The sequence below is a fragment of the Streptomyces sp. NPDC016677 genome (assembly GCF_055562815.1).
On record NZ_JBVHEO010000001.1, the window covers coordinates 681,738 to 1,016,541 of the forward strand.

General features: G+C 72.6%; 307 protein-coding genes, 1 tRNA gene, 1 other RNA gene, 3 pseudogenes and 2 riboswitches. Of the genes and pseudogenes, 153 read left to right on the forward strand and 159 right to left on the reverse strand.

The genetic code is table 11. The features are described from left to right. Positions 1–62: 62 nt before the first annotated feature. Complete coding sequence (locus ACZ3IG_RS02925) at positions 63–305, reverse strand: MbtH family protein (protein ID WP_467429169.1); 243 nt, start codon at positions 303–305, stop codon at positions 63–65. Between the two features lie 272 nt (positions 306–577). Next, complete coding sequence (locus tag ACZ3IG_RS02930) at positions 578–1,846, reverse strand: MFS transporter (protein WP_467428362.1); 1,269 nt, start codon at positions 1,844–1,846, stop codon at positions 578–580. Positions 1,847–2,207: 361 nt separating this feature from the next. Here ACZ3IG_RS02930 and ACZ3IG_RS02935 point away from each other — a divergent pair, with 361 nt between their 5' ends. Further along, positions 2,208–3,458: an ATP-grasp domain-containing protein gene (locus ACZ3IG_RS02935; RefSeq protein ID WP_467428364.1), complete on the forward strand. Its 1,251-nt coding sequence runs from the start codon at positions 2,208–2,210 to the stop codon at positions 3,456–3,458. A gap of 50 nt (positions 3,459–3,508) precedes the next feature. Next, entirely contained in the window at positions 3,509–4,102 is a 594-nt protein-coding gene (locus ACZ3IG_RS02940; protein WP_467428366.1) for a TetR/AcrR family transcriptional regulator, read from the forward strand. A 19-nt stretch (positions 4,103–4,121) separates the two neighbouring features. Here the strand turns inward: ACZ3IG_RS02940 and ACZ3IG_RS02945 are convergent, their stop codons facing one another. Beyond that, positions 4,122–4,916, reverse strand: coding sequence for an intradiol ring-cleavage dioxygenase (locus tag ACZ3IG_RS02945; RefSeq protein WP_467428368.1), 795 nt, complete (start codon positions 4,914–4,916; stop codon positions 4,122–4,124). Between the two features lie 233 nt (positions 4,917–5,149). On the opposite strand from ACZ3IG_RS02945, the gene ACZ3IG_RS02950 reads away from it, so the two are divergent. Further along, positions 5,150–6,241: a hypothetical protein gene (locus tag ACZ3IG_RS02950; protein WP_467428369.1), complete on the forward strand. Its 1,092-nt coding sequence runs from the start codon at positions 5,150–5,152 to the stop codon at positions 6,239–6,241. 212 nt (positions 6,242–6,453) lie between these two features. Beyond that, positions 6,454–7,335: an AraC family transcriptional regulator gene (locus ACZ3IG_RS02955; protein ID WP_467428370.1), complete on the forward strand. Its 882-nt coding sequence runs from the start codon at positions 6,454–6,456 to the stop codon at positions 7,333–7,335. Here the strand turns inward: ACZ3IG_RS02955 and ACZ3IG_RS02960 are convergent. Together ACZ3IG_RS02960 and ACZ3IG_RS02965 are read right to left on the reverse strand one after the other, a co-directional pair. Beyond that, positions 7,322–7,573, reverse strand: coding sequence for a DUF397 domain-containing protein (locus tag ACZ3IG_RS02960; protein WP_467428373.1), 252 nt, complete (start codon positions 7,571–7,573; stop codon positions 7,322–7,324). The genes ACZ3IG_RS02955 and ACZ3IG_RS02960 overlap by 14 nt on opposite strands. Further along, on the reverse strand, positions 7,570–8,379 hold the full coding sequence (locus tag ACZ3IG_RS02965; protein ID WP_467428374.1) for a helix-turn-helix domain-containing protein: 810 nt from the start codon (positions 8,377–8,379) through the stop codon (positions 7,570–7,572). Before ACZ3IG_RS02965 ends, ACZ3IG_RS02960 begins: the two co-directional genes overlap by 4 nt. 129 nt (positions 8,380–8,508) lie before the next feature. Here ACZ3IG_RS02965 and ACZ3IG_RS02970 point away from each other — a divergent pair, with 129 nt between their 5' ends. The 3 genes from ACZ3IG_RS02970 (at position 8,509) to ACZ3IG_RS02980 (ending at position 11,902) form a co-directional block, all read left to right on the forward strand. Next, a complete protein-coding gene (locus tag ACZ3IG_RS02970) occupies positions 8,509–8,967 on the forward strand; it encodes an ATP-binding protein (protein ID WP_467428375.1) in 459 nt (152 codons plus the stop codon). A 473-nt stretch (positions 8,968–9,440) separates the two neighbouring features. Next, complete coding sequence (locus ACZ3IG_RS02975; RefSeq protein ID WP_467428377.1) at positions 9,441–10,808, forward strand: DUF3500 domain-containing protein; 1,368 nt, start codon at positions 9,441–9,443, stop codon at positions 10,806–10,808. Between the two features lie 125 nt (positions 10,809–10,933). Beyond that, entirely contained in the window at positions 10,934–11,902 is a 969-nt protein-coding gene (locus ACZ3IG_RS02980; RefSeq protein WP_467428379.1) for an arabinan endo-1,5-alpha-L-arabinosidase, read from the forward strand. 63 nt (positions 11,903–11,965) lie between these two features. Here ACZ3IG_RS02980 and ACZ3IG_RS02985 read toward each other — a convergent pair whose 3' ends face one another. From ACZ3IG_RS02985 to ACZ3IG_RS03025, 9 genes are all read right to left on the reverse strand, one after another. After that, positions 11,966–12,439 carry a hypothetical protein gene (locus ACZ3IG_RS02985; protein ID WP_467428380.1) on the reverse strand — a complete coding sequence of 158 codons (474 nt, stop codon included), beginning with the start codon at positions 12,437–12,439 and terminating at the stop codon, positions 11,966–11,968. Positions 12,440–12,564: 125 nt separating this feature from the next. Next, positions 12,565–14,064 carry a pyridoxal phosphate-dependent aminotransferase gene (locus tag ACZ3IG_RS02990; protein WP_467428381.1) on the reverse strand — a complete coding sequence of 500 codons (1,500 nt, stop codon included), beginning with the start codon at positions 14,062–14,064 and terminating at the stop codon, positions 12,565–12,567. A 111-nt stretch (positions 14,065–14,175) separates the two neighbouring features. Then, positions 14,176–15,327, reverse strand: a complete 1,152-nt coding sequence (locus ACZ3IG_RS02995) for an aldose epimerase family protein (RefSeq protein ID WP_467428382.1) — start codon at positions 15,325–15,327, stop codon at positions 14,176–14,178. A 58-nt stretch (positions 15,328–15,385) separates the two neighbouring features. Next, complete coding sequence (mmsB, locus tag ACZ3IG_RS03000) at positions 15,386–16,630, reverse strand: multiple monosaccharide ABC transporter permease (protein ID WP_467428383.1); 1,245 nt, start codon at positions 16,628–16,630, stop codon at positions 15,386–15,388. Continuing rightward, positions 16,627–18,177 (reverse strand): multiple monosaccharide ABC transporter ATP-binding protein, encoded by a 1,551-nt coding sequence (gene mmsA, locus ACZ3IG_RS03005; protein WP_467428386.1) that lies wholly within the window; start codon positions 18,175–18,177, stop codon positions 16,627–16,629. Before mmsA ends, mmsB begins: the two co-directional genes overlap by 4 nt. 32 nt (positions 18,178–18,209) lie before the next feature. Further along, complete coding sequence (gene chvE, locus ACZ3IG_RS03010; RefSeq protein ID WP_467428387.1) at positions 18,210–19,322, reverse strand: multiple monosaccharide ABC transporter substrate-binding protein; 1,113 nt, start codon at positions 19,320–19,322, stop codon at positions 18,210–18,212. 96 nt (positions 19,323–19,418) lie between these two features. After that, positions 19,419–20,387 (reverse strand): hypothetical protein, encoded by a 969-nt coding sequence (locus tag ACZ3IG_RS03015; protein ID WP_467428390.1) that lies wholly within the window; start codon positions 20,385–20,387, stop codon positions 19,419–19,421. A gap of 127 nt (positions 20,388–20,514) precedes the next feature. After that, complete coding sequence (locus ACZ3IG_RS03020) at positions 20,515–21,519, reverse strand: zinc-dependent alcohol dehydrogenase (protein ID WP_467428392.1); 1,005 nt, start codon at positions 21,517–21,519, stop codon at positions 20,515–20,517. Next, a complete protein-coding gene (locus ACZ3IG_RS03025; protein ID WP_467428394.1) occupies positions 21,516–22,682 on the reverse strand; it encodes a mandelate racemase/muconate lactonizing enzyme family protein in 1,167 nt (388 codons plus the stop codon). Before ACZ3IG_RS03025 ends, ACZ3IG_RS03020 begins: the two co-directional genes overlap by 4 nt. A 213-nt stretch (positions 22,683–22,895) precedes the next feature. Here ACZ3IG_RS03025 and ACZ3IG_RS03030 point away from each other — a divergent pair, with 213 nt between their 5' ends. Both ACZ3IG_RS03030 and ACZ3IG_RS03035 read left to right on the forward strand, forming a co-directional pair. After that, a complete protein-coding gene (locus tag ACZ3IG_RS03030; protein WP_467428397.1) occupies positions 22,896–23,780 on the forward strand; it encodes an SCO2400 family protein in 885 nt (294 codons plus the stop codon). An 84-nt stretch (positions 23,781–23,864) separates the two neighbouring features. Beyond that, positions 23,865–24,290 carry a beta/gamma crystallin domain-containing protein gene (locus tag ACZ3IG_RS03035; RefSeq protein ID WP_467428398.1) on the forward strand — a complete coding sequence of 142 codons (426 nt, stop codon included), beginning with the start codon at positions 23,865–23,867 and terminating at the stop codon, positions 24,288–24,290. Positions 24,291–24,488: 198 nt separating this feature from the next. Here the strand turns inward: ACZ3IG_RS03035 and ACZ3IG_RS03040 are convergent, their stop codons facing one another. Next, positions 24,489–24,881, reverse strand: a complete 393-nt coding sequence (locus tag ACZ3IG_RS03040; protein WP_467428399.1) for a winged helix-turn-helix transcriptional regulator — start codon at positions 24,879–24,881, stop codon at positions 24,489–24,491. 102 nt (positions 24,882–24,983) lie between these two features. On the opposite strand from ACZ3IG_RS03040, the gene ACZ3IG_RS03045 reads away from it, so the two are divergent. From ACZ3IG_RS03045 to ACZ3IG_RS03055, 3 genes and pseudogenes are all read left to right on the forward strand, one after another. Further along, on the forward strand, positions 24,984–25,883 hold the full coding sequence (locus ACZ3IG_RS03045) for an alpha/beta fold hydrolase (protein ID WP_467428401.1): 900 nt from the start codon (positions 24,984–24,986) through the stop codon (positions 25,881–25,883). A gap of 45 nt (positions 25,884–25,928) precedes the next feature. Then, positions 25,929–26,462 (forward strand): GntR family transcriptional regulator, encoded by a 534-nt coding sequence (locus ACZ3IG_RS03050; RefSeq protein WP_467428402.1) that lies wholly within the window; start codon positions 25,929–25,931, stop codon positions 26,460–26,462. After that, positions 26,459–27,216, forward strand: a pseudogene (locus tag ACZ3IG_RS03055) (GntR family transcriptional regulator). Before ACZ3IG_RS03050 ends, ACZ3IG_RS03055 begins: the two are co-directional and overlap by 4 nt. 20 nt (positions 27,217–27,236) lie before the next feature. Here the strand turns inward: ACZ3IG_RS03055 and ACZ3IG_RS03060 are convergent. Beyond that, positions 27,237–27,692 (reverse strand): MarR family winged helix-turn-helix transcriptional regulator, encoded by a 456-nt coding sequence (locus ACZ3IG_RS03060; protein ID WP_467428404.1) that lies wholly within the window; start codon positions 27,690–27,692, stop codon positions 27,237–27,239. Between the two features lie 87 nt (positions 27,693–27,779). Between ACZ3IG_RS03060 and ACZ3IG_RS03065 the strand changes: the two genes are divergently transcribed. Then, positions 27,780–28,802, forward strand: coding sequence for an NADP-dependent oxidoreductase (locus ACZ3IG_RS03065; RefSeq protein ID WP_467428406.1), 1,023 nt, complete (start codon positions 27,780–27,782; stop codon positions 28,800–28,802). 115 nt (positions 28,803–28,917) lie between these two features. On the opposite strand, the gene ACZ3IG_RS03070 is transcribed toward ACZ3IG_RS03065, so the two are convergent. Beyond that, a complete protein-coding gene (locus tag ACZ3IG_RS03070) occupies positions 28,918–29,340 on the reverse strand; it encodes a MerR family transcriptional regulator (RefSeq protein ID WP_467428409.1) in 423 nt (140 codons plus the stop codon). 244 nt (positions 29,341–29,584) lie between these two features. Here ACZ3IG_RS03070 and ACZ3IG_RS03075 point away from each other — a divergent pair, with 244 nt between their 5' ends. Both ACZ3IG_RS03075 and ACZ3IG_RS03080 read left to right on the forward strand, forming a co-directional pair. Further along, on the forward strand, positions 29,585–31,087 hold the full coding sequence (locus tag ACZ3IG_RS03075) for a SulP family inorganic anion transporter (protein WP_467428410.1): 1,503 nt from the start codon (positions 29,585–29,587) through the stop codon (positions 31,085–31,087). Between the two features lie 77 nt (positions 31,088–31,164). After that, on the forward strand, positions 31,165–31,971 hold the full coding sequence (locus ACZ3IG_RS03080) for an EI24 domain-containing protein (protein ID WP_467428412.1): 807 nt from the start codon (positions 31,165–31,167) through the stop codon (positions 31,969–31,971). Here ACZ3IG_RS03080 and ACZ3IG_RS03085 read toward each other — a convergent pair. Further along, complete coding sequence (locus ACZ3IG_RS03085) at positions 31,940–33,193, reverse strand: pyroglutamyl-peptidase I (RefSeq protein ID WP_467428414.1); 1,254 nt, start codon at positions 33,191–33,193, stop codon at positions 31,940–31,942. The two genes, ACZ3IG_RS03080 and ACZ3IG_RS03085, sit on opposite strands and share 32 nt — an antisense overlap. A gap of 60 nt (positions 33,194–33,253) precedes the next feature. Then, on the reverse strand, positions 33,254–33,829 hold the full coding sequence (locus tag ACZ3IG_RS03090) for a TetR/AcrR family transcriptional regulator (protein WP_467429171.1): 576 nt from the start codon (positions 33,827–33,829) through the stop codon (positions 33,254–33,256). 104 nt (positions 33,830–33,933) lie between these two features. On the opposite strand from ACZ3IG_RS03090, the gene ACZ3IG_RS03095 reads away from it, so the two are divergent. Continuing rightward, complete coding sequence (locus ACZ3IG_RS03095) at positions 33,934–36,366, forward strand: beta-glucosidase H (RefSeq protein WP_467428416.1); 2,433 nt, start codon at positions 33,934–33,936, stop codon at positions 36,364–36,366. Positions 36,367–36,457: 91 nt separating this feature from the next. Here ACZ3IG_RS03095 and ACZ3IG_RS03100 read toward each other — a convergent pair whose 3' ends face one another. After that, positions 36,458–37,435: an aldose epimerase family protein gene (locus tag ACZ3IG_RS03100; protein WP_467428417.1), complete on the reverse strand. Its 978-nt coding sequence runs from the start codon at positions 37,433–37,435 to the stop codon at positions 36,458–36,460. 25 nt (positions 37,436–37,460) lie between these two features. Next, entirely contained in the window at positions 37,461–38,357 is an 897-nt protein-coding gene (locus ACZ3IG_RS03105) for an SGNH/GDSL hydrolase family protein (RefSeq protein WP_467428418.1), read from the reverse strand. Between the two features lie 266 nt (positions 38,358–38,623). Here ACZ3IG_RS03105 and ACZ3IG_RS03110 point away from each other — a divergent pair, with 266 nt between their 5' ends. Next, on the forward strand, positions 38,624–39,118 hold the full coding sequence (locus ACZ3IG_RS03110) for a DUF3145 domain-containing protein (RefSeq protein WP_467428421.1): 495 nt from the start codon (positions 38,624–38,626) through the stop codon (positions 39,116–39,118). A 154-nt stretch (positions 39,119–39,272) separates the two neighbouring features. On the opposite strand, the gene fabF is transcribed toward ACZ3IG_RS03110, so the two are convergent. From fabF to fasR, 5 genes are all read right to left on the reverse strand, one after another. After that, positions 39,273–40,544, reverse strand: a complete 1,272-nt coding sequence (gene fabF / locus ACZ3IG_RS03115) for a beta-ketoacyl-ACP synthase II (RefSeq protein WP_467428422.1) — start codon at positions 40,542–40,544, stop codon at positions 39,273–39,275. 83 nt (positions 40,545–40,627) lie between these two features. Continuing rightward, complete coding sequence (locus ACZ3IG_RS03120) at positions 40,628–40,876, reverse strand: acyl carrier protein (RefSeq protein ID WP_467428424.1); 249 nt, start codon at positions 40,874–40,876, stop codon at positions 40,628–40,630. A gap of 82 nt (positions 40,877–40,958) precedes the next feature. Continuing rightward, entirely contained in the window at positions 40,959–41,990 is a 1,032-nt protein-coding gene (locus tag ACZ3IG_RS03125; protein ID WP_467428425.1) for a beta-ketoacyl-ACP synthase 3, read from the reverse strand. 16 nt (positions 41,991–42,006) lie between these two features. Further along, entirely contained in the window at positions 42,007–42,930 is a 924-nt protein-coding gene (locus ACZ3IG_RS03130; protein WP_467428426.1) for an ACP S-malonyltransferase, read from the reverse strand. An 89-nt stretch (positions 42,931–43,019) separates the two neighbouring features. Beyond that, entirely contained in the window at positions 43,020–44,222 is a 1,203-nt protein-coding gene (gene fasR / locus ACZ3IG_RS03135; protein WP_467428428.1) for a fatty acid biosynthesis transcriptional regulator FasR, read from the reverse strand. A gap of 59 nt (positions 44,223–44,281) precedes the next feature. On the opposite strand from fasR, the gene ACZ3IG_RS03140 reads away from it, so the two are divergent. After that, a complete protein-coding gene (locus ACZ3IG_RS03140; RefSeq protein ID WP_467428430.1) occupies positions 44,282–44,938 on the forward strand; it encodes a pirin family protein in 657 nt (218 codons plus the stop codon). A gap of 1 nt (position 44,939) precedes the next feature. Here ACZ3IG_RS03140 and ACZ3IG_RS03145 read toward each other — a convergent pair whose 3' ends face one another. The 3 genes from ACZ3IG_RS03145 to ACZ3IG_RS03155 all read right to left on the reverse strand — a co-directional run bounded on the left by ACZ3IG_RS03145 (position 44,940) and on the right by ACZ3IG_RS03155 (position 47,479). Beyond that, positions 44,940–46,067 (reverse strand): DUF5954 family protein, encoded by a 1,128-nt coding sequence (locus ACZ3IG_RS03145; RefSeq protein WP_467428431.1) that lies wholly within the window; start codon positions 46,065–46,067, stop codon positions 44,940–44,942. 82 nt (positions 46,068–46,149) lie between these two features. Next, positions 46,150–46,968, reverse strand: a complete 819-nt coding sequence (locus tag ACZ3IG_RS03150) for a serine hydrolase domain-containing protein (RefSeq protein ID WP_467428433.1) — start codon at positions 46,966–46,968, stop codon at positions 46,150–46,152. A 40-nt stretch (positions 46,969–47,008) separates the two neighbouring features. Next, the gene (locus tag ACZ3IG_RS03155; protein WP_467428436.1) at positions 47,009–47,479 is read right to left on the reverse strand and encodes a GNAT family N-acetyltransferase; all 471 of its coding nucleotides are present in this window, start codon (positions 47,477–47,479) and stop codon (positions 47,009–47,011) included. Between the two features lie 95 nt (positions 47,480–47,574). On the opposite strand from ACZ3IG_RS03155, the gene ACZ3IG_RS03160 reads away from it, so the two are divergent. Next, complete coding sequence (locus ACZ3IG_RS03160; RefSeq protein WP_467428438.1) at positions 47,575–48,036, forward strand: MerR family transcriptional regulator; 462 nt, start codon at positions 47,575–47,577, stop codon at positions 48,034–48,036. Between the two features lie 6 nt (positions 48,037–48,042). Here the strand turns inward: ACZ3IG_RS03160 and ACZ3IG_RS03165 are convergent, their stop codons facing one another. The 3 genes from ACZ3IG_RS03165 to ACZ3IG_RS03175 all read right to left on the reverse strand — a co-directional run bounded on the left by ACZ3IG_RS03165 (position 48,043) and on the right by ACZ3IG_RS03175 (position 50,896). Then, entirely contained in the window at positions 48,043–48,909 is an 867-nt protein-coding gene (locus ACZ3IG_RS03165) for a DUF4429 domain-containing protein (RefSeq protein ID WP_467428440.1), read from the reverse strand. 58 nt (positions 48,910–48,967) lie between these two features. Further along, positions 48,968–50,188 carry an alpha/beta hydrolase gene (locus ACZ3IG_RS03170; protein ID WP_467428442.1) on the reverse strand — a complete coding sequence of 407 codons (1,221 nt, stop codon included), beginning with the start codon at positions 50,186–50,188 and terminating at the stop codon, positions 48,968–48,970. Positions 50,189–50,269: 81 nt separating this feature from the next. Then, a complete protein-coding gene (locus ACZ3IG_RS03175) occupies positions 50,270–50,896 on the reverse strand; it encodes a TetR family transcriptional regulator (RefSeq protein ID WP_467428444.1) in 627 nt (208 codons plus the stop codon). A gap of 113 nt (positions 50,897–51,009) precedes the next feature. On the opposite strand from ACZ3IG_RS03175, the gene ACZ3IG_RS03180 reads away from it, so the two are divergent. Together ACZ3IG_RS03180 and ACZ3IG_RS03185 are read left to right on the forward strand one after the other, a co-directional pair. Further along, complete coding sequence (locus tag ACZ3IG_RS03180) at positions 51,010–52,617, forward strand: MFS transporter (RefSeq protein WP_467428446.1); 1,608 nt, start codon at positions 51,010–51,012, stop codon at positions 52,615–52,617. Between the two features lie 294 nt (positions 52,618–52,911). Then, positions 52,912–53,190 (forward strand): small hydrophobic protein, encoded by a 279-nt coding sequence (locus tag ACZ3IG_RS03185; RefSeq protein ID WP_467428449.1) that lies wholly within the window; start codon positions 52,912–52,914, stop codon positions 53,188–53,190. A gap of 377 nt (positions 53,191–53,567) precedes the next feature. Here the strand turns inward: ACZ3IG_RS03185 and aceE (ACZ3IG_RS03190) are convergent, their stop codons facing one another. Then, positions 53,568–56,300, reverse strand: coding sequence for a pyruvate dehydrogenase (acetyl-transferring), homodimeric type (gene aceE / locus ACZ3IG_RS03190; protein WP_467428451.1), 2,733 nt, complete (start codon positions 56,298–56,300; stop codon positions 53,568–53,570). Positions 56,301–56,674: 374 nt separating this feature from the next. Here aceE (ACZ3IG_RS03190) and ACZ3IG_RS03195 point away from each other — a divergent pair, with 374 nt between their 5' ends. The 6 genes from ACZ3IG_RS03195 to ACZ3IG_RS03220 all read left to right on the forward strand — a co-directional run bounded on the left by ACZ3IG_RS03195 (position 56,675) and on the right by ACZ3IG_RS03220 (position 61,225). After that, positions 56,675–57,112: a DUF3052 domain-containing protein gene (locus ACZ3IG_RS03195; RefSeq protein ID WP_215171848.1), complete on the forward strand. Its 438-nt coding sequence runs from the start codon at positions 56,675–56,677 to the stop codon at positions 57,110–57,112. A 131-nt stretch (positions 57,113–57,243) separates the two neighbouring features. Further along, positions 57,244–57,702, forward strand: coding sequence for a peroxiredoxin (locus tag ACZ3IG_RS03200; protein ID WP_215171846.1), 459 nt, complete (start codon positions 57,244–57,246; stop codon positions 57,700–57,702). Positions 57,703–57,829: 127 nt separating this feature from the next. Beyond that, complete coding sequence (locus ACZ3IG_RS03205; protein WP_189413088.1) at positions 57,830–58,405, forward strand: calcium homeostasis/redox stress adaptation protein; 576 nt, start codon at positions 57,830–57,832, stop codon at positions 58,403–58,405. 104 nt (positions 58,406–58,509) lie between these two features. Beyond that, positions 58,510–59,085: a TerD family protein gene (locus tag ACZ3IG_RS03210; protein WP_467428454.1), complete on the forward strand. Its 576-nt coding sequence runs from the start codon at positions 58,510–58,512 to the stop codon at positions 59,083–59,085. A 48-nt stretch (positions 59,086–59,133) separates the two neighbouring features. Continuing rightward, positions 59,134–60,276 carry a DUF475 domain-containing protein gene (locus ACZ3IG_RS03215; RefSeq protein WP_437088041.1) on the forward strand — a complete coding sequence of 381 codons (1,143 nt, stop codon included), beginning with the start codon at positions 59,134–59,136 and terminating at the stop codon, positions 60,274–60,276. Positions 60,277–60,484: 208 nt separating this feature from the next. After that, the gene (locus tag ACZ3IG_RS03220) at positions 60,485–61,225 is read left to right on the forward strand and encodes a TerD family protein (RefSeq protein ID WP_467428457.1); all 741 of its coding nucleotides are present in this window, start codon (positions 60,485–60,487) and stop codon (positions 61,223–61,225) included. Between the two features lie 120 nt (positions 61,226–61,345). Here the strand turns inward: ACZ3IG_RS03220 and ACZ3IG_RS03225 are convergent, their stop codons facing one another. Beyond that, a complete protein-coding gene (locus tag ACZ3IG_RS03225) occupies positions 61,346–62,392 on the reverse strand; it encodes a TerD family protein (protein ID WP_467428458.1) in 1,047 nt (348 codons plus the stop codon). 205 nt (positions 62,393–62,597) lie between these two features. On the opposite strand from ACZ3IG_RS03225, the gene ACZ3IG_RS03230 reads away from it, so the two are divergent. The 3 genes from ACZ3IG_RS03230 to ACZ3IG_RS03240 all read left to right on the forward strand — a co-directional run bounded on the left by ACZ3IG_RS03230 (position 62,598) and on the right by ACZ3IG_RS03240 (position 67,162). Further along, complete coding sequence (locus ACZ3IG_RS03230; RefSeq protein ID WP_467428461.1) at positions 62,598–63,773, forward strand: HpcH/HpaI aldolase/citrate lyase family protein; 1,176 nt, start codon at positions 62,598–62,600, stop codon at positions 63,771–63,773. A 75-nt stretch (positions 63,774–63,848) separates the two neighbouring features. Continuing rightward, complete coding sequence (locus tag ACZ3IG_RS03235; protein WP_467429175.1) at positions 63,849–66,314, forward strand: phosphoribosyltransferase; 2,466 nt, start codon at positions 63,849–63,851, stop codon at positions 66,312–66,314. Beyond that, positions 66,314–67,162: an HAD family hydrolase gene (locus tag ACZ3IG_RS03240; RefSeq protein ID WP_467428463.1), complete on the forward strand. Its 849-nt coding sequence runs from the start codon at positions 66,314–66,316 to the stop codon at positions 67,160–67,162. The genes ACZ3IG_RS03235 and ACZ3IG_RS03240 overlap by 1 nt, the downstream gene beginning before the upstream one ends. Here ACZ3IG_RS03240 and ACZ3IG_RS03245 read toward each other — a convergent pair. After that, positions 67,080–67,934: a DedA family protein gene (locus tag ACZ3IG_RS03245; protein WP_467428466.1), complete on the reverse strand. Its 855-nt coding sequence runs from the start codon at positions 67,932–67,934 to the stop codon at positions 67,080–67,082. The two genes, ACZ3IG_RS03240 and ACZ3IG_RS03245, sit on opposite strands and share 83 nt — an antisense overlap. A 132-nt stretch (positions 67,935–68,066) precedes the next feature. Here ACZ3IG_RS03245 and ACZ3IG_RS03250 point away from each other — a divergent pair, with 132 nt between their 5' ends. Together ACZ3IG_RS03250 and ACZ3IG_RS03255 are read left to right on the forward strand one after the other, a co-directional pair. After that, positions 68,067–69,209 carry a sensor histidine kinase gene (locus tag ACZ3IG_RS03250; RefSeq protein ID WP_467428468.1) on the forward strand — a complete coding sequence of 381 codons (1,143 nt, stop codon included), beginning with the start codon at positions 68,067–68,069 and terminating at the stop codon, positions 69,207–69,209. Continuing rightward, positions 69,200–69,844 carry a response regulator transcription factor gene (locus ACZ3IG_RS03255; RefSeq protein ID WP_467428470.1) on the forward strand — a complete coding sequence of 215 codons (645 nt, stop codon included), beginning with the start codon at positions 69,200–69,202 and terminating at the stop codon, positions 69,842–69,844. Before ACZ3IG_RS03250 ends, ACZ3IG_RS03255 begins: the two co-directional genes overlap by 10 nt. A gap of 389 nt (positions 69,845–70,233) precedes the next feature. Here ACZ3IG_RS03255 and ACZ3IG_RS03260 read toward each other — a convergent pair whose 3' ends face one another. From ACZ3IG_RS03260 to ACZ3IG_RS03270, 3 genes are all read right to left on the reverse strand, one after another. Beyond that, positions 70,234–70,458 carry an FmdB family zinc ribbon protein gene (locus ACZ3IG_RS03260; RefSeq protein WP_467428472.1) on the reverse strand — a complete coding sequence of 75 codons (225 nt, stop codon included), beginning with the start codon at positions 70,456–70,458 and terminating at the stop codon, positions 70,234–70,236. Positions 70,459–70,699: 241 nt separating this feature from the next. Further along, positions 70,700–72,124, reverse strand: coding sequence for a coiled-coil domain-containing protein (locus ACZ3IG_RS03265; protein WP_467428474.1), 1,425 nt, complete (start codon positions 72,122–72,124; stop codon positions 70,700–70,702). A gap of 71 nt (positions 72,125–72,195) precedes the next feature. Further along, a complete protein-coding gene (locus tag ACZ3IG_RS03270; protein ID WP_467428475.1) occupies positions 72,196–72,963 on the reverse strand; it encodes a DUF4097 family beta strand repeat-containing protein in 768 nt (255 codons plus the stop codon). A 221-nt stretch (positions 72,964–73,184) separates the two neighbouring features. Here ACZ3IG_RS03270 and ACZ3IG_RS03275 point away from each other — a divergent pair. Then, positions 73,185–73,259: transfer RNA gene (locus ACZ3IG_RS03275), tRNA-Val, on the forward strand. A 118-nt stretch (positions 73,260–73,377) separates the two neighbouring features. On the opposite strand, the gene ACZ3IG_RS03280 is transcribed toward ACZ3IG_RS03275, so the two are convergent. After that, positions 73,378–73,722 carry a hypothetical protein gene (locus tag ACZ3IG_RS03280; RefSeq protein WP_467428477.1) on the reverse strand — a complete coding sequence of 115 codons (345 nt, stop codon included), beginning with the start codon at positions 73,720–73,722 and terminating at the stop codon, positions 73,378–73,380. Positions 73,723–73,824: 102 nt separating this feature from the next. On the opposite strand from ACZ3IG_RS03280, the gene ACZ3IG_RS03285 reads away from it, so the two are divergent. Next, positions 73,825–74,058: a DUF2277 domain-containing protein gene (locus ACZ3IG_RS03285; protein WP_467428479.1), complete on the forward strand. Its 234-nt coding sequence runs from the start codon at positions 73,825–73,827 to the stop codon at positions 74,056–74,058. A gap of 31 nt (positions 74,059–74,089) precedes the next feature. Here ACZ3IG_RS03285 and ACZ3IG_RS03290 read toward each other — a convergent pair whose 3' ends face one another. Continuing rightward, the gene (locus ACZ3IG_RS03290; protein WP_467429178.1) at positions 74,090–74,713 is read right to left on the reverse strand and encodes a DedA family protein; all 624 of its coding nucleotides are present in this window, start codon (positions 74,711–74,713) and stop codon (positions 74,090–74,092) included. Between the two features lie 277 nt (positions 74,714–74,990). On the opposite strand from ACZ3IG_RS03290, the gene ACZ3IG_RS03295 reads away from it, so the two are divergent. Beyond that, positions 74,991–75,524, forward strand: a complete 534-nt coding sequence (locus ACZ3IG_RS03295) for a superoxide dismutase family protein (protein ID WP_467428480.1) — start codon at positions 74,991–74,993, stop codon at positions 75,522–75,524. Between the two features lie 101 nt (positions 75,525–75,625). Here the strand turns inward: ACZ3IG_RS03295 and ACZ3IG_RS03300 are convergent, their stop codons facing one another. The 3 genes from ACZ3IG_RS03300 to ACZ3IG_RS03310 all read right to left on the reverse strand — a co-directional run bounded on the left by ACZ3IG_RS03300 (position 75,626) and on the right by ACZ3IG_RS03310 (position 78,667). Continuing rightward, entirely contained in the window at positions 75,626–76,087 is a 462-nt protein-coding gene (locus tag ACZ3IG_RS03300) for a DoxX family protein (protein WP_467428482.1), read from the reverse strand. A 131-nt stretch (positions 76,088–76,218) separates the two neighbouring features. Further along, on the reverse strand, positions 76,219–77,865 hold the full coding sequence (locus ACZ3IG_RS03305; protein ID WP_467428485.1) for an alkaline phosphatase D family protein: 1,647 nt from the start codon (positions 77,863–77,865) through the stop codon (positions 76,219–76,221). Between the two features lie 157 nt (positions 77,866–78,022). Next, a complete protein-coding gene (locus tag ACZ3IG_RS03310) occupies positions 78,023–78,667 on the reverse strand; it encodes an HNH endonuclease family protein (RefSeq protein ID WP_467428486.1) in 645 nt (214 codons plus the stop codon). A gap of 423 nt (positions 78,668–79,090) precedes the next feature. Here ACZ3IG_RS03310 and ACZ3IG_RS03315 point away from each other — a divergent pair, with 423 nt between their 5' ends. Further along, a complete protein-coding gene (locus tag ACZ3IG_RS03315) occupies positions 79,091–79,672 on the forward strand; it encodes a TMEM165/GDT1 family protein (protein WP_467428488.1) in 582 nt (193 codons plus the stop codon). Between the two features lie 307 nt (positions 79,673–79,979). Beyond that, positions 79,980–80,639: an HAD family hydrolase gene (locus ACZ3IG_RS03320; protein ID WP_467428490.1), complete on the forward strand. Its 660-nt coding sequence runs from the start codon at positions 79,980–79,982 to the stop codon at positions 80,637–80,639. Positions 80,640–80,697: 58 nt separating this feature from the next. On the opposite strand, the gene ACZ3IG_RS03325 is transcribed toward ACZ3IG_RS03320, so the two are convergent. Next, entirely contained in the window at positions 80,698–82,125 is a 1,428-nt protein-coding gene (locus tag ACZ3IG_RS03325) for a peptidoglycan-binding domain-containing protein (RefSeq protein ID WP_467428493.1), read from the reverse strand. Positions 82,126–82,350: 225 nt separating this feature from the next. On the opposite strand from ACZ3IG_RS03325, the gene ACZ3IG_RS03330 reads away from it, so the two are divergent. Continuing rightward, positions 82,351–84,402 carry an MDR family MFS transporter gene (locus ACZ3IG_RS03330; RefSeq protein ID WP_467428496.1) on the forward strand — a complete coding sequence of 684 codons (2,052 nt, stop codon included), beginning with the start codon at positions 82,351–82,353 and terminating at the stop codon, positions 84,400–84,402. On the opposite strand, the gene ACZ3IG_RS03335 is transcribed toward ACZ3IG_RS03330, so the two are convergent. Next, the gene (locus tag ACZ3IG_RS03335; RefSeq protein WP_467428498.1) at positions 84,386–84,922 is read right to left on the reverse strand and encodes a GNAT family N-acetyltransferase; all 537 of its coding nucleotides are present in this window, start codon (positions 84,920–84,922) and stop codon (positions 84,386–84,388) included. The two genes, ACZ3IG_RS03330 and ACZ3IG_RS03335, sit on opposite strands and share 17 nt — an antisense overlap. Before the next feature lie 151 nt (positions 84,923–85,073). Between ACZ3IG_RS03335 and ACZ3IG_RS03340 the strand changes: the two genes are divergently transcribed. Beyond that, on the forward strand, positions 85,074–85,718 hold the full coding sequence (locus ACZ3IG_RS03340; RefSeq protein ID WP_467428501.1) for a hypothetical protein: 645 nt from the start codon (positions 85,074–85,076) through the stop codon (positions 85,716–85,718). A gap of 5 nt (positions 85,719–85,723) precedes the next feature. Beyond that, the gene (locus ACZ3IG_RS03345; RefSeq protein WP_467428503.1) at positions 85,724–86,248 is read left to right on the forward strand and encodes a hypothetical protein; all 525 of its coding nucleotides are present in this window, start codon (positions 85,724–85,726) and stop codon (positions 86,246–86,248) included. Between the two features lie 23 nt (positions 86,249–86,271). Here ACZ3IG_RS03345 and ACZ3IG_RS03350 read toward each other — a convergent pair whose 3' ends face one another. The 3 genes from ACZ3IG_RS03350 to proP all read right to left on the reverse strand — a co-directional run bounded on the left by ACZ3IG_RS03350 (position 86,272) and on the right by proP (position 89,077). Next, positions 86,272–86,679 (reverse strand): DnaJ family domain-containing protein, encoded by a 408-nt coding sequence (locus ACZ3IG_RS03350; RefSeq protein ID WP_467428506.1) that lies wholly within the window; start codon positions 86,677–86,679, stop codon positions 86,272–86,274. Positions 86,680–86,743: 64 nt separating this feature from the next. Next, entirely contained in the window at positions 86,744–87,415 is a 672-nt protein-coding gene (locus tag ACZ3IG_RS03355) for an O-methyltransferase (RefSeq protein ID WP_467428508.1), read from the reverse strand. Between the two features lie 288 nt (positions 87,416–87,703). Next, positions 87,704–89,077 (reverse strand): glycine betaine/L-proline transporter ProP, encoded by a 1,374-nt coding sequence (proP, locus tag ACZ3IG_RS03360; protein WP_467428511.1) that lies wholly within the window; start codon positions 89,075–89,077, stop codon positions 87,704–87,706. Between the two features lie 387 nt (positions 89,078–89,464). On the opposite strand from proP, the gene ACZ3IG_RS03365 reads away from it, so the two are divergent. Next, complete coding sequence (locus tag ACZ3IG_RS03365) at positions 89,465–91,519, forward strand: bifunctional glycosyltransferase 87/phosphatase PAP2 family protein (protein ID WP_467428514.1); 2,055 nt, start codon at positions 89,465–89,467, stop codon at positions 91,517–91,519. Between the two features lie 9 nt (positions 91,520–91,528). Here ACZ3IG_RS03365 and nadE read toward each other — a convergent pair whose 3' ends face one another. Next, positions 91,529–92,365 carry an ammonia-dependent NAD(+) synthetase gene (nadE, locus tag ACZ3IG_RS03370; protein ID WP_467428517.1) on the reverse strand — a complete coding sequence of 279 codons (837 nt, stop codon included), beginning with the start codon at positions 92,363–92,365 and terminating at the stop codon, positions 91,529–91,531. 126 nt (positions 92,366–92,491) lie between these two features. On the opposite strand from nadE, the gene ACZ3IG_RS03375 reads away from it, so the two are divergent. Continuing rightward, positions 92,492–93,514 (forward strand): hypothetical protein, encoded by a 1,023-nt coding sequence (locus ACZ3IG_RS03375; RefSeq protein WP_467428520.1) that lies wholly within the window; start codon positions 92,492–92,494, stop codon positions 93,512–93,514. Between the two features lie 70 nt (positions 93,515–93,584). On the opposite strand, the gene ACZ3IG_RS03380 is transcribed toward ACZ3IG_RS03375, so the two are convergent. Genes ACZ3IG_RS03380 through ACZ3IG_RS03400 form a run of 5 tightly spaced genes read right to left on the reverse strand, consistent with a single transcriptional unit; the run spans position 93,585 to position 99,045 of the window. Continuing rightward, on the reverse strand, positions 93,585–94,436 hold the full coding sequence (locus ACZ3IG_RS03380) for an ECF transporter S component (protein ID WP_467428523.1): 852 nt from the start codon (positions 94,434–94,436) through the stop codon (positions 93,585–93,587). Next, on the reverse strand, positions 94,433–96,133 hold the full coding sequence (locus tag ACZ3IG_RS03385) for an ABC transporter ATP-binding protein (RefSeq protein WP_467428525.1): 1,701 nt from the start codon (positions 96,131–96,133) through the stop codon (positions 94,433–94,435). Before ACZ3IG_RS03385 ends, ACZ3IG_RS03380 begins: the two co-directional genes overlap by 4 nt. Further along, positions 96,130–97,230, reverse strand: a complete 1,101-nt coding sequence (locus ACZ3IG_RS03390; RefSeq protein ID WP_467428528.1) for a CbiQ family ECF transporter T component — start codon at positions 97,228–97,230, stop codon at positions 96,130–96,132. Before ACZ3IG_RS03390 ends, ACZ3IG_RS03385 begins: the two co-directional genes overlap by 4 nt. After that, complete coding sequence (locus tag ACZ3IG_RS03395) at positions 97,220–97,852, reverse strand: SCO2322 family protein (protein ID WP_467428531.1); 633 nt, start codon at positions 97,850–97,852, stop codon at positions 97,220–97,222. Before ACZ3IG_RS03395 ends, ACZ3IG_RS03390 begins: the two co-directional genes overlap by 11 nt. Next, complete coding sequence (locus tag ACZ3IG_RS03400) at positions 97,849–99,045, reverse strand: prenyltransferase/squalene oxidase repeat-containing protein (protein ID WP_467428533.1); 1,197 nt, start codon at positions 99,043–99,045, stop codon at positions 97,849–97,851. Before ACZ3IG_RS03400 ends, ACZ3IG_RS03395 begins: the two co-directional genes overlap by 4 nt. 453 nt (positions 99,046–99,498) lie before the next feature. Between ACZ3IG_RS03400 and ACZ3IG_RS03405 the strand changes: the two genes are divergently transcribed. From ACZ3IG_RS03405 to ACZ3IG_RS03415, 3 genes are read left to right on the forward strand one after another with little or no spacing between them, the layout of a single operon-like run. Then, a complete protein-coding gene (locus tag ACZ3IG_RS03405; protein WP_467428534.1) occupies positions 99,499–101,025 on the forward strand; it encodes a glycosyltransferase family 4 protein in 1,527 nt (508 codons plus the stop codon). Next, a complete protein-coding gene (locus ACZ3IG_RS03410; RefSeq protein WP_467428536.1) occupies positions 101,019–101,753 on the forward strand; it encodes a class I SAM-dependent methyltransferase in 735 nt (244 codons plus the stop codon). Before ACZ3IG_RS03405 ends, ACZ3IG_RS03410 begins: the two co-directional genes overlap by 7 nt. Next, complete coding sequence (locus ACZ3IG_RS03415; RefSeq protein ID WP_467428538.1) at positions 101,750–102,826, forward strand: prenyltransferase/squalene oxidase repeat-containing protein; 1,077 nt, start codon at positions 101,750–101,752, stop codon at positions 102,824–102,826. The genes ACZ3IG_RS03410 and ACZ3IG_RS03415 overlap by 4 nt, the downstream gene beginning before the upstream one ends. 13 nt (positions 102,827–102,839) lie before the next feature. Here the strand turns inward: ACZ3IG_RS03415 and ACZ3IG_RS03420 are convergent, their stop codons facing one another. From ACZ3IG_RS03420 to ACZ3IG_RS03450, 7 genes are all read right to left on the reverse strand, one after another. Beyond that, on the reverse strand, positions 102,840–103,127 hold the full coding sequence (locus ACZ3IG_RS03420; RefSeq protein WP_467428540.1) for a hypothetical protein: 288 nt from the start codon (positions 103,125–103,127) through the stop codon (positions 102,840–102,842). A 123-nt stretch (positions 103,128–103,250) separates the two neighbouring features. Next, entirely contained in the window at positions 103,251–104,093 is an 843-nt protein-coding gene (locus ACZ3IG_RS03425; RefSeq protein WP_467428542.1) for a hypothetical protein, read from the reverse strand. A gap of 91 nt (positions 104,094–104,184) precedes the next feature. Beyond that, positions 104,185–105,168 carry an N-acetylmuramoyl-L-alanine amidase gene (locus ACZ3IG_RS03430; protein ID WP_467428544.1) on the reverse strand — a complete coding sequence of 328 codons (984 nt, stop codon included), beginning with the start codon at positions 105,166–105,168 and terminating at the stop codon, positions 104,185–104,187. A 22-nt stretch (positions 105,169–105,190) separates the two neighbouring features. Next, a complete protein-coding gene (locus tag ACZ3IG_RS03435; protein ID WP_467428545.1) occupies positions 105,191–105,841 on the reverse strand; it encodes a class I SAM-dependent methyltransferase in 651 nt (216 codons plus the stop codon). A gap of 89 nt (positions 105,842–105,930) precedes the next feature. Continuing rightward, on the reverse strand, positions 105,931–107,670 hold the full coding sequence (locus ACZ3IG_RS03440) for an MFS transporter (protein WP_467428547.1): 1,740 nt from the start codon (positions 107,668–107,670) through the stop codon (positions 105,931–105,933). A gap of 146 nt (positions 107,671–107,816) precedes the next feature. Next, positions 107,817–108,458, reverse strand: a complete 642-nt coding sequence (locus ACZ3IG_RS03445) for a response regulator (protein ID WP_467428549.1) — start codon at positions 108,456–108,458, stop codon at positions 107,817–107,819. A gap of 203 nt (positions 108,459–108,661) precedes the next feature. Beyond that, on the reverse strand, positions 108,662–110,095 hold the full coding sequence (locus ACZ3IG_RS03450; protein WP_467428552.1) for a sensor histidine kinase: 1,434 nt from the start codon (positions 110,093–110,095) through the stop codon (positions 108,662–108,664). A 185-nt stretch (positions 110,096–110,280) separates the two neighbouring features. On the opposite strand from ACZ3IG_RS03450, the gene ACZ3IG_RS03455 reads away from it, so the two are divergent. Beyond that, positions 110,281–111,153, forward strand: coding sequence for a MaoC/PaaZ C-terminal domain-containing protein (locus ACZ3IG_RS03455; protein ID WP_467428554.1), 873 nt, complete (start codon positions 110,281–110,283; stop codon positions 111,151–111,153). Positions 111,154–111,224: 71 nt separating this feature from the next. Here the strand turns inward: ACZ3IG_RS03455 and ACZ3IG_RS03460 are convergent, their stop codons facing one another. Both ACZ3IG_RS03460 and ACZ3IG_RS03465 read right to left on the reverse strand, forming a co-directional pair. Then, entirely contained in the window at positions 111,225–111,398 is a 174-nt protein-coding gene (locus ACZ3IG_RS03460; RefSeq protein ID WP_467428556.1) for a hypothetical protein, read from the reverse strand. 97 nt (positions 111,399–111,495) lie between these two features. Then, positions 111,496–112,641: a hypothetical protein gene (locus tag ACZ3IG_RS03465; RefSeq protein ID WP_467428558.1), complete on the reverse strand. Its 1,146-nt coding sequence runs from the start codon at positions 112,639–112,641 to the stop codon at positions 111,496–111,498. Between the two features lie 208 nt (positions 112,642–112,849). Here ACZ3IG_RS03465 and ACZ3IG_RS03470 point away from each other — a divergent pair, with 208 nt between their 5' ends. From ACZ3IG_RS03470 to ACZ3IG_RS03480, 3 genes are read left to right on the forward strand one after another with little or no spacing between them, the layout of a single operon-like run. Next, positions 112,850–113,698, forward strand: a complete 849-nt coding sequence (locus ACZ3IG_RS03470; protein ID WP_437088073.1) for a Nif3-like dinuclear metal center hexameric protein — start codon at positions 112,850–112,852, stop codon at positions 113,696–113,698. After that, the gene (locus ACZ3IG_RS03475; protein WP_467429180.1) at positions 113,695–114,438 is read left to right on the forward strand and encodes a zinc ribbon domain-containing protein; all 744 of its coding nucleotides are present in this window, start codon (positions 113,695–113,697) and stop codon (positions 114,436–114,438) included. Before ACZ3IG_RS03470 ends, ACZ3IG_RS03475 begins: the two co-directional genes overlap by 4 nt. Before the next feature lie 20 nt (positions 114,439–114,458). Continuing rightward, a complete protein-coding gene (locus tag ACZ3IG_RS03480) occupies positions 114,459–115,697 on the forward strand; it encodes a bifunctional RNase H/acid phosphatase (RefSeq protein WP_467428560.1) in 1,239 nt (412 codons plus the stop codon). On the opposite strand, the gene eda is transcribed toward ACZ3IG_RS03480, so the two are convergent. The 4 genes from eda to ACZ3IG_RS03500 form a co-directional block, all read right to left on the reverse strand. Next, positions 115,683–116,348, reverse strand: coding sequence for a bifunctional 4-hydroxy-2-oxoglutarate aldolase/2-dehydro-3-deoxy-phosphogluconate aldolase (gene eda / locus ACZ3IG_RS03485; RefSeq protein WP_467428561.1), 666 nt, complete (start codon positions 116,346–116,348; stop codon positions 115,683–115,685). The genes ACZ3IG_RS03480 and eda overlap by 15 nt on opposite strands. 85 nt (positions 116,349–116,433) lie before the next feature. Then, positions 116,434–117,216 (reverse strand): peroxide stress protein YaaA, encoded by a 783-nt coding sequence (yaaA, locus tag ACZ3IG_RS03490; protein ID WP_467428563.1) that lies wholly within the window; start codon positions 117,214–117,216, stop codon positions 116,434–116,436. A 50-nt stretch (positions 117,217–117,266) separates the two neighbouring features. Next, positions 117,267–117,854: a hypothetical protein gene (locus ACZ3IG_RS03495; protein WP_467428565.1), complete on the reverse strand. Its 588-nt coding sequence runs from the start codon at positions 117,852–117,854 to the stop codon at positions 117,267–117,269. Next, positions 117,851–118,609 (reverse strand): MerR family transcriptional regulator, encoded by a 759-nt coding sequence (locus ACZ3IG_RS03500; RefSeq protein WP_467428566.1) that lies wholly within the window; start codon positions 118,607–118,609, stop codon positions 117,851–117,853. The genes ACZ3IG_RS03495 and ACZ3IG_RS03500 overlap by 4 nt, the downstream gene beginning before the upstream one ends. A 140-nt stretch (positions 118,610–118,749) precedes the next feature. On the opposite strand from ACZ3IG_RS03500, the gene ACZ3IG_RS03505 reads away from it, so the two are divergent. Together ACZ3IG_RS03505 and rnpB are read left to right on the forward strand one after the other, a co-directional pair. Beyond that, on the forward strand, positions 118,750–119,328 hold the full coding sequence (locus ACZ3IG_RS03505; protein ID WP_467428567.1) for a Uma2 family endonuclease: 579 nt from the start codon (positions 118,750–118,752) through the stop codon (positions 119,326–119,328). Positions 119,329–119,361: 33 nt separating this feature from the next. Beyond that, an RNA gene (gene rnpB, locus ACZ3IG_RS03510) (RNase P RNA component class A) lies at positions 119,362–119,765 on the forward strand. 96 nt (positions 119,766–119,861) lie between these two features. Here rnpB and ACZ3IG_RS03515 read toward each other — a convergent pair. Both ACZ3IG_RS03515 and ACZ3IG_RS03520 read right to left on the reverse strand, forming a co-directional pair. Further along, positions 119,862–120,233: pseudogene (locus ACZ3IG_RS03515) on the reverse strand (transposase); the annotation flags it as partial. A gap of 187 nt (positions 120,234–120,420) precedes the next feature. After that, positions 120,421–123,147, reverse strand: coding sequence for a helix-turn-helix transcriptional regulator (locus ACZ3IG_RS03520; protein ID WP_467429181.1), 2,727 nt, complete (start codon positions 123,145–123,147; stop codon positions 120,421–120,423). A 1,175-nt stretch (positions 123,148–124,322) separates the two neighbouring features. On the opposite strand from ACZ3IG_RS03520, the gene ACZ3IG_RS03525 reads away from it, so the two are divergent. From ACZ3IG_RS03525 to ACZ3IG_RS03545, 5 genes are all read left to right on the forward strand, one after another. Beyond that, complete coding sequence (locus tag ACZ3IG_RS03525) at positions 124,323–126,518, forward strand: FUSC family protein (RefSeq protein WP_467428570.1); 2,196 nt, start codon at positions 124,323–124,325, stop codon at positions 126,516–126,518. 430 nt (positions 126,519–126,948) lie between these two features. After that, positions 126,949–127,863, forward strand: coding sequence for an MBL fold metallo-hydrolase (locus ACZ3IG_RS03530; protein ID WP_467429183.1), 915 nt, complete (start codon positions 126,949–126,951; stop codon positions 127,861–127,863). Between the two features lie 23 nt (positions 127,864–127,886). Continuing rightward, entirely contained in the window at positions 127,887–129,377 is a 1,491-nt protein-coding gene (locus tag ACZ3IG_RS03535; RefSeq protein WP_467428571.1) for a carboxylesterase/lipase family protein, read from the forward strand. Positions 129,378–129,405: 28 nt separating this feature from the next. Then, positions 129,406–129,789: a RidA family protein gene (locus ACZ3IG_RS03540; RefSeq protein ID WP_467428572.1), complete on the forward strand. Its 384-nt coding sequence runs from the start codon at positions 129,406–129,408 to the stop codon at positions 129,787–129,789. Between the two features lie 119 nt (positions 129,790–129,908). Further along, a complete protein-coding gene (locus ACZ3IG_RS03545; protein ID WP_467428575.1) occupies positions 129,909–130,646 on the forward strand; it encodes a hypothetical protein in 738 nt (245 codons plus the stop codon). Between the two features lie 124 nt (positions 130,647–130,770). Here the strand turns inward: ACZ3IG_RS03545 and ACZ3IG_RS03550 are convergent. The 4 genes and pseudogenes from ACZ3IG_RS03550 to ACZ3IG_RS03565 form a co-directional block, all read right to left on the reverse strand. Beyond that, positions 130,771–131,315: pseudogene (locus tag ACZ3IG_RS03550) on the reverse strand (zinc-binding dehydrogenase); the annotation flags it as partial. Positions 131,316–131,417: 102 nt separating this feature from the next. Beyond that, entirely contained in the window at positions 131,418–131,840 is a 423-nt protein-coding gene (locus tag ACZ3IG_RS03555; RefSeq protein WP_467428576.1) for an ATP-binding protein, read from the reverse strand. Positions 131,841–131,861: 21 nt separating this feature from the next. Further along, positions 131,862–132,104: a DUF6411 family protein gene (locus ACZ3IG_RS03560; protein WP_215168729.1), complete on the reverse strand. Its 243-nt coding sequence runs from the start codon at positions 132,102–132,104 to the stop codon at positions 131,862–131,864. 127 nt (positions 132,105–132,231) lie between these two features. Next, complete coding sequence (locus ACZ3IG_RS03565) at positions 132,232–132,924, reverse strand: SDR family oxidoreductase (protein ID WP_467428580.1); 693 nt, start codon at positions 132,922–132,924, stop codon at positions 132,232–132,234. Between the two features lie 145 nt (positions 132,925–133,069). On the opposite strand from ACZ3IG_RS03565, the gene ACZ3IG_RS03570 reads away from it, so the two are divergent. Beyond that, positions 133,070–133,990, forward strand: coding sequence for a helix-turn-helix transcriptional regulator (locus tag ACZ3IG_RS03570; RefSeq protein WP_467428581.1), 921 nt, complete (start codon positions 133,070–133,072; stop codon positions 133,988–133,990). Here ACZ3IG_RS03570 and ACZ3IG_RS03575 read toward each other — a convergent pair. Then, positions 133,972–134,955: an ABC transporter substrate-binding protein gene (locus tag ACZ3IG_RS03575; RefSeq protein ID WP_467428582.1), complete on the reverse strand. Its 984-nt coding sequence runs from the start codon at positions 134,953–134,955 to the stop codon at positions 133,972–133,974. The two genes, ACZ3IG_RS03570 and ACZ3IG_RS03575, sit on opposite strands and share 19 nt — an antisense overlap. A gap of 179 nt (positions 134,956–135,134) precedes the next feature. Here ACZ3IG_RS03575 and ACZ3IG_RS03580 point away from each other — a divergent pair, with 179 nt between their 5' ends. Continuing rightward, positions 135,135–135,866, forward strand: a complete 732-nt coding sequence (locus ACZ3IG_RS03580) for a DUF7873 family protein (RefSeq protein ID WP_467428585.1) — start codon at positions 135,135–135,137, stop codon at positions 135,864–135,866. Positions 135,867–136,152: 286 nt separating this feature from the next. Here the strand turns inward: ACZ3IG_RS03580 and ACZ3IG_RS03585 are convergent, their stop codons facing one another. Together ACZ3IG_RS03585 and ACZ3IG_RS03590 are read right to left on the reverse strand one after the other, a co-directional pair. Further along, positions 136,153–136,554: a MazG-like family protein gene (locus tag ACZ3IG_RS03585; protein ID WP_467428587.1), complete on the reverse strand. Its 402-nt coding sequence runs from the start codon at positions 136,552–136,554 to the stop codon at positions 136,153–136,155. 23 nt (positions 136,555–136,577) lie between these two features. Then, positions 136,578–137,123: a DoxX family protein gene (locus ACZ3IG_RS03590; protein ID WP_467429184.1), complete on the reverse strand. Its 546-nt coding sequence runs from the start codon at positions 137,121–137,123 to the stop codon at positions 136,578–136,580. A gap of 153 nt (positions 137,124–137,276) precedes the next feature. Between ACZ3IG_RS03590 and ACZ3IG_RS03595 the strand changes: the two genes are divergently transcribed. Together ACZ3IG_RS03595 and ACZ3IG_RS03600 are read left to right on the forward strand one after the other, a co-directional pair. Further along, on the forward strand, positions 137,277–137,603 hold the full coding sequence (locus ACZ3IG_RS03595; RefSeq protein WP_467428588.1) for a nuclear transport factor 2 family protein: 327 nt from the start codon (positions 137,277–137,279) through the stop codon (positions 137,601–137,603). Between the two features lie 59 nt (positions 137,604–137,662). Further along, entirely contained in the window at positions 137,663–138,634 is a 972-nt protein-coding gene (locus tag ACZ3IG_RS03600; RefSeq protein ID WP_467428590.1) for an aldo/keto reductase, read from the forward strand. A 269-nt stretch (positions 138,635–138,903) separates the two neighbouring features. On the opposite strand, the gene ACZ3IG_RS03605 is transcribed toward ACZ3IG_RS03600, so the two are convergent. Continuing rightward, positions 138,904–139,920, reverse strand: coding sequence for a Gfo/Idh/MocA family protein (locus ACZ3IG_RS03605; RefSeq protein ID WP_467428591.1), 1,017 nt, complete (start codon positions 139,918–139,920; stop codon positions 138,904–138,906). Positions 139,921–140,009: 89 nt separating this feature from the next. Between ACZ3IG_RS03605 and ACZ3IG_RS03610 the strand changes: the two genes are divergently transcribed. From ACZ3IG_RS03610 to ACZ3IG_RS03630, 5 genes are all read left to right on the forward strand, one after another. Continuing rightward, a complete protein-coding gene (locus ACZ3IG_RS03610; RefSeq protein WP_467428592.1) occupies positions 140,010–141,341 on the forward strand; it encodes a multidrug effflux MFS transporter in 1,332 nt (443 codons plus the stop codon). After that, the gene (locus tag ACZ3IG_RS03615) at positions 141,284–142,468 is read left to right on the forward strand and encodes a serine hydrolase domain-containing protein (RefSeq protein WP_467428594.1); all 1,185 of its coding nucleotides are present in this window, start codon (positions 141,284–141,286) and stop codon (positions 142,466–142,468) included. Before ACZ3IG_RS03610 ends, ACZ3IG_RS03615 begins: the two co-directional genes overlap by 58 nt. A gap of 88 nt (positions 142,469–142,556) precedes the next feature. Further along, a complete protein-coding gene (locus ACZ3IG_RS03620; RefSeq protein ID WP_467428597.1) occupies positions 142,557–143,543 on the forward strand; it encodes a small ribosomal subunit Rsm22 family protein in 987 nt (328 codons plus the stop codon). Between the two features lie 38 nt (positions 143,544–143,581). Continuing rightward, positions 143,582–144,241, forward strand: a complete 660-nt coding sequence (locus ACZ3IG_RS03625; RefSeq protein WP_467428599.1) for a TetR/AcrR family transcriptional regulator — start codon at positions 143,582–143,584, stop codon at positions 144,239–144,241. 126 nt (positions 144,242–144,367) lie between these two features. Then, on the forward strand, positions 144,368–145,096 hold the full coding sequence (locus ACZ3IG_RS03630; RefSeq protein ID WP_467428602.1) for a bifunctional DNA primase/polymerase: 729 nt from the start codon (positions 144,368–144,370) through the stop codon (positions 145,094–145,096). 73 nt (positions 145,097–145,169) lie between these two features. Here ACZ3IG_RS03630 and ACZ3IG_RS03635 read toward each other — a convergent pair whose 3' ends face one another. From ACZ3IG_RS03635 to ACZ3IG_RS03645, 3 genes are all read right to left on the reverse strand, one after another. Next, the gene (locus tag ACZ3IG_RS03635) at positions 145,170–146,144 is read right to left on the reverse strand and encodes an SCO2278 family lipoprotein (RefSeq protein ID WP_467428603.1); all 975 of its coding nucleotides are present in this window, start codon (positions 146,142–146,144) and stop codon (positions 145,170–145,172) included. Positions 146,145–146,236: 92 nt separating this feature from the next. Then, positions 146,237–147,070 carry a heme ABC transporter ATP-binding protein gene (locus tag ACZ3IG_RS03640; protein ID WP_467428605.1) on the reverse strand — a complete coding sequence of 278 codons (834 nt, stop codon included), beginning with the start codon at positions 147,068–147,070 and terminating at the stop codon, positions 146,237–146,239. Beyond that, positions 147,067–148,128 carry a FecCD family ABC transporter permease gene (locus ACZ3IG_RS03645; protein ID WP_467428606.1) on the reverse strand — a complete coding sequence of 354 codons (1,062 nt, stop codon included), beginning with the start codon at positions 148,126–148,128 and terminating at the stop codon, positions 147,067–147,069. The genes ACZ3IG_RS03640 and ACZ3IG_RS03645 overlap by 4 nt, the downstream gene beginning before the upstream one ends. Before the next feature lie 74 nt (positions 148,129–148,202). Between ACZ3IG_RS03645 and ACZ3IG_RS03650 the strand changes: the two genes are divergently transcribed. Continuing rightward, complete coding sequence (locus tag ACZ3IG_RS03650) at positions 148,203–148,886, forward strand: PhzF family phenazine biosynthesis protein (protein WP_467428609.1); 684 nt, start codon at positions 148,203–148,205, stop codon at positions 148,884–148,886. 192 nt (positions 148,887–149,078) lie between these two features. Continuing rightward, entirely contained in the window at positions 149,079–149,888 is an 810-nt protein-coding gene (locus tag ACZ3IG_RS03655) for an endo alpha-1,4 polygalactosaminidase (protein ID WP_467428611.1), read from the forward strand. A gap of 63 nt (positions 149,889–149,951) precedes the next feature. Here ACZ3IG_RS03655 and ACZ3IG_RS03660 read toward each other — a convergent pair whose 3' ends face one another. Both ACZ3IG_RS03660 and map read right to left on the reverse strand, forming a co-directional pair. Beyond that, entirely contained in the window at positions 149,952–150,599 is a 648-nt protein-coding gene (locus ACZ3IG_RS03660) for a biliverdin-producing heme oxygenase (protein ID WP_467428612.1), read from the reverse strand. 132 nt (positions 150,600–150,731) lie between these two features. Continuing rightward, positions 150,732–151,589, reverse strand: a complete 858-nt coding sequence (map, locus tag ACZ3IG_RS03665) for a type I methionyl aminopeptidase (RefSeq protein ID WP_467428613.1) — start codon at positions 151,587–151,589, stop codon at positions 150,732–150,734. Between the two features lie 58 nt (positions 151,590–151,647). Here map and ACZ3IG_RS03670 point away from each other — a divergent pair, with 58 nt between their 5' ends. The 4 genes from ACZ3IG_RS03670 (at position 151,648) to ACZ3IG_RS03685 (ending at position 154,059) form a co-directional block, all read left to right on the forward strand. After that, positions 151,648–151,866: a hypothetical protein gene (locus ACZ3IG_RS03670; protein ID WP_467428614.1), complete on the forward strand. Its 219-nt coding sequence runs from the start codon at positions 151,648–151,650 to the stop codon at positions 151,864–151,866. A gap of 149 nt (positions 151,867–152,015) precedes the next feature. Further along, entirely contained in the window at positions 152,016–153,104 is a 1,089-nt protein-coding gene (locus ACZ3IG_RS03675) for a sialidase family protein (protein WP_467428616.1), read from the forward strand. 9 nt (positions 153,105–153,113) lie between these two features. Next, a complete protein-coding gene (npdG, locus tag ACZ3IG_RS03680; protein WP_467428618.1) occupies positions 153,114–153,830 on the forward strand; it encodes an NADPH-dependent F420 reductase in 717 nt (238 codons plus the stop codon). 64 nt (positions 153,831–153,894) lie between these two features. Further along, positions 153,895–154,059: a hypothetical protein gene (locus ACZ3IG_RS03685; RefSeq protein ID WP_467428619.1), complete on the forward strand. Its 165-nt coding sequence runs from the start codon at positions 153,895–153,897 to the stop codon at positions 154,057–154,059. A 1-nt stretch (position 154,060) separates the two neighbouring features. On the opposite strand, the gene ACZ3IG_RS03690 is transcribed toward ACZ3IG_RS03685, so the two are convergent. After that, positions 154,061–154,858 carry a site-2 protease family protein gene (locus ACZ3IG_RS03690; RefSeq protein WP_467428622.1) on the reverse strand — a complete coding sequence of 266 codons (798 nt, stop codon included), beginning with the start codon at positions 154,856–154,858 and terminating at the stop codon, positions 154,061–154,063. Positions 154,859–155,035: 177 nt separating this feature from the next. On the opposite strand from ACZ3IG_RS03690, the gene ACZ3IG_RS03695 reads away from it, so the two are divergent. Continuing rightward, entirely contained in the window at positions 155,036–158,665 is a 3,630-nt protein-coding gene (locus ACZ3IG_RS03695; RefSeq protein WP_467428624.1) for an AfsR/SARP family transcriptional regulator, read from the forward strand. Between the two features lie 6 nt (positions 158,666–158,671). On the opposite strand, the gene ACZ3IG_RS03700 is transcribed toward ACZ3IG_RS03695, so the two are convergent. From ACZ3IG_RS03700 to panB, 3 genes are all read right to left on the reverse strand, one after another. Beyond that, positions 158,672–159,481: an ABC transporter permease gene (locus ACZ3IG_RS03700; protein ID WP_467428625.1), complete on the reverse strand. Its 810-nt coding sequence runs from the start codon at positions 159,479–159,481 to the stop codon at positions 158,672–158,674. Then, positions 159,478–160,506 carry an ATP-binding cassette domain-containing protein gene (locus tag ACZ3IG_RS03705; RefSeq protein WP_467428627.1) on the reverse strand — a complete coding sequence of 343 codons (1,029 nt, stop codon included), beginning with the start codon at positions 160,504–160,506 and terminating at the stop codon, positions 159,478–159,480. Before ACZ3IG_RS03705 ends, ACZ3IG_RS03700 begins: the two co-directional genes overlap by 4 nt. A gap of 136 nt (positions 160,507–160,642) precedes the next feature. Continuing rightward, a complete protein-coding gene (gene panB, locus ACZ3IG_RS03710) occupies positions 160,643–161,524 on the reverse strand; it encodes a 3-methyl-2-oxobutanoate hydroxymethyltransferase (RefSeq protein ID WP_467428628.1) in 882 nt (293 codons plus the stop codon). Between the two features lie 261 nt (positions 161,525–161,785). Between panB and ACZ3IG_RS03715 the strand changes: the two genes are divergently transcribed. The 9 genes from ACZ3IG_RS03715 (at position 161,786) to ACZ3IG_RS03755 (ending at position 170,924) form a co-directional block, all read left to right on the forward strand. Then, positions 161,786–162,850 (forward strand): endonuclease/exonuclease/phosphatase family protein, encoded by a 1,065-nt coding sequence (locus ACZ3IG_RS03715; protein WP_467428630.1) that lies wholly within the window; start codon positions 161,786–161,788, stop codon positions 162,848–162,850. 21 nt (positions 162,851–162,871) lie between these two features. Then, positions 162,872–163,528, forward strand: coding sequence for a cobalamin B12-binding domain-containing protein (locus tag ACZ3IG_RS03720; protein ID WP_467428632.1), 657 nt, complete (start codon positions 162,872–162,874; stop codon positions 163,526–163,528). Next, on the forward strand, positions 163,525–164,826 hold the full coding sequence (locus ACZ3IG_RS03725) for a methylaspartate mutase (protein ID WP_467428635.1): 1,302 nt from the start codon (positions 163,525–163,527) through the stop codon (positions 164,824–164,826). The genes ACZ3IG_RS03720 and ACZ3IG_RS03725 overlap by 4 nt, the downstream gene beginning before the upstream one ends. Positions 164,827–164,831: 5 nt before the next feature. Continuing rightward, positions 164,832–165,764, forward strand: a complete 933-nt coding sequence (locus ACZ3IG_RS03730) for a transporter substrate-binding domain-containing protein (RefSeq protein ID WP_467429186.1) — start codon at positions 164,832–164,834, stop codon at positions 165,762–165,764. Positions 165,765–165,927: 163 nt separating this feature from the next. Further along, positions 165,928–166,896 carry a DMT family transporter gene (locus tag ACZ3IG_RS03735; RefSeq protein ID WP_467428636.1) on the forward strand — a complete coding sequence of 323 codons (969 nt, stop codon included), beginning with the start codon at positions 165,928–165,930 and terminating at the stop codon, positions 166,894–166,896. 60 nt (positions 166,897–166,956) lie between these two features. Further along, positions 166,957–168,000: an aspartate-semialdehyde dehydrogenase gene (locus ACZ3IG_RS03740; protein ID WP_467428638.1), complete on the forward strand. Its 1,044-nt coding sequence runs from the start codon at positions 166,957–166,959 to the stop codon at positions 167,998–168,000. Next, on the forward strand, positions 167,997–169,079 hold the full coding sequence (locus ACZ3IG_RS03745; RefSeq protein ID WP_467428640.1) for an amino acid kinase family protein: 1,083 nt from the start codon (positions 167,997–167,999) through the stop codon (positions 169,077–169,079). Before ACZ3IG_RS03740 ends, ACZ3IG_RS03745 begins: the two co-directional genes overlap by 4 nt. A 157-nt stretch (positions 169,080–169,236) precedes the next feature. Further along, the gene (locus ACZ3IG_RS03750) at positions 169,237–170,265 is read left to right on the forward strand and encodes a TauD/TfdA family dioxygenase (protein WP_467428641.1); all 1,029 of its coding nucleotides are present in this window, start codon (positions 169,237–169,239) and stop codon (positions 170,263–170,265) included. A gap of 92 nt (positions 170,266–170,357) precedes the next feature. Then, positions 170,358–170,924: a nitroreductase family protein gene (locus ACZ3IG_RS03755; RefSeq protein WP_467428643.1), complete on the forward strand. Its 567-nt coding sequence runs from the start codon at positions 170,358–170,360 to the stop codon at positions 170,922–170,924. Positions 170,925–170,945: 21 nt separating this feature from the next. On the opposite strand, the gene ACZ3IG_RS03760 is transcribed toward ACZ3IG_RS03755, so the two are convergent. From ACZ3IG_RS03760 to glnA (ACZ3IG_RS03795), 8 genes are all read right to left on the reverse strand, one after another. After that, positions 170,946–171,830 (reverse strand): LysR family transcriptional regulator, encoded by an 885-nt coding sequence (locus tag ACZ3IG_RS03760; protein ID WP_467428645.1) that lies wholly within the window; start codon positions 171,828–171,830, stop codon positions 170,946–170,948. A 103-nt stretch (positions 171,831–171,933) separates the two neighbouring features. After that, positions 171,934–172,317, reverse strand: a complete 384-nt coding sequence (locus ACZ3IG_RS03765; protein ID WP_467428646.1) for a Scr1 family TA system antitoxin-like transcriptional regulator — start codon at positions 172,315–172,317, stop codon at positions 171,934–171,936. A gap of 474 nt (positions 172,318–172,791) precedes the next feature. Beyond that, entirely contained in the window at positions 172,792–173,568 is a 777-nt protein-coding gene (locus ACZ3IG_RS03770) for a DUF1963 domain-containing protein (RefSeq protein ID WP_467428648.1), read from the reverse strand. Positions 173,569–173,670: 102 nt separating this feature from the next. Next, the gene (locus ACZ3IG_RS03775) at positions 173,671–174,120 is read right to left on the reverse strand and encodes a DUF6069 family protein (protein ID WP_467428650.1); all 450 of its coding nucleotides are present in this window, start codon (positions 174,118–174,120) and stop codon (positions 173,671–173,673) included. A 191-nt stretch (positions 174,121–174,311) separates the two neighbouring features. Continuing rightward, positions 174,312–176,699, reverse strand: a complete 2,388-nt coding sequence (locus tag ACZ3IG_RS03780; protein ID WP_467428652.1) for an ATP-binding cassette domain-containing protein — start codon at positions 176,697–176,699, stop codon at positions 174,312–174,314. Positions 176,700–176,864: 165 nt separating this feature from the next. Further along, complete coding sequence (locus ACZ3IG_RS03785; protein ID WP_467428654.1) at positions 176,865–177,281, reverse strand: VOC family protein; 417 nt, start codon at positions 177,279–177,281, stop codon at positions 176,865–176,867. Between the two features lie 10 nt (positions 177,282–177,291). Further along, a complete protein-coding gene (locus ACZ3IG_RS03790; RefSeq protein WP_467428655.1) occupies positions 177,292–177,711 on the reverse strand; it encodes a helix-turn-helix domain-containing protein in 420 nt (139 codons plus the stop codon). 14 nt (positions 177,712–177,725) lie between these two features. Further along, positions 177,726–179,087, reverse strand: a complete 1,362-nt coding sequence (gene glnA, locus ACZ3IG_RS03795) for a type I glutamate--ammonia ligase (protein ID WP_467428657.1) — start codon at positions 179,085–179,087, stop codon at positions 177,726–177,728. Between the two features lie 317 nt (positions 179,088–179,404). Between glnA (ACZ3IG_RS03795) and ACZ3IG_RS03800 the strand changes: the two genes are divergently transcribed. Then, entirely contained in the window at positions 179,405–181,165 is a 1,761-nt protein-coding gene (locus ACZ3IG_RS03800) for an NAD+ synthase (RefSeq protein WP_467428659.1), read from the forward strand. 115 nt (positions 181,166–181,280) lie between these two features. Here ACZ3IG_RS03800 and ACZ3IG_RS03805 read toward each other — a convergent pair whose 3' ends face one another. Next, complete coding sequence (locus ACZ3IG_RS03805) at positions 181,281–181,724, reverse strand: VOC family protein (protein ID WP_467428661.1); 444 nt, start codon at positions 181,722–181,724, stop codon at positions 181,281–181,283. A 124-nt stretch (positions 181,725–181,848) separates the two neighbouring features. Here ACZ3IG_RS03805 and ACZ3IG_RS03810 point away from each other — a divergent pair, with 124 nt between their 5' ends. Further along, positions 181,849–184,863, forward strand: coding sequence for a bifunctional [glutamine synthetase] adenylyltransferase/[glutamine synthetase]-adenylyl-L-tyrosine phosphorylase (locus ACZ3IG_RS03810; protein ID WP_467428663.1), 3,015 nt, complete (start codon positions 181,849–181,851; stop codon positions 184,861–184,863). Positions 184,864–185,133: 270 nt separating this feature from the next. Here the strand turns inward: ACZ3IG_RS03810 and ACZ3IG_RS03815 are convergent, their stop codons facing one another. Beyond that, positions 185,134–186,039, reverse strand: coding sequence for a phosphatase PAP2 family protein (locus ACZ3IG_RS03815; protein WP_467428665.1), 906 nt, complete (start codon positions 186,037–186,039; stop codon positions 185,134–185,136). Positions 186,040–186,148: 109 nt separating this feature from the next. Continuing rightward, positions 186,149–187,183 carry a LacI family DNA-binding transcriptional regulator gene (locus ACZ3IG_RS03820; protein WP_467428668.1) on the reverse strand — a complete coding sequence of 345 codons (1,035 nt, stop codon included), beginning with the start codon at positions 187,181–187,183 and terminating at the stop codon, positions 186,149–186,151. A 381-nt stretch (positions 187,184–187,564) separates the two neighbouring features. On the opposite strand from ACZ3IG_RS03820, the gene ACZ3IG_RS03825 reads away from it, so the two are divergent. The 4 genes from ACZ3IG_RS03825 (at position 187,565) to ACZ3IG_RS03840 (ending at position 192,610) form a co-directional block, all read left to right on the forward strand. Further along, positions 187,565–188,833, forward strand: coding sequence for an extracellular solute-binding protein (locus ACZ3IG_RS03825; RefSeq protein ID WP_467428670.1), 1,269 nt, complete (start codon positions 187,565–187,567; stop codon positions 188,831–188,833). A 102-nt stretch (positions 188,834–188,935) separates the two neighbouring features. After that, entirely contained in the window at positions 188,936–189,943 is a 1,008-nt protein-coding gene (locus tag ACZ3IG_RS03830; RefSeq protein ID WP_467428672.1) for a carbohydrate ABC transporter permease, read from the forward strand. A gap of 10 nt (positions 189,944–189,953) precedes the next feature. Continuing rightward, entirely contained in the window at positions 189,954–190,859 is a 906-nt protein-coding gene (locus ACZ3IG_RS03835) for a sugar ABC transporter permease (protein ID WP_467428674.1), read from the forward strand. Positions 190,860–190,912: 53 nt separating this feature from the next. Beyond that, positions 190,913–192,610, forward strand: coding sequence for a glycoside hydrolase family 13 protein (locus ACZ3IG_RS03840; RefSeq protein ID WP_467428676.1), 1,698 nt, complete (start codon positions 190,913–190,915; stop codon positions 192,608–192,610). Positions 192,611–192,717: 107 nt separating this feature from the next. Here the strand turns inward: ACZ3IG_RS03840 and ACZ3IG_RS03845 are convergent, their stop codons facing one another. Further along, positions 192,718–193,278, reverse strand: coding sequence for a hypothetical protein (locus ACZ3IG_RS03845; RefSeq protein ID WP_467428679.1), 561 nt, complete (start codon positions 193,276–193,278; stop codon positions 192,718–192,720). Positions 193,279–193,607: 329 nt separating this feature from the next. On the opposite strand from ACZ3IG_RS03845, the gene ACZ3IG_RS03850 reads away from it, so the two are divergent. The 3 genes from ACZ3IG_RS03850 (at position 193,608) to ACZ3IG_RS03860 (ending at position 200,947) form a co-directional block, all read left to right on the forward strand. Continuing rightward, positions 193,608–194,993, forward strand: a complete 1,386-nt coding sequence (locus ACZ3IG_RS03850; RefSeq protein WP_467428681.1) for an alpha-amylase — start codon at positions 193,608–193,610, stop codon at positions 194,991–194,993. 135 nt (positions 194,994–195,128) lie between these two features. Next, complete coding sequence (gene pulA / locus ACZ3IG_RS03855; RefSeq protein WP_467428682.1) at positions 195,129–200,543, forward strand: pullulanase-type alpha-1,6-glucosidase; 5,415 nt, start codon at positions 195,129–195,131, stop codon at positions 200,541–200,543. A gap of 53 nt (positions 200,544–200,596) precedes the next feature. Further along, positions 200,597–200,947 (forward strand): 5-carboxymethyl-2-hydroxymuconate Delta-isomerase, encoded by a 351-nt coding sequence (locus ACZ3IG_RS03860; protein ID WP_467428683.1) that lies wholly within the window; start codon positions 200,597–200,599, stop codon positions 200,945–200,947. 21 nt (positions 200,948–200,968) lie between these two features. Here the strand turns inward: ACZ3IG_RS03860 and ACZ3IG_RS03865 are convergent, their stop codons facing one another. Continuing rightward, positions 200,969–201,658: a TetR/AcrR family transcriptional regulator gene (locus ACZ3IG_RS03865; protein WP_467428684.1), complete on the reverse strand. Its 690-nt coding sequence runs from the start codon at positions 201,656–201,658 to the stop codon at positions 200,969–200,971. A gap of 214 nt (positions 201,659–201,872) precedes the next feature. Between ACZ3IG_RS03865 and ACZ3IG_RS03870 the strand changes: the two genes are divergently transcribed. Together ACZ3IG_RS03870 and ACZ3IG_RS03875 are read left to right on the forward strand one after the other, a co-directional pair. Further along, positions 201,873–203,099, forward strand: a complete 1,227-nt coding sequence (locus ACZ3IG_RS03870; protein WP_467428686.1) for a 2-isopropylmalate synthase — start codon at positions 201,873–201,875, stop codon at positions 203,097–203,099. A gap of 35 nt (positions 203,100–203,134) precedes the next feature. Then, a complete protein-coding gene (locus ACZ3IG_RS03875) occupies positions 203,135–203,860 on the forward strand; it encodes a hypothetical protein (protein WP_467428688.1) in 726 nt (241 codons plus the stop codon). Between the two features lie 40 nt (positions 203,861–203,900). Here ACZ3IG_RS03875 and ACZ3IG_RS03880 read toward each other — a convergent pair whose 3' ends face one another. Next, on the reverse strand, positions 203,901–205,829 hold the full coding sequence (locus ACZ3IG_RS03880) for a hypothetical protein (RefSeq protein ID WP_467428689.1): 1,929 nt from the start codon (positions 205,827–205,829) through the stop codon (positions 203,901–203,903). 49 nt (positions 205,830–205,878) lie between these two features. Continuing rightward, the gene (locus ACZ3IG_RS03885) at positions 205,879–206,382 is read right to left on the reverse strand and encodes a tetratricopeptide repeat protein (RefSeq protein WP_467428692.1); all 504 of its coding nucleotides are present in this window, start codon (positions 206,380–206,382) and stop codon (positions 205,879–205,881) included. A 129-nt stretch (positions 206,383–206,511) separates the two neighbouring features. Between ACZ3IG_RS03885 and ACZ3IG_RS03890 the strand changes: the two genes are divergently transcribed. Beyond that, entirely contained in the window at positions 206,512–206,934 is a 423-nt protein-coding gene (locus tag ACZ3IG_RS03890; RefSeq protein ID WP_467428693.1) for a hypothetical protein, read from the forward strand. A 58-nt stretch (positions 206,935–206,992) separates the two neighbouring features. On the opposite strand, the gene ACZ3IG_RS03895 is transcribed toward ACZ3IG_RS03890, so the two are convergent. The 6 genes from ACZ3IG_RS03895 to ACZ3IG_RS03920 all read right to left on the reverse strand — a co-directional run bounded on the left by ACZ3IG_RS03895 (position 206,993) and on the right by ACZ3IG_RS03920 (position 213,344). Further along, positions 206,993–208,492, reverse strand: coding sequence for a DUF1996 domain-containing protein (locus tag ACZ3IG_RS03895; RefSeq protein ID WP_467428694.1), 1,500 nt, complete (start codon positions 208,490–208,492; stop codon positions 206,993–206,995). Positions 208,493–208,617: 125 nt separating this feature from the next. Next, complete coding sequence (locus tag ACZ3IG_RS03900) at positions 208,618–209,271, reverse strand: LuxR C-terminal-related transcriptional regulator (protein WP_467428697.1); 654 nt, start codon at positions 209,269–209,271, stop codon at positions 208,618–208,620. Further along, positions 209,256–210,539: a sensor histidine kinase gene (locus tag ACZ3IG_RS03905; protein ID WP_467428699.1), complete on the reverse strand. Its 1,284-nt coding sequence runs from the start codon at positions 210,537–210,539 to the stop codon at positions 209,256–209,258. The genes ACZ3IG_RS03900 and ACZ3IG_RS03905 overlap by 16 nt, the downstream gene beginning before the upstream one ends. A gap of 93 nt (positions 210,540–210,632) precedes the next feature. Beyond that, positions 210,633–211,181 (reverse strand): winged helix-turn-helix domain-containing protein, encoded by a 549-nt coding sequence (locus tag ACZ3IG_RS03910; protein WP_467428700.1) that lies wholly within the window; start codon positions 211,179–211,181, stop codon positions 210,633–210,635. A gap of 311 nt (positions 211,182–211,492) precedes the next feature. Beyond that, positions 211,493–212,524, reverse strand: a complete 1,032-nt coding sequence (gene glnII / locus ACZ3IG_RS03915; protein WP_467428703.1) for a glutamine synthetase — start codon at positions 212,522–212,524, stop codon at positions 211,493–211,495. A 460-nt stretch (positions 212,525–212,984) separates the two neighbouring features. Further along, positions 212,985–213,344: an arsenate reductase family protein gene (locus ACZ3IG_RS03920; protein ID WP_467428705.1), complete on the reverse strand. Its 360-nt coding sequence runs from the start codon at positions 213,342–213,344 to the stop codon at positions 212,985–212,987. Positions 213,345–213,526: 182 nt separating this feature from the next. Between ACZ3IG_RS03920 and ACZ3IG_RS03925 the strand changes: the two genes are divergently transcribed. The 6 genes from ACZ3IG_RS03925 (at position 213,527) to ACZ3IG_RS03950 (ending at position 219,959) form a co-directional block, all read left to right on the forward strand. Further along, on the forward strand, positions 213,527–213,841 hold the full coding sequence (locus tag ACZ3IG_RS03925) for a hypothetical protein (RefSeq protein WP_467428707.1): 315 nt from the start codon (positions 213,527–213,529) through the stop codon (positions 213,839–213,841). Between the two features lie 184 nt (positions 213,842–214,025). Continuing rightward, positions 214,026–215,255: a sensor histidine kinase gene (locus tag ACZ3IG_RS03930; protein ID WP_467428710.1), complete on the forward strand. Its 1,230-nt coding sequence runs from the start codon at positions 214,026–214,028 to the stop codon at positions 215,253–215,255. Further along, on the forward strand, positions 215,255–215,929 hold the full coding sequence (locus ACZ3IG_RS03935; RefSeq protein ID WP_467428711.1) for a response regulator: 675 nt from the start codon (positions 215,255–215,257) through the stop codon (positions 215,927–215,929). The genes ACZ3IG_RS03930 and ACZ3IG_RS03935 overlap by 1 nt, the downstream gene beginning before the upstream one ends. A gap of 222 nt (positions 215,930–216,151) precedes the next feature. Further along, on the forward strand, positions 216,152–216,610 hold the full coding sequence (locus ACZ3IG_RS03940; protein ID WP_467428713.1) for a hypothetical protein: 459 nt from the start codon (positions 216,152–216,154) through the stop codon (positions 216,608–216,610). A gap of 86 nt (positions 216,611–216,696) precedes the next feature. Next, a complete protein-coding gene (locus ACZ3IG_RS03945) occupies positions 216,697–217,401 on the forward strand; it encodes an ABC transporter ATP-binding protein (RefSeq protein WP_467429188.1) in 705 nt (234 codons plus the stop codon). After that, positions 217,398–219,959 carry an ABC transporter permease gene (locus tag ACZ3IG_RS03950; protein WP_467428714.1) on the forward strand — a complete coding sequence of 854 codons (2,562 nt, stop codon included), beginning with the start codon at positions 217,398–217,400 and terminating at the stop codon, positions 219,957–219,959. The genes ACZ3IG_RS03945 and ACZ3IG_RS03950 overlap by 4 nt, the downstream gene beginning before the upstream one ends. 34 nt (positions 219,960–219,993) lie before the next feature. Here the strand turns inward: ACZ3IG_RS03950 and ACZ3IG_RS03955 are convergent, their stop codons facing one another. From ACZ3IG_RS03955 to glnA (ACZ3IG_RS03965), 3 genes are all read right to left on the reverse strand, one after another. Beyond that, positions 219,994–220,251, reverse strand: a complete 258-nt coding sequence (locus ACZ3IG_RS03955; RefSeq protein WP_467428715.1) for an SCO2583/SCO2584 N-terminal domain-containing protein — start codon at positions 220,249–220,251, stop codon at positions 219,994–219,996. 87 nt (positions 220,252–220,338) lie between these two features. Beyond that, positions 220,339–222,606, reverse strand: coding sequence for an exo-alpha-sialidase (locus ACZ3IG_RS03960; protein ID WP_467428718.1), 2,268 nt, complete (start codon positions 222,604–222,606; stop codon positions 220,339–220,341). Between the two features lie 226 nt (positions 222,607–222,832). Continuing rightward, positions 222,833–224,242, reverse strand: coding sequence for a type I glutamate--ammonia ligase (glnA, locus tag ACZ3IG_RS03965; RefSeq protein WP_467428719.1), 1,410 nt, complete (start codon positions 224,240–224,242; stop codon positions 222,833–222,835). A gap of 209 nt (positions 224,243–224,451) precedes the next feature. Between glnA (ACZ3IG_RS03965) and ACZ3IG_RS03970 the strand changes: the two genes are divergently transcribed. Then, the gene (locus tag ACZ3IG_RS03970; RefSeq protein ID WP_467428720.1) at positions 224,452–224,919 is read left to right on the forward strand and encodes an RDD family protein; all 468 of its coding nucleotides are present in this window, start codon (positions 224,452–224,454) and stop codon (positions 224,917–224,919) included. Positions 224,920–224,998: 79 nt separating this feature from the next. Here the strand turns inward: ACZ3IG_RS03970 and ACZ3IG_RS03975 are convergent, their stop codons facing one another. The 4 genes from ACZ3IG_RS03975 to lipB form a co-directional block, all read right to left on the reverse strand. Further along, the gene (locus ACZ3IG_RS03975; RefSeq protein ID WP_467428721.1) at positions 224,999–225,691 is read right to left on the reverse strand and encodes a DUF4191 domain-containing protein; all 693 of its coding nucleotides are present in this window, start codon (positions 225,689–225,691) and stop codon (positions 224,999–225,001) included. 70 nt (positions 225,692–225,761) lie between these two features. Next, on the reverse strand, positions 225,762–225,980 hold the full coding sequence (locus ACZ3IG_RS03980; RefSeq protein ID WP_467428723.1) for an SCO2195 family GlnR-regulated protein: 219 nt from the start codon (positions 225,978–225,980) through the stop codon (positions 225,762–225,764). A 245-nt stretch (positions 225,981–226,225) separates the two neighbouring features. Continuing rightward, positions 226,226–227,191, reverse strand: coding sequence for a lipoyl synthase (gene lipA / locus ACZ3IG_RS03985; RefSeq protein WP_467428725.1), 966 nt, complete (start codon positions 227,189–227,191; stop codon positions 226,226–226,228). Positions 227,192–227,263: 72 nt separating this feature from the next. Then, positions 227,264–228,073 (reverse strand): lipoyl(octanoyl) transferase LipB, encoded by an 810-nt coding sequence (gene lipB, locus ACZ3IG_RS03990; RefSeq protein WP_467428727.1) that lies wholly within the window; start codon positions 228,071–228,073, stop codon positions 227,264–227,266. Positions 228,074–228,329: 256 nt separating this feature from the next. On the opposite strand from lipB, the gene ACZ3IG_RS03995 reads away from it, so the two are divergent. Then, positions 228,330–229,796: a regulator gene (locus ACZ3IG_RS03995; protein WP_467428729.1), complete on the forward strand. Its 1,467-nt coding sequence runs from the start codon at positions 228,330–228,332 to the stop codon at positions 229,794–229,796. Positions 229,797–229,901: 105 nt separating this feature from the next. On the opposite strand, the gene ACZ3IG_RS04000 is transcribed toward ACZ3IG_RS03995, so the two are convergent. Both ACZ3IG_RS04000 and ACZ3IG_RS04005 read right to left on the reverse strand, forming a co-directional pair. Beyond that, positions 229,902–231,326 (reverse strand): NAD(P)/FAD-dependent oxidoreductase, encoded by a 1,425-nt coding sequence (locus ACZ3IG_RS04000; RefSeq protein ID WP_467428730.1) that lies wholly within the window; start codon positions 231,324–231,326, stop codon positions 229,902–229,904. A gap of 198 nt (positions 231,327–231,524) precedes the next feature. Further along, a complete protein-coding gene (locus tag ACZ3IG_RS04005; RefSeq protein WP_467428731.1) occupies positions 231,525–232,421 on the reverse strand; it encodes a TIGR01777 family oxidoreductase in 897 nt (298 codons plus the stop codon). 71 nt (positions 232,422–232,492) lie between these two features. On the opposite strand from ACZ3IG_RS04005, the gene ACZ3IG_RS04010 reads away from it, so the two are divergent. Then, positions 232,493–232,984: a GNAT family N-acetyltransferase gene (locus ACZ3IG_RS04010; protein WP_467428733.1), complete on the forward strand. Its 492-nt coding sequence runs from the start codon at positions 232,493–232,495 to the stop codon at positions 232,982–232,984. 15 nt (positions 232,985–232,999) lie between these two features. Here the strand turns inward: ACZ3IG_RS04010 and ACZ3IG_RS04015 are convergent, their stop codons facing one another. Further along, complete coding sequence (locus tag ACZ3IG_RS04015) at positions 233,000–234,184, reverse strand: MarP family serine protease (protein WP_467428735.1); 1,185 nt, start codon at positions 234,182–234,184, stop codon at positions 233,000–233,002. A gap of 199 nt (positions 234,185–234,383) precedes the next feature. On the opposite strand from ACZ3IG_RS04015, the gene ACZ3IG_RS04020 reads away from it, so the two are divergent. Next, on the forward strand, positions 234,384–235,328 hold the full coding sequence (locus tag ACZ3IG_RS04020; RefSeq protein ID WP_467428736.1) for a peptidoglycan recognition protein family protein: 945 nt from the start codon (positions 234,384–234,386) through the stop codon (positions 235,326–235,328). A gap of 28 nt (positions 235,329–235,356) precedes the next feature. Further along, positions 235,357–235,599: a hypothetical protein gene (locus ACZ3IG_RS04025; protein ID WP_467428738.1), complete on the forward strand. Its 243-nt coding sequence runs from the start codon at positions 235,357–235,359 to the stop codon at positions 235,597–235,599. Positions 235,600–235,831: 232 nt separating this feature from the next. Here ACZ3IG_RS04025 and ACZ3IG_RS04030 read toward each other — a convergent pair whose 3' ends face one another. The 9 genes from ACZ3IG_RS04030 to cobT all read right to left on the reverse strand — a co-directional run bounded on the left by ACZ3IG_RS04030 (position 235,832) and on the right by cobT (position 248,624). After that, positions 235,832–236,350, reverse strand: a complete 519-nt coding sequence (locus ACZ3IG_RS04030; RefSeq protein ID WP_467429190.1) for a DUF4240 domain-containing protein — start codon at positions 236,348–236,350, stop codon at positions 235,832–235,834. Beyond that, complete coding sequence (locus tag ACZ3IG_RS04035) at positions 236,350–237,420, reverse strand: helix-turn-helix transcriptional regulator (RefSeq protein ID WP_467428741.1); 1,071 nt, start codon at positions 237,418–237,420, stop codon at positions 236,350–236,352. Before ACZ3IG_RS04035 ends, ACZ3IG_RS04030 begins: the two co-directional genes overlap by 1 nt. A gap of 64 nt (positions 237,421–237,484) precedes the next feature. Then, complete coding sequence (gene aceE, locus ACZ3IG_RS04040; protein ID WP_467428743.1) at positions 237,485–240,187, reverse strand: pyruvate dehydrogenase (acetyl-transferring), homodimeric type; 2,703 nt, start codon at positions 240,185–240,187, stop codon at positions 237,485–237,487. A gap of 339 nt (positions 240,188–240,526) precedes the next feature. Further along, complete coding sequence (locus ACZ3IG_RS04045) at positions 240,527–241,150, reverse strand: GntR family transcriptional regulator (protein ID WP_215165795.1); 624 nt, start codon at positions 241,148–241,150, stop codon at positions 240,527–240,529. A gap of 199 nt (positions 241,151–241,349) precedes the next feature. Further along, complete coding sequence (gene sucB, locus ACZ3IG_RS04050) at positions 241,350–243,158, reverse strand: 2-oxoglutarate dehydrogenase, E2 component, dihydrolipoamide succinyltransferase (protein ID WP_467428744.1); 1,809 nt, start codon at positions 243,156–243,158, stop codon at positions 241,350–241,352. Positions 243,159–243,221: 63 nt separating this feature from the next. Further along, on the reverse strand, positions 243,222–244,610 hold the full coding sequence (gene lpdA / locus ACZ3IG_RS04055) for a dihydrolipoyl dehydrogenase (RefSeq protein WP_467428746.1): 1,389 nt from the start codon (positions 244,608–244,610) through the stop codon (positions 243,222–243,224). A gap of 372 nt (positions 244,611–244,982) precedes the next feature. Next, the gene (locus tag ACZ3IG_RS04060) at positions 244,983–246,530 is read right to left on the reverse strand and encodes a leucyl aminopeptidase (RefSeq protein WP_467428748.1); all 1,548 of its coding nucleotides are present in this window, start codon (positions 246,528–246,530) and stop codon (positions 244,983–244,985) included. Between the two features lie 208 nt (positions 246,531–246,738). After that, on the reverse strand, positions 246,739–247,518 hold the full coding sequence (locus tag ACZ3IG_RS04065; RefSeq protein ID WP_467428750.1) for an adenosylcobinamide-GDP ribazoletransferase: 780 nt from the start codon (positions 247,516–247,518) through the stop codon (positions 246,739–246,741). Next, complete coding sequence (gene cobT, locus ACZ3IG_RS04070) at positions 247,515–248,624, reverse strand: nicotinate-nucleotide--dimethylbenzimidazole phosphoribosyltransferase (protein WP_467428751.1); 1,110 nt, start codon at positions 248,622–248,624, stop codon at positions 247,515–247,517. The genes ACZ3IG_RS04065 and cobT overlap by 4 nt, the downstream gene beginning before the upstream one ends. Positions 248,625–248,775: 151 nt before the next feature. On the opposite strand from cobT, the gene ACZ3IG_RS04075 reads away from it, so the two are divergent. Continuing rightward, positions 248,776–249,588: a methyltransferase domain-containing protein gene (locus ACZ3IG_RS04075; protein ID WP_467428753.1), complete on the forward strand. Its 813-nt coding sequence runs from the start codon at positions 248,776–248,778 to the stop codon at positions 249,586–249,588. On the opposite strand, the gene ACZ3IG_RS04080 is transcribed toward ACZ3IG_RS04075, so the two are convergent. After that, positions 249,564–250,763 carry a bifunctional adenosylcobinamide kinase/adenosylcobinamide-phosphate guanylyltransferase gene (locus ACZ3IG_RS04080; RefSeq protein ID WP_467428755.1) on the reverse strand — a complete coding sequence of 400 codons (1,200 nt, stop codon included), beginning with the start codon at positions 250,761–250,763 and terminating at the stop codon, positions 249,564–249,566. The genes ACZ3IG_RS04075 and ACZ3IG_RS04080 overlap by 25 nt on opposite strands. Positions 250,764–250,912: 149 nt before the next feature. On the opposite strand from ACZ3IG_RS04080, the gene ACZ3IG_RS04085 reads away from it, so the two are divergent. Then, positions 250,913–251,125 carry a hypothetical protein gene (locus tag ACZ3IG_RS04085; RefSeq protein WP_215165812.1) on the forward strand — a complete coding sequence of 71 codons (213 nt, stop codon included), beginning with the start codon at positions 250,913–250,915 and terminating at the stop codon, positions 251,123–251,125. 36 nt (positions 251,126–251,161) lie between these two features. Here the strand turns inward: ACZ3IG_RS04085 and ACZ3IG_RS04090 are convergent, their stop codons facing one another. From ACZ3IG_RS04090 to ACZ3IG_RS04100, 3 genes are all read right to left on the reverse strand, one after another. Further along, positions 251,162–252,214 (reverse strand): S1C family serine protease, encoded by a 1,053-nt coding sequence (locus tag ACZ3IG_RS04090; RefSeq protein ID WP_467428757.1) that lies wholly within the window; start codon positions 252,212–252,214, stop codon positions 251,162–251,164. A gap of 256 nt (positions 252,215–252,470) precedes the next feature. Continuing rightward, entirely contained in the window at positions 252,471–253,208 is a 738-nt protein-coding gene (locus ACZ3IG_RS04095; RefSeq protein WP_467428759.1) for a class I SAM-dependent methyltransferase, read from the reverse strand. 86 nt (positions 253,209–253,294) lie between these two features. Beyond that, the gene (locus tag ACZ3IG_RS04100; protein ID WP_467428761.1) at positions 253,295–253,918 is read right to left on the reverse strand and encodes a DUF3043 domain-containing protein; all 624 of its coding nucleotides are present in this window, start codon (positions 253,916–253,918) and stop codon (positions 253,295–253,297) included. A 303-nt stretch (positions 253,919–254,221) separates the two neighbouring features. Here ACZ3IG_RS04100 and ACZ3IG_RS04105 point away from each other — a divergent pair, with 303 nt between their 5' ends. The 5 genes from ACZ3IG_RS04105 to ACZ3IG_RS04125 all read left to right on the forward strand — a co-directional run bounded on the left by ACZ3IG_RS04105 (position 254,222) and on the right by ACZ3IG_RS04125 (position 260,637). After that, positions 254,222–255,007: a PspA/IM30 family protein gene (locus ACZ3IG_RS04105; protein ID WP_467428763.1), complete on the forward strand. Its 786-nt coding sequence runs from the start codon at positions 254,222–254,224 to the stop codon at positions 255,005–255,007. A gap of 20 nt (positions 255,008–255,027) precedes the next feature. Next, positions 255,028–255,315, forward strand: coding sequence for a PspA-associated protein PspAA (pspAA, locus tag ACZ3IG_RS04110; RefSeq protein ID WP_467428765.1), 288 nt, complete (start codon positions 255,028–255,030; stop codon positions 255,313–255,315). A gap of 79 nt (positions 255,316–255,394) precedes the next feature. After that, positions 255,395–256,684 (forward strand): sensor histidine kinase, encoded by a 1,290-nt coding sequence (locus ACZ3IG_RS04115; protein ID WP_467428767.1) that lies wholly within the window; start codon positions 255,395–255,397, stop codon positions 256,682–256,684. After that, entirely contained in the window at positions 256,681–257,364 is a 684-nt protein-coding gene (locus ACZ3IG_RS04120) for a response regulator (protein WP_467428769.1), read from the forward strand. Before ACZ3IG_RS04115 ends, ACZ3IG_RS04120 begins: the two co-directional genes overlap by 4 nt. A 153-nt stretch (positions 257,365–257,517) precedes the next feature. Beyond that, on the forward strand, positions 257,518–260,637 hold the full coding sequence (locus ACZ3IG_RS04125) for an efflux RND transporter permease subunit (RefSeq protein ID WP_467428771.1): 3,120 nt from the start codon (positions 257,518–257,520) through the stop codon (positions 260,635–260,637). 100 nt (positions 260,638–260,737) lie between these two features. Here ACZ3IG_RS04125 and nadA read toward each other — a convergent pair whose 3' ends face one another. Then, on the reverse strand, positions 260,738–261,922 hold the full coding sequence (gene nadA / locus ACZ3IG_RS04130; protein WP_467428773.1) for a quinolinate synthase NadA: 1,185 nt from the start codon (positions 261,920–261,922) through the stop codon (positions 260,738–260,740). Positions 261,923–262,175: 253 nt separating this feature from the next. Between nadA and ACZ3IG_RS04135 the strand changes: the two genes are divergently transcribed. Then, positions 262,176–262,532, forward strand: a complete 357-nt coding sequence (locus ACZ3IG_RS04135; RefSeq protein ID WP_467428776.1) for a HesB/IscA family protein — start codon at positions 262,176–262,178, stop codon at positions 262,530–262,532. Between the two features lie 78 nt (positions 262,533–262,610). On the opposite strand, the gene ACZ3IG_RS04140 is transcribed toward ACZ3IG_RS04135, so the two are convergent. Beyond that, positions 262,611–264,005, reverse strand: a complete 1,395-nt coding sequence (locus ACZ3IG_RS04140) for a hypothetical protein (protein ID WP_467428778.1) — start codon at positions 264,003–264,005, stop codon at positions 262,611–262,613. A gap of 95 nt (positions 264,006–264,100) precedes the next feature. Then, the gene (locus ACZ3IG_RS04145) at positions 264,101–264,313 is read right to left on the reverse strand and encodes a hypothetical protein (RefSeq protein ID WP_467428780.1); all 213 of its coding nucleotides are present in this window, start codon (positions 264,311–264,313) and stop codon (positions 264,101–264,103) included. Positions 264,314–264,514: 201 nt separating this feature from the next. Between ACZ3IG_RS04145 and ACZ3IG_RS04150 the strand changes: the two genes are divergently transcribed. After that, complete coding sequence (locus ACZ3IG_RS04150; protein WP_467428783.1) at positions 264,515–265,489, forward strand: carbohydrate kinase family protein; 975 nt, start codon at positions 264,515–264,517, stop codon at positions 265,487–265,489. An 87-nt stretch (positions 265,490–265,576) separates the two neighbouring features. Here ACZ3IG_RS04150 and ACZ3IG_RS04155 read toward each other — a convergent pair whose 3' ends face one another. Beyond that, entirely contained in the window at positions 265,577–266,935 is a 1,359-nt protein-coding gene (locus ACZ3IG_RS04155; protein ID WP_467428784.1) for an aminotransferase class V-fold PLP-dependent enzyme, read from the reverse strand. 282 nt (positions 266,936–267,217) lie between these two features. Here ACZ3IG_RS04155 and ctaC point away from each other — a divergent pair, with 282 nt between their 5' ends. The 4 genes from ctaC to ACZ3IG_RS04175 all read left to right on the forward strand — a co-directional run bounded on the left by ctaC (position 267,218) and on the right by ACZ3IG_RS04175 (position 271,705). Beyond that, positions 267,218–268,177 carry an aa3-type cytochrome oxidase subunit II gene (gene ctaC, locus ACZ3IG_RS04160; protein WP_215165833.1) on the forward strand — a complete coding sequence of 320 codons (960 nt, stop codon included), beginning with the start codon at positions 267,218–267,220 and terminating at the stop codon, positions 268,175–268,177. Further along, positions 268,174–269,907: an aa3-type cytochrome oxidase subunit I gene (ctaD, locus tag ACZ3IG_RS04165; protein ID WP_215165834.1), complete on the forward strand. Its 1,734-nt coding sequence runs from the start codon at positions 268,174–268,176 to the stop codon at positions 269,905–269,907. The genes ctaC and ctaD overlap by 4 nt, the downstream gene beginning before the upstream one ends. Next, positions 269,904–270,302, forward strand: a complete 399-nt coding sequence (locus tag ACZ3IG_RS04170) for a cytochrome c oxidase subunit 4 (RefSeq protein ID WP_467428786.1) — start codon at positions 269,904–269,906, stop codon at positions 270,300–270,302. The genes ctaD and ACZ3IG_RS04170 overlap by 4 nt, the downstream gene beginning before the upstream one ends. A gap of 128 nt (positions 270,303–270,430) precedes the next feature. Then, entirely contained in the window at positions 270,431–271,705 is a 1,275-nt protein-coding gene (locus ACZ3IG_RS04175) for a L,D-transpeptidase (RefSeq protein ID WP_467428787.1), read from the forward strand. A 31-nt stretch (positions 271,706–271,736) separates the two neighbouring features. Here the strand turns inward: ACZ3IG_RS04175 and ACZ3IG_RS04180 are convergent, their stop codons facing one another. Further along, positions 271,737–272,138 (reverse strand): response regulator, encoded by a 402-nt coding sequence (locus ACZ3IG_RS04180; RefSeq protein ID WP_215165839.1) that lies wholly within the window; start codon positions 272,136–272,138, stop codon positions 271,737–271,739. Positions 272,139–272,330: 192 nt separating this feature from the next. Here ACZ3IG_RS04180 and ctaE point away from each other — a divergent pair, with 192 nt between their 5' ends. The 6 genes from ctaE (at position 272,331) to ACZ3IG_RS04210 (ending at position 279,437) form a co-directional block, all read left to right on the forward strand. Further along, the gene (ctaE, locus tag ACZ3IG_RS04185; RefSeq protein ID WP_215165840.1) at positions 272,331–272,951 is read left to right on the forward strand and encodes an aa3-type cytochrome oxidase subunit III; all 621 of its coding nucleotides are present in this window, start codon (positions 272,331–272,333) and stop codon (positions 272,949–272,951) included. Positions 272,952–273,018: 67 nt separating this feature from the next. Next, the gene (gene qcrC / locus ACZ3IG_RS04190) at positions 273,019–273,828 is read left to right on the forward strand and encodes a cytochrome bc1 complex diheme cytochrome c subunit (RefSeq protein WP_467428788.1); all 810 of its coding nucleotides are present in this window, start codon (positions 273,019–273,021) and stop codon (positions 273,826–273,828) included. After that, the gene (gene qcrA, locus ACZ3IG_RS04195) at positions 273,825–274,877 is read left to right on the forward strand and encodes a cytochrome bc1 complex Rieske iron-sulfur subunit (protein WP_215165842.1); all 1,053 of its coding nucleotides are present in this window, start codon (positions 273,825–273,827) and stop codon (positions 274,875–274,877) included. Before qcrC ends, qcrA begins: the two co-directional genes overlap by 4 nt. Next, on the forward strand, positions 274,874–276,511 hold the full coding sequence (gene qcrB, locus ACZ3IG_RS04200; RefSeq protein ID WP_467428790.1) for a cytochrome bc1 complex cytochrome b subunit: 1,638 nt from the start codon (positions 274,874–274,876) through the stop codon (positions 276,509–276,511). Before qcrA ends, qcrB begins: the two co-directional genes overlap by 4 nt. Positions 276,512–276,661: 150 nt before the next feature. Next, a complete protein-coding gene (gene trpD, locus ACZ3IG_RS04205; protein ID WP_467428793.1) occupies positions 276,662–277,726 on the forward strand; it encodes an anthranilate phosphoribosyltransferase in 1,065 nt (354 codons plus the stop codon). Positions 277,727–277,803: 77 nt separating this feature from the next. Next, a riboswitch (SAM riboswitch) is annotated at positions 277,804–277,920 on the forward strand. Between the two features lie 140 nt (positions 277,921–278,060). Next, a complete protein-coding gene (locus ACZ3IG_RS04210; protein WP_467428795.1) occupies positions 278,061–279,437 on the forward strand; it encodes an aminotransferase class V-fold PLP-dependent enzyme in 1,377 nt (458 codons plus the stop codon). On the opposite strand, the gene ACZ3IG_RS04215 is transcribed toward ACZ3IG_RS04210, so the two are convergent. The 7 genes from ACZ3IG_RS04215 to ACZ3IG_RS04245 all read right to left on the reverse strand — a co-directional run bounded on the left by ACZ3IG_RS04215 (position 279,368) and on the right by ACZ3IG_RS04245 (position 285,693). Next, positions 279,368–280,585 (reverse strand): glycerate kinase, encoded by a 1,218-nt coding sequence (locus ACZ3IG_RS04215; RefSeq protein ID WP_467428796.1) that lies wholly within the window; start codon positions 280,583–280,585, stop codon positions 279,368–279,370. The two genes, ACZ3IG_RS04210 and ACZ3IG_RS04215, sit on opposite strands and share 70 nt — an antisense overlap. Before the next feature lie 10 nt (positions 280,586–280,595). Then, positions 280,596–282,011, reverse strand: a complete 1,416-nt coding sequence (locus ACZ3IG_RS04220) for an SLC13 family permease (RefSeq protein WP_467428799.1) — start codon at positions 282,009–282,011, stop codon at positions 280,596–280,598. A gap of 67 nt (positions 282,012–282,078) precedes the next feature. Next, the gene (locus tag ACZ3IG_RS04225) at positions 282,079–282,744 is read right to left on the reverse strand and encodes a response regulator transcription factor (RefSeq protein ID WP_467428800.1); all 666 of its coding nucleotides are present in this window, start codon (positions 282,742–282,744) and stop codon (positions 282,079–282,081) included. Then, positions 282,741–284,231, reverse strand: a complete 1,491-nt coding sequence (locus ACZ3IG_RS04230; RefSeq protein ID WP_467428801.1) for a sensor histidine kinase — start codon at positions 284,229–284,231, stop codon at positions 282,741–282,743. The genes ACZ3IG_RS04225 and ACZ3IG_RS04230 overlap by 4 nt, the downstream gene beginning before the upstream one ends. Next, positions 284,218–284,565 (reverse strand): small secreted hydrophilic protein, encoded by a 348-nt coding sequence (locus tag ACZ3IG_RS04235; RefSeq protein WP_467428803.1) that lies wholly within the window; start codon positions 284,563–284,565, stop codon positions 284,218–284,220. Before ACZ3IG_RS04235 ends, ACZ3IG_RS04230 begins: the two co-directional genes overlap by 14 nt. Before the next feature lie 79 nt (positions 284,566–284,644). Continuing rightward, positions 284,645–284,926, reverse strand: a complete 282-nt coding sequence (locus ACZ3IG_RS04240; RefSeq protein WP_215165855.1) for an Lrp/AsnC family transcriptional regulator — start codon at positions 284,924–284,926, stop codon at positions 284,645–284,647. Beyond that, positions 284,923–285,693 carry a rhomboid family intramembrane serine protease gene (locus tag ACZ3IG_RS04245; protein WP_467428805.1) on the reverse strand — a complete coding sequence of 257 codons (771 nt, stop codon included), beginning with the start codon at positions 285,691–285,693 and terminating at the stop codon, positions 284,923–284,925. The genes ACZ3IG_RS04240 and ACZ3IG_RS04245 overlap by 4 nt, the downstream gene beginning before the upstream one ends. A gap of 157 nt (positions 285,694–285,850) precedes the next feature. On the opposite strand from ACZ3IG_RS04245, the gene ACZ3IG_RS04250 reads away from it, so the two are divergent. The 5 genes from ACZ3IG_RS04250 (at position 285,851) to ACZ3IG_RS04270 (ending at position 291,150) form a co-directional block, all read left to right on the forward strand. After that, positions 285,851–286,090, forward strand: a complete 240-nt coding sequence (locus ACZ3IG_RS04250) for a hypothetical protein (protein ID WP_467428807.1) — start codon at positions 285,851–285,853, stop codon at positions 286,088–286,090. Positions 286,091–286,126: 36 nt separating this feature from the next. After that, positions 286,127–287,470: an NYN domain-containing protein gene (locus ACZ3IG_RS04255; protein WP_467428808.1), complete on the forward strand. Its 1,344-nt coding sequence runs from the start codon at positions 286,127–286,129 to the stop codon at positions 287,468–287,470. A gap of 175 nt (positions 287,471–287,645) precedes the next feature. Further along, positions 287,646–288,686, forward strand: a complete 1,041-nt coding sequence (locus ACZ3IG_RS04260; RefSeq protein ID WP_467428811.1) for a C40 family peptidase — start codon at positions 287,646–287,648, stop codon at positions 288,684–288,686. Positions 288,687–288,914: 228 nt separating this feature from the next. Beyond that, positions 288,915–289,928 (forward strand): C40 family peptidase, encoded by a 1,014-nt coding sequence (locus ACZ3IG_RS04265; RefSeq protein ID WP_467428813.1) that lies wholly within the window; start codon positions 288,915–288,917, stop codon positions 289,926–289,928. A 34-nt stretch (positions 289,929–289,962) separates the two neighbouring features. Next, positions 289,963–291,150: a hypothetical protein gene (locus ACZ3IG_RS04270; protein WP_467428815.1), complete on the forward strand. Its 1,188-nt coding sequence runs from the start codon at positions 289,963–289,965 to the stop codon at positions 291,148–291,150. 129 nt (positions 291,151–291,279) lie between these two features. Here ACZ3IG_RS04270 and ACZ3IG_RS04275 read toward each other — a convergent pair whose 3' ends face one another. Beyond that, positions 291,280–292,518 (reverse strand): glycosyltransferase 87 family protein, encoded by a 1,239-nt coding sequence (locus ACZ3IG_RS04275; protein ID WP_467429191.1) that lies wholly within the window; start codon positions 292,516–292,518, stop codon positions 291,280–291,282. A gap of 122 nt (positions 292,519–292,640) precedes the next feature. Here ACZ3IG_RS04275 and ACZ3IG_RS04280 point away from each other — a divergent pair, with 122 nt between their 5' ends. Further along, positions 292,641–293,783: a glycosyltransferase family 4 protein gene (locus ACZ3IG_RS04280; RefSeq protein WP_467428816.1), complete on the forward strand. Its 1,143-nt coding sequence runs from the start codon at positions 292,641–292,643 to the stop codon at positions 293,781–293,783. A gap of 97 nt (positions 293,784–293,880) precedes the next feature. Here ACZ3IG_RS04280 and ACZ3IG_RS04285 read toward each other — a convergent pair whose 3' ends face one another. After that, positions 293,881–295,677, reverse strand: a complete 1,797-nt coding sequence (locus ACZ3IG_RS04285; RefSeq protein WP_467428818.1) for an AMP-dependent synthetase/ligase — start codon at positions 295,675–295,677, stop codon at positions 293,881–293,883. A gap of 305 nt (positions 295,678–295,982) precedes the next feature. Between ACZ3IG_RS04285 and ACZ3IG_RS04290 the strand changes: the two genes are divergently transcribed. From ACZ3IG_RS04290 to ACZ3IG_RS04315, 6 genes are all read left to right on the forward strand, one after another. After that, entirely contained in the window at positions 295,983–296,789 is an 807-nt protein-coding gene (locus tag ACZ3IG_RS04290; protein ID WP_467428821.1) for a metallophosphoesterase family protein, read from the forward strand. Between the two features lie 121 nt (positions 296,790–296,910). Next, positions 296,911–297,351 carry an SRPBCC family protein gene (locus tag ACZ3IG_RS04295; RefSeq protein WP_215165867.1) on the forward strand — a complete coding sequence of 147 codons (441 nt, stop codon included), beginning with the start codon at positions 296,911–296,913 and terminating at the stop codon, positions 297,349–297,351. A 42-nt stretch (positions 297,352–297,393) separates the two neighbouring features. Next, positions 297,394–298,566, forward strand: a complete 1,173-nt coding sequence (locus ACZ3IG_RS04300) for an ArsA family ATPase (protein WP_467428822.1) — start codon at positions 297,394–297,396, stop codon at positions 298,564–298,566. Between the two features lie 57 nt (positions 298,567–298,623). Then, positions 298,624–299,142, forward strand: a complete 519-nt coding sequence (locus ACZ3IG_RS04305) for a DUF5304 family protein (protein ID WP_467428823.1) — start codon at positions 298,624–298,626, stop codon at positions 299,140–299,142. A 67-nt stretch (positions 299,143–299,209) separates the two neighbouring features. Further along, the gene (locus ACZ3IG_RS04310) at positions 299,210–300,163 is read left to right on the forward strand and encodes an ROK family glucokinase (protein ID WP_467428825.1); all 954 of its coding nucleotides are present in this window, start codon (positions 299,210–299,212) and stop codon (positions 300,161–300,163) included. A gap of 139 nt (positions 300,164–300,302) precedes the next feature. After that, positions 300,303–301,067, forward strand: coding sequence for an endonuclease/exonuclease/phosphatase family protein (locus ACZ3IG_RS04315; protein ID WP_467428827.1), 765 nt, complete (start codon positions 300,303–300,305; stop codon positions 301,065–301,067). A 12-nt stretch (positions 301,068–301,079) separates the two neighbouring features. On the opposite strand, the gene ACZ3IG_RS04320 is transcribed toward ACZ3IG_RS04315, so the two are convergent. Together ACZ3IG_RS04320 and ACZ3IG_RS04325 are read right to left on the reverse strand one after the other, a co-directional pair. Continuing rightward, a complete protein-coding gene (locus ACZ3IG_RS04320; protein ID WP_467428829.1) occupies positions 301,080–301,721 on the reverse strand; it encodes a hypothetical protein in 642 nt (213 codons plus the stop codon). After that, the gene (locus tag ACZ3IG_RS04325; RefSeq protein ID WP_467428831.1) at positions 301,714–302,517 is read right to left on the reverse strand and encodes an alpha/beta hydrolase; all 804 of its coding nucleotides are present in this window, start codon (positions 302,515–302,517) and stop codon (positions 301,714–301,716) included. Before ACZ3IG_RS04325 ends, ACZ3IG_RS04320 begins: the two co-directional genes overlap by 8 nt. A gap of 171 nt (positions 302,518–302,688) precedes the next feature. Here ACZ3IG_RS04325 and ACZ3IG_RS04330 point away from each other — a divergent pair, with 171 nt between their 5' ends. From ACZ3IG_RS04330 to ACZ3IG_RS04345, 4 genes are all read left to right on the forward strand, one after another. After that, entirely contained in the window at positions 302,689–303,501 is an 813-nt protein-coding gene (locus ACZ3IG_RS04330; protein WP_467429194.1) for a lysophospholipid acyltransferase family protein, read from the forward strand. 26 nt (positions 303,502–303,527) lie between these two features. Beyond that, positions 303,528–304,778: a MacS family sensor histidine kinase gene (macS, locus tag ACZ3IG_RS04335; protein WP_467428833.1), complete on the forward strand. Its 1,251-nt coding sequence runs from the start codon at positions 303,528–303,530 to the stop codon at positions 304,776–304,778. 22 nt (positions 304,779–304,800) lie between these two features. Then, entirely contained in the window at positions 304,801–305,448 is a 648-nt protein-coding gene (locus tag ACZ3IG_RS04340; RefSeq protein WP_467429196.1) for a response regulator, read from the forward strand. A gap of 145 nt (positions 305,449–305,593) precedes the next feature. Next, positions 305,594–306,589 carry a 2-hydroxyacid dehydrogenase gene (locus ACZ3IG_RS04345; RefSeq protein WP_467428835.1) on the forward strand — a complete coding sequence of 332 codons (996 nt, stop codon included), beginning with the start codon at positions 305,594–305,596 and terminating at the stop codon, positions 306,587–306,589. Here ACZ3IG_RS04345 and ACZ3IG_RS04350 read toward each other — a convergent pair. Both ACZ3IG_RS04350 and ACZ3IG_RS04355 read right to left on the reverse strand, forming a co-directional pair. Continuing rightward, positions 306,541–308,427 (reverse strand): anthranilate synthase family protein, encoded by a 1,887-nt coding sequence (locus ACZ3IG_RS04350; RefSeq protein WP_467428837.1) that lies wholly within the window; start codon positions 308,425–308,427, stop codon positions 306,541–306,543. The genes ACZ3IG_RS04345 and ACZ3IG_RS04350 overlap by 49 nt on opposite strands. A gap of 99 nt (positions 308,428–308,526) precedes the next feature. Then, a complete protein-coding gene (locus tag ACZ3IG_RS04355) occupies positions 308,527–308,583 on the reverse strand; it encodes a trp operon leader peptide (protein WP_462707615.1) in 57 nt (18 codons plus the stop codon). Between the two features lie 96 nt (positions 308,584–308,679). Between ACZ3IG_RS04355 and ACZ3IG_RS04360 the strand changes: the two genes are divergently transcribed. After that, complete coding sequence (locus ACZ3IG_RS04360) at positions 308,680–310,032, forward strand: class II 3-deoxy-7-phosphoheptulonate synthase (RefSeq protein WP_215167843.1); 1,353 nt, start codon at positions 308,680–308,682, stop codon at positions 310,030–310,032. A 162-nt stretch (positions 310,033–310,194) separates the two neighbouring features. Next, a complete protein-coding gene (locus ACZ3IG_RS04365; protein ID WP_215167844.1) occupies positions 310,195–310,425 on the forward strand; it encodes a (2Fe-2S)-binding protein in 231 nt (76 codons plus the stop codon). A gap of 34 nt (positions 310,426–310,459) precedes the next feature. Here the strand turns inward: ACZ3IG_RS04365 and bfr are convergent, their stop codons facing one another. Beyond that, complete coding sequence (bfr, locus tag ACZ3IG_RS04370) at positions 310,460–310,978, reverse strand: bacterioferritin (RefSeq protein WP_215167845.1); 519 nt, start codon at positions 310,976–310,978, stop codon at positions 310,460–310,462. Between the two features lie 194 nt (positions 310,979–311,172). Between bfr and ACZ3IG_RS04375 the strand changes: the two genes are divergently transcribed. Beyond that, positions 311,173–311,820: a sulfite oxidase-like oxidoreductase gene (locus ACZ3IG_RS04375; protein ID WP_467428839.1), complete on the forward strand. Its 648-nt coding sequence runs from the start codon at positions 311,173–311,175 to the stop codon at positions 311,818–311,820. 19 nt (positions 311,821–311,839) lie between these two features. On the opposite strand, the gene ACZ3IG_RS04380 is transcribed toward ACZ3IG_RS04375, so the two are convergent. From ACZ3IG_RS04380 to thiO, 5 genes are all read right to left on the reverse strand, one after another. Further along, positions 311,840–312,724: a deoxyribonuclease IV gene (locus tag ACZ3IG_RS04380; protein WP_467428841.1), complete on the reverse strand. Its 885-nt coding sequence runs from the start codon at positions 312,722–312,724 to the stop codon at positions 311,840–311,842. A gap of 73 nt (positions 312,725–312,797) precedes the next feature. After that, positions 312,798–314,726, reverse strand: a complete 1,929-nt coding sequence (gene pknB / locus ACZ3IG_RS04385; protein ID WP_467428844.1) for a Stk1 family PASTA domain-containing Ser/Thr kinase — start codon at positions 314,724–314,726, stop codon at positions 312,798–312,800. Between the two features lie 122 nt (positions 314,727–314,848). Continuing rightward, the gene (locus tag ACZ3IG_RS04390) at positions 314,849–315,643 is read right to left on the reverse strand and encodes a thiazole synthase (protein ID WP_467428846.1); all 795 of its coding nucleotides are present in this window, start codon (positions 315,641–315,643) and stop codon (positions 314,849–314,851) included. Between the two features lie 5 nt (positions 315,644–315,648). Then, positions 315,649–315,849 carry a sulfur carrier protein ThiS gene (gene thiS, locus ACZ3IG_RS04395; protein ID WP_467429198.1) on the reverse strand — a complete coding sequence of 67 codons (201 nt, stop codon included), beginning with the start codon at positions 315,847–315,849 and terminating at the stop codon, positions 315,649–315,651. Between the two features lie 2 nt (positions 315,850–315,851). Then, entirely contained in the window at positions 315,852–317,159 is a 1,308-nt protein-coding gene (gene thiO / locus ACZ3IG_RS04400) for a glycine oxidase ThiO (RefSeq protein ID WP_467428848.1), read from the reverse strand. A gap of 6 nt (positions 317,160–317,165) precedes the next feature. Then, positions 317,166–317,277: riboswitch (TPP riboswitch) on the reverse strand. A 52-nt stretch (positions 317,278–317,329) separates the two neighbouring features. On the opposite strand from thiO, the gene ACZ3IG_RS04405 reads away from it, so the two are divergent. From ACZ3IG_RS04405 to ACZ3IG_RS04430, 6 genes are all read left to right on the forward strand, one after another. After that, positions 317,330–317,668, forward strand: coding sequence for an avidin-fold protein (locus ACZ3IG_RS04405; RefSeq protein ID WP_437088237.1), 339 nt, complete (start codon positions 317,330–317,332; stop codon positions 317,666–317,668). Positions 317,669–317,773: 105 nt separating this feature from the next. Beyond that, entirely contained in the window at positions 317,774–319,012 is a 1,239-nt protein-coding gene (locus tag ACZ3IG_RS04410; RefSeq protein ID WP_467428851.1) for an NAD(P)/FAD-dependent oxidoreductase, read from the forward strand. 111 nt (positions 319,013–319,123) lie between these two features. After that, positions 319,124–319,489: an Rv2175c family DNA-binding protein gene (locus tag ACZ3IG_RS04415; RefSeq protein ID WP_215167853.1), complete on the forward strand. Its 366-nt coding sequence runs from the start codon at positions 319,124–319,126 to the stop codon at positions 319,487–319,489. A 131-nt stretch (positions 319,490–319,620) separates the two neighbouring features. Further along, positions 319,621–320,304 carry a thiamine phosphate synthase gene (gene thiE / locus ACZ3IG_RS04420; protein ID WP_467428853.1) on the forward strand — a complete coding sequence of 228 codons (684 nt, stop codon included), beginning with the start codon at positions 319,621–319,623 and terminating at the stop codon, positions 320,302–320,304. A 65-nt stretch (positions 320,305–320,369) separates the two neighbouring features. Beyond that, entirely contained in the window at positions 320,370–321,293 is a 924-nt protein-coding gene (gene metF, locus ACZ3IG_RS04425; RefSeq protein WP_467428855.1) for a methylenetetrahydrofolate reductase [NAD(P)H], read from the forward strand. A gap of 56 nt (positions 321,294–321,349) precedes the next feature. Then, a complete protein-coding gene (locus ACZ3IG_RS04430; protein ID WP_467428858.1) occupies positions 321,350–322,342 on the forward strand; it encodes an SCO2102 family sporulation regulator in 993 nt (330 codons plus the stop codon). A gap of 48 nt (positions 322,343–322,390) precedes the next feature. Here the strand turns inward: ACZ3IG_RS04430 and ACZ3IG_RS04435 are convergent, their stop codons facing one another. Continuing rightward, on the reverse strand, positions 322,391–323,887 hold the full coding sequence (locus tag ACZ3IG_RS04435; protein ID WP_467428860.1) for a phytoene desaturase family protein: 1,497 nt from the start codon (positions 323,885–323,887) through the stop codon (positions 322,391–322,393). Positions 323,888–324,565: 678 nt separating this feature from the next. On the opposite strand from ACZ3IG_RS04435, the gene ACZ3IG_RS04440 reads away from it, so the two are divergent. From ACZ3IG_RS04440 to ACZ3IG_RS04450, 3 genes are all read left to right on the forward strand, one after another. After that, positions 324,566–325,171 carry an SAV_6107 family HEPN domain-containing protein gene (locus ACZ3IG_RS04440; protein ID WP_467428861.1) on the forward strand — a complete coding sequence of 202 codons (606 nt, stop codon included), beginning with the start codon at positions 324,566–324,568 and terminating at the stop codon, positions 325,169–325,171. 207 nt (positions 325,172–325,378) lie between these two features. Further along, positions 325,379–326,158, forward strand: a complete 780-nt coding sequence (locus ACZ3IG_RS04445; RefSeq protein WP_467428862.1) for a methyltransferase — start codon at positions 325,379–325,381, stop codon at positions 326,156–326,158. Between the two features lie 284 nt (positions 326,159–326,442). Beyond that, positions 326,443–326,841, forward strand: coding sequence for a spore wall synthesis complex protein (locus ACZ3IG_RS04450; protein ID WP_467428865.1), 399 nt, complete (start codon positions 326,443–326,445; stop codon positions 326,839–326,841). 127 nt (positions 326,842–326,968) lie between these two features. Here ACZ3IG_RS04450 and ACZ3IG_RS04455 read toward each other — a convergent pair whose 3' ends face one another. From ACZ3IG_RS04455 to ACZ3IG_RS04470, 4 genes are all read right to left on the reverse strand, one after another. Continuing rightward, the gene (locus ACZ3IG_RS04455; protein ID WP_467428866.1) at positions 326,969–329,377 is read right to left on the reverse strand and encodes a transglutaminase TgpA family protein; all 2,409 of its coding nucleotides are present in this window, start codon (positions 329,375–329,377) and stop codon (positions 326,969–326,971) included. Continuing rightward, positions 329,374–330,738: a DUF58 domain-containing protein gene (locus ACZ3IG_RS04460; RefSeq protein ID WP_467428867.1), complete on the reverse strand. Its 1,365-nt coding sequence runs from the start codon at positions 330,736–330,738 to the stop codon at positions 329,374–329,376. Before ACZ3IG_RS04460 ends, ACZ3IG_RS04455 begins: the two co-directional genes overlap by 4 nt. Further along, complete coding sequence (locus ACZ3IG_RS04465) at positions 330,738–331,760, reverse strand: AAA family ATPase (protein WP_467428870.1); 1,023 nt, start codon at positions 331,758–331,760, stop codon at positions 330,738–330,740. Before ACZ3IG_RS04465 ends, ACZ3IG_RS04460 begins: the two co-directional genes overlap by 1 nt. A gap of 295 nt (positions 331,761–332,055) precedes the next feature. Beyond that, positions 332,056–332,601 (reverse strand): beta-class carbonic anhydrase, encoded by a 546-nt coding sequence (locus ACZ3IG_RS04470; protein WP_467428871.1) that lies wholly within the window; start codon positions 332,599–332,601, stop codon positions 332,056–332,058. Positions 332,602–333,044: 443 nt separating this feature from the next. On the opposite strand from ACZ3IG_RS04470, the gene rsmH reads away from it, so the two are divergent. Next, positions 333,045–334,001 carry a 16S rRNA (cytosine(1402)-N(4))-methyltransferase RsmH gene (gene rsmH, locus ACZ3IG_RS04475; protein WP_467428872.1) on the forward strand — a complete coding sequence of 319 codons (957 nt, stop codon included), beginning with the start codon at positions 333,045–333,047 and terminating at the stop codon, positions 333,999–334,001. 64 nt (positions 334,002–334,065) lie between these two features. Beyond that, on the forward strand, positions 334,066–334,515 hold the full coding sequence (gene ftsL / locus ACZ3IG_RS04480) for a cell division protein FtsL (protein WP_467428873.1): 450 nt from the start codon (positions 334,066–334,068) through the stop codon (positions 334,513–334,515). Positions 334,516–334,804: the final 289 nt, after the last annotated feature.

Here is a 334,804-nt window from a genome sequence, read left to right on the forward strand (position 1 = left end):
CGCCGCATCCGAGATCGTCGACTGTCGGCGTGAATGATCGGGGCCGTCCGGTGGCGGCCTGGTCAGGGTCGGGTGGCGTCCGCGGGCGGCCGGATCGAAACCGGCCGCATGTCCGTCCAGACCTGATCGACCCGTGCCAGGCATTCCTGGCGGTTCCCTTCGAATCCCTCAGGTTCCCATCCCGCCGGCAGTTCCCTATTGGTCGGCCAGATGGAGTACTGCTCTTCATGATTGACGACGACGCGATATGTGGACATGACTGTCCTTCCCCCTGACTCAGCTCTCGCCTCAACCCGCAGGCTCATCCCCGGGCGAAACAGTTCGCAAACCGAGGATGAAGCATTGATCTGGTTGGCCAATCAGCCTCACCCAGATATCGAAATCCTCGCACGCCACCTCTGCGAAGTGAAGCGCTTCCCGCTCGGTCTTTGCGTCAAGTGGCCGAAAGAGGGCGCTCGCCAACGCGGAGTGACGCCTTAATTCCGGACACTTCGCGTCGATGCGGGGTCGTTACACGCACGCTACGTCACCATGACAAAGGTCACACGCGCGAGGGGCGGGCGACGCCGATGGGCCGTCAGCTTCCGACAGCGCCGTCGAGATCGCTGTCCCGTTGCGCCGGGGCCGGCGGAGCCGCGGGGCGGGCACGCTCACCCCAGCGGACCGCCGGTCGCATGACCGCGGCCACGACGACGAACAGGGCACCGAGCAGGATCCAGCCGGGGGCTCCCCAGTAGACGATCAGGCCGGTGAGCAGCAGCGGTCCGACCATCTCGGCGACCGTGGTGCCGTTCCCGAAGAACGCCTGGTACTGGCCGTGCTTCCCGGGCGGCGCGAGACCGAAGCTGACCTCCCAGGCACCCGCCGCCTGCATCATCTCGCCCAGCGCCTGGATCGCCACGGCGACCAGGAGAAGCGCACCGGCCAGCCAGGCCGAACTGCCCACACTGGTCAGGGCGAAGACCACGCAGCCCAGCCCCAGCAGGGTGCTGCCCATGAAGACGTAGCGCGTGGCGCTGTGCAGTCCGGTCACGCCACGGGAGACACGGACCTGGAAGAGCACCACGGCGACGGTGTTGAGCATGAACATCAAGGACAGCAGCCAGACGGGCGCCGCCGTGTGCTCGCTGATCCACAGCGGCAGGGCGATGTCCACCAGCGGGATGTGCAGCAGCAGCAGCGTGTTCAGCACGGTGACGACGACATAGGGGCGGTCCTTGAACACGGACGCTCCCCCGCTTCGCGGTGCGTCCCGCGTCACCGGCACGGGCGGGACCTCGGGAACCCGGCTGAGTACGAACGCGGCCGCGAAGAAGGCCAGGGAGTTGAGCGCGAAGACCGCGTAGTAGGCCTCGCGGCGGTCCAGCAACAGGGCGACTCCGCCGAGCCCGGACCCCACGGCGAGCCCCGCGTTGTAGCTGGACTGCACGTAGGCACGCACCGTGGTGACCTGTCCTTCGGAGACCAGGCCGGCCAGGAGCGCCTGCTGGGCCGCCGAGCCGCCGCGCTGCGACACCGCGTACGCGCACGCACCGACGAGGAACAGGGTGAAGGAGGAGACGAACAGGTAGGAGGCGATGGCCAGGCCCGCGCAGACGAACAGGGTGACCGCGATGACCCGCGGGCCTCGGCGGTCCGCGAGATGGCCCAGCGGCACACTCATCACCAGCGCCACCGACCAGGCGATGGTGAGTCCGAGTCCCATCTTCACCGGTGAGATACCCACGATCCGCGTGAAGAACAAGGCGGCGCATATGTAGTAGGCGCCGTCGCCCGTCCGGCAGACCAGTTGCGCGAGTGCGAGGACTCGGGGTGCGCCGGGCGGTGGAATCAGTCCTTTGATCACTGCGCTCCTTGTAGCGTCCGCCAGAGACGGCTCTCAGAGCGCGCGGAGGGATCACCTCCACGACGCTCGTACGGTCGATGTCCCCATCGGCAGGGGGTGTCGGTGAGTGCTGGACCACCGGTACGTGGTGCGGCCCGTGTTGTGACGCCCTGTCCACCACGTGTCTCAAGATTCTCAAGCTCGTGTCAGGTTATGGGTGGCCCACCGCTACGGCCAGTTGATTTCTTGACACCGTCGATCTCGGTGGCGAGGATCTCAACGGTGTCACGACCCGGACCTCCAACTCCCCTCGTGCGCACGGCCCGTCGGCAGGGAAGGCACGGGCCCCACGCCCCCAACCATCGTCAAGAAGGAGTTCGTCGTGGCTGAACACGTCCTGGTCTTCGGCGTCGGGTACGACATTCCGCAACGCATGCGGGCGACGGGCGCGGCCGGCGATGTGGTCACGTCGGTGATGTGCTGGCCCGAGCACCTGGAGAAGCTGGACGACTCCGAGGAACACGCCCGCGTCATCGTGCTGCCCCCCGACGCCCCCGACAGCGAGTGGCTGGCCCTGGCCCGCGCCGTCCACGCGATGCACCCGGTGACCCGGGTCGGCTCCTTCTACGACGACTGCCGTCCTCAAGCAGCCCTGGTGGCGAAGGAACTCGGCCTGGAGACGCACAGTCCAGAGGTCGTCGAACTCATCCGGAACAAGCACGCGATGCGGCGGCGGCTCGCCGAGACGGGGGTCGAGGCCACGGCCTCCGCCGTCGTCGACAGCGTCGAGGCGCTGAAGGAGTTCGCCGCCGAGCACGGCTGTCCCTGCGTGGTGAAGCCCGTCGACGGGGCGGCGAGCAAGGGGGTCTCCGTACTGCGGGCGCCGGAGGAGGCCGAATCCGCCTTCCTGCGGGCCAGGGGGAGCGGTGCGGGCTCGGAGGTCACCGTCGAGGAGTTCCTGGCCGGTGACCAGTACAGCGTGGAAGCCTTCTCGGAAAAGGGCGAGCACGTGGTCCTGGCCATCACCCGCAAGTACTCGGACCCCGTCTCGCTGGTCGAACTGGGACACGTGCTGCCGGCCGCCCTGGAGCCGGCGCGGCGGGTCGCGATCGAGAACCACGTCATCGGGACACTGAACGCGCTCGAGGTGGAGTTCGGCCCGACCCACACCGAGATCATCCTGACGCCCGCCGGGCCCAGGGTCATCGAGACCCATCTGCGCACGGGCGGCGACGAGATCTGGAACATGGTCACCGATGCCACCGGCGTGGACATGATCGAGTGCCAGCTGCGCCAGGTGCTCGGTGAGACGGTGCTGCCCGGAGTGCACGCCGCGCTGGCGGATCGGGAGCGTCCGACGCGGTGCGAGGCGATCTGGTTCGCGGGCGCCCCCTCGTCCGGCACCCTGGTCGAAGTGACCGGGGCCGACGCCGACCTTCCGGCCGGGGTGACGCTGACCGTGCTCGGCAAGCCGGGCACCCAGCTTAGCGGCCTTCAGAACAGCTTCTCGCGCCTGGCCCGCGCACGCGCTCACGCCGATACGGCCCAGAAGGCCGTGGAGCTGGCCAGGCAGGCCATCGCGGGACTCGACTTCATCGCCCGCCACCCCGCTGACCAGGCGGAAGTGTTGTGAGGAATGCTGTGAGTCCCGCCCGCTCAGGCGGGACCTCCTAGACTCACCGCATGGCGAGATGGGAACCCGGAACCGCGAAACGGCTGCAGGCCGCCGCGCTGGAACTGTTCGCGACCCGCGGCTACGAGCGCACGACGGCCACGGAGATCGCCCAGGCCGTCGGCCTGACCGAGCGCACGTTCTTCCGGCACTTCAGCGACAAGCGCGAGGTTCTCTTCCACGGGACGCAGCTGCTGGTGCAGGCGCTGGTCGAGGGCGTGCGGGGGGCGCCGCCCGACGCGTCGCCCCTCGACGCCGTCGCCCGTGCCCTGTGGTCCGCGGCGCCCTTCTTCTCGGCGGAACGCCGCCCGCACTCCCGTACCCGCAAGGCGGTGATCGACGAGAACCCCGCGCTCGCGGAGCGCGAGCTGCGCAAGATGGACGACCTCGCCGTGACGCTCGCCGACACCCTCCGCGCGCGCGGCGTGGACGACCTCGCGGCCACCGTGGCGGCGCAGACGGGCGTCGCGGTGTTCGGGGTCGCGTTCGGGCGCTGGGTGCGCGACGGCGAGGAGCGGTCCTTCGAGGAGATCGCGGCGGAGGTGTACCGGGAACTGCTGTCCCTGGCCGGCGCGGCGGCTCCGGTGCCGCGCGGGGCGCGGTGACGCCGGAGCCGCCCGCCCCTCAGCCCTGGACGCCCAGGGTCAGGCTGCCGGTGTAGCCGGCCGTGGCCGAACCGGTGACGGTCATCAGACCTGCCGCGGCGCCCCCGTTCCCGTAGATGCCGTCCTGCGCGAGCGTGGTGCGCGGCACGGTGTTGGCCGAGTACGGGGAGACGCGGGCGACGGCGGTGGTGATCGCCTCGTCGATGAAGAGCTGGCCGGTGTGCAGTTCCTCCCCGCCGCTGAACGAGCCGTCCGAGGTGAGCGTGACGTCGGTGTGCACCTTGACGTGGAGGTGCACGCAGCGGCCCCGGTACCAGCCCGGGTAGATGGTGCTGATCCGGGCGACGCCGTCGCCGCCGGTGAGGGTGCCGCCGCGCAGGAAGGTGCCGTTGTCGGGCTCGTCGTGGCCGTTGTTGCCGACGAAGCCGGAGTACTCGCCGAGCGCGTCGCAGTGCCACAGCTCCACGAGGGCCTCGTTCAGCGGGGCGCAGGTGGCGTCGTCGACGACGGTGAGGGCCAGTTCCAGCGGGATGCCCGGCTTGTCCTCGGTGATGTCGGCGCGGACCAGGGCGCCGTCCAGGTAGTACGGGCCCTCGGTCAGCTCCTTGGTGAGGGTGCAGACGGCTGCTGCGGCGACGGGAACGGTGCGGTCGGGGTTGGGGCCGGGGGTGAGGCCGGCGTCGGCGTCCTCGGCCGTCACGGCGTCCTTGGCGTTGACGGCGCCGACGGTGAGTGCGGCGGCCGTGGCGCCGGTGCCGAGCAGGACGGTGCGGCGGCGGACGTGGGGGATGTGGGGGTCGTTGTTGTCTGTCATGAGCACGGCACCTTAGGGAGATCAACTGGCAAGGGGCTGTGAGTTCGGCAAAGTGACGGGGTGTCAAGTCGCGGACCGGTCACGAGCGGACGGCCGCGCTCCGGACGCCGCCGTCCTTGCCGGAAGCCGGCAAGGTGCGGGTTCCGGAGTTGCCGCGCCGCCGCCTTCCCCGCCGCCCCGCCGACCCGTACGGTTCCGGGAGCCGCCCGGCAGCGCGAACCGTGGGAGGACCCGTGCCCAGAGAGCCCCGTACCTGGCAGCCGGCCGTGTCCGCGGCCCTCGGCCTGATCCTCGTACTGGTCTCCGCGTGGCTCTTCACCACCGTGCCCGACCGGCGGGCGGAGGAACGCGCGTACACCGCCGCGTCCGCCTGCCCGGCCGGTACCGCCGGCACCCGCGCGGACGACTGCCTCACGGCCGTACCGGCCAGGGTCGCGCGCAAGGAGCACGAGGCCACCAGGGGCCGCGGCAAGGACTGGCTCCATCTCGTCGTGTCCGGCTCGGACACCGCGCACCGGATCCGCATGGACGACGCCGACGGCCCCGTCCACCGGGCCGTCGAGCCCGGGGACCGCGTCACGGTGACGTACTGGCGGGGCGAGATCCGCGCCGTCGGGACCGGCGGCCTGACGCAGGCCACCCGCGCCACTCCGGTCGACGACTGGCGGACGCCGATGGGCATCGGGCTGGCCTTGCCGCCGATGGGCCTCATGCTGCTGGGGAACGGCTGGTGGCTCCGGTACCGCCACCGTCCCGGCACGCCCCCCGGCCGGTACGTCTGGAGCGTCTCGGCGGCGTGGGTGGCCGCCGTGCTGCTGGGCGCCTGGGCCTTCTTCGCGAGCGGCACCGGCGGCGGCGTGCCGGACGTGCTGCTGGCGGCGGTGTACGGAGTGCTCCCGGCGGCGGCCCTGAGCGGCCTGCTGGTGTGGGCGATGCGGCGGCGCCTGCGCCGGGCGAACGACACGAGTGACGTCGTCCCGGTACCGCCGGCCGGACGCCGGGTGGTCCCGGCGAGCGTGCGCGGGAACGTCCCCTACGCCGTGGACGGTTACGGCCTGCTGGTGGTGGGCGACGGCCGCCCGTCGGCCACCCCGGACCCCGGGGGCCGCGTGGGCTCGCGGGAACTGGCGGGGACCCTGACCGTGGCGGGCGTCCGGGGCTTCCGGATCGGCGAGGACCCCGAGCAATGGTTCCAGGCGTACCGATGGAACGGCGTGGCCATCGAGTGCCGGGACGGCGACGAGAGGGTCCTCATCGCCGCGAAGCGGCGCGACGCGCCGGTGATCCTCGGGGCCCTGGAGGCCACCGCCGGGGCGCGCGCGTAGCGCGACGGGGACGGCGGCCGCCGTTCGGGGTGTCCGCGCCGCGCCCTCGGAGCGGACCGCCGGACTGTGCCGGGTCGTGCCGGGGTCGTGCCGGGGTCGTGCCGTGCCGGGTCGGGGCGTGTCGTGCCGGGCCGTGTGCGACCGGACCGGTCCGCTGTGGTCGGGCCGGACGGTGCCGCGTTCTGCGACGGTGGTCACCGGAAGGAGGCGCGGTGATCTCAGCGCTGAACGAACTGGTCGACCTCGTCGAGGGACACCTGGCCGAGGATGCCGACATCCACGCACTGGCCACGGGGCTCGGTACGACCGAGTACCACCTGCGCCGGATGTTCTCGTCCCTGGCCGGCCTGCCCCTGTCGGAGTACGTGCGGCGGCGCCGCATGACCGTGGCCGCCGCCGACGTGATCCGGGGCGAGGACGACCTGCTGAGCATCGCCGTCCGGCACGGCTACGGCTCCACGGAGGCGTTCGGACGCGCGTTCCGCGCGGTCCACGGTGCCGCGCCCCGTGAAGTACGCCGTGACGGAGGCCCGTTGCGTACACAACCCCGGCTCAGGTTCCGCCTGACCGTCGAAGGGAGCATTTCCATGGACACTCGTATCGCCGACCGGCCCGCGTTCCGGCTGATCGGCCACGCGGCGCGGGTCCCGCTCGTCCACCGGGGCGTCAACCCGCACATCCAGCGGCACGTCGCCGCGCTGCCGCGGCAGGAGCACGAGCGGCTGAAGGCGCTTTCCGACACCGACCCGGCCGGTCTGCTCCAGGTCAGCGACGACCTCGCGCCGGACGCGCCGGAGGGCACGGAGCTGACCTATCTCCACGGGGTCGCCGTCACCGGGGACACCCCGGTCCCCGACGACCTCGACGCCATCGAGGTGCCGGGCGGGCGGTGGGCGGTCTTCCGCAGCGCCGGGCCGTACCCGGAGGCGCTTCAGACGACGTGGGCCGCGACCGCGGCGGAGTGGTTCCCGTCCAACCCGTGGCGTCTGCGGCCGGGCCCGTCGATCGTCGCGGTCCTGGACCGCGCGGAGGATTTCAGTACGGCGACGTGTGAACTGTGGCTGCCGGTGGAGCCGGCCGTCATGCCCGGCTGACGTCCAGATCCTGTAGGAAGACGCCCCAGGCGGTGGGGGAGAGGGTGAGGTGGGGGCCGGTCCTGTCCTTGGAGTCGCGGACGTGGACGGTGTGGGGGGTGGTGGATATCTCTACGCAGTCGCCGTCTCCGCCACTGCTGTAGCTGGACTTGTGCCAGGCATGGGCGACCTCTACGCAGTCGCCGGAAGCGCTGGAGCTGTAGCTCGACTTGATCCAGGTGAGTTCGTCGGTACTCATAGATCCCCTCGCATACGCCGCAACAGGCTCACTGAGTCCAGGGTGGTGAGAGCCTGCGAACGCATACTTGCATACCGTCTCTGAAGCACGCTGACCACTTTCCGGTCGTTGATCAGCTGTCCGCTCTCCTGGCCTTCGTTGTAAGCGAACCACTCGTTCTCGGGCGTCTCCAGCAAGTGGATGGGTCCCTGTAGCCCGGAGTGCGACTCCGACACGAGCGGCATCAGTTGAATCTCGACGTTGCGCAGCTCCGCGACCTCCAGTACATGGTCGATGAGTTCCCGTGTCACCTCCACTCCGCCTGTACGGCGCAAGAAGACGTGTTCTTCCAAGATGAAGCTGAACGCAGTGTTGGGGCGCTCTCGCAGCAGCCTCTGCCGCTCCGCCCGAGCAGTCCACAACTCCTCGATCTGGGCGTCGCTGAGCGGAGGCAACTGGTCGGCCGCCATGGCGCGGACGTACGCCTCGGTCTGCAACAGCCCCGGCACCATCCGGCACTCGTACGTGTACAAGGTGATCGCCATCCGCTCCAGCTGCGCCCACCGCCGGAACCACGCTGCCAACCCCGGTTGACGCACCAGATGGACCACTGCCTTGCGCAAGGCACCTGTGTTGCCTGTGATCACCTCCCCCCGCTCAACAAACGCGACATCCGGCATCCGCCTCCCCAACTCCACCGAAGCCACCGTGTGTTTGGAGAACCGCACCAGCGCCGCGAACTCCTCCCTGCTCAGCCCCACGTGCTCGCGCAACGCCTGGACCACCGCACCGAACGTCCGCAGACTGTCCGAAGACTCATCGACCACAGTCGGCCACCTCCCGCGCCCATGGTCACGGCATGTGACGAGTACTGTCCAGTCAGTCACTGCGTACTCTCGCGCGGAGTACGCGCTGCCGCCCTGGTGAAGTGGGCCTCGGGGCGTCAGATTGGGCGCATGACCGCACCACCCGCCCGGCAGGGCGTCGTCACCGTACGTGTGTTCGCTCAGCGTTTCAGTGCCACCCCGCGCGGGGCCCGCCTCGCCCGGCGGCTCACGGGGAGCCAGTTGGAGGCGTGGGGCTTCCCCTACGACTCGGACGTCTCCGAGCGGGCCGCCGTGATCGTCGCGGAGCTGGCCGCCAACGCCGTCACGCACGGCCGGGTCCCCGGACGGGACTTCGAACTGCGTCTCACCCTGCGCCCGGAGGGCCTCCGTATCGAGGTGACGGACACGCACGCGGGTCCGCCGCGCCCGGCCGTACGCCCCGTGGGTGCCCTCGACGAGCACGGCAGGGGACTGGTGCTGGTGGAGGCGTTGGCGGACCACTGGGAGGTGCTGGACCAGGCGCCGCCCGCCAAGACCGTCCGTGCGGACATCGCTCGGGTCAGTGGTGTGAACCGGGGGCGCGGGTGAGGGGAACGGCATCACACGTGGCCGTCGGGCCGCTCGCTTCCTGGCAGTGTCGTGCTTCCACGGCCCGCGTCAAGGGCGCTGCGCGTCGCCTTCGGCGATGGGCCTGCGGCCCACCCTTGACCCGGGCCGTTCCAGCACGGGTGAGAAGCGAGCGAGCGGCCTGGGAGGGCGGGTGCCCAGGCCCAACGGGCCCTCACGTCTCCTTCCACGTCCCCGGCGCGGCGGTCGCGCGTTCGCGCCTCGCATGCACGCCGGGTCGTCTCGGCGGCCAACGGCGGCCAACGGTGGGGGGAGCGGGGTACCCCCTCCTGGAAATGGATGACACTTCGGCCCGAAGTGTCATCCATTTCCAGGAGGGGTGTCGGGCTCGACGGTCGAGGGGCTCGGCCCCTGTCGTCGCCAGAGCCACCTTCATGGGTGTCGCACAGGAACAACTCACGGAAAAATAAGGTCCGTCGGAGAACGTGGCGCCCATGCACGCACACAGACCACGCACCCCCCGGACCGAGCGCACCCGCCGCTGGTTCATGAACCGGTCGCTGCTGCTCGGCGGCGCCGCGGCCGTGGCGACGATGACCGGGGTGGCCGGCTGCTCCACCGACTCCTCCGGCACGTCGGCCGCCGCCTCCAGCGGGGCGCCGAGCGGCGGACCCGGCGGTGACACCGGTGGTATGGGACCGGGTGTCACGGCGGTGAAGTACGCCGATTTCGTCGGTGTCACCACCGATGGCAAGGTCGTCGACGACCTGTACTCGATCCACTCCACCGACGTCTCCACCGACAAGGTGGTGCAGGCCGCGCAGAAGTTCCTGGACGGGCTGACCGCCAAGGAGCGCAAGGCGTCCGTCTTCGAGGTGGACGACGACGAGTGGCTGGCCTGGAGCAACGTCGACGGCTACGAGCGCGAGGGCGCCCGCATGGGCGACCTGACCGAGGCGCAGCGGAAGCTCGGCTACGCCCTGCTGGGCGCGGCGCTGTCCGCCGACGGGCTCAAGCAGACCCGCGGCATCATGAAGCTCAACGGCTTCCTCGGCGAGTACAACGGGGGCAACCGGGAGACCCTGGAGGAGGGCGCCTACTTCTTCACCTTCATGGGCACCCCCTCGACCACCAAGCCGTGGGGCTTCCAGTTCGAGGGCCACCACGTGGCCATCAACTACTTCGTCCTCGGCGACCAGGTCGTCATGACCCCGACCTTCATGGGCTCGGAGCCGACCGAGAAGACGTACAAGGGCGAGAAGATCTCCCTGTTCAAGGCGGAGACCAAGGCCGGTCTCGCGATGATCCGCTCGCTGACGTCGGCCCAGCGGGCCGAGGTCGTCGACTCCGGCAAGGAGAAGAGCGGCACCGACATGATCGCGGGCGCGGGCGCGGACAACCTGGAGCTGCCCTACGCGGGGCTGCCCGGCTCCGAGATGACCGACGCGCAGAAGCAGAAGCTGCTCGACCTGGTCGGCGTCTACGTCGGCTACATGGATGATGGGCATGCTGTGGTGAAGATGAAGGAGGTGGAGGAGCACATCGACGAGACGTACTTCTACTGGCTCGGCGAGACCAAGGACTCCTCCGCGTTCTACTACCGCGTGCACAGCCCGGTGATCCTCATCGAGTACGACGCCCAGGCGCCGCTGTTCTACGGCACCACCGATTCGGCGGCGGGTGGCGGCGAGATGCCGAGCGGTCAGCCGTCCGGGATGCCCAGTGGCGGGCCCGGCGGTGGCGGCATGGGCATGGGGGGCGGTACGCCGACCCAGGAGCACATCCACACCATGGTCCGCACCCCCAACGGCAACGACTACGGCGTCGACCTCCTCAAGCTCCACCTGGAGACCGACCACTGACGCACAGGTGCGCTTGCGCGAACCATTGACGCGCATGGGGTTCGATTCTACGGTCCCGTTCGAAGTGGCGACTGATGTTCGCTATTTCGAACGGGACTTTCGCCCCCATCCGCAAGGAGACCCGCATGAGCCGCAAGCGCACCGCTCTCCTCGCCCTCCCCGTGGCCGCCCTGCTCGCCCTCGTGCCGGGCACGGCGTCCGCGTACCCCAACCCCGGTTACGTCACCGGCTCCGTCGTCACCCACGACCCGACGATGATCCGCACCTCGTCCGGGCAGTACCTGCTCTACGCCACCGGCGGCGGCATCTCCAGCAAGACCTCCGCCGACCGCACCGCCTTCAGCGCGGGCGCCGACGCGTTCTCGTCCAAGCCGGGCTGGTGGTCGACGTACTCCTCCGTCCCGGAGTCCTGGGCGCCGGACATCTCGTACCACGGCGGGAAGTACCTGATGTACTACTCCGTCTCCAGCTTCGGGGTGAACACCTCCGCCATCGGGCTGGCGGGCTCGACCACCGGACAGCCGGGCAGCTGGACCGACTACGGCATCGTCTACACGTCGAGCGGCTCCAGCGACTACAACGCCATCGACCCGAACCTCTTCGTCGACGGCGACGGCAAGTGGTGGCTGTCGTTCGGCAGTTGGTGGACGGGGATCAAGATGATCCAGATCAATCCGTCGACCGGGAAGCAGCTCTCCAGTAACACCACGCGGTACTCGCTGGCCTCCCGTCCGACCGGGACGAAGGCCGTCGAGGCGCCGTACATCGTCAAACGGAACGGGTACTACTACCTCTTCGCCTCGTACGACACCTGCTGCGCCGGCACCAGCTCCACGTACAAGGTCAAGGTGGGGCGGGCCACCTCCGTGACCGGGCCGTACTACGACAAGAACGGGGTGTCGATGATGAACAACGGCGGTACGCCCGTGCTGGAGTCGCACGGCAGCGTCATCGGCCCCGGCGGGCAGTCGATCATGAGCGACGTCGACGGCGACCTGATCGTCTACCACTACTACGACGGCAACGACGGCGGCACTCCGAAGCTCGGTATCAACCTGCTGAACTGGAGCACCGGCTGGCCCGTCGCCTACTGACCGGCATGTCGCGGACCCCGCCGGCCGGGAGGGGCGGCGGGGTCCGCGAGGCGGTGCGGTCGGTCACAGGCGTCGCAGGTTCACCACCTGGCCGCTGGTCAGGCCGAGCCAGATCGCGGGGGCGCCGGCCAGCCGCAGGTTGTCGTAGCGGGCCGGGAGGTCCCCGCCGGGGTTGACCGTGACGATGACGCGCTCCAGCCGCCATGTCTCGTCCGGCTTGTCCGGCGGCGGCGCGTAGCGCAGGTAGGCCGGGTAGCGGTCCAGGTCGTCGGTGTCCAGTTGCGGGTCCCGGGGGTCGTTGCGCTCGGGGTTGTAGACGTTGGCGCCGTCACCCAGCACGTAGGTGACGTCGGTGCCGGGCTCCCACTCGTCTCGGCTGGAGTCCAGGGAGAACTCCCGGCCGGCGACGCTGACGAAGACATAGCCCCGCACTCCTGCGGGGCTGTCGCTCGCCGTGACGATCCGTACGTCGATCCGCTCGATGGCTGCCATGTCGTTCCCTTCGGTGGTGGCGCCCTCCGCGTCGGCGGGGGCCATCCGGATCGCTACCCTCCGGGGTCGAGTGGATGCGAGGAGTGGCGGGAAGTCGGGGGCGTGCGGCGGCACTTGGGTGGTGGCGGGTGGGTTCTCGGGCCGCCCGCGCTCCGGAGCGGGAAAAGGAGTCACCCCGTCCGGCCCACGCCCGCCGCGTCCGGCCAGCGCCGCGGCCCCGGCCAGCCCGTCGCCGGGGCCGCAGCCAGGCCGTCGGTGCCCCGTACCTGGGCGGCGGTGAGGCCGCCGCGCGCGGGGACGCCGGGCGGGGTCGGGCCGGCGGGCGCGGCTGCGGGTGCGGGTGCCGGTATCTGCGGCTGAGGGGCAGGCATCGGCTGTGGCGCCGGTTGCGGGAGCTGCCGCGGTGCCGTCGGCATCGGCATCGCGGCCGCGACGGCCTGCGCGGCCAGCCCTCGGGTGCCGCCGCCGTTGGTCTCGCCCATCAGCCGGTCCACCGCCGCCGTGCCCGAGCTGTAGCCGCTCCCCGTGGCCGGCTCGGGCACGGCGGCTCCCCTCCTGGTCCCGTAGAGCACCTGTTCCAGGCCGGACACCAGGCGGCGTACGTCGGTCTGGGGGCGCACCACGAGCCGCAGGAAGCGGCTGGAGGAGCCGATCTTGTTGCCGCACTCGCGGACCAGCACCCGGTGCTCGGTGAGCAGCCGGTCCCGGACCACGGTGCCCTCGGCGCCGACCGGGAGGCGGACGAAGAGGAAGTTGCCCTGGGAGGGGTAGACCGTCAGGCCGGGCAGGGAGGAGAGCCGGCTGGACATCTCCAGACGGTCGCGGCGCACCTCGTGCAGGCTCCGCGCGTACTCCGCGCCGTGGTCGCGCAGCATGAAGACGACGTGCTCGGCGAAGGAGTTGAGGTTCCACTTGGGCAGCATGGAGCGGACCTTGCCCGCGAGCGCCGGGTTGGCGACCAGGTAGCCGAAACGGATGCCGTGCAGGCCGAAGTTCTTGCCGAGGCTGCGCAGGACGATGACGTTGGGGCGGAGCATCGCCTCCTGGACCACGCTGGGCTCGGCCTCCGCGTCGGCGAACTCCAGGAACGACTCGTCGATCACCACCAGGTCCAGGCCGGCCATCGCGTCCATGAACTGCACGAGCGCGTGCTTGTGCAGGAAGCCCCCGTCGGGGTTGTTGGGGTTGCAGACGACGGCGACCCGGGTGGACCGGGTGCGGATGAACTCGGCGTACTGCGCGAGGTCCAGGGCGAAGCCGCTGGACTCCTGGAGCGGGAACATGTCGACCCGCTTGCCGGTCTCCATCGGCTGGTCGGTCCAGCGGCCGAAGGTGGGGACGGGGACGGCGAGGGACTCGCGGACGAGGAGGTGGTCGATCCAGGTGATCAGTTCCGTGGAGCCGTTGCCCATCGCCACGCACTGCGGGGGCAGCCGGAGCAGTCCGCACAGCTCGGCGGTGATGGTGTCGGCGCCGCTCGGGTAGTACGTGATGATGTCCCGCAGCCGCCCCGCCATCTCCTGGAACATCTCCGGCGTCGGGAAGTACGGGTTGCAGGGGATGCAGAAGTCCACGGGCCCCGCGCCGTCGCCGGCCTCCCGGGTCAGCGCCGCCATCGACGGGCTGTGCGCCGAGGCGGAGCGGAACAGCGAGGTGACGTTGCCGGTCAAGGGGACCTCCGTAGCGGGAACGGCCCGCGCGGGGGAGCGCGGGCCGCCCATGAGTACGGATGCGCCCGGGTCGGCGTTCACCTCATGTGAGGGAAGTGTGACGACCGGGGTTCAGGAGTCGAACGAGTGGACGGTCGTCGTCCGGTAGGTCTCGCCGGGGCGCAGCACGGTCGACGGGAACGACGGCTGGTTCGGGGAGTCCGGGTAGTGCTGGGTCTCCAGGCACAGGGCGTCGCCCTGCCGGTAGAGCCGTCCGCCGGTGCCGGTGAGGGTGCCGTCGAGGAAGTTGCCCGAGTAGAACTGGAGGCCGGGCTGGTCGGTGGCGATCCTCAGGGTGCGGCCGGAGGACGGGTCGCGCAGGGTGGCGATGTGTTCGGGGCGGGCGGTGATGCCCTTGTCGAGGACCCAGTTGTGGTCGAACCCCTTGGCGAGGACCAGCTGCGGGTGGGCGGCGCGGATGTCGCGGCCGATCGGCTTGGCGCGGCGGAAGTCGAAGGGGGTGGAGGCGGTCGGGGCCAGTTCGCCCGTCGGGATCAGGCCCGCGTCGGTGGGCGTGAAGCGGGACGCGGCGATCGACAGCTCGTGGTCCTCGATGGTGCCGCTGCCCTCGCCGGCCAGGTTCCAGTAGACATGGCTGGTGAGGTTGACGACGGTGGCCTTGTCGGTGGTGGCCTCGTAGTCGATGCGCCAGTCGCCGGAGCGGGTGAGGGTGTAGGTGACCGTGGCCTTGAGGGTGCCGGGGTAGCCCATCTCGCCGTCGACGCTGGTGTAGTGCAGGACCAGGCCGACGTCGGAGCCCGAGGCGTACGGCTCGACGTCCCACACCCGGTAGTCGAAGCCGAGGGCGCCGCCGTGCAGCGAGTTCTCGCCGTCGTTGACGGAGAGCTGGTACGTGGTGCCGTCCAGGGTGAAGCGGCCCTTCGCGATGCGGTTGCCGTAGCGGCCGATCAGGGCGCCGAAGTGCGGGCTGCGGGCCACGTAGTCGTCGAGGTTGTCGAAGCCCAGGGAGACGTTCGCGTACCGGCCGCGCCGGTCGGGGACCTCCAGGGACTGCACCACACCGCCGTACGACAGCACCTTCATCCGCGTGCCGCCGTTCTCCAGCGACCAGCGGTACACCTTCGTGCCGTCGGCGAGCTTGCCGAAGAGTTCCTTCACCGGCTTCCTGCCTCCCCCTGCTGCGTGTGCCGTGCCGCCGATCGCGGTGGCGGCGACGCCCGCCGCGGCGGCGCCTGCGATGACCGTGCGTCTGCTCAGTTCCATGCGGCTCTCCTGAAAGGGATCGGCCCCCCGCCCGGGCGGGCGGGGGGCCGGAACTGACCTACGAACCCACCTTGCGCTTGTTCCACACGTCGAAGCCGACCGCCGCCAGCAGCACCATGCCCTTGATGACCTGCTGCCAGTCGGTGCCGATGCCGACGAGGTTCATGCCGTTGTTCAGCACGCCCAGGACCAGACCGCCGATGATCGCGCCGAGGACCGTGCCGACGCCGCCGCTCATCGACGCCCCGCCGATGAACGAGGCGGCGATGGCCTCCAGCTCGAAGTTGAGGCCCGCCTTGGGCGAGGCCGCGTTGAAGCGGGCGGCGAAGACCAGACCCGCCAGGGCCGCGAGCATGCCCATGTTCACGAAGACCAGGAAGGTGACCTTCTTGTCCCGCACACCCGACAGCTTCGCCGCCGGGAGGTTGCCGCCGATGGCGTAGATGTGGCGGCCGATGATCGCGTTGCGCATGACATAGCCGAAGCCGACCAGCAGCACGCCCAGGATCAGCAGCACGATCGGGGCGCCCTTGTAGGAGGCGAGCAGCATGGTGACGACGAGGATCGCGGCGGCCAGCGCCACCAGCTTCAGGCCGAACAGCTTGACCGGCAGGACGTCCAGGTCGAACTCCTGCTGGCGCTTGCGGTCCCGCAGCTCCTGGAAGACCACGAACGCGATCAGCGCGATGCCGAGCAGCAACGTCAGGTTGTGGTAGTTGGTCTCCGGCCCGACCTCCGGCATGAAGCCGTTGGCGACCTTCTGCAGGCCCTCCGGGAACGGGCCGAGGGTCTGGCCCTCCAGGAAGATCTCCGTCAGACCGCGGAAGATCAGCATGCCGGCCAGTGTCACGATGAACGACGGTATGCCGCCGTACGCGATGAAGAAGCCCTGCACCGCGCCCGCGACCGCGCCCATCAGCAGACACAGGACCAGCGCGACCGGCCAGGGGAGATCGTTCTTGACCATGAACACGGCGGCCATCGAGCCGATGAACGCCGTCAGCGAGCCGACCGACAGGTCGATGTGGCCCGCGATGATCACCAGCATCATGCCGATCGCGAGGATCAGGATGTAGCTGTTCTGCAGGACCAGGTTGGAGACGTTGCGCGGCAGCAGCAGGTCACCGCCGGTCCAGACCGCGAACAGCACCACGATCAGGCCGAGGGCGAACAGCATGCCGTACTGCCGCATGTTGCGGCGCATCCCGTCCAGCATCAGCTGGAGCAGGCCGTCGCCGCCGGCCGACCCGCCCTTTCCGGCCGGCGCGGGGGCCGGCGACTTGGCGGTCACATCCGTGCTCATCGGGTTACCTCTTTGTCCTTCGTCATCTGACGCATCAGCGATTCCTGCGAGGCCTCGGCCCGCGAGAACTCACCGGTCAGCCGCCCCGCGGCCATCGTGTAGATGCGGTCGCACATGCCGAGCAGCTCCGGCAGCTCGGAGGAGATGAAGACGACCGCCTTGCCCTGGGCCGCCAGTTGGTCGATGACCGTGTAGATCTCGTACTTCGCGCCGACGTCGATACCGCGCGTCGGCTCGTCCAGGATCAGCACGTCCGGACCGGCGAAGATCCACTTGCTGAGGACGACCTTCTGCTGGTTGCCGCCGGAGAGCTTGCCCACCGGCTCGAACACGGTCGGCGCCTTGATGTTCATCGACTTGCGGAAGCCCTCGGCGACCTGACGCTCACCGTGCTCGTCGACGACCCCGCGCTTGGCGACCTTGCCCAGGGCACTGAGCGAGATGTTGCGCCCGATGGTGTCGATGAGGTTGAGCCCGTAGTGCTTGCGGTCCTCGGTGACGTACGCGATGCCGTGCTTGACCGCCTCCGGGACGGTCTTGGTACGGATCTCCGTGCCGTCCTTCAGCACCGTGCCGCCCGCGTACCGGCCGTAGGTGCGGCCGAAGACGCTCATCGCCAGCTCGGTGCGGCCCGCGCCCATCAGGCCCGCGATGCCGACGATCTCGCCGCGCCGTACGTTCAGCGAGACGTCGTCGACCACCTTGCGCTGCTGGTCGATGGGGTGGTGCACGGTCCAGTTGCGGATCTCCAGGGCGGGCGCCTGGCCCTCCTCCGGCTGGTGCGGGGAGCGCTCGGGGAAGCGGTGCTCCAGGTCCCGGCCGACCATCCCGGAGATGATCCGGTCCTCGGTGGTCTCCTCGGCCTTCACGTCCAGCGTCTCGATGCTCCGCCCGTCCCGCAGGATGGTCACCGAGTCGGCGACCCGGCGGATCTCGTTCAGCTTGTGCGAGATGATGATCGAGGTGATGCCCTGTTCCTTCAACTGGAGTATCAGGTCGAGCAGTTTGGCGCTGTCCTCGTCGTTGAGGGCCGCCGTCGGCTCGTCGAGGATGAGCAGCTTCACCTTCTTCGACAGCGCCTTGGCGATCTCGACGAGCTGCTGCTTGCCGACGCCGATGTCCGCGACCCGGGTCTCGGGGTGCTCGTCCAGGCCGACCCGGCGCAGCAGCTCGGTGGCGTGCCTGAGGGTGTCGTTCCAGTTGATGAAGCCCCGGGCGGCGTGCTCGTTGCCGAGGAAGATGTTCTCCGCGATGGGGAGATAGGGCACCAGGGCCAGCTCCTGGTGGATGATCACGATGCCGCGTTGTTCACTGGCCCGGATGTCCTTGAAGGCGCAGGTCTCTCCTTCGAAGAGGATCTCGCCCTCGTAGGTGCCGTGGGGGTGGACCCCGGAGAGGACCTTCATCAGCGTCGACTTGCCGGCGCCGTTCTCCCCGCAGATGGCGTGGACCTCGCCCTGCCGTACGGTCAGCGTGACGTCCGACAGCGCCTTGACGCCGGGAAAGGTCTTGACGATCGAGCGCATTTCCAGGACGGGTCCCGCCATGGTCGTGCCTTCCAATCACTCGGTTCCGGCGGTTACTTGAGGTCGCTCGCCTTGATGTAGCCGGAGTCGACGAGGGCCTCCTGGTAGTTGTCCTTGTCGACGGCGACCGGCTCCAGGAGGTAGGCCGGGACGACCTTGGCGCCGTTGTCATACGTCTTGGTGTCGTTGACCTCGGGCTCCTTGTCGTTGAGGAGGCCGTCGACCATGTTGGCGGACACCTTCGCCAGCTCCCGCAGGTCCTTGAAGACGGTCATCGACTGCTCGTCGGCGACGATCGACTTCACCGAGGCCAGCTCGGCGTCCTGGCCGGTGACGACCGGCAGCGGCTTGCTCTTGGAGCCGTAGTCGTCCGACTTCAGGGCGGACAGGATGCCGATGGAGATGCCGTCGTACGGCGACAGGACCGCGTCGACCCGCTCGCTCTTGTAGGACGAGGTCAGGATGTCGTCCATGCGCTTCTGGGCGGTGCCGCCGTCCCAGCGCAGGGTGGTGACCTGGTTGAGGGCGGTCTGCCCGGAGCGGACGACCAGCTGCTTCTTGTCGATGTACGGCTTGAGGACGCTCATCGCGCCGTTGAAGAAGTAGCGGGTGTTGTTGTCGTCGTTGGAGCCGGCGAACAGCTCGATGTTGAAGGGGCCCTTCTCGCTGCCGTCCTTCAGCCCGAGCTTCTCCACGATGTAGGTGCCCTGAAGCTCGCCGACCTTCTCATTGTCGAAGGAGGCGTAGTAGTCGACGTTCTCCGTGCCCAGGATCAGGCGGTCGTAGGAGATCACCGGGATGTCGGCGTCCTTGGCCTGCTGCACGACGTTGTTCATCGACTTGTTGTCGATGGCCGCGATGATCAGCGCCTCCACGCCCTGGGTGATCAGGTTCTCGATCTGCGAGACCTGCTGGTCGGGGTCGTCCTCCCCGTAGACCAGCTTGGTCTTGTAGCCCTTGGCCTCCAGCTCCCTGACGACGTTGGCGCCGTCGGCGATCCAGCGCTCGGAGGACTTGGTCGGCATCGCGATGCCGATGGTCGCCCCCTCCGAACTTCCCTTGTCCTCCTCGCTGCCGCCCTCGCTGTTCTGGCCGCAGGCGGTCAGGGTCAGGGCGAGGGAGGCGGCCGAGGCGGCGGCGGCGAGTGCGGCTCTGCGGTTACGCATGATCATCATCCTTGATGTGTGCGAGGAGGAACCGAGACGAGGTGTGTCGGATTGTGCGCGGTCGTGTCTTCTTTTGAGAAGGGAGTTTCCAGAACGTTATGACGAGATCTCGAACCGGTTGAGCGAGCCGGGCAGCCGCGTGCCGAGCGGGGCCATGTCGCCGCCGGCGCCGTGCCGCGCGAGCAGATCCAGCGCGAGCCGTCCGCGCCGCACCCGCTCCTTGGCGGTGGCCAGGGTCAGTTCCCGCAGGTGGTGACCGTACGGGTAGATGCCGGGGGACTTCGACAGGCCGAACTTCAGATAGAGCGGGGCACCGCGCCGGATCAGCTCCGCCACCTCGTACATCCGTACATAGCCGCCCAGGTCGTCCGGCGCCTCGATGTACATGTCCATCGGCGCCGCCGACACCCGGCGGATCTCGGTGAGGTGGTCCAGCGTCAGATCGCTGGGCACGTTGACGGAGTCGGCGCCGAGCCGCTCGTAGACGGCGAACGAGGCCGGGTTGACCGGCCCGACGAGCGCGGAGACCTTGAGGGTGGTGTCGGCGGGGATGATCCCCGCGGACCGCGCCCGGTGCAGCGTCCACAGCACGCCCTCGTCGGCGACCAGCAGGCACTTGACGCCCAGCTCGGTGGCCCGGACGGCGTCCTCGACGCATCCGGCGACGGCGTCGTGGCCGCGCGCCCGCAGCCCCCCGCCGCCGGAGTCGGTCCGGGTGGAGCCGCCGATGTCCCAGGTCCCGCGCGGACCGGTGAACAGGCACAGTTCGATGTCGCGGGCGGCGGTGGCCTCGACCATCTCGGTGATCTCGGCGTCGGAGAGCATCCACACGCCGCTGCCCTGGCTGATCCGGTGGATCGGCACGTCGAGGCGGGAGGACTCCTTCAGGACCACCGCCAGCGCCTCGGGACCCTCGCAGGACGGGATCTCGGTGCGCCAGCGACCGCCGTCCGGGAAGGTGTGCGGCGAGGCGTCGGCGGGGTCGAGGGCGGGCGCGCCCAGGCCGAGGGCGGTGAGCGCCTGCTCACCGGGCCGGCGGGGCGCCGTGGCGGAAGCGTCGGTCACAAGCTGTCCTTCGTGTTCGATATGCCGGACACAGTTCGCGGCACATGGCAGACGGGCGGGGCGTGGGTGTACGCCGGTACGGAGGCCGTCAGGTCGCACCCGTACCGGCGTACGGCTGGGGGCTGCCTCAGGGACGCAGCAGTACCTTGCCCACCTTCGGGTCGCCGGACCCCACCAGCTCGATGGCGTGCGGGAACTCGGCCAGCGGCAGTTCGTGCGTCACCAGCGGCAGCGGGTCGAGCAGCCCGGCGGCGAACACCCGGACCGTGTGCGCCCAGGCGTCCGGGGGCGCCCCGAAGACGGTGTGCACCTCCAACTGCCGCACGACCAGGTCGGTGGGGTCGAGGCCGGTGGCGCCGGGCGCCGGGATGCCGGTCAGCACGAGCCGTCCGCCGCGCCTCAGCAGCGCCGCCGCGGTACGGGCGGCGTCGGCCGACCCCGCCGTCTCGATGACGACGTCGAAGTCGTCGGGGAGCGGCTGGTCCTTGGTGCGGAAGTCGGTCGCCCCGAACTGCCGGGACAGCGCCTCCCGGTCGCCGCGCGTACCGACGGTCAGCAGCTCGGCGGGGGAGCCGGCGGCGAGGAACTGCACGGCGAACATCCCGAGCGTGCCCGTGCCGACGACGGCGACCCGCTCGCCCGGCCGGGCGTTCGCCTTCAGCGCGGCGGCGGCGATGCAGGCGGCCGGCTCCAGCAGGGCGGCGGCCGAGAGGTCGGCGTCGTCGGGCAGGACGTGCAGCAGCCGGGCCGGCAGCGTCAGCGTCGGGGCCATGGCGCCCGGCTGGGTGAACCCGGTCTCCTCGTACCCGGCGGTGCACAGCGTGGTCTCACCGGCGTGGCACCGGTCGCAGACCTGGCAGTTGCGGAACCCCTCGCCGACCACCTTCCGCCCGACGAGCGAGACCGGTACCCCGGCCCCGACCGCCTCGACCGTCCCCGACCACTCGTGCCCGGGGACCAGCGGGTAACGGACGTACCCGTCGGGCCGGTTGCCCTGGTGCACTTCGCGGTCGCTGCCGCAGATACCGGCCGCGTGCACCCGGACCAGCGCCTCGCCGGCGGCCGGGTCGCGCGGCTCGTGCGGCACCAGCCGGTGCGCGCCCGGCGCCTCGATGACGACGGCGCTGCTCACGCCGTGGTCCCCTTCGGCTTGCGCTGCTCCCAGCCCTCGGCCCACAGGTCGAACCGGGCCTGCTGCTGCGGGAACTCGGCGGCGGCGTCGGTGTCCAGCTCCACGCCGAGCCCGGGGGCGTCGGAGAGGTGGAAGCACCCGTCCTCCGGGTCCACCTGCGGAGCGCCCTTGACCACCTTCTTGATCTCCGCGTCCGCGAAGTCGTTGAAGTGCTCCAGGATCTTGAAGTTGGGGGAGGTGAAGCCGACCTGGAGCGAGGCGGCGGTGAGCACGGAGCCGCCCACGTTGTGCGGCGCGACCAGCGTGTAGTGCGTCTCGGCGGTCGCGGCGAGCTTGCGCGTCTCCCAGATGCCGCCGAGGTGGCCGACGTCCGGCTGGATGATGTCGACGGACTGGTCCTCGAACAGCTCCCGGAACTCGATCCGGTCGTGGATGCGCTCACCGGTGGCGACGGGGATGTCCACCTTCTCGGCGACCTTCTTCAGCGCCCGCAGGTTCTCCGGCGGCACCGGCTCCTCCAGCCAGGCCGGCTTGAAGGGCGCGAGTTCCTTCGCGAGCCGTACGGCGGTGGAGGGGGAGAACCGGCCGTGCATCTCCAGCATCAGCTCGGCCTCGGGCCCGATGGCGTCCCGCACGGCCTCGATGAGGGAGACGGCGTACAGCGTCTGCTCGTGGTCCAGCTCGAAGTGCCCGGTCCCGAACGGGTCGATCTTCAGCGCCCGGTACCCGCGCTCCATGACCCCCTGGGCGGCCTTGTGGTACGCCTCGGGCGTCCGCTCGGTGGTGTACCACCCGTTGGCGTACGCCTTCACCTTGTCGGTGACCTTGCCGCCCAGCAGCTGCCACACCGGCACGCCGAGCGCCTTGCCCTTGATGTCCCAGCAGGCCATCTCGACGACGGCGATGCCGGACATCACGATCTCGCCCGCGCGCCCGTAGTCGCCGTACTTCATGCGCTTGACGAGGTCCTCGACAGCGAACGGGTCGGAGCCGAGAATGTGGTTGACCTCGGCCTCCTTCAGGTAGCCGAGAAGCGCGTCGGTGTGCCCCAGCATCCGGGTCTCGCCGACTCCGGTGAGGCCCTCGTCGGTGTGCACCTGGACATAGGTCAGGTTGCGCCACGGCGTCCCGACCACGTGCGTGCTGATTCCGGTGATGCGCACGGCAGCTGACCTCCGCTACGTTCGATATTTCGTCACTCGTTCGAAATGCTGGCGTGACAGTAAGGACGGGGCGGCGGGGGTGTCAATGGGTCAGGCACATAACGGTTTCGGCACTTTCGAAACCTTGTCGCCGGTCGGGGCGGCCGTTTCCCACACAACCTTCACAGGCGGCACTAGGAAGGCGGCCGACGCGGAACTTAACCTTCACGCGTCATGGACTACTGCGACCCGTGCCGACGGCACCTCAACGGCGCCCTGGCCTGCCCGGGGTGCGGCGCACCGGCCGGCCCGGCGGACATACCGGCCTCGGAGGTACCTGACGCCACCGTCGGCGCCGGTACCGGTACCGGCGTCCCGGACCTCGGTCTCGTGGCGACGGCGGGGGAGTCCACGGCCGGAACCGACACCCGGGTGGCGGCGCCGGGAGGCCGCGCCGCCCGCAGACGCGAGCAGCGCCAGGACGGGCGGCGGAACCGGGAACGGGGCCCGGCGGGCGGCGGCCCCGCCGCCGACGGTCCTGCCGAGGACGCCGACGGTGCCGGCGAGGGCGACGGACTGCCCGGCCGACGCGATCGCAAAGCGGCGGCCCACCGCAGGCGCCGCCGCCGGGCGCTGCTGATCACCGCGGGGTTCGTGCTCGCGGCCGGCTGCCTGAGCCTGGCCGAACTCGGCACCGACGTCCCCGGTTTCCCCTCCTCGAAACCGGCCACGTCCGGGGGAGAGGGTCCCGAGTCCGACCGGGAGGACGAGGACGACGACCCCTCGCCGGGCACCACGACCGCCCCCGTGGACGACGCGACGTCCGCCGGCGCGACGGGTACGGCGCCCCCGGACGCCTCGGACTCGGCGTCGGCGGACCCGGACGCGTCGGGCACGACGGAGGCGGCGGACTCCGGCGCCCCGGACGAAGACGAGGACGCGGACCCGACGACATCCCACGCCACCACCCCGGGAGCCTCCTCGGCGCCCCCGGCGGCGACCACCCCGACGGACGAGTCCCCTTCCCTCCCGGAAACCTCCGACCCCGAGCCCTCGACCTCCGACCCGGAACCGTCGGCGTCGGAGACGTGCGACCGGTGGCTGTGGTGGTGCGCGTAGGGCTGCGCCGGGTCGAGATCCTCACCCTTCCGCTCGTCCGGCTCGGCCACCGGCGCGTCGACGGTTACGGTTACCCAATTCCGAATGGGAAAGTTGAATTCACTGGAGAGCTCAAGTACCGTTCGTGTCGTGAAAAAAATTAACCTCGGCAGGACTCAGGGATTACTCAAGAAGATTTCCGTCGCGGCGGCAGTCGCTGCCGGATTGACGATAGTGATTCCGGCGACTCCCGCCGCCGCAGTCAACCGCGTTGACTGTAAATGGCCCTCGACGATCGACGAGTATGCTCGCGTGACGTCATACGGCTTGCCGACGTGTTTCGCCAATGCTGGTGCGACGAGCGTGAATATCCACAATGTCGGAAAGTTCCACTCGGGCAACAATAAGGTCACGTTCTTCTACACCGTCGAAGCGAATGGTTATCAGAGCTCCCTCACCCTGGAGAAGTGGCAGGAGCGCAGCCTGACGTTCAATCTCACTGCCCGCGTGACTTCGGTGGTGATCTGGTGATCCGGTGACCGGACACCACTGACGAACTCCGCTGCCCGCGACGGCCGGACTTCCCTTCCTGGCCGTCCCGGGTCGACAGCGCCATTTCCAGGATCTGGTGCGTCGACCCGGAGTTTGCCCAAATAGCCGCGAGTGAGGACACGAGTCCTCGACGAGACTGGTCGGCCTTTCGACGCGGCGTGCCGCGATGGTAAAAGGTCAATACGGCTGACCGGGAGCCGATTCGTCGGAGAGCCGATTGTTCCTGTCGATCTCCGGCATGTGTGTCTCGGCCCAGACCCGCAGGGCGGCCAGCGGCCCTTCGAGGGAGAGGCCCAGCTCGGTGAGCCGGTAGTGGACGGCGGGCGGCACGGTGGGCTCGACGCGCCGGGCGACCAGGCCGTCGCGGTCCAGGCTCCGCAGGGTGGCGGACAGCATCTTCTGCGAGATGCCGGGGACCCGGCGCCGCAACTCCGCGAACCGGATCTCCCCCGACGCCTCCTCGGCCAGCACCTTCACCACCATCGACGTCCACTTGGTGCCGACGCGGTCGAGCAACTGCCGCGTCGGACAACGCGGATCGAGCAGATCACCGGGACGTGACGTGGTCACCCGTACCTCACCACCTGAAACAAAAGTGCCGTCTTGGGCTCACCAGGCTAGTTCCTTACGGTGACCAGGTCACCCTTGGTCACCCCCTGCCTGGAGCCAGCCATGCCCGCCCTGCCGGCCACGCCCGACCTGCGCCGCGTCCCCGTCAACGGCACCGAACTCAACGTCGCCCTCGCCGGGTCCGGCCCCGCCGTCCTGCTGCTGCACGGCTTCCCGCACACCTGGCAGGTGTGGACGGACGTCCTGGCCGACCTGTCCCGCGACCACCTCGTCATCGCGCCGGACCTGCGCGGCTTCGGCGCGAGCGCCCGGCCCGCCGCCGGAAACGACGCCGGCACGCTGGCCGAGGACGCCGAGGAGCTGCTCACCGCGCTCGGCGTCTCCTCGGCCGCCGTGGTCGGCATCGACGCCGGCACCCCGCCGGCCTTCCTCCTCGCCCTGCGCCGCCCCGGTCTCGTCCGGCGCCTGGCCGTCATGGAGTCCCTGCTGGGCCGGCTGCCCGGCGCCGAGGACTTCCTGGCCGGCGGACCGCCGTGGTGGTTCGGCTTCCACGCCGCCGCGCCCAGCCTCGCCGAGACCGTCCTCGAAGGACACGAGGCCGAGTACATCGACTGGTTCCTGAACGCCGGCACCCTCGGCGCGGGCGTCCGCCCGGCCGTCCGGGACGCCTTCGTCCGCGCGTACACCGGCCGGGAAGCGCTCGGCAGCGCGTTCGCCTCCTACCGGGCCCTGCCCGAGAGCGCCGACCAGATCGAGCGTGCCCTCACCACCACCCGCCTGACCGTCCCCACCCTGGCCATCGGCGCCCACCCCGTCGGCCACGCCCTGGAACACCAACTCCGCCCCGTCACCGACGACCTCACCGGACACGTCATCGAGGACTGCGGCCACATCATCCCCTTGCACCGGCCCCAGGCACTGCTGACGGTGCTGCGGCCGTTCCTGTCCGCCGGCCGCTGTCCGGACCGAAACGGCGGGGAGTGCACGGGTGATGTCGCCTAACGTTGGTCCCCGATGGGCTCGAACGCGAGCCGCGAGGAGGGCTTCATGGGTACGAGCAGCTGGGTCAGCACCTCCCTTCCGTACCTGACCCCGCAGCAGAACGACGCCTGGGCCGCCGAAGCAGCCGCGCGGGGCCGCCGGGGAACTCAGCGCGTCCTGCACGCCGGCGAGGTGCCCGCACCGGCCGAGGTCGCGGAGCTGTTCGGCATCGCGGCAGGGGAGCCGGTCGTCGTGCGCCGCCGCCTGATCCTGCTCGACGAGCGTCCGAACGAACTGACCGACTCGTACTACCCACTGTCCATCGCCCGGGGCACCGCCCTCGCCCGCACCGCCAGGATCCGCGGCGGAGCCGCCGCCCTGCTCGCGGAACTCGGGCACGTCGGCGTCCTGGTGAGGGAGGACGTGACGGCCGCGCTGCCCGACGAGGAGGAGTGCCGGACCCTGGACGCCACCCCCGACGAGCCGGTCCTCCGGCTCACCCGGGTCACGCTCGACCGCGACGACCGCCCGGTCCAGGCCGACCGTATGGTGATGCCCGCCCTACGGCAGAGGCTGCGTTACGAGATCAGGATCGGATGACCGTGCCCCAGGCAGAAACGGAAGCCGTCGACCGCCGCTCGCTGCACGAGCGCGTCGCCGCCGATCCGCGCGACGACATCATGAGCGGCGAACTCGCGCCCGGTGCGCGCCTGCCCTCGACGGCGCGGCTCAAGGAACCTTCGACGCGTCGAACGCCACGGTGCAGAAGGCGCTCCAACTCCTCAATGAGGAGAGCCTCGTGGTCGGCAGGGCGGGAGCCGCCGTCACCGTGCGCGAGCACCGGCAGCGCACGGTCCGGCCCGCCGCGCTCACGGCTCCGGGCCGCTGACTCACCGAGGCGGCCAAGCACGGCACCCACGCCCGCAGCGTCCTGCGCGAGGTCGCCGAGGTCATCCCGCCCGCCGACGTCCGAGCCGCCTTCGGCCTCCCGGCGGACGGCACGGCGCTGCTGCGCGCCCAGCTCCTCCTGATCGACGACGAGCCCGCCGAACTCGCCCACTGCTACTACCCGTTGGGCATCGCCCGGGGCACGGCACTCATGGAGCGCCGCCGGATCAAGGGCGGCGCCACCGCACTCCTCACGGAACTGGGGCATCCCCCGCGCCGCAGCGTCGACCGCGTCTCCGCACGCATCCCCACCCAGGAGCAGTACCAAGCCCTCCGCCTCACCGGCAGTACGCCCGTCCTGCGCACCCTCCGGGTCGTCCACAGCGACGGGCGGGCCCCGGTCGAGGTGACCGTCATGGTGAAGGCCGGGCACCTCTACGAGCTCCAGTACGAGTTCGAGGCGTAAGCACCCGCCCGCCCGGGGATTCAGCCCTCCGCCCCCTCGTCCTCCCCGACCATCCGCCGCAACGCGTCCCGCAGCGCCAGCCGCTCCCCCTCCGACAGCCCCGCCAGCGGCTCCCGCGCGAAGCGCAGTGACTCCCGCAGGCTCTGCGCCACCCGCAGGCCCTCCTCCGTGGCCGCCGCGACCTTCACGCGCCGGTCGCCGGGGTCGGGGCGGCGCTCCACCAGTCCGCGCGCCTCCAGACGGTCCACGATGCCCGTGACGTTCGACGGCTCGCACCGCAGCTTGCGGGCCAGCCTGCGCATCGGCAGCGGCTCCAGGGACAGCAGCCTCAGCAGCCGCGCCTGCGCCCCGGTCAGCGCGTGCTCGGCCGCCGCCTCCTCGTAGTCCGCGTGGAACCGGGCCACGGCCACGCCGATCAGCTCGACGACCTCCAGGGTCAGTGCGTCCGGTCGGGGGGTGGAGTGAGCGTCGGCCATGGATTCAGGGTACCCATTGTTTGACAACCTGAAATTTCCAGGCGCACAGTTGTTTCAGGTACTGAAACATCCTCGAAAGGGCCGCTCATGACCGAGTCCCCCACGCTCCCCTCCGTCAACCGCGAATGGCACCTGCTGAGCCGCCCGGTCGGCTGGCCGAAGGAAGAGGACTTCGCCCTCGTCGAGGCGGACGTCCCCACCCCCGGTGAGGGCCAGGTGCTGGTCCGCAACACCTACCTCTCCGTCGACCCGTACATGCGCGGCCGGATGAGCGCCGCCAAGTCCTACGTCGCCCCCTTCGAGCTGGGCAAGGTCATGCAGGGCGGCGCGGTCGGCGAGGTCGTGGCGTCGAACGCCGAGGGCATCGCCGCCGGCGACCACGTCCTGCACTGGCTCGGCTGGCGCGAGTACGCCGTCGTGGACGCGGCGCAGGCCGTCAAGGTCGACCCCGAGGTCGCGCCCCTGTCGACGTACCTCGGTGTGCTCGGCATGCCCGGCCTCACCGCGTACGCCGGTCTGCTGCGCACCGCCTCCTTCAAGGAGGGCGACGCCGTGTTCGTGTCCGGTGCCGCGGGCGCCGTCGGCGGCCAGGTCGGGCAGATCGCGAAGCTGAAGGGCGCCTCGCGGGTCATCGGCTCCGCCGGGTCCGACGAGAAGGTCAAGCTGCTCACGGACGAGTACGGCTTCGACGCCGCCTTCAACTACAAGGACGGCGACGTCAGCGGCCAGCTCCGCGCCGCCGCCCCGGACGGCGTCGACGTCTACTTCGACAACGTCGGCGGCGACCACCTGGAGGCCGCCATCGGCTCCCTCAACCGGGGCGGCCGGATCGCGGTCTGCGGCATGATCTCGGTCTACAACAACACCGAGCCCGCGCCCGGCCCGAAGAACCTCGCCCGCCTCATCCAGACCCGCGGCCGCATCGAGGGCTTCCTCGTCGGCGACCACTATGACCTCCAGCCGCAGTTCGTGGAAGAGGTCGGCCCCTGGGTCCGCGACGGCCGGCTGAAGTACCGGGAGACCGTCGTCGAGGGCATCGAGAACAACCTGGAGGCGTTCCTCGGCGTCCTGCGCGGCGACAACACCGGCAAGATGATCGTCAAGCTCTGACGCTCGATTCGGAACCTACCCTGACGCGAGGGTAGGTTCCGCCCCGTCCGCCCCGTCGGCCCCGTCGGCCCCGTCGGCCCCGTCGGCCCCGTCGGCCCCGTCGGCCCCGCCCGCCCTACTGCCGAGCCGGCTCCCCGCCGGACTCGGTCAGCCGCCGCCGCAGCGTGGCGGCGAAGTCCTCGGCCATCGACAGCCGGGCCCGAAGCGTCTCGCAGCGGGCGTCGGCCACCTTGCGGTAGGAGTCCAGGCGCTCCCGCAGCCGCTCCCGCTCCTCCTCGGAGGGAGCCCCGCCGACCGCCGACAGCCGGTCGGTGATCTCCAGCAGGTCCCGCATCTCCTCCAGGGAGAAGTCCAGCGGCTTCATCCGGCGGATCACCATCAGCCGCTCGACGTCCGACTCCGTGTACAGGCGGAAACCGCCCTTGCTGCGGGCGGAGGGGATGACGAGGCCGACCTCTTCGTAATGACGCATGGTGCGCAGCGACAAACCGGTCCGTTCGGCGACCTCGCCGATCTGCATCTGCCGCTGTTCCGTCATCGCCGTGTCTCTCCTCGTACTGAGCGGCTCGCACTCTTCCCTCACGTCAGGGTAGAGTCATCGAGCGGGTAGAACCATGATGCCCGACCGGCGCCCGGACGGGCCGCCGCTCTGTCCGTCGGGGCCCGTCGAGGCGGCCGGGCCCCGGACGGTTCCTCCCGGACGATCCCCCCCGGGAATCACGCACACCGAGCGCGAGTGTCCAGCGGCAAGTGGATACGTGCGCCTGAACAGGAACGGTCGCATGTCCTCACCGCTGTCCCAGGCCCCCGGGCCACGCCTGTCCAAGCCGGACTGGCTCGCCTCGCCCAAGGTGCTGCGCACCGAGGTGCTGGCCGGCCTGGTCGTCGCGCTCGCCCTGATCCCCGAGGCGATCTCCTTCTCGATCATCGCCGGCGTCGACCCCGCGATCGGCCTGTTCGCCTCGTTCACCATGGCGGTCGTGATCTCGGTCGTCGGCGGCCGCAAGGCGATGATCTCCGCCGCCACCGGCGCGGTCGCCCTGGTCATCGCCCCGCTCAACCGCGAGCACGGCCTCGGCTACCTGGTCGCCGCCGTCATCCTCGCCGGCGTCTTCCAGGTGGTCCTCGGCGCGCTCGGGGTGGCCAGGCTGATGCGGTTCGTGCCGCGCAGCGTCATGGTGGGCTTCGTCAACGCCCTCGCGATCATGATCTTCATGGCCCAGGTGCCGGAGATGCACGACGTGCCCTGGGCCGTCTACCCGCTGATCATCGGCGGCCTGGCCCTGATGGTGTTCTTCCCCAAGGTCACCAAGGTGGTCCCGGCGCCGCTGGTCTCCATCGTCGTCCTGACCGTGATCACCGTCGGCGCGGGGATCGCCGTACCGGCCGTCGGCGACAAGGGCGACCTGCCCTCCTCCCTGCCGGTGCCTGGCCTGCCCGACGTGCCGTTCACCCTGGAGACCCTGACCACCATCGCGCCCTACGCCCTGGCGATGGCGCTGGTGGGCCTGATGGAGTCGCTGATGACGGCCAAGCTCGTCGACGACATCACCGACACCCGCTCCGACAAGACCCGGGAGTCCATCGGCCAGGGCATCGCCAACATCGTCACCGGCTTCTTCGGCGGCATGGGCGGCTGCGCCATGATCGGCCAGACCATGATCAACGTGAAGGTCTCCGGCGCCCGCACCCGCCTGTCCACCTTCCTCGCCGGGGCGTTCCTGATGGTGCTGTGCATCGCCTTCGGGCCCGTCGTCTCGGACATTCCGATGGCCGCCCTGGTCGCCGTCATGGTGATGGTGTCGGTGGGCACCTTCGACTGGCACTCGATCCGGCCCAGGACCCTCAAGCGGATGCCGCTGGGCGAGACGACCGTCATGGTCGTCACCGTCGTCGTCGTGGTCGCCACCGAGAACCTGGCCATCGGCGTCGTCGTCGGCTCCCTCACCGCGATGACCGTCTTCGCCCAGCGCGTCGCCCACCTGGCCCGGGTGTCCGGCGTGGTCGACCCCGACGGCAAGCAGGTCGTCTACTCGGTCACCGGCGAACTCTTCTTCGCCTCGTCCAACGACCTCGTCCACCAGTTCGACTACCAGAACGACCCGGACGACGTGGTCATCGACCTCTCCGGCACCCGCATCTGGGACGCCTCCTCGGTCGCCGCGCTGGACGCCATCGAGACCAAGTACGCCGAACGCGGCAAGAAGGTCACCGTCACCGGCCTCGACGAGCCCAGCGCCGCCATGCGCGAGCGGCTCGCCGGACAGCTCACCGCGGGCCACTGACCCCCGCGCCCCCGCACCCGCGGGCCCCGCGCCCCGCGCCCATGCACCCGCCGGCCCCCGCCCGATAGAGTGCGCCCATGCGTGATCTTGGGGCGGGATTCGGTCATCTCCTGAAGGGCCAGCGCTGGGTGGCCCGGCACGGCAAGAGCTACGGCTTCGGGCTGCTGCCGGGACTGATCACCCTGGTCCTGTACCTGGCGGCCCTGGTGGCGCTCGCCCTGTGGGGCACGGACTTCGTCGCCTGGGCCACCCCCTTCGCCGACGACTGGTCGAGCCCCTGGCCCGGCCTCTTCCGCGGCTTCCTCACCGCCGTCCTGTTCGCCCTTGCCCTGCTCCTGGCTGTCCTCACCTTCACCGCGGTGACCCTGCTGATCGGCCAGCCCTTCTACGAGAGCCTGTCCGAGCGGGTCGACCGGGACGTCTCCCCGGACGGCACCGCCCCCGAGTCCGACCTGCCGCTCTGGCGGGAGCTGTGGATCTCCGGCCGCGACAGCCTCCGGATCGTCGTCCGCGCCGCGATCTGGGGCGTGCTCCTCTTCGCGCTCGGCTTCATCCCGGTCGTCGGCCAGACGGTCGTCCCCGTGATCGGCTTCTTCGTCACCGGGTTCTTCCTCACCGAGGAGCTGACCTCCGTCGCCCTCCAGCGCCGCGGCGTCGTCCTCCGCGACCGCCTCGCCCTGCTGCGCTCCCGCAAGACGCTGGTCTGGGGCTTCGGCACCCCGCTGGGCCTGGCCTTCCTGGTCCCGGTCGTCGCGGTGTTCCTGATGCCGGGCGCGGTCGCCGGCGCCACCCTCCTCGCCCGCGAACTGCTGGGGGAGGAGACCCGCGACGGCGACGAGGAGACCCCCGCCGTCAGCTCCGCGCCCGCTCCGCCGACGCGCTGACCGCCACCGACACGATCGCCCGCACCTGCGCCACGATGTCCCGCCGGGCGCGCACGAAGCCGGCGTCGGTGACCTCGGTGGTGTTCCCGGCGCCGAACTGGAGCACCGGCGTGTGCACATGCCCGCCGGGCAGCTCGTCGCCGAGGCCCAGCCGGTCGCGCAGCAGCGTCGCCCGGTAGGCGATCTCGTTGGAGAGGTAGTCCCCGCCGCCCCCGGCCCGCGCCGCCGACCCGGGCGTGGGCCCGTCCGGCCGGACCACGGGCTCGGTGCCGCCCGCCGGGACCTCCGTCACGCTGGTGTTGTCGTACACCGGGAACCGCCCGGTGTCCGCCGCCACGATCTCCCGGTACGGCAGCGTGGTCGTCGTCCACTGCGGCTGGCCGGCCGGGTCGGACACCGGCACGAGCCCCGTACGGGAGACGTTCTCGTTGTCCGCGAAGCCGCCGCGCCAGGCCCCGTTGGTCCGCTCCACGTCGAACCGGCCCACCCGCCCCTGGCTCACCGTCGCGAACAGGTCGGCGCGCGGCAGGTACGGCCGCAGCGCCCGCTCCACCGCGCCGCCCGCGAAGTCGTCCCAGCGCACCGGGAACACCGCCGTCTCCACCCGGGCCGGCCCCCGGTCGGTCCGGATCACCGCACCGTCCAGCGCCAGCGCGGACGCCCCGGAGGGGTTGGAGATACGGATGTCCCGGTCCAGCGTGAACGGGTCGAACCCGGTGACCAGGACCCGCAGCACGTCCTTGCCGCCCGGCAGCCGGATGTCCTCCTGCCCCCGTGAGGTCCGCTCCAGGTCCTCCAGCAGTGCCGCGCGCTGACGGGCCGACAGCCCGAACTCCGGCTCCCAGAGCCGCAGTTCCCGCGTCATCCCGAGCCGGGCCCAGTACAGCGGCCGGTCGTCGTCCCGCGGCAGGTCCCCGCGCGCCGGACCCCGCCCCCGCGCCCGGTCCACCGCCCGCTCCCACAGCGCCGACCCCTGCCGCAGGACCGTACGGCGGGCCTCGGCGCAGGAGTCCGCGCGGTCGAGGGCGCGGGCGAACTCCGGTGCCACCGTGTCGAATCCGGAGCGCCGCAGGATCTCCTGGGGCACCGCCCGGTCGAGCCGCCGTTCTTCCGCCGTGGGCGCCGCCGCCGTGGACGCCGTGGTGTCCGCCGCCGCCGGTACCGAGACCCCCGCCACCAGGGCCAGGGCAAGTCCGCTGATCCGTACACCTGTGCCGGTCATGGGCGGCAGTATCGCGTGACGGAAGTGACGCGCGCTACGGCGCGTGGTGCCGGACGAGCGTCACGACTCGCCCAGCAGCGTCAGGAAGTCCCGGAACGCCCCCGGCATGTCCACCGACTCCGGGTCCAGCAGCCACTGGTACTGCAACCCGTCCAGCACCGCCACCATGAGCGGCGCCGCCCGCTCCGGGGCCAGCCCGCTCGGCAGCCGGTCGCCGTACTCCGCGCGCAGCAGCTCCGCCATCGAGCCGCGCACCCGGCCGTACCGCTCGGCGAAGTACGCCCGCGCCGGATGCCCCTCCGTGACGCTCTCCCCGAGCAGCGCGGAGAAGGTCTGGACGATGCCCGGCCGTGTCGCGTTGTACTCGACCAGCGAGGCGAGCAGATCCAGGCGCAGTCCGCCGGCGGGGAGGGCGTCCCAGCGGTCCCGTTCCTCCAGGACCGCCACCAGCAGCGCCTCCTTGTTCGGGAAGTGGTGCAGCAGTCCCTGCTGGGTGAGCCCGGCCCGCTCGGCCACGGCGGCCAGGCTCGCGCCCCGGTATCCCCGCCCGGCGATGACCTCGACGGCGGCCCGCAGGATCTCCGCGCGCCGCTCCGCGCTCCTGGCCCTGGTCGTCATGGCGTCACCGTACGTCATACGGACGGCCGTCATATAACGACAGAATAACGAAACCTACCGATCACCAGGTGCCGGGTGCAGGATGAGCACGTCCGAACGGCTTTCGACGTGGAGGTGCCGCGGTGGCTGAGACAGCGGTGGAGACCGAGGCTCGGGAGGCGGCCGTCGAGGCCGCCCTGGGCAAGCTCGACCTGGAGGCGAAGGCACGGCTGCTGGCCGGGCAGGACATGTGGACCCTGCCCGCGTTCCCGGAGATCGGCCTCGCCTCCCTGGTGATGTCCGACGGCCCGATCGGCGTCCGGGGAGTGCGCTGGAGCGCCGACGACCCGTCCGTGGCGCTGCCCTCCCCGACCGCGCTGGCCGCCTCCTGGGACCCGGAGCTGGCCCGCCGCGCCGGGGTGCTGCTGGCCCAGGAGGCCCGCCGCAAGGGCGTCCACGTGCTGCTCGCCCCGACCGTCAACCTGCACCGCTCCCCGCTCGGCGGCCGGCACTTCGAGGCGTACAGCGAGGACCCGTACCTCACCGGCCGGATCGGCACCGGCTATGTCACCGGCGTCCAGTCCGGCGGCGTCGGCACCACCGTGAAGCACTTCGTCGCCAACGACGCCGAGACCGACCGCTTCACCGTGAACAACCTGGTCTCCGAACGCGCCCTGCGCGAGCTGTACCTGGCCCCCTTCGAGGCGATCGTCGAGAACGCCCGCCCCTGGGGCGTCATGACCGCCTACAACTCGGTCAACGGGCCGACCATGACCGAGCACCACAGGCTGGTCGAAGAGGTCCTGCGCGGGGAGTGGGGCTTCGACGGCTTCAACGTCTCCGACTGGACCGCCGCCCGCTCCACCACCGGCGCGATCGACGGCGGCCTCGACGTGGCGATGCCCGGCCCCGGCACCGTCTACGGCACGGCCCTCGCGCAGGCCGTGCGCGACGGCCGGGTCGAGGAGGCCAAGGTCGACGCCGCCGTGCGCAACGTGCTGCGGCTCGCCGCCCGCGTCGGCATCCTCCAGGGCGCCGAACCGGTCGTCCCCGAGCCCCCGGCCCCGGTGGACGGCGCCGCCCTCGCCCGCGAGATCGCCCGCCGCTCCTTCGTCCTGGTCCGCAACGAGGGCGGGGCCCTCCCCCTGCGGCCCGGCACCGTCGCCCTCATCGGCGCCGCCGCCCGCGACGCCCGCGTCCTCGGCGGCGGCTCCGCCACCGTCTTCCCCGCGCACGTCGTCTCCCCGCTCGACGGCCTCACCGCCGCCCTCCCCGAGGGCACCCTCAGCTACGCCGTCGGCGCCGACCCGAACACCGAACTGGCCGTCGCCGGCAAGGGCTTCGCCCTGCGCGCCGTCTGCCACGACGCCGACGGCCGGGTCATCGGCACCGCGAACGCCCCCGACGGCCACGTCCAGTGGATGGGCTCCGACCTGCCCGAGGGCGTCACCCACGAGGCCCTGCGCACCGTCGACCTCACCGGCACCTTCACCCCGCGCGACAGCGGCACCCACACCTTCGGCATCAAGGGCCTGGGCGCCTTCACCCTCACCGTCGACGGCACCACGTACTTCGACGACGTCCAGCGCCCCGTCAAGGACGACCCCTTCCTGTCCTTCTTCGGCGCCCCCGAGCCCCGCGCCGAGGTGGAGCTGACCGCCGGACAGCCGGTCGAGGTCAGCCTGCGGTACGCCGTCGACCTCCCCGACGACATGCCGATGAAGGTCATCACCTTCTCGCTGTGCCACGCCGAACCCGTACGCGACCCCGACGAGCTGATCGCCGAGGCCGTCGAGACCGCCCGGGGCGCCGACACCGCCGTGGTCGTCGTCGCCACCACCGAACGCGTCGAGTCCGAGGGCTTCGACCGCACCGACCTGAAGCTCCCCGGCCGCCAGGACGACCTGGTCCGCGCCGTCGCCGCCGCCAACCCCCGCACCGTCGTGGTCGTCAACTCCGGCTCCCCGGTGGAGCTGCCCTGGCGGGACGAGGTCGCCGCCGTGCTGCTGAGCTGGTTCCCCGGCCAGGAGGGCGGCGCCGCGCTCGCCGACGTCCTGACCGGCGCCCACGAACCGGGCGGCCGGCTCCCCACCACCTGGGGCTCCCTCACCGACGCCCCGGTCACCCAGGTCGTCCCCGAGAACGGCGCACTCCCCTACACCGAGGGCGTCTTCATCGGCTACCGCGCCTGGGAACGGGAAGGCCGCACCCCCGCCTACCCCTTCGGCCACGGCCTCGGCTACACCGACTGGAGCTACGAGTCCCTCCAGGTCACCGGCACCACCGTGCGGGTCCGGCTGCGCAACACCGGCGACCGCCCCGGCCGCGAGGTCGTCCAGCTCTACCTGGCCCCCGCCCAGCCCGACCCCTCCCGCCCCGCCCGCTGGCTGGCCGGATTCGCCGGCGTCGAGGCCGCCCCCGGCGAACGCGCCGAGGTCACCGTCGAACTGCCCCGCCGCGCCTTCGAGGTCTGGGACGAGGCGGCGGACACCTGGTCGTTTGTGAAGGGTTCGTACGAACTCCAGGCCGGGCGCTCGATCGCCGACCGCCGGATCACCGCGCCGATTAACGTCTGAGACCGAGGCCGCTCACCTGCCGAGCGGCCTCCCGGGACAGCCCCGGCCCGGACCTGACGACCGGGCCGGGGCTCAGCCCGCCCGCCGTGCCTCAGCGCACGGAGAACCCGTACACCGTCTCCGAACGGAACACCTCGCCCGGCGCCAGCACGGTGCTCGGGAAGGCCGGCCGGTTCGGCGAGTCGGGGAAGTGCTGGGTCTCCAGCGCGATCCCGTCCCCGGGCGCGAACGGCTCGCCCAGGTGGTCGGCGGTGTACAGCTGGAGACCCGGCTCCGTGGTCGCCACCGTCAGCACCCGTCCGGACGCCGGGTCGTACAGCTCCGCGACCTCCTCGGCCGCCGCCGTCACCCCCTTGTCCAGCACGAAGTTGTGGTCGTACCCCGACCCGACCTTCCGGGCCGCACGGAAGTCGAAACGGGTCCCGTCCACCTCCGCCAGTTCACCCGTCGGGATCAGGTCCGCGTCCACCGGCGTGATCCGCGAGGCGGCGATCCGCAGCTCGTGGCCGCCCGCGTGACCGGCGCCCCGGCCGCCCAGGTGGAAGTAGCTGTGGTTGGTCAGGTTCACCACCGTCGGCGCGTCCGTGACCGCCTCGTACGCGATCCGCAGCGCCCCCGACGCGTCCAGCGTGTACGTCGCCGACAGCTCCAGCCGGCCCGGGAAGCCCTCCTCGCCGTGCGGACTGACCCGGCGCAGCCGCACCCCGTGCTCGACGGGCGCCGCGTCCCACACGTACTTGTCGAAGCCGCGCTCACCGCCGTGCAGCGCGTTCGGCCAGTTGTTGCGGGCCAGCGTGTACGTCTCGCCGTCCAGCGTGAAACGCCCGCCCGCGATCCGGTTGGCGTACCGCCCGACCAGGGCACCGAAGTAGGGCCCCGGATGCGTCAGATAGCCCTCCAGGTCACCGAACCCCAGCACCACGTCGTCGCTCCGCCCGTCCCGGTCGGGGACCTCGGCCGACTGCACGATCCCGCCGTACGACAGAACCCGTACCCGCACGCCCGCCCGCTCCAGGGTCCAGCGGTGCACCGGAGTGCTGTCCGGAAGTGTTCCGAAGAGTTCGTTCATGTGCGAACTCTAAGTCACAGCGAGATCAGGACCCCTGCGCCGTGACCGCCCGGTAGGCGATCGCCGCCAGCCGGGCCTGCCCGTCCACACTCGGATGGAACCAGTCCCAGTGACTCAACTGCCCGGTCCCGAACCGGTAGTCGTACACGGCACCCCCGTCGGTCCGGCACCGCCGGTCCTCCGCGCACACCTCGGCCAGCACCGCGTTGTAGTCCTCCACCCGCTGCGCCACGGTCGCCCGCCGCGCGGTCGCCGCCGCGTCCACCGCGTCCGCGTCGCCCAGCATCGACGGGCAGATGCCCAGCTTCCACACCTGCTTGCCCAGCGCGCTGGTCCGCCCCTGCGACCACAGCCGCTTCAGGTCCGGGATGCTCGACACGTACACCTGCGCCTTCGGCAGCTCCGCCCGCAGCGTCCGCATCGCGTCCTCGAACTGCTTCCGGAACTCCGCCACCGGCGTCATCGCCGCCGTACTCGCCCGGCAGGCGTCATTGGCCCCCGCCATCACCGTCACCAGCTCCGGCCGGTGCTCCGCCGCCCGGGTCACCTGCCCGGCCAGATCCGCCATCCGGGCCCCGGTCACCGCGTGGTTCCAGCTCCGCCCGGCCGCCCCCTTCTTCCCCAGCAGCCGTACGGCGAGACTGTCGACCTCGGCGCTGTCGCCCGTCGCCCACGACACCTCCGGACAGTCCGACAGCACCGTACAGGCGTCGAACCCCCGGGTGATGGAGTCGCCCACCGCCGCGACCGACTCCGGGGAGGTGTCCCACACGGGCGTCGGGGTCGGGGACGGCGACCCGCCGGACTCGGCGGAACCACCGGAGTCACACGCGCCGGCCCCCAGCACGGCCGCGACGAGGACGGCGAGCACGGCCCGCGTACGCCGGCGGCCCCGCCCGCCCCGGTACGTCCCCTGTCCCATGCCCGCGTCCCATCCCTCGTCGTGCCGCCACGATCTCCCACAGCTCCAACCCATGACACCGCGCCAGGGTTCCCGGGGCCCGCGAAGCAACGTCCCACACCCGCACAAGCGTCCTGCCGGGTGAATGGCACAGGTTTGTCACTGCCGGGACCGACGGTACGTCACACTCCGCACGCCACCGCACGGTAGCCTCGCCCTCGACACGGCCCACCGGGCCGCTGCCGCTGTGCCCCTTCCGAGATGTCCCGCTCTGCCCGGAGGTTCCGGTGACGACACGTGGAGTTCTGTACGTGCACTCCGCTCCGCGCGCGCTCTGCCCCCACGTCGAGTGGGCCGTCGCGGGCGTACTCGGCACGCGCGTCAGCCTGGACTGGATCCGGCAGCCCGCCGCCCCCGGCACCTGGCGCTCGGAGTTCTCCTGGCAGGGGCAGGCCGGCATCGCCTCCAAACTGGCCTCCGCGCTGCGCGGCTGGCAGCTGCTGCGCTTCGAGGTCACCGCCGAGCCCGGCGCCGCCCACGAGGGCGAGCGCTACAGCTGCACCCCCGACCTCGGCATCTTCCACGCCGTCACCGGCATCCACGGCGACATCCTCATCCCCGAGGACCGCCTGCGCGCCGCCCTGCAACGCTCCCAGCGCGGCGAGACGGACCTGGCGTCCGACCTCGCCCGCCTCCTCGGCAAGCCCTGGGACGACGAGCTGGAGCCGTTCAGATACGCGGGCGAGGGCGCCCCGGTCCGCTGGCTCCACCAGGTGGTCTGACTTCCCAACGTCCTGGGGCAAATGCCGCTGGGGGCGCGGGGAACTGCGCGACAAGCCACAAAAGCACCCGCACCCGGCACACGACGCACACCGGAACGGCGATGGCCCGAACCCTTTCCCAAGGGTTCGGGCCATCGGAACTCACGGCGCTGCGTCACACCGTCCGGAACGCCAGCACCACGTTGTGCCCCCCGAACCCGAACGAGTCGTTCAGCGCGGCGATCCGCCCGTCCATGGGCAGCTTCCGCGCCTCCCCCCGCACGATGTCCGCGTTGGCCGCGGCCTCGGGGTCCAGCTCGGTCACGTTGATCGTCGGCGGAGCCACCCGGTGGTACAGCGCGAGCACGGTCGCGACCGTCTCGACACCGCCCGCACCGCCGAGCAGGTGCCCGGTCATCGACTTCGTGGCGGAGACGGCCATGTGGTCCGCGTCGTCCCCGAACACCTTCCGCAGCGCCTTCAGCTCGGCGATGTCACCGGCCGGCGTCGACGTGGCGTGCGCGTTGACGTGCACGATCTCCGCCGGGTCCAGGTCGGTGCGGTCCAGCAGGTTCTGCAGGGCGTGGGAGATACCGCGCCCCTCCGGCTCCGGCTGCACGATGTCGTGGCTGTCGGCGGAGATGCCCTGTCCGACCGCCTCCGCGTACACCCGCGCCCCGCGCGCCGCGGCGTGCTCGGCGGACTCCAGGACGATGACGCCCGCGCCCTCGCCGAGGACGAAGCCGTCGCGCCCCGTGTCGAAGGGACGGGACGCGCCCTGCGGGTCGTCGTTGTTCTTGGACATCGCCATCATGTTGCCGAACGCGGCGATGGGCAGCGGGTGGATCGCCGCCTCCGTACCGCCGGCGACGACGATGTCGGCCCGGCCGGTGCGGATCATCTCGATGGCGTAGCCGATGGCCTCGGCGCCCGACGCGCAGGCGGAGACCGGGGTGTGCACGCCCGCCCGGGCGCCCACGGCGAGGCCGACGTTGGCGGACGGGCCGTTCGGCATCAGCATCGGCACGGTGTGCGGGGAGACCCGGCGGACGCCCTTCTCCTTCAGCACGTCGTACTGGTCGAGCAGCGTCGTCACCCCGCCGATGCCGGAGGCGACGACCGCGCCCAGCCGGTCGGGGTCGACGTCGGCGCCCTCACCGGCCTTGGCGTCGAAACCGGCGTCCTTCCACGCCTCCTGTGCCGCGATCAGCGCGAACTGCGCCGAACGGTCCAGGCGGCGGGCCTGCGGCCGCGGGATGGTCTCGGTCGGCTCCACGGCCACCGGGGCCGCGATACGGACCGCCTGGTCGGCGGCCCACTCCTGGTCGAGCGGCTTGACGCCGGACTTGCCGGCCACCAGACCCTCCCAGGTGGAAGCTGCGTCGCCACCCAGCGGTGTGGTTGCGCCGATACCGGTGACGACCACGGTGCGATTGGTCGAGCTCACGGGAATTCTTTCTCCAGATACGAGGATTCGAACGGCGCCACCGCCGGGTGGCGGGGCATCAGCCCAAGGCAGTGATCGGCGGATCAGGCCTGGTGCTTGAGGATGTACTCGGTCGCGTCGCCGACCGTCTTGAGGTTCTTGACGTCCTCGTCGGGGATCTTGACGTCGAAGCGCTCTTCGGCGGCGACGACGACCTCGACCATGGACAGCGAGTCGACGTCCAGGTCGTCGGTGAACGACTTGTCCAGCTCGACGTCCTCGACCGGGATGCCGGCGATCTCGTTCACGATCTCGGCGAGACCGGCGACGATCTCTTCCTTGGTGGCGGCCATGAGGGCGCTCCTTCGTTGTGTTCCGTAAGGGTGTGGGCGGTGCGTTCCGCACCGGATGCATGAATGATCCGGCACGGAGTGCCTAGGGGAGAGTAACGACCGTCGCGGCGTAGACGAGACCCGCCCCGAAGCCGATGACGAGTGCGGTGTCGCCGCTCTTCGCCTCGCCGGTCGCCAGGAGCCGCTCCATCGCGAGCGGGATCGAGGCGGCCGAGGTGTTGCCGGTGGTGCGGATGTCACGGGCGACCGTGACGTGCTCCGGCAGCTTCAGCGTCTTCACCATCGAGTCGATGATCCGCACGTTGGCCTGGTGCGGGATGAAGACGTCCAGTTCGTCCGAGGTGATTCCGGCCGCGTCCAGGGCCTGCTGGGCGACCTTCGCCATCTCGAACACGGCCCAGCGGAACACCGCCTGGCCCTCCTGCGTGATCGCAGGAAACTTCACGTTGCCCTCGCTGTCGAGGGGCAGTTCGGTGACGTCGCCGATCCGGAAGCGGTCCCACGGCACGGTCTGCTTGATCGTCTCCGACTTGTCGCCCTCCGACCCCCAGACCGTCGGGCCGATCGCCGGCTCCTGCGAGGGGCCGACCACGACCGCGCCCGCGCCGTCGCCGAAGAGGAACGCGGTGGCCCGGTCCTCCAGGTCGGTCAGGTCGCTGAGCCGCTCGACACCGATGACGAGTACGTACTCCGCCGAACCCTCGACGATCATGCCCTTGGCCAGCGTCAGCCCGTAGCCGAAGCCCGCGCAGCCCGCCGAGATGTCGAACGCGGCGGCCTTGTCCGTACCCAGCTGGTCGGCGATGGCGGTGGCGATGGCCGGGGTCTGGGAGAAGTGCGACACGGTCGACACGACGACGGCACCGATCTGCCGGGCGTCGATCCCCGCGTCCGCGATCGCCTTGCCGGACGCCTCGACCGACATCGCGGCGACGGTCTCCTCGGGGCCCGCCCAGTGCCGGGTCTCGATGCCGGAGCGGGAGCGGATCCACTCGTCGGACGAGTCGATCTTCTCCAGGATCACCTCGTTGGGCACCACCCGGGTCGGGCGGTAGCCGCCGACACCGAGGATGCGCGCGTACGGGGCTCCCTTGCTTGGCTTGATCTTCGACATGCTCTCGGGCTCCTTCTCACGCACCGTGTTCCGCGATCAGATCGCGGGCGGCGTCGAGGTCGGCGGGGGACTTGAGGGCCAGGGTCCGCACGCCGGGCAGCGCGCGCTTGGCCAGCCCGGTGAGCGTGCCGCCGGGGCACACCTCGATCAGGGCGGTGACTCCCAGTTCCTTGAACGTCTCCATGCACAGGTCCCAGCGGACCGGGTTGGCGACCTGGCCGACCAGCCGGTCGAGCACCTCGGCGCCGACGGCGACGGTACGGCCGTCCCTGTTGGAGACGTAGGGGACGGCGGGATCGGCGGGGGACAGCTTCTTGGCGGCCTCGGCGAGCACGTCGACGGCGGGGGCCATGTGGTGCGTGTGGAAGGCGCCGGCCACCTTCAGCGGGACGATCTTGCGGACGCCCTCCGGCTTGTCCTCGGCGAGCGCGGCGAGCTGCCGCATCGTTCCGGCGGCGACGATCTGCCCGGCGCCGTTGACGTTGGCCGCGGTCAGGCCGAGCTTCTCCAGGTGCGCCACGCTCACCTCGGGGTCGCCGCCGAGCAGCGCGGACATCCCGGTCTCGGCGGTGGCGGCGGCCTCGGCCATGGCCAGGCCCCGCTCGCGTACGAGGGTCAGCGCGGCGGTGTCGTCGAGGACGCCCGCGAAGGCCGCGGCGGTGATCTCGCCGACGCTGTGGCCCGCGACCGCGCCCGGGGCGATCTCGGAGACGGCACCGAGTGCCGAGGCCGAGAGCAGACCGGCGGCGACCAGCAGCGGCTGGGCGACGGCCGTGTCACGGATCGCGTCGGCGTCGGCCTCGGTCCCGTAGTGGGCGAGGTCGAGGCCGATGGCGTCCGACCACGCGGCGACGCGGTCGGCGGCGCCGGGGAGCTGGAGCCAGTCAGTCAGGAAGCCGGGCGTCTGGGCACCCTGGCCGGGAGCGACGAGTACGAGCACTCTCACACTCTCTCTTGGGGACGGGCGTGGCCGCCCGTGAGGACAGGGACGAAGAACAGGGAGGGGTTTTGTCGACCCCCCACAAAAGACTAGGGTTGCGGATCTCCATCGGTCAGACGCCCCAGGATCAGTGCGATCCGCAGGGTGAAGGCGGATCGTACATCGGAGGGTGACCAGCCGGTGACATCAGTCACACGTCGGAGCCGGTAGCGCACGGTGTTGGGGTGAACGAACAGCATCCGGGCGGCCCCTTCGAGGCTGCTCGCCTGTTCGAGATAGACGCTCAGCGTCTCCAGCAGCGCCGCGCCGGCTTCCTCCAGCGGTCTGTAGATCTCCTCCACCAGTTGGTCGCGGGCCGCGGGGTCCCCGGCCATCGCGCGCTCCGGAAGCAGATCGTCCGCCAGCACCGGGCGCGGGGCGTCCGGCCAGGCCGAGCCCGCTTTCAGCCCGGCCGCGGCGGCCTGCGCGGACCGGGTCGCGGCGAGCAGGTCGGGCACGACGGGACCGGCCACGACCGCCCCCTGCGCGAACGGCCCGATCAGCGACTTGGCGACGGCGAGCGGATTGTCGCTGCCGCCCGCGATCACCACCAGCCGGTCGCCGAGCACCCCGGTCAGCACCTGGAGCTTGGCGTGCCGCGCCGCCCGCCGGATCGCCTCCACGGTCAGCTCCGAGTCGCCGTCGGGCGCCGTGCCCAGCACCACGCACACGTGCTCGGGGGAGTTCCACCCGAGGGCGGCGGCCCGCGACACGGCCCCCTCGTCGGCCTCTCCGCTGAGCACCGCGTTCACCACCAGCGACTCGAGGCGCGCGTCCCAGGCGCCGCGTGCCTCGGCGGCCTGCGCGTAGACCTGGGCGGTGGCGAAGGCGATCTCCCGGGCGTACACGAGCAGCGCCTCGCGCAGCACGGACTCGTCGCCGGGCGCGGCCACCTCGTCGATCGCGGACTCCATCACCTCGATCGTGGTCCGCACCATCTCCACGGTCTGCCGCAGCGTGATCGCCCGGGTCAGTTCGCGCGGCGCGGTCCCGAAGACGTCGGTGGAGATGGCCTGCGGGGCGTCCGGCCGCCGGAACCACTCGGTGAACGCGGCGATGCCCGCCTGGGCCACCAGCCCGATCCAGGACCGGTTCTCCGGCGGCATGGCCCGGTACCACGGCAGGGTCTCGTCCATCCGCGTGATCGCCTGCGCGGCGAGCGACCCGGCGGACTGCTCCAGCCGCTTCAGGGTCGCGGAGTGCGGATGGGCGGGACGCGCTGCGGGGGGCCTGCTGGCTTCGGGTTCGGGCACGGGGACAAGACTGCCTTATCGGGACGGGCACCTGTGCCGTCGGGTCTACGGTGGACGGTGTGATGGACGTACGCCGCGCCGACGAGCGCTACCCGGGGGGTGACCCGGCGGCCGGGATCGAGTCGCGGCACGCCTTCTCCTTCGGGCCCCACTACGACCCGGACAACCTCCGCTTCGGCGCCCTGATCGCCTGCAACGAGGAACGGCTCGCCCCCGGCGCAGGCTTCGACGAGCACCCGCACAGCCACACCGAGATCGTGACCTGGGTGGTCGAGGGCGAGCTGACCCACCGGGACAGCACCGGCCGGGAGACGGTCGTCCGCGCCGGGGACGTGCAGCGGCTGAGCGCCGCGGGCGGCGTACGGCACGTGGAGCGCAACGACGGCCCGCGGCCGCTGACCTTCGTACAGATGTGGCTGGCCCCGCGCGAGCCCGGCGGCACCCCGTCCTACGAGACCGTCCGCGGCATCGCCGACTCCACGCCGTACGCCCTCCCCGCGGCCGGCGCCCTGCTGCACGTACGGCGGCTGGCGGCGGGGGAGCGGACGGCGGTGCCGGACGAGACGTACGTGTACGTCCACGTCGTGCGCGGCGCGGTGCTGCTGGACGGGGCCGAGCTGGGCCCCGGCGACGCGGCGCGGGTCACCGGGGCCAAGGGCCTGGAGGCGGAGGGCGTGACGGCGGCGGAGCTGCTGCTGTGGGAGATGGCGGCCTGACTCAGCCGCGCCGCCGCTTCGCCTTCCGCTCCTTGACCGCCGCGCGGCGCTTCTCCTCCGCCTCCCACAGGGCCTGCAGCTCACGGGTGCGTTCGTCGAGTTCGACCGGCTCGTCCTCGTCCTCCTCCCACTCGCCCTGTTCCTTCAGCTTCCGGACCTGGACGTCGATCGGGTCCTCCGGGTCGTAGTCGCTGGGCCGGGGGCCCTCCGGCCCGTCGGGGCCGATCCGCACCAGCCGCTCGACCCGGGTGACGCGGAACCGCGTCCCGTCCACGCTGAGGCTGTTGGCGCGCTTCTCGTCCAGTTTGTCGGCGGCCCGCGCGTACTCCGCCTTCTTCTCGTCCGACAGCCGCAGCGTGAACGGCGCCATGACCCGCAGCCACCCGGCGAGGGCGTCTCGGGCGCCCTGCGGAGTGGAGTGCGAGGCACCGGGGTTGTGCGACTGCCACTCCCCGTCCGTCCGCTCGGCGACCATGAACACGGCCGGCAGCAGCACCCCGCCCGGGTAGTCGCGGGCCGCCCGCCGCGCGTCCCGGCGTACGTCCTCCGGTGCGCCGGGGCCGGGGCCGACGAACTGCACGAGGTCCAGCCTCAGCAGGCTGTCGGCGAGCCCGGTGCTGGTGTACGGGTCGACGACGAACCCCTTGGTGCGCCGCGGCTCGCGGTACCCCTCACCGACCTCCGCCGGGTCGGGGTCGGAGGGCCGGGGCGGCTCGGGCCCGGCGTCGCCCACCCGGACGAACTTCGCGGCCCGGACGATGCGGAAGTGCTCCCCGTGGACCGTGAGGTCATCGACGACCTCCCGGTCCATGCGCAGGGCCCCCGACATCCACGTCTTCTGTGACTTCGCGTCCCCGGCCTCCTCGGCCGCCTTGGCCCGCATCCGGAAGTGGGACCCCAGGGAGTCCCGGGCGCCCTGCGGGGTGTCGTTGCCGTACTCGGACAGCTCCCAGCCGCCGGTGTCCAGCTCGCGCGCGTGGAAGAACTCCCCGAGGCCCACCCCCAGCAGCTCGGGATACCGCTCCCGCGCCTCCCATGCCTCCTGCTCGGCGAACGCCGCGATCGGGCCGTCCTGCGGGGCGACCCGGAAGGTCAGATAACCCGGCGCTCTGTCTGCGTAACCGCTCATGTACTCAATGTGCTGGAAGCGGGAGCGGTTTCGCCGGGGAACGGGAGAAATCAGCCCCGGATCAGCCCGGATCAGCCCCGGATCAGCCCTTGTCGGCGAGGACCGCGTCCGTGAACGGCGGCCACGCCTCGACCGCCCACGGTCCGAACGCCCGGTCGGTGAGCGCCACGCAGGCCAGCCCCGCGTCCGGGTCGATCCACAGGAACGTACCCGACTGCCCGAAGTGCCCGAAGGTGCGCGGCGAGGACGCGGAGCCGGTCCAGTGCGGGGACTTGCCGTCGCGGATCTCGAAGCCGAGGCCCCAGTCGTTGGGGTTCTGGTGGCCGTAGCCCGGCAGCACGCCCTTGACGCCCGGGTACTGCACCGTCATCGCCTCGGCGACCGTGCGCGGGTCCAGCAGCCGCGGCGCCTGCACCTCGGCGGCGAAGCGCAGCAGGTCCCCGACGGTGGAGACGCCGTCCTTGGCGGGGGAGCCGTCGAGCGTCGTGGAGGCCATGCCGAGCGGGGCGAGCACCGCCTGCCGGGCGTACTCGGCGAACGGGATGTCGGTGGCCTTGGCGATGTGGTCGCCGAGCTGCTCGAAACCGGCGTTGGAGTACAGCCGCCGCTCCCCGGGGGACGCGGTCGCGCGGTGCTCGTCGAAGGCCAGCCCGGAGGTGTGCGCCAGCAGGTGCCGGACGGTCGACCCGGGCGGGCCGGCGGGCTCGTCCAGTTCGATCGCGCCCTCCTCAAGGGCGACGAGGGCCGCGTAGGCGGCGAGCGGCTTGGTGACCGAGGCCAGCGGGAAGGGCCGCCCCACGGGGCCGTGGGTGCCCAGCACGGTGCCGTCCGCCCGTACGACACCCGCCGCGGCGGTGGGAACCGGCCAGTTCTCGATCAAGGCGAGGCTCTTCAGTGACATGGCGTCGAGCCTAGGGCCTGTCAGACAGGCCCTGGGCGGCTCAGAGCCGGAGCCGCATCGAGGGGTCCGGCTTGCGGACGAAACCGAGCGAGGCGTACAGCGGCTCGGCGTCGGCGGAGGCGTTCAGGTCGACCTGACGGACACCCCGCTCCCGGAACCACTCCAGCAGTTCCGTCATGCACGCGCGCGCGTACCCGCGGCGCCGGGCGTCCGGGTCGGTGGCGACGCTGAAGACGTGGCCGGTCAGCCCGTGCGGACTGCCGGCCCGCCCGATGCGGTACTCCACCGTCCCCGCCACCAGCGCGGCCAGCGCCCCCGGCCGCTCCGGGTGGTCGACGACGAACGCGGCGAAGTCCCCGTCGGGGGAGTCCAGCCGGCCGCGCAGCGTCGGCAGCGACTCGGCGTGCCAGCCCGCGTCGCCGGGCCCCGCCGCCATCGAGTCGATCATCACCTGACGCAGGCGCAGCACTTCCCCGGCGTCCTCGGGCACGGCACGGCGTACGAGACTCATGCCTCGAACGGTAGTGATCCTCCCTGTGCCGTGTCCGGCGATTTTCCGCCCCGCGGCTTGCCTGGAGCGCACTCCAAGGTCATAGCGTGGGCGCCATGACGGTGATGCAGAGCGCGGCCGCGACCTCCCGGCCGGACACCACCCGCACCGGCACCTGCTCCTCGGGACCCCGGCGCCACCCGCGCCCCGACGGCCAGGACCACTACACCATCAGCGAGGTCGTCGCCCACACCGGCCTGACCGCGCACACCCTGCGCTGGTACGAGCGGATCGGCCTGATGTCGCACATCGACCGCTCGCACACCGGCCAGCGCCGCTACCGCAACCGCGACCTGGACTGGCTCGACTTCGTCGGCAAGCTCCGGCTGACCGGCATGCCGGTCGCCGACATGGTCCGGTACGCCGAACTGGTGCGCGAGGGCGACGGCACCTACCGCGCCCGGCGGGAACTGCTGGAGGCGACCCGGCGCGACGTCCTGACCCGGATCGCGGAACTCCAGGACACCCTCTCCGTCCTCGACCTGAAGATCAGCTTCTACGAGGGGGCCGAGCGGTAGCGGTGGCTAGAGCTGCGCGAGCAGCTCCGCCTTCTTCACGGAGAACTCCTCGTCCGTGACCAGTCCCGCCTGGTGCAGTTCCCCGAGGTGCCGGATGCGTTCGGCGATGTCGGCGGGGTCGCGCCGGGCCGGTGCCGTGGCGGCCGGTACCGCCACCGGACCGGCCTCGCGCACCGCCGCCAGCACCGCCGCAGCGAAGGGCAGCGACTCGTGCACCGCCCCGTAGCCCAGGCCGAACACCACGGACGCCGGGTCCTGGTCGGCCTGCGCGGGCGCCGGCTCGCCGTCGCGGCGCTCCAGGCGCAGGTAGCCGTCGAGGACCTCGGGGGAGCGCCACTCCACCCCGCTGAGGCCGGCGACCGGGAAGGTCTGGTCGCCGGCCTTCCACTTCGCCGACGACGCCCCGGTCCAGAACCACCGGAACGACACCGTGTTCCCGTCGAAGGACGCCTTCGCGTCGTACGCCTTGAAGTGCAGCGGCGCGTCGGGCGCCGCCACCAGGTACTCCCCGGCGGGAGCGGCGCCGGTGCCGGGCAGCCGCGCCCGCAGCTCGTCGGCGTAGTACTCGGCGAGCACCTCCCGCTCGGCCGGCAGGACCAGCCGGTACGGGTCGGACGACTCCTTCAGCTGTCCCGCAGCCGCCTCCATCAGCGGGTCGGCGCCCGCGCGGGGTTCGAGGCGCAGGACGACCGTGCCGCGTCTGCCGGGCGTCAGCGTCACGCCCGCGACGGCGTCGAGGGGGACGCGGCGTTCCCCCAGTACCTGGAAGAGCTTCGGTGTTCGAATCCCCCGTTCGTAACGGATGAGCACGGAGTCGGACCCGAACTCCCAGGCGGCATGAAATCCGGCCAGTACGTCACCCATGCGGCTCATCGTATGCGGCACCTGCTGTCGCGTCCTATCCCCGCGCGGGCCGCGGTTTCCGTCGTCTCTACGCGCGTCCGGCCGCAACGGACGCGGACAAACCGGTCCGGCAGCTTCCGGATTCGCCGGCGCAGTCCACCGAGCGGTACGCGCCAACTCCGATCCGCGCGAAGTTCGCCAGGCTCGCCGTCCCCGGGACGAAGTAGCCGCTGTGCCCCTCGGCGCCCCGCGCCGACAGCACCCGCGCCCCGAACGCGGCGGACACCGGATCGGCGCCGTGCCCGAGCCCGCCCCACTCCAGGTACGGCACGCTCCGGATCCAGTCGTCGGCGTCCCGCATCGCCCACACCCGGGCCGAGGTGCCCAGCCGGGCGGCGCTCTCCACCCGCATGCCGGGACTGCCGGCCACCGCCACGTCGGCGACCCGGCCTGGCAGCGAACGGGCCGCCGCCAGGCCGCACACCACCGAGCCGTAGCTGTGGCAGAAGAGGGAGACCGGCGTCTTCCCGGGCAGCGCGCGCACCAGCGCGGCCAGCCGGACCGCGCCGTCCGCGGCGAGCGTCGCGGTGGCCGCGTCCACGCCCAGGCCGCTGGGCGCGGTGTAGTCGGCCCAGGCGATGACCGCCGTACGCGTCGCCGGGCGGGCCGCGCGCTCGGCCCGGTACAGGGCCTTGGCCATGCCGACCGGTGCGGTGTACGCGCGCTCGGTGCGCTGGAAGGTGAGCAGGTCGGTGTCGGAGCCGGGGACGACGACGGAGATCCGCTCGGCGCGGTCCAGGTCGCCGAACACCTCGGCGACGCGGCCGGAGCCGTCCGGGTCGAAGGCGAGGATGTGCCGTCCGGGGCGCAGCAGATCCTCGTACCGGTGCATGCGGGCCGCCGCCTCGCGCTGCCCGGCGGGGGAGAGCCGGCGGTCGTGCAGGCGCCGCCGCTCCTGGGTCCGGGCCGTCCGGAGGGCGGCCCGGTTGGCTCTGTAGCGCAGGGCCGCGGGGGCGCCGTTCATGTTGCCGACGGCGAGCGGGTAGCGGCGGGCCAAGGAGGCGCGCTGGGCCCCGGTGAGCGAGGCGAAGAAGCGCGCGAGGCGGACGGGGCCGGTGCCGGTGTCCGGCAGCCGGTGCCCGTCGAGGCGGCCGTGCTCCCACGCGGTGACCGACGCCTGGAGCGGCGTCGCCTCCCGCTGGTTGCGCAGGGCGGTCCAGCCGGTGGTGGCCAGCATGACGAACACCACGGCCAGCGCGAGCAGCGCCCGCCAGACATTCAGTTGCGGGGAGGTGTCGAAAGAAGTCACTGGGAGGACACACTAGGAGAACGGGACGGTCTCGGGTGCATCAAGTGAGGCGGATCACGTTTCGATCACACCGTACGGGGATCAGGTCGTGCGCCAGTTCCCCGTCAGCGCCGGTTCGAGCTGGTCCAGGTGGGTGTCCGTCAGGGTGCGCAGGGCCATGAGGCTGGCATCGCCCCGTGTCGTCCAGGTCCGCTCCGTCACCCGCATCACCGCGCCGAAGACGGCCACCACCACGCGTGGCCGGGGGTCCGTCTCCACGTCCAGGCCCTCGCGCTCGGCGATCACCCGCGCGATCCGTTCCTCCAGCTCCGTGGCGCGGTGCAGATGGGCGGCGAGCAGGGCGGGCGTCGACTCGATCACCTGGTAGAAGCGCAGGTGCACATCGAGCGGGACGAGCTGCTCGATGGCCTCGCCGATACCGTCCCAGCTCTCCGTCAGGGCCTGGCGCAGCGCGTGCAGCGGCGCCTCGTCCGCCGGGCGGGCGCGCACCGCCTCGACGAAGCTCGATTCGGCGAGGCGGGCCACGTAGAACGCCACGTCCTGCTTGCTGGCGAAGTAACGGAAGAAGGTGCGCTGCGAGACGTCGACCGCCGCGGCGATGTCGTCGACGGTCGTCTCCTCGTAGCCCTGCTCGGTGAAAAGGTCGAGGGCGGCCCGCAGCAGGGCGTCCCGGGTGCGCTGCTTCTTGCGTTCGCGCAGCGATCTCAAATGGACTCTCCTTCAACACTTCCCCCAGTTCAGGCTATAGGGGAGTGTCCTGTCAGTTACCGACTTGTGAATCCGTTTGTCAATTGTCAGCGGCTGTCACTAGCCTCGAATGTATGACTAGTCAGACCATCGAGACGACGGGGCCGGGGGACCGGGGACCGTCGGACGCCGGGCCGGCCAAGGGGCTGCGCGGCCATCCGTGGGCCACCCTCATCACCGTCGCCGTCGGGGTCATGATGGTGGCCCTCGACGGCACCATCGTGGCCATAGCCAACCCCGCCATCGGCAAGGACCTCGGCGCGAGCTGGTCCGAGCTGCAATGGATCACCAACGCGTACTTCCTCGCTCTCGCGGTCACCCTGATCACCGCGGGCAAGCTCGGCGACCGCTTCGGCCACCGGCAGACCTTCCTGATCGGCGTGGCGGGCTTCGCCCTGTCCTCCGGGGCGATCGGGCTGTCCAGCAGCATCGGCGCGGTCATCGTCTTCCGGGTCTTCCAGGGCCTGTTCGGCGCGCTGCTGATGCCGGCGGCGCTGGGGCTGCTGCGGGCGACCTTCCCGGCCGAGAAGCTCAACATGGCCATCGGCATCTGGGGCATGGTCATCGGCGCGTCCACCGCGGGCGGGCCGATCCTGGGCGGCGTGCTGGTCGAGCACGTCAACTGGCAGTCCGTGTTCTTCATCAACGTGCCGGTGGGCGTGCTCGCCCTGGTGCTCGGCGTGCTGATCCTGCTGGACCACCGGGCCCAGAACGCGCCGCGCTCCTTCGACATCGTCGGCATCGTGCTGCTGTCGGCCTCGATGTTCTGCCTGGTGTGGGCGCTCATCAAGGCCCCCGAGTGGGGCTGGGGCGACGGGAAGACCTGGCTGTTCATCGTGGTGTCGGTGGTCGGCTTCGGGCTCTTCTCCTTCTGGGAGACCAGGGTCAGGGAGCCGTTGATCCCGCTGGCCATGTTCCGCTCGGTGCCGCTGTCGGCCGGTGTCGTGCTGATGGTGCTGATGGCGATCGCCTTCATGGGCGGCCTGTTCTTCGTCACCTTCTACCTCCAGAACGTGCACGGGATGAGCCCGGTCGACGCCGGTCTGCACCTGCTGCCGCTGACCGCGATGATGATCGTCGGCTCGCCTGCGGCGGGCGCGATGATCACCAAGTTCGGGCCGCGGGTGCCGCTGGCCGGCGGCATGGCGCTCACCGCGATCGCGATGTACGGCATGTCGACGCTGGAGACGGACACCGGCAGCCTGGCGATGTCGATCTGGTTCGCCCTGCTGGGGCTGGGCCTGGCGCCGGTCATGGTCGGCGCGACCGAGGTCATCGTCGGCAACGCGCCGCTGGAGCTGTCCGGTGTGGCCGGCGGTCTCCAGCAGGCGGCGATGCAGATCGGCGGCAGCCTCGGTACGGCGGTGCTGGGCGCGGTGATGGCCTCCAAGGTGGACAACGACTTCGCGGGCAACTGGGCGGACGCGGGGCTGCCGCAGCTCACGCCGGCCCAGCTGGACCAGGCCGCGGAGGGTGTCCAGCAGGGGATCGCGCCGGTGCCGGACGGGACCCCGGCGCCGATCGCCGAGAAGATCGCGGACGTCGCGCACGACACGTTCATCTCCGGGATGAGCCTGGCGTCGCTGACGGCGGCGGGGGTCGCGGTGGTGGCGGTGTTCGTGGCGTTCCTGACGAAGCGGGGGGACAACGCGGAGGCGGGCGCGGGCGTCGGTCACATCTGACGGGCCTTCGGTCCGTGCCTTCGGTCGGTGTCCTCGGTCCGTGCCTTCGGTCCGTGCCTTCGGTCCGTGTCCTCGGTCTGCGGTTCGCTCATCAGGGTGACGATTGCGGCGAACCCCTCCCCTCCGGCGGGCGTCGCAGGTCACAGTGCGGGACGGGAGGGACGGCTGCGGCGCGCTGCTGGAGGGGGGCAGCGCGCGGGCAGCGTCTCGCCGGGAGGATTGGCCGTCGCATCGGGGGTACTCGCTCATCGAACCCGAAATGGACCCGAACTCAGGCAAGGGTTCAGGGAGTTGATGATGTCGAGCTTCGGACAAGGAACGCGCAGGCACCCTCGCTCACGTGGCCGGACGTGGTCAGGGAGCGGGCCGGATCGCGCGACGCTCGGGATCATCGGGGTCATCTGCGCGGTCGCCGGGTTCTTCGTGCTGGGGATCGTCCTCGGCCCCGCGGCGATCGTCTGCGGCTGGCTCGCCATGGACCGGACCTGGGCGGGCTCCCGCCCGCTCCAGGCCGTCATCGCCGTGACGCTGGGCGCGATCGACACGTTGGTCGCCCTGGTCGGGCTGATCTGAGACGGGCGCCTGCGGCGCCTGTGCGGGTTCGGTGGGGGTGCGCGTAGCGCCCACTCCGGTGCGGGTGGTCGGGGCCGGGGTGGGGGGTGTCCGTCCTCGGAACGGCGCGGAATCGGTCGCTTACGGGGGTGCGGCGGGTTGACGCGCCAACCGCTGCGGGCGGACACCCCCCCACCCCGTCCCCTGGCCGCCGTACGCGGGTGCGGGTGCGTACCCGCGTGACCGCGGGCATTCGTGCCGCCTGGGGCGGCACGGGTGGGCGCGGCGGCACCCCGTCAGCGCCGGGCCGCGCAACCCACCCCCGCGTCAACCGCCACGCCGGGCGCCGCAAGGGCGACGGCGCCGGAACCCCGCCGCCCCCAACCCCAGCGGACGCGCTACGCGTCGCCCCCCGCGGCCCCCGGATCCGCCGCCGACACATCAAGCAACCGGTAGCGGTCCACGGCCTGCTTCAGCACCGACCGGTCCACCTTCCCCTCCCGTGCCAGCTCGCTCAGCACTCCCACCACCACCGACTCCGCGTCGATGTGGAAGAACCTCCGCGCCGCCCCCCGCGTGTCCGCGAACCCGAACCCGTCCGCGCCCAGCGACTGGTACGTCCCCGGCACCCACCGCGCGATCTGGTCCGGCACCGACCGCATCCAGTCGGACACGGCGACGAACGGCCCCTGCGCGCCCGCCAGTTTCCGTGTCACGTACGGCACCCGCTGCTCCTCCTCCGGATGCAGCAGGTTGTGCTCCTCGCACGCGACCGCTTCGCGCCGCAGCTCGTTCCAGGAGGTCGCCGACCACACGTCGGCCCGTACGTTCCACTCCTCGGCGAGGATCCGCTGCGCCTCGACCGCCCACGGCAGCGCCACGCCGGACGCCAGGATCTGTGCCGGGATCGAGCCGCCCGTGCCCTCACTGAAGCGGTAGACGCCCTTGAGGATGCCCTCGACGTCGACGTTCTCGGGCTCGGCGGGGTGCTGGATCGGCTCGTTGTAGACGGTGAGGTAGTAGAAGACGTCCTCACTGTCCGGGCCGTACATCCGGCGCAGCCCGTCCTTGACGATGTGGGCGATCTCGAAGCCGAAGGCGGGGTCGTACGCCACGCACGCCGGATTGGTCGAGGCCAGCAGCTGGGACTGGCCGTCCGCGTGCTGCAGCCCCTCGCCGGTCAGGGTCGTGCGGCCGGCGGTCGCGCCCAGTACAAAACCGCGTGCGAGCTGGTCGCCCATCTGCCAGAACTGGTCGCCGGTGCGCTGGAAACCGAACATCGAGTAGAAGACGTAGACCGGGATGAGGGGTTCGCCGTGCGTCGCGTACGCCGAGCCGGCGGCGATGAGCGATGCCGTGCAGCCCGCCTCGGAGATGCCGTCGTGCAGCATCTGGCCGTTCGGCGACTCCTTGTACGCGAGCAACAGGTCCCGGTCGACCGACTCGTACTGCTGGCCGAGCGGGTTGTAGATCTTCGCGCTCGGGAAGAACGAGTCCATGCCGAACGTGCGGTACTCGTCCGGCGCGATCAGCACGAAGCGCTTGCCGATCTCCTTGTCCCGCATGAGGTCCTTGAGGAGCCGGACAAAGGCCATGGTCGTCGCGATGGACTGCTGACCGGACCCCCTCTTCACGGTCGCGTACGTCTGCTCGCCCGGCAGCGGGAGCGGCTTCGCGCGCACGACGCGGGTGGGGACGTAGCCGCCGAGCGCCTTGCGGCGGTCGTGCATGTACTGCATCTCCTCGGTCTCCCGGCCGGGGTGGTAGTACGGCGGCGGGCCCGACTCCAGTTCCCGGTCGGAGATCGGCAGGTGCAGCCGGTCGCGGAAGCGCTTGAGATCGTCGACCGTGAGCTTCTTCATCTGGTGCGTGGCGTTGCGGCCCTCGAAGTTCGGGCCCAGCGTCCAGCCCTTGACGGTCTTGGCGAGGATGACGGTCGGCTGCCCCTTGTGTTCCAGGGCCGCCTTGTACGCCGCGTAGATCTTGCGGTGGTCGTGGCCGCCGCGGCCCAGGTGCAGGATCTGGTCGTCGGTCATGTTCTCGACCATGGCGCGCAGCCGGTGGTCGTCGCCGAAGAAGTGGTCGCGGATGTAGGCGCCCGACTCGGTGGCGTACGTCTGGAACTGGCCGTCCGGGGTGGTGTTCATCTTGTTGACCAGGACGCCGTCGCGGTCCTGGGCGAGCAGCGGGTCCCAGGTGCGGTCCCAGACGAGCTTGATGACGTTCCAGCCGGCGCCCCGGAAGACCGACTCCAGTTCCTGGATGATCTTTCCGTTGCCGCGCACCGGGCCGTCGAGGCGCTGGAGGTTGCAGTTGACGACGAAGGTGAGGTTGTCCAGGCCCTCGCGGGCGGCGATGGTCAGCTGGCCCAGCGACTCCGGCTCGTCCATCTCACCGTCGCCGAGGAACGCCCAGACGTGCGAGCGGGAGGTGTCGGCGATCCCGCGCGCGTGCAGGTAGCGGTTCATGCGGGCCTGGTAGATCGCGCCGATCGGGCCGAGGCCCATGGAGACGGTCGGGAACTCCCAGAAGTCCGGCATCGAGCGCGGGTGGGGGTAGGACGAGAGCGTGTACGGCGCCTTGGACTTCTCCTGCCGGAAGCCGTCCAGGTGCCGTTCGCCGAAGCGGTCCAGGAGGTAGGCGCGGGCGTAGATGCCCGGCGATGCGTGGCCCTGGAAGAAGACCTGGTCGCCGCCGTCGCCGTCGTCCTTGCCGCGGAAGAAGTGGTTGAACCCGACGTCGTAGAGGGAGGCCGAGGAGGCGAACGTGGCGATGTGGCCGCCCACGCCGATGCCGGGCCGCTGGGCGCGGGAGACCATCACAGCCGCGTTCCAGCGGGTGGCGTTCAGGATGCGGCGCTCGATCTCCTCGTTGCCCGGGAAGAACGGCTCGCTCTTGGTCGGGATCGTGTTGACGTAGTCCGTGCTGCGCATCTCGGGCACGGCGACGCGCTTCTCACGGGCCCGTTCGATCAGCCGCAGCATCAGGTAGCGGGCCCGCTCCCGGCCGCGCTGGTCGACGGCGGCGTCCAGCGAGTCGAGCCACTCCTGGGTCTCCTCGGGGTCGAAGTCAGGAACCTGACTCGGAAGGCCGCCAATGATGATCGGATTGCGATCGGATGCGGAAGCCACACTGTTCCTTCGCTGTCGCAGGGCGTATCGGAGAGTGCCGGAACCGTCTCCCATCGTGTACCTGTCGGGGGGAAACGTCATCTCTACCGTGAGGTAACCAGTTCTCCGTCGATAACCAGGGCAAGTTCTTGCGGATCTCGTACCCCTGTATGGTTCCCAATTACGCAAACGGGGCAGAAAGGTGTGGTGTACGTCACCTTCGATCCTGGGTGGCGTGCCTGGAGTTGCGGTGACACGGTCGGGATCGTCACCGTTTCGGCGGTCCCAGTGGCCGGGTACTTGCGCGATCCGTCCCGCCCGTGTGGACTACGGCCAATGCTTCGCGCACGCGCGTGGCTGAGACATTCCCTAAATACATGATCAGGAGGCAACCCGTGAGCGCGACCGCGGACCACGCGGAGGAGCGGACGAACCCTGCCGCCAGGCTGGGGTTCCAGCCCGGGCAGGTGGTCCAGGAGATCGGCTACGACGACGACGTCGATCAGGAGCTCCGCGAGGCCATCGAAGGTGCCATCGAGGGCGACCTGGTGGACGAGGACTACGAGGACGTGGCCGACGCCGTCGTGCTGTGGTTCCGTGACGACGACGGCGACCTGACGGATGCGCTGGTGGATGCCACCACGTACATCGAGGAGGGCGGGGCGATCCTGCTCCTCACGCCGAAGACCGGACGTGACGGTTACGTCGAGCCCAGTGACATCTCGGAAGCCGCGACGACGGCCGGTCTGACGGCGGCCAAGAGCGTCAGCGTCGGCAAGGACTGGAGCGGCAGCCGGCTGGCGACGCCGAAGGCCGCCAAGTCGAAGCGGTAGCCCCGTAGCCGGGCTTCCCCCTTTCACGGGCCCCGGACGGGCCGGCTCCGGTCGGCCCGTCCGGGGTTCCGTCGTGGTCCCTGCGTAGGGTGTGCTCCGAGAGCGACCCCTACGAAGGGACCAACAGGACGATGGCGATCCAGGTCGGCGACAAGGCCCCCGACTTCGAACTCAAGGACAACCACGGGGCGACCGTGAAGCTGTCCGACTTCCGGGGCGGCAAGAACGTGGTGCTGCTCTTCTACCCCTTCGCCTTCACGGGCGTGTGCACCGGTGAGCTGTGCGAGGTGCGCGACAACCTGCCGCAGTTCTCCGACCGCGACACCCAGGTGCTCGCCGTCTCCAACGACTCCATCCACACCCTGCGCGTCTTCGCCGAGCAGGAGGGCCTGGAGTACCCCCTGCTGTCCGACTTCTGGCCGCACGGCAACGTCTCGCGCGCCTACGGCGTCTTCGACGAGGACAAGGGCTGCGCGGTGCGCGGCACCTTCGTCATCGACAAGGAGGGCGTGGTGCGCTGGACCGTCGTCAACGGACTGCCGGACGCCCGGGACCTGTCCGAGTACGTGAAGGCGCTCGACACCCTGTGATCGCGACGCGGTGATTCTTCCGCGTCAGGGCCTGCGGGGTGCGGGAACCCGTCACTAGGATCGAATCGTTGATCCGACATCCGACGCACTTCGGGGCTTCCCGCCCCCGGACACCAATGGAGGACTCGTGGGAGTCAGCCTCAGCAAGGGCGGCAACGTATCGCTGACCAAGGAGGCCCCCGGCCTGACCGCGGTCATCGTCGGTCTGGGGTGGGACGTGCGGACCACGACCGGCACCGACTTCGACCTCGACGCCAGCGCGCTGCTGCTGAACAGTTCCGGCAAGGTCGGCAACGACCAGCACTTCATCTTCTTCAACAACCTGAAGACCCCGGACGGCTCGGTCGAGCACACCGGTGACAACCTCACCGGTGAGGGCGAGGGCGACGACGAGCAGATCAAGGTCGACCTCGCGACCGTCCCCGCCGACGTCGAGAAGATCGTCTTCCCGGTGTCGATCTACGACGCGGAGAACCGCCAGCAGTCCTTCGGCCAGGTCCGCAACGCCTTCATCCGGGTCGTCAACCAGGCCGGCGGCGCCGAGATCGCCCGCTACGACCTGAGCGAGGACGCCTCCACGGAGACCGCCATGGTCTTCGGCGAGCTGTACCGGCACGGCGCGGAGTGGAAGTTCCGCGCCATCGGCCAGGGGTACGCGTCGGGCCTGCGCGGCATCGCGCAGGACTTCGGCGTGAACGTCTGAGCCGACCCCTGTCGTCCGGCGCCGCACGGTCCGCGTGCGGCGCCGGACGCGCACACGAGCGCCTCGCGCACAGCGGAACCACAACCCGGGGAGGGAACAGCACCATGGGCGTCACGCTCGCCAAGGGAGGAAACGTCTCCCTGTCCAAGGCCGCACCGAACCTCACGCAGGTGATGGTCGGGCTCGGCTGGGACGCGCGTTCCACCACCGGAGCCCCCTTCGACCTCGACGCCAGCGCCCTGGTGTGCGGCGGCGGCCGGGTGCTCGGTGACGAGTGGTTCGTCTTCTACAACCAGCTGAAGAGCCCCGACGGTTCGGTCGAGCACACCGGTGACAATCTCACCGGCGAGGGTGACGGCGACGACGAGTCGCTCCTGATCGACCTCTCCCTGGTGCCCGAGCGGTGCGACAAGATCGTCTTTCCGGTCTCCATCCACCAGGCCGACGAGCGCGGCCAGACCTTCGGCCAGGTCGGCAACGCCTTCATCCGGGTCGTCAACCAGGCCGACGGCCAGGAACTCGCCCGCTACGACCTGAGCGAGGACGCCTCCACCGAGACCGCGATGATCTTCGGTGAGGTCTACCGCTACCAGGGCGAGTGGAAGTTCCGGGCAGTCGGACAGGGGTACGCGTCGGGGCTCCGGGGCATCGCTCTAGACTTCGGAGTCAACGTTTCGTAAAGCCGAGTACGGCGCGGGGGAGCCCCGTACACAAGGATTGGGTAGCCAGTGCTTCTGAAAACCTTCGGCTGGTCGTTCGCGGTCACCGCGCTCGGCCTGGTCGCGGCGGTCTTCTACGGGGGGTGGACCGCCTTCGGTGTCGTGGCGATCCTCTCCATCCTGGAAATCTCGCTGTCCTTCGACAATGCGGTGATCAACGCCGGAATCCTGAAGAAGATGAGTGCCTTCTGGCAGAAGATCTTCCTCACGATCGGCGTCCTGATCGCCGTGTTCGGCATGCGGCTGGTCTTCCCGGTCGTCATCGTCGCCGTCAGCGCCCAGCTCGGCCCGATCGAGGCCGTCGACCTCGCGCTCACCGACAAGGACCGCTACCAGGAACTCGTCACCGACGCCCACCCGGCGATCGCCGCGTTCGGCGGTATGTTCCTGCTGATGATCTTCCTGGACTTCCTCTTCGAGGACCGGGACATCAAGTGGCTGGGCTGGCTGGAGCGCCCGCTGGCCAAGCTGGGCAAGGTCGACATGCTGTCGGTCTGCATCGCCCTGATCGTGCTGCTGATCTCCGCGATGACCTTCGCCACCCACGCCCACCAGCACGGCGGCACCCACGTCGACAAGGCCGAGACCGTGCTGCTGGCCGGCATCGCGGGCCTGATCACCTACCTGATCGTCGGCGGACTCTCCGGCTTCTTCGAGGACAAGCTCGAAGAGGAGGAGGAACGCGAGCACGAGGCCGAGGAAGCCGCCGCCCGCTCGGGCAAGCCCAAGTCGGCGGTCGCCATCGCCGGCAAGGCGGCGTTCTTCATGTTCCTCTACCTGGAAGTCCTGGACGCCTCCTTCTCCTTCGACGGGGTGATCGGCGCCTTCGCCGTCACCAACGACATCGTCCTGATGGCCCTCGGCCTGGGTATCGGCGCCATGTACGTCCGGTCCCTGACCGTGTACCTGGTCCGTCAGGGCACCCTGGACGACTACGTCTACCTGGAGCACGGCGCCCACTACGCGATCGGCGCCCTCGCCGTGATCCTGCTGATCACCATCCAGTACCAGATCAGCGAGCTGATCACCGGCCTCATCGGCGTGGTCCTGATCGGCGCCTCCTTCTGGTCCTCCGTACGCCGCAACAAGCGGCTCGCCGAGGCCGAGGGGCCAGGAAACAGCGAGAAGGCGGAAGTCTCCTCCGGAGTGTGAGGAGCCCGCTGCTCCGGGCCCTGTTCGCCTCCGGTGCTCCGGCACCGCGGGTGTGAACCCGGCCCGGGCGAGGAACGCTCTGAGCGGGGCGGCGTCGAGGACGACTCCTCGACGCCGCCCCGTCGGCGTCCCGGACCGCGGGTGCGACGAGGCAGCCGCGGCCCATCGGTGCGGTGGCGGCGTGAGACGGACATGCGTGGGGGCGGGAATGGGCATCTTGGACGGACGACTGTGGCGCGGCCGTGAAACCGACTTCGACTCGGGCAACGCGGCGACCAATGCCATCGAGCTGACCAAACGGCACAGCCAGGTCTCCTTGACGAAACAGGGCGCGGCCACCGGCAATCTGCGCATCAACCTGACGTGGCGGATGCGGACCTCCGACATCTCCGGGCCGCAGCGGGAGAGCCTGCTCCGGCACCCCTTCAAGGCACTCAAGCCCCCCGAGGTCCTCGGCCACAGCCAGAGCATGGTCAACGTCGACCTCGACCTCGGCTGCCTCTACGAGATGCAGGACGGCGCCAAGGGCGTCGTACAGCCACTGGGCGGCTACTTCGGGGACGTCAACGCCGCGCCCTACGTCAAGCTCAGCGGCGACGACCGGTTCGGCTCCGGCTCCGGCGAGACGATCTACGTCAACCTCGACCAGCGGGATGCCATCAAGCGCCTCCTGGTCTTCGCCTACATATACGACCAGACGCCCGCCTTCGACCGCGCGCACGCCATCGTCACCCTCTACCCGAGCAACGGCCCCCGGATCGAGATAAGCCTGGACGAACGCCACCCGCAGGCCCGGTCCTGCGCCGTGGTCATGATCGAGAACATCAAGGGCGAGATGTTCGTCCGCCGCGAGGTCAAGTTCGTCTACGGCTTCCAGGGCGAACTGGACCGGCTGTACGGGTGGGGCCTGCAGTGGGGACGGGGCTACAAGGCGAAAGCCGAACGGTGAACCGGACCCGGTGAACCGGACCCGGTGGGCCGGGGCGGCGACTTGGCCCCGGTCGCCCGGCCTGCGGGGCGCATGGTGGGGGAGGGCCGACGGAGCATGGGCGGCGGTCGGCCCTCCCGCCTACCGTCCGAGGAACTGCGGCCCCTGCGGCGGCAGCCGGAAGTCCGGGTCGGGGATCACGGCCGCCGGCGGCGGGTAGCCGTAGCCGGCCGCCGCGCCGGCGGCGGTCGCCGGGGCGGGTGCGGCGGGTGCGGCGGGTGCCTGGGGGTGGCCGTACGCCGTCTGTCCGGCACCGGCGGGCTGCGGGTACCCATAGGCCGGCTGGGTCGCCGGAGTCTGCTGGGGATAGCCGTACGCGGGCTGGGTCGGTACCCCGGGCGGCTGCTCCGGCGGCAGCGGCTGGGCGGGCGCGGTCCTGGCGGACGTGGAGTGGACCGGCGGGGGCTGGACGGCCGGCGGCTGGGTGGGTGGGGACTGGACAGGTGCGGCCTGGGTGGGGGCGGTGGGCGAGGAGGGCTCGGGCGCGTTGGACGGGCCGCTCTCGGGTGTCGCTGCGGTCCCCTCGGGTGCCGTTCCCGTCGTCTCGGGTGCCCTCTGGGCGTCGTTCTCCGCCTCCGCCTCGGCCTCCTCGTCCACCGAGATGCCGAATTCGGTCGCCAGACCCTCCAGCCCGTTCGAGTAACCCTCGCCCAGCGCCCGGAACTTCCAGCTCTCCCCGCGCCGGTACAGCTCCCCGCAGATGAGCGCGGTCTCCTCGCCCGTCTCCGGCTTGACGTCGAAGTACGCCAGCGGCTCGGCGTCGTCGGCTGTCGCGTCGTAGAGCAGGACCCGCAGGTCCCGTACCTGCTCGAAGGCGACGCCGTCCGCCGAGGCGACCAGCAGGATGCGGCCGACCCGGGCCTCGACCCCGGACAGATCCGTCTGGATCGCGTCGGTCAGACCGTCGGCGGCCCGCTTCTTGCCCAGCCGCCAGACCTGGCCCGACGGGTGCCGGGGCTGGTTGTAGAAGACGAAGTCCTCGTCGGATCGCACACGGTCGTCGGGGCCCAGGAGCAGCGCGGAGACATCGACGTCCGGGATTCCTTGCCCGGGGGTCCAGCGCAGCACGGCCCGGACCGTGGTGGCCTCCAGCGGGACGTTCGACCCTTTCAGCATCGCGTGCGTCATGCCGTCATCCTGCCTTCTCGGTCCTGGTCACGACAATGCGGGGGCGGGTACCCGGGTGGGCCAGGCGTCCTGCCCCGCGGCGCCGACACGGCCGGGTTACCTGGAATTCATGCCCGACGGGAACTTCTGACATGGGTTTCTACGTACTATTACCGGCCACCTTCGAACGTTTTACAGGTCGCCCAGTCACCACGGGGGAGTTCACATGCGTCATTTCGGGCATATAGCCCCTGAGGTGCGGAAGCGTCTCTTCCATCAGGAGCCGGGTGTGTTCAGCGCCGACTCCCCGGCACGGCTGCTCTCCGCGGCTCTGGGGGCCACGCTCTACAGCCCCGCCACCCGGCCGCATCTCGCCGACGACATTCTCAAGCAGGCCGCCAACGGCGTGGTCTCGATGGTGCTCTGCCTGGAGGACTCCATCGACGACGCCGATGTGGCGGCCGGCGAGGAGAACCTCGTACGGCACCTCACCGACCTCTCCGGGCGCTCCGGACACGTCGGCGGAAACGTTCCGCTGCTGTTCGTCCGCGTACGCACCGCCGAGCAGATTCCCGACCTGGTGCGACGCCTCGGCCCCGCCGTGGGGACACTCTCCGGATTCGTCCTGCCGAAGTTCACCGAGGAACGCGGCATGCCCTTCCTGGAGGCCCTCTCCGACGCGGAGGCCACCACGGGCCGGCGCCTGTTCGCCATGCCGGTCCTGGAATCCCCGGAGCTGCTGTACCGGGAGTCGAGGGTGCACACCCTGGAGGGCATCTTCCGCGCGGTCGACAAGTACCGCGACCGCGTCCTCGCCCTCCGGCTCGGCGTGACCGACTTCTGCTCCTCCTACGGGCTGCGCCGCGGTCCCGACATGACGGCGTACGACATCCAGATCGTCGCCTCCGTGATCGCCGACGTGGTGAACATGCTCGGGCGGGCCGACGGCACCGGATTCACCGTGACCGGACCGGTGTGGGAGTACTTCCGGGTCCAGGAGAGGATGTTCAAGCCGCAACTGCGGCAGAGCCCCTTCCTTGAGGTGCAGGCCGCGGACCTGCGGGCCCGGCTGATCGAGCACGCCATGGACGGCCTGCTGCGGGAGATCTCCCTGGACCAGGCCAACGGCCTGCTGGGGAAGACCTGCATCCACCCCTCCCACGTGCTCCCGGTGCACGCGCTCTCCGTGGTCAGCCACGAGGAGTTCAGCGACGCCCAGGACATCCTCCGCCCGGAGCGCGGCGGAGGAGGCGTGCTGAGGTCGTCGTACACGAACAAGATGAACGAGGTGAAGCCGCACCGGGCCTGGGCCGAGCGCACTCTGCTGCGCGCCGAGGTCTTCGGCGTGGCCAACGAGGACATCGGCTTCGTCGAACTGCTCGCCGCCGGCCTGTCCGACTGAGCCTGTCCGGCCGAACCGGCCGGCCGAACACAAGGGATCATGGACCACGCAGTGGACAACGGGAGGCGTACGCGCATGAAGGAGCGGCCGCGGGCCGGAGAGCCGGCCGGGACATGGACCGGCAGCTGGGTCGCCGAACGGCTCGGCGTCGGCCTCACGGGCGACGACGACCTGACCGGCCTGCTCGGCCTCGCCCTGCGCCGCAACCCCAAGCGGGCGCACCTCCTCGTCTCCAACGTGCTCGGCAAGCACGTACCGCAGTCGCCTTCCGTGGTCTACGGCCACGGCTTCACCCTCGGCCGCCGCGTACGCGACCTGCTGGGCGCCGAGGAGGCCGCGGCCGCGGTCGTCCTGGGCTACGCGGAGACCGCCACCGGCCTCGGCCACTCGGTCGCCGACGGCCTCGGCCCCGCCACCTACCTGCACTCCACCCGACGCCCGGTCGACGGCGTCGCCCAGGCGGGCGGCTTCGAGGAGTCCCACTCGCACGCCACCTCCCACCTGCTGCTGCCCGCCGACCCCGCGCTGCTGGCCGGCGACGGACCGCTCGTCCTCGTCGACGACGAGTTCTCCACCGGCAACACGGTGCTCAACACCGTCCGCGCCCTGCACGAGCGTTACCCCCGCCGCCGGTACGTCGTGGTCGCCCTGGTGGACATGCGCTCGCCGGCCGACGCGGGCCGCCTGGAGGAGTTCGCCCGGGAGATCGGCGCCCGCGTGGACCTGGTGGCGGCCGCCTCGGGCACCGTCCTGCTGCCCGACGACGTACTGGAGAAGGGACAGCGGCTGGTGGCCCGGCACGAGGCGGCGGCCGCCGCCGAGCCGGAGCCCGCCCGGACCGGCACGGCCCCCGTCCGCCGCGTTGACCTGCGCTGGCCGCGCGGACTGCCCGACGGCGGGCGGCACGGGTTCACCGCCGCCCACCGGGCCCGACTGGAGAGCGCGCTGCCCGCCATGGCCGCCCGGCTCGCCGAGGCCCTGCCCGCCGGCGCCCGCCGCGTCCTGGTCCTCGGCTGCGAGGAACTGATGTACGCCCCGCTGCGCCTGGCCCGCGAACTGGAACAGGTCGTGCCCGCGGAGGTGCGCTACTCCACCACCACCCGCTCGCCCGTCCTCGCCGTCGACGACCCCGGCTACGCGATACGCACCCGCCTGGTCTTCCCCGCCCACGACGACCCTGCCGACGGCCCCGGCGAGCGCTACGCCTACAACGTCGCCGGCGCCGGCTTCGACGCCGTCGTCGCCGTCGTCGACTCGGCCGCCGACACCCCGGCCCTGCACGCGCCCGACGGCCTGCTGGCCCGGCTCGCCGCCCACGTGCCGCACGTCCTGCTCGCGGTCGTCCCCTCGTACGTCCCCGGCGCTTCCTCCGAAAGGCCCGCCATGCTGCCCGAGCCGCTGCGCGGCCCCGCCTTCTCCTCCTATGCCCCCGACGAGGTCGGCTGGCTGCTCCAGGACCTCTCGGACACGACGCTGGAGGCGCCCACCGAGGAGCGCGAGGAGGCGATCCAGAAGGGGGGCGCGCACTACGCGGAGTCGCTGCCCGTCGAGTACCAGCCCAGCGAGCAGTACCAGGACCTGTTCCACGCGGCGCTGCGCACCTCGGCGGCCCGGCTGGCGCAGGCCGTCGGAGCCGTCACCGAACTCGTCCTCCTTGAACGGTCCCCGAGACCCGTCCTCGTGTCCCTCGCCCGCGCGGGCACGCCCGTCGGGATCCTGATGCGCCGCTGGGCGCAGTTCCGTCATGGTCTCGACCTCCCCCACTACGCCGTGTCGATCGTCCGGGGCCGGGGCATCGACGCCAACGCACTGCGCTGGCTGGCCGACCACCACGACCCCGCCGACGTCGTCTTCGTCGACGGCTGGACCGGCAAGGGCGCCATCACCCGCGAACTCGCCGCCGCCCTGCGCGACTTCGAGGTGTCCGACGGCATCACCGGCTTCGACCCGGAGATCGCCGTCCTGGCCGACCCCGGTTCCTGTGTCCGCACCTACGGAACCCGCGATGACTTCCTCATCCCCTCCGCCTGTCTCAACTCCACCGTCTCCGGTCTGATCTCCCGCACCGTGCTCCGCGCCGACCTGGTCGGCGCCCACGACTTCCACGGCGCGAAGTTCTACCGCGAACTCGCCGGCGCCGACCTCTCACCGGCCTTCCTCGACGCCGTCTCCGCCCGCTTCCCGGAGGTCGCGGGCGCCGTCGACATCCAGGCCAAGGACCTGCACGCCGCCGACCGGACCCCCACCTGGGAGGGCTGGGCGGCGGTCGAGCGGATCAGCGAGGAGTACGGCATCCACGACGTCAACCTCGTCAAGCCCGGCGTCGGCGAGACCACCCGCGTGATGCTGCGCCGGGTGCCCTGGAAGGTGCTGGCCCGGGCCGGCGCCGGCAGCGACCTGGACCACGTCCGGCTGCTCGCCGCACAGCGGGGCGTGCCCGTGGAGGAGGTCGCCGACCTGCCCTACACCTGCGTAGGGCTGATCCACCCCCGGTACACCCGCGGCGCGACGGGCGCCGACGGCAGGGCGGTGACGGTCTGATGCCCGCTCAGCCTGCTCAGTCCGTACAGCCCGTACTCGTCGCGAGCGACCTCGATCGCACGCTGATCTACTCCGCCGCCGCCCTGAACCTGACCGTCCCGGACCAGGAAGCGCCCCGGCTGCTGTGCGTGGAGGTCTACGACAGCAAGCCCCTGTCGTACATGACGGAGACCGCCGCCCGGCTTCTCGGCGACCTCGGTGACCTCGGCGAGGCCGCTGTCTTCGTGCCGACCACGACGCGGACCCGCGCCCAGTACCAGCGCATCAGACTGCCCGGCCCCCCGCCGAAGTACGCGATCTGTGCCAACGGCGGCCATCTGCTGGTGGACGGCGTCGCCGACCTCGACTGGCACGCGCGGGTCACCGCGCGGCTGGCCGACGAGTGCGCCCCGCTGGCGGAGGTGCGCGAGCATCTGATGGCCACCGCCGACCCGCAGTGGGTGCGCAAGCACCGCACCGCCGAGGACCTCTTCGCCTACCTCGTCCTCGAACGCGACCTGGTGCCCGAGGGGTGGGTCAAGGAACTCGCCGTGTGGGCCGGCGACCGCGGCTGGACCGTGTCCCTCCAGGGCCGCAAGCTCTACGCCGTCCCGGCGCCGCTCACCAAGAGCGCGGCCGTGCGCGAGGTCGCCCGCCGCACCGGCGCCGGTCTCACCCTGGCCGCCGGGGACTCCCTCCTCGACGCCGACCTGCTGCTCGCCGCCGACCGGGGCTGGCGCCCGGGCCACGGCGAGCTGGCCGACTCCGGCTGGACGGCACCGACGGTCAGTGCCCTGCCCGAGCGGGGGGTATTCGCGGGGGAGCGGATCCTTCAGGAGTTCCTGCGGTCGGTGAACCCGGCCCGGTAGTTCGTGCGGTCGGCGCTCCCGGCCCGGTGACGTCGGTCCGGTCCGAGCGTTCCGCGGCGGGCCGGCCGGTGGACGAGGCGGACGCGGGGGAGGGCTGCTCCTCGCCGTGCCCGGAACCGCCGCGCCTGCGGCGGCCGGCTCCGGGCCGCAGCAGCCGCAGGACGACGAAGCCCAGCACCGCGACCGCGGCGCCGACGAGGATCACCTTCGAGTACGCGGAGGCGACGCTCGTGACCTGGGACCAGTTGTCCCCCAGGGCGTAACCCGCGAGCACGAACGCGGTGTTCCACAGCGCGCTGCCCAGCGTCGTCAGGCCGAGGAAGACGGGGAGCCGCATCCGCTCCACGCCCGCCGGCACCGAGATCAGACTGCGGAAGATGGGAATCATCCGGCCGAAGAACACCGCCTTGGTGCCGTGCCGGAGGAACCACGCCTCCGTCTTCTCTATGTCCGCCACCTTCACCAGCGGCAGCCGCCCCGCTATCGCCACGGTGCGGTCGCGGCCCAGGAGCGCCCCTATCCCGTACAGGGCGAGCGCGCCGATCACCGAGCCCGCCGTGGTCCACAGCAGGACGGCGAGCAGGTCCATCCGGCCGGAGGCGGCCGCGAATCCCGCGAGCGGCAGGATCACCTCGCTCGGCAAGGGAGGGAAGAGATTCTCCAGAGCGATGGCGATACCGGCCCCCGGGGCGCCCAGGGCGTCCATGAGGTCGTTGATCCACTGCGGAGCGGCACCGCTGTCCGCGGCCGTCTGCGCTGCGATGGCTGTCATGACGACCACGCTAGAAAATCGTGGCTGAAGGGACCCTGAGGAAGACCGCACGATCGGCTGCGGTCCACCGCAGTGACGAATTGCGGTTTTCCGCAGTGTGCGGGCATCCCGCCCACGACTAGCCTCGCGATCATGCGAGACATGGCACGACGCGGAGTGCGGTGCGGGGTGGGCCTGATCACGGGAGCCGCCGCGGCCGCTGTCGAGCTGCTCTTCACCGTCGTGGCCGGTGCGGTCCTGCTGCCGGTGGCGGCTTGGCCGGCCGGGCGCCGTGCCGCGTTCAGACCGGTCCTCGCGTGCGCGCGGAGACTGGCGGAGTGGGAGCGGACCCGGCTGCGGACCTGGCTCGGCATCCGCGTCCCGCCCGCGTACGAGGACATGCGGGCCCTGCGGTACGTGTCCTGCCGGTGGACGCTGGGAGCGCTGGGCGGGGTGGTGATGCTGTCGGCGGCGGCGGGCCTCGGGTACGGCCTGTTCTGGGCGTACGGCTGGCTGTGGCTGGACGGCATACGCGACCCGGGCTCGGTCGTCCTCAGCAGCTTCGGCGGCTTCTTCCTGCTGTTCCTCGCCGTCCAGGGGATATTCGGTGTCGCGGGGCTGGAGGGCCGGCTGGCCCGGCGCTTCTACGGTCCCCGGCACCAGGAGGAGCTGGAGCAGCGCATCGCCGAGCTGTCCGCGAGCCGCGCCGCCGTGGTCGACGCGGTGCACGACGAACGCCGCCGCATCGAGCGCGACCTGCACGACGGGGTCCAGCAGCGGCTCGTCGCCCTCGGGATGCTGCTCGGCCGTGCCCGGCGCAGCCAGGACGCCGAGCACAGGGACCACCTGCTGGGCCAGGCCCACCAGGAGAGCAGACAGGCCCTGGAGGAGCTGCGCGAGGTGGCATGGCGGATCTATCCGACCACGCTGGACGAGGCCGGCCTGCGGGCGGCTCTGGAGACGGTGGCCGAGCGGGCGTCCGTGCCCGTGCGGGTGGAGTACGGCCTCGTGGAGGAACCGGAGCGGGCACTCGCGACCGTCGCGTACTTCGTGGTGTGCGAGGCGGTCACCAACGCGGTCAAGCACGCGGCGCCCACGCGGATAACCGTCGTGGTCGCGGAAGAGGAGGGGACGGTGTACGTGGAGGTCCGGGACGACGGCTGTGGCGGGGCGAACGCCACGGGCAGCGGACTGTTCGGGCTCGCCCGGCGGGTCGCCGCTCTCGACGGCAGCCTGAGCGTGGTCAGCCCGCCGGGCGGCCCCACTCTGGTGGCGGCGGAGCTGCCATGCGGGTGATGCTCGCCGAGGACTCGACCCTGCTGCGGGAGGGTCTGGTGCGCCTGCTGGCGGAGGAGGGGCACGAGGTCGTCGCGGCCGTCGGCAACGCGGAGGCGCTGCTGGCGGCGGTCGCCCAGGACCCACCGGACGTGGTCGTCGCAGACGTCCGGATGCCGCCCACCCATACGGACGAGGGGCTGCGCGCGGCCCTGGAGATCCGGAAGAGCCGGCCGGCGGTCGGGGTCCTGGTGCTCTCGCAGTACGTGGAGAAGCGGTATGCGACGGAGTTGCTCACCGGTGACTCGGAAGGGGTGGGGTATCTGCTCAAGGACCGGGTGGTCCAGGTGGACGAGTTCCTCGACGCGCTGGAGAGGGTGGCCGCCGGCCGGGCCGCCTTCGACCCCGAGGTCGTCCGGCAGCTGCTGGGCCGCACGACCCACACCGACCCGCTGGCCCGGCTCACTGCACGCGAGCGGGCCGTGCTGGCCGAGATGGCGCAAGGGCACACCAACGCGGCGATCGCCCAGCGACTGCACATCTCGTTGAGCGGAGTGGAGAAGCACATCAACGCCATCTTCGACAAGCTCGAACTGACGGGAGGTGAGGGCTATTCGCGCAGAGTTCTGGCGGTACTGCGGTACCTCGGCAGCTGAGACGCCGGGCCGCCGCGGCACCCGGTGCGGGTCACCCGAGACAGCTGTCCTCGCCGGACCGGGTACGGGTGACGGGGCCGTGACGGGGCCGAGGCGGGGCTGTGGGGGGACTGAGGGGGCGAGTCATCTGCTGAGGCCAGTGGGCGGTCGCGGCCGGGTACCGGAGGCCGACGCGACGGGGCGGCGGCCTGTGGCAGACGCCAGTGGATGGACGCGGCCCGCGCGCCGGGGCCGGCGTGACGGGGCTGGCGGTGGTGGCGGTCCGTGGCAGGCGGCCGCCGGTCCGTGGCGGATGCGGGCCGCGGAAGCGGTGGTGCTCGCAGGGCTCACGGACCGTGGAACGGCAGTGCCGTCAAAAGCGGCGGTGCGCGCAGGGTTCGCGGACTGTGTCAGCCGCAGCAGCCCCCTCCGCAGCAACCGCCCCCGCCGCCTCCGCCGGACCCGGATGCCGGGGCCGGAGCGGAGGACGAGCCGCCGACCGCGACCGTCGACAGCAGCTTCACCGTGTCGTCGTGGCCCGCCGGGCAGGAGGCGGGAGCGGAGGACTCGGCCATGGGACGGCTCAGTTCGAACGTGTCGCCGCAGCTGCGGCAGCGGTACTCGTAGCGAGGCATGAGCACAGGTTAACCGGCGCCTATGGCACCACGGCAGGAGTACGGCAGGAGCAGGCCAGGACGACGTCAGGACCCGACCAGGACCGACCAGGACTCGGCCAGGGCCCGACCAAGGACCCGGCCAAGGACCCGACCAGGACCCAAGCCAGGACACGCCAGCACCACGTAAGGGCTCCCGGCCTCGACCCGGCCGGCGGAACACATCGCGGACTCGGGGCCGCGGTCCGGCACGCGACAGGTCCTAGTGGCCGGCCCCGCGTTCCTCCCGTATCCGGCCGACCACGTGGGCCACCGTGCGGCGGACCGCGTCCGTTTCGGTGAGGAAGTGCCAGTAGTCGGGGTGCCTGCCCTCCAGGGTGCCGATCGCGCGTTCCAGCCGGGCCACGGCGTCGTCCAGGGGGCGTGCGTCCCGGGGGTCGGGAGTGGTGCGGCCGGCCATGGCCAGGCGCTGGGCGTCGCGGATGGCGAACCGGGTCCGTTCGATCTCGTCCCGGGGGTCCTGCTGCACGGCGTTGAGCAGGCGGAGCCGGTCACCCGCGGCGGACACGGCCTCGTCGGTCTCGTTCAGCAGGGCCCGTACCGTCGACAGCAGCGCGGTCGCGTCGGGCCAGCGCTGGTCGTCGCGGGCGGACCGGGCCTCGGCCAGCTTCCGTTCGGCCTGCCGGACGGTCTCGCGGGCCTGGTCGGGTACGTGCTGGAGGTCCTGCCAGCAGGCGGCGGTGAAGCGTCGCCGCAGTTCGCTGAGGACGGGTTCGACCTGTTCGGCGCGGGTGGTGAGGGCCTGGGCACGGGTGCGCAGGGAGACCAGCCGTTTGTCGGTCTCGGCGGCCCGTTCGGGCAGCCGTTCGGCCTCGGCCCGGACCGTCTCGGCCTCGCGGGTGACCCGCTCGGCGCGCTCCAGGGTCTGGGGCACACCGTGTCGGCCGGCGCCCTGGTTGAGCTTGGTCAGCTCCGGGGCGAGGGCGGCGAGCCGGGCGGCGAGGTCGTCCGCGGTCAGCCCTGAGCCGCGTACGGCCTCCAGGGCGTCGGAGGCGGCGAGCAGGGACTGCCGGGCCCGCTCCACGGCGGGGGCGAGCCGGGCCAGCTGGGTCTCCGCCTTGCCGAGCAGTGGGCCGAGGCCTTCGGTGAAGCGGTCCAGGTCCTGCTTGACCCGGCCCAGTTCCTCCTTGGCGGCGGTCAGTTCGGTGCGGGCGCGGGCGGCGGCCGACGCCTCCAGGTCGTCCCGGTCGAGGTCGTGGGCGTCGACGGCGCCGATGTACTGCCGGCTGGCCTCGTCGATGCGCCGGCCGAGGGCCTCGAAGCCGTCGACCGCGCGCCGGGCGGCGGGGGAGCCGTCGACGGCCGTGATCGTCTCGATGGAGATCCGCAGGTCACGCTGGGCGGTGTCCAGCTCGTAGAACGCGGCGGCGGCGTCGTCCTTGGCGGTCTGGGCCTCCGCCCGCTGGTTCTCGGCCCGCCCGCCGAACCAGCGCCGGGTGCCGCCGCCGGCGAACGCGCCGGTCAGGACCGGCGCGGCGAGCAGCGGCAGGACCAGCAGGGCGAGCGTGTCGCGCAGGGCGCCGGGAGCGCGGCGGTGCGCGCGGGGCCGGCGGTGCGGAAGGAGCCGTGGACCTGGCGCGCAGGGCACCATCGGCGGCGTATACGGCTGCGATGGTGTCGCCGTCACATCCCTCTCCCGTGTCGTCCGCCCTGCCCGGGTTCATTCTCCCACCCGTTGAGGACGAACACACGGGCCGGTCAGTTCGCGGTGCGGACCGTGACTTCACCGTCGGCGGTACGGGTGTTCACCACATGGGCGCTGGAGTCGTCCCGGGGCACGGACACGTCCACGGAGCCGTCGTCGGTCTGCGCCGTCACCTTGTACGTGGCCCTGGGCAGTCCGACGGTCACCGAGCCGTCGTCGCTGCGGGCGTCGACCAGGTCGGGCACGGCACCGAGTTCGAGGCGCACCGAGCCGTCCTTCGTCTGTGCCGTCACCCGGCGCGAGGAGACCTCCGCGCGGACCGAGCCGTCGTCGCTGCGCAGGTCCAGCGGGCCGGTGGAGTCGGTGACGCGGACGGAGCCGTCCCGGGTACGGATGTCCAGCGCGTCCCGGAACCCCCGCGCCCGTACGCTGCCGTCGTCGTCCTCGACCTCGACGGCCACGCCCCGGGGTACCTCGATGCGGTGCCTGGCCGCGCAGTCGGCGATGAATCCGGCGCAGTCCATCCGCAGCACCAGGCGGTCGCCGTCCATCTTCCAGCTCACCTCGGGTTCCCTCCCGACGGTCACCGATCCCGTGAACCACCGGGTGACGTCGACGCGGCCCGCCTCGTTGCCCTCCGCGGCGACGATCTCCAGGGCGGAGTCGTCGGAGTCGACGGTGAGCGTGCGGCCCTGAAGGGCGAAGGACCGCTGGTCGGGGTCCTTGTCGTCGTCGGGCGAGGAACAGGCCGCGAGCCCCGCCACGGCGAGGACGACGGCCCCGGCGGCGGCGAGCGCACGGGCGGGAACGGTACGGGACATGACGGTCTCCCCCTGGGACGGACGGTGAGCCTGTGCGCCGGATGCCTCCGGGGAGGCGCGGTGCGGCGAGGCTCTACGACCGTAGGTTTCCGGGGTGTGCCGCCGCGATCGGGGACGCTCCCGTATCGGTGGTGGGGTTAACCCCCCGCAGGGGGAGGGCGGGGACCGGCGCACGGGTTTGCGAGGCGGTGGTCCGGGCAATGTAGGCTGTCGACTCGTCCGGGTGCGTAGCTCAGGGGTAGAGCGCCTGCCTTACAAGCAGGATGTCGGCGGTTCGAAACCGTCCGCGCCCACCAGGACCGGTGCCCGGCACCGGTGCCAGAGGCCCTCGGAGATCTTCCGGGGGCCTCTCGCGTGCCGTGCGCGCCGTCCGTCGTCCCGGCACTCCCTTGCGCGCCGTCCTCGGACAGACCCTCAACCCTCGCCCTCGGGCGGGGTCTCGTGGGCGTGCTTGAGGCGGGAGCGGGCCGTGACCTGGCCGGAGCCGGTGAACTGGGACCAGTAGCGGTGGGTGGTGACGAACACCGCCAGTTCGCGCTCGCGTCGGCGCAGCTTCTCGACCTCGGCTTGTTCGTCCTCCGACCAGCCGGGTGAGGCCGGGCGCTCCACCTTGCGCCAGCCGTTGTCGTCACTGAAGCCGTCCACCGGTTCCACGGACCAGGGGAGCCGTTTCAACAGGGCCGACAGGTCGGCCCTGACCTGATGGAGTTCCTCCTGGCCGGCGAGGAGGTCACTCGGAAAGTCATAGGTCGTAGCCACGCCGCAATAATACTCCTGTTCGATTTTGGGTCGCGCGTTCTTCCGGGCGGTTCGCGCGTACGCGAGCGCGAGCGCGGGAGAGAGACGGGAGAGACTGGAAGCATGTGCCGCAGTATCAAGACGCTACGACCGCCTGTGCTGGCCGAGCAGGCCACCGACGAGGAGATCCGGGCCGCCGCCCTCCAGTACGTGCGCAAGGTGTCCGGGTTCCGGGCGCCGGCCGCGCACAACCAGGAGGTGTTCGACCGCGCCGTGGACGCGGTCGCCGAGGCGACGGCCGAGCTGCTGGCCGGCCTGGAGGTACGGGGGAGCGCTCAGCCGCGCCGGGCGGGCTGACGCCTCCACGGGCACCCGGCGGCGGGCCGCGTCACGACGCCGACGAGGACTGCGGTGTCCGTGGCGGGCGCCGCACCAGCAGGGCCGCCCCCGCCCCCGCCCCGAACAGGGCGACGAGGGAGACCCCCGTCGCCAGCCACGTCGCGCCCAGCCACTGGCCGCCGAAGTAGCCCAGGGCCACGCTGTAGGCGGCCCAGGACAGCCCGGCCAGGGCGGACCACGGCAGGAACTCCCGCACCCGGCGGTGGGCGGCGCCGGCGCCCAGGGAGACGATCGAACGCCCGGCCGGGGCGAACCGGGCCAGCACCACCAGTGCGCCGCCGCCGCGGGCCAGGGCGGCGCCGAGACGTTCCTGCGCCTTGGTCAGCCGGCGGGAACGGGCGATCGCGCGGTCCAGCCGCGGCCCGCCGCGCCGGGCGAGGCGGTAGGCGACCAGGTCACCGAGGACGGACGCGGTGGTGGCGCAGAGGGTCAGGACCAGGATGTCGGGGACGTCGTGCGGGACCTGGCCGGTCGCGGCGCCCGAACCGGCCGCCGCCGCGGTGGCCGCCGCGATCACCAGTACGCCGCTGGGCAGCACGGGCAGGAACACGTCCAGGAGCACGGAGAGCGCCACGAAGGCGTAGATCCAAGGGCTGCTGACCAGCGAACCCATACTTCCGAACACCGTGACTCCCCATGGCTTCCCCCGTGGGCCTGACCAGCCGCGCCGCGCGGGACGGCAGGGGAGGCCGATGACAGCCACACAGCGTACGCCTGGGGTACGACAGCGCATTCACAGGGGCTCGCGCGGCCGACACCGGGGGTTCACCCGGCTGCCGCCTCCCGGGGGCGGCCGGTGCCGGTGTCCCGTAGCAACGACGGTGGGGCGAGGCGCCGGGGGACTCCTCGTCCCCGCCCGGACATCCCGAACCCGACGAACGGAACACATCATGGTGGCAGGAATATGCGCGGGCGCCGTCGCCGCGGCCGTACTCGCGACCGGCGCCCCCGGCGGGGCGGACGGCCTCTCGCTGCGCACGGACGCCCGGTTCGCGCCGCCCGGCGACGGCGCCGCGCGGAAGGCACTGACGTACGACCGGGACCTGGTCCCGGCCGGCTCCTGGATCGAGGTGCGCCAGCACACCGACCGCGGCGGCGCGACCACCGTACGGCTGCGGGTGCGCGGCCTGGACCCGGGGCACGCCTACGGCGCCCATGTGCACCAGAAGCCGTGCGGCGCCGACCCGGCCGCCGCGGGCGGGCACTACCAGCACCGGCCGTCCACCGACCCGGCCGACGCCAATCCGCACAACGAGGTGTGGCTCGACTTCACCCCCGACGCGCACGGCGAGGGGCGGGCCCACGCCCGTCACGACTGGGGGTTCCGGCCGGGTGAGGCGGCGTCCGTGGTGATCCACGACCGGCCGGGCAACTCCGGCGCCCGCGTCGCCTGCTTCACGGTGCCGTTCCGGCCCACCGGCTGACCGGGAGCCGTCGGCCGAGCGGCCGGAAACCGGAAACCGGAAACGAGAACGGTGCCCTCCGCGCGAGGCGGAAGGCACCGTTCCCTGTCGGCGGCGCGGGATCAGACCGACACCGGCGTGTGCCGCTCGGCCGTCCGCTCCCGCTCCTCGCCGCCGGTGCGCCGGGTCAGCAGCCGGTCCAGGCCGAAGGCGCCGGAGCCGGTGAAGACCAGCAGCAGGAAGGCCCAGCAGAACATGGCGGAGGCCTCACCGCCGTTCTCCATCGGCCACAGGGCGCCGGGCTGGTGCATCTTGAAGTACGCGTAGGCCATCGAGCCCGAGGAGATGAACGCGGCCGCGCGGGTTCCCAGGCCGAGCAGGACCAGCGCGCCGCCGACGAGCTGGATCACGGCGGCGTACCAGTTGGGCCAGGCGCCGGCGTCGACGGTGCCGCCCTCGGTGCCCGCGGCGCCGCCGAGGACCCCGAAGAGGGAGGCGGCGCCGTGGCAGGCGAAGAGGAGGCCAACGACGATGCGGAACAGGCCGAGAGCGTAGGGCTGGGCGCTGTTGAGGCGTCCGGTCATGTGGGGGGCACTCCTTCGGTGGGACCGGCCCTGAGGAGCCGGTCGCTTCGGGGGACGGAAGTGCCTCCACGTTAGGCAGACCTAATAAGTGCTTGCAATCTCAACATCCAGCCACGTCGACATTGACAGCATCACGACAGCTTCGCCTCCGTGATCGTCCGCAGCGCCGCCTTCCGGTCGGGCCCCGCCACCGACGCCTTCTCCAGCCGCAGCCGGGCCGACCGCCCGCGCAGGGTCAGGGTCATCAGCTGGTTGCCGAACCAGGGGCCGCCGTCCCGGCGCCAGCGCACCGCCGGCCGGGACAGGCGCCCGTGCCGGGCGAACAGCCGGCCCAGCGCCCGGGCCGGCGCGCTCCAGCCGAAGCGGAAGCCGAGGCGGATGGAGAGCGGCACGGAGTTGTGCACCGGCGAACAGGTCAGCTGGACCACCCGGGCCGAGGGGCCGTCCTCCGGCCTGGCCCAGGTCGGCTCGGCGATGTACGCGTGGTGCACGTCCCCCGACAGCACGCACACCGTCGCCGGTGCCTCGGCTCCCGACCCCGCCTCCGCTATCACCGCCGCCAGCGCGTCGAAGGAGGACGGGAAGGCGGCCCAGTGCTCCAGGTCGGCCGCGCGCCGCACCTTCTCCCCGAGCCGCGCCCAGCGCGCGCCCCGCTCGCCCCGGCACAGCGCCGCGTTCCACCCCTCCACGTCGTGCACCAGGTGCGGGAGCAGCCAGGGCAGCGAGGTGCCCAGGAGGAGGTGGTCGTAGGAGCCCCGGTCGTCCAGGGCCTGGGCGCGCAGCCAGGCGGCCTCCCCGGGGTCGAGCATGGCACGCCGCCGCTCGTCGAGGACCCGGGCCGCGCGGCTGTCCACCATCAGCAGCCGCACCCGGCCGAAGTCGCGCCGGTAGCTCCAGCGGACGGAGGCCGCGTCGGCGTCGGCCCCGGCGGCGAAGGCGCGCAGCGCGTCGGTGCCGTCGGCGCCCTCGCGTACGGCGGCGTAGACGGGGTCGGCGGCCAGTTCGGCCGGGGACAGGTTCCCGAGGTGCTGGTGGACCCAGTACGACATCAGGCCGCTCAGCAGCCGCTCGCGCCACCAGGGGGTGGCCCGCATGTCGGCGAGCCAGGCGGCGGAGGTGTTCCAGTCGTCGATGACGTCGTGGTCGTCGAAGATCATGCAGCTGGGCACGGTGGACAGCAGCCAGCGCACCTCCGGGTCGAGCCAGGACTCGTAGTAGAGGTGGGTGTACTCCTCGTAGTCCGCGACCTCGGCGCCGGGCGGCTCGGAGAGGTCGCGGCGGCCGGCGAGCCAGCGGCGGGTGGCGTCGGAGACCTCGTCGGCGTACACCTGGTCGCCCAGGAGCAGCAGGACGTCGGGCCGCTCGCCCTCGGGGTCGGCCGCGATCCGGGCGGAGAGCGTGTCCAGGGCGTCCGGGCCCACCGGGTCCTGCTCCCCGGCGGCCAGCGCGGCCCAGCGGCAGGAACCGAAGGAGACCCGCACCGTCTCCTCGTCCTTCGCGGGCGTGCGGATCACGGAGGGCGGGAACGGGGAGTCCGGCAGCGGCCACACGCGCGTGCCGTCGAGGAACACCTCGTACGGCGTCGCCGCGCCCGGGGTCAGGCCGCTCACCTCGACGAGGGCGTAGTGGTGGCCCGCCACCTGGAAGGTGCGGGCCGTGCCGCCGGCACCGTCGGCGCAGCGCACCTCGGCCTCGCACGGGCCGCCCGCCTCGACCCACACGGTCGCGGTCGGGCCGTCGGCGTACCTCAGCAGCGGTCCCAGGCGCAGATCGCCCATGGTGTCAGTCCCCTCTCCGTCGCCCCGTACGGGCCGTACGGTACGGAACGACGGAGGCCGGCGGGGTGGTTCCGGGGGCAGACGGCGGGGCGTCGGCCCCCGGTCGCCCGGTCAGCGGGTGATCGGCGGGCGGCCGGCGGGTGCCGGGCGGGGGCGCTCAGCAGCCGGCGAGGCCGCTGGTCAGCGCCGACTTCTCGGCGGAGTCGACCGAGAGGCCGTAGTAGTACTTCACCTGCACCCAGGCGCGCAGGTAGGTGCAGTGGTAGGCGGTCCGGGAGGGCATCCAGGTGGCCGGGTCCTGGTCGCCCTTGGCCTGGTTGACGTTGTCGGTGACCGCGATGAGCTGGGGGCGGGTCAGGTCGTTGGCGAACGCCTGGCGCCGGGAGGTGGTCCAGCCGCTCGCGCCGGAGTCCCATGCCTCGGCCAGCGGCACGAGGTGGTCGATGTCGACGTCGGAGGCGGCGGTCCAGGTGGCGCCGTCGTAGACGGAGTACCAGGAGCCGCTGGTGGACGCGCAGGCGGAGTCGGTGACGACGTTGGAGCCGTCGCGCTTGAGGACGGTCTCGCGGGTGTTGCAGGTGCCGGACTGGGTGATCCAGTGCGGGAAGAGGTCGCGGTCGTAGCCGGTGCGGTTCTCGGTGGCCACGGTGAGGGAGGCCAGGTAGGTGCGGGCGGTGGAGGCGCTGACCGGGGTCGGGAGGGCGGCGGAGGCGTTCGGGCCGTTGAACAGCGCGACGGAGGCCATGACTCCGGTGAGCGCCGTGAGTATGCTCAGCCGTCGACGCGCGTAGAACTTCGACATGCGAACTCCCTTGAGTGGTGGGGGTGGTGAGCGCGAGCGAGGGAATGCTCGCGGCGCCGTGTTGCGGGGGGATGAGCGCCCGGTGAGAAGTTAATGACGCGTCCATGACAAGACAAGGGGTGGAACCGGCCTTCCGTGCCAGGGCCCCGGGATGCCGGCGTCACGTACTCCGGGGCGTTCCGTCACGTACCATGGACGGCGCAGAAGGGGAGTAGCTCTTCGCCGGACCGTCGACATACTGCTCAGCACGCCTGAGCCGGCGCCCGGAGGCGGTACCCGCAGGGGGCCCGCCAGCGAGACCTTCGGCAAGCAGTGCACGCCCGTGCCCCGTGGCCCGGGCGACGATGTGCTGCCGTGCCGAGGTGTCTTGCGCCCGCAGGATCAGCACTCTCGGTGGGGCGGCCCCGACCGATTGAGGACCTTTTGATCAGCTTCACCGTGACGGCGCTCGTCTTCGGCGTCGTCTTCCTCGCCGAACTGCCGGACAAGACCGCGCTCGCCGGTCTCGTCCTCGGCACCCGCTACCGCGCCTCCTACGTCTTCGCCGGCGTCGCCGCCGCGTTCCTGGTGCACGTCGCGCTCGCCGTCGCGGCGGGCAGTGTGCTGACGCTGCTGCCGCAGCAGATCGTGCACGCGATCACCGGTGTGCTGTTCCTGGGCGGCGCGGCCGTGCTGCTCTTCAAGAAGGACGAGGACGAGGAAGAGGTCCGCAAGCCGGAGAACCAGTCCTTCTGGAAGGTCGCCGGGGCGGGCTTCATGCTCATCCTGGTCGCCGAGTTCGGCGACCTCACGCAGATCATGACGGCCAACCTCGCGGCCCGCTACGACGACCCGCTCTCCGTCGGCCTGGGCGCGGTGCTGGCCCTGTGGGCGGTGGCCGGGCTCGGCATCGTCGGCGGGAAGGCGCTGATGAAGCGGGTCCCGCTGAAGCTGATCACGCAGATCGCGGCGGTGCTGATGCTGGGCCTCGGCGTGTGGAGCCTGTGGGAGGCGGTGGCGGGCTGACCTGCGGTTGCCGGTTGCCGGTTGCCGGTCGCCGGCTGCCCCGCCTGCGCCCGGGCCTTCCCGGGCCCTTCCCGGGCCTTCCCGGATCTTTCCCGGGCCCCGGGCCCTTCCCCTGGCCCTCCCCGGACCCTCGCCGGCCCCCTCCCACCCCGCCGGCGCGCTGAACGGCGGATGAACGATGTCCGCTGCCGCTGGCGCGATCGCCGGTGCGTTTTGTACCGTGGTGGAACAAAGTGGCTCCCGCCCGTTCTCCCTGACCGGCGGGCGGGGCCGCCTTGTGTACCTCCCCACGCCCTGGAGTCTGCCGATGACGGCCACCACCGTGCTCACCGCCCGCGCCCTGCTGCTGGACATGGACGGCACCCTCGTCAACTCCGACGCCTCCGTCGAGCGCGTCTGGCGGCGCTGGGCCGACCGCAACGGACTCGACGGCGACGAGGTCATGAAGGTCGTCCACGGCCGCCAGGGCTACGCCTCGATGGCGCTGCTGCTGCCCGACCGGCCCATGGAGCAGAACCACGCCGACAACGCGCGCATGCTGGCCGAGGAGACCGCCGACACCGACGGCGTCGTCCCGGTCCCGGGGGCGCCGGAGTTCCTCGCCGCCCTGCGCGGCCTGCCGCACGCCCTCGTCACCTCCGCCGACGTGGCGCTCTCCACCGCCCGCATGGGCGCCGCCGGGCTGGCCCTGCCCGACGTACGCGTCACCGCCGAGTCGGTCGGCGCCAGCAAGCCCGACCCCGAGGGCTTCCTCAAGGGCGCGGCCGAACTGGGCACGGCCCCCGCCGACTGCGTCGCCTTCGAGGACTCCGGCGCCGGCATCACCGCCGCGCGCGCCGCCGGCATGCGGGTCGTCGGCGTGGGCCCCCGGGCGGCCCTGCACGGGCCCGACGCGCTCGTCCGCGATCTGACCGAGGTCCGGGTGGAGGCCGTGGCGGACGGCACCGTCCGCCTGCACATCGGCTGACGCCCGCCGAGCCGGCCCCCGCGACGCCCCGCGCACGCCCTTGTGGCTACGGCTACGGCTACGGCTCCTGGGTCTCCCGCTCCAGCTGCTGCCGGGTCTTCGGCCCGTACGTGCCCGTCTCCTCGGAGTCGATGCCACGGGTCCACTGGAAGCGGCTGACGGCGTCCTCGACCTGGCGGTCGTAGTTGCCGTCGATGTCGTTCATGTAGAGGTGCACCTGGCGCAGCCGCAGCTGGAGCTCGGTGACCTCCGGGCCGTCGTCGCCGAGCCGCAGCACCGTGGCCTCCCCGTCCTCCGTGTCGTCCTCCTCCGGCTGCGGCTCGGTCGCCGGCGCGCTGCTCTCCGACGAGGTCGCCGACCGGCTCGGCTCGGTGCTGCGCGACGCCGAGGGCGAGGCGTCCGACGCCGACGGGGACGCCGAGGAGGACGGGCTCGCCTCCTCGTCACCGGACGCGGAGGAGGACGGGGACGCCGACGTGGGCTCGGACGAGGCGGAGGCGTCGTCGGTGGTCTCCCGGGCCGAGGCCGTGTCGGTCGACTGGTCCGGCACACCGACCCGCACCTCGTCCGCCGAGGCCCCGTTCCGCGTCGGTGACTCGTAGGAGAACAGGCCGCTCGCGTACCCGGCGGTGCCCAGCACCACGACGGCGACCACCGCGGCGCCGACCATCGCGGCCCGCCGGGGGCGGCGGCGCTCGGCGGGGTCCGTGGACGCGGGGGTGCGCGGTCCGGCGGGCTCGCCGCCCGCCGGTTCGAACATCCGCAGGTCGGTGGCGTTGGGCGCGCTCGCCGGGGGCGCCAGGGGGGTGGGGAGTACGGAGGTCACCGCCGCCGTGTCCGCGGCGCCCTGCGCGGGGGCGGCGCCAGGCGCGCGCAGCAGCATGGTGGTCTCGGCGGCGTCAGGCAGGGCCTCCTGCCCGGTGCCGGTGCCGGTGCCGGTGCCGGTGCCGGTGCCGGCGTCGGCACCCCGCCCGGCCGGACCGGCGCTCCCCGCCGCACGGACTCCGACTCCCTCCGCGGGACCGGCGCTCCCCGCCGGACCGCCCGATTCCGCAGCGGCACCCCCGGAGCCCTCCGGCTCCTCCGCCCCCGCACCGCCCGTCCCGGTCCCGGTCCCCGCCTTCGTCCCCGCGTCTGTCCCCGCGTCCGTCCCCGCCCCGCTCCCCGCCGCCTCGCTCTCCGTCTCCTCCAGCGCGACGTACGGCCGTATCCGCAGCGGATTGAAGTCCTCCGCGGCGGCCGCCTCGGCCGTACGGGCCTCCAGCAGGGCGTCGGCCGCGCGCGGGCCGCACTCGCAGGAGGGCGTGTGGTCCGCCTGCCGGGGCGCCCCGCACTCGGGGCAGGCCGGACCCGCGGCCTCCGGGCCGCCCGGCCCCTCCGTCCCCGCAGGCACCTGCTCACGTTCCTGGACCGGGGGCTGCCCGGCCCCCTGCTGCCCCGCCCCGGCGGGCCCCACGGGCTTCTCCGGCCCCTCCGGCTGTCCCACGCGTCAGTCCCCTCCCTTACGGCGCTCGCGTCCCCTCGCGAACTCCAGGTGATTATGCAGATCTCAACCACCGTCGCACGCACGTGCCCCTCCGCGCCGCACGAACCGCCGCCCGCACCGCCCGGCACCGACCGACGGAATACCGGCATTCCGCACGACTGAACAGGCCATAACCGGTCACACCGAACAGGGCGGAAGGTGTGACCAAGTCTTCAGGAGGCCGCCATGACCGGGGACACCGGCAGCGCACAGGGCGTGGCCCGCACCACCCCCCACGAGCAGGTTCCGAACCGGGTCCTGGTGTCCATCGGGGCCCTGCTCCTCGGCATGCTGCTGGCCGCCCTGGACCAGACCATCGTCTCGACGGCGCTGCCCACCATCGTCAGCGACCTCGGCGGCATGGCGCACCTGTCGTGGGTCGTGACGGCGTACCTGCTGGCCGCGACCGCCGCGACGCCGCTGTGGGGCAAGCTCGGCGACCAGTACGGGCGCAAGCGGCTGTTCCAGACGGCGATCGTCCTCTTCCTGGCCGGTTCGGCGCTGTGCGGCGTCGCGCAGAGCATGGGCGAGCTGATCGCCTTCCGGGCGGTGCAGGGACTGGGCGGCGGCGGACTGATGGTGCTGTCGATGGCGATCGTCGGCGACCTGGTGCCACCCCGTGAACGGGGTCGCTACCAGGGCCTGTTCGGCGCGGTGTTCGGCGCCACCAGCGTGCTCGGCCCGCTGCTGGGCGGTGTCTTCACCGAGCACCTCAGCTGGCGCTGGGTCTTCTACATCAACCTGCCCGTCGGTGTGATCGCCCTCGCCGTGATCGCGACCGTCCTGCGCATCCCGCGCCGCGCCGACCGCCACATCATCGACTACCTCGGCACCTTCCTCATCGCCGCCGTCGCCACCTGCCTGGTCCTGGTCGCCTCCCTCGGCGGGACCACCTGGCCCTGGGCATCGCCGCAGATCATCGGCCTGGCGGTACTGGGTGTGGCGCTGGCCGCGGCGTTCGTGGCCGCCGAACGCCGGGCCGCCGAGCCGGTCCTGCCCCTGCGCCTCTTCCGCGTCCGCACCTTCGTGCTGTCGGCCATGATCAGCCTGGTCGTCGGCTTCGCGCTGTTCGGCGCGATGACGTACCTGCCGACCTTCCTCCAGGTCGTGCAGGGCGTCAGCCCGACCATGTCCGGGGTGCACATGCTGCCGATGGTGATCGGCCTGCTGCTGGCGTCCACCGTCTCCGGCCAGATCGTCAGCCGCACCGGCCGCTGGAAGGTGTTCCCGATCGCCGGCACCGGCGTCACCGCCCTCGGCCTGCTCCTCCTCCACCAACTGGACGAGAACAGCCCCACCGCCGAGATGAGCGCCTTCTTCTTCGTCTTCGGAGCGGGCCTGGGCCTGGTGATGCAGATCCTCGTCCTCATCGTCCAGAACGCCGTCCCGTACGAGGACCTGGGCGTCGCCACCTCCGGCGCCACCTTCTTCCGCTCGATCGGCGCGGCCTTCGGCGTGTCCGTCTTCGGCACCGTCTTCGCGAGCCGGCTCGGCACCCACCTCGCGGACGCCTTCCGCGGCGACCGGCTCCCGCCCGGCGTGTCGGCCGGCACCCTGGAGTCCGACCCGCGCGGCATCGCCGCCCTGCCCCCGCCCCTGCGCCCGGACGCCGTGCACGCCTACGCCGTCTCCATCACCGACGTCTTCCTCTACGCCGCCCCGGTCGCCCTCCTCGGCTTCGTCCTCGCCTGGTTCCTGAAGGAGGACCGGCTGCGCGGCTCGGTCACCGCCCCCGACGGCGCGCAGACCTTCGCCACCAACCCGGTCCAGCGCTCCTCCCACGACGAGGTGTGCCGCGCCCTGTCGGTCCTCGGCACCCGGGAGGGCCGCCGCACGGCCTACCGGAAGATCACCACCCGCGCCGGGTACGACCTGCTGCCCGCGACCAGCTGGCTGCTGCTGCGCATCCGGCGGTACGGCTGTGTGGAGCCGGGCCGGCTCGCCGAGGGCAGCGCCGTGCCGCTGAACGTCGTCCTGGAGGCCGCCCGGCAGGCCGAGGTACGGCACCTCGCCGTCCGCCGGGGCCTGGGCCTGATCCTGACCGACCACGGCCGCGAGGCGGCCGAACGGCTCGCGCACGCCCGCGAGGAGTCGCTGGCCGAACTCCTCGGCGACTGGTGGGGCCCCGACCGCCCGAGGGACCTGGTCCGCCTGGTCGAGGAACTGAACGCCGAGCTGTGCGGCGCGGAACGGGAGCGCCCGCACGACGACGAGCGCGTCCTCACCCGGTCGGGCTGACCCCTGCCACGCGCCCGGCCCGGCCGAGCGGCTTGGCGAACCAGTGCTCGGCGTACGGGCTGTCGTTGTACGCCGCGGTCTCCCGGTAGCCGAGCCGCGCGTACAGCGCACGGGCCTCCACCAGGTCGGTGCGCGTGTCCAGCACCATCCGCCCCGCCCCGAACTCCCGGGCCGCCTCCTCCGCGGCCCCCACCAGCGCCGCGGCCCCGCCCCGTCCGCGCAGCCCCCGCGCCACGTACACCCGTGTCAGCTCGGCCGTCCCGGCGTCCAGCAGCCGCACGCCCGCCGTCCCGGCCGGTTCCCCGTCCCACCGGGCGACCAGCAGCACCCCCCGGGGCGGGGCGAGTTCGGCGCCGCTCTCCCGGGCGATCTCCCGCTCCAGCTCCCGCGCGCCGGTCCGCCGCCCCTCGTGCAGCAGGTACCAGCGGTCGCTGACCTCCGTGTAGTACGCCCGCCACAGGGCCCTCGCGGCGGGGGAGTCGTACGGCTCCGGGGTGATGGTCCATGTCATGCCCGGCATGGTCGGCGGGCGCCCGCCCGGCGCGCAACCGAATTCGCCCGTCCGCCCCCGGGGCTCCGGCCACCACCGTTTGACGGGTCCTCAGGGGGTACCCGAACCGCGAACCGGCCCGCACGGAAAGCCGATTGGGCCGAGAACCTGGAAGGCATCCATGTCCACAGGCGTGATCATCGCTCTGATCGTGTTGGTGGCGGCCGTACTGATCGTCGCGGCCGTCCTGACCCTGCGCGCCCGGGGCTCCCGGCACGGCGGGAGCCTGAAGCGGCGCTTCGGGCCCGAGTACGACCGGACCGTCGCCCGGCACGACGGCGACACGAAGGCGGCCGAACGCGAACTGGCCGAGCGTGTGGAGCGGCACGGCTCGCTGCGCGCCAAGCCCTTGGAGCCGGCCGAACGGAACCGGTTCGAGGCGCGCTGGACGGCCGCGCAGGAGCGGTTCGTCGACTCCCCCCGCGAGGCGGTCGCCGAGGCCGACCGGCTGCTCTCCGAGCTGGCCGGCGCCCGGGGCTTCCCGGACGGCGGCCGGTACGAGGAACAGCTCGCCGCGCTGTCCGTGCACCATGCCCACCACGTCGACGGCTACCGGCGCGTGCACCACGCGGCCAACGGTGGCCAGGCGGACGACGGCGCCGGCGCCGGCACCGAGCGGCTGCGGGAGGTCATGGTCGAGGCCCGCGCCCTGTTCGAGCGGCTGATGCGCACCGACCACGGCGACCACCGCGCCATCCGCACACCGGCCCGCGAGCGCCATCAGCCCTGGGCCGCCCTGAACCGCCGTCACCCGAAGGAGAGTTGAGCCACATGTCCGATGTGACCCGGCCGACCGGCGGCGCCCCCGCCGAGCGCGGCCAGCACCCGACCGGAACCCCTGGCCGGCAGGGTCCGGGCACCGGCCCGGCGCCCGACCCCGACGCTCCGCCCGGCGCCCCCGCGGACCACGCGGCCGGTGCCCGCGCAGAGGCCGCCCCGCGCCTGCGAACCGAAGGCACCCGGCCCACCACCGGAACTCCCACCACCGGAACCCCTGGTCCCGGTCCCGGCAAGCCCCTCCTCCCGCACGAGGAGTGCGACAAGCTGGAGCAGCGGCTGCACCACGCCGTCTCCGGATTCGTCGACGCCCCGCGGGCCGCGGTGGAGGAGGCCGACCGCGTCCTGGAGGAGATCGCCTCCCGCTTCACCGACGCGGTGACGCGCCGCCGCCGCACCCTGCGCGCGTCCTGGCAGTCCGCCGACACCGAACGGCGGGCCACGGCCACCGACACCGAACAGCTCCGCCTGGCCCTGCGGGACTACCGCGAGCTGTCGGAGAACCTCATGCGCCTGTAGAACGACAGGACACGACAGGACGCCTACTGCCGCTCCGCCCGGCCTTCCCGCCACCGCCGTACGACCTCGTCGACGTCGTACGGCCTCAGCCCCAGCGGGGGGCCGGGCGGGGGCTTGAGCAGCATCTCCCGGATCCTCCCGTTCAGCTCCTCGACCATCCGGCGCACGGCCCGCTCCGACGGAGCCTCCGCCACCGCCGCCAGCACGTCCTCCGCCTCCTTGCGCAGCGCCAGCGCCGGCGGCAGCACGGACACGCCCTCGCGGGCCAGCTTCCGCTTGATCCACCACAGCTCGTCGTACCCGGCACCGTCGTCCGGAAGCGGTTGCCCCGCGCCCGACAGCCCGTCGAACGCGCCCCGTTCCTCCGCCTCACGAATCTGCTTGTCGACCCAGCTCTCGAAGTCGACGCCAGGTGGCTTCCGCTCGGTCATGCTCCCCATTGTGCCGGACACCACACGCCGGGCGACGACCGCACCGAGCCGCGCAGCCGCGCCGTCAGTCCACCACGCGGGCCAGCGCGAAGCCGTCCCACCCCTTGGCGCCGACCGTCTGGATCGCCGTACCGTCGAGCCTAGGGTGGGCGCCGATCAGCTCGATCGCGGCGCGGGTGCCGAGGACGTCCGCGTCGGTGCTGTCCGCGTCCGCGACCCGGCCGCCCCGGACCACGTTGTCCACGACGATCAGACTGCCGGTCCGGGTCAGCCGCAGCGCCCACTCCAGGTAGCGGGCGTTGTTGGCCTTGTCGGCGTCGATGAAGACCAGGTCGAAGGGGGACGGGTTCTCGTCGGCGAGCTCGGGCAGCGACTCCAGCGCGGCCCCGACCCGCACCTCGACAACCCCCTCCAGCCCCGCGCGGGCGATGTTCCGGACGGCGGTCTCGGCGTGCCGGGCGCTGTACTCCAGGCTGATCAGACGGCCGCCGGCGGGCAGGGCGCGGGCCAGCCAGATGGTGCTGTAGCCGCCGAGGGTGCCGATCTCCAGGATGCGCCGGGCGCCCTGGACGCGGGCGAGGAGGTGGAGCAGCTTGCCCTGGGGCGCGGTGACGTTCACCTCCGGCAGCCGGGCGGACGCGCTGTCCCGCAGGGCGGCGTCGAGGGCGTCGTCGTTCCGGGCGAGGTGGGTGGTGAAGTAGTCGTCGACGTCGTCCCATGCGCGGGCGTCGCTCATGCGTCCCTCCAGTGACCTGACCAGGTGTGCTGACGGAGCGTAGCGGCATGGAGGTCGCCGTGTCATGACACGGCTGCCCGCGGGCCCGCGCCCGCGTACGGCGGTGAGGGGACGGGGTGGGGGGTGTCCGCCCGCAGCGGTTGGCGCGTCAACCCGCCGCACCCCCGTAAGCGACCGATTCCGCGCCGTTCCGAGGACGGACACCCCCCACCCCGGCCCCGACCCACACACCGCACCGAAGGCGCTACGCGCACCCCCACCGAACCCGCACAGGCGCCGCAGGCCTCGTCACCGCTCCACGGACGGCCCGGACCCCGGCAGCGGACGCCCCGCCGACTCCGTCATGAACCACACCGCGACGCCACCGACCACGGCGGCGGCCATCATGTAGTACGCGGGCATCATCAGGTTCCCGGTGGCCCCGATCAGGGCCGTCACCACCAGCGGCGTCGTCCCGCCGAACAGCGACACCGACACGTTGAACCCGATCGACAGCGACCCGTACCGCACCCGCGTCGGGAACAGCGCCGGCAGGGCGGACGGCATCGCCGCCGTGAAGCACACCAGCAGCAGCCCCAGCGCGGCCATGCCCAGGCCGACCGCGAGCAGGCTGCCCTCGCGGATCAGCAGCAGCGCCGGTACCGACAGCACCAGGAACCCGGCGCACCCCGCCGCGATCACCGGCCGCCGCCCGACCCGGTCGGTCAGCGCCCCCGCGAACGGCTGGACGATCATCATCAGGGCCATCACCGCGAGCACGACCAGCAGACCGTGCGTCTCGTCGTACTCCAGCTCGCTCGTCAGGTAGCTCGGCATGTACGACAGCAGCATGTAGTCGGTGACGTTGAAGACCAGCACCAGCCCGACACACAGCAGCAGCGCCTTCCACTGCCCGGTGATCATGTCCCGCAGCGGCACCTTCACCCGCGCCGACTCCGACTTCTCGACCTCCGCCGCGAACGCCGGCGTCTCCTCCAGCCGCATCCGCAGATACAGGCCGATGATGCCCATCGGGCCCGCGATCAGGAACGGGATGCGCCAGCCCCAGGACGTCAGGTCACCGTCGGACAGCAGCGCGGTCATCAGGGTCACCAGACCGGCCCCGCCGATGTATCCCGCCAGCGTGCCGAACTCCAGCCAGCTTCCGAGGAACCCGCGCCGCTTGTCCGGCGCGTACTCCGCGATGAACGTCGACGCCCCCGCGTACTCACCGCCGGTCGAGAACCCCTGCACCAGCCGCGCCGCCAGCAACAGCACCGGCGCCCACACGCCGATCGACCCGTACGACGGGATCAGCCCGATCGCGAACGTGCCCGCCGCCATCATGATCATCGTCAGGGCGAGGATCTTCTGCCGCCCCACCCGGTCGCCGAGCGGGCCGAAGACCATGCCGCCCAGCGGCCGGACCAGGAACGCCGCCGCGAACGCGCCGAACGTCGACAGCAACTGGGCCGTCGGATTCCCCGACGGGAAGAAGACCTTGCCCAGCGTGACCGCGATGTAGCTGTAGACGCCGAAGTCGAACCACTCCATCGCGTTGCCCAGCGCCGCCGCCTTCACGGCACGCCGGACGAGCGCGGGGTCGGTCACGGTCACGCCGGGCGGCGGCGCCTGCGTGCGGGAGGGCGGAGGGGAGACGCGGGCAGCGGTGGCAGCCGACAAGACTTCGCTCGCCTACCTTTCGACGGGAACGGGGACACGACCCGCACGGCGGCGCTGTCGCCGGGCCGAAAAACGACCATAGGCGGCAATCCCCTGCTCACACCCCGTGCCCAATTCGTTGCACAGTGCACCAAAAGGGCGTCCACGCAGGGACGTCTTCCGGCCACGGACGGTTCCTGACCGGCCCCCGCTGTGATCCTTGTCGCTCTCCGGGGAGGCGCTCGAACCGCGACCCCACTATCGTCATCCGGACAAAAGGAGAGCGGCCGTCAGGTGAAGACGGGGTTGCCTGCGTCCCTCTCCGGGGGTGGTGCGAGCCTCATAAGGTTCGCAAAGGAACCCACGCGCGGGACGCGTGGGACGAGCGGGGCGGGAGGCCGACGAGGCGTGGCGAATGCGGAGCACAGCGGGCGGACGGTGGCGGCGGAGGCCTTCGGGGCGACAGCCGTCGGAGCCACCAGGGGACGCCTGCGCCTGGCACGAGCGGGGCTGTGGCTGGTCGCCGCCGTCCTCGCCGTACGGCAGCTCGCGATGGTGCTCAGCACCCCGCGCGGCGAGCGGCTGACGGACCTGGAGACCTGGGTGGGCCCGCACGGGGTCCTGCACGTCGAAGGGTCCCTCTACGACTCGACCAGGTTCACCGGCACCCCCTTCGCCGGACTGGTCCTCAAACCGCTCACCCGCGCCGCCGAACAGGCCCTCGGCTGGGGCTGGACCTTCGGCACCCTGCTGCTGGTCGTGGCCCTCGGCCTGGTCGCCGCCCGCGCCCTGCCCCGCCCGGTCGGCCGCCGTACCGCGCTCCTGGCCGCACCGGTCGCGGTCAGCCTGCTGATGATCTCGCTGCCGGTGCGCAACACCCTCTGGCTCGGCCAGACCAGCATCGTCCCGGTCCTGCTCGTCCTCCTCGGCTGCCTCGCCGTCCGCGGCGAACGCGCCGGCGGCCTGCTCATCGGCGTCGCCGCCGCCTTCCAGCCGACCGTGCTGCTCTTCGTACCGCTGCTGTGGTTCACCGGCCGCCGCCGCGCCGCCGGCACCACCGCCGCCGCCTTCGCCGTCTGCACCGCGCTCGCCTGGGCCGCGATGGCCCAGGACTCGTACACCTACTGGGTGCACCACATGGCCGGCGTCGGACTCGGCGGCGCCGCCGACGACCTCGCCAACCAGTCCCTGCACGGCGCCCTGCTGCGGCTCGGCCTGAACGGCCCGCTGGAGATTACCCTCTTCGTCGTCCTCGGCGCCGCCGTCGCCGTCCTCGGCCTGCGCCGCGCCGTGCGCTACGCCCGCGACGGCCAGCTCCTCCTCGCGGTCGCGATCACCGGCTGCGCGGCCATCGCCATCTCACCCACCACCTGGCAGCACCAGCTGCTCTGGGTGCTCCTCGCGGTCGTCGGCCGGGTCGGCAGACGCGCCTCCGACCGGTACGTCTGGCCGGTCGCCGTCGTCCTCGTCATGACGCTCCCGGCGAAGATGATCCTGCCGAACATGTCGGCCCTGTACTCGGTCCGCGACAACGTCGTCCTGCTCGCCGTCCTCGCCGCCGCCACCGCAGTACCGTTCCTCTCCCGCACCTCCCCGTACTTCGACACCCCCCTCCCCACCGAGTACGCGGCCCCCGTCCCCGCCCGCTTCCGGCGCATCCCCCTCCTCCCGTTCCTGCGCCGGGTCCTCACCCGCCCGAACCTGCTCCTGGAACTGCTGCTCATCCGGGTCACCTACGCGGCCTACTCCAAGGTCCGCCTCGCGGCGACCGGCGGCACCATCTCGGGCGGCCGGGCCCGCGCCGAGGAGCACGGCCACCAGATCCACGGCATCGAACGCTTCCTGCACATCGACATCGAGCACGCCGTCAACCACGCCGTCGTCAAGACCGACTGGCTGCGGGACTTCTTCGACTTCTACTACACGTCGTTCCACTTCGTCGTCCCGCTGACCGTCCTCGGCGTCCTCTACTGGCGCCGACCGGTCGACTACCGCTGGGCCCGCGCCTCCATCGGCTTCACCACCCTGCTCGCCCTGATCGGCTTCTGGCTCTACCCGCTGGCCCCGCCGCGCCTGATGCCGGACCTCGGCATCATCGACACGGTGAACGGCGTGCAGGACTTCACCAAGCCCGACTACGGCACGCTCACCGCCCTGACCAACCAGTACGCGGCGATGCCGTCGCTGCACTTCGGCTGGTCGCTGTGGTGCGGTCTGACGATCGCGATCATCGCGCCGAAGTGGTGGATGAAGGCGCTCGGCCTCCTGCACCCCCTGTTCACCGTCTCCGCCATCGTCGCGACCGGCAACCACTGGGTGCTGGACGCGGTGGGCGGCGCGGCGGTCGTGGCCGGCGGTTTCGGCCTGACGTACCTGCTCCAGGGGCCGCGGGCCCGTACGGTCACCGCCGCCGCGACATCCGCCCCCGCCGCGCGGGACGTGAAGACCCCCGCCCCGAGCTGACCGTGCCGGTCAGCGCCACCAGTCGTCGAGCGGCGTGACCGGAACGGTCCGCTTGTGGCGGGTGGCGAGGTACACCGACTCGACCTTCGCCGCCACCTCGGGAGCGACCTCCTCGCCCTCCAGGTAGGCGTCGATCTCGGCGTACGTCAGGCCGAGCGCCTCCTCGTCGGGCAGCGCGGGCCGGTCGTCCTCCAGGTCGGCCGTCGGCACCTTCTGCCAGGTACTGGACGGCGCGCCCAGCTCCTTGAGCAGGGCGGCGCCCTGGCGCTTGGTGAGGCCGGTGAGCGGGGTGAGGTCGACGCCGCCGTCGCCGTACTTGGTGAAGAAGCCGGTCACCGCCTCGGCCGCGTGGTCGGTGCCGACGACGACCATGCCGAGCTGCCCGGCGATCGCGTACTGGATCACCATGCGCTCCCGCGCCTTGATGTTGCCGCGCACGAAGTCCCGCAGCCGGGACTCGCCCGTCAGCTCCGCCAGGCCGAGCGCCGACTCGTGGGCGACGGCGTCCGCGCCCGGCTTGACGTTCACCGTGACCGACCGGTCGGGCCGGATGAAGTCGAGCGCGATCCGGGCGTCGTCCTCGTCGGCCTGGATTCCGTACGGCAGCCGCACCGCGACGAAGGTGGCGTCGTGCCCCTCGGCACGCAGCTCCTCGGCGGCGAGCTGGCACAGCCGCCCGGTCAGTGTGCTGTCCTGACCGCCGCTGATGCCGAGGACGAACCCCTTGGCCGGGGTCGACCGCAGGTAGTCCTTGAGGAAACCGACCCGCCGCCGGATCTCGTCGGCGGGGACGACGGCCGGCTGGACGCCGAGTTCGGACACGATCTGCTTGCGTAGGTTCTGCATCAACGCACTGTATCCAGGCGACAGTGCCGCAAACTCCGCTGGATCCTCGTCGGCCTCGCGTTGCTCTCCCTGACGCGTACACGGCGTTATCGTGGAGGGACGTGTGTCATCGCCGAGGGGGAGCCGATGTCATCACCCGAGCCGGGAAGCAGACGGGAAAGAGAGAGCGACGCGTTCCTCCGGGGAAGCGCCCCGGATCTCGCTGACCTACCCGAGGAAAAGCGCTGGAAAGCGTGGCGCTATCGCATTCTGTGGACGATGGCGGCAGCCGTCGTCGCCCTGGTGGCGTCCGTGGTCGTGTCCGAGACGCTGAATCAGAACGTGTCGCTCAGGACTCGGCAGGCCGAGGTGGAGGAGAAGGCTCAGGACCGCCTTCAGGCGGAGAAGTCCCCGCTGTCCGTGAACGTCAGGTACGTCGATTTCGATGACTTCACCCCGGAAGGGACCTACATAGTCCTCGACACGCCTCTGGGCGCCTCGGAGGTCGAGGAGTTGCGGGCGCTGTTCGCCGGGCGGGACCCGGACCTGGACCCGGAGCGGTTCCCGGAGATACTCCGGGAACACGGCGGCCGGCTGGTGGTTCCCATGGAAGTGCGGCGGTCCGTGCCCGGATACAGCCGGCCGTTCTTCCTGGACATCTCCAGTGAGCGGGATTCTCCGGTCCAGATCGTCGACATGCGGGCCGAGGAACGGAAGTGCGTCGCATCCCCGGCTCGGGCCGTTCTTTACTATCCGGGGCAGGGTGTCAGTTCGATCGAGGGCATCACCTTCGGACTGCAAGGGCTGACCGGTTCGAGGGCGACCGTTGCCGTGGGCCTGGACAAGAAGAAGAACGAGGGAGAACCCTACTTCGATGACAAGGTGCTCACGGTGGGCGGCTCCGAGACGCCGGTGACCATGGAAGTCAACGGGGCGGCGCGCCACGGCTGGCGCTGCGAATGGGGCATCGACGTCACCTACAACGCGGGCGACGAGAAGAACAAGTCCGTGATGATCGACGACGGCGGAAAGGCACTGGTGACGGAGGGACTTCCGGGCAACCCGGCGCAGCAGTGGACTCTGGACCCGTGGCTGGAGGTGCCGGGACTGGTGGACTGCAAGGCCGACCCGGAGGGCAGCACGTTCTGCAAGAGCGGTTACGCGCGGTAGACGGCGGGGCCGCGCCTGCGGGAGACGGCGGACCGGCACGCCGGGGCCGGGGCGGATGCGGCGCGGCGGGTCAGCCGGTCTTGCCGGTGGGCGTCTCGAAGGCCACCGGCGCCTCGAACGCCGCCCGGCGGGTGGCCCGGCGCAGGGCCTTGAGGACCGGGGTGCCGAGGGCGAGGGTGAGGACGACCGTCATCACCGCGCGGCCCGTGTCCCAGCCCAGGGACGTGGCCAGGCAGTACGCGGTGAAGCGGGCCAGGTTGCCGGCGAGGCCGGCGTCGGGGTCGGGGGCGATGTCCGAGCCGTCGGGGTTCAGGAAGGGCCAGCCGGCCGCGTTCATGAAGACGCCGTAGGCGAACGCGGCCAGGAAGCCGTACCCGGCGAGCAGCACCAGCTCCGTGCGGCCGCGCAGGCGGTCCGGGAACGGCAGCAGGCCCGCGCCCATCGTGAACCAGCCCATCGACAGCATCTGGAACGGCATCCACGGGCCCACCCCGCCGGTGAGCAGCGCGGAGGCGAACATCGTCACCGAGCCGAGGACGAAACCGAAGCCGGGGCCGAGGACCCGGCCGCTCAGCACCATCAGGAAGAACATCGGTTCCAGGCCGGCGGTGCCCGCGCCCAGTGGGCGCAGCGCCGCGCCGGTCGCGGCCAGGACGCCGAGCATCGCGACCGCCTTGGGGCCGAGCCCCGACTCGGAGATGGTCGCCGCGACCACCGCCACCAGCAGTACCAGGACGCCCGCGAACAGCCACGGCGCGTCCTGGGCGTGGGCGTTGACCGCCGCTTCGGGCGGGGCGAGGAAGGGCCAGGCGATGCTCGCCAGGCCCACCGCGCTGACCAGTACCAGCGCGGCGACCGAGCGAGGGCCGAGGCGTACGGCACGGACCCGGCGGACACGGACGCGGAGGCGGCCGGGGCTCATGCGAGGGCCTCCCGTGCCAGGGCCTCCCGCACCTGCGCGACCGTCAGCCACTTCTGCGGGGCGAGGACCTTGGCGACCTGCGGGGCGAAGGAGGGGGAGGCGACCGACACCTCCGTGGTGGGACCGTCGGCGATCACCTCGCCCTCGGCCAGCAGCACGACCCGGTGGGCCAGTTCGGCGGCGAGTTCCACGTCGTGCGTGGCCAGCACGATGGCGTGGCCCTCGGCGGCCAGCGCCCGCAACAGGGCGACCAGGCGGGACTTGGCGCCGTAGTCCAGGCCGCGGGTCGGCTCGTCGAGGAGGAGCAGGGGCGGACGGGCGGTGAGGACCACCGCCAGGGCGAGGGTGAGGCGCTGGCCCTCGGAGAGGTCGCGGGGGTGGGTGGCGTCGGTGACGCCGGGGAGCAGGCCGGACAGCAGCGCGCGGCAGGTGCCCGGCGCGGCGTCCGCGTCCCGGTCGGCGGCCAGGCACTCGGCGGCGACCGTGTCGGCGTACAGCAGGTCGCGCGGCTCCTGCGGGACCAGACCGACTCGGCGTACCAGGTCGCGCGGCGCCGTGCGGTGCGGCACCAGGCCCCCGGCGCGCACCGACCCGGCGCTCGGCTCGACCAGCCCGGTGAGCGTGCCCAGCAGCGTGGACTTCCCGGCGCCGTTGCGGCCCATCAGGGCGACGGTCTCGCCGGGGGAGACGGTGAGGTCGACGTGGCGCAGCGCCGGGACGCGGCCCCGGCGGACGGCGAGGCCGCGCACCTCGGCGGCGTACCGGACGGGGGCCGCACCGTCGGGCGTGCGGCGCCGGCGCCGGCGGAAGGCGGAGGCGGACGGGCGCGGGGCCGGGAGCGCGGCGGCCGGGGCGGCGGGGGCCGCCGGCACCCGGGGCCGGGCGGCCAGCCGTTCCCGCAGCGGCGCGGCCCGGCGGCGGGCGTCGCGGACCGTCAGCGGCAGCGGGGACCAGCCCGCCAGTCGGCCCAGCTCCACCACGGGCGGGAACACCGGCGACACGGCCATCACCTCGGCCGGGGTGCCCAGGACGGGCGCCGCGCCCGGCGCGGGCAGCAGCACGATCCGGTCGGCGTACTGGACGACGCGCTCCAGGCGGTGTTCGGCCAGCAGGACCGTCGTCCCCAGGTCGTGGACGAGGCGTTGCAGCACCGCGAGGACCTCCTCGGCGGCGGCCGGGTCCAGTGCGGAGGTCGGCTCGTCGAGGACCAGGACCGACGGGTGCGCGGTGAGCACCGAGCCGATCGCGACCCGCTGCCGCTGCCCGCCGGAGAGGGTGGCGATCGGGCGGCCGCGCAGCGGGGCCAGGCCCAGCAGGTCCAAGGTCTCCTCCACCCGGCGGCGCATCACGGCCGGGGGCAGGCCGAGCGACTCCATGCCGTAGGCGAGTTCGTCCTCGACGGTGTCCGTGACGAAGTGGGACAGCGGGTCCTGGCCGACCGTGCCGACCACATCGGCCAGTTCGCGCGGTTTGTGGATGCGGGTGTCGCGGCCGGCGACCGTGACCCGGCCACTGAGGGTGCCCCCGGTGAAGTGCGGGACCAGACCGCCGACCGCGCCGAGGACGGTGGACTTGCCGACGCCGGACGGCCCGGCGAGGAGGACGAGTTCGCCCTCCGGCACCTCGAAGTCCACACCGCGCACGGTGGGTCCGTCCGCCCCGTCGTAGGTCACGGAGACGTCTTCGAAGCGGATCACGGTACTTCCTCGACTCGGGGCGCGGGGGTGACGAAGGCGGGCAGCAGGCCGAGCAGACAGGCCGCCGCCGGCCACAGCGGGAGGACCGGCGCGGTGAGCGGGACGACACCCGGGTGCAGCGCCGCCGGGTCGCGTACGGCGGCCAGCGCCATGAGCCCGGCGACCGCCGCCCCCGCCCCGGCGGTCAGCCAGGCCCGTGCGTCCCACCGGTCCGGCCGGTACCGGGTCCGCACCGACCGGCGGCCCCCGAGCCGCAGCCCCGCCAGCGCGGCGGCCAGCCCGGCCCCCAGCACCGGCAGCCCGTACGTGCCGCCCTCGGCGGTCAGCAGCCCGTACGTTCCCGCGCAGACGCCGACCAGCCCGCCCAGCGTGAGCCCGGCGGTGACGCGGCGTACGGCGACGGGGACCTGGGCGGTACGGCCGTACCCGCGGGAGTCCATCGCGGCGGCCAGCGCGACCGACCGCTCCAGGGCACCCTCCAGCACCGGCAGTCCGACGTGCAGCAGACCCCGTACGCCGCTGTCGGGACGGCCGCGCAGCCGGCGCGCGGCACGCAGCCGCCGGACGTCCGCGATGAGGTTCGGGGCGAAGGTGAGCGCGACGACGACGGCGACACCGGCCTCGTACAGGGCGCCGGGCAGCGACTTGAGCAGGCGGGACGGGTTGGCGAGGGCGTTGGCGGCGCCGACGCAGATCAGCAGGGTGGCCAGTTTCAGACCGTCGTACAGCGCGAAGACCAGCGCCTCGGCGGTGACCCGGCCGCCCAGGCGGATGCCCTGCGCCCAGTCGGGGAGGGGGACTTCGGGCAGGGCGACGAGGACGTGCGTGCCGGGGACGGGGGAGCCGAGGGCGACGGTGAAGAACAGCCGGATCAGCAGCACGGCCAGGGCGAGCTTGACGAAGGCGCCGTAGGAGCGGGCCCAGGGGGCGTGCGTGCGGCGGGCCGTCACCACGTACGCGGAGACGGCCAGGAGGAGACCGAGCAGCAGGGGGTTGGTGGTGCGGGTGGCGGCGGTACCGAGGCCGAGGGCCCACAGCCACCAGGCGCCGGGGTGCACGGTGGTGCCGGTGGTGCGGGCGTTGCCCTCAGCCGCCATTCCGGCGCCGCCTCGCCTGCCACACCGCCGCCGCGCCCAGCACCGCCACGGCGGCGGCACCGGCGATCAGCCCGACCGACGGGCCGCCACCGCTGCCCGAAGACGAAGACCGAGTGGCGGGCCCGTCCGCGACCGCCTCCCCGCACCCGGTCCGCGGATAGCCCGCGATGGCGCAGAGCAGCGCGTTGGCGTTGTAGCGGAGCGGCTCGGCGACAGAGGCCAGCGCGTCCGCCGTGGTCGCGTCCTCGGCGACCCGGGCGCAGGCCGTGCGCGTGGCGGGCGGTGTCTCCCCGGCCGGCGCGTCCGCCGCCGTACCGAAGTCGAGGACGAGCGCGACCCGCTTGCCGCCCTCCCGCGCGGGCGTGTCCGCGCAGATCGCCGCGAAGTCCGCGGCGCCGCGCGGCTGGACCGCGTCCCCGGAGTCCTCGCTCACCGCGAACCGGAAGCCCTGCACGTCACCGTCGTCGGGACGGGCGGTGGACGGGCCCTCGGTGGCGTACGTCCATCCGTCGCCGTCGCGCTCCCAGAACGACCAGTACCGGTAACCGGCGGCCTGCGCCTGCCCCGTACCGAGGACGACGAGCAGCGCGGCCAGGACCAGGAGGGCGGCCCGGCGGATCACGGCTGCCGCTTCCGGTTGCTGATCAGGAAGCCGATGCCGACACCGACGACCGCGAAGACACCTACGTACCACCAGGTGCCGAAGGGGGAGTCGTCGCTCTCCTTGTCGCTCTCCTCGTTCTTCTTCGCCGGGCTCGGGCCCGTCGCGTTCAGGGCCTTCACCAGATCGGTGCCGCCGAAGTCGGTGGCGTCGGCGCCCGCGGCGTGCGCGGCCAGGATCAGCTGGGCGTAGGCGGCCGGGCCGCTCTGCTTCGCCCAGCTCCCCGCGTTCTTCTCCAGCCACGCCAGCGGCTCGGCCGCCCGTTCGGCCCCGCCCTGCGCGGCCAGCGCGACGACGGCGTCGGCGGTGTTGCCGTAGTCCGGCTGGTCCTCGGCGCCGGCGAGGGCGGAGGTCAGGTGGCCGTCCTTCGCGAGGGCTTCGGTGAGGTAGGCGGCCCCGTTGGCGGCGGCCCGCTCCCGACCGCCGCCGCCGGCGCACTCGGCGTCGCCCGCCGCCTCGCCGGGCCCGGTGACCAGGCCCTTGCCGAGCGCGCCGAGCACTCCGGCGGCGGTGGCGTCCGCGTTGGCGGTGAGCTTGCCGTCGTCGTCCGGCTGGAAGGCGAAGGCACCGTCGCCCTGGCCGCAGGGGAGGGCGAACGCCAGCAGCGCGTCGTAGGGGGACTCGCCGCCCCTGGAGACCTTCGCGGGGTCGGTGCCGGTGGCGGTGAGCGCGCCGATGACGACGGAGGTCGAGTTGGCGTCGCTGGCGCCACCGGGGGAGTAGCCCCAGCCGCCGTCCTCGTTCTGTACGGACTTCAGCCAGGCCAGGGCGGCGTCCACGGCGTCGTCGTGGCCGCCGAGCGCGGCGAGGGCCTGGACGGCGGCGGCCGTGCTGTTGGTGTCGACGGGCGTCCTGGCGTCGCAGTCCGTGGCGGTGGAGGCGCGGAAGGGCGCGAACGCGCCGTCGTCGCACTGCTGCCCGCTGAGCCAGTCCACGGCCGACGGCGCCGGGGTGACGCCCTGCGTGTCCTGCGCGAGCAGCGCGAGGGACTGCCGCCAGACCCCGTCGTACGTGGGGTCGGAGGTGCCGAAGAGCCCGGAGGGCAGGGAGGGGGACGCGGACGGTGACGGACCGGCGGCCACCGAGGGAACGGCGGCGGCGCCGACCACGGCCACGGCGGCCAGCGTCACGGCGCTGCGGCGAAGGACGTTCATGAGCGGCGGGTGCCTTTCCCTGTGCGGGGACGGGCAGCACGGGGCACCCCCGGCGGCTCGGCCCCGTATGCCTCGACGGTGCCCGTGCGCGGCGGACGCCGGGCACGTGAGCCGGTCACGGTCCCGTCCGGGCGATCCGGCTGCACCCCCTTGCCTGGCCAGAGGGTTCACGGTTGCGGGTCAGCGCCGGAATTGCACCGGCTTCCTCCCGTACGGGCGTGATACGACCTCATTACTTTACCCGTCCCTGTGACGGGCGTCAGGAACGGGTAGCGAGGGCAGGTGCCCACCCCGCCCGTCCCGGCTCCCCGTGGCACGAATCACCTGATCCACCGGTCACAGTGACCTTACTTGCCGGTAGATTCGGAGCCTCCGAACGATCAAGTCTGGAACTTGTTCCGATCAACGTCCCGACGTAATCTCGCGGGACCATGCAGGCAGAAGGGGACCCAGGTGACCGCTGAGGCCAGTCGGACGGGGCCCTCCCGGGACGAACGTCCGCTCCGCATCGCGCTCCTCACCTACAAGGGCAACCCGTTCTGCGGCGGCCAGGGCGTCTACGTCCGCCACCTCTCGCGCGAACTGGCCCGCCTCGGCCACAGCGTCGAGGTTATCGGCGCCCAGCCCTACCCGGTGCTCGACGAGGGCCTCCCGCGGCTGTCCCTCACCGAGCTGCCCAGCCTCGACCTCTACCGCCAGCCCGACCCGTTCCGCACCCCGAAGCGGGACGAGTACCGGGACTGGATCGACGCGCTGGAGGTCGCCACCATGTGGACCGGCGGCTTCCCGGAACCGCTGACGTTCTCGCTCCGCGCCCGCCGCCAGCTGCGCGCCCGGCGCGGCGACTTCGACGTCGTGCACGACAACCAGACGCTCGGCTACGGCCTGCTGGGCGACATCGGCGCCCCGCTCGTCACCACCGTCCACCACCCCGTCACCGTCGACCGGCGCCTGGAACTCGACGCCGCCGAGGGCTGGCAGCGCCGGTACTCCGTGCGCCGCTGGTACGCCTTCACCCGCATGCAGAAGCGCGTCGCCCGCCGCCTGCCGTCCGTGCTCACCGTCTCCTCCTCCTCCCGCCAGGAGATCGTCGACCACCTCGGCGTACGGCCCGACCGCGTGCACGTCGTGCCCATCGGCGCCGACACCGACCTGTTCTCGCCCGACCCGGCGGTGCCGAAGGTGCCGGGCCGGATCGTCACCACGTCCAGCGCGGACGTCCCGCTCAAGGGCCTGGTCTTCCTCGTCGAGGCCCTGGCCAAGACCCGCACCGAGCACCCCGACGCGCACCTCGTCGTCGTGGGGAAACGTCCCGCCGAGGGGCCTGTCGCCCAGGCGATCGAGCGGTACGGGCTCGAAGGCGCCGTCGAGTTCGTCAAGGGCATCTCCGACGCCGAACTGGTCGACCTGGTCCGCTCGGCCGAGGTGGCCTGCGTGCCCTCCCTGTACGAGGGGTTCTCGCTGCCCGCCGCCGAGGCCATGGCCACCGGCACGCCGCTGCTGGCCACGACCGGCGGGGCCATCCCCGAGGTGGCCGGTCCCGACGGCGAGACGTGCCTGGCGGTGCGGCCCGGCGACGCGGGCGCGCTGGCCGCCGGGCTGAACCGGCTGCTGGGCGACGCCGCGCTGCGCGCCCGGCTCGGCGCGGCCGGCCGGGAACGCGTCCTCGACCGCTTCACCTGGGCGCGCGCCGCCGAGGGCACGGTGGCCCGGTACCGCGAGGCCATCGCCCGCACGTCCCAGGCGGGCCCCGGCACCCCCACGTCCCAGGCGGGCGCCGTCACCGGTTCGTCTCCGGCAGGCGCCGTCACCCGCTCCACCACGCCCACGTCCCCGGCGGACGCCCCCGCCCGCTCGTCCCGGACGGGCGCCCCGGCCGCCGGCCCGGTCGCGGCGCCGAGCCGTGGCGACCGGGCCGCGGCGCCGAGTCATGGCCGCGGCGCGGCCCCGGCAGAACCCGAAAGCAGGACCACGTGCTGACCGTCGACTTCTCCCGGTTCCCGCTCGCCCCGGGCGACCGCGTCCTGGACCTCGGCTGCGGCGCCGGCCGGCACGCCTTCGAGTGCTACCGGCGCGGCGCGCGGGTCGTCGCCCTCGACCAGAACGGCGACGAGATCCGCGAGGTCGCCAAGTGGTTCGCCGCGATGGAGGAGGCGGGCGAGGCCCCCGAGGGCGCCACCGCGACGGCGATGGAGGGCGACGCGCTGGCGCTGCCCTTCCCCGACGAGTCCTTCGACGTCGTCATCATCTCCGAGGTGATGGAGCACATCCCCGACGACAAGGGCGTGCTCGCCGAGATGGTGCGGGTGCTCAGGCCCGGCGGCCGGATAGCCGTCACCGTCCCGCGCTACGGCCCCGAGAAGGTCTGCTGGACCCTCTCCGACGCCTACCACGAGGTCGAGGGCGGCCACATCCGCATCTACAAGGCGGACGAGCTGCTCGCGAAGATCCGCGAGGCCGGCCTCAGGCCGTACGGCACCCACCACGCGCACGCCCTGCACTCCCCGTACTGGTGGCTGAAGTGCGCGTTCGGCGTCGACAACGACAAGGCGCTGCCGGTCAAGGCGTACCACAAGCTGCTGGTCTGGGACATCATGAAGAAGCCGCTGGCCACCCGGGTCGCCGAGCAGGCGCTGAACCCGCTGATCGGCAAGAGCTTCGTGGCGTACGCGACCAAGCCGCACCTGCCGGCGGTGGACGCCGCGTGACGACGCCCCGGACGGAACACCTGATCCTGCCCGGGGTCCTCACCGCCGACGAGGCCGCCGCGACCGTACGCGGCATCCTCGCCGTCCAGCGGGAGGACGGGGCGATCCCGTGGTTCCGGGGCCACCACCTCGACCCCTGGGACCACGTCGAGGCGGCGATGGCGCTGGACGCGGCCGGCGAACACGAGGCCGCCGAGCGGGCCTACGACTGGCTCGCCCGGCACCAGAACCCGGACGGCTCCTGGTACGCGGCCTACGCCGACGGCGACGCCGCCGACGTCACCGACCGGGGCCGGGAGACCAACTTCGTCGCCTACGTCGCCGTGGGCGTCTGGCACCACCACCTCGCCACCGGCGACGACGCGTTCCTGGACCGCATGTGGCCCACCGTGTACGCGGCCGTCGAGTGGGTGCTGCGGCTCCAGCAGCCGGGCGGGCAGATCGGCTGGCGGCGCGACGACGACGGCACCGGCGCCACCGACGCGCTGCTGACCGGGAGTTCCTCCGTCCACCACGCGCTGCGCTGCGCCCTGGCCATCGCCGAACAGCGCGAGGAGGCGCAGCCGGACTGGGAACTGGCGGCCGGCCTGCTGCGGCACGCCATCCGCCGCCACCCCGAGCGGTTCCTCGACAAGAACCGCTACTCGATGGACTGGTACTACCCGGTGCTCGGCGGCGCGCTCACCGGAGCCGAGGCCAAGGCCCGCATCGAGGAGGGCTGGGACCGCTTCGTCGTCCCCGGCCTCGGCGTGCGCTGCGTCGTCCCCAACCCGTGGGTCACCGGCGGCGAGTCGGCCGAACTCGCCCTCGCTCTCTGGGCGATCGGCGAGTCCGACCGCGCCCTGTCGGTCCTCCAGTCCGTCCAGCACCTGCGGGACGCGGACAGCGGCCTGTACTGGACCGGGTACGTCTTCGAGGACGACGCGATCTGGCCGCGGGAGCTGACCAGTTGGACGGCCGGCTCGCTGCTGCTCGCCGTCGCCGCCCTCGGCGGCCACGAGGCCACCTGCCAGGTCTTCGGCGGCGACCGCCTGCCCCGGGGGCTGGAGGCCGACACCGACTGCTGCGCCTGAGCGCCCGGCGAGGTCAGTGCCGGTGCAGGCGGTTGGCGACGGCGTGGCCGACGAAGAGGTACACGACGGCGGCCAGGCCGTAACCGGCCACCACCCGCGCCCACGCCTCGTCGAAGGTGAACAGGTCACGCGACCAGCCCGCCAGCCAGGCGGCCGCGTCATGGACGAACCGGACCAGGTCGTTGGCCCGGTTGGCATCCAGCAGGTACATCAGAATCCACAGTCCGAGGATGACGGCCATGATGTCCGCGATCACCGCGACGGCCGTCCCGGCGGAGTTGGAACCACGATAGCGAGACATGCCTACCGTCTGGCCCCGCACGTCTGTTTGAAACCACGGGCGGCGCAAGGGAGTTGACGCGGTCGGCGGTACGGCGACGGCCCCCCGCCCGGAGGTGGGGGGCCGTCGCCGTGACGTGCGCGCTCAGCCGCGCTGGATGCCCGAGGTGTCCTGGAGGACGCCGCGGCGGCCGTCCTGCGTCTGCGCGAGCAGCGCGGTACCGCGCTGCTCGACCGCGAGGTACCAGGTGCCCGGCGCCAGCTCCGCGACCGGCGTCGGCGAACCGTCCTCCGCGAACAGCGGACGCGGCACCGGCACCGCGAACCAGAACGGCGCGAAGTCCCCGGCCGGCTGCGGCGCCGGCTGGGCCTGCGCGGGCTGCGGCTGCGGCTGGGCCTGCTGCGGCTGGGGCTGGCCCGGGTAGGGCGAGCCCGGCTGCGGCTGCCCGCCGTACGCCCCCTGCTGCGCACCCGGGTAGCCGTACCCGCCCTGCGGCTGACCGCCGTACGGCTGCGGCTGGGCCGGGCGGGGAGCGGGCAGGAGGGCGCCCTTGAGCGCCGGGACCAGCGGCGTGGCGATGGCTGCGGCGGCCATGACCACCGTGGCGACGAGGGCGAGGATCAGCCCGGTGCCCGCGCCGATGCCGTCGCCGCCGCCGTCGTTGTCGAACGCGCCGGCCGGGTCGAAGACGTTGCCGAGCGCGGACCAGGCGGCGAACACCGCGAAGGCGGCGCCGAACTGGCCGAGGTCGAGACCGGCGACCTTGCGGGGCTGCGGCAGCGCGCGGGCCACGACGACGAGCGCGGCGCCGATGATGCCCGCCAGGACCACCCCGAGCACGATCGGCCCGCTGCCCCACAGGCTGGGGATGTCGGCGCTGTCGGAGGCGCCTTCGATCGAGTAGATGTCGAGGAACGACGCGATCAACAGCAACACCGCTGCCACGATCACCACGCCGTCGCCTCGAGTGAGGGAGCGGATATTCACTTCAGGTCCTTCTCGGGTCGTCGTCTCGTCGTCAACGGACGACACTATCCTCCGCACGTTCGGGCTGTCCGCCGGGATACGGGCCTGATCGCTACCCGCGCAGGAAACTCACGATTCCCTCAGAGATCCCCTGCGCCGCCTTCTGCCGCCAGGCGCCGTCGGTCAGCAGCGCCTCGTCCTGGGCGTCGCGCATGTTGCCGCACTCCAGGAACACCTTCGGCACCGTCGAGAGGTTGAGACCGCCCAGGTCCGTGCGGGTCACCAGGCCGGTGCCGCCGCCGAGGTAGTTGGCGGGGGCGGTGCCCGTCTCCCGTCCGAAGCCGTCCGCGACGCGTTTGCCGAGGCCGGCGGAGGGGGCGACGATGGCGCGGGTGTCGGCGGCGCCCTGGTGCACCGCACCCGGCAGGATCACGTGGAAGCCCCGGTTGCCGGCCGCCGAGCCGTCGGCGTGGATCGAGATCGCCGCGTCCGCGCGCGCCTCGTTGCCGATCCTGGCCCGCTCGTCCACGCAGGGCCCGTACTCCCGGTCGCCGTCCTGGGTCAGCTTCACCGTCGCGCCCCGCTCCTGGAGCAGGTCGCGCAGCCGGTGGGCGACGTCGAGGGTGAAGCGCGCCTCGGTGTAACCGGCGTTGGTGGCGGTGCCCGTGGTGTCGCACTCCTTCCAGTGCGTACCGACGTCCACCTTGCGGTTGATCTCGGTCGGGTGCTGGAAGTTGGCCGGGTTGTGGCCCGGGTCGATGACGACGACCTTGCCCTTCAGGGAGGCGGGGGCGGGGGCGGCGGGGGTGGCCGCCGGATCCTTGGCGTCGTCGCGGGCGGAGGCGGGAGGGGAGGAGGGGTGGGATGCGGGTCGGGTGGCCGTGCCCGCGGGGGTGGTGGCGGGTGCCGGGGAGGCCGCACCGGCCGCCGCCCGGTCGGTGCCGCCGCCGTCGCCGCCGGGCGCGCCGACCGCCGCATACACCCCCCACCCGAGCAGCGCGCCCGGTACGAGGGCGGCCAGCGCCACGGTCAGCGGACGGCGCAGCGGGGAACGGCGGGGCTGGTGCGGTGCGAACTCCGGTCCTGTGTACGACACGTCTGCGACTCTAACCGCGCCCTCAGATCCCCGCCCCCGTTCGCCGCAGGACACGCAGCGAGCCGGTCACGGAGACCTCGGTGAACGCGCCGGACGCCAGCGCCCTGAGCCAGACGCGGTACGGGGCCTGGCCCGTGAACTCGTCCACCGGGTCCGGGAAGACGTCGTGGATGACGAGCAGCCCGCCTTCGGCCACCCGGGGGGCCCAGCCCTCGTAGTCGGCGTTCGCGTGCTCGTCGGTGTGGCCGCCGTCGACGAAGACGAGGGCGAGCGGGGTCCCCCAGAGGGCGGCGATCGCCGGGGACCGGCCGACCAGCGCGACGACGTGGTCCTCCAGGCCCGCCCGGTACAGGGTGCGGCGGAAGGCGGGCAGGGTGTCCATCACGCCCAGCTCCGGGTCGACCGTCTCCGGGTCGTGGTAGTCCCAGCCGGGCTGCTGCTCCTCGCTGCCGCGGTGGTGGTCGACGGTGACGGCGGTGACCCCGGCGGCGCGGGCCGCGTCGGCGAGCAGGAGGGTGGAGCGTCCGCAGTACGTGCCGACCTCCAGCAGCGGCAGCCCGAGCCGTGCGGCCTCCACGGCCGCCGCGTACAGGGCCAGGCCCTCGTCGGCGGGCATGAAGCCCTTCGCGGCCTCGAAGGCGGCCAGGGTCTCGGGGCTCGGGGCCAGGGGCATGGGGGACCTCGCTTCTCCGTCTGTGGGTCCCCCGCATGCTGCCGCACCCCCTGTCGCGGCGGGCGACAGGGGGTGCGGTGGGAGTCCGGTCACGCGGAGACCGTCTCGCCCGGCAGGGACAGGTCGAGGTCGACCGGGTGGCCGGTGCCGGTGTGCACGGCCGCGTGGGCGAGCGGGCCGTGGCCCGCCGCGCGGGCGGCAAGGACGTACGGGCCGCCGCCGGGCACGGGCAGCGTGTAGCTGCCGTCGGCCGCGGAGAGGGCCGCGCCCGCCTGCCGTCCGTGCCGGTCGATCAGCGTGACCTTGGCGCGGGCGACGGGCGTGCCGTCGGCGGCCAGGACACGGCCCCGGAAACCCCGCAGGGCCTCCTCGGCGCGGGCCAGGTTGGCGTCCTCCTCGCTGCTCGCGCGCAGCTGGGTGTGGGCGGAGGGGCGGCGCCGGGGGAGGAAGAACGCGAAGACCAGGCCGGCGGCGACCGCGGCGGCCGCGATCAGGAACGAGACGCGGAAGCCGTGCATCGTGGGCACGGCGACGCCGCCGACGTCGTCGGCGGTGTTGGCCAGCACCATGCCGATGACGGCGCTGGACACCGACGTACCGATGGACCGCATCAGGGTGTTCAGGCCGTTGGCCGCGCCCGTCTCCGAGGCCGGGACCGCGCCGATGATCAGCGCGGGCAGCGAGGAGTAGGCGAGGCCGATTCCGGCGCCGAGCAGCACCGAGGTGACGACCGTCTGCCAGGCGGCGCTCATCAGGCCGAGGCCGCCGCCGTAGCCGACCGCGATGACCAGCAGGCCGACGATGAGGGTGGTGCGGGGGCCGTAGCGGGCGGAGAGACGGGCGTAGACCGGGGCCGTGAACATCATCGTCAGGCCGAGCGGCGCCACGCACAGGCCGGCGACGACCATCGACTGGCCGAGGCCGTAGCCGGTGGCGGCGGGCAGCTGGAGGAGCTGGGGGAGGACCAGGGAGACGACGTAGAAGGAGACGCCGACCATGATCGAGGCGAGGTTGGTGAGCAGGACCTCGCGGCGGGCGGTGGTGCGCAGGTCCACGAGGGGGGCCTTGACGCGCAGTTCCATCAGGCCCCACAGCAGCAGGACGACGGCGGCGGCGGCGAACAGGCCGAGGGTGGTGGGCGAGGACCAGCCCCAGTCGCTGCCCTTGGTGATGGGCAGGAGGAAGAGGACCAGGCCGGCGGAGAGACCGAGGGCGCCGGGGAGGTCGAAGGTGCCCTTGGCGCGCAGCGGGGACTCCGGTACGACGGCCAGGGTCAGGGCGATGGAGAGGACGCCGAGGCCGGCGGCGCCGTAGAACAGGGCGTGCCAGTCGGCGTGCTGCGCGACGAGGGCGGCGGCGGGCAGGGCGAGGCCGCCGCCGACGCCGATCGAGGAGCTCATCAGCGCCATCGCCGAGCCGAGCCGCTCGCGCGGCAGCATGTCGCGCATCAGGCCGATGCCGAGGGGTATCGCGCCCATCGCGAAGCCCTGGAGCGTACGGCCGGCGATCATCGGGAGCAGGGCGTCGGTGAACGCGCTGACCAGCGCGCCGACCACCATCACGGCCAGGCTGAGGATCAGCATGCGCCGCTTGCCGTAGAGGTCGCCGAGGCGGCCCATGATCGGCGTGGCGACGGCTCCGGACAGGAGCGTGGAGGTCAGGACCCAGGTGGCGTTGCTGGGCGTGGTCTCCAGGAGTTGGGGCAGGTCCTTGATGACCGGGACGAGCAGGGTCTGCATCACCGCGACGACGATGCCCGCGAAGGCGAGGACCGGGACGGTGGCCCCGGTCGCTCGCCTGGTGGGTTCGTCGGTCGTCGTGTGGCTCATTGCGTGCGGTCCTCCGGGACGGGTGAGCGGATGCGTGCGAGGACGTACGCGCAGGGATGGCGTACGGGATGTGTGTATGCCCAACTCGGTATACCGAAGCACCTATTCCGTTGCTTCGGGTCCCTAAGTAATTCTTGACCCGCTCTTTAGATCCAGCCTTGGCGGCGGGCCTCGCCGAGGGCTTCCGCGCGGTTGCGGGTGCCGGTCTTGCCGATGGCGGCGGAGAGGTAGTTGCGGACCGTGGACTCCGACAGGTGCAGGGCGGCGGCGATGTCGGCGACGGTGGCGCCGTCCGCGGCGGCGGCGAGGACGTCGCACTCCCGGGGGGTGAGCGGGTTCGGACCGGCGCTGAGCGCGGCGGCGGCCAGGGCGGGGTCGATGACGGTCTCACCGGCGAGGACGCGGCGGATCGTGCCGGCGAGTTCCTCGACGGGGCCGTCCTTGACGAGGAAACCGGCGGCGCCGGCCTCCATCGCGCGCCGGAGGTAGCCGGGGCGGCCGAAGGTGGTGAGGATCAGCACCCGGCAGTCGGGGGCCCGCTCGCGCAGCTCGGCGGCGGCGTCGAGGCCGCTGCGGCCCGGCAGCTCGATGTCCAGGAGGGCGACGTGGGGGCGGTGCGCGAGAACGGCCTCGACGATCGCGTCGCCGGTGGCCACCTGCGCGACGACCTCGATGTCCTCCTCCATACCGAGCAGCAGCGCGAGCGCGCCGCGCATCATGCCCTGGTCCTCGGCGAGGAGGACGCGCGCCGGCCGTGCCGGGCCGTGCGCCTGCGGCGTCTCGTCCATGGGCCCAGAGTACGGGCGTCGCCGCGGGCCGGAGCGGGGTCGAGCCGCGTCCCGCGCCCGGCCGGAGGCGGGGCGAGTCCCGTCCCGCGCCCGGCCGGGGGCGGTCTGTTCCGGGACGGGGAGGGTCCGTTCCGGGACGGGGGCCGGGGCGGGGGCGGGGGCGGCGACCCGGCCGTTTCCCGAGGAACGGCGGACCGCCCCGCTCACCTCGCCGTGACCCCCGCCGCCGGCGAGACCGCGCCGGCCGCGTCCCCCACCGGCAGCTCCGCCCGTACCTCGAACCCGCCCCGCCCCGTCGCCCCGGCCGTCAGCGCCCCGCCCGCCGCGGCGAGGCGCTCCGCGAGACCGGTCAGGCCGGTGCCGGGGGTGCCGGTGAAGCCTCCGCCTGGACGACCGGTCAAGCTCATGCCGGGGCTGCCGGGGCTGCCGGGGCTGCCGGGGCTGCCGGGGCCGCCGGGGCTTCCGGGGTCGTCAGGACCGCCGGGGCCGCCGGGACTGTCGGGGGTGTCGGGGCCGCCGGGACTGTCGGGACTGCCAGAGCCACCGGCCAGGCCCGTACCCGGACCACCGGGAACACCGGCGGCCTCGGCCGCCCTCCCCGCCCCCGCCCCCGGCCCGTCGTCCGTGACGGTCAGCCGGACCCGCTCCGCACCGCCGAGCACCGTGATCTCGCAGCGGCTCGCCCCGCTGTGCCGTACGACGTTCGTCACCGCCTCCCGCACCACCCACCCCAGCAGTGCCTCGGCCTCCGGCGGCAGCGGCGGGCCCGAGCGGCGCACCACCGGTTCCACGTCGGCGGCGCGCAGCGCGGAGCGGGCCCGGTCCAGCTCCGTACCGAGGCTGCCCTCGCGGTAGCCCGTCACCGCCTCCCGGATCTCGGTGAGCGCCTGCCGGCCCACCGCCTCGATGTCGGTCACCTGGGTGACGGCCGCCGCGGGGTCACGCGCGGACAGCCGGCGGGCGGCCTCCGCCTTCACCACGATCACCGACAGGGTGTGGCCCAGCAGATCGTGCAGGTCGCGGGAGAAACGCAGCCGCTCCTCGGCCACCGCGCGCCGGGCCAGTTCCTCGCGGGCGGCCCGCAGTTCCCGTACCGCGTCGGACAGGCCCAGGATGGCCGCCGTCACCATCGTCGACAGCAGCGTGCCGTACGCGATGTTCAGGCCGTTCCAGCCGTCCTTGACGCCCGTGACCACCCCCGCCAGGGTCGCCAGGGCCCAGCCCCACCGGACCGGCCGCCGTCCGCGCAGGGCCGCGCCCGCCGCCAGGCCCAGCAGCGGGAAGAACAGCGCCCAGGTGCCGCCGTGGGCGAGGGTCAGGGCGCAGGTCAGCAGGCCCATCAGGAGCAGGGCCGCCCGCGTCGACGGTGCCCGGCGCCTGGCGGGGTCGAAGGAGCGGAAGGTGACGTAGATGTAGAGCGAGTTGAAGGCGAGCAGGCCCGCGCCGGCGAGGACGGGGTCGGACGTGTCGTCCTGGAAGATGTTGGCGAGCGACCCCAGGCCCATCAGCAGCCAGGGGAGCAGGGCGAAGCCGGTGGGCGGCGGGCCCGGCGTCCCCTCCCGGCCGCGCGGCTCGCGCGCCAGGTCCCAGGCGTCCAGTCGGCAGGAGATCCCGCGCAGCGCTCGTGGCCGAGTCATGGTCCTCGTCTTCCCCTTCCGGCCTCATGTCTCCGGTCCGGTCCGTCCGGCCTGGTGCTTCTGGTCCGGCCCGATTCTGGTCGCGGGGCGGCAGGGCGCGGCAGAGACGCCCGTACGGCTTCCGGCGGGACGAATGGCCTGGTTCCCTCGGAGCAGCCAGTGCCCCGACCGCCGTCAGGAGAACCGTGCCCATCGACGCAGCCGCCGCCCTCGCCGCCGCGCCCCGTACCGGCGAGATCACCTGGGACCACAAGGACGTCCAGCTCTACCACCTCGGCATCGGCGCCGGTGTCCCCGCCACCGACCCCCGCGAGCTGCGCTACGTCCTGGAGTCCCGGCTGCACGTCCTGCCGAGCTTCGCCACCGTCGCCGGCGCGGGCGCGCCCGGTGTGATCGCCGGGCTGGACCGGCCCGGCGTCGACGTCGACCTGGCGCACGTCCTGCACGGCGGCCAGCGGCTCCGGACGGCGCGGCCCCTGCCGGTGCGCGGCACGGCCGCCGTGACCTCCCGGATCACCGCCGTGTACGACAAGGGCAAGGCGGCGGTACTGGTCCTGCGGACCGAGGCGGCGGACGCCGACGGGCCGCTGTGGACCGACGACGCCGAGATCTACGTACGGGGAGAGGGCGGGTGGGGCGGGGAGCGCGGGCCCTCGGGGCGGACCGAGGTGCCGGACGGGGAGCCCGACGCGGTCGTGGAGCGGCGGGTGCGTGAGGAGCAGGCGCTGCTCTACCGGCTCAGCGGCGACCGGAACCCACTGCACGCCGATCCCGCGTTCGCGGCGCGCGCCGGGTTCGCGCGGCCGGTCCTGCACGGGCTGTGCACCTACGGCATCACGCTCAAGGCGGTCGTCGACACGCTGCTCGACGGGGACGTGACCCGGGTGCGGGACTACTGGACGCGGTTCGCCGGGGTGGTGTACCCGGGGGAGACGCTGCGGGCGCGGATGTGGCGGGAGCGGACGGGCGCGGGGGCGGTGGTGCGGGTGGCGGTGGATGTCGCGGGGCGCGGGGACGCGGCCGACCCGGTGCTGACCGGGGCGGTCACCGTGGCGTGACACGACGTCCCGTGACACGCGACGGCCCCGCCCGTCATGGTGACCGGGCGGGGCCTCGCGTGTGCGCCGTGTCAGGCGGCGGCCGTCCCGCTCTCCTCGGCCGGCTTGCGATGACGGCCCTGCGGGGTCGTCTCGCCGTCCTGTGCGGAGACCGGACCGCGGTGCCGGCCGTGGCCGGAGTCGGCCATCGTCCGAACGTCGGCACCGTCGGCCCGCATCGGCTGGTTCGTGCTGGCGTCGTTCATCGGAAGGAATTCACCCCGTCAACATGATCTTTCTAACAGCCGAAGGAGTGTAACCGGCACGCCTCGGGGCGAATCCAGACGGCCGCGCCGACCGGCACTACTTTGTTACAAGCCGCGCCAGCGGAGCCTCCTGGAGCGGAACCGGACGGGGCGGGGCGCCCGCCGCCGGGGGCTCCGGGTCCGGCTCGGGTTCCGGGTCCGGGCCTCCCGGCACGGCCAGCGCGGCCACGGCGCAGGGCCGTTCCGCCGTGGCGTACGGCAGCCGGAGCAGCCCGTCGGCGGACCACCAGCCCGCGCCCGCCAGCCAGCCCCGCGGCGCGGGCAACTGGTGCAGCTGCCGCCGGTCGGGCCGCCACGTCCCGACCCAGCTGCCCGTCGGGCCGTCCACCCGCAGCGCCACCGCGCACCGCTCCGGCGTCAGCATCTGGCCGGGCTGGATCGCGAACGGCGTCAGGGCGCGGTCCGGCAGCCGCAGGCACCGCGGGAACCGCACCGGCAGCGTGCTGCCCAGCACCCCCCAGCCCAGCCGGGCCCGCCCGGGGGAGGGCGCGTCGGAGCGGATCAGCAGCAGCCCGCTGTCCGGGTCGGCCAGCAGCAGCCGGTCGTCGCTGCCGGCGGCGATCTGGAGCAGGGGCGAGACCTCACCGCCCCGCTCCAGGTCCACGACGACCGTCTTGACGACCGGCCCGGCGGGCCCGGCCTCCGCCCGGTCGAGCGCGAGTATCCGGGCCGTACGGTCCAGCCACACCCCGCCCGAGCAGCGGCCCGGCACCTCGGCCAGGTGCTCAGGCCCGAACGCGCCGCCGGCCACCAGCCACACGGACGCCGACCGCGGGCCGACTTCGAGGGCGTACGCCGTCTCGCCGTCCGGCGCCGGCGGCAGCAGCCGCAGCCGGGTCCCGTCGTCCGGGCACTCCACGCCGCCCAGCGGCAGCTCACCGGTGCCGGGGCCCTGGGTCGGGTACAGCAGCGTGAAGACGTGCCGCCCGCCCGCCCGGCGGTGGATCAGCACCCGTCCGTCGCCCATCGGCTGCACCTCGGTGCCCGGCTCCTCGGGCCGGCTGCCGGGCAGCGGCACCGCGTACGGCTCGGGACCGTCCAGCGTCCAGCGCTCCGGGTAACGGGCCCCGTCGCGGCCGGCCAGCCGGGCCGCGTACGCCGCGTCCACGGTGAGGGAACAGCCCGCCCGCGGTGTCCCGTCGCTTCCCTGGTCCGCCGAAGGCTCGATAGCACAGGCTGTCATCGTTCGGTCACCTCCGGCGACGAAACTAGTTTCGTACGCACGGACGTGGTCCCGACGACCGTCCGCTTCACACAAACGGATGGAAGCGAAACGGTTCACCTGGGGATCGAGCGGCGGATGTGCTGGAACCGGCCGGGCCGCGGGCGGGCCGGGAACGGGGCGGCGGTGGCGGTACTGCGCCGCGAAACAGGCAGGTAGCCTTGGGTCCGTGCCCCGTCTGTCAGAAGTCATCGCCGCGCTGGAGAACCTGTGGCCCGCCGAGCGGGCCGAGTCCTGGGACGCGGTCGGCACCGTCACGGGGGAGCCCGGCCAAGAGGTCCAGCGGGTCCTGTTCGCCGTCGATCCCGTCCAGGAGATCGTCGACGAGGCGGTGGACCTCGGCGCCGACCTGCTGGTCACCCACCACCCCCTGTATCTGCGGGGCACGACCACGGTCGCGGCCTCCACCTTCAAGGGCCGCGTGGTGCACACGCTCATCAAGCACGACATCGCGCTGCACGTCGCCCACACCAACGCCGACACCGCCGACCCGGGCGTCTCGGACGCGCTGGCCGGCGCCCTGGACCTGCGGGTCACGGGGCCGCTCGTGCCGGACGCCACCGACCCCGCCGGGCGGCGCGGCCTCGGCCGGATCTGCGCCCTGGACCACCCGCTGACCGTCCGCGAGCTGGCCGCCCGAGCCGCCGCCCGGCTGCCCGCCACCGCGCAGGGCATCCGCGTCGCCGGCGCCCCCGAGGCCCTGGTCCGCACGGTCGCCGTCAGCGGCGGCTCCGGCGACAGCCTCTTCGAGCACGTACGGGCGGCCGGTGTCGACGCCTTCCTCACCGCGGACCTGCGCCACCACCCGGCGTCGGAATTCCTGGCGGACCCGGCGCACAGCCCCCTCGCGCTGCTGGACGCCGCGCACTGGGCCACCGAGTGGCCCTGGTGCGAACTGGCCGCGAGCCAGCTCGACGAGATCTCCGACCGGCACGGATGGGACCTGCGCGTCCACGTCTCGAAGACGGTCACCGACCCCTGGACCAGCCACTCCCCTTCACCTGGAGCCCCCAACTGAACGCCGCGCCCGCCGACCAGATCCGACTCCTCGACGTCCAGGCCCTCGACGTCCGCCTCCAGCAGCTCGCCCACAAGCGCCGGTCGCTGCCCGAGCACGCCGAGCTGGAGTCGCTGAGCAAGGACGCCACCCAGCTGCGCGACCTGTTCGTCGCCGCGCAGACCGAGGAGAGCGACTGCGCCCGCGAGCAGACCAAGGCCGAGCAGGACGTGGACCAGGTGCGCCAGCGCGCCGCCCGCGACCAGCAGCGCCTGGACTCCGGTGCCGTCACCTCCCCGAAGGACCTGGAGAACCTCCAGCGCGAGATCACCTCCCTCGCCAAGCGCCAGGGCGACCTGGAGGACGTGGTCCTGGAGGTGATGGAGCGCCGCGAGTCCGCGCAGCAGCGGGTCGCCGAGCTGACCGAGCGGGTCGCCTCCGTACAGGCGAAGATCGACGACGCGACCGGCCGCCGGGACGCCGCCTTCGAGGAGATCGACGGCGAGGCCGCCTCGGTGACCAAGGAGCGCGAGATCGTCGCCGGTTCCGTCCCGGCCGACCTGCTCAAACTCTACGACAAGCTCCGCGAGCAGCAGGGCGGCATCGGCGCGGCCAAGCTCTACCAGCGCACCTGCCAGGGCTGCCGCCAGGAGCTGGCGATCACCGACATCAACGAGATCCGCGCGGCGGCCCCCGACACGGTGGTGCGGTGCGAGAACTGCCGTCGCATTCTCGTGCGTACGTCCGACTCGGGACTGTAGGTCTGCTGAGGGTGGTGGCGGTGCGGGAGTTCGTCGTCGAGGCCGACGGGGGATCGCGGGGCAACCCCGGTCCCGCCGGGTACGGCGCGGTGGTGCGGGACGCGGCCACGGGGGAGACCCTGGCGGAGGCCGCCGAGTACCTGGGCGTCGCCACCAACAACGTCGCCGAGTACCGGGGCCTGCTGGCCGGCCTGCGCGCCGCGCACGGGCTGGACCCGCGGGCCACGGTGCGCGTCAGGATGGACTCCAAGCTCGTCGTCGAGCAGATGTCGGGCCGCTGGAAGATCAAGCACCCCGCCATGAAGCCGCTCGCCGCCGAGGCCCGGTCGGTCTTCCCGCCGGACCGGGTGACGTACGAGTGGATCCCGCGCGCGAGCAACCAGCACGCCGACCGGCTGGCCAACGAGGCGATGGACGCGGGGGCACGGGGCGAGCGGTGGTCGCCGTCGGCGTCGACGGCGGAGCTGGACAGTGGCGCTGCCGTTGGCGCTGGCGCAGGCGCAGGCGCAGGCGCAGGCGCAGGCGCAGGCGTTGGCGGTGGTGGCGGTGGTGGCGGTGAAGCCGGCGCCGGCACGGCCGCCGATGTGGGCGCCGCCCGGACCGTCGCCACCCCCGGCTGGGGACCCCCTGACATGGGCGCCCCCGCCACCTTCGTCCTCCTGCGCCACGGCGAGACCCCCCTCACCCCGCAGAAGCGTTTCTCGGGCAGCGGCGGCAGCGACCCCTCTCTCTCGGACACCGGCCGCGAGCAGGCCGGGAAGGCCGCCGCCGCCCTCGCCCGGCGCGGCACCGTCCAGGCGGTCGTCACTTCCCCGCTGGCCCGCACCCGGCAGACCGCCGAGATCGTCGCCGACCGCCTGGGCCTCGACGTGAGCGTGGAGGAGGGCCTGCGCGAGACCGACTTCGGGGCCTGGGAGGGCCTCACCTTCGCCGAGGTCCGCGAACGCTGGCCCGACGACCTGAACGCCTGGCTCACCTCCCCGGACGCCGAACCCACCGGCGGCGGCGAGTCCTTCGCGGCGACCGGCGCCCGGATCGCCGCCACCCGCGACAAGCTGGTCGCCGCCCACGCGGGCCGCACGGTCCTGCTGGTCTCCCACGTGACGCCGATCAAGACGTTGGTCCAACTCGCCCTGGGCGCCCCCACCGAGTCCCTGTTCCGCATGGAACTGTCGGCGGCCTCCCTGTCGGCGGTGGCCTACTACGCCGACGGCGGCGCCAGCGTCCGGCTCTTCAACGAGACGTCACACCTGCGCTGAGCCGAGCCCCGTCGCCTCCCGCGCCAGCGCCTCGACCCGCCCCCAGTCCCGCCCGGCGACCGCGTCCTTCGGGAGCATCCAACTCCCGCCCACGCACCCGACGTTGGGCAGGGCGAGGTACTCCGGCGCGGAGGCCGGCGTGATCCCGCCCGTCGGGCAGAACCGCGCCTGCGGCAGCGGGGCGGAGAGCGCCTTGAGATAGGCGGTGCCGCCCGCGGCCTCCGCCGGGAAGAACTTCATCTCCCGCACCCCGCGCTCCAGCAGCGCCACCACCTCCGACGTGGTCGACACCCCCGGCAGGAACGGCACGCCCGACGCCCGCATGGCCTCCAGCAGCGTCTCCGTCCACCCCGGACTGACCAGGAACCGCGCCCCGGCCGCCACGACCTCGTTCACCTGCGCGGGTGTGATGACCGTCCCGGCGCCGACCACCGCGTCCGGCACCTCGGCCGCGATGGCCTCGATCGCGCCGACCGCGGCCGGCGTCCGCAGCGTGACCTCGATGGCCGGCAGCCCACCGGCGACCAGCGCCCGCGCCAGCGGTACGGCGTCGGCGGCGTCGTCGACGACCACGACGGGGACGACGGGCGCGAGGTCGAGCACGGAGACGGCGGCGGAGGGGGAGGCGGGGGAGGGCAGCGCGGAGGTCATGCCCTCATCTTCTCCGCGAGCCACACCCTGCGCAAAGCCCATTGCGCATACTGCAACGCACCCTCAGTGCATCCTCAGCGCACCCTCAGTGCACCTCGTCCACCAGCACATCCAGCGCCCAGGCCCGCCCCGCCCTCGTGGGCGCCTCCGCCTCCACCACGTACCCCAGGTCCCGCAACGCCTCCACCAGTTCCGCCGGACTCCCGGGCGCGGCCCCCTCGGTCAGCAGGCTCCGTACGATCCGCCCCTTGGTCGCCTTGTTGAAGTGGCTGACCACCTTGCGGGTGGGCGCGTGCAGCACCCGTACCGTCGCCGTCCGCTCCGCGACCTCGCCCTTCGGCTTCCAGGCCGCCGCGTACGCCGCCGACCGCAGGTCCAGCACCAGCCCGTCCCCGGCCGCCTCGGGCAGCACCTCGGCCATCGGGGCACGCCAGTGCCCGGCCAGCGCCCCGAGCCCCGGCAGCCTCACCCCCATCGAGCACCGGTAGGAGGGAATCCGGTCGCCGACCCCGACCGCACCCCACAACCCCGAGAAGACCAGCAGCTCCCGCCCGGCCCGCCGCTTCGCGGCCTGGTCCAGGGAGCCCAGGTCCAGGGCGTCGTACAGCACACCGGTGTAGATCTCCCCGGCGGGCCGGGCCCCGGCCGTGCGCAGCCCGGCGTTCTTGCCGACCTCGCCCCGCAGTCCCTCGCTCAGCCCGAGCACCTCCCGGGCCTTCTCCTCGTCCGCCGCGCACAGCTCGACCAGTTCGTCGAGCACGGCCGCCCGCGCCTCGGCGAGCCCCGGCAACGACAGCGACTCCGGCTTCAACGGGGCACCCGGCCCGGACGGCGCCTTCCCCTCGGACGGCGGCAGCAGGACAAGCACACGTACTCCTTCGATCGAGCTCCCGCCAGGGTACGACCCGACCGCCCGCCCTAAGCGGCCGCTCGTGCCTCCTCGACCGCCCGTACGAACCCGTCGGCGTCGTCGGCATGGCAGCGCACGACGCGTATCTCGCTGCGCTGCCCGAGGAAGCCGACGTGGACGACGGGCCGCTCCAGGAGCAGCGTGACCGAGGTCTGCGACCCCACGGCCAGGTCCAGCTCGCCGTCGGCCGGCGCGTGCGTCATGCGCAGCTCCCGCCGTACCGAGCCGATCAGCCCCAGCGGAATCCGCAGGTCGGCGTGGAGGGCCCGGCGGACGCGCAGGACGCCGGTGCCAAGATCGAGGACGTGCGGACGGACCACGGACGCCGCGTGCAGCCCGACGACGAACAGGACGGTGTACACGTCCAGGACGAGCACCACGTGGTGCGCCGCCGGCCAGTCCCGCAGCAGGACGGACATCCCCACGCTCTCCACCACGCACACGAACGCGACCCCGAACGCCATGGCCCCCTGGCCCCGCGTGTACCCGAAGACCCGTGCCGCGGCCGTCGCCCCGTGGGTCCGCCGCGCCACCCACAGCCCGAGGCTCGCCAGCAGCCGCAGCTCGTGCCGGACCAGAGCGCGAGCCACCCTCATGACCACCGCCCCCGCGAGGCGATCCGCAGCGCCTCCTGGACCGCCCGCGCCTGCGCGGGCGAGAAGTCCGCGTAGAGGGCACGCAGGAACCCGTGCCCGGTGTCGAGGACGTCGCCCTCCTCCGGCACCATCTCCGCCGGTACGCAGTCCGCCAGCGCCCGGCCCGCCTCCGCCACCTGGGGATCGTCGGGCTCCGCCTCCGCCAGCTCGTCGAGCAGGGCGTACGCCCGGTGGGCCCGCGCCACCGCCTCCGGCGACCCCAGCGCCCCGCGCAGCACGTTCACCATCCGCTCCCGCTCCTCCGGTGGGGCCACTGTCTCCAGCAGCGCGAGCACCTCCCGGTCCAGGGCGGCCATGGGTGAGCCCGACAGGGGCGGGGTGGCGGCGAACAGCGCGGCCAGCTCCGGCGAGACCGGCCCCTCGGCGGGCAGCTCCCCGCCGTCCAGCAGCCCCCGCAGCCGCGCCCGCCGCTCCCGGATCGCCGCCTCCTGCCGCGCCTGATCGGCGTCCAGCTCCTGGAGCACCTCGGTGAGGTCCTTCCCGGCGTCGTCGGCGAGCGTGTCGCGCACCTCGGCGAGCCCCAGCCCCAGCTCGGTCAGCCGCCGGACCCGGGCCAGCACGACGGCGTGCCGGAGCGTGTACGTCCGGTACCCGTTGGCCAGCCGCTCGGGTTCGGGCAGCAGGCCCTGGTGGTGGTAGTGCCGTACGGTCCGCGTGGTGACGCCGACGGCGTCGGCGAGTTCTCCGATCCGCATGGGATCAGTAGAAACGTTGACCTTGCGGCAAGGTCAAGGGGGCGGCGGATGTGTCACGATCGAGGGAACGGCTCCCGATCCCGTCGACAGGTGATCTTCCGATGTCCCACTCTGGCGAGCGACCGAAGGAGGGGCGTGACATGACCGCCATGGCCCACGAACCGCTCACGCAGGCGGACGTCCTGCTGGAGGGGTTCCTCGCCCTCGACACTCCGGAAGGCTTCCGGGCCGAGCTGATCGAGGGGGAGATCGTTGTGACACCGCCGCCGGACGGGGATCACGAGGATTACATCAATCTCATCGTCAAGCAGGTGATCAGGAAGTCTCGGACCGACATGGATTTCTCGGGCAACAAGGGCTTGAAGCTGGAGAGCGGAGGCGCCTGCCCCAAGGACCACGCGATCCCGGACGGCACGTTCGCCCCGACCCGGCTGAGGCTCTACCAGGGTGCCGAACCCTGGATGCCCTGTGACGGCGTCGCCATGGTCCTGGAAGTCACCTCCACCAAGCCCCGGGCCGACCGCGAGGCCAAGCGCCGCTGCTACGCCCGCGGCGGCATCCCCCTCTACCTCCTCGTCGACCGGGAGACCTCGGCGGTCACGCTGTTCAGCGATCCGGAGCGGAACGACTACCGCGACCACCACACGCGCCCCCTCGGCAAGCCGCTCCCCCTCCCCGCCCCCTTCGCCTTCGACCTGGACACCGCGGACTTCCTCTGACGTCCGGCCCGGTAGCATGGTCCCCACGGCAGACGAGCCGGGCGGGCGGCCGCGTGGAGTCCCTCACGGGACTTCCCGAGGAACGTCCGGGCTCCACAGGGCAGGGTGATGGCTAACGGCCACCCGGGGTGACCCGCGGGACAGTGCCACAGAAAGCAGACCGCCCAGCGCTCAGGCGCTGGGTAAGGGTGAAACGGTGGTGTAAGAGACCACCAGTGCCCAGGGCGACCTGGGCAGCTAGGTAAACCCCACCCGGAGCAAGGTCAAGAAGGGGGCACCCCGGTGCCCCTGCGCGGATGTTCGAGGGCGGCCCGCCCGAGTCCGCGGGTAGACCGCTGGAGGCCGGCGGCAACGCCGGTCCTAGATGGATGGCCGTCACCGGACGGGTCCGCGAGGACCCTCCGGGACAGAACCCGGCGTACAGCCCGACTCGTCTGCCGCTACTGCGGCTTTGCCTGGGAAAGGGCCTCTGACCTGCGTCGGAGGCCCTTTCTCGTCTTCCGGGGGCTTGCCGCGTCAGGAGGCGGAAAGTCTTTCGGAAGGTCGTCGACCGAGCGGGTGGACACGCCGTGGAGGTATGCCTCCATGATCACCGCGTAAGGGGCCTGGTCGGTGCGCCGCCGGCGCTCCAGCAGGCTGGGGAAGAAGCTTCCGGCCCGCGGTTTCGGGATGGCGAGTTCCAGGTCGTCGGTCTGCGTGGTCACCGTCTTTTCGCGGTGCCCGTCGCGCCAGGTGGTGCGGGTGCCGGTGTGTTCGCCCCACTCGGCGCCGATCTTCGTGGGGGCCTCGGCCTCGATCAGTTCCTGCAGCAGCCTTTCGGCGGCTTCGCGGACGAGTTCAAGACCATCGGCCCGACGTACGCACTCAACCGCGGAGATCCCCTGCACCACACAGCGGGACGCCATCCTGAGACCCGCCAACAGTGTGTGCGAACGCGGCATTTTCGCCCGCGTGTCGCTGGGCGGGTGTGTCCAGGAACCGGGATCGAGGCCGATCGCGAAAGCCACTCGGTACGGCCGGGTGCGAAGGCGCCCGCCTTCGGACAGTCCTCGACCTGTGGCCGGCACTGTCGCAACGGCGGACGCGACCGCCTCAGATCCGGGTGCCGGTGCCTGACAGGGCGCCTTCGATCACATCGCGGAGCTGTGACCGGGCGGTGATGCCCAGCTTGGGGAACACCCGGTAGAGGTGCGAGCCGACCGTGCGGGGCGACAGAAAGAGCTTCTCTCCGATTTCGCGGTTCGTCAGGCCACGGGCGGCGAGTTGGACGATCTGTTGCTGCTGGGGGCTGAGTTCGGTGAAGGCACTGGGTACTACGCTGCTGGCGGCTTCGATGCCGGCGGCTCGCAGTTCTGCCTTCGCCCGCTCGATCCAGGGCCGCGCGCCGAGTCGTTGGAAGGTGTCGAGTGCCGTGATCAGCAGCGGGCGGGCCTCGGCGATGCGACGTTGTCTCCTGAGCCACTCGCCGTAGTCAAGCCGTGTCTGTGCCCGCTCGAACGGCCACTGCTCACCCGTGTCGTCCGCCAGCGCGGCCCGGAAGTACGGTTCCGCGTGCTCCGGCTCGGCGAGCAGAGCGCGGCCTCGGTCGAGCAGTGCGGTGACCCGTGCCGACATGCCCGTACCCAGGCGCCGTGCCGATCGCTCCAGCAGTTCGGCGGCGTCCTCCTGCCGGCCTCGGCGGACGGCCGCCGCGGCGAGCTCGGCCAGGACGGTGTAGGAGACATGGTAGTGAACCGGATCGCCGTCGTCGGTGAAGGCGGAGTGGAACTGGGCGAACGCGGTGTCGTAGTCGCCCTCGGCCACTGCCGCCAGGCCCAGGGCCCGGCGTGCGTAGACCGAGACGGAGCGGCTCTCCAGCGGGTCGACCAGGACCAGCGCCCGCTCGGCTTCCCGTCGCGCGTCGGCCGGCTCACCGAGCAGCGCGAGCACCGTCGCGTCGAGCACATGCGCACACGCCTCGGCGTGGTCCAGCCCTGCCACTGACGCCACCGCCGACACCTCAGCGGCCACCGAGCGGGCCTCAGCCCACCGCCCCTGTTCCAGATAGGTCCAGCCGACGGCACATCCCAGACCGTCCGGCAGCGAGCCATGGGCCTGCCACCGGTCGAACGCCTCGTCGAAGGTTCTGGCAGCCAGTGCGGTCTGATCGAGGATCCAGGCCACGATGGCGAGCGCGGTCAGACTGCCGGCGTCGTCCTTGGCCTCAGCGATCAGTCCGGGCAGCGCCGGGGCGAGAGAGGATCCCGCACCATAGGGGTCGGAGACGGCCAGCACCCAGGCGCGCAGGGCGCCCCTGTCGGTGGAGTCCGGCACAGCGGTGAACAGGCTTTCGATCTGTTGCCGCTGGGACTCCTCGCCCGAGTAATAGCGCACCACCGCGGCTGCGGCGAGCACGTCCAGCACCCGGGGCGAGTGGGCGGCCGCCGCCTCGTCGGCAATGCGCGTCAGCAGGGCGAAGGCCCCCGCATGGTGCCGGCGCAGTGTCATGAGCTGCCCGGTGGCGAGCAACGCCCTGCTGATCAGTGCCGGATCATCACTGCGCTCCCGAACCTCGGCGGCCAGGCGTTCCACCCAGCCGAGCTGACCGGTGAACACGGCCATGACGGCGGCCTCGGTCAGCAGCCGCGCCTGGTCCGCGCGGCTCGGGCTCAGCCCCGCGGCGCGCTCCAGAGCGACGGCGGCGGCCGCGTAGCCGCCCCGGCGCCGGGCCCGGTCGGCCGTCTGCCGCAGGGCGGCCGACACCTTCTCGTCGGGACGCGTGGTCGCGGCGGCGAGATGCCAGGCACGGCGGTCGGGCTCCTGGCTCAGCAGCTCGGCGAGGGCAAGATGCGCTTGCCTGCGCTCCTCGAAGGACGCTGCGTGGTAGACGGCCGAGCGAATGAGCGGGTGGCGGAAGGAGATCCGGAAGCCGTCCTGGCGTACGAGACCGGCCCGCTCCGCGGGTGCCCACGTCCTGTCGTCGACCTCGGGCAGTCCCCGACAGACAGTCGGCGCGTCCGTCGCGTCAGCGGTCGCGAGCAGCAGGAGGAATCGGCGAGTGGCTTCCGGCAGGAACTGCGCGTGCTGCGCGAAGATCCGCTCCAATCGGTCCGTGACGGGCAGCGGGCCCTCCACGCTGCCGCCATCGAGCTGCCGGGTCGCGGTGGCGCGGGCCAGTTCGACCAGGGCCAGCGGATTTCCCGCCGCCTCCTGCAGGATGCGCACGCGAGTGCGGCCAGTGGGTGGTGCCGGCTGCCGGTCGAGCAGCAGGTTCGCTGCCTCCCCGCTCAACGGACCGATGTCGAGACGGTCGTATCCCTTGTCGAACCCGGGCAGCGCGGCCGCGGCGCGCACGCCCACCAGCAGCGTGACGGGTTCACTGTCCATGCGCCGGGCCACGAAAGAGAGAATCTCCAACGATCCGTGGTCGATCCACTGGGCATCATCGATCACCACGAGCAGCGGCGCCGGTTCCGCCAGGTCCGACAGCAAGGTGAGAACCGCAAGGCCGACGAGCATGCCATCCGGGGCCTCGGCGCACTCGTCCAGACCCAGGACCGCCCGGAGCGCGGACTGCTGCCGCGGTGGCAGGCTGTCCAGCTCGTCGAGCACCGGGCGGAGCATCTGGTGAAGGCCCGCGAATCCAAGGTGCACCTCGGACTCGCTGCCGACAGCTCGCAGCACCCGGCTGCCCTCGCGTCGCGCGCGGTCGGCCGCGAAGTCGAGCAGCGCGCTCTTGCCGGCACCGGGGTCGCCCGTGAGGATCAACACCTCGCTGTGGGACCGGTCAGCGGCGACGCGCCGCATGATTTCCGCGGTCTCGGCTTCCCGGCCCACCATCGTCAGATCAAGATCGCGTGTCGAGCCCTGGCGCCCTCGCGGCCTTCCATCATTTTCCACGGATACTCCAGGAATTGAGATTGCTCCGATACTAGCGCGGGAGTAATTCGGTCCGGTTCGGGGGACAAGGAGCCGAGGCAATATGTGAACCCACCTTCAACGCATGCGCCTCCCGGGATATTCCGCCGGTCGACGTCTCCTCGCTACCACGACCCTCTCGTTCCCGTGCCACATGGCCGGCGGACCGCCAGGCTGACGCCGGCCACGGAAACGAGGGCCACCGGCGCGGCGGCGGGAGGTGGCGACGGGACGCGTGCGTCCTGCGGCTGTGGGCCCTGTCGCGATGCAGTCACGTGACGCATACCGGCGCTGCGCAACTCGGGACCAGAATCGTGTGCAAAGCCGTATACCCCCACTGCGAGAGGCGCTCATGGTCACCAAGGGCTCATGGCTCGCAGGGCTTGGGCTCCAGACTTCATGCGGTCGGCTCGTACGCCATTTCTGTGTCATCGACGGCGTGGGATGGACCGGCTGTGCGCCGGGTGGCGGAGTGAACCGGCCGAGTCGGGAACCGGCAGTGGGAGGAACACGCCTGGCAGGGATCTCGGGACCGGGGCAGAACATTCTCCGCAACCGTGACGGTCTGGTCGTCGGACACTCCGCGATTGCCTTACCGTGGTCCGGTCCATTGCCCATGAACGCCAGTAAGCGGCCAACTCTGCCGCGAATTCAACGGCGTTATCCCTCAGTCGAGTGACTGCTGCCGGCCGGCGCTTGCGGTGCGCACGACAGGGGATATCCGGCCGCGGCCCCGTGATGAGTGATTCCAGCGGAGTGCCGAAGCGGACAGCGTGATTCCTTCGCGTTCCCTGAGCCGGCGCGGTTTTTCGGGGTCCTGGCGGGCATCGGCGCAGCACAACCGCCGACAGCCTCATGATCAGCGGCTTTTGTCGGAGCCGGTCGGAGAGCTGCCTGACGCGTACCGGACGGATCGCCGAACGGCCGAGACCGGTGACGCGGCATCGGCCCGTCGAGGGCCTCCGGTGCCCCCTCCTCATAGCCACTCGGTTCGCCGAGGCGACGAAGGCCCTGGGCGGACACCACAGGGGTGTCGGCTCCACGCCGTCGGCCGGCGATTGCCGCGTCCGCTCAAGGAAGGAAGTACGGAGACGGTCATGGTGACAAGGAAGACCGCGTGGCTGTGGGACCGCTTCACCGCTGTCGACCCCGGGCTGATGCGTCTGGCCTCCGCCGTGCGCGCGGTCCTCGGCACCGCCGCGTCGCTGACTTTCCTGGCGGTCCTGGGGCAGTCCGACACAGCGCTGCTGGCCGGCGGGTTCACCGCGATGGCGACCTCGCTGGCCATCAGCGACCTGCATCCGCGCAACCAGCTGATCACGCTGGGCCTCGGGGCTCCGCTGTCCCTCGCGGCCCTGGCTGCCGGAGCCGCGCTGACGCCGTACCCGGTCGCTGCGGGGATCGCGTTCCTGTTGCTGATCTACGGTGCCGTCCACGCTCGACGGTACGGCGCCAGGGGGCAGGGCGCGGGCATCTTCGGCTTCATGGCCTTCTTCCTGGCGCAGTTCACCGAGGCACGAGTGGTCCAGTTGCCGCAGATGGCCGCGGGCGTACTCGTCGGATTCGGGTCCGTCGTGGTCGTTTGCTACTGCCCGGGATACCTGACGGCGTCGCGTGTTCTCGCCCGGCTGCAGCGTTCCTTCGACGGGCGGCTGCGCGACATCCTGCGGGACACGGCCGCCCTGCTCAGCGCCGGACAGGACGCCGGCAAGCTGAGTCTGTCGTTGGAGCGCCGCCTGGCCAGGCTGCACACGGCCGTACTCCTGATCGAGGATTTCCTCGGTGAGCGCGCGGTCGACAGGGCCACCGACGACCAGGTCCTGCGGCACGTCTCACGCGCGGAAGTGGCTGCCCAGCGGCTCGCCGTACTGGCGGTCCGCGCGGCCCGTACACCGCCGGCCGCCGACGATGCCGCGGAGCTGGCTGCACGGCACCGGCTCGCGACACGGATCCTGGTTCTCCGACACGAGTTCACCCCGGGGAGGGTTACCGCACGGGAAGACGCCCCGGCGATCCCGCCGGCCGCGTCGGCGCCACTGCGGGACTGCCTTGAGGGACTCGACGAACTGGCCGCGGCCGTGCGCCTTCTCGGTCCGCGCAGCAGCTCCCCGACGTCGACCGGGACGGCTCCGCCCGCGACACCGCGGACCCGGGCCTTCAGTGGCAGACGGGACCGCGAGGCGGACTCCGAGGGCCGCAGGCGCGGAACGACCCGGCAGGCCGTCCAGGTGACCGCCGCCTCCGCGCTGTCCGTCCTCGGCGGTCATCTGCTGTCCCCGGACCACTGGTACTGGGCGGTCGTGGCCACCTGGGTCGTGTTCATCAACACCGAGAGCACCGGTGAGGTCCTGCTGCAAAGCGTCCGCCGGCTGGTGGGAACAGTCGTCGGCGCGGTGTTCGGCCACGGCCTCGCGACCCTGGCCGGGCCGCACGGACCGCTGCTCCTGGCGCTGCTGCTGGTGTGCATGTTCGGAGTCTTCTACGCTCCGTCCAGCGCCTACTGGGTGGTGACGTTCTTCATCACCGGCGGGCTGAGCATGCTGCTGGCGTTGCTGGAAACCTTCTCCACGGACGCGCTCGTCCTGCGCGTGCAGGAGACCGCACTGGGAGTCTTCTGCGGCGTCCTTGCCACCGTGGTCGTGGCGCCCCTCACGGTCCGCCGGGCCAGCGACGAGGAACTGGTCCGCTTCCTGCTGGTCCTCAGGCGACTCCTGGACGCGACGACGCGAAGCCTGAGCACCGACACCACGCCAAGCCTGATACGCGCGACCCGTGATCTCGACCAGGCACTGGCGTCCTTCCGCAAGGCATGTCTGCCGCTCACTCACCCGCTCAATCCCCAGCGCGGCCGTCGTGATCGCGCCCGCCACCTGCTGGACTCGCTGGAAGCCGGGGCGTACCACGCACGGAGTCTGGCCGCCGTGGCCGGGCGCCTCCCGCAGGGTGACGACGTCGCATACACCGCCCGGGTCACCGTGGCGGCCGGCCGTGCCCAGGAGAGGGTGACGCACCTGATCCGCCTCGCGAGTCGTCAGCCGGACGCCGCCTCCCACCCGGCACGCCCCAAGGTCACCGGGGCACTGTCCCTGCTCTCCGGCGAACGGCGTATGGGTCACGGTCGACCGTCGCCGCAACGGCGCCTGCTGTCCCACCTCGACCGCCTCGACCTCACCTTGATCGCGATCGCTCAGGCATGGGACCCGCCCGCACCGGCCGCCGACGCCACCACGGCTCCGTCCGCGGGCGGCGAGTTTTCCCCGCCGACGAGCCCGGGACGAGCAGTCACCTCCTGAACGGGCTGGCGCCGGCCGGCGATGAACGGCAGGGTGTTCCCGCGCGCGCTCGGGCCCGGATCGTCGCACGGCTCCTCCGGTTCTCGCGTTCCGTCCGGATCAGCGCAGGGCCCGCCCCCTCCAGATGCAGTCACGTGACGCATACCGCGCCGCGCCCGGCACGACGCACCATGGCTGAGCAGGGCCGTCCACGGACACGTACCAGGCGGCCTGTTTCCTTCGGCGAGGACCCCACGGTCCGATGCCCGCAACGGGCCTCGGCGACGGGACCGCCCCGAAGCCGAAGACGCCGCGACCGCGGTCACGGCGTCTTCCATGCACGGCCCCGGCAGGGGCCCAGCACCCCTTACCCGTCATGCACACATGCTCATCCGTGTCCAGCCCGCACCTGTGGCCCGAGCACGCGGAATCGATCGAACTGGAGAGAACCGTGGACACCATCACCCTGGGGAACGTCACCGTGACCCGTGTCCGGGAGTACTACGGCCCTGTTGACATGACTCCCGAAGCATTCGTCCCGGACACCCCGGCCGAGGCGTGGGAGGAGCACCGTTCCTGGCTGGTTCCGCACTTCCTGGACGACAAGACCAACATCGTGAATACCGCGATCCAGACCTGGGTGCTGCGCAGCGAGGGCAGGACCATCCTGGTCGACACCGGCGTCGGCAACCACAAGGACCGGCCTTACGCACCGGTATGGAACCGCCTGAACACCGACTTCCTGGGCAACCTCGCCCGCGCCGGGGTCCGCCCCGAGGACGTCGACATCGTGATCAACACCCACCTGCACATCGACCACGTCGGCTGGAACACCTACCTCGACGGCCGGACCTGGGTACCGACGTTCCCCAACGCCACCTACCTGATGGCCAAGGCGGACTTCGACTACTGGAACCCCGCCAACGAGATCAAGACCATGCTCGGCCGCGGCAACCAGAACGTCTTCGAGGACAGCGTCGCCCCCGTGCACGCGGCCGGACTCACCCATCTCTGGGAGGGCAGCTACCAGATCGACGGCAACCTGCGCCTCGACCTCGCACCCGGCCACACCCCCGGCTCGTCCGTGCTGCGGCTGGAGTCCGGCTCCGACCGGGCCCTGTTCGTCGGCGACCTGATGCACAACCCGATCCAGATCCACGAGCCCGACGCCAACAGCTGTTTCTGCGAGGACCCCGCCGAAGCCCGTGCCACCCGCCACAAGCTCCTGGGCACGGCGGCCGACACCAACGCCCTCGTCTTCCCCGCGCACCTCGGTGGCCACGGCGCCGCCGAGGTCGTCCGCGAGGGGAACAAGTTCGCCATCAAGGGCTGGACGCCCTTCGCCCCGTACACCGAGCAGGTCTGAAGGCCCGCGGAAGGACACAAGCCATGAGCCACCACCCCGAACCCGTCGTGACCACCGCTCAAGGATCCGTCCGCGGTCTGCGCCAGGACGGCACCCTCACCTTTCTGAACATCCCGTACGCGGCACCGCCCAGCGGCGCCGGTCGCTTCGCACCTCCACAGCCGCATGCGCCGTGGGACGGCGTACGGGACGCCACCGCACCCGGACCGACCGCGCCACAGTCCGAACGCAAGCTCGGCAACGTGGAGATGACCCCTTACTTCGGCACGGGCTGGAGCCACGGCGACGACTACCTCACCGTCAACGTCTTCACGCCCGCCGTCGGCGGTGCCGCACTGCCGGTCATGGTGTTCGTCCACGGCGGCGGTTTCGTCGCCGGCTCGACCCGGTCCATGATGTACGACGGCTCCGCCTTCGCCCGGGACGGCGTCGTCCTCGTCACCCTCAACTACCGGCTCGGCATCGCCGGATTCCTCGACCTGCCCGGGGCGCCCGCCAACCGCGGCCTGCTCGACGTCGTCGCCGCACTGCGCTGGGTGCGCGAGCACATCGCCGCCTTCGGCGGCGACCCGCGCAACGTCACCCTCTTCGGCCAGTCGGCCGGGGCCACCATCGTCGGCGGCGTCCTCGCCACCTCCGAGGCCGCCGGCCTGTTCCGCCGGGCGATCGTCCAGAGCGGCAGCGGCCTGGGCGCGTTCACCACCGAGCAGGCCGCCCGCGTCACCGCGGCCGCGGCCGGGGCCCTGGGCATCGAACCCCACGTCGACGCCTTCGCGGGCATCTCCGACGAACGCCTGGTCGAGGCCGCCTCCCAGCTCGCGGGCATCGACCTGCGAACCGAGACCCACGGCGACCCACTGATCGGCCTCAGCCCCTTCAGCCTCGTCCTCGACACCCAACCCGCCGCATCCGTCGCCGCCGGCCTGAGCGCCGACGTCGACCTGCTCGTCGGCACGAATACCGAAGAGGGCAACCTCTACCTGGTCCCCGTCGGAAAGTACGCCACCTCGACCGCCGCCGACGTCGAGGACGCGGCGGCGCGCTCGCACCCGGATCCGGCGCAGCTCGTCGAAACGTACCGGAAGTCCCGCCCCGAGGCGTCCTTCGCCGAGCTGCGGTCCGCCATCATGGCCGACGCCCTGTTCGGCGCGGGCAGCCGCGCCCTGGCCGACGCCCATGCCGCCCACCCGCGGTCCGCCACCTACGCCTACGAGTTCGCCTGGCGCTCCCAGGCGCTGGACGGAGAACTGGGCGCCACCCACGCGGTCGAACTGCCCTTCGTCTTCGACCTCACGGACCGGCCCGAGCTGAACGGCCCCCATGCCCTGCTCGGCCCCGCCAAGCCCCCCGCGGGGCTCGCCACCCGCGTACACGAGACCTGGATCCGATTCGCCAGGACCGGCGACCCCGGCTGGGACCCGTACGACACCGAGCGCCGCGCCACCATGCACATCGACGCGGAGTGGACCCAGCTCGACGACCCGCGCAGCCAGGAACGACAGGCCTGGAGTTGACTCTCCGGCCCCTTCGCAAGGACAAACCATGACCAGAACCGTCATCGTCACCGAGAACGCGCCTTCCCTGCCGGCCCCGCTGTCCCAGGGCGTCCGCAAAGGCCCCGTCCTGCAGGTCTCCGGGCAGCTCCCCCTCGCCCCGGACACCGGCGAGGTCGTCGGCACGACGGTCGCCGAGCAGACCGCGCAGGTCCTGCGCAACGTCACCGCCGTCCTGAAGGCAGGTGGCGCCGGCATGCAGGACGTCGTGATGCTCCGCGTGTACCTCACCGACCCGGCCCACATGGCCGAGATGAACGAGGTGTACGCGGCAGCTGTCGGCGAGCCCTTCCCCGCCCGCACCACCGTCTACATGCAGCTGCCACCGGGACTGCTCGTCGAGATCGACGCCCTGGCCGTACTGGACGACTGATCACGATGGCCGGTCGCCTGACGAGGGCGTGCACGAACCTGCGGGTTCCGCCGGTGCACCTCCCCGACGCCCTGTGCACCCTGGTCGGGCGACCGGCACCGCCTCGCGGGCCGCATCCCGTGCGTCGCGTCCACGAGCTGCTCCTCCAGGTAGTGGGGTCGGTGCCGCCGGGCGTGCTGGAGCCGGGTGATGTGTGCGCGGCCACGGACGTGCGCGCGGGCCTGTTGCACGCCGAGATCCCGGCCCCGTCGGACACGGCCGTCCTCTGCATCCGGCGCATGGTCGACGACCTCGGGCCGGCCGAGCTGTGGGAATTGGCCCACGGCACAGCCATGACGCAAGACGATCTCTCGTGGGGTGCCGCCGCCGTCCTGGCGGAAGCCTGCCCCGGTGACGGAGACCCGCTCGACGAACTCGCCGCGCACACTCTCGCGCAGGAGGTTGCCGAACGGAACCCGTGCCACTGGGGCCGAGACCACACCGATGCGGTACGTGCCGCGCTGTACCGGATTCTGGCCGACCTCGCGGACGCCCTCTTGGAGGTGTCGGAGTCGACCCCACGCCCTTTGGAATGGACCGTTCACGACAACGGAGGGAGGTTCGCCAGCACCGCAGTGGGCGACAGGGTGATGTACGACGTGCTGGTACAGACGACGCAGAACGCTCTCCCGGCTGCGGCACCCATCTGGAATCACCCGTCACTGCCTGCCGAACGAGGCGCCTGGCAGTGGCGGATCACCAGCGGACCGGCTGAACGTACCTCCCACAGCTGTGCGCTCTTCCCCTCCGCACTCGCGGCACGGCACGCCGCCGAGTGCGCGATCACCGCACTCACCGCCGGCAGATGCGGTCTCTGAACCACCTCGGCCTGCGCCGGGCCGGTGCCGCACGGCCGACGTGCGTTCCCAGCCTTGTGCGAAGACCGGGGTTCGTCGGTGAATCGAGGTTCGGTACCTCGGGCCGTTCAGCGAGGATCCCGTGCGCACGGTGATGACGAGCTTGCCCGTGGTGCGGCCCGTCCAGGGAGACGAGCGCGCCGCCGGGGCGGAGCACGCTCACGGAACGGGTGGCGGTCGTCCCGCCGAGAGTGTCGAGGACGACGTCGTAGGGTTCTTCGGCGCCGGTGAAGTCCTCGGAGCGGTAGTCGACGCACCTGTCCGCGCCGAGTCCGCGCAGGAAGCCGTGCTTGGAGGCGCTCGCCGTCCCGGTGACGTGTGTGCCGCGCTCCTTGGCGATCTGTACGGCGAGATGGCCGACGCCGCCGGCCGCGGCGTGGATCAGTACGCGTTGCGGAAGATGCTCAGGGCGCGGTGCTTGAAGTCCGTGGGGTTGAGTCCGGTTGCGTGCACGGCGACGAGGATCTGCCCGGGGCCCGGGACGGGGCGGCGAAGCCCGGTCGGCCGCAGGCCCTCGGGGCCGCCGAGGGCCGTCTGGTGCTTCGCGGTGCTCGTGCACGCCGTGGTCGACGTCCTCGCCGTCGACGTTCTTGTACCGCCGCAGCGCCGGACAGATCTCGTCCTCGGCATCGGTGGACGACACGGGGACTCCCTGACGTGCGTGTGACGGTGGTACGACCTCGCGGACACGCGGGTTTCCGCGAGCGAGACGTACCGGCCGGTGAGTGCGGGTCAGTGCGGTCCGGTCGTGGGGGCGGACGGGCAGAAGCAGACCGTGACGGCCTTGCCGTGGGGGCAGGGACGCGCTTCCCAGCCGTCGGCCAGGGCGTCGACGAGGAACATGCCGCGCCCGCCGAGGCGGTCACGGCTGGGCTCGCGGGGTGTGGGCAGGGCGCTGTCGTCGTCGTGCACGGTGATGTGCAGGCACCGGCCGTCCCAGGTCATCACGAGGCGGGCCGCGGAGTGGGCGTGGAGATGGGCGTTGGTGACCAGTTCGGAGACGGTCAGCAGTACGTCGTCCACCGTCTGCGCGCGGCCGTGCGTCCAACCGAGGCTCTCCAGGTGCTCGCGCGCCCAGTCGCGTGCCGCCTTCGGCCCGGTGCTCATCGGGAGGGAGCGCGCCCAGCCCACCGCCCGCACTGACGACTCGTCCACTGTGGCTCCTTCCTGTCCGGGTCAGAACGGCATCCGGCCACGGGCCCGCCGGCCCGCCGACCCGCTGCGACCGACCGCCCTGGAACTGCTGCGGAAAGGCTTGCTGAGCGCACGGCCGAGGACGCCCGGCGCCTTGCCGCCGGTCCGTGACCCGACGTTGAGCGTGCGCTGGGTGCCGCGCTGCGGATGGTGGGACAGGCGTGGCAGGAGGAAGGCGAGAACGGCGAGAACGACGCACACGGCGACTATGCCGACGATCATCATGACGGAACTCCTCGCTCTGAGACGTGACTTCCGCGTGCCCTGAGGACGCGGAGCCATGCCGTGGAACGGGGTCGTGCCGGACGCCGTCGTGCGATCACCAGCTCGACCCCGGTGTGCGCCGCCGTGGTCAGGCGGGCTGGCCGATGGGCCGAATGGTCAGGGTGTTGAGGTCGACGCCCGCCGGTTGGCCGAGGGCGAAGCAGACGGCCTCGGCGACGGGCTGGGCGGACAGGGCGAAGGAGGGAACGCTGACGCCTTCCCAGAAGGGTGTGTCGATCATGCCGGGGTTGACGACGGTGACACCGATGCCGCGGGTCGTGGCGAGCAGACGCAGATTCTCGGCGAGTCCGGTGGTGGCCCACTTGGTGGCCGAGTAGAGATTGCCGGGAGAGTTCTTCAGCCCGGCGACGCTGCCGATGAGCACCAGCCGTCCGCCCGTGGCTTCCAGGTGCGGCAGGGCGGCATGGGCCAGCAGGGCGGGCCCGAGGACGTTGGTGAGAACCATCGGGGCCCACGACGCCGGGTCGCCGGCCCCGATGGAGTCGCCGGACATGAATCCGGCGTTGGCCACCGCCGCGTCGAGGGCGCCGAAACGCTCCACGGTGCGGGTGACGGCCGACTCGGTGGCCTGCCAGTCCGCCGCGTCCGCGACCAGGCCCAGCAGCCGGTCGGGGTGGCCGGCCTCGTCGAGGAAGGTCTTCAGTCTGCTCTCGTCGCGGCCGGTGACCACCACGCGGTGGCCGCGGTCGAGGAGCGACCGCGCGGTGCGGGCGCCGATACCGCTGGTCGCGCCGGTGATCAGTACGGTCTTGCTGGTCATGGTCATGCTCCTGAGGTGCGGAGGGGGGAGGCGAGCCGTTCGCCGACCTCATGGAACCGACGCCGCCGAAGGGGGACAAGGTCGTGTTCATGGGGGGCACAAGCACGACCCCCCTTGTCGGCGGGGCCATGACTAACCTGGGCGAATGGAATCTCCGCCCGAGAGCCGCGCCGGTGGTCCCACCGACAACCGCGCGGACATCCGCGGCTTCCTCACGAGCCGACGTGCCAAGCTCTCCCCGGAGCGGGTCGGACTGCCCACCAGCCGGCGCCGACGGGTGCCCGGACTACGGCGCGAGGAGGTCGCGGTCCTCGCCGGCGTGAGCACCGAGTGGTACACGCGCCTGGAGAAGGGCCACATCGGCGGTGTCTCCGAGGACGTGCTGGAAGCGGTCGCGCGGGCACTGCTCCTCGACGAGGACGAGCGCACCTATCTGCTCGATCTGGCCAGAGCGGCTCGCCCCGCCCGCCGCAGGCCGTACCGCCGCAAGGACGTCGAGATCCCGCCTTCCGTCCAGTGGATGGTGGACTCCATGACCATGGCACCCGCCTTCGTACGCACCGGCCGTCTGGACGTCGTCGCGAGCAACGCGCTGTGCAGGGCCCTGTACGCACCGATGTTCGCCAGCGACACCACCGGTGAGCGGGGCTGTGCCAACTTCCCCCGCTACTTCTTCCTCGACCCCGGCTCCCGCGACTTCTTCGTCGACTGGGAGGAGGGCGCGAGGGCCACGGTCGCGGTGCTCCGCGCCGAAGCCGGACGGGAACCCCACGACCGGGCCCTGCGCGAGCTCGTCGGTGAACTGTCCACGCTCAGCCCCGACTTCCGCACCATGTGGGCCAGCCACGACGTCCGAATCCGGCACGGAGGCGTCAAGCGGCTGGACCATCCCGAGGTCGGCCGTGTGGAGATGACCTTCCGCTCCCTGGATCTGCCCCTGCCGCAACGGGCCGTACACGACCTGATCATCTACACGGCCGAGCCGGGCACCCCCTGGGAGGACCGTCTCAAGGTCCTCGCCCGTACAAGACCTCTGCCACCCGCGGCTCAGCCGAACAGGGCCTGAAGATCCAGCTGCTCCCCGTTCTCCCCGAACAGCCCGTCCTCCTCGCTCAACCGGGCCAGCTTCTCCAGGGACGCCATGTCCACCTCCGCCGGCCAGGCCGGCAGGACCAGGTTCTCCCTGACCTCGGCGCTGATCTTCGTGTACTCCGTGAGGACCTGGCGGGCCTCGTCCGGGTGGGCCGTCGCGTAGCGCAGGGACTCGGTCATCGCCGCGCCGAAGTCCTCCACCAGCTCCGGGTTCTCCTGCTGGAGCCTCGTGGACGTGAAGTACGTCGCCACCGTCAGGGCCGGGTCGGTCTGCGCGAAGGGGGACGCGATCACGCGGGCGCCCTGGGCCTTGGCGATCGTCTGGGCCGGTTCGCCCATCCACGCCGCGTCCACCCGCCCGTCGGCCAGCGCGGCCGGCATCTGGTCGAACGGGATCTCGGCGAACTCCACCTCCGACGGGTCACCGCCGTCCGCGCGCACCGCCTCCCGCACCGTGGTGTCCCCGATGTTGCGCAGGGCGTTGACGGCGACGGTGCGGCCGGCCAGGTCCTTCGCCGACTTCACCGGGCTGTCCTTGGCGACCCCCACGCAGGTGACGTCCGCGCCCACCCTGCCGTTGGAGGCCGCGCCGTTGGCCACCGACTTCACCGGTACGCCCTTGACCTGGGCGATCATCAGTGACGTCGTGTTGCTGAAGCCGAACTGGAACTGCCCGCTCAGCACACTCGGGACGATCGCCGCGCCGCCCTGGGCCGCCACCGCCTCCACCTCGATGCCGCGGTCGCCGAAGAACCCCTTCTTCCGCCCCAGGTAGAGCGGGGCCACGTCGACGATCGGGATGATGCCGACCTTCACCCGGGTCGTCCCGCCGTCGGCGGCGGACGCCGGACCGTCCGGTCCCGAGCCCGGCGAACCGCACCCCGCCGCACCGGCCAGGGTGATCGCTGCTGCGGCAAGTCCGAGAACGCGCCTGATCATGGACCCTCCTCACGGTGGCACTGCGGATGGTGCGAACGGCGTGAGTGGTGCACTGCTTCGGCGACAGCAATCTATAGAGGCGGCCCCGCGCTGTCAGTACCGCGGCGCCCCGGACCGTAAATGACATGCGTCCGTTCGACGTCCTGGGCTACGTTCTCCCTGTTCGAAGGGGGACCCAAGTGGCGAAGCTGAACCAGATCATCGCCGTCGAGAAGGGCGTCAGGAGCAAGTCGCTCCAGGACGTCACCGCCGCGCACCAGAAGGTGCTCAAGCCCGCGCTGCTCGCCGGGATCTCGCGTACGTACCAGCCGAAGGACGAGGAGGGCGAGCAGTTGCCGCCCGAGTCCACGCGGGTGCAGGTGCAGGCGGAGGACGTGCTGCGGGAGACGGCCGCGTCGCTGACCCGGCTGTTCGACGTGACCGCGACCAAGGACTGGGCCAACTGCGAGGCCCGCGCCGATGTCACGGTCGACGGGCGGACCATCGTCGCGGACGTCCCGGTCAGCTATCTGCTCTTCCTGGAGAAGCAGCTCGGCGACCTGCACGCCTTCGTCAAGAAGCTGCCCACCCTCGACGCCGCCGAGTCCTGGGCCCTCGACCCGTCCACCGACTGGTGGAGGACGGAGCCGGTGCGCACCATCCGTACCAAGAAGGTGCCCCGCAACCACGTCAAGGCGGAGGCCACCGAGAAGCACCCGGCGCAGGTCGAGGTGTACTACGAGGACGTGCCGATCGGGTACTGGACGACCGTGAAGTTCTCGGGCGCGCTTCCCGCGCGGCGGGTCAACGAGCTGGCCGAGCGGGTCGAGAAGCTCCAGCAGGCGGTGAAGTTCGCCCGTGAGGAGGCCAACGGCGCCGAGGTCACCGACCAGCGGGTCGGGGACGCGGTGTTCGGTTACCTCTTCGGGTGAGCCGCCCGCCCCTCGTCTCCCCCGCGTGCGAGCGCGGGGGTGCGCAAGCTGAAACTGAACGTTCAGCCTGAAGTGGTGCGTGGTCCGTACCGGGCCCGCGCCGTCAATCTCAGACTCTCGCTCCAGTCTCAGCATCGCCGCCGATCGCCGGGTCGACGGAGCCGGACGAACGCCGTCGGATGGGAGTTCGAATCTCTCCTGCACCGCTTCCTGGTGCGGTAGTTCAAAGGAAGAACACGACGGCCTGACGACTGATCCGGTCTCCGCACTGAAACCGGCGTGCGCATCAGGTGGCAGCCCCAGGGGCCCGGGAGCAGGCTACGCTCCCGGGTCCCGCCACGTGCTCCCCGCGGCTTCGGCGGGCGCTGTGCGGCCGCGCGGCCACCCGTTCCAGATGCCCCGTGAAGACCCGCCGGGCCTCCGGTGTCAGGGTGCGCAGCGCCACCAGCGCCGTGATGGCGACATCGCACAGCTCCGCCTCGACGTCGTCCCAGGTGTGGGTGACGCCCTTGCGCGGGTTCTGGCCGGTCACGCCGATCACCGCTTCGGCGACCTCGCCGACCTCCTCGGAGAGTTTCAGCAGGCGCAGCAGCAGGCCCTCCCGGCCGGCTCGCTCGGGCTGGTCGGTCTCCAGCCACTGCCACAGGTCGTCGATGACGGAGAAGAGGTCGGTGCGCTCGTCGGTCATGCGGAGCAGCCTGCCAGGTCACCTCAGTCGAACAGCGGTTCCTGCTCGCCCTGCGCCGCCCTCCGCAGCCGCCGGTTGCGTCCGCCGACCACCACCGCCGTCGCCGCGGCCGTCGCCGCGAGGGCCACCGGCACCATCCAGTTCCGGTTCACCGCGTGCCCGAGGGCGGCGTCGAGGGAGAGGCGGCCGGGGCCGGTGACCGCGAGACCGGCCGCCGTCAGGCCGAGGGAGGCGGCGTACTCGTAGCCGCCCTCCTGGGCGAAAAAGCCGTTCGGGGCGTGCACCGCCGCCGCGCCCGCCATCGCGCCGGCCGCCGCCGCGCCGGCCGCCGGGGTGGCCAGGCCCATCGCCAGCAGCAGCCCGCCGCCCGCCTCCGCCAGCCCCGCCATCGTCGCGCTCCGCTTCCCGGGGACGTAGCCCATGGCCTCCATGGCCTGGCCGGTCCCCTCGATCCCGCCGCCCCCGAACCAGCCGAGCAGCTTCTGCGCGCCGTGTGCGGCCAGCACGCCGCCGGTCCCCAGCCGGAGCAGCAGCAGGCCGACGTCACGCCGGTCGTAACAGCAGGTCATGGTGACTCCTTCGTCGAGCGGCGGCACCCCCCGGGTCTCCTGCTCCCCCCTCAGGTCTGCTGCCTCCACCGTCGCACCCCGGGTGCCCGGCGGGCCCGCCCCCGGGCGCCGTTCGGGTGGCGGGGGGCCACGGGCGGTGTGAGGCTGGCCGCCATGACGATCCAGACGACGCGACTGAGCGACCCGGCCGTCCGTGCCTTCGTCGCCGCGGTGAACGCCCATGACCGCGAGGCCTTCCTCGCGCTGCTCGCGCCCGGTGCCACGATGTCCGACGACGGGGCCGACCGGGACCTCGACGACTGGATCGACCGGGAGATCTTCTCCTCCCACGGTCGTCTGGAGGTCGACAACGAGTCCCGGGACGGCCGGGCCCTCGTCGCCCGCCACCGCAACGACACCTGGGGCGAGATGCGCACCCGGTGGGCGTTCACCGTGGACGACGACGGGAAGATCACCCGCTTCGAGACCGGGCAGGCGTAACGGCCGAGGACGCGGGCGGGGTTGCCCTCGCGTGCGCTTCAACTCCTAGCGTCCCGCCCATGGAGAAGACCTACGGAAACAGCGGCAGGGTGCTCGGCTTCGGGTGCTGGGCGATCGCCGGGGAGTGGTGGGACACCGCCGGGCAGCCGCTCGGCTGGGGGAAGACCGACGACGAGGAGTCCGTACGGGCGATCCACCGCGCCCTCGACCTCGGCGTCACCTTCTTCGACACGGCGGACGTCTACGGCGCCGGGCACGGCGAACGGCTGCTGGGCCGCGCTCTCGGCCGGCGCCGCGCGGACGTCACCGTCGCCACCAAGTGGGGCAACCTCTTCGACGAGCGGACCCGCACCCTCACCGGCGCCGACCCCACACCCGAGTACGCCCGCCGCGCGCTGACCGCGTCCCTCGCCCGGCTCGGCACCGACCACGTCGACCTCTACCAGCTCCACCTGGGCGACGTCGCACCACGCCGGGCCGCCGAACTGCGGGACGTCTGCGAGGAGTTCGTCGAGGAAGGGCTCGTGCGGGCGTACGGCTGGTCCACCGACGACCCGCGGCGGGCCGCCGTCTTCGCGGCCGGGGCGCACTGCACGGCCGTGCAGTACCGGGCCAACGTGCTCCAGGACGCCCCCGAGATGCACGCCCTGTGCGAGACGGCGGACCTCGCGGGAATCATCCGCAGCCCCCTGGCCATGGGGCTGCTCACCGGACAGCACGGGGACGGCCGGGCCCCGGCGGCGGGGGACATCCGCAGCGCCCCGCCCGCCTGGCTGCCGGGGTTCGGCGACGGCGGCGGCGCCGAACCCGAGTGGCTGGCCCGGGTCGAGGCGCTCCGCGAGGTACTCACCAGCGGCGGCCGTACGCTCACCCAGGGCGCCCTGGCCTGGCTGTGGGCCCGCGGTCCGCGCACCGTCCCCATCCCCGGGTTCCGGTCGGTCGCGCAGGCCGAGGAGAACGCGGACGCGATGGCGAAGGGACCGCTGGGCGAGGCGGAGATGGCCGACGTCGAGCGGATCCTGGGGCGCTGACGCCCGGAAGCAGGGGGCATGTGGCAGCCGTTCCGCGTACCGGCGCGCACCTCGCGCGAGCTTGCGCGGGGTCCACCCCCTGCCGGTACCGCGGAACGGCTGCTCCCCCCCTCGGGACGGTCCGTCGACGACACATGCCCACCGGCACTCCGAGTGTGGAGTTTCGGTGAAGGAGAGTTGAGCATAAGTCGGCTACGGGCCGCAATGCTGCGGACTTTATGACTCCGCTTGTGTGGATCCGCTCGGCTGCGACGGCGGTCGCGGCGCGCTCACGCCGGCGTGGCCACCGGCTCCTCGCCCGGGTAGCGCACGCCCACGCGGTCCCGGATCGCGTCGAGCGTGCGCATCACGGCCAGGGTGCCGTCCAGCGGCAGCAGCGGGGACTCGGTCTCCCCGGCCCGCAGGGCGCGCATCACCTCCCGGGCCTCGTGCGCGAGGCTGGCCCGCGGGCCGTGTGCCGGGTCGGCCGTGAACTCCTCGGGGTCGCGGCCGTCCCGGTGCAGCACGAAGCGGCTGGGGAAGAAGAAGCCGTCCGGTACGTCGATGCGGCCCGTCGAGCCGGTGATCGAGGCGGAGTTGGCCGTACCGCCGACGATGGAGCAGTGCAGCGCGCCCAGGGCGCCGTTGTCCCAGGAGAGCAGCGCGCCCGTCTGGAGGTCGACGCCCTCCTCCGAGAGCGTCGCGCTCGCCGTCACCCGCGACGGCTCCCCGAGCAGCAACTGGGCGAAGGAGACCGGGTAGACGCCGAGGTCGAGGAGCGCGCCGCCGCCCTGCGCCGGGTCGCGCAGCCGGTGGGCGGGCGGGAACGGGCCCGCCAGCCCGAAGTCCGCCTGGACCGTGCGCACCTCGCCGACCGCGCCGTCGTCGACCAGCGCCTTCAGCCGCCGGACCAGCGGGTTGCAGTACATCCACATCGCCTCCATCAGGAAGGCGCCGCGCTCCCGGGCCAGGCCGACCAGTTCCGCCGCCTCCCGCGCGTTCAGCGTGAACGGCTTCTCGCACAGCACGCCCCGGCCCGCCTCCAGGCAGAGGCCGGCCGCCGCGCGGTGCGACGAGTGCGGGGTGGCGACGTACACCACGTCGATGTCGTCGTCGTGCGCCAGCGCCTCCCAGCCGCCGTACGCCCGCGCGATCCCGAACCGCTCCGCGAACGCCTTCGCCGACGCCTCGGTCCGTGACGCCACCGCCACGACCTCCGCGTCCGGCAGATCGACCAGGTCCGCCGTGAACCTCGCCGCCATTCCGCCGGTCGCCAGAATTCCCCAGCGCACCTTCTGTTCGGCCACCCGTGCCCACCCTCACCGAATTCGTCGTACAAGCTGATCGTTCGAGCTGAGAGCATAGGCGGCGGATCCGTCGAACAGGGAGGGGGCACATGGCCGACCAAGGGGTGTCCGCGTCGCACACCACACCACCGCACACACCGCCGCGCCCGGCACCGGACACGTCACGGGACACGTCACCGCCGGCACGTGCGGCCGGCCGTACCGGCCTGCTCGTCATACTCGTCCTCGGCGGGCTGACCGCGACGCCGTCGCTGGCGCTGGACATGTACCTCCCGGCGCTCCCGGAGGTCACCGACACCCTGCACGCGTCCGCCGCGACCGTGCAGCTGACCCTGACCGCCTGCCTGGCCGGCATGGCGCTGGGCCAGCTGGTCATCGGCCCGCTCAGCGACCGGCTGGGCCGCCGCCGCCCGCTGCTGGCCGGCCTCGCCGTCTACGTCCTCGCCACCGCCCTGTGCGCCCTGGCGCCCACCCTCGGACTCCTCGTCGCCTTCCGGCTGGCGCAGGGACTCGCGGGCGCCGCCGGCATCGTCATCGCCCGGGCCGTCGTCCGCGACCTGTACGACGGCGTCGCCATGGCCCGGTTCTTCTCCACCCTCATGCTCGTCTCCGGGGTGGCGCCGATCGCCGCCCCGCTCATCGGCGGCCAGGTGCTGCGGTTCACCGACTGGCGGGGCGTGTTCGCCGTGCTCGCCGTCGTCGGGGTGGTGCTCGGCGCCGTCGTCTGGGCCAGGCTGCCGGAGACCCTGCCGGCCGCCGAGCGGCACGGCGGCGGGATCGGCGAGGCCCTGCGGTCGATGCGGGGCCACCTCGCCGACCGGGTGTTCACCGGGTACATGCTCGCGGGCGGCTTCGCCTTCGCCGCGCTGTTCGCCTACGTCTCCGCCTCCCCGTTCGTCGTCCAGGAGATCTACGGGGCCTCCCCGCAGACCTTCAGCCTGCTGTTCGGCCTCAACTCGGTCGGCCTCGTCGTCGTCGGCCAGATCAACGGCAAAGTGCTCGTCGGCCGGGTCCCCCTGGAGCGGGTGCTGGCCATCGGCCTCATCGTCGTCATCGCCGCCGCGACCGCGCTGCTGCTGATGTCCCTCGGCGTCTTCGGCGACGTGGGGCTGGCGCCGGTCGCCGCCACCCTGTTCGTGCTGATGTCCGCGATGGGCATCGCCATGCCCAACACCCAGGCGCTGGCCCTGATGCGGGTGAGGAGGGCCGCCGGGTCGGCCTCCGCGCTGCTCGGTACGTCCACCTTCCTCATCGGAGCGCTCGCCTCCCCGCTGGTCGGTGTCGCCGGGGAGGACACCGCCGTCCCGATGGCCGTCGTCCAACTGGCCGCGGCCCTGGCGGCACTGGCCTGCTTCATGGGAATGTGCCGTCCCTGGAAGGCCGCGCCGGCACGCGCGGGAGCGGAGGGGGAAGGAAGCTGAGCGCACCGAGGCTGCGCAGCGACGCGCCGGAACGGGCCGGACTCGACCCGGTCCTGCCGCGTCGGCTGCTCCGGCGGGTCCGGGACCTCACCGCCGGGGAACGCCCCTGGGCGGCCGGGGCCGTCGTCGCCGTCGGCCGCGGACCCGTGCTCGCCGTCGAGGAGGCGGCGGGCTGGGCCGTGCGGTACGCGGCCTGTGACGCCCGCGGCGGTACGGGCGTGGAGCTGCCGGCCTCCTCCCGGGTGCCGGCGACCCCCGGCACCCCGTTCGACCTGGCCTCCCTCACCAAGCTGTTCACGGCGGTCGCCGCCGCCCAGCAGATCGAGCGGGGCACGCTCGGCATCGACGCCGAGGTCGGCGCGTACCTGCCGGACTTCCGCGCCGCCGCCGTACACCGCCTCACCGTGCGGCACCTGCTCACCCACACCTCCGGGCTGCGGCCCGAACTGCCGCTGTACGACTGCGCCGACGACGCGGAACGGCTCGCGAGGCTCCGTGCCGAGGCGCCGGCCGGGCAGATCGGGACGTACCGCTACTCCGATGTGAACATGCTGCTGCTCCAGCAGGTCCTGGAGCGGATCACCGGCCGCGCGCTGGACGTCCTGGTCCACGACGGCATCACCCGGCCGCTGGGCATGACGGCCACCCGCTTCGGGCCGTGCCCGGGGGCGGCGGCGACCGAGGACCAGCGGCGGCCCTGGGCCAAGGCGGACCGGGGGATGCTGCGGGGGGTCGTGCACGACGAGAACGCCTGGGCGCTGGGCGGGGTGGCCGGTCACGCCGGGCTGTTCTCCACCGCCCGGGACCTGTCGGTGTTCTGCCGGACGCTGCTGTCCGGCGGCTCCTACGGCCCCGCCCGCATCCTCGGTCCCGACGTCACGGAGCTGCTGCTCACCGCGCCGGGCCTGGGCTTCGCCCTCGACCAGCCGTGGTTCATGGGGGAACTGGCCGGGCGCGGGGCGGCCGGCCACACCGGCTTCACCGGCACGAGCCTGGTCATCGACCGGGCGACGGACACCTTCGTGGTGCTGCTCGCCAACACGGTCCACCCCTGCCGCCGCCCACCGGACAGCCGCCCCCGGGCGGCGGTGGCGACGGAGGTGGCGCGTGCGGTGCGGGATCGGTGAGCGGACGCGTCGATCGTGTCGTCCGCCCGCTCGTATGAGCGGGTGGGGGACGGACCGGCGGCGACTGCTCACCTCTTAGAATCGCTGGGTGAACGCCCCCGCACCGCCCGCCGACACCCTGCGCACCGCCCTCGCCGGGCTGCTCGACGGGCTGCCGCCGCGACAGGCCGCCCAGGCCGTGGAGCGGCTGATCGCCAACTACCGGGGCGCCACCCCGACCGACGCGCCGATCCTGCGGGACCGCGCCGACGTGGTCGCCTACGCCGCCTACCGGATGCCCGCCACCTTCGAGGCGGTGCGCTCGGCGCTGGCCGCGTTCGCGGCGGCCGTGCCCGGCTGGGCGCCCGCCTCCCACACCGACGTCGGCGGCGGCACCGGCGCGGCGACCTGGGCCGTCGGCGCCACCTGGGACGGGGAACGGACCTCGACCGTGCTCGACTGGGCCGAGCCCGCCCTCGCCCTGGGCCGGGAGATCGCCGCCGCCGAGCCGGCCCTGGCCGCCGTACGCTGGCAGCGCTCGCGGATCGGAGCGGCGCTCACCCTGGACCCCACCGACCTCGTCACCGTCTCCTACGTCCTCAACGAGCTGACCGCCCCCGACCGCGCCGCCCTCGTCGACGCCGCCGCCGGCGCCGCGCGGGCCGTCGTGATCGTCGAACCGGGCACACCCGACGGCTACGCCCGGGTGATCGAGGCCCGCGACCGGCTCGTCACCGCCGGTTTCCAGGTCGCCGCACCCTGCCCGCACAGCGCCGCCTGCCCCATCGCCCCCGGCACCGACTGGTGCCACTTCTCGGCCCGGGTCAGCCGCTCCTCCCTGCACCGCCAGGTCAAGGGCGGCTCCCTCGCCTACGAGGACGAGAAGTTCGCCTACGTCGCCGCCACCCGCCCGCCCGTGCCGGTCACCCCCGACTCCCGTGTGGTCCGCCGCCCGCAGATCCGCAAGGGACAGGTCCTGCTCGACCTGTGCGAGCGGGAACCGGCGCTGCGCCGCGCCACGGTCACCAAGCGCCACGGCGACCTGTACCGGGCGGCCCGCGACACGGACTGGGGCGACCCCTGGCCGCCCGCGTGACGAGACGTACCGTCTTGCCGTCCTGGTAGATTCGTCCCATGCCCGCTCCCAGACGCCGCAGTGAGAAGTCCCGCAGGGCCATCTACGGCGCCGCCCTCGCCCTCGTCGGCGAGGTGGGCTACCCGAGAACGACCATCGAGGGCATCGCCGCCCGCGCCGGCGTCGGCAAGCAGACCATCTACCGCTGGTGGTCCTCCAAGGCGGACGTCCTGCTGGAGGCGTTCCTCGACCTCGGCGAGCGACAGGCCGCGGAGGCGGCGGCGGTGAAGGCGGCGGAGGCCGGGCGGGAGCAGGAGGCCGGGCGGGAACCGGAAGGGGAGCCCGCCTCGTACGGCATTCCGGACACCGGCGACCTCGCCGCCGACCTCAAGGCCGTGCTGCGGGCCACCGTCGACGAACTGCGGGACCCGAGGTTCGACACCCCGGCCCGCGCCCTGGCCGCCGAGGGCGTCGTCGACGAGGAACTGGGCCGGACCTTCGTCGCCAAGCTGCTGGAGCCCTCGCTCCAGCTCTACGTCGACCGGCTGCGCGCCGCGCAGCGGGCGGGCGACGTCCGCCCGGAGATCGACCCGCGCATCGCCCTGGAACTCTTCGTCTCCCCGCTGGCCCAGCGCTGGCTCCAGCACACGGCACCGTTCTCCCACGAGTACACCGACACCCTCGTCGACTACGCCCTGTACGGTCTCGCTCCGCGCTGAACGGTCCCGCCCGGGGGCGGCCGGACCTCGCTGACCTGGGAACCATGTCCCTTCCCGGTCCCCGGCGCGCACAATGGTGGGACCATAGGGCATGCTGATGCGCACGACGGCGAGGCGAGGGGATAGATGAGCGCGGAGTTCGGCGGCCGTAGCGGCCTACAGGGCAGGCTCTCCCACTGGTTGCGCGGACGCCGCCCGAAACCGCCCGCCGACGAGGGCGGCCGGGAGACCCTGCTGCTCGCCGCCGCCGCGGCCGGACTGCCGCTCGCGCCCGCCGCGCACCCGGCCGGCTACCGCTGCTCGTGCGACCGCGTCGGCTGTCCCACCCCCGCCCGGCACCCCGTCTCCTTCGCCTGGCAGACCCAGTCCACGACCGACCGCGCGCAGATCGAGCGCTGGGCCCGCCACCAGCCGCAGGCCAACTTCATCACCGCCACCGGCATGGTCCACGACGTCCTCGACGTCCCCCTCCGGGCCGGCCACGAGGCGCTGGAGCGGCTGCTGGCCACCGGGGTCGAGGTCGGCCCGGTCGCCGAGAGCGACGACGGCCGCATGCTCTTCTTCACCCTCACCCGCGGCACCCCCGAGGACGAGGACGAGTGGTGGCCGTGCGAACTGGACTGCCATCCCGACACCACGGACGAGCACCCGGGCCTGCGCTGGCACTGCCGCGGCTCCTACGTCCTGGTACCGCCCGCCCGGCTGCCCGGTGACCACGGGGTGCACTGGGTGCGGGGCCCGGAGCACCCGCTGCCGGACCCGCTCACCCTGCTGGAGGCGCTCACCGACGCGTGCGCCCGGCACGCGGGCACCGACACCGACCAGGCGGGCACCGCCTGGCCCCTGCGCCACTGACCCCCGCGGCCGACCCCCGCGGCCGGCCCTCGCGGCCGGTCCCCGCGCGTATCCCGCGTCACTCGCCCTTCCGTCACTCGCCCTTCGCCGAGGTCAGTCCCTGCACCCGCCCCAGGATCGACACCTCGTCCTCGGCGGCGTCGCCCGCCGGGTCGAGGGCGACCTCGTTGGAGACGAACTCCATCGTCAGCGTCTGCTTGATCTCGCCGTCGGTCAGCGCGAGCACGTCCTTGTTGGGCGTGGGCACCGAGGTACCCCGCGCGGCGGTCTGCTTCTCGTAGTGCCGGGTGGTGAAGAACACCAGCGCGCCGCCGTCCTCCGTGCGCAGCGCCAGCGGGGCGTAGTCGCCGTCGGTCAGCGGTTCGTCGATGTACTGCGTGGCCAGCCCCGGCCGGGTCGCCTGCGTCGCGCGCTGCGCCCGCCAGGCGCTGGTGTGCGCGCCGGGAGCGAAGTCGTCCCCGCCGCCCTGGAGGTAGTCCGTGTAGCTCTTGCTCAACTTGGCGGGGCTGACGGCCAGTCGCGCGGAGTTCGTGGACACGGCCTCCGCCCAGCCGTCCTTGTCGGTCTTGAACTCGGGCACGTCGTCGGGGGCGACGAGCGTCAGATACGCCACCTGCCAGGTCTCGTCCAGGCCGTCCCGGGTGAAGACCAGCAGCCAGCGCACGTCACCGCCCTTGTTGCCGCGGGCGTCGGCGAGGAACCAGCGCGGCCAGCCCGCCTTCTTCGGGATCGTGTAGGTGACGTCGGTCAGCTTCAACGGGCTGTACGACGGGTTGCCGTCGGGGTTGTTGGCCTTGCCGGCCTTCAGCCGGGCCGCGTCGATGTCGGCGAGGGCCCCGGTGGTGTGATCGGCGTCCAGGGAACCGTCGTACGCCTTGTCCGCCTTGTTGTACGCGGCGGTGAACTCCGCCAGGGCCTCGGCGGCCTCCGCGCGGGTGGCTCCGGGCAGCACCTCGCGCTCGCCGTGCACCACCACGCACCCGCTCGCCGTCAACGACAGAGCGATCACGGCGGCCCCTGTCAGGACGCTCCGGTCAAGCCTGCTCATCAGGTTCCTTCACCTTCCCCTTCCCGGAGGCGAACCCTACCGGTGCCCGGCGCCGCGCCGACGCCGGGACCGGATACCGGTTCCGGCGGCGCTCACGGGTCCCGGCGCGGGGTGACCAGGACGGCGCCGGTGCGCGGGTGGGGGAGCACCTCCACGGGCTGGTCGTAGACCTCCGAGAGCAGGTCGGCGCGGAACACCTCGCCCGGTGTTCCCCCGGCCGCGACCCGGCCGGCCCGCAGCACCGCCACCTGGTCCGCGTAGGCCGCCGCCAGGCCCAGGTCGTGCAGGACGACGACGACCGCGTCCCCGGCCCGCGCCCGCTCCCGGCACAGCCGCAGCACCAGTTCCTGGTGGCGCAGGTCCAGGGCGGCGGTCGGTTCGTCGAGCAGCAGCAGCGGGGCGCGCTGGGCGAGGACCCGGGCCAGGGCGACGCGGGCGCGTTCGCCGCCGCTCAGCGCGGAGAACGGCCGCCCGGCGAAGGCGCTCACCTCGGTACGGGCCATCGCCTCGGCCACCACCGTGTCGTCCTCGTCCGCCGCCGGCGTACCGGCGTAGGGCGCGCGGCCCATCCGGACCACCTCCTCGACGGCGAACGGGAAGGACAGCGCGGTGGACTGGGGCAGGACGGCCCGGCGCAGGGCGAGTTCGGCCGGGGACCAGCCGGCCACGGGGCGGCCGTGGACCCGGACGACCCCGCCGGTCACCGGGAGGTCGGCGGCCAGGGCGCCCAACAGGGTGGACTTCCCCGCCCCGTTGGGGCCGACCAGCGCGAGGACCTGGCCGGCCCGGACGGTGACGTCGACGCCGTCCAGGACCGGCCGGCCGCCGAGCCGGACGCGTACCTCCTCGGCCTCGGCCAGGAGGTCGCCGGGCGCGGCCGGGGCGGGCGGCGCCGGACGGGACGGTACGAGCCGCGGCAGCCTCATGCCCAGCCTCCCTGTCCGCGCCGGGTACGGCGCAGCAGCCAGAAGAAGAACGGACTGCCCAGCAGCGCCGTCAGCACCCCGAGGGGCAGTTCGGCGGGCTGGGCGACGGTCCGGGCGGCCAGGTCGGCCGCGAGCAGGACGAGCGCGCCGAGCAGGGCGCTGCCCGGGATCAGGAACCGGTGGCCGGGCCCGGCCGCCATCCGCAGCAGGTGCGGGACGACCAGGCCGACGAAGCCGATCACGCCGGAGACGCTCACCGCCGCCGCCGTCAGCAGCGCGATGACCAGGATCAGGACGATCCGCAACCGCTCCACGTCCACGCCCAGGTGCCGGGCGGGGCGTTCGCCGAGGGCGAGGAGGTCCAGGCGGCGGGCGTACAGCGGGGCCAGCCCCAGGCCGATCGCCGCGCACGGCAGCACGGCGAGGACCTTCGGCCAGGTCGCCTGGGCGAGCGAGCCGAGCTGCCAGAAGGTGATCTGGTTGACGGCGGCGGTGTCCGCGAAGAACAGGAACAGGCCGATCAGCGCCCCCGCGAAGGCGTTCACCGCGATGCCGGTGAGGATCAGTGTCACCACTTCCGTCCGGCCCCCGGAGCGCGCCATCACGTACACCACCAGGACCGTGACCAGTCCGGCGGCGAACGCGAAGGCGGAGACGGTCCAGGTGCCGAGGAAGTCCAGCCCGAGGGCGATGACGGCGACCGCGCCGACCGCCGCGCCCGAGGAGACGCCGATGACGCCCGGTTCGGCCAGCGGATTGCCGAACACGCCCTGCATCAGCGCGCCCGCGCAGCCCAGCGAGGCGCCGACCAGCAGCGCGAGCACGATCCGCGGGAACCGTACGTTCCACAGCACCGACTCCGCGACCCGGTCCAGCGCGGCGCCGCCGAGCCCGACGCGGTGCAGGGCGGAGCCGACCACGTCACCGACGGGCACCGGATAGGCGCCGGTCCCGGCCGCGACCGGGACCAGGAGCAGCAGCGCGGCGAGCAGTCCGGCGGTCAGCAGCCAGGCGGTGGAGCGCCGGGCGCTCGGCGGCGGAGCGGGATCGGTGATCACCGCAGTAGCTTAGGTTAGCCTTCCCTACTCTCGCCACCGAAGTGCCTGCCGTCGCCCGGTGTTTCAATGCTCCCGTGACTGATTACGACGTGCTGCGCGTCTTCTGCGCGGCGAACGGCGGCTACGGCAGCGAACTCGGCGTCGTCCGGGACGGTTCCGTACTGCCGGAGCGGGCGGAGCGCCAGGCCTTCGCCGCCGAACTCGGCTTCAGCGAGACCGTGTTCGTCGACGACCCCGAGCGCGGCGTCATCGACATCTACACCCCCACCCAGCGCCTGCCCTTCGCCGGGCGCCCCTGCGTCGGCACCTCCTGGCTGCTCGACGTGGGCGAACTCGTCACCCCGGCCGGGGTGGTGGGCGCCCGGCAGGACGGGGAGTTCAGCTGGATCGAGGCGCGCGCCCAGTGGGCCCCGCCGCGCACCCTGCGCCAGTACGCCACCGCGGCCGAGGTCGACGACCTGCCGGTACCGCCGAAGGGGGAGCGAAGCGAGACGGGGGTCCCCGCGGACGAAGTCTGGGGGAGGGTCTACGCCTGGGCGTGGGAGGACGAGGCGGCCGGACGGGTCCGCGCCCGGGGCTTTCCCGGCCGGGACGACGGCATCGACGAGGACGAGGCGACGGGCGCGGCGGCCCTGCTGCTCACCGACCGGCTGGGCCGGGCCCTCAACATCACCCAGGGATCGGGCTCCCAGATCCTCACCGCCCCGCAGCCGCACGGGTGGGTGGAGATCGGCGGACGGGTGTTCCTGGAGCGCTGATTCCCCGTGACCGGCCGTTCTTGACAGGGCAACAGGTGATCGATTTACTCGGGCGCGCCGACCCCCACAGTCGGCGAAGAGGTACGCCCAGCCGGTAACTGGCGTCCCCAGCCAGCAGCCCGGACCAAGTCGCCAGGACCGCCGTACGGCGTCCGAGGCGGGGACGTACCCGCAACGTATGGAGCTCGAAGGATGAGCCGTTCTCCCCTGCACTCCCGCACCGCCCTGACGGCGGCCGGCGCTGTGGCCCTGGCCGCCCTGGTGTGCGCCCCCGGCAACGCCACCGCCGCGACGATCACGCTGCCGCCCGCGGGCGCCGGCTTCGACTACCAGATCGGCGGCGCCTACACCCCGCCCGCCGGCGTCGAGGTGGTCACCCGCGACCACACCGCCGCCCCCGTCGACGGCCTGTACAACATCTGTTACGTCAACGCCTTCCAGACCCAGCCCGGCGCCACCGACGAGTGGAAGGACCTGCTGCTCAAGGACGCCGACGGCAACGTCGTCTACGACGGCGAGTGGGACGGCGAGGCCGTCCTGGACATCACCACCGAGGACAACCGCGAGGCCATCGCCGAGAAGGTGGGCGGCTGGATCGACGACTGCGCGGCCAAGGGCTACCAGGCCGTCGAGCCGGACAACTTCGACACCTACGACCGCTTCTCCGACCTGCTGGACGCCTCCCAGGCCCAGGACCTGATCCAGCGGCTCGCCGCCCGCGCGCACGCCGCCGGCCTGGCGATCGCCCAGAAGAACGCCGCCGAGCTGGCCGAGAACCGCGAGGCCAACGGCCTGGACTTCGCGGTGGCGGAGGAGTGCGGCAAGTGGGAGGAGTGCGACTCCTACACCGACTACTTCGACGACCACGTCATCGTCATCGAGTACGACGACGAGGGCATGGCCAACGCCTGCGCCGGCTGGGGCGACACGCTCAGCGTCGTCAAGCGCGACTACGACGTCACCGCCCCCGGCAGCGGCGAGTACGTCCGCGAGACCTGCTGACCCCCTGAACGGGGCGTCGGGGCGGAGCACCGCCCCGGCCCGGCGCCCCCACCCGCCCGCCCGCTACGCGCTGAGCGGGAACTCCTCACCCAGCGCCCGGAAGACCGCCGTGTTCAGGGCGAACGCCCGCTTGCACTCGGCCACGATCCGCTGCTGCTCCAGCTCGTCGGCCCGGATGCCGTCCAGCAGCTCCCGGTACCCGCGCTTGAACGCGGCCGGGTTGGTGATCTCCTCGAAGACGTAGAACCGGACCCCGTCGCCCTTCTTGGCGAAACCCCAGGTCCGCTCGGCCTTGTCGCGGATGATCTGGCCACCGGAGAGGTCGCCGAGGTAGCGCGTGTAGTGGTGGGCGACATAGCCCGCCGGCCACCGCTCGGCGCACTCCCGCACCCGGGCCGCGTACTCCTCGGTGGCCGGCAGCGGAGTCAGCCCCGTCCGCCACCCCGCGCCCCGCAGATGCGCCAGGTCGCGCTCCAGCGACGGCAGCCGCTCCAGCTCCGGCTGGATGAAGGGCCCGGCCACCGGGTCGGCCGCGAGCCGCCCGGCGGCGGCCTCCAGCGCCTCGTACACGAACCACAGCTGCTCGGTGTAGCGCGCGTAGGCGTCCACGCCGAGCCGGCCGCCGAGCAGGTCGCTCATGAACGTCGAGGTCTCGGCCTCCACATGCTGCGCGTGGGAGGCGGTGCGGATGAGCGTCGAGAAGGAGTCCATGCGCCCGATCTTCTATGGTTAGGCTAACCTAAGTCAATAGCTTGCCGACGGCCTGTCGGTAAAAGCGTACCCGGGGGCGCGCGAAAAGACCCGCCCTCCGGAAGAGAGCGGGTCGGCGGGGGCGCGGGGGCGTCAGGGCAGCGTGAGGATCTCCGCGCCGGTCTCCGTCACCACCAGGGTGTGCTCGAACTGGGCCGTGCGCCTGCGGTCCTTCGTCACGACCGTCCAGCCGTCGTCCCACATCTCGTACTCGTGCGTGCCCAGCGTCAGCATGGGCTCGATCGTGAAGGTCATCCCGGGCCGGATGACGGTGGTGGCGTGCGGGCTGTCGTAGTGCGGGATGATCAGCCCCGAGTGGAACGACGAGTTGATCCCGTGCCCGGTGAAGTCCCGCACCACGCCGTACCCGAACCGCTTCGCGTACGACTCGATGACCCGGCCGATGATGTTGATCTGCCGGCCCGGCTTCACCGCCTTGATCGCGCGGTTCAGCGACTCCCGGGTCCGCTCGACCAGCAGCCGGCTCTCCTCGTCGACGTCACCGACCAGGTAGGTGGCGTTGTTGTCGCCGTGCACGCCGCCGATGTACGCCGTCACGTCGAGGTTGACGATGTCGCCGTCGCGCAGCACCGTGGAGTCCGGGATGCCGTGGCAGATCACCTCGTTGACGCTGGCGCACAGCGACTTGGGGAAACCCCGGTAGCCGAGGGTCGAGGGGTAGGCCCCGTGGTCGCACATGTACTCGTGCGCCACCCGGTCCAGTTCGTCCGTGGTCACACCCGGCGCGATGAGCTTCGCGGCCTCCTCCATCGCCCGCGCGGCGATCCGCCCGGCCACCCGCATCGCCTCGATCGTCTCGGGCGTCTGCACCTCCGGACCGGTGTACGGCGTCGGGGCGGGCTTGCCGACGTACTCGGGCCGGCGGATGTTTCCGGGTACGGAACGGTTGGGAGAAAGCTCCCCTGGTACGAGCAGCGACTGGCCAGACATGCCAGCGAGTCTAACCAGCGGGCATACGAGACCATGTCCCTGGCGAAAGGAGCCGGTCATGGCCCTGTTCAAGAAACGCACGGTCGGCAAACCGGGCGGGTGGTACTACTGCCTCCAGCACCGGAAGGTCGAGGAGGGACCGGAGTGCCCGGCCAAGGACCGCTTCGGTCCCTACGCGTCGCGCACGGAGGCGGAGCAGGCGATGCGGACGGCGCGTGAGCGCGACCTCCAGTGGGAGAACGACCCGAAGTGGCACGACGCGCCGGAGCGCGAGTGATCTCGCGGGGCGGCCGCGGGTAGGGGGTGGTTGCCCGCGCAGTTCCCCGCCCCCTGCGGGGCGCGTTCACCGCACGTCCCTCAAGGGGCGCGGGGAACCGCGCGAGCAACCACGACGCACCCGCACCCGACCACACAACAGGAGCCCCCATGACCGCCGCAGGCCCCGGCACCCGCCCGGAGGGCGCCCCCTCCGTCCCCTTCCGCGCCGGCGAGGACGGCCACGCCAGCTACCGCATCCCCGCCGTCGTCCGCACCGCGACCGGCACGCTCCTCGCCTTCTGCGAGGCCCGCGCCACCGGCCCCGCCGACCACGGCACCATCCGCGTCGCCGTCAAACGCTCCACCGACGGAGGCCGCACCTGGGGCCCCCTCGTCGTCGCCGCCGAGAACGGCGACGACCTCGCCGGCAACCCCTCCCCGGTCGTCCTCGGCACCGGCCGCGTCCTGCTCGTGCACGTCCGCAACGCCGCGCACGCCACCGAGGCCGCCATCCGCCGCGGCGAGGTCACCGCCGAGGACGGACGCCGCGTGTGGGTGACGCACAGCGACGACGACGGACTCACCTGGTCCCCGCCCCGGGAGATCACCGACCAGGTCAAGCGCCCGGAGTGGCGCTGGTACGCCACCGGCCCCGGCCACGCCCTGCGCCTGCGCGCCGGCCGCGTCGTCGTCCCCGCCAACCACTCCCTGCCCGACGGCCCCGACGGCGGCCACTGCCTGCTCAGCGACGACGACGGCGCCACCTGGTACCTCGGCTACGTCGACGACGGCGACGGCACCGCCACCCGCGTCGCCGCCAACGAGTCCACCGCCGCCGAACTCCCCGACGGCCGCCTCTACGTCAACGCCCGCACCATGCCCCCGTCGCCCGGCCCCCGCGCCGACGCGCACTCCGGGGACGGCGGCCGGACCCTGACCGCCCCCTTCCGCCGGCAGCCGGACCTGTCCGGACCCGTCTGCCAGGGCAGCGTCCTCGCCCTCCCCGACGCCGGCCCCCTGCTCTTCTCCGGCCCCGCCGACCCCGCCGCCCGCGCCCGGATGACCCTGCGCGTCTCCACCGACGGCGGCACCCGCTGGCGCCCGGCCCACACCGTCGACGACCGCCCCGCCGCCTACTCCGACCTGGTCCCCGTCGGCGCCCGCTCGGTCGGCCTGCTCTACGAGACCGGCGACGCCGGACCGTACGAGACGATCACCTTCCGGCGGCTCACCGTGTCCCTGGACGGACCCGCATAGAGTCGGCCCATGACCTCTACCGACAACGACAGCGCCGCTCAGCACAAGGCCCCCGCCAAGGACCCCTGGGACCTCCCCGACGTATCCGGTCTGGTCGTCGGCGTCCTCGGCGGGACCGGGCCGCAGGGCAAGGGCCTCGCCTACCGCCTCGCCCGGGCCGGCCAGAAGGTGATCGTCGGCTCCCGGGCCGCCGACCGCGCGCGGGCCGCCGCCGAGGAGATCGGCCTCGGCGTCGAGGGCGCCGACAACGCCGAGACCGCCCGCCGCAGCGACATCGTGATCGTCGCCGTGCCCTGGGAGGGCCACGGCGACACCCTGACGTCCCTGCGCGAGGAACTGTCCGGCAAGCTCGTCGTGGACTGCGTCAACCCGCTCGGCTTCGACAAGAAGGGCGCCTACGCCCTCAAGCCCGAGGAGGGCAGCGCCGCCGAGCAGGCCGCCGCCCTACTCCCCGACAGCCGGGTCACCGCCGCCTTCCACCACCTGTCCGCCGTCCTCCTCCAGGACCCGGAGATCGAGGCGATCGACACCGACGTGATGGTGCTCGGCGAGGCCCGCGCGGACGTGGAGACCGTCCAGGCGCTGGCCGGCCGCATCACCGGTATGCGCGGCGTCTTCGCCGGGCGGCTGCGCAACGCCCACCAGGTCGAGTCGCTGGTCGCCAACCTGATCTCCGTCAACCGCCGCTACAAGGCCCACGCGGGACTCCGCGTCACGGACGTATGAGGCGATGGGGGACACTGGTGGGCAGCAGCCAGACCGCCCGTGTCCCCCGACAGGAGCCGACCTCATGCCCCGCCTCGCCCTCTACGCCCTGATCGTCTGCGTGCTCGCCGTGGTGGCGGCCGTCGTCTCCTTCGCCGAGGGCGTCGTCCTGGTCGGCGTGGTCTGGGTGCTGCTGGCGGGACTGTCGTCCAACATGTGCTGGTACTACCTCAAGCGCCGCCGCGCCTGAGTCACGACCCCATCGCGCACAGCTCGTCCGTCTGCCAGAAGCGGTACAGCTCGAAGCCGCAGTACGAGTCGAAGTCGCTGATGCCCAGCGACCGCAGTACGGCGTCGATCGCGTCGAAGAACACGCCGTTCAGCGCCGGGACCCACAGCAGCGCGAACACGAACAGCAGCCCGAACGGGGCGAACGGCTCCAGCTGCCGCCGCACGCCGTACGGCAGCCAGGGCTCGATCACCCCGTAGCCGTCCAGGCCCGGCACCGGCAGGAAGTTCAGGATCGCCGCCGTGACCTGGAGCAGCGCGAGGAACGCCAGGGCCAGCCGGAAGTCGCCCGGTACGCCGTCCAGCGCGTCCAGCCAGAACGGGGCGGTGCACACGACGGCGAACGCCACATTCGTCAGCGGGCCCGCCGCCGAGATCAGACTGTGCCGCCAGCGGCCCCGGATACGGCCCCGCTCGATGAAGACCGCGCCGCCCGGCAGACCGATGCCGCCCATGATGACGAAGACGACGGGGAGCACGATGCTGAGCAGCGCGTGCGTGTACTTCGCCGGGTTCAGCGTCAGATAGCCCTTGGCGCCGACCGAGATGTCCCCGCTGTGCAGCGCGGTGCGGGCGTGCGCGTACTCGTGCAGGCACAGGGAGACGACCCAGGCGGCCGTCACGAACAGGAACACCGCCAGTCCCGGCTGCTCGGCGAACCCGGTCCAGGTGGCCCAGCCGGTGACCGCGGCGACGGCGACGATCCCGAGGAAGACGGGGGAGACCCGCCGGTCACTGGGGCGGGCGGGGGCGGTGGTCATGACGGCGGGACTCCTGTGCTCGGGGCTGGTGGTGCGGACTCGTGGCGGGGACTCGTGGCGCGGGCGCGGTGGAAAGGCTCGACCGTACCGGTGCCGGAGTGGGAACGCCCCACAGGGGACCGCCGGTTCCATTGCCCCGGTAAACCCGGAGGCGGCGCCGGCCCGTCCCCGGAGAGAATGGACCCCGTGCGCTACCGCATCCTCGGCACCACCCAGGCATTCCGCCCCGACGGCAGCCCCGTCCCGGTCGGCGGGGCGCGGCTGCGCGCGCTGCTGACCGTGCTGGCACTGCGGGCAGGCCGGACCGTACCGCCCGGCCTGCTGGTCGACCAGGTGTGGGCCGACGACCCGCCCGCCGACGCCACCGGCGCCCTCCAGGCCCTGGTCGGACGGCTGCGCCGGGCGCTCGGCGCGGACGCGGTGGCCCTTGCCGACGGCGGCTACCGGCTCACCGCCCGCCCCGACGACGTCGACCTGCACCGCTTCGAGCGGCTGGCCGGCGAGGGCGCCCGCGCGCTGGCCGGCGGCGACCCGGACAAGGCGGCCGGCGCTCTCGACGACGCGCTGGCGCTGTGGCGCGACCCGGTCCTGGCCGACCTGCCCGACCGCACCGCCGAGGCGGCCCGCTGGGAGACCCGGCGCCTGGACGCGCTGCGCGCCCGGCACACCGCCGCGCTGCGGCTCGGCGACGCCGAGCGGTCCCTGCCCGAGCTGACCGCCCTGTGCGACGCCCACCCCCTGGACGAACCCCTCCAGGCGCTGCGGCTGCGCGCCCTGCGCGGCACCGGCCGCACCGCCGAGGCACTGGCCGCCTACGAGGACGTACGCCGGCTGCTCGTGGCGCGGCTCGGCGCCGACCCGGGCCCGGACCTGCGGGCCCTCCACGCCGAACTGCTGCGCTCCGGCACCGAACCGACCCCGCCGCCGCCCCGATACGGGGACCGGGACGGGGGCCGGGACCGGGACGGGGGCCGCGACCGAAATCGGGACCGCGACCGGGACGGGGACCGCGACCGGGATCGGGGCGAGGGCGGCGACCGGGACGGGGGCTGGGACCGCGACCGGGACTGGGACGGGGGCCGCGACCATGACCGAAACCGGGACCGCGACCGGGACGGAGACCGTGACCGGGACGGAGACCGCGACCGGGACGGGGACGGGGACCGCGACCGGGGCGGGGACGGGGGCCGCGACCGGGACAGGGGTCGGGACCGAAACCGGGACCGCGACCGCGACCGCCCCGTCGGCCTCGGCCACCCCCCGGCCTCCGCCCGCGACGGCCTGCCGGCCCGCCCCCGGGGCAACCTCCGGGCCCGCCTCACCTCCTTCGTCGGCCGGGACGCCGACCTGGAGACGCTCCGCGCCGACCTGGGCACCACCCGGCTCGTCACCCTCCTCGGCCCCGGCGGCTCCGGCAAGACCCGGCTCTCCCTGGAAGCCGCCGAGGCCGCCGGGGACACCGCGCGGGACGGCGCCTGGTTCGCCGAGCTGGCCCCGGTCGACGACCCCGCCGCCGTGCCCGAGGCCGTGCTGACCGCCGTAGGAGCCCGCGAGACCGTGCTCTACGGCGCCGGCGCCGAGGAGCTGCGGGTCGCCGCCGACCGGCCCGCCACCGCCGTCGAACGCCTCGTCGAGCACTGCGGGCGGCGCCGGATGCTGCTCGTCCTCGACAACTGCGAGCACCTCGTCGACGCCGCCGCCCGCCTCGCCGAGGAACTCCTCGCCCGCTGCCCCGGCGTCACCGTCCTCGCCACCAGCCGGGAACCCCTCGGCGTACCGGGGGAGCTGCTGCGGCCGGTGGAACCGCTGCCCGAGCCGTCCGCGCTGCGCCTGCTCGCCGACCGGGGCCGGGCGGCCCGCCCCGGCTTCCGCGTCGAGGACGACCCCGACGCCTGCGCCGAGATCTGCCGCCGCCTGGACGGCCTGCCGCTCGCCATCGAACTGGCCGCCGCCCGGCTGCGCGTGCTGACCCCCCGCCAGATAGCCGACCGGCTCGACGACCGCTTCCGCCTGCTCACCTCCGGAAGCCGCACCGTCCTGCCCCGCCAGCAGACCCTGCGCGCGGTCGTCGACTGGTCCTGGGAGCTGCTGGACGAGGACGAACGGGAGGTGCTGTGCCGCCTGTCGGTGTTCGCCGGCGGCTGCGACCTGGCCGCCGCCGAGGCCGTCTGCGGTCCCGCCGCCCTGGACGCGCTCGGCTCCCTCGTCGACAAGTCCCTGGTCGTGGCCGCCCCCGCGGGCGACGGCGGCGAGATGCGCTACCGGCTCCTGGAGACCGTCGCCGAGTACGCCGGCGAACGCCTCGACGAGGCCAGCGGCCGGTCCGCCGCCGAACGCGCCCACCTGACCCACTACCGCGAACTGGCCCGCACCACCGACCCGTTGCTGCGCGGCCGGGACCAGCTGGCCGCCATCGCCCGCCTGGAGCGCGAGTACGAGAACATCCGCACCGCGCTCAGGCACACCGTCGCCGAACGCGACGAACAGGAGGCGCTGTGCCTGGTGCTGTCACTGGCCTGGTACTGGCACGTACGCGACCTGCGGACCGAGGCCCGCACCTGGTGCCAGGAGGTCATGGCGCTCGGCCCGGACCCGTTCACCGACCCGCCGGTGCCCGCGGCGCCCGTCCCCGAGCGGTGCACGAGCGCCCCGCCCCCGATGACCGGCGAGGTCCTCGCCGAGGCCCGGCGTGGCGTGCACCTGACCCACCTGGCGTGCATGGACACCGAGCTGGACGCCTGGCAGACCCCGGCGGCCCAGGCGAAGCTGCGGGCGGTCGCCGCCACCTATGAGCCGGGGCTGCCGCAGACCTGCCGCAGCCCCGGCCTGTTCTGGTTCTTCGCCGTGATGTTCACCGGCGACATGGACCGGCTGCGCGTCATCATGGACGCCTCCGTGCGCACCTGCCGCGCGACCCCGGGCTTCGACTGGGAGCTGGCCTGCGCGCTCCAGTGGCGCGCCACCATCCTCTCCAACCGCTCCGACTCGGCGGGCGAGGCCGCCCGCGACGCCGACGAGTCGCTGGAGATCTACCGGCGCCTCGGTGACGAGTGGGGCCTGGCCGAGGCCCTCTCCGCCCGCGCCGAGGCCCGCGAACGCAGCGGCGAGTTCCGGCTGGCCGCCGCCGACTACGAGACCGCGGCGCGGTACGCGCGGCGGCTCGGCGCCCACGCCCAGGTGGACGTGCTCGACGCCCGGCTGGCCGGCTCGCTGCTGGAGGACGGCCGGGAGACGGAACGGGGCGAGCGCATCCTGCGCGAGGTCGCCGAGCGCTCCGACGACGGCGGGCACAACAGCGCCATGCCCGCCGCCCGGCTGTTCCTGGCCGGCTGGCTGGCCCGGACCGGGCGGACCGCCGAGGCCCGGGAACAACTGCGGGTGCTGCGGCTGCACTTCACCATCACCCGCTTCGTCGTCTTCGACGCCTTCATCCTGGGCGCCGAGTCCTGGATCGACGCGCTGGAGGGGGAGTACGACACCGCCCTGGACAAGGCCCGGCGGGCGCTGGCAGGCAGCGACGACCCGTTGTCGGTGGCCATCGCGCCGCACATGCGCTCCGTCCACCTGGCGATCGCCGCACTGCCGCTGGCCCGGATCGACGGCGGCGGCCGGGCCCGCGACGCCGCCCGCTGCCTCGGCGCCGCCGCCGCGCTGCGGCCGCCCGACCAGGTCGAGGAGGGCATGGAACGGGCGGTGCGGGTCCGCGCCACCGAGTGGGCCAGGGCCGCGCTGGGGGACGAGGAGTACGAGGCCGCGCACGCCGAGGGCGCCGGCCTCTCCGAGGCGGAGGCCCGCGCCCTCGTGTGAGACGCGTCAGCTCTTCGTGCGGAACTTGTGGATCGCCACGGGCGCCATCACCGCCGTGATCGCCGCCGACCAGCCCAGGGTGATCCACAGGTCGTGCGCGACCGGACCGCCCACCATCAGTCCGCGCGCCGCGTCCGCGAGCGTGGAGAGCGGGTTGTAGTCGGTGAAGGCCTGCAGCCAGCCCGGCATCGACTGGGTCGGCGCGAAGATCGACGAGCCGAACTGGAGCGGGAACAGCACCAGGAATCCCATCGCCTGCACGGACTGCGCGTTCTTCAGGACCACGCCGAGCGTGAGGAACACCCACATGATCGACGAGGCGAACGCGGCGGACAGCCCCACGGCCGCCAGCAGCCCGCCCCAGTGCTCGATGTCGAAGCCGACCAGCACGGCGACGATCATCAGCACCGCGGTGGCGAACAGCATCCGCGCCAGCTCCACCGTGATCTTCGCGAACAGCACCGAGCCGCGCCCGATCGGCAGCGACCGGAACCGGTCCATCACCCCGGAGTTGAAATCCTGGCTGAACCCGGTGCCGACGCCCTGCGACAGGGTCATGCTCATCATCGCGATCATGCCGGGGATCACGTACTGGACGTAGCCGTCCTGTCCGCCGCCCAGCGCCTGGCCGATCGAGCCGCCGAAGACGTACACGAACAGCAGGGTGAAGACGACCGGCATCAGCAGCGCGTCGAACATCGACTCCGGGTCCTGCCGGATCCACAGCAGGTTGCGGCGGATCAGGGCACCGGTGTGCCGGACGTGGCCGCGCAGCGGGATGCGGGCGTCGGCCGTGGGGACGGTGGTGGCGCTCATACGGCGACCTCCTCGCGGGTGTCGGTGGCGGGCGAGGCGTCCTGCGGGGCACTGGCGCGGTGGCCGGTGAGGGACAGGAAGACCTCGTCCAGGCTGGGCAGTTCGGTGGTGACGGAGGAGAGCGTGACGCCCTGCGCGGTGACCGCGCCGACCACCGCGGTCAGCTGCTCGTCGCTGAGGATCGGCACCAGCACGGCGCCGCGCTCGGTGTCGACGGTGGTGGAGGCGAGCCCGGTGATGCCGAGCCCGTCCAGGAACGCGGACAGCGGCCGCAGCTGCTCCGGGTCGGCCGGCCTCACCCGCAGGGTGCGCCCGCCGACCTTCGCCTTCAGCTCCTCGATGCCGCCGTTCGCGATGACCTTGCCGCGGTCCACGACGGTCAGCTCGGAGGCGAGCTGCTCGGCCTCCTCCATGTACTGGGTGGTCAGCAGGACCGTCACCCCGTCCCCGACCATGGCCTTGACCTCGTCCCACACCTCGTTGCGGGTGCGCGGGTCCAGACCGGTGGTGGGCTCGTCCAGGAACAGCACCGCGGGCCGCCCGATCATGGACGCGGCCAGGTCCAGGCGCCGCCGCATACCGCCGGAGTAGGTGCTCGCGGGACGCTTGGCGGCGTCGGTGAGCGAGAACCGCTCCAGCAGCTCGTCGGCCCGCGCGCGGGCGTCCCTGCGGGACAGGTCCAGCAGCCGCCCGATCATGTAGAGGTTCTCCCAGCCGGGCAGCTTCTCGTCCACCGACGCGTACTGCCCGGTCAGGCCTATGACGCGGCGCAGCTGCCGGGGCTGGCGCAGCACGTCGTACCCGGCGACGACGGCCTCGCCGGAGGTCGGGGTGATCAGGGTGGACAGGATGCGCACCAGCGTGGTCTTGCCGGCGCCGTTCGGCCCGAGCACACCCCTCACGGTGCCCTCGCGCACCTCCAGGTCGACGCCGTCCAGCGCCTTGGTCTCGCCGTAGTGCTTGACCAGCCCCCGGACACGGACGGCGGGGCGCGGGCCGCCCTGGCGGTTGTCGATTCGCTTCATGCCGACGACGGTGCCAGCCCGCACCGACAGACGGCCGACAGACCGCCGACACTCGCCCGTGGGTATGGCGGGGCCCCGCCGACGGGGGAAGATCGGCGGGGCCCGGCGTCGTACCGCAGTGGCTCTCAGGGCGCGGTCAGTGGACGGAGTGCTCCTCCTGCGGGAACGTTCCGCCCACGACGTCCTCGGCGAACGCCTTCGCCGCGTCGCCCATGACGGTGCGCAGGTCGGCGTACTTCTTCACGAACTTCGGCACCCGGCCGCCGGTCAGCCCGAGCATGTCGGTCCACACCAGCACCTGCGCGTCCGTCTCCGGACCGGCGCCGATGCCGACGGTCGGGATGTGCAGCGTCCGGGTCACCTCGGCGGCCAGCTCGGCCGGCACCAGCTCCAGGACGACCGCGAAGGCGCCCGCGTCCTGCACGGCCTTGGCGTCCCGCAGCAGCTGCTGGGCGGCCTCCTCGCCGCGGCCCTGCACCCGGTAGCCCATGGCGTGCACGGACTGCGGGGTGAGACCGATGTGCGCCATCACGGGGATGCCGGAGTCGACGAGCAGGCGGATCTGCTCGTGCGACCGCTCCCCGCCCTCCAGCTTGACCGCGCCCGCGCCCGCCTCCTTCACCAGCCGGGTCGCCGAGCGCAGCGCCTGCACCGGGCCCTCCTGGTACGAGCCGAAGGGCAGGTCGGCGACGATCAGGGCCCGGCTGGTGCCCCGGACCACGGCGGCCGACAGCATGGTCATCTCGTCGAGGGTGACGGGGACGGTGGTGTCGTAGCCCAGGTGACAGTTGCCCGCCGAGTCGCCGACCAGCATGACCGGGATGCCGGCCTCGTCGAACACGGACGCGGTCATCGCGTCGTACGCGGTGAGCATGGGCCACTTCTCGCCGCGCTCCTTGGCCAGCGCGATGTCCCGGACGGTGATGCGGCGGGTGCCCTTGCCCCCGTACAGCGCCTTGCTGCTGCCGTCGGAGGGCCTGTTGTTCGGTGCGTTCTGGGCAGCCGAGAGCTGCGTCATGGCAACGGCTCCTTCATGTCATCTCGAGGCGCCCTGACGGCGTCCCCGGATCACCTCCATGGTGGCACCTCGTGCCGGTCGGCGGCTAGGGGCCCCGCACCGACTCCCTTGGCGGGGCGCCCGTGGCCCGCCGCGCGCCCCCGCGTGCACATCCCCCTGCCCGTACGGTCCTCGGGGGAGGGCGGGAAGGGCACAGTCGCGTCCCCTAGGGTTGTCGCACGGGGTGACCGTGTGTACAGCAGGCAGTGAGGCGACGAGGGTATGGCGCAGCAGGTTCACGTGGCGGAGACGGACGACGACGGCGCCGGACCGGAGCGCCGTCAGGACCGGCTGCGGCGCCTGCTGGACCGGCTGACCAGGGGCTGGCGCGGGGACCGTCGGATCTGGCGCCGGGGCATCGTCACCGCCGTGGTGGCCGTCTCGCTGGCCTGCGTCCTGGCCGGGCACGCGCGCATCCCGAACGCGGTCGGCAACCTGGGCAGCCTCACCGAGACCTTCCTGCCGTGGTTCGGCCTGCTGATCCCCGTACTGCTGCTGATCGCCCTGGCCCGCAGGTCGGCGACCGCGCTGATCGCGCTGCTGGTCCCGGCCGTGGTGTGGGCCGACCTCTTCGGCGGCCTGCTCACCACCAAGTCCCACGGCGGCGGTGACCTCACGGTGGCCACCCACAACGTCAACGCCGACAACGCCGACCCGGCCGGCACCGCCCGCGCGGTCGCCGCCTCCGGCGCGGACGTGGTGGCGCTGGAGGAACTGCAGGCGTCGAAGGTGCCGACGTACGAGAAGGCGCTGAAGCCGGTGTACGCGTACCACCGGGTCGTCGGCACCGTCGGCCTGTGGAGCAGGTACCCGATGAGCGGTCTCGCCCCCGTCGACATCAAGCTGGGCTGGACCCGTGCGATGCGCGCCACCGTCGCCACCCCGGCCGGCGAGGTGGCCTTCTACGTCGCCCACCTGCCCTCGGTGCGGGTGAAACTGGCGGCCGGGTTCACGGCCCGGCAGCGGGACCGCAGCGCCGACGCGCTGGGGCAGGCCATAGAGCGGGAGACGCTGGACAAGGTCGTCCTGCTCGGTGACCTGAACGGCACGATGAACGACCGCGCGCTCAACGCGGTCACCTCCCAGCTGCGCTCCACGCAGGGCGCGGCGGGGGACGGGTTCGGGTTCAGCTGGCCGGCGTCGTTCCCGATGGCGCGGATCGACCAGATCCTGGTCCGGGGCGTGGAGCCGGAGCGCAGCTGGACCCTGCCGGCGACGGGCAGCGACCACCTGCCGGTGGCGGCGCGTGTGAAGGTCGACACGTCGGGCGACTCCTCGGGGTCCTGAGCGCCCCGAAGGACGGTGTCAGTGCGGGCATCGGCCCGCTGGTCGTCGTCCGTACCTGCCGGCCCTTGTCCGCGCCCGCGTATCGACAGACTTGATGAGGGCATCGATTTCGTTCCTCAGCAGGTCGTGGACCTGGCGTCGCCTGATCTCGTAGCTTTCTGGGCGTCAGCTTCTTTGAGCTTCTCCGACCTGTGGACGGGAGCAATGGGAGAGATAGCCCCGGCGTTTTCGCGCCGTTTCATCGTCACCAGCGTGTCGTCGGACGCGCATATGTGGAACCTCGTTTTCCTGCAGTTGTTGCTGGAGGAAAGAGGAGGGGAGGTGATCAACCTCGGTGCGTGCGTCCCGGACGAGGTGATCCTCGCCGCGTGCCGTGAACACCGCCCTGACGCCCTGGTCGTGAGCACCGTCAACGGTCACGGTCACCTCGACGGGCTCCGGCTTATCGAGCAGATCCGCAGCGATTCCGAATTGGCCGGTCTGCGCGTGGTCATCGGTGGAAAACTCGGTATCCGCGGAGCCGAGAACGCACGGTTCGGCGCCGAACTCGTGGCTGCTGGATTCGACGCCGCATTCGAGGCGGATGCCGGGATAGCCGAATTCGACGCTTTTCTCGGTACGTTGGAAAAGCGTCCCGCTCGTGAACTCGCGATGGCGGCCCAGGGAAGTCTGTCATGAAGGCCGTGCAGTCGGCCGTCGCCCCGGCGTCCGGCCGTTTCTCCCGCTTTGTCAGGCGCAGCAGCCAAGAGGGGCGCCTGGTGGTGCAGCCGCGCATGGGGTTCGCCGACACGGCGACCATGCGCCGGGGTCTTGAGGCCGTACGGGGTGTGCACGGTGCGTCCGTCGGGACGGTCACCGTCGACAGCTACACCCGGGTCAACGACCACGCCTCCGCCCGCCGGGCGCTGGAGCGGGGGGACGACCTCAACGGATATCCGGTCGTGGCCCATGGCGAGGAGGAGACCCGGCGGCTGCTGGAAGGCGTGGCCGACGACGACTTCCCGGTCCAGTTCCGGCACGGTTCCGCCCTGCCGCGGGAGCTGTTCGGCACGCTGGCCCGCGTGGGCGCCGACGCCACCGAGGGCGGTCCGGTGTCGTACTGCCTGCCGTACAGCCGGGTACCGCTGCCGCGGGCCACCGCGGCCTGGGCCGAGTGCTGCCGGATCCTGGCGGACCGGCCGGAGCCGATGCACCTGGAGAGCTTCGGCGGCTGCATGCTCGGTCAGCTGTGCCCGCCCAGCCTGCTGATCGCGCTGAGCGTGCTGGAGGGGATGTTCTTCCGCGAGCACGGCATGCGGAGCATCTCGGTCAGTTACGCGCAACAGACCAGCCCGCAGCAGGACTTGGAGGCACTGGCCGCGCTGCGCCGGCTGGCCGCGCAGTGGCTGGGTGACGACGTGGACTGGCACGTGGTGCTCTACACGTACATGGGCGTCTTCCCGAGAACACCGGTGGGCGCCTACCGGATGCTGGAGGACAGTGTCCGCCTCGCGGTGCGCAGCGGCACCGAGCGGCTGATCGTGAAGACCGCGGTGGAGGCGTACCGGATCCCGACCATAGAGGAGAACGTGGACGCCCTGGAGTTCGCCGCCGCCGTGGAGACCGACGAGCGGCGCCGGGCGCCGGCCGGGGGCGTGGTCCAGCAGACCGGCATCTATGAGGAGGCGCTGCGGCTGATCACATCGACGCTGCGCTTCGGCGACGACGTCGGATCGGCGCTGGTGGGCGCCTTCGCCCACGGGCACCTGGACGTGCCGTACTGCCTGCACCAGGACAATGCCAACCGCTCGCGGGCCGCCATCGACCCGAAGGGCACCCTGCGCTGGTCCGATCCCGGTGCGATGCCCGTGGCCGCCTCGGACGGTCACGGCACCGCCGAGGTGACCGCGCGTTCGCTGATCGACATGCTGGGCTACAACGAGCGCCGGTTCGACCGCGAGCAGCTGGTCGGCGCGGCGACGAGGGGGATGCTGTGACGACCATGGAGTACCGGACCGCCACGACGCTGGACGCCGTGCGCTCGCGGGGCGCCGTAAGGGCGGTGGTCAGCCAGGGAATCCGGGGCCTGTCCCTGCCGGTGGGACACGGCGCGTGGAGCGGGCTCGACGCGGACATCGCCCGCGCGGTGGCCGCGGCGGCGCTCGGCGACGCCGGTGCCGTGGAGTGGCTGCCGACGGACCCGGGGGAGCGGCTGACCCGGCTCACGTCGGGCGGGGCGGACATCACCACCTGCAACCTGACGTGGACCCTCGGGCGCGAGGCATCCGAACCCGTCCTGTTCGCCGGCGTCACCTGCTACGACGGGGAAGGCTTCCTCGTCCGGGCAGCGGACCGGATATCCAGTCCGGAACAGCTCGCCGGCCAACGGCTCGCCACCCAGGCGGGCACCACGACCGCGGGCAACCTGGCCGCCTGGTTCGGGGCGCGCGGCCTCGAGGTCGAGCCCGTGGCCTACGCCACCCCTGCCGAGGCACTGGCCGGTTACGCGGACGGTACGTGCGCGGCCTACGTCCTGGACCGCATCGCCCTGGCCGGCGCACGGGCCACGCTGCCCCGCCCGGCGGACCACATCGTGCTGGAGACCGCCATCTCCCGTGAACCCATGGCCCTCGCCGTCCGGGACGACGACCCGGCCTGGTTCCGGGTGTGCCGGTGGGTGCTGCAGTTCCTCCTCGGCGCGGAGAACGCCGTACGGGAGGGCGGATCGGCGCGGGCTGCCGCGGACCTGGCCGGCCGGCACGGACCCGCGCTCGGCCTGGACGAGACATGGGCCCACCGCATCCTCGATGCCGTCGGCACCTACGGCGACGTCTACGAGCGCAACCTCGGACCGTCCTCCGGCCTGGACGTCGGCCGCGGCGCGAATGCCCTGTGGACCGCTGGCGGGCTGCACTACCCGCTGCCCCTGAACTGACGTTTCGCCTGGTCACGCGGGCTCATCGACAGCCTTGATGCGGGCATCGATTTCGTTCCCCAGCAGCGCGTGGACCGGCCCCCGCCGGAGCTCGTAGCTTCGTTGTATCAGCTCGGAACAGCCCCGGCACCCCCGGACCTTCCTCCCAGAACAGGAGTATGACATGAGCACCTCAGAAATGTCCGCGCGTCAGGAGACACGCGGCGCGGTCGAACTCACGGCGGCCATGCTGCTGTCCGGCACCCTCGGCGTCTTCGTCGTCGAGTCCGGCGCCTCGCCGTTCAACGTGGTCTTCTTCCGGTGCGTGTTCGGCACCCTCTTCCTCGGCCTGTACTGCCTGGCCCGCGGCTTCTTCAAGAATCACAACTTCACCCCGAAGAAGCTGGGCCTGGCCGCGCTCGGCGGTGTGTTCATCGTCTTCAACTGGGCGTTCCTGTTCGAGTCCTACGACAAGACGTCCATCTCGGTGGCGACCGTCGTCTACCACACACAGCCGTTCTTCGTGGTGCTGCTCGGGGCCGTGCTCTTCAAGGACCGCATCACCGCGCACAAGGCGAGCTGGCTGTTCGTCGCCTTCCTCGGGCTCGTCCTCGTCGCGGGCGTCTCCACGTCCGACCTCTCAAGTGGCACCGCCTACCTGACCGGTCTCGGCTACGCCCTGCTGGCCGCCCTCTTCTACGGCCTGTCCACGATCATCACCAAGCGCGTGACCGGGGTGAAGCCCCACCTGGTCGCCCTGGTCCAGGTGACGCTGGGCATCCCGCTGCTGCTGCCCTTCACCCAGCTCGGCCAGAGCGCGCACTTCGGCAGCGGCTGGGTCTGGCTCGCCGGCCTCGGCTTCATCCACACCGGCGTCATGTACGTGCTGATGTACTCGTCGTACCAGAAGCTGCCCACCTCGAAGATCGCCGTGCTGGCCTTCGTCTACCCGGCCGCCGCCATGGTCTGCGACTGGGCCGTCTACGGACACCACATCAGCTGGACCCAGGCGCTGGGCATCCCCCTCATCGTGGCCGCCTCCCTGGGCATCAACCTCGGCTGGCGCCCCCGGCTGCGCTCCGCCGCCGCTCCGGACGCCCCGGCCGCGGCCGCACAGCCGGTCGCCGCGTCCGGCAAGCGCACCACCGCCTGAACACCGCGAACACCCACCGCCCGCGCCCCAGGCGCACCCCACCCGAGAGGAGCCTCTCCCATGCCCCGTGTCACCGATCCGACCGCACCGTCCATCGCCCTGGTCGGCGCCACCGGAGTCGTCGGCACCACCCTCCTGAAGCTCATCGAGGAGCGCGGCTTCCGCTACCGCGACCTGCAACTCGTCGCCTCCGCCCGCTCGGCCGGCCGTGAGACAGCCGTCGAGGGCCACCCCTGCCGCGTACAGGACCTGGACGGCTTCGACTTCGCCGGCGTCGACGTCGCCTTCTTCTCCGCCGGCGCCCGCGTGAGCAAGACGTTCGTGCCCAAGGCCGTCGCCCAGGGCGCCCTCGTCATCGACAACACCAGCGCCTTCCGGATGGACCCCGACACCCCGCTGGTCGTCCCCCAGGTCAACGCCCACGAACTGGACGAACGCCCCGCGAGCGGCGTCATCGCCAACCCGAACTGCTCCACCATCCCGCTGGTCCGGCTGCTCAAGCCCGTCCAGGAGCGCTGGGGCATACGGCAGGCCGTGGTCAGCACCTACCAGGCGGCGTCCGGCGCCGGCTACTCCGGCATCGAGGAACTGCGGGCCGGCACCCGCTCCGTCCTCGAGGACCCCGACAGCGCCGGCGTGAGCGGAACCTTCAGCCCGTCCCTCGCCTTCGACGTCATCCCGAGCATCGACCGCCTCCTGGACAGCGGCTTCACCTTCGAGGAGCAGAAGATGCTCCAGGAGTCCCGCAAGATACTCGGGCTGCCGCACCTGGACGTCACCACGACCTGTGTGCGCGTCCCCGTGGCCAACAGTCATTCCGAGGCCGCGTGGATCGAGTGCCACAACCCGGTCGACCGGGCTGAACTGGTCCGGCTGCTGGCGGAGCAGGACGAGGTGACCGTCCACGATCTGGAGACCCCGGGTGCGTTCCCCACCCCGCGCACCGCGGGCGACCCGAACCGGGTCCACGTCGGCCGCGTCCGCGTCTCCGCCCAGAACCCGCGCGGCTTCTGGCTGTGGCTCGTCGCCGACAACGTCCGCATCGGCGCCGCCCTCAACGCGCTGCAGATCGCCGAGGCGCTCACCCTGCGAGGTGTGTTGTGACCGCACCCGCCGTCCTGAAGTTCGGGGGTTCCACCTTCCCCGCCCCCACTGCCTACGCCGACCTCGCCGCCGCCCTGAGCCGGCGGGTCGAGGAGGAGCGGTCGCTGGCCGTCGTCGTCAGCGCCATGCCCGGCGAGACGGAGAAGCTGCGCGGCTTGCTGCATGAGGTCAACCCACAGCCGGAGGACGCCACCGGCGCCGGGCTCCTGACCCTCGCCGACACCGTCAGCGCCCACCTCCTGGCCGCCGCACTGCACCGCGTCGGCGTCACCGCCACGGTGCTCGCCGGCCACCAGCAGGGCCTCGTCACCGACGACACGTTCATGTGGGCCAAGGTGGCGCGGCTGGACGACGGACCGCTGCGGCGAGCCCTGGACGAGCACCAGGTCGTCATCGTGCCCGGCGGCCAGGCGGCGGACCAGTACGGACGCCCCACCTGGCTCGGCAAGAACAGCTCCGACCTGTCCGCCGTCCTGGTCGCCGCTGCACTCGGCGCCGACTGCGTCGAGATCCACTCCGACGTCGACGGCATCTACAGCGCCGACCCCAACCAGGTCGCCGGAGCCCGTCTGCTGCCCGACGTCACCTACGACACCGCCGCGCTCATGTCCCTGTACGGTGCCAAGGTCCTGCACCGCCGGTCGGTGCGGACCGCCCGGCAGCACGGCATCACCTTGGTCTGCCGCCACAACCGCGCCCCCTTCACCGCTGGCACGGTCATCAGCAACAAGGGCGGGCCGACCGCCGGCGTCGTGGCCAACACCCGGTCCAAGGTCGTCGCCTACGCCACCGCGGCCCAGGCCGACCTGGCGCACAGCGTCTTCCACACCGAGGGCATCGACACCGTACGGCTGGAGGACGGACCGTACCTCGTGATCGTCGGCGGCTACCTCGACATCGACCGCTTCCAGCGCGTGCACGACCTGCCCGAGGCCCGGGTCGTGGGCATCCCGGTCACCGAGATCACCGGCAGCCGGGCCACCACCCACATCGCCGCCGACCCTGACGAGGCCCGGCATCTCGCGCAGAAACTCCACGAGGCCCTGCCCGAGCCCGCCACCGCGATCCGCGCCCTGTAGACCCGCCCACCCGCGAAGCCGACCGCCAGAAGTCGACCGCCAGAAGCCAACCGCCAGAAGCCAACCGCCAGAAGCCAACTGTCAGAAACCAACTGCCAGAAGCCAACTGCCAGAAGCCGACTGCCAGAAAACAACCGTAAGAAGGGGAATGTTCACGATGACCGCGACCACCGTCGAGACCGGCACCCGCGCCCCGCGCACCCTCGGCCTGATCGAGCTGCCCGACGCAGTCCGGGACGCCATCGGACGAGACCTGGCCGCCGAGCCCGATCCGACCCTGGACATCGACCGCGCCATGGCGCGCTACCACCAGATCTTCGCCACCCTGCCGCTCGAACTGCTGCAGCAGATACTCGACTTCGGCCGTCACAACGACACCCCCGGTGTCGGCTACGTCCGCAACCTCCCCGTCGACGCCCAGCTGCCCGCGACTCCGGCGAACGGCGGCCCGGCCGCCGACAAGGAGACCTTCGTGGCAGAAGGCGTCCTGCTCGGCCTGTCCGGCCTGCTCGGCGAGCCGGTCGGCTTCCTCACCGAGAAGAAGGGGCAGCTCGTCCACGACGTCATTCCGGTCGAGGGCGGCGCGATGACCCAGACCAACCAGGGCTCGAGCGTCTTCCTCAACTTCCACAACGACATCGTCCACGACACCATCGGCCGCTACGACGTCAGCAACCCCGACTTCCTCGTTCTCAGCTGCCTGCGCGCCGACCACGAGGGCGTCGCCGCGACCCACTACGCGGACGCTCGGGACATCGTCCGCGCCCTCGACTCCCGCACCCTGGAGCTGCTGCGCAGCCCCCTGTTCCGGCTCAACGCCCCCGGCAGTTACATCCGCGACGTGGCCGGCGGCGGCGAGGTCCTCTCCGACCCGGTCGCCATGATCAACGGGCCCGAACAGTTCCCGGAGATCTCCTCCTCCGCCAACGGCGTACGCGCCATGACCACTGCCGGCGAGGCCGCGCTGGACCGCCTCCAGGCCGCCTGCCGAGAGACCGCCCACCAGGTCTTCCTCCGGCCCGGCGAGGCCCTCCTGATCAACAACCGCAAGGGCCTGCACGCCCGCACCCCGTTCACCGCACGCTACGACGGTGCCGACCGCTGGCTCCAGCGGACGTACGTGCGCCGCAGCCAGTGGACGATCCGCTACCGGCAGACCGACGGCAGCCGCCGCGTCCACTACTGATCCGCCACCGCCCGCCGCTGATCCGCCGAGTGGGGGCGGGGTGTCCCGGCACCCCGCCCCCACTTCGAACGCGCCTACGAGGAGGAACCCTCATGGACGTCATGACCGCCGTACTCAGTCGTCGCAGCGCGCGCCGGCTGGTCGAACCCGCCCCGGACGACCAGGAGTTCGCCTATCTGCTCCGGGCCGCCGCCACCGCTCCGGACCACGGCCGGATCCGGCCGTGGCGGTGGATACTGGTGCGCGGCGAAGGACGTGCCGCCCTGGGCCGCTGCTTCGCCGACGACATCCCGGCGCCTCAGGCGGAGCGGGACCGGACCGAGGCCAAGGCGCGTCGCGCGCCGCTGCTGGCCACGCTGGTGTTCGCCCCGGCCGTCGATCACCGGGTGCCCGAGTGGGAGCAACTGGCCGCCACCAGCGCGATGACCGGGTCCCTGATGCTCCTGCTGCACGCCCGAGGCTTCGGCAGCATCTGGCGTACCGGCCCCTTCACCGAGTCCTCCAGCGCCCGCCGCCTGCTGGGCCTCGGGCCGGACGAACGCCTGCTGGGCTGGCTGTACATCGGCACACCGCAAGAGGCACAACCGCACAGACGCCGAACGCCGGAAGACGTCACCGGGCGGATCTCCGTCTTCGCCCCCGAACCGGCGGCCGTATGAGGTCCGATGCCGGGGCGTGCGTCAGCCCGTCTTCGCCATCGGCGTCTCCTCCCGCATGAGGCGCACCGCCTGGTCGATGAACAGCTTCAGTTCCCGCGAAAGCCGTCTGCCGCTGCGCCAGGCCAGCTGTGTGTGCACGGAGAACGGGATGTCCCAGGACAGCGTTGTCAGCTCGCCCTTCTCCAGTTCCGCGGTCACGGTCACCTCGGGCAGCAAGGAGATCCCCAGCCCGGACAGCACGCCCCGCTTGATCGCCTCGATGGTGCCGAACTCCAGGAACGGCATCGTCTCCGTGCCCCGCAGCTCCGCCTCGAACAGATCGCGGTACGCGCAGCCCGCCTCGGTCGCCAGTATCGACGCCGCCCGGAGATCGTCGAGCGACAAGTTCTCCCGCCCCGCCAGCGGGTGCCCGGGGGTGGCGACGAGCACCAGTGGCTCCTGGGCCAGTATCACGGTCTCCAGGCCCTGGTGCCGGGTCTCCTGCTCCATCAGGAAGCCGATGTCGAAGGTGCCCTGGCGCAGCGCGTGGCAGGTCTCGGCGCACAGGCTCGGCCTGAGCGACAGCTGCACCTTCGGATAGCGGTGGTGGAATAACTCCAGCAGTGGTGGCATGCGGTACGAGGTGATGCTCTCCATCGTGCCGACCACCAGGGTCCCCGACGGACCGTTCCCACCGGTGACGTCCGCACGCGCCGCCTCGGTCAGCCCCAGGATCTGTTCGGCGTACTCCAGCAGCTTCTCCCCCGCGGGCGTCAGCCGGATCCTCCCGCCGAGCCGGTCGAAGAGTTCCACTCCTAGCGAGGTCTCCAGCGCGCGGATCTGCGTCGTCACACTCGACTGTGCGTAGCTGAGCTCCTCCGCGGCACGTGTGAAGCTCAGCAGTGTCGCGACCTTCTGAAATGTCATTAGGTGACGGAACTCCACCTTTATCCCCTTCGGTTGAACGTTTTGGCGAGAAAATGATGCCTTCGGTGAAGGGCTCCGCGCAGCGCTAACAAAGAGGACAAAACTACAGACGGAGACTAACTGCCACGTAGGGTAATGTGATATCCGTCACCCGTTGTCCGGGTCGCCGCCGCACGGTCACGCGGCCGCCCAGGTGCCGTGACCGGCGGCAGGGCGAGGTGCGGGGCGACGCCGGGTCAGGTGTGGTTGCACTCTTTGCCCCGCAGCGCGCGATCCACTCCCGCCAGCCGCCGAGCCCGGGCCCGCCGTACCGATGCCGCGGCACCGCTTCGTCCATCATGAAGCCGCACAGTGGTGCGGAGCGCCGGTCGAAGATCTCCTGCCGTGTCAGCCGTGCGGCAACCTGCTGCTCGATCGTCCGGGGCTGCGAATTCCCGCCGAAGGCCCGGACCACCCCGTTCGGGGGCGGCGTCACGCCGCGCGCCACGTACCCGAAGCTGCACCGCGCGTAGAGCCGTAGGTCGTCGGCGCGTCACCGCTGGTCACGTTGCGCCGCACCGACGGGGCCGTGATCGGCGTGATGGCCAAAGCCGGCATCCCCGCCGGTGCCGCCTTCGAGATGTGCTTCATCTCCACGCCCCGAGGTGCCCGTCCCGCCCGCCGCCTGTCCGGCTGGACGCGTGGGGCATCCCGTACGGCACCGGGTCCCACGACGACATCGTGCCGGTCGTCGCCGTGCCGGCCGCCAACGCCGTCCGGCGCGGCCACGTCCCCGGCCGGGACCTCCGCCTCCGCCTCCCACGCGACCGCCGACGGCCGCGCCGTACGCGTCGAGGTCACCGACACCCGCGACGAGCGCCTCCCTCGCCGGCCCTCCGCCCCGGACGCCACGGGCGCCGGCGAGTCCGGCCGCGGCCGCTCCTCGCAGCGCACCTGGCCGCCCACCTCGGACAGGCCGGTGTCACATGTCCACGTACCCGTACACCCGGTCGAACCGCCCCGCCGCCAGATCCCCCCGCCGGATCAGCCAGCTGACGACGCCCGAGTCCAGCTCCCGCACCTCCTGCGGGCAGCGCCAGGTCGCCAGCAGGGCCCAGTCGGCGGCGTCCTCCGGTTCCTCGTCCCGCGCGATGAAGAGAGGGTCGTCGTTGCGGACGACCGGGTGGCCGCCGAGGGCGAAGGTCCAGGTGGGCCAGGAGCCGCCCACCTGGGTCCAGGCGTCCTCCAGTTCCTCGGCGATCTCGTACTGCTCGTCGTCCGCGTCCTCCCACCGCGCCTCGGTGAAGGCGTCCGTGTCGACGGGGGACAGGTGCTGCCACATCCGGCGCAGTTCCTGCGGCTCGAACGGGCCGTGATCACAATCCGTGCGACGGGTGGCCGTCGGTGTCCCGGCGGGGACGTGGAGCACCGCGTCGCTCCTCCGGCCCCGGAAGTCCAGGGCCGGGTCGGCGAAGAAGAGCAGGTGGCCGTCGGCGGGCAGGGGGAGCCCGGCGGTGTCCGGCGGGAGGAGCGCGCAGTCGACGGAGGCGACCAGCGGGTAGGCGGGGGCGGGGACGTCCTCGGGCAGCGACGGGTGGCCGCCCATGCTCACCAGCGGCGGCCCGTCGCCGTCCGGTGCGAAGAACGCGCCGGGCAGCAGGCCCCGTATCCACTCCTCCGCGTCCTGTGCCGGCAGCCCCCGGGACACCGCCTCCACACGGAAACGCTCGACCCGGTCCGTGTTCCAGTCATCGATCATGGGCGACACCCTAGGGGCTGTCGTCCAAGGCCCGCCTGCCGCGCGACGCCTGGCACGCGCGGCCCGCCCTACGGGCGGACGACCGGAATGTGACGACAGCCCCTAGGGGCGCCGTCCGGGCAACGGCAGCAGAAGACGGAAGGCCGGGACGGCGACCGCCGCGACGATCAGGTGCATGACCATCAGGGCGATGACGCCGCCCCAGCTGGTGCCGGGTTCGTCGGAGGTGCCGAGGAGGATGTCGGGGACGAAGGTGATGAGGAGGATCACCGGTATCCACGTGCGCAGCACCCGCGCGGGGTGGGCCGAGCGGGCCCGGACCAGGGCCCAGCCCCCGGCGCCGGCCAGTACGCCGACGACGGTGAGCAGGGCGTAGTCGGACAGGTGGAGCGGCTCGAAGTCGTCGGAGACACCGGCGGCGTGGGCGAGCGCGGCGACGGCGGCGTTGAGGGCGACGGCGACGACGGCGGTGGCCGCCAGGCCGCCGGTCACCACGAGCCCGCCGGGGCGGCGGGCGGAGTCGGCGGGGCGGGCGGTGGTCGGTCCGGTCACGGTGTACTCCTCGGCTCGGCACGGCGTCGCGTCGGCCGCACGGCGTCGCACCGGCCATCGGCTCGGCACGGCGTCGCGCGGGTTCCGTGCGCCGAACGTAACGACTCGTCGCGCTGCGTCGAACCGATCGCCGCGAACCCATCCCGCGCGCACCCCGCGGACGTCCCGAAGGTGCCACCGCCCCGTCGCTGTCACGCCCCCACGTACGCCGCCAAGTGCTCGCCCGTGACCGTGGACCGCGCCGCCACCAGCTCCGCCGGCGTCCCCTCGAACACGACCCGGCCGCCGTCGTGGCCCGCCCCCGGCCCCAGGTCGATGATCCAGTCCGCGTGGGCCATGACCGCCTGGTGGTGCTCGACGACGATGACCGACTTGCCGGAGTCGACCAGGCGGTCGAGGAGGGCGAGGAGCTGCTCGACATCGGCCAGGTGGAGGCCGGTCGTCGGCTCGTCGAGGACGTAGATCCCGCCCTTCTCCGCCATGTGCACCGCCAGCTTCAGCCGCTGCCGTTCGCCGCCGGAGAGGGTGGTGAGCGGCTGGCCGAGGGTGAGGTAGCCGAGACCCACGTCGGAGAGGCGGGTCAGGATCTTGTGGGCGGCCGGCGTGCGGGCCTCGCCCTCGCCGAAGAAGGCCAGCGCCTCGGTCACCGGCATGGCCAGCACCTCGGCGATGTCCCGGCCGCCGAGCCGGTGGACGAGGACGGACGCGTCGTACCGCCGGCCCTCGCACTCCTCGCAGGTCGTGGAGACACCGGCCATCATGCCGAGGTCGGTGTAGACGACGCCGGCGCCGTTGCAGGTGGGGCAGGCACCCTCGGAGTTGGCGCTGAACAGCGCCGGCTTGACCCCGTTGGCCTTGGCGAACGCCTTGCGGATCGGGTCGAGCAGGCCCGTGTACGTCGCCGGATTGCTGCGCCGCGAGCCGCGGATCGGGCTCTGGTCGACCCGGACCACGCCGTCCTCCGAGCGGACCGAGCCGTGCACGAGAGAGCTTTTGCCCGAGCCCGCCACGCCCGTGACCACGCACAGCACGCCGAGCGGGATGTCGACGTCGACGTCCCGCAGGTTGTGGGTGCGCGCGCCGCGGATCTCCAGCGCGCCGGTGGCCTCGCGCACCGACTCCTTCACGGCCGCCCGGTCGTCGAGGTGGCGGCCGGTGAGCGTGCCGCCGGCCCGCAGCCCCTCGACGGTGCCCTCGAAGCAGACTGTGCCGCCGGCCGTACCGGCGCCCGGCCCGAGGTCGACGACGTGGTCGGCGATCGCGATCGTCTCCGGCTTGTGCTCGACCACCAGCACCGTGTTGCCCTTGTCGCGCAGCCGCAGCAGCAGGCCGTTCATCCGCTGGATGTCGTGCGGGTGCAGGCCGACGGTCGGTTCGTCGAAGACGTACGTGACGTCCGTGAGGGACGAGCCCAGGTGGCGGATCATCTTGACGCGCTGCGCCTCGCCGCCGGACAGGGTGCCCGAGGGGCGGTCCAGGGAGAGGTAGCCGAGGCCGATCTCCGTGAAGGAGTCCAGGGAGTGCTGGAGCGCGGTCAGCAGCGGCGTCACCGAGGGGTCCTTCAGCCCGCGCGCCCACTCGGCGAGGTCGCGGATCTCCATCGCGCAGGCGTCCGCGATCGAGACGCCGTCGATCTTCGAGGCCCGGACCGCCGGGGTGAGCCGGGTGCCGTCGCAGTCGGGGCAGGTCCCGGTCGTCGTCGCCCGCAGGACGAACGCGCGGATGTGCGGCTGGAGCGAGTCGACGTCCTTCGACAGCATCGACTTCTGGATCTTCGGGATCAGACCCTCGTAGGTGAGGTTGACGCCCTCGACCTTGATCTTGGTCGGCTCCTGGTGGAGGAGGGCGTGCAGTTCCTTCTTGGTGAACTCGCGGATCGGCTTGTCCGGCGAGAAGAAGCCGCAGCCCCGGTAGATACGGCCGTACCAGCCGTCCATCGTGTAGCCGGGGATCGTCAGCGCGCCCTCGTTCAGCGACTTGGAGTCGTCGTAGAGCTGGGTGAGGTCGATGTCGGAGACCGTGCCGCGGCCCTCGCAGCGCGTGCACATGCCGCCGGTGCGGTTGAAGGAGACCTTCTCCGTCTTCGTCTTCTCACTGCCCCGGTCGACCGTGAACCCGCCGCTCGCCGACACCGAGGCGACGTTGAAGGAGTACGCGCCGGGCGGGCCGACGTGCGGCTGGGCGAGGCGGCTGAAGAGGATGCGCAGCATCGCGTTGGCGTCGGTGACCGTGCCGACGGTGGAGCGCGGGTCGGCGCCCAGCCGGGACTGGTCGACGATGATCGCGGTGGTCAGACCGTCCAGGACGTCGACCTCCGGGCGGGCCAGCGTCGGCATGAACCCCTGCACGAACGCGCTGTACGTCTCGTTGATCAGCCGCTGCGACTCGGCGGCGACCGTGTCGAACACCAGCGAGCTCTTGCCCGACCCCGAGACCCCGGTGAACACCGTCAGCCGGCGCTTCGGTATCTCGATGCTGACGTCCTTGAGGTTGTTCTCCCGGGCCCCGTGCACCCGGATCAGGTCGTGGCTGTCGGCGACGTGCGCCTCGGACGGGTACGGGTCCGTGCTCGTGGTCATGCGGCTGGTCTCCCCTGTTGTCGTGCGGGCCGGTGCGGGTGCGGATCCTGTGCGGCCACGTGCCTCGGCGCATCGCGCCGGCCGGCCCCCTGCCGGCCCCTCCCCAAAGGGCGGGACACTACCGCAGGGGCACCGGCCGCACACGTGGTTTTCCGACCGCCGGCGCTATCCCTTGCGCGGCTGGTTGAAGCGGAGCATGTTGCCGGCCGGGTCCCGGAAGGCGCAGTCACGGACGCCGTAGGGCTGGTCGATCGGCTCCTGGAGCACCTCGCCGCCGGCCTCCCGGATGCGTTCGAACGTCGCGTCCACGTCGTCGGTGGCGAAGATGACGCCCCGCAGCATGCCCTTGGCCAGCAGTTCGGCCATCGCCTTGCGGTCGGCCTCGGGGGCCATCGGGTCGGCGAGCGGCGGTTCGAGGACGATCTCGACGTCCGGCTGCCCGGGCGGCGCCACCGTCACCCAGCGCATCCCCTCGAAGGCGACGTCGTTGCGGACCTGGAAGCCGAGGACGTCCCGGTAGAAGGCGAGCGCCTTGTCGTGGTCGTCGACGGCGATGAAGCACTGAGCGAGTCTGATGTCCATGCCGTCGACGCTACGAGCCGGGAGCGCCGCCCGCTTCTCGATTCCTGACCGGTCTGGTCCGCACCTTCGCCACACACGCCGGGATCGGCGCCCCCGTCGCGTGGTCCCGCGCCTTGTACGCGCTCGGGGACTCCCCGACCAGCTCGGTGAAACGCGTGCTGAACGACCCCAGCGACGTACACCCCACCGCGAAGCACACGTCCGTCACGCTCAGGTCCCCCCGCCGCAGCAGCGCCTTCGCCCGCTCCACCCGCCGGGTCATCAGATAGCTGTACGGCGTCTCCCCGTACGCCGCCCGGAAACTCCGCGAGAAGTGCCCGGCCGACATCATGGCGACCCGCGCCAGCGCCGGGACGTCCAGCGGCTCGGCGTAATCACGGTCCATGACGTCCCGGGCACGGCGCAGGCGCTTCAGGTCCTCCAGGTCCATGACCCAAGGATGGCCTACAGCACCGGCAGGTTCTTCCGCAGCTCGAACGCCGTGACCTCCGAGCGGTACTCCTCCCACTCTTGCTTCTTGTTGCGCAGGAAGAAGTCGAAGACGTGCTCGCCGAGGGTCTCGGCGACCAGGTCGCTGCGTTCCATCAGGGTCAGGGCCTCGCCCAGGTTCTGCGGGAGCGGCTCGATGCCGAGGGCGCGGCGCTCGGCGTCGGAGAGGGCCCAGACGTCGTCCTCGGCGCCCGGCGGGAGTTCGTAGCCCTCCTCGATGCCCTTGAGGCCGGCGGCGAGCAGGACGGCGTAGGTCAGGTACGGGTTGGCGCCGGAGTCGATGGAGCGGACCTCGACACGGGCCGAGCCGGTCTTGCCGGGCTTGTACATGGGGACGCGGACCAGCGCGGAGCGGTTGTTGTGGCCCCAGCAGATGTAGGAGGGGGCCTCGCCGCCGGCGCCCGCCGTGCGCTCGGTGCCGCCCCAGATGCGCTTGTAGCTGTTGACCCACTGGTTGGTGACCGCGGAGATCTCGGCGGCGTGCCGCAGCAGGCCCGCGATGAAGGAGCGGCCGACCTTGGAGAGCTGGTACTCCGAGCCGGACTCGTAGAACGCGTTGCGGTCGCCCTCGAAGAGCGAGAGGTGGGTGTGCATGCCGCTGCCCGGGTGCTCGGAGAACGGCTTGGGCATGAACGTCGCCTGCACGCCCTGCTCCAGCGCCACCTGCTTCATCACCAGGCGGAACGTCATGATGTTGTCGGCCGTCGAGAGCGCGTCGGCGTAGCGGAGGTCGATCTCCTGCTGGCCGGGGGCGCCCTCGTGGTGGGAGAACTCCACCGAGATGCCCATCGACTCCAGCATGGTGATCGCCTGGCGGCGGAAGTCCATGCCGATGTTCTGCGGGGTGTGGTCGAAGTAGCCGGAGTTGTCGGCCGGGGTCGGCACCGAGCCGTCGACCGGCTTGTTCTTCAGCAGGAAGAACTCGATCTCCGGGTGGGTGTAGAAGGTGAAGCCGGAGTCGGAGGCCCGGTTCAGGGCGCGCTTGAGGACGTAGCGCGGGTCGGCGAAGGACGGCGAGCCGTCCGGCATCAGGATGTCGCAGAACATCCGGGCGGTGCCGGGGGCCTCCGCGCGCCACGGCAGGACCTGGAAGGTCGACGGGTCCGGCTTGGCGATCATGTCGGACTCGTAGACCCGGGCGAAGCCCTCGATCGCCGAGCCGTCGAAGCCGATGCCCTCGTCGAAGGCCTGCTCCAGCTCGGCGGGGGCCACGGCGACGGACTTCAGGAAGCCCAGTACGTCCGTGAACCACAGGCGCACGAACCGGATGTCACGCTCTTCGAGCGTCCGGATCACGAACTCCTGCTGCTTGTCCATCTTGCGCTTCCCCATCCTTGCTGGTCAGGCCGCCTGTCTCCGGCACCGTATCCGGCGCCTGGTGTTGGTACCGCAGGAGGCGGTCGGGCACCTGAGCATCCCACCACAGCACCGTTTCGTACGCGTTGCGGACCTTGATCGGGCGGACGGCCCGGGTCTGAACACCGCACGTACGGCTCCTGCGTCGCTCCGGCGGATTCCATGCTCTCCCCGCAGGGTAGAGGCCACCTGTTCGATCGGGCCATTCCTGGGAGCGCCCGGCCGTTCCCGGGAGGCCGGGACACCCATAGCGTCGGTTTGACGATTACACTGGCCGGGTGCCTCAACTACGACTCGCTCTCAACCAGATCGACTCCACCGTCGGTGACCTCGCGTCGAACGCCGAGTCGATACTCCGCTGGACCCGGCACTCCGCCGAGCAGGGCGCCCACCTCGTGGCGTTCCCGGAGATGGCGCTGACCGGCTACCCCGTCGAGGACCTCGCCCTGCGCTCGTCCTTCGTACGGGCCTCCCGCCGGGCCCTGCGCGCGCTGGCCGCCCGGCTCGCCGCCGAAGGGCTCGGCGAGCTGCCGGTGATCGTCGGCTACCTCGACCGCTGCCCGACCGCGCAGCCGAAGTACGGCCAGCCCGCCGGGGCCCCGCAGAACGCGGGCGCGGTCCTGCACCGGGGCGAGGTCGTGCTGACCTACGCCAAGCACCACCTGCCGAACTACGGCGTCTTCGACGAGTTCCGCTACTTCGTGCCCGGCGACACCATGCCGGTGCTGCGGGTGCGCGGCATCGACGTCGCGCTGGCCATCTGCGAGGACCTCTGGCAGGACGGCGGACGGGTGCCGGCCGCGCGCTCGGCCGGGGCGGGACTGCTGCTGTCCGTCAACGCCTCGCCCTACGAGCGCGACAAGGACGACACCCGGCTGGAACTGGTGCGCAAGCGGGCCCAGGAGGCCGGCTGCACCACCGCCTACCTCGCGATGACGGGCGGCCAGGACGAGCTGGTCTTCGACGGCGACTCGATCGTGGTCGGGGCGGACGGGGAGGTTTTCGCGCGGGCCCCGCAGTTCACCGAGGGGTGCGTCGTGCTGGACCTCGACCTGCCGGGCGCGGTGCCCCTGGCCGACGCGCCGGAGGGGGTCGTCGACGACGGGCTGCGGATCGAGCGGGCCGTGGTCTCCGAGGAGCCGGTGGCGCCGTACGAGGCGACGGCGACGGGCGGGCACGCGGACCGGCTCGACGACGACGAAGAGGTCTACTCGGCACTCGTCACGGGGCTGCGGGCGTACGTCACGAAGAACGGGTTCCGGTCGGTGCTGGTCGGCCTCTCCGGCGGCATCGACTCGGCGCTGGTGGCCGCCGTGGCGTGCGACGCGGTGGGCGCGGAGAACGTCCACGGCGTCTCCATGCCGTCGAAGTACTCCTCCGGCCACTCCAGGGACGACGCGGCGGAGCTGGCGCGGCGCACCGGCCTGAACTACCGGACCGTACCCATCGAGCCGATGTTCGACGCGTACATGGGAGCGCTGGGGCTGACCGGGCTGGCCGAGGAGAACCTCCAGTCCCGGCTGCGCGGCACCCTGCTGATGGCGATCTCCAACCAGGAGGGCCACCTCGTGCTGGCCCCCGGCAACAAGTCGGAGCTGGCGGTCGGCTACTCGACGCTGTACGGCGACTCGGTGGGCGCCTACGGGCCGATCAAGGACGTGTACAAGACGTCCGTCTTCCGGCTGGCCGAGTGGCGCAACCGGGCGGCCCGGGAGCGCGGGCAGACCCCGCCCGTCCCCGAGAACTCGATCACCAAGCCGCCCAGCGCCGAGCTGCGGCCGGGACAGGTCGACACGGACTCCCTGCCGGACTACCCGGTGCTCGACGCGATCCTGGAGCTGTACGTCGACCGGGACCGGGGCGCGGACGAGATCGTCGCCGCCGGGTACGACCCGGAGCTGGTGACGAAGACGCTGCGCATGGTCGACACCGCCGAGTACAAGCGGCGCCAGTACCCGCCGGGCACGAAGATCTCCCCGAAGGGCTTCGGCAAGGACCGCCGGCTGCCGGTCACGAACGGGTGGCGGGAGGGGGCCTGAATTCTCTCCGCCGGGCGCGGGCACCTGCCCGGGGGCGCGGGGCTGTGCCATATGCGGCTCCGTCGCGTGGGCGCGACCAGCCCGCACCGGCCCGCACCCGGCGACGCACCCGGCCCTACCCCTGCGCCGCGAGCCTCGCCAGCAGCGCGTGCAACGGCTCCTTGGCCCGCTGCCGGTACTCCTGCACCGACCACCCGTTGCCGTCCGGGTCCTTGAAGTACAGGAACGTCGCCCCGTCGTCCGGGGCGTACCGCACCGGCTCGGAGACCTCCAGGCCCCGCCCGGACAGCTCGGCGTGCGCCGCCTCGATGTCGGCGACGCACAGTTGGAGGCCCTGGTACGAGCCCGGCGCCGGCCGCGCGCCACCGGCCATCTCCCAGATGCTGTCGCCCAGCGCGATCGAACAGCCCGAGCCCGGCGGCGTCAGCTGCACGATCCGCATGCCCGGCATGACCTCCGTGTCGATGTCGACGTGGAAGCCGACCTTGTCCCGGTAGAAGTCCCGGGCGCGGTCGATGTCGCTGACGGGCAGCGGGATCACTTCGAGGGTCATGTCCATGGTGCGGCTCCCTTCGGACGGCTCCCGTCCACCCAAGCCGATGGCGGCGTCGGCCGCCACCCCGCCGGCCGGGTGTCCGGTTAGGCTCTGGCCAGGACGACCTTGATCCGACAGGAGGCCGGGGATGACGGCGCCGGGGCGCAGGAGCAGTACCTTCACGCGGCTGCTGCGGCACGGCTTCACGGATGCCTCGGCCGCCGAGCGGCTGCTGGACAGCGTGGAGCTGACGCCGGTCCGCGACGACCCGGTGCTCCTCGACGCCCTCGGCGCCACCGCCGACCCCGACCTCGCGCTGCACGGCCTGGTCCGGCTCCTGGAGGCCCAGCCCGAGCCCGCCGCGCGCCGCGAGCTGCTGGGCACGCTCACCGCGTCCAAGCCGCTGCGCGACCGGCTGCTCGGTGTGCTGGGCGCCTCCGAGGCGCTCGGCGACCATCTCGTCCGGCACACCGGGGACTGGCGGGCGCTGGTCACGTACGAACCGCGTGACCTGCACCCGGGGGTGGCGGAGTTCGAGCAGTGCCTGGGCGGGGCCGACGACCCGGTCTCGCTGCGGGTCGCCTACCGCCGCTGCCTGCTGTCGCTGGCCGCCCGTGACGTGTGCGGCACCATCGACGTCGCCGAGACCGCCGCCGAACTGGCCGACCTCGCCACCGCCACGCTGCGCGCCGCGCTGCGGATCGCGGCGGCCGCCGCGCCCGAGGACGCCGGGCTGTGCCGGCTCGCGGTGATCGCGATGGGCAAGTGCGGGGGCCACGAGCTGAACTACGTGTCCGACGTCGACGTCATCTTCGTGGGCGAGCCGGTGGAGGGGGCCGACGAGACGGCGGCGGTACGGGCCGCGACACGGCTCGCGTCCCACCTGATGCGGATCTGCTCGGAGACCACGGTGGAGGGCTCCATCTGGCCCGTCGACGCCAACCTGCGGCCCGAGGGGCGCAACGGGCCGCTGGTGCGGACGCTGAGCAGCCACGTCGCGTACTACCAGCGCTGGGCCAAGACCTGGGAGTTCCAGGCGCTGCTCAAGGCCCGGCCGGTGGCCGGGGACCTGGCGCTGGGGGAGGAGTACGTCGCCGCGCTCCAGCCGGGGGTGTGGCAGGCCGCCGAGCGGGAGAACTTCGTCGCCGACGTGCAGCAGATGCGGCGCCGGGTGGTCGAGAACATCCCCGTCGCCGAGGTCGACCGGCAGATCAAACTGGGTCCGGGCGGACTGCGGGACGTCGAGTTCGCGGTGCAGTTGCTGCAACTGGTGCACGGGCGGGCCGACGCCTCGCTGCGCAGCGGTACGACGCTGGACGCGCTGAGGGCGCTGGCGGCGGGCGGGTACGTGGGCCGGGTGGACGCGGCTCAGCTGGACGAGGCGTACCGGTTCCTGCGGTCGATGGAGCACCGGATCCAGCTGTACCGGCTGCGGCGGACCCATCTCGTGCCCGAGGACGAGGCCGACCTGCGGCGCATCGGGCGGTCGCTGGGGCTGCGCACCGACCCGGTCGCCACGCTGCTGCGGGAGTGGCGGCGGCACGCGGCGGTGGTGCGGCGGCTGCACGAGAAGCTGTTCTACCGGCCGCTGCTCGACGCGGTGGCCGCGCTGGCGCCGGGCGAGGCGCGGCTGAGCGCCGAGGCGGCGCGGGAGCGGCTGGTCGCGCTCGGGTACGCCGATCCGGGCGCCGCGCTGCGGCACCTGGAGGCGCTGGCGTCGGGCGTGACGCGCAAGGCGGCGATCCAGCGGACGCTGCTGCCGGTGCTGCTGGGGTGGTTCGCGGACTCGGCGGACCCGGACACCGGGCTGCTCAACTTCCGGAAGGTGTCGGACGCGCTCGGGAACACGCCGTGGTACCTGCGGCTGCTGCGGGACGAGGGCGCGGCGGCGGAGAACCTCGCGCGGGTGCTGTCCGCCGGACGGCTCGCCCCCGACCTGCTGATGCGGGCACCCGAGGCGGTGGCACTGCTCGGCGACGGGGACGGCGGCAGCGGTGGGCACGGCAGGGGACTGGCGGCCCGCGGGCGGGAGCAGCTGGAGGCGGAGATCCTCGCGGCGGTCGGGCGCGCGGAGGGGGCCGTACAGGGGGTGACGGCGGCGCGCGGGGTACGGCGGCGGGAGCTGTTCCGTACGGCCGCGGCGGACATCGTGGCGTCGTACGGGACCGAGGCGCAGCCGGTCGTCGCCGATCCCGGGGCGCTGGTGGACCGGGTGGGGGCGGCGGTGTCGGACCTGACGGCGGCGACGCTGGCGGGGACGTTGCGGGCGGTGGTGCGGGAAGGGTGGGGCGACGAGCTGCCGACCCGGTTCGCGATCATCGGGATGGGGCGGTTCGGGGGGCACGAGCTGGGCTACGGGTCGGACGCGGACGTGCTGTTCGTGCACGAGCCGAGGGACGGGGTCGGGGAGCGGGAGGCGGCGGACGCCGCGAACCGGGTCGTGGCGGAGCTGCGCCGGCTGTTGCAGGTGCCGAGCGCGGACCCGCCGCTGGTCGTGGACGCGGATCTACGGCCGGAGGGGAAGTCCGGGCCGCTGGTGCGGACGCTCGGGTCGTACGCGGCGTACTACCGGCGCTGGTCGCTGGTGTGGGAGTCGCACGCGCTGCTGCGGGCGGAGGTGGTGGCGGGCGACGCGGATCTGGGGCGGCGGTTCCTGGAACTGGTCGATCCGCTGCGGTACCCGGCGCGCGGGCTGGGCGAGGACGCGGTGCGGGAGATCCGGCGGCTGAAGGCGCGGATGGAGTCGGAGCGGCTGCCGCGCGGGGCGGACCCGAAGCTGCACGTCAAGCTGGGGCCGGGCGGGCTGTCGGACGTGGAGTGGACCGTGCAGTTGGCGCAGTTGCGGCACGGGCACGAGGTGGCGGGGCTGCGGACGACGCGGACCCGGGCGGCGCTGGTCGCCGCGCGCGAGGCGGGGCTGGTGGGGGAGGAGGAGGCCCGGACCCTGGACGAGGCGTGGGTGCTGGCGACACGGGTGCGGAACGCGGTGATGCTGGTGCGGGGAAGGGCCGGGGACACGTTCCCGAGCGAGAGCCGGGAACTGGCGGCGGTGGGGCGGTACCTGGGGTACGGGGACGGCCACGTCGGGGACATGCTGGACGCGTACCGCCGCACGGCACGGCGGGCCCGGGGGGTTGTGGAGGCGCTGTTCTACGGGGGGTGACGCCGGGGCCTCGGGCGGGCCGGGGCGCGGGGGCGCGGCGGGCCCGCCCGGCAGCCGGAGGACGGCAGGGCCGCCAAGCCGCGGGCGGCCGGGCCGTCACGCCGGGGGCAGTCGTGCCGTCAAGCCGCGGGCGGCCGGGCCGTCAAGCCGGGGGGAGTCGTGCCGTCAAGCCGGGGGGAGCCGGGCCGTCAAGCCGGGGGCGCCCAGGCCGTCAAGCCGCGGGCAGTCGTGCCGCCTGGGGCGGCACGGGTGGGCGCGGGCGGCGCCCCGTCAGCGCCGGGCCGCGCGACCCACCCGGCCCGCGCTCAGCCAAGGGCGCCTTCCGGTTCCGCGCCCGTCACCCCCGTAAGGCACCGCCCCCGGCACCCGGGGCAACGCGTACGGCACCCTCCCGTACCACGCGGCAGCGACCACGTACCCGAAGCCCAGACACAGCGCACCCCCCACCGCGTCCAGCCAGAAGTGGTTGGCCGTCGCGACGATGACGACCAGCGTCGCCGCCGGGTACAGCAGCCCCAGCACCCGCACCCACGGCACGGACGCCAGCGCGAAGATCGTCAGCCCGCACCACAGCGACCACCCGATGTGCATCGACGGCATCGCGGCGTACTGGTTGGACATGTTCTTCAGGTCGCCGGACGCCATCGACCCCCAGGTCTCGTGGACCGTGACGGTGTCTATGAAGCCGCCGCCGTTCATCAGCCGGGGCGGGGCGAGCGGGTACAGGTAGTAGCCGGCCAGCGCGACGCCCGTCGTCGCGAACAGGACGAGCCGGGTCGCCGCGTAGCGGCCGGGATGGCGGCGGAAGAGCCAGACCAGCACCGCGAGGGTGACCACGAAGTGCAGGGTCGCGTAGTAGTAGTTCATGCCGACGATGAGCCAAGTCACCGAGTTCACGGCGTGGTTGACCGACTGCTCGACGGCGATGCCGAGTTGGTGTTCCAGCCGCCAGATCCAGTCGGCGTTGCGCAGCGCCTGACCGCGTTGTTCGGGTACGGCGTTGCGCACGAGCGAGTACAGCCAGTAACTGACCGCGATCAGCAGGATCTCGAACCACAGGCGGGGCCGGCGCGGGGCGCGCAGGCGGTGCCGGAGGGACTGCCGCGTCGCGTCCGTGACCTGCTGCGGAACAGCCTCATCCCGGCTTTCCGTTGTCGTCACGGTCGTGTCAGTCATAGGCACAGAGTCTGCCAGATAAGCCTTCGCCTACCGATCATCCCTCCGTCGGGTTCTGGACGCATGTTCTACAACGGCCGGAGGGTGGCCGGTCCCCCCTGAGGAGGACTCAGTCGCGTCGGTGCCCCTGGGGGGCCGAGGCCGTCGAGCCGCGGACCACCAGCTCCGGCATGAACACGAACTCGCTGTGCGGGGCGGGCGTCCCGCCGATCTCTTCCAGCAGGGTGCGTACGGCGGCCTGTCCCATCGCCGGGACCGGTTTGCGGACCGTGGTGAGGGGCGGGTCGGTGAAGGCGATCAGCGGGGAGTCGTCGAAGCCGACCACCGAGACGTCCTTGGGGACGTCGAGGCCGCGCTGGCGTGCCGCGCGTATCGCGCCGAGCGCCATCATGTCGCTGGCGCAGACCACCGCCGTGCAGTCCCGTTCGATCAGGGCCGAGGCGGCCGCCTGGCCGCCCTCCAGGGTGTAGAGGGAGTGCTGGATCAGTTCTGTCTCGATCCGGTCGGCGGGCAGGCCCAGGAGGTCCTGCACGGCGCGGACGAAGCCCTCTGTCTTGCGCTGGACCGGCACGAAGCGTTTGGGCCCGAGGGCCAGGCCGATGCGGGTGTGGCCCAGGGAGGCCAGGTGCGTGACGGCCAGGTTCATCGCCGCGCGGTCGTCGGGGGAGATGAACGGGGCCTGGACCTTCGGGGAGAAACCGTCGACCAGGACGAACGGCACGCCCTGCGCGCGCAGGCGTTCGTAGCGCTGCGTGTCGGCGTTGGTGTCGGCGTGCAGGCCGGAGACGTAGATGATGCCGGCCACCCCGCGGTCGACCAGCATCTCCGTCAGCTCGTCCTCCGTGGAGCCGCCGGGGGTCTGGGTGGCGAGGACCGGGGTGTACCCCTGCCGGGTCAGCGCCTGGCCGATGACCTGGGCGAGGGCCGGGAAGATGGGGTTCTCCAGCTCCGGGGTGATCAGACCCACCAGGCCCTCGCTGCGCTGGCGCAGGCGTACGGGACGCTCGTAGCCCAGCACGTCCAGGGCGGCCAGTACGGACTGGCGGGTGGTGGCGGCGACGCCCGGCTTGCCGTTGAGGACGCGGCTGACGGTCGCTTCGCTCACCCCCGCCTGGGCGGCGATGTCGGCAAGCCGTGTGGTCACAGGGGTGGACTGTACCGGGCGGTGCGCTGCTTGCCCACCGATCGGCCGCCGTGGGCGACTTGTCGGACGCCCCGGCGCGGGCTGCTGCGTCATCGCGCTCCCTCAAGAAATTGACGGCAAGAACTTGCAGAGTCTTGCACAACCGGCCCCGAAGCGGTCGGCCCCCGGAAACAAGCGTCTCACGGCGGTCGCCGACAGGTCACGCACGGATAACGTCGGCGATGTCTTGCACTTTTTTTCTGCAAGGTCTTTCGAAACGCTTTCATCGCTGTTACGTTCACGTCGCCCGGCGGCGGCAGCAACGACGCAGTCGGCAAGTCGACAGGAGCGGCGGACGGGACCCCTCCTGCACTCACGGGCTTTCACCTTCAAGGAGAACTCATGCGGCGTGGCATAGCGGCCACCGCGCTGGTGGCGTCCTTCGCCCTCGCGGCGACGGCCTGCGGCGGGAGCGACAGCGGCGACTCGGCCGACGGACCGGTGACCATCACCTACTGGGACACCTCCAACGCGACCAACGAGGCGCCGACGTACAAGGCCCTGGTCAAGGAGTTCGAGGCCGCCAACAAGGACATCAAGGTCAACTTCGTCAACGTCCCCTTCGACCAGGCGCAGAACAAGTTCGACACCGCCGCCGGCGCCTCGGGCGCCCCGGACGTGCTGCGCACGGACGTCGGCTGGACCGCCGCCTTCGCCAAGAAGGGCTTCTTCCTGCCGCTGGACGGCACCGAGGCCCTCGCCGAACAGGACGAGTTCCAGAGCAGCCTGATCGAGCAGGCCACGTACGAGGGCAAGGTGTACGGCGTCCCGCTGGTCACCGACACGCTCGCGCTGGTCTACAACAAGGCCCTGTTCGAGAAGGCCGGCGTCGACGTGCCGAAGACCTGGGACGACCTGAAGAAGGCCGCCGCCACCATCAAGGAGAAGACCGGGGTCGACGGGTACCAGGGCTCCACCGCCGGGTACTACGGCCAGCCGTTCCTCTTCGGCGAGGGCGCCGACCTCGTCGACACCGAGGGCAAGAAGATCACCGTCACCTCCGCCGCGGCGAAGAAGGCGTACCGGACCTGGCTGGGCCTGTTCGACGGCAAGGGCCTGGGCAAGGCCGACGTCACCGCCGACGCCTACGCCCACAAGCAGGACGCCTTCGTCAACGGCGAGGTCGCCGCGATCATCGAGGGCCCCTGGGAGATCACCAACTTCTACCAGGGCTCCGCCTTCAAGGACAAGGAGAACCTGGGGATCGCGACCGTCCCGGCCGGCTCCACCGGCGAGGCGGGGGCGCCCACCGGCGGCCACAACCTCTCCGTGTACGCCGGCTCCGACGAGGCACACCAGAAGGCGGCGCTGAAGTTCGTGAACTTCATGACCTCCGCCAAGGCGCAGGAGACCACCGCGCTGAAGAACAACACGCTGCCCACCCGGGACGACGCGTACACGGAGAAGGTGAAGGCCGACCCGGGCATCACCGGCTACCAGACCGTCCTGTCCAGCGCCCGGCCGCGCCCGGCGCTGCCCGAGTACAGCTCGCTGCTGACCCCGCTCGACGACGAACTGCCCCTGATCGCCAGCGGCAAGAAGTCCCTGGACGACGGGCTGGGCGACATCGGGACGGCGTTCACCAAGCTGGTGCCCGACTTCAGCAAGTGAGCCCGTCCGGCCGCCGGACCCGCCCCGGGGGGAGCGGGCCCGGCGGCCGCCGGCCCACGCCCCAGATCTTGATCCGCAGGATTCCGAGAAGGTCGTCGAACCATGACAGTCGCCATCGACCGCGCCACCGGCAAGCGCCACGGTGACCGCACGCCGCGGCCCGGGCTGGGCACGCGTCTGAAGCACGGATACCAGAGACACTGGTACGCCTACGCCATGATCGCCCCGGTCGTGATCGTCCTCGGCGTCCTGGTGCTCTACCCGCTCGCCTACGGCTTCTACCTCACCCTCACCGACGCGAACAGCCTCAACTCCGCGCGCACCATCGGCGTCAACGAGATCGAGGCGACGTACAAGTTCGTCGGGCTCGACAACTACGCCGACATCCTGTGGGGCGAGACGGCCTACGACCGCTTCTGGTCGCACTTCGTCTGGACGGTCGTCTGGACGGCCGCCTGCGTCACCCTGCACTACTGCATCGGCCTGGGCCTGGCCCTGCTGCTCAACCAGAAGAACCTGCGCGGACGCACCTTCTACCGGCTGATCCTGGTCCTGCCCTGGGCCGTGCCGACCTTCGTGACGGTCTTCGGCTGGCGGTTCATGCTCGCCGACTCCGGCATCATCAACTCCGCCCTGGAGTCCCTGCACCTGCCGACGCCGCTGTGGCTGGAGGACACCTTCTGGCAGCGGTTCGCCGCGATCATGGTCAACACCTGGTGCGGGGTGCCGTTCATGATGGTCTCGCTGCTCGGCGGGCTCCAGTCGATCGACTCCTCGCTGTACGAGGCCGCCGAGATGGACGGCGCGAACGCCTGGCAGCGCTTCCGGCACGTGACGCTGCCGGGGCTCAGGTCGGTCAGCTCCACCGTCGTCCTGCTGGGCGTCATCTGGACCTTCAACCAGTTCGCCATCATCTTCCTGCTCTTCGGCAACACCGCGCCGGACGCGCAGATCCTGGTCACCTGGGCCTACCAGCTCGGCTTCGGGCAGCAGCCGCGCGAGTTCGCGCAGTCCGCCGCCTACGGCATCCTGCTGCTGGCCGTCCTGATCGTCTTCACCTCCTTCTACCGCCGCTGGCTGAACCGCGATGAGCAGCAGCTCGCGATCTGAGGCATCCACCATGACCACCACCACCGTCACCACCCCGGCGACCGGTCCGGCGGAACAGGCCGACGCTCCTCGCGGCGCGGTGCGGCGCGGCCGGCGTGGCACGGGCCACGCCCTCGCCTCGCACGCCGTCCTGACCGTCGCCTCCCTGGTCGCCCTCTTCCCCATCGCCTGGCTGGTCTTCCTCTCCCTCGGCCCGGACAAGGACGACTACCTGCACCCCGGCGAGATCTGGGGGAAGATGACGTTCGACAACTACGCGTTCGTCCTCCAGCACACCAACTTCTGGGAGTGGCTGAAGAGTTCGCTGATCGTCTCGCTCGGCACCACGGTCATCGGCGTCCTGGTCGCCGCGACCACCGGGTACGCGGTCTCCCGGATGCGCTTCCCCGGGTACCGGAAGCTGATGTGGACGCTGCTGCTGACGCAGATGTTCCCCATCGCCGTACTCATCGTGCCGATGTACCAGATCCTCTCCGAGCTGCGGCTGATCGACAGCTACCTGGGCCTGGTCCTCGTCTACTGCTCGACCGCGGTGCCGTACTGCGCCTGGCTGCTCAAGGGCTACTTCGACACCATCCCGTTCGAGATCGACGAGGCGGGCCGCGTCGACGGACTCTCCCCGTTCGGCACGTTCTTCCGGCTGATCCTGCCGCTGGCCCGGCCGGGCCTGGCGGTGGCCGGCTTCTACAGCTTCATCACGGCGTTCGGAGAGGTCGCCTTCGCCTCCACGTTCATGCTGTCCGACACGAAGTACACCTTCGCCGTCGGACTGCAGAGCTTCGTCAGCGAGCACGACGCCCAGCGCAACCTGATGGCCGCCACCGCCGTGCTGATCGCGATACCGGTGTCGGTGTTCTTCTACCTCGTGCAGAAGAACCTGGTGACCGGCCTCACGGCGGGCGGCACGAAGGGCTGAGCCGCCTCTTGACCGCTTACGACTCCCTGTACCCGTTACGCATCAAGGACGACATGAGCCAGCAGCACTCCGCAGCCCAGGCCCCGACGACTCCCCAGGCCGCGTCGGCAATCGCCACCGCGACCCGGCGCCGCGACTGGTGGCGGGACGCCGTCATCTACCAGGTGTACCCGCGCAGCTTCGCCGACAGCGACGGCGACGGCATGGGCGACCTGGAGGGCGTCCGCACCCGCCTGCCCTACCTCCGCGACCTCGGCGTGGACGCGGTGTGGCTCAGCCCCTTCTACGCCTCGCCGCAGGCCGACGCCGGCTACGACGTGGCCGACTACCGGGCCGTCGACCCGATGTTCGGCTCCCTCCTGGACGCCGACGCGCTGATCCGCGACGCCCACGAGCTGGGCCTGCGCGTCATCGTCGACCTGGTCCCCAACCACTCCTCCGACCAGCACGAGTGGTTCAAGCGCGCCCTGGCGGAAGGCCCCGGCTCCCCGTGCCGCGACCGCTACCACTTCCGCCCCGGCAAGGGGGAGAACGGCGAACTGCCGCCCAACGACTGGGAGTCCGTCTTCGGCGGCCCGGCGTGGACGCGGGTCACGGAACCCGACGGCACCCCCGGCGAGTGGTACCTCCACCTCTTCGCCCCCGAGCAGCCCGACTTCAACTGGGAGCACCCGGCGGTCGGCGACGAGTTCCGCTCGATCCTGCGCTTCTGGCTCGACATGGGCGTGGACGGCTTCCGCATCGACGTCGCCCACGGCCTGGTCAAGGCGGAGGGCCTGCCGGACCTCGGGGACCACGACCAGCTGAAGCTGCTGGGCAACGATGTCACGCCGTTCTTCGACCAGGACGGCGTCCACGAGATCTACCGCCAGTGGCGGCGCATCCTCGACGAGTACTCCGGAGATCGGATCTTCGTCGCGGAAGCCTGGACCCCGACCGTCGAGCGCACCGCGCACTACGTCCGCCCCGACGAGCTGCACCAGGCGTTCAACTTCCAGTACCTGAGCACCCACTGGGACGCCGGCGAACTGCGCGGCGTCATCGACCGCACCCTGGACGCGATGCGCCCGGTCGGCGCCCCCTCCACCTGGGTCCTCTCCAACCACGATGTCACCCGCCACGCCACCCGCTTCGCCAACCCGGCGGGCCTGGGCACCCAGATCCGCCTGCCCGGCGACCGCGCACTGGGCCTGCGCCGCGCCCGCGCGGCCACCCTCCTGATGCTGGCCCTCCCCGGCTCGGCCTACGTCTACCAGGGCGAGGAACTCGGCCTCCCCGACGTCACCGACCTCCCCGACGAGGTCCGCCAGGACCCCGCCTACTTCCGCGGCGCCGGCCAGGACGGCTTCCGCGACGGCTGCCGGGTCCCGATCCCCTGGACCCGTACGGGACCGTCGTACGGCTTCGGCGCCGGCGGCAGCTGGCTCCCGCAGCCGGAGGGCTGGGGCGAGCTGAGCGTCGAGGCCCAGACCGGCGTCGCCGGCTCCACCCTGGAGCTGTACCGCGCGGCCCTGTCCGTCCGCCGCGAGCAGCCCGACCTGGGCGCGGGCGACACGGTGGAGTGGCTGCGGGCCCCGGAGGGCGTCCTCGCCTTCCGGCGCGGCGAGTTCGTGTGCGTCGCCAACACGACCGGCGAGTCGGTGACGGTGCCGGCGCACGGGCGCGTGCTGCTCTCCAGCGACGAGGTGACCGAGGCCGACGGCGAGACGAAGGTGCCGGGGGACACGACGGTGTGGTGGACGGGGGCCTGACCGCCGGTCTGCCCCGAGGGCCCGCCGCTTCCTGGAGCGTTGCCCGGGAGCGGCGGGCCCTCGGCGCGCCTCGGTGATGCTCAGCCACGGGCACTCCGCCCCGAAGATCAGGTCGGGAGTTCCCACACGGTCATTTCGAGCCGGACGGTTCCCTCGGCCGGGACCGCCACAGCACGCATATAGGCCGTGCGCCCGTCGAGAGACTGCGCACAGAAGCGGGTACCTCTGGTCATTTCGAGGTGGTATGTGGCGTTGTTTCGGATCTGCTCAGCGCACTCGGCCTCACTCGGATCGGAGCCGGAAGAAGGCAGCGGGGCGAGTCGTGACCCGGAATCTCCGGGACGGATGTCGGCGGCGAACCAACCGGAGCTGATGACGAAGTCCGTGCCCCCCGTGCCCGTGGCGAGGACCAGTGGCGGTCGGGAATCCACATCGATGTAGTCGTCGCCCTCCGGGAATTCGACGACCGCCGGCCCGAATCTCATCTTCGGGGGCTTCTCTTCCGCACCCTCATGGCCGGCCGTCGCGGTGGGGGGCGGATCCGCGGAAGCTCCGCTGCCGGTCGAAGGCTCCGGGCGCGAGGAAGGGGACGAATTCTTCGGAGGCTCCGAGCGGGGGGAGGGGGACGATCCCTGGTCGTTGACGATCAAGGTCACGATGATGCCCACGACAGGGATGAGGACCCCGACGACCCACCACGCCCACCTGGGCTGTTGGGGTTGCGGGGGAGGGGGCGGGTGTGGCGGTCGAGGAGGAAGAGGAGGAGGTGGCGATGGTGAGGAGGAGGAACCGGATGTGGATGTGCCGTCGTCGGAATCCCCAGTCATGGCACCCAACTTAAGTCCGCCCAGTCTCGTCAGGAAGCGGGCGAGCCCTGACCGTCCCGAACAACTTCCGTACGACGCCTCCCCTTCCGATGATCGAAGCTTTAACATCTGCGTCACCGCAAGGTTTCAGAAACCTTGCAGCAAGAGCCTTCAACGAAGAAGGGCCCCACATGGCACGCAGATCCCTCCTCTTCGATGCAGCCGGCCTCGCCGCGGCTGCCCTTGTCATGAACCCGACCGTAGCGACCACGGCGCAGGCGTCCCCGCCCGGCGCCAAGGACGTCACCGCCGTCCTCTTCGAGTGGGACTTCGCCTCGGTCGCCCGCGAGTGCACGAACACCCTCGGTCCCGCCGGGTACGGCTACGTGCAGGTCTCGCCGCCCGCCGAGCACATACAGGGGTCCCAGTGGTGGACCTCGTACCAGCCGGTCAGCTACAAGATCGCCGGACGGCTCGGTGACCGGGCCGCGTTCCAGTCCATGGTGAACACCTGCCACGCGGCCGGTGTGAAGGTCGTCGCCGACGCCGTCGTCAACCACATGTCCGCGGGCAGCGGCACCGGCACCGGCGGTTCGTCGTACACGAAGTACGACTACCCCGGGCTGTACTCCTCCTACGACTTCGACGACTGCACCGCGCAGATCAGCGACTACACCGACCGGGCCAACGTGCAGAACTGCGAACTCGTCGGGCTCGCCGACCTCGACACCGGCGAGGAGTACGTCCGCAAGACGATCGCCGGATATCTGAACGACCTGCTCTCCCTCGGCGTCGACGGCTTCCGGATCGACGCCGCCAAGCACATCCCCGCCGCCGACCTGGCCAACATCAAGTCGCGGCTCGCCAACCCCTCCGTCTACTGGAAGCAGGAGGTCATCCACGGCAGCGGGGAGGCCGTCCAGCCGGCCGAGTACACCGGCAACGGGGACGTCCAGGAGTTCCGCTACGCCTACGACCTCAAGCGCGTCTTCAACAACGAGAACCTCGCCTACCTGAAGAACTACGGCGAGGGCTGGGGATACCTGAGCAGCGGCGTCTCCGGTGTCTTCGTCGACAATCACGACACCGAGCGCAACGGCTCCACCCTCAGCTACAAGGACAACGCCACCTACACCCTCGCCAACGTCTTCATGCTGGCCTGGCCCTACGGCGCCCCGGACGTCAACAGCGGCTACGAGTGGTCCAGCACGGACGCCGGGCCGCCCAACGGCGGCGCGGTGAACGCCTGCTGGCAGGACGGCTGGAAGTGCCAGCACGCCTGGCCGGAGATCAAGTCGATGGTGGCCTTCCGGAACGCCGTGCGCGGGGAGTCCGTCACCGACTGGTGGGACAACGGGGGTGACGCCATCGCCTTCGGACGTGGCAGCAAGGGCTTCGTCGCCATCAACCATGAGAGCGGCTCCCTGTCCCGGACCTACCAGACGTCCCTGTCCGCCGGCACGTACTGCGACGTCCAGAGCGGCACGACGGTGACCGTGAACGGCTCCGGCCAGTTCACCGCCACCCTCGGCGCCAACAGCGCGCTGGCGCTGTACGCGGGCGCGCCGAGCTGCTGAACCGACGCCCGGCGCAAGGGTCGTGAAATGTCTTTCCGTTACTTTCACGACCCTTGCTGCAACCCTTGCGGCGCGGTTACCGTCTCGCCGGGGTCGGACCCTCGAACGAGCCGCCGTCAGCAAGGAGTTCCACCAGTGATACCGAGACGCCCGGCGCCGGGCAGGCGCCGCATCACCCGTGCCCGCGGCGCCAGCACCGCACGGATCGCGGCCGTCACCGCCGCCGCCCTCGCCGTGACGCTGCTCCAGCCCCTCGCCGCGACCGCCGCGAGCCCGCCACCACCCCCGTCGGACGCCAAGCTCGCGAAGACGGCCGCCCGCCACGACCTCACCCGTGAGCAGTTCTACTTCGTCCTGCCGGACCGTTTCGCCAACGGTGACACCGGCAACGACAAGGGCGGCCTCACCGGCTCCCGCCTCGCCACCGGCTACGACCCCACCGACAAGGGCTTCTACCAGGGCGGCGACCTCAAGGGCCTGACCCGGAAGCTCGACTACATCAAGGACCTGGGCACCACCGCCATCTGGATGGCGCCGCTCTTCAAGAACCGGCCCGTACAGGGCACGGGGGCCGACGCGTCCGCCGGGTACCACGGGTACTGGATCACCGACTTCACCCAGGTCGACCCGCACTTCGGGACCAACAAGGACCTGGAGACCCTCATCTCCAAGGCGCACGCCAAGGGCATGAAGGTCTTCTTCGACGTCATCACCAACCACACCGCCGACGTCGTCGGCTACGAGGAGCAGTCCTCCGGCTACCTCTCCAAGGGAGCCTTCCCCTACCTGACGAAGGACGGCGAGCCCTTCGACGACGCCGGCCACGCGGACGGGTCCGGCACCTTCCCGAAGACCGACGCCGGCTCCTTCCCGTACACGCCGAAGGTCACGAACGCCACCGCCAAGGTCCCCTCCTGGCTCAACGACCCCACGATGTACCACAACCGCGGCGACTCCACCTGGGCCGGCGAATCCGCCACCTACGGCGACTTCAACGGCCTGGACGACCTGTGGACCGAGCGGCCCGAGGTCGTCACCGGCATGGAGAGGATCTACCAGCGCTGGGTGCGGGACTTCGACATCGACGGCTTCCGGATCGACACCGTGAAGCACGTCAACATGGAGTTCTGGACCCAGTGGGCCACCGCCCTGGACGCGTACGCGGCGAAGAAGGGCCGCGACGACTTCTTCATGTTCGGTGAGGTCTACTCCGCCGACACCGCCGTCACCGCCCCGTACGTCACCCGGGGCCGCCTCGACGCCACCCTCGACTTCCCCTTCCAGGACGCGGCCCGCGCCTACGCCTCCCAGGGCGGCAGCGCCCGGAAGCTCGCGTCGGTCTTCGCGGACGACTACAAGTACACGACCGGCACCGCCAACGCCTACGAACAGGTCACCTTCCTCGGCAACCACGACATGGGCCGCATCGGCTCCTTCCTGAAGCAGGACGACCCGGACGCCACCGACGCCGAACTGCTGAAGAAGGCGAAGCTCGCCAATGAGCTGATGTTCCTCAGCCGCGGCAACCCGGTCGTCTACTACGGCGACGAACAGGGCTTCACCGGCGCCGGCGGCGACAAGGACGCCCGCCAGACGATGTTCGCCTCCCGCACCGCCGACTACCTCGACGACGACCAGCTCGGCACCGGCCGCACCCACGCCGAGGACGCCTACGACCCGCAGGCGCCCCTCTACGAGCAGATCAGCGCGCTCGCCAAGCTCCGCGAGGCCCACCCGGCGCTCACCGACGGCGTCCAGACCGAGCGGTACGCGGCCGACGGCGCCGGTGTCTACGCGGTGTCCCGCACGGACGCCACCACCGGCACCGAGTACGTCGTCGCCTTCAACAACGCCGGCACGGAGAAGACGGCCACCTTCGCGACCGGCTCGGCGGACATGCGCTTCGACTCCGTCCACGGCGCCGAACAGCACCCGACGTCGGACGGCGACGCGCGGCTCACCGTCACCGTCCCGGCCGGCTCGGCGGTCGTCCTCCAGGCGGCGGGCAGGCTCGCCGCCCCCGTCACCAAGCCGACGATCACCCTCGACGCCCCCGGCCCCGGCGCCACCGGCACCGTGGAGCTGACGGCCGATGTCGACGGCGGGCAGCTCAACCGTGTCGTCTTCGCCGCCCAGACCGGCAACGGACAGTGGCGCACCCTCGGCTCCGCCGACCACGCCCCCTACAAGGTCACCGACACCCTCGCCGAGGACACCCCCGCCGGGACCGCCCTGCGCTACAAGGCGGTCGTCGTCGACTCGGCCGGCCGCACCGCGAGCGCCACGGCCACCTCCACCACCGGCACCCCGCCGGCCGAGGAACCCCCCACCGCGGCCTCCCGCGACTACGCGGTCGTCCACTACCAGCGCGCCGACGGGAACTACGACGACTGGAACCTGTACGCCTGGGGCGACCTCGCCGACGGCGAGGCGACCACCTGGCCGGCGGGCCACCCCTTCACCGGCCGGGACGCCTACGGCGCCTTCGCCTACGTCAAGCTGAAGCCCGGCGCCTCGAACGTCTCCTTCCTCGTCGTCGACCAGGACGGGAACAAGGACGTCGCCGCCGACCGCACCATCGACGTCACCAGGACCGGGGAGGTCTGGATCGAGCAGGGCGACGAGACCGTCACCACCGAGCGGCCCGAGTACCCGGCGCAGGACACCACCAAGGCCGTCCTGCACTACCACCGCGCCGACGGCGACTACGACGGCTGGGGACTGCACGTCTGGTCGGGAGCCGCGACCCCCACCGACTGGTCGAAGCCGCTCCAGCCGGTGCGGACCGACTCCTACGGCGCGGTCTTCGAGGTACCGCTCACCGAGGGTGCCGGCAGTCTCGGCTACATCCTGCACAACGGCGACGAGAAGGACCTCCCCACCGACCAGGCCCTCGACCTCACGGCCGACGGCCACGAGGTGTGGCTGGTGAGCGGCGAGGAGGAGTACCTGCTGCCGCAGCCGGCGGGATCGGCCGCGGCTGTCGACCTCACCACGTCCGAGGCGGTCTGGATCGACCGGGACACCGTCGCCTGGACCGGCTCGGACGCCGCCGCCTCCACCCAGCTGCGGTACTCCCGCACCGGCTCCATCACGGCCGACAACGGCGCCCTGACCAGCACCGACGAGCGATGGCTCCGCCTGACCCGGACCACCCTCACCGACGCCCAGAAGGCGAAGTACCCGCACCTGAAGGAGTACACCGCCTGGTCCGTCGACCCCCGCGACCGCGACCGGGTCCGCGAGGCACTGCGCGGCCAGGTCACCGCCTCGCGACTGGCCGCCGACGGTGCGGTCCTCGCGGCGACCGGCGTCCAGCTCGTCGGAGCCCTCGACGACCTCTACCCCGGCGCCACCGACGCCGACCTCGGCCCGGTCTTCGACCGCCAGGGCCGCCCCACCCTCTCCGTCTGGGCCCCGACCGCCCAGCGCGTCTCCCTGGAGCTGGACGGAAAGCTCACGGCCATGCGCCGGGACGACCGGACCGGCGTCTGGTCCGTCACCGGCCCGAAGTCCTGGAAGAACAAGCCGTACCGGTACGTGGTGAGGGTCTGGGCGCCCGACGCGGGCGAAGTCGTCACCAACAAGGTCACCGACCCGTACGCGATCGCCCTCACCGCCGACTCCGAGCGCGGCCTCGTCGTCGACCTCGCGGACCAGAGCCTGACGCCCCGTGGCTGGACGACGTACGAGAAACCGGCCGCCGTCCCCCTGCGCGACGCCCAGATCCAGGAGCTGCACGTCCGCGACTTCTCCGTCGAGGACCGGACGGCGTCGAACCCCGGCACCTACCTGGCCTTCACCGACCGGGACAGCGACGGGTCGAAGCACCTGCGGGAGCTGGCGGAGGCGGGCACCTCGTACGTGCACCTCCTGCCGGCGTTCGACATCGCGACGATTCCGGAGCGGAAGTCCGGCCAGGCCACCGTCGACTGCGACCTCGCCGCCCTGCCCGCAGGCTCGGCCAAGCAGCAGGAGTGCGTGGCGAAGGCGGCGGCGAAGGACGCCTACAACTGGGGGTACGACCCGTACCACTACACGGTCCCCGAGGGCTCCTACGCCACCGACCCGGACGGCACGGCCCGTACGGTCGAGTTCCGGAAGATGGTCAAGGCGCTCAACGAGGAGGGCCTGCGGGTCGTCATGGACGTCGTCTACAACCACACGGCGGCCAGCGGCCAGGCAAAGACCAGCGTCCTGGACCGGATCGTGCCGGGCTACTACCAGCGGCTGCTCGCCGACGGCTCGGTGGCGAACAGCACCTGCTGCGCGGGCACCGCCACCGAGAACGCCATGATGGGCAAGCTCGTCGTCGACTCGGTCGTCACCTGGGCCAGGCAGTACAAGGTCGACGGCTTCCGTTTCGACCTCATGGGCCACCACCCCAAGGCCAACATCCTGGCGGTACGGAAAGCCCTCGACGCGCTCACCCTCAAGAAGGACGGCGTGGACGGCAAGAAGATCATCCTGTACGGGGAGGGCTGGAACTTCGGCGAGGTCGCCGACGACGCCCGGTTCGTCCAGGCCACCCAGAAGAACATGGCAGGCACCGGCATCGCCACCTTCTCCGACCGCGCCCGCGACGCCGTGCGCGGCGGCGGCCCCTTCGACGAGGACCCCGGCGTCCAGGGCTTCGCCTCCGGCCTCTACACCGACCCCAACGGCTCGGAGAACAACGGAACGCCGGCCGAGCAGAAGGCCCGCCTCCTGCACCAGCAGGACCTGATCAAGGTGGGCCTGACCGGCAACCTCGCCGACTACACCTTCACCGACTCCGGCGGCCGGGAGGTCAAGGGCTCCGACGTCGACTACAACGGCGCCCCCGCCGGATACGCCGCGGCCCCCGGCGACGCCCTCGCCTACGCCGACGCCCACGACAACGAGTCCCTGTTCGACGCGCTCGCCTACAAGCTGCCGAAGGGCACGTCCGCCGACGACCGGGCCCGGACGCAGGTCCTCGCGATGGCGACCGCCGCGCTCTCCCAGGGGCCCGCGCTCTCCCAGGCCGGCACCGACCTGCTGCGCTCCAAGTCCCTGGACCGCAACTCCTACGACAGCGGCGACTGGTTCAACGCCATCCACTGGAACTGCGCCGACGGCAACGGCTTCGGCCGCGGCCTGCCGATGGCCGCCGACAACGAGGCCAAGTGGCCGTACGCCGAGCCGCTGCTCAGCACGGTCCGGGTCGGCTGCCCGCAGATCCAGGCCACCTCGGCGGCCTACCGGGACCTGCTGAAGATCCGTACGACGGAGCCGGCGTTCTCCCTCGCCACCACCGAGCAGGTGCAGTCGGCGCTCGCCTTCCCGCTGTCCGGCACGGACGACGAGACCCCCGGCGTGATCACCATGACCCTCGGTGACCTCGTCGTCGTCTTCAACGCCACCCCGGACAGCCGGAAACAGCGGCTCACCGCGGCGGCCGGCACCGGCTACCGGCTGCACCCGGTGCAGGCGGCCGGGTCCGACGCCGTCGTGAAGCGGGCGTCGTACGCCGAGGGCACGTTCACCGTCCCCGGCCGTACCGTGGCCGTCTTCACCCGGTCCGGCTGACCGGTACTGCGGTTAGGGTGCTCCTGATCCGGACCCCCCGAACAGGAGCACCCATGCCGCAGATCACCGTCGACCACTCCGCGCAGCTGACGGACGACTTCGACCGGCCCGGGTTCGCCAAGGCCCTGCACGCCGCCGTGGTGGAGATCGCGGCGGCCCGGCCCCCGGCCTGCAAGACCCAGTTCCGCCCCACCGACGTCACCACGGTCGGCCCGGACACCGAAGGCCACGCCGTCGTGCACGTCACCATCGGTCTGCTGCCCGGCCGCACAGAGGAGACCAAGGCCAAGCTCACCGAGGCCGTCCTCGACCTGCTGCGCGACCACATCAAGACCGGCCTCCCGCTGCACGCCTCGGCGGAGGTCCGCGAACTGGACGCCTCGTACCGGAAGTTCGAGATCTAGGGCCTGTCCGACAGACAGGCCCTAGGACACCAGCGCGATCAGCCGCGTCACGAGGGTCTTGAACGGGCCGTCGGCCGGATCGTCCGCCAGGACGCGCCGGAGCACGGCGGCCGTCTCCTCGTCGTGGGCGGCGCCGACCGCCATCAGCGCCGCGAGGTCGTGCACGAGCTGCACCTCCAGCTCCGCCCGCTCCACCCGCCGCCCGTCCAGCCACAGCAGTGCCGTCGACTCGGCCAGCGAGATCCAGGAGCGGACGACCAGTTCGAGCCGGGCCGGTGGCTCCGGCACCCGCAGGTGGGCGGTGATCTGCTCGTAGGCGGCCTGCCGTACGGAGTCGATGAGCGCGTTCGTCGCGGAGGAGCCGGCGGCCGGGCCGCCGCGCATCAGGGCCGAGAAACCCGGACCGTGCTCCTCGACGAAGTCGAAGAAGCGGCCCATCACCCGCAGCAGCCGGGCGCCCAGCGGGCCCTCGGCCGGTTCCGCGAAGCGGCCCGCCAGGTCGTCGGCGGCGCGCTGCAACGCGGCCTCGTACAGGCTGAGTTTGCCGGGGAAGTAGTGGTAGACCAGCGGACGGGAGATGCCGGCGGCCGACGCTATCTCGTCGATGGAGACCTCGTCGGGCGAGCGGCGGCTGAAGAGGTCGAGGGCGACTCCGATGAGCTGCTGCCGCCGCTCCTCGACGCCCATCCTGCGGCGTACCCCGGTAGTCATACGAACACCTTACCGATCGGATTCCGCCTCCGAACGGAACACGTGTGGCGCGGTGTTCACCTGGCGGGCGCAAGACGCTCACGCCGCGCGCGGGGGACGCGCACACTGGCCGATTCTCGTCGGTGTCTTCACCGCTTGGTAACCGAACGACCTCGTCATGTAACCAATTCCGTGATCATCTTTGCGCGTGACGAATTCGGCCCAGGAGGCTTCGATGGATGTGGTGCGTCAGTCGGCTCAGGCCGGCCGGGTGGTCGTGTGGGAGGAATCCGCGCGCGACGGGGCCCAGGCCAAGACACTCATGACTCCCGGGTTCCGGGTGCGGCTGGCCCAGGAGACGGGGCGGGTGTTCGGCGAGGACGGGCCCCGGCACGTGGTGTTCGCCGCCGGCTTCCCCGCGGTGTGCGACGAGGAGTTCGAGGCCGTGCGCCAGGTCGCGGCCGAGGCCGAGGGAACGGTCAGCGTGGCCGCGGTGTGCCGGGGCGCGCTCCGGGACGTGGAGCAGGCCGTCGCCTCGGTGCGCGGCAGCCGGCACGCGCGGGTGATGGTGGTGGTCCCGGCGTCCGAGGCGATGGCGCAGGTGATGGTCCACAAGACGGCCGAGGAGGCCCTGCGCGGCGGGGTCGAGCTGGTCGAGGCGGCCCGTGCCCTGGACGACACGGTCGCGCTGGACGTCTGCCTGGCGGACGCCTCCCGGGCCGACACCTCCCTCATGAGCGACTACGCGCAGGCCATGACCGACGCCGGCGCGGGCCTGGTGATCCTGGCCGACACGGTCGGCGCCCAACTGCCCGGCGCCTGCCACGACATGTTCAACGCCGTGCGGGCCGGCACCGACGAGGACGTGGTGCTCGCCTCCCACCTGCACAACGACCTCGGGCTCGGACTGGCCAACACCCTCCAGGCCCTGGCCGCCGGTATACGGGTGGTGTCCAGCTCCTGGCTGGGCATCGCCGAGCGGGCCGGCATGGTCGCCACCGAGCAGCTGCTGTTCCTGCTCGCCCGGCACGCCGAGGAGTTCCTGAAGACCGACGCGACGCCCTGGTGGACCGCCCCCGACCTGACCCGGCTCCCCGCGATCGCCCGGATGGTGTCCGAGGAGACCGAGGTCCCGATCAGCGTCACCACCCCGATCGTCGGCACCGGAGTGGGCACCATCTCCACCGGCACGCCCTTCGTCCACCCGCAGCTCTTCCAGCCGTACGACCCGACCCAGGTGCTGGGCATCCAGCCGAAGATCCTGCTGACGCAACTGGCCAGCGCCCGCGTCATCACCGCCGCCGCCGACCGTCTCGGCCGCCGGCTCGACAAGGACCAGACCCGGGCGGCGATGAGCTGGGTCAAGACCCGTGCCTTCCGCACCGGCCGGGCCGTCGTCGACGACGCCGCCTTCGCCGACTTCCTCGACGGCCTCGTCCACGCCCAGCGGGTCGGCGCGTGACCGGCCCGGCGGCAGGCCGCGCGGACCGCGCGCCGGTGTCGCTCACCGAAGCCGGGCAGGCGCTGGACGACGGCGCGGCCGTGGTCCTGCCCAACCCGGCGCCGCTCACCCACGTCGTCACCGCCCGCCGGGCCCGGACCGTCAACGAGGCCAAGGGCCGCCCCGGCGACCAGCCGGTCGCCCTGTGGGCCCACCACCCCGACACGCTGAGCGCCCTCGGCGACGTCTGGAAGCTGGGGCCCGGGCAGAGCGCGACGGCCCGGTGGCTGCTGACCCGGGAGCACCTCACCGTCCTGGTGCCGGTGCACGACGGTGCCGGTACGCCGTCCTGGGCGGCCCCGGCGGTCAAGGACGGCTGGATGCTGCTGTTCGGGGCCCGCTGGCAGCCGCTGCGCCCCCTGCTGGACCGGTCGCCGCTGCTGTACGTCAGCAGCGCCAACCGCACCGGCCGCCCGCCGGTCGCCACCAGCGCCGACGCCCTGGCCACGTTCCCGGCCGGCGTCGCCGTCCTGGCCGTACCGGAGACGGACGGTCCGCGTCCGGCGGCGGACGGCCGGGAGCGGCACGCCACGACCACGGTCCGCCTGCACACCGACGGCCGGCTGGAACTCCACCGGCACGGCGCCCAGGACAGACACCACACCGGCCCCGACTACCTGGCCGACCTGCGGACGCGCCACGCGGCCCACCGGTCCGGCACCGACCGGGCCGTACCCGCCACGAACGCGCCCGGGCCCCTCCAGGGCCGCCCGCGACGGTGAGAACGACGGCCCGCACCAGGCCCGGACCCGGTCCGACTGCCTAGTGCAGGCCGTCCACCGTCCGGCCGTCCTTCAGCGTGCCCCTCAGTTCGGCGCGGGCCCCCTGTGCGGCCTCGGCCGCCAGTACGTTGCCGTCGGCGGAGGCGTCGATGCCGCCGGTCGCCCGGATCGAGGAGATCGCCTCGTTCCCCGCGGCCAGCAGGTACCAGCCGTGCTCCGCCGACTGCCACAGCACCCCGGCCAGCACCCCCGGCGCGCGCTCGCCGCAGGCCGGTACGTCCTCGGCCTTCGCCACGACCGTCCCGTACCGGCCGCCCGGCGTGTGGAACTGGGCGAGCACCTTCGCGCCGGGGCCCCGCCAGGTCTCCGCCCGCGTGCACACCCAGGCCGCCGTCCCGGTGGCGTGCGGCAGCCGCTGCTTCGCGAACTCCCAGGCGTTCACCGACCGCACCCCCTGCCCGCGCAGCGCGCCCAGCGAGCAGGCGTACGGCGCCCAGGCCCGCCGTTCCCTCGCGCCGGACACCTCCCCGGCCGCGCCGGGACGCCCGGCGGTGAGGCGGGCCGGCACCAGTTCGCCCAGGTCGCTCACCAGGCGGGTGGTGGAGCCGTCGGTCAGCTCCAGCGTGTTCCAGGAGGCGCAGTCGCCCGGCCGCTGGACCGGACTGGCCAGTGGGGCCGTCACCCCGTCCGTCAGCGGCAGCCGTGCCGCGTCGGCCTCCGGCTCGGTCAGGTCCCGCCCGGCCGCCCTCGTCACCCACGGCGCGGTCAGGTACCGCACGTTGCCGTCCGCCCGGCCCAGGACCACCGCGGTCGCCCCGTCCCGCCCGGCCCCGTCGGCCCGCGCCAGGTCGAGGGCGGCCCCGGCGGTGGAGTCCCTCGGCTCGGCGTACCGGACGACCCGCAGACCGTCGTACAGGAGCACGACGCGGGCGGCGTCGACGGTGCCCGCGTACAGCAGCTGGGGCGGGCCGGGCGGGCCGCCGGACGGGGTGCCCGGCGTCGTCGAGACGCGGACCGCGTCGCCGGGGCGGGCCCAGACGGCCAGGGCGCGGCGCAGCAGCCCCCGGTCGCCGGTGAGGTCGCCGCGGGCCGGCCACACGGAGAAGTCGGTGCGCGCGGAGGTCCGCCAGGCGGTGGGGGAGACCTCGGTCAGCCTGCCGGGGTCCAGGGCGGCCCGCGCCGACGCGTTGTGCGCGTACGGCGGTGCGGCGGCGCCGTCCGGCCCCCGGCCGTCACCGGGCAGGCCCAGCAGCGCCCCGCCCGCCACCAGCGCCGCACCGGCGGCCAGCGCCACCCGCAGTCGCTGCCGGCGCCGCATCAGATCGGTCGGCCGCGCCTGGAGCGAGCAGGGGTCGAACTCGGCGGAGGACAGCAGCGCGTACCGCTCCCGGGTGCCGGGCACCGAGCCGGCCTCGGCCAGCGCCGCCGCCCCGTCGGTGACGCCCGAGGCGGCGAGCACCTGCCGTACCCCGGCGTCGGACAGCTCCTCAAGACCGCGCAGCGCGTACGCGGCCCGCGCCGGGCCGGACAGCGCGGACAGGGCGCGGTCCAGGGCGAGTTCGTCGGCACCGCCGGGGCGGGGGAAGAGACGCAGGCCCCAGACGCGGGGGAGCGGCGGCGGCAACGGGGACCGCCTGGGCCACGCCCGGCGCCGCGGCGGCAGGCCCGCCTCCAGCGCCGTACGCACCACCCGCAGCCGGACCAGGGCGTACCCCGGGTCGGCCGCGCGGCCGGTGGACTGGGCCGGGATCGCGGGGGCGGGGGTGCGGTTGCGGGGCAGGGCGCGCTGGACGAGGGCGTGCGCGGTCAGGACGCGCCGGGTCCGGCCCAGGGCGGGCGGCAGCACCAGGTAGGCGAGCCGGGTCAGACGGGGATAGTGCTCGACGAGCGCGGCCTCGGCCTGTTCGACGTCGACGACCGGGTCGCCGGCGGACGGTGCGGGGCGCGGGGCTGCATCCTGTGACTGCACATCCAGCGAAACGAGCCGACGGGCGGTTGGTCACCGGGCCGCGGAACCCTCAGGGCTCCACCAGCGCCCGCGCGTAGGCGGCCATCGAGCGCCGGTAGCGCGGCAGGTGCGGGGCGAGCGCGCCCAGTACCAGGGCCAGGCCCTCGCGGTCGCGGCCGAGGGAGGACAGGCACAGGGCGAGGGTGGCCCGTACGGCGTCGTCCAACTCGTCCGAGGGCCCGTCCAGTTCGGGCGTCAGCAGCTCCACGCCCTCGGCGGCCCGGCCGGTGTTCCGCAGCGAACTGGCCAGCTGGATCTTCGCCCGGCGGGCCTTGTACGCGCTGACCTCGCCCAGCCCGGCCGCCAGCGCCTGCCGGTACAGGGGGACGGCGCGGTCGGAACGGCCGGTCGAGTCCCAGGCGCAGGCCCGCTCGAACGGGCCGAGCGGACCGTCCTCGGGCATCTCGGCGGCCAGCGCGTCGATCACGGCGCGGAACGCCGCCGGGTCCTGGCCGGGATCGTCCTCGAAGGCGGCCCAGGCGGCGGTGACACGGTCGTCCCAGTCGGCGTTCACGGGCACCACCCTCGCACATCAAGCGGCGTACTTCCCTGAGTACTTCGCGCCGCGCGGACGTATCGAGGGCCGGGGCCCCGGCCGGGGCTCCGTGCGGCATGTAGCCGGAAGGGACCGGAGGACCACCACATGAGGCTGACCCGACGAACGGTGCTCGCGTGCGCCGGCGCGGTGGCGCTGCTCGCGCTGACCGGCTGTGCAGGAGGCGCGGACGACGAGGCGGCGGCCGTGCCGTGGACGGCGACCGGGAGCCTGGAGCACTTGGCCGCCGAGGCGCGCTGCGAGCCGGACCTCCAGACCGACGCCGACGAGATCCGCCAGGCCCTCTGCGAGCGGGGGAAGGAGCGGTACGTCCTCGCCACCTTCGCCACCGACCGCGGCCAGCGCGAGTGGATCAACACGGCCAAGGACTACGGCGGTCACTACCTCGTCGGCCGCAAGTGGGTGGCCGTCGGACACGAGGACGTGGTGGCGGGCCTGCGCGCCGCCCTCGGCGGCACCCTGGAGCGGGGTGCCAGTCACGGAGGTCACACCGGTCACACCGGTCACTGAACGGGGAAGGGCCGGTGACGGGAGACCCGCCACCGGCCCTCAGGGGGGAAGAGGACGTCTATTCGCAGTCCTCACCGCTGTTGACGCACCGCACGACCTCGTCCATCAGCTCCTCGTCCATGACGTTGATGAAGTCGTTGTGGTCGGTGATCGGCTTGTGCAGTTGCTCCGGGAAGCCGTCCACCGCGTACGGGTTCTTCACCTGGCCGTTCTTCACGGTCGGCGTGGGCACGTCGTACACCAGGCGGACCTGGAGCTGCGGGATGGCCTGGAAGCCGCCAGGGCAGCTGCCGTCGGCCCGGACGAAGGCGACGTGGTCGCGGTGGTTGGCGCTGTCGATGTTCCGGCCGTCCCAGCAGGACTGGAAGTTGGCCGTGCGCACCACCTGGCTGCCGTCCGGGCACAGCGGGTACTTGCCGGTGAGCTGGCGGTCCTCGAAGCCGGTGCAGCTCCACGCGGTGTTGGCGTTGGCGAGGCCGTTGGTGAACGCCTTGGCGTCGCCGGTGATGACGCGCAGGAACTTCGGCATCGCCACGACGTCGCCCTGCTTGTTGCCGACGAACTTGATCTCGGCCTGCTGGGCCTTGAGGATCTCGCCGACGTTGCCCTCGGCGCCGCCGCCCAGGTCACCGGCGTCGAACTCCTCGGTGCCGTCCTGGAGCCGCAGCACCGGCCAGTAGTAGGTCGACCTGTCGCCCTGGTTCTGGCAGGAGGTGCCGGCGGCGGCCAGGTCGTCGTCGCTCGCGAAGGCGTCGTTGCCCTGGTTGCCGACGTAGTCGTGGGTGTGGTGGGCGCCGTTGTCCACTCCGGGGGCGACGATCAGGTTGTCGCTGTTGTGCAGGTCGTTCTCGTTGACACCGCACACGGTGGTGAAGGTGCCGGTGGAACCGGTGTCCCCGTTGGCGGCGAGGCCGTTGGGGCCCTGGATGCCGTTCGGCTCGACGGTGGTGATGTCGACGAAGTCGTCGGCGACCGGCCCGGCCGCGCCGTTGCCGTTGTCGCCGGGCGCCTGGCTCTCCTCCGGGGCCGGCTCCTGGCCCTGCCCGCCGTCGCCCTGGCCGCCGTTCCCGTTGCCGTCGTTCGGCCGGCCGGCGCCCATGCCCTTGCAGCCGGCGAACCGGTCCAGGCCCCGCGGGGCCTGGCCGCCGACCCGGCGGATGTCGGTCCCGATCCGGTCAAGGACCGCGGTCCGCTTGGACTTCAGGGGCCCGAGGATCGAGTTCCGCACGAAGGCCGAGTCGCCGGCCTGTGCCTGGCGGGTGGCGGCGAGGCGCGCGTACGCCTCGGTGATCTGCTGGTCGAGCCGGGCCAGCTCCCGGTCCACACCGGCGCGCGCCCCCCTCGGCACGTTCCGCAGTTTCTGGCCGACGTCCGGGCACTGGATCGTGGCGATCTGGGCGGCGGCGGACCGCGTCCGGTGGTGGCCGTTGTCCTTCTCGTGCGCCGAGGCGTGGACGTTGGCCCAGACCAGCCCGCCCCCACCGAGGGCCAAGGCCGCTGTCCCGGCCATGACCTTGGTGGCCAGCGGCATACGGCGTTTTCTTGTGGTGCGTCCCATGAGACTCCTCTTGGCTTCCTTGCGGGGCATCGAGGCGCCCGACAGGAGTGAAGCGGCGCCCTTCCATACGCAAGGCGTCCCACGGGTGTTCAGCCGTCCCGGGAATCACGGTGCGGGAGCCCCGGTCACCGGCCCCGGTCGAGGTGGGCCAGCACCGCCAGGACCCGCCGGTTGTCGTCGTCGGAGACCTCCAGGCCGAGCTTGGCGAAGATGTTGGCGGTGTGCTTGGCGACCGCCCGCTCGGTGATCACCAGCTTGGCGGCGATCGCCGCGTTTGACCGCCCCTGCGCCATCAGCTCCAGCACCTCCCGCTCCCGGGGCGTCAGCCGGGCGAGCGGCCCCTCGTGCGCCGCGCGCCGGCTGAGCAACTGCTGGACGACCTGCGGATCCATCGCCGTACCGCCCCCGGCCACCCGCCGCACCGCGTCCGTGAACTGCGCCGCGTCGAACACCCGGTCCTTCAGCAGGTACCCGACCCCGCCGGTCCCGTCGGCCAGCAGCTCTCGCGCGTAGAGCTGCTCCACGTGCTGGGAGAGGACCAGCACCGGCAGTCCGGGCCGGGCGCGGCGGGCGGCCAGCGCGCACTGGAGCCCCTCGTCGGTGTGGGTGGGCGGCAGGCGTACGTCGACCACGGCGACGTCGGGGTCGAGTTCGGCCAGCGCCCGCGCCAGCTCGGGGCCGCTCTCGACGGCCGCCGCGATCTCGAAACCGTGGGCCTCCAGGAGCCGGACCAGTCCGTCGCGCAGCAGGAACAGGTCTTCGGCTAGGACAACGCGCAAGGCAGCTCCATGGTGACCAGGGTGGGGCCGCCCGCGGGGGAGCTGACGGCCAGGACACCGTCGAAGGTACCGAGCCGCCGTTCCACCCCGGTCAGGCCGGTTCCCGGGCCGGCCACCGCGCCGCCCCTGCCGTTGTCGGTGACGGTCATCCGCAGGAAGCCGTCGGTGTGGTGCAGGTCGACCCAGACGCGGTCGGCGCCGGAGTGCTTCACCGCGTTGGTGAGGACCTCGCTCACGGCGAAGTACGCGGCCGACTCCACCGGCGCCTCGGCCCGCCCCGGCAGCTCCACGGTGACCTCGGTGGGGACCGGCAGCCGCAGCGCCAGGGCCCGTACGGCGTCGCCCAGGCCGCGTTCGGCGAGGACCGGCGGGTGGATGCCGCGCACCAGGTCGCGCAGTTCGTCGAGGGCGTCGGCGGAGGAGCGGCGGGCCCGCGCGAGCAGTTCCCTGGCCCGCTGCGGGTCGGTGTCGAGCAGGGCCTCGACGGTGCCCAGGTCCATGCCCATCGCGACCAGCCGGGCCTGGGCGCCGTCGTGCAGGTCCCGTTCGATGCGGCGCAGTTCGGCGGCGGAGGTGTCGACGGCGTCGCGCCGGGTCTCGGTCAGCACCCGGACCCGTTCGGCCAGCGCCTCCTGACCGGAGCCGAGGACGGCCCGGGTGAGCAGGAAGTGGCCGTGCAGCAGGCGCGCGGCGAAGAAGTGGCCGAGCAGCAGCAGGCCGAGGCCGAGGGCGGCGGCGCCGAGCGCGGAGGCCTGCCCGTCGACCGGCACGAATCCGTACCAGTACCCGTCGGGGAAGACCCGCCACAGCCCGGCCGCGATCGCGAACCCCTCCAGCGGGTAGAGGAGCAGCGCGGCCGGCAGCAGCGCGGTGACGAAGCCGGCCGTCATGTCCACCAGCAGCCACCACAGGTCCCGCCAGGTCGCCGGGTCGCCCAGCAGCGCGAAGGTGCGCGACCACGGGTTGCCGCCGGGCGGCAGCGGCCGGTAGGCGGGCGGGACGCGGACGCCGCCCCACTCGGCGGCGAGCACCCGCCGCCAGTTCGCGTACGTCCGTACTCCGGTCAGGACGTGGGGCGTCGTGACGAGGCCGACGCCGATCGGGACGAGCGCGAGGGACACGGCGGTCAGGACGAAGCACAGCACCGACCCGGGCAGTGCGACGAGCGCCAGCGCCAGTCCCCGCACGGCGGCCCGTCCGGCGCCGCGTGCGCCGCCGTGTCCCCCGGCCCGCCCGGTCGCCGGCTTGATGGTCATGTCGGTCGTCATACGGGCAGTCTGGCCGAGCCGGCGGCACCGGTCACTGGGCCGAGCCCCCGGCCGGAGGTGGTGTCAGGTACACCCCCGGCCGGAGAGGGTGGATCAACGCCCGTGCGGCGGCGTGTACTTGTAGCCGACGCGGCGCACGGTCCGGATGGCGTCGCGGTGTTCGGCGCCCAGCTTGCGGCGCAGCCGGGCGACATGGACGTCGACGGTGCGGCCGTCGCCCACGTGGCCGTACCCCCACACCGTGGAGACCAGCTGGTCCCGGGTGTGCACCCGGTGGGGGTGGGCGACGAAGTGGGCGAGCAGTTCGAACTCCAGGTAGGTCAGGTCGAGTTCGCGGCCGGCGACGGAGGCGGTGCGGTGCGCGGTGTCGATCCGCACCAGCGGGTCGGCGCCGGCGGTGTCCGGCTCCTGCTCCCGCGCCGCGGTGAACGGCGGCTGCCGGTCGGCCGGGACGAGCACCAGGTACCCGACCATCGGGGGCCGGCCCGGCAGGGCGGGCAGGGCGTGCGGCGGGGCGGGCAGCCAGGTGGCGCCGGGCGGCAGCAGGTCCGCGACGTCGATCGTCTCGTCCCGGTCGACGGCCCGCAGCCGGTACCGGGTGCCGTGCGGGACGGAAGCCGGGGAAGGGGAGGTGGTCGCCATGAGAAGTCAGCTCTTTCGCGCGAGGGTTCGTCGGGAAGAGCGACGGGCGCGGACCGGTGGCCGGGCGCGTCGCGGACGTACGCCGTGCGCGCTGGCCGGAGGCCGGGGTTACGGCTTCACGGGGCCGCGCGCGGGGAAGGCGCGACAACACACCCGGTCGAAGTCGTGATGCTGACGGGACGGCCAGAAGGGCTCGAGGTCGTGGCGACCCGGCGCGTGGTGCTTCTGGAGGCTGGCCATGTCTCCATTGAACCACCACAGGGGCGCCCACCGCGACGGTGGACGCCCCTGTGTGACGAGCGCGGCGGCGGTCAGACCTGGCCGGCCTTCTCCAGCGCCTCGCAGCAGGTGTCGACGAGGAGGCGGGTCACCACGTACGGGTCGACGTTGGCGTTGGGACGGCGGTCCTCGATGTAGCCCTTGCCGTCCTTCTCGACCTGCCACGGGATGCGGACCGAGGCGCCGCGGTCGGAGACGCCGTAGCTGTACTCGTTCCACGGGGCGGTCTCGTGCAGGCCGGTGAGGCGGTCGTCGATGCCGGCGCCGTAGTTCTTGACGTGGTCCAGCGGCTTGGAACCCTCGCCGAGCGACTCGGCGGCGGTGATGATCGCGTCGTAGCTCTCGCGCATCGCCTTGGTGGAGAAGTTGGTGTGCGCGCCGGCGCCGTTCCAGTCGCCCTTGACCGGCTTGGGGTCGAGGGTGGCGGCGATGTCGAAGTCCTCGGCGGTGCGGTAGAGCAGCCAGCGGGCCACCCACAGGTGGTCGGAGACCTCCAGCGGGGAGACCGGGCCGACCTGGAACTCCCACTGGCCGGGCATGACCTCGGCGTTGATGCCGGAGATGGCGAGCCCCGCCTTCAGGCAGTTCTCCAGGTGGGCCTCGACGACCTCGCGGCCGAAGATCTCGTCGGCGCCGACACCGCAGTAGTAGCCGCCCTGGGGGGCCGGGAAGCCGCCCTTGGGGAAGCCGAGCGGGTAGCCGTCCTTGAAGAAGGTGTACTCCTGCTCGATGCCGAAGATCGGCTCCTGCGCGGCGTAGCGCTCGGCGACCTCGGCCAGCGCGGCGCGGGTGTTGGTCGGGTGCGGGGCCAGGTCCGTGTCCAGGACCTCGCACAGGACGAGCACGTCGTCGCCGCCGCGGATCGGGTCGGGGCAGGTGAAGACCGGCTTGAGCACGCAGTCCGAGGAGTGGCCCTCGGCCTGGTTGGTGGAGGAACCGTCGAAGCCCCAGACCGGCAGGGCGTCCAGGCCGGCCGGGGCGCCCGTGATGATCTTCGTCTTGGAACGGAGCTTGGCCGTCGGCGCGGTGCCGTCGATCCAGATGTACTCGGCCTTGAAGGTCACGGGGACACATCCTTCGGGTGGGTCTGGGCGCACATGCGGGTGCTGGTGCTGTGGCGCTGCTGCACCGGAGCGCCGCGGGTGATGCCCCGCAGCTTGTCAACAGGCGGTTTCCCGGCCATTGCCCGTTTGTGAACCCCGTGTTACCCGGGGGTGGTGTGGCCGGATTCGCGGTGTGAGGGGTCCCCGGGGGGTGAGGCCGGGCGGACGGGGTGGCCGGAGCGGTGCGGGGGAGCGGTGCCGGGGGCGGGGGTGGGGGCGGTGCTCGTATGCGACGTGCGGGGTGCGACGCTCGGGGGTGCGGGGTGCGGGGCGGGTGGGGGTGTGGGTGGGGGTGCGGGTGCGGGCGGCGACGGTCCCTCACCGGCCTGACGGTCCCTCGCCGGCCCGATGGTTCCTCGTGCCGGCCCGACGGCCCGGTGCCCGTGGAGGCCTGACCGTGCGGGGCGGCGGCCACTGGCGTCTAGCGGGACAGCGCGTCCCGGACCGCCTCGTCGGTGCGGGCGACGAGCGCCGTGCCGTCGTCCGCGGTGATGATCGGCCGCTGGATCAGCTTCGGGTGCTCGGCGAGCGCCGCGATCCAGCGCTCGCGCGCATCGGCGTCCCGGGGCCACTCCTTGAGCCCGAGTGCCTTGGCGGCCGCCTCCTGGGTGCGCGTGATGTCCCACGGTTCGAGTCCGAGGCCGGCGAGGACGTCGCGGATCTCGTCCGCGCTCGGTACGTCCTCCAGGTAACGGCGGACGGTGTAGTCGGCCCCCTCGGCGTCGAGCACACTGATCGCGCTGCGGCACTTCGAGCAGGCGGGATTGATCCAGATCTCCATGCCGACACGGTAGCCCGCAGACCCCCCGAACCCGTTGAGCCCCACCGGCCCCGCACCCCCGAAACCCCTGCTGGCCAGGGGGTTTTGTCAGTGCCCGGCGGTAGAATGGAAGCAGTGTTCGAGGGAATCGCACGGGGGCGCCGAGGCCCCCGCGCGGCCCCGACCGCGACAGGAGGATGCCCGTGCCCGCTGCCGCACTGAAGCCCGAGTTCCTGCCCACCCAGTCCACCGCGAAGCGCTCCGTGCCGCTCGAACTGCCCTGCGCCCCGGTGCAGAAGCGCCCGCTCCCGGCGGGCCGCCCGCGCGAGTGGTACGTCACGCACAACCGCCGGCTCAAGGCGATGCGGCTCGCCATCGCCCTGCTCGACTCCGGCGTCTACCTGCCCGACCAGGCCCGCGACGAGAAGATCCGCACCACGGCGCGGCTGATCGGCGTCCACCCGCCGTCGGCCACCACGTGCCGCATGGTGCGCGCGTTCATGCGCCACAACCGCTGAACCCGGTACCGGCGCCGGGCGCCCCGCTCCACGGGGCGTCCGGCGCTGAGGCAGTATTGGGCGCGTGAGGGCGTCTCCCTCGTCGCGAGTCATCGCGAAGTCGGCGTGAAGTCCTCGCGGCCCGGCGCCACTTGTGCCGGCGGGCCGCCCGGTCGCACCCCGCCGCAGCAGAAAGGTACGACGGTTGACTGAGGAGAGGACGGTGCCGGTTCCGCCGTCCTGGATGACGCCGTCCGGCCGGTACGGCCGCGCCGTCGCCCGGGCCTGCGACATCGCCATGGCGCTGGTGGTCCTGGTGGCGGCGGGGTACTACAGCGGCGAGTACGACCTGGTCCTGGGCTCGCTGATGGCACTGCCCCTGCTGGCCCGCAGGCGGTACCCGGCCACGGTGCTGGCGGTCGTCCTGGCGCTGAGCGCCGTCCAGTTCGTCCTGCACGGCCGGCCCGAGTACCCGCTGACGTCGGCGCCCGCCTCGTACGACGTGGCCGTGCTGTTCGCCATGCTGTCGGTCGTCCACCACTCCCGGACCGTCTGGATGCCGTATCTCGCGGGCGGCCTGGTGCTGCTGGCCCCGGTGGTCGAGATGGTGGGGATACCGCCCCTCGGGATCGAGCCGCGCGCCGATCTCCAGTCGCTCCTGATCTACTGGGGACTGACGCTGACGGTCTGGCTCACGGCCTTCGCCCTCCAGACGCGGCGCCTCTACGCCGAGAGCCAGGCGGACCGCGCCCTGCACATCCAGCGGGAACAGGAACAGCGCGTCCGGCTGGCGGCGGCCCGGGAGCGGGCCGACATCGCCCGTGAGCTGCACGACGTGGTGGCGCACAGCCTGGCCGTGATGATCCTCCAGGCCGACGGCGCCGAGTCCGTGCTGCGCAAGTCGCCGGACATGGCCCAGTCCGCGCTGAGGACGATCGCCGCCACCGGCCGGGACGCCATCGACGACATGCACCGCATCGTCCGGGTGCTGCGCGAGGGCAACCAGGACTCCGCCGACACTGGCCCGCCACGGCGCCTGGTCACCCTCGACGAGATCAAGGTCGTCGCCGAACGGGCACAGGCCGCCGGGCTGACCGTGGACGTGTCGGTCGAGGTCGGCGAGGGACGGCTGGCACCGGCGGAGGAGATGACGGCCTTCCGCATCGTCCAGGAGTGCCTCACGAACGTGCTCCGCCACGCCGGGGCCGGGGCCGGCGTCGACATCAGGCTCCACGAGGAGCAGGGCACCCTGCTGATCAGCGTCGTCGACGACGGAGCGGGCACCCTCGCCGGCCGCGGCGTCGGGGGCTCCGGAGGCAACGGCCTGGTGGGGATGCGGGAGCGGGTGGAACTCGCCGGGGGCACCTTCGAGGCCGGCCCCCGGCTCGGCAGCGGATGGCACGTACGTGCCTCGATTCCGACAAGGACGAAGTGATGACGCAGGCGGACAGAGCGATCAGGGTGGCCGTGGTGGACGACCAGCCGCTGATCCGGGCCGGGTTCTCCATGGTGCTGGCCGGTCAGGACGACATAGAGGTCGTCGGGGAGGCGGAGAACGGGGCCCAGGCCCTCGACCTGCTGCGCGAGGTGGAGGCGGACGTCGTCATCATGGACATCCGCATGCCCGTCATGGACGGCATCCAGGCCACCGAACAGCTGATGCGGAGGGACGATCCGCCCGGGGTGCTGGTGCTGACCACCTTCGACAACGACGAGGACGCCTTCGCGGCGCTGCGCGCCGGAGCCGGCGGTTTCCTGCTGAAGAACGCCCCCGCCCCGGAGGTCGTCAACGCCATCCGGGTCCTGGCCGCGGGGGAGTCGGTGGTGGCGCCCCGCATCACCCGGCTGCTCCTCGACCGGGTCTCGGACCGGCTGGCACCGGCGAACGAACAGGCCGAACGGCTGGACGTGCTCACCGCGCGCGAACGGGACGTGCTCACCCTGGTCGCCCGCGGGCTGTCCAACGCCGAGATCGCGTCGGACCTGTACGTCGCGGAGGCCACGGTGAAGACGCACCTGGGCAACCTCATGGCCAAACTGCACCTGCGGGACCGCGCCCAGGCCGTCGCGTTCGCCTATCAGTCCGGGCTGGTCAGTCCCTCCCCCTGAGGGCGCCTTCCCCTGAGGGCGCCTCTCCCTGGGGGCGCCTCCCCCCGAGGGTGCAGAAACGTCCCCGGGGTCTGCCCCCGGGGGTGCAGGGACCGCCCCGACCGGTGGGCCAGATCCGCCGCCTCCGATCTCGGATTCGTGGCCGATGTCCGGCGGGCCGCCGAACTCCAGACTTCTTCATGTCGCCGAACGCGGCCGAGAAGACGCCCACTGGAGGACCCGATGACCACCACGCCCGCCCCCGCCCCCGCCGCCAAGAACGACCGCGAGGACAACCGCAAGCGCAACCGCCTGATCATCGGCGCCGCCACCGCCGTGATCGCCGCGGCCCTGGTCGCCGGGGCCGCCTACTGGTGGCAGGATCACGACAAGCTCAGCCAGGCCTCCGCCGAGGACTGCAAGCTGGCGCAGCGCATCATCACCGAGGCCGAACAGATCTCCACCGGGTCCGCGGCGGACGCGCAGAAGTGGTGGGAGCAGACCGGCGACGAGCGCCGCGCCCAGATGGAGGACGGCTACCTCGGAGCCAAGATCTCCAACGTCGAGGGGCACGCGCTCGAAACCGCGAAGAACCCCTCCGCGGCGCCGTCCGCCAAGGAGCTGAAGAAGCTCCAGGAAGAGGCGCAGGGACACTGCTCGGCCTCCGGCGTCACCCTGTCCGTGCCGCGGCTCGGCTCCTGACCCGGATCGCGAGAACCGTCCTCATGGCTGTCCACACCGTCACCCCCGGCGACCCACCGGACGACGTCATCACCGCCACGGCCCTGGTGAAGACCTACCGTCAGGGCACCGCCGCGGTACGGGCCCTCGACGGGGTGTCCGTCGCCGTCCAGCGCGCCCGGTTCACCGCCGTCGTCGGCCCCTCCGGGTCGGGGAAGTCGACGCTGATGCACTGCGTCGCCGGACTCGACACCGTCACCTCCGGCCGCATCGTCCTGGACGGAACGGAGATCACCGGGCTGTCCGACCGGCAGCTGACCCGGGTGCGGCGGGAGCGGATCGGATTCGTCTTCCAGTCGTTCAACCTGCTGCCGCAGCTGACCGCCTACGAGAACATCGTGCTGCCCGTCACCATGTCCGGCGGACGCCCGGACCGCGCCCTGGTGGACCACCTCTGCGAAGTCCTCGGCATCGCCCACCGGCTGGCGCACCGCCCGTCCGAACTGTCCGGGGGCCAGCAGCAGCGGGTCGCCGTGGCCCGGGCGCTGGTGGCCCGGCCGGCGGTGGTCTTCGCCGACGAACCCACCGGCAACCTCGACTCCCGGACCGGCGCCGAAGTCCTCACCATGCTGCGCCAGTCCGTCGACGACCTGGGCCAGACGGTCGTGATGGTCACCCACGACCCCTCGGCCGCGCAGTACGCGGACCGGGTGCTGACCCTCGCGGACGGACGTGTCCAAGGCGACGAGCACACCGCCCCCTCCCGGCGGGTCGCCGCCCTCGCCACCGACGTCATGCGGAGGCGGCGATGAGGGGCCCGTGGCGCGCGACCGTCCTGGGCTCCCAGGTGGCGGAACTGCTGCGGCGGCCCGGACGGTTCGCGGCGACCGGACTGTCGCTGCTGATCGCGGCCTTCGTCGTCTTCGGCGCCGTCACGGCCCAGCAGATCATCACCGCGACCGTCGTCGACAGGTTCCGCGGCACGCCCGAGGCGGTGTCGCTGGTGGTCACGCCCGGCGACGGCGGCGAGGACATCGGCGAGGCCGGGCTCCGCGCGATCCGCGGGACACCCGGGGTCGCCGAGGCCGTCGGCCGGCTCGACGGCGGCGCCCCGCTGGACGGCAGCGCCGTCGAACGCTACCTCGAACTGTCCGCGGACCCGGGCACCGGCGCCCTGTCGGGCGTACGGCTGACCGAGGGCGCGTACCCCTCCGGGCCCGGCCGGCTCGCCGTCGACACCGAGGCCGCGCGGGCCTACGACCTCGCCCCCGGATCGTCGCTGACCCTGCTCCAGCCCGCGTCCGACGGCGAGGGCACCCGACGGGTGACGGTCGAGGTCAGCGGCATCGTCCGCGGTACGACCACGACCGCGGCGGGGCCCACCGGTTACGCCCCCGGTCCCCGACTCCAGGAACTGCTCGGGGTGTCGGGCTACTCCCGCATCGACGTCCGCACCGACCCCGCGTCGTCCTCCGCGTCCGCGGACCCGGCCGGGCGGATCCGGCAGGCGGTGCCCGGCGCGCTGGTGCGGTCCGGGGACGAGGTACGGGAGGAGGAGGCCGACGCGGCGGTGGCGGACGCGAAGGACATCCTGGAGCTGGTCACCGTCTTCCTCGGCGTCGCCGTAGGCGCGGCCGTGCTCGTCGCCACCTCCACCTTCCGCATCGTCTTCACCCGGCGCGTACGCCAGTTGGCACTGCTGCGCGCCATCGGGGCCACCCCACGACGGCTCGCCGCCGCGCTCGTCGTCGAGGGGGCGGTGGTCGGCCTGCTGGCCGGCGCGGCCGGTGTGCTGGCGGCCTGGGGCTGCGGACAGCTCGTCCCCCCGGTCGCCGGACGGTTCGGGCACGACCTGTCCGCCCCCTCGGGGATGCCGCTGACGGAGGCCGTCCTCACCGTGCTCGGCACCGGTGTGCTGGCGGTCCTCGCGGTCCTGGCCCCGTCGCTGAGCGCTTCCCGGGTCTCCCCGCTGCAGGCCCTGCGCAGCGCCGCGTCGGAACAGGGCGCCGCGGGCGGCACCGTCCGGACCCTGCTGGGCCTGCTGTGCGCGGCGGGCGCCGCGCTGCTGGCCTGGCAGCAGTACGACGGGCTGCCCCAGCCGGGCGACGCGGAGTACGACCGCTTCACGGCGCTGACCGGCGTCGTCCTCTCGGGCGCCCTGGCCTTCCTGGCGCTGATCGCCCTCGGCCCCGTACTGGTCCGGCCGGTGCTGGCGGCCGTCGCCGTGCCCCTGCGCCGCACCGGCGCGGCCGGCCGGCTCGCGGTCGCGGGCGTCGGGGGAGCGCCGGGCCGGGCCGCCTCGGTCTCGGTCGTGGTCGCCCTCGGCGTCTGCCTGGTCGGCTCGACCCTGACCTGCCTCGCCTCCCTGAACGCCTACGAGCGCTACCGGCAGGCCGTGGAGTCCCCCGCCGACTTCCACCTGTACCCGAGGGACGCCGGGACCCTGGACCGGTCGCTCGCCGCCGACCTGGCCGCCCACCCCGAACTGGCCGGCGTGACCGCGTTCCGCACGGCGGAGGCCGTCGAGGACTCCCGCGGCGTCACCGTCTCCGACCTCGACCTCGGCGCCGTACGCTCCGGTGTGGGCCTGAGTGCCCGCACCGGCTCCCTCGGCCGCCTCGCGCCCGCCCACGTCGTCGTGGACGCCGACCACGCCCACCGGCTCGGCGTCCGGGCGGGCGACCGGGTCACGCTGGAGTTCGAGGGCCGCCCCGTCCGGCTCACCGTGGCGGCGACACTGCCCGGAGCCGGCCCCTACGGCGGGAACTTCTTCGTCCCCGCCGCGGATCTCACCCGGATGGGAGCGGACCCCGCGCCCACCACCGTCACCGCCGACGCCGCGGAGGACAGCGCCGAGGGGCGGATACGCGCCCAGCGGGCCATCACCGACACCCTGACCGGCCCTGAGCGCGGCGACGGCCGGGTCATCGCCGAGGACTCGGGCGCGGTGGCCGGGCAGTCGGACGACCTGCGGACGATGGCCACCACGGTGATCATGGTCCTGGGCCTGACCGTCCTGGTCGCGGTCGTGGGCGTCGCGACCACGGCGAGCCTCACCGTCGTCGAGCGCAAGCGGGAGTTCGGACTGCTGCGGGCCCTGGGGCTCGGCGGCGCGGCCGTGCACCGCATGGTCACGGTGGAATGCGCGCTCTACGGCGTCCTGGGCGGGGTCCTCGGACTTGCGCTCGGCGTGCCGTACTCCTGGCTGGTGGTCCGGGTCGCCGAGACGAGCGCCCCGTTCAGCCTCCCCGCGGGAGAACTCGCGGCGGTCTTCACCACGCTCGTCCTGGTGACCGCCGCCGCGGGAACGCTGCCCGCCCTCCGCGCCTCCCGGACCTCACCGACGGTCGCCGTCGCCCAGGCCGAGTAGCGGCCAGGACGACGGCCCCGGCGGTCGTGGCAGCTCAGTACGGCGCGCGGAAGTTGGCGTAACCGAGCAGCAGGATGACCGCGGCCACACAGCCGAGCACCACGGCGGTCGACACCCACGAGGAGCCGCGGCCCCGCGCCGGCTCCGGATCCGCCCGGAAGGGGACCGGTCCGGGCGGGTTCTCCTTCCAGCGCGCGGCGAGCATCCGGGCCCGCGCGGACGGCTCCTTGTGCGGCGCGTCATCCGCCCACCTCAGGTCGAACTCCCGCTCCTCATCGGCCTGTCCGGACATCGCGGATGCCCCTCCCCGTCTTCCGTTCGAACAACCGCGCCAGTAAACCAGGAAAGCCGACTTCCCGTGTACACACCAGCGACCCGGTCACCAGGCGGGGGTGACCGCCGCCTGGCCGCCCCAGGACTCCTGCCGGTTCCCCGTGGCGCTCTCCCACCACCAGTGCGAGAGGGTCCCGTCGGCCGCGGTCCCGTACACGTGCTGTACGTCGCCGACCACGTGCGCCACCGGATCGGAGCGGACCGTCCCCGTCAGTACCGCGTACCGCACGCTGTAGGAGGGGTCCCACCACCAGTGGGCCAGGGTGTCGTCGGCGGTCCGGGCGAAGACGTGCTGCTGGGAGCCGTGGGCGAAGGCGATCGGACGGCCGCCGAGCGGCACGGGCGTGGACCAGGTCTGCCGCTTCACCACCTGGGTGCCGGCGTCCCACCACCAGTGCGTCAGGGCGCCGTCCGCGTCCGCCGCGAAGACGTGCTGCTGCCCGTTGTGGACGAACGCCGTCGGCGTGCCCCGCGCGCTGCCCTCCCAGGACTCGTGCCGCACCCCGGGGCCCTTCGTCCACCACCAGTGGTGGAGCTTCCCGTCGGCCCCGGCCGCCCACACGTGCTGCTGGCCGCCGTACGTCACCGCCACGGGGTCCCCGGCCAGGGAACCGGCCGCCGCCCAGGTCTGCCGGCGCAGCTCGCCGCTGGCCGCGTCGTAGAAGTGGTGCAGCAGCCGGCCGTCGGTCGCCCGCACGAAGGCGTGCTGCTGACCGGCGGTGACCAGGGCCGCGGGCGTCCCGGCCACCGTGCCGGCCGGCAGCCAGGTCTCCTGGACCACGCTGCTCGTGGCGCTGTCCCAGAAGCGGTGCTGGAGGCTGCCGTCGGTGCCCCGGGCCAGGACGTGCTGCTGGTCGCCGTAGGGGAAGGCCACCGTCTCCCCGGCGACGCCGGTGCCCCAGGTGCCGCGCTTGACCGTGCCGTCGGCCTCCTCGAACCAGTGGCCGAGGCCGCCGGCGGGGGTCGGGGCGAACAGGTGGAGCTGGCTGGGCGAGGTGGTGGGCAGCGCCCCGGTGTACTGGTTGCCGGTCAGGGACCGGGCGTCATCCGGCTGGTCCAGGTCCGCCTCGGTGAAGGGCGCCCACTTGATGAACTCGTGCTGTGCGGTGTTCCCGCCCTCGTAGAGGATGCCGTACCGCCCGTCCGACAGCTCGACCATGTCGGAGTAGGCGGAGATGCCGTCCGTCACCAGCGCCCCCTGCTCGGGGGTCTGCCAGGTGAGACCGCCGTCGAAGGAGGAGCGGATGGTCAGGTTCTCGCGGGCGCCGGTGTCGGTGGGCGCGGCCAGCAGCACCCGGTCGTAGCCGTCCTCGTCCTCGGCGCGGACGGCCAGGGTGGAGGCCTGTACGCCGACGGAGGGCAGCGGCAGGGGTTCCAGCGGGGCGAAGTCCGTCTCGAACGTCAGGCCCTGGTCCCGGGAGACGGCGTAGGCCGCCCGGACCGTGTCGGTGCCCTCCTCGTTGCGGGCCGTGGCGACCAGGCTGCCGTCGGAGCGTTCGAAGACGCTCAGCTCCTGGACGCCCAGCTCGGGCTCGGCACCGTGCGAGGAGGCGCCCGCCTGCCAGGTGACGCCCCCGTCGTCGCTGTAGATCAGGGCGCCGCCCAGCGGGTCGACCTTGGTCCTGCCGGGGGCGAGCCGGACGGTCAGGCCGGCCACCATGCGCCCGGCCTCGGCGCCGCGGGTCAGCGTGATGCCGTGCGAGGGGCCGGTGCCCAGCTGCCCCTGCCCGAGCGTCCCCCACTCCGGCTTCCACACGGAGGCGGTGATCTCCTTCGCCGGCGCCCAGCTCGCGCCGTCGTCCGTGCTCGTCCGCACGTAGGCGCGCCGGTAGTTCTCGGTGTAGAGCAGGACGACGTCACCGTCGGCGGGGTCCACGATCGGGGTGGCGTTGTGCGGGAAGGCGAGGCGGCCCGACTCCTGTCTGCTGCCGGTCACCACCGACAGCGCGCTCCAGGTCGCGCCGGCGTCGGCGGACCGCTTCAGGACGATGTCCATCCGGCCGCTGTCACCGCAGTCGTCGTCCCGCGCCTCGGCGAAGGCGAGCAGCGTGCCGTCCTGCGCCCGGACCACCGAGGGCGCCCGGAAGCAGGAGTACCCCGACTCGCCCGAGACGAAGACGGTGCTGTGGCCTGTCGGCACGTCCCCGGCCGGCACCAGGCCGACGGGCGCCGGCACCGCGCGCGGGACCTCGCCGGTCACGGCCCCCGCTCCCAGGAGCACCGCCACCACCGCGAGCAGGGCTGCCAGGACCGTGCCCGCCCCCCTGGCCGCGCGTCTCCCCGTGCCGCCCGTGGACGTCGAGCCGTCGGACATCCGAGCCCCCCAGGATCGAAGTCGGCGGCCGCTCCCCGCGGACCGCACCCACTGATCATGCTCCGCCCCGGCCGTCGGCGCGCTGAACGGGGACCGGCGCCGGGAATCACCTTTGGTGGCGAACAGGTGAACGATCAGCCGGGGCCGGGGCGCCGGGCGGCCCGGGAACGCGGCAGGGCCGCCCCGGACGGGGCGGCCCTGCGCTGCGCTGACGAAGACGCGTCGATCACACGTCGAAGTAGAGCTCGAACTCGTGCGGGTGCGGACGCAGCTGGAGCGGGGCGATCTCGGTGGTGCGCTTGAGGTCGATCCACGTCTCGATCAGGTCGGAGGTGAAGACGTCGCCCTGGAGGAGGAACTCGTGGTCGGCCTCCAGGCGGTCCAGGACCGCGCCCAGCGAGGTCGGGACCTGCGCCACGCTCGCGTGCTCCTCGGGAGCCAGCTCGTAGAGGTCCTTGTCGATCGGCTCGGCCGGCTCGATCTTGTTCTTGATGCCGTCCAGGCCCGCGAGCAGCAGCGCGGAGAAGGCCAGGTACGGGTTGCCGGAGGAGTCGGGCGCGCGGAACTCGACGCGCTTGGCCTTCGGGTTGGAGCCGGTGATCGGGATGCGCATCGCGGCGGAGCGGTTGCGCTGCGAGTACACCAGGTTGATCGGCGCCTCGAAGCCCGGTACCAGGCGGTGGTACGAGTTCACCGTCGGGTTGGTGAAGGCCAGCAGCGACGGGGCGTGCTTGAGGATGCCGCCGATGTAGTAGCGGGCCATGTCGGAGAGGCCGGCGTAGCCCTGCTCGTCGTAGAACAGCGGGTCGCCGTTGCTCCACAGCGACTGGTGGACGTGCATGCCCGAGCCGTTGTCGCCGAAGATCGGCTTCGGCATGAAGGTCGCCGTCTTGCCGTTCTTCCAGGCCACGTTCTTCACGATGTACTTGAAGAGCTGGAGGTCGTCGGCGGCGGCGAGCAGCGTGTTGAACTTGTAGTTGATCTCGGCCTGACCGGCGGTGCCCACCTCGTGGTGCTGGCGCTCCAGCTGCAGGCCGGACCGCTCCAGCTCCAGGGAGATCTCGGCGCGCAGGTCGGCGAAGTGGTCGACCGGCGGGACCGGGAAGTAGCCGCCCTTGTAGCGGACCTTGTAACCCCGGTTGTTCTCCACCGCGCCGGTGTTCCAGGCGCCGGCCTCGGAGTCGATGTGGTAGAAGGACTCGTTCGCGCCGGTGGCGAAGCGGACGGAGTCGAACACGTAGAACTCGGCCTCGGGGCCGAAGAACGCGGTGTCGGCGATGCCGGTGGAGGCGAGGTAGGCCTCGGCCTTCTTCGCCACGTTGCGCGGGTCGCGGGAGTACTGCTCGCCCGTGATCGGGTCGTGGATGAAGAAGTTGATGTTGACCGTCTTGTCCCGGCGGAACGGATCGACCCGCGCGGTGGACAGGTCGGCGCGGAGCGCCATGTCGGACTCGTGGATGGCCTGGAAGCCGCGGATCGAGGAGCCGTCGAAGGCCAGCTCCTCGGCCGGGTCGAAGGCCGAGGCCGGGATCGTGAAGTGCTGCATCACACCCGGCAGGTCGCAGAAACGGACATCGACGAACTTGACGTCCTCGTCCGCGATGAACTTCTTGGCCTCGTCGGCGTTCTGGAACATCCAGCTCCTCCTACTCCCGACCGTCCCGCCGGGGTGGTAGATCGTTCGTGCGGCCAGTGCGGGTGGCACACGCTGTCCACGACCCTAGGGACGGGTGATTTCTCGGGCGTGACCCATTTGTTTCGCAGAAGTTAACCGGCTCCGTTCCAGGCTAGTCCCGTCCCACCCCGCCCGGTACCGGTCCAGAACGCGCGCAGTACCGTGTATCCGTGGACAAGAGGCAAGCAATCGGATCGTGGCTGTCCGGGCCCCGCGCGGCCATGGAGGAGGCGGGTGCCGACTTCGGTCACCGCGGCAAGGAGCTGGGCCTCCCCGAGGAGGGGCCGGGTTCGATCGCCGGTCCCGGCAGGCGGCTCGGCGCGCTGGCCGTCGACTGGGCCCTGTGCCTGCTGATCGCATACGGCCTGATCACCGACGGCTATGGGCAGGCGACCTCCAACTGGGCGCTGCTCATCTTCTTCGTCCTGAGCGTCCTGACCGTCGGCACCCTCGGCTTCACCCCGGGCAAGCGCCTCTTCGGCCTGCGCGTCGTCGAGCTGGGCACCGGCCGGGTCAGCCCGCCGCGCGCCCTGCTCCGCTCGGTGCTGCTGTGCGTGGCGATCCCCGCGCTGATCTGGGACCGCGACGGCCGCGGCCTGCACGACCGGCTGGCGCGCACGGTCGAGGTCCGGATCTGAGGACCGCGTACGCAGACGTGAGTGGGGGCGCCCGGAAACTCTCCGGGCGCCCCCACTCACGTCTGCGCGGAGCGCGTGTCTAGCGCGGGCCCTTCGGCATCCGCATCCCCTTGGGCATCGGGCCCTTGGGCAGCGGCATGTTGCTCATCAGGTCGCCCAGGGCGCGCAGCCGGTCGTTGGTCACGGTGACCTGCGGACCGGTCAGGACGCGCGGCAGCTTGAGCATGGTCGTGCGCAGCTTCTTCAGCGGCACCTGGCCCTCGCCGTCGCCCACGATCAGGTCGTGCACGGGAACGTCGGCGACGATCCGGTTCATCTTCTTCTTCTCGGCGGCCAGCAGGGACTTCACCCGGTTCGGGTTGCCCTCCGCCACCAGCACGATGCCGGCCTTGCCGACCGCGCGGTGCACCACGTCCTGGTTGCGGTTCATCGCCACCGCCGGGGTCGTCGTCCAGCCCCGGCCGACGTTGTCCAGTACCGCCGCGGCGGCGCCCGGCTGGCCCTCCATCTGCCCGAAGGCCGCCCGCTCGGCCCGGCGCCCGAACACGATCGCCGTCGCGAGGAAGGCGAGCAGCAGGCCCAGGATGCCGAGATAGATGGGGTGACCGATCAGGAAACCGATCGCGAGGAAGACACCGAAGACGATGATTCCGACAGCCGCGAGTACAAGACCGATCTTCTTGTCGGCCCTGCGGGTCATCTTGTAGGTCAGAGCGATCTGCTTCAGTCGCCCGGGGTTCGCGGCGTCCGCCGCGTTGTCCTTCCTCGCCATGCACCGAAGTCTACGTGTCCCCGGCAGCGCCGACGAAGGCAGTCTCCGCGGGGGAGCCCCGCGGCGGGTGTCAGAGGCGGACGGAGGCGCTCTGGCCGGCCTGGGCGGCCTGGCCGAGAACGCGCTCGGCCTCGACGCGGTCCTTGGCGCGGCGGCGGTCCTCCAGGACGGATGTCCAGGCGTTGCGGCGGGCGGTGCGCTGGCCACCGCTCATCAGCAGCGACTCGACGGCGCGCAGGGCAGTGGTGAGCGACGGGATGGCGGTGGCGCGGACGGGCGCGGCCTGCATCTGGAGGTCCCCCCTCGGGACGGCGGTGGATGGCGGTGCGGGGTGTTGGGCAAGGCTGTACGTGGCGTGAGTCCAGCGTCACTGATTGGTGTTACCAGGGCGTGACCCGCCGGTCAAACACCCATGAAGCCCCGGAGTCGGGGGCCGGAACGCCGACGCGGCCCCGACCGTGGCCCTCATCTGCGAGGACGGCCGGGACCGCGTCGAACTGGCCATTACCGGTCAGTAGCTTCTTGTGCTTGAATTCACACGGCCTGCGCGGCGACGAAGGAACCGCGCTTCTCGACCGCCATCTGGTACAGCCGCCCGGCCCGGTACGAGGAGCGCACCAGCGGGCCCGACATGACGCCGGAGAAGCCGATCTGCTCGGCCTCCTCCTTCAGCTCCACGAACTCGTGCGGCTTGACCCAGCGCTCGACCGGGTGGTGGCGCACGGAGGGCCGCAGGTACTGCGTGATGGTCACCAGCTCGCAGCCCGCCTCGTGCAGCTGCTTCAGCGCCTCGCTGACCTCCTCGCGGGTCTCGCCCATGCCGAGGATCAGGTTGGACTTGGTCACCAGGCCGAAGTCGCGGGCCTCGGTGATGACCTTCAGGGAGCGCTCGTAGCGGAAGCCGGGGCGGATGCGCTTGAAGATGCGCGGGACCGTCTCGACGTTGTGCGCGAAGACCTCGGGGCGGGAGGCGAAGACCTCGGCGAGCTGCTCGGGCACCGCGTTGAAGTCGGGGGCCAGCAGCTCGACCTTGGTACGGCCCTCCGCGCGCTCGGCGGTCTGCTGGTGGATCTGGCGCACCGTCTCGGCGTACAGCCAGGCGCCGCCGTCCGCCAGGTCGTCGCGGGCGACGCCGGTGATGGTGGCGTAGTTCAGGTCCATGGTGACCACGGACTCGCCGACGCGGCGCGGCTCGTCGCGGTCGAGCGCCTCGGGCCTGCCGGTGTCGATCTGGCAGAAGTCGCAGCGCCGGGTGCACTGGTCGCCGCCGATGAGGAAGGTCGCCTCGCGGTCCTCCCAGCACTCGTAGATGTTGGGACAGCCGGCTTCCTGGCAGACGGTGTGCAGGCCCTCGCCCTTCACCAGGTTCTGCATCTTCGTGTACTCGGGGCCCATTTTCGCCCGGGTCTTGATCCACTCGGGCTTGCGCTCGATGGGGGTCTGGCTGTTGCGGACCTCCAGGCGCAGCATCTTGCGTCCGTCGGGTGCGACTGCGGACACGACCGGCTCCCTAGCGTTGATTCTTCGGCGTCTTCAGGGTACGCCCGTGTTTTCGAAAGCCCGTCCCCTGTCTCAGGCGGCCGGTGTCTTCTCGATCACGCGCGGCTTGAGTTCCGCGTTCTCCAGTACGTCCCGCAGGTGCCGCTCCACGACCGGCAGCACCTCCTCGATCGTGACGTCCCGGCCCAGCTCGTTCGCCAGGGAGGCGACGCCGGCGTCCCGGATGCCGCACGGGATGATCTTGTCGAACCACTTGTTGTCGGGCTGCACGTTGAGCGCGAACCCGTGCATGGTGACGCCCTTGGCGACCCGGATGCCGATCGCGGCGATCTTCCGGTCCTCGCGGCGCTGCCCGGCGTTGGAGGGCGCGTACTCCGGGCCGTTGAGCCGGGGGTCGAACTCCTCGTCGGTCAGCCGGGGGTCGAAGTCGAGCGAGAGCCCGCCGAGCGACGGGCGCTGTTCGGCAGGGTCCTTGGCGTCGCCGAGGACCCAGACCCCGCTGCGGCCCTCGACCCGGGTGGTCTCCAGGCCGAACTCGGCGCAGGTGCGGATCAGCGCCTCCTCCAGCCGCCGTACGTGCGCGACGACGTCCACCGGGCGCGGGAGCTTCTGGATCGGGTAGCCCACCAGCTGGCCGGGGCCGTGCCAGGTGATCTTGCCGCCGCGGTCCACGTCGATGACCGGGGTGCCGTCGAGGGGGCGCTCGTTGTCAGCCGTGCGCCGGCCGGCCGTGTAGACCGGCGGGTGCTCAAGGAGCAGCACGGTGTCCGGGACCTCGTCGGCGAACCGCGCCGCGTGCACCCGGCGCTGCTCGTCCCACGCCTCCTGGTACTCGACCGCCTCCGCACCGAACCCCATACGGACGAACCGCAACCCACTCACGGCAAGCGCCTCCCTGGACGTAGTAAGGCACGACTGGTGCCCACGCCACTGTACGTCCGCCCCTTGGGGTGCCGACGGGGGACCGGGACCGTCAGCCGGACGGCCGATCCTCACACGATCGGATGAATAGATGGGGAAGAGTGCGATGGGGTGCTTACTCTCCGCTACATTCGCGCCGTTCACGAGGCCATAAGGGCTGCTCACAGGCAATCCGGGCACTTCGCACGCCCCGGAAGGCAGGAGACCGCACCGCACCATGACGGAACGACCCGCGCAGCGCACCCCCAACCGCCAGCTCGCCGCGCTCATCGCCGAAGCCGGCTTCTCCAACGCGGGTCTCGCGCGTCGCGTCGACCAGCTCGGCCTCGAACACGGACTGGACCTCAGATACGACAAGACGTCCGTCACCCGATGGCTGCGCGGCCAGCAGCCCCGAGGCACCACCCCCGCACTGATCGCCGAGGTCTTCACCCGGCGTCTGGGCCGCCGGCTCACCGCCCAGGACCTCGGCCTGGACGCGTGCGCACCCGTCTACGCGGGCCTGGAGTTCGCCGCGACCCCCGAGGAGGCCGTCGACATCGTCAGCGGCCTGTGGCGCAAGGACTCCGGCAGCCATGCCGAACTCCGCAAGATCGCGTTCACCCCGGCGGGCCTCGTCGTGCCCAGCCGGGACTGGCTGATCGGCCGCGCCGACGACAAGGTGGCCCGCGCCGAGCCGCCGGTCCGCATCCCCGCCCAGGGCCGCCCGGCGGTCCCCGGCATCCCGGCCCAGCTGGAGGCCGGGGGCCGGCGCCGCTCCCCGGTCGACCGCGGCCCCGGACTGCGGGTCGGCGCCGGCGACCTGGCCGCGCTGCGCTCGGTGGGCGAACTCTTCCGCAGCCTGGACGAGCGCTACGGCGGCGGCCACGCCCGGCAGGCCCTGGTCCGCTACCTCGAACACGAACTGGAGCCGATGCTGCGCGGCAGCTACGGCGAGCAGACCGGCCGCCGCCTGTTCGCCGCCGCCGCCGACCTCACCCGGCTGGCCGGCTGGACCTCGTACGACATCGCGGCGCACGGGCTCGCGCAGCGCTACTTCGTGCAGGCCCTGCGGCTCGCGCAGGCGGCCGGGGACCGGCCCTACGGGTCCTACGTGCTGGCCACCATGAGCCGGCAGGCCGTCTACCTCGGGCACGGGCGCGAGGCGGTGCAGCTCGCCCGCGTCGCCCAGCAGGGCGTCGGCAGCACCGCGCCGCCCGTGGTGCAGGCGCTGCTGCACGTCTGCGAGGCGCGCGGGTACGGGGTGCTCGGCGAGGTACGGGCCTGCACCGCGGCCCTGGTGCGGGCCGAACGGGCCATGGAGGCCGCCCGGCCCGGCGACGAGGTGCCGCACTGGGCGCGGTTCTTCGACGAGGCGCAGCTCGCCGACGAGCTGGCCCACTGCCACCGGGACCTCCAGCAGTTCAGGGTCGCCGCGCAGCAGGCCGAGCGGTCCCTGCAACTGCGGCCCGCGGCGCAGGCCCGCAGCCGGCTGTTCTGCCGGGTGGTGCTGGCCACCGCCCGGCTGGGCCTCGGCGAGCTGGACGCGGCGTGCCAGCTGGGGGCCGAGGCGGCCGGGCAGGCGGCGGAGATGCGGTCGGTGCGGGCGGTGGAGTACGTGCGGGAGTTCGAGCGGAGGCTGGAGCCGTACCGAGACGCGGCGCCGGTCCGGGGGTATCGGGACAAGGTCGCGGCCTTGGGGTAGCCCCCTGGGATGTCCGGCCGGGTGCGGTGCCACCGGGGTCGTTCGCGCCCGCGCGGCGGAGCCGCGTGTCGATACAGCCCCGCGCCCCCTTCGGGGCGCGGTCCGTCACGCCGCCCGGGGAGTGGGGCCGGGGTCCGCCCGGTGCAGGGAGCCCTTCGTCCCCAGGTCCGCCAGGACGGCCGTCGCCGCCCGGTGGGCCGAGCGGAGGGCGCCCTGGACGGTGCCGGCGTCGCGGTGGTCGCCGCAGACGTACAGGCCCGCCAGCAGGCGTACCGGGCGGCGCGGGTCGTGCGGCGGGCGCATGGCCGGCACCGCCTCGGGCGTGTGGTGCACCGCCAGGGTCTCCCAGCGCGCGGTCGAGGTGCCGTAGAGGCGGGACAGATGGGCGCGTACGGCGGTGTCGACGTCGGGCGGGGGCGGGCCGAGCACGGTGGACGACACCAGGGCGCGGCCGGCCGGGGCGCGGGACGGGTCCACCTCGCTGACCACGGCCGTGTGGGCGACCGGGCCGCCCCGGTCGGCGTCGAGCAGCAGGGCCGTGCCGGTCGCCGGGGGCTCGTCGGTGGTGTGGTGCACCACCGTCACCGGGTGGAAGTCCGGGACCCGCAACCCCGGCAGCAGCTCGGCGGCGGCCCGGGCGTCGGTGGCCAGCAGCACCGCCCGGCAGCGCAGGACACCGTGCGCGGCGGTGGTCACCGCGTTGGTGGCGATCGAGGTGACCCGTACGCCGGTGCGCACGGTGCCCGGCGGCAGCGCCCCGGCCAGCAGGGCCGGCAGGGCCTCGGCGCCGCCCTCCGGCAGCCCCAGCCGGCCGGTCGCGAAGGCGCGCAGCGCCAGGTCGGCGCACCGGCTGGAGGTGGTCAGCTCCGGGTCGCACAGCAGCGCGGCGAGCAGCGGACGCAGGAAACCGTCGATGGTGCGGGCGGGCAGCCCGCGGACGGCGAGCGCCTGCCGCGCGGGCAGCTCCGGGCGGGCCAGCAGCCGTTCGACCGGCGTGGTCGCCAGCCGGGTGAGCGCGGCGGTCAGCCGGGCCTGGTCGACGGCGGTGCCCAGCGGGGACCCGGCCCGCACCCGGCGCGCCACCGCCTGCCGCCCGGCCGCCCGGGGGAAGGCCCCGGTCCGGCCGGCGCCCGGCACCGGCCCACGCGCCCCCGGCACCGGCCGCGGAGCGCTCGCCAGAGCGCGCACGGCGTGCAATGCGCCCCGTGCGCCCCCGGAGCCGTAGGGGGCGCTCACGCGGTGGTGCAGACCTTCGCTGTGGACCAGGGCCCCCGGTGCGAAGGGCCGCAGCACGAGCCCGTCCAGGCCGGGGACGAGCCTCAGTTCGGGGCCGGACGCCGACAGCGACTGCCCGATCCGGTCGAGCCGGAAACCGTCGACCTTCTCGGTCGCCATCCGGCCGCCCGTCACGGGGGCCGCCTCCAGGACCACGGTCGACACTCCCTGGCTGGTCAGCCGGTGTGCCGCCGCGAGTCCGGCGACCCCGGCCCCCACGACGACGACGTCCGCCTGGTACGCGGGCTCAAGCACGTGCCCCTCCTCGCGATCGCGCGGCAACTGGAGGCGGCTGGGCCCCCAACTGGCCTTCGGATTACCCGAGTTCAGATCGAGACTAGGGCCGCGTCCGGCCGGTGACAGTCGCACGGAGCCAGGGCACGGTCGCACGCAGGTCGCACGCGGCCGGGTCCGCTCGGTCCCGGCCGTCGCCCGGCGCGCCGCCGCGACGGGTCACAGGGCCGCGCGGATCGCCCCGTCGATCTCCGGGAACGCGAACCGGAAGCCCGACTCCAGCAGCCGCCCCGGCACGACCCGCGCGCTGCCCAGCACGTCCCCGGCCATCTCGCCGAGCACCGTGCGCAGCACCGGAGCGGGGACCGCGAAGAGGGTGGGCCGGCGCAGCACCCGGCCCATCGCCTCGGTGATCTCCCCGTTGGTGCGCGGCCGCGGGGCGGTCAGGTTGAACGGGCCGGACAGGTCCTCGCGGGCCAGCAGATGGCGGATCGCGGCCACCTCGTCGTGCAGCGCGATGAACGACCAGTACTGCCGCCCGTCGCCCAGGCGCCCGCCGAGTCCCGCCTTGAACAGCGGGAACAGCCGCCCCCAGGCCCCGCCGCCGCGCGCGACGACCAGCCCGGTACGGGTGAACACCGTCCGTACCCCGGCCTCCCGGGCGGGCGCGGCGGCGGCCTCCCACTCGACGCACACGCCGGGCAGGAAGCCCTCGCCCGCGGGGGCGCTCTCGTCCACCGCCCGCTCCCCGGTCTCCCCGTAGAGACCGATCGCGCTGCCGTTCACGAAGACCCCCGGCGGCCGGTCCAGGGAGGCGACGGCGCGGGCCAGCGCCGCCGTACCGTGGACCCGGCTGTCGCGGATCCGCGCCTTGTACGCCGCCGTCCAGCGCCGGTCGCCCACGCCGGCCCCGGCCAGGTTGACCACGGCGTCGCAGCCGGCCAGCCCGGCCGTGTCCACCCGGCCGCGCTCGGGGTCCCAGCGGACCTCGCCCGGCCCCCGGGGCGCGTGCCGCACCAGGCGCACCACCTTGTGCCCGTCCGCCGTCAGGGACCGCGCCAGCGCGCTGCCGATCAGACCGGACGCGCCGGCCACCGCGATGCGGGAAGGTTCCATGGGAACATCCTGCCGCCACCGGGGAATCAGCGCCTCGGGGGCCGCCGGCGCCGCGCCGTAGAGTGACCGCCATGCCCGAAGCGCCGCACATACGATCCGCCCGGTCCGACGACGAAGAGGCGCTGCGCCTGCTCGACCGGGAGACCTGGTCCCCGCTGCACGCGGTCTCGCCCCGCCCGGAGCCGGACGCCCCCTTCTTCCGGGAGCACGCGGGCCCCGACGCCCACCTCGTCGCCGAACTCGACGGCCGCGTCGTCGGCTACCTCCGCCTCGGGCACCCCACCCCGCTCGCCTCCAACCGGCACGTCCGCGCGGTCCACGGCCTCGCCGTCGCCGAGGCGGCCCGCGGCCACGGCATCGGCCGCCTCCTGCTGCGCGCCGCCGCCGAGGAGGCCCGCCGCGAGGGCGCCCGCCGCCTCACCCTGCGCGTCCTCGGCCCCAACACGCCCGCCCGCAGGCTCTACGAGTCCGAGGGCTTCGTCGTCGAAGGGGTACAGCCCGAGGAGTTCCTCCTGGACGGCGCGTACGTCGACGACGTGCTGATGGGCAAGTCCCTGCGCTGAGCCTGTGGCGCCGGGCTACGACGTCACCGGCGCCCCCGTGTCCACGGCCGCCGTGGCCGTCGCCGCGCGCCGTGCCTCGCCGGAGACCTCGGCCGCCGTCAGCACGTACCCGGTGGCGGCGTCGGAGGTGGAGCGGGCGAAGACCACGCCGTACACCCGGCCCTCGGTGGTCAGCAGCGGCCCGCCGGAGTTGCCCGGACGGACCGTGGAGCGTATCGAGTAGATCTCGCGGGTGACCTCGGCGTCGCTGTAGATGTTCTGGCCCGTGGCCCGCACGCGGCCCGCCACCGTCGCCGCCCGCAGGTCCAGAGCGCCGTCCTGCGGGTACCCGGCGACCACCGCCGCGTCACCGCGCCCGGCCTCGTCGTCGAACCGCAGGGCGGGCGCGTCCAGCTCCGGCACGTACAGCACCGCCACGTCCTTGTCGGGGTCGAACAGCACCACCCGCGCCTCGTACGTCCGTCCGACGCCGCCCACCCGCACGCCCGGGGCGTCCATGCCGGCCACCACATGGGCGTTGGTCATCACATGCCGGTCGGTGTACACGAAGCCGCTGCCCTCACGGCCCTGGGCGCCGGCCACGCCCTCGATCTTCACCGTGCTCAGCTTGGCGGCGTTGGTGGCCGCCGCCGTGACGCTGTCCCCGGAGGGCTCGGCGACCTGGGCGGTCGACTCGTTCTCGAAGGGGTTGAAGACCTGCGGGAACCCCGCCTCGGTCAGCGCCGAGGTGGCCCGCGAGAACCACGCCGGGGTGGTCTCCGGCATCGCCCGCTGCACCGCGCCCAGCACCGCCGAGTCCCGGATCGCCGAGGTGAGCAGCGGCGTCGGCGACGCGGCCAGCACGCTCGCCGCCACCCACGCCACGATCAGCGCCGCCGCCGAGTTGGCCACCGCCCCGCCCACCCCGTCGGCGACCCTGAGCGGCCCGGCGTCCAGCTCCCGCCGCAGCCGCAGCGCGAGCCGCCCCGCCAGCTCGTGCCCCACCGCCGCCGGGACCAGCACCGTCAGCACGGCGGTCACCGTCGCCGTCGTCGTCCCCGGTGTCACCAGCTCCATCACCCAGGGCAGGATCCACACGCCGACGACGGCACCGCCGACGAACCCGGCCAGCGAGACACAGCCCGCCACCAGCCCGCGCCGGTACCCGGAGGCCGCGTACGCCAGCACCAGCAGTGCCAGCACGATGTCGAGCAGATCCACACGAGCCGCCTTCCTCTCGGACCCTGGCACCCCTCGGTACGTGCCGGAAGGGCCCGGCGATCAGCCGGTGCCGCACCCGCGGCCGGTATCCGGCCACACGTGCGGCTACCCGGGGAAACGCCGCGGACCGGGACGATGGTTCCACCGGGTGGCACAACGCACGTCGCGGGCGGGTCACGACGGGCGGACAGTGGATGACATGCGTGTGCTGCGAGGGCTCCGGGAGGCCGTGAGACGGCGCGCGGGACGCATCCCGCACCCCTTTCCGCTCCGCATCCCGGTCCGTGTCCGGCTTCGCGTCCCACTCCGCGTCCCACTCCACGTCCCGGCCCGCGTCCCGGTCCCCGTCCTGCTGCTCGGCTGTCTGCCCGTCCTCGCCGCCGTCGTCGGGCTGGCCCTGTTCCTGACCGGCACCGACCGGCCGGCCGGGCCGCACGCCCGCGCCACCGCCCGGCCGGAGAGCCGGTACTCCGCGCCCCGGCCGCACATCGTCCCCCGCTCGTCCTGGCTGGGCGACGCCGCCCGCCGGCAGCCGCCCCCGCGCTACGACGACCAGGTCGTCGCCGTCTTCGTCCACCACACCGACAGCCCCAACGGCTACGACTGCGCCGACACGCCCCGCATCCTGCGCGACATCTACACCGGCCAGACCAGCGCCCGGGAGTGGGACGACCTCGGCTACAACTTCGTCGTCGACCGCTGCGGCACCGTCTACGAGGGCCGCGCCGGCGGCGTCGACCGGGCCGTGACCGGCGCCCACACCCAGGGCTTCAACCACCGCACCACCGGCATCGCCGCCCTCGGCACCTACACCGAGGGCGTGCCGGTGCCCCGCGCGCTGACCGACGCGATCGCCGCGCTGGCCGCCTGGAAACTGGGCCCCGCCGGCACCGACCCGCGCGACCGGGTCCGCCTGGTCTCCAGCAACGGCCTCAGCCGGTACGCCGCCGGCACCACCGCCGCGCTGCCCGCCGTCGCCGGGCACGACGACGGCTACCAGACCAGCTGCCCCGGCGCCGCCCTCACCGCCCGGCTCCCCGGGATCCGGGAACGCGCGGCCCGGCTCCAGGGCCGCCCCGCGGCTCACAGGACGGCCACAGCGGCCGCGCAGGCTCCTCAGAGCCGGGGCTCCTACGGTCGGTGACACAAGCCGACCGGAGGTGGGGACCACGATGAGGAACAGCCAGGACCACAGCACCAGCACCAGCACCTGGGCCGAGGCGCTGCGCCGCCCCTGGACGGCGCTGGCCGCCGCCGCGGCCGTCGTCCTGGGCCCGGCCGCCGTCACCGCCTCCGCCCTGGACCAGGCCAACGCCGCCCCGCAGCACCACGCGACCGCCCTGGGGGCCGGGCAGACCCAGGCGTACCTCCCGACGGACACGACCCGCCGCCGCGCGGCGCAGACCGTCGAGTGAGGAGGCCGAAGCGGAGCTGAGCCGGGGCGAGTCCGTGCCCCGGCTGCCGGGCCCCGGGCCAGTGCACGACGCCCAGGCCTTGGACGTACCAGCTCTGCGCGCGGCAGGCCGACCGCCCGCGCGTTGTGCCGGCGGGGCGGCACGGCCGCCCGCCGCCCCTCCGGCACCGGCTCCGCCGAGAGGCGGTAGGGGACGGGCTCCGCGCCCGCGCGCGGACCCGCCGGAGGGGTCCTCAGCCGCCGAACCGCTCCCACAGCCGGGGCAGCCGCTCCGCCAGCGCCCGGTCGTTCTCCAGGTCGATCGGGGTGCCCACCGGTTCGGCGGGCGGCGGGGGGATGTCCAGGTCCGGGGCGACCACGCCGGTGAGCTGTTCGTACGCCTCGTCGGCCGCGTACCCGAGGTCCTCGCCGTCGCCGTCGACCTCCTCGTCGAAGTCGTCGAGCAGGTCGGCCAGCGCGTCCGCGTCGTGCACGGCACCCTCGTAGACCTCCCGGCCCTGGCCGATCAGCCAGCACCGGAAGCAGTCGAACGCGTCGTCGCTCGCGCCGCCGAGCAGGATCCAGGCGGCACCCCACAGCTCCCAGGTGCAGGCGCGCTGGTAGCGGACCTCGAAGTGACGGGCGAAGTCCAGGACGGCCTCCGGGTCCAGCCGGCACAGCCGCTCCACCAGCAGGTCGGCCTGGTCCTCGGGGTCGCCCTCGGCACCCCGGCGAGCGGTGTCGATCAGCTCCCAGAAATCCGTCTCGTCCATCACGCGTCCAGCATCGGCCCTGGCGGGCCGGGACGCACGTCCGGGCGGTGGAACGCCGTCCGGACGCCGGCCCCCTGCCCGTACAGCCCGGCGAGCCGCCGGGCGTCCGCCGCGAACCGTTCGCGCAGCGACTCGGGGGCCAGCACCTCCGCCTCCGGGCCGAGCGCCCCGAGCCGTTCGTGGGCGACCTCCTCCGACTCCACCGGCAGCGTCACCGTGAGCAGCCCCTCCCCGTCCGGCGGCCCGGCGGCGGCCAGGGCCTGCCGGGCGGCCACCGGGTCCACGGCGTACGGCAGCCGCCGCGCACCGGCGGGGGAGAGCCGTACCACCACCTCCGTCCGCAGGATCGACCGCGCGAACTGCTCCGCCCGCTCCGCCCAGAACCCGGGCAGATCGAACCCCTCGTCCCGCGCGAACCGCTCCCCGCCCGGCCCGACCGACACGAACCGGTCGATCCGGTAGACCCGGAAGCCCCTGTCGTCCCCGTCCGCCGCGTTCGCCGCGTCCGTCACCCGGGCGCACAGGTACCAGACGCCCGCCTTCAGGACCAGCCCGTACGGCTCCAGCTCCCGCTCGACCTCGTCCTCGCCGCGCCGGTAGCGCGCCGTGATCCGGCGGTCGTCCCACACCGCGTCCGCCACCGCGGGCAGCAGCTCGGGCGTGCGCGGCTCGGTGAACCAGTTCGGGGCGTCCAGGTGGAAGCGCTGCGCCGCCGTACGGGAGGCGTCCCGCAGGGCGGGCAGGAGGGCCGCCGAGACCTTCAGACGGGCCGCCGACGCCGCGTCCTCCAGGCCCATCTCGCGCAGCGCCCCCGGCACCCCCGACAGGAACAGCGCCTCGGCCTCGCCGCGGTGCAGCCCCGTCAGCCGGGTCCGGTAGCCGCCGATCAGCCGGTAGCCGCCGGCCCGGCCCCGGTCCGCGTACACCGGCACGCCCGCCTCCGACAGGGCCTGCGCGTCCCGGGTGACCGTCCGCTCGGACACCTCCAGCTCCCGGGCCAGCTCGGCGGCGGTCATCGAGGGCCGGGACTGGAGCAGCAGGACCATCTTGATGAGGCGGGCGGCACGCATGGCCCCTATCATGCAGGAGCCCCCGCCGGGGTGGCGGGGGCTCCTGCATGATGGGGGCCGGGTCCTACAGGCCGTAGCGCTCGCGCGCCTCCTTCACGGCCGTCGCCTTGATCTCGCCGCGCCGGGCCAGCTGGGCCAGCGCCGCGACGACGACGGACTCGGCGTCCACGCCGAAGTGGCGGCGGGCGCCCTCACGGGTGTCCGACAGACCGAAGCCGTCGGCGCCCAGCGAGGACCAGTCCTGCTCGACCCACTGCGCGATCTGGTCGGGGACCTGGCGCATGTAGTCGGAGACGGCGAGAACCGGGCCCTCGGCGCCCTGCAGCGCCTGCCGGACGTACGGCGTGCGGTCCTCGCCGCGCAGCAGCGCCGCGTCGGCGTCCATGGCGTCCCGGCGCAGCTCCGTCCAGGAGGTCGCGGACCACACGTCGGCGGCCACGCCCCACTCGGCGGCGAGCATCTGCTGCGCCTTGAGCGTCCAGTGGATCGCCGTACCGGAGGCGAGCAGCTGGATGCGCGGGGCGTTCGCCGCCGGGGCCAGGCCCGCCGACTCCGCCGTGTTGAAGCGGTACAGGCCCTTGACGATGCCCTCGTCGATGCCGAGGCCCTGCGGCTTCGCGGGCTGCGGCATCGGCTCGTTGTAGACGGTGAGGTAGTAGAAGACGTTCTGGTCCTCGCCCGGCTTGGCCTCGCCGTACATCCGGCGCAGACCTTCCTTCACGATGACGGCGATCTCGTAGGCGAACGCCGGGTCGTACGTGAGGGACGCCGGGTTGGTCGCGGCGATCACCGGGGTGTGGCCGTCGGCGTGCTGGAGGCCCTCGCCGGTCAGCGTGGTGCGGCCGGCGGTGGCGCCGATCAGGAAGCCGCGGCCGAGCTGGTCGCCGAGCTGCCACATCTGGTCGGCCGTGCGCTGCCAGCCGAACATCGAGTAGAAGATGTAGAACGGGATCATCGCCTCGCCGTGCGTGGCGTACGCGGTGGACGCGGCGATGAAGTCGGCCATCGAGCCGGCCTCGGTGATCCCCTCGTTGAGGATCTGGCCGTTCTCGGCCTCCTTGTAGTACATCAGCTGGTCGCGGTCGACCGGCTCGTACGTCTGGCCCTTGGGGGAGTAGATCCCGAGCGACGGGAACAGGCTCTCCATGCCGAAGGTGCGCGCCTCGTCGGGGACGATCGGCACCCAGCGCTTGCCGGTCTCCTTGTCCCGGACCAGGTCCTTGACCAGCCGGACGAACGCCATCGTGGTCGCCACGGACTGCGTGCCGGAGCCCTTGTCGAAGGCGGCGAACGCCTTCTCGGCGGGCGCGGGCAGCGGGGCCAGGGCGTGCGTGCGGCGGGCCGGGGCGGGACCGCCGAGGGCCGCGCGGCGCTCCTGGAGGTAGCGGACCTCGGGGGAGTCCGCGCCCGGGTGGCCGTAGGGGACCACGCCGTCGACGAAGTCGCTGTCCTTGATCGGCAGCCCGAGCAGGTCGCGCATCTCCTTGAACTCGTCCACCGTCAGCTTCTTCATCTGGTGGTTGGCGTTCTTGGACGCGAAGCCCTTGCCGAGGGTGTGGCCCTTGACCGTCTGGGCCAGGATCACGGTCGGCGCGCCCTTGTGGGCGAGCGCGGCCTTGTACGCGGCGTAGACCTTGCGGGCCTCGTGGCCGCCGCGGCTGAAGTGGAAGCACTCCAGGATCTTGTCGTCGCTCAGCAGCTTCGCCATCTCGGCGAGCGCCGGGTCCTTGCCGAAGAAGTCCTGGCGGATGTAGGCGGCGTCGCGGGTCTGGTACGTCTGGACCTGCGCGTCGGGTACCTCGCGCAGGCGGCGTACGAGCGCGCCCGTGGTGTCGAGCTGGAACAGCTCGTCCCAGGCGGTGCCCCACAGGGTCTTGACGACGTTCCAGCCGGAGCCGCGGAAGAGCGCCTCCAGCTCCTGCACGATCTTGAAGTTGGCGCGGACCGGACCGTCGAGGCGCTGCAGGTTGCAGTTGACGACGAAGGTCAGGTTGTCCAGGCCCTCGCGGGCGGCCAGGGTGAGCGCGGTGGTCGACTCCGGCTCGTCCATCTCGCCGTCGCCGAGGAACGCCCACACGTGGGAGTCGGAGACGTCCTTGATGCCGCGGCTGGTCAGGTAGCGGTTGAAGCGCGCCTGGTAGATCGCGGAGATCGGGCCGAGGCCCATCGACACGGTCGGGAACTCCCACAGCCAGGGCAGACGCCGCGGGTGCGGGTACGACGGGAGGCCGTTGCCGCCGGACTCGCGGCGGAAGTTGTCGAGGTGGTCCTCGTTCAGCCGGCCGTCGAGGAAGGCGCGGGCGTAGATGCCGGGGGAGGCGTGGCCCTGGACGTAGAGCTGGTCGCCGGAGCCGTCACCCTCCTTGCCGCGGAAGAAGTGGTTGAAGCCGGTCTCGTAGAGCCAGGCCGCGGAGGCGAACGTGGCGATGTGGCCGCCGACGCCGTATTTGCTGCCGCGGGTCACCATCGCCGCCGCGTTCCAGCGGTTCCAGGCGGTGATCCGCTGCTCCATCTCCTCGTCGCCGTCCACGGCGGGCTCGGCGGAGGTGGGGATGGTGTTGACGTAGTCCGTCTCGAGGAGCTTCGGCAGTGCGACGCCGGCTCCCTCGGCACGCTCCAGCGTGCGCCGCATCAGGTAGGCGGCCCGGTGCGGGCCGGCCGCCTTCGCGACGGCGTCCAGGGACGCCTGCCATTCGGCGGTCTCCTCAGGGTCCCGGTCCGGGAGCTGGTCGAGCGCGCTCGGCTGGATGGCGTAGGGGTCGGTCATGTCGCCGCCTTCCTCAGTCGAAGGGGGTTCCCTCATCGGTAAGGGTTCGGGGGTGCCCTTGGTCTTTGGCAGGACAGGGCGTGGACCCCGGTGGGAGTCCATCGGTGACTGTAACCCCGTGATCGATGATCGATCAAAGGGTTGAGGGCGAAAACCTCTTGATCACGAGAAAGTCGGCACGGGGTGCCTTCGGCGATGGCACGGGGTGACCCTGCTGTTGGCGGTCAGTGCAGGTAGGCGCGGTGGAGCGGGGGTGGTCGAGGGGGTGCGGCGGCCGCGGGTCCGTCGTGGTCGCGCGCGCAGTTCCCCGCGCCCCTGAAGGGGCGCGGTCCCCAAGGATCAGGGGCGCGGGGCGCAGCCCAGCACATGCGACTTCACCAGCTCGGCGATGCGCGGGTCACGCCGCTTGAACGCGGCGACCAGTTCCTCGTGCTCCTCCGCGTAGGACTGCTGCACCGTGCCCAGCCACCGTATCGACAGGGCCGTGAACACCTCGATGCCCAGCCCTTCCCAGGTGTGCAGCAGCACCGAGTTGCCGGCCGCCCGCACCAGCTCGCGGTGGAAACCGACCGTGTGCCTCACCTGGGCCGTCCCGTCGGCCATCCGGTCGGCCTCGTACAACGCGCTGACGTGTGGTTCCAGTGCCGAGCAGTCCTCCGCCAGCCGCCCGGCCGCCAGCTCGGCCGCGATGGCCTCCAGGCCGGCGCGGACCGGGTAGCTCTCCTCCAGGTCGGCCGCCGTCAGGTTCCGCACCCGTACGCCCTTGTTCGGCGCGGACTCGATCAGCCGCAGCGACTCCAGCTCGCGCAGGGCCTCCCGGACCGGCGTCTGGCTGACCTCCAGCTCGGTGGCGATCCGCCGCTCCACGATCCGCTCGCCCGGCTGCCAGCGCCCGCTGATGATCCCTTCCAGGATGTGCTCGCGGATCTGCTCGCGGAGCGAGTGGACGACGGGCGCGGTCATGAAGGGCTCCTTAGGGAGGGGCCCCTGCCGGCCCCCTGGGGCGTTGACGAATAGACAATACGGCTGCCGCGCCCCGGCGGTAGGGCGCACAAGGGCGCTTTCACGCAGGTGAGACGAGGCTTACACGCCGGGTGTGACCGAAACGGCGGCGCCCCCGCCCGGAGTGTTCCGGACGGGGGCGCCGCTGAGGACCGTGAGGTCAGAGGCCCAGCTCGACCTCGAACTCGCCCGCCTCCAGGATGGCCTTGACCGCGGTCAGGTAACGCGCGGCGTCGGCACCGTCCACCAGACGGTGGTCGTAGGACAGGGTCAGGTACGTCATGTCGCGGACGCCGATGACCGTGCCCTCCTCCGTCTCGATCACGGCGGGACGCTTGACCGTCGCGCCGATGCCGAGGATCGCGACCTGGCCCGGCGGCACGATGATCGTGTCGAAGAGCGCACCGCGCGAACCGGTGTTGGAGATGGTGAAGGTCGCGCCCGACAGCTCGTCCGGCGTGATCTTGCTGGCCCGGACCTTGCCCGCCAGGTCGGCGGTGGCCTTGGCGATACCGGCGATGTTGAGGTCGCCGGCGTTCTTGATGACCGGGGTCATCAGGCCCTTCTCGGAGTCCACCGCGATACCGATGTTCTCGGTGTCGAAGTAGGTGATGGTCCCCTCGGCCTCGTTGATCTTGGCGTTGATCGGCGCGTGCGCCTTCAGCGCCTGGGCCGCCGCCTTGACGAAGAACGGCATCGGGGAGAGCTTGACGCCCTCACGAGCCGCGAACGCGTCCTTGGCGCGGGCGCGCAGCTTCATCAGACGGGTGACGTCGACCTCGACGACCGAGGACAGCTGCGCCTGCTCGTGCAGCGCCTTGACCATGTTGTCGCCGATGACCTTGCGGATGCGGGGCATCTTCACGGTCTGGCCGCGCAGCGGGGACGCCTCCAGCTTCGGCGCCTTCTTGGCGGCGGGGGCGGCGGGGGCGGCAGCCGCGGCCGGGGCCGGGGCGGCGGCCTTGGCGGCCTCCGCGGCGGCGATGACGTCCTGCTTGCGGATACGGCCGCCGACGCCGGTGCCCGAGACGGTGGACAGGTCGACGCCGTTCTCGGCGGCGAGCTTGCGCACCAGCGGGGTGACGTAGGCACCGTCGTCGACCGGCTGGGCGGCGGCGGGAGCGGCCGGGGCCTGCGCGGCCGGGGCCTGCGCGGCCGGAGCCGGAGCGGGCGCGGGGGCCGGAGCGGGCGCCGGAGCGGCCGGGGCCGGGGCGGGCGCCGGGGTCTCCTGCTGCTGCGGGGCCGGGGTGGTCGGCGCCTGCGGAGCCGGGGCCGGGGCGGCCGGGGCGGGCGTCGGCTCGGGCTGCGCCGGGGCGGCCGGGGCCTCCTGGGCCGGGGCGGCGGGAGCGGCACCGGCCGCGCCGATGACGGCGAGCTTGGCGCCGACCTCGGCGGTCTCGTCCTCGCCGACCACGATCTCCAGCAGGGTGCCGGAGGCGGGGGCGGGGATCTCGGTGTCGACCTTGTCGGTGGACACCTCAAGGAGCGGCTCGTCCTCGGTGACCTCTTCGCCGACCTGCTTCAGCCAGCGGGTGACGGTGCCCTCGGTGACGGACTCGCCGAGCGCGGGCAGGACGACGTCCGTGCCCTCGGCGGAGCCGCCGCCGGACGCGGCCTGCGGGGTCGGAGCGGGCGCCGGGGCGGCCTGCTCGGTGGAGGGGGCGGCCGGGGCGGGCTCGGGGGCCGGCTCGGCCGCCTCAGCCACAGGCCGGGTGGCGTCGGCCGCTCCGGTGCCGTCGTCGATCAGGGCCAGCTCGGCGCCGACCTCGACCGTCTCGTCCTCGGCGACCTTGATGGAGGACAGCACGCCGGAGGCGGGTGCCGGGATCTCGGTGTCGACTTTGTCGGTCGAGACCTCGAGCAGCGGCTCGTCGGCCTCGACGCGTTCACCCTCGGCCTTGAGCCAGCGGGTGACGGTGCCCTCGGTGACGCTCTCGCCGAGCGCCGGAAGGGTTACGGAAACCGCCATGGTTTCGGTTGCTCCTTACGAATTGCGGAAGTCTGTGTCGTCGCGCCCAGTGACCGAGGGAGGTCAGTCGTGGGAGTGGAGCGGCTTGCCCGCGAGGGCCAGGTGGGCCTCGCCGAGGGCCTCGTTCTGCGTCGGGTGGGCGTGGATGAGCTGCGCGACCTCGGCGGGCAGCGCCTCCCAGTTGTAGATCAGCTGGGCTTCGCCGACCTGCTCGCCCATACGGTCGCCGACCATGTGGACGCCGACCACGGCACCGTCCTTGACCTGGACGAGCTTGATCTCGCCCGCGGTCTTGAGGATCTTGCTCTTTCCGTTGCCCGCCAGGTTGTACTTCAGGGCGACGACCTTGTCCGCACCGTAGATCTCCTTGGCCTTGGCCTCGGTGATGCCCACGGAGGCGACCTCGGGGTGGCAGTACGTCACCCGGGGGACGCCGTCGTAGTCGATCGGCACGGTCTTCAGACCGGCCAGCCGCTCCGCCACCAGGATGCCCTCGGCGAAGCCGACGTGCGCGAGCTGGAGGGTCGGGACCAGGTCACCGACGGCGGAGACGGTGGGGACGTTGGTCCGCATGTACTCGTCGACGAGGACGTAGCCGCGGTCCATGGCGACCCCGGCCTCCTCGTAGCCCAGGCCCTGCGAGACCGGGCCGCGGCCGATGGCGACGAGCAGGACCTCGGCCTCGAACTCCTTGCCGTCGGCCAGCGTGACCTTGACACCGTCCTGGGTGTACTCGGCCTTCTGGAAGAAGGTGCCCAGGTTGAACTTGATGCCGCGCTTGCGGAACGCGCGCTCCAGCAGCTTCGAGCTGTTCTCGTCCTCGACCGGGACGAGGTGCTTGAGGCCCTCGACGATGGTGACGTCGGTGCCGAAGGACTTCCACGCGGAGGCGAACTCGACGCCGATCACGCCGCCGCCCAGCACGATCGCGGACTTCGGCACGCGGTCCAGCTTGAGGGCGTGGTCGGAGGAGATGATCCGGTCGCCGTCGATGTTCAGGCCCGGCAGCGACTTCGGCACGGAGCCGGTCGCCAGCAGGACGTGGCGGCCCTGGACACGCTGACCGTTCACATCCACCGAGGTCGGGGAGGAGAGCCGGCCCTCACCCTCGATGTACGTCACCTTGCGGGAGGCGATCAGCCCCTGCAGGCCCTTGTAGAGGCCGGAGATGACCTCGTCCTTGTACTTCTGGACGGCCGGCATGTCGATGCCCTCGAAGGTGGCCTTCACGCCGAATTGCTCGGACTCCCGGGCCTGGTCGGCGATCTCACCGGCGTGCAGCAGCGCCTTGGTGGGGATGCAGCCGACGTGCAGGCAGGTACCACCGACCTTGTTCTTCTCGATCAGGGCGACGTCCAGGCCCAGCTGCGCCCCGCGCAGGGCCGCGGCGTAACCACCGCTACCACCGCCGAGGATCACTAGGTCGAAAACGGTGCTGGCGTCGTTCGCCACGTCACGTCCTCCATGCATGTGCGCCACGCCGGTCTCCAGTGACCGGTCGGCGGCTGGTGTCCGGCCGCTCGTTCTTCGGCCCTTGGTGGGGCCCTGTCCTGCCGGGACCCATCTTCGCACCCGCGGAGGGGGTACGAGACGCGGGGCCGGTGTGTGAGACGCCCCACGTTCACTTGAGCACGCCGGCCCGGCAGTGCCGCCCCAGGGGCGCGGCTGTGTCCGGTCTGCGGCTCCGCCGCGTGGGCGCGACCGGTGCCGGCACGTCACTGCGCGGAGGCGACCGGCCGACCCAGGGGGCGGGGAACTGCGCGGTCAACCACATCGGACCCGCAGCCGCCCGCGCCCCTTCGGTCCCGGGCTCTCAGGCGCCCGTCACCCGAGATCGCCGACGGCAACCCGCTCGGCGAGCCGCACCAGCGTCCGCACCGCGGACCCCGTACCGCCCTTGGGCGTGTACCCGAACGGCCCGCCCTCGTTGAACGCCGGCCCGGCGATGTCCAGGTGCGCCCAGGTGATCCCCTCGCCCACGAACTCCCGCAGGAACAGCCCGGCCACCAGCCCGCCGCCCATCCGCTCACCCATGTTGGCGATGTCGGCCGTCGAGGACTCCATGCCCTTGCGCAGGTGCTCCGGCAGCGGCATCGGCCAGGCCGGCTCGCCGACCTCCTCGGCGGCCTCGTGCAGCGCCGCGCGGAACGCGTCGTCGTTGGCCATGATCCCGAACGTCCGGCTGCCCAGCGCCAGCATCATCGCGCCGGTCAGCGTCGCCACGTCGACGATCGCGTCCGGCTCCTCCTCGGAGGCCGCCCACAGCGCGTCGGCCAGCACCAGGCGGCCCTCGGCGTCGGTGTTGAGCACCTCCACCGTCTTGCCGCTGTACATGCGCAGCACGTCACCCGGGCGGACGGCGGAGCCCGACGGCATGTTCTCGGCCAGCGCCAGCCAGCCGGTGACGTTGACCTCCAGGCCGAGGCGCGCGGCGGCGACCACGGCGGCGAAGACCGCCGCCGCACCGCTCATGTCGCACTTCATCGTCTCGTTGTGCCCGGCCGGCTTGAGCGAGATGCCGCCCGAGTCGTAGGTGATGCCCTTGCCGACGAAGGCCAGGGACTTCTTCGCCTTGGACGAGGTGTACGACAGCTTCACCAGCCGCGGCGTCGACGCCGAGCCGGAGCCGACGCCCAGGATGCCGCCGTAGCCGCCCTTGGTCAGCGCCTTCTCGTCGAGCACCTGCACCTTGATGCCGTGCTCCTTGGCGGCGGCCTGCGTGATCGCGGCGAACGCCTCGGGGTTCAGGTCGTTCGGCGGGGTGTTGACCAGGTCGCGGGCGCGGTTCAGCTCCTCGGCGACGGCGGCGGCCCGCTCGACGGCGGCCTTGTACGCCTTGTCGCGGGGCTTGCCGCCCAGCAGCGCGGCCTCGGCCAGCGGCGCCTTGCCGTTCTTGGCCTTCTTGTCCTTGCCGTTGCCGCCCTTGTCCTTGTACGCGTCGAAGGAGTACGCGCCCAGCAGCACGCCCTCGCCGACCGCGCCGGCGTCAGCGGCGTCCGCCAGCGGCAGCGCGAAGGCGGCCTTCTTGGTCCCGGCCAGGGCGCGGGCGGCGACGCCGGCGGCCTTGCGCAGGGCCTCGCCGTCGTAACCGGCGTCCTTCCCGGGCTCGGCGCCCAGGCCCACCGCCACCACGAGCGGCGCCTTGAAGCCGGCCGGCGCGGGCAGCTTCGTCACCTCGCCCTCGGCACCCGAGGCGCCGAGGGTCTCCAGAACGCCGGCCAGCTTGCCGTCGTACGCCTTGTCCACGGCCTCGGCGCCGGGAGCCACGACCAGGCTCCGGCCGCCGTTCGCGGAGCCCTTGGCGACACCGATCACGATCGCGTCGGCCCGCAGGCCGGGCGCCGCGGCGGTGCTGAGAGTGAGAGCAGTCACGGTGGTGAAATCTCGCTTCCGTCTGTTTTCCGGTCTCCGGTTTTCCGGGTCTCCGGTGAAGTTTTCCGGTGGATTCGGGTGAAGTCCGGTGTGCGGCCGAACGCGGTGGGTCGACCGGGCCCGAACCCGACCCTAGATCCCTCCTGCGACGCGGTCTCCACCTGGGCGGTGCCGAAACCCCGCACGAGCCTACGCTCGTGGCCCCGTGTCAGCCGAGGACCAGCACCACCAGAGCCGTCGTGGCCGCGGTCTCGGCGAGGCCGCCGAAGACGTCGCCGGTGACCCCGCCGAAGCGGCGCACGCAGTGACGGAGCATCAGTTCGGCGGCGCCCAGGGCGAGGAGCACGGCGACGGCGGTCCGGGCCGCGTCCGCCGGTCCGAGGGCCGCGCCCGCCGCGGCGGCGGCCACCGTGACGGCGGCGGCCGTGCCCAGCGCGCCGCGCGCCGGCACCACCCCGGCGACCGCGGCGCCGAGCCCCTCCGGGCGGGCGGCCGGTACGCCGGTGCGGGCGGCCAGCGTCAGCGCCAGCCGGGCGACGGCCGCCGAGACCACGGCGGCGAGCGCGCCCCGGGCCCAGGAGTCGCCGTACGCCTGCGCCAGCGCGGCCACCTGGGCCAGCAGCACCAGCACGAGGGCGAGCACGCCGAACGGCCCGATGTCCGACTGCTTCATGATCCGCAGCGCGTCCTCGGCGGGCTTGCCGCTGCCGAGCCCGTCCGCGGTGTCGGCCAGTCCGTCCAGATGGAGTCCGCGGGTGAGCACCGCCGGTACGGCCGCGGTGGCGACGGCGGCGAGCGGCGGCCCCGCGCCGAGGAGCAGCAGGACGAGCCCCAGGGCGGCGGCGCACCCCCCGACCGCCATCCCGGCCAGCGGTGCCCACAGCATGCCGCCCCGCGCGGCCCCCCGGTCCCAGCGGTTCACCCTGACGGGGAAGACGGTGAGCGTCCCGAACGCGAAACGCGGGCCGTCCCAGCCGGCGCCGGTCACGCTCCGGAGACCTCCGCCTCGTCCTGCGCCTGGTGCTCCGCCTCGTCCTCCGCCGCGTCCTCGGCCCGCTCCGGCAGCTCCGCCGCCAGCGCCGCGGCCGCCTGCACCAGCGGCAGGGCCAGCAGACCGCCCGCGCCCTCACCGACCCGCACGCCCTGGGCCAGCACCGGTTCCAGGGCCATCCGGTCCAGCGCCTTGGTCTGCCCCGGCTCCCCGCTGTCGTGCGAGGCCAGCCACCAGTCCGGCGCGCGGAACGCGATCCGCTGCCCGACCAGCGCGCAGGCGGCCGTCACCACGCCGTCCAGGATCACCGGCATCTTCCGCACCGCGCTCTGCAGCAGGAACCCGGTCATCGCCGTCAGGTCCGCCCCGCCCACCGTCGCCAGCAGCCGCAGCTGGTCCCCGAGGACCGGCCGCGCCCGCCGCAGCCCGTCCCGGATCGCCGCGCACTTGCGCATCCAGGCGAGGTCGTCGATGGCCTGCCCGCCGCGTCCGGTCACCACCGAGGCGTCCGTCCCGCACAGCGCCGCCACCAGCACACCGGCCGCGGTGGTCCCGCCCACGCTCACATCGCCGAGCACCACCAGGTCGGTACCGGAGTCGGCCTCCTCGTCGGCCACCGCGACCCCCGCCCGGAAGGCGGCCTCCGCCTCCTCCAGGGTGAGGGCGTCCTCGACGTCGATCCGTCCGCCGCCCCGCCGCACCCGGTGCCGTACGACCTCGGCGGGCAGCGACTCCGGGTCGCAGTCCAGGGCCATGTCGACCACCCGCACCGGCACGCCGAGCCGCCGGGCCAGCACGGACACGGGCCGGCCGCCCTCCAGCACCTCGCGCACCAGCTCGCCGGCGCTGCCCGCGGGCCGGGACGAGACGTTCAGCTCGGCCACCTTGTGGTCGCCGGCGAAGAGCACCAGCCGCGGCCGTTCCACCGGCCGCACCGGTACGGCCGACTGCGCCGCGGCCAGCCACTCGCCCAGGTCGTCCAGGCGGCCCAGCGCCCCGGGCGGCACGGCCTGACGGGCCCGGCGGGCCTCGGCGTCACGGCGTACCCCGCCGTCCGGGCGCTCGATCAGGTCGGTGAAGTCGTCGAGATTCAGCGAGCTCATTCGCCGAACAGTACCGGCCCCGGCCGGGTGCGTCCGAGGGCACATGTCCCGCCCGTCCGAGCGCCGTCTTGGCTCCCGGGACAGGCATCCCATACGTTCCGTTTCGCGGAGATTGTCGCCTCTTCCTCCGTGCCGAGACAGGGAGCCGCCCGTGTCCACCCCGCCGTCACCCCCGGCCGCACCGCTGCACGCCGTCCCGCCCGCCCCCCGGTACGCGCCCCGCCGCGCGGACTGCCCCTGGTGCGGCTCCCGGCGCCTGCGCCCCGGCCCGCACCTCTACGCCCCGCCGGACCGGTCCGTCCTCGTCACCTGCCGGGACTGCCGGCACGCCTTCCACAACCCGCCGCCCGGACCGGACGGCCGGGACGGCACCGCCGCACGGGCCGTCGCGGGCCTGCGGCACCTGTCGGCCGCCCGCGCGCTGCTGCGGCACTGCCCCGAGCCGGAGAGCTGGCTCGACCTGGACACCGGCGACGCCCGCTTCCCGCGCGCCGCGCGACGGTACTTCCCGTACACCTCCTTCGACGGCGTCGACCCCACCCACCGCGTGCTGCGCGCCCGCGCCGCCGACCTCGTGGAGGAGGCGTACGTCGGCCGTCTGACGGACCCGCACCTCGCCGCCCGGCTGCGCGCCCGCTACGACGTCGTCAGCGTTCGCCACCTGGAGCGCAGCCCCGACCCGCGCGCCGAACTGCGCGCCGCCCTGCGCGCCCTGCGTCCCGGTGGTCACCTCCTCGTCGACGTCACCGGCCCGCGCGGCCCGCTCGCCTCCCCGCCCGGCACCCGGGCCACCGCCCGCCTCCGCGCCGAACTGCGGGAACGCGGCTGCGTCCTGCTGACCCCCGCCGGCCGCCGCCGGGTCGTCGCCCGCACCCCCGCCCCGCCCCGCGCCCTCTCCCAACCCCCCGTCCCCGTCCCCGCCCGGCCCCGCACCCCGCCTCAGTCCCGCAGCACCAGCGCCTGACCGGCCACCACCAGCAGCACCTGCTCGCACTCGGCGGCGAACGCGGCGTTGAGCCGGCCCAGCTCGTCCCGGTAACGGCGCCCCGAGGCGGTGGCCGGCACGATGCCCGAGCCCACCTCGTTGGAGACCGCGACGACCGTGCGCCGGGTGGCCCGCACCGCCTCGGTCAGAGCCCGGGTCCGCTCCCGCAGCTCCCGCTGCCCGCCGTCCGCCCACCGGTCGTCGTCCCACGCCCCCACGGCGTCCATGGCGTCCGTCAGCCACAGCGACAGACAGTCGATGAGCAGGGGCGGGCCGTCCTGCGCCAGCAGGGGCACCAGGTCACAGGTCTCGGCGGTGCGCCACGACCCCGGGCGCCGCTCCCGGTGCGTGGCCACCCGCGCCGCCCACTCCGTGTCCCCGCCGCGCGTCCCGCCCGTCGCCACGTACAGCACGTCGGGGAAGGACGCGAGGCGCCGTTCCGCCTCCACCGACTTCCCGGACCGGGCCCCGCCCAGCACCAGCGCCCGGCGCGGTACGTCGGGCACGTCCTCGTACACCCCCACCGTCAGCGTCGTCCCGTCCGGCACCGCCCGCGCCCCCGCCGCCGCGAGCCGGCGCCGCAGCTCGGGCCCCGGCGGCACGTCGTGATCGAGGTGCACGGCGACGACGTCCGTCGTCGGGCCCACCGCGCCGACCGCCCGCAGCCTGGCCAGCGCGTCCGGCCGGCCCACGACGTCCGCGAGCACCAGGTCGTAGGCGCCGGCCGGTTCCTCCAGACCGGCGAGCGCGCCGCCCGGCGGCAGGTACAGCAGCCGCTGTCCGTCCGGGCCGGTCACCGCGTACCCCGTGCCCGGCGCGTCCATCGCCACCGCCCGCACCCGGTGCCCGGTCAGCAGCGCCAGTTCCCGCCCGTCCGGCACCCGGCCCGGCTGCGGCAGCCCGGCCGGCACCTCCACCGCCGGGCCGTCCGCCGGATGCGACAGCAGCACCTGGGTCACCCCGCCGAGGGAACGCCCGGACCGGGCGGCGGCGAACACCGCGCCCGGTGTCAGGTCGAGCAGCAGCGCCCCGTCCACCAGCAGCGCGGTCGCCGCGCGCGCGTGCGTGCCCTGGGCGGCGGCGCAGGCCGCGCAGGGACAGTCGGGGCGGGGGAGTCCCGCGGGGGCACCGGTGCCGAGCAGAGTCACGTCCACGCACCGATTTTCGCCGGTCACCCGCCGGCCTGCGCGTCCGAGACCCCTGAGCGGCCCCCTGTGTCCCCGGCCGAGCGCATAGGCTGCGACCGGGAGCCGGACCAAGATCCGGTGACCGCATCGCATGTGCTCACATCTGGGAGGCGTACATGGCGGCATGGACGTGGCGGTTCGAGACGGCCGACGGGACGGAGGTCCAGCCCTCGGTGCAGCCGGAGGAGTTCACGACGCAAGGGGACGCCGAGTCGTGGATCGGGGAGTACTGGAAGGACCTCAAGGAGGGCGGCACGGACCAGGTGCGGCTCTTCGAGGACGCCACGGAGATCTACGGTCCGATGAGCCTGCACGGCGAGGACGCGTAGCCGGCCGGGGGCGGCCGGTCCGGGGCCGCCCCCGGCTCACTGCTCGTCCAGCGTCACCTCCACGGTGCGCTCGTCGCCGTCGCGGGTGAACGTCACCGTCGTCCGGTCCCCGGGCCGCAGCCGGGCCAGGGCCTCGGCGAGCGAGGTGACCGTGGTGACGTCGCTGTCGCCCAGTGCGGTGACGACGTCCCCGGACTCCAGCCCCGCCCGCTCGGCCGCGCCGCCGTCGCGCACCTCGACGACGGCCACCCCGGCGGCCCGGTACCCGGAGTCGACGACCGTACGGCCGGTGATGCCGAGCGCCGCCCGGCCCGAGTCGGTCACCTCGCCGTCCCGGACGATCTGACCGGCGACCGTCTTCACCATCGACGCCGGGATCGCGAACCCGATGCCGGGCGCCGCGCCGCCGCCGAGGTTCGGGTCGGTCGCGGCGAGCGTCGGGATGCCGATCACCTGCCCGTCGAGGTTCACCAGGGCGCCGCCGCTGTTGCCGGGGTTGATGGCCGCCGAGGTCTGCACCATGTTGGCCAGCGTCGCGCCCGTGCCGCCCCCGTCGCCGCGCTCGGTGACGGTCCGGCCGGTCGCGGAGACGATGCCCTGGGTGACGCTGGAGGACAGCCCGAGCGGCGAGCCCATCGCCAGCACGATCTGGCCCACGGCGACCTTCGCGGAGTCCCCGAAGGTGGCCGCCTTCACCCCGTCCGGCACCCGGTCCAGCTTCACCACGGCGAGGTCCTGCTCGGGGTACGAGGAGACCAGCCTGGCGGGCAGCGGGTCCTCGCTGTGCGCGGTGGTCACCTGGAAGACGCGCTGGTCACCGACGACGTGCGCGTTGGTGACGATGTGCCCCTCACCGTCGTAGACCACGCCGGACCCCAGGTCCTCGGCGCCCTGGACCTGCACCACCGACGGCAGGACGTCGTCGATCACCCGCCGGTAGTCGCTCTCCAGCCCCTGCGCGGCCCGCGGCGCCGCGGCCCGCGCCGTCCGCTCGCGCGGCGCGCCGGCCTGCGAGCACCCGGCGAGGACGACGGCGCAGCAGCCGAGAGCGGTCAGGGAGGCGGCGGCACGGCGGTGGAGGACGTCCATGCCCCGAGTCTCACCAGACGGCGCCCGCCCGGCCCCCGGTGAGCACCCGAACGGGCGCGGGACGCCCCGGCGCCGGACGGTCCGGTCCGGGGTGTGTCTCCGGGGGTGTGGAGGTGCCTGCCGCCCGGGTGGGGATCGGCGGGCCCGGCGGGTCGGCGGCCGTGTGTCCCGCTCGGGGGCGGCGGCGGCGCGGCTGCCCGGTCCTGGCGGGCGTCCGGACGGGCGCGGTGCGCCCGGTGCCGCGACCGCCGTGCCCTCAGCCCCGCACCCCGCACAGGTGCAGCAGCGCCGCGACCCCGCGGTACGGATCGGTGCGCCCCGCCCGCTCCTCCGCCGCCAGCAGCGTCTCCAGGTCGTCCGGGAGCGGTGTGCCGTCGGGCGCGGTGTCCGTGAAGACCCGTACGCCGTACCAGGCGTGCAGCGGTGCGCCGATCCCCGCGAGCGTCGCGGTCAGCGCCGCCCGCCGGTCCGCGCGGACCCCGGAGCCCGCCCGCGGGGGCGCCTCCCCGTCCGGGTCGGTACGGGAACGGGGGACCTGCGCGGCCGGTTCCAGGGCCGCCAGGGCGTCCGCCCACCGGCCGGTCAGGCCCGGCCGCATCGCCGGCGCGTCGCCGTTGCGGACCACCAGCGACAGCAGCCCGCCCTGGGCGAGCACCCGCGCCATCCCCGCCAGCAGGGGGTCGGGCTCCTCGACGTACATCAGCACGCCGTGGCACAGCACCACGTCGAAGCTGCCCGGCAGGAAGTGGACGCCGGTGTCCCGGCCGTCGCCCTCGATGATCCGCATCCGGTCCTGGATGCCCTGCGGCTGCCCGGCGAGGGCCTCGCGGGCCGCGGCGATCAGTACGGCGTCCTGCTCCAGGCCGGTCACCTGGTGCCCGGCCCGTGCCAGCCGCAGCGCCTGGGTGCCCCGCCCCATGCCGACGTCCAGCACCCGCAGCCGCCGGCCCACCGGGAACCGCCCGACGAGCTGCTCGTCCAGTTGCCGGGCCACCAGCTCCTGCCGTACGACGTCCCGCAGACCGCCGCCGGGGCCGTCCAGGCGGACCGCCGCCGCGTCCCCGGCGAACGGAATCCCGCTCAGGGCCGCTCCCCGCGCTTGACCTGCGGCTTCGGCAGCCGGAGCCGGCGCATCTGGAGGGAGCGCATCAGCGCGTAGGCGACCGCGCCGCGCTTGTTCTCGTCCGGGAAGCGCTCCCGCAGGGCCTTCTTCAGCCGGACACCGGTGACGATCGAGTCGAGCACGATCAGCACGATCACGACCAGCCACAGCAGCAGCGCGACGTTCTGCAGCGACGCCACCTGGACCATGCTCAGCACCAGGATGACCACGGCCATCGGCAGGAAGTACTCCGCGATGTTGAACCGCGAGTCGACGAAGTTCCGGGCGAACTTGCGGACCGGGCCCTTGTCCCGGGCCGGCAGGTACCGCTCGTCGCCGCTGGCGAGCGCCTGGCGCTGGCGCTCCAGAGCGGTACGGCGCTCCTCGCGCTGGCGCTTGGCGGCCTCCTTGCGCGTCATCGGCGTACTCGCGACACTGCGCCGCTGGCTCTGGGCCTGGCTGCGCTTGGGCGTCGGGCGGCCCTTGGGGGCCTGCGGGTCGCGGGGCTGACTGGAGTCGGTCGGCGACGCCACGGTCGCGGCCTTCTCTTCCTTGGCACGGCTACGGAACACAAAACCCAAGGGTAAGCGCTCACGGCGCATGGACGTCAGTCCGGTGGGGAACGATCCCGCAACACCGTTCGTCTCTCAGGGGACAGAGGGGACGGTTGCGTACACCCCGGGTGCGCCCCGGACACATCCGGGCGCGTCCCGCAGGTGCCCCGGAGACCGGGGGCCACCTACTCCTCACGCCGGATCAGGAGCGTACGCAGTCGTCCTTGGGGATGAGCGCATCCGTCCCCGAACAGTGCGGTAATGGATGCAGGGCCCGTACTGTGGGTTCTGTCGCAGGTGCTGGAGCTGGAGTCCGTCAGAAGGGGGCGCGCGAAGCCCATGAGCGGTGTCATGAAGCGTATGGGGATGATCTTCCGCGCGAAGGCGAACAAGGCCCTTGACCGGGCCGAGGACCCGCGCGAGACCCTCGACTACTCGTACCAGAAGCAGCTGGAGCTGCTCCAGAAGGTGCGCCGCGGTGTCGCCGACGTGGCGACCAGCCGCAAGCGCCTGGAGCTCCAGCTCAACCAGCTCCAGTCGCAGTCGTCGAAGCTGGAGGACCAGGGCCGCAAGGCGCTCGCGCTGGGCCGCGAGGACCTGGCCCGCGAGGCGCTCTCCCGTCGCGCCGCCCTCCAGCAGCAGGTGACCGACCTGGAGACCCAGCACGCCACCCTCCAGGGCGAGGAGGAGAAGCTCACCCTGGCGGCCCAGCGGCTCCAGGCCAAGGTCGACGCCTTCCGCACCAAGAAGGAGACGATCAAGGCCACGTACACCGCCGCCCAGGCGCAGACCCGGATCGGCGAGGCGTTCTCCGGCATCTCCGAGGAGATGGGCGACGTGGGCCTGGCGATCCAGCGGGCCGAGGACAAGACCGCCCAGCTCCAGGCGCGGGCCGGCGCGATCGACGAACTGCTCGCCTCCGGCGCCCTCGACGACCAGTCCGGCATGCACAAGGACGACATCCAGGCCGAGCTGGACCGGCTCTCCGGTGGTACGGATGTAGAGCTGGAGCTCCAGCGGATGAAGGCCGAGCTGGCCGGAGGCTCCACCTCCGGGAAGCAGGCCATCGAGGGCGGCGCCCAGAGCGAGCAGCCCCAGCAGCAGCCGCAGGACACTCCGCGCTTCGACAAGCAGTAGCCCACGCCGAGGAGGGCGACATGATCGTACGGATCATGGGGGAGGGGCAGGTGAGGCTGGCCGACGGCCACCTCAGCGAGCTGGACAAGCTGGACGACGAGCTCCTGGCCGAGATGGAGGGCGGCGACGGCCCCGGCTTCCGCCGCACCCTCACCGCCCTGCTCGCCAAGGTCCGCGAACTGGGCACGCCCCTGCCCGACGACTCCCTGGAGCCGTCCGACCTGATCCTCCCCGCCGAGGACGCGACCCTGGAGGACGTACGGGAACTGCTCGGCGACGACGGGCTGATCCCGGGCGGTGGCGCCTGAGCGGCGGCGGTCATCCCGGTGGTCGCGCCCACGCCGGGCACCGGACCCGCCGGCCCCCGCACCGCTACCGTGGACAGCCGTGAGCACACTCACCCGCGCCCGCTGCCGACTGGGCGCCCACCCCACCGCCACGGACGCCGCCCTCGCGGTGACCGTCCTGGTGTGCATGGTCTCCGCCTCCTTCATCGACCCGCACGGCCCCGACGGCGTCTCCTGGGCCGTGCGCACCCCCGACCCGCTCAGCCTGGTCCTCATGACGGCGGGCGCCGCCGCCCTCGTCCTGCGCCGCCGCGCCCCGCTGGCCGTCCTGGCGCTCACCGGCGGCTTCTCCCTCGTCGAGTGCGTCACCGGCGACCCCCGCGCGCCCGTCGTGATGTCGGCCGTCATCGCCCTGTTCACCGTCGCCGCCGGCACCGACCGGTCCACCACCTGGCGGACGGGACTGCTCACCATGGTCGTGCTCACCGGCGCCGCCATGCTCGCCGGCCCCCTGCCCTGGTACGCCCAGGAGAACCTCGCCGTCCTCGCCTGGACCGGCATCGGCGCCACCGCCGGGGACGCGGTCCGCAGCCGCAAGGCCTTCGTCCAGGCCATCCGGGACCGGGCCGAGAAGGCCGAGCGCACCCGCGAGGAGGAGGCCCGCCGCCGGGTCGCCGAGGAACGGCTGCGCATCGCCCGGGACCTGCACGACGTCGTCGCCCACCACATCGCCCTGGTCAACGTGCAGGCCGGGGTCGCCGCGCACGTCATGGACAAGCGGCCCGACCAGGCCAAGGAGGCCCTCGCCCACGTACGGCGGGCCAGCCGCTCCGCCCTCGACGAACTGCGCGTCACCGTCGGCCTGCTCCGCCAGTCCGGCGACCCGGAGGCCCCGACCGAACCCGCTCCGGGCCTGGACCGCCTCGACGAACTCGCCGGCACCTTCCGCAGCGCCGGCCTGCACGTCGAGACCGCCCGCGCCGACCAGGGCACCGAACTGCCCACCGCCGTCGACCTCGCCGCGTACCGGGTCATCCAGGAGGCCCTGACCAATGTGCAGAAGCACGCGGGCCCTGGGGCGAAGGCGGAGGTCAGCGTCGTGAGGGTGGGACCGGACATCGAGATCACCGTGCTCGACGACGGCGCCGGACAGGCGGAACCGGCCGTTTCGGCCGCTCCGGGCGGGGGGCACGGGCTGCTCGGCATGCGCGAGCGGGTCACCGCGGTCGGCGGCGTCCTCACCACCGGCCCCCGGCACGGAGCCGGCTTCCGCGTCCATGCGATCCTTCCGGTCGGGAAACCGGCTTCGTCCCCCGCCGGGAAGCCCGCCGGGAAGCCCGCGGGAAGCCCGGCCCAGAACCGAACAGACGCCGCGAAGGACCCCGTATGACGATCCGTGTCCTGCTCGCCGACGACCAGGCGCTGCTGCGCAGTGCCTTCCGGGTGCTGGTCGACTCCGAGCCCGACATGGAGGTGGTGGGCGAGGCGTCCGACGGCGCGCAGGCGGTGCGGCTGGCCAAGGAGCAGCGGGCCGACGTGGTCCTGATGGACATCCGGATGCCCGGCACCGACGGTCTCGCCGCCACCCGCATGATCAGCGCCGACCCGGAGCTCGCCGCCGTCCGCGTGGTCATCCTGACCACCTTCGAGGTCGACGACTACGTGGTGCGGTCGCTGCGCGCGGGCGCCTCCGGCTTCCTCGGCAAGGGCTCCGAACCCGAGGAACTGCTCAGCGCCATACGCGTCGCGGCGGGCGGCGAGGCGCTGCTGTCGCCGGTCGCCACCAAGGGCCTGATCGCCCGCTTCCTCGCCCAGGACGGCGGTCTGGACGAGGACCGCGACCCGGCCCGCTCCGAACGGCTGGCCACCTTGACCGTGCGGGAGCGGGAGGTGCTGGCGCAGGTCGCCGGCGGGCTCTCCAACGACGAGATCGCCGAGCGCCTGGCGGTCAGCCCGCTCACCGTGAAGACCCACGTGAACCGGGCCATGGGCAAGCTGGGCGCCCGCGACCGGGCCCAACTGGTGGTCATCGCCTACGAATCGGGACTGGTCCGTCCAAGGGTGGAGTGACCCAGGCACGGCCGTACTGCGGCCGGAGTAGGCGGCCGTGCGGAAATGGGTCTGTGGTCGGGGGAACGGGGCTCCTCCGTGGCTCAGAGTGGTGGAGTGGGCGCTCACTTGTGCCCGTCCTCCGCTCAGGCCACAGAAGAGAGACCCTGACCCATGTCCTGGCTGTCGAGATTCAGCCTCGCGCAACGGGCCCTGATAGGGCTGATGTCGATCATCGCGCTCGTCTTCGGGGCGATCGCGATCCCCCAGCTCAAGCAGCAGTTGCTGCCCACCATCGAACTGCCCATGGTGTCCGTGGTGGCGCCGTATCAGGGTGCCTCGCCGGACGTGGTCGAGAACCAGGTCGTCGAGCCGATCGAGAACAACCTCGAAGCGGTCGACGGCATCTCGGGCGTCACCTCCACCGCCAGCGAGGGCAGCGCCGTCATCATGGCGTCCTTCGAGTACGGCCCCGACACCCAGCAGCTCGTCGCCGACGTCCAGCAGGCCGTCAACCGGGCCCGCGCCACGCTGCCGGACGACGTGGACCCGCAGGTCGTGGCCGGCTCCACCGACGACCTGCCGGCCGTGGTGCTGTCCGTCGCCTCCGAGAAGGACCAGCAGGCCCTGGCCGACCAGCTCGACAAGACGGTCGTGCCCGCCCTGGAGGACATCGACGGCGTCGGCCAGGTCACCGTCGACGGCGTCCGGGACGTGCAGGTCGCGGTCACGCCCGACGACGCGAAGCTCGCCAGCGCCGGGGTGACCCCGCAGACCCTGGTCACCTCCCTCCAGGCCGGCGGCGCCACCGTCCCCTCGGGCTCCTTCGACGAGGACGGCGCCAACCGCACCGTCCAGGTCGGCGGCGGTTTCACCTCGCTGGAGCAGATACAGGACCTGATGGTCACCGGCGAGGGCGTGAAGAAGCCGGTGCGTCTCGGCGACCTCGCGAAGGTCGAGGAGCGGGAGGCCCCGGCCGACTCCCTCACCCGCACCAACGGCAGGCCCAGCCTCGCCGTCGCCGTCACCATGGACCGCGACGGCAGCGCGGTCGCCATCTCGAACGCGGTCGAGGACAAGCTGCCCGAGCTGCGCGAACAGCTCGGCTCCGACGCGGAACTGACCGTCGTCAGCGACCAGGGCCCGGCGGTCTCCAAGGCCATCGAGGGCCTGACCACCGAGGGCGCCCTCGGTCTGCTCTTCGCGGTCATCGTCATCCTGGTCTTCCTGGCCTCGGTCCGCTCCACCCTGGTCACCGCGGTCTCCATCCCGCTGTCCGTGGTGCTGGCGCTGATCGTCCTGTGGACCCGCGACCTCTCCCTGAACATGCTCACCCTGGGCGCGCTGACCATCGCCATCGGCCGGGTCGTCGATGACTCGATCGTGGTCCTGGAGAACATCAAGCGCCACCTCGGCTACGGCGAGGAACGCCAGGAGGCCATCCTCAAGGCCGTGCGCGAGGTGGCCGGCGCGGTCACCTCCTCCACCCTCACCACGGTCGCCGTCTTCCTGCCGATCGGCCTGGTCGGCGGCATGGTCGGCGAGCTGTTCGGCTCCTTCAGCATCACCGTCACCGCGGCGCTCCTCGCGTCCCTGCTGGTGTCGCTGACCGTGGTGCCGGTCCTGTCCTACTGGTTCCTGCGCGCCCCCAAGGGCACCCCCGAGGACGCCGACGAGGCCCGCCGCCTCGCGGAGGAGAAGGAAGCCAGGTCCCGCCTCCAGCGCCTCTACGTCCCCGTCCTGCGGTTCGCCACCCGGCGCCGCCTCACCAGTGTGGCCATCGCGGTCGTCGTGCTGATCGGCACCTTCGCCATGGCCCCGCTGCTCAAGACCAACTTCTTCGACCAGGGCGAGCAGCAGGTCCTCAGCGTCAAGCAGGAGCTGAAGCCCGGCACCAGCCTGGCGGCGACCGACGCCGAGGCCAAGAAGGTCGAGAAGCTCATCGAGGGCACCGAGGGCGTCAAGGACTTCCAGGTGACCATCGGTTCGTCCGGCTTCATGGCGGCCTTCGGCGGCGGTACGGACACCAACCAGGCGTCGTACCAGATCATGCTGGAGGACTCGGCCTCCGCCGACGACGTCCAGGACAGCCTGGAGGCCGGGCTCGCGAAGCTCGACGGCATCGGCACCACCACCATCGCCGCCGGTGACGGCTTCGGCAGCCAGGACCTGAGCGTCGTCGTCAAGTCCTCCGACGCCGACGCGCTGCGCGAGGCGGCCGAGGAGGTCCGCGAGGCGGTCGCCTCCCTCGACGACGTCACCGACGTCACCAGCGACCTGTCGCAGAGCGTGCCGCGCATCTCGGTCACGGCGAACGACCGTGCCGCCGCGGCCGGTTTCACCGACCAGACCCTCGGCGCGGCCGTCACCCAGGCGGTCCGCGGCACCACCGCGGCCAAGGCCGTCCTGGACGACACCGAGCGGGACGTCGTCATCACCTCGGCGAAGCCCGCCGACACCCTCGCCGAACTGAAGGCGCTGCCGCTCGGCCCGGTCAAGCTCGGCGACATCGCCACCGTGAAGCTGGTCGACGGGCCGGTCTCCATGACCCGGATCGACGGCCAGCGCGCCGCGACCGTCACCGCCCGGCCGACCGGTGACAACACCGGCGCGGTCAGCACCGACCTCACCGCCAAGATCAACGACCTGAAGCTGCCGGCCGGGGTCACCGCCGAGATCGGCGGCGTCTCCGCCGACCAGGACGAGGCGTTCGTCAACCTGGGCCTGGCGATGCTCGCGGCCATCGCGATCGTCTTCATGCTGCTGGTGGGCACGTTCCGGTCGCTGGCCCAGCCGCTGATCCTGCTGGTCTCCATCCCGTTCGCGGCGACCGGCGCGCTCGGCCTGCTGATCGCCACCGGCACCCCGATGGGCGTCCCGGCGATGATCGGCATGCTGATGCTGATCGGCATCGTGGTCACCAACGCGATCGTGCTGATCGACCTGATCAACCAGTACCGCAAGCAGGGCTACGGAGTGGTCGAAGCGGTCGTCGAGGGTGGCCGCCACCGTCTGCGGCCCATCCTGATGACGGCCCTGGCGACCATCTTCGCCCTGCTCCCGATGGCCCTGGGCGTCACCGGCGAGGGCGGCTTCATCGCCCAGCCGCTGGCGGTGGTGGTGATCGGCGGCCTGGTCACCTCGACCCTGCTGACCCTGCTCCTGGTGCCGACGCTCTACGCGATGCTGGAGCTGCGCAAGGAGCGGCGCGCGCAGAAGAAGGCGGCCAAGCGGGGCGGCGACGTACCGCCGCGCGCGACAGCCGCCGACGAGCCGGAGCCGGCGAAGGTCTGACCGTGGGACGGCAGGGGCCGCGTCCGATCACCTTCGGGATCGGACGCGGCCCCTGGCCGTTGCACCACCCCGCATGGGCGGGTGGGCGGGAAAGGAACCGTTACGGCAGCGCCAGCATCCGCTCCAGCGCCAGCTTGGCGAACGCCTCCGTCTCCGCGTCCACCTCGATGCGATTGACCAGCGTGCCCTCGGCGAGGAATTCCAGCGCCCACACCAGGTGCGGCAGGTCGATCCGGTTCATGGTCGAGCAGAAGCAGACCGTCCGGTCGAGGAAGACGATCTCCTTCCCCTCCGGGGCGAAACGGTTCGCCAGCCGCCGTACGAGGTTCAGCTCGGTGCCGATGGCCCACTTGGACCCGGCCGGAGCCGCCTCCAGTGCCTTGATGATGTACTCGGTCGAGCCGACGTAGTCCGCCGCCGCGACGACCTCGTGCCGGCACTCGGGGTGCACGAGCACGTTGACGCCGGGTATGCGGGCGCGCACGTCCTCCACCGACTCCAGGCTGAAGCGGCCGTGCACCGAGCAGTGCCCGCGCCACAGGATCATCTTCGCGTCCCGCAGCTGCTCGGCGGTCAGTCCGCCGTTCGGCTTGTGCGGGTTGTAGACGACGCAGTCCTCCAGGGACATGCCGAGGTCACGGACGGCGGTGTTGCGGCCGAGGTGCTGGTCGGGCAGGAAGAGAACCTTCTCGCCCTGCTCGAACGCCCAGTTCAGCGCCCGCTCGGCGTTGGACGACGTACAGATCGTCCCGCCGTGCCTGCCGGTGAACGCCTTGATGTCGGCGGAGGAGTTCATGTACGAGACGGGCACGACCCGGTCGGCGATCCCCGCCTCGGTCAGCACGTCCCAGCACTCGGCGACCTGCTCGGCGGTGGCCATGTCGGCCATCGAGCACCCGGCGGCGAGGTCGGGCAGTACGACCTTCTGGTCGTCGGAGGTCAGGATGTCCGCCGACTCCGCCATGAAGTGCACGCCGCAGAAGACGATGTACTCGGCCTCGGGGCGCGCGGCGGCGTCCCGGGCCAGCTTGAACGAGTCACCCGTGACATCGGCGAACTGGATGACCTCGTCGCGCTGGTAGTGGTGGCCGAGCACGAAGACCTTGTCCCCGAGCTTCTCCTTGGCCGCGCGGGCGCGGGCGACCAGGTCCGGGTCGGAGGGCGAGGGCAGATCACCCGGGCACTCCACACCGCGCTCGCTCCTCGGGTCGGCCTCGCGGCCGAGGAGCAGCAGGGCGAGCGGAGTCGGCTGAACGTCGAGCTCCTGGGCTTGGGCGGTGGTCACGGCACGCACCCTTTCTACTTTTCGTCGAAATGACGCTATCTATCATATCTGCTTCACGTCAGTTTGACGATGCCCATTGTGTCGGTGTGACGTGAATCCCGGCGCCCGCGCCCCTGACCGTCCCCGGGCCCGTGTGCGAGCATGAAGAGACGAACCGAGGGGAAATCGCTCGGGTCCGGCCCGGAATGAATCCGGGGCCCCGACGGTTGCAACCGTCGGCAAGCAGTCTCCGTACAACCCGGGAGAGATGTAGATGTCCGTATCGGACGAGACCACCACCGTCACCGACGGCATCATCCTGACCGACTCCGCCGCGGCCAAGGTCAAGGCCCTGCTCGACCAGGAAGGCCGTGACGACCTGTCGCTGCGTGTCGCCGTCCAGCCCGGCGGCTGCTCCGGCCTGCGCTACCAGCTCTTCTTCGACGAGCGCTCCCTCGACGGCGACGTCGTCAAGGACTTCGGTGGCGTGAAGGTCGTCACCGACCGGATGAGCGCCCCGTACCTGGGCGGCGCCACCGTCGACTTCGTCGACACGATCGAGAAGCAGGGCTTCACGATCGACAACCCGAACGCCACGGGTTCCTGCGCCTGCGGCGACTCCTTCAGCTGAGCCGCACCCGACCGTGACGAGGGCGGCGCCCCGGGAGTTCCCGGGGCGCCGCCCTCGTGCGTCACCGGTCCTCGTGCGTCACCCGCCCCCGGTCGGCGCCGGCAGCCGCGCGCCCTCCTTGGCGAGCGGGATCCGCTCGCCGTCCGACCCGACCACCGCCCGGCCGCCGAGCGGCTCGTCCAGCCGCACGGTCAGCTCGTACTCCTTGGCGATCAGGACGCAGACCCGGTCCGGGTCGGAGTGCTCGGTGACCTCGACCCGCACCCGCCCGGAGTCCTCGTCCGCCGCCGCGTCGTACGTCGCGCACACCCCGCCCGTGAACCGCAGCGTCAGGTCGGTGCCCTCGGCGGTGTACCCGGTCACCTCCACGTCCCGCTCGGCGGACGGCCGCGGCGACGGGCGCGCCGGCGTCAGGTACTCCGGGTCCACGGCCGCACGCGTCACCGTGACGGTGTCCGCCGCCCCCGGCTCGCGCACCTCGAACAGCCAGGACGGCACCAGCGCCGCCCGCCCCCGCACCGGCTGCGCCGCCAGCCCGAACACCGCCCGCTCGACGGTGGCCGTCGCCCGCCCCGGCTCCGTCCCGCAGGTCCCCGCCCCGCCCTCCAGCGGTACGGCACTGGCGCAGTCGCCCTTCGCGGCCGGCGCCTTCCTCATCAGGGCGAGGGTCCGCTCCGCGTCCAGGACGGGGTACGTGTCCTCCTTCACCGGCGCCTTCAGCCGCCCGCTGCCCCCGGCCACCGTGCCGTCCGCGCCGACGATCACCCCGGTCGTCCAGCCCTCGGTCGGCAGTCCGCCCACCACCGGGTCGGCGTTCACCACCCGCCGCGCCCCCATGACCTGCCCGGCGTCCAGCCCGGCCCCGCCCTGGCCCACCGCCGCCAGCACCGGCGCCGCCGCCTTCTTCGCCGTCGCCTCGCCCACCGGGCCGGCGCCCGTCGGGGCGGTCACGCAGACCTTGTCCTTCGGCCCGCAGTCGTCGCGGGCCGCCGCGGACCGCTGGAACGTCCAGTTCCCCGGCGCCGTCCGCTCCACCCGCAGGAGGGGACCCGACCCGTCCTCGACCGACCCGACCGTCCAGGACGCCCCGCGGACCACCGGCTTCCCCGTCAGGTCGAGCGCCTCGGCCAGCCGGGCCACCTCCGCCTCGGTGACCTGGCCCGTCGCCCGGTACACCGGCGCCGAGTCCGGACCGTCCGGCAGCCGGCCGCCCGCCCGGTAGGCGGTGGCGCCGCCGTCGGTGGCGGGGGAGTCGAGGGCCAGCGGCGGGGGAGTGCCGGCGTCCGACGCCCCGGTCGACGTACCGCCGCCACCGGCACCCCCGGACGCGGTCGCCGCCAGATACGCTCCGCCGCCTCCGGCCAGCAGCACGGCCGCCGCGACCGAGGCGGTCAGCAGTCCCCGGGACCGCCGCCGGCCGGCCCGCGTGCCTTCGCCCCCGGTGCCGTCCTGGTCGGGTCGTTCGGTGTTCACCGCATCGCTCCTTCGCCGGTCACGGGGGACGACGATGGGACGCGGCGCGGGAACATCCGGTTCCCGGACCGGGTGCCGCGGTCACCCGGACGGCCTCAGTCGCCGTACTCCTCCATCGCCTCCAGCAGCCGGGCCGAGGCCGGCGGCACGGTCACCCCGTGGATCAGCGACGGCGGCACCGGCCGGACGCGGGCCCGCTCGGCGGACGGCCAGTGCGGCGCCATCCGGGCGCAGTCGCCGCGCAGCGACGCCAGATCCCCGTCGGGCTCGGCCGGGCGGACGCGGGGGCGGATCTCGGTGTTCGTCATGAGGGCACCGTAGGCACGGATCAGCCCGCGAAGAAAGCCCTACTATCGGGTATTTCCTCCCGTTCCGGAGCCGGCCCGGGCCCGCCCCGAAGCCCGCCCCCGAGCCGCTGTCGAGTCGCCTCCGAGGCCCGCTTCGACGGCCCGCGCCGACCGGGTAGCGTGAACTGCCAACCCACCTCCCTCCAGGAGAGAGTTCACGCCGTGCGCATCGCAGTCACCGGCTCCATCGCCACCGACCACCTCATGACCTTCCCCGGCCGCTTCGCCGACCAGCTCGTCGCGGACCAGTTGCACACGGTCTCGCTCTCCTTCCTGGTCGACAAGCTCGACGTCCGCCGGGGCGGTGTCGGGGCCAACATCGCCTTCGGCATGGGCCAGCTCGGCACCCGTCCGATCCTGGTCGGCGCGGCGGGCCCGGACTTCGACGAGTACCGCGCCTGGCTGGACCGGCACGGCGTCGACACCGACTCGGTCCGCATCTCCGAGACCCTGCACACCGCCCGCTTCGTGTGCACCACCGACGCCGACCACAACCAGATCGGCTCCTTCTACACGGGCGCGATGAGCGAGGCCCGCCTCATCGAGCTGAAGACCGTCGCCGACCGCGTGGGCGGCCTCGACCTGGTCTCCATCGGCGCCGACGACCCGGAGGCGATGCTCCGCCACACGGAGGAGTGCCGGACGCGGAACATCCCGTTCGCCGCCGACTTCTCCCAGCAGATCGCCCGCATGGAGGGCGACGAGATCCGCATTCTGCTGGACGGGGCGACGTACCTCTTCTCCAACGAGTACGAGAAGGGGCTCATCGAGACCAAGACCGGCTGGAGCGACGAGGAGATCCTCGGCCGGGTCGGCCACCGCGTCACCACCCTCGGCGCGCGGGGCGTACGCATCGAGCGGGCCGGCGCGCCGGTCATCGAGGTCGGTGTCCCGGACGAGGAGCGCAAGGCCGACCCCACGGGCGTCGGCGACGCCTTCCGCGCCGGGTTCCTCTCCGGCCTGGCCTGGGGTGTCGGCCTGGAGCGCGCCGCCCAGGTCGGCTGCATGCTGGCGACGCTGGTCATCGAGACGGTGGGGACGCAGGAGTACCAGCTGAGGCGCGGGCACTTCATGGAGCGGTTCACGAAGGCGTACGGGGATGAGGCGGCGGCGGAGGTCCGGGGGCATCTGGGCTGAGTCCGCCGGGCGCGGGCGCGTGGGGGCCGGGCGCGCTCACGCGGCGGTAGCCGCATACCGACACGGCCCGGCGCCCCTCCAGGTTTCTCACCTGGTCCGGCGGATCACGTAAGCCGTCCCCTGCTCCGCCGGCTCCTCCCCCGCGTACTCCTGTCCCCGCATCTCGCACCACGCCGGGATGTCCAGGCGGGCCGCCTCGTCGTCGGCGAGGACGCGGACCGTGCCGCCGACCGGGACGTCGCCGATCACCTTGGCCAGCTCGATGACCGGGACCGGGCAGAGCTTGCCGAGCGCGTCCACCACCAGGGCGTCGTCCCCCTCGGCCACGGCGGCGGGGGAGGGGGAGGGCGCCCCCAGCTTCTCCCGCACCCCGGCCACCACCCCCGGCAGCACCTCCAGGAACCGCTCGACCTCCGCGCCCTCCGCCCCGAGCGGCAGCGAAACCCGCACATTCCCCTCACTGAGCACGCCCATCGCCCGCAGCACATGACTCGGCGTCAGCGTGCTGCTCGTGCAGGACGACCCGGAGGAGACCGAGAAGCCCGCGCGGTCCAGCTCGTGGAGCAAGGTCTCCCCGTCGACATAGAGACACGAGAAGGTGACGATCCCGGGCAGCCGGCGCTCCGGATCGCCCACCACCTCCGCGTCCGGCACCAGCTGAGGCACCCGTGCCCGGACCCGGTCCGTCAGCTCCCGCAGCCGCGCCGCCTCCTGAGCCGCCTCCGCGCGCACCGCCCGCAGCGACGCGGCCGCCGCCACGATCGCCGGGAGGTTCTCGGTCTCGGCCGGCTCCACCGGCGCGAACCGCACCCCCTTGCGCACCACCAGCAGCCCCACCCCCGAGGGTCCGCCCCACTTGTGCGCGCTCCCCGTCAGCAGCGACCAGCCGCCCGCCACCGGCCCCCACCCCAGCGACTGGGCCGCGTCCACCAGCAGCGGCACCCCGGCCGCCCGGCACACCTCCGCCACCTCGGCCACCGGCTGTTCGGTGCCGACCTCGTGGTTGGCCGACTGGAGGCAGGCCAGCGCGGTGTCGTCCCGCAGGGCGGCGCCGTACGCCTCCGCCCCGACCGCGCCCGTACGGTCCACGGCGACCTGGGTGACCGTCCCGCCCTCCGCCTCATGCGCCTCACCCGCATGCAGGACCGACGAGTGTTCGACAGCTGACACGACCAGGTGACGCCCGACCCGCCGCCGCCCGGCCAGAGCCCCCGTCACACCCGTACGCACCGCCCGGGTCCCCGACGAGGTGAACACCAGCTCGTCCGCCCGGCACCCCACCGCCTCCGCCGCCGCCTCCCGCGCCGCGTCCAGCAGCATCCGCGCCCGCCGCCCCTCCCTGTACAACCGCGAAGGATCGGCCCACCCCTCGTCCAGCGCGGCCAACAACGCCTGCCGGGCGACGGGATGGAGAGGAGCACCGGAAGCAGCATCGAAGTAGCCCATACGGCAAACGCTAAACGCCCGCTCACTCAAACGCCGGAAAGGGGCGCGGGCAGTATCGATGTGCGGCTGCGCCGCGGGGCGCGACCAGCCCCCACGCACCCGCACCCGCCAAACCAGCGAACCACCCTCCCCACTAGGCACCCCTCCCCGCGAACCCTCGGAGAGCGTCGGCTAGGGTTTGGTCCGCATAAACATCCAAACCCCTGCCCGACGCAGGGCGGCGACCGACCAGCGAGAAGGCCGCAGCCGACCGCGCGGGCGAGACTCTCGGGAAGGCGCTACGTGAGTCCCAACGGCTCCGACCGCTCGCCGCGGCGCCCGATGCGGCGGAAGCTGCTGCAGGCACTGACCGCGGGCCTGGTCCTGGCGACCGCCACCGGTTGCACATGGGAGGACTTCCCCCGCCTTGGTATGCCCACCCCCACCACGGAAGAGGCTCCGCGGATCCTCTCCCTCTGGCAGGGTTCCTGGGCTGCCGCGCTCGCCGTCGGCGTGCTGGTGTGGGGCCTGATCCTGTGGAGTGCTTTCTTCCACCGGCGCAGCCGCACCAAGGTCGAGGTACCTCCGCAGACCCGGTACAACATGCCCATCGAGGCGCTGTACACCGTGGTTCCGCTCGTCATCGTCTCGGTGCTCTTCTACTTCACCGCCCGCGACGAGTCCGAACTGCTCAAGCTCGACAAGAAGCCGGCCGTCACGGTCAACGTGGTCGGCTTCCAGTGGAGCTGGTGCTTCAACTACGTCGAGAACGTCGACGGTTCCACCGGTGACGCCAAGACGGCCACGGAACTGGACCCGATCCCGGACCGCTACAAGGAGGCCTTCCCCGACAACGCGGGCGGCGTCTACGACTGCGGTACCCCGGGCACCCGCAACGAGCAGACGAACAACCCCGGGCCCACCCTGTGGCTGCCCGAGGGCCAGCGCGTCCGCTTCGTCCTGACCTCCCGTGACGTCATCCACTCCTTCTGGGTGGTGCCGTTCCTGATGAAGCAGGACGTCATCCCCGGCCACACCAACGCCTTCGAGGTGACCCCCAACAAGGAGGGCACCTTCCTGGGCAAGTGCGCCGAGCTGTGCGGCGTCGACCACTCCCGGATGCTGTTCAACGTCAAGGTCGTCTCCCAGGAGCGCTACGAGCAGCACCTGAAGGACCTCGTGAAGAAGGGGCAGACCGGTTACGTGCCCGCGGGCATCGCCCAGACGGACCACGAGAAGAACCGGGAGACGAACAACCTGTGAGCATCCTCAACGAACCCCAGGGTGCCGCGGCAGGGTCCCACTACGCGGACGAGCTGCCGGTCCGGCGCCAACGGCGCGGCGAAGTCGTCGTCAAGTGGCTGACCACCACCGACCACAAGACGATCGGCACGCTGTACCTGGCCACGTCGTTCGCCTTCTTCTGCATCGGCGGCGTCATGGCGCTGCTCATGCGCGCCGAGCTGGCCCGTCCGGGCCTGCAGATCGTGTCGAACGAGCAGTTCAACCAGGCGTTCACGATGCACGGCACGATCATGCTGCTGATGTTCGCGACGCCGCTGTTCTCCGGTTTCGCGAACTGGATCATGCCGCTGCAGATCGGCGCGCCCGACGTGGCGTTCCCGCGGCTGAACATGTTCGCCTACTGGCTGTACCTCTTCGGCTCGCTCATCGCGGTGGCCGGCTTCCTCACCCCGCAGGGCGCGGCCGACTTCGGCTGGTTCGCGTACTCCCCGCTGTCCGACGCGGTGCACTCGCCCGGCGTCGGCGGTGACCTGTGGATCATGGGTCTGGCCTTCTCCGGCTTCGGTACGATCCTCGGCTCGGTCAACTTCATCACCACGATCATCTGCATGCGCGCTCCGGGCATGACGATGTTCCGCATGCCGATCTTCACCTGGAACGTGCTGCTGACCGGTGTGCTGGTCCTGCTCGCCTTCCCGGTGCTGGCCGCGGCCCTGTTCGCCCTGGAGGCGGACCGCAAGTTCGGTGCCCATGTCTTCGACGCGGCCAACGGCGGCGCGTTGCTGTGGCAGCACTTGTTCTGGTTCTTCGGGCATCCAGAGGTGTACATCATCGCGCTGCCGTTCTTCGGCATCGTCAGTGAGATCATCCCGGTCTTCTCCCGCAAGCCGATCTTCGGCTACATGGGCCTGATCGGCGCGACCATCGCGATCGCGGGTCTGTCGGTCACGGTGTGGGCGCACCACATGTACGTCACCGGTGGCGTACTGCTCCCGTTCTTCTCCTTCATGACCTTCCTGATCGCGGTTCCGACCGGTGTGAAGTTCTTCAACTGGCTCGGCACCATGTGGAAGGGCAGCCTGTCCTTCGAGACGCCGATGCTGTGGTCGACCGGCTTCCTGATCACCTTCCTCTTCGGTGGTCTGACCGGTGTCCTCCTCGCGGCCCCGCCGCTGGACTTCCACGTCTCGGACTCGTACTTCGTGGTGGCCCACTTCCACTACGTGGTCTTCGGCACCGTCGTCTTCGCGATGTTCGCCGGCTTCCACTTCTGGTGGCCGAAGTGGACCGGCAAGATGCTCGACGAGCGCCTCGGCAAGATCACCTTCTGGACGCTGTTCATCGGCTTCCACGGCACCTTCCTGGTCCAGCACTGGCTGGGCGCCGAGGGCATGCCGCGCCGGTACGCCGACTACCTGGCGGCCGACGGCTTCACCGCCCTGAACACGATCTCGACGATCAGCTCGTTCCTGCTCGGCATGTCGATCCTGCCGTTCTTCTACAACGTCTGGAAGACGGCCAAGTACGGCAAGCCGGTCAACGTGGACGACCCGTGGGGCTACGGCCGTTCGCTGGAGTGGGCGACCTCCTGCCCGCCGCCGCGGCACAACTTCCTCACGCTGCCGCGCATCCGCTCCGAATCCCCGGCCTTCGACCTGCACCACCCGGAGATCTCCGCGCTCGACCAGCTGGAGAACGTCGGCCACGGTGACAAGGCCCTCGCTGGCGGCAAGGAGGCCGGCAAGTGAAGATCCAGGGCAAGATGTTCATCTGGCTGAGCGTCTTCATCCTCGTCATGGCGATCGTCTATGGCGTGTGGTCGAAGGAGCCGGCCGGTACCACGGCGCTCTTCCTGGCCTTCGGGCTCTCGATCATGATCGGCTTCTACCTCGGCTTCACGGCCAGGCGGGTCGACGCGGGCGCCCAGGACAACAAGGAGGCGGACGTCGCGGACGACGCCGGCGAGGTCGGGTTCTTCAGCCCGCACAGCTGGCAGCCGCTCTCCCTGGCCATCGGTGGCGCGTTCGCGTTCACCAGCGTGGCGATCGGCTGGTGGCTGATGTACTTCTCGGCACCGCTGATCCTCATCGGTCTGTTCGGCTGGGTCTTCGAGTACTACCGCGGTGAGAACCGCACCCAGTAGCACACCCGGTCATCCGAAGGGCCCGGACACTCCGCCAGGAGGGTCCGGGCTCCTTCTTTCGGCGCAGCGCGCCACCCGTCCGGCTTACCCACCGCGCCGCCCCGCGGCGGGCTTCCTACGTTGAGGCCATGAGCCACTTCGTTCACTCCCCGGCGCCCAGGCGCACCGCCGTCGGCTGCACGCTGCTGGTCATGGCGCTCGGCGCGGGCGTCACCGGCTGCGACGGCGACGAGAACCCGCTGGCGGCGGCGCCGTACGACGCGGCCGGCACCATCACCTTCAACGGTCCCGTCGGCGCGGGGAAGAAGGCCGACCCCGACAAGCCCCTGGAGGTCGTCGCCGAGGGCTCCGACGGGCGCATCACGGACGTCACGGCCAAGGACGCGGCGGGCCGCTACGTGGCGGGCGAACTCTCCGCCGACGGCGCCCGCTGGCACAGCACCTCACCGCTGGCCGCGAACGCCTCCTACACGGTCCGGGTCAGCACCGAGAGCGAGGACGGCGCACCCGGCCGCAAGGTGCTCACCTTCGACACCGGCAAGCCCGCCGCCAAGAAGCGCCTCGACATCACCTTCGGGCCCGAGGCGGGCACCTACGGCGTCGGCCAGCCGGTCACCGCCGAGCTGAGCGAGCCCGTCAAGGACCCGGCCCAGCGCAAGACCGTCGAACGGGCCCTCAAGGTGGAGTCCACGCCCGCGGTGGAGGGCGCCTGGCACTGGGTGGACGACAAGGAACTGCACTACCGCCCCAAGGACTACTGGCCCGCCCACGCCACCGTCCGGGCCCGCTCCAGCCTGGAGGGCATCAAGATCGGCGACCGGATGTGGGGCGGCCGGGCCGAGGAGCTGAAGCTCTCCATCGGCGACCGCGTCATCGCGGTGACGGACGCGGCGTCCCACACGATGACGGTGTTCCGCAACGGCGAGGAGATCAAGCAGATCCCGGTCACCACCGGCAAGCCCGGCTTCGAGACCCGCAACGGCGTCAAGGTCGTGCTGGGCAAGGAGCCGTTCGTCCGGATGCGCAGCACCACCGTCGGCATCGCCGAGGGCTCCTCGGAGTCGTACGACCTGCCCGTCCACTGGGCCACCCGGGTGACCTGGAGCGGCGAGTACGTGCACGCCGCCCCCTGGTCGGTCGGCTCCCAGGGCTCGGCCAACGTCAGCCACGGCTGCACCGGCATGAGCACCGGCAACGCCGAGTGGTTCTTCGACACCGTCCGCGAGGGCGACCTGGTCGAGGTCGTCAACTCCTACGGCGACACGATGGAGACCTTCGGCAACGGCTTCGGCGACTGGAACCTCGACTGGGAGAAGTGGCAGACGGGCAGCGCCCTCACCGGCGGCAACCCGAAGGCGACCCGGCCGGAGGACACGGCCCGTCTCCGCCCGACGACGGCCTGAGACACCCAGGGGCGCGGGACCCCCCGGCCCCTCAGGCGCTCTGCAACTTCCGCTGCCGCAGAAGCGACGCCAACGCCGAGGCGAACTCCACCGGCTCGACCGGCAAGGTCACCGCGGCGTCGGCCCGGCTCCACGTGGCGAGCCACGCGTCCTGCGGACGTCCGATGAGCAACAGCACCGGCGGACAGGCGAACACCTCGTCCTTGATCTGCCGGCACACCCCCATCCCCCCCATCGGCACCGCCTCGCCGTCCAGCACGCACACGTCGACCCCGCCCCGGTCCAGCTCCTTCAGAACGGCGGCAGGCGTGGCGCACTCCAGGAACTCCACGACGGGCACGTCCGGCGCGGGCCTGCGGCCGGTCGCCAGCCGCACCTGCTCCCGCGTGGTGGAGTCGTCGCTGTAGACCAGTACCGTGACGGTCGGCTGCATGCTTCCTCCGAGAGGTCGGGGCCCGTGGGGCCGTAGCCCGTTGCGCGGGATGCTACTCCCTCCCACACCCCGTCAACACCGGGCGAAACACGGCTTTCCGCGGCCTTCTGCTGGGCCATACGGGCAGTCCGGAAGGGGTGAACACTCCGAACGGCACCCCCGGGAGTGAGGGCGGGATAAGCGACCGACATAATGTCGGTCGTGGCGACAGCAACGACAGTAGATACCGGGCACGCGCACCCGTCGGTCAACCGGCCGAACCTCACCAGTGTCGGAACCATCATCTGGCTGAGTTCCGAGCTGATGTTCTTCGCGGCCCTCTTCGCGATGTACTTCACCCTCCGATCGGTGACGGGTCCCGATCACTGGAAGGAAATGGCGTCCGCCCTGAACTTCCCGTTCTCGGCGACCAACACCACGATCCTGGTGCTCTCCTCCCTCACCTGCCAGCTCGGCGTGTTCGCCGCCGAGCGCGGTGACGTGAAGAAGCTCAGGATGTGGTTCATCGTCACCTTCATCATGGGTGCGATCTTCATCGGCGGTCAGGTGTTCGAGTACACCGAGCTGGTCAAGAAGGACGGCCTCTCGCTGTCCTCCGACCCCTACGGCTCGGTGTTCTACCTGACCACCGGCTTCCACGGCCTGCACGTGACGGGTGGTCTCATCGCCTTCCTGCTGGTCCTCGGCCGTACCTACGCGGCGCGGAGGTTCACCCACGAGCAGGCGACCGCCGCCATCGTCGTGTCCTACTACTGGCACTTCGTCGATGTCGTCTGGATCGGCCTCTTCGCCACGATCTACATGATCAAGTAGGCGCGGACCGCTCCCGCGCACACATCCAGAAGCATCGACGCAGAAGATCCTGACACCGGGGTAATCCGTGAAAAAGCTCTCCGCACGACGACGCCACCCGTTGGCGGCGATCGTCGTCCTACTCCTCGCGCTGGCATGCACCGGGGGGCTCTACGCCGTGTTCGCGCCCGCGGACAAGGCGCAGGCCGATGAAACGGCCCAGTCCCTCGCCATCGACGAGGGCAAGAAGCTCTACGCCGTCGGCTGTGCCAGCTGTCACGGCACCGGCGGTCAGGGCACCACCGACGGCCCCAGCCTGGTCGGCGTGGGCGCCGCGGCCGTGGACTTCCAGGTGGCGACCGGCCGCATGCCGGCCCAGCAGCCGGGCGCGCAGGTCCCCCGCAAGAAGAACATCTACTCGCAGGCCGAGATCGACCAGCTCGCGGCCTACATCGCCTCGCTCGGCGCCGGTCCCTCCATCCCCTCCGAGGAGAAGTACAGCACCGAGGGCGCGGACGTCGCCGAGGGCGGTGAGCTGTTCCGCACCAACTGCGCGCAGTGCCACAACTTCACCGGCAAGGGCGGTGCGCTGACGAACGGCAAGTTCGCTCCCACGCTTGAGGACGTCGACCCGAAGCACATCTACGAGGCCATGCAGACCGGCCCGCAGAACATGCCTTCCTTCCCCGACACCACGCTGACGGAGCAGAACAAGAAGGACATCATCGCGTACCTGGACGCGGTCAACGGGGACGAGACCGTGGACCCGGGCGGTCTTTCGCTGGGCGGCCTCGGGCCGGTCAGTGAGGGCCTCTTCGGCTGGATCTTCGGGCTCGGCTCCCTCATCGCCGTCGCCGTGTGGGTCGCCGCTCGGACCGCAAAGGCCAAGAAGTCATGAGTAGCCAAGACATTCCAGAAGAGAACCTGCCCGCAGCGCGGGACCACGCCCACGGCGAGGTGGCGGACGAGCAGCACCCGTTCGCCGACCCGGGGCTGCCGCCCCACGAGCACCGTGTCCAGGACATCGACGAGAAGGCCGCGAGGCGCTCCGAGCGCGCCGTAGCCTTCCTGTTCACCCTGTCGATGCTGGCCACGGTCGCCTTCATCGCCGCGTTCGTGGCGATCGACCACGAGAAGTCGATCTACGTCTTCCCGATCGGGCACATCAACGCGCTGAACTTCGCCCTCGGCCTGACCCTGGGCGTGGCGCTGTTCTGCATCGGCGCGGGCGCGGTCCACTGGGCCCGCACCCTGATGTCCGACGTGGAGGTCGCCGACGAGCGGCACCCGATCGAGGCGTCCCCCGAGGTCCGTGCCAAGGTGCACGCCGACTTCAAGCAGGGCGCCAAGGAGTCCGGCTTCGGCCGGCGCAAGCTGATCCGCAACACGATGTTCGGCGCGGTCGCCCTGGTGCCGCTCTCCGGTGTCGTGCTGCTGCGCGACCTGGGTCCGCTGCCCGAGGACAAGCTGCGCCACACCCTGTGGAACAAGGGCAAGCTGCTCGTCAACATGAACACCAACGAGCCGCTGCGTCCCTCCGACGTCGCGGTGGGCTCCCTCACCTTCGCCAAGCCCGAGGGCCTGGAGGAGCACGACGAGGAGTTCCAGAACGAGATCGCCAAGGCGGCCCTGATGATCGTCCGGCTCCAGCCGGACAACATCAAGGACAAGCGCGAGCTCGAGTGGTCGCACGAGGGCATCGTGGCGTACTCGAAGATCTGCACCCACGTCGGTTGCCCGATCTCCCTGTACGAGCAGCAGACGCACCACGTGCTCTGCCCCTGCCACCAGTCCACCTTCGACCTCTCCGACGGCGCCCGGGTGATCTTCGGTCCCGCCGGTCACGCCCTGCCGCAGCTGCGCATCGGCGTGAACGACGAGGGTTACCTCGAAGCGCTCGGCGACTTCGAGGAGCCCGTCGGTCCTGCATTCTGGGAGCGCGGATGAGTACTACTGAGAGCACCACGGCCCGCTCTCGCGGGAAGGCACCGGCCGGCGAACGCGTCGCCGACTGGGCCGACGGCCGGCTCGGGATCTACTCCCTGGCCAAGGCCAACATGCGCAAGATCTTCCCCGACCACTGGTCGTTCATGCTCGGCGAAGTGTGCATGTACAGCTTCATCATCATCATCCTCACGGGTGTGTACCTGACGCTGTTCTTCCACCCGTCGATGAACGAGGTGGAGTACCACGGCAGCTACGTCCCGCTGCAGGGCCAGCTGATGAGCGAGGCCTTCAAGTCGACGCTCGACATCAGCTTCGACGTGCGCGGTGGTCTGCTGATCCGGCAGATCCACCACTGGGCGGCGATCATCTTCCTCGCCGGCATGTTCGTGCACATGATGCGCGTCTTCTTCACCGGCGCGTTCCGCAAGCCGCGTGAGATCAACTGGCTGTTCGGCTTCCTGCTGTTCGTCCTCGGCATGTTCACCGGCTTCACCGGTTACTCGCTCCCGGACGACCTGCTCTCCGGCACCGGTGTCCGCTTCACGCAGGGCGCGATCCTGTCCGTGCCGATCGTCGGCACGTACATCTCGATGTTCCTGTTCGGCGGGGAGTTCCCGGGGACCGACTTCGTCGCCCGGTTCTACTCGATCCACATCCTGCTGCTGCCGGGCATCATGCTCGGGCTGATGGTGGGCCACCTGATCCTGGTCTTCTACCACAAGCACACCCAGTTCGCGGGTCCCGGCAAGACCAACAAGAACGTCGTCGGCATGCCGCTGCTGCCGGTCTACATGGCCAAGGCCGGAGGCTTCTTCTTCCTGGTCTTCGGTGTGATCGCGGCCATCGCCGGCATCGCGTCCGTCAACCCGATCTGGGCGCTCGGCCCGTACCGGGCCGACCAGGTCTCCACCGGCGCCCAGCCCGACTGGTACATGGGCTTCGCCGAGGGTCTGGTCCGCGCCATGCCGGGCTGGGAGATCAACTTCTGGGGTCACACGCTCGTCCTGGGCGTGTTCGTCCCGCTGGTGATCTTCGGCATCTTCCTCGCGGCGATCGCCGTGTACCCGTTCATCGAGTCCTGGATCACCGGGGACAAGCGCGAGCACCACATCCTGGACCGCCCGCGCAACGCCCCGACCCGTACGGCCTTCGGCGTCGCCTGGGTCACGGCGTACATGATCATGCTGATCGGTGGTGGCAACGACATCTTCGCCACCCACTTCCATCTCTCGATCAACGCCGTCACCTGGTTCGTCCGTGTCGGCTTCTTCGCCGGCCCGGTCATCGCCTTCGTGATCACCAAGCGGATCTGCCTCGGCCTGCAGCGCCGGGACAAGGAGAAGGTGCTGCACGGCCGCGAGTCGGGCATCATCAAGCGCCTGCCGCACGGTGAGTTCATCGAGGTGCACGAGCCGCTCAGCCAGGAGCAGATGTACACGCTCACCGCGCACGAGCAGTACAAGCCGGCCGAGATCGGTCCGACCGTGGACAAGAACGGCGTCGAGCGGAAGCCGAAGAGCACCGAGAAGCTCCGGGCCAAGCTCAGCAAGTCCTACTACGGCGAGGAGTCGCAGATTCCGAAGCCGACCGTCGAGGAGTACCGGGAGATCACCAGCGGCCACGGCCACCACTGATCCCCGAGCGTCGCCACGCCACGGCGAAGGGCCCCGTCCGGTGTTCGGACGGGGCCCTTCGTCATGCCTCCGGGCTGGATAGGGTGGACCCGGTTCCGAACCCGGTTCCGAACCAGGTTCTTCCCGATCTCACTCTCACAGGAGCGGCAGATGAGCGCTGTGACCCCCGCTGGAGGCGACACCGCGGCGGGCCGCTCCTGGCCCGCGTTGCTGAACGGACTGCTGGGCGGACGGAACCTGTCCGCCGACGAGACCGCGTGGGCGATGGACACGATCATGCGCGGAGAGGCGACCGACGCGCAGATCGCCGGGTTCGCGGTGGCGCTGCGGGCCAAGGGCGAGACCGTGGACGAGATCACCGGCCTGGTCCGCGCGATGTACGAACACGCCCATGTGATCCAGGTGCCCGGCGACACGGTCGACATCGTCGGCACCGGCGGCGACGGCGCCAAGACCGTCAACATCTCCACCATGTCGGCGATCGTCGTCGCCGGCACGGGCGCCAAGGTCGTCAAGCACGGCAGCCGCGCGGCCTCCTCCGCCTCCGGCGCCTCCGACGTCCTGGAGAAGCTCGGCGTCAATCTGGAGCTGACCCCGAAGCGGGTGGCCGAGGTCGCCGAGGAGGCGGGCATCACCTTCTGCTTCGCCGTGAAGTTCCACCCCGCCCTGCGCCACGTCGCCGCCGCCCGCGGCCAGCTCGGTATCCGGACGGTCTTCAACTTCCTCGGCCCGCTGACCAACCCGGCCAAGGTCCGCTCCCAGGCCATCGGCGTCGCCGACGCCCGGATGGCGCCGATCATCGCCGGGGTCTTCGCCGAGCGCGGCAACTCCGCGCTGGTCTTCCGCGGCGACGACGGCCTGGACGAGCTGACCACGACGGCCACCTCCCGGGTGTGGGCCGTGCGGGACGGCACGGTGACCGAGGAGGTCTTCGACCCGCGCGACGTCGGCATCGAGATCGTGCCGGTCGAGGCGCTGCGGGGCGCCGACGCCTCCTACAACGCGGACGTGGCCCGCCGGCTGCTGGGCGGCGAGCCGGGCCCCGTACGGGACGCGGTGCTGCTCAACTCGGCGGCGGCCCTGGTGGCCCTGGAGCCCGGCGAGGGGCCGCTGACCGACCGCGTGCGGGACGGCATGGCGCGGGCCGCCGAGTCGATCGACTCGGGCGCGGCCCGGCACGCGCTGGAGCGCTGGGTGGCCGCCAGCAACGCCTGACGGCACCTGTGACGTCCGTCCCGTGATCCGGACACGGGTTGCGGGACGGCGATCACCTCACGTACGTTTTCGAACCAGGTCATGAGTGACAGTCATGAGGCCCCGGCCGGCTGTCCGGCAACCCTCCGTCCGTGGCGGGGTGCCCCGGGTGAAGACCAGGCCGTGGACAGCAAGGTCCACGGCAAGCGCGGACCCCTCGCGTACCAGGGGTCCTGGGTCGTCCGAGGGAGTCTCCCGTGAATCAGCGAATGCGCTAGGGCCGCCGAGCCCCGCCTCCGCACCCCCCTTTCTTTCTCTTTCTTCGCCTTGCGCGTCGTATCCACGGGAGTCCGTCATGTCCGTGCCCACCGCTGTCCGCGCCCCGCTGCCCGTCCTCGGCCGGGACGTCACCGTGCCGCTCGTCACCGGCGGCGAGGTCACCTACGCCGCCCTCGACTACGCCGCCAGCGCCCCCGCGCTCCAGCGGGTCTGGGACGACGTGGCCGCCTACGCGCCGTACTACGGCAGCGTGCACCGGGGCGCCGGGTACCTCTCCCAGTTGTCCACCGACCTGTTCGAGAACGCCCGGCGGACCGTGCACGACTTCCTCGGCTGCCGGGACGACGACCAGGTGGTGTTCACCCGGTCCACCACCGACTCCCTGAACCTGCTGGCCGCCGCGCTGCCCGCCGGCTGCCGGGTCTTCGTCTTCGAGACCGAGCACCACGCCTCGCTGCTGCCCTGGCGCGACGCCGAGGTCACCTTCCTCGACGCCCCCCGCACCCCCGCGCAGGCCGTCGAGACCCTGGAGCGGGCCCTCGCCGACCGGGAGCCGCACGGCCCCGCCCTGGTCTGTGTCACCGGCGCCTCCAACGTCACCGGCGAGCTGTGGCCGGTGCGGGAACTGGCCGCCGCCGCGCACGCGCACGGTGCCCGGATCGTCCTGGACGCCGCCCAGCTCGCCCCCCACCACCCGGTGCGGGTGCGCGACCTGGACGTCGACTGGGTCGCCTTCTCCGGGCACAAGCTGTACGCCCCCTTCGGCTCGGGCGTGCTGGCCGGCCGCGCCGACTGGCTCGCCGCCGCCGAGCCGTACCTCGCGGGCGGCGGCGCCAGCCGCAAGGTCGCCCGGCGCGCGGACGGGGGAGTGGACGTGGAGTGGCACGAGGGCGCCGCCCGGCACGAGGCCGGCTCGCCCAACGTCATCGGCGCCTACGCGATCGCCGCCGCCTGCACGGCGCTCACCGAGGCCGGGTTCGAGGCGCTGGTGGCCCGGGAGGAGTACCTGATCGGCAAGGTGCGGGCAGGGCTCGCCGAGGTGCCGCAGGTGCGGGTGCTGTCGCTGTTCGGGGACGACGCGCCGCGCGTCGGGGTGCTCTCCTTCGTCGTCGACGGCTGGAACAGCTCCCACTTCGCCGCCGCCCTCTCGGCCGAGTACGGCATCGGTGTGCGCGACGGCCTGTTCTGCGCCCACCCGCTGGTGCGCACCCTGCTCGGCGGGGACCCGGGCATCCAGGGCGAGTGCGGAGCCCCCGAGGCGGCGCCCGGCGAGAAGTCCCTCAACGCGGTGCGGGTCAGCTTCGGCGCGGGCACCCCCGACGAGCACGTGGAGCGGTTCGTGACGGCGGTGAAGGAGCTGGTGCGGGACGGCGCCCGCTGGAACTACCGCACCGAGGACGGCCGTTGCGTGCCCGACACCTCCGCCGCCTCCGGTACGTCCACGGCGGCGTGAGCCGGTAGCCGGGCGCCCAGCAGGATCATCCTGAGGGCCCGCTCGGTCGCGTCGGTGAGGAGTTCCGCGCCCCGGGTCAGCGCCTCCGCCAGGGCCATCGGCGCGGGCAGGATGCCGTGGCAGGCGTCCACCCCCGGCACGTCGTACGCGCCCTCGCCGAGCGTGCCCGCCAGCGCCAGCACCGGGCGTCCGTACAGCTTGGCGCGGCGGGCCACCTCCGCCGGGATCTTGCCGCGCGGCGTCTGGCGGTCGAGCGCGCCCTCGGCGGTGAGCACCAGGTCGGCGCGGGCCAGGCGGGCGTCGAGGTCGAGCCGGCCGAGGAGGACGTCGAAGCGGGGCAGCAGCCGCGCGCCGAGCGCCGCCAGGCCCGCGCCCAGGCCGCCGGAGGCACCGGTGCCGGGGCCGGCGCGCAGGTCGAGGCCGGTCGGGCGGAGGTCGCGGGTGAGGACGTAGGCCCAGTTCTCCAGCCCCGCCGAGAGGTGCTCGACCTGGGCCGGGGTCGCGCCCTTCTGCGGGCCGAAGACGCGGGCCACGCCGCGTTCGCCGCACAGCACGTTGAACGGGTTGCAGGCGACGAGGAGTTCGGTGTCCTTCAGGCGGGGGTCGAGGCCGGCGGGGTCGACGCGGGCCAGCCGGGTCAGCTCCCGGCCGCCGGGCGGCAGTTCGAAGCCGTCCGCGTCCAGCAGGCGGGCGCCGAGGGCCTGGAGGGCGCCCGCGCCCCCGTCGGAGGTGCCCGAGTCGCCGCAGCCGACCAGGACCCGGCGCACCCCGGTGTCCAGCGCGGCGCGGATCAGCTCGCCGACGCCGTACGTGGTGGTGGCGCCGGGGTCGCGCAGGGTGCTCGGGACCAGGGAGAGACCGGCGACCGCGGCCATCTCCACCACCGCCGTGTCGCGCGTGCCCAGCAGCGCGAAGTGGGTGCCGATCCGCTCGCCGAGCGGGCCGGTCGCGGCCAGCGCCACCAGCCGTCCGCCGGTCGCGGCGGCCAGCGCGACGGCCGTGCCCTCGCCGCCGTCCACCAGGGGCACCCGGTCGATCTCCGCGCGGGGCAGCACCCGGCGCACCCCGGCCGCGATGGCGTCGGCGGCCGCCTGGGCGGACAGCGACTCCTTGAAACCGCTGGGGGCGACGACGACTCGGTTCAGCATGGCGGGCTCCTTAGCGGGTCATGGGTACGCCGAGCAGCGGCCACACCGCGGCGGCGAAGAACAGGACGAGCGCGGCGCTCAGCGGGGCCAGCACGGCGGACAGCCGCAGCAGGTCGCGCGGGGTGTAGGTGGGGACGCCGGGGACGTCCGCGAAGAGGGCGACCGGTTTCGCGGAGGCCGGCAGGGTGTGGCAGAACCCGGCCGCGGCGGTGGAGGCGAGGGCGGCGGCCACCGGGTTGACGCCCGCCGAGACGGCCGCCGCGATCACCAGCGGGACCAGCACCGAGGAGCGCGCGGAACGGGACTGGAGGAGCAGATGGGCGGCGGTGCTCACCACGACCACGACGGCGAGGAAGACGGCCGGCCCGGTGTTCGAGGGCAGCCCGGACACCAGCCACTTCGCCGCGCCGGAGTCGGCCAGCGCCACGCCCATCGCCATGGTCGCCGCCATGAACAGCAGCAGCGGCCAGGGCACCGTCCGCAGCGCGTCCTTCAGACGTACGGTGCCGAGGGCGGGGGAGGCGGCGACGACCGCGCCGATCAGGGCGACGACGGCGGGCGGCACCCGGTGCAGGGGCTCGCTGCACCACAGGGCCACCACCGTGGCCAGCAGCAGGGCGCAGCGCCGCTCCGCCTGCGTCCACTCCCCGGTGACCGGCGACTGCGTGTGCCGCTGGATCTCCTCGGCGGTGATCCGCACCGGGCCCGCGCGGTCCGCCCGCCGGGTGGTCGTCAGCAGGACGGTCTCGGCGGCCAGGTGGGAGGAGACCACCGCCAGCGGCAGGCCCAGCAGCAGCCACTCGGTGAAGCCGATCCGGTCCCCGGTCGTCTCCCACAGCACCGACACGGTGATCAGATGCGCGCCCGCGCCGATCAGGGTCGCCACCGCCGACAGAAGGATCACGGTCGGGAACAGCAGCGCCAGCATCACGACCAGTCGTTTCCGGTCGGCCAGGGTCTTGGCGAGGGCGAGGAACACCGGGAGCGCCAGCGCCGCCCGGCCCGAGGTCGCCGGCACCGCGAACGCCGTGACGACCAGCGCGGCCGTGGTCAGGTGGACCAACTGCCGTACCGTGCGCGCCCCGCCGACCAGGAACACCGCCGCCCGTCCCGCCAGGCCCGTCCGGGTCACCGCCGCCGCCAGGACGAAAGCGCAGATCAGCAGCCACACGGTCGGGTCGCCGAGGGTGCCGAACAGGGTGTCGCTGCTGATCACCCCGGTGGCGGTCAGGGCGAGTCCGGCGCCCAGGGCTATGTACGTGTCGTCGACCGGGGTGCCGATCCAGGCGCAGGCGGCCAGCGCGAACACGGCGAGGGTGAGGCGGGCGTCGCCGCCCAGGGCGGGGAAGACGCCGGGTATCGCCAGCGGGACGCACAGGGACAGCGCCACGCACAGCGTCGCGGTCAGCCGGAGGTTCGGGGTCACGTCATCGAGGGTTCACCCGGGTGGTGAGCCGTCGATGAGCCGCACATGAAGGAAACTTCACCGGCCGTCACCAGGAGGGCAGCCGGTACCCCATCCCGCGCACCGTCTCCACCACCTGCGCCCCGAGTTTCTTGCGCAGCGCCCGTACGTAGACGTCCACGATGTTGGAGCCGGGGTCGAAGTCGTAGCCCCACACGTGGGAGAGGATCTGCTCCCGGGACAGTACCTGCCCCGGATGCCGCAGGAACAGCTCCAGCAGGACGAACTCACGGGCCGTCAGGTCGACCGTCCGCTCCCCGGCGCGGGCCCGGCGGGTGCGCAGGTCCAGGGTGAGCGTGCCGGACCTGAGCACCGTCACCTCCGGGGCGCGGGCCGCCGTACGCAGCCGCAGCCGGACCCGGGCGAGGAGTTCCTCGAAGCGGAACGGCTTGGTCATCCAGTCGTCGGCGCCGCCCTCCAGGCCGGCCACCGTGTCCCGTACCGAGTCCCGCGCGGTCAGCACGATCACCGGGGTGGTCACCCGGGCCTCGCGCAGGGCGCGCAGGACGGTGAAGCCGTCCTGGCCGGGCAGCCCGATGTCCAGCACGACCAGGTCGAAGCCGCCGGTGAGGGCGTACTCGTAGCCGGCCTCGCCGTCGGCCGCCACCGTGGTGGTGAAGCCGTTGGCGCGCAGGCCCTTCTGGACGAAGGAGGCGATGCGTTCCTCGTCCTCGACAATGAGGATGCGGTTCAAGGGTGTGCCTCTTCCAGAGTGTCCGGGGCTGCCGGAGTGCCCGGATGTCCCGGAGTTCCCGGGTTTCCCAGGGTGAGGATGAAGGTGGCGCCGCCGCCGTCGGTGTCGTGCAGCCGGACCCGGCCGCCGTGGCCCTCCGCGATCGCCTTGACGATCGACAGACCGAGCCCGGCGCCCGAGCCGCGCGCGCCGCGCCGGGCGGTGCCGCGCCGGAACCGTTCGAAGATGACGCCGGCGTCCTGCGGCTGGACGCCGGTGCCGGAGTCCGCGACGTACAGCTCCACGTGTCCCCGCCGGACGCGGGAACCTATGCCGACCCGCTGGCCGGGCACGGTGTGCTGGACCGCGTTCTGCGCGAGCTGCACCATGGCCTGGGTGATCCGCTGGGCGTCCAGCAGGGCTTCCCCGTCGGTGACTTCGGCGAGCACCCAGTCGCGGTCCCCGAGGGCGCGGGCCTTGACGTAGACGTCGGCGGTGAGTTCGGCGAGCTGGACCGGCTCGGGGCTGACGAAGTCGGGGCGTTCGGCCTTGGCGAGCAGCAGCAGGTCCTCGACGATCCGGCTCATCCGGTCGAGTTCGTCGGTGACCAGGCGGACGGTCTCCTCGCGCTCGGCCGGGTCGTCGCCCATCAGCTCCAGGTGGCCGCGGACGATGGTGATCGGGGTGCGCAGCTCGTGCCCGGCGTCGTCGACGAACTCCCGCTGCGCGGCGAAGGCCCGCTCCAGCCGGTCCAGCATCGCGTTGAACGTCTCGGCCAGCGCCGCCACGTCGTCGTTGCCGTGCACCGGGATACGGCGGGTCAGGTCCTGCTCGGTGAGCTGCGCGGCGGTGGCGCGCACCAGGCGTACGGGTTTGAGGATGCGGCCGGCGACGACCCAGGCGATGCCGGTGGTCATCAGCAGGGCCACCCCGGAGATGGCGAGCAGGACGCGGAACACCTGGTCGGCTCGGGCCTGCTCCCGGCCGGGGTGGAAGGCGACCACGAACGCGGCGGCCGTCTCGCCGCCGTACCGGGCGACGTTGACCTTGGCCCAGCGGATCTCGCCCTCGGGGCGGTGCAGGGTGCCGGTGGGGCGGGGGGAGCCGAAGATGTGGCGGCGGGCCTCGGCGTCCTTGTGCAGGGGCAGGGCGACCGGGATGTCACGCTGCTGGATGAGCTGCGCGGGGGCGGTGCCCGGGGTGCCGACCAGGCCGATGAGTTCCTCGTCGAGGTCGGCGTACTGGCGTTGCAGGAAGACCCGCAGCAGCCGGTCCGGTTCGGTGAACCGGCGGCCGGTGGCCGGGTCGAAGCCCTGCTCCTCGAAGTTGGCGAACTCCCCGGCCTCCTGCGCCAGCAGGTTGTTGATCCGCTGGTCGGTGTCGCGCAGCAGGATCGACCGGGTGGTCGCGGCCACCGAGGCGAGCGCCACCGCCATCACCAGCAGCAGCCAGAGCAGGATGCGGACCCGGGCGGAGATCCGCCGGCGTTCCCGGTCAGCCGTCGTCACCGGCGCCGTCGTCGTCCCCGTGTCCGTCGTCGGAGGTCCGGCCGGGCTCGTCGTCATCGTCGTCGTCCGGGGGGCTGTCGGTCACCGGGGGCCGGGACACGACCTCGTCCGGGGACACGGAGGCGGATGCGGAGGCGGAGGCGGAGGAGCCGGACGGGGACACCGAGGCGGGCGTGCGGGTGGGGGCCGGGGCCGGGGAGCCGCTCTCCAGCTCCACCTTCGCCGGCACCTCGGGCTCCCCGGGACTGTCGGTGAGCGCGAAGCTGGTCGCGGCGATGCCCAGGGGGATCAGTACGACGGCCGCGAGCGCGGCCATCCGGCGGGAGAAGACCATGCGTCCGATCCTGCGCCCGGCACCCGGCGGCCCGGATGAGCCGTGGATGAAGAACCCTTCATCCACGCGCGGGACTAGGTCAGCTCTCCAGCCCGATGGAGAACGCCGCCTCCAGGTCGTGCTGCGAGTACGTGCGGAACGCCACATGGGTGTCCGTGCCCTCCACGCCCGGGATCTTGCTGATCCGCCCGGGGATGACCTCCGCCAGCTCCTCGTGCTCGCGCACCCGCACCATGGCGATCAGGTCGTAGGTGCCGGTGACGGAGAAGACCTCGCTGACGCTCTCCAGCGCGGCGATCCGTTCCGCGATCTCGGGGATCCGGTCCACGCTGGTCTTGATGAGGACGATCGCGGTGATCACGGCAGGTTCTCTCCCTCGGGGGCGGGCGCTGGGGCGGCCCTCACTCTAGCCCGCCGCCCGGAACCCACCCAGGCGCAGAGGAAGCCGAGGCCGAAGCCGATCAGGTGCGCCAGGTACGCCACCCCCGGCCCGTCCCCGGCCCGCCACGCCGACAGCCACTGCAGGACCGCCCAGAAGGGCAGCACCACCCAGGCCGGGAAACGCAGCGGCATGAACAACAGGAACGGCAGGAGACTGGTCACCCGCGCCCGGGGGAACAGGTACAGGAACGCGCCGAGGACCGCCGAGATCGCCCCGGAGGCACCGACCAGGGGCTGCCGTGAGTCGTCGTTGGCGATCGCGTACCCCAGCAGGGCCAGGTATCCGCAGCCGAGGTGGAACAGCAGAAACCGGACGTGGCCCATCCGTTCCTCGGTCATCGCCCCGAAGACATAGAGGAAGAGCATGTTGCCGAACAGGTGCACCCAGTCGCCGTGCACGAACAGCGCCGTGACCGGAGTCAGCAGCGCCCGCGCCGCCCCGTCGAACAGCTCCGCGGGGATCACGCCCCAGCGCCGGAAGTAGACGCGCTGCGCGGCGAGCAGTTCCTCGGCGGAGCCGTCGTACCGCGGGTCCAGGCCCGCCGCGGGGCTGACCAGGAACAGCAGACAGCACAGGACGATCAGGCCGTGCGTCACGGGTGCCGCGCCCCGGGCCGGACGGCGCCTGCCGGCCGTCCGCACCGCGCGCAGCGCCCGGCCGGCCGCCGAGCTCCAGTTGCGGGTCATGGGTACAGAGCATGACGCAACCGGACACAAGCGCATGGAACGCCTCGCCGCCGTGGACAGGCGGGCGGCCGGTACCCGCCAGGCCGTAGGGTTACGAGCCACACGCACCGGGGAGGCCGGTGCGCCGGGCGACACTGGAAGAGAGCGAACAGCCACGATGACGGTTCCCCAGCCGACCGGCACGACGCGGTGGCGCTGCACCCTCTGCGGCAACCTCACCCGTTTCGACGTGACCCGTGCGTCGAAGGCCGTGGAGTACGTCCACCTCGATCTGGCCGGCGAGCCGACGGTCGAGGAGCGCGAGGTGCTCAGTGAGACCATCGAGTCGGTGCGGTGCCGCTGGTGCAACGCCGTGGACCAGGTGGAACTCGTGGACAGGCCGGGTGCCGGCTCCTGACGGAGCGGGCACCCCGCACAGGCATTGGGGTGACGGATGGCGGAGACACAGGGCGGGGAGCCGGGCGACGGCGCCGCTGAGGTGCTCGACCGTCCGCTGCCCGACGGCGTGCGCCGCAGGGTCGTACAGCTGGCCGCGGACGGCTTCGGCGGGCTGACCCTCGCGGAACTGCCCGCCCAGCTGCGGCAGTACGCGCGGTTCACGCCGAACCGGCGGGCCAAGTTCGCGGGCAACGCGATGGCCGCCGCGCTGGAGACCGACACGCTCTTCCGCCAGCGTATCGGCGAGAAGCTCAGAGAGTCCCAGCCGGAACTGGCCGACGCCCTCGACTCCGGTTCCCCGCCCCCGGCCGCGGACCCGCTCGACGTGGCGGCCGCGGCCTACGTACTGCGCCCGGCCGGCTGGGTGAAGCTCGTGGCCGCCGCCGGCGAGGAGGCCCAGCGGGCCGACGCCGAGCGCGCCGACGAGGAGACCCGCGCCGAGCTGGAGCGGCTGCGCGCGGAACTGGAGCGCGCCCGGGAGCACGGCAAGGGCGAGACCGAGCGGCTGCGCACGGAGCTGGACGCCGCCAGGAAGGAGGCGGAGTCGCTCCACCGCAAGCTGCGCGGCGCGCTCAGCGACGTCAAGCGCGGCGAGGCGGCGGTGCGCAAGATGCGCGGCGAGCTGGACGCCGTACGCACCGAGGCGCAGACCCAGGTGTCCGCCGCCGAGAGCGAGACGCGGCGGCTCAAGGCCCGTCTCGGCGAGGCGGAAGCGGCCCTGGAGGCCACCCGCAAGGCCGCCCGGGAGGGGCGCAGCGTCGAGGACATGCGGGTACGGCTGCTCCTGGACACCCTGCTGGACGCCACCCAGGGGCTGCGCCGCGAACTGGCGCTGCCGCCGGTCTCCGTTCGCCCCGCCGAGACCGTGGACGCCGTGGAGCCCGGCCGGATGACCCCGAAGGACATCGCGGCCCGCGCGCTGTCCGAGCACGACCCGGCCGTTCTCGACCAGTTGCTCGCGCTGCCCCAGGCCCATCTGGTCGTCGACGGCTACAACGTCACCAAGACCGGCTATCCGCAGATGCCCCTGGAGAAGCAGCGGCTGCGGCTGCTCGGCCAGCTCTCGCAGCTCGCCGCGCAGACCGGCGCCGAGGTGACCTGCGTCTTCGACGGGGCCGAACTGGCCGCCCCGGTGCTGCTGGCGCCGCCGCGCGGGGTCCGGGTGCTGTTCTCGAAGCCCGGCGTCACCGCCGACGAGCTGATCCGGCAGCTGGTGCGGGCCGAGCCGCCGGGCCGGCCGGTCATCGTCGCTTCCACCGACCGCGAGGTCGCCGACGGGGTGGCCCGCGCGGGAGCCCGCCCGGTGGCCTCGGCGATGCTGCTGAAGCGGCTTTCCTGACCCGTTGCTCGACGTAGTGTCAATCATGCGTCACTGCTGGTGATATTGAGGTAAAAGATGCTGTCGGTGACCGGGTTTTTCCTGAGAAGGATTTGAACTGATCACGAGTAGGTCACTAGGGTCTGGCCTCGAACCCTAGAACGGGTGATCACTCACACGAAGGAGTTCGCCTCCCGTGGCGTCCCACCGTCGACCCAAGCAGCCCAGCCGCGCGCGCGTCACCGTGCTCACCACCGCGGCCGCCGCCGCCGTTGTGCTCAGCTCGCAGGCAGCCAACGCCGCTCCCAGCGAGAAGCAGAGCAAGGACGAGGTCAAGTCCAAGGTCGACAAGCTCTACGACGAGGCGGAGCAGGCCACCGAGAAGCTCAACGGGGCCACGGAGAAGGAGGACAAGCTCCAGAAGGAGATCTCCACCATCCAGGACAACGTCGCCCGCGGCCAGAAGGAGCTCAACGAGCTGCGCGACGGCCTCGGTTCGATGGCCAGCGCCCAGTACCGCTCGGGCGGCATCGACCCCTCCGTGCAGCTGTTCCTCTCCGCGGACCCGGACGACTACCTCGACAAGGCGTCCACCCTCGACCAGTTGAGCGCCCAGCAGGTCGACGCGCTCAAGGAGATCCAGGACAAGCAGCGCGACCTCGCCCAGCAGCGCGCGGAGGCCTCCGAGAAGCTCAAGGACCTCTCCGCCACCCGCGCCGAGCTGAGCAAGAACAAGAAGCAGGTCCAGAGCAAGCTCTCCGCCGCGCAGAAGCTGCTCAACAGCCTCACCGCCGCCGAGAAGGCCGACCTGGACGCGGAGGAGCAGCGCTCCACCCGCAGCAGCGAGCGCGAGGTCCTCTCCAGCTCCACGGCCTCCGCCTCCGGCCGTGCCGGCGCCGCCTTCTCCGCCGCCCAGAGCAAGATCGGCAGCCCGTACGTCTACGGCGCCACCGGCCCGTCCTCGTACGACTGCTCGGGCCTGACCTCCTGGGCCTACGCCCAGGCCGGCGTCTCCATACCGCGCACCTCCGAGGCCCAGTCGCAGATCGGCACGCGCATCACCAGCCAGAGCGACCTCCAGGTCGGCGACCTGGTCTTCTTCTTCAACGACCTGCACCACGTCGGCCTCTACGCCGGCAACGGCCAGGTGCTGCACGCCCCGCGCACCGGCACCGTCGTCCGGTACGAGTCGATGGGCACCATCGGCGGCCCCTTCATGTGGGGCGTCCGCGTCTGACCCCGCGTCCGGTCCCCGGTCTTGCTCCGAGGGCCGCCCGGGTCAACCCGACATGCCGCCCGAACGAGCGAATCGCAGAACCCTTCTGTGACCCCGCGCCCCGCTGCTGACCTGCGTCAGCGGCGGGGCGCTCGGCTGTGCGGACGCCGAGGCCGTTGGCCGTGGCCGCGCGGCGGGGCTACTGTCTGCCGCGTTTCCCGTCCGCCAGCGGAAGGAGTGCGGCTTCCCGTGGGGTCCCATCGCCGCCTTGCACCAACCGGGTCCGACCGGGGCGCCACCGCCGTGGCCGGCCTCCTGTCCGCCGCCGCAGCCGTCCTCGGCGCCGCCGTACCGGCCACCGCCGCACCGCACGACGACACCCGTGCCGAGGTGGACCGCCTGCACACGGAGGCGGAGCAGGCGACCGAGGCCTACAACGAGGCCGCCGAGCGCACCGACACCCTGCGGGAGCGGGTGAGCGCCGTCCAGGACCGGATCGCCCGCCAGCAGGGGCGCATCAACACCATGCGGGACGCGCTCGGTTCGCTGGCCGGCGCCCAGTACCGCTCCGGCGGCCTGGACCCGTCCGTCGCCCTGCTGCTCTCCGCCGACCCGGACGACTACCTCGACAAGGCCGCGGCCCTCGACCGGATCGGCGCCCACCAGGCGGGCGAGCTGCGCCGGCTCCAGGACGCCATGCGCCACCTCGCCCAGGACCGCGCCGAGGCCGGCCGGACCCTGGAGCGGCTGAACACGAGCCTGCGCACGGTCGCCGCGCACAAGAAGACCGTGGAACGCAAGCTCGCCGAGGCCCGGCGGCTGCTCAACTCCCTGACCGAGAGCGAACGCGAGACCGACCGGGCCTCCCGCTCCGGCCGCGCCGGCCTGCTCGACCCGTCCGGCACCGCCGCCGCCTCGGGCCGCGCGGCGTCCGCCCTCGCCGCGGCCCGGTCCGCCCTCGGCAAGCCCTACGTCTGGGGCGCCAACGGCCCCTCCGGCTTCGACTGCTCGGGCCTGACCCAGTGGTCGTACGCCCAGGCCGGGGTCGCCCTGCCGCGCACCTCCCAGGCCCAGGCCGGGGCCGGGCAGCGGGTCCCGCTGGACCAGGCGCGCCCCGGCGACCTGGTCGCCTACCGCGACGACGCCAGCCACATCGGGATGTACGCGGGGGGCGGCCAGGTGATCCACGCGCCCTACCCCGGCGCCCCCGTGCGCTACGACCCCGTCGGCATGATGCCCGTCTCCTCGGTCACCCGGCCCTGACCGTACCGGCCCGCCTCCCCGTACCCTCGGGCAGATGGCTGGTCGCAGGCGGGTGTCGGGGTCCTCGGTGGTGCTGCTGTGTCTGCTGCTGGGCTCCCTGGCGGCCTGCGGCGGCCGGTCCGCCGCCGATACCGTCCGCGCCGAGGTGCAGAGCGTGCTCGACCGGCGGGCGGGGGCCCTCCTCGACCGGGACCGGGCCGCCTACGCGGCGACCGGCACCCGGGCCGGGTTCGACCGGGTCGGCGCGGTCCCGCTGGCCGACTGGTCCTACCGGGTCGGCGAGGTGACCCGCGCCGGCGCCACCGTCACCGCCGCCGTCGAACTGCGCTACCGCCTCGCCGGGTACGACGCCGGAGCGGCCGGCGCCGGCCGCACCGTCCGGCTGGAACGCGCGGACGGCGGCTGGCGGGTCACCTCGGACCGGCCCGCGGAGAAGTCCGGCCGGCAGCCCTGGGACCAGGGCACGGTCCACGTCGTACGCGGCGCGCACAGCCTCGTCCTGGGGGTCGGGCAGTCCGACCGGGCGCTGCGCGGCTACGCGGCGCTCGCCGACCGCGCGGTGCCGGCCGTGTCGGCGGCCTGGGACGGCGACTGGGCGCGGCGGGTCGTCGTCATCGTGCCCCGCTCCCTGGAGGACATGGCGGGACTGCTCGGCTCGCCCGCCTCCTCCTACCGGGGCATCGCCGCGGTCACCACCGGCGAGACCGGCGGCCGGGCCGACGCCCCCGCCGACCGGATCGTCGTCAACCCGGACGCGTACGGCCTGCTCGGTTCGCTCGGCAAGCAGGTCGTGCTCACCCACGAGACCACCCACGTCGCCACCCGCGCCCACACCACCGCCGCCACCCCCCTGTGGCTGTCCGAGGGGTACGCCGACTGGGCCGGCTACCGCGGCACCGGCCGCGCCCCCGCCGAGGCCGCGCCGGAACTGGCCCGCGCGGTCGCCGACGGCCGGGTGCCCGACGCCCTCCCGGGCGACGACGACTTCGGCTTCACCGACGACGCGACCGAACTGGCCCGGGCGTACGAGAGCGGCTGGACGGCCTGCCGCCTGATCGCCGAGGAGTGGGGCGAGGCCCGGCTCGACGCGTTCTACCGCGCCGTGGGCGCGCACCCGGAACGCGACGGGGCGGTGGAGGACGCGATGCGCCGGGTGCTCGGGACGACGCCGGAGGAGTTCACGCTGCGGTGGGGGGAGTATCTGCGGGAGGAGTTCGGGTGAGGCGAGGGCGTGTCCGTGAGCGGGGGTCCGGCTGAGGCGAGGGGGGTGTCCGTGAGCGGGGGTCCGGCTGAGGCGAGGGGAGTTGTCCGTGGGTGGGGTCGGGCCGCGGCCGTACGGCGGACGGGCGGGTCAGGAGGAGACCGGCGTCCCGCTCGCCCGCGCGGGCGGTTGCTCGGGCAGCGGCGCCGGCTCCGGACGCGGCACCGTCCCGCGCCACAGCACCCGCGCCGCGGCGACCACGGCCGCCACCAGCAGGCCGTTGCGGACGAACATCAGGGTGACGCCCAGCGTGTCACTGGCGACCACGTGCGCGAACCACAGCGGGAACTCCAGCACCGTCACCCCGCTCGCCGCCAGCACCAGCGCGGCCGGCAGCCCCATCCGGGAGGCCCGGAAGCACAGGCACACCGCCCCGAGCCCGATCAGCCACACCATGTACTGCGGGCTGATCACCCGGCTGGTCACCGTGAACATCAGCACCGCCGTGAACGCCGCGTCCGCCGCCGTGTGCGCCTCGAACCGCGTGGCCCGCAGCCGCCACAGCAGCAGCCAGCCGAACGCCATCCCGGTCAGCGTCAGCGCCGCCGTGCTCACCCAGTCCACGTACGGGCCGAGGAACTCCACCGAGCCGTAGTTGAGCAGCACCTGTCCGTCCCAGCCGAAGTTCCGGGCGACGTGGAAGACCAGCGCGCCCAGCGACTCCACCTCGGTGCCCCGGTCGCGCTGGAACGTCAGGAAGGCGAACGCCCCCGGCATGGCCAGCGCGAACGCCCCCGCCAGCACCACGCCGGTGAGCACCGCGGCGGCCCAGCAGACGCGCCGCCGGACGCCGAGCAGCAGCAGCGCCGGCCACACCTTCAGCAGCGCGCCCAACGCCACCAGCGCCCCCGCCGCCCGGGGGTGCCGGGCGGCGGCGGCCAGCGCGGCCACGGCGACCGCGGTGACCATCAGGTCGTAGCGGGCGTACACCGTCGGTCCGAGCAGCGGCACGCCGGCCACCCACACCCAGGCCCCGCGCGGGGTCCCGCCCGGCCGCAGCCCCATCCGCAGCAGCACCCCCAGCACCACCAGGTCCGCCACGCAGACCAGGACGAAGAAGGCCGTCGCGTAGTCGAAGAAGGGCAGCAGCCCGGGAGAGAGGATCGCCGTGGCCGCCGCGGGCGGGTACTGCCAGGTGACGTCGTTCAGCGGAAACGTTCCGCTGCGCAGCACCTCGTACCAGCCCTGGTAGATCACCGACACATCGCTGGTGACGTCCGGGCCGGGGAAGACCCACACCTTCAGCACCCACAGCAGCAGCACCAGCCGGGTCGCGCACCAGGCCACCGGAAGCCATGCCAGGGACCGCCCGGCGCTCGTCGTCTCCACGTGTTCCCTGCCCGCCCGTCCGGTGCCGTCCGACGATTTCATGATGTCCCGAACTTCTGTGTGTCTGCCACACGCACAGCCGGAGGCTGCTGTGAACGGGGGCTTCGATAAGGTCTCGGGCGATGCACAAGACCTTGATCGTGACGAACGACTTCCCGCCCCGCCCCGGCGGCATCCAGGCCTTCCTGCACAACATGGCCCTGCGCCTGGACCCCGACCGCCTCGTCGTCTACGCCTCCACCTGGAAGCGCACCCGCGAGGGCGTCGCGGCCACCGCCGCCTTCGACGCCGAGCAGCCCTTCACCGTCGTACGGGACCGTACGACGATGCTGCTGCCGACGCCGGGGGCGACCCGGAGGGCGGTCGGGCTGCTGCGGGAGCACGGGTGTACCTCCGTGTGGTTCGGAGCGGCGGCACCGCTCGGGCTGATGGCGCCGGCGCTGCGCGGGGCGGGCGCCGAGCGGATCGTCGCCACCACCCACGGGCACGAGGCCGGCTGGGCCCAGCTGCCCGCGGCCCGGCAGCTGCTGCGCCGGATCGGGGAGGCGACGGACACGATCACGTACCTGGGGGAGTACACGCGCTCCCGGATCGCGGACGCGCTGACCCCGGCCGCCGCCGCCCGGATGGTCCAGCTGCCGCCGGGCGTCGACGAGAAGACCTTCCACCCCGGCTCCGGCGGCGACGAGGTCCGCGCCCGGCTCGGGCTGGCCGGCCGGCCGGTCGTCGTCTGCGTCTCCCGCCTGGTACCGCGCAAGGGCCAGGACACCCTGATCCGGGCGATGCCCCGCGTGCTGGCCGCCGAGCCCGACGCGGTGCTGCTGATCGTGGGCGGCGGACCGTACGAGAGGGACCTGCGCCGCCTCGCCGCCGAGACCGGCGTCGCCGCCTCGGTCCGCTTCACCGGCTCCGTCCCCTGGTCCGAGCTGCCCGCCCACTACGGCGCCGGCGACGTCTTCGCGATGCCCTGCCGGACGCGGCGCGGCGGCCTGGACGTCGAGGGTCTCGGCATCGTCTACCTGGAGGCGTCGGCGACGGGGCTGCCGGTCGTCGCCGGGGACTCGGGCGGCGCTCCGGACGCCGTGCTCGACGGCGAGACCGGCTGGGTCGTCCGGGGCGGCTCCGCCGAACAGACCGCCGACCGCGTCACCACCCTCCTCGCCGACCCGGAACTGCGCCGCAGGATGGGCGAGCGGGGCCGGCAGTGGGTCGAGGAGCGGTGGCGCTGGGACCTGCTGGCCGAACGCTTGAGGACGCTGCTGTAGCCGACCAGGGGCGCGGGGCCGTGACATGTGCGGCTCCGCCGCGTGGGAGCGAGCGACCACCAGTGATACGCACCCGCCGACGGCGATCAAGTGGCACCTACTTCGCGTAGATCGCCTCGATCTCCCCCGCGTAATCCCGCGCGACCACACCCCGCTTCAGCTTCAGCGACGGAGTCAGGTGCCCCGACTCCTCCGTGAACTGCGCCGGCAGCACCCGGAACTTGCGCACGGACTCCGCCTTGGACACCGCCGCGTTCCCGTCGTCCACCGCCGACTGGATCTCCGCCAGCAGATCGGGATCGTCCCGCAGGGACTCCGCCGTCGCCCCGGCCGGCTTGCCGTGGTCCGCGCACCAGCGGGCCAGGAACTCCTCGTCCAGCGTGACCAGCGCGCCCACGAACGGCCGGCCGTCCCCGACGACCATGCACTCCGCCACCAGCGCGTGCGCGCGGATGCGGTCCTCGATCACCGCCGGGGCGACGTTCTTGCCGCCCGCGGTCACCAGGATCTCCTTCTTGCGGCCGGTGATCCGCAGATACCCGTCCTCGTCGAGGGTGCCGATGTCGCCCGTGTGGAACCAGCCGTCGGCCAGCGCCTCGGCGGTCGCCTCCGGGTTGTTCCAGTACTCCTTGAACAGGTGCTCCCCGTGCAGCAGCACCTCCCCGTCGTCCGCGATCCGGATCACCGAGCCCGGCAGCGGCTGCCCGACCGTGCCGATCTTCTGCCGGTCCCAGGGGTTGAACGCGGTGGCCGCGCAGGACTCGGTCAGGCCGTAGCCCTCCAGGACGGTGAAGCCGATGCCGCGGAAGAAGTGGCCGAGCCGCTCGCCGAGCGGGGCGCCGCCGGAGATGGCGTACTCACCGCGCCCGCCGAGGACGGCGCGCAGCTTGCCGTAGACCAGCTTGTCGAAGATCTTGTGCTTGAGTCTCAGGCCGAAGGACGGCCCCGACGCGTTGTCCAGCGCCCGGCTGTAGGCGATCGCCGTGTCCGCGGCCTTGTCGAAGATCCTGCCCTTGCCGTCGGCCTGCGCCTTGGCCCGCGCGGAGTTGTACACCTTCTCGAAGACGCGCGGCACGCCGAGGATCAGCGTGGGCCGGAACGACGCCAGTTCGTCGGTGAGGTTCTTGATGTCCGGCAGGCAGCCCAGCCTGATCGGCGCGAGCATCGGGGCGACCTGCACCAGGCGTCCGAAGACGTGCGCCAGCGGAAGGAAGAGGAGCACGCTGCACTCGCCGGTGCGGAACAGCGGACGCAGCCGCTCCACGACGTTGCCGCACTCCGCGAAGAAGGAGCGGTGGGTGAGGACGCAGCCCTTGGGGCGGCCGGTGGTGCCGGAGGTGTAGACGATGGTCGCCGGGTCGTCGGCCTTGGCGGCCGAGCCGCGCTCCTCGACCGTCTCGTCCGTGACGCCCTGGCCGAGCCGGCCCAGCTCCTCCACGGCCCCGGCCTCGATCTGCCAGACGTGCTTGAGAGCGGGCAGTCCCTCGCGCACCGACTCCACGGCGCCGGCGTGCGCGGCGGACTCCACGACGCACGCGGTGGCGCCGGAGTCGCCGAGTATCCACCGCACCTGCTCCGGCGAGCTGGTCTCGTACACCGGCACGGTGACCGCGCCCGCGCTCCAGATCGCGAAGTCGAGCAGTGTCCACTCGTACCGGGTCCGCGACATCAGGGCGACCCGGTCGCCCGGCTCGACGCCCGCGGCGATGAGCCCCTTCGCGGCGGCGCGCACCTCGGTGAGGAAGTCCCGCGCGGTCACGTCCTGCCAGGCGCCGCCCGCCTTACGGGAGATGACGGCGACATCGGGGTGCTGCGCGGCGTTTCTGCGGACGATGTCGGTCAGATTGCCGTCCGCGGGGACCTCGTACAAAGCGGGAAGGCTGAACTCGCGCAAGACTGCTGCTCCTCATAGGGCGCCGGCGCTACGACGTTGTGTGATGCGACGGTGCGGTCCATGGCTGGGGCGGGTGCTCGGGGGACAAGGGACACGGACGCGGGGTTTCTGAGCACGACTGGACTGCCTGGACGTTACCCGCCGGTATGGCGTCTTTGACAGGGGGGCCCGGCGAGATGTTCGCTGCGTCACACAGCTGCTGTTCTCTGGGCGCACAGTAGTCGACACGCCGACCGACCAGCCAGTAACCGCAGGTCCGGCCGCCACTGTTCACAGGGGAGCTGCTGCTCCTACTCTTGATCACCATGACTTCCACACCGGCCCGGAACGCCCCGGACACGAAGACGCGCGTCCATGTGGTCAGCGACGTGCACGGCAACGCCCGCGACCTCGCCCGGGCCGGTGAGGGGGCGGACGCACTGGTCTGCCTCGGCGACCTGATCCTCTTCCTCGACTACGCCGACCACTCGCGCGGCATCTTCCCGGACCTGTTCGGCGTGGAGAACGCGGACCGCATCGTCGAGCTGCGCACCGCCCGCCGGTTCGCGGAGGCGAAGGAGTTCGGCGCCCGGCTGTGGGCGGGCGTCGAGGAGGACCGCGCCGCCGTGATGGAGAAAGCGGTGCGCAAGCAGTACGCCGAGCTGTTCGCCGCGTTCCCCACCCCGACGTACGCCACCTACGGCAATGTCGACATGCCGACGCTGTGGCCGGAGTACGCCCGCCCCGGCACCACCGTGCTGGACGGCGAGCGCGTCGAGATCGGCGGCCGGGTCTTCGGCTTCGTCGGCGGCGGCCTGCGCACGCCGATGCGCACCCCCTTCGAGATCAGCGACGAGGAGTACGCCGCCAAGATCGAGGCGGTCGGCGAGGTCGACGTGCTGTGCACGCACATCCCGCCGGAGGTCCCGGAACTGGTCTACGACACGGTGGCGCGGCGCTTCGAGCGGGGCAGCCGGGCGCTGCTCGACGCGATCCGCCGCACCCGGCCCCGGTACGCCCTCTTCGGCCACGTCCACCAGCCGCTGGTGGGGCGGACGCGGATCGGGGCGACCGAGTGCGTGAACGTCGGGCACTTCGCGTCGACCGGCCGGCCGTGGGTGCTGGAGTGGTAGCCGTGCGGGCGGACAGGGGTGACGGCCGCCCTCGTGGTGCGCGGTAGCCTTCACGCTGCACGCACATCCGTACGCGCGTACGCGATGTCTCAACCGGCCCGCATCTGGAGGACCCACCGCGATGGCGGAACACACCAGCTCGAGCATCACGATCGAGGCGGCACCGGCCGACGTCATGGCGGTGATCGCCGACTTCGCCCGCTATCCGGACTGGACCGGCGAGGTGAAGGAGGCCGAGGTGCTCGCCACCGACGGACAGGGCCGCGCCGAGCAGGTCCGGCTCGTCATGGACGCCGGGGCGATCAAGGACGACCAGACCCTCGCCTACACCTGGGCCGGTGACGACGAGGTCTCCTGGACGCTGGTGAAGTCCCAGATGCTGCGCTCCCTCGACGGCTCCTACCTGCTGCGGCCCGCGGGCACGGGCACCGAGGTCACCTACCGGCTCACCGTCGACGTCAAGATCCCCATGCTCGGCATGATCAAGCGCAAGGCCGAGAAGGTCATCACCGACCGCGCGCTGGCCGGACTGAAGAAGAGGGTGGAGTCGGGCGCCGCCTAGGGAAATGGGTGTGCCGGGCAGGCGCGGGTACCGTTCACCCTCATGCGCACCCTCCTGATCATGGGCCCGGGCGGCAGCGGCCGGACGACCGTGGCCGCCGCCACCGCGCTCACCGCAGCCCGGTCCGGAACCCGCACCCTGCTGCTGGGCGCCGACCCCGAGGACACCCTCGGCGCCGCGCTCGGGGTGCCCACCGGCTCCACGCCGGCCGCCGTCGAGGCCCATCTCACCGCCTGGCGGCCCGACCCGGCCCGGGGCTTCCGGGACGGTCTCGCCGCCCTCCAGGACCGCGCCTCCGCCGCCCTCGACCTGCTCGGCGCCGCCCGCCTCGACCCCGAGGAGCTGACCCCGCTGCCCGGCGCCGGGGAACTGGCGCTGCTGCGCGCCCTGCGCCACGCCGCCCTCGCCGAGGAGCACGACCTGCTCGTCGTCGACCTGCCGCCCGCCCCGCGCGCCCTCGCCCTGCTCGCCCTGCCCGAGGAACTCCGCCGCTACCTGCGCCGCCTGCTGCCGCCCGAACGGCGGGCCGCCCGCGCCCTGCGCCCCGTCCTCGGCCGCCTGGCCGGCGTCCCCATGCCCACCGAGGCGCTCTACGAGCACGCCGCCCGCTGGGACCTGGAACTCGCCGCCGCCGAAGCCGTCCTCACCGACCGCGACACCGTCGTCCGGCTGGTCGCCGAACCCGGCCCGGCCGGCACCGACGCGGTGCGCACCGCCGCCCTCGGCCTGGCCCTGCGCGGCCTGCCCGTGGAACTGCTGGCCGCCAACCGGGCCCTGCCCGAGGACGCCCCCGCCGACAGTTGGCTCGCCGGACCCCTCGCCCAGCAGCGCAAGGCCCTGGAGGAGTGGCAGGGCGCCCACGACGTCCGCGTCCTGCCGCACCTCGGACACGATCCGCGCGGCACCGACGACCTCGCCGCCCTCGCCGCGCCCGGCGTCAACCCGGACACCGCCCCCGTCGAGTGGCCCGTCACCGACCGGCTCGCCGACGACGGCGTACTGGTCTGGCACCTCCCGCTGCCCGGCGCCGCCCGCGACGAACTGGACCTCGTCCGGCGCGGCGACGAACTCGTCGTCACCGCCGGCCCCTTCCGCCGTATCGTTCCGCTGCCGTCCGCGCTGCGCCGCTGCACCGTGGAGGGGGCCGCCCTGCGGGAGGGCCGGCTGACCGTACGGTTCGCGCCCGACCCGCGGCTGTGGCCCCGGAGCCGGTGAAGCCGTGGCGGCCGTTCGGGTAACGTCGTAGAGACGAACCGTAGTCAGGAGTCCGTCATGAGCGAAGAGCTCCCGCAGCCCGGCGCCGCGGGCGACGAGGCCGCCGGGCAGGAGCGGGCGGCGGCCGGTGAGCGGCGGGCGGCCGACGCCGACGCCTGGGCGACGGCGGCCGCCGAGGACCTGGAGGCGGAGAAGGCCCGCCGCCGCGCCGCGTACGGGCCGCCCCCCGGCTCGGCCGCCGAGGAACTGCGCCGCCTCGTGGACACCGTGGCCGACAAGCTCTCCGGCCTCCAGGCACCGCTGCTCGGCCCGGTCGCCGGGACCGCCGCCCAGCAGGTGGTCCGGCAGGTCGTGCAGCAGGCCAAGGCCGCCGTCGAACCGGTCATCGAGCGCAACCCGGACGTCTTCGACCACCTCGCGGCGGCCGGCGGCGAACTGCTCGCCGCCTACCGCTCCGCCGTCCAGCGCCAGGAACAGCGCTGGACCAGCCAGGAGCCCGGCCCCCGGGACGGGGACCCGCGTGACGACGAGGGCGGCCCGGACGCCGGTCCCGGCCAGCGCATCGACCTGGACTGACGGGCCCCGGCGGCGGCGCCTCGGGTACGGTTGGCCATAGCGGGGCTCGACCGGAACTGAGGGATTCATGGGACTCACCATCGGCGTCGACATCGGCGGCACGAAGATCGCGGCCGGGGTGGTCGACGAGGAAGGCAACATCCTCTCGACCTTCAAGGTGCCGACCCCCACCACACCCGAGGCCATCGTGGACGCCATCGCCTCGGCGGTGGAGGGAGCGCGCGCCGGGCACGAGATCGTCGGCGTGGGCATCGGCGCGGCCGGTTACGTCAACCGCCAGCGCTCCGAGGTCTACTTCGCGCCCAACATCGACTGGCGCAACGAGCCGCTCAAGGAGAAGGTCGAGGCCCGCGTGGGCCTCCCGGTCGTCGTGGAGAACGACGCCAACGCGGCCGCCTGGGGCGAGTACAAGTTCGGCGCGGGCAAGGGCCACCGCAACGTCATCTGCATCACGCTGGGCACCGGCCTCGGCGGCGGCATCATCATCGGCAACAAGCTGCGCCGCGGCCACTTCGGCGTGGCCGCCGAGTTCGGCCACATCCGCATGGTGCCCGACGGCCTGCTGTGCGGCTGCGGCTCGCAGGGCTGCTGGGAGCAGTACGCCTCAGGGCGTGCCCTGGTGCGCTACGCCAAGCAGCGCGCTAACGCCACCCCGGAGCGCGCCGAGACACTGCTCGGCCTCGGCGACGGCACCCCCGACGGCATCGAGGGCAAGCACATCTCCATGGCCGCCCGGCAGGGCGACCCGGTCGCCGTCGACTCCTACCGCGAGCTGGCCCGCTGGGCCGGCGCGGGCCTCGCCGACCTGGCCTCGCTCTTCGACCCGTCGGCGTTCATCGTCGGCGGCGGTCTGTCGGACGAGGGCGACCTGGTCCTCGACCCGATCCGCAAGTCGTACAAACGCTGGCTGGTCGGCGCCCACTGGCGCCCGGTCGCCGACGTGATCGCGGCCCAGCTGGGCAACAAGGCCGGGCTCGTGGGAGCGGCCGACCTGGCCCGCGAACCGGACCCGGTCATGTAACAAGGGCCACGGACATGCCCTCAGGGGCGCGGGGGCCGTATCGATGGGCGGCTGACGCCGCGTGGCGCGACAAGCCCCGACGAACCGGCACTCGCGCACGCCCCCCGCGCCCCGCCCCAGTGGGCGTACATTGATCGCCATGCCGTCGCTCGACAACCTCCCCGACTCCCGCACGGAACCCGACGGTTCCGCCGTCATCCGCGTCCTGAGCTACAACATCCGCTCGATGCGCGACGACACCGGCGCCCTCGCCCGCGTCATCGGGGCCTGCGCCCCCGACCTGGTCCTCCTCCAGGAGGCCCCCCGCTTCTTCCGCTGGCGCAAGAAGCTGGCCCGTCTCGCGGCCGCCTCCGGCCAGGTGATCCTCTCCGGCGGCGGCACCGCCGCGGGGCCCGCGCTGCTGTGCTCCCTGCGCGCCACCGTCGAGCGCACCGAGGACGTCCTGCTGCCGCTCACCCCCGGCCAGCACCGCAGGGGCTTCGCCACCGCCGTCGTCCGCTTCGGCGGCGCCCGCGTCGGCGTCCTCAGCTGCCACCTGTCCCTCCAGAAGGACGAGCGCTACGAGCAGAGCGGCCTGCTCCTCGACCGGCTCGCCGCCCTCGGCGTCCCGCACGCCGTCGCCGGCGGCGACCTCAACGAGCGCCCCGACGGTCCCGCGTTCCGGCGGATCGCCAAGGACCTCCAGGACTGCTGGGCCACCGCCCCCTGGGGCGACGAGCACACCTCGACCCCCAGCCGCCCGCACCAGCGCATCGACGCCCTCTTCGCCACCCCGGGCGTCGAGGTGATCGCCTGCGGCGTGCCGCGCGACCTGCCCGGCGTACGGGAAGACGACCTGAGGGCGGCCACGGACCACCTGCCGGTCCTGGCCGCCCTCAGAATCCCCGCGAGTCTCCAGCCCTGACCGGCCCCCGCGTCAGACCACCGCGCCCCGACCGGGATCGTCGTCCTCGTCGTCGTCCGTGCGCATCCGCGCCACCAGCGTGGCGAAGCCACCGAGGAAGCCACCGATGCACACGGTCGCCAGCCACCAGGTCATCTCCCAGCCCAGCAGGATCGCCACCAGCAGCAGGAGCGGGCCGCCCAGCACACCGAGCCAGGCGAACCGGGCGGTGACGTCGCCCTCCGGCAGCGGCGGCGGCTCGGGCGGCACGAAGTGACCCTCGTCGTCCTCGCCGAGGTCGTCCTCGGCGGGCTCGGCGAGGCTGTGGTCGCGCGGACCGACCCCCGGCGCGAACGCGACCGAGCTGCCCAGCGGCTTGGCCGGGGCGGGTTCCCCCGGCTTCTCGGGCTTCCCGGGCTTCTCGGCGGGCTCCGGTGCCTCGCCGCCGTCGTTGGTCTGCGGCTCCAGCAGCGCCAGGTCCTCGACCGACTTGAACGGCTTGGCGCCCGGCGGGTCCGGCGGCTCCTCGCCGTAGCCGGCGACGATCGCGGCCCAGGCGGCGTCCTCGTCGAACGGCACGTTCTGCTCCTGCGGGGCGCCCGTGTCCGTACCCTCGCGCTCTCCGCGTTCTCCGCGCTCCTCGCGGTCCTCACGGTCGGAGTCGTGCTCAGCCACCTGCGGCCGTCCCTTCCTTGCCGAGACCGGGCTCCGGCTCCCTGACGAGACCGGGGGCGAGCCGGGCGACGAAGGCGATGCTCTCCGCGTGGATCCGGTCCGCGTCGTGGTCCAACGTCGCCACGTGGTAGCTCTGTTCCAGCAGGATCTCCGTCACGTCCACCGACGACACCCGGCCCAGGATCCGGGCCGAGTCGGCGGGCGGCACCACATGGTCGCGCGGGCTGCGCATCAGCAGCAGCGGCTGGGTGACCTGCGGCAGATCACGGTCGACGACCCGGAAGAAGTCGCGCAGGGAGTACGCCGCGTGCAGCGGCACCCGGTCGTATCCCAGTTCGGCGCTGTTCGGCTTGGCGATGTCGCTGGCGATGCCCTTGGTGGCCGGCACCAGGTGGCGGACCACCGGGAGGGCGTGCGGCGCCAGGCCGTGCATGCGGTTGGCCGGGTTGACGACCATGACACCGCTCACCGCGTCGCCGTGCCGCGCCGCCAGCCGCAGCGCCAGCGCGCCGCCCATCGACAGCCCCGCCACGAACACCCGGGAGCACCGCTCGCGCAGCGCGCGCAGCTCGCGGTCCACCTCGGCGTACCAGTCGGGCCAGCCGGTGAGCTGCATGTCCTGCCAGCGGGTGCCGTGTCCGGGCAGCAGCGGCAGCGCGACCGTCAGTCCGTGCCCGGCCAGCTGCCGGGCCCAGGGGCGCAGTGACTGCGGGGAACCGGTGAAGCCGTGACAGAGGAGGACGCCTGCTTCCCCGCCCTCCTGGCGGAACGGCTCGGCTCCTGCGAGGACCGGCACGTCTTTGACTCCTGTTCGTCAAGGGGCTGGCGCGGCGGGCACGTCGGGGTGCGGGTACTTCACGGTACGCGACCCCACGGACACCGACCAGGGCCGCAGGGCCCTTTGCCGGTGCTCCGGGTTATGGTCTGTGCGACACACACAGGAGGCACTCGGTTGTTGTACGGCGCGATGAAGGTCACCGTCGGCGGTTCGCTGAAGCTAGCCTTCCGACCCTGGGTGGAGGGCCTGGAGCACGTTCCCGCTACCGGGCCCGCCATCCTGGCCAGCAACCACCTGTCGTTCTCCGACTCGTTCTTCCTGCCGGCGGTCCTCGACCGCAAGGTCACCTTCATCGCCAAGGCCGAGTACTTCAACACGCCGGGCGTCAAGGGACGGCTGACCGCCGCGTTCTTCAAGGGCGTCGGCCAGCTCCCGGTGGACCGCTCCGGGGCGCGCGGTGCCGGCGAGGCCGCGATCAAGAGCGGCATAGAGGTCCTGGAGCGCGGCGAGCTGTTCGGCATCTACCCCGAGGGCACCCGCTCGCCCGACGGCCGCCTCTACCGCGGCAAGCCGGGCGGCCTCGCGCGCGTGGCGCTCGCCACCGGCGCTCCCGTCCTCCCGGTCGCCATGATCGACACCGAGAAGATCCAGCCGCCGGGCAAGGTGGTCCCCAAGCTGATGCGTCCCGGCATCCGCATCGGCAAGCCGCTGGACTTCACCCGCTACCAGGGCATGGAACACGACCGGTTCGTGCTCCGCGCGGTGACCGACGAGGTCATGTACGAGATCATGAAGCTCTCCGGTCAGGAGTACGTCGACATGTACGCGACCGCCATGAAGCGGCAGCTCGCGGACGCGGCGAAGGCGGAGAAGGAAGCGGAGAAGGAGGCGGCCAGGGAGGCCAAGGAGGCCAGGGCCGCCCTCGCCCGCGCGGAGAAGGAACAGGCCGAGAAAGAGCGCGCCGCGCAGGCGCGCGACGGGGACGCGAGCCCCGGGTCCTGACCGGGACCCGGACGGGGGTGGGGGAGATGGCCAGGCGCGAGCGGGTCATGCGGATGTCGGTCGAGCAGCCCCTGTGGCGCGCGCTGACCGCCTACCGCGTGCTCACCATGGTCTACGCGATCGGTCTCTTCACCTCCGCCTACGAGCACTTCACCCGCCCCTGGCTCGCCGTCGGCTACTACGTCGTCCTGGCCGGCTGGACGCTCGCCACCCTCCCGCGGGTCGCGAACGCCGCCGCCTGCACCAAGCGGTTCCTCACCCTCGACCTCACCGTCGCCCTCACCGGCATCCTGCTCACCCCGCTCGCCGACGCCCACGAGCGCGTCACGGCCGGCGGTCCGACCCTGCCGTCGATTTGGACCGCCGGCTCCGTCCTCGCCTTCGCCGTCAAGGGCGGCTGGCGCTGGGCCGCCGTCGCCTCCACCCTGGTCGCCGCCGCCAACCTGGTCGAGCGCGGCAGCCCGGCCCGTGACACCGTCCACAACGTCATGCTCGTCTGGGTGGCCGCCATCGCCATCGGCTACGTCGTCGAGGTCGCCCGCGCCTCCGAGCGCACCCTCGCCCGCGCCCTGGAGATCGAGGCCGCCACCCGGGAGCGGGAGCGCCTCGCCCGGGACATCCACGACAGCGTGCTCCAGGTGCTGGCCATGGTGCAGCGGCGCGGCGCCGTCCTCGGCGGCGAGGCGGCCGAGCTGGGCCGGATGGCCGGCGAGCAGGAGATCGCCCTGCGCACCCTCGTCTCCGGCGGCCTGGTCCCCGTCTCCCGGGTGTCGGAGGACGCCGCCGAGGGCGCCGTCGTACGGGCCGTCGACGAACCCGCGGACCAGGACCCGGACGCCCCCGCCGACCTGCGCACCCTGCTCGCCCCGTACGCCGGCGCCCGCGTCAGCCTCGCCGAGCCCGGAGCGCCCGTGGAACTGGCCCCCGCCGCCGCCCGGGAGGTCGCGGCGGCCGTTGGCGCCGCCCTGGACAACGTCCGCGCGCACGCCGGCGAGCACGCGCGCGCGTGGATCCTCGTCGAGGACGAGCCGGACGAGGTGATCGTCACCGTCCGCGACGACGGCCCCGGCATCCCCGAGGGCCGCCTCGCCCAGGCCGAGGGCGAGGGACGGATGGGTGTGGCCCTGTCGATCCGGGGGCGCCTGCGCGACCTCGGCGGCTCGGCCGAACTGATCTCGGTGCCGGGCCAGGGCACGGAGGTCGAGCTGAAGGTACCGAAGGACGCGACGGGCGTGCCGCACGCGCACGCGCGGGGGAAGGCGGCAGGACGTGACTGAACAGCGGGGGCCGATCAAGGTCATGGTGGTCGACGACCACCCCATGTGGCGCGACGCGGTCGCCCGGGACCTGGCCGAGTCCGGCTTCGAGGTGGTCGCCACCGCCGGCGACGGCGACCAGGCCGTACGCCGGGCCAGGGCCGCCGCGCCCGACGTCCTCGTCCTCGACCTCAACCTGCCCGGAAAGCCCGGCGTCCAGGTCTGCAAGGAGGTCGTCGGCGCCGACCCCCGGGTGCGCGTCCTGGTGCTGTCCGCGAGCGGCGAGCACGCCGACGTCCTGGAGGCCGTGAAGTCCGGCGCCACCGGCTATCTCCTGAAGTCCGCCTCGACCGGCGAACTCCAGGACGCCGTCCGCCGCACCGCCGCCGGCGATCCTGTCTTCACCCCGGGCCTGGCCGGACTGGTGCTCGGCGAGTACCGCCGCCTCGCCTCCGAACCGGCCCCCGCCCCCGACACCGACACCCCCGGCGCGCCCCGCCTCACCGACCGCGAGACCGAGGTACTGCGGCTGGTCGCCAAGGGCCTGAGCTACAAGCAGATCGCCGAACGCCTGGTCATCTCGCACCGCACCGTCCAGAACCACGTCCAGAACACCCTCGGCAAACTCCAGCTGCACAACCGCGTGGAACTGGTGCGGTACGCGATAGAGCGGGGTCTGGACGACGCCTGACCCGCGGGTCCGGACGACGCCTGACCCGCGGGTCCGGACGGCGCCTGGCCCGCGCGTCCGGCCGAGCGGCGCCGCCGCGCCGGGCGCCCCGCGGCCGGGCGCCCTATATTCGGGAGCACCAGCCCAGCGAGACGGGAGCGTCCGCGTGGAGATCCTCGCCTTCGGAGTGCAGGCCGACGAGCAGCCCCTCATCGAGCGGGCCTTCGCGGGCCGCGCCGAGGTCCGCTGCCTCGACGTCTTCCTCAACGAGGACACCGCCCCCATCGCCGCAGGGCACGAGACCGTCTCCACGTCGGTCAACGCCGACCTCGGCGCGTCCGTCCTGGAGATCCTCGCGGCGGGCGGCACCCGGATGGTCGCCCAGCGCTCCACCGGCTTCAACAACATCGACCTGGACACCGCCGAGCGCCTCGGCCTGACCGTCGCCCGCGTCTCGTCCTACTCGCCGTACTCGGTCGCCGAGTTCGCCTGGGCGCTCGCGATGGCCGTCAACCGCCGTATCGTGCGCGCCTCCACCCGCACCCGTGACTTCGACTTCCGCCTGAACGGCCTGATGGGCCGCGACATGCACGGCCGCACCGCCGGCGTCCTCGGCACCGGCAGGATCGGCGAGGCGTTCGCCAGGATCGCCCACGGCTTCGGCATGCGGCTGCTCGGCTGGGACGTGGCGGAGAACCCCGCCTGCCTGGAGCTGGGCATGCGCTACGTCCCCAAGGCCGAACTCCTCGCCGCCTCCGACCTGGTCACCCTGCACGTCCCCCTGATGCCCGAGACCCGCCACCTGATCGACGCCGCAGCCCTGAAGGCGATGCGGGACGACGCGATCCTGGTCAACTCCAGCCGCGGCGGCCTCGTCGACACCGCAGCCCTCGTCGGCGAGCTGCGCGCGGGCCGCTTCACGGGCGTCGGCCTGGACGTGTACGAGGCGGAGGCGGGCCTGTTCTTCCTCGACAAGTCCCTCACGGCCGTCGAGGACGACACCCTGGCCCGCCTCGTCACCTTCCCGAACGTCCTGGTCACCTCGCACCAGGCGTACTACACCGAGGACGCCGTCGGCCAGATCGTCGACGCCACGGTGCGCAACGTCCTGGACTACCGGGCCGGCCGCCGCTCGGAGAACGTGCTGGTGCCGCGCAGCTGACCCACCAGCTCCCGCACCACCGCCGCGCCGTTCAGCGACAGCACCGACTCGGGGTGGAACTGCACGGACGCGAAGCCGGCCCCGCGCAGCGCGTGCACCTCCCCGCCCGCCGACCGGCTGACCTCGATCCCGTGCGCGGTCAGCTCCTCGTACTCCTCGTCGTCGCAGCGCGCCACGAAGCTGTTGTAGAAGCCGACGGTCTCCCGCCGCCCGAACAGGTCGATCTCCGTCTGCGCCCCCTGGTACGGCACTTCCTTCCGTACGATGTCCAGCCCCAGCTCGGCCGCGATCAGCTCGTGCCCGAGGCAGACCCCGAGCACCCCGTGCCGGTGCTCGCGCACGAGGCCGGCGGTGAGCGAGCGCAGCAGCCGCATCTTGGGATCGGTCAGGTCGGCGGGGTCGCCGGGGCCCGGCCCGAGCACCACCGGCCCGGCATCGTGCCCGAGCACCGCCGCCCGCAGCCCCGGTTCGTCGTACCGCCGGACGGTCACCTCCAGGCCGCCCGAGCGCAGCACGTGCGCCAGCATCGCCGTGAAGGTGTCCTCCCCGTCGACGACCAGGGCGTGCCCGGTCAGTTCCCCGGAGCGCTCCTGCATCCGCAGCCAGAACGGCGCCAGCGACGAGCGGCGCCCGTCCAGCGTGGCCCGCACCCGGGGGTCGTCGGCCAGCCCGGGCCGCGTGGTCGGCCGGCCGGGCCGTCCCGGCCGCACGCCGAGGGCGGCGAGCACCCCGGCCGCCTTGGCGTGGGTCTCCGCGACCTCGCCGGCCGGGTCGGACCCGCGCACCAGTGTCGCCCCGACCGGTACCCGCAGCCGCCCGTCCGCGTCGATGGAGGCGGTGCGGATGAGGATCGGCGAGTCGAGGGTCTGGGCGCCCGAGGAGTCCCGCCCGATCAGCGCCAGCGCCCCCGCGTAGTAGCCCCGCCCGCCGTTCTCGTGCCGCTCGATGACCCGGCAGGCGTTCTGCACCGGCGACCCGGTCACCGTCGCCGCGAACATCGTCTCCCGCAGGACGTCCCGCACGTCCAGCGAGGACCTCCCGCGCAGCTCGTACTCGGTGTGCGCGAGGTGCGCCATCTCCTTCAGGCGCGGTCCGACGACGACGCCGCCCATGTCGCCGACGGTGCACATCATCTTCAGCTCCTCGTCGACCACCATCGACAGTTCCTCGATCTCCTTGGCGTCGGCGAGGAAGCCGAGCAGGTGCTCGGGGGTGGGGCCCTCGGCGGGATAGCGGTACGTCCCGCTGATCGGGTTCATGACGACCGTGCCGCCGCGCATCCGCACGTGCACCTCGGGGCTGGCTCCGACCAGCGTCCGGTCCCCGGTGTGCACCACGAACGTCCAGTACGCGCCCCGCTCGCCCGCCAGCAGCCGCCGGAACAGCGCCAGCGCGTCGGCCCGTCCGAACCCCGGGATCTCGCCCCGGTAGGTCCGCCGGATCACGAAGTTGGCGCCCTCGCCCCGCCCGATCTCCTCCGCCAGCACCCGTCCGACGATCCCGGCGTACTCCTCGTCACCGACGTCGAAGCCACCGCCCTCGACCCGGACGTCGTGCGCGGGGAGCTGTTCCAGGGCGGCGGCGAGCGGGATCTCGTACCGCTCCTCGGGGGTGAGCGCCAGCAGCGGGGTGCCGTCGTCGCGGACGTCGAAGCCGCGCTCGCGGATCTGGCGGAAGGGGATCAGCGCCAGGCAGTCGTCGGGGAGGCCGGCGAGCCGGTCGTACTCCGCGACCGGCCCGCGCAGCAGTTCCACCGTGTCCTGGTCGTGCCCGGGGGTGCGGCGCCGCAGCAGGGCGAAGGGGCGGGGGTCGTCGAGGAGGTCCAGCAGGTGTTCCATCGGTCGTCGTGTTCCTTCTGTGAAGGAGAGACGGACCCGGAGCCGAAAACACCGAAGGCCGCCTCTCGGGCGGCCTTCGCGAAGTGTGAGTACGCGCAGTCAGTGGGCCGCCACAGGAGCGGTCCACCACCAGTTCTGGGTCGAATGCGCGAACATGCCACGCACCCTACCGCATGCCCACGCTGCGTATCCGTCGTCTCATTTTCTGGTCACCGGCCGGAGGGCCCGACATCACCCCGTAATGTTGAGGTCGTGACCGTGAACGCTAAGACCAGCGCGAGCGCTGGCAACACCTGGCGAGACCTGCCCGCGGCGCAGCAGCCCGAGTACCCCGACACCGAGGCTCTGCGCGCAGTCGTTGCGGAGCTGGAGTCGTATCCGCCGCTCGTCTTCGCGGGCGAGTGCGACCAGCTGCGCGCCCGGATGGCGGCCGTCGCCAAGGGAGAGGCGTTCCTCCTCCAGGGCGGCGACTGCGCCGAGGCGTTCGACGGGGTCTCGGCCGACCACATCCGCAACAAGCTCAAGACGCTGCTCCAGATGGGCGCCGTCCTCACCTACGCCGCGTCCGTGCCGGTCGTGAAGGTCGGCCGGATCGCGGGCCAGTACTCCAAGCCGCGCTCCAAGCCGACCGAGACGCGCGACGGCGTGACGCTGCCGACGTACCGGGGCGACTCGGTCAACGGCTTCGACTTCACCGAAGAGGCCCGCATCCCGGACCCCGAGCGGCTGAAGCGGATGTACCACGCGTCCGCCTCCACGCTGAACCTGGTGCGCGCCTTCACCACCGGCGGCTACGCCGACCTGCGCCAGGTGCACGCCTGGAACCAGGACTTCGTCAAGTCGTCCCCGTCGGGCCAGCGCTACGAGCAGCTCGCCCGGGAGATCGACAACGCGCTGAACTTCATGCGGGCCTGCGGCACCGACCCGGAGGAGTTCAAGACCGTCGAGTTCTACGCCTCCCACGAGGCGCTGCTGCTCGACTACGAGTCCGCGCTGACCCGCGTGGACTCCCGTACGGGCCAGCTGTACGACGTCTCCGGGCACATGGTGTGGATCGGTGAGCGCACCCGGCAGATGGACCACGCGCACATCGAGTTCGCCTCGAAGATCCGCAACCCGATCGGCATCAAGCTCGGTCCGTCGACCACGGCCGAGGAGGCGCTCCAGTACATCGAGCGCCTCGACCCCGAGCGCGAGCCCGGCCGGCTGACCTTCATCGTCCGGATGGGCGCGGACAAGATCCGCGACAAGCTCCCGGAGCTGGTGGAGAAGGTCACCGCGTCCGGTACCACGGTCGCCTGGGTGACCGACCCGATGCACGGCAACACCTTCGAGGCCGCCTCCGGCCACAAGACGCGCCGCTTCGACGACGTGCTCGACGAGGTCAAGGGCTTCTTCGAGGTCCACAAGGAGCTGGGCACCCACCCCGGCGGCATCCACGTGGAGCTGACCGGCGACGACGTCACCGAGTGCGTGGGCGGCGGCGACGAGATCTTCGTCGACGATCTGCACCAGCGCTACGAGACGGCCTGCGACCCGCGGCTCAACCGCAGCCAGTCGCTGGACCTGGCGTTCCTGGTGGCGGAGATGTACCGGGACCAGTAGGGCAGCCGCTTCGCGGAAGCAGCGGAAGCAAATGGGGCGCGGGTCACATACGATCCGCGCCCCCGCCGCTGTCGCGGTACCTGAGAGATGGGTAAGGTTAGGTTTGCCTCACCGGCACGGCCGGTAGGGCGCGACCATGACCCCGCCCGGGAGGTGAACCGCGTGTTCGTCTGCTCTTGCTTCGGTGTGACCGAGGAACAGGTGAAGTCCCACGCGGACGCCGGCGCCTGCACGCCCCGGCAGATCGCCTCCGCCTGCAAGGCCGGCACCGACTGCGGCGGCTGCGTCCGGCGCATCCAGGCGCTGCTCGGCCGCGGCGCCTGCCCCCGCCGGCAGCTGATCGACCAGGGTGCGCCGACCCCGCTGACGGCGGAGCTTCCGGAAGCCGCCTGAGCCACCTCGGTGGGGCTCGGACGGCGGAGCCTGTTCAGTGGGTCGAGAAACCGCCGGTGCCCGGTCCTGACGCGTCCGGCTGGGACTGCTCGATCACCGTCGACAGGTACAGCGACTCGCCCAGCTTCTCGATCAGTTCGAGCTGGGTGTCCAGGTAGTCGATGTGGTGCTCCTCGTCGGCGAGGATCGCCTCGAAGACGTTCGCGGACGTGATGTCGTTCTTGCTCCGCATCACCGCGATGCCCCGGCGCAGCCGGTCGATGGCCTCGACCTCGATCTCCCGGTCCGCCTGGAACATCTCGGTGACCGTCTGCCCGACCCGGACGTGGAAGAGCCGCTGGTAGTTCGGCAGACCGTCCAGGAGCAGGATGCGGTCGGTGAGGACCTCCGCGTGGCGCATCTCGTCGAAGGACTCGTGACGCGTGTACTCGGCGAGCTTCGTCCAGCCCTTGTGATCCTGCAGTTTCGAATGCAGGAAGTACTGGTTGATCGCGGTCAGCTCGGCGGTCAGCTGCTCGTTGAGGAATTCGATGACCTCGGGGTCGCCCTGCATCGCAGAGACTCCTTCCACACGAAAACTGGCAGGTTGCGCCGCATGATTGCATTGGTTCCCAAGATCGTCCAGTAAGTCTGCACTTAGTAAGTAAGTCCTGGCTTAGTAAATTTTGCGGCTTATTGCCGGAATTCAAGACTGACTTTAAATGGGCCCGTTCTTGGACAACGGCCCCGGTCTGTCAGGATGGAGCCATGGGTCAGCCGGTGGGACACGAGTCGGGGGAAGGTGCTTCGAGAGGGGCGGCACAGCCCGACCTCCCGCCGGGGCAGCGGCTCCAGCGCGGCTGGCCGGTCACGCACTACGGGCCGGTCCCCAAGTTCCGGCCCGAGCGCTGGGAGTTCCGGGTCTTCGGCGCCACCGCCGACGGCGAGAAGCACTGCTGGAACCACGAGGAGTTCACCGCCCTGCCGTACACCACGGTCGTGGGCGACCTGCACTGCGTGACCAAGTTCAGCATGCTCGGCGCCGAGTGGGGCGGCATCCCCGCCCGTACGCTCCTCGGCCTCGCCCCGCCCGCGCCTTCCGTCACCCATGTGATGGTGTGGGCGGAGTACGGCTTCAGCTCCAACCTGCGCCTGTCCGACTTCGCGGCGGAGCGCACCCTCTTCGCCACCCACAAGGACGGCGAACTGCTCACCGCCGAGCACGGCTTCCCGCTCCGGCTGGTCGTGCCGCACCTGTACGCCTGGAAGGGCCCGAAATGGGTCCGCGGCATCGAGTACATGACCGCCGACCGCCGCGGCTTCTGGGAGGAGCGCGGCTACCACAACATCGGCGACCCGTGGCGCGAGCAGCGCTACTCCTACCAGGAGGAGCCGGGGGAGGGGCCCGAGCTGTAGGCGCCCCGGCCGCGGGGCCTCAGCCGTCCCGGAGCTTCTTCAGGCGCTCCACGTCCGCCGCGTGCCCCTCCTTGCCGCCGGGCGTCTCGATGACCAGCGGTACGCCCGCGGTCGCGGGGTGCGCCATCAGCTCGCGGAACGGGTCCTCGCCGATGTGACCGGCGCCGATGTTGGCGTGCCGGTCCTTGTGGGCGCCGGCCACGTCCTTGGAGTCGTTGGCGTGGATCAGCTTCAGCCGGCCCTCGCCGACGGTGTCCACCAGCAGGTCCAGGGTCTGCCGCGTGCCGTCCGGGCCGGCCAGGTCGTGCCCGGCGGCGAAGATGTGGCAGGTGTCCAGGCACACGCCCAGCCTGGGGTGGGCGTCCAGCGCCTCGAAGTAGGGCCCGAAGTCCCAGGTCCGGGCGCACAGTGAGGCGCCCTGCCCGGCGGTCGACTCCAGCAGCAGGTACGGGTCGTCGTCGTGGGTCAGCTCGTCCAGGAGCGGCAGCAGGCGCTCCCGTACCTGCGCCAGCGCCACCGCCCGCTCCCGGCCGCCGGTCGCGCTGCCGGTGTGCACCACCACGCCGAGGGCGCCGATCTCCCGGCCCCGGCGCAGCGAGTGCCGCAGCGACTCGACCGACTTCTCCACGGTCGCCTCGGTGTGCGAACCGAAGTTGATCAGGTACGGGGCATGTACGTAGGCGGGGATCGACTCCGCCGCGCAGGCCGCGCGGAACGCCTCGTCCTGCTTCGGGTTGCCGACGGGGGTGGCCCAGCCGCGCGGGTTGGCGACGAAGACCTGGACGGCCTCGGCCTTCAGGTCGCGGGCGTAGGGCAGGCCCACGGAGTGCAGGCCGCCGGCGACGGGGACGTGGGCGCCGACGGGGTTGCGGCGGGCGGGCGGGGGCGAAGGTGGTGTGCTCATGTCCTGGTCCAGGATGCCAGGCCGGCCGCGGGGCGGTCGCCGGCGCGTCTTCAGCGGACGGGCGGTGCGACCGTCAGCGGATCGTCAGGGTGATCTTGGAACCCTTCGGCGCCGTGTCACCGCCCTCGACGGACTGGCTCTTGACGGTGTCGCCGAACAGGCCGAGCAGTCCGCGGTCCTCCTCGACCTCGAAACCTGCCTCCTCCAGCTCCTGCCGCGCGTCGTCGACGCTGTCACCGACCACGTCCGGGACCTCGATCCGCTCCGGGCCCTCGGAGACCGTCAGCGTCACCGTGTCGCCCTCGGCGACCCGCTCGCCGTCGGCGGGCGACTGCCGCGCGACCTGGCCCGCGTCGTAGTCGTCGGAGTTCACCCTCTCCGCGGCGACCTCCACCTTCAGGCCGGCGTCCTCCAGTTCGGCGCGCGCGTCCTCCAGGTCGTCGCCGGTGACGTCCGGGACGTCCACCGCCCGGCCCTTGCTGACGGTGAGGGCGACGGCCGATCCGGCGCGCACCGTGGTGCCCGCCCCGGGGTCGGTGGAGATCACGAAGCCCTCGGGGACGTCGTCGCTGAAGGCGCGGGTGACCATGCCGGGCTCCAGCCCGTCCTCCTTCAGCACGGACTCGGCCCGGTCCAGGCGGTAGCCCTCCACATCGGCCAGCTCGACCGTCTTCGGCCCGTCGGAGACGGTGAACGACACGGAGTCGTTGTTCCGGATACGGGTGCCGGCCGTCGGGTCGGTGCTGATGACAGCGCCGCGCTCCACCGTGTCGCTGTACGCGTGCTTGATGTCGCCGACGTCCAGGCCGGACTTCTCCAGCCGGGCCTTGGCCTGCGCCTCGGTCTTCTCCAGCAGCGGCGGGACCTCGGTGAACTGTCCCGAGTTGATGTACCAGACGCCCGCGCCGACGCCGAGCGCCAGCAGGACGGCGACGACGATCGCCAGCGGGCCGCGCCGCAGACCGGGGCCGCGCCGCGGCGGGGGCGGCGGGTCCAGTCTGCTGGTGCGGTCGTAGCCGTCCGCGGCAGGCGCCTCCTCCTCGTTCACCGGCAGCGGACGGATCATGGTCAGCGCGCGCGGGATCACGCTCGTACGGTCGTCCGCGTTGTCGTGCGCGCCGGACAGCGCCTGCGGCGGTACGGCGTCCAGCTGGCCGGCGGTGAGCGCCGCGCGCGCCTCGCGGGCCCGCGCGAGCAGCGCCACCGCGTCGTGCGGGCGGATCTCGGGGTTGCGCGCGGTCGCCGCGGCGACCAGGTCGTCCAGCTCGTACGCCAAGTCCGGCACGGCGGCGGACGGCGGCGGCACGTCCTCGTTGAGGTGCTGGTAGAGCACCTGGGCGGGGGAGTCCCCGTGGTGCGGCTTGGCGCCGGTCAGCATCTCGTACAGGACCACACCGCACGCGTAGACGTCGACGCGCGGGTCGGCGGTGCCGTGCTCGATCTGCTCGGGCGCCAGGTAGGAGACGGTGCCCAGGACGGCGCCGGTGGTGCTGGTGACCGTGTTGACGGCGCGGACCAGGCCGAAGTCGGCGACCTTGACCCGGCCGTCGTCCCCGATCAGCACGTTCTCCGGCTTCATGTCGCGGTGCACGAACCCCGCGCGGTGCGCTGCGCCTAGCGCGGCCAGGATCGGCTCCAGGATGTCCAGGGCGGCCCGGGGCCGCAGCGCCCCGCGCTCGCGCAGCACGTCCCGCAGGGTGCAGCCGGAGACGTACTCCATCGCCAGGTAGACGTAGCCCCCGTCGGTGCCCTGGTCGAAGACCTGGACGACGTTGGGGTGGGCGAGCCGGGCGACCGACTTGGCCTCGCGGATGAACCGCTCGACGAACGTGCCATCGGCCGCCAGCGTCGGGTGCATCACCTTCAGCGCGAGCACACGGTCCAGGCGGGTGTCCACGGCCCGGTAGACCGTGGCCATCCCGCCGACCGCGATCCGCGCGTCTACGCGGTACCGGCCGTCGAGCCGCTGCCCGACCAGAGGGTCCTGAAGGGTCGTGTCCACGCAGGTGAGTGTACGAGCCGTCGCCGACAGACGGCTGTGTACGACCGCCGCCCGGGCGCTCCCGCGACCGACCTGTGACGCACCCCACGCGGCGGCCGGCCGGTCGCCGGCCGCCTCCCGGCTCAGAACGCGGGCCGCTCCGGGTCCAGGGCTGCCATGCCGGACGTCGGGGAGGAGGCCTCGGCGAAGTGCCGGCGCGGGATGCGTCCCGCCCGCCGGGCCAGCCGGCCGGCCTCCACCGCGTGCCGCATCGCCTCCGCCATGAGGACCGGCTCCTGCGCCCGGGTCACCGCCGAGGCGAGCATCACACCCGCGCAGCCCAGCTCCATCGCCAGCGCCGCGTCCGACGCCGTACCGGCCCCGGCGTCCAGGATCACCGGCACGCGCGCCTGCTCGACGATCAGCTGGAAGTTGTGCGGGTTGCGGATGCCGAGCCCGGAACCGATCGGCGAGCCCAGCGGCATGACCGCCGCGCAGCCGACGTCCTCCAGCTTGCGCGCCAGCACCGGGTCGTCGTTGGTGTACGGCAGCACCGTGAAGCCGTCGTCGACCAGGGTCTCGGCCGCGTCCAGCAGCTCGACCGGGTCCGGCAGCAGGGTGCGCTCGTCGGCGATGACCTCCAGCTTGACCAGGTCGGTGCCGAGGGCCTCGCGCGCCAGGCGGGCGGTCAGCACGGCCTCCCCGGCGGTGAAGCAGCCCGCCGTGTTGGGCAGCACTCGGATGCCGAGCTTCTCCAGCACCGACAGCACGGACCCGTGCACGGACGGGTCCACGCGCCGCATGGCGACCGTCGTCAGCTCGGTCCCGGACGCCACCAGGGAGCGCTCCAGCACGTCGAGGCTGGGCGCCCCGCCGGTGCCCATGATCAGGCGGGACGTGAAGGACGTACCGCCGAGGACGAAGGGATCGTCGGCCATGGTGCTCAGCCTCCTTGCACGGCGGTGAGGACTTCGACGCGGTCGCCGTCGGACAGCGCGGTGTCCGACCACCGCGCGCGCGGGACGACGGTTTCGTTGAGGGCGGCGGCCACCCCGGACGGCGCCTCGGTGAGGGTCCGTACGAGGGTGTCGAGCGCCGTTCCGGGGGACACCTGGCGTGGCTCCCCGTTGACCGAGATGCTGATGCTCATGCGGGCTGCTCCGTGGGTGCGGGGGCGGTCGCGGAGGCGGGTGCCTGGACGGGTGCCTGGACGGGGGCCTGGGTGGCTGCCCGGGTGGGTGCCTTGGAGGGTGCCTGGAAGGGCGCCTGGAAGGGTGCCTGGGTGGTGCCGAACCGGCCGGGGGTGAAGGGGCGGGCCTCCTCGGGCAGCTCGCCGGTGGTCAGGACGTGCGCCATGACGTCGCCGGTGACCGGTGTGAGCAGCACGCCGTTGCGGAAGTGTCCGGTGGCCAGCAGCAGGCCGTCCAGGGCGGTCGGGCCGAGCAGCGGCGCGTTGTCCGGGGAGCCGGGGCGCAGTCCGGCGAGGGTCTCCGTCAGGGGCAGTTCGGTGATGCCCGGGACCAGCTCGTGGGCGTCGCGCAGCAGCTCGTAGACGCCGCCGGCGGTGACGGTCGTGTCCCAGCCCAGCTCCTCGCTGGTGGCGCCGACGACGAGTTCGCCGCTCTCGCGGGGCACCAGGTAGAGCGGGTTGCCGCGGACCACCGCGCGGAGGGTGCGGTGGAGCAGGGGCGGCCGTCCCGGCGGCATCGTGAGCCGCAGCACCTGGCCCTTCACGGGCCGCACCGGCGGCAGCACGTCCTCCGGTACGCCCGCCAGACGGCCGCTGAGGCTGCCCGCGGCCAGGACGACCTGCCCGGCCGCCAGGGCGGTGCCGTCGGCCGTCACGAGGCCCGTGACGCGGTCCTGGACGACGGTCAGCCGCTCGGCCGTGGTCCGGTGGAAGCGCACGCCCGCCCGTGCGCAGGCGGTCAGCAGCGCCGCGGCCAGCCGCCGGGGGTCGATCTGGTGGTCGCCGTCCACCCGCAGCCCCCCGCGCACGCCCGGCGCGAGCATCGGCTCCAGGCGCCGGCAGTCGCGCCCCGACAGCCACTCGGACTCCAGCCCCGACTGCCGCTGGAAGGCGTGCAGCTCCCGCAGGTGCGCCCGGTCGTCGGAGTCCAGCGCGACGGCCAGGGTGCCGCAGCGGCGGTAGCCGAGGTCGTGCCCGGTGGCCTCGGACAGCTCGGCGGCGAAGGCGGGGTAGCGGCGGACCGAGGCGAGGTTCAGGGCGAGCAGGGTCTGCTCGCCGTAGTGCAGCTCGGTGACGGCGGCCAGCATCCCGGCCGCCACCCGGGCGGCCCCGCCGCCCGGCGCCGGGTCCACCACCGCCGTGACCAGCCCGCGCTGCGCGGCCCGCCACGCGGTGACCAGGCCGATGATCCCGCCCCCCACGATCAGGACGTCGGGTGCGTCGGACGCCTCGGACACGGGTGATGTGGGTGACGCGGGTGACATGGGTGACATAGGCGTCCAGCCCCTCCCTTCGCCGGCATGACCCGGATCAGGTTCGTACGGTCGGAGGCCGCCAGCCTCCCTCTCAGCCCGGTGCGTCCGGGCTCCCGCGAGTGCCTTACGTTGGCCACCCTAACGGTTCGATGTCCGCCTCTGTAAGGGAGTGTCCGCCGGTGGCACGTTCGCTCGACGGTCTCGTGTTCGCCCCGGTCGCCGACCAGGCACCCGGCCAGGTCGGCACCCGTACCCGCTTCGCCTACCACGAGCGGGACGGCGCCGTCTGGGCCGAGTACGCCGGCGGCGATGTGGTCCGCGGGCACCTGGTGGGGACGCGCGAGGGGGACCGGCTCGACTTCCGGTACGTGCAGCTCAGGACGGACGGCTCCACGGCCGGCGGGCACTGCGTGTCGCACGTCGTCGGCCTGCCGGACGGGCGGGTGCGGCTGGAGGAGAGCTGGGAGTGGGAGTCGGCGGAGGGCAGCGGCACCAGCGTGGTGGAACAGGTCCGGTGACGGGGCGGGCAGGTGCGGCAGGTGCGGCAGGTGCGCGGCAGGTGTGCAGCAGGTCACTGAACGTGCCCCCTGACCGACAGTGAGTCAGGTGTCTAAGGTGATCGGGTGAGCGAGCAGACGCAGGAGCGAGGCGGCTCCGCGCGGCGCGTGGTCGTCGTGGGCGCGGGCATGGCCGGCGTGCAGACGGCGGTCGCCCTGCGCGAACAGGGCTTCACCGGCACCGTCACACTGATCGGCGCCGAACCGCACCAGCCGTACGACCGGCCCCCGCTGTCCAAGGCCGTCCTGCTGGGCACCGCCGAGGGCTCCGCCTTCGACGTCGACTTCGAGGCGCTCGGCATCGAGCTGCGGCTCGGGCGGGAGGCGCTCGGCGTCCGCCCCGGCGAGCACCTGCTGGACACCTCCGCGGGGCCGGTGCCGTACGACTCCCTGGTCCTCGCGACCGGCGCCGAGCCGCTGCGGCTGCCCGGCGCCGAGGGCGTGGCCGGCGTCCATCTGCTGCGCACCCTGGACGACGCCGAGCGGCTGCGCCCGGTGCTCGCCCGGCAGCACGACATCGTGGTCGTCGGCGCGGGCTGGATCGGCGCGGAGTTCGCCACCGCCGCGCGGGAGGCCGGGTGCGCGGTGACCGTCGTGGAGGCCGCCGGCCGGCCGCTCGCCGGGGCGCTGCCCGCCGAGGTCGCCGCCCCGATGGCCGGCTGGTACGCCGACGCGGGCGCGGTCCTGCGCACCCACGCGCGCGTGGAGCGCGTCGAACCGGGCGCCGTGGTCCTCGACGACGGCACGCGCGTGCCCGCCGGCGCGGTCGTCGTCGGCATCGGCGCCCGGCCCGCCACCGCCTGGCTGGCCGGTTCCGGGATCGTCCTCGGCCCCCACGGCGAGGTCCTGGCCGACGACCGCCTGCGCACCTCCGCCCCCGACGTCCACGCCGTGGGCGACTGCGCCTCCTTCCCCTCCGGCCGGTACGGGGAGCGGCTGCTCGTGCACCACTGGGACAACGCCCTCCAGGGGCCGCGCACGGTGGCCGCCGACATCATCGGTGCCGCCACCGGGGAGCCGCCGCCGGTGTACGACCCGGTGCCGTACTTCTGGTCCGAGCAGTTCGGCCGCTTCGTCCAGTACGCCGGGCACCACCCGGCCGGCGACACCCTGGTCTGGCGCGGCGACCCGGCCGGGCCCGCCTGGACCGTCTGCTGGCTGCGCGCGGACCGCCTCGTCGCGCTGCTGGCGGTGGGCCGGCCCCGGGACCTGGCCCAGGGCCGCCGGCTGATCGAGTCGGGCGCGGCGCTGGACGCGCGGCTCCTCGCGGACCCGGCCAGGCCGCTGAAGTCGGCGGTGGCGTGACGGGGGAGCGGGGTCCCGGAGCCAGGGATCACGGGGTGCGCTCCCGGCGCGTCCGCGCTGGTCGGAGGGGTCCGGCTTCCGCGTGTCAGTGGCAGATGGCAGGCTTGAGGGGTGACCGAGATTGACGCAAAGATCGATGCTCTCGTCCCTGCCTGGCTCACCCTTCCCGACATCGCCGAGATGCTCGACGTCGAGGTGACCCGGGTGCGGCAGCTGGTCAAGGACGGCCAGCTCATCGCCGTACGCCGCGGTGAGAACCGCGCGCTGCACGTCCCCGCGGCCTTCATCGACGGCGACAAGGTCGTCAAGGGCCTGTCCGGGACGCTGACGCTGCTGCGGGACGACGGCTTCACGGACGAGGAGATGCTGGAGTGGCTCTTCACGCCGGACGACAGCCTGCCCGGTACGCCGGCGCAGGCCCTCAGTGAGAACCGCGGCACGGAGGTGAAGCGCCGCGCCCAGGCGCTGGCGGTCTGACCTGCCCGCCGGCCCCCTCCGGCGTGCGGGCCGCGCCCCGCACGCCGTCGGGCGGGGCCGGCCCCGCTTGCCCGGCCCCGCCCGAACGGGGCCGCTCTCCATCCATCACCCACACGGGGGACGCACCACCCATGCCCGGAACCGCCGCCACCGCCGCCCGCGCCCGCCTCGCCGACGCCCGCCTCTACCTCTGCACGGACGCCCGCAAGCGCCAGGGCGACCTGCCGGAGTTCCTGGACGCGGTGCTGGCCGGCGGCGTCGACATCGTGCAGCTGCGGGACAAGGGCATGGAGGCCGCGGAGGAACTGGAGCACCTCTCCGTGTTCGCCGAGGCCTGCGCCCGGCACGGCAAGCTCCTCGCGGTCAACGACCGGGCGGACGTCGCCCACGCCGCCCGCGCCGACGTACTCCACCTCGGCCAGGGCGACCTCCCGGTGCCCGCCGCCCGCGCGATCCTCGGAGACGACGTCCTCGTCGGCCGCTCCACCCACGCCGAGTCAGAGGCCGCCGCCGCTGCCGCGCAGGGCGGCGTGGACTACTTCTGCACCGGCCCCTGCTGGCCCACCCCCACCAAGCCCGGCCGCCACGCCCCCGGCCTGGACCTGGTCCGGTACGCCGCCTCCCTCCGCACCGACCGCCCCTGGTTCGCCATCGGCGGCATCGATCTGGGCAACCTGGACCAGGTCCTCGACGCGGGCGCCCGCCGGGCCGTCGTGGTCCGCGCGCTCACCGAGGCCGACGACCCGGGCGCGGCGGCGGCCGAGTTCGCCAAGCGGCTCAGGAGCGCCGCCGATGTCCAAGGGATGGACAAGTAGCCGACAATACGGACAATTCTTCGACTCCGGTTGGGTGACCGGGGACCCCTGGTTAACCTGCCGGTATGGCCCTCGGAACGGCATCGACCAGGACTGATCACGCGCGCACCGTTCGCGACATGCTCGCGACCGGAAAGACGACGTACTCGTTCGAGTTCTGGGCGCCCAAGACGGAGAAGGGCGAGCGCAACCTCTGGAACGCGCTCCGCAGGGTCGAGGCGGTGGCCCCCAGCTTCGTCTCCGTGACCTACGGCGCGGGCGGCTCCACCCGGGCCGGCACCGTGCGGGCGACCGAGCGGATCGCCTCCGACACCACGCTCACCCCGGTCGCGCACCTCACCGCCGTCAACCACTCCGTCGCCGAACTGCGCAACATCATCGGGCAGTACGCCGACGCCGGCATCCGTAACATCCTCGCCGTGCGCGGCGACCCGCCCGGCGACCCGATGGGCGACTGGGTGCCGCACCCCCAGGGCCTGACCTACGCCGCCGAACTCGTCGAACTCATCAAGGAGTCGGGCGACTTCTGCGTGGGCGTGGCCGCCTTCCCGGAGATGCACCCGCGCTCCGCCGACTGGGACGAGGACGTGACGCGCTTCGTCGACAAGTGCCGGGCCGGCGCCGACTACGCGATCACGCAGATGTTCTTCCACCCCGAGTCCTATCTGAGACTGCGTGACAAGGTCGTCGCGGCGGGCTGCGAGACCCCCGTCATCCCCGAGGTCATGCCGGTGACCAGCGTGAAGATGCTGGAGAGGCTGCCGCAGCTCAGCAACGCCTCGTTCCCCGATGATCTGAAAGAACGGATCCTCACAGCAAAGGACGATCCGACCGCTGTACGCTCCATTGGCATCGAGTTCGCCACGGAGTTCTGCGCGCGGCTACTGGCCGAAGGTGTGCCCGGGTTGCACTTCATCACGCTCAACAACTCCACGGCGACGCTGGAAATCTACGAGAACCTGGGCCTGCACCGCTCACCGCGGGCCTAGACCGGCCGCACGTACATACGACACACTGCGTAGCGGTCACTGGGAGAGGGGCGTACATGGGCTGGGCGGTCCTCTACATCGCGTTCGGCATCGTCGCGTTGTGGCTGCTCGGTGAGGTGCTGCTGCAGTACAAGGCGCGCCTGCGCTGGCGGCTGCTGGCCTTCGCCGGGTTCCTCGGTGTGGTGCTCGGCGTGCTGATCCCGTCGGTCGTCGTCATCGCGCTCGGCGCGATCGCCTTCGCGACCGGCCAGACCTACGTCACCCTGTCGTTCCGCCGCGGCTTCGCGGAGGGGTGGGCTGTCCAGGCCCCGGCGGGCCTCGTCGGCAGCAAGCGCCGCCGCCCCGAACCGGACCGGCCCGAACCGGAGTTGCGGGTCCCGGGCCCGGAGGCGGCCGAGCCGGGCCCCGGCGGCGAGCACCCGCCCGCCGGCCCCGACGGCGCCTCCTCCCTCCAGGACACCGCCGCGTACGGCTACGGGCGCGACGACCAGGACGACGTTTTCGCCTCCGGGCGCCCCACCGACACCCCGGCCGAGGGAACCCCCGTCTACCAGCCGCTGCCGATGCCCGACGACACCGGCACCTACGGCACCTACGACACGGCGGGCTACGGCGGCCAGGACCAGCAGCAAGCCCCTGCCGCGCAGACCGCGGACGGCTCCTACTCCTACGACTACTCCGGCTACGGCCAGCAGCAGTCCTACGGCTACGACGCCACCGGCCAGGAGCAGTACGCCGCCTATTCCGACCCGTACATCGGCACCCACACCTACGGCGGCACCGGGTACGACACCGGCTACGACACCGGGCAGCAGCAGGGGTACGCCCCGCAGGGTTACGGGCAGCAGGAGCAGTACGGCACCGGCGGCTACGGCGGCGAGACCCCGGCCGGCGGGGTGTGGGTCCCGCAGCAGCGCAGCACCGACGACGCGTACGGCGGCGACCTCCCGCCGGAGCAGCCCTATCCCTACCAGGGGGACGGGCAGCACGGGTCACACGGGCAGCCGCAGGGCGGCCAGGGGTACGACGAACAGCAGTACCGGTACTGACCGGCCCCCCCCGGCACCTCCCCGGCGGCCCGGACGGCGCGGCCCGCCTCACTGCGAGCCGCGGAACTCTGGTCCCTCCACGATCAGCCCCGCGACCAGCGCGCCCGACATCCCCGAGTGCGGCAGCCCGCCGCCCGGATGCGACCAGCCGCCCACGGTGAACAGGCCGCCCACGCGCGTGGTGTTCGACGGGTGCAGCAGACGTCCGCCGGCCGCGGCCAGGGCCGGCGCCGGAACCGCTCCGCCCTCGGCGCCGGTCGCCTCCGCGACGTCCGCCGGGGTGTGCGTCTCGTGCCAGAGCAGGCGGTCGCGCAGACCGGGGACCGCGCGCTCGGCGACGGCCATCAACCGCTCCGCCCGGCCGCCGTGATCCGCCCCGTCCGCCGCCGGTACCACCGCCGTGAGGACGGCCGCCTCGTGCTCCGCGTCCGGTGTCAGTGCCGGGTCGTCCGGCCGCAGCACCGTCACCGTCGGCCGCGCGGTCATGCCGGGGGCGTCGCCGAACAGGGCGGCCAACTCGGCGTCCCGGTCCGGCGCGTGCACCACCGTGCGGTGCGCGACGCCCTCGGGCCGGCCGCCGCGCAGCGCCAGCAGCACCGTCAGCCGGCTCGCCCCGCCCCGCCGCGCCGGGACCTCGCCGGCCTCGCGTATCCCCGCGCCCCCGGTGAGACGGTCCAGCACGCCGGGTGCGACACCGGCGACCACGAAGTCGGCCTCCGCCACCGTGCCGTCCGCCAGCTCCACGCCCGCCGCCCGGCCGTCCTTCTCGGTGACCGCCGCGACCTCGGTGTCGAAACGGAACTCCACCCTGCGGGCCAGGCACCGCTCGTACACCGCCCGCGCCAGCTCGCGCAGACCGCCGCGGACGTACCAGACGCCGAAGGCGTGCTCCATGTACGGCAGCACCGCGGCGCTCGCCGGAGCCGTACGGGGATCAAGGCCGTGGGCCAGGGCGTGGCTCTCCAGGAGCGCGGTCAGCCGGGGGTCGCGCAGCTCCCACGCGCCGACCTCGGCGAGCGTGCCGGCCCGGCGGGTGCGCAGCAGCCGCTTGTGCGGGACGGCCGGGTAGGGCTCGCGCTCGCCCAGCACCCGCCAGTCGGGCCACAGCGGCTCTTCCAGCAGCGGCCGGCGCGTCCGGTCCCAGGCCTCGCGGGCCCGCACCAGGAAGTCGCCCCAGCGCTGACCGGCGCCCGCACCGAGACCCTCGTCCAGCGCGCCGACGACGCCCGCGCGTGAGGCGTTGGGCAGCGCCACCTCGGTGCCGTCCGCGAAGACGTGCCGGGACGACGGATCGACCTGCACCGTCTCGACGCACTGCTCCAGCGGCTCCTTGCCGGTCTTGACGAACAGGTCCCGCCAGACCGCGGGCAGCGGCAGCAGACCGGGACCGGTGTCGAAGGAGAAACCGTCCCGCTCGAACCGGCGCACCGCCCCGCCGTACGTCCCGGTGCGCTCGTACACCGTCACCCGGTGGCCCGCGACGGCCAGCCGGGCCGACGCCGCCAGCGCGCCCATCCCGGCGCCGATCACCGCAATCCGTGCCATGCCAGGGACTTTATCCGCCACCGCTGACAACGCCGTCGGGAGGGCCCTGACCTGCGGTCTTCCGCAAAGCGCCGGGCCGGGGGAGTACCGGAGCGGACGCGGTGCGCACCAGACGGGGACGGGATGGCGTGGGCAGGGGCGCGCAGGGCTGAGTATCCGTACCTAGGCGGACAGTTGAGTACCCGCACGGATGGGGGCCGACCTGCGAAAACGAGAGAGTGGGGGCACGGAGAGGGGCACGGCCGCGGCACCGGCGACACGGGGCGCCGGAGCGGTGGCCGGGCCCACGATCCGCTCCTTCCGCCGGCCGAGACCGGCGGGAGCGAGGCACGGGGGAACCCGGAGGACGGCCGTACGGGGGAACGTGAGGCGGTCCGACGGGGGAACGTACGGGGGAAGTACGGGGGAGCAACAGGGAGCGCCGGTCCGGCGGTGGCCCGCGGGGGACGCGGCCACAACGGACCGGCGCTCTCCCGTGTGCCCGTCCGCCCGCCCCGGGCCGGTCACCGCGACGTGCCCGCACCACTCGTCGCCAGCTCATGCGCCAGCTCATGCGCCAACGCCTGCGCGAACTCCTGATCGAGGCAAAAGTCCAGGTCGGAACGGATTGTCAGTGCCATACCCCACGATGGGTACTCACGGCACCCGTGCCGTCACACAGACGACAGGAGGTTCGTCATGGCCAACTCCTCCGCGGCCGCCGCCCGCCGGCGCCGCGCCACCGGCCCTGCCCCCTCACTGACCGGCCCGGCGAGCGACGTGCACCCCGTGCTGCGCCGGGCCACGGCCCCGCCCGCCGCCCTCGACCTCCTCGCCCAGGCCCACGCCGGACTGGACGAGGCCGCCGTCCTCGAAACCCCCAACGAACGGTACGCGCGGGCCCACCTCGCCGCCCTGCGCACCGCGGCCGCCGTGCTCGCGGCCCGGGGCCGCCCGGAACCCACGGCCAGGGCCCGGGCCCGGATCCGCAGCGCCTGGGAGGTGCTGCCCGAGATCGCGCCCGAGCTGACCGAGTGGAGCGCGTTGTTCGCCTCGGGGGCCCGGCGCCGGGCCCGGGCCGAGGCGGGCATCAAAGGCGCGGCGAGCAGCCGGGACGCCGACGACCTCATACGCGACGTGGCGATGTTCCTGCGCCTGGTGGAGCGGATGCTGGTCCTCCAGCCGGTCCTCCCGCAGCCCCGTGCCGACGGCGACCGGCCGGAGAGCGGCGAGCCCCCCGGCCCGGGCGATCCCCGGGACGGCGCTCCGGGGCCCCCGGGGCGCGGCCTGCCGGACGCGGGGTGACCGCCAGCTCCTTCTCCCCGGATGCCGGGCCGTTCGTGCCCGGTGGCAGGTGGCATCACCGGAGTGACCGGGCAGGGCGGAGGAGGCCATGAGGAGGCAATAGGGTGGGAGACGCCTGAAGTCTCCCCCCTTCCCCACCGGGCGGAGGGGAGGCAGCCCGTTCGCTCCGCCGCGCAGAGGCGGTGCCGCGCCGAGGAGTCAACTGCCGTGTCGGACCCGTCGCGCCCCCGCGCCTCCCTCCGTACCGCCGTGGTCTGGGAGGTTCTCAGGGACGCCCTCGACCGCCGCGTCAAGGCCACGGGGCGGCCGGTGCTGGACGTCCTCGACACCGGGGGCGGCAGCGGCAACTTCGCCGTGCCCCTGGCCCGCCTCGGTCACCACGTCACCGTCGTCGACCCCAGCCCCAACGCCCTGTTCGCCCTGGAGCGCCGGGCCGCCGAGGAGGGCGTCGACGACCGGGTGCGGGGCGTCCAGGGCGACGCTCACGGCCTCTTCGACGTGGCCGAGCGCGGCGGGTACGACGCGGTGCTCTGCCACGGCGTCCTGGAGTACGTCGACGACCCGGCCGAGGGCGTCCGCAACGCGGTGGCGGCCCTGCGGCCCGAGGGCGTCCTCAGCCTGCTCGCCGCCGGCCTGGGCGGCGCGGTCCTCGCCCGCGCCCTCGCCGGGCACTTCACCGAGGCCCGCCAGGCCCTCGGCGACCCGGACGGCCGCTGGGGCGCCGGCGACCCCGTCCCGCGCCGCTTCACCGCCGAGCAGCTCACCGCCCTGGTAGAGAGCGCGGGCCTGACCGTCGGCGCCGTCCACGGGGTGCGGGTCTTCGCCGACCTCGTCCCCGGCGTCCTGGTGGACACCGAGCCCGGGGCCCTGGACGCGCTGCTGAAGCTGGAGGCCGCCGCGGCCGAACTGCCGGCCTTCCACTCCGTGGCCACCCAGCTCCATGTGCTCGGCGAGACCCGGGGGACCCAGGGGACCGACGTGACCTGAGGGTCTGAGCCACCTGGCGGGATATGGCCCTGATCAGCTACTTGCGTGCACATGGAGTACGCCACAGGCCCCCCGAACGGGGGCCCGGCGCCGTATGATCGAGGGAGACCGCCCGGCATGACGGGCCGGCCGCTGGGGAATGGAAATCTAGCGGGCCGGGACGTCCATGGCGGAAACCGGTTGGCCAATTGGCGTAGAGGGGCGGGTTTCACGGGGGCGATTCCCTGCCTATCCTGAAGGGACCCCCCGGGTCGCCCCGGCGACTGCACGATGAGGAGGACGCCGTGCCGCTCTCGGAGCACGAGCAGCGCATGCTCGAGCAGATGGAGCGAGCGCTGTACGCCGAAGATCCCAAGTTCGCGACAGCGCTTGAGGGAAGCGGGCTGCGTACGTACACCCGGCGACGGGTCTACCAGGCGGTCGCGGGCTTTCTCGTAGGTATCGCACTCCTCATGGCCGGAATGGTCGCCAAGCAGGTCTGGCTCAGCGTGGTGGGCTTCCTCGTCATGCTGGGCTGCGCGGTCCTCGCGGTGACCGGATGGCGCAAGGCCCCCAAGCCGGGCGAGCAGCCCGCCGCCGGAGCCGCGCCCCAGGCACGCCGCCAGGGGCGGCAGAAGCGCTCGATGATGGACCGTATCGAGGAGCGCTGGCAGCGCCGCCGCGACGAGCAGGGCGGGCACTGACCGTGCTGACCGGACGGCGCTGACCGGACCGAGCTGACCGGGTCACGGTCCGTACGGCATGAGTGACGACGTGAGTGAGGGGCGGCCACCGACCGGTGGCCGCCCCTCACTCGTTCTTCGTCCGTGCTCAGCTCTCCGCCCCTCGGCCCCTCGGCCGGCGCGGGGCGGGACGGGCCGACGCCACGCGGTGCGCCACACGGTGCTTGAGTGCCGCCCAGCGGGCCGACGCCGCCCAGACCACCCGTACGGCCGAGCGCGGCGCGAAGCGGGCGCGCAGCCGCATTCCCCGGCCGGCCGTGGCCCCCAGCCCGGCCGCCGCCCGGTACACGTCCTCCGTCAGTCCCGTGACCGGACGCGGGCGGGGAGCGTAGAGGACCTGCTCCACGGCGTCCGCCACCCGGTGCACGGCCGCGGCGGCCGTCGGATCGAGCCGCCCCAGCCGCACGACCCGGGCCGCGGCCTTGCGCGGGGTCTGCGACTCGTCCGGCGCGATGCCGTAGTCCCACGCCGTGTCCGTCAGCTCCTGCCAGGCCGCCAGGGTGCGGGCCGCCGCGTCCGCCGCGCCGCGGCCGTGCGCCCCGAGCCGCAGTGCCCGCCGGCGGGCCCGCCACAGCATCGGGAAGAGCGGGATCACCAGGACCAGCAGCACGCCCAGCGCCCAGGCCAGCCGGACGTACCACTTCGGGCCGTCGTCGCCGGCGGCGAGCGCGGCCTGCGGGGACTCGCTCGCGCAGGCGTCCAGCTTCTTGTCCTGGGCCGTGCAGCTCTCGCTCACCGACGCCGAGGCGGACGGCGCCTCCGAGACCTCCTGGGACGGGCGGGCGGCGTCCGGCAGCGTGGTGCCCGGCGAGTCCGGCACGGTGTACGACGGTATCGAGCCGCGGTTCGGGGTCGGCTCGAAGCGGGTCCAGCCGACGCCCTCGAAGTACAGCTCCGGCCAGGCGTGCGCGTCCCGCAGGCCCACCGACACCGTCCCGTCCGCCTGCGGGGACCCCGGGGCGAAACCGACCGCGACCCGGGCCGGTATGCCCAGGGAACGGGCCATCGCCGCCATGGCGAACGAGAAGTGCACGCAGAAGCCCTGCTTGTCCCGCAGGAAGCGGGCGATCGCCTGGGAGCCGCTGCCGACCTGCACCCGGGTGTCGTACTCGAAACCACCGGTGACCGCGAAGTACTCCTGGAGCCTCACGGCCTGGTCATAGGCGTCGGTGGCGCCCGCGGTGACCTCCCGGGCGGTCCGCGACACGACCGCCGGCAGCGAGTCGGGCAGCTCGGTGAACTCGCGTTCCATCGCCGCCGAGGGCTCCGGCGCGGCGGCCAGCTGCTCCGCCGTCGGCCGCACCTCCAGGCTCTTGACGTCGTACGTCAGACCGCGGGTGTTCTGGCCGTGGTCGCCGACCAGGGTCATGCCGACCGGTTCGTACCGCCAGGCGCCGCTGACCAGCACGCCGCTCGGCGGGTACGGCATCGGCAGCCAGTCCTGGGCGTACCAGTCGGCCGCCGAGATCGTGGTCCGCGTCTCCCTGCGCTCGACCTCGGGGCCGAGGCCGGGGGGCGTGGGGAAGGCGCCGTCCGGGACGGAGGTGATCTGCCGCTTGGACGGCTTCCAGGTGGTGCCGTCGAAGTCGTCCAGGGAGACGATCCGCAGATAGAGGTCGGAGATGTCGCTCGACTCGGTGCGGACGGAGAGGACCTGGCGGTTCTCGTCCACGTTCAGGCTGTCGCGCAGGGACACCAGCGGGTTCACCGCGGAGATGGTGCCGCCGCCCCCGTCGCCGGAGCCCACGCCCGCGCCGGTGCCGTCCAGCAGGCCGCCGCTCATCGCGGGCAGCCCGAGCGGCACCACCAGGGCGACGCCCAGCGCGACCACGCCGATCCGCCGGCCGGTGCGGACCGGGGCGAGGGCACGGGCCGGCCCGGCGCCCGGGGCGCGGGGGGCACCGCCGAAGACCCGGCCCCACTGGGCGAGCCGCTCGCGGCCCTCGGCCAGCAGCAGCATCAGATAGCCGGCCGCCGCGACCAGGAACCACAGCCAGTCGGTGCCGCCGTCCGACAGCCCCGCGGCCACCGAGTACAGCGCCAGCAGGGGCAGACCCGCCGGAGCCGCGCCGCGGAAGGTCACCGCGAGGGTGTCCACCAGCAGGCCGATCACCAGCACGCCGCCGACCAGCATCAGCCGGAGGCCGTCGGACTCCAGCGGCGCCGGGATCGCGTACCGCGCGATGTCGTCGCCGCCCTGCTCCAGCAGCGCGGCGAAGTGCCGGAAGGTGTCCGGGCCGGGAACCAGACCGGCGAAGGACTGCTCGCGGGCGAAGGCCAGGGTCAGCAGCACCAGCGCGGCCAGGGCCTGTGCCGCGACCGTCAGCCACCGGGCCGACGGCACCCGGCGGACCGCCGCGCCCACCCCGGACTGGATCGCCAGCAGCAACGCGGCCTGCACGATCCAGGTGGCCGGATCGACCAACGGCAACAACGCGCACGACGCCATCAGCGTGGCCGCCCAGGCGCACAACGCCATCCGTGCCCGCCCGCTCATCGCACACCCTCCCCGCCGTTCGCCGTCATGAGGCCGGAGCGTTCCTGATCCGCCCGGCGCCACCGTTCCTCCAGTGACGCCCCGCGCTCCACGCCCACGGCCGTCCAGCCGGACTCGCGCAGCAGCCGCAGCCGCTCCCCGTGCTCGCCCGACGGGCCGGGGACGTCCGTCGGTTCCCGCAGCCAGGCGTCGCTGTCCAGGACGAAGGCGAGGGCCCCGCCGCTGCGCCGGCTCATCTTGGCGGCGACCGCCGCCTGCTCCTCGTCCAGGTCACCGAAGAACGCCACCAGCAGCCCCTCGTTGCCGCCGCGCAGCACGTCGTAGGCCCGGGACAGACCCGTGTGGTCGGAGTGGTCGATCACCGCGAGGGTGTCCATCATCAGCCCGGCCGCGTCCGCCGTCTCCTGCGTGGCGCCGGCGAAACCGTCGGCGCCCTCGCCCGGCACGGAACCGCCGGTGTCCGTCAGCAGCCGGACGGAGAAGCCCCGTTCCAGCATGTGCACCAGGACCGACGCCGCGCCCGACACCGCCCACTCGAAGGCCGAGTCGGGCCCGGCCCCCTCGTAGGCGATGCCCCGGGTGTCCAGCAGGACCGTGCAGCGGGCCCGCTGGGGCTGTTCCTCGCGGCGCACCATCAGCTCGCCGTAGCGGGCGGTGGAGCGCCAGTGCACGCGGCGCAGGTCGTCGCCGTAGCGGTACCCGCGCGGGATCACGTCGTCCTCGCCCGCCAGGGCCAGTGAGCGCTGCCGCCCGTCGCCGTATCCCTTGGCCTCGCCGCCCAGGCGTACCGGGGGCAGGGGTTGCACGCGCGGGATCACCGTGAGGGTGTCCTGCGCCGAGAAGGACCGGGTCAGCTCGCACATGCCGAACGGGTCGGTCAGGCGGAGCTGGAGCGGGCCCAGGGGGTAGCGGCCGCGCAGGTCGGAGCGGACCCGGTAGGAGACCTCCCGGCTGCCGCCCGCCTCGACGCGGTCGAGGACGAAGCGGGGACGGGGGCCGAGCACGTAGGGCACGCGGTCCTGGAGCATCAGCAGGCCGGTGGGCAGCCGCGAGACGTTCTCCACGCGCAGGTGCACCCGGGCCTCGCCGGTGGCCGGTACGCGCGCGGGGGAGAGCCTGCGGCTGCCCGCGACCCGGTACCGCGTGCGGTACAGCACCACCGCGCACACCAGCGGCAGCACCGCCAGCAGCAGCCCGACCCGGAGCAGATCGCTCTGCCCGAGGACGTACGCGCAGATCGCCGCCGCCACGCCGGCGGCCAGGAAGGAGCGGCCACGGGTGGTCAGACCGGCCAGCGCGGTCCGCAGACCGCCCCTGTCCCCCCGCTCGTCCTCCGTCCGGTCCGTCCCCCCGGCGGTCATCACAGCCTCCGCGGCGGCTGCTGACCGTACGCCGGCCCGTAACCGCTCGGCGTCCGGCCGTCGGAGGGCACCGGGGTGCGCTGCAGGATCTCCTGCACCACCTGTTCGGAGGTACGGCGGTTCAGCTGGGCCTGGGCGGTGGGCAGCAGCCGGTGCGCCAGCACGGCGACGGCGAGTGCCTGCACGTCGTCCGGCAGCGCGTACTCCCGGCCGCTGAGGGCGGCGGTCGCCTTCGCCGCGCGCAGCAGATGCAGGGTGGCGCGCGGCGAGGCGCCGAGTCTGAGGTCGGGGTGGTCGCGCGTGGCGGCGACCAGGTCCACGGCGTACCGGCGCACCGGCTCGGCGACGTGGACGCCGCGGACCGCCTCGATCAGCTTCACGATCTCGTGCGCGTGCGCCACCGGCTGGAGGTCGTCCAGCGGGTTCACCCCGCCGTGCACGTCGAGCATCTGCAACTCGGCCTCGGCGCTGGGGTAACCGATGGAGACCCGGGCCATGAAGCGGTCGCGCTGGGCCTCGGGGAGCGGGTAGGTGCCCTCCATCTCCACCGGGTTCTGCGTCGCCACCACCATGAAGGGGGCGGGCAGCTCGTAGGTGTGGCCGTCGATGGTGACCTGCCGCTCCTCCATCGACTCCAGCAGCGCGGACTGGGTCTTGGGCGAGGCGCGGTTGATCTCGTCGCCGATCACCACCTGGGCGAAGATGGCGCCCGGCTTGAACTCGAAGTCCCGGCGCTGCTGGTCCCAGATGGACACCCCGGTGATGTCGGACGGCAGCAGGTCGGGCGTGAACTGGATGCGTCGCACCGAGCAGTCCACGGACCGGGCCAGCGCCTTGGCCAGCATGGTCTTGCCGACCCCCGGGACGTCCTCGATCAGCAGATGTCCCTCGGCGAGCAGCACCGTCAGGGAGAGCCGGACGACCTCGGGCTTGCCCTCGATCACGCCCTCCACCGACTCGCGTACCCGCTCGACCACAGCGGTCAGATCAGTGAGACTCGCTCGATCGTCATAGGTCGTCACCCGGTCCTCCTCGGCCTTTCCCCTTGCCCCCGTAGGAGCCCCCGGACCACGGACACCCCGCGGAAGAGGTCCCGCGCGGCACCGCTCCCCGCATTCTTGCTGCCGTTACCGATTCGTGTCACTCGCCTGTGGACAACTGCCCGCGATATGTCGGACCTTGCGGTCTTTCGCGTGTCCTATCGATTTACTGTCGTCCCGGAACGGGCCGGGCCGGACGGTCGGGCCCGTGCCGAGCTGGACGGTCGGGCCCGTGCTGGGCTGGACGGCCGGCGCGTCAGACCGGACGGCCGGCGCGTCAGGCCGGGTCGATCTCCCGCAGCCGGCCGGTCCGCACGTCGAAGACGAAGCCGCGTACGTCGTCGGTGTGCGCCAGGAACGGGGAGGTACGCACCCGCTGGATCGACTGCCGCACGTCCTGGTCGACGTCCCGGAAGGACTCCACCGCCCAGACCGGGCGCTGGCCGACCTCCGCCTCCAGTTCGGTGCGGAAGTCCTCGGTGAGGGTCTCCATGCCGCAGCCGGTGTGGTGGATGAGGACCACGCTGCGGGTGCCCAGCTTGCGCTGGCTGACGGTCAGGGAGCGGATCACGTCGTCGGTGACCACACCGCCCGCGTTGCGGATGGTGTGGCAGTCGCCGAGGTTCAGTCCGAGCGCGGCGTGCAGGTCGAGCCGGGCGTCCATGCAGGCCACGACCGCGACGCGCAGGACAGGACGGGCGTCCATCCCGGGGTCGGTGAAGTCGGCGGCATAGCGCGCGTTCGCCTCGACGAGGCGGTCGGTGACGGTGCCGCCGCCGGGGGCGGCGTCGGAGCCTGCGGGAACAGATGCAGAAGTCGTCATATCCCTGACGTTACTGGTCACCGGCGCGCGCGGCCCGCCGTGAAGACGGACAAAGAACACCGGGAAGCCCTGGTGTGAGCTAACCCACAGGAGTGGTGACCGTGCGTCCGTACGGGTGAAGTGCCCCCGGATCCCGCTTCCCGAGCCCCCGGGCCCGCGACGCGCAGGCCGGTTGATTGACCGGGAGACAGGGTGGACTAAAGTGACGCGAAGCGGGAGGCGAGGCTCTCCCCGCTGGACTGAAACCCCGGAGACCTGGGCGCCGTGGTGCCCGTACTCCCCACGTGCGCGGCGCGTACGTACGGCTCGGCCTCCTCCCGCTCCCGGCCGGCCGACGCTTCCGGCGCCGGCAGGTTCCCCCGTCACGGGGGCGCCGCCCTGCCGGGGAGGATGGGGACCCGACGGTGCGTGACGCCGCGCCGGACCCGAGAGGCCGACCCCCCTTGAGCCAGAGTCGACACGTCCCGGTGATGCTCCAGCGGTGCCTGGACCTGCTGGCGCCCGCCCTGGAGGAACCGGGGGCGGTGGTCGTCGACTGCACCCTCGGCCTCGGCGGGCACAGCGAGGCCCTGCTGGAGCGCTTCCCCGAGGCCCGGCTCGTCGCTCTGGACCGCGACAAGGAGGCCCTGCGCCTGTCCGGTGAGCGGCTCGCCCCCTACGGCGAGCGCGCCACCCTGGTGCACGCCGTCTACGACGAGCTGCCCGACGTACTCGACCGGCTCGGCGTCCCCCGCGTCCAGGGCGTGCTGTTCGACCTCGGCGTGTCCTCCATGCAGCTCGACGAGGCGGACCGCGGCTTCGCGTACGCGCAGGACGCCCCGCTGGACATGCGCATGGACCAGACGACCGGCATGAGCGCCGCGGAGGTACTCAATACGTACCCGCCGGGCGAACTCGTCCGCATCCTGCGCGCCTACGGCGAGGAGAAGCAGGCCAAGCGGATCGTCTCCGCGATCGTCCGGGAGCGGGAGAAGGAGCCGTTCACCAACAGCGCCCGGCTGGTGGAGCTGATCCGCGGCGCGCTGCCGCAGGCCGCCAAGCGCACCGGCGGCAACCCGGCCAAGCGGACCTTCCAGGCGCTGCGCATCGAGGTCAACGGCGAGCTGTCGGTCCTGGAACGGGCGATCCCGGCCGCCGTCGAGGCGCTCGCCGTCGGCGGACGGATCGCCGTGCTCTCGTACCACTCGCTGGAGGACCGGCTGGTCAAGCAGGTCTTCGCGGCGGGCGCGGCCAACACGGCCCCGCCGGGGCTGCCGGTGGTCCCCGAGCGGTACGCGCCCCGGCTCAAGCTGCTCACCCGCGGTGCCGAACTTCCCACCGAGGAGGAGATCGCCGAGAACCGGCGGGCGGCCCCGGCGCGGCTGCGCGGAGCGGAGCGGATCAGGGAGTCCACCCAGTGAACCGAGTCAGGCCCGAGCGGTGGGGACGGTACGGGCGCGGCCCGGACCGGGGAGGGAGGGGACTGTGAAAGGCGCACCGGAACTGAGGGGCAGGGCCGCCCGGCTGGCCCGGCTCTTCCCGGCCGGCGGCGGGGGAGGGCAGGCCGCCCGCACCCCCTTCGTCGTCCTCGTCGTGCTCCTGCTCGGCGGCGGGCTCATCGGACTGCTGGTGCTGAACTCCGCGCTGAGCGAGGGGTCGTTCCACCTCGACGACCTGGAGCAGCAGACCAAGGAGCTGACCGACGAGGAGCAGGCCCTCCAGCGGGACGTCGACGCCTACTCCGCGCCCCAGGCCCTCCAGCGCCGGGCCCGTGAACTGGGCATGGTGCCCGGCGGCGACCCGGCCTTCCTCGCTCCCGACGGCACGGTCAAGGGCTCCCCGAGCCCCGCCGCGGGCGCGACACCCCTGGTCCTGGCCCCCGAGGCGCTCACGCAGGCCGGCTCCGCCCCGACGACTCCGACCCCCGGCAGGTGAGGGAAGTGCCCGACGACTTCGGCAGGCGACCGACGCGCCGCGGGGTGTCCGGTCCCGCTGCGGGCTCCTCGGCCCTCGTCCCCGAGGCGCTCGCCGCGTCGCCGGCTGCGAGGCCCTTGGTCCTGGCTCCCGAGGCGCTCACGCAGGCCGGCTCCGCCCCGACGACTCCGACCCCCGGCAGGTGACGGAAGTGTCCGACGACTTCGGCAGGCGACCGACGCGCCGCGGGGTGTCCGGTCCCGCTGCGGGCTCCTCGGCCCTCGTCCCCGAGGCGCTCGCCGCGTCGCCG

Coding starts and splice junctions, on each gene's coding strand:
- nadE (WP_467428517.1), bottom strand. CDS start 92,365: ATGCAGAACCTACGCAAGCAGATCGTGTCCGAACTCGGCGTCCAGCCG.
- ACZ3IG_RS03445 (WP_467428549.1), bottom strand. CDS start 108,458: ATGGACGAGACGCCGCAGGCGCACGGCCCGGCACGGCCGGCGCGCGTC.
- ACZ3IG_RS02985 (WP_467428380.1), bottom strand. CDS start 12,439: ATGGCCCCCGCCGACGCGGAGGGCGCCACCACCGAAGGGAACGACATG.
- glnA (WP_467428657.1), bottom strand. CDS start 179,087: ATGGACAAGCAGCAGGAGTTCGTGATCCGGACGCTCGAAGAGCGTGAC.
- ACZ3IG_RS03060 (WP_467428404.1), bottom strand. CDS start 27,692: ATGGCCGACGCTCACTCCACCCCCCGACCGGACGCACTGACCCTGGAG.
- ACZ3IG_RS03575 (WP_467428582.1), bottom strand. CDS start 134,955: ATGATCAGGCGCGTTCTCGGACTTGCCGCAGCAGCGATCACCCTGGCC.
- ACZ3IG_RS04155 (WP_467428784.1), bottom strand. CDS start 266,935: ATGGGCTACTTCGATGCTGCTTCCGGTGCTCCTCTCCATCCCGTCGCC.
- ACZ3IG_RS03770 (WP_467428648.1), bottom strand. CDS start 173,568: ATGATCGATGACTGGAACACGGACCGGGTCGAGCGTTTCCGTGTGGAG.
- ACZ3IG_RS04280 (WP_467428816.1), top strand. CDS start 292,641: ATGCACAAGACCTTGATCGTGACGAACGACTTCCCGCCCCGCCCCGGC.
- ACZ3IG_RS03760 (WP_467428645.1), bottom strand. CDS start 171,830: ATGACATTTCAGAAGGTCGCGACACTGCTGAGCTTCACACGTGCCGCG.
- ACZ3IG_RS03565 (WP_467428580.1), bottom strand. CDS start 132,924: ATGACCAGCAAGACCGTACTGATCACCGGCGCGACCAGCGGTATCGGC.
- ACZ3IG_RS04175 (WP_467428787.1), top strand. CDS start 270,431: ATGAGCCACTTCGTTCACTCCCCGGCGCCCAGGCGCACCGCCGTCGGC.
- ACZ3IG_RS03450 (WP_467428552.1), bottom strand. CDS start 110,095: ATGACTCGGCCACGAGCGCTGCGCGGGATCTCCTGCCGACTGGACGCC.
- ACZ3IG_RS03670 (WP_467428614.1), top strand. CDS start 151,648: ATGGCCCTGTTCAAGAAACGCACGGTCGGCAAACCGGGCGGGTGGTAC.
- macS (WP_467428833.1), top strand. CDS start 303,528: ATGGCCAGGCGCGAGCGGGTCATGCGGATGTCGGTCGAGCAGCCCCTG.
- ACZ3IG_RS03940 (WP_467428713.1), top strand. CDS start 216,152: ATGACCACCACGCCCGCCCCCGCCCCCGCCGCCAAGAACGACCGCGAG.
- ACZ3IG_RS03460 (WP_467428556.1), bottom strand. CDS start 111,398: ATGAACGACGCCAGCACGAACCAGCCGATGCGGGCCGACGGTGCCGAC.
- ACZ3IG_RS03350 (WP_467428506.1), bottom strand. CDS start 86,679: ATGACCGAGCGGAAGCCACCTGGCGTCGACTTCGAGAGCTGGGTCGAC.
- ACZ3IG_RS03155 (WP_467428436.1), bottom strand. CDS start 47,479: ATGAGTCTCGTACGCCGTGCCGTGCCCGAGGACGCCGGGGAAGTGCTG.
- ACZ3IG_RS03045 (WP_467428401.1), top strand. CDS start 24,984: ATGCCCGCCCTGCCGGCCACGCCCGACCTGCGCCGCGTCCCCGTCAAC.
- pspAA (WP_467428765.1), top strand. CDS start 255,028: ATGATCGTACGGATCATGGGGGAGGGGCAGGTGAGGCTGGCCGACGGC.
- ACZ3IG_RS03860 (WP_467428683.1), top strand. CDS start 200,597: ATGCCGCAGATCACCGTCGACCACTCCGCGCAGCTGACGGACGACTTC.
- ACZ3IG_RS03200 (WP_215171846.1), top strand. CDS start 57,244: ATGGCGATCCAGGTCGGCGACAAGGCCCCCGACTTCGAACTCAAGGAC.
- ACZ3IG_RS04245 (WP_467428805.1), bottom strand. CDS start 285,693: ATGACCCGCAACTGGAGCTCGGCGGCCGGCCGGGCGCTGCGCGCGGTG.
- thiO (WP_467428848.1), bottom strand. CDS start 317,159: ATGTCACCCGCGTCACCCACATCACCCGTGTCCGAGGCGTCCGACGCA.
- ACZ3IG_RS03910 (WP_467428700.1), bottom strand. CDS start 211,181: ATGGCGACCACCTCCCCTTCCCCGGCTTCCGTCCCGCACGGCACCCGG.
- ACZ3IG_RS02940 (WP_467428366.1), top strand. CDS start 3,509: ATGGCGAGATGGGAACCCGGAACCGCGAAACGGCTGCAGGCCGCCGCG.
- ACZ3IG_RS04440 (WP_467428861.1), top strand. CDS start 324,566: ATGGCCAACTCCTCCGCGGCCGCCGCCCGCCGGCGCCGCGCCACCGGC.
- ACZ3IG_RS03125 (WP_467428425.1), bottom strand. CDS start 41,990: ATGTCGAAGATCAAGCCAAGCAAGGGAGCCCCGTACGCGCGCATCCTC.
- sucB (WP_467428744.1), bottom strand. CDS start 243,158: ATGGCGGTTTCCGTAACCCTTCCGGCGCTCGGCGAGAGCGTCACCGAG.
- ACZ3IG_RS04435 (WP_467428860.1), bottom strand. CDS start 323,887: ATGGCACGGATTGCGGTGATCGGCGCCGGGATGGGCGCGCTGGCGGCG.
- ACZ3IG_RS03825 (WP_467428670.1), top strand. CDS start 187,565: ATGCGGCGTGGCATAGCGGCCACCGCGCTGGTGGCGTCCTTCGCCCTC.
- ACZ3IG_RS03050 (WP_467428402.1), top strand. CDS start 25,929: ATGGGTACGAGCAGCTGGGTCAGCACCTCCCTTCCGTACCTGACCCCG.
- ACZ3IG_RS03830 (WP_467428672.1), top strand. CDS start 188,936: ATGACAGTCGCCATCGACCGCGCCACCGGCAAGCGCCACGGTGACCGC.
- ACZ3IG_RS03335 (WP_467428498.1), bottom strand. CDS start 84,922: ATGCCGGGCATGACATGGACCATCACCCCGGAGCCGTACGACTCCCCC.
- ACZ3IG_RS03505 (WP_467428567.1), top strand. CDS start 118,750: ATGACCGCCATGGCCCACGAACCGCTCACGCAGGCGGACGTCCTGCTG.
- ACZ3IG_RS03345 (WP_467428503.1), top strand. CDS start 85,724: ATGTCCGATGTGACCCGGCCGACCGGCGGCGCCCCCGCCGAGCGCGGC.
- ACZ3IG_RS04330 (WP_467429194.1), top strand. CDS start 302,689: ATGAAGGTCACCGTCGGCGGTTCGCTGAAGCTAGCCTTCCGACCCTGG.
- ACZ3IG_RS04390 (WP_467428846.1), bottom strand. CDS start 315,643: ATGGCCGACGATCCCTTCGTCCTCGGCGGTACGTCCTTCACGTCCCGC.
- ACZ3IG_RS04455 (WP_467428866.1), bottom strand. CDS start 329,377: ATGAGCGGGCGGGCACGGATGGCGTTGTGCGCCTGGGCGGCCACGCTG.
- ACZ3IG_RS03120 (WP_467428424.1), bottom strand. CDS start 40,876: ATGGCCGCCACCAAGGAAGAGATCGTCGCCGGTCTCGCCGAGATCGTG.
- ACZ3IG_RS04290 (WP_467428821.1), top strand. CDS start 295,983: ATGACTTCCACACCGGCCCGGAACGCCCCGGACACGAAGACGCGCGTC.
- ACZ3IG_RS03225 (WP_467428458.1), bottom strand. CDS start 62,392: ATGACGCACGCGATGCTGAAAGGGTCGAACGTCCCGCTGGAGGCCACC.
- ACZ3IG_RS03305 (WP_467428485.1), bottom strand. CDS start 77,865: ATGGGCGATCTGCGCCTGGGACCGCTGCTGAGGTACGCCGACGGCCCG.
- ACZ3IG_RS03440 (WP_467428547.1), bottom strand. CDS start 107,670: ATGAGCCACACGACGACCGACGAACCCACCAGGCGAGCGACCGGGGCC.
- ACZ3IG_RS03780 (WP_467428652.1), bottom strand. CDS start 176,699: ATGACCACGAGCACGGACCCGTACCCGTCCGAGGCGCACGTCGCCGAC.
- cobT (WP_467428751.1), bottom strand. CDS start 248,624: ATGAGCTCGCTGAATCTCGACGACTTCACCGACCTGATCGAGCGCCCG.
- ACZ3IG_RS03655 (WP_467428611.1), top strand. CDS start 149,079: ATGAGCCGTTCTCCCCTGCACTCCCGCACCGCCCTGACGGCGGCCGGC.
- ACZ3IG_RS04010 (WP_467428733.1), top strand. CDS start 232,493: ATGCCCGAAGCGCCGCACATACGATCCGCCCGGTCCGACGACGAAGAG.
- ACZ3IG_RS03150 (WP_467428433.1), bottom strand. CDS start 46,968: ATGTCACTGAAGAGCCTCGCCTTGATCGAGAACTGGCCGGTTCCCACC.
- ACZ3IG_RS03500 (WP_467428566.1), bottom strand. CDS start 118,609: ATGCGGATCGGAGAACTCGCCGACGCCGTCGGCGTCACCACGCGGACC.
- mmsA (WP_467428386.1), bottom strand. CDS start 18,177: ATGGCGGGACCCGTCCTGGAAATGCGCTCGATCGTCAAGACCTTTCCC.
- ACZ3IG_RS03495 (WP_467428565.1), bottom strand. CDS start 117,854: ATGAGGGTGGCTCGCGCTCTGGTCCGGCACGAGCTGCGGCTGCTGGCG.
- ACZ3IG_RS03330 (WP_467428496.1), top strand. CDS start 82,351: ATGACCGGGGACACCGGCAGCGCACAGGGCGTGGCCCGCACCACCCCC.
- ACZ3IG_RS03815 (WP_467428665.1), bottom strand. CDS start 186,039: ATGACTGACACGACCGTGACGACAACGGAAAGCCGGGATGAGGCTGTT.
- ACZ3IG_RS03675 (WP_467428616.1), top strand. CDS start 152,016: ATGACCGCCGCAGGCCCCGGCACCCGCCCGGAGGGCGCCCCCTCCGTC.
- ACZ3IG_RS03105 (WP_467428418.1), bottom strand. CDS start 38,357: ATGGGACAGGGGACGTACCGGGGCGGGCGGGGCCGCCGGCGTACGCGG.
- ACZ3IG_RS04340 (WP_467429196.1), top strand. CDS start 304,801: ATGGTGGTCGACGACCACCCCATGTGGCGCGACGCGGTCGCCCGGGAC.
- eda (WP_467428561.1), bottom strand. CDS start 116,348: ATGACCTCCGCGCTGCCCTCCCCCGCCTCCCCCTCCGCCGCCGTCTCC.
- ACZ3IG_RS03660 (WP_467428612.1), bottom strand. CDS start 150,599: ATGGACTCCTTCTCGACGCTCATCCGCACCGCCTCCCACGCGCAGCAT.
- ACZ3IG_RS03715 (WP_467428630.1), top strand. CDS start 161,786: ATGGCGCAGCAGGTTCACGTGGCGGAGACGGACGACGACGGCGCCGGA.
- ACZ3IG_RS04300 (WP_467428822.1), top strand. CDS start 297,394: ATGCGCACCCTCCTGATCATGGGCCCGGGCGGCAGCGGCCGGACGACC.
- ACZ3IG_RS04310 (WP_467428825.1), top strand. CDS start 299,210: ATGGGACTCACCATCGGCGTCGACATCGGCGGCACGAAGATCGCGGCC.
- ACZ3IG_RS03255 (WP_467428470.1), top strand. CDS start 69,200: ATGCGGGTGATGCTCGCCGAGGACTCGACCCTGCTGCGGGAGGGTCTG.
- ACZ3IG_RS03250 (WP_467428468.1), top strand. CDS start 68,067: ATGCGAGACATGGCACGACGCGGAGTGCGGTGCGGGGTGGGCCTGATC.
- ACZ3IG_RS03560 (WP_215168729.1), bottom strand. CDS start 132,104: ATGATGATCGTCGGCATAGTCGCCGTGTGCGTCGTTCTCGCCGTTCTC.
- ACZ3IG_RS04025 (WP_467428738.1), top strand. CDS start 235,357: ATGAGGAACAGCCAGGACCACAGCACCAGCACCAGCACCTGGGCCGAG.
- ACZ3IG_RS03805 (WP_467428661.1), bottom strand. CDS start 181,724: ATGGACATGACCCTCGAAGTGATCCCGCTGCCCGTCAGCGACATCGAC.
- qcrA (WP_215165842.1), top strand. CDS start 273,825: ATGAGTAGCCAAGACATTCCAGAAGAGAACCTGCCCGCAGCGCGGGAC.
- ACZ3IG_RS03995 (WP_467428729.1), top strand. CDS start 228,330: ATGACGGAACGACCCGCGCAGCGCACCCCCAACCGCCAGCTCGCCGCG.
- ACZ3IG_RS04470 (WP_467428871.1), bottom strand. CDS start 332,601: ATGACGACTTCTGCATCTGTTCCCGCAGGCTCCGACGCCGCCCCCGGC.
- ACZ3IG_RS04090 (WP_467428757.1), bottom strand. CDS start 252,214: ATGGACGTCCTCCACCGCCGTGCCGCCGCCTCCCTGACCGCTCTCGGC.
- ACZ3IG_RS03540 (WP_467428572.1), top strand. CDS start 129,406: ATGACCAGAACCGTCATCGTCACCGAGAACGCGCCTTCCCTGCCGGCC.
- ACZ3IG_RS03375 (WP_467428520.1), top strand. CDS start 92,492: ATGTCATCACCCGAGCCGGGAAGCAGACGGGAAAGAGAGAGCGACGCG.
- ACZ3IG_RS04180 (WP_215165839.1), bottom strand. CDS start 272,138: ATGCAGCCGACCGTCACGGTACTGGTCTACAGCGACGACTCCACCACG.
- ACZ3IG_RS02975 (WP_467428377.1), top strand. CDS start 9,441: ATGCACGCACACAGACCACGCACCCCCCGGACCGAGCGCACCCGCCGC.
- ACZ3IG_RS02945 (WP_467428368.1), bottom strand. CDS start 4,916: ATGACAGACAACAACGACCCCCACATCCCCCACGTCCGCCGCCGCACC.
- ACZ3IG_RS03590 (WP_467429184.1), bottom strand. CDS start 137,123: ATGACCTGCTGTTACGACCGGCGTGACGTCGGCCTGCTGCTGCTCCGG.
- metF (WP_467428855.1), top strand. CDS start 320,370: ATGGCCCTCGGAACGGCATCGACCAGGACTGATCACGCGCGCACCGTT.
- ACZ3IG_RS04315 (WP_467428827.1), top strand. CDS start 300,303: ATGCCGTCGCTCGACAACCTCCCCGACTCCCGCACGGAACCCGACGGT.
- ACZ3IG_RS04270 (WP_467428815.1), top strand. CDS start 289,963: ATGGCTGGTCGCAGGCGGGTGTCGGGGTCCTCGGTGGTGCTGCTGTGT.
- ACZ3IG_RS02995 (WP_467428382.1), bottom strand. CDS start 15,327: ATGGAACTGAGCAGACGCACGGTCATCGCAGGCGCCGCCGCGGCGGGC.
- ACZ3IG_RS03610 (WP_467428592.1), top strand. CDS start 140,010: ATGGCCGACCAAGGGGTGTCCGCGTCGCACACCACACCACCGCACACA.
- ACZ3IG_RS03420 (WP_467428540.1), bottom strand. CDS start 103,127: ATGTCTCGCTATCGTGGTTCCAACTCCGCCGGGACGGCCGTCGCGGTG.
- ACZ3IG_RS04460 (WP_467428867.1), bottom strand. CDS start 330,738: ATGACCGCCGGGGGGACGGACCGGACGGAGGACGAGCGGGGGGACAGG.
- mmsB (WP_467428383.1), bottom strand. CDS start 16,630: ATGAGCACGGATGTGACCGCCAAGTCGCCGGCCCCCGCGCCGGCCGGA.
- ACZ3IG_RS04215 (WP_467428796.1), bottom strand. CDS start 280,585: ATGCTGAACCGAGTCGTCGTCGCCCCCAGCGGTTTCAAGGAGTCGCTG.
- ACZ3IG_RS03905 (WP_467428699.1), bottom strand. CDS start 210,539: ATGACGACCGACATGACCATCAAGCCGGCGACCGGGCGGGCCGGGGGA.
- ACZ3IG_RS04030 (WP_467429190.1), bottom strand. CDS start 236,350: ATGGACGAGACGGATTTCTGGGAGCTGATCGACACCGCTCGCCGGGGT.
- ACZ3IG_RS03920 (WP_467428705.1), bottom strand. CDS start 213,344: ATGGAGATCTGGATCAATCCCGCCTGCTCGAAGTGCCGCAGCGCGATC.
- ACZ3IG_RS04250 (WP_467428807.1), top strand. CDS start 285,851: ATGACGGTTCCCCAGCCGACCGGCACGACGCGGTGGCGCTGCACCCTC.
- thiE (WP_467428853.1), top strand. CDS start 319,621: ATGCCCGGAACCGCCGCCACCGCCGCCCGCGCCCGCCTCGCCGACGCC.
- ACZ3IG_RS03075 (WP_467428410.1), top strand. CDS start 29,585: ATGTCCTCACCGCTGTCCCAGGCCCCCGGGCCACGCCTGTCCAAGCCG.
- ACZ3IG_RS03035 (WP_467428398.1), top strand. CDS start 23,865: ATGGGAAAGTTGAATTCACTGGAGAGCTCAAGTACCGTTCGTGTCGTG.
- ACZ3IG_RS03245 (WP_467428466.1), bottom strand. CDS start 67,934: ATGACAGCCATCGCAGCGCAGACGGCCGCGGACAGCGGTGCCGCTCCG.
- ACZ3IG_RS04375 (WP_467428839.1), top strand. CDS start 311,173: ATGGGTCAGCCGGTGGGACACGAGTCGGGGGAAGGTGCTTCGAGAGGG.
- ACZ3IG_RS03585 (WP_467428587.1), bottom strand. CDS start 136,554: ATGACCGACGAGCGCACCGACCTCTTCTCCGTCATCGACGACCTGTGG.
- ACZ3IG_RS03740 (WP_467428638.1), top strand. CDS start 166,957: ATGCCCCGTGTCACCGATCCGACCGCACCGTCCATCGCCCTGGTCGGC.
- ACZ3IG_RS04430 (WP_467428858.1), top strand. CDS start 321,350: ATGGGCTGGGCGGTCCTCTACATCGCGTTCGGCATCGTCGCGTTGTGG.
- ACZ3IG_RS03390 (WP_467428528.1), bottom strand. CDS start 97,230: ATGGCGGCTGAGGGCAACGCCCGCACCACCGGCACCACCGTGCACCCC.
- ACZ3IG_RS03310 (WP_467428486.1), bottom strand. CDS start 78,667: ATGTCGAAGTTCTACGCGCGTCGACGGCTGAGCATACTCACGGCGCTC.
- ACZ3IG_RS04120 (WP_467428769.1), top strand. CDS start 256,681: ATGACGATCCGTGTCCTGCTCGCCGACGACCAGGCGCTGCTGCGCAGT.
- ACZ3IG_RS03785 (WP_467428654.1), bottom strand. CDS start 177,281: ATGGACATCAGACTCGCTCAGTGCTTCATCGCCGTCGACGACCACGAC.
- ACZ3IG_RS04350 (WP_467428837.1), bottom strand. CDS start 308,427: ATGGAACACCTGCTGGACCTCCTCGACGACCCCCGCCCCTTCGCCCTG.
- ACZ3IG_RS03295 (WP_467428480.1), top strand. CDS start 74,991: ATGGTGGCAGGAATATGCGCGGGCGCCGTCGCCGCGGCCGTACTCGCG.
- aceE (WP_467428743.1), bottom strand. CDS start 240,187: ATGACCGACCCCTACGCCATCCAGCCGAGCGCGCTCGACCAGCTCCCG.
- ACZ3IG_RS04295 (WP_215165867.1), top strand. CDS start 296,911: ATGGCGGAACACACCAGCTCGAGCATCACGATCGAGGCGGCACCGGCC.
- ACZ3IG_RS04135 (WP_467428776.1), top strand. CDS start 262,176: ATGTCCGTATCGGACGAGACCACCACCGTCACCGACGGCATCATCCTG.
- ACZ3IG_RS03725 (WP_467428635.1), top strand. CDS start 163,525: ATGAAGGCCGTGCAGTCGGCCGTCGCCCCGGCGTCCGGCCGTTTCTCC.
- npdG (WP_467428618.1), top strand. CDS start 153,114: ATGACCTCTACCGACAACGACAGCGCCGCTCAGCACAAGGCCCCCGCC.
- ACZ3IG_RS03790 (WP_467428655.1), bottom strand. CDS start 177,711: ATGGACCTGGAGGACCTGAAGCGCCTGCGCCGTGCCCGGGACGTCATG.
- ACZ3IG_RS03525 (WP_467428570.1), top strand. CDS start 124,323: ATGGTGACAAGGAAGACCGCGTGGCTGTGGGACCGCTTCACCGCTGTC.
- ACZ3IG_RS03980 (WP_467428723.1), bottom strand. CDS start 225,980: ATGCAGGCCGCGCCCGTCCGCGCCACCGCCATCCCGTCGCTCACCACT.
- ACZ3IG_RS03950 (WP_467428714.1), top strand. CDS start 217,398: ATGAGGGGCCCGTGGCGCGCGACCGTCCTGGGCTCCCAGGTGGCGGAA.
- ACZ3IG_RS03090 (WP_467429171.1), bottom strand. CDS start 33,829: ATGACGTACGGTGACGCCATGACGACCAGGGCCAGGAGCGCGGAGCGG.
- ACZ3IG_RS03065 (WP_467428406.1), top strand. CDS start 27,780: ATGACCGAGTCCCCCACGCTCCCCTCCGTCAACCGCGAATGGCACCTG.
- ACZ3IG_RS02960 (WP_467428373.1), bottom strand. CDS start 7,573: ATGAGTACCGACGAACTCACCTGGATCAAGTCGAGCTACAGCTCCAGC.
- ACZ3IG_RS04145 (WP_467428780.1), bottom strand. CDS start 264,313: ATGACGAACACCGAGATCCGCCCCCGCGTCCGCCCGGCCGAGCCCGAC.
- ACZ3IG_RS03220 (WP_467428457.1), top strand. CDS start 60,485: ATGGGCATCTTGGACGGACGACTGTGGCGCGGCCGTGAAACCGACTTC.
- ACZ3IG_RS03955 (WP_467428715.1), bottom strand. CDS start 220,251: ATGTCCGGACAGGCCGATGAGGAGCGGGAGTTCGACCTGAGGTGGGCG.
- ACZ3IG_RS03180 (WP_467428446.1), top strand. CDS start 51,010: ATGACTAGTCAGACCATCGAGACGACGGGGCCGGGGGACCGGGGACCG.
- ACZ3IG_RS03640 (WP_467428605.1), bottom strand. CDS start 147,070: ATGAGGCTGCCGCGGCTCGTACCGTCCCGTCCGGCGCCGCCCGCCCCG.
- ACZ3IG_RS04035 (WP_467428741.1), bottom strand. CDS start 237,420: ATGCGTGCCGCCCGCCTCATCAAGATGGTCCTGCTGCTCCAGTCCCGG.
- ACZ3IG_RS03755 (WP_467428643.1), top strand. CDS start 170,358: ATGGACGTCATGACCGCCGTACTCAGTCGTCGCAGCGCGCGCCGGCTG.
- ACZ3IG_RS03100 (WP_467428417.1), bottom strand. CDS start 37,435: ATGAACGAACTCTTCGGAACACTTCCGGACAGCACTCCGGTGCACCGC.
- ACZ3IG_RS03960 (WP_467428718.1), bottom strand. CDS start 222,606: ATGTCCGACGGCTCGACGTCCACGGGCGGCACGGGGAGACGCGCGGCC.
- panB (WP_467428628.1), bottom strand. CDS start 161,524: ATGACGCAGCTCTCGGCTGCCCAGAACGCACCGAACAACAGGCCCTCC.
- map (WP_467428613.1), bottom strand. CDS start 151,589: ATGTCTGGCCAGTCGCTGCTCGTACCAGGGGAGCTTTCTCCCAACCGT.
- ACZ3IG_RS03700 (WP_467428625.1), bottom strand. CDS start 159,481: ATGAGCGCCACCACCGTCCCCACGGCCGACGCCCGCATCCCGCTGCGC.
- ACZ3IG_RS03570 (WP_467428581.1), top strand. CDS start 133,070: ATGGAATCTCCGCCCGAGAGCCGCGCCGGTGGTCCCACCGACAACCGC.
- ACZ3IG_RS03810 (WP_467428663.1), top strand. CDS start 181,849: ATGACGGCGCCGGGGCGCAGGAGCAGTACCTTCACGCGGCTGCTGCGG.
- qcrB (WP_467428790.1), top strand. CDS start 274,874: ATGAGTACTACTGAGAGCACCACGGCCCGCTCTCGCGGGAAGGCACCG.
- ACZ3IG_RS04100 (WP_467428761.1), bottom strand. CDS start 253,918: ATGCGCCGTGAGCGCTTACCCTTGGGTTTTGTGTTCCGTAGCCGTGCC.
- ACZ3IG_RS03595 (WP_467428588.1), top strand. CDS start 137,277: ATGACGATCCAGACGACGCGACTGAGCGACCCGGCCGTCCGTGCCTTC.
- ACZ3IG_RS04210 (WP_467428795.1), top strand. CDS start 278,061: ATGTCCGTGCCCACCGCTGTCCGCGCCCCGCTGCCCGTCCTCGGCCGG.
- ACZ3IG_RS03935 (WP_467428711.1), top strand. CDS start 215,255: ATGACGCAGGCGGACAGAGCGATCAGGGTGGCCGTGGTGGACGACCAG.
- ACZ3IG_RS04125 (WP_467428771.1), top strand. CDS start 257,518: ATGTCCTGGCTGTCGAGATTCAGCCTCGCGCAACGGGCCCTGATAGGG.
- ACZ3IG_RS04255 (WP_467428808.1), top strand. CDS start 286,127: ATGGCGGAGACACAGGGCGGGGAGCCGGGCGACGGCGCCGCTGAGGTG.
- ACZ3IG_RS03380 (WP_467428523.1), bottom strand. CDS start 94,436: ATGAGCCCCGGCCGCCTCCGCGTCCGTGTCCGCCGGGTCCGTGCCGTA.
- ACZ3IG_RS03600 (WP_467428590.1), top strand. CDS start 137,663: ATGGAGAAGACCTACGGAAACAGCGGCAGGGTGCTCGGCTTCGGGTGC.
- ACZ3IG_RS02925 (WP_467429169.1), bottom strand. CDS start 305: ATGAGCCTGCGGGTTGAGGCGAGAGCTGAGTCAGGGGGAAGGACAGTC.
- ACZ3IG_RS03690 (WP_467428622.1), bottom strand. CDS start 154,858: ATGACCACCGCCCCCGCCCGCCCCAGTGACCGGCGGGTCTCCCCCGTC.
- ACZ3IG_RS03240 (WP_467428463.1), top strand. CDS start 66,314: ATGCCCGCTCAGCCTGCTCAGTCCGTACAGCCCGTACTCGTCGCGAGC.
- ACZ3IG_RS03185 (WP_467428449.1), top strand. CDS start 52,912: ATGATGTCGAGCTTCGGACAAGGAACGCGCAGGCACCCTCGCTCACGT.
- ACZ3IG_RS03685 (WP_467428619.1), top strand. CDS start 153,895: ATGCCCCGCCTCGCCCTCTACGCCCTGATCGTCTGCGTGCTCGCCGTG.
- ACZ3IG_RS03895 (WP_467428694.1), bottom strand. CDS start 208,492: ATGGGACGCACCACAAGAAAACGCCGTATGCCGCTGGCCACCAAGGTC.
- glnA (WP_467428719.1), bottom strand. CDS start 224,242: ATGTTCCAGAACGCCGACGAGGCCAAGAAGTTCATCGCGGACGAGGAC.
- ACZ3IG_RS04020 (WP_467428736.1), top strand. CDS start 234,384: ATGCGTGTGCTGCGAGGGCTCCGGGAGGCCGTGAGACGGCGCGCGGGA.
- ACZ3IG_RS03160 (WP_467428438.1), top strand. CDS start 47,575: ATGACGGTGATGCAGAGCGCGGCCGCGACCTCCCGGCCGGACACCACC.
- ACZ3IG_RS03030 (WP_467428397.1), top strand. CDS start 22,896: ATGGACTACTGCGACCCGTGCCGACGGCACCTCAACGGCGCCCTGGCC.
- ACZ3IG_RS03850 (WP_467428681.1), top strand. CDS start 193,608: ATGGCACGCAGATCCCTCCTCTTCGATGCAGCCGGCCTCGCCGCGGCT.
- ACZ3IG_RS02970 (WP_467428375.1), top strand. CDS start 8,509: ATGACCGCACCACCCGCCCGGCAGGGCGTCGTCACCGTACGTGTGTTC.
- ACZ3IG_RS03630 (WP_467428602.1), top strand. CDS start 144,368: ATGAGCGCGGAGTTCGGCGGCCGTAGCGGCCTACAGGGCAGGCTCTCC.
- trpD (WP_467428793.1), top strand. CDS start 276,662: ATGAGCGCTGTGACCCCCGCTGGAGGCGACACCGCGGCGGGCCGCTCC.
- ACZ3IG_RS03735 (WP_467428636.1), top strand. CDS start 165,928: ATGAGCACCTCAGAAATGTCCGCGCGTCAGGAGACACGCGGCGCGGTC.
- ACZ3IG_RS03210 (WP_467428454.1), top strand. CDS start 58,510: ATGGGCGTCACGCTCGCCAAGGGAGGAAACGTCTCCCTGTCCAAGGCC.
- ACZ3IG_RS03695 (WP_467428624.1), top strand. CDS start 155,036: ATGGACCCCGTGCGCTACCGCATCCTCGGCACCACCCAGGCATTCCGC.
- ACZ3IG_RS03145 (WP_467428431.1), bottom strand. CDS start 46,067: ATGAGCGGTTACGCAGACAGAGCGCCGGGTTATCTGACCTTCCGGGTC.
- ACZ3IG_RS03625 (WP_467428599.1), top strand. CDS start 143,582: ATGCCCGCTCCCAGACGCCGCAGTGAGAAGTCCCGCAGGGCCATCTAC.
- ACZ3IG_RS03890 (WP_467428693.1), top strand. CDS start 206,512: ATGAGGCTGACCCGACGAACGGTGCTCGCGTGCGCCGGCGCGGTGGCG.
- ACZ3IG_RS03520 (WP_467429181.1), bottom strand. CDS start 123,147: ATGGTGGGCCGGGAAGCCGAGACCGCGGAAATCATGCGGCGCGTCGCC.
- ACZ3IG_RS03535 (WP_467428571.1), top strand. CDS start 127,887: ATGAGCCACCACCCCGAACCCGTCGTGACCACCGCTCAAGGATCCGTC.
- ACZ3IG_RS04235 (WP_467428803.1), bottom strand. CDS start 284,565: ATGGTCTTCTCCCGCCGGATGGCCGCGCTCGCGGCCGTCGTACTGATC.
- ACZ3IG_RS03465 (WP_467428558.1), bottom strand. CDS start 112,641: ATGACAGCCTGTGCTATCGAGCCTTCGGCGGACCAGGGAAGCGACGGG.
- ACZ3IG_RS04305 (WP_467428823.1), top strand. CDS start 298,624: ATGAGCGAAGAGCTCCCGCAGCCCGGCGCCGCGGGCGACGAGGCCGCC.
- ACZ3IG_RS03320 (WP_467428490.1), top strand. CDS start 79,980: ATGACGGCCACCACCGTGCTCACCGCCCGCGCCCTGCTGCTGGACATG.
- ACZ3IG_RS03230 (WP_467428461.1), top strand. CDS start 62,598: ATGCGTCATTTCGGGCATATAGCCCCTGAGGTGCGGAAGCGTCTCTTC.
- ACZ3IG_RS03080 (WP_467428412.1), top strand. CDS start 31,165: ATGCGTGATCTTGGGGCGGGATTCGGTCATCTCCTGAAGGGCCAGCGC.
- ACZ3IG_RS03340 (WP_467428501.1), top strand. CDS start 85,074: ATGTCCACAGGCGTGATCATCGCTCTGATCGTGTTGGTGGCGGCCGTA.
- ACZ3IG_RS03635 (WP_467428603.1), bottom strand. CDS start 146,144: ATGAGCAGGCTTGACCGGAGCGTCCTGACAGGGGCCGCCGTGATCGCT.
- ACZ3IG_RS03400 (WP_467428533.1), bottom strand. CDS start 99,045: ATGAACGTCCTTCGCCGCAGCGCCGTGACGCTGGCCGCCGTGGCCGTG.
- ACZ3IG_RS03730 (WP_467429186.1), top strand. CDS start 164,832: ATGGAGTACCGGACCGCCACGACGCTGGACGCCGTGCGCTCGCGGGGC.
- ACZ3IG_RS03835 (WP_467428674.1), top strand. CDS start 189,954: ATGACCACCACCACCGTCACCACCCCGGCGACCGGTCCGGCGGAACAG.
- ACZ3IG_RS04105 (WP_467428763.1), top strand. CDS start 254,222: ATGAAGCGTATGGGGATGATCTTCCGCGCGAAGGCGAACAAGGCCCTT.
- ACZ3IG_RS03840 (WP_467428676.1), top strand. CDS start 190,913: ATGAGCCAGCAGCACTCCGCAGCCCAGGCCCCGACGACTCCCCAGGCC.
- ACZ3IG_RS02980 (WP_467428379.1), top strand. CDS start 10,934: ATGAGCCGCAAGCGCACCGCTCTCCTCGCCCTCCCCGTGGCCGCCCTG.
- ACZ3IG_RS03865 (WP_467428684.1), bottom strand. CDS start 201,658: ATGACTACCGGGGTACGCCGCAGGATGGGCGTCGAGGAGCGGCGGCAG.
- ACZ3IG_RS04045 (WP_215165795.1), bottom strand. CDS start 241,150: ATGACCGCGCCCGTCGTCCACTCGCTCCGCGAGCAGATCCGCGAGCAC.
- ACZ3IG_RS03870 (WP_467428686.1), top strand. CDS start 201,873: ATGGATGTGGTGCGTCAGTCGGCTCAGGCCGGCCGGGTGGTCGTGTGG.
- ACZ3IG_RS03705 (WP_467428627.1), bottom strand. CDS start 160,506: ATGAAGCGAATCGACAACCGCCAGGGCGGCCCGCGCCCCGCCGTCCGT.
- ACZ3IG_RS04005 (WP_467428731.1), bottom strand. CDS start 232,421: ATGGAACCTTCCCGCATCGCGGTGGCCGGCGCGTCCGGTCTGATCGGC.
- chvE (WP_467428387.1), bottom strand. CDS start 19,322: ATGCGTAACCGCAGAGCCGCACTCGCCGCCGCCGCCTCGGCCGCCTCC.
- ACZ3IG_RS04380 (WP_467428841.1), bottom strand. CDS start 312,724: ATGAGCACACCACCTTCGCCCCCGCCCGCCCGCCGCAACCCCGTCGGC.
- ACZ3IG_RS03260 (WP_467428472.1), bottom strand. CDS start 70,458: ATGCCTCGCTACGAGTACCGCTGCCGCAGCTGCGGCGACACGTTCGAA.
- ACZ3IG_RS03975 (WP_467428721.1), bottom strand. CDS start 225,691: ATGGCGAGGAAGGACAACGCGGCGGACGCCGCGAACCCCGGGCGACTG.
- ACZ3IG_RS03070 (WP_467428409.1), bottom strand. CDS start 29,340: ATGACGGAACAGCGGCAGATGCAGATCGGCGAGGTCGCCGAACGGACC.
- ACZ3IG_RS03235 (WP_467429175.1), top strand. CDS start 63,849: ATGAAGGAGCGGCCGCGGGCCGGAGAGCCGGCCGGGACATGGACCGGC.
- ACZ3IG_RS03285 (WP_467428479.1), top strand. CDS start 73,825: ATGTGCCGCAGTATCAAGACGCTACGACCGCCTGTGCTGGCCGAGCAG.
- ACZ3IG_RS03290 (WP_467429178.1), bottom strand. CDS start 74,713: ATGGGTTCGCTGGTCAGCAGCCCTTGGATCTACGCCTTCGTGGCGCTC.
- ctaE (WP_215165840.1), top strand. CDS start 272,331: ATGTCGGTCGTGGCGACAGCAACGACAGTAGATACCGGGCACGCGCAC.
- bfr (WP_215167845.1), bottom strand. CDS start 310,978: ATGCAGGGCGACCCCGAGGTCATCGAATTCCTCAACGAGCAGCTGACC.
- ACZ3IG_RS03435 (WP_467428545.1), bottom strand. CDS start 105,841: ATGCCCCTGGCCCCGAGCCCCGAGACCCTGGCCGCCTTCGAGGCCGCG.
- ACZ3IG_RS03165 (WP_467428440.1), bottom strand. CDS start 48,909: ATGAGCCGCATGGGTGACGTACTGGCCGGATTTCATGCCGCCTGGGAG.
- ACZ3IG_RS04085 (WP_215165812.1), top strand. CDS start 250,913: ATGGCGGCATGGACGTGGCGGTTCGAGACGGCCGACGGGACGGAGGTC.
- ACZ3IG_RS03300 (WP_467428482.1), bottom strand. CDS start 76,087: ATGACCGGACGCCTCAACAGCGCCCAGCCCTACGCTCTCGGCCTGTTC.
- ACZ3IG_RS03270 (WP_467428475.1), bottom strand. CDS start 72,963: ATGTCCCGTACCGTTCCCGCCCGTGCGCTCGCCGCCGCCGGGGCCGTC.
- ACZ3IG_RS03355 (WP_467428508.1), bottom strand. CDS start 87,415: ATGAGCGACGCCCGCGCATGGGACGACGTCGACGACTACTTCACCACC.
- ACZ3IG_RS03750 (WP_467428641.1), top strand. CDS start 169,237: ATGACCGCGACCACCGTCGAGACCGGCACCCGCGCCCCGCGCACCCTC.
- ACZ3IG_RS03085 (WP_467428414.1), bottom strand. CDS start 33,193: ATGACCGGCACAGGTGTACGGATCAGCGGACTTGCCCTGGCCCTGGTG.